Consider the following 461,373-nt stretch of genomic DNA (forward strand, 5'->3'; position numbering starts at 1 on the left):
CAAGGCGGAACTGTCGAGGTAGGTGGCTTCTTTCAAATCCACCACGATGGAGTCAGGTTTCTTGTGGAGCCGCTCATAGGACTCACGAAACTCCTGATGCCGCCCGAAATCGAATCGACCCTTGATCGAGATCGTCAGCTTATGCCCATCGGGGGATACTTCGGTAACGACTGACATGATCGGCTTCCTTGTCATGGACATACGTGTACAAGGTGTAGCATCTGGTAAAGGTCTGAGCAAGGTTTTGCCTCGTTCATCCGACAAAATCCTCGTTTCCCATCAGTAGGGATTCTGCCGCGGCAGGCGCTGGGACAATTCATCGAGCAATTTCTGTTCGCGCTTGTCTTCCAGTTGCCGCGCCTCATCGATATAACGCTGCACCAGTTTGCGCAGCCCTTCGACTCGGGCGAATGCTTCTTGCCAGCTCTGGCGGGCCTTCTCCAGGTTGTTCTGGTGCCAGACCAGGCTCTGGCGCTGCTGATCGATGGCCGTGCCCAGTTGCGCAAGAAATCCTTGGTAACCCAACAACCACTGCCCCGACACCCCGTGGGCGCCACGGGCGATCCACTGTTCTTGATATTCGAGTCGAAAGTTCTCGAGGTCTGCCAGCTTGCTCTCGGCAACGGCCACTTGCCCCTGGAAATACGCCAGGCGCTGGACGGCGGTCTTCTCGGCCTTTTCCGCCATGTCCACCACGGGTGCCAGGCGTGCCGCACGACTCGTGGCCATGGTCGGTTATCCGCCAGCGACCGGAGCGAAAATGGTCTGCAGGTGCGCCTCGCTGGCCCCCATGCCGATATTGTCGTTCAGGCTCTGGCGCAGATAAACGGCCATCGCCGGGTAAAGGCTGATGGCGGTGTCGGTTTCGCGGTCGCCACCAGGTACATAGGCGCCGACGCTGATCAAATCGCGGCTTTGCTGGTAGCGCGACCAATATTGCTTGAACTGCTGGGCACGCCTCATATGCTCGGCACTGATCACCGACGGCATGACCCGGCTGATGGACGCCTCGATGTCGATGGCCGGGTAATGCCCTTCTTCGGCCAGGCGCCTGGACAGCACGATGTGGCCGTCGAGTACGCCCCGGGCCGAGTCGGCGATGGGGTCTTGCTGGTCGTCACCTTCGGACAGCACGGTATAGAACGCGGTGATGGAACCGCCGCCCTTTTCCGCATTGCCGGCGCGCTCGACCAGTTTCGGCAGCTTGGCGAACACCGAAGGCGGATAACCCTTGGTGGCCGGCGGCTCGCCGATGGCCAGGGCGATTTCCCGCTGGGCCTGGGCGAAACGAGTGAGCGAATCCATCAGCAACAGGACGTTCTTGCCCTTGTCGCGGAAATACTCGGCGATACGGGTGCAATACATCGCCGCCCGCATACGCATCAGCGGTGCATCGTCCGCTGGCGAAGCCACCACGACCGAACGCTTGAGCCCTTCCTCGCCGAGGATGTGCTCGATGAATTCCTTGACCTCACGGCCCCGCTCGCCGATCAGCCCCACCACGATAATGTCGGCTTCGGTGAAGCGGGTCATCATGCCCAGCAGCACACTCTTACCTACGCCGGTACCGGCAAACAGGCCCAGGCGCTGGCCGCGACCGACCGTCAACAAACCGTTGATGCAACGAATGCCCACGTCCAGCGGCACGCTGATGGGGTCACGCTTGAGGGGGTTGATCGTCGGGCCGTCCATCGGCACCCAGTCTTCGGCTTTCATGCCGCCCTTGCCGTCCAAGGCCCGTCCGGCCCCGTCCAGAACGCGCCCGAGCATGCTCATGCCCATGGGCAGGCGACCGTTGTCGGCCAGGGGCACCACCCGCGCGCCGGGGGCGATGCCGGCGACACTGCCCACCGGCATCAAGAAGACCTTGCTGCCGGAAAAACCCATGACTTCGGCTTCGACCTGCACCGGGTGGTAGCTGTCGTCGTTGATCACCATGCAGCGGCTGCCCATGGCGGCACGCAGGCCCTCGGCTTCGAGGGTCAAGCCAACCATGCGCAGCAAGCGACCTTCCAGGATCGGCTGGCCGGCCAGCTCACTGGCCTCGGCGTAGCTGCCCAGGCGCTTGCCGAAGCTGGTTCGCTCAAGGCGCATCGCGGCTGTCCAGTACAGAAGTATCCAATTCAGGCACGTCCAATTCCTCCTCGACCGTCGCCACGTCACCCTGGAGTTCGTCCGGCAACTCCAGGCTCAGGTCGGCGGCGGCCGGGTGCAGGGCCTGTTCGTGTAGCTGGTCGAACAATTTGGCCATGATCTGGCTGATGCGTGTTTCAACCGTGGCGTCGATGCGGCTGTGTTCGGTTTCCACCCGACAACCGCCCGGCAGCAGTGTCGCATCCTCGACGATGCGCCAGGTTTCCTCATGGCGCTCGCGCAGGGCCTTGACCAGTTCGAAATCCTGGGGATTGATGTACAGCCGCACATTGCCCACGCCCAACGGCAACAGCTTGAGCGCTTCACGCATGACCTGTTCGATCTGGGTCGAATCGATGGCCAGCTCGCGCTGGATCACTTGTTTGGCGATGTGTTGCACCAAACCCACCAGGGATTTCTCGATCTGGGTGTCCTGCTCGGCAATGGGGTCGAACAGGTTGAGCATCAGCGATTCCAACGCGCGAAGCTTGGCCGTCAACGCCACATCGGCTTCCTGGCGGACCTTGAGCGTGGTGCTGTGGAAGCCCTCCTTTTCGCCCACGGCGAAGCCTTCGTTATAGGCTTCCTGGCGAATGCTCTCGACTTCCTCGAGGGTCAGCGGCTGGACTTCTTCCAGCGGCACCTCTTCCATCTCCGGCAGTTCCTCCACGGGCTCCGGCTCAGGCTCGGGCACGTGGGGGTCGAAGCTGGGCAGCGACCAGACGTCGAAATTACTGACGTCTCGGCCGCGGATCAGGTCGCTGGGTGCTTCATCACTCTTGGCAGACATAACGACCTTAGATCATCTCTTCGCCGCCCTTGCCACCGAGAACAATCTCCCCGGCTTCGGCCATGCGGCGGGCGATGGTGAGGATTTCCTTCTGTGCGGTTTCCACGTCGCTGACGCGCACCGGGCCCTTGGCCTCGAGGTCGTCGCGCAACAGTTCGGCCGCTCGTTTGGACATGTTCTTGAAGATCTTTTCCTTGACGCCTTCGTCCGAACCCTTGAGGGCCAGCACCAGCACGTCGGACGACACTTCGCGCAACAGCGCCTGGATGCCACGGTCGTCGACATCGGACAGGTTGTTGAACACGAACATGAGGTCTTCGATCTGACCGGACAGGTCTTCGTCGACTTCGCGGATCGAGTCCATCAACTGACCTTCGATCGAACTGTCGAGGAAGTTCATGATGTCCGCCGCGCGCTTGATGCCACCCAAGGTGGTGCGCGAGGCATTGGAGTTGCCCGAGAACTGCTTCTCGAGAATCTGGTTCAATTCTTTCAGGGCCGCCGGCTGCACGGTGTTGAGCGACGACACCCGCAGGATGATGTCCAGGCGCACCTTGTGATCGAAGTTGCCGAGCACTTCACCAGCCTGGTCGGGGTCGAGGTAAGCCACCACGATCGCCTGGATCTGTGGGTGCTCGTAACGGATCACGTCGGCAACCGCCCGCGGCTCCATCCACTTGAGGCTGTCCAGGCCGCTGGTGTTGCCACCCAACAGGATCCGGTCGATGAGGCCGTTGGCCTTGTCCTCGCCCAGTGCCTGGGTGAGCATCTTGCGCACGTAGTCGTCGGAACCGACGCCCAGGCTGGTCTGATCGCCGACGATGTCGACGAATTCGCTCATCACCTGCTCGACCTGCTCACGGTGCACGTTGCCCATTTGCGCCATGGCCACGCCCACGCGCTGGACCTCTTTGGGGCCCATGTGACGCAGCACTTGGGCGGCGTCGGTCGAACCCAGGGACAGCAGCAGGATCGCGGCTTTGTCGACCCGGGACAATTTGGCAACAGCGGCTCGATTATCACTCATCTGCGTTAATCCACTCTTTCACGACCTGGGCCACACGACCCGGGTCTTCTGCCACCAGACTCTTGATGGCGTTCAACTGAGCGTCGTAGCCTTCGCTCGGGCTTGGCAGCAGGATGCTCTGCGGCCCGCCGAGGCTGACGCGATCGTTGGCCAATTCGCCATCCAGGCCGCCCATGCCTCCCAGCTCGACATCGCCCAAGCCTGCCAACTGCTTGTTCTTGCCGCCACCAGTGATGTTGTTCAGCACCGGACGCAACACACCGAAGACCAGTATCAGGATGAACAACACACCCAATACTTGCTTGACCACATCCCAGAACCAGGGTTGCGAATAAAACGGAATGTCGGCGATTTCTTCACCGCGCTCCAGGGAGAACGGCACGTTGATCACACTGACGCTGTCGCCACGGCTGGCGTCGAAACCGACCGCGTCCTGCACCAGGCGAGTGAAGCGCGCCAATTCGTCGGCGGTCCACGGCGCACGGCTGGTTTCGCCGTTGGCCGGGTTGACCTTGACCTGGTCGTCCACCACCACGGCGACCGACAGGCGATTCAAACGGCCCTGCTGCTGCTTGGTGTGGCTGATGGAACGGTCGAGCTCGAAGTTCTTGGTCGATTGCTGGCGCTTGTCGGCCGGGTACGGCGCGAGCATCGGCTGGCCGGTGGCCGGATCCATGATTTGCTGGCCATTGGCATCGATCAGCGGCTGGCCTGGCTGCACCATGCCGGCGGCCGCCGTAGCACCACCGGTGGTTTGCGGCGCGCTGGCCGGCGACGGCGGCTGGTTGCTCAAGGCACCGGGCACGCCCTGCGGGCCATTGCTGGCGGTACGCTGCTCGTTCACCGACTGCTCGCTGCGCAACGCCGGTTGATCCGGGTTGAACTGCTCGGAAGTCGATTCGACGGCGCTGAAATCCACATCCGCGGAGACTTCGGCCTTGTAGCGACCATTGCCCAGGATAGGTTGCAGAATGTTATGTACCCGCTGGGTGAACATGCCTTCCATGCGACGGCTGTAGTCGTATTGCTTGCCGGCCATGGTCAGTTCGGAATTTTCCGCCTGGTCGGACAGCAGGTTGCCCTTCTGGTCGACCACAGTGATCTGCGACTTGCTCAGCTCGGGTACGCTGGTCGCCACCAGATTGATAATGGCAACGACCTGGCCTGGCTCAAGGGAGCGGCCGGAATACAATTCGACCAATACCGAAGCGCTCGGCTTGCGCTCATCGCGCACGAACACCGAACTTTTCGGAATCGCCAGGTGCACACGGGCGCCCTTGACGTTGTTCAGGCTGGAGATGGTCCGTGCCAGCTCACCTTCCAGGCCGCGACGATAACGGGTCGCTTCCATGAACTGGCTGGTGCCCAGGCCCTGGTCCTTGTCGAGGATCTCGAAACCGATGTTGCCATCGGTCGGCGTCACGCCAGCGGCGGCGAGCTTGAGGCGCGCACGCGCGACATCGTCGGCCTTGACCAGCAAGGCGCCAGAGTTGGGTTCGACGGTGTAAGGAATGTCGGCAGAAGCCAGGGTCTCCATGACTTGCTTGGCATCCATGCCCTCCAGGCTACCGTACAACGGACGGTAGTCTGGCTGCTGGGACCACAACACCACGGCGAAACCAATCGCCACGCTGGCAGCCAGGCCGACCAACAGGCCGACCTGACGCAGCATGGTCATCTCGGAGAGATTTTCCAGGAAGGACAGACCGAACAACGGCGGTTTGCCGTCTACCGGAGTGGCCTTGGCTGGAACGTTATCAACGGCTGCTTCTGCCATGACTCAATAATTTCCTTAAACCGGCATCTGCATGATGTCTTGGTAGGCCTGAACCAGTTTGTTGCGAACCTGGGTCAGCGCCTGAAACGAGACACTGGCTTTCTGCGAGGAGATCATTACGTCCGTCAGGTCGACGCCACTTTTGCCAATCTCGAAAGCACTGGCCAACTGGTTCGAAGCCTGCTGGGTATCGTTCACTTTATTGACGGCCTGACCGAGCATGTCGGAAAAGCTGCTGCCACCCACCTGGGGGACCGCGACCGATTTAGGCTGGGCCATGGCGTCCATTTGCATGGCCCGCATGTCCAGCATCAACCGATTAAATTCAATACCTTGGCTCATGGTCTACTCTCTCTGGCGGCCCGCGTTTTTTTGACACTTACTCAGCGGGTACGTAGGTATTAGCAACAAGGGTGCCAGCTCCATGGCCGCAAAAAACAAATGCATGTGGGAGCGGGCTTGCTCGCGAAGGCGGTGGTTCAGTCAATGCAACGGTGACTGATAAAGCGCTTTCGCGAGCAAGCCCGCTCCCACAAGGGATATTCGGTGCACATCATTCAACTGGCGAACAGATAAGCCTCGACATCCATGCCGGCGTCGCGCATTTGCGCCAGCTTGTAGCGCAGGGTGCGCGGGCTGATGCCCAGGCGTTCGGCCGCCTCCTTGCGACGACCGCGTTCGGCGCGCAGGGTATCGATGATCATCTGGAACTCACGGCGTCGCAGGTCGTCTTCCAAAGCACCAACCGAGTCGCCCTCGACATCCGGGGCTGCTGCCGGTGCCGGCGTCAAGGCTGGCAATGGCGCACAGGCCACCGGCCCGGCCAGGCAGAAATCCTCCGGCTGGATCAAACCGCCTTGCTGCAGGATCAGGGCCCGCTGAATGGCGTTATCCAGCTCTCGGACATTGCCCGGCCACGGGTAGGCAACCAGACAGGCCCGGGCTTCGGCTGAAAGCCGCGCCGCCGCGTGCTTCATTTTATTGACGTGCTTGTTCAGCAGGCGCTCGGCCAGCGGCAGGATATCGGCGGTGCGCTCGCGCAACGGACGCCAAGCCAGCGGAAATACCGACAGGCGGTAATAGAGGTCTTCACGGAAACGCCCCGCCGCCACTTCGCCGGCCAGGTCGCGGTTGGTGGTCGCCACCACGCGGATGTCCAGGCTGATGGGCTTGCGGGCACCGACCCGCTCCACTTCCCGCTCCTGCAATACCCGCAACAGCTTGGCTTGCAGGCCCAAGGGCATTTCGGAAATCTCATCGAGCAAGATCGTGCCACCGTCGGCCTGCTCGAACTTGCCGGCCTGGGCGGCAATGGCGCCAGTGAACGAGCCTTTTTCGTGGCCGAACAGCGTCGCCTCGAGCATGTTGTCAGGAATCGCCGCGCAATTGATGGCGATAAACGGTTCCCCGGCACGCCGGGATTGTTGATGGATGTAGCGGGCCAGTACTTCCTTGCCCGTACCGGATTCGCCGGAAATCAGCACCGTCGAATCGCTGCGAGCCACCCGCGCGGCCAATTCCAGCAGCTGCGCGCTGGCCGGTTCGATGGCCACCGGGCCTTCGCCCTCCACCGCCAGACTGCCCAAGGCATGACGTGCGACCAGGTCCAGCAGCGCCTTTGGCTCGAACGGCTTGACCAGGTAATCCGCCGCGCCCTGGCGCATGGCATCCACCGCTCGCTCGACGGCCCCGTGAGCCGTCATCAGCAAGACCGGCAGTTGCGGCTGACGGGCGCGCAACAGGCCAAGCAACTGATGACCATCCATGCCCGGCATGTTGACGTCACTGACCACCAGGCTGAACGCTTCCCGGCCGACCGCCAACAGCGCTTCTTCCGCCGAACCGACGGCGGCGTAATCGTGCCCGGCCAGCACCAGCGTATCGGCCAGCGCCTCGCGCAGGGCCCGATCATCCTCAACCAGCAACACCTTGATCGCCATTGTGTTCACTCCACCCCCGGCGCGTTGGAAAACAGCGGCAAGCACACCGTTGCGCAGGTGCCACGGCCCAGCCGCGAGCGCAGCTGCAATTCGCCCTGGTGAGCACGGGCCACGGCCTTGACCACGGTCAGGCCCAGGCCAGTACCGGTGGTCTTGGTGGTAAAGAATGGCTCGCCCAGGCGCGCCAGCACGGCCGGCTCGATACCGCTGCCGTTGTCGCTGACCGACAGGCGCAAGGTGTTGTCTCGTGTGTATAAGTGCACTTTCAGCCGGGCGTCGCCACCGCTGGCCTGAATCGCGTTTTCGATGAGGTTCAACACCGCGCCCACCAAGGTGTCGCGGTTGCACAATACTTCGCCGACGTGGCTGTCGCACTGCCAGCGGATCGGCAATTGCTGCACATGGGTCAATGCCGCGGCTTGCAGCGATTGCAGCAAGGCCTTGGGGCTGACGCGGTCAGTCAACGGCAGCTCGCCGCGGGCGAACACCAGCATGTCGCGCACTTGGTGTTCCAGCTCGTGCAGGCGCTCTTTCAAGCGCCCAGCAAAGCGTTGCTGGGTTTCCACTGGCAATTGCTGCTCGGTCAGATGACTGGCGTAAAGCAGCGCGGCGGAAAGCGGGGTACGAATCTGGTGGGCCAGCGAGGCCACCATCCGCCCCAGGGAAGACAGGCGCTCATGCCGCGCCAATTGGTCTTGCAGGTGACGGGTTTCAGTCAAGTCGTTGAGCAGTACCAACTGTCCAGGCTCGGCATCCAGCGAGCGCGTCGAGATGGACAGGCGCCGACCGTCCTTGAGGGACACTTCATGGCCATCGTCTTCCCGGGGCGCAAAGCAGCGGGCGATAACGTGCCGCCACAGCTCGCCTTCCAACGGCAGGCCGAGCAATTCGCAGGCCGCTGGGTTGGCTTCGCGCACGAAACCGTGGGCATCGATGACGATGACGCCACCCGGCAAGAGGTCGAGGAGGTTTTGCAGCCGATTGGCCAGGCGTTCCTTTTCCGCCAGCTCCTGCATGCGCTGGGCGCTGACCACGGCCAGCTCACCCTTGAGTTCGGTGACCCGGGCTTCGAGCAGGCTGTAGGAATCCGTCAGTTGGCTGGACATCTGGTTGAACAGCGAAAATGCCTGCTCAAGTCCAAGCCGGCTCGCCTGTTCGGCGGACGACAGGTGTCCCGGCTCGGGGACAGGCGACATCTGGGCGGCTTGGGTCATCGTGCTCTCTCGCTTGGCTGACCGTCAGTTAAACGGAACGTTGCGAGGGCTATAGCAATACCCGTGCCGAAAAAAAAACCGCCTGAAAATCAGGCGGTTGGAAAACAGGCGTCAATCATCCGCCTGTTCATCTCCTTCGCGACGGCTCATGCCGTACTTGCGCATCTTCTCCACCAGGGTGGTACGGCGGATGCGCAGGCGTTCCGCCGCGCGGGCCACGATGCCGTTGGCATCGTCCAAGGCCTGCTGGATCAGCCCTTGTTCAAGGCCTCCCAGGTAATCCTTGAGGTCCAAGCCTTCGGGCGGCAACAAGGCATTGGCGGTGAAGTCCGGCGTGTGGCCGTTGATCGCCACCCGCTCCTCCAAGTCGCTGCGCAGGCTGTCGACCATTTGCTCGTCTTCGTCGTCGACGTAGCGGAATTTCTTCGGCAGTTCGTTCACGCCGATCACCCCGTACGGGTGCATGATCGCCATGCGCTCCACCAGGTTGGCCAACTCACGAACGTTGCCCGGCCAGCCATGGCGGCACAGGGACATGATCGCCGCCGAGTTGAAGCGGATCGAACCGCGCTTTTCGTGCTCCATGCGCGAAATCAGCTCGTTCATCAGCAACGGGATGTCTTCGACACGCTCACGCAGTGGCGCCATCTCGATCGGGAAAACGTTGAGGCGGTAATAGAGATCTTCGCGGAAACTGCCGACCTCGATCATGCTCTCAAGGTTCTTGTGCGTGGCGGCGATGATGCGCACATCGACGCTCTGGGTCTTGTTGCTGCCCACACGCTCGAAGGTGCGTTCCTGCAGGACGCGCAACAGCTTGACCTGCATCGGCAGCGGCATGTCGCCGATTTCGTCGAGAAACAGCGTGCCGCCGTTGGCCAGTTCGAAACGCCCGGCGCGGCTGGTGATTGCGCCGGTGAAGGCGCCCTTCTCATGACCAAACAGTTCGCTCTCCAGCAACTCGGCCGGGATCGCGCCACAGTTGACCGGCACGAACGGCGCTTCGCGGCGCTTGGAGTGATAGTGCAGGTTACGCGCAACCACTTCCTTGCCGGTACCGGACTCGCCCAGGATCAGTACGCTGGCGTCGGTGTCGGCGACCTGCTGCATCATCTGGCGCACATGCTGGATCGCCCGGCTGGTGCCAACGAGGCTGCGGAACAGGTTGGGTTCGCGATGCCGACCGCGCTCGCGGGCCTGATCGTACATCTCACGATAAACCTGCGCGCGATGCAGCGAATCAAGCAGCTTGCTGTAGCTGGGCGGCATTTCGAGGGTGGAAAGCACCCGGCGACGCTGGTCCTCAGGCAAGTCAAGGGAAGAATTTTCGCCCATTAACAAAACCGGAAGGAACTCATCCCAGGTTGAGAGTGTCTTTAGCAAGCCCAAAAGCGTTGCGGGAGCATTTACGGTCCCGATAAGGACACAAATGACTTCACGACTGGACGACAATGAGCCGACAGCCTGCTGCCAGTCATGGCTTCCGCAGGGTAAATTTTCTTCGCCAAGAAAATTCAGGATCACCGCCAGGTCGCGGCGGCGGACGCTATCGTCATCGATCAGGAGAATTTTGGTTTCACGCCACATGCAATAGCAACTTCCCTAGTCAACCCAATGCCCAAAAATTAGGGGGCAAGCTAGACGCTTGCAGACTTGTTATGCCTGTAGACGCCTTAAATCTGTAAACAGTTACTAGTTAAGTCAAAAAACCGTGCACAGTCAAATTTATGGCGCAACGGATTCGGATTAACTGAGCATTAACCGAACAGATGGTAAACCTTTGCAGCGTTCTGTGCTTGATGGATCTGCTGCATCTCATCGACGATCGCCTGACGCTCTCCCGTCGCCGCCTCCAGCAATTGCCGATACACCCCCAGCAATTCCTCCAGATTGATTCGCAACGCCGCCTCGTCCACCTGAGGCTCACCCAAGACGTCTTCCATGCAGGAACGGCAGGCCAGGTCCAATTGACCGATGGCCTCCCAGTTACGCTCGGCCAAGGCATCGACCAAGGCGTCGCGGGTTTGTTCGATTCGCTGCAGGACAAGACTCATGAGAGCACTCCTTAGAATTGCGGACCAGCTGGCGCGATGCCGTCCCAGCCTTCCTTGACCGTGCGGAGCAGATCGGCGACTTCGTCGAGGATCTTCGGATCGGTCTTGGCGTTGGCTTCGGCCAGGCGTTTCATCATGTAGGTGTAGAGAGCGTCCAACTCGGCTACCGACTCGGCCTGGTTTTCCAGATCCAAGCCTTCACGCAGGCCGCCGACGATGCCGATGGCCTTGCTGATCAGTACGCCTTTGTTGGCGATGTCCTTGCGTTCCATCGCGCCCTTGGCCTGGGCGATACGGTCCAATCCACCTTCCATGAGCATCTGCACCAGACGATGGGGACTTGCTTCGGAGGTTTGCGCCTGGGCGCCAATCTTCTGGTATTGGCGAAGGGCTAACATCGGATTCATGTTCTACCTCATCAAAAACTTCGGTTCGTATAAACAGCGTATCGACGCTGCGTCAAAAAACTTTAGGTCGAAAAAGCCGAAAGCCCGGAACGTTGTCAAAACGTTGCCGGGCTTTTTGCATCAGTCGAAGATCAGCTGTTTTTCTGCTGTGCCGTCATCGCTTCGAACATGGAGGTGATGTTGCTGGCGGTGGCTTTCAGCCTGCCGACCAGGGTGTCCATGTCGTTGTACTTTTTGGTCAGTACGGCGGTGAGGGTTTCAACGCGACGATCCAGGGCCAACTGGTCCTCGCTCAGTTTCGCCTTGAGAATTTCAAGATTCTTGGAGCGCGCCGTCAGGATGTTATCGACGGTCTTCCCATTGGAGTCCTTCTTGCTGGTCTCCGTGTAGGGATTGAGTGCATTCTGCATGCGCTCGATCAGGCCGTTCTCGCCAGTGAACAGGGTCTGGATTTCGCCACCTAACTGTTTTTCGTTCACGGCTGTTGCGAACTTTGTACTGTCAAAATCCAGGGCGCCAGTCGTTTGGTTGGTCGTAATCCCCAACTGGGACAATACGGTCAGCTTATCGCCAGCACCGGTTTCGGACAAAGGCGCGCGAATGGCCGCCAAAAGCGAGCGAGGCAACGAGTCGCCGGTCAATGCTGCCGGAACCGAGTTACCCTCAGCGTCTGTCGATGGCCTGGTCAACGAAGTCACAGCCTTCGCGATGGCGTTATAGGCGTCGACAAATTTCTGGATCGAAGCTTTCAGGCCGTCGGTGTTAGCGGCAACAGTGACGGTTGTTGGGCCGGTATCCTCAACGAGCAACGTCATACTCAAGCCGGAGACCACGTTATCCAGCTTGTTGGTCGGGCTGGTCATTGCCAAGCCATCAACAGTAAAAATAGCGTCCTTGGCAAACCCCAGCGAACCCGAAGAAGTCGCGGTAGGTGATGAGGCCATGGCTACGGAGCCGTCAGCTGCGAGGCTGGCAATGCCGCTGAGGGAAATATCGTTGCCCGCACCGGTCTTAGTCGATCCCACCACAAGACGCGAACCGAAACTGTCGGTCACGATGTTGGCGGCCAGGCCACTGGAGGAGTATTTGCTATTGATAGCGTCCCGAACCGACTGCAGCGTTGAGTCAGCAGGGATATCAAGGGTGTAATCCGTGCCGCCCTGGCTGATAGTCAGCGTACCGGTCTCCACTGCGCTGGAAGCACCGCCTGCGAAAGCAGCCGTCGCAACTTTCGAAGAAGTTGCCAGTTGAGTGACGTTTACCGTGTAAATACCACTAACCGCCGAGTTGCCGGCCGTCACCGTCAATGCACTGGTGTTGGCCGAAGTCGCGGCGACCCCAGTAAATTGGGGCGTGGTCGTGCTGCCCAGACTTTTCAGCGCCGATTGAAAGGTATCCAGCAGCGACTTCAGGGTGCCGATCCCCGAAATATTGGCCGTATTGGTCTTGGTGGCGCGGTCAATCTGACCTTGCTTGGCTGCTTTGTCAGAATCCACCAATGCCTTGACGATAGCACCGGTATCAAGGCCAGAGCCTAAACCCAAGCCAGGTAGAATTGGACTTGCCATGTGGGACTCCCTTCAGTGTGTCGCCGGCCTTTTGACCTTTACAACCGCTCAAAATAACCAAACAACAAAATTCGTGCCAGCTATCAGGCTTGTGCGCTGAACAACAGGCTGCTTGCATCATTCAAACTGTTCGCCAGTTTAAGCACTTCTTCATTAGGGATCTGGCGAATCACTTCACCGGAACCACTGGCAATCACTTTGACAACTACTTTGCCTGAAGGCTCATCGATTGAGAACTCCAGGTTGCGCTTGACCGACTGAACGAAGGTTTCAATTTCCTGAACCGCCCTCTTCAGTTTCTCTTGCTCGGCCGCAGCGTCTTTTGGCTCATCCTTGACCGGTACCACGGTGGCAGCATCGGTTCGAGGCTTCTCCACTGGCTTGTCGGCAAATGTCGTCGCCGGCTTCGCAGCTGGATAAGACAAGTTCAGCTTCACGCTCATATCCATGTCCATCACCTCTTGAACGGAAAAAGCGAGAGAATACGCAAGCGCACTCCCCCGCTAAAACTCATCCGGCTATTACTGAAGCAGCTTCAGTACAGCGGATGGCAGTTGGTTGGCCTGGGCCAGAACCGAAGTGGAAGCCTGTTGCAGAGTCTGCTGCTTGGTCAGCTGGGCAGTTTCAGCAGCAAAGTCGGTGTCTTGTACACGACCCAGTGCAGCACTGGCGTTTTCATTGACGTTCTGCAGGTTGGAGATGGTGCTGGTCAGACGGTTTTGTGCGGCACCGAGGTCTGCACGGCTGGAGTTGATGGTTGCCAGAGCAGCATCGATTGCATCGATTGCCGCCGAGGTTTTGGCTTCTGAGTCAGTGCTATCGGAACCAACGATGCTGATGGTTGCCGAGTCAACACTCAAAGTTGCAGCGTCGAAGCCGCTGTCCAGGGTCAGAGTGATCTGGTTGGTAGCACCGGTGTTGGAGCCGACCTGGAAGGTCATGGTGCCAGCGGAACCGTCGATCAGGTTCTTGCCGTTCAGGTTGGTCGAATCAGCGATACGGGTCAGTTCGTCCGACATCTGAGCAAATTCTTTGTTCAGAGCGTCACGGTCAGCAGTACCGTTGGAGTCGTTTCGTGCCTGTACAGCCAGTTCACGCATACGCTGCAGAATGTTGGTGGATTCCTGCAGAGCGCCTTCAGCGGTCTGAGCGATGGAGATACCATCGTTGGCGTTCTTGATCGCAACAGTCTGACCGCGGATTTGCGAAGTCATACGGGTAGCGATCTGCAGGCCAGCGGCGTCGTCTTTGGCGCTGTTGATTTTCAGGCCGGACGACAGGCGGGTCATCGAAGTGGACAGAGCATCGGAAGCCTTGTTCAGGTTCTTCTGAACGTTCAACGATGTGACGTTAGTGTTTACTGTTAAAGCCATGACGAATTCCTCGTTGGTTGGGTACTGCGGCTTCCGGCCCTGGCAACCGCCGGGTGTGGCCTAGAGAACCTTCGTAATAGTTATCGTCGTAATCGGAACTTGCTTTAGCAGATTTTTCAAAAATTTTGCCATCAGGGTGCCACCCCTCGTAAATCAAGGACTTGGCTGCGATTCAAGGGTAGAAAAATGGCGTCAGGGAAACGCCGCTGGCGTCGTTGAAGGCAATACCCAGTGATGAACGTAGCCCAAGAGAGCTAGATAGCCTGACCAGCGGTCAACAGTTGGACCCATTCGTACTCAAGGTAATCGGCCAGGGAGATCCAGTTCTGCGCCTGCTGGTCATCGAACATCAAGGCAAGCAGCCCATTCCATGATGTGGTGACATCGCCTGGCATCCGTTCAACCAAGGGCTGAGTCGATTCAACCAGCGCGACCATCGCCAAACCCGCCTCAACGTCCCTGCCGAGACGAAACAGGCGCGCGCATTCACGGGCATCATTGATTGCCTCATCAAGCGTAGTCATTGCGCATACTCCGGATGGAAATCGGTGCCGACGATCATCGCCCCGTCCCGACTGCTGTTGAGGAACCGCACCTGGGGGTGCCCGGCAATAAAACGTTCCAGCTCACAGAGGTAGCTGCGGAAGTTGAGTTGGGTCTTGACTCGCCGGCCATACCCATCGAGCACCCAATGCCGGGACGCGCCCAGTTGCGGGCCCAAATCACCGTCGCCCCAACCTGCATGAGTCTTGTCATGGGGAAAGGCAAAATCGGCACCGAAGAGCGTGACCTGTACAGCGCCCATTTTCACCGCCAGGTCGACGGCCGGATGAATCACGCTGCCGCCTACATGGAGTTCGGCGCGGCGCAGCTGCGCCCGCATCTGACGGTAGACAGGGCTCGAGGAGTAGCCGGCATAACGCGCTCCCCGCCACGCTCCGATCACCAAGGGGTCGGCCATCGGCAGATAGACCAGGGCAATGCCGTCGGTGTCTTCAGGCGGAAGATGACGTGCCGAAATACGCTGGTCGATGCTGACCACGATATCCGGGGCAACGCCATGATCGATCAACGGTCGGTAAGCCGTATCGACACAAATCAACAATGGTCGCTCGGTTTGGTTGCTCAGGTGACGCAATTTCTCGAAGTGCCGCTCAAGACTGGGACCGGTGGCAATGACGAACGCCTCACGCCCGTCCAAGGAGCCGAACAGCTCGGAAACGTCACGATCTTCCTGCACAAGACTTAACGTCGATTGCAGGCGCTCGACAATCTCGGGGGACCGGGGGTCAAACGCCTGGTTGGTGAAGTCCAGATGAATTTCGCTGATCAACCGATCACGAATCTTGGCGTTGTAATCATCGGCCAGCACCAACTCGGCGGGGAGCGCAAAAAATGGCAATTGGATTTCCGCCAGATCGCCGGCATAGCGCAACACCACCCTCGGGTCGGCAAGCCAGGGCGATTGGTCCAGCACCTGCAGCACCAGGGCGAACACCGCGCCGTTGAGGATATGCACCGACAACCGCTCAAGCCCTGCCCGCTCCAGCAAACGATTCTGCAGATCGCCCAGCCCGGTGCCATAGACATGCACAATGGAGGCGTCCGGCGCCACGCTGGCGGCTTGCAGGTCGGCCTCGGCGAGGCGATCGTGGCGACTGGTCAGTTGGATACCGTTGACGCTCAGGGTCGACCCAAGCCCCTCCACCAGATCGGCTTGCAAGCCAGCAACATCCTCCATTGACAAGCGCTCGGCCACGGCCGGCCACCGCTGCTGGATAATCTGGAGATTGCGCTCAAAGAACTCGCTCATGGTGTCTCGCTTTCGCGTCAGGCAAAAAAATAGCGTTCAAGGTTACACCTTGGACGCTATTTTTTGTGCTCGGGTTTTATCGGCTCACGGGCGATAGATGATCGCCGAGCCCCATGACAGACCTACGCCGAAGCCACTCAACGCCACCCGTTTCCAGTCGGAATCGAGCACGTGCTTCTCCAACAGCAGCGGAATGCTCGACGACACCGTGTTTCCGGTCTCAACCATGTCCTTGATGAACTTCTCCGGCTCGCCTTCGAAACGCCGCGCCACGGCATCGACAATCGCCGCGCTGCCTTGGTGAATACAGAACGCATCGATATCGCTGGCCTGCAGGTCAGACTCGGCCAGCAGCTCATGCAAATGAGCCGGCACCTTGAGCAACGCGAAGTTGAACACCTGGCGACCGTTCATGAAGAACACACCATCGCTGACCTTCAGGTGCGGCGCACCGGAACCGTCAGTGCCAAACTTGGCCTTGCCCAGTTGCCACGGCGCATCCTCGCCCATCCACGTCGCCGTGGCGGCATCGCCGAACAGCATCGTGGTGTTGCGGTCTTCCGGATCGACGATCTTCGAGTATGGGTCGGCGGTCACCAACAGGCCATTCTTCAGGCCGGCGGCTTCCATGAAACCTTTGATGGCATAGATGCCGTAGACATAACCCGAGCAGCCCAGGGAAATATCGAACGCCGCCACGCTAGTGGGCAAACCGAGCTTGTCCTGGACGATGGCCGCGGTGTGGGGCAAGCCTTCTTCATCGCCGTTCTGGGTGACGACGATCAGTACATCGATGGATTCGCGCTTTAGATCGGGATTATTGGCAAACAGCGCATTGGCCGCTTCGACACACAGATCCGAGGTTTCCTGACTGTCATCCTTGCGTGGCAAGAAGGCGGAACCGATCTTGCCAAGGATGAACTCTTCATCCTTTTCAAACTTCGCACCTTGTGCGTAATTGTCCACGCCGGCTACAGGAACGTAGCTCGCAATGCTTTTTATGCCAATCATTACGGCTTCCCAATCAAAAACAGCCCAATACCACCGCTCGCAAGGAATCGAGGGGCGCCGACAAACGGGAAGTGTAAAGGGCTATCACTGGTCCTGATAAGGGCCAGGCGCCATCTTCCCGGTCAATACAATACAGTGAAGATGCGCGTTATGACTCGCAGGTCACGCTAAATTGCCGAATAAGCCCGATCAAAAAGCTATTCGACCAACGACCACGACAGCGCAGTGCCGCGCTTGATGGCCTGGCGGGCGCGATGGCCTATCAGGGAATCCAAATGTTTCGGCGCCAGTCCGAGGCCCGGGCGGATGGCCCGCACGTTCTGCGACGTAAACACTTCGCCGGCAGCCATGTCTTGCGTGACATACAGCGAACGGCGATAGACCAGCGACTTTTGCTCAGCCTCGGTCACGCCGTAGCGCACCTGCCCCATGGCCTGCCAGGCGCGCTCGGTTTCGACCACCAGCGCTGCCAGCTCTGCCGGTTCCAGGGAGAAACTGGCGTCCACGCCGCCGGCGGCACGGTCCAGAGTGAAGTGTTTTTCAATGACGGTCGCCCCCAGCGCCACCGCAGCCACGGACACCCCGACGCCCATGGAATGGTCCGACAACCCCACCTCGCAACCGAACAACTCCCGCAAATGGGGGATGGTGCGCACGTTGCTGTTGGCCGGTGTCGCCGGATAGGTGCTGGTGCACTTGAGCAATACCAGATCCTTGCAACCGGCCTCGCGGGCAGTACGCACGGTTTCGTCGAGTTCGGCAATGCTGGCCATGCCGGTGGAAATGATCAGCGGCTTGCCGGTAGCGGCGACCCGGCGAATCAGCGGCAAGTCGGTGTTTTCGAAACTGGCGATCTTGTAGGCCGGCACGTCCAGGCTTTCCAGGAAACCCACGGACGTCTCGTCGAACGGTGTGGAGAAGGCGAGCATGCCCAGCGCCTTGGCCCGGGCGAAAATCGGAGCGTGCCATTCCCACGGCGTATGGGCCTTTTGGTATAAATCATAGAGCGATGTTCCAGCCCAAAGGCTGTTGGGGTCCTTGATGAAGAACTCGCCTTCGCTCAGATCCAGCGTCATGGTATCGGCGGTGTAGGTCTGTAGCTTCAACGCATGAGCACCGGCCCGGGCGGCGGCTTCGACGATCTGCAAGGCCACCTCCAGGGATTGGTTATGGTTGCCGCTCATCTCGGCAATGATGAAAGGCGGCGCGTCAGCCCCGATGCTGCGCTGGCCGATCTTGAAACTACTCATGAACTTCATCCTTCAATACCCGGTTGAACACGCATGTGCCCCGACTGAAACCTGCCTGGCGGAACAGCGCCAGAGACGCTTGATTGCCGGACAGAACCTGAGCGGTAAAACTGCGCAGTTGCGGCCAGTGGGCGCTAGCAAACGCCTCACCATGGGCCAACAGTGCCCTGCCCCACCCCATGCCCAGGCGGTTCTCGAACAGATAAATCGATATCAGCGCTTCGCTGCCTTGCAAGTCATAACGCAGTGCGCCGACGGGACCATCGGACGCTTCGCCAATCAACAGCAAGCGCTGTGGATTGACCAGGCTGGCTTGCAGCCATTGGCAATGACGATCCCAGTCGATGACCGAATGATCCAGCGATACTCGGCGAACGGCCTCGGCATTACGCCCCTCGAAAAGCAGACGGGCGTCAGCTTGCGTGGCCGGACGAACCCGCAACAAGGCACCGGCCAGCGCGACGGCGACGCGTGAGACGCCCAAGCCATCGACCAGTCGCCGGGAGTGCTGTGCCAAGCTCTTGCGCAACCCCTGGTTATCCACGACGAATCCGATGGCCTGGCGCAACTGTTCAACCGTGACGTTCTCTCTAGGGCCAAGGTAAATATGGGCACCGAATGTCGCCATTACGTCACTGTTAGCCTGCTGATTGTTCGATACCGTGATACAGATCGTGGGCAATCCCACGGCTGCCCGCTCCCAACTGGTTCCGCCACCGGCACCAATGAACAGATCGGCCTCCAACATGAGCTGATGAAAATGACTGACGAAACTGTGCAATCGCCAGTGGGGCCGACTCGCCGCCATCCGTTCCATCCGAGCCCAAGCCGGGTTGTCCGCGCCCGCCACAAAATCCACTTCCAGCCCTGGGTAATCCGCCAGCGCCAGCATCGCCTGATGGGTCTGCATAGCCGCATCAAACCCGCCAAAGTTGACGATCACGCGCTTGACCTTGGGTTTTATGTCAATCGCCTCGCAACGGAATTCCTCGCGCAACAACGCGTAGCGCGGGCCCAGCAGCGTACGGCATTCCTCGGGAAGCAACCCTTCATACGCCGCTTGCGTGCCGGACAGGTTCTGATTGAGCAAGAGGTCTACGCTATAAGTCCGAGTCGCCAAGTCGTCCACCGCCATGATCCTTGGCGCAAAGCGCCGGGCAGCGGTCTGCCAATGATGATCCAGGCCATAATGGTCAACGATGATCCAGTCGAAACCGGGCCGGCCGGCCAAGGCTCGTTCCAACGCATCGATATCTGCTTGCCAGGGCAGCAACGACTCGATGGCCTGTTGCGGATCTTCCCCGGGATAAAAGTTGGGCAGGGCGAACGTCTCGAAGCCCTCGGCCTCCAGGGCATGCAGGCGATGCCCGGTGAGCAGCCGGCAGGCAAACGCGACGTGCGCACCCTGCTCGCGCAACACCCGCGCCAAAGTCAGACAACGGGCAATATGCCCGCTGCCTATGGTGGGCGAAGCGTCGGCGCGAATCAGCACTCTCATTGCAATTCACCGCCCGCTCTCAAAGCGGCGTAGAGATACTCGGCGCGCTTCCAATCTTCGGCTGTATCGATGTCTTGCACCAAATAACGAGGCAACACGACCGGCAGGCTTTTGGACGAAAACAATGCATCGCCACGCAACCAGGCGTCCCGCCGCCCCCAATAGAATTGGCCGGCATCCTGGAAAGCTTCGGCCAGGTCCTGGGAGCGGATATCGCGAAATTGCGGATACAGCGGCGTCAACGCGCCCTGATCGTCCAAGGTCAGTGCACGCTGTACGGGGAAGCCGAAAGTGCTCACGGAAAATGCGAACGATTTGTCGGGATGCCCGCGCAGCAAGTCAAAACCTTTACGCAGAAACCGAGCTTGCAGCAGGGGTGCCGTGGCATAGATGCAACAGGCGAATTCGAACGGTCGTTCACGCAGCTCATCCAGGGCATGAGCGATCACCGCCGCCGTCCCAGTGAAATCATCCGCCAACGCTGCCGGCCGCAAGAATGGCACTTGCGCACCGTGAGCCTTTGCCACTTCGGCAATTTCCTCATCATCGGTGCTGACGATCACTTCGTTGAACAACCCCGATTCCAGCGCCGTGCGAATCGAACGGGCAATCATCGGCACGCCATCGAACGGTTTCAGGTTTTTGCGAGGAATACGCTTGCTGCCGCCACGGGCGGGAATGATCGCGATTGCGCTCACGCGTCGTTACTCCTCGAGTAATCGTTGCAGTTGCCCAACCACATACTCTTGCTCCTCGTCGCTGAGGGAAGGAAACATCGGCAGACTGATGGCCTCGGCGTAATAACGCTCGGCCTGTGGATAATCACCCTGGGCAAATCCCAGATCGCAGTAATACGGCTGCAGGTGGACCGGTATGTAGTGCAGGTTCACGCCAATCCCTGCCGCACGCAAGCCTTCGAAGACCTGACGATGATCGAGGGATATCTCGTCGAGCCGCAAGCGTACTACATACAAATGCCAAGCCGATTCGGCCTCGGGTTGCAAACCGGGCAAGGTCAGTGGCAAACCATTCAGCAAGCGGTTATAGCGCGCCGCCAGTTCACGACGCCGGGCGATGAAACCTTCAAGCTTATTCAACTGGGAAAGCCCCAGGGCAGCTTGAAGATCCGTGATGCGGTAATTGAAACCCAACTCCACCTGCTGGTAGTACCAAGGCCCATGGCTAGGCTCGCTCATCTGTTCAGCGTCACGGGTCATCCCATGGCTGCGCAGACGTTGCAGGTGCTGCGCCAGCTCCGGGCGATTGGTCAGGACCATCCCGCCTTCGGCGCTGGTTATGATTTTCACCGGGTGGAAACTGAACACCGTCATATCCGCGAATTCGCCACACCCCACCGGCCTGCCGGCATAAGAGGCTCCCACCGCGTGAGAGGCGTCCTCGATGACCGTGAAACCGTAACGCTCGGACAAGCGGGCGATTTCACGCATGTCACAGCTTTGCCCGGAGAACGCTACCGCCACCAACACCTTGGGCAGGGTCCCGTTACGCTCGGCCTTTTCAAGCTTTGCGGCCATGGCAACGGCGTCCAGATTCCAGGTCAGCGGATCGATATCGACGAAATCCACCTGCGCGCCACAATATCGGCCGCAGTTGGCCGAGGCCAGGAAGGTGTTGGGTGTGGTCCACAAGCGATCCCCCGGCCCAAGCCCCGCCGCCAGGCAAGCAATGTGCAGCGCGGCGGTCGCGTTGCACACCGCCACGGCATGGCCGGCCTGGCAGCGGCGGGCCATGGCCTGTTCAAAGCGCTCGATCGCAGGCCCTTGCGTCAGCCAATCGGACTGCAACACGGCCATCACGGCATCGATGTCCGCCTGATCGAGGCTTTGCCGACCGTAAGGAATCATACCGACAGCCGGGCGTGCAAATCTGCGATCTGCTCCACCGACAGAAAGTGCGGATTGGTGTCGGAGCGATACTCGAAATCCTCCGCGACGGGCCTGCCGCGTTCACCCAGGTTATCCACAGCGAAATCCACGTCCACGCTGGTGAAGCGAATCGATGGCTGGATCGTGTAATGATCGGCGAACTCGATGGTCATGCGCGCATCGTCCAGCGGCACCATCAACTCATGAAGCTTTTCACCAGGCCGAATGCCGACGTTCTTATGAGGCAAATGACCCGCCATGCCCGACGCCAGGTCGACGATGCGAATCGACGGGATCTTCGGCACGAACACCTCGCCGCCATGCATGCGGGCGAAACTGTCGAGCACAAATTGCACGCCGTGATCGAGGGTGATCCAGAAGCGAGTCATGCGCTCATCGGTAATCGGTAATTCGGTGGCACCCTCAGCAATAAGCTTGCTGAAGAACGGCACCACCGAGCCCCGGGAGCCCGCAACGTTGCCATAGCGCACCACGGCGAAGCGGGTCTGCTGTTCGCCCGCGATATTGTTGGCGGCGACGAACAGTTTGTCCGACAGCAACTTGGTCGCGCCGTACAGATTGATCGGGCTGGCCGCTTTGTCAGTGGACAACGCAACGACCTTTTTCACGCCGTTGTCGATGGCCGCTGCGATGATGTTTTCGGCGCCATTGACGTTGGTACGAATACATTCGGTGGGATTGTATTCCGCCGCCGGCACCTGCTTGAGGGCCGCGGCATGCACCACGTAATCGATGCCACGCATGGCCTGGCGCAGGCGATCGGCATCGCGCACGTCTCCCAGGAAATAACGCATGCACGGGGCGTTGAAGGTCTGTTGCATCTCATACTGCTTGAGTTCGTCGCGGGAAAACACCACCACGCGCTTGGGCTGGTATTGCTCCAGCAACCGGCGGATGAAGTTGCGCCCGAACGAGCCGGTGCCGCCTGAGATGAAAATCGATTTACCGTTGAACATACCCTGATTCCTTTTGCCTGGCAGGCTTATGCGAGCAACCGCGCCCAATCGACAGCCGTGGCGGCGCCCAACGCAAAACCGGTGCCGGTCAAGGCCAGGTTCGGGTTCCGGGCCGCGTCATGGTCGAAGCGCGCCTGCCACTTGTTGCGCAAGGCGTCGGCCGCCTCCGGCGCATCGGGGAACGTACCGGCGTGCAGCATCTGGGCCTGGGGTGTCCAGACCGTGATATAACCCGCGTCGGCGGTTTTCAGGCAAAGGTCGACATCGGCAAAGGCCTCGGCGAATTGATCCTCGTCCAGGCCGCCAACGGCTTCGAACAAGTCTTTGCGGATCATCAGGCAAACGCCGGACACCGCCGAGTAGTTCTGCTCCACTTGGTGGCCGTTGAGGTAGCCCTTGGCGTCCTTGCGTTCGCCCACAAATACCGAGTTCACCTGGCCGTCGGGAGCGAGCACCAGGCCAGCCTGGGTCGTGATACCGCGTATGTCCATTTGTTTGCTGCCGACGATCCCCACTTCAGGCCGCTGTGCCTGATTGAGCAGACTGTCGAGCCAGTTGGCGTTGACCACCTGTACCTGGGACGATAGTAGGATCAGGTACTCCCCTTTGGCCTGGGCACTCGCCCAGTTATTCAGGGCCGAGACGCTGAGGCGTCGGTCGCTGCGCAGGATGCGGATCCGATCGCCCTTCCCTTCAAGACTGTCGAGCCACTGGGCCAACGCTTCGGACTGGCTATGATTGTCCGCGATCAGAATTTCATGGCGATGGTAGCGCGTGCGCTGCAGCACGCTGACCAGCGCCTGCTGTACTTGTTCAAAGTTGTCCCGACTTTCGAGAATGATCGATACCAGGGGCCGCTCGGCGTGCTGGTAATCGATCTGGTACGTCAGCGGCTGTGCCGAGGTGACTTGGGCGCGATATCCTCGGGCAGCCAGATGACGTGTCAGGACCTGACGCTCCTGAGGATTCTCTTCCTCTGCCGGAGCATTGCAGATCAACAACGGCTCGGCCAGGTGTGCCAGGCCGCCCAACCCTGCGTCTTCAATCAGGCGCAACAACAGATCCAGTTCCAGGGCCTGAGTGTATTCAGCGGTAAAGCCGCGAGCCTGGGCCAGTACATCACGGCGAATCAGCCAGTGACGCGCCATCAACGAGGGCACCGATTGCAGCAGATCGAGGTTGACACCCGGACGGAACACGTCGGTGAGGCTGCCGTCAGCCTTGCGCTGGATTTCATCCATGGCCACGGCGCGCACACCTTCGGCACCGATCAATTCTAGGCTGGCGCGTAGCAGGCCGTTTTGGGTGAACTGGTCACCGGCCTCGACCAGCACCATCCAGTCGGCGGTGGACTGTTCAATGACCTGGTTGATGCGCTCGACATAATTAGTCGTGCTGACTTTAACGAAGTGCACGGTGTCATGTACCGAGGTGGTCGCCGGCAGGTCACCCGTGGTGAACACCACGACATTGAATGCTTTGCAATGGCTATTGACCAGGCTGTCGAAGGTGGCCTGCAACTTGAACATGTCTGCTTCCAGATCCAGCAACAGGACGCCAAACCGCGGCCCGCCCTGATGCTCGGCCAGATGGGCAGCGATGGACTTGAGTTGCTGTTCATCAGGGTTACGCGCTTCAAGCCAGTTCAACAAGCGACCGGAGTGCATGTTTTCCAGTAACCGGCGGCCCTGCTGTCCCGGCACCGAGTCCAGGCGATCGGCCCAAGCCTGCAATTTCACGGCTTCCTCGGGCTCGTCGCTGTTCTTCAACGATTCGGCCAAGCGCTTGACCACGGTACGGTTGAACGCATACAGGCCCTGGGCCTCCCACAAACGACTGCGTATCGTGCGCTCGTTGTCATTGGGTTGCACGCGCATCAGTTCGTGTTGGCGCAGCAGAATACCTTCCAATTGCTGAAGTTGCAGGCGCCCGGCCGGCATGGCGTGCAACAGAAATTCAAACTGGGTCAGGAGATTGAATACTCGCAGGTTGTAAAAAGGCATCTCGACAAATTGTTGCGGGCCAAACGAACGCACTGGCTCACTACCGGCCTGCGGCCAGGCCGAGCGAATGATCTGTGTACCCTTGAGTGAACGCCCTTGCTGCAGGCAGTCAGCCATGGCCGCGAAACTGTCCAGAGCAATCTGCTTGGCACGTCCGTGCGCTTGCTCGCGCAACGGCGTTGGAAGGGATGCCAGGAACTCGGCGAATTGCTCGCGCTCGGCAACGCTTTTGGCGTCCTTGTAGCTAAGCACGGTCAACACATTGGTGTTGTGCTCGGAACCGCCGTAATTGGCCTCGCGAACGGCAAATGGAATCGGCAGGATCCGTGCCTTGGCGCAGGCCAGCAGATAAAAGGTGTGGCCGATCTCCTGCCATTCGAAACTGGTGCCCCGCGGCAACAGGCCATACCACTGTTGCAGCAGATCAGTTCGGGTCACGGCATAAAATGGCGGCAGGAACTGGTCCATGAAGCGAATGACCCGGTCTTCGGCCAGCTCGCTGTTGTAATCCTCATGCACCTTTCGATCGCGACGGAAGTAATTCACTTCGGTCGCACACGACAGATACATGATCCCGTAGCCATGGCACAGGCCATAGTCGGGGTTGGCTTCGAGAAACTCCACCGATTCGGTCAACGCATCGTGCAGCAAGAAATCATCATCGGCGGCAAACACCATGTACGGTGTCGTGACCTGGTTGACGCCATACACCAGTTTGTCCTGCAGTCCCTTGTAGGTGAACTGAGGCAAGTGTCGATAATCGACCGAGGGAAAATCCCGGGCGATCTGCTCATCGCGCTCAACCGACGAATCAAGCACCAGTACCGAACACGGATAGCTGCTGTAGTAATGCAATGTACGCCGCAGGAATGCGCTGCGGTTGTGGGAGATCACCACCACGGTGAACCGCTCGTTCAGCGGTGCCACGTTGTTTTGAATATTGTTTCGAACCTGCATATTTCCTGTCCCCACAACCTGCCAGACGCCAATGACTTGAAACGGATGGATTAACGAACCCGACGCAGATAACCGTCTGGAGCAACGGTGATCAGCAGCTTGTTCTGCAATTGCTGGTCAATTTCAAAATCAGCGTTTTCCTCAAGGTATTTCCACACGGCGGTTTTCGGGTTATCGCCAGGGCCCCATGGGCGATCCGGGAAAAAGTCCGCTGGCATGTCTTCGACCACGGTGTCCATCACCACGCAATAGCTGCCCACCGAAACCAGCGGCGCGTACAGGCGCAGCTCTTCGAGGACATGGTCATGGGTGTGGTTGGAGTCGAGAACCAAAATGACCTTTTTACCTTTCGCCGCCGCATGGACCTGCTCGGCAATGGCCGGATCGATGCTCGAACCCTCGATCATTGAGATGCGTTTACTCATCGGATGGCTCTCGATGGCTTCGCGGTTATGGGGACGAATATCCAGGTCGATGCCCAGCACTTCGCCGTGGCCCTGCAACTCCAGCAACGAAGCGTAATAAATGATCGAACCGCCATGGGCGATACCGCATTCGATGATCAGGTCAGGCTTGATCTGCCAGATCAATTCCTGCATGGCCATCATGTCCTGCGGCAGTTGGATGATCGGTCGCCCCATCCATGAAAAATGGTAGCTGTACTTGTGGCGGGCCGATTCGTTGAAAAACGCCTTGGCCAAGCCGACGAGTTTCTGATCTTGGCCCTGACCGGCGATTTCGGTCTGGCATTGGGCTTCGAAAGCTTTATGGATAGTGTTGTCGGTCATTTTTCGAATCTCGTGGTTATTGGAACGAAGCGCTGTCAACGGCGTGGTAGACGTAGCGCCCACCCGTCATCCGCTTGATCTCTTCGAGGTAATTGGAGTTCATTACGAACAGGTTGGCGCCTTCGGGCAGCGCATTCATAGCTTCTTTCGGCGAAGATACCCGGGCGCCCGACAACGGCAGATACCGCCCCTGCTTGGCCGGGTTGATATCCACCACGCAGTCCACTGCAACACCGGCTCGTTGCAGGAATAGCGAATAGATCACGCCCTTGGAGGAAGCCCCCCAGATCGCCGAGCCTTGTTGCGGCGCAGCCTGGACGATCTGCACGGCATGACCGAGGCTGGCGGTGAATCCATCGGGCATTTGCAAGGCTGGAACGGGCTGTTCCGGCTTCAGGCGCAACGTGGCCAGATCGGCAACGATGTACAGGTACTGACCGCCGAACAGATGCCCCGCCTCATGCACCGTGCCGAACATCCGCCGCAGGTCGTCAAGGCGGAAATAATTGACGTGTTCGTAGAACAGGTCGAACCAGGCTCGATGCTCCAGGATCCAGTCCAGGCACGGCACTTCGATGTAAATCTGTCCGCCCTGGTTGGCCGCTGAGATTTCGGCGAGGAAAGCCACCGGATCCTGAATATGCTCCAGCACATGACGCAGCACGACCGCGTCAGCCGAAAGCCCGAGGTCACGGGTAAACGGCGCCTTGATGACATCTGCGTTATTGCCCTCATAGGCCGGGTCGATACCCGTGATTGCGTAACCACGCTCCTTGAGCAGCTCCAGGAAATAGCCTTTGCCGCAACCGACCTCGATCAATTCCTGGCCGCTGAAATGCCGGGCGATGATGCCTTCCACGTCAGCAAGATGTTTCTGAAACTGACCGGAATGGGCCTGTTCATTCTGGTAGTCGCTGTCATAGCTGAGCTTGTCGGCATCGAACGCCTGGTTGAAAACCAACCCGCTCACTTCGTCCTGGACCAACACCATGTCGGCACTCGCCGAGGTTTTGGCTGACTGCTCATCGGCGAAGGTACGGTTCTGCAGAACCGGAAGGCCGGTGGCCCGGTACAGCTCAAGCGTCATGTTCGGCTCCCAACAAGGTTTGCAAACGTTCGGCCACGCCCCAGAACGCCATGGGTTCGTGAGTCGGATAGGGATAGTGGCCCAAGTTCAGGCGAATGGCCGCGCCACGCTCGCGCAGCCGTGCTTCTACCAGCGCGCGAACCGACACCGGTTCACCACTTGAGCAATTGACGACCCCATTGAATTCGCGCTGCGACAGCAGCCCCGCCAGATAAGCACTCGCTGTTTCGATTGCCAGGTAATCGCGCAATTGCTCGCCCCCCGACATATCGAATACTGGCGCCTGGGTATCGATGGCCCGGTCCAGCGCCGCGAGCAGGCTGGTGGGGTTCTGACCGGTGCCGTACAAATAGAACAAACGTGCCCACTGCAAGGTAAACGGGTGCTCGCGCTGCAGGTGTTCAAGAAACAGGCGCAAGGTATTTTTCGCCAAGCCGTAAGGGTTGGCCGGTTGCGGCGCAGTCTGCTCATCGAGCGGTCCGCTCTGCAGGCCGTACTCGAAACAGGTACCTGTGACCAGCACCTGTCCCACACCCGCCACGACAGCCTCTTTGATGAACTGATAATCGGCCATCAAGTTATGTTCGAAATGAAACAGAGCCTGGTAGTTCGGCAGCCCCGGCCACGCCAGATGCGCCAAGGCATCGACATCCTCCACCAATGCAACAACGTCCAGCGCTTCTGCGTAGACATCGGCCGCGACGAATTCAACCTGGTCGAACCAGGGCAACTCCCTGGCCGGCTCTTCCCGGCGCGCAACCGCCCGGACCTGACACCCGCGAGCGAGCAAGGCCGCGACCAGATGACGGCCTACAAACCCGGTGGCGCCAGTTACTAAAACTTTCATAGCAGCGTTAACTCAGGCACCGCGATGACGAATTGCCCACCCCATTGACGAACCTCAACCAGCTGCTGGCTGACTTCGCTCAGCAAATTCCAGGGCAGGACGAGCACGTAGTCGGGTTTCTCTATTGCGATACGCTCAGGCGACACAATAGGAATCCGACTGCCCGGTAAATACTTACCCTGCTTGTGCGGATTGGCATCCGCCACCCACGCCAGCAAGTCAGGCTTGACCCCGGCGTAGTTGAGCAAGGTGTTGCCCTTGGCGGCCGCGCCATAACCGACCACACGCTTGCCATCGGCCTTGGCCTGTAGCAAAAAGCGTAGCAAGCCATGCTTGATCGCTTCGGCGGCTGGCGCCAGGGTGGCGTAGTAGGCGGCGGTTTTCACGCCTGCCTCCCGTTCGGCCTGCAATTGTTGTTGCACTGAAGATTGGACCGGACGCCGGACTCCATCGATCCGCTGGACGAAGACTCGCAACGAGCCGCCGTGGGTCGACAGTTGGCTGACATCGAATACTTCAAGCCCATTGCGCTCGCACAGGGTCTGCACGGACGTCAGCGACAAGTAGGAAAAATGTTCGTGGTACAGCGTGTCGAACTGCTGCCCGGCCATCAATGTGAGCAGTTGCGGAAACTCGAACGTGGCGACGCCGGTTGGCTTGAGCAGAGTGGCAAAGCCGGCGAGGAAATCATTGATGTCCGGCACGTGGGCCAATACGTTGTTGGCCGCCATCAAATCCGCTGCCCAGCCTTCGCCGATCAGTTGCGTGGCCGTTTCGCGACCGAAGAATAACTCACGGATCTCCAGGCCTTTGGCACGGGCGGCCTCTGCGGTGCTGCGTGTCGGCTCGACGCCCAGGCACGGAATACCGCGCTTGGCCACGTACTGCAACAGGTAGCCATCGTTGGCGGCAATTTCCACCACGCGACTGCCGGCACTCAGGTCGAAGCGCTCGACCATCTCGGCAACGTAGCGCTCGGCGTGGGCCAGCCAGGTGCTGGAAAAAGAACTGAAATAGGCATACTCGGCGTCGAACAATGTGTCCGCGCGGGTGTAATCCTCAGTCTGCACCAACCAGCATTGCTGGCATACCGCGACCTTGAGCGGCACCCACTGCTCGGCCTGATCCAATTGGTCGGCCCGCACATAAGCGTTGGATGGCGGCGAAGTACCGAGATCGATCAAAGGCAAAGCCAGGGCAGTCCCACAACCTCGGCAGTTCATAGACGCACTCCAGCGAAACGCTCGTCAAGCAAGGGATGGTTGCTGTCCCGACTCGACAGATTATTGACAGGCAGCGGCCAGGCAATTGCCAGCCGCGGATCATTCACCGACAGGCCACCCTCGTGCTCGGGAGCGTAGTCGGCACTGTGCAAGTAAAGCAGCTCCGCGTCGTCGGTGAGGGTCTGGAACCCATGGGCGAACCCCGCCGGGATCAATAGGCTGCGGCCATCGCCGGCCTTCAGGTGCTCGGCATGCCAATGCAGGAAACTCTCGGAATCGGGGCGCAAATCCACCGCCACATCCCAGACTTCGCCACGCAAGCACGTGATCAGCTTGGCTTCCGGCTGCGCCGCGTTCTGATAATGCAACCCGCGCACGCTACCGCGCTCACGTGTGCAGGAGTGGTTGATCTGGCGGATATGGAACGGCTGGCCAAATGCGCTCAGGCTGCCTTCGCAGAACAGCCGGGCGAAATGCCCGCGCTGGTCTTCGAAGCGTTTGTGCTGGACGCTGAACAGATCGGCCAGCGGCAATGCCTTCAAGGAAAACTCGCTCACAACGCGCCTCGGTACAGGTTCAGTTGACCGAGGGTGACTTGACGCATGTCGTCACCGTTCTGCCACGCCAAATGCCAATCCAGGGTCTGGGCCAGGCATTGTTGCAACGACCAACGTGGCTGCCAGCCGAGCAGCTGCCGGGCGCGGCTGCTGTCCAGGCGCAACAGGCCGGCCTCATGCAAATTGCTCGGTTCGATGCGCAGGCCCGGCGCTTGCGGCCAGCGCTCGGCCAACAGCTGGACGACTTCACCTACGCTGCACATATCGGCTTCACCCGGACCAAAGTTCCAGGCGCCGGCGAACTCTGGTCCCTGCTGATACAGGCATTCAGCCAATAACAGGTAACCAGCCAACGGTTCCAGGGCGTGCTGCCACGGACGAACGGCCTGTGGATAACGCAGCGTCACCGGCTCGTCTGCCGACCACGCTTTAAGCACGTCGGGGATCAGGCGCTCGGGCGCGAAATCACCGCCGCCCAGTACGTTGCCGGCCCGCGCCGTGGCCAGGGCCAAACCATGCTCGGCATAGCGCTCAGCCGAGAAGAATGAGGCGGCATAAGACTGCGCCAGCAATTCGCAGCAGGCCTTGCTGCTGCTATAGGGATCGTGACCGCCCAAAGGCTCGTTTTCGCGGTAGGGCCATAACCATTCCTGATTGGCGTAGACCTTATCGGTGGTAACCAGTACACACGCCTTGACCCCACCCACTTGGCGAACCGCTTCCAGCAGGTTGAGCGTGCCCATGACGTTGCTGGAATACGTGCCCAACGGGTCGCGATAACCTTCGCGCACCAACGGCTGCGCCGCCAGATGCAGGACGATCTCCGGCTGCACGTCCGCCAGCAATTCCAGCAACGCGCCCAGGTCGCGCAAATCACCGCGCCGGTCATCGATGCCCTCGCCCACGCGGGCCAGCTCGAACAGGTTTGGCTGGGTGGCCGGGTCAAGGGAAAAGCCACTGACCTTGGCCCCCAGGCTTTGCAACCACAGCGTCAGCCAACTGCCCTTGAAGCCGGTATGGCCGGTGACCAGTACGCGCTTGCCACGCCAGAACTCCGGATTCAAGACCATTGTTTCCATGGGGCCTCGCCGCTTTGCCACAGGGCTTCGAGGTGGTTTTTATCCCGCAGGGTGTCCATTGGATGCCAGAAACCATCGTGCTGGAACGCCTGGAGCTGCTGCTCGCTCGCCAACGCAGCCAGCGGCTCAGCCTCCCAGGACGTTTGGTCATCGGTGATAAAAGGCAAGACTTTTGGCGAGAGCACAAAGAAGCCCCCATTTATCCAGCCACCGTCACCTCGAGGTTTTTCAGTGAAACCCAGAACGCTATCGCCGTCGCGCTCCAACGCACCGTAACGCCCGGGGGGCTGGACTGCCGTCACGGTGGCAAGCTTGCCGTGAGACAAATGAAAATCCACGAGCGCGCCAATATTGAGGTCCGACACGCCATCACCATAGGTGAAGCAGAACGCCTCTTCATTTTCCAGGTAACGTGCCGCCCGACGCAGACGCCCACCGGTCATGGTGTCCTCACCGGTGTCGATCAATGTCACGCGCCACGGCTCGCTGTAGTTCTGATGAACGTCCATGCGGTTGTTGCACATATCGAAGGTGACGTCAGAGGTGTGCAGGAAGTAGTTGGCGAAAAAATCCTTGATGGCATAGCCCTTGTAGCCCAGGCAAATGACGAAGTCGTGGATTCCGTGGGCGGAATACTGCTTCATGATGTGCCAAAGAATTGGCTTGCCGCCGATCTCGATCATCGGCTTGGGCTTGAGGTGGGATTCTTCGCTGATTCGCGTGCCGAGACCACCTGCCAAGATAACTGCCTTCATCGTCTCCCCTCTTGTTCATCACCGGGCTCGGCCAAGCGTTGTTTCGCTTTGCTGGCGCGGGGATTACACCTTCAATGCCGATCCGAGCGCTGCGACAGGCCGCGAGCGCTCGTTTTATGGCGATATGAGGGGGGCTTGCAGGAAACGCGCCAGCAAATCCTGGTATCGGAAGCTCTAGCGTTCATAACCTTGCCAAGCCACTCAGCGTTAAAAACTAGCCCTCTCTGAATGCTCGCTGGGCATGGTCGCTGATTGGTTTAAGCAAATAAGACATGACGTTTCTGGAGCCGGTCTGAATCATTGACTCAACCGGCATTCCCGGCACCAGGGCAAGCCCTTGCAGTTTTGCCAATTCACTTTGAGGAATCTTGATACCTGCCCGATAAAACCCTACCCCGGTGCGCTCATCCTGAATCAGATCCGCGGACAACCGCACCACGGTGCCGGTCAGTTCCGGCGTGGTGCTGCGGTTGAACGCACTCAAGCGCAAGGTCGCGGATTGCCCGACCGTTAGTTGGTCGATGTCCTGGGCACTGATTTTCGCCTCCACCAGCAGTTCATCGTCGGCGGGTACGATCTGCATGAGCCCCTCGGCCGGTGAGATCACACCACCGATTGTGTGCACGGCCAATTGCTGCACGCGCCCGGCAATCGGCGAGGTGATGTCGATGCGTTTGAGCTGATCACTGGCCGTGATCTCCCGCTCGATCAACTCGCCCTGACGGGCCAGCAAATCCCTCAGCTCTTGAGACACTTCACTGCGGAAAGTTTGGTCAACCTGGAGTCGTTGCAACTCGGTTTCGGCGATCTTGCCCCGGGCCTCGGCAATGGACGCCATCAACTGTCCCCGCTCTCCGCGCAAGCGGGCAATACCTCGAGCCAGGGCGTTAACCCGGTCGAGGGTCATCATGCCTTTGTCGAACAGCTTTTTGACAGCTTGGTATTCGCTATCAATCAGTTCGATTTCCTCAAGCTTGGTTTTTTGCTGGAGGTCGTGGCCGGCAATGGTTTCGTTGAGTTGCTGGACACGCTCGCGCAGTTGCTTCTTCTGGCCTTCCCGGGAAGCGCGGCGGTCGATGAACAGTTGCTGCTCGCTGGCCATGACGGTCTTGGCCTCTTCCACGCTCATACGACTCAGCAGCTCTTTTGGCACCGTCACTTCGCTGGCATTGTCCCGCTCGGCCTCCAGGCGAGCCAAACGGGCCCAGGCCTGGTTCAACGATTTACTGACGATGGCCTGACTGGCGGCAGGCAATGTGGCATCGAGCCGCAACAACACGTCCCCTGCCGCGACTGTCTGCCCTTCCTTCACCAGCAGTTCGGCGACGACGCCGCCGGTAGGATGCTGGACGGTCTTGACGCTGCCTTCCACGGCGACCACGCCCGTGGCGATGACCGCGCCGGACAGGCTGGTGCTCGACGCCCAGGTCAGCCCTCCGCCAAGCAGCACCACCAATGACACCGCCCCCCAACGCAGATGACGGGATAAAGAATCGGTCAGATTGGCTTCTTGATCGGTCTGCATCAGTTGGGTACTCCCAATTCCACGACATTGCTGGCGGGCCGGGGAGCTGGCGCAGGCGGCCTTTTAAGAACGACATCCTTGGGACCGAAAGCTGCCTGCATGCCGTTTTCGAGAATCAGCACTTGGTCGATCACCGACAAGATACTGGTGCGATGGGCAATTACCACCACGATGGCACCACGGGCCTTGAGCGCCAGGATGGCCTTGGCCAGCGCCTGTTCACCTTCGGCATCGAGGTTTGAATTTGGCTCGTCCAGCACCACCAGGAACGGATCACCGAATAAGGCCCTGGCCAGTGCCACCCGTTGTCGCTGACCGGCCGAGAGGTTGACCCCACCTTCTCCCACTTGGGTTTCATAGCCTTGGGGCAGTTGCAGAATCAACTCATGGACCCCAGCCAATTGTGCTGCGCTGACAATCGCACTGTCCGGTGCCGAAGGGTCTAGCCGGGCGATGTTCTGGGCGACGGTTCCGGTAAACAGCCCAACGCTTTGCGGCAGATAACCGATCAAATTGCCTCGAGCTTGTTCGGTCAGCAGATCCAGCGGCGCGCCATCGAGCCGGACATGCCCACGAGCCGGTGCCCAGGCGTTGACGAGGACCCGTGCCAATGACGACTTGCCCGATGCGCTCGGCCCCACCACCCCCACGGCAGTGCCCGCGGCGGCCATGAAATTGATATTTTGCAAGGTCAGGCGCTGCGCGCCGGGCGGCGCGGCGAAAACACTTTCGACCTGCAAGTTGCGATGGGCCGCGGGCAGCTCGGTCTTGCTCTGGGCATCCGGGAACAGCGAGAACACTTCCAGCAGCTTCTTCCAGGCGATTTGGGCACCCAACAGGCTGCGCCACGAGGCAATGACCTGCTCCGCCGGTGCCAGGGTCCGCGCCACAATAATCGAGGCCGCGATCATCGTGCCGCCGCTCAAGTCGCCCTGGATCACTAACCATGCCCCCAAGGCCAGGGCGGCCGACTGAACGACCTGGCGCAAGGTTTTGGAAATGCCACCGTAAAAACCGCCGATGTCGATCGAGCGTCGTTGCAGGGTGATGAAGGTACTGTGATTCTTCTGCCAGATAGTCGACGTATTGGCCAACATGCCCATGGCCATCAGCGCTTCGGCGTTCTGGTGTGCTTGCTGACCCAGGTGATTGCGCTTGTTCAACGCATCGGTCGACGCCTGCATCAGTTTACGGGTTTGCCGGTCAGTGATCAGGGTCAGACCGATGAGGATGATCATCAGGCCGACGGTTAAAAGACCAAAGAGCGGGTGAATATAAAAGCAGACCGCGAGGTAAACCGGCATCCACGGCAAATCGAAAAATGCCACAAGTCCCGGACCACCAATAAAACTGCGGATCTGGTCCAGCTCCTGGGCCGGTTTCAAAGCGTCTCCGGTAATCGGCGTTTTCAGTGAAGCGCGGGCAATCACGTTGAAGACTCTCGAAGACAGCGCCAGATCCAGCGAGGAAGCAATTCGCACCATGACTCGGGAGCGAATGATATCCAGCAGGCCCGAAAGCGCATAAACCCCCAGCGCCAGCAGGCCCAGGGCGACCAGGGTCGGGACGCTCTGGCTGGGGATGACTCGGTCGTAGACTTCTAGCATGAACACCGGGCCAATCAGCGCCAGGATATTGATTACCCCGGAAAACAGCGCGGCGCCTATCAGCCCCCGGCGCAATGCCGATTTCAATGGAGGCGCGACAACAGGCGCACTGACAGCCTTAGGGGTTTTCAACTGTTATCCATCCCTTGGTTTTTATGACATCCATGTCACCAGTCAATACTGACTTGATGACAGAGGCCGTATGGAAACTTGACGCTCTTCGAGCGCTTTGCGCTGGGCTGCAAGTTCCGCACCAGACAGCCCGCCTACGGCAGGACTCGCCTGCGCAAGATTGCGCCCAAGCTGCGGGCAAATAAAAACGCCTCTGGGTCAATAAGACCCAGAGGCGCTCCTATAGCCTTGCTCTTGATCAAGCTCCCCGGGCAAGGGGGAGCATGCGCAGGTGTTATGCGGGGATCGTAAAGACATCTCCATTGGACGTATGGAACTGCTCGATGGTGTTGAAGCCCGCGTACCAGTCCTGCAGCTTCACGCCCATGTCCGAAAGAGGTCGGCCTGAATGGTAGCTGGAGGTGTTGAAGATATAGGCATCATTGCCACTTCGTACGGTCGTTATCGTGTCCATCGACTCCATTCCGTTCAGCATCACCCGGTCAAATCCTCCTGTGCCGTCATCCTTGATCGTGACCTGGCCGTAAGTATCAATGACGTAAGTATCGTCATCCTGGCCTCCATTGACGAACCCCTGACCACCTTCGGCGACAGTCAAAGTGTCATCGCCTGCCCCGCCCAATAAGCGGAAACCATCCCCTTTGCCCAACAGAATATCGTTGCCGGCCCCACCGTCAGCAGTGCCACTGAACACCGCGATACCGTCGTTGCCAGCCTCGCCATAAGCCACTGTTCCGGTGTCCAGGCTGGCCGTGGTGATCGCATCATTGCCGAGGCCGCCATAGAGCTGGTCGGCCTGGGCAACGTTGGTCGAGCTACCGGGAAGCATCGGGCCCGTAGCCGTGTACAAGCCGCCATAGATGTAATCGGCGCCATCGCCCCCGTAGATGGTGTCGCTGCCCAGCCCGCCCTCCAGCCAATTAGCCTGGCTGTCTCCTGTCATGGAGTCATTGAACTGGCTACCCATGACCCGCTCGATGTTAGTCAGCACATCGCCCTGGGCGTCGCCTCCCTGGTGAATACCCGTCTGAAGGTTGATATCCACTGCGGCAGCACTGTTGATGTACCAGGCCTGGTCCACACCATCGCGACCATCGATCACATCGGCGCCCGCACCGCCAATAAAAATGTCGGCTTTAGCAGAGCCCAACAGGGTGTCATCGAAGCTGGAGCCCTGATAGATCTCGATCGCGGTAAACGTATCGCCCGCCGCATCACCGGCATTCACATTGGTTGTCAGGTCGATGGTCACCGCACTGGAGGACTGTTCATAGCTGGCCAGATCAGTTCCCAACGCGCCATCCACGCCCATCGCTTGCGAACCGCCAATGAAGGTGTCGTTAAAGCCCGACCCTCGTAGCGTTTCAATCTCCTGATAGGTATCCCCAGCCGCAATGCCTGTATGGACGCCTGTGGTCATGTTGAGAGTGACCGCTACCCGACTGTCACCATAGCTGGCCACATCAACGCCTGCACCGCCGATGAGTTGATCTGCACCAGCGGCGCCGAACAGTACATCGTTACCGCCACCACCGATGATGATGTTATCGCCGGTGTTGCCGTACCCTGTGAATGCCACCGTGCCAGTGTGGGTCATCTTCTCAATGAACGGGTCCATGGTGAAGATGGCCTGGCTAGTAAATACTTCGTCGAAGCCGCCATCGGCCAGCTCGACCGTCTTGTTCCCGCTGGTGTTGACAATGTAGACGTCGTCACCGAGCCCTCCTTCCAGCGTTACAGCCCCCCAGGCACTGGTGAACGTGTCATTGAACACCGTACCGATAACCTTTTCGATACCTTCCAGCGTGTCGCCCTCGGCATCACCGCCAATCCCAGGCAAGCCTTTATAGGCCCGAATATCGACATTGATCGCCTCGGCCGACGTCGAGTAATCCACCGTGTCTATTCCCAGACCACCATCGAAGCCAATCGCCAGACCGTCCGCTACAAAGGTGTCGTTGTAACTTGAGCCGCGGATCACTTCGATGCCGGTAAAGGAATCACCAACTGCAATACCCGAATAAACTCCGGTTTTGAGGTTGATGTACATGGCCTCGCTACTGTCGGTATAACCGGCCACGTCCAGCCCCGAGCCACCGAAGAACTGGTCGGCTCCGTCACCGCCGAACAGCACGTCGTTGCCGGCGCCCCCGATAATGATATTTTCGCTAGCGTTGCCATAGGCGGTGAAAGCGGCCGTGCCGGTGTAGGTCAACTTCTCGATGAACGGATCCATCCTGTAGCTGGCCTGGTTGGTGCGCACTTCGTCGTAGCCACCATCGGCCAACTCGATCGTCTTGTTGCCGCTGGTATTGACGGTATAGAGATCGTCCCCTGCCCCGCCTTCCATCGTCACGGCTCCCCAGGCACTGGTGAACGTGTCATTGAACGCCGTACCGATAACCTTTTCGATCCCTTCCAGCGTGTCGCCTTCGGCATCACCGCCAATCCCAGGCAAGCCTTTATAGGCCCGAATATCGACATTGATCGCCTCGGCCGACGTCGAGTAATCCACCGTGTCGATGCCCGCGCCGCCGTCGAAGCCAATCGCCCGACCGTCCGCCACGAAGGTGTCGTTGTAACTTGAGCCACGGATCACTTCGATGTCGGTAAAGGTGTCGCCAGTGGCGATGCCCGAGTGAACACCCGTCTTGAGGTTGATGTTCACCGCCACCTTGCTATCGGTATAACCGGCCACATCCAACCCCGCGCCGCCGAAGAGCTGATCGGCGCCGTCACCGCCGAACAGCACGTCGTTACCTGCGCCGCCGACGATGATGTTGTCGGTGACACTGCCGTAAGCAGTGAAAGCCGCTGTGCCGGTGTAGGTCAGTTTTTCGATGAACGGGTTCAGGGTGAAGGTGGCCTGATTAGTGCGTACCTCGTCGTAGCCGCCGTCAGCCAACTCGATCGTCTTGTTGCCGCTGGTATTGACGGTATAGAGATCGTCCCCTGCCCCGCCTTCCATCGTCACGGCTCCCCAGGCACTGGTGAACGTGTCATTGAACGCCGTACCGATGACCTTTTCGATGCCCTCCAGCGTGTCGCCCTCGGCATCACCGCCGGTACCTGACAGGCCTTTGTAATTGCGGATATCGACATTGATCGCTTCGGTCGAAGTGGAATAATCCACCGTGTCGATGCCCGCGCCGCCGTCGAAGCCAATCGCCCGACCGTCCGCCACGAAGGTGTCGTTGTAACTTGAGCCGCGGATCACTTCGATGTCGGTAAAGGTGTCGCCAGTGGCGATGCCCGAGTGAACACCCGTCTTGAGGTTGATGTTCACCGCCACCTTGCTATCGGTATAACCGGCCACATCCAACCCCGCGCCACCGAAGAGCTGATCGGCGCCGTCACCGCCGAACAGCACGTCGTTACCTGCGCCGCCGACGATGATGTTGTCGGTGACACTGCCGTAAGCAGTGAAAGCCGCTGTGCCGGTGTAGGTCAGTTTTTCGATGAACGGGTTCAGGGTGAAGGTGGCCTGATTAGTGCGTACCTCGTCGTAGCCGCCGTCAGCCAACTCGATCGTCTTGTTGCCGCTGGTATTGACGGTATAGAGATCGTCCCCTGCCCCGCCTTCCATCGTCACGGCTCCCCAGGCACTGGTGAACGTGTCATTGAACGCCGTACCGATGACCTTTTCGATGCCCTCTAGCGTGTCGCCCTCGGCATCACCGCCAATCCCAGGCAAGCCTTTATAGGCCCGAATATCGACATTGATCGCCTCGGCCGACGTCGAGTAATCCACCGTGTCGATGCCCGCGCCGCCGTCAAAACCGATCGCCCGGCCGTCCGCCACAAAGGTGTCGTTCAAATTCGAGCCGCGGATCACTTCGATGTCGGTAAAGGTGTCGCCAGTGGCGATGCCCGAGTGAACACCCGTCTTGAGGTTGATGTTCACCGCCACCTTGCTGTCGGTATAACCGGCCACGTCCAGCCCCGCGCCGCCAAAGAACTGGTCGGCGCCGTCACCACCGAACAGTACATCGTTGCCCACGCCGCCGATGATAATGTTGTCGCTGGCGTTGCCGTACGCGGTGAACGTCGCTGTGCCGGTGTAGGTCAGTTTTTCGATGAACGGGTTCAGGGTGAAGGTGGCCTGATTAGTGCGTACCTCGTCGTAGCCGCCGTCAGCCAACTCGATCGTCTTGTTGCCGCTGGTATTGACGGTATAGAGATCGTCCCCTGCCCCGCCTTCCATCGTCACGGCTCCCCAGGCACTGGTGAACGTGTCATTGAACGCCGTACCGATAACCTTTTCGATCCCTTCCAGCGTGTCGCCTTCGGCATCACCGCCAATCCCAGGCAAGCCTTTATAGGCCCGAATATCGACATTGATCGCCTCGGCCGACGTCGAGTAATCCACCGTGTCGATGCCCGCGCCGCCGTCGAAGCCAATCGCCCGACCGTCCGCCACGAAGGTATCGGCAGCACCTGTGCCACGAATCACTTCGATGTCGGTAAAGGTATCGCCAGTGGCGATGCCCGAGTGAACACCCGTCTTGAGGTTGATATTCACCGCCACCTTGCTGTCGGTATAACCGGCCACGTCCAGCCCCGCGCCGCCAAAGAACTGGTCGGCGCCGTCACCACCGAACAGCACATCGTTGCCCACGCCGCCGGTGATGATGTTGTCGCTGGCGTTGCCGTAACCGGTAAAGTCTGTGCTGCCGGTGTAGGTCATGTTTTCAATGAAGGGGTCCATGGTCATCAACTTCCAGCTGGTACGCAGCTCGTCGATGCCACCATTGTCTTGCTCAATTATTTTCACGCCACTTGTGGCGACGTTATAAACATCGTTACCGGCGCCGCCTTCAAAAGTAGGGCCACCAATCGCGCTCGTGAAAGTGTCATCAAATGCCGTACCGATAACTTTTTCGATAGCGACCAGCGTATCGCCTTCGGCATCACCACCGACACCAGCCCGGCCGACACCGTTGCGAATATCAATGTCGATGCCAGCCGTCGAAGCGGAATAATCCACCGTATCGGCCCCCGTCCCCCCATCCAGCCTGTCCGCCCCAGCGCTACCCAGGAGTACATCATTAGAGGCCAATCCATAGACCTCGTCGTCATCACTGCTCCCGGCCAGTGTATCCACGCCGCTCGTTCCATTTATCACTGCCATTTGCTTCTTCCTTGCTCTGTTGAGAAAACGGGTATTTTTTCAAGCAGCATTGGATAAAACCGCTCGCGATCAAAAAAACTCATCTGCCTTTATCGGCTTGTGGGCATGGAGATTGAGGCGAAAAAAAGGCGACTAAAGTCGCCATTGATCCAAGTTTTGTCAGAGCTAGTCCGGCAACCAACCCCACAACCAATGTTGCAGGTTCTTGCCGCTGAGCATGTAGTCGCGCAACACCGCTTCGCGCAGTTCATCGCCCATGCGGTAGCTGGCGTCAGGGTCGGCCAAGTGCATGCGGATTGCCGCGATCCATTCCTCGGTGCTGTTGCTGCGTACCTTGGTACACGGCAGGAAGCCGTCGTAGGCCTTGGTGTCGGTGCAGATCACCGGGTAGCCGCAGGCGCCGTACTCCAGCAAGCGCAGATTGCTCTTGCAGTCGTTGAAGATATGGAACTCCAGCGGTGCCAGTGCCAGGTCGAGGTTCAGGCTGGCCAGTTTGAACGGGTAAGTCTGCAATCCGACGGAGGCGTGGAACTCATGAATGTAGGGGCGCAATACTTCCGGGCACATCCCGAAGAACACCCACTCCACCTCATTGGCAAGTTCGCGGACGACGTCGGCAATGATTTCCAGATCGCCGCTGTGGCTGGTCCCGCCGCCCCAGCCGACCCGTGGCTTGGAGGATGTTCCGCGCCGGCTGCTCAACCGGGCCCATGGCTCGGGTCGCAACATGTTAGGCACCACGCGGATCTCGTTGTGCATGCAGGATAAGGCATCCGCCAGCGGTTGAGTTGTCACTACCACGCGATCACACAACGCGATACCCTCGCGCAGCATCTGCTCGGTGTTGACCGGTTTGTTGCGCGTGTGGGTATTTTTCTTGGGCGCGCTTACGATGTAGTCGTCGAGTTCAAAAATCCTAAAAGCGCCGGAATACTTCTTCATTCGTAGAATGTCGCCAGCAGCACCTTCGCTGTAGCGCCCCTGCAACACGATGGCATCTGGAGACAGTCGCTCGATTTCAACGGTCGAAGGCGACTCGTAGGCCACCCGAGCAATCACTCGACCGGCAGCTTCAAGCTCAGCCAGGGGGGCCGTGACGCGATAATGACCAACTGCTGTGGCATTGACTGGCAAACCAAGTACCAGTGGCAATGTACGGGTGCAAAACGGGTTCCAGTTATTGCGTAGCGAGGGTTCCAGACCGAAGCTGGAAGCCCCCAGGCTCAAGGAAGGACTGTAAGCCGGGTCACGAGCAATCTGCGGCAGCCATTTGCGATAGAAAACTTCACGCTCGCGTTCCTGCAACGCTTCTTCCGGCTGGGCTGACGATTGCCCGGTCGCTTGCATGACGCTGGCGTAAGGCGTCCAGACCACCAGATAGCCATCCTTACCTATGCGCAGGCACAAATCGACGTCACTGAGGCCCTGGGTGAACGTCGCCTCATCAAGACAATCGAGCTCTTCGAACACCTGCTTGCGCACCATCAGGCAGTCGCTGCTGACCGAACTCCAATTCTGGGTCGTGTGCAGACGCTGCATGTAGCCACGCGAGGTCGCGGACTCGCCATAAAACGGTGACCCCACCGGTCCGGCCAACCCGAGGATCTGCCCTGCGCCGACAATCGTACCCTGAGGGCTGAGTATCCTTGCGCCGACCACCGCGACTTCCGGGCGCACGGCATGGTTGATCAGTTCGTCCAACCAATCACTTTCGCAAATGACCATCTGTGGGCTAAGCAGCAACAAGTAGCCGCCCAGGGCCTGGCCCGCGGCGAAGTTACGCACCGCCGCCTCATTGTCGTCACCGGCGTAACGCAGCACGCGCAGCATGCTTGCGCCCAACTGCGCCATGTCCGCCAGCCAGCCGAGCATGGCAGGATCCCTGACGCCGCTATCCACTATCAGAATTTCATAATGCGTATAGGCCGTGCGCTCGATCAGGCTTTCGCAGCAGCGCTGCAAGGCTTTCAACGAATCCCCCGTGCGCAGGATGATCGACACCAAGGGACGAATGCCGTATCGGTAGTCGATGCGATTGATCAACGGCAGCACATCCTGGCGAATATCATGAGGTGCGCCGATGCGCGCCAGGTGTGCGCCGACCATAGGGGCGTTGCCCTCGATAACCCCCGGCCACGACAACCACTGGGCGAAGCTCAGCGTCGACTCCACCTGAATCTCGGCAATGTGCTCGATGGTCTGCGGGCCAGCCTCTTCTACCAACCGCCAGAGCAAATCGTGAGGTGCCAGCTCGCCATGGGCCGGGTCGAAACCGCCCACGGTCATGAAACGCTCACGCTCGAAGGCCAGGGCCCGGCCGACGTAGGGATAGGCGCGCATCAGGTCGAGGTTGAAATCAGGCTTGAATACCGGCTCGATGGACTCGCCGTTTACCAGTGCGCCCTCATCGCTGTAAGCGCAGAGAATTCCCGGTTTCCCGGCCACGCGTTCGGCCAGGATCAACAATGCCGAGTCACGCAGAGTGTCGCCAGCACGCAACAGATAAAACCAATGCGCGCCCTCCAACTGCGGGACAATTGCATTGAGTTGCCGCGCCCAATCGGGCTGATAGGGCAACTGCAACACCCGGTCATTGGCCTCGCAACGGGCGTCGGAAAGCACCACGACAGCCTGGGCCGGATAGAGCTGGCCGTCTATGCTGCGCAGCGTGGACGCCAATGCCACATCGTCACCGGCACCGTCGATGACAATGGGCACGATGTTCGGCCGCAACGGCCAACTGTCGATGCGCGCAGGCATGACACATCGTTCGACCTCACTGAAACGACGATTCGACAGCCATTCACGGTAGAACTCGGCATAGCTCTCGCTCTGGGCGCCTACCCGACCATTGACGACGGTATTGCGGTTGCCCAGCACGCGGGTTACGCAGAGCTCCTGCCAGGCATGAGGCTGGTCAGTGATTTTATTCAAATCGATGCAGCGCACCCAACCCGAGGCTGGAGCCGCTTCACCGCTGCGCGCAACAAGCATCTGCGCCAGCCATTCCCATTCTAATCTGGCAGCCTTGAGCATTTCCGGGGTCTTGCTTAAACGCTCCGGGTAGAGACGCTCGATACTCAACACGGTATTCAAGGCAATCAGGTTGCCGCGTCGCATCAAGCAGACAAACAAAGCAAAATCGAGCACCGCAACAAAACCGGCACCGTCCTGAATCAGGGCGGGCAACAACTCCAGCACATCGGCCCGGCGCATCAGGGCGGAACTGAAATTACCGATAAAGTTAGTAGGTGTTTTCTCAAAAATCGCCAGCATGTCGTCGCCCTTGAGCAAGGCGTCATTCGGCGAGAAGCGGCAGTTATCCACCCGAGGTGGCAAGATGAAGTTACCTGCGTCGCACAACAGCCGAAGCGCAAACACCACGCTCACGTCAGCATGATCCATCAACGCCTGGGCCTGCATTGCAATGCTCGGTGCGAATAGCCGGTCGTCATCGCACAGCACCTTGATGAACTCACCGCTGGCCTCTTCGACACAGCGCAACAGGTTGCCCTGAAGCCCCAGTCGCTGTGGGTTTCGCAAATAGCGGATCGGATGGGACGGTTCAGTGAACGATTCGAGGATCTGGCGAATCTCATCGCCAGGCGAATCATCGCAAACGATGATCTCGATGTGTTCGTAGGTCTGGGTCAGGGCACTGAGCAGTGCCTGGTCGAAAAACCGAGGGTTATAGGCAGGAATGACGATGCTGACGAGGGGAAGTGACTTCACGGTTAAAACTCTCGAGCGGCGGGCTCCGGCCTTTTCAGGTCGGAGCCCCGAAACCGCTTAAAAAAAGACGGTTGGCGGCTCGGTCGATACCGGCTCAGATCTTGTTGAACAGACCCAACTGGGCGATCTTGCTGAACGCCAGTTGCGAGGCTTGCAGCATGGTCTGTTGCAACGTCAGGCGGGTCATCACCTCGGCCGCATCGGAATCGCGGATCGACGATTGGGTCTGGTTGTTGGCCAGGATCAAGCTCTGGTTGGTATCGCTCTGGGTATCCAGAGCAGCACCACGACCACCCACCGAACTCAGGGCGCTGGACAATTGATCGGTGCCGCTCGCCAGGTTGCCGATACCGGACGCCAGCGAAGCCTGCAGCTTCTGCAGCGCAATAGGATCGTTGTTAGTCGGCGTGCTCAACGCGGTCTTCAACTGATTCACGGTGTCCAGGACGTTCTGGGTTTCGTGGGTGTTGACCGCGATGCTGAACTGATCGTCTGCGGCTGGCGTACCGTTCAGGGTAAAGCTAACGCCCGACGCTGTTGCGACGTTGCCAGCCAGGGTGCCACTGGATACGGGTTGGCTGTTAGCCGTCAGCGGTGCTGCGTAGAGATCGAAATCGGTGGCGCTGGTGAACTTCAACACGGCCGCCCCGGTAGGGAAACTGGCGTGGTACGCCACCGGATCGGTGATCTCGCTGCCGGTGATCTGCACTGCGGTCGGGTTGCCGGGGCTGCGCATCGGAACAAAGGTGTCCGGCTTGGCAGCCAGGGTGAAAGTATGGCCTGGCAACACGGTGCCCGGGACGTCACCCGCTTGCAGATTGATGTTCAGGGTCAGTTCCACACCACGGAACTGGACCGCCTGCCCACTCTTGCTGTTAGGGTCGAACGCGCCACCCTGGCTGGCTTCGGCGGTCACGTCATTGCCGAGCGCGTCGGTAATTTTCAGTTGCGTGCCGCTGGTGAACTCAACGGTGTACGGCTCTCCGCTGCGGAACTTGCTGTTGTAGCTGACACTGGACGACACCTGGCCGTCGGACAAGACCACGCGTCCGTCATCCACCGGCGGCGCGGTGCGGGTGACCTGGCTGCGGCTGGTATTGACGGCCTGCTGGAACACTTCCCAGCCAGTGCTGTTGGTGGCCATCGACATGGTGTCGCCGATCGGCAGGTCGAGCGTCACCTGGTCGCCGTTGTAGCTGTAGCTGCCATCGGTGTTGCGGGTAAACGGGATGGTGTCACCCTTGGAACCGGCAAAGATGTACTTGCCGTTTTCGTCCTTGCTGTTCATCAGGCTCAGCAATTGTTCTTCGATCTGCGCCAGCTCTGAAGCGTTGGCCTGGCGGTCGGCGTCGGTGTAACCGGCGTTGCCGGCACCGACAGCCAACTCCTTGGCGCGCTGCAGCACGTTGCCGATGCTGTTCATCACCGCCTCAGTGGTGCCCAGGGTTGCCTTGATGGTGTTGGTGTTGGTTTCGTACTGGGCCAGCATCGAAGCCTGTGTACCCAGTTGCAGCAGACGCGAAGCCCCCACCGGGTCGTCGGCGGCGGTGTTCACCCGCACCAGGCTGCTGGCCTCTTCGCTGGTCTTGACCACATTGGCGAAGTTTTTCTGGTAGTTCGCAGCCGTGCTTTCGTAGAACTGAGAAGTAGAAATGCGCATGGGCTACGGCTCCTTAAAGACTGTTGATCAATGTGCTGAAGATTTCCTGCGCAGCCTTGATGATCTGCGAAGACGCGGTGTAGTACTGCTGGAACTTGACCAGGTTGCCGGTTTCTTCATCCAGGTCCACGCCGGACAACGAATCGCGGGCGTTCTTGGCATTGTCCAGGATTGCACCGGTGGCGGCGCTGTCGAGCTTGCCCTGGGCAGCCTTGGCGCCGACGCCTTCAACCAGTTTGCCGTAGGCATCGTTCAGGGAAATGCCTTTGCTGGCGGCACCGGTGTCGACGGTCTTGGCGGTCTGCAAGCCCGCGAGCGCGTTACCGTTACGGTTGTCCAGGGTGCCAGGCTGGCTGAGGCTAATGTCGATGCCCGCCCCATTAGATGGCGCGCCGGCGATGGACATGTCGAACGCGACAGTACGCTGCACCGGCGGTACGGACGAATCCATGATCGGGTTGCCGCTGGCATCCTTGAGCGGAACACTCAGGCTCAGGGTGTTGCTCTGACCGGGTTTGATCGTGCCGCCACTGATAAATCCGCCCTTGGCATCGAGCAACTGATAAGCCTGGCTCGTGCCATCAGTCGAGGTCGCGCCGAACACCACCTTGACCGGCATGGAATTCTTGATGCCGTTCTGGATGATGCTGGTGGTGGCCTCGTCGTAGATGTCCAGCTTCGTCGTCATGGTCGGCTGGCCGCTGGCCGGAATGGTCAGCGTGCCACTGCCGCCCGGCGTGATGGCGGCGCCCAGCGGGGCAGCAATCGCCAGCCGCTTGGAGTCGGTCATCTCGGTCTTGATGCTGCCCGCCGCGTTGCGGGTCGGGGTGATCTTGAACGAATCGCCGGCGGCCGCAGTGCCATTGGCGAAGGTCAGCGAGAAGCCATCGACGACCGGCGCTGGCGTGGTCGTCGTGCTGAACGCGCCCAGGGAGGTGTTATCAGGCAGGCGCTGTACGGTGTAGTTGGTGCCGCTGGTGAAGGTGATCTTGTAGTCGTTGGTGGTCAGCTTGCCGGTGTCTTCGATGGACACATTGAAGTTGCCGGAGCCTGCGCTGTTGCCCAGCGAGGCGACGCTGCGCTGGCTCATCTGCGCGGCGCTGTTGATGCTGCTGAACAGGTTGGAACCAAACGCACCGTTCTTGTCGATGCCCGAGGCCTGGATGCTGTTCATCTGATCGGCGACGACCAGGGCCACGCGGCCCAGCTCGTTCATGGCCGGGTCGAGCACGGTGCTGCGGTAGCGCATCAGGCCACCGATCTCGCCACCGGTCATCACCTGGGTGAGGTCCATGACGCTGGAGCCGCTGTTGAGCTGGATGCCGATGCGCCCCGGATCGTTCTTGTCCGGCACCGCTTCGAGTTTATTGGTGATGTTGCCCATCACCAGCGGCTGGCCGGAACCGAGGTAGATGTCCAGGCTACTGCCGTTCTCGACGACTTGGGTGCCGGTGAAGGTCGACAGTTGGCGAATGGTTTCGCTGCGCGCGTCGAGCAAATCGTTCGGCGCGCCTCCAGAATTGGAGACTTCGGCGATTTTCTTGTTCAACTGGGCAACGGTGGTGGCCAGGCTGTTGATCTGGTCGACCATGTTCGACAGGTTGCCATTGATGTTTTCGTTCTGCGCGGTCAGCTGGCTGGCAACCGAATTGAAACGGTTGCTCAGGGCTTGAGCATCGCTGAGCAGCAACTGGCGGGACGCATCGTCGCCCGGCTTGGCGTTGACGTTCTGCACCGAGGCGAAGAATTTGGTCAGCGCGCCGTTGAGGCCGGTGCCGCTGTCCGACAGCAGCGAGTCAAGCGGCGTGATCTGCCCCTGGTAGGCCGCCGCATCGCTGTTGAGCGAGGTGGTGGTCTTCAGTTGCGCTTCAAGATACGAGTTATACACCCGGCGCACATCGGCCAGGGTCGTGCCGGAACCGATGAACACGTTGCCGTACTGGTTTGACGCCTTGGTGGTCTGCACGGTCTGCTGACGCGAATACCCGGCGGTATCGACGTTGGCGATGTTGTTACCCGTGGTCACCAGTGCGGTCTGGCTTGCGGACAGACCCGACATCCCGATATTGAGCAAACTCATGGTTCAGACCTTATAAAGTCGTGGTGGCACCAGCCGATGCGTAGTTTTGGTAACTCGTCATCTGCCGGGCTATGTTCGAAATCTTGCTGGCGTAGTTCGGGTCGGTGGCGTAACCGGCCTTCTGCAACTCGCGTACAAACTGTTCCGGTTTATCGGCCGACTTCAGCACTTCTTGATAGCGGCTGTTGCTTTGCAGCAGATTGACCAAGTCATGGAAACTGTCGCGGTACGAGGCGTAGGAACGGAACTCGGCCGTCTCCTTGACCATCTCGCCATTGCGGAATTCGCTAGTGATCGCCCGCGCCGAATCGCCCGTCCAATTCTTGCTGGCCTTGATGCCGAACAGGTTGTGGCTGCTGCTGCCATCGGGCTGGCGCATCACCGATTTGCCCCAACCGGTTTCCAAGGCGGCCTGGGCCACCAGGTAACGTGGGTCGACACCGATGCGGTCGGCGGCTTCCTTGGCCATTGGCAGCATGGCATTGACGAATTCATCGGCATCGCGGAAGGCCTTGCGCGCTGGCGCCAGCGGTGGCTGGGCCACGGCGCGACCATAGACCTGCATGTCGCCTTTGGGCTCGGACGCCTTGAGCGCGGCCAGCCAGTCGCCATTGGCCAGTTCGCCGGTGGCCGGCTTGACGGCGGCGATGGCGGCGATGGCGCGATCCGGCAGCAGGTTCTGCGCAGGGGCATCGGCATTGGCCGCAGCCGAAGGCACCAACCCGGCGAGCAGGCGGTCAGCCAGTTTCGGTGGCAGGGCCAGGCGCCGCTGGTTGAGCAGTTCCATGTCGTTACGGTGGACGCCCTCGGCCCCTTGCGGCGCGCTCACGGCCCGCGAGGCCCACAACGGACGCTGGCCACTGGTACGCGACAACGGCCCATCGGTAGGCAGGGTCCCGGCCGCCACTGGCGTCGGCACCGGTGCCTTGGTGACTGTGTCCTGCGCCTCTTGTTGCTTGGCAGCCGACAATGTCGCCGCCTCGCCGGACACCAAAGGCTTGTTCTTCGACATCTGGCGCAACAGCACATCGGCCAGGCCGATACCACCGCCTTCGCGGGACATGGAAACGGCCAACTGCTGGTCGTACATTTCCTGGTATTGCTTGGCTTCCGGCGTGTTCATCGGATTGTCCTTGCCCAGGGCCTCGGTGGCCGAACGCATGGACTTGAGCATTTCGCCGAGGAACAGCGACTCGAATTCCTGCGCCACTTTGCGCAGGTTGCCTTCGCTGTTCTTGTCGCCGACCTTGAGCTGGTTCAGGCGATTCAGGTCCGAGTAGGACCCCGAATCCCCGCTGATCAAGGCGCCTTTGCGCATATCCACCATGACCGCTTTCCTTAAATCACGATCAGGTCGGCTTGCAACGCGCCGGCCTGCTTCAAGGCTTCAAGAATGGCCATCAAGTCGCCCGGCGCCGCGCCGACCTGGTTCACCGCCCGGACGATTTCATCCAGGGTCGTGCCCGGGCCGAACTTGAACATCGGCTTGGCTTCCTGTTCGGCATTGACTCGCGAACGCGGGACCACGGCGGTCTGGCCGTTGGACAATGGCCCCGGCTGGCTGACGATCGGGTCTTCGGTGATGGTCACGGTCAGGCTGCCGTGAGTCACGGCGGCCGGGGAAACCTTGACGTTCTGGCCGATCACGATGGTGCCGGTACGGGAGTTGATGATGACTTTCGCCACCGCCTGGCCCGGATCGACTTCGAGGTTTTCCAGGATCGACAGGTAGTCGACGCGCTGGCTCGGATCCAGTGGCGCGGTGACGCGGATCGAACCGCCGTCGATGGCCTGGGCCACGCCTGGGCCAAGCATGTCGTTGATCTTGTCGACGATGCGCTTGGCCGTGGTGAAATCGGAACGGTTGAGGTTCAGTGTCAGGCTGTTGCCCTGGTTGAAACCGCTCGGCACCGCACGCTCCACCGACGCACCACCCGGGATGCGACCGGCCGACGGAACGTTGACGGTGATCTTCGAACCGTCGCGACCCTCGGCGTCAAAACCGCCCACCACCAGGTTGCCCTGGGCAATGGCGTAGACGTTACCGTCGATCCCCTTGAGCGGCGTCAGCAACAAGGTGCCGCCACGCAGGCTCTTGGAGTTACCGATCGACGAAACGGTGATATCCACTTGTTGGCCGGGCTTGGCGAATGCCGGCAGATCGGCACTGATCGATACCGCCGCGACGTTCTTCAACTGCACGTTGCCGGAGCCGGCCGGCACCTTGATGCCGAACTGCGACAGCATGTTGTTGAACGTCTGCAGGGTGAACGGGGTCTGGGTGGTCTGGTCACCGGTGCCGTTCAGGCCCACGACCAGGCCGTAGCCGATCAACTGGTTGGAACGCACGCCGGAAATGCTGGCGATGTCCTTCAGACGCTCGGCTTGAGCGGTGAAGGCCGCCGACATCATCAGGGCACCGATCAACAGCTGTTTAAGATTCAACTGGGCCACCTAGAAAGGGAACTTCGGGCTGAGGAAGAAACGGTCGAACCAACCTGGCTGACTCGCATCGGCAAAGGCACCAGTGCCCGAATAGGTGATGCGCGCATCGGCCACGCGGGTCGATGGGACAGTGTTGTCGGTGGAAATATCATCGGCGCGAACCATGCCGGCGATACGCACCAGCTCATCGCCCGTGTTGAGGGTCAGCCACTTCTCGCCGCGCACGGCGATGATGCCGTTGGGCAACACATCGGCGACGGTCACGGTGATCGAGCCGGTCAGGCTGTTGCTCTGGCCGGACTGGCTGTCGCCTTTGCTCGATCGATCGGAACCGTAGCCGGCATTGAGACTCAGGTCGCCGCCACCGATCGGGTTGTTGGTGGTCAGGCTGGAGCCGAACAGCGAGGTCAGGCCGACGCTGGTCTCGCTGGTCTTGTCGATCTGCGAGTTGGCGTTCTTGCTGGCCTGGGTCCGCTCGTTCAGGGTGATGGTGATGATGTCACCGACCCGGAAGGCCTTGCGGTCGCTGTACAGGTTCTGCTCGAAGCCGGCCTGGTAGATCGAACCATTGTTGGCGGCAGCCGGCAACGGCGTACGCGGCAACACCGGAGCGTAATACGGGTCATTGGGCCGTGGCGTTGGCGCAACACAGCCCGCGAGTGCGGTAATCCCACTCAGTGCCAGAACAGATACGAAGCGTTTCATGACCCTACCTCTTGGTGTTGCAGGCGACCCTGGGGCCGCCCTGTCTACGTAATGACGGACGACGCGGTTACAGATTCTGCGTAACGAACGAGAGCATCTGGTCGGCGGTGGAGATCACCTTGGAGTTCATCTCGTAGGCACGCTGGGTGGTGATCATGTTGACCATCTCCTCGACCGTGCTCACGTTGGAGGTTTCCAGGGTGTTCTGCAGCGTGGTACCGAAGCCGTTCAAGCCTGGGGTGCCGACTTGCGGCGCGCCACTGGCAGCGGTTTCCAGGAACAGGTTGTTGCCCACCGCTTGCAGGCCGGCCGGGTTGATGAAGTCGGCGGTCTGCAGGTTGCCGATAACCTGGGCGGCCGGGTTGCCTGCCACGGTGATGGACACGGTGCCGTCACGGCCCACGGTGAAAGTCTGGGCATCGTTCGGGATGACGATGGCCGGTTCCAGGGCGAAACCGCTGGCGTTGACGATCTGGCCGTTGGAGTCGAGGTGGAAGGTACCGTCACGGGTGTAGGACGTGGTGCCGTCCGGCTGCAGGATCTGGAAGAAACCGCGGCCGTCGATGGCCATGTCCAGCGGCTGCTCGGTGGTTTGCAGGCTGCCGGCGTTGAAGTTTTTCTGGGTGCCGACAATGCGCACACCGGTACCCACTTGCAGGCCCGACGGCAATTCGCTGTCCTGGGTCGATTGGGCGCCTGGCTGGCGTTTTACCTGGTAGAGCAAGTCCTGGAACTCGGCGCGATCACGTTTGAAACCCGTGGTCGAGACGTTCGCCAAGTTGTTGGAAATGGTGGAAAGGTTGGTGTCCTGGGCGGACAGACCTGTTTTGGCAACCCAAAGAGCCGGAAGCATTCGATTCTCCTCGTACGCCTGTTTTTCGGCGCGACGCTGTAATTAATAGTTAGATCTGCAAGACCCGAGCCATGGCTTCATCGCCTTCTTTGGCGGTGTTCATCATCTTGACGTGGAGCTCGAACTGCTTGGCCAGGGCCAGCACCGACGTCATTTCATCCACGGCATTGACGTTGCTCGCCTCCTGGAACCCGGACACCAATTGCACGTTGCCGTCGATGGGCGCCGGCTGGCCGTCCTTGGTCCGGATCGAGCCGTCCAGGCCCTTGGTCATGGTCCTGAGGTCTGGGTTGACCAGCTTGATGCGGTCCACTTCCGCCATCACCCGCGGGCCTTCGCCCATGGCGCGGATGCTGATGGTGCCGTCCTGGCCGATTTCGATTTTCTGCTCGGGTGGCACGGCGATCGGACCGCCATTGCCCATCACCGGCATGCCGTTGCCGGCCCGCAGCACGCCCAGGGCGTCGACATTGAGGCTGCCGGTGCGCACGTAGCTCTCACCGCCATCGGGGTTCTGCACGGCCATCCAGCCCGGCCCGCTGACCGCCACGTCCAGATCGCGACCGGTCTCGATCAGCGCACCCGGGGTGAAATCGGTGGCAGGACGCTCGGAGAGGGCAAACGCCCGCGCCGGAAAGCTGTCGCCGAACACCGGCATCGAGCGCGCCTGCTCCAGGTCTTTCTGAAAACCATTGGTGGAGATGTTCGCCAGGTTGTTGGCATGGGCCCGCTGCGCCAGTGCGTTCTGGCTGGCGCCGGTCATTGCCACATAAAGGTACTTGTCCACTGTCGTTCCTCTGCATGCCGGACGTTTGCCGCCCACTGCTGTGTTGCACAGCCTTAAGCAATTTGCAGACCAACTTTTTTCTGGCGCCCCTGGGTCCTGGAAACAAAGGACTTGAGGGTTCTGGAAGGGATTTGGGGAAGGTATCGAAGACGAAAAACCGGCGGTGTTGTGCCGGTTCGTGGCAATGCTTTTCCTTGGGTAATGGCCTCTGCCGTCATCGCGAGCAGGCTCGCTCCCACATTGGACCTCCAGTGCTCCAATGATTTGTGAGCAATCAGTAATCTTGTGGGAGCGAGCCTGCTCGCGATAAGGCCGCATGAGCACCGAGAGCAAGCAACTATGGCTCGGTTTTGCCGACTTCGTATTCGCGCAATTTATTAGCAATGGTCGTATGGGAAACCCCCAGCCGCTTGCCCAGTTGCCGGCTGCTGGGATGTTCGGAATACAAGCGCTCCAGCACCGCTTTCTCGAAACGCCCAACGATCTCGTCCAAGCCCCCCTCAAGGGAGAAATCGCCAAGGGGCTGGCGCACGCCGTAGTCCGGCAGGCGGATGTGCTCGGCTTTCACCTTCCCGCCATCGCACAAGGAAACCGCTTGGAACAGCACGTTTTCCAATTGCCGGACGTTGCCCGGCCAATGGTAATGACTGAGGCGGTCCATGGCCGCCGGCGCCAGCTTGGGCAGTGCACAGCCGATCTGGCGGCTGGCCTGGTCGAGGAAATGCTCCACCAGCGGTGCCAGGCCATCGAGGCATTCGCGCAGGGGTGGGATGTGTAGCGAAAGCACATTCAAGCGGTGGTACAAATCCTGACGAAATTCGCCTCGGGCGCAGAGTTCGGACAAGTCCACCTGGGTGGCGCAGATCACCCTGACGTCCAGATACACCTCTTCATCGCTGCCGACACGCCGGAAGCAACCGTCCTGCAGGAAGCGCAGCAGTTTCACTTGCAGGCGCGGGCTCATCTCCCCGACTCCGTCGAGGAACAGCGTTCCTCCAGCGGTCAGTTCCAGCAGGCCGAGCTTGCCTTCGGCCCTCGCCCCTTCGAATGCACCGGGGCCGTAGCCGAACAGCTCGGTCTCGGCCATCGACTCCGGCAGCCCGGCACAGTTGAGTGCCATCAAGGGCGATTGCCCACGCGGGCTCGCCAGGTGACAAGCCCGGGCCAGCAGTTCCTTGCCCGTGCCGGTTTCGCCTTCAATTAATAGCGGCGCGTCCAGCGGTGCCATGCGTCGGGCCTCACGGACCACCGCCGCCATCACCTTCGAGCTCTGGAAAATGCTGTCGAAGCCACGCAACTCTTGCTTGCGCACGTTATAGATCCGTTCACCCACGCGGTCGGCCCGATGCAACGTCAACACCGCACCGGCCATGGCTTCGCTGTCGTCGTGTTCCGATTGCAGTGGCGCGATGTCGGCCAGGAACACGTCGCCCTTGACCTTGACCCTCAAGCCGTTGATGCGCGACTGGTTGGCGCGCACCAGTTCCGGCAAGTCGAAATCCTCGGCGTAGCGTGACAAGGGAATCCCCGGCACCTCGTCGACCCGCACCCCGAGCAACTGCGCCGCCGCCCGGTTGGCCGCGACGATGGAACCCCCCATGTCGATGGACAGCACTGGAAACTCCAGGGCGCCGAGCAAGGCGTTGAGCTCCATGTGCCGACGCTCGCTGGGCATCAGTCCTACGCGCTTGACGCCAAACACCCCGGCAATCCCTTCGAATTTCGGACGCAACGCCTGGAACTGGATGTTGATCAGGTTCGGGCAGTGCAGGTAGATCGCGTTGCCATGCTCGCCACCGACCTCGCCCCGGGCGACGTTGATGCCGTACTCCACCAACAGGTTGAGGATGTCCCGGAGGATGCCGATGCGGTTCTGGCAATGAACTTTGATGCGCATGAAAGGACCCAGGTGCATATGAGATAGAAAAGCGCGCCATTCCAGCCCCTCTGTGGCGAGGGAGCTTGCTCCCGCTGGGCTGCGCAGCAGACCCAAAACAGGGGCCGCTTCGCGCCCCAGCGGGAGCAAGCTCCCTCGCCACAAAGGTTTTCGGCGTGGCAACGCAAATAATCGTCAAGATTATGTGACAGATGTAGGCCGTTTCCCACCTGAAAATCCCGGAAAGATCGTACCGCCCGCCAAATCGTAACGAAAACTTTACGATTCAACCCGTCGTTCGCCCAATCCATCCTCGCCAAGCCGATGCACACATCGCCGCTTCGGGTTATCTCTAATGCATCGCTCGACATAACAACAAACGCATCTTCCCCCTGAGGGAAATCAGCAGGAGAGCAGCATGAAGCAGACGCAATACGTGGCCCGCGAGCCCGATGCGCAAGGTTTTATCCACTACACCGCTGAAGAACACGCGGTGTGGAACACGCTGATCACCCGCCAGCTCAAAGTCATCGAAGGCCGTGCGTGCCAGGAATACCTGGACGGCATCGACAAGCTGGGCCTGCCCCACGACCGCATCCCGCAACTGGACGAAGTCAACAAAGTGCTGGGCGAGACCACGGGCTGGCAAGTCGCCCGCGTGCCGGCGCTGATCCCTTTCCAGACCTTCTTCGAATTGCTCGCCAGCAAGCAGTTTCCGGTGGCGACCTTCATTCGTACCCGTGAAGAGCTGGATTACCTGCAAGAGCCGGACATTTTCCACGAGATCTTTGGCCACTGCCCGTTGCTGACCAACCCTTGGTTTGCCGAATTTACCCACACCTACGGCAAACTCGGCCTACAGGCTTCCAAGGAAGAACGCGTCTACCTGGCGCGCCTGTATTGGATGACCATCGAGTTCGGCCTGGTGCAGACCCCGCAGGGCCGACGCATCTACGGCGGAGGCATCCTCTCGTCGCCCAAGGAAACCGTGTACTGCCTGTCCGACGAGCCCGAGCACCAGGCCTTCGATCCGTTGGAAGCCATGCGCACGCCGTATCGCATCGACATCCTGCAACCGGTGTATTTCGTGCTGCCCGAACTCAAGCGCCTGTTCGACCTGGCCCACGAAGACATCATGGGCATGGTCAAGCGCGGTCGGGAACTGGGCCTGCACGCCCCGAAATTTCCGCCCAAAGCGGCGTGAACCGCGTCTTTTAATCCCAATTGAGTCTGTTGCACGACGCGGCTTTGCTTTAGCGTGGGTGCATCGACGTTTTTCAAATATTCGATCCAGGAACACACCATGAACACTCTGAACCAAGCCCACTGCGAAGCCTGCCGCGCCGATGCCCCACAAGTCAGCGACGAAGAATTGCCGGTGTTGATCAAACAGATCCCGGACTGGAACATCGAAGTGCGCGACGGCGTCATGCAGCTGGAAAAAGTTTTCCTGTTCAAGAACTTCAAGCACGCCCTGGCGTTCACCAACGCCGTTGGCGAGATCTCCGAGGCCGAAGGCCACCACCCAGGCCTGCTCACCGAGTGGGGCAAAGTCACCGTGACCTGGTGGAGCCACTCCATCAAGGGCCTGCACCGCAACGACTTCATCATGGCCGCTCGCACCGATGACGTGGCCAAGACCGCCGAGGGCCGCAAGTAATGCATTTCGACGCCATCGGCCGGGTACCCGGCGACCCGATCCTCGGCCTGATGGAGGCCTACGGGGCGGATAGCAACCCGAGCAAGTTCGACCTGGGCGTGGGCGTCTATAAGGATGCCCAAGGCCTGACGCCGATTCTTCAATCGGTGAAGCAGGCCGAGCAGCGACTGGTGGATCGCCAGGTCACCAAGACCTACATCGGCGGTCATGGCGACGCCGCGTTCGGCCAGTTGATCAATGAGCTGGTGCTGGGCGCCGACTCGCCGATGATCAGCGCAAAACGCGCCGGCGCCACCCAGACACCCGGCGGCACCGGTGCCCTGCGCCTGAGCGCCGACTTCATCGCCCAGTGCCTGCCGGGCCGTGGCGTCTGGCTGAGCAACCCGACCTGGCCGATCCACGAAACCATTTTCGCCACGGCCGGGGTCAAGGTCAGCCATTACCCTTATGTGGGCGCCGATAACCGCTTGGATTTCGAGGCGATGCTGGCAACCCTGAACCAAGCGCCCAAAGGCGATGTGGTCTTGCTGCATGCCTGCTGCCACAACCCGACAGGGTTCGACCTGTCCCATGAGCAATGGCAGCAGCTGCTGGAAGTAGTGCGCAGCCGCGACCTGCTGCCGCTGATCGACTTCGCCTACCAAGGCTTTGGCGATGGCTTGGAACAGGACGCCTGGGCGGTCCGGCTATTTGCCGAAGCGTTGCCGGAAGTGCTGATTACCAGCTCCTGTTCGAAGAACTTCGGCCTGTACCGCGACCGTACGGGTGCATTGATCGTCTGCGCCCGGGATGGCGAAAAACTGATCGATATCCGCAGCCAATTGGCCAACATCGCCCGCAACCTGTGGTCGACGCCACCAGACCATGGCGCAGCCGTGGTGGCGACCATCCTCGGCAACCCGGAACTCAAGAGCCTGTGGGCCGATGAAGTCCAGGCCATGCGCCTGCGCATCGCGCAATTGCGCAGCGGTTTGCTGGAAGCCCTCGAACCCCATGGTCTGCGCGAGCGCTTCGCCCATATCGGCGTGCAACGCGGGATGTTTTCCTACACCGGCCTGACGCCGGAACAGGTCAAGCACCTGCGCGAACGCCACAGCGTCTACATGGTCGGCACCGGCCGGGCCAACGTGGCCGGTATCGATGCCACGCGCCTGGACTTGCTGGCCGAGGCGATTGCCGACGCGTGCAGATAACACCACCGTCGGCTGTTGATTGTGTGGCGAGGGAGCTTGCTCCCGCTCGGCTGCGCAGCAGTCGTAAACTGGCCTGGCGCGGTGTGCCTGAGGGATAGCGCTGTTCCACTTGGGGCGGCTTCGCCGCCCAGCGGGAGCAAGCTCCCTCGCCACGGTGGATCAAACCAGCCTCAAGTCATCCGCCGCCCTTGAGCCGTTATTGGCCCGTCCATTCTCGGACAAACTGCCCCACATCTTCCTGCGGTGCGGTACGCGCTTCTTTTTGCGGCGTGCCCAGGTAGAGGAAACCGATTACTTCCTCCCCGTCTTCCAGGCCAAGCCCCCGGGCCACATGTGGCGAGTACGCCAGTTCGCCGGTGCGCCACACGCCGCCAATCCCCTGGGCATACGCGGCCAGCAGGATGCCATGGGCCGCGCAGCCGGCCGCCAGCAGTTGCTCGGATTTCGGGATTTTGAAATGGTCCTGCAGACGGGCGATCACCACCACGACCAGGGGCGCGCGCAATGGGCCATTGAGGGCCTTTTCCACGACGGCTTCGGGCACCAGCGGGTCATTGAACTTTGCCGCTTCGGCCAGCAGTTCGCCCATGCGATGCCGCGCCTGCCCTTCCACCGTCAAGAAGCGCCATGGCCGCAACTGGCCGTGATCCGGTGCCCGCATGGCTGCGGCGAACATGAGCTCGCGCTGTTCCGGCGTGGGTGCCGGCTCCACCAGGCGCGGGACGGAAACACGGTTGAGCAAAGCGTCGAGAGCCTGCATCGGCCACCTCCTGAAAAAATGTCCAGCTATTCTAGTGGCTGTGCGGCGAGTCCGTTAGCGCAAATTCCGAGGCCAGGCAGCCAGGCGTCGCCGAGTGCCGGTTTACAGGACGCTGGCCGCAGGTAGAATGGCGCCCTTCCCTTTCAGCCTGAGCGGACTTCATGGCGTTGCCGACCCTGCGAATCATCGGTTTCATCATCGGCATCTTCCTGATCACCCTGGCGATCTTCATGGTCGTGCCCATGGTCACGCTGATGATCTTCGAGCGCACTGGCGACCTGCCGTCGTTCCTCTGGTCGAGCATGATCACGTTCCTCGCCGGCCTGGCGCTGGTACTTCCCGGGCGCCCGGAACACATCCACCTGCGGCCGCGGGACATGTACCTGCTGACCGTCAGCAGCTGGCTGGTGGTGTGTATCTTCGCTGCGCTGCCGTTCCTACTGACCCAGCACATCAGCTATACGGATTCGTTCTTCGAAAGCATGTCGGGCATCACCGCCACCGGCGCCACCGTCCTGAGCGGCCTGGACAATATGTCGCCGGGCATCCTGATGTGGCGCTCGCTGCTGCACTGGCTCGGCGGTATCGGCTTCATCGGCATGGCGGTGGCGATCCTGCCCCTGCTGCGCATCGGTGGCATGCGGCTGTTCCAGACCGAGTCATCGGACCGCTCGGAAAAAGTCATGCCCCGCTCCCACATGGTGGCGCGATTGATCGTGGCGGCCTACGTGGGCATCACCATTCTTGGCACCCTGGCGCTCTGGTGGGCCGGGATGAGCCTGTTCGATGCCATCAACCATTCGATGTCGGCGATTTCCACCGGCGGCTTCTCCACCTCGGACCTGTCCCTGGCCAAGTGGACCCAGCCGGCGGTGCACTGGGTCGCCATCGTCATCATGATCCTCGGCAGCCTGCCGTTTGCCCTGTACGTCTCGATGTTGCGGGGCAATCGCCGGGCGTTGATCAAGGACCAGCAGGTCCAGGGGCTCATTGGCGTGCTGCTGGTGACCTGGCTGGTGCTCGGCACCTGGTATTGGGCGACCACCGACCTGCATTGGCTGGACGCCCTGCGGCACGTGGCGCTGAACGTGACGTCCATCGTCACCACCACCGGCTTCGCCCTCGGCGACTACAGCCTGTGGGGCAATTTTTCGCTGATGCTGTTCTTCTACCTGGGGTTCGTCGGCGGTTGCTCGGGTTCGACGGCCGGCGGGATCAAGATCTTTCGCTTCCAAGTCGCCTACATCCTGCTGCGGGCCAACCTTAATCAATTGATCCATCCCCGTGCGGTGATCAAGCAAAAATACAACGGTCATCGCCTCGACGAGGAAATCGTCCGCTCGATCCTGACGTTCTCGTTCTTCTTCGCCATCACGATCTGCGTGATCGCCCTGCTGCTGTCGCTGTTGGGGGTGGAATGGATGACGGCGTTGACCGGTGCGGCCAGTACCGTGTCGGGCGTCGGCCCGGGGCTGGGGGAAACCATCGGGCCGGCCGGCAACTTCGCACCGCTGCCGGACGCCGCCAAGTGGATTCTGTCGGGGGGCATGTTGCTGGGCCGGCTGGAGATCATCACCGTGTTCGTGCTGTGTATCCCGGCGTTCTGGCGTCACTGACCGGTTCAGGCTGGCTCGCCAATCGCGCCCGGTATTCGCCGGGCGTGGTGTCGAACCAGCGGCGAAAGGCCCGGAAAAAATTGCTCGGGTCGGCAAATCCCAACAGGTAGGCGATTTCCAGCAGCGTCATGCCCGGCTGTGCCAGGTACTGCTCGGCCAGCTCGCGGCGGGTATCTTCCAGCAAGCTCTGGAAACTGGTGCCTTCTTCCTGCAAGCGCCGTTGCAAGGTGCGCTGGGACAGGTGCAACGTCTGCGCCACCACGTCTCGCTTGGGTTCCCCCTGGGGCAACAACCGACACAAGACTTGTCGTGCCTTGTGGGTCACGCGGCTTTCCGAGAAACGCGCGAGGTATTCCCCGGCAAACCGATCGTGAAGCTGCGCCATGGCTTCATTGGCCGTCGGCAGCGGCGCCTCCATGTCGGCCCGTTCGAAGATCAGCGCGTCATAGGGAGCGCCGAACACCAACGGCGCGTGAAAAGCTCGGTGATAAGGCGCCGGGTCCGAGGGTTCGGCACCCTGGAACAGCACCTTCACCGGATGCAGGGTGCGCCCGGTCAACCAGCTGCACAGGGCCAGCGCACAGGCCAGGGACGCTTCGGCGCTTTGGCGGGTCGGGGGCAGATGGTCGCCATGCACGGTCAGGATCAGCCCATAGCCGCCTTCCAACGGGCGGAAACTCAAGTCGGCGCTTTCGGCGATGATCCGCTGGTACCGCACCAGCCGTTGGAAACCCTCCACCAGGGTGCGACTGGACATCAAGGCGTAGCCCGCCACATGGAACGAGGCCGGGCGCACCACCTTGCCCATGTTCAAGCCAATGGCCGGGTTGCCCGACAACTCCACCGCCCGTTGCCAGAGCCGCGTCATCGAGTCCTGGGGGAACCGTGCATCCGGATCGTCCAGCGCATCGAAATCCAGCCCCAATTGATTGAACAGCGCCCGACAATCCAGGCCGTCCATTTCCAACGCCTTGACAATCCCCATCGCCCAGCTTGAAGAAGTCGTTCGTTCGCTCATGACGTTTTACTTGCATGACGAGCCGCAGGGTACGGCTGGATTTGCGAAGGATACTAAAGTGGCGCTGATTGTCACTGGCTGTTACGAATGGCCGCCCTAGACTTATCGTCAAAGACTTTTCGATATCGACCCAGAACAATAATCACAGGGAGCGCGTCGTGGGAAACGCCAGACAATTCAATACCTTCGCCGAGTTCTATCCGTATTACCTCAGCGAACACAGCAACAGCACCTGCCGACGATTGCATTTCATCGGCACCTCCCTGGTCATCCTGGTATTCGTCATGGCCCTCGTCGTGGGCGCCTGGTGGCTGTGGGTCGCCCTGCCGGTGGCCGGCTACGGCTTTGCCTGGATCGGGCACTTCTTCTTCGAAAAGAACCGTCCCGCCACCTTCCAGCATCCGCTCTACAGCCTGCTCGGTGATTTCGTCATGTACCGCGACATGCTGCTGGGCAAGGTCGCGTTCTGATAAGGAGTGTCGATGAGCAACCACGCACGCTTCACCCACATGCAAGAAGGCACTGCGCAAGATTGGGCGATCATCGCGGCCGACTTCAGCGCCTACGCGCGACAGTTGTCGGGCCGGATCCTGGCCCACTTAAGATTGCTGGACGGCGATTTCGGCGGGTTCCCGGTGGATCGCCTGACCCACTCCCTGCAAACCGCCACCCGTGCCTACCGTGACGGGCGCGATGAGGAATATGTGGTCTGCGCCCTGCTCCACGACATCGGCGACACCTTGGGTTCGTATAACCACCCGGACATCGCCGCGGCGATCCTCAAGCCCTTCGTCAGCGCCGAAAACCTGTGGATGGTGGAGAAGCACGGGATTTTCCAGGGTTATTACTTCTTCCATCACCTGGGCATGGACCGGCACCTGCGCGAGCAGTTTTTCGAACATCCGCAGTACCAGGCGACCATTGATTTCTGTGCGAAATACGACGCGGCGGCGTTCGATCCCGAGTACGACACATTGCCGTTGAGCTTCTTCGAGCCGATGCTGGAAAGGCTGTTTGCCGCGCCGAAGCAATCGATCTACAAGGCGGCGATGGCGGAGCAAGCCTGAATCCAACGGACGCAGGAAAACCGTGGCGAGGGAGCTTGCTCCCGCTGGGCGCGAAGCGCCCCTCTTTTCCAGGGCTGCTGCGCAGCCAGCGGGAGCAAGCTCCCTCGCCACAAAAACACTATGTGGGCTTGCGAAGCAGGCAGGCTGGCCTAGGCAGGCTCAGTCACTTTCAACTCAGTCTTGGCCAGCGCCTCCCGCGCCTGGGCGTCCGCCAACCGATACAACTCGATCGTCCCATCCCAGTGTTCGATCAGCGCCGTGCAGGATTCGACCCAGTCGCCACAGTTGAGGTATTCCACCTCGCCCACCTTGCGCATCTCGGCATGGTGGATGTGCCCACAGACCACGCCATGCAATTCGCGCTTCACGCACTCGTGGGCGATGGCTTCTTCGAAGTCGCTGATAAAGCTGACGGCCGTCTTCACCTTGTGCTTGAGATACGCCGACAGCGACCAGTAACCGTAGCCATAACGGGCCCGCCAGTGGTTGAGCCAGCGGTTCAGCGTGAGGGTGAATTCGTAGGCCGAGTCCCCGAGGAACGCCAGCCAACGGTGGTAACGGGTGATGACATCGAACTGGTCGCCATGGATCACCAGCAGGTGCCGGCCATCGGCGGTGACGTGCACCGCTTCGTCCACCAACTGGATATTGCCCAGGATCAGCTTCGAATAGCGCCGCAGGAATTCGTCATGGTTGCCAGTGACGTAGATCACTTCGGTACCGCGCTTGCTCATGGTCAGCAAGCGGCGAATGACGTTGGTGTGGGCCTGGGGCCAATACATGCCACCGCGCAGCTTCCAGCCGTCGATGATGTCCCCCACCAGGTAGATCTTGTCGGCGTGGTAGCCCTTGAGAAACTGCGACAGGTGCTCGGCCTGGCAGTCCCGGGTGCCCAGGTGCACATCGGAGATCCACAGGGTGCGTACACGCTGCTTGCGGCTGGGTTTGGCGAGCTCGGCGCTGGTCATTGGGCAACCCTCTGATCGTTTTCGCCACTGTGCACCCCAGCGGTTAATGGCCTATGACAAACACAAGTCCATTGCATGACAGCGCCGGGCGTTGCCCCTCGGTGTATGCTGGCGGCCTGACACGGGAGACCGCGATGCGACCGATCCTCACGCTACGCCACTACAGCCACGACTTGATCGCCCACAGCCACGACCACGCGCAGCTGGTGTTCGGGTTGTCCGGCGCGCTGGACTTCGAGGTCGAAGGTCGTGGCAGCCAAGTGGTGCAACAAAGTTTCGTGGTGGTACCTGCCGGCGCCCATCATGGCTGTGGCAGCCCCCACGGCAGCCGCTGCCTGGTACTGGATGTGCCAAGTGACGACTGGGTCGGACAATGCCTGGGGAATCACGCCGACGCCAGCCGCCGCTTGCTCGACGACAGCGTTCGCCTGCCCCTGGACGCGGGGCAAAGCCAGTTGGTCAGTTGGCTGGCGGGCAGCCCGGTGGACGACCCGGTGATCGCCCAGCAAGGCGCAGTACTGCTGCTGGCGAGTCTCAACGGCGTTCGCCGGGAAACCCTTGGTGGCCGGCGCCTGCCCTATGCCGCGCTCAACGCCCATATCGACCAGAACGCGGCCTACCCGCTGCAAGTGGCGGACCTGGCACGGGTCGCCGGCCTTTCCAGTGCCCGCCTGCACGCGCGTTTCATCGCCGAGTGCGGGCAAACCCCGATGGCGTACATCCGTAGCCGCCGCTTGCACCAGGCCGTGGCGTTGTTGCGGGAGTCGGACCTGCCCATCGGCGAGATCGCCCATCAGGTCGGCTACAGCTCCCAGAGTGCTTTCGCCGCGGCAGTGCTGCGCGAATTCGGCGCCACGCCGGGCAAGCTGCGGCATCAGCGCTAGGTTCGCGCTAAAAATCGCTAGGATCGCGACAGACACAGCCGCCTCAACCGCGCTTAAATACTGCAATCTGTGAGGGGAACAGCCCTGTGGGAGCGAGCCTGCTCGCGATTGCTATCTGTCAGTCAATATCTGCATTGCCTGGACCAGCGCTTTCGCGAGCAGGCTCGCTCCCACAGAAGACATTCACCAGTTGCCCCACTGTCTGTTGAAAGGATCGAAATGACGCCTCGTACTGCCCTCGGCGCCCTGCACATTGGCGCACTCATGTTTGGCCTGACCGGTGTCTTCGGCAAACTCGCCGCAGCCTCGCCAGCGGTCATCGTGTTCGGTCGCGCCGTCTTCGCCGTGCTGGCCCTGGCGATGTTTGCCCGGTTCGCCAGCCGCAGCCGCTGGCAGAAACTGCGGGCCCAGGATGGTCGGCGATTGCTGCTGGGCGGCCTGTTGCTGGCCGGGCACTGGGTGAGCTTCTTCATCGCGGTGAAAGTGGCCGGCGTGGCGATCGCGACGTTGGGGTTCGCCAGTTTTCCGGCCTTCACGGTATTGCTCGAGGGGCTGATCTTCCGCGAGCGGATTCGCGCCAATGAGATCTGGCTGGTGGTGTTGGTGAGCGTCGGCCTGGTGCTGGTCACGCCGAGCTTCGACCTGGCCAGCGGTGCCACCACCGGCTTGCTCTGGGCCGTGGCCTCGGGGCTGCTGTTTTCGCTGTTGTCATTGACCAACCGTGCTGGTTCCGCCCATGTGCCGCCGGTACAGGCCGCGCTGTGCCAGAACGTGGTGGTCGGGTTGTGCCTGCTGCCGGTGGCCGCACCGCAATTGAGCGACGTTCGTCCCATCGACTGGTTGTGGATCGGCTTGCTCGGCGTGTTTTGCACCGGCCTGGCCCACAGCCTGTTCGTCGCCAGCCTGGCCGTGATCAAGGCCCGCACGGCGGCGGTGGTCTTTGCCATGGAACCGGTCTACGGCATCGCCATGGCCTGGTGGCTGTTCGACGAGCGCCCGACGTTGCGCATGTTGCTGGGCGGCGTGGTGATCATCACGGCCATCGTGATCTCAAGCCAACTGGGCGGCTCGAAAAAACCGCGGGTGGAGACCCATGCCGCGTCTCACTGAACCCGATCGTTGTGGCCCAGGTCCCGCTCCGGGTCGATCCGGTCGCGAACCCGCTGCTTGAGGACCTTGGCCTCGGGGAAACCACCATCGGCCTTGCGCTCCCAGATCTGCGTACCGTCACAGCTGATGTGGAACACACCGCCGGTGCCCGGCACCAGGGACACTTTGCCCAGGTCGTCGCCAAAGGTGCTGAGCAGTTCCTGGGCCAGCCAGGCGGCGCGCAGCAACCATTGGCACTGGGTGCAATAGGTAATGACGACTTCCGGTTTGTGTTCGGTCATGGCGGGTGGACTCCTGGGTGCTAAGGCGTCGTTATAATACCCGCCTTTGATCGCCCGCCCCGAGATTGACGATGCGCCGCCTCCTGCCCCTCCTGCTTCTGCTGCTGTTGCCCCTTTTCGTCCAGGCTGTCGAAGCACCGCGGCCGAAAATCGGCCTGGTACTGTCCGGTGGCGCGGCGCGGGGACTGGCCCACATCGGTGTGCTCAAGGCCTTGGAAGAGCAAGGCATCAAGATCGATGCCATTGCCGGCACCAGCATGGGCGCGGTGATCGGCGGGCTGTACGCCTCGGGCTACAAGATCGACGAACTGGAAAAACTCGCCCTGGGCATCGACTGGCAACAGGCCTTGTCGGACGCGCCGCCGCGCAAGGACGTGCCGTTCCGGCGCAAACAGGATGACCGGGATTTTCTCGTGAAGCAAAAACTGAGCTTTCGTGACGACGGCAGCCTCGGCCTGCCCTTGGGGGTGATCCAGGGCCAGAACCTGGCCCTGCTGCTCGAAAGCCTGCTGGCCCATGCCAGCGATACGCGTGACTTCGACAAACTGCCGATCCCGTTTCGCGCCGTCGCCACTGACATCGCCACCGGCGAAAAGGTGGTGTTCCGCAAAGGCCACCTGCCCAAGGTCATTCGCGCCAGCATGTCGATCCCGGCGGTGTTCGCCCCGGTGGAACTGGACGGCCGGCTGCTGGTGGACGGTGGCATGGCCGATAACATCCCGTTGGATGTGGCCCGGGAAATGGGCGTGGACATGGCCATTGTGGTCGACATCGGCACGCCGCTGCGCACCCGCAAGCAACTGGTCACGGTGGTCGATGTGCTGAACCAATCGACCACCCTGATGACCCGGCGCAACTCTGAAGAGCAACTGGCGACCCTGAAAAAAGACGACGTATTGATCCAGCCGGCCCTGGCGAGCTTCGGCTCTACCGACTTCGGCCGTGCCCAGGAAATGATCGACGCCGGCTACCGCGCCACCCGCATATTCGACGCCCGCCTGGCCCCGCTACGCCCGCTCGAGGCACCCGATGCCGAACTCATGGCCGCGCGTACTCCCAGCGAGCGCACGCCGGTCATTACCGCCATTCGCGTGGAGAACGACTCGAAAGTCGGCGATGACGTGATTCGCTATTACATTCGCCAGCAGATTGGCGAGCCGCTGGACCTGGGTCGCCTGCAGACCGACATGGGTACGCTGTACGGCCTGGATTACTTCGAGCAGGTGCAATACCGCGTGGTTCACAAAGGCCAGGACCGTACGCTGGTGATCAGCGCCCGGGGCCGACGGACCGGCACCGATTATCTGCGGTTGGGGCTGAGCCTGTCGGACGACATGCGCGGCGACAGCGCTTTCAACCTGGGAGCCAGTTATCGGGTCAACGGCATCAATCGCCTGGGTGCCGAATGGCTGACCCGGGCGCAGATCGGCGACAAGCAGGAGTTGTACAGCGAGTTCTACCAGCCATTGGATGTCGGCTCGCGCTACTTCATCGCCCCCTACGGGCAATTCGAATCGCGCAACGTGGAGTCCATCCTGGACAACGACCCGGTGGCCCAGTATCGCGTCGAGCGTTATGGCTTCGGGCTGAACGTGGGCCGCCAGATCGGCAACAGTGGTGAAATTCGCTTCGGTGTCGGCCAAGCCTGGGGCAAGGCCGATGTGCGCATCGGCGACCACGACCAGCCCAGCGAGAATTTCAACGAGGGTTTCTACGAGCTCAAGTATTCGTTCGACTCCCTGGACAGTGTGTATTTCCCCCATGAAGGGGAAGACATCGGCTTGAGCTGGCGCCAATACGAACCGGGGCTGGGCTCCGACCAACGTTACCGTCAATGGGAGTTCAAACTGGACAAGGCCCTGAGCAGCGGCCCGGACACTTTCATCCTGGGCGGGCGCTACGGCCGCACCCTGGACGCCGCCGAGGTGGTGACGTCCAGCTTTGTGCTCGGTGGCGCGCGGCAATTGTCGGGCTTTCGCGAAGATGGAGTGTCCGGACAGAACATGAGCCTGATGCGTGCCGTGTATTACCGCCGCCTCACACCGCGGGCCTACCTGCCCTTGGACTTCCCGCTGTACATCGGTGGCTCGTTGGAGCGCGGCCGGGCCTGGAACAACGACAACGAGTTCGACAGCGGCTACATCAATGCCGCGAGCATTTTCCTCGGCTTCGATACGCCGCTGGGGCCACTGAATTTCAGCTATGGGTTTAACGACGATGATGAACAGGCGGTTTACCTGAACCTGGGGCAGACGTTTTGAGGGGATAGATGTTTGCCTGGGTGGGATTGCTCGCCTGACAGGCCGCTATCGCGAGCAGGCTCGCTCCCACACTGGATTCGGGATGTAGGCGAAATCTCTATCCACCAAAGATCCCTGTGGGAGCGAGCCTGCTCGCGATAGCGGTGGGTCTGTGCCAGTGATGTTGGCTGTGCTGCCGCCTTCGCGAGCAGGCTCGCTCCCACATTGGATTCTCTGTGTACCAAAGATCCCTGTGGGAGCGGGCTTGCTCGCGATAGCGGTGGGTCTGTGCCAGTGATGTTGGCTGTGCTGCCGCCTTCGCGAGCAGGCTCGCTCCCACATTGGATTCGGGATGTACGCGAAATCTCTATCCACCAAAGATCCCTGTGGGAGCGAGCCTGCTCGCGATAGCGGTGGGTCTGTGCCAGTGATGTTGGCTGTGCTGCCGCCTTCGCGAGCAGGCTCGCTCCCACATTGGATTCTCTGTGTACCAAAGATCCCTGTGGGAGCGGGCTTGCTCGCGAAGGGGCCCGTTGATTCGACATCCATCAACAGCTTCAGCGAATCCCAGCCAGCAGCACCCGGGCAGTCTCCTTCAGGGGTTCGTCGCCCTCTTCGAGCAACTCTTCAAGCAGGGTCACGGCGGTCTTCAGGTCGCCATCGTCGATGCAGTTCTGGGCCTGTTCCAGCTTGGCCGAATGCTCCGGGGGCTGGGGTTCGAGGGACAGGGTGTCCGGGGGAACAGGTTCAAGGGCCAGTGGCTCAAATTCCAGCGCCTGTTCTTCATCGGCAAAACCATCGAGGAAAGCATCGTCCAGCGACTCGGTTTCCAGGGGCGCTTCCCATTGCAGCTCCGGTTCGTCGAAACCTGAAAGCGACAAGCCCTCGGCCGGGTCGTTAGCAAGGGGGGCGACCGGTTTGTTTTCGGTGGAGGTGTCCTGGTCATCGGCAAGGTCCCAACTGGTTTCCATGGACAGCGCATCCAGGTCCAGCTCGAACTCATCACGCGGCGCCTGTTCAGGCTCAGGCTCAGGCTCAACTTCAGGAGCCGGTGCCTGGAGTTCTGTCGAAGCCACTATCGGTGCGGTGATCGCGGCAACCTTGGGATAACGCCCACGAATGTCCTCCAGCGTCCCGGCATCGACCCCCTGTCCCAGCAAATGATTTTCCTGGGCCTGGAAACCGATGACATCGCCCTGCCTGCCCAGGACCTCCAGCAGTTTCAGGCCCAGGTCGGTGCGTTCAGGCTCCGCCAGCAATGCCGCGCGCAACAGCCCCGCTGCCTCGGTGAAACGGCCGTAGGTCAGGTAGATCCCGACGCCCTCCAGCACATCACCCAGGGGCGCATCGCCGTTATTGAACGTTGTCGCCGCCTCGGGGGGCTCCGTGTCGGGGATTGAGTCGAAGTTTTCGTCGCCTGCCTCCAGCATCGGTGTGGGGCGCTCGGTCATCGGCTCCAACTCAGCCTGCTGCTGGCGACGCCGGATGAACAGTAACAACGCCAACAACCCCAACAGGGCTACCAACCCGGCCACCCATGTCCAATCGATGCCCTCTGGCTCTGCAACCGGTTCGGTAACGGGGGATACGTCCGGAGCCGGCTCCGACGCAGGCTGCGCCGGTTGCGGTTGCGCAGACGCAACGGGGGCTGGAGCCGTCTCGGCCAGCCGGGCCTGCAATTCGCTGATCTGCTGGCGCTGCCCGGCGAGTTCCGCATCCTGGGCCTGGAGCCGCGCTTGCAGTTCCTCGATGGTCTTTTGTTGTTGCTGATTTTGCAGCACGCTGGCGGCCAGCTGCTCATCGGACGCGGCAGAAGCCTGGCCAGCGGCGGTCGCAGCCGATGTCGGCAACACGGCCGAATCGGGCAACAACAGGCGTTGGCCGATGGAGAGCCGGTCGCTGCCGGGATTCAAGGCCTGGATCCCTTGCACCAGCTCATTGACCGACGCGTTACTGCCAGCGTCATGCAGGCGCTGGGCAATGATCCAGGGGTTGTCTCCCTGCACTACCGTATAGCGCTTGCCCTGTACCGCCGGGGGCTTGATGGCCGGGGTGGCCTGGCTCGGCGCAGGCTGCGCAGCCGTGGAAGGCTCGTCACGCTCCGGCACGATACCCGGTGAGCCCGGAGGGTCGAGCAGCACGGTGTATTCGCGCAGCAGGCGCCCATTGGGCTGATTGAGCTGCACCAGGAAATTAAGGAAAGGTTCCTCCACCGGTTTGATGGAGGTCACTCGAATGAAGCTGCGCTCCCCGCGCAAGACCGGCGTAAAGCGCAGGTTATTGAGAAAGAACACCCGCTCCACACCCGCACGACTGAAATCGTCCGGGCTCGCCAGGCTGGCCGACAGATCACCTTCACTGATCCCGGCCACGTCGACCAGGGCGATATCGGCACGCAACGGCTGGTTCAGGGCGGAATGGAGCGTGATCTCGCCAAGCCCCAGCGCTGACGCCAAGGCCGGAAACCCAAGGGCACCCACGACGATCGACACGTTGACCCAACTGCGCAACGTGGACTGCAAACTTTCAAGCATGGGCATCCCTTTCGATTACCAGAACCAACCTCGGCATAAACGCCCTCAATAGGAACGCTTACTACTGGTTATAGTTCGCTAACCGGCGAATCTCAAAAGTCTGACGCCAGGGATATGCCTCAGGATTTTTCCAGGTTGGCCAGGATCGTGCCATGGACCCGCATGCAGACGCGCATGTCCGCCTCGTCGACACCTTCGAACAGCTCCCGACGCAATTGCGTGGCGATGGTTTCGATTTGCTCGATCAGGGGCAGGGCCGGTGCGCAGAGCACGATTTTCTTGGCCCGCCGGTCTTCTGCCACGGCTTGGCGCTGCACCAGCCCCTGGGTTTCCAGGCTGTCGAGCAAGCGGGCCAGGGTCGGGCCTTCGACCGCGACGCTCTGGGCCAATTCGCGCTGGGTCGGCGCCTGTTCGAAACGGGCCAAGTGTAGCAGCACCAGCCAGCGCGCCTGGGACAGGCCCAGCCCGGCCAGGCGACGGTCCAGTTCGGCACGCCAGCCTCGGGACATCTGCGCCAACTGCATGCCAAAACGGTGTTGATCGGTTAACGGCATAAAAAACTCATCAGATCTGAAATAGAGAAAAACTAATTATTAGTCAGCTAAGCATGAGCTTTGGATTCAAGCAAGGCTGGCCTTGTACTGAATCGTTAAAGGAGCGCAACTCACTGATCAGACTTCAAATTCCGACTGCAACGCAGCCCTGACGCAGTACAGCACACCTTCGGGCACCCGTCCGACAAACAACGCGGCGACTTCGGACACTGGCGGCAACTCGCCTTCGCCATCCAGGAACGCGTCCTGTACTTCGCCCATCAGCTCCTCGGGCAGATCCAGTGCCTGCTCCAGGGATAACTGCTGTTTGCCAATGGCCTCGGCCAGCATCGTGTAGACGTTTTTTTCCGAGCATTGCAATTGCCCGGCGATCTGCACCGGTGTCATGCCGGCCCGAGCCAGGGTGATGAGTTCGTGGCGCACATCGGCCACCGCTTTCGGCGCTTCGGCTTCGCCGCCCAGCACCTGGAGGAAAGCCTCGCCATAACGCTCCAGCTTGCGCGCCCCCACACCGCTGACCCGGGCCATTTCCGCCAGGGAAGTGGGCTGGCTGCGGAGCATTTCCAGCAGCGTGGAGTCGGGGAAGATGACGTACGGCGGTACGCCGTGTTCCTCGGCCAGCTTGCGACGCAAGGCGCGCAAGGCTTCCCATTGATCGCGCTCTTCGCCACGGACCAATTGGCTGGCCTGGCTCTTGCTGCTCTTGACCGCCGTTGCCGGCTTGAGGTCGCGGCGCAGTTCCAGGGTGACCTCGCCCTTGAGCAGGGGCCGGCAGGTTTCGGACAAACGCAAGCCGCCGTAGCCTTCCAGGTCGATGTCCGCCAGGCCGCGGGCCACCAGTTGCCGGAACAATGAACGCCACTCGCCCTCGGTACGGGCCTTGCCCACGCCGAACACCGTCAGGTGCTGGTGGCCGAAGTTGCGGACCTTCTCGTTGTCCTTGCCCAGCAACACGTCCACCAGGTGCCCGACGCCATAACGCTGGCCGGTGCGGAAAATCGCCGACAAGGCCTGGCGGGCCGGTTCGGTGGCGTCCCAGGTTTCCACGCCATCGACACAGTTGTCGCAGTGCCCGCACGGCTGGGGCATGTCTTCGTCAAAATAGGCCAGCAACGTCTGGCGACGGCAGCGGGTTTCCTCGCACAGCGAGAGCATGGCGTCGAGCTTGTGCTGCTCCAGGCGCTTGTGCCGCTCATCGCCTTCGGAGTTCTGCAACATCTGCTTGAGCATCACCACGTCTTGCAGGCCGTAGGCCATCCAGGCATCGGCCGGCAAGCCGTCACGGCCGGCGCGCCCGGTTTCCTGGTAATACGCCTCGAGGGACTTGGGCAGGTCCAGGTGCGCGACAAAACGCACGTTGGGCTTGTCGATGCCCATGCCGAACGCCACGGTGGCCACCATGATCAGGCCTTCCTCGTTGAGGAAACGCTTCTGGTGGTAGGCCCGCAGGTCGTTGGGCAGGCCGGCGTGATACGGCAACGCCGGGAACCCTTGTTCACACAGGAACGCCGCCACTTCGTCGACCTTCTTGCGCGACAGGCAATAGACAATGCCTGCATCGCTGCGGCGCTCGGCGAGGAACGCCAGCAACTGCTTGCGCGGCTGCTCCTTGGGCACGATGCGATAGAAAATATTCGGACGGTCGAAACTCGACAGGAACCGCTCGGCATCCTGCAAATGCAGGCGCTCGACGATTTCCTCGCGGGTGCGCTTGTCGGCGGTGGCGGTCAGGGCGATGCGCGGCACGTCGGGGAACAGTTCCGCCAGTTGCCCCAACTGCAGGTATTCACGCCGGAAGTCATGACCCCACTGGGACACGCAGTGGGCTTCATCGATGGCGAACAGGGCGATTTCCAAGCTCTGCAGAAACGCCAGCATGCGTGGCTGCACCAGGCGTTCCGGGGCCAGGTACAACATCTTCACTTCGCCGCGCTTGATCCGCGTCGCCAGGTCTCGCTGTTGCTCGGCGCTGAGGGTGGAGTTCAGCGCCGCGGCGGCGACACCCAGTTCCTCAAGGGTCGCGACCTGGTCATCCATCAGCGCGATCAGCGGCGAAACCACCACCGCCAGGCCGTTGCGCAGCAGCGCCGGTACCTGGAAGCACAAGGATTTGCCGCCGCCGGTGGGCATGAGCACCAAGGCATCGCCACCGCTGGCCACGCGCTCAATAATGGCACCCTGGCGGCCACGGAAACTGTCGTAGCCGAAGATGTCCTTGAGGACGCGTTGAGCCTGTTCGAGCATAGAAACTCCAAAAATCACCAAAACATCCCTGCAAGGCTGGTTCAGAATCACAAACGCTGCACCGGCAAATCGTAAGTGCGCGTTTCGAACCGGCGGAACGCCGCAGGGCATCGCAAAACGCGGCAGTATACCCGAGGCCTTCGTTGCAAAGGGGGCTGCTGACAGGAGGTGCTAGCGGCAAGTGTTGGACAACACCCAAACCTGTGGCGAGGGAGCTTGCTCCCGCTGGGTGGCGTAGCCGCCCCCAAAAACAGGGCCGCTGCGCACCCCAGCGGGAGCAAGCTCCCTCGCCACAAACCGCCCTGACTTTGAGTCAAGCCCGGCCAACAACAAGGCAAATCCACCACGCGGCTGGCCTGGGCGCTCAAGAAGGCCTAGAATTCCCGCATTGTTTATTCCCCAAGGTAGCCCGTAATGTCCTTCGCTGAGCAACTGACCCGCCTGCAAGTCTTCCTCGACGCCGATGAGCTGCACGACGAAGCGCTGGACTACGTGGCCGCTCATGGCTACTTGACCGCCCTGTCCATCTGCGCAGAAACCGTGCCGGAGCGTGAGTGGATCGACGCCCTGTTCGCCGAAGAGCCGCACTACAGCGACGAAGCCCAGCGCGCCGAAATCGAAGCCACGCTGATTGGCCTCAAGGCCCACATCGCCCGCCAACTGGCTTCCGATGAAGAATTCGAGCTGCCGTGTGAACTGGACCTGGGCGATGACCCGGACGATTCGGAGCTGCGCGGCTGGTGCATCGGCTTCATGGAAGGCGTGTTCCTGCGCGAAGCTGCCTGGTTCGAAACCGCCGAGGAAGAAGTCAGCGAAATGCTGTTGCCGATCATGGTCGGTTCCGGCCTGTTCGACGAGCAACCGGAGTTTTCCGACATCGCCGCCGACGCGAACCTGATGGACGACATGATCGTCCAGATCCCCGAAGCCCTCACCGCCTTGTACCTGCTGTGCAACGCCCCGGACGAGAAACCGGCGATCCTCAAGCCTCGCCACCACTGAGTGACCGGGTGCCCTCGCCCGTCGGCAACCGTCCGCTGATCCTGCGTTACGCTCTACTGGCCATCGGCTGGTTGAGCGTGGTGCTGGGGGTCATCGGCATCTTTATTCCCGTCCTGCCCACCACCCCCTTCCTGCTGCTGGCCGCGGCCTGCTTCGCTCGCAGTTCACCGCGCTTCTACCAATGGCTGGTAGAGCATCCCCGCCTCGGTCCGTGGATCCGCGACTACCTCAGCGGCAACGGCATCCCGTTCAAGGGCAAGGTCTATGCCATCGGGCTGATGTGGGCCAGCGTCCTGTTGTCCTGCTACCTGGTGCCATTGCCATGGGCGCGGGGGTTCATGCTCACCAGCGCGGTGCTGGTGACGGTTTATATTCTCAGGCAGAAAACGCTGCGCAAACCCTGAATATCTAGCGTGGCGAGGGAGCTTGCTCCCGCTGGGTGGCGAAGCCGCCCCAAAACCAAAACACTGCGGTGCAACCGGTAAACCCTGCCGGCAAGTTTGCGACTGCTGCGCAGCCGAGCGGGAGCAAGCTCCCTCGCCACAAGGGTCTGTGTGCATTCAAGTAGCGGTGAGGCATCCCCATTTATCTTCACTAACATGAACAAAACCCGCCACATCCAAACCGGACATGGCGGGTTTTGTCGTTTCAGCTCACCTCACACCGTATCCACCTTCAACGAGTGATCATTCAACATCCCATTGATGATGGTCGCCGTGTCCGCACCGCCGATGATTCCCCCCGCGCCCGGCGTGACGCCGTAGTGACTGGCCAGGTTGACGCCGGCCAGGTCGATGGTCTGGTTCGGCGTGGCGCCGGCAAGGGAGCTGATGTCGATGCTAGTGGTGACCGATGCACCGCTGCCGCTGACGGAGAAATGCAGGTAGTCGTCCAGTGACGCCGCGCTGCCGTTCTCCCCTTGCAGCAGCTGGGACAGGTCGAGCTTGTCGACGCCGGGCGCGAAGTCGGTGATCACGTCGTGGCCGCTGTTGCCCGCCTGCCATTGGAAGGTATCGGCGCCACTGCCGCCGGTCAGGGTGTTGTTGCCCTGGCCGCCGATCAGTAGGTCATCGCCGCCTGCGCCATTGAGCACGTCATGGCCCAACCCGCCGTCGATGCGATTGCTGGCACCGTCGCCGGTGAGGGTGTCGTTGAAGTTCGAGCCCACCAGGTTTTCGATGCCTGCCAACGTATCGGTGCCGGCACCCAAGGTGTTCTGCGCCGCGAGCAGGCCCAGGTTCACCGTGACCGCCGAGGTGGCGTGGGCGTAGCTGGCGGTGTCGTGACCGCTGCCGCCATCGAGCAGGTCATTGCCCACGCCACTGTAAAGCACGTCATCGCCCGCCCCACCCTGCAAGGTGTTGTTGCCCGAACCGGCACTGAGGGTGTCGTTGCCGTCCCCCGCATTGAGGACATCGTCGCCATTGCCGGCCAACAGCACATCGTCGCCACTGGTGCCCGTCAGGGTGTGGCCCGCCTGATAGCTGATGCCGACCGAGGCGCTGTCACTGCCGCCGTGGTTGTCGCTGGCGGTGTAGCTTCCGTGGAAATCCGCGGTCTTGTCCTGCGCCCCGGCATAATCGACAGTCAGAGTCAGTTGGTAGTTTTCCGCAGCGTTGGCGTTGCCGCCGCCGGGATTGGCGATGTTGGTGACGTGGATCTGATAATTGCCATCCGCTGCCGCGGTGAAAGACGCGCCGTCATTGATCGCAATGAATGGCCCGCCGTTGAGCGAATACTCCATCGCAATGCGACCGGCCGAGAGGTTGTGGTCCAGGGTAAGGGTTTCGCCCTGCTTGAGGCTGATGTTGAGCCGGTCTTCGTCGTTGGCGTTGTTGTTGGAGACCATTCCCAGGGCACCGCTGACCACCAGCATCGCCGTCATGCTCGCGGTATTGGCAACGAAAGCACTGCGGTTGAGGTTGATCGACTGCACGTTGTTGCCAGTGAAGCTGGCCGTGCCGATGCTGCCGGTAAAGTCCGCGCCCTTGGCGAGCCAACCGGTATTGAAACTGGTGGGCGAAGCCGTGAGCGGATCGCCGTTGGCGTCGCTGTCGTTACCCAGCAGCAATTCACCCGGGATCACGATGTTGCCCGACAGCACGTTGGTGATGACGTTGTCATCGACAGCGATCGGCGGGCTGTTCGGAACGACTTTGATCACCAGGTTGGAGCTTGCCAGGTCACCGTCGTTATCGCTGACGGTGTAGCCGATATTCTCAGTGATCAAGGCATGGGTGACGGTCTGGGAGGTATAGCTGAACGCACCGGTATCGAGGTTGACCACCAGGGTGCCGTCGTGGTCGGTGGCGATACTCAGCGTATTGGTGGCGGTATTGAAGGAACCGTGGTTGAGCCCGCCGCTAGCGGTCAATGCACCGTGACCACCGTTGGCCGCCGGGTCGTAGTTGTACGTGGTGCCATCGACCACCAGGCTTTTGACAAACCCGCCATCGGCGCCGAACGAGCCGCCCTCGCCCAACAGGTTGCCGGTGACCGGTGCACCTTGCACGGTGTCGGCGAGCACCGAGTTGAGCTGGTTCAGGTCAGTGACCACCACCGCGTTGGTGTTGGTGTGGGTGCTGCCGTCGTAGGCCAGCGGGTCGAGGTGGGCATTGCTGACGCCGCTGCCCAGGCCGATGGCGTAGTTCTTGATGCCGTTGGCGTCGAGGAAGGCTTTCCAGGCGGCTTCGTCCGTCGAGCCGATTGCGCCCAAGGTCGGCTTGCCGTCGGAGAAGAAATAGCCAACGTTCTGTGCGCCGGTCAGTTGGCCGGAAGTTGCAAACGCCGTCTGGGCCATCGCCACGGCCGCATCGTAATTGGTGTCACCGTGCGCCGTCAGCGCGGCGATCAGCGTCTTGGCCGTTGCCACGTCTACCCACACGGCGCTCTGGTCGGTGGCGCTGCCGCTGAAGGTCACGAGCTGGACTTTTACATCGCCCATGTCGTCGTATTTGTCGAGCAAGGCGCTGACCGCCTGCTTGGCCAGGTCCATTCGCGAGAGCCCCGACACGCCAGAGGGGTCTTTCATGCTCCCGGAGACGTCGAGCACGATCAGCAGGTTGGAATCGATCTCGGTCGCCGTGACCGAACGCTCGGACGCGACAGCCTTGGGCACGTCATCGACAATACTGACCACCAGGCTGCCGGTGGTGCTGTTGCCCAGGGAGTCCGTGGCCTGGTAGGTGAAGCTTTCACTCAGGGCATTCGGACCGTCGTTGGCGTGGGGCGTGGTCGTGGCTGGCGCCGTCAGGGTGTAGGTGTAGGAACCGTCGGGGTGAAGCGACAGTTGACCGTAGGCACCGGTGGCGTTGCCCACCAGGGTGAAGGTGACGGCGCCGGTGGCTCCGCTGATCGAACCGACCAAGCTGCCGCTGGCGGTTTCACCGGTGGCGCTCGGCTCGCTGCCGGTGACGGTGCCGGGGGCCAGGTCCTGGCCGTCCTGGTTGAGGTCGAGGGCTTGTTCATAGACGATGATGTCGTGGTCGGTTTCCGCGACGAGGCAGCTGTTGTGTACATCAATGGTGACGGTCGTGGTGCTTTCATCGCCATCGGCGTCGCGCACGGTGTAGGTGAAGACATCGGTCGCGCCGGGGGCACCGACAGAGCCAGGGTTGCTGTGGTAGACCGCGTTGCCATTGGCGTCCAGGGTCAGGTAGCCATAGGTGCCGTTGATCTGGGTGTTGAGGCCGCCGATGGCAGGGTTCGAGGTGTCGTTGCCAGCGCGCACGCCGATGACTGCGCCGCCGTCGGCGCCGAGTACGTCGTTGTCCAGCACGTTGCCATTGACCGTCCCGCCCTCCACCACCGAGGCAGCGTCGCAGTGAGCCTTGGGCACGTCGTCGACAATGTCGATGACGATGGTGCTGGTGACGGTGTTACCCAACGAGTCCGTGGCCTGATAGGTGAAGCTTTCACTCAATACGTTCGGGCCATCGTTGGCATGAGGTGTTGTCGTGGCCGGCGTGGTCAGGGTGTAGGTGTAGGAACCGTCGGGCTGAAGCGACAGTTGACCGTAGGCACCGGTGGCGTTGCCCACCAGGGCGAAGGTGACGGCGCCAACAGCGCCGCTGACCGAACCGACAAGGCTGCCGCTGGCGGTCTCGCTGGTGGCGCTCGGAGCGCTGCCGGTGACGGTGCCGGGGGCCAGGTCCTGGCCGTCCTGGTTCAGGTCGAGGGCTTTTTCGTAGACGCTGATTTCCTGGTCCGGTGTGGCGACGAGGCAGCTTTCGTGGACATCGATGGTGATGGTGGTGGTGCTTTCATCGCCATCGGCATCGCGCACGGTGTAGGTGAAGACATCGGTCGCGCCCGGGGCGCTGACGGTGTTCGGGTTGCTGTGGTAGACGGCGTTGCCGTTGGCGTCCAGGGTCAGGTAGCCGTAGGTGCCGTTGATTTGGGTGTTGAGGCCGCCAACGGCCGAGGTCGAGGTGTCGTTGCCGGCGCGCACGCCGATCACGGCACCACTGGCAGCCGGCCCGTCGGCACCACCTTCGTCGTTATTCAGGACATTGCCACTGACCGTCCCGCCCTCATCCACCGAGGCGGAATCAGCATGAGCGGTCGGCAGGTCATCGACGATGTTCACATCGAGGTTGCCGTTGGCGGTGGTGCCGTTGTCATCGGTGGCCACAACCGCGAACTGTTCGCTAACGTTGTTGGCGCCGTTGGCATTTGGATGGGCTTCATTGTCCAGAAGGGTGTAGCTGTAACTCACTACACCGGTAGCCGCGTTGAAGCCGGTGATGGTCAGGGTGTTGCCCAGCGCAGTCGTGATCGACTGTGGGAAACCAGCCGCTACGCCGTTGGTGACGACGTTAATCCCGCCCACGCTCAGGGTCTGCACACCGTCCAACGCCGTCACGGTGAACGTACCGCTTTGGGTCAGGGCCGATGCATCCGGGCTGCTGCCGTCGCTGAGATTTTTCTCCTGCAACGACAGCTCGCCGCCTTCGGTGTCGAGGCCGGTGATGGTCACCGGGTCGTCGTTGTTGTGCACTTGCAAGACCAGGTTCGCGGTACTGGTGTCGCCATCCGCATCGGTCAGGGTGTAGGTGAAGGTTTCGCTGCCATTGCCGCCGCCGTGCAACCCCTTGAAGTCGGCGTCGGCGGTGTTGAGGGTGTAGGTGTAGGAACCGTCGGCGTTGAGCACCAGGGTGCCGTAGGTACCGGTGAACGTGCCGGGAGTGATTGGGCCGGACGCCACAGGGTCCGCGCCTTCGGTGTCGTTGGTCAGCACGCTGCCGGTCAGGGTCAGGTTGGTTTCCGAGGCGGTACCGTTGCTGTCGTCCACGGCTTTGGGCAGGTCATCGACGATGTTTACATCGAGGTTGCCGTTGGCGGTGGTGCCGTTGTCATCGGTGGCCACAACCGCGAACTGCTCGCTAACGTTGTTGGCACCGTTGGCGTTTGGATGGGCTTCATTGTCCAGAAGGGTGTAGCTGTAACTCACTACACCGGTAGCCGCGTTGAAGCCGGTGATGGTCAGGGTGTTGCCCAGCGCAGTCGTGATCGACTGTGGGAAACCGGCCGCTACGCCGCCCGTCACCACGTTGATCCCGCCCACGCTCAGGGTCTGCACACCGTCCAACGCCGTCACGGTGAACGTGCCGCTTTGGGTCAGGGCCGATGCATCCGGGCTGCTGCCATCGCTGAGGTTTTTCTCCTGCAATGACAGCTCGCCGCCTTCGGTGTCGAGGCCGGTGATGATCACCGGGTCGTCGTTGTTGTGCACTTGCAAGACCAGGTTCGCGGTACTGGTGTCGCCATCCGCATCGGTCAGGGTGTAGGTGAAGGTTTCGCTGCCATTGCCGCCGCCGTGCAACCCCTTGAAGTCGGCGTCGGCGGTGTTCAGGGTGTAGGTGTAGGAACCGTCGGCGTTGAGCACCAGGGTGCCGTAGGTACCGGTGAACGTGCCGGGAGTGATTGGGCCGGACGCCACAGGGTCCGCGCCCTGAGTGTCGTTGGTCAGCACGCTGCCGGTCAGGGTCAGGTTGGTTTCCGAGGCGGTACCGTTGCTGTCATCCACGGCTTTGGGCAGGTCATCGACGATGTTCACATCGAGGTTGCCGTTGGCGGTGGTGCCGTTGTCATCGGTGGCCACAACCGCGAACTGTTCGCTAACGTTGTTGGCGCCGTTGGCGTTTGGATGGGCTTCATTGTCCAGAAGGGTGTAGCTGTAACTCACTACACCGGTAGCCGCGTTGAAGCCGGTGATGGTCAGGGTGTTGCCCAGCGAGGTGGTAATCGACTGCGGGAAGCCCGCTACTACACCGCCCGTCACCACATTGATCCCGCCCACGCTCAGGGTCTGCACACCGTCCAACGCCGTCACGGTAAACGTACCGCTTTGGGTCAGGGCCGATGCATCCGGGCTGCTGCCGTCGCTGAGGTTTTTCTCCTGCAATGACAGCTCGCCGCCTTCGGTGTCGAGGCCGGTGATGGTCACCGGGTCGTCGTTGTTGTGCACTTGCAAGACCAGGTTCGCGGTACTGGTGTCGCCGTCGGCGTCGGTCAGGGTGTAGGTGAATGTCTCGGTGCCGCTGCCCCCGCCCTGCAACGCGACGAACTGCGGGTCGCTGGTGTTCAGGGTGTAGGTGTACGTGCCGTTGGGGTTGAGCACCAGGGTGCCGTAGGTGCCGGTGAACGTCCCGCCAATGATCGGTCCGCTGTCGGGGCCAGTGGGGATCCGGTCGGCACCCTGAAGGTCGTTGGGTAATACGTTGCCGGTGAGGCTGACCAGGGTTTCCGACGCCGTGTTGGCGTGGCTGTCGTCGATCGCCTGGGGCACGTCATCGGTGATGTTGACGTCCAGGGTGCCAGTGGCCGTGTCGCCGTCGGTGTCGACCGCCACCACTGGGAACTGCTCGGTAATGTTGTTGGCACCGCCGCCGGCAGGATGGGTTTCATTGTCCGTCAGTGTGTAGGTGTAGCTGACCACTCCCGTAGCCGGGTTATAACCGGTGATGGTCAACGTGTTGCCCAGCGCCGACGTGATGGTTTGGGGGAAGCCTGCGGGCACACCGCCGCTGATCACGTTGATGCCGCCGATGTTCAGGCTGTTCAGCCCGTCAGGCGCGGACACCGTGAACGTGCCATTTTGCACCAGCGCCCCCGGATTGCTGGCCGAACCGTCGGCCAGATTGGCCTCGTTGGTGGTCAGTTCGCCGCCCTCGACAGTCACACCGTCGAGGGTCACGGGGTTGTCCGGGGTCGCAGGGACGACCGGTGGCACGGTCGCATCGTCGCCCGTGTTATCCGGGTCACCGGCCAGGCGCAGGTCTGGAAACTCAGGAATCCCGTTGAACCCGGCCGTCGGGAAACCGATCAACGGATCGACCTCCCCGCCCACCTCTTCCAGCAACACAAAACTGTGCCCACCCCCTACGCCACCCGGGTTGCCCCCTTCGGGTCCGGCAGCCGTGGCTTCGCCGGTCTGCGTCGGGTCGGCACCGGCAGCGATGGCTTGCTGCAGCTTTTGCACATCGGTCAGTTGCGCGTCACTCGGTGCCACCGTGTCGGGCGTGTCGACATGAGGCGCAGGGTGGGCAAGCAACTGCGGGGTCAGGGTCAGGTTGCTTTCGCGGCCCAGGGTCAACGCCTGGCCGTTTTGCAATTGGACAGCCACGGCCCCTTCGGCACCGGTGACCAAGTGTTCGCCGGCATAAAGCCGATCGCCTTCGACCAGCGGCCGCCGCAGGCCACCAGCCGTTTCCGCGAAAACTTGCCCGACCACTTTGCTGACGATACCGATGAGCGCTGCCATGTGCATTTCCTCCGTTGCCGACCGTAATCGGCACCTGTTTGGGTGAAGAATCCGTCCTCAGATTGGCGATCTGCAAAGCTGGAAAATCTGCCAGCTTTCCTGAAGGCAGAACGTGCTGGCAATTCGCCTAAACGACAAAAAACCGTCACCTATAACCGCCTCATCCATCGCCCTTTCGGCACTTCTTCACATCGCTTAAAAATCTGAATGGAACTTTTATTGACGCCTAAAATCCGTCAGAACCCGCAGATTCAAAGGCTTTCGCTTTGAACAATGTGCCGGTTTTTTACTAGCACATAAGTTTTTTTCGGAATAAGCGTTATGAGAAATTCTTCTTAGGTTTTGCGCAGGATGTTCTTAGCTGTGTTGTTACAAGGTTGAAACGGTTTTGATCTTAAATACGTCAATAAATTGGCGACAACGAAGCACTACAGACCTCAGGAGATGCACCCCATGCGCGTTCTAACCCCCCTCTGCAGCGCGGTTTTGCTGGCCATGGCCTGCTCTTCTCAGGCGCAGGCCATGTCCTTGACCGAAGCGATCCAGAGCACCATCGCGACTCACCCGGAATTGGCACAACGGGTGGACAGCCGCCTGTCGGCCAATGAAGACGTCAAAGTCGCCCGGGGGGGCTTTTTCCCGTCGGTGGATCTCAATGCCGGTTATGGCCGTGGCTACAGCGACAACACCAACACCCGGGCGCAGGGCAACCACCACACCAATATCCTGACCTACACCCAATCGGAACTGCGCCTGCGGCAGATGATCTTCGACGGGTTCAACACCGCCAATGAAGTGCAGCGCACCCAGGGCGTGGTCAATTCCCGGGCCTATTACGCCCAGGGCACCGCCCAGGATCTGGCACTGCGCACCATCGAGGTCTACCTGGAAGTGCTCAAGCGTCGCGAACTGGTGACCTTGGCCAAGAACAACCTGCAGGCGCACCTGCGGGTCAACGACCAGATCGGCCTGCGCACCGAGCGAGGGGTGGGCAGTACGGCCGACTCCGACCAGTCCAACGCCCGTCGGGCCCTGGCGGAAAACAACTTCGACACCGCCCAGGTCGACCTGGCGGACGCCGAGGCGAACTTCTACAGCGTGGTCGGGCGCATGCCCGATGAACTGGAAGCGCCGCCCTCGACCAAAGGCGAGCTTCCCGCCGACCTGCGCGAAGCCCAGCAAAGCATGGTGGATAACAACCCGTACCTGAAATCGGCCCAGGCCGACATCCAGTCAGCCGAAAGCCAATATGAAGTGGCAAAGTCGCCGTTCTATCCGCGCTTTGATGCCGAGGCGGCAGTGGGCGCCAACAACAACATCGGTGGCGAAGAAGGCCACGACAACAACTGGCGGCTGGGCGTGGTGATGAACTACAACCTGTTCCGCGGTGGCAGCGACAAGGCGCGGCTGGCGTCCAACGCCCACCAGATCAACCAGGCCATGGACATCCGCAACAATGCCCTGCGCCAGCTCAACGAAGACACGCGCCTGGCCTGGAACGCCATGCTCAACGCCCGCAAGCAGACCCCGACCGCCCGCGAATACGCCGACACCACCGCCCGTGTGCGCGCCGCCTACCAGGATCAGTTCGGCCTCGGCCAGCGCACCCTGCTCGACCTGCTCGACAGCGAAAACGAGTTGTACAACGCCAACCGTCGCTACACCGAAGTGCGTTACACCGAGGAATACTCGATGTACCGGGTGCTGGCGAACATGGGCCTGTTGTTGCAAAAACAACGGATCGTGCTGCCGGCCGACGCGGTGGCGCAGACCGAAGTCAAGAACCAGGCACGGTTGCCGGAACTGAAGTAATCCAGTGGGAGCGATCAATGTGACCAGCATGGAACCCGCAACCCCCGGCGCCGATCCGCGCCTGAATTTCGATGATCCGTTGCTGGACGGCCTGTTGATCCTCTGCAAACTCCATGGCGCGACGGCCAGTCGCGCCAGCCTCAGCGCCGGGCTTCCTATGGCGCACCAACGCTTGAGCCTGGACCTGCTGCCCCGCGCAGCGGCCCGGGCGGGCTTGCAGGCGCGACTGTTGCGGCGTGAGCTGGCGGACATCTCAGCCCTGAACCTGCCGGTGATGCTGATCCTGGCGGGGGGCCGCTGCGCCGTATTGCGGCGCTGGGGCGAGGATGGCAAAGCGCTGATCCTCCCCAGCGAAGCCGATGGCGGTGAACAATGGGTCAGCCGCGAGGAACTGACCACCGATTACAGCGGCCAGGCGCTATTCGCCCGGCCGCGCCATGAACTCGAAGACTTGCGCGCCCCGCTGGTGCCGCGGGTCGAGGCGTGGTTCCGCGACACCCTGAAACTGTCGCGCTGGCTGTACAGCGACGCGATCCTGGCGAGTTTCCTGATCAACCTGCTGGGCCTCATGGTGCCGCTGTTCGTGATGCAGACCTACGACCGCGTGGTGCCGAACCAGGCCACGCCGACCTTATGGGTGCTGGCCGTGGGGCTGCTGATCGGCACCGGTTTCGAACTGGTGCTGCGGGTGGTGCGCGCCCATCTGCTGGACACCGCCGGCAAGAAAACCGACGTGATTCTCTCCGCGACTTTGTTCGAACGCATCACTGGCATGGCGATGAAGGCCAAACCGGTGACCATCGGCGGCTTCGCCCAGAGCATCCACGACTTCCAGGGCCTGCGCGAATTCCTCACGGCGGTGACGCTCACCAGCCTCATCGACCTGCCCTTCGCCCTGCTGATGCTGGTGGTGATCGGCCTGCTGGGCGGCTGGCTGGTGGTGATTCCCGTGATCGCATTTCCGATCACCATTGTCTTCGCCATGATCATCCAGGCACGCCTGCGCGACACCGTGCAAAAAAGCCTGGCCCTCGGCGCCCAGCGCCAGGCCCTGCTGATCGAAACCCTCGGCGGCCTGGAAACCCTCAAGGCTTGCAGCGCCGAAAGCGAGCGCCAGCACCAATGGGAAAGCACCCACGGCGCCCTCACCCGCCTGGACAGCCATGCGCGCAACCTCTCGGCACTGGCGACCAACGGCACCTTGTTCCTGCAACAACTGGCGGGCATGGCGACCATCGTCGCCGGGGTCTACAGCATCATTGCCGGCAATCTCAGCGTCGGCGCGCTGGTGGCGACCTACATGCTCGGCAGCCGCGTACTGGCCCCGCTCGGGCAGATCGCCGGGCTGATCACCCGCTATCAGCAAGCCCAGCTCACCATGCGCAGCACCGATGCCCTGATGGCCTTGCCCCAGGAGCGTGACGCCAAGCAGCGCCCCCTTGAGCGCACCCAATTGCAGGGCGCGCTGGACGTCAGCGGCGTGACGTTCCACTACAACGGCCAGAGCGCCCCGGCACTGGCCAATATCAGTTTCAGCCTCAAGCCCGGCGAACGGGTCGGGATCATCGGCCGCAGTGGCTCGGGCAAGAGCACCCTGGCGCGCCTGGTGATGGGTTTCTATGCACCGGAGGAAGGCCAGTTGCTGCTCGACGGCCTGGACTTGCGGCAACTGGACGTCGCCGACCTGCGCCAACAGATCGGCTATGTCGCCCATGACCTGCCGCTGCTGGCCGGCAGCCTGCGGGACAACCTCACCCTCGGTGCGCGCTACATCAGCGACGCGCGCATGCTGGAAGTGGCGGAACTGACTGGTGTCACCGAACTGGCGCGCCAGCATCCCCAAGGTTTCGACCGCCCGGTGGGCGAGCGCGGACAACTGCTGTCCGGCGGCCAGCGCCAGGCTGTGCTGCTGGCCCGGGCCTTGTTGCTCGACCCGCCGATCCTGCTGCTGGACGAACCCACCAGCGCCATGGACAACAGCAGCGAAGACGTCTTGCGGCAGAAGCTTCATACCCACGTGCAGGGCAAGACCGTGCTGCTGGTCACCCACCGCACCTCGATGCTGAGCCTGGTGGACCGCTTGGTGGTGCTGGATAACGGCCGGATCGTGGCGGACGGGCCGAAGGACGCGGTGATCGATGCGCTGCGCAAGGGACGGGTGGGCTCCGCGGCGGTTTAGAGGCCGACACATACCCCTGTGGCGAGGGAGCTTGCTCCCGCTGGGCTGCGAAGCAGCCCCAAGGGCCATTCCCCCGGTTGTATCAGGCGGACCGCGCCGGCAGGTTTTGCGACGGCTTCGCCGCCGAGCGGGAGCAAGCTCCCTCGCCACAAAAAGCAGCACCCAGCTCTTTTACTTAAAAGCAGCACCCAGCTCTTTTCATTTAACCAACGGGTACCGCCCCATGTCTGCTCAAACACCGGATTCAGCCGCCCGAAGCTACTTCGGCAGTTTCAGCAAAAGCGCCGAAAGCGAGTTCATGCCGGAAACCGCCGGCGCCACGCTGCAGGATTCTCCCCGGCGCTCGCGGGTTACCGTGTGGCTGGCCGCCGGGTTGATCGTCACCGGGTTGGTCTGGGCGAAGTTTGCGGTCTTGCAGGAAGTCACCACCGGCGAAGGCAAGGCGATTCCGTCGAGCAAGATCCAGGTGATCCAGAACCTGGAGGGCGGCATCGTCACCGAGATTTTCGTGCGCGAAGGCCAGATGGTAAACAAGGGCGACACCCTGCTGCGCCTCGACGATACGCGGTTCCTGTCGAACAAGGGCGAGAGCGAGGCTGACCGCTATGCCCTGACCGCCCAGGTCGAGCGCCTGTCGGCCGAAGCTGAAGGGCGGCCCTTCGCGCTCTCGGCAGAGGTCACCGCCAAGGCCCCGCAAGTGGCCGAGGACGAACGCTCGCTGTATGAACAACGCCAGCGACGCCTGGCCAGCGAACAACGGACCCTGACCGAACAGCTGCGGCAGAAGACCCAGGAACTGGCGGAGTTTCGTTCCAAGCAAGGCCAGTTCAGCTCCGCCCTGGCCTTGCTGCAAGAAGAAATGAACATGTCCGCGCCGCTGGTGCGCACCGGGGCGGTATCGCCGGTGGAGATCCTGCGGCTCAAGCGCAGCGCGGTGGAAATCCGTGGCTCGCTCAACGCCACCACCCTGGCGATTCCCCGGGCCGAATCGGCGATCAACGAGATCAAGAGCAAGATCGACGAATCGGAACAGACTTTCCGCTCCGAGGCGGCCAAGGACCTCAACGAGAAACGCACCGAACTGTCGAAGATCACCGCCTCAAGCATCGCCATCGACGACCGCGTGACCCGCACCACCGTGGTTTCGCCGGTGCATGGGGTGATCAAGCAATTGAAGGTCAATACCATCGGCGGCGTGGTGCAGCCGGGCAACGACATGGTAGAAATCGTGCCCCTGGAAGACAACCTGCTGATCGAAGCCAAGGTCCGCCCCCAGGACGTGGCGTTCCTGCACCCCGGCCAGAAAGCCATGGTCAAGTTCAGCGCCTACGACTACACGATCTATGGCGGGCTCAGCGCCAAGCTCGAACTGATCGGTGCCGACACCATCACCGACGACAAGGGCAACAGCTTCTATTTGATCCAGGTGCGGACCGATAAAAACCACTTGGGCGGCGATGCCAAGCCGTTGCTGATCATTCCGGGGATGGTGGCGACGGTGGACATCATCACTGGGGAGAAAAGTGTGTTGGATTACTTGCTCAAGCCGGTGTTGAAGGCGCGGACCGAGGCGATGCGCGAGCGGTGATTTCTGCTGAGATATGCGGTGATTGAGAGGCCGCCTTCGCGAGCAAGCCCGCTCCCACAATGGATCTGCGGCGAACACAAATTTTGCGGCCACAGGCGATCAAATGTGGGAGCGGGCTTGCTCGCGAAGGCGCCGGCAAAGACAACCATTATTTCCCAGCATGATTACGCCGAAACGTCTCCTCCCCCATCGCCACAATCTGCCCCTCGATCAACGCCTCGAACGGCTTCAGCAGCGGCTCGAAACGGGTCGGCGCTTCGAGTGTCTGCAACGCCTGGACAATCGCCTCCACCGTCGACAACGCCCCCGGCCCCGGTGCCTTGCGCAAACGGTAACGAGACACCCCACTGTTAGCCAACGTCACCCTCGGCAACGCCGCCAGCAGCGGATTGAGGTGCAGCAGTTTTCTCGCCTTGCGCCAGGTGCCATCGGGAACGACCAACAGCAGCGGCTCATCGGACGGCCCGTAGGTTTGCAGCGGCTGCGCGTCGTCAGCGGGAAACAACAACCGCGCCTGATAACCCGCCTGGTTGAGCAACCGGGGCAAATCCTCGAACACCTCGCCCACGATCAGCTCGGCATTGTGCAGCCCCAACGCCGCCAATCGGGCAGTGTTCAAGGCGTGGTTCACTTCGCTCGGATGTTGCAACAGCAAGACCCGGGTGCGGCTGTTGAGGTTGGGGATCAACGGGCACAGGCAATGGCTTTGCGGTCGTTGGCAGCGCGGGCATTGGATTCGGGACATGATCAGGCCTGGTTCAGTTGAGCTTTGAGCAAATCACGGAAGGTCTGGATCAGCGGCTCGCGGCTGCGGCCACGGCGCACGATCATCGAAAACGGCGCCTGATAACCGAAGGTCGCCGGCAACAGCACGCGCAAGTCGCCCTTGTCGACCCAAGCCTGGGCATAGTGCTCAGGCAAATAACCGACGTAGGCACCGGACAACACCAGGATCAACTGCGCTTCCATGCTCTCGACCGTCGCCGCACTGTGCTTGAAGCCATGGCGAGCCAGCTCGGCCTGGCTCCAGTAACCGCGTCCGACCATGCGCTGCTGGGTGATGACCTGTTCGGGGATGCGCCGCTCGTTGAACAGCGGGTGGCGATTGCTGCAATACAACCAGTGCTGCTCGCGGTACAACGGCATGTAGACCAACCCGCTCATGCGCGTGGAAAACGCACCGATGGCCAGGTCCAGGCGGTTGTCCTGCACACCGAGTTGCAGCTCGTAAGGGCTCAGGACCGACAGGTGCAAATGCACCGCCGGATGCTCCTGGCTGTAGGCACCGATGGCTTCGGCGAATGGCAAGGCCGTGTCGCTCACTGTCGAGTCGATCACCCCCAGGTTCAGCGTGCCGCGCAGTTCCCCCTTGAGCGCGGCGGCGTACTGTTCGAAGCCTTCGAGCTCGCCCAGCAGGCGCAGGGTTTCCTGATGGAACAACTCGCCCTTGCTGGTCAGGCTGAACCCGCCCCGGCCGCGATGACAGAGGACCAGGCCCAGGGCCGATTCCAGCTGGCTCATATAAGTGCTGATGGCCGAGGTGGAGAGGTTGAGCTCGTGCTGGGCATTGGCGAACCCCTGATGCCGGACCACGCTGACGAAAATGCGCAGCAGTTTCAGGTCGGGTAGAGCGTTGGCCATTGGGTGTCTCCGGATCACACATAAACAGAACTTGTCGCGCTTTTGTGGCGAGGGAGCTTGCTCCCGCTCGGCTGCGAAGCAGTCGTAAAACCTGCCCACGCGATCTACCTGAAACACCGAGGTGACTGGTTTTGGGGCTGCTTCGCAGCCCAGCGGGAGCAAGCTCCCTCGCCACCAGGGTAATCGTCTGCCCCAGGATTGCGCTGCTGCGGAGTCTATCGCCCCGCCCACCATTAGTTTAGAAAAATCTGAACTAAGTATTTGCCGCCAGCGATTCTTCACGACAGCGGCTTTTCGCAGAATCGGCCCCTGATAAATAAAACAACGATGAGGCCCTACCCGTGGACAAGATTCTTCACCAACCACTGGGCGGCAACGAAATGCCGCGCTTCGGCGGCATCGCCACCATGATGCGACTTCCCCATTTGCAAACCGCTGCCGGCCTGGACGCTGCTTTCGTCGGCGTGCCGCTGGACATCGGCACCTCCCTGCGCGCCGGCACCCGTTTCGGGCCGCGGGAGATTCGCGCCGAATCCGTGATGATCCGCCCCTACAACATGGCCACCGGCGCCGCACCGTTCGACTCGCTGTCAGTGGCGGACATCGGTGACGTGGCGATCAACACCTTCAACCTGCTGGACGCGGTGCGGATCATCGAAGAGTCGTACCACAAGATCCTCGAACACAACGTCATCCCCCTGACCCTGGGCGGCGACCACACCATCACCCTGCCGATACTGCGAGCCATCCACAAGAAACACGGCAAGGTCGGCCTGGTGCACATCGACGCCCATGCCGATGTGAACGACCACATGTTCGGCGAGAAAATCGCCCACGGCACCACTTTCCGCCGCGCCGTGGAAGAAGGCCTGCTCGATTGCGACCGCGTGGTGCAGATCGGCCTGCGGGCCCAGGGCTACACGGCCGATGATTTCAACTGGAGCCGCAACCAGGGCTTTCGCGTGGTCCAGGCCGAAGAGTGCTGGCACAAATCCCTGGCACCGTTGATGGCTGAGGTGCGTGAGAAGGTCGGCGGCGGCCCGGTGTACCTGAGTTTCGACATCGACGGTATCGACCCGGCCTGGGCGCCAGGCACCGGCACCCCGGAAATCGGTGGCCTGACCACCATCCAGGCGATCGAAATCATCCGTGGCTGCCAGGGCCTCGACCTGGTCGGTTGCGATCTGGTAGAAGTCTCGCCGCCGTACGACACCACCGGCAACACCTCGCTGCTGGGCGCCAATCTGCTGTACGAGATGCTCTGCGTACTGCCTGGCGTGGTTCATCGCTGAGGCGCCGTCATGAGCCATCGAGACCAAGTTCTCAAGGCCGCCGCTGAACTGGTGTCGGCCTTCGCCCGCAACGATCGCGAGGCTTACTTCGGTGCGTTCAGCACCGATGCGAGCTTCGTGTTCCACACCTTCGAACAGCCTCTACTGTCACGCGAGGCCTACCAGGCCTTGTGGGACCGCTGGCGGTCCGAGGATGGCTTCGAGGTGCTGAGCTGCACCTCGAACAACGCCTTCGTCAGCCTGCAAGGGGACGTGGCGATTTTCATCCATGACGTGGCCACCGAGCTGCGCATGCAAGGGGAGCTTCACATTAGCCAGGAGCGCGAAACCATTGTGTTTCGCCAAGAACAACAAGGCCTATGGCTGGCCTGTCATGAACATTTGTCCGCAATGCCGGAAGGGCTGCCACCCCCTTAGCCACAGGCGACATTCACAACGATGAATGCGCCTCGATGATCGGAGCAGATCATGAATAACAATAACGATAAAAGCCTTACGCAGATTGAAACCAACGGGGTCGAACGGATCCCGGACCACGAACGCACCGCAGGCACAGGCGACCTGTTTCGCCTGATCTTCGGCGGCGCCAATACCTTTGCCACCGCCGTGCTCGGCAGTTTTCCGGTGCTGTTCGGCCTGTCGTTCCAGGCCGGGGTCTGGGCGATTGTGCTGGGCGTGTTGGTGGGTTCGGTCATTCTCGCGCCGATGGGCCTGTTCGGTCCGCTCAACGGCACCAACAACGCGGTGTCATCCGGTGCGCACTTCGGCGTGCACGGGCGAATCGTCGGCTCGTTCCTCTCGTTGCTGACCGCCATCGCGTTTTTCTCACTGTCGGTGTGGAGTTCGGGCGATGCATTGATCGGCGGCGCCAAGCGGCTGATCGGCGTGCCGGAAACCGACTTGAGCCTGGGCCTGGCCTACGGCCTGTTCGCCCTGCTGGTGTTGACCGTGTGCATCTACGGCTTCCGCTTCATGCTGTGGGTCAACCGCATCGCCGTGTGGGCCGCCAGCTTGCTGTTCCTGCTCGGCATTTTCGCCTTCGCACCGACCTTTGACAGCCAGTTCGCCGGCACGGTCAGCCTTGGCCAGCCGGGCTTCTACGCCGCCTTCATCGGCGCGGCGCTGGTGGCCATGAGCAACCCGATTTCCTTCGGTGCGTTCCTCGGTGACTGGTCGCGCTACATCCCGCGCAACACGCCCAAGCGCCGCATCATGCTGGCGGTGATCGCGGCGCAACTGGCGACATTGATCCCGTTCCTGTTCGGCCTCGCCACCGCCACCATCGTGGCGATCAAGGCGCCGGACTACATCGCGGCCAATAACTACGTGGGCGGGCTGCTGGCGGTGTCGCCGGGGTGGTTCTTCCTGCCGGTGTGCCTGATCTCGGTGATCGGCGGCATGTCCACCGGCACCACGTCGCTATATGGCACCGGGCTGGACATGTCCAGCGTGTTTCCACGGCTGCTGTCGCGGGTCAAGGCGACGCTGCTGATCGGCGTGCTGTCGATTGCCTTCATCTTCATCGGGCGCTTCGCGGCGAACCTGGTGCAGAGCGTGTCGACCTTCGCGGTGCTGATCATCACCTGCACCACACCCTGGATGGTGATCATGATCATCGGCCTGCTGGTGCGCCGCGGCTTCTACTGCCCGGACGACCTGCAAGTGTTCACCCGCGGCGAAACCGGCGGGCGCTACTGGTTCAGCCACGGCTGGAACTGGCGCGGCCTGGGGGCGTGGATCCCCAGCGCGCTGGTGGGGTTGTGCTTCGTCAACCTGCCAGGGCAGTTCGTCGGGCCGCTGGGGGAACTGGCAGGCGGGATCGACATCAGCCTGCCGGTGACCCTGGGCCTGGCCTCGGTGGTGTACCTGGCGTTGTTGGGGCTGTTTCCAGAGCCGGCGGCGGTGTATGGGCCGCAAGATCCGCGGGGCACAGCGCCGCTTGCTAAATCAGAGCTCCGGCAGACCGCCTGACTGAAAAATACCCGTGGCGAGGGAGCTTGCTCCCGCTGGGCTGCGCAGCAGCCCCCCAAGTTTCTGAACCGATAAGCGACGACTGCTGCGCAGTCGAGCGGGAGCAAGCTCCCTCGCCACAAAGACTCGTTCGACAGGGACAGCAGCACTTCGTCCCGTACATAAAAAAGACAATCGGAGACACGCCATCATGGCTTTGGATTTAATCGTCGTTCTCATCTACGCCGCCGGCATGATCGCCCTCGGCTGGTACGGCATGCGCCGCGCCAAGACCCGTGACGACTACCTGGTCGCCGGGCGCAACCTCGGCCCGGGCTTCTACTTGGGCACCATGGCCGCCACCGTGCTGGGCGGTGCATCCACCATCGGCACCGTGCGCCTGGGCTACGTCTACGGCATTTCCGGATTCTGGTTGTGCGGCGCCATCGGCCTGGGCATCGTCGGCCTGAGCCTGTTCCTCGCCAAGCCGCTGCTCAAACTGAAGATCTACACCGTGACCCAAGTGCTGGAGCGCCGCTACAATCCGGCCGCGCGCCAAGCCAGTGCGCTGATCATGCTGGTGTATGCGCTGATGATCGGCGCCACCTCGACCATCGCCATCGGCACCGTGATGCAAGTGCTGTTCGGCCTGCCGTTCTGGATGTCGATCCTGGTGGGCGGTGGCGTGGTGGTGCTGTATTCCACCATCGGCGGCATGTGGTCGCTGACCCTCACCGACATTGTGCAATTCCTGATCATGACCATTGGCCTGGTGTTCCTGCTGATGCCAATGTCCATCGGCGATGCCGGCGGCTGGGACGCGATGGTGGCGGCCTTGCCGGCCAGCTACTTCGATTTCACCGCGATTGGCTGGGACACCATCCTCACCTACTTCCTGATCTACTTTTTCGGCATCTTCATCGGCCAGGACATCTGGCAGCGGGTGTTCACCGCCCGCAGCGAAGGCGTGGCCAAAGTGGCCGGCACCGCCGCCGGCCTGTACTGCGTGCTGTACGGCCTGGCTGGGGCGCTGATCGGAATGGCGGCAAAGGTGCTGCTGCCGGATCTGGAAAACGTCAACAACGCCTTCGCCAGCGTGGTGCAGACCAGCCTGCCCAATGGCATTCGTGGATTGGTGATCGCTGCGGCCCTGGCGGCCTTGATGTCCACCGCCGCGGCGGGCCTGCTCGCCGCGTCCACCACGGTGGTCCAGGATCTGCTGCCTCGCCTGCGTCATGGCCGTGAGAGTGGCAGCGGCGACGTCCACGAAAACCGCATCGCCACCCTGCTGATGGGGGCGGTGGTCCTGGTGATCGCCCTGGTGGTCAGCGACGTCATCAGCGCCCTCACCCTGGCCTACAACCTGTTGGTGGGCGGCATGCTGATTCCGCTGATCGGCGCCATCTACTGGAAACGCGCCACCACCGCTGGCGCGATCACCAGCATGTCGCTGGGCTTCTTGACCGCGCTGTTCTTCATGTTCAAGGATGGCCTGGATGCGAACACACCGATCTACTACAGCCTGAGCGTGGCGCTGGTGAGTTTCGTGCTGGTGAGCTTGCTGTCGCCCAGGTCGAATGTGGTGGCCAAGGCGGTTTGATCGAGCACTGAGCGGTGGTTTTCTTCGAGGGGTGTGGCGCCGATGGCCACGCCCTTTTTTGCCTCTGTGGCGAGGGAGCTTGCTCCCGCTGGACTGCGAAGCAGGCCCCAGCGTCCTGTCTGCCGCACTGCGGTGATGGATACATCTTGGGGCTGCTACGCAGCCCAGCGGGAGCAAGCTCCCTCGCCACAGGGGTTCGCGCCACCAATAAAAAAGATCGCAGTTCCGGGCCATCTCGATCGAGATGGTCCGGAACTGCGATCTCTGCAAATTCCTGGTGTATTTACCGGCGGCGCGGCTGGCGGCGGCGTTGCTCGTCATCGGTGCGGATCGGTACCGGTTGCATCGGCGGCTCGATCAGGCCAAGCGCGACACCCAAGTCGTGAAGCCAGTTCTGGATTTTCTCTTTCATCGTGGTGCCCCCTCAGGGTGGTGCGAGCGGCAGATTTCTGTGGCCCCTTCGCACTGATAATAGTCCGATGTGCTACGCAATGCTCGTCTCAGTTTGCAATGATCTGTTACTGAATTGATCCAAATCCACCTCCCGGAGTTCAAGCCGATTGCGCCGTGATCATTGGCGCTCGCGGCCACGCCTGTTGTTGCAATTCAATCCAGGCATTCAAGTTGGCCCCGACCATGCCTTTACGCCACATCAGCCAAGTGGTGGCGCTGGCAAACGGCTCGGCCAGCGGATGCACCGTCACCCGCTCGCGGCCCGGCAGGCTGGCCAGCATCGACTCGGACATCAACGCCACGCCGGATCCGGCGATCACACACGCCAGCATCCCCTGGTAAGACTCGATTTCCATCGCCCGGCCCATGGTCGCGTGATCATGGGCAAACCAGGCTTCCAAGCGCATCCGGTACGAGCAGCCACGGCGGAACGTGAACACCGCGCGGCCCTGCACATCCAGCGCACTGCGCACCGGCGGGTGATCGGCCTCGGTGATCAGCACCAACCGTTCGTCGCACAGCGGCACGCCATCCAGCCCCGCCAGCTCCAGCGGGCCGTCCACCAACGCCGCATCGAGCCGATTGGTGAGCAGGCCTTCAAACAGTTCACCACTGGGCCCCGACTGCACTTGCAGATTCACCGCTGGATACCTCCGGTGATACGCCGCCAGCAGGTCCGGCAAATGCGTCGCCGCCGTGCTGTACATCGTTCCCAGCAGGAAATCCCCGGCCGGCTGTCCGCCCTGCACCGCTGCGTGGGCTTCGTCGTGCAAGGCGAAGAGCTTGGTTGCATAGTCCAGCAGGACTTTTCCTGCCGGTGACAACTGCAAGCGCTGACGCTCTCTTAGGAAAAGGTCTACGCCCAACTGCTCTTCGAGCTGCTTAAGCCGGGTCGACAGGTTCGAGGGCACCCGGTGCAAGCGCTCCGCAGCCCGGGTGATCGAACCTTCCTCGGCCACGGCCTGGAAAATCCTTAACTGGCTGAACTCCACGACCTTCTCCAAAAAAGAACAAGTTACTCACTATTATTCATTTTTAATGAAAGTCAATCAGTCCTAGCCTGACGGTCATTCGCCCCGACACCCGGAGAACGACCATGTCACCATTAATTCGCCTGCTTGGCAGTTTCATCGCCCTGATGATGGCCATGGGTATCGGCCGCTTCGCCCTCACACCGCAGTTACCTCATTTGATCGGCGAAGGTCAGGTCGACTTGACCGCCGCCGGTCTGATTGCCGCCGCCAACTACCTGGGTTATTTCCTCGGCGCGCTGGACGCCATGTTCGCCCGGCGCCCGGAACAGGTGCGGCGGCGGTTGCTCGGCGGCCTATGGCTGTGCGTGCTCCTGACCCTGGCGTCGTTCTGGGCATGGGGCTTCTGGCCGCACCTGGCATTGCGCTTCGGCACCGGCGTGGCGAGCGCCTGGGTGATGGTGATGATCACCGCCCTGAGCCAACCCTTGGCTGCGGCGACGGGACGGCCGCGGCTCGGCGCCCTGGTGTTTGCCGGCCCTGGGTTGGGGATTTTCCTGACAGGTTTGTTGGCGTTGGGCTCGAACCTGCTGGACCAGACCTCCGCAACCCTGTGGCTGGCGTACGCCGGCGTAGCGCTGGCGATGTTGCTGGTGATTCTGCCGATCCTGCCGCAACCCGCCGCAACCGCGACCGTTGTCGCGCCAGTCACCTCCTCGCCGAATCGTGGCATCGCTCGATTGGGCGTGGTGTATGCCTTGTACGGCGTGGGCTACATCATTCCGGCCACGTTCCTGTCACAAATGGCCTCGGCGCAGTTCCACGGACAATGGCTGGCGGACCTGTTCTGGCCCTGCTTCGGCCTGGCCGCCGCCATCGGCGTGTTGCTGGTCAGCTTGCGGCGGCCGAACCCGAACAGCACCGGTCGCTGGCTGATCGGTACGCTCTGGCTGCAAGCCGCCGGGGTGTTTGCCTGCCTGCTGGGCAGTGGGCCGGGGCTGGCGCTGGGGGTGATCCTATGTGGTGCGCCATTCCTGGCCTGCATGCAGCTGGTGATGCTGCGCTCCCGGGAACTGGCCCCCCACGCCACCCAGCGCAACGCCGGCCTGCTGACCGCCTGCTTTGCCGTGGGTCAGCTCAGCGGGCCGTTGCTGGCAGCGCTGAGCAGTCATTTCAGCGGCGGCCTGCAACCGGCGCTGATCATTGCCGGCAGCGGCCTGCTGTTGGCTGGCGGCCTGTTGTTGCGGCCCGCCAGCCGGGGCGCGGTGGGCCCTTGCGCCCAGACCGCCCTGCGTTGATCAGGCCTGGCCGGCCGGACTGAACGCTTTGCTCGATTGCGCGGTCGGCTCTCGTAGGGCCAAGGCGAAATACAACACCCCGCCGAGGAAACAACCGGTGAACCAGGCGAAGTTGGCCATCGGTTGCAGCAGCGGCGTGAAGGTGATTGCCACACCCATCAAGGTCGCCGGGATCAGCGCCTTGACCGCTGTCCAGTTGATACCGCCGCTGTAGTAATAGCGTCCGCTCGGCCCGTCATTGAACAGCGCATCGACGTCAATCTGCTGTTTTTTGATCAGGTAGTAATCCACCAGCAGGATCCCGAACAGCGGGCCGATGAACGCCGCCAGCACGTCCAGGGTGTAGTGGATCACTTCGGGGTTGTTGAACAGGTTCCACGGCGTGATGAAAATCGACGCCACCGCCGCAATCATGCCACCGGCGCGCCAACTGATCTTGCTCGGCGCGACGTTGGCAAAGTCGAACGCCGGGGACACAAAGTTGGCGACAATGTTGATGCCAATGGTGGCGGTCACGAAGGCAAAGGCACCCAGCAGGACGGCCACGTCGTTGTCGATGCGCGCCACGGTGGCAATCGGGTCGTGGAGCATTTCACCGAACACCGGCAAGGTCCCGGAAACAATCACCACGGTGACCAGGGAAAACGCCAGGAAATTCACCGGCAGCCCCCAGAAATTGCCCCGGCGCACGTCAGACATGCTCCGGCAGTAACGGCTGAAATCACCGAAATTCAGGGTGGGCCCGGAAAAGTACGACACCACCAGGGCCGTCGCCACGATCACTTGTCCGAACGCTTGCCAGCCAGACAACGACTTTTCCGCCAGGGTGAAGCTGATGTTGCTCCAACCGGCCTTCCACACGATCCAACCGGCCAACAGGAACATTACGGCATACACCACCGGTCCGGCCCAGTCGATGAAACGCCGGATCGACTCCATGCCGGTCCAGAACACCAGCGCCTGGACGAACCATAAGCTGAGGAAACCGAACCAGCCCAGGTAGGACAAACCGGCAAAATGCGGCGTCGCGTAGACTTCCATCGAAGGAAAAAACCGCAGCACCACGATGATCAGCGCACTGGACGCCAGGTACGTCTGAATCCCGTACCAGGCTACGGCGATCAAGCCGCGAATGACCGCTGGAATATTCGCCCCGAACACGCCGAACGCCAGCCTGCAAATAACGGGATAAGGCACTGCCGCCTGTTGGCTCGGCCTGGCGACCAGGTTGGCGATCAACTGCACGATGCAGATCCCGCCGAGCAACGCGATCAGCACCTGCCAACTCGCCAGGCCCAAGGCGAACAGGCTGGCGGCGAACACATAGCCGCCGACGCTGTGCACATCACTCATCCAGAACGCGAAGATGTTGTACCAATTCCATTTCTGCGGCAGCGGGCCCAGGTCCTGGTTATAGAGGCGGGGGCTGTAGCCGTTGGGCAATTGCTCGGACATTGCGGGGCTCCTTTTGAGTACCGCCGTGCCCCCGTATCGACCTGCTCACCATACTGCGCACGGGAGCCGGCATGGTTTGTATACGCGTTGCTACGCAGAATGCGTGCCATAGGCGTGGAATGTTAGACAAACCGGGGTGTGGAGCGGGGGTTAAGGTCGAGCAGGAGCAGGCATGCGCCCACGAACAGGGCGTGAATGCATGCTAAAGGTGCAGGAGTTTGTATACAGAGATGAGCACCCGTGGCGAGGGAGCTTGCTCCCGCTGGGCTGCGAAGCAGCCCCAAAAATGATTTTTAACCACAGTACGTCAGGAAGAACGCCGGGGCCCGCTGCGCAGGCCAGCGGGAGCAAGCTCCCTCGCCACAAGGTCACGAGCCACTGGATCATTGATCACAAGGTTCACAAGCCCCGGATTCTGCGTTCGAATCAGCTCAATTCAATGCGATCCGCATGAATGACAATCTGCCCATTCTTGTACAGCGCGCCAATGGCCTTCTTGAAGTTGCCCTTGCTCACGCCGAACAGGCTGCTGATCAGCGCCGGGTCGCTCTTGTCGCTGACCGCCAGGGTGCCGTTGTTCTCACGCAACTTGGCGAGGATCTTGGCGTTGAGGCTGGTGGCGGCCTCCTGGCCAACGGGCTGCAGGCTCAGGCTGATCTTGCCGTCCGGACGGATTTCCTTGATGAAGCCCTTTTCCTGTTTGCCGGCGCGCATGAACTTGAAGATTTCGTTCTTGTGGATCAGGCCCCAGTGCTTGTTATTGATGATCGCCTTGAACCCCATGTCGGTGGCTTCGGCGACCAGCAAATCCACTTCCTGGCCCGGCGTGTAGTTGGCCGGGGTCTTGTCCAGATAACGATCCAGGCGCGCCGTGGCGGTGATGCGGCGGGTGTGCTTGTCGAGGTAGACGTGCACCACGCAGTATTCGCCGGCGGTCATCTGGCGCTTTTCTTCGGAATACGGCAGCAACAGGTCCTTGGGCAGGCCCCAGTCCAGGAACACGCCGATGCTGTTGATCTCAACCACTTTCAGGCTGGCGAATTCACCGACCTGGACCTTGGGTTTTTCCGTGGTAGCGATCAGTTTGTCGTCGCTGTCCAGATAAATGAAAACATTGAGCCAATCTTCATCTTCGCTGGGAATATCCTTGGGAATATATCGATTGGGCAGCAGGATTTCGCCGTCCGCACCACCGTCCAGATATAAACCGAAGTTAGTGTGTTTAACCACTTGCAAACTGTTGTAGCGCCCGACTAAAGCCATTTCCAATACCCTCATTGCGTGGGCGCATTCTACCCGGTTTTACGGTGCGATTCGTGGTCGCCGGCACGGTTTGCCGACAAGGCCCGGCACAACCCTTGATTTTCCTGGGTTTTCACCCGGGCACGGCCATTCGTCAGGCGAGCGGCGGTGCGTACCGCTTGCCATCGGCACACTATTTTTCGCACGGTTGTTATTTAAAACAGGGGCTTAGGGCAGTAATTGACGGATAACCGCGTATTATTCCCGTCACGCCGATGATAATTCAGAAGGATATTTGCCAAGCAATTGTCAAGTATTTCCTGTACGATGCCTGGCCCAATTAATTATCTACAGGTTAATGGCCGTCATGCGCGTAAAAGCATCCAACAGCAAAGCAAAGCCAGCTCCAGCCGTTGAAACCAGCGAGTCGATCAACGACCAGATCGCTGCGTTCCTCAAGTCCGGCGGCGAGATCCAGCAAATTGCCAAAGGCGTCAGCGGCCAGACATTCGGCCCGTCCAAGCAGATCAGCCTGGGCAAGAAGTAACCTGCGCGTCACCTGGTCCCAAAGCGCTTTGAGCTTCGAAGCGCTTGGACTGGAACCTTTCCCGCCCCTTCCATTTCCCAAAAATCGACGAACGGCCTTCGCTGCCGAGTATTCGCCGGTATGCTTGCACCTCTCTAGCCCAAGCGTTTCAGCTTAGTTCCTGCTCCTCGCTATTTCATGGAGTGAAGCATGCGCATCCCTATTGTCCTGCTGATGATCAGCCTACTGTCCTGTTCTCTCGCTCATGGGCAGGTGTTCCAGCGCGAACTCGGCGACTTCGACCTCAAACTCGGCACCACTCCCAGCCGCAGCATGGCCCAGGGCCTGGTCACGCCGTCGAGCACCGGTTCGTTCCATGGTGGCCTTGACCTGAGCCACGACAGCGGCTGGTACGTCGGCCAGTGGTCCCCCAGCGCCGGCCTGACATCGTCCGCCAACCTTGAGGTCGATTCCTACATAGGCTTTAAACAACCCTTCGACCAGACCCTGGGCTACGAAGTCGGCCTGATCCACTACAGCTACCCCACCGTCGATACCCTCGACAGCCAGGAGTTCTATGGCGGCCTGACCGTGCTGGGCAGCCGCTTCGGCGCGGCCCTGAGCAACGATCCGGACAAGCAGAACAGCACGTTATTTGCGGATCTGGGCGGCAATGTGCCGTTCGGCATTGGCATCAGCGCCAAATACACCACCCACCAACTCAATACGCCGGTCTCGGTCGAGAACGGTTCTGTAGGCAGTTTCAGCGACTGGTCATTGAAAATTTCCCGCCCCTGGATGGGCATCGACCTGGACCTGATCTACAGCGACTCAAGCCTCAGCGGCAGCAGCTGCTCGGCGTACTCCGGCCACAACAGCGAATGCGACAGCCTGCTGACCCTCAAGATGGCCCATCCTTTTTACTAAGCGTTACGCATTAATCAGCTGAACTGCTGCGCGCCTGCCATGCTCAAACAAAGCACTTACGCATTCGCAAGGACTCGCTCATGTCGCGCTGGTTAACACGCACCGCCATGTTCATCGCCATGCTCTTCATGCTCACCGCTTGCAGCCGCGTCGGGCTGGCGTACCGCAACCTCGACCTGATCATCCCCTGGACCCTCAACGACTACCTGGACATCAAAGGCGAGCAAAAAGACTGGTTCAACGAACGCCTCAAGGACCACCTGACCTGGCACTGCACCACCCAGTTGCCCGGTTACCTCGACTGGCTGGATCGCCTCAAGACCATGGTGCAGACCAACCAGGTCACCGACGAAGCGCTACAACAGCGCACCCGGGAAGCCAAGGCCGCCATCGCCGAAACCGCCCGGGCAATCACCCCCTCGGCCATCGAACTGCTGCAAGGCCTGAGCGACGACCAGGTTGCCGACATGGACGCCGCCTTCGTCAAGGACCAGCGTAAACGCCAGCAGCAATACCTCAAGCCGACGCTGCAGGAGCAGATCCAGCAACGCAGCGAACGCATGGTCAAACGCCTGGACGACTGGCTCGGCCCGCTCAACGACGCCCAGCGCCAACGGGTGATGGCCTGGTCCACCGCCCTCGGCGACCAGAACCAGCAATGGATCGCCAACCGCGCCCACTGGCAAAACCAGTTCAGCGAAGCCGTGGCCCAACGCCACAGCCCGGACTTCCCCAAACGCATCGAGCAGTTACTCGTCGACCGCGAAAGCCTCTGGACTCCAGCCTACCGCGAGGCCTTCAGCAAAACCGAAGCCCAGGCCCGCAGCCTGCTGGTGGACCTCATGGCCGAAAGCACCCCGCCCCAGCGCGAACAGCTGTTGAAGAAAATCGACGGGGTGAAGAAAGATTTCACTGATTTGAAGTGCCTGAAGGCAGCACAGCCCTGAGACCAGCAAAAATCCAATGTGGAGTGAAAAACAAATGTGGGAGCGGGCTTGCTCGCGAAGGCGGTGCATCAGTCAACATAATCATTAATGGCCCACCGCCTTCGCGAGCAAGCCCGCTCCCACAAAAATCTGCTCTCGGCGCTAGGCAATCTGCGCCTTCGAAGCCACTTCATCAAACGTAAACTCATCCAGCGCGTCTTCCTGCTCATCCAACACCTCGCGTGGATGATCATTGCCCGGAATGCTGCTGTCGATCAGGCTCAACAAACTTGAGCCACGCGGCGTCAGAATAAAATTCTCACCGTTGCCACCCTGATCCTCGGGCCGCGGCTCGATATAGCCACGCTCCAGAAGTAACTTTTCATACTCCCCGGCGACTGCTTTCAAATGATCGAGGTTCTCGATTTCCCCGCCTTCAGCCGCTTTCGCCGCCGCGTACTCCTCCGCATAAACCCGAGGAGCAAAACTGTGGCCAGCGCCGTTCTGCACTTCGTGCAACAACCGTTCGATCAAGTCCCAGTTATAAGTCGTCATCCTGGTCCATCCTCTAAAGAGTGAGATGCCTACCTAGGTTGTGACCGAGGCGCCACGCCACCGTTCAGCCGGGTTGGCGGACGGCCCATCCCGCCAGCCGACCAACGGCCTGTCGAATTTACCCCAGGCCAAACGACCAATGAGTGAAGCGCCGACTTGAGCAACTGCCTACAGGAGAAATCACCATGAACGTAGAGAATCATCCAGTCGTCTCGCGGGAAGAATGGCTCGCCGCCCGTCGCCAGCACCTGGCCCACGAAAAAGCCTTCACCCGCGAACGGGACAAACTCAGCGCCGAACGCCGCACCCTGCCCTGGGTCAAAATCGACAAACCCTACCGCTTCCAAGGCCCCCACGGCGAACTAAGCCTGGCCGACCTGTTCGGCGGCCGCAGCCAACTGATCATCTACCACTTCATGTTCGGCCCCGGCTGGGCAGAAGGCTGCCAGGGCTGCTCCTTCCTCTCCGACCACATCGACGGCGCCAACCAACACCTGGCCCACCACGACGTGGCCGTGGTCGCCGTCTCCCGCGCGCCCTTCGCCGAATTCCAACCGTTCAAACGCCGCATGGGCTGGGCCTTCGACTGGGTCTCGTCGGAAGGCTGCGACTTCAACTACGACTTCGGCGTCAGCTTCGAAGCCGAAGACACCGCCGCTGGAAAAACCACCTACAACTACGAAAAAACCGACACCACCGAAGGCGAACTCCCCGGCCTGAGCGTCTTCTATCGCAACGAAGCCGGCGACATCTTCCACACCTACTCCACCTACGCCCGTGGCCTCGACATCCTGGTCAGCACCTACAACTACCTCGACCTCACGCCCAAGGGCCGCAACGAAGACGAAATCATGGACTGGGTGCGGCACCACGATAAATACGAAGAGGCCAAGCCGCGTGGTTGCTGCCATAGCTGATACGTCAGCCCGTCCAGTCGAGCGCGATCCCCGTGGCGAGGGCGCTTGCTCCCGCTCGACTGCGCAGCAGTCGCTTGCTTTAAGCCGACAAATACCAGGCTAAACGTCCTACATGAAGCTCGGAAAGCGGTGTCTTGCGGCAGTGGAGCAGGCCAGCCTATAGTCCCTCGTCGCCCAAAAAGGCGATTCGGGTTTGGCGACTCGATTACAGAGAATGCGAAAGCTACCAGCTGATTGCAGGTACCGACGCACCCGCAAAGCCGCTATATTCCACGGCGGCTGTGCGCGGGAGATCTTCGGATCTGCCGGTTTTCTCTGTAACCGGTTCGCCAACCTGCGCACAGCCACCACCCAATCGTTTGGCGACGACTGAGTGATGGCTTTCAGCCAATCAAACAGAGATCTTCAAAATGAATCGATACATGCCCATCACTGGCATCGACTGCGTCCCCGCAACGTTGCTCATCGATACCGAAGCCCCGCTCGATGTTCTCTTCGAAACCGCCGACTACCGCATCCGCACCGTGACTCAACTGCTGGAAAACATCGCCTTCCGCTCGGATATCAGCTCCGATACGGTAGTGCTTTCGGACTTTTGTAAGATGCTGACGATATCGCTTCGCGATGGATGTGATGTGCTGGATGTGATTGGGAGGCGGCTGCGAGCACAAGCTGCTGAATAACGAAAACGGGCGACCTTTGGGTCGCCCGTTTTTCACATACACGGAGAGCAAAATGATTGAGATCTTTACAGAATTTGACCCCGCAGAATATCTCAGCACACCAGAGGCCATTGCGGAGTTCATGAGAGATGCCCGGGAAACCGACGATGCAAGCTACATCGCCAAAGCGATGGAAGTATTCGCACGCGCCAAAGAAATGACCGAACTGTCCAGGGGATGAATCACACGAAAGCGGGCTTTCCTACTTGCAAAAAACAATATACTGGCGAGCAACTCGCAGATCAGGATCTCTTGGGTACAAACAAGTTTTATATCTAAAACCCACACAGTTATGTGCTCTGCCCCTGAATTACCGTAGACCAAGGTCAGCCTTCTTCATTTTTTTCAGATATATCAGCTGGTTAGCAGTTAAGTAACTGCCATTCAAATCCCCTTTTTTCCCCGCATTTTTTCGTCCTGTCCCCGGTTCTCGTCCAGAAAGACGGCAAAAAGTGTGCACATCGGATGCAAAAGCAGCGACGCTAGGCCGGTGTCAGATCACATCTAAGCTTCTACAACTAACAAGAGACATTCAAACCGCAAGCAGAGATAAAATCGCCTATCGGTATATCAAGAAAGCTACTCTCCCCAGCGGAAAGAACATCTTGCAATTTGACAATGCCTTTTTCAAAGTCCAAAGAAACTTCAAAGCAATTAAACTCGAACTCCCTGAACAGAACGCTCTTTGAGCACATTCGCTCATCCAAGGCATTTTTCAAAATAGAGCGAACACTGTCGTCCAACTCTTGGGCGACAAATCGTTCTATTAGTGTGTAGCCATTGCTCATAACCACTCCTAACTAATACGGGAATGCAGTCTGAATCACACCATCCCGAACATTTATTTTGATTATCGATGTTGGAGCGCCTGAGACGTTTGTTCCAATCACCTTACCTGCATTGTACTCAACAACGTGTCCACCTGGGCCATTAGGAGTTACCTTCCCATATCTCAGTGCGTTATCAACATAACTAGAGATATCCTTAACAGATGTTCCTTGCGAGAACTTACTAACATTCGCAAATCCTGAGTCAGGTCCATGGCGATAGAATACATGCTCAATACCTGTCATCAAACCGCCTTTGTTATAAGTGCTCGCGCTCCACGATGCATCTATTTGTCTTGGGGCTGGTAATGCCTTGATCGTGTCATCTACAACAGCCCCAATTTCTTTTTTACCATTGTTCACTAGCTCATAGGCATTTTTCAACCTTGATTCGACCGCCTGTACACTATTCCTAACACTGCTACCAGACCCCACCGCCGCACCGCCCATCAACGCTAGTCGATCCAGTGTCGGCGCCCAATCCCCAATCACCTCCGTCAAATACTCGACGACCTTCAATGATCGACTAACGAGAATAGCCTTATAGACTTCACACGTATCGTTCTGACAGGGCATTGCCAAAATCGAATCCACAGAATCCATCACCCGATCACGCGTTTCCTGCGCACGCATCGACCCTGCGATTTCCTCTGCGTATGCAATATTGGCCAAGCTGTCTTCGTTATACTTCCCCTCCTCCCAGCGTTTTTTGGTGCAAGCATCATCGGTACCGCACCCGCTCATATCCTTCACGAACAGTTTTCTTTCACCATGCTCCAGATAGTTGAATTTGGTAGCCTGCTGCGCAACCCATGCCGCAACGGCTTGATCCTTGTCAGATCCACCCGCCGCCGCGGCAACCGTTAAACCAATCAACTGCAAAAAAAAAGGGACAGATTTATTTCCTACCAGATTTATTTCCTACAATTCCCCCTAGGCCGGCCCTGCCCTCGCTGCTCTATCCGTACACCAACAATCCGCTCTACCTCGTCCACAAAACGGCTCGTCCCCGTCAACTGGCCTCGCTGCAAAGCATCTCTAATCAATCCGATCTCAGCCGCTGGAACGGCTTGGCGTACGAACGCCTCATACCGACGACAACGCTCCGCAGTTGTATTACCCAGAGCAACAAAGCATGGATCAGCATCCAGCCAATGGCCGTCTGGCACATTACCTACCCGGGCTCGATAACTCGACCATGGGTAATCCGCAGCATCAGCCACCATACGAGCCCGTACAGGATTCAGCTCGATGTAACGGCAACAGGCAAGCAAGTAAGAATCCGACTGCACCACACTGGATTTGTAACGGCTTTCCCATAAAGTGCCTGAGCGCCCCTCCAACCGATTGCGGTAGCGCGTCGCACGTGCCGCCAGAGCCTTCATCAACTGCCCCAACCCAGCGACCGACTCCCCCGGAGCCAGCAACAGATGAACATGATTGGTCATCAGGCAATAGGCGTAGACCTTTACGCCAAATGCATCCTTAAGTTCACGCAGGTCCGTGAGGTAGCGTTGATAATCCTCGGCGACGGCAAACACCACCTGACGGTTATGACCGCGTTGTACGATATGGTGTGGATAATTCGGTAAAACAATACGTCCCATCCTGGGCATATGTGATTCCTCCTCCGTGGAAGCTTTCAGCGTAGCAAAAAATCAAAAAATAAATCTGTCCCCTTTTTCTCCAGCCCCCTTTTTCTCAAACAAGTTTTATATCTAAAACCCACACAGCTATGTCAGCGGTCTGCCCCTGAATTACCGTAGACCAAGGTCAGCCTTCTTCATTTTTTCAGATATATCAGCTGGTTAGCAGTTAAGTAAGTGCCATTCAAATCTGTCCCCTTTTTCCTTCCATTTTTCCTCGCCCCTTTTTCCTTAAGAAATTACGTCAAGACGACCACAGAAGAAGCGAATACAATCCCCTACATCAATATCCTTTGAAAGTACATCATCCAACTCAATAGCAATTGACCCTGCTACCACTAACCGTTGTTTGAGATCTACAACCTTAGCTAGAATTTCGTGCGAAAAGCCGTCATCTAAACGCCGCATAAACTGAGCACCTGAATACTCTTTCACAACACCTTTAATCGAGATGGCAAGCAGGGGCTCATGCAGACTGTCTCCCACCTGTATATTGCAAGGGTGAGAAAAAGCCACACACTCAACTTTATCACCACTGATTGTCAGCAGCGCTTCTTGCGCATCTTTGGAGATCCATTCGCACCATTTCACTATCATCTTGATAATCCTAAGCTAGGAGCTTTTCTTGCCAACTCACTTACCGTCTTAACATGAAAAGTAGTTATCTTACCAGTACTCCTATCAAGCCCCACAAACCCATACTTCGCACTCCCCTCACCGCCTATCAACCTTACATAACCATTCATCTCAGGCACAAAGGTACCATTTTTAATTACATGATTTGCATCATCCAAATAATTTTTCAGGTTATAAGAGGTTCGACCAAAGGCACTCATCAACTCTGAAGCATGTTTTTCAAAATGCCGTACGGCCTCATCGCCCTTGAAAAATTTCGTGGCTGGAGCGTGAGTTATAAGTTTAGGACCATCATCGGGAATAGCGTTTCCTCCCGTCGTTTTATTTGGCTCGATCTCTTTAATCGGATGGGTATAAGGCATCCCCGCCTCAGCATCCGGGCCCCCAAGCGGCGTACTGCCGTTCTTGCCCGTAGAAGCTCCCGTACGTATAGCCTTGGCCTCCGTAAACTTATCCAAAGCCGCCTGAACCCTAGGCGAAATCCCTCCTTCGCCAGCACCGGTACCACGCGCGCCGCCGGAGGTCGATATGACCAGCGCAGCCACGCTTGTTGCGTTTTCCCACGTGTCAGTAACCTTCGCCAAGTTCGTCAGGTCGTTCAACGCACGCTCAGTCAGGGTGTCCTTGTATTGCGTACAAGTCACCGTCGTGCAATTGAGGTCATTCAGTGCGGTCAGCCCGCCCTGGATCGAGGTCAGCAAGGATTTCGCAAATGCACCACTGACGGCCTTCTCCGACCAATCGGTGATTTGGTCACTGATCTCTTGGTACTTACCCCCATCCCACGTGTTCTTCTGACAAGTCTCGCTGCTACCACAGGCATTTATGTCCCCGACAAAGTCACTCATGTCATGGTGGTTGAGGTTGTTGTACTGGGTCGCATTGCCGGCCACATACGAGCCGGTCTGCAGACTATTCGCATCGTCTCCAGCCACGGCGGCAGCGGCCACTACGCCAAGCAGTTGCGAGGCCATCAGCATCAGGTGGTCGCGATACTCCGGACTCATCTGAGCCGACATCCGTCGCAACTGGTTAGCGAACGTCTCATTCACTCCCGCCGCCATCGCACCGACAACAAAGTCGCTGCCCGATGCTTCGGCGATCATGCCGCCTACCAAGGCGTGCAGGCCGATCTTCTCCGGACTGCCAGTCTTCAGGCCGAGGTTACCTACCTGGTCAAAGGAATAAGCCGCCAAGGTGTTGTAGACGGCCGACTGCAGGATGCCCGCTAACGTAACGTCCCGACCGAAAGCTTTGGCGATCGCAGCAGCAGATGCGTTGTTGATCAGTTGCTGACCCGCAAAATGGCTGACGGCTTCGATCGAACTTAAGTCAATCACCGTCTTGCCATTGACCTGCTTGGTCATGGTCATATCGCCTAGATAATTCTTAGCAACATGGGCTGTGACGGCCGCGATCGCCGCGTCGGTAAGGCCGTCTTTGCTGACCACCGCTTTCAACCCGGCCCCCAGGTCGCCCTCGTTGTTGATGGTCGCGACCGTGCCGGTGGTCGCCAGACTGGCGGCGCCTGCCAAGGTTGCACCGCTCAGGCCGGCACCAGCAGGGCCGAGCAGAACCGTCATCAAAATGGCGACTATCATCTGCGCGGCAGGCCCCATACCGGAGTTCGCGTATTTGAAGCTGGTATGGATCTCCTGTACTTGCCGCCAGTCAACACCACCCTGCGCATCAAGCTCCTTGAGCCACGCCAGTTTTGGATCCGCCTTGGCCATCGCATCGATGGATTCGCTAACCGTCTGCTTATTGACCTGCAGCACGTCCGCATGAATCTTGCCCACCGCGCTGATGACCAAGTCGCCTTGAGCGGTCAGTTCGCTTTGGCGTAGCGTCTCATCGGTTCGGCCCTTGCCCTTCATGCTGAACCAGGCGGCGCTGGATTTGCTTTTCTCGTGACTCTCCTGATGCAGGTCCTTGACGCCCTCGAAGGCAATCGAGCCGCCGCTTTGCAAAGTCAGGTCATTGCCACTGTTCAGCTTGGCTACCTGATAATGCTGATCCTCACCGGAAACCAGTGTCAGATCGCCCCCCGTGTAAATCTCACTCCCCACATGGGTCACCTTGGTCAACTCATCACGCCGACTCTGTTTTTTCCCCCAACTGCCCTTCTTCTTTTTCTCATACAACGAATAGTCGCTGTCCTGTGCGGCCAGAAGCGCCAGGTTTTCTCCAGCCACCAGATAAGCTTCGTCACCGGCGTTGATACGGCTGGAGATCAGCGCCATATCTTTTCCAGCATCCAACTTCACGTCACCACCAGCACTAATAGCGCTGCCGATCTGTTTGACGTGGTCCTCTTGGGCCGTGACCTTTTTCGACTTGTAGTAAGAGTGGGTTTCGTTGGCGCCGGAGGAGATCATCATGTTCTCATCGGCGGCCAAGGCGACATTGCGATCGGCACTGATCTGGCTCGCGATAGCGTTGAAGTCTCGACCTGCGTTCACAGTGACATCGCGACCCGCATCCACCTCCGAGCCCAGTTGGGTGATCGAACTTCTGCGGGTACCACCGGTGTTGGAGGTCTGTTGCTGCGCAGAGACGATATTCACATCCCGCCCTGCATCGATCTGCGTGTCGCGCCCGCTGACCATGACGCTGCCAACGTTGTTGACGTCTCGACCGACGCCCATGGTCAGGTCGTTGGCCGCCTCGATACGCGAGGCGTTATCCGCGTAGTCCTGCCGCTGGGTGTAACCTCTGTTGCTGACACTCGCGGTGGTCAACGTGCGTTCGTTGATTATGTCGCCAACAAGCGCATTCATACTGACGTCACGCCCGGCGATGATGCCGCCGGATTTATTGACGATGTCGTTGCCGGCCAACAGGTCGAGACGGTTGCCGGCTTCAATCAATCCGCTGTTGGTCAGGTTCTCGCCAGCGGATGCGGAGAGGTTTTTCGTAGCCCGAAGCGTGCCGGCATTTTCCAGATCCTTACCGGCAATCAACGTAACGTTCTGCCCGGCAATCAACGCACCATTAGGTGCCAGACGATTATTGGCCTGGGCCATATACAGCACCGGCACCAGCACCTTTTCGCCGTTCACTTCGTGCTCTTCAAGCCAGACGATGTCGTGGGTCAGGGCGGCGACTTGTTGGGCGGTGAGGGTGACGCCTACCGACAAGTTGAGGGCGTCCTTGCTGGCGATGGCGTTGTTCATCAGGTACGTGAACATCGCCTCGTCGGAGGTCTGGCCGTCGATGAAGCGTTGGCCGGTACGGGCGACGACGGCCTGTTGGATGAGTCGTTGTTCGAACAGGCCGTCACCCAACCGCTTGGCGCTGGTGTCCGCGTCGTAGCCGAGTTTCGTCAGCAGATAATCCGAGCTGGTGAATGACTTGAGGTTGGTAAGGACCGGGTTGGTTTCGATCAGGTATTTTTGCGGTTTGGAAGCCACGGTTGTGCTGGGTAGCCCCGTGACCCGCGCCACCGTTTGACCGGTGACAGGCACTGGCGCGCTTACCGAGGCGTCGGTTGGGCGACTGACGCCAATTGGCGGCGTGCCCGAAGTGTCCAGCGCAATGTCGGGGCCACGGGTGATGGTGCCATCGAGGCTATGCCCTGGCAGTTGCGGCGTGCCTGTGGATGAGTCCGTTGGGGCGGTGACCTGAATGGCGGACGCGCCGGCGGTGACGCCGCCGCTGTCACGATTCAACAACTGCACCTGTCGTTCGGCGGCGGAAACCTGGGTGACATCGGCGATCTCGATGTCGCGCACATTGGCGACCGGCGCGGCGGTGGATCGATTCGATTCACTCACGCTGGCGCCGCCGATTGTCCAGTTCTGCGACACGACCGGGGTCTGGGAGGCTGACGCGTCGCTGGCGCCCTGCCCACTCAGCCGGAACAGGCCGTTTTGCCCGGTGGGGAGGCTGAAGCCGGGGAGTGTCAGGGGGTTTATTTGTTGTTGGGCCAAGTCCGGTGGGAGTTGGCTGTTCAGGGTCACGACCGTGGTTTTGCCTGATCCTGCGGCGGCGGTTGTGGTGTTGCGGGACGACGTTGTGATGCCGGTGGAGAATGGGCGCTCCACGCCGTTGGTGATTTTGTTTGTTGCGGTAATGGAGACGTTGCCGCCGGCTTGGATGATTGATCCTTGTAGCCACGAATCGACGACTGGCCGCCCAGGCTCATGCGCTGCGGGCTGAACAGCACGTCTTCGCTGCGCTGGCCGGTCATCAGGCTGCTGAAGCTGAAGGACTCGCCCCACACCTGGAACGGTTGCAGGTAGCTGGCGGTGGCGGTGTATTTGCGGTAGCGGGCATCGGCCTGGCCGGGACCCGGATCGTTGTCGTCCTGGGCATCGAAGGCGCCGATCCCCTCTTGCATGCCCAAGTCGAGGTTGACGAAAGCATTGCCAACCCGCCGGCCATGGTTGATGCCGAATTGCGCTTCGCTGAGCCGATTACTGCTCACCGCCAGCTTGCTGTCTTCGATGAAGTTGTTGGTGCGCAGGTACGCCAGGCCCGTATTGAGGGAGGTCTTGCTCAAGGCGTCGCGGTAGATCACCCGCTCGACCCGCACCTGGTGATTCTGGCTGTCGCCGGTCTGCTTGAAGTTGAAACCGTTGGCCGGGATCTGCGAGCGGTATTCGCTCTGGCTGTAGGTGTAACTGACGTTCCACCAACCCCAGGGCAGGTTGTAATAAAGCATGGCGTTGTTGGAGGTATGCTGGTGGTCGGTCATCGCGTCATGACCACCGCGCAACATCAACTGATCGGCCAGGCCCAGCGGGCTGTCCCATTCGAAACTGCTGCCCCACTGCTGCTCGCCGGTGCTGCGCTGGCCATCGTTGCTGCGCGACAGGCCGGCGCGCCAAGGCTTTTTCGGTTCATTGGTGACCCGCACTTCACTGCCACCGACGTTCTGCCCTGGCGTCAATTCCATTTTTGCCTGGTTCGACGGCAGGCGATTGAGCTGATCGACCATCTGCTCGATCTCCCGCAGGTTGACCAACTCGCCGGTCGCGCCGGGAAAAGCCATCGCCAACTCACGGTCCGATAGCTGGCTGGTCTCGGCCCCCTTGAGGCCTTCGAGCCGCCCTTCCACCACCAATACGCTCAGGTGCCCGCCGGACAGATCCTGCTGCGGCAGATAGGCGCGGCTGGTGACCAAGCCCTTTTCGATGTAATGGTCAGTGATGACTTTGAGCAGTTCGTTAAGCTGCGGAACGCCCAGGCATTGGCCGATGTAGGGCTTGAGCAATTGCGCGCGCTCGCCGGCGGAAAGGCTGTCGGCGCCCTTGAGTTCGATGGTCTTGATGGGGAAGCAACGGGTATCGGCAGGTGCGCTCGGCTGGGTCGGCTTCGCCTCCTGGCCGGGCAAATCCTTGAGTTCTTCCAGACGACGGCGCTGCTCTTCGAGCAAGCGATTCTGGCGCTCACGGATCAGGTCCGTGTCGCCAGGCGTGGGGGCGGCGTGAGCCAGGGTGAATGGAGAAAGGCACAGCAAAGCCAGGCACAACCTCGCCCAAAAGGCGGGTGAGGACATGTTCGATCCCTCGAGCGGAAAGTGACATCAAAATAGTGGCGCGATATTAATGAGCCATCATTTTGACGTCAACTAAATGGGTTTGGCTTTGAGGCTATTCCTAGAACCATTCATCTGAAATCAGATGGCTGCGGTACGGGGCATTGGTAACGCCGATTGGCCTGGGCACACCCGTTACTCGATAAACGTCGCGAATTGAGGCTGCGGGAAGGAGGACCGAATTTGCTTTTGTGGCGAATTCAGGATGGGCTTCATAAAAAACCGGACTCAAGGTCCGGTTCTTTATTAAAGCGCTAGGCATCTGCCTCAGAAAGCAGGGATATCCTGCTTGGCAGAGATTTGACGACTACTTGCTTGCCTCCTCAACGGCTGCCGCATTCTGAGGACCGAAAGAGTATTTCAGGGCCCGTGCCTTCGAGGTCCGCGGATCAGGTAAGCCTACGGTCTCCGGGCCCGCAAAGCCGGTGACGCCTTTGGCGAACGTGGGATTGATCGCATCGAACAAAAAGCTGAAGCCTTGTTTCAGCGAGCTCTGGGCGATGCCGTGACAGCCCATGCAGCCGCCCATGGTCAGGCTTTGAGTACTGTGGGCGTAGTCCGGCACCTTGATGTTCGGTTGGTTGCGCGCATTGGTCAGGGTGTTGTTATTCGGGATGGGGAACACGTTGCTTCCACGAAACAGCTGGATGCCCGGCTGGCTGCTTTCGACCATGATGTTGGCCAGATAGTAATCCGGGTCGGTTGAGGTGCTCGACGGGATGGCTTGCACCCCTTTGAGCCGATAGTGCTTCCAGACCGAATTGTCGAATTCGCGGCTGCCGTCCATGAGCTGCCTGACCTGGTCGTTCACCGCCTGGACTTCTGAATGGACGGTCAGCGGTTGCACGACCTTGATCGGGCCGGCTTGTCCTTCGGGGATCCCGTTGCTGCCGGAGTAGACCGGCGGATCAAGTTTCGCGTTTGCGACCAGTCCCTCCGTTGGCAGGGAAACCGTATAGGTCTTGTTGCCGTCAGAGAAGGTGGCGGTCGGCGGCGTGGCTGAATCGAGGCCGGGGTAATCGATCTTGTTGTAGTTGGCGATGTAGTAGAGCCCGGTCGGCGATTTACCGTCGGGCAACGTCAGGGCATCTTCGTGCTCGAATGTGGCGAAGATGAAGGTCGGGTAGTTGGCCGTCTTATGGATGATATGCAAGGCGACCAGTGCGTAGTCTTCGTTCTGCGCCTCCGGGTCAGTGTCGGTACCCTTATAGGTCACCACCGTCGCCGTATGGTAGCGCCCGCGATCCGGCACCGGAATGTCGGCCAGCTTGCGCCATGCCGCCTTTACCTCCACCGCGCCGTCGGGCAGCACAATATGATCCGGATAACGGGTCAGGCCTTTCGCATAGTTGTAAACGACGGGGTTGGCCTTGGCCTCGAACAGGATCTGGCTGTCGCTTGAAGGGGCATAGTCTCCCCGCGCATCTGTTGTCTTCGCCGCATTGGGCGGCTTAACCGGGAAGAAAATAGCGTTTTGTCCTATTTGGGTCGCCTCATCCAGATTGTTGTAAAGGGTAAAATCAGTGCCTGGCGCCATCCGTATCGGCTTCTTGAGGAACTGGGTATAGGTGTAGTTCGGATCAGAACCAAGCGAACGCGTAGGACCGCCAACGGGATTGAACCCTACCGCCGGAAACAACTCGCTGCGGTGGGCGAAGGTTTGCCACAACAAAGGGGTTGGAGACTGCGAGGCCTTGCCCGAATCGGCAAAGCTGCTGGCGGGATTACCCATGCCACGGCTAGCCGGTAACGGCGTCATGGCGGTGTTGTTCAGCGCAAAAAAACTCCGCCAGGCAAAGGTCGCATAGTCGGTATGGCTAAGGCCCGTCGCCAGGTCAGCAGGCAACTGCGGGTTGTCCCCTGTCAGATCGTTTGTGGTAATGCCGTAGGAAACGCCCAATCCCGATGGGCCGGTCAAACTGTCAGAGAAAAGCCTTGAATAATAGGGACTCCAGTTGACCCCATCGCTTGAACCAAAAGTGGTAGGGCCACTGCTGAGAAAAATGCGGTTACCGGTGATGGTTGCACGGTTCAGGAAAAGCTCGCTCTTTGCTAGGCCCGACAGTCTTTGTTCATCTCCCCAGTTACCGCCCCGGTCGTAACTGCGCACGGCAAAATTATTAAGATCATAAGAGTAATAGACCAACAGCTCACCGTTATAGACCACGGGCACCAGACTCAGCACTCTGAGAGCATTTGCAGTGAACCCAGGATTTTCCTTACTCCACAGCAAGCCATCGTCCGAGGTCACATAGTTAATCGTGTGATCGTCCTCCTCGCTATACAGGACAAATAATTTTCCGTTGTACACCACAGGACTGTTAGTAGCGGCGTCGCTGGAGACCGCAATAGGGTTAACATTGGACCAGGTTATGCCGTCCTCGGAACTGATGCTATTTATGTGCTTCTCGTCGGTAAAGGTCAGCACCAGCTTTTGCTGAAACACGGTCGCTGAGACATTACCCACGATGCCAGACACCGGAATGGGCTGTGGTGGGGACCAATTACTGCCCTGCGCCGAAGTGGAAAAATAGATAGCGGAATCACTATCGTTGGCCCAAAACATATAAATCTTGCCCTTGAACGATTGCACCGCGGGTGTAGCCAACCCTACCGAGGGAAATGGCACCATGCCCGACGAAGAAGGTATGGCGTTTGCGGCATCAGGGCTGTCAAACACATCAACTACGATCCCTTCATCGGGTCGCGACGTGGCGATGATCACACTTTCTGCATAAGCCGATGACACCGCGAACAAACCACACAGGCACAACATCAGCCGACTGAGTATCGCTCTAAGGCTCATAGATTTCATTCCTTGAATTAATAGCTATCGCAGCCCGTGGGCACGTCCTGACAGGCGTAGTTGTTCCATTGCTCGAATGCGAGCGGCACCGGGTGATCCAGAACTCATTGACTGCATTGCGTCAGACATATTGTTAGCCTCCTGGCTAATGAAGCACTTACGTCCTGTGTGAAGGAGCGACCCAGCATTGCAGGCATAGGGCTACCAGTCACTTTCTCCATGGTAGACGACGGTTTCATATCGGCTAGGGAAACCCTGAAAAAGACTTCAATCCGTGTCTGGGCCCATGCAGCGACGGAACGCCTGCCAGCGGCAGGCTAATGAACTTTCCACTCTGCACGGGCCTCAACCCATTACCTGCCCAACAAGGAATATGAGGCCCTGCCATGAAAACCCTCATCAAACTTACCCTCGCCGCCACCCTCACCTGCGCCCTGCCCGCCTGGGCCGCTTGTACACCTGAGGAAGCGACCATCAAGCGTGAACAACTGGCGGATAAAATCGCCAAGCTCACCGAACAGGATCCGTCCAAGGCCAAGGAGATGAATGACGAGTTGAAGGCTATGGATCTGGAAACATCCAGCAAGGAGGTGCCGGATAAGTGCCAATTGATCGATAAGCGCCTGCAGGAGCTGGAAGAGGCGCAGAGGAAAGCGGAGTGATCGCCGAGCGAGCACGGCCAGCTTTTGTGGCGAGGGAGCTTGCTCCCGCTGGGGTGCGAAGCGCCCCAAACCTGAGCGTCAACATCAGGGCTGATAAACAGTGACCCTCTCGGGGCTGCTGCGCAGCCCAGCGGGAGCAAGCTCCCTCGCCACAAGAGCCTGTTGTACGTAAGGCTGAGTAACAGCCCATAAAAAAACCGGACCCAAGGTCCGGTTCTTTTTAGCAAGCGCTAACGCAGCTTCACTCAGCCGCTGGTGTCTCTGGCTTGCGCCGCTTAAGCGGGGCCATGCCGTCCTTGCTGACCAGCGACGGGGCGTCGGACTTAGGGCGATTGGCGGTCTTGCGTTTGGTCGGGCCCTTGGCGCCGGCTTTTTTCTTGTCGCCCTTGGCGTCGACCTTTTTCTTCTTCACGCCAACGGCCTTGCCCGACGCCTTGACCTTCTTCGGTCCGCCGTAAGTACCTTTGACTTCCTTGATGGTGCGGCGCTCGAAGCTCTGCTTGAGGTAGCGCTCGATGCTCGACATCAGGTTCCAGTCGCCGTGGCAGATCAGCGAGATCGCCAGGCCGTCGTTGCCGGCACGGCCGGTACGACCGATGCGGTGCACGTACTCATCGCCACTGCGGGGCATGTCGAAGTTGATGACCATGTCCAGGCCATCCACGTCCAGGCCGCGGGCAGCGACGTCGGTGGCGACGAGGATCTTCACGCCGCCCTGCTTGAGGCGGTCGATGGCCAGCTTGCGGTCCTTCTGGTCCTTCTCGCCGTGCAGCACGAACGCCTTGTATTCTTGGGCCACCAGGCGGCCGTAGATGCGGTCGGCCATGGCCCGGGTGTTGGTGAACACGATGGCTTTTTCGTAGGTCTCGTTGGCCAGCAACCAGTTGACGATCTGCTCTTTGTGCTGGTTGTGGTCGGCGGTGATGATCTGCTGCCGGGTGGTGGAGTTCAGTTGGCTGACCGCGTTGAGCTGCAAGTGCTCGGGGTTGTTCAGCACCTTGGCGATCATCTCGCGCAGGCCCGAACCGCCGGTAGTCGCGGAGAACAGCATGGTCTGCTGGCGGTTGACGCACTCGTCCACCAGGCGCTGCACGTCTTCGGAAAAACCCATGTCCAGCATGCGGTCGGCTTCGTCCAGCACCAGCACTTCGACTTCCTTGAGGTCGAGATTGCCGGCGTTCAACTGCTCGATCATCCGCCCCGGCGTGCCGATCAGGATGTCCGGCACCTTGCGCAGCATGGCGGCCTGGACCTTGAAGTCTTCGCCGCCGGTGATCAGGCCGGACTTGATGAAGGTGAACTGCGAGAAGCGCTCCACTTCCTTCAAGGTCTGCTGGGCCAGTTCACGGGTCGGCAGCAGGATCAGGGTCTTGATGCTGACGCGGATCTTGGCCGGGCCGATCAGGCGGTTGAGGATCGGCAGCACGAACGCGGCGGTCTTGCCGCTGCCGGTTTGCGCCGTTACCCGCAGGTCACGCCCCTGGAGCGCGAGCGGAATAGCCGCTGCCTGCACCGGCGTTGGCTCGACAAATTTAAGCTCGGCCACGGCTTTGAGCAGGCGTTCGTGCAGGGCGAATTGGGAAAACACGGGTGCTACCTCGAAGAAATGCAAAAAAACAGCTGCATAGGGTAACGGTTTCGAGCGCGAAGGCCGAGTTTCTTTATACAAACGGCGGTAAATCAGTGCTTTTTTATCAGCCGATATTGCATCAACGGTCACTTGAGCGGGCTTAAATGCTCTAATCGCCCCGTCGCGTCTCTATAGAAGAATCGTTTCGTCCATGGACATCAAACAACTCTGGGTCAACATTCAAGACCTCTGGGGTGCCCTTGACCAGCACCCGCTCCTGCATTCCAGCCTCGCCCTGATGTTGCTGCTGGTCATCGCCCTGGTGCTCGGACGCGTGGCGCGCTACCTGATCCTGCACGCCGCCAAGTTGCTTGGGCGCCAGCCGGCCTTGCATTGGGTCAACGACCTGCGCCAGAACAAGGTCTTTCATCGCCTGGCGCAAATGACGCCGTCACTGATCATTCAATCCGGCCTGCACCTGGTGCCGGAACTGAGCAAGACCAGCATGATTTTCCTGGGTAATGTGGCCCTGGCGTTCACCATCCTGTTCATGGTGCTAAGCCTCAGTGCCCTGCTCAGCGCCCTGCTGGACGTCTACGCACGCACCGAACACGCGCGGACTCGCTCGATCAAAGGCTACGTGCAACTGACGAAGATGGTGCTGTATGTGTTTGGCGCGATCATCATCGTCGCCACGCTGATCGACCGCTCGCCACTGTTGCTGCTGTCGGGCCTGGGTGCGATGTCGGCGGTGATCCTGTTGGTCTACAAGGACACGCTGCTGTCGTTCGTCGCCAGCGTGCAGTTGACCAGTAACGACATGCTGCGGGTCGGCGACTGGATCGAGATGCCCCAGGTCGGCGCCGACGGTGATGTGGTGGACATCACGTTGCACACGGTCAAGGTGCAGAACTTCGACAAGACCATCGTCTCGATCCCCACCTGGCGCCTGATGTCCGAGTCGTTCAAGAACTGGCGCGGCATGCAGCAGTCCGGTGGGCGACGGATCAAGCGAAGCCTGTTCATCGACGCGAGCGGCGTGCGTTTCCTGCATGACGAGGAGGAACAACGCCTGACCCAGGTCCGCCTGCTGACCGACTACATCAGCCGCAAGCAGGCCGAGCTCAAGGCCTGGAACGAGGCCCAGGGCAACGTCGCGGCGATGTCGGCCAACCGCCGGCGGATGACCAATCTCGGCACCTTCCGCGCCTATGCCCTGGCCTATTTGAAGAGCCACCCGGAGATCCAGCCGAACATGACCTGCATGGTCCGGCAGATGCAGACCACCGCCCAGGGCATCCCGCTGGAAATCTACTGCTTCACCCGCACCACCGCGTGGGCGGACTACGAGCGGATCCAGGGGGACATTTTCGATTACCTGCTGGCGGTGATGCCGGAGTTCGGATTGAACCTGTACCAGCAGCCGAGCGGCACGGACCTGCGCTCGGGGCTGCTGCCGGCAGTGCTGGGGGCGAGTCACCTGCCGGAGCCGCAGAAGCAGGTGGTTTGACCTCAAACGGCATGCCCCTCAAACACTGGAGATCCCTTGTGGGAGCGAGCCTGCTCGCGAAAGCGGAGTGCCTGACGACTGATATACCGACTGACACGACGCCTTCGCGAGCAGGCTCGCTCCCACAAGGGGGTTCAGGGTGAGGGCTGAGGTTTGCGTACCCCCAACCGACTGATCCACACCGCCATCAATATCACCGCCCCACCCAGCAGCAACCGCCCCAGCGCCTCATGCTGGTTCCAGATCAGCAGGTTCACCAACAGCCCCACCGGCACGTGCAGGTTGTTCATCACTGCCAGCGTCCCGCCGTTGACCAGGCACGCGCCCTTGTTCCACCAGTACAGCCCCAATGCGGTGGAAACCAGCCCGAGGAACACCAGCACACCCCATTGCAATGGGGCTTCGGGCCAGAAGTCTGGCTTGCCGAACAGCAGGAACGCCGGCAACGCCACCATCAGCGCACCGAGATAGAAATAGCCGAAACGCCGGTAATGCGGCAGGTCGCTCGGGTGACGGGCCACCAGGTGTTTGTAGAGCACCTGCCCGGCGGCATAGGTGAAGTTGGCCAGTTGCAGCAGCAAAAATCCCATGAAGAAATCCGGGTTGATCCGGTCATAACGAATCACCGCCGCACCGGCCACGGCCACCAGCGCCGCGATCAGCGCCCAGGGATTGAAGCGGCGGTTCAGCGCGTCTTCGATCAAGGTCACGTGCAGGGGCGTGAGAATGGTGAAAAGCAGCACTTCCGGCACGGTCAAGACCCGGAAGCTCAGGTACAAGCAGACGTAGGTCACGCCGAACTGCAAGGCCCCGATCAACAGCATGCCGCGCATGAATGACGGCTCCACCTGGCGCCAGCGGGTCAACGGAATGAACACCAGTCCCGCCAGCACCACGCGCACGAGCACCGCGAAATAACTGTCCACATGCCCGGCCAGATACTCGCCGATCAGGCTGAAGGAAAACGCCTGGATCAAAGTCACAAACAGTAGATAGCCCATACCGCCCCTCGTTTCGAATGGCGGCGAAGATAGCGGTTTTGAACGGCGGGAGCGAGCTTGCTTGCGATTGCGGAGTGTCAGTCAACATCAATATTCTGACCCATCGCCATCACGAGCAAGCTCGCTCCCACAGGTCCTCCACTAACTTGGAGTTTCATCCACGACCCAAGGATTGGCCTGGCGCTGGCGCCGATGGTTGGCAGCACGTTGAAGCACACGGGTCAACGCCTGAAAGTTCGCCGGCTTGGTCAGGATGTCGTCGGCACCCGCGGCCCTGAAACGTTCTATCTCGCTGGAAAAGGCGCTCGCGGTGAAGGCCACGATGTAGCAGGTATCGCCCCCCGGGAGTTCACGGATGCCATGGATGGCCTCCAGTCCGTCCATGACGGGCATGTTGATGTCCATGAAAATGATTTCCGGCGTCGAAACCCTGCACTGATCGACCGCTTCCCGCCCGTTGGATGCCAAGTCGGGTACATAGCCCAACTCTTGTAGCATCGCCATGGCAACTTTCTGGCTCACTGGGTGATTTTCCACCAGCAGGATATCCAGCGGGTAATCCTCGGCAAAAGAGGCGTCGAAACTCACCGCGGCGCGATCGTTTCCGAGGGGTATTTCCGAGACTGAAAAAAGTGTGAGGGGAAGCGAGAAGCAAAACGTCGATCCAACCCCAGGCTGGCTGGTAAAGGACAAGGTCCCCTGCTGTGCCTCGATCAGTGTTTTGCAGATGGAAAGCCCCAGCCCACTCCCGGTAAAACCTTGGCTGACCGGCTCTTTAAACTGGGCAAAGGGCTTGAACAGACTGTTCTGCCGCTCAAGGGGAATGCCAATGCCGGTATCGCGGATGGAAAAGTCGAGCCGGGCTTGAGGGCCGTGACCGATGCTGGAGACCGTGAGCGAGACCTCGCCGCTTTCGGTAAACTTGACGGCGTTGCCCAGCAAGTTGATCAATATTTGGCGAAGGCACTCGATATCGGTTTTGATCAAGGGCGGCACGTCCGCAGAAACCTTGGCCTCAAGGACGATTGGTTTACCCTGGATATTTTGTCGGATCATTTCAAGACTGGATGAAACCAGTGTTCTCACATCGAACACACAAGGCTTCAACTCAAGTTTGCCCGCTTCGATTTTTGCCAGATCGAGAATGTTATCAATAAGCGACAACAGTGTTCGTCCACTGCCATGAATCGTTTTTAACAGGCGGCGCTGCTCAGGATTCAGTTCGGACTTCGCCAGCAGCTCGGTCGCGCCGATGACGCCGTACATAGGGGTGCGAATCTCATGGCTCATGGTGGCCAGAAACCGGGTTTTAGAACGATCCGCCTCTTCGGCGGCATTTTTTGCCTGATTCAATACCTGTTCATTGACTCGCAGTTGCTGGACATGCGTACGCATGCGCAAAAGGATTAAAGCGAGAAAGACCAAAATGGCCAGGATGATATGGTAGAGGGAGTCATGACTGAGTTGTTGGTAGTACTCCGCCAAGGTAATTTCCGCCCCGACAACGTACACCGTACCGTCTTGTGATTTCAGTGGCACAAAGACCGCGCGAAAATCCCCCCAATGATCCGAGTAATCAATCCAGGTTGGCTCGGTGCGTTTGAAACTGTCGAGTAAGGCTTGGCTGGCATCGGGATACGGATCGAAAAAGCGCACGAAATTCCCCGCTTGGATTTCTTCCTTCGATGCGCTGGAGCTGACCAGATAAGCCTCTGCACCTCGCTGGATCACGCTATAGACAAAAGCAGTGCCCATGGACTCGTTGAAGTTGGAGAGCCGCTCGATGGTATCCCAGTCTTGCGCCTGGGATTTGGAACGTTTATCGACCAGATTGTCATGGTAACGGTCGCCGAGGATGGCCGAAGCGCCCAGCGCGGCATGCAGCAATTTATTGTTGATATTGTCTGTAAGGACGCTTTGCGTCTCGACATAGAGGTAGTAGATATAGCCACTCGCCCCTAAGAGATAGGCCAGGAATAAGGCCCATGTTTTCCGTTTGACGTTGAACATATCACAGTCTCCCTACTGTAATTGCGCGCATAAATTACCACAGCAGGCATCGAGAGATTTGCCCAATCCGGGTGACGCTACGGCCTGACCATTTCCAGTGCTCAGGACTTGAAAGACCTCCATCTTAAGGCCGTTTTTTCCATTTCCCCAAAAAAAAGCCCGATCTCGCTAAAGCGTTCAATCGGGCTGATGCACTCAGGAGCAATAAGTGCAAAGGGAGGTTCGATGCGCAAAACGGTTTGAAGGGAAGCGCCAGGTCACTAAACCACCTGGCGATTATCCGAGGATTAACGGATCAGGCGACCTGGGACAGTTTGGCGTTGGCCTGAGTCAACCCTTTCTCCTGGAAGTCGCCACCCAGGTTCATGCCCTCGGCATGGATGAAGGTCACGTCGTGGATCCCGATGAAGCCCATGACCTGGCGCAGGTAGGGTTCCTGATGGTCGGTGCTGCCACCGGCGTGAATGCCGCCCCGGGCGGTGAGCACGAAGGCGCGCTTGTCGGCCAGCAGGCCTTGGGGACCGGTGGGCGTGTATTTGAACGTCACGCCGGCACGCAGCACGTGGTCGAGCCAGGCTTTCAGGGTGCTGGGAATGGCAAAGTTGTACATCGGTGCCGCCATCACCAGTACATCGGCGGCCAGCAGCTCATCGGTCAGTTGGTTGGAGCGTTCCAGCGAGGCGTTCTCAATGTCGTTGCGCTGCTCGGCAGGCTTCATCCAGCCGCCCAGCAGATTGGCATCCAGGTGGGGCACCGGGTTGATGGCCAGGTCACGAACGCTGATTTCGTCGGCCGGGTGCGCAGCTTTCCACTGGCTGATGAAGGTTTGGGTCAGTTGACGGGAAACCGAGTCTTGCTGGCGGGCACTGCTTTCGATGATCAGAACGCGGGACATGGCTTGTAGGCTCCATCTGAGAATGTTGTCAGTCGATGGAGTGAAGGTTAAACGTGAGCATATCGATGAAAAAGCGCAAATAACTGCTGTAATGCATCGATATTTTCGTTTATAAGCGGAGCAAGCAATATCAAATGCCCCGCCGCCGGCCTATTTCGGCTGACAGGTCAGCTTGATGCGCAGCTTGATGATGTTGCGGTTGAACTTGGCCGTGGCGTTCTTGAACTTGCCGGCGGCGACTTCGATCTTGCGGGTGCGCGGTGCCTCGGGACCGTTGCGGAACACGACGGTGCAGGCCGCATCGGTACTGCCGTAGTTGTTGACCTGGATGGAACCGATGTCGGCATCGGTGTCATAGGCGGTGTAGTCGATGCTCAGGCCGTTGAGGTGTTTTTCCACATCGATCGGGTAGGCAAACGCGGTCAGTGGCAGCAAGGCCAGCACCACACAACAGATTTTCTTCATTCGGCAGTCTCCACCAAGGGACCGCCAGCTTAGGACAAGAGGAGCTCGATATGAAAGCGCCCCGCGTGACCCTGGATCAATGGCGCACCCTGCAGGCGGTGGTCGACCACGGCGGTTTCGCCCAGGCCGCCGATGTGCTGCATCGCTCCCAGTCGTCAGTGAGCTACACCGTGGCCCGCATGCAGGATCAACTCGGTGTGCCGTTGCTGCGCATCGATGGGCGCAAGGCCGTGCTGACCGAAGCCGGCGGCGTGCTGCTGCGCCGTTCGCGGCAATTGGTGAAACAGGCCAGCCAACTGGAAGACCTGGCCCACCACATGGAGCAGGGTTGGGAAGCGGAAGTGCGCCTGGTAGTCGACGCGGCCTATCCCAACGCCCGCCTCGTTCGCGCCTTGACCGCGTTCATGCCGCAAAGCCGCGGTTGCCGAGTGCGGCTGCGGGAAGAAGTGTTGTCGGGTGTCGAAGAAGTGCTGCTCGAAGGCGTGGCCGACCTGGCCATCAGCGGTTTCAGCATTCCCGGTTACCTGGGCGCGGAATTGAGCGATGTGGAATTCATCGCGGTGGCCCATCCCGAGCATGCCCTGCACCGTCTCAATCGGGAACTTAACTTCCAGGACCTGGAAAGCCAGTTGCAAGTGGTCATTCGCGACTCCGGCCGCCAGCAACCCCGGGACGTTGGCTGGCTCGGCGCCGAACAACGCTGGACCGTGGGCAGCCTGGCCACCGCCGCGAGTTTTGTCGGCAGTGGCCTGGGTTTCGCCTGGCTGCCCCGGCACATGATCGAGCGGGAACTCAAGGAAGGCGTGCTCAAGCGTCTACCCTTGGAACAGGGAGGCAGCCGCAACTCGACCTTCTATCTTTTTTCAAACAAGGAAAAACCCCTGGGGCCAGCCACGCAAATCCTGATCGAACTGCTGCGCACCTTCGACACCGCGCCGCTGGATGCGCCATTCGCCGCCCCTGAACAAGCCTGACAAGGACTTCGCCGATGGCCTATTTCGAGCACGAAGGTTGCAACCTGCACTACGAGGAATACGGCCACGGCGCGCCCGTGGTGCTGGTCCACGGGCTGGGTTCCAGCACCCAGGACTGGGAAAAGCAAATCCCGGTTCTGTCCGCCCACTACCGCCTGATCGTGATGGATGTGCGCGGCCACGGCCGTTCCGACAAACCCCGCGAGCGCTTCAGCATCGCCGGTTTCAGCGCCGACCTGAGCGCCCTGATCGAACACCTCGCCGTTGGGCCGGTGCATCTGGTGGGCTGGTCCATGGGCGGCATGATCTGTTTCCAATTGGCGGTGGATGAACCCGAACGGGTCAAGAGCCTGTGCATCGTCAACAGCGCGCCGGAAGTCAAAGTCCGCACGCCGGACGATTGCTGGCAATGGTTCAAGCGCTGGAGCCTGATGCGCCTGCTCAGCCTGGAGACCATCGGCAAGGCCCTCGGTGCGAAGCTGTTCCCCAAACCTGAACAAACCGAGTTACGCCTGGAAATGGCCCGACGCTGGGCAAAGAACGACAAACGTGCTTATCTCGCCAGCTTCGATGCGATCGTAGGCTGGGGCGTCCAGGAACGACTTTCACAGGTTACCTGTCCAACCCTCGTCATCTGCGCCGACCATGACTACACCCCGGTGGCGCTGAAAGAAGCCTATGTAAAGCATCTGCCCAACGCACGGCTGGTGGTCATCGCCGATTCACGGCACGCTACCCCGCTGGATCAACCCGAACGCTTCAACCAAACCCTGCTCGACTTTTTGACCGCAACCGATACCACCACTCAGGATCACTGACCCCATGCTGAAAAAAATCGTCCTCGCCGCCGGCACCGTACTGTTCGCCGCCAACCTGATGGCCGCGACACCTGCCAAGGCAACGCATGTATTGCTGGACACCACCAACGGCCAGATCGAAATCGAACTGGACCCGGTCAAGGCCCCCATCAGTACCAAGAATTTCCTTGAGTACGTGGACAGCGGCTTCTACACCAACACGATTTTCCACCGCGTGATCCCGGGCTTCATGGCCCAGGGCGGCGGCTTCACCCAGCAGATGCAGCAGAAAGAAACCAAGGCGCCGATCAAGAACGAAGCCAGCAACGGCCTGCACAACGTTCGCGGCACCTTGTCGATGGCCCGCACCTCCAACCCGGACTCAGCCACCAGCCAGTTCTTCATCAACGTGGCCGACAACGCCTTCCTCGACCCGGGCCGTGACGCTGGCTACGCGGTGTTCGCCAAGGTGGTCAAGGGCATGGACGTGGTGGACATCATCGTCAACTCCCAGACCACCACCAAGCAAGGCATGCAAAACGTGCCGATCGACCCTGTGATCATCAAGTCGGCCAAGCGCATCGACTGAACACACAGGGCAAGCCTGAGCGGTGCCGGCGACCCCGCGCCGCTCACAGCAATATAAGGAGAGCCCTGCCCGGGCTATGTACCCATGGTTTACCGCCGTTTTGAGAAACTGATCGACATCTTTCGCGACGCCCCTACCTCGGCCCCGCCGGACCGCGTCCTACCCTTCTATACTTATTACCTGAAACAGGTCTGGCCAAGCTTCGCCGCGTTGCTGGTGGTGGGCCTGATCGGTGCGCTGATCGAGGTAGCGCTGTTCAGCTACCTGAGCCGCATCATCGACCTGACCCAGGCAACGCCCAGCGCGGATTTCTTCAAGCTCCACGGCCTGGAACTGGCGTGGATGGCTGTTGTGGCCCTGGTTTTTCGGCCTATCTTCGTGGCCCTGCATGATTTGCTGGTGCACCAGACCTTGAGTCCCAGCATGACCAGCCTGATCCGCTGGCAGAACCACAGCTACGTGCTCAAGCAGAGCCTGAACTTCTTCCAGAACGATTTCGCCGGACGCATCGCCCAGCGCATCGTGCAGACCGGCAACTCCCTGCGCGACTCGGCGGTGCAGGCCGTGGACGCGCTGTGGCACGTGCTGATCTACGCCATCAGCTCACTGGTGCTGTTCGCCGAAGCCGACTGGCGCCTGATGATTCCGCTGCTGATGTGGATCGTCTCGTACATCGGCGCACTTTATTACTTCGTGCCACGGGTCAAGGAACGCTCCGTGGTGTCCTCCGATGCCCGCTCCAAGCTCATGGGACGGATCGTCGACGGCTACACCAACATCACCACCCTAAAGCTGTTCGCCCACACCAATTTCGAACAGCAATACGCCCGCGAAGCCATTGAGGAGCAGACTGAAAAAGCCCAACTGGCCGGCCGCGTGGTGACCAGCATGGACGTGGTCATCACCACCATGAACGGGCTGCTGATCGTCGGCACCACGGCCCTGGCCCTGTGGTTGTGGACCCAGTCGCTGATCAGCGTAGGCGCCATTGCCCTGGCCACGGGCCTGGTGATTCGCATCGTCAACATGTCCGGCTGGATCATGTGGGTAGTTACCGGCATCTTCGAAAATATCGGCATGGTCCAGGACGGGTTGCAGACCATCTCCCAGCCCGTCAGCGTCACCGACCGCGACGAGGCCAAGCCGCTGGCGGTGGCCCAGGGCGAGGTGCGTTTCGAGCATGTGGACTTCCACTATGGCAAGAAAAGCGGGGTCATCGGCGACCTGAACCTGGTGATCAAGCCCGGCGAGAAAATCGGCCTGATCGGCCCGTCCGGCGCGGGTAAATCCACCTTGGTCAACCTGCTGCTGCGCCTCTACGACGTACAGGGCGGGCGCATCCTCATCGATGGCCAGAATATCGCCGAAGTCGGCCAGGAAAGCCTGCGCGAGCGCATCGGCATGATCACCCAGGACACGTCGCTGCTGCATCGTTCGATTCGCGACAACCTGCTCTACGGCAAGCCCGACGCCACCGATGCGCAACTCTGGGAAGCCGTGCACAAGGCCCGGGCCGATGAGTTCATACCGTTGCTGTCGGACGCCGAAGGCCGCACCGGCTTCGATGCCCATGTGGGTGAGCGCGGTGTAAAACTGTCCGGTGGCCAGCGCCAGCGCATCGCTATCGCACGGGTGCTGCTCAAGGACGCGCCGATCCTGATCATGGACGAAGCGACGTCAGCGCTGGACTCGGAAGTCGAGGCCGCGATCCAGGAAAGCCTTGAAACCCTGATGCAAGGCAAGACCGTGATCGCCATCGCCCACCGCCTCTCCACCATCGCCCGGATGGACCGCTTGGTGGTGCTGGAAAATGGCCGCATCGCCGAGACCGGCAGTCATGCCGAGTTGCTGGCCCATGGCGGGTTGTATGCGCGGCTGTGGCAGCATCAGACGGGTGGATTCGTGGGGATCGACTGATCTCTACCAGACACCACTGACCCGTGGCGAGGGAGCTTGCTCCCGCTGGGGCGCGAAGCGCCCCCAAAATCTGAGTTCCAACACAATAAATACGTTGGACACCCAGCCTTATTGGGGCTGCTGCGCAGCCCAGCGGGAGCAAGCTCCCTCGCCACAGGGTCTGGTTTGAGTCCGCAATACTGAAAAATTCTGTCCAGGATCCATTTAGCCCACGCAGCCACCCCATACTCCCCGCCGACCACGGCCAAAACCGCCACAGTCCCTGACTCTGGCGGTTTTTTCATGCCGCTGGATTTGTCGATAAACCCTGCTGTACTCAGCCCAGGTTCTGGAGATGAACCTGTCGTAATGCTGCTGGATGCATAACCGATTATCACGACTGTTTTATCAAGGAAACTTATGTCTTTACTCAAACGTTCAACGACTGAGTTGTTGGGTACGTTCTGGCTGGTGCTGGGCGGCTGCGGCAGCGCGGTATTGGCCGCCTCCGGGATTGGCGTGCTGGGGGTGGCCCTGGCCTTCGGCTTGACGGTATTGACCATGGCGTTCGCCATCGGTCATATCTCGGGTTGCCATTTGAACCCGGCCGTTTCGTTGGGCTTGTACGTGGGGGGTCGGTTTCCAGCCAAGGAACTGCCTGCCTACATCATCGCCCAAGTTATCGGCGGGGTGCTGGCCGCCGCGTTGATCTACTTCATCGCCAGCGGCAAGGAAGGTTTTGACCTGGCGGCGTCCGGCCTGGCCTCGAACGGTTACGGCGAGCATTCGCCCGGTGGGTATTCGATGGCGGCCGGTTTCGTCACCGAACTGGCAATGACGGCGATGTTCATCCTGATCATCCTCGGCGCCACCGATAAACGCGCGCCGGCCGGGCTAGCACCGATTGCCATCGGCCTGGCCCTGACGCTCATTCACCTGATCTCGATCCCGGTCACCAACACATCCGTCAACCCGGCCCGCAGCACGGGTCCGGCGCTGCTTGTCGGCGGCTGGGCCATCGAGCAATTGTGGCTGTTCTGGGTGGCACCGCTGCTGGGCGCCATCATCGGTGGTGTCTCGTACCGCTGGCTGGGCCAGGAAAACCGCTGAGTCATTCCCGCAAAAATCAGCACTGCCGATAAGGCAGTGCTGTTTTCGCTTCTTCGGCATACGCCAGCACGCCCTCCTGCTCCCTCATGAGGAAATCCGCCACTGCCGCCTTCAAGCCCGGGTGGCGCAGGTAATGCCATGAGCGAGTAATCACCGGCTCGAACCCGCGAATCAACTTGTGCTCACCCTGGGCACCGGCGTCAAAGCGCTGCAAACCGTGGGCAATCGCGTAGTCCATGCCCTGATAGAAACAGGTCTCGAAGTGCAAGCGGTCGAACTCCGCCAGGCAGCCCCAGTACCGCCCGTAGAAACTGTCACCGCCCACCAGGCTGAACGCCATCGCCACCGGCCGTGAACCTTGCTTGGCCAGCACCACGCGGATGGCCTCGGGCATGCGCTCGGCCAGCAGGCTGAAGAATGTCCGGGTCAAGTAAGGCGCCTGCCGTCGTATCGCGTAGGTATTGGCATAACAGGCGTAGACAAAATCCCACTGCGCCTCGTCCAGTTGACAGCCTTCCAGCCACTCGAACTCGATCCCCTGCCCCGCCACCTGCTCGCGCTCCTTGCGCATCTGCTTGCGCTTGCGGGAGCTGAGGGCATCGAGAAAATCCTGGAAGTCCCGATAACCGCGGTTTTGCCAGTGATATTGGCAGCCAATCCGCTGCAGCCAGCCTTCTTGCCCGGCGAGCGCCGCGTCGGTGAAAGCATCGGTGAAGTTGATGTGGGCGCTGGAAAGCCCTTCGATTTCCAGATAACCCGGCAGGCTGCCCAGCAACTCCAGACCGTCCTCCACCCGTGCCGCCAATAATCGCGGCCCACTGACCGGGCTGAACGGCACCGCTGTCAGCAGCTTGGGGTAATAGTCGATGCCGGCGCGGGCGCAAGCGTCGGCCCAGCCGTGGTCGAACACGTATTCACCGTAGGAATGCCACTTGCGGTAACTGGGCAAGGCCGCCAGCAGACGACCGTCTTCAATGTGCAGCAAATGCTCGGCTTGCCAACCGGATTGCGGGCCCAGGCTGGCGCTGTCTTCCAATGTGCTCAGGAAGGCGTGACGCAGGAAAGGCTGGTTGACGGGCACCAACGCGTCCCACTCCAGAGGCGCGATGGCGGACAGGCTATCCAAGACGTGAAGCGGCATGCGGTTCTCCGAAGCCCAGGCGGCGATAGGGAGTATCGCCGATCTGGGTCGGATGGTACGAGGAACAAGGTGATTTTTATGGTGTTTTTGATTGAACGATCATAAGAATAGTGCCGTTTAGCTTCATTGCTGACCTAGGAATTCGTCAATAGTTCTTCTACCGTTGCCAGTCTGTGCATTTGATTCAGCGTGCCGGATTTCTTCCGCCAGCTCTTTTAACTTTCGTCTAGAATGCTCCGTAATAGCGACTTTTCTTTTTTCATATTTACGTGTAGCCACTTCGAAAGCTTCAATATACGAATCTACTTTAATGGTCAGTTTTTCAACCTCCTTAGCAGCAGGAACTGTTACGGACCAATCTTTCCCCTGCAACTCAAGACTCTCCAATCTGTCAACAGCCACTTGTCGATCTCGGAAATATTGAGCATACACTGTTTTGATATTATCGAGATCCTCAGGCTGGACAAGTGTAAATCTGGCTGCGCTTTTCCCCTGGGGTTTCACGCGAAGAACACCAGGAATTTTTCTAGAAAAAAAAGATGAAATATTTGCATTAAACAGCCCATGAAAAAACCCTATATGCCCCGTCGGATCCACATTATTAATCGGATCCCCCACGCAATACATGTATGCATTCAACCCCCCCTTCCCAAACGGGCTCAAGTTGTCCGGGCTGTGAAATCTCATCAACAACGGATTGAAGACGCGGTACCCCTTGCGCAGCAAGTACCAACCGGTTTGCGTTTCGCGCCGCTCGCCGTTGTAGCCCAAATGACTGTTCACCGCCCCATCCTCTGCATGATGACCATACGCCGAATAAGCAACAGCCTTGACCGCATCCTGGCTGATCTCGGACAACACACTGTTCTTGTCATCCCCCGCCAGTAACAGGGTCTTCGGGACGTCACCTGCTTGCTGCTCGGCGAGCACCAGGTCATTCGCCCGTACGAAGGTGCTGCTATTGGTCCCGTGGATCTCGTTCACCAATTCATCGTTTCGGTAGAACCGTTGCTCCCTGCCGCCCGACGCACTGCGCCCGATCAAGGTGTCCAGCGCGTCGTAGTGAAAGCTGACCAACGTTTCGCCAGCCGGCAACTGTTCCGTTTCATCTGAACCCGCCATTGTTGTTCTCCACATTCACCGTTAGCGGCCACCGTTCGTCATGGACGCTTAGTTGCGAAAAGCAGAGCGGGCAGTGCCGGGGATTTCCAGACGCCTGCCACCGCCGCTCTGCGGCTGTAGAAAGTAAGCACCCTCTTCGAAAACCGCGAAACTGTCAGGGTTAACAGGTGGGTGTCCATACAGTAGTCGGGACAAGAAAACGCAAAGGTGCGAATAAAACTCAAAAAAAACCCCGCCAGGGGCGGGGTCGAAAGGAGCATTAACGGATGAAAGTGCAGCGGTGTATCAAATCAAAACGTTTTAGAACACGTACTGGGCACGGACAACAAAACCGTCGCCATCGTCATCGCCATTGGCGTTGGTGACTTTGTCGGTCTTCGCCTTGACGTAGGCGCCGGTGATTTTCACCGCTTCGTTGGCGTACCAGTTCACGCCCAGGTTGTGCACCTTGGCTTCGGCATCGCCGACTTCACGGGTTGCCGAGGCAGTGGTGATGTTGTCGTCTTCGACGGTCATGCTGTCGAAGCGGTAGAACACTTCCCAGGCGCCGATGGATTTGTTCTGAGGCTTGATGGCGTCGAACTTGCCGACTTTATAGCCACGGGATTCACCGGTGATGGTGTAGGCACCCTGGACGTAGAAGCCGTGGCCTTTGAGGTCTTCGAAGGCGTCGCTGTCAGCCTTGGTCTTGCGGGAGATGTATTCACCCTGGATCGACGCTGGGCCCATGGCGAAAGCGGCTTCCAGGCCGAAGGCGGTGTCGGTGTCGTAGGAACCGGCCGGCGAGTTGTTGGCGCCGCCCAGGACCGGACGGTTACCGTTAGGACCGGCATCGTTGCCGCCCAGGGTTTCAACGCCACGCATGCCCAAGCGGGAGCGATAACGCGCGTCGAATGCGGTGTCCGAAACGTCGCGGGAGGCCACGTTCAAACCGAAGTGCAGCACGTTGCCGGCTTCGTGCATCGGGGCGAACACGAAGCGACCGTTGGCTTGCTTGATGCTGTTGCCGTCGGTGTCGTCGGTGTCTTTGCTGAATACACCGGCCGAGGCGTAGAACGAATCGGCGAAGGTGCTGGAAGCCTGGATGCCCAGACCGTTCTGATGGCCGTTGGCCCAGTCGATCAGGTCGTAGGCGGCGTTACGCTCAGGCGCGGTTACCCACTTGGAGCTGGTGGCTTTTTCCAGGCCGAAGTCGGGGTCGAAGCGACCGACTTTGATCGAAACGGGCTTGAAACCGTTATAGGCCAGGGACGCTTCGTCAAAGTAGCCGTTGTCGGAGTCGCCGCTGTTGTGGGCGAAATCGTAGTTGATGGTGTAGGCCCAATCCGTGTACAGCACACCCGACAGCTCCAGGAAGCCACGACGGATGTAAGCCGCATCGGCCTTGTCGCCATTGTCGGTGTAGATACCGTCGAACTGGCTGTAGTCAGCCTGCAAACGACCGCCGAGCTTGAAGCTGAACTCTTTGTCAGTGGTAGCGACCTCAAGGCCGCCCTTGGTTTTGACCACGATATCGGCGCCGTCGGTGGTGACGGTGCCGGCGAAAGCCTGGGCGGTTACTGCCATTGCCAGTGCGCTGGCGGCAACACCTGCGAAGTGCTTACGGATCATCGAAGAATTCCCCTGTTGGTAGTCTATGCGTTAGAAAACACGCGGAACTGGGCCCGCTGGTGTTGGGAGGGGATCTTGGCGGCCGGTTGTGTCAGGCGAGTTGCTATCACATAAAGATTTTATGACAGCGGAACTTTTTACTTCGAATGGGAATAACCAGTACCGCTATGGAGACCCTGTGGGAGCGAGCCTGCTCGCGATAGCGGTGGGTCAATTAACATCAATGCTGGCTGATCCGCCGCTATCGCGAGCAGGCTCGCTCCCACAAAGGGTCGGTGGGTGTATCGAGGGGTTCAGCGGCTGTTTTTACGGCGCTCGGCGGCGAGTTTCTCGGCGAGGTGATCCAGGTCGGGAATCGGTGGCTGCGGCAGTTTTTTGAGGGTCGCCTGCATCAGGCGCATCTGGCGGATGAACCGTCGGCAATTGGGGCAGAACATCAGGTGATGGCGCACCAGCAGGCGTTCACGAAAGCTCAGTTGTCCGTCGAGGTAATCGCTGGAGCGGGCCACTTGTTCCTTGCAGGTCAGCATTCGCCGGTTTCCTCGAAATGTTCAACAGTCGCGAAGACCTTCAATCGGGCGCGATGCAACAGCACGCGTACATTGGAGAGCGAGATATCCAAAAGATTACAGATTTCGTCCAACTCCAGGCCCTGTTGTTCCCGCAGGGTCAGCACGCTGCCTTGCAGTTCCGACAGGCTGGACAAGGTGTGTTCCAGGCAATCACGTAATTCACCCTCGGTGAGCAGCGCTTCGGGCGTGTCCTGGTGCCAGGCGAACGGCGCCAGCAGCCAGTGCCCGTCAGCGGCGAAACGCTCATCGCCAAGGGTGCCGTGGGGCGCCGGAAGGTCGTCGAGCAACACTTCCCGCCGGTTCTGTTTGTAACGTCCCTTGGCGGCGTTGGCCGTGATGGTCAGCAGCCAGGTCTTGAGGCTGGAACGTCCCTGGAAACCATTGAGATTGCGCACCACCGACAGCCACGCGTCCTGCACCACTTCGTCGGCATGGCGGCTGCCGACGATGGCATAGGCCACGGCGCGCATCGGGCCCTGGTAGGCGCTGACCAGTTCCTTGTAGGCCTGCTGCTCACCGGCCAGGAGGCGTTGGAGCAGGAGGGTGTCATCGGTGATCGTCATTCAACATCCCAATATCTGCAAGACTGCGATGCTTTTGTGGCGAGGGAGCTTGCTCCCGCTCGGTTGCGCAGCAACCGCAAAATCTTGGGGCCGTTTCGCCCGAAGCGTCGGACCGGCCCAGCGGGAGCAAGCTCCCTCGCCACAAAAGCTCCCCCCCCACAGCAAGCGCCCTTACCCAAAAAATCTGGGCCAGGCCAGATCAATGCTTACGCAAAATCACGCTACCAATCGAATAACCGGCGCCAAACGAACTGAGGACAGCGACCGAACCGCTGGGCAGGTCGTCCTGGTAGGTGTGGAATGCAATCACCGAACCGGCCGAACTGGTGTTGGCGTAGCGGTCGAGGATCACCGGGGCTTCTGCTTCGGTGGCTTCGCGCCCCAGCAGTTTGCGCACGATCAGATGGTTCATGCTCAGGTTGGCCTGGTGCAGCCAGAAACGTTTCACGTCGCCAACGCTCAACTGGTTCTCGTCCAGGTGGGCACCGATCAGTTCGGCCACCATCGGACAGACATCGCGGAACACCTTGCGGCCTTCCTGGACGAACAGTTTGTCGCGGCTGCCCATGCCCTCTTCCGCGGTGCGGTTGAGAAAGCCGAAGTTGTTGCGAATGTTGTTGGAGAACTTGGTCAGCAGCTTGGTACTGACCACGTCGAACTGGTACGGCGAGGTCGCCAGGTCGGCGCGTTCGATGATCACGGCAGTGGCCGCGTCGCCGAAGATGAAGTGGCTGTCGCGGTCACGGAAGTTCAGGTGGCCGGTGCACACTTCCGGGTTGACCATCAAGATCGCCCGGGCCTGGCCCAGTTGCACGCTGTTGGCCGCGGCCTGGATGCCGAAGGTTGCCGAGGAACAGGCCACGTTCATGTCGAAACCGAACCCTTCGATGCCCAGGGCTTCCTGGACTTCGATGGCGATGGCCGGGTACGCACGCTGCAGGTTGGAGCAAGCGACGATCACCCCGTCGATGTCGGCGGCCGTACGGCCGGCGCGCTCCAGGGCCTGTTTGGCGGCGCCGACGGCCATTTCGCAGAGCACCGACCACTCTTCGTTGGAGCGCTCGGGCAGGCGTGGGGTCATGCGTTGCGGATCGAGAATACCGTCCTTGTCCATGACAAAGCGGCTCTTGATGCCGGAAGCCTTTTCGATGAACGCGGCGTTGGATTCGGTCAAGGCCTCGACTTCACCACGCTCGATGGCAGCGGCGTTATCAGCGTTGAATTGGGCGACATAGGTATTGAAAGATTGCACCAGCTCTTCGTTGGAGATGCTGTTGGCCGGGGTGTACAGGCCGGTGCCGCTGATGACGACGTTATGCATGGGTCGTGTCTCTGATCTGTTCAGGCAGAAAGTATTGGCACCGACGTACCAACACGCAAAGGGACTTTTCCCATCCGGGGAAGCAGCCCTGGCATCGCTTTATTCCGATCCGCCCGTGGCATTGAAGCTCAAAACCACGGAACCGGCATTTATAGGCGCCAAGTTTGCCATAAACGCTGGGGTTTGGCCCATTCTCCCTTACTTACGACAAAAAACCTGTGGGAGCGGGCTTGCTCGCGAAAGCGGTTGTACATTCACTATAAATGCAAGCTGATCCACCGCCTTCGCGAGCAAGCCCGCTCCCACAGGGGGTATGTGTGGTGTCCAACTTATCTGATCAACCCTCCACCTGCCCCCATTGCTTGCCCAGGCGCTTATCGGAAATCGGCACCTTGGTGCCCAACTGCTGCGCGAACAATGACACCCGATATTCCTCCAGCCACCAGCGGTATAGTTCCAGTTGCGGGTCGCGCTTGCCTTCCTGGGCGTGTTTGCTGGCGCGGGCCTGGTATTGCGCCCAGAGGTTCGACAGTTCGCCGCTCCAGACCCGGTCCTTCTGCACTTGGCTGCCGAGTTTCTCGAAGCGTTGTTCGATGGCCTTGAGGTAGCGCGGCAGTTCCTTGAGCCACTGATGCGGGGTTTCCCGCACGAAGCCCGGGTACACCAGGTGACTGAGTTGCTGCTTGATGTCGTTCAGCGCCACGGCCTGGGCCAGGTCGATCTTGCCCTTGAAGCGCTTTTGCAGGCCGTGCCAGAGCTTGAGGATGTCCAGGGTCAGCTTCGCCAGGCGTTCGGCGTGCTCGGTCCAGCCGCCGCGCTTGCGCTCGGCCAGGCCGGCCAGGGCGGCGCCGTCACGGGGTAGGCTCGCTTCACCTTCAAGCACGCAGCTATCGAGGCTGGCGAGCAGGATGTCTTCCACCAAGCCATCGATGCGGCCCAAGTCGCGGTACAGCAAACCCAGCTCCGTCAGGCCCGGCAACTTGCTACGCAGGAACTTGGCCGATTCGGCCAGTTGCTGCATGAGCAAGCGCTGCAAGGCGCGGCGATGCTGGAATTCGGCTTCGGCCGGCGTCGGGAAACGTCCTTCCTTGACCACGCCGCCCTCTTCCACCAGCGCCGGGTAGACCGTCATCGACAGCCCGGCGATCTTCTGTTGGGTTTTCTCCGCCACTGGCGCGAAGACCTTCGCCTCCACCGGCGCCTGGCTTTTCGCCGTTTGCGGCACGGCCAAGGCCGCCTGGCTGGCTTCGGCAAAGCGTGCCGTCAGCTCGCCCAGGTCGCGGCCCTCGCCGAGGAACTTGCCCTGGCCGTCGACGATTTCCAGGTTCATGCGCAGGTGGCTTTCGACCTGCTGGGCCGCTTCGGCCCAGGCTTCGTCGCTGACCCGCGCCCCGGTCATGCGCAGCAGCTCACGGCCCAAGGCCTGCGGCAACGAACCCTCGGCGAAGGTGATGCGCTGCAACGCCGCCTTGACGAAATCCGGCACCGGCACGAAGTTCTTGCGCAGGGCCTTGGGCAGATTGCGCACCAGGGCGATGCACTTGGCCTCGATCATCCCCGGAACCAGCCATTCCAAGCGCTCCGGCGGCAGCATCGGCAGCAATGGCGCCGGAACCCGCAGCGTCACGCCGTCACGGGGATGGTTGGGTTCGAAGTGATAGCTCAGCGGCAAGGTCAGGTCACCGACGCGCAAGGTGTCGGGGTACTGCGTGGCGGTGACTTCGCTGGCCTCGCGGGCCAGCACGTCTTCCTCGCGCATAATCAGCAATTGCGGGTCTTTCTGGCTGTTGATCCGGTACCAACTGTCGAACGTTGCGGTCTGGTGAATCTCGGCCGGCAAACGGGCGTCGTAGAACGCAAACAGGGTTTCTTCGTCGGCCAGGATGTCGCGGCGACGGGCCTTGGCTTCCAGCTCGTCGAGCTGCTCCAGCAAGCGCGTATTGGCCCCCAGGCACTTGGCCTTGGACTGGATTTCCCCGCGCACCAGCGCTTCGCGGATGAACAGCTCACGGGACACCACCGGGTCCACCGGTCCGTAGTGCACCGGTCGGCGACCGACGACGATGAGCCCGAACAGCGTGATCTGCTCATAAGCCACCACTTGCCCGCGCTTCTTCTCCCAATGGGGTTCGAAGTGGTTTTTCTTGATCAGGTGCCCGGCCAGCGGCTCGATCCAGTCCGGCTCGATCTTCGCCACCATGCGCGCGTACAACTTGGTGGTTTCCACCAGCTCGGCGGTCATCAGCCACTGCGGACGCTTCTTGCCCAGGCCCGACGAGGGGTGGACCCAGAACCGCCGTTGGCGAGCGCCGAGGTAATCACCGTCCTCGGTTTTCTGGCCGATCTGGCTCAACAGCCCCGACAGCACCGCCTTGTGCAGTTTCGGGTAGTCGGCCGGGTCTTTGTTGAGGCTCAACTGCATGTCGCGGCAGATCAGGCTCAACTGGCGATGGGAATCACGCCACTCGCGCAGGCGCAGGTAGTTGAGGAAGTTCTTGCGGCACCAGTTGCGCAGCGGGCTGGCGGTCAGGGCCTGGCGCTGCTCTTCGAAACCGCGCCACAGGTTGACCAGCCCAGCGAAGTCCGAGTCGGCATCCTTCCATTGGGCATGGGCCTGGTCGGCCGCTTGCTGCCGTTCCGGCGGACGCTCGCGCGGGTCCTGGATCGACATGGCGCTGGCGACGATCAGCACTTCCTGGAGGCTGCCCAGCTTCGCCGCTTCCAGCAGCATGCGGCCCATGCGCGGGTCCACCGGCAGGCGCGCCAACTGCCGACCCAGTGGGGTCAGCTGACTGTTGCGGTCCACCGCCGAGAGTTCTTGGAGCAGGTTGAAACCGTCGCTGATGGCCTTGCCATCCGGCGGCTCGATGAACGGGAAATCGGTGATCTCACCGAGGCGCAGGTGCAGCATCTGCAGGATCACCGCCGCCAGGTTGGTGCGCAGGATTTCCGGGTCGGTGAACTCCGGCCGTCCAAGAAAATCTTCTTCGCTGTACAGGCGCACGCAAATCCCTGGCTCGACCCGCCCGCAGCGGCCCTTGCGCTGGTTGGCGCTGGCCTGGGAAATGGCCTCGATGGGCAGGCGCTGGACCTTGGCCCGATAGCTGTAGCGACTGATGCGTGCGGTACCGCTGTCGATCACGTAGCGGATGCCCGGCACAGTGAGCGAGGTTTCGGCGACGTTGGTCGCCAACACCACTCGACGGCCCGGGTGGGACTGGAAAATCCGCTGCTGTTCGGCCGGTGACAATCGCGCATACAACGGCAGAATCTCGGTGTGCTTGAGCTGGGCCTTGCGCAGCATTTCGGCCGCGTCGCGAATCTCCCGCTCGCCCGGCAGGAACACCAACACATCCCCAGGGCTGCGGCGCTCGCTGCGCTCGTAGGCGGCGATTTCGTCGAGGGTGGCGAGGATCGCCTGGTCGACGGTCAAGTCGTCCTCGACCCGGTTGCCCTCTTCGTCCTGCTCCAGGGTCAGCGGGCGATACCAGGTTTCCACCGGGAAGGTACGGCCCGAGACTTCGACGATCGGCGCGTCATCGAAGTGCTTGGAAAAGCGTTCCAGGTCGATGGTCGCCGACGTGATGATGACTTTCAGGTCCGGACGGCGCGGCAGCAAGGTCTTGAGGTAGCCGAGCAGGAAGTCGATGTTCAGGCTGCGTTCGTGGGCTTCGTCGACGATGATTGTGTCGTAGCGTTCGAGGTAGCGATCATTCTGGGTTTCGGCCAGCAGGATGCCGTCGGTCATCAGCTTGATCAGGGTGTTGGCGTCGCTCTGGTCTTCGAAGCGGACCTGATAACCCACCAGCGCGCCCAACGGCGTGGCCAGTTCCTCGGCCACGCGGCTTGCGACACTGCGGGCGGCGATGCGGCGCGGCTGGGTGTGGCCGATCAAGCCATGCTGGCCACGACCGATTTCCAGGCAGATCTTCGGCAATTGCGTGGTTTTGCCCGAGCCGGTCTCGCCCGCGATGATCAGCACCTGGTGCTTGAGCAGCGCTTGCTTGATTTCGTCGCGCTTGGCGGCAATCGGCAAATTGTCGTCATAGCGGATCACCGGCAGGCTCGCCTTGCGCGCCAGCACCTGATCGCACGACGCCTGCATCCGCGCCACCCACTGGGCCAGCTTGGCCTCGTCGGGCTTCTTGCGCAGCTCGAGCAACTGCCGCCGCAACCGGTGACGGTCGGCGAGCATGGCGTGGTCGAGGTTTTTCAGCAGTTTGTCGATAGCGGGGGCTTGGTCAGTCATCAGGTACGCAAGGGTCGTCGGTTTGAGCAAGGGGGCGATTGTCGCAGATTTGCGGCTATTGCGCCGAGCACCAGAAGCGGCCCCACCACCCTCCCACAGGAGGGTTTGTGCCAAGGCTGGGCTTTTGTGGCGAGGGAGCTTGCTCCCGCTGGGGTGCGAAGCAGCCCCCAGCAGTATTCGGCACCGCGATGTGACGGACAGAACGCAGGGGCTTGCTGCGCAGTCCAGCGGGAGCAAGCTCCCTCGCCACAAAAGCCACACAAACCACAAACCACAGAACACAGAACACAGAACAAAGAACACAAACTACAAACTACAAACTACAAGCCACAAGCCACAGGGGCTTCGTTTGCTCGCCTGGCGTTATTCGCTGTCCAGGTCCTTACGCCGATACGGGAACACATCGATCACCTTCCCAGCCCGGATCGCGTCCTGCAGGCCTTTCCAGTAGTCAGCGTTGTACAGCTCACCGTGTAACTGGTCGAACAGCTTGCGTTGCCCGGCGTCGGCGAACAGGAACGGCGGGAACTCTTCGGGGAAGACGTCCAGCGGTCCGATGGAATACCAAGGCTCGGAAGCCATTTCGTCTTCCGGTGTACGGGGCTGGGGGATGTGGCGAAAGTTGGCTTCTGTAAGGAAGCAGATTTCATCGTAGTCGTAGAACACCACGCGGCCGTGGCGGGTCACGCCGAAGTTCTTGAGCAGCATGTCGCCGGGGAAGATATTGGCTGCCGCCAGTTGCTTGATCGCCAGGCCATAGTCTTCCAGCGCCTCGCGCACCTGGTCCGGGTTGGCGTTTTCCAGATAGAGGTTCAGCGGCGTCATCCGGCGTTCGGTCCAGCAGTGGCGAATCAGTACCGTTTCGCCTTCCACCGACACCGTGGACGGCGCCACTTCCAACAGTTCCTCCAGGCAGGCCGGCTCGAATTTGCTCAGGGGAAAGCGGAAATCGGCGAACTCCTGGGTATCGGCCATGCGCCCGACCCGGTCGACGCTTTTCACCAGTCGGTATTTCTCGATCACCGTGGCCCGGTCGACGTTTTTCGACGGCGAGAAGCGGTCCTTGATGATCTTGAACACGGTGTTGAAGCCCGGCAGGGTGAACACGCTCATGACCATGCCACGCACACCCGGGGCCATGATGAACTGGTCGTCGGTGTTCGCCAGGTGGTTGATCAAGGCCCGGTAGAACTCGGACTTGCCGTGCTTGTAGAAACCAATGGAGGTGTACAACTCGGCGATGTGCTTGCCCGGCAGGATGCGCTTGAGAAAGCCGATGAATTCCGCCGGCACCGGCACATCCACCATGAAGTACGAACGGGTGAACGAGAAGATGATCGACACCTGCGCCTCGTCGGTGATCAGCGCATCGATCTGGATACCCCGGCCCTCGCGGTGCAACAGCGGAATCACCAGCGGCCATTGGTCGTCGCGGGTGTAGATCCGGCCCACCAGGTAGGCGCCCTTGTTGCGATAGAGCACCGAGGAAAACAACTCCACCGTCAGTTCCGGGTCCTTGCAGACCCAGTCCGGCAGGTTCTCGCGCAACTGCGCTTCGAGGCGCTGCAGGTCCCCCGGCAAATCGGCGTAGTCCTCGCTGAAACGGTAATCGGCGAAGACGCTCTCCAGCATCCGGTCCAACTGCCCCTGGGGCTTGTAGGTGCGCGTCTGCGCGGCGCGGGCCCGACGCAGGCTGGGCCGGGTGGTGTGGATGAACATGGTGCCGTCGCTGATCAGGTCGTGGCTGAACAGCCCGCAGAAGATCGAGTTGTACCAGGTTTCCGACAGCTCATCGTCGAAGCGCAGGTCGATCAGGCTGATGTAGGCGCTCTTGACCAGCGGCCAGCAGCTCACGTCCATCAGGGTTTCATCATCGAAGGCCTTGTGCAGCTTGGCGACGGTTTCGAAGACTTTTTCTTCATACAAGTTGATGCGCGCCGCCGAAGCCGTTTGCGCCTCCAGCCACAGCGCCTGCTCGAACCGGGCGCAAGCGCCGTCGGTGATCTGCCGGAAATGCTCACGATAATCGTCGAAGCCGTCGAGGATCGAACGGGCGATTTCGATGGCGGGCCATGGCTGCGGCATAGGGTAAACCTCGGCGGGTCATGCTTGTTATTGGCGACTGAGCTTAGAGGCCAATCACGCGGCAACGCAACCATTGCCATCGGTATGCAAGGCGGCGACACTTGCCCCCCCATCAAGGAAGGAGTGGCTCGTGAACCTCGTCGATATCCTGCGTTTACTGTCATTGGCCGCCATCTGGGGCGCCAGTTTCCTGTTCATGCGCATTATCGCCCCCGTCATCGGCACGATTCCCACGGCCTTCTTTCGTGTGTCCATTGCCTTCGTCGGGCTGCTGGTGATCCTGGCCCTGATGCGCGTCGACTGGAATTTTCGTGGCAAGCTCAAAGTCGTGATGCTGCTGGGCCTGATCAACTCGGGCATTCCGGCCACGTTCTATTCGCTGGCGGCCCAGGTGCTGCCGGCCGGTTACTCGGCAATCTTCAATGCCACCACGCCGCTGATGGGGGTGTTGATCGGCGGTTTGTTCTTCAGCGAAAAACTCACTTTGGCCAAGGTCGGCGGGGTCTTCCTCGGGCTGCTCGGCGTGGGCATCCTGACCCGCGCTGGCCCGGTGGCCTTCGACCTGCAACTGTTGATGGGCGCCCTCGCCTGCCTGCTGGCCACCACCTGCTACGGCTTTGCCGGTTTCCTCACCCGGCGCTGGCTCGATCATCAAGGTGGCCTGGACAGCCGCCTTTCGGCCCTGGGCAGCATGTTCGGCGCCACGGTGTTCTTGCTGCCGCTGTTTGGCTACAGCGTCGTCAGCCAGCCGCCGGCCAGTTGGGGCGGCTGGAGTGTCTGGTTGTCACTGCTGGGCCTGGGCCTGGTGTGCACCGCGCTGGCGTACATCCTTTATTTCCGTCTGCTCAGTTCCATCGGCCCGGTCAAGTCCATGACCGTGACCTTCCTGATCCCGCCGTTCGGTGTGTTGTGGGGGGCGTTGTTGCTGGATGAGCCGTTGGGGATGGCGCACTTGTATGGCGGGGTGTTGATTGCGGCGGCGTTGTGGTTGGTGCTCAAGCCTTCAGTCGCGAAACCGGCTGAGGTGTCTGCCCGATAACCCATCGGTGCCGCTGAAAATGCTATCGCGAGCAGGCTCGCTCCCACAGGGAATTGCGCTAACCCTGTGGGAGCGAGCCTGCTCGCGATAGCGGTAGTTCAGTCAGCGAGTAGCCAAAGCTCAGCGGCGCTTACGAAACACAAACACCAACCCCACGATGATCAGCACCATCCCCAGCAAGCTCAACAACGCCAGGCGGTTGCCGAACACCAGGTAGTCCATGATCGCCGTCACCGCCGGCACCAGGTAGAACAGGCTGGTGACGTTCACCAGGTTGCCCCGGGCAATCAAACGGTACAGCAGCAGCGTCGCCAGCACCGACACCACCAGCCCCATCCACAGCACCGGCACGAAGAACCCCGTGCTGTATTCGAAGTGAAACGGCTGGAACGGCACGAACACCGCGCACAGCACCAGCCCGGCCAGGTACTGCACCGGTAGCGTGCCAAGTGGGTTGTCGGTGATGCGCTTCTGCATGATGGAGCCGGCCGTCATGCTAACCAGTGCCAGCAACCCGCACAGCATCCCTGCCAGGGACATACCGGCCAGGCCGATGCCTTGGTACACCACCATGACCAACCCGACCAAGCCCAACACTAGGCCGAACATCCGCGACCAGGAACGTTGTCGCTCCATGAGCACCACGGTCAGGATCGGTTGCACGCCCATCAAGGTCGCCATGACTCCAGGCGTGACACTCATTTGCAGCGCCAGCAGATAAAAAATCTGATAGGCGCCCAGCAGCACCAGCCCGGTGAGCACCGCGTACAGCATCGGCTTGCCGGTCTTGGGCAACTTCAACTTGAGCAACGGAATCAACAGCACCAGGGCGAACAGCGCGATGGCAAAACGGATCAGCAAAAAAGCGAAGGGTGAAGCGTGGGCCAGGCCCAGCTTGGAAAAGATCGCCCCGCTGCTCCACAGCAAAACGAACAGGCTCGTGGAAGCCGCCGCCAACAAGGCGTTTTTGGAAAGGGAAAACATGGATACCACCTGTAGTCAGGCAAAAAGCCAACTCAGCCGAAGCTGAAGTCCAGTAGTTTTTTCAGGCGGGCACAGGGGATGGCAACCGTTGCCGATCAGCCCTGAATGCCAACACCCGGCGGTGATACGACGACGTACACCGATGAGCTACGGACAGGTGGGGGGTATTGACCGATCTGCGCAGGCTGCTGGTTCCCACACGGCACGACGCCAGCGTTGAACGCTGGAACCACGACCGAGATGACAGGGGATGCAGGCATGAGCCGATCTCTTGGAGAGTGGGTTCGAAAACCCGAAGAGCGCTGACTATAACCAGCGCCCGATGGACTACGCAATGTTTTAAACGAACAACCAATAGCCAAGCGCCGTCAGCACCGCCACCGCCAATACCGGTCGCATCACCCGGTAGGCCTTGGGATGCTTGCGTTTGAACTGCTTGACCCGACCGCTGATGCCGTCGCTGAACGACTTGCTCCAGGCGTAGGCCTGATTGATGCCACCGACGTGTTCATCGTCCAGGTTCTGCGGCGCGGTGGCTCGGCCGAGGAACGCGCTGATGGTGCGGTTGAGGCGGGTCATCAGCCGACTTTTCAAGGGCCGCTCGACATCACAGAACAGGATCAGGCGGGTCTGCGGGGTTTCGTTCTTGACCCAGTGCACATAGGTTTCATCGAACATGACGTCTTCGCCGTCGCGCCAGGCATAGATCTGACCGTCGACGAAGATCCGGCAATCTTCGGAATTGGGGGTTGAGAGCCCCAGGTGATAACGCAACGAACCGGCGAAGGGGTCTCGATGAGGGTTCAGATGGCTACCACCGGGCAGCAAGGCAAACATCGCGCCGCGAACGCTGGGGATCCGACTGACCAGTTCAACCGTCCTCGGGCACAGCAACTCAGCCGACGGCAGCGGTTTGTCGTACCACTTGAGGTAGAAGCGCTTCCAACCCTTCTTGAAGAACGAACCGAAACCCGCATCGTTGTTCTTCTCGGCGGCTCGAATGTAGCCATCGTCGAACAAGTGCATGGCTTCGTCGCGGATGACTTGCCAGTTGTCCTTGAGCACATCCAGTTCGGGAAATTGGCTGCGATCCAGGTAAGGCCTCGAGGGCACGCCGGAGAACAGGTACATCAAGGCGTTATAGGGGGCGAACAGCGCCGAGTGGTTGACGAACTGACGCAACACCGGCAACCGCGCCTTACCACGCAAATGCACATAGAGCGTACTGCCCAGGAACAGCAGCAACACCGAGGCCTTGGCGACAAACGAAACGGTCATTTTTTTAAACTCCTTGTCCAAAAACAACTGACGCAACGCCTACTGCCCGACGTAGCCGGGGGCCATGTTAAATACCCATGGCCCGGGTAAAAACCGTCTGACGCAAGATTCTCTGTTGAGTGAAACGCAATAAACACTTTTAACAGACGTCACCTGAACGTTGGCTGACGCATCGAACAATCATCCAACCTACCTGAGATCGCGAGTGCTCTTGTGGCGAGGGAGCTTGCTCCCGCTGGCGTGCGGAGCGCGCCCCTGGGATTTGGCGACCCGGGTTGAATCCGGGGCGCCTGCTGCGCAGTCGAGCGGGAGCAAGCTCCCTCGCCACACAAGCAGTGCTCGCCACCCATCCTGCCTGCGGTTACTGCTGAATCTCCTGCTCGGTAAACAGATCACTGAACAACATGCTCGACAAATACCGCTCGCCCGAATCCGGCAGGATCACCACGATGGTCTTGCCCTGCATTTCCGGTTTTTCCGCCAGGCGCACGGCCACGGCCATTGCCGCGCCGCAGGAGATCCCGCAGAGGATGCCCTCCTCCTGCATCAAGCGCAGGGCCATGGCCTTGGACTCGTCGTCAGTGACGCGCTCGACCAGGTCGACGATGGACAGGTCGAGGTTCTTCGGCACGAACCCGGCGCCGATCCCCTGGATCTTGTGGGGGCTGGGCTTGATTTCATCCCCCGCCATCGCCTGGGTGATCACTGGCGACACTTCGGGCTCGACCGCCACCGACAGGATCGGCTTGCCACAGGTGTTCTTGATATACCGCGAAACCCCGGTAATGGTTCCGCCGGTGCCCACGCCCGCGACCAGCACGTCCACGGCGCCGTCGGTGTCGTTCCAGATTTCCGGGCCGGTGGTTTTTTCGTGGATCGCCGGGTTCGCCGGGTTATCGAACTGCTGCGGCATGAAATATTTGGACGGATCGCTGGCCATGATCTCGGCGGCTTTCTCGATGGCGCCCTTCATGCCCTTCGCCGGTTCGGTGAGCACCAACTCCGCGCCCAGGGCCTTGAGGACCTTGCGCCGCTCGATGCTCATGGAGGCCGGCATGGTCAGCATCAGCTTGTAGCCACGGGCGGCGGCGACGAACGCCAGGCCGATCCCGGTGTTGCCCGAGGTCGGTTCGACAATGGTCATGCCCGGCTTGAGCTTGCCCGAGCTTTCAGCGTCCCAGATCATGTTTGCGCCGATCCGGCACTTGACCGAATACCCTGGGTTACGCCCCTCGATCTTGGCCAGGATGGTCACGCCGCGCGGCGCAATGCGGTTGATCTGTACCAGTGGCGTATTGCCGATGGAATGGGCGTTGTCAGCGAATATGCGGCTCATGGCTGGGTCCTTGATGGGGCGAAATTGAAGCCTTTAAAGGTATGCCTGTTGCCCATGGGCGTCCAGTTGCACCGAACGTTCCCGTTGTTGCGACAGTCAATGGCATTAGGAGGCGCTCCCCCAACAAACGCTGGAGACTGACAGACATGAAGCGTCGATACCGCTGGCCACTGTGGGTTTTCGCCACCCTCGTCGCGGTGCTGGTGGCCCTGCATTTCGCCCTGCCTTACCTGGTACGCGACTACCTGAACGATAAACTGGCCGACATGGGCGATTATCGCGGCCAGATCGCCGACGTGGACTTGGCCCTGTGGCGCGGTGCCTACCGGATCAACGGCCTGGAAATCGTCAAGGTCGACGGCAAGGTCCCGGTGCCGTTCGTCAACGCGCCACTGGTGGACCTGTCGGTGAGCTGGCACTCGCTGTGGTACGACCATGCGGTGGTGTCCGAGGTGGAGTTCACCCGCCCCGAAGTGAACTTCGTCGACGGCGGGGCCAACCGGCAGAACTCCCAGACCGGCCAGGGCACCAACTGGCGCCAGCAACTGGAAAAACTGCTGCCCATCACCTTCAACGAAGTGCGCATCCGGGAGGGCAAGGTCACCTTTCGCAATTTCAATTCCAAGCCGCCGGTCAACCTGCGGGCCACCGACGTCAACGCCAGCTTCTATAACCTGACCAACGTGGTCGACACCGAAGGCAAGCGCGACGCCCGCTTCGAAGGCAAGGCCCTGGTGGCCGAGCATGCGCCCCTGGAAATGCAGGCTACCTTCGACCCCTTGAGCGACTTCGAGGATTTCGATTTCCGCCTGCGGGCCAGGAACATCGAACTCAAGCGCCTCAACGATTTTGCCGCCGCCTATGGCAAGTTCGATTTCAATGCCGGCCACGGCGACCTGGTGATCGAGGCTGAAGCCGATAACGCCAAGCTCAGCGGCTATATCAAGCCATTGCTGCGGGATGTCGACGTATTCGACTGGCAGCAGGACGTGGAAAACCAGAACAAGAACATCTTCCGCTCGGTCTGGGAAGCGCTGGTCGGCACCGGCGAAACGGCCCTCAAGAACCAGCGCAAGAACCAGTTTGCCACCCGGGTGGAACTCAGCGGCAATGTTCACCAGCAGGACATCAGCGCCTTCGAAGCCTTCCTGCAGATCCTGCGCAACGGTTTCGTCCAGGCCTTCAATGCCCGTTATGAACAGCCACCGCCTTCGAAGGATTGAGATTTGCGGCTTTTAGTGGCGAGGGAGCTTGCTCCCGCTGGGCCGCGAAGCGGCCCTAAAAAGCCTGCGAGCGCTGCGCACTCGAGCGGGAGCAAGCTCCCTCGCCACAAGACTGAGTCAACATGTGACGCCCCATTCAGAGACTGAATACAGCGTCTGCGTTCACAGTCGGCGCGGCCTCGCGTTATAGTCGGGCACGATATTTATTTCGCGCGCCCCGCCTCGCCGGGCCGGCGACACGTTCGAGGAAATTGCAGATGAAGTTCGAAGGCACCAGCGCCTACGTGGCCACCGATGACCTGAAACTGGCCGTGAACGCCGCCATCACCTTGGAGCGGCCGTTGCTGGTCAAGGGCGAACCAGGCACCGGCAAAACCATGCTGGCCGAGCAATTGGCCGAGTCCTTCGGCGCGCGCCTGATCACCTGGCACATCAAGTCCACCACCAAGGCCCACCAGGGCTTGTACGAGTACGACGCGGTCAGCCGCCTGCGGGACTCACAGTTGGGCGTGGACAAAGTCCACGACGTGCGCAACTACCTGAAGAAGGGCAAGCTCTGGGAAGCGTTCGAGTCCGAGGAGCGGGTGATCCTGCTGATCGACGAAATCGACAAGGCCGACATCGAGTTCCCCAACGACCTGCTACAAGAGCTCGACAAGATGGAGTTCTACGTCTACGAGACCGACGAAACCATCAAGGCCAAGCAGCGCCCGATCATCATCATTACCTCCAACAACGAAAAGGAACTGCCGGACGCCTTCCTGCGCCGCTGCTTCTTCCACTACATCGCGTTCCCCGACCGCGTCACCCTGCAGAAAATCGTCGATGTGCATTACCCAAACATCAAGAAGGACCTGGTCAGCGAAGCGCTGGACGTGTTCTTCGACGTGCGCAAGGTGCCGGGCCTGAAGAAAAAACCTTCCACCTCCGAACTGGTGGACTGGCTCAAGCTGCTGATGGCCGACAACATCGGCGAAGCGGTGCTGCGCGAGCGTGATCCGACCAAGGCCATTCCGCCGCTGGCCGGCGCCCTGGTGAAAAACGAACAAGACGTGCAACTGCTCGAGCGCCTGGCGTTCATGAGCCGTCGCGGCACCCGCTGATCCTCTTCGTTTAACAAGAGCGAGGGCGATTGCCATGCTGCTTAACCTGTTCAATGAGATGCGCGCCGCCAAGGTGCCCGTGTCGGTGCGTGAACTGCTGGACCTGATCAACGCGCTGAAACAGCGGGTGATCTTCGCCGACATGGACGAGTTCTATTACCTGTCCCGGGCGATCCTGGTGAAGGACGAACGGCATTTCGACAAGTTCGACCGGGCCTTCGCCGCCTACTTCAACGGTTTGGAGAAGCTCGACGATCACCTCCAGGCGCTGATTCCCGAAGACTGGTTGCGCAAGGAATTCGAGCGTTCGCTGACCGACGAGGAACGGGCGCAGATCCAGTCCCTCGGTGGCCTGGACAAGCTGATCGAAGAATTCAAGAAACGCCTGGAAGAACAGAAGGAACGCCATGCCGGCGGCAACAAGTGGATCGGCACCGGCGGCACTAGCCCGTTCGGCTCCGGCGGTTTCAACCCCGAGGGCATCCGGGTCGGCGACGCCGGCAAGCGCCAGGGCAAAGCCGTAAAGGTCTGGGACCAGCGCGAATACAAGAACCTCGATGACCAGGTGGAATTGGGCACCCGCAACATCAAGATCGCCCTGCGCCGCCTGCGCAAGTTCGCCCGCCAGGGCGCGGCCGAAGAGCTGGACATCGACGGCACCATCGATCACACCGCCCGGGACGCCGGCCTCTTGAACATCCAGATGCGCCCGGAGCGACGCAACACCGTCAAGCTGTTGCTGCTGTTCGACATCGGTGGCTCGATGGATGCCCACGTGAAGATCTGTGAAGAACTGTTCTCGGCCTGCAAGACCGAGTTCAAGCACTTGGAGTATTTCTACTTCCACAACTTCGTCTACGAATCGGTGTGGAAGAACAACCTGCGCCGCACCTCGGAGCGCACCTCGACCCAGGATTTGCTGCACAAGTACGGTGCCGACTACAAAGTGATCTTCATCGGCGACGCCGCCATGGCGCCTTATGAAATCACCCAGGCCGGCGGCAGCGTCGAGCACTGGAACGAAGAAGCCGGTTATGTGTGGATGCAGCGCTTCATGGAGAAGTACAAGAAACTCATCTGGATCAACCCGTACCCCAAGGACACCTGGGGCTACACCGCCTCGACCAACATCGTGCGCGAGTTGGTGGAGGACCGGATGTATCCGCTGACGTTGCGGGGGTTGGAGGAAGGGATGCGGTTTCTTTCCAAGTAAAGTCTTCCGGTGCCTGTAAGGGCCTCTTCGCGAGCAAGCCCGCTCCCACAAGGGATCTCCTGTGCGACACAGATCCAGTGTGGGAGCGGGCTTGCTCGCGAAGCTTTTAGCGGTTTGACAGCCCCCGCAGGCACTCAACCTGCTGCCCATGCGCAACCTCCTGCACCACCGGCCGCAACCGCACCTGCGCCCCCGGCAGGCATTGCGCCAGCCGGGCCAGGGACAGCGGCGTCAACGCCCCCAGGCGTGGATAACCACCGATGGTTTGTCGGTCGTTGAGCAACACGATCGGCTGGCCGTCCGGTGGCACCTGCACGGCACCGAGGGGAATGCCCTCGGAAATCATCGCCGGCCCCTGATATTCCAACGCCGTGCCCAGCAAGCGCATGCCCATGCGGTCGGCGCGACTGTCCAGCGTCCACGCAGTGTTGAATGCATCGAACAGGCTGCGCCCACTGAACGCGCCATTCTGCGCACCGAGGATCAGGTCCAGCGGCTGCGCTTGCTGGAAATCCGGAATCCGCGTGTGGGGCATGGGCCGCGGCGTCGGCGTGCCTGAATAGCTCAAGTGTTCACCGCGACTCAGCGCCCGCCCCCGCCCATCCAGGCCACCGAGTTCCTCACGGACCACCGTCGCCCGGCTGCCCAGCACCGTAGGCGCATTGAACCCACCTGGGGCCGCCAAGTAGGCCCGGGCACCGAGCACGGGCTGGGTGAGCGCCAGGACCTGGCCTTTGCGCAAGCTGAAGAAACGCCACGATGCCACGCCCTGGCCGTCTATCCGCGCGCCCAGGTCAGCCCCGGCCAGCGCCAGCACGCAATCCTCGTCGGCCACCACGGTAAAGCCGCCGAGGGTAATCTCCACCACCGCCGCGTCCAGGTCATTGCCCAGCATCCAATTGGCCCAGGCCATCGACAACCAATCCGCCGCGCCGCCCTGGGTCACGCCCAGGTGTCTCACGCCGAAACGGCCGGCGTCCTGTAACAGGCACAGCGGGGTGCTGGCCTCGATCAACAACCGGCTCATGCCTGGGCCTCCAACGGTGTGTCGTCGCCACCCAGGGCGATGAATTCGGCGTGGTCCACGGCGGCAAAACGTACCGTGTCCCCCGGCTGCATCAGGCTGTAGCCGTCACGCTCACGATCGAACAGTTTGGCCGGGGTGCGCCCGATCAGGTTCCAACCGCCGGGCGAAACCACTGGATACGCCGCGGTCTGACGCTCGGCAATACCGACGCTGCCCGCTGCCACGCGCTTGCGTGGCGTGTCGAGGCGCGGGGCGGCCAGTTCTTCGTCCACCAGCCCCATGAAGGCGAAACCGGGGGCGAAGCCCAGGGCAAACACCTGGTACTCCCGTTCGCTGTGGCGGCGGATCACCTGGGCGACCGTCAAGCCGCTGCGACTCGCCAACAGCTCAAGCTCCGGCCCGACGCTTACGTCGTACCACACCGGCAGCACATGGCATTGGCCGGTCGAGCGGGCATCCGGTGAAAGGTTATGCAGCGCCTCGTCGATCAAATCGCGGGCCTGGACCGGGTTCAGGGCGAGCAAATCGTAGTGCACCATCAAGGTGGTGTAGGACGGCACCAGATCGATCAAACGCTCGGCAAACACCGCTCGCAGGCGCTCGCTGGCGGCGAGCATCCAGGGCATGTTGGCCTCGGTGATCTCATCGAACAGGCGCACCATCAGGCAGTCCACCGCCACCACTTCCACGCGTGGTTTCATGGCGCACTCTGCCCGTCCAGGGCTTCGCGGATGCGCTGCACGGCCGCCACGGAGCTGGCGTTGTCGCCGTGCACGCACAAGGTATTGGCCATGAGGTGCAAGGCACTGCCGTCGCTGGCGGTCAACGCATCGCCACGGGCAATGGTCAGGGCCTGCCCGATGATGACCTCGGGATCGTGATGCACCGCCCCTGGTGCCTGTCGCGAAACCAGGCGACCGGCACTGTCATAGGCCCTATCGGCAAAGGCCTCGAACCACAGGGTCAGGCCGTACTCGTCGCCCAGGGCCTGGGCGGCGCTGTTGTCCCGGGTCGCCATGAGCATCAGCGGCAGTTGCCGGTCATAGGCCGCGACGGCCTGGATCACGGCGCGCAATTGCGCCGGGTTGGCCATCATGTCGTTGTACATCGCCCCGTGGGGCTTGACGTAGCTGACTCGCCCGCCCTGGGCCCGGCAGATGCCGTCGAGGGCGCCGATCTGGTAGTGCAGCAAGTCCTGCAGCTCCTGGGCGCCATAGGCCATGGAACGCCGGCCGAAGCCCGCCAGGTCTTGATAGGCCGGGTGCGCGCCGATCCGCACGCCGTGGCTCAGGGCCAGGCTGACGGTCTTGCGCATGATGCTCGGGTCGCCGGCATGGAAGCCGCAAGCAATGTTGGCGCAATCGATGAAGGGCATCACCTCGGCGTCCAGACCCATGGTCCAGCTGCCGAAGCTTTCGCCGATATCGCAATTCAGTAGCAGGCGGTTCACGGTGAACGCTCCTGTAGGTTTTTTCTTCTTTGACTGTGGGGCCAAGCCATGGAGCCCAAGCCCCCACAGGGTATCAGTTACTCGGCTTCCAACTGCTTGCCTTGGGTTTCCGGCAGGCTCAGGGCCGCGAGGATCACCACGCCGTAGGACACCGCCGCGAACGCGCCGATACCTACGCTCAGCGGCACCTTCTGGCTCAAGATACCGATCAACAGCGGGAACAATGCCGCCACCGCCCGGCCAATGTTGTAGCAAAAGCCCTGGCCCGAACCGCGGATGCGCGTAGGAAACAGCTCGGTGAGGAACGAGCCCATGCCGCTGAACATCCCGGAAGCGAAAAAGCCCAGGGGAAAGCCCAACCACAGCATCACGTTATTGCTCACCGGCACCTGGGTGTACAGCAGGACGATGGTGAACGAGCCGACAGCGTACAGAACGAAGTTCTTCTTTCGTCCCAGGATGTCCGACAGGTACGCGCTGATGACATAGCCCACGTAGGAACCGACGATCACCATCGCCAGGTAGCCACCGGTGCTCAATACACTCAAGCCCCGTTCATTCTTGAGAAACGTCGGCAGCCAGGACGTGATGGCGTAGTAGCCGCCCAGGGCACCGGTGGTCAGCAGCGAGGCACGCAGGGTGGTGAAGAGGATGCCAGGGGCAAAAATCTCGTAGAACTTCGCGGGATTTTCCGGCGTCAACCGGGCCTTGGTCTGGTTATAGACTTCCGGGTCCTTGACCAGCCGGCGGACGAAAATCACGAACACCGCCGGCACGATGCCGAGGATGAACAGTGCGCGCCAGGCATCTTCCGGCGGCAACACCGAGAACAGTAGCGCATACAGAATCGCCGTCATGCCCCAGCCCAGCGCCCAACCCGATTGCACCATGCCCACCGCCTTGCCACGGTCCTTGGCACGGATCACCTCGCCCATCAACACCGCACCGGCGGTCCACTCGCCGCCAAAGCCGAAGCCCATCAAGGTGCGGGCGATCAACAGCTGCTCGTAGTTCTGGGCAAAGCCGCACAGGAAGGTGAAGAACGCGAACCACAGCACCGTCAGTTGCAAGGTGCGCACCCGACCGATCCGGTCCGAGAGAATACCCGCCACCCAGCCGCCAATGGCCGACGCGATCAAGGTGCTGGTGTGGATCAGGCCTGCCTGGCCGGTGGTGATGCCCCACATCGCGATCAGGGTCGGCACCACGAAACTGAGCATCTGGGTGTCCATGCCGTCCAGGGCGTAACCGATCTTGCAGCTCCAGAAGGTGCGACGTTCCTGCTGGTTGATGTTGCGATACCAATCGAACGGGCCAGAACGGGCCTGGGGTTGGGGGACGCCGAGCGTGTCGGGTGCACTCATGGTGGTTCTCCACGGTTTTATTGTTGTGAGTCTCGACGACGCTGACGTGGAGACCGTTGCCCCGATTCTTGAGCGCGCGGCCGATCCCGTCCAACGAATAAAACCTTGGCTGGGTCATAAGAAAAATTTGATTGGGCAGCACATCACCCGCAAAGGCAGACCGCTTTTGTGGCGAGGGAGCTTGCTCCCGCTCGAGTGCGTAGCGCTCGCAAAATCTTGGGGCCGCTCCGCAGCCCAGCGGGAGCAAGCTCCCTCGCCACAGGAAGCTCACTGAACCATCGAGTCAGAGCCCGCGCAGGTCACGCTCTTCGATCGGCCGGCCCTGGCGCAGGCGCTTGCCGCCCAGCACCACCCAGTCGATCAGGCGGAACAGGCATTCCAGGCCGAACGACAGCAACATCGCGCCGCTGATGCCCCAGATCATCGCTTCGGGGGTCAGCAGGATCTGGTAGCTGTAGCCGTTCCAGGTTTCCTTGCGGATGTCCGGATCGGCGGCCAGCGCCACTTGCAGCAGGCGGATGTACCACGGGCCTTGCATCGCCTGGAATTGCTTGTCCAAGGCCTGCTGGCGCACGAGCAAGGTGTTCAGGCTGTCGGCATCGCTGCGAAAGATCGGGTCTTCGCTGGCGCGGTAATGGGCCACCAGCGCCTGCATGTCACCCTTGAAAAATTGGTTGGCGGTGCCCTGGAAACCTTGCAGGCCGGTCTGCGCCTCGATCAGGTGAGCCTCGACCCGCTTGGCGTAATCATTGATGAACCCTGGCACCTGGACCCCAACCAACAGGCCCACCGCGAACAACACCAGCCGTAGATAACTGAGCAACATAGCGTGACGTCCTTATTCGGTCCGGCCCTGGCTGACGCATTCGCCGCGTCGCCAAAGGCTCCATTGGCCCGGTTCGTAGCGGGTCCAGGTTTCGTTTTCGGTCAAGGGTTCGGTGGCGATCACCGTGACCACGTCGTTGGGTGTGGTTTCCGCCTGGAAATCGACAATCACGTCCACATCCTTGAGCCGCGCCGGGCCGAACGGCGCGCGACGGGTGATCTGGGCCAGTTTGGTCGAGCAATAACAGAACAGCCAGTCGCCATCGCTGAGCAGGCAATTGAACACGCCTTTGCTGCGGTATTCGGTGCAGGCCTCGATCAACGACGGCAGCAACTGTTCCACGTCCACCGGTTCGGGGAAGGCCTGGCGCACGCGGTTGAGCAGATCGCAGAAAGCCGCTTCGCTGTCGGTGTCGCCCACCGGGCGGTAGAAGCTTGCGCCCGGCTGGAAATCGGCGAGCTGGCCGTTGTGGGCGAAACACCAGTTGCGGCCCCACAACTCACGCACGAACGGATGGGTGTTGGACAGGCAGACCTTGCCGACGTTGGCCTGGCGAATGTGCCCGATCACCACTTCGCTCTTGATTGGATAACGCTGCACCAGGTTCGCCACCTCCGATTCGCTGCTGGCGGCCGGGTCCTGGAACAGGCGCAGGCCACGGCCCTCATAGAAGGCGATGCCCCAGCCGTCCCGGTGCGGCCCGGTCTTGCCGCCGCGCTGCATCAGCCCGGTGAAGCTGAACACGATGTCGGTCGGCACATTGGCACTCATGCCCAGTAACTCACACATGCTCGAACTCTCGCTTCAAGGGGCAGGCCTGCTTACAGGCGCGGTTCGATACGCGAACGCTGGGGGTTGCTCGGCACGGGCGGGCGACCGTAACGGTCATCCCCGGCCACACCGAACGGTGGCTCGTCCTCCGGCTCATCGGCCGCGGCGGCGGCTTTGGCGGCGGCAGCCCGTTCCTTGCGCGCGTTGGCGGCCCGCTCGATGGGGAAGCGGATCAGCACGATCACCAGGTAGAGGCCGAAGGCGATCATGCCGTACATGAGCAGGTCGGACGCCGCCCGCCAGGCGTTGTTGCCGACCTTGAACAAGATGTCCAGGGCGACAATGGCCAGGGCCGGGGCAACCTTGTCCTTCACCGGATCGACGACGGTGGGGCTGAACAGCAACACCGCCATCAGCAAGCGCAGCGGTTCACGCAACCAGCGCCACATCCAGCGCGTCATGCGCATCCACACCAGCAGGCAGCCCAGGGCGGCGAAGGCGTAGAGGCCCCAGGCGATCAGATAGTCATTCTCGGTCATGGTGTCCATGGCAAGGCAGGCAAAGAGGCGCTTATAGTAACGGCTTTTCGCGCGTCAGGCTGCCCCGGCGTCTGGCGAATGGCCTGGGCGGTGGGTTCTGTCCAGACCGCGTGTCCCTTTTCGTACAACGTTCGAGAGCCTTTCATGTCCCTATCTGCCCACGTTTCCAACGCCCCGATCGCCCGCAGGGACGCCGGTGTTGACCCGTACGCCTGGCTGCAGGAACGCGACACCGACGCCGTGCTCGACTACCTCAAGGCGGAAAACAGCTACCAGGAGGCGCAACTCGCCGATCAGGCCGAACTGCGCGAAACCCTGTTCCAGGAAATCAAGGGCCGGATCCTCGAGACCGACCTGTCGCTGCCCTCGCCCTGGGGCCCGTACCTGTATTACACCCGCACCACCGCCGGTGACGAATACCCACGCCATTACCGTTGCCCGCGCCCGGCTGACGACAGCCTGACCGTGGACGAAAGCCACGAACAACTGCTGCTGGACCCGAACGCGTTGGCCGGCGGCGGTTTCTTTGCCCTGGGCGCCTTCAGCATCAGCCCCGACCACCAGCGCCTGGCCTACAGCCTGGACACCACGGGCGACGAGATCTACACCCTGTTCGTGAAGGAATTGTCCAACGACAAGGTCAGTGAACTGTCCTTCGACAATTGCGACGGCAGCATGACCTGGGCCAACGACAGCCTGACGCTGTTTTTTGGCGAACTGGACGACACCCACCGCCCCCACAAGCTCTGGCGCTATCGCCTGGACGGCACGGCCGCCGAGGAAGTGTTCCATGAGCCGGACGGACGTTTCTTCCTGCATTGCTATCGTTCGAGTTCGGAAAAGCAGTTGATCCTGTCCCTCGGGAGCAAGACCACCAGCGAAGTCTGGGTATTGGACGCCGCGCAACCGCAACAGCCCTTCACCTGCCTGGCACCACGGGTGGAAAACCACGAATACGACGTCGACCACGGCCTCCTCGATGGTCAATGGACCTGGTTGATCCGCAGTAACCGCGACGGGATCAACTTCGCCCTGTATCAGGCCGCCGACACCGGCGTGGCACCAACCGAGGCCGACTGGCAGAACCTGATCCCCCACAGCGACACGGTGATGATCGACGGCCTGAGCCTGAACGCCGGGGCCATGACCCTGAGCCTGCGCGAAGGCGGCCTGCCGATCATCGAGGTGCATCCCCAGGGTTTGCCGGCGTATCGGGTGCAACTGCCGGACGCGGCCTACAGCCTGCATGTGCAGAACAGCCTGGAATTCATCAGCGATCGCATTCGCCTGCGTTACGAGGCCTTGAACCGTCCGGCGCAGATCCGTCAGTTGGACCTGGCCAGCGGCGCCCAGGTGGTGCTCAAGCAAACCCCTGTGCTGGGGCCGTTCGATGCCGACGCCTATGTCAGCCAGCGGCTCTGGGCCACGGCGCCGGACGGCACCCAGGTGCCCATCAGCCTGGTGGTCAGGCGCGAAGACCTCGGCCGGCCGGTGCCGCTGTACCTGTACGGCTACGGTGCCTATGGCGAAAGCCTCGACCCGTGGTTTTCCCATTCGCGGCTGAGCCTGCTCGACCGCGGCGTGGCGTTTGCCATCGCCCACGTACGGGGCGGCGGCGAGCTGGGGGAAGCCTGGTATCGCGCCGGCAAGCAGGAACATAAGCACAACACGTTCGGCGACTTCATCGCCTGCGCCGAACATTTGATCGCCAACGGTTTCACCACCGCCGGGCAACTGGCGATCAGCGGCGGCAGTGCCGGTGGCCTGCTGATCGGCGCGGTGCTCAACCAACGCCCGGAGCTGTTCAAGGTGGCGATTGCCGAAGTGCCGTTCGTCGATGTGCTCAACACCATGCTCGACCCGGACTTGCCGCTGACGGTCACCGAATACGACGAATGGGGCAATCCAGAGGAGCCGGACGTTTATGATCGGATCCGGGCCTACGCCCCGTACGAAAACGTCAGCGCCCAGGCGTACCCGGCGCTGCTGGTGATCGCTGGCTACAACGACAGCCGCGTGCAGTACTGGGAAGCGGCCAAGTGGGTGGCGAAATTGCGCGCCACCAAGACCGACAACAACCCCCTGCTGCTCAAGACCGAGCTGGGCGCCGGCCACGGCGGAATGAGCGGGCGCTACCAGGGATTACGTGACGTAGCGCTCGAATATGCATTTGTCTTGAAGGTTTTGGGGCGGGTCTGAGGAACTCTGTGGGATGGCCGGGTCTTAGCTGCATGCGCAAGGCTCAGACATGACGCTGCCCCATTGTGGGAGCGGGCTTGCTCGCGAAAGCGGACTGACATTCAACTTGGATGTCGAATGACCGACCGTCTTCGCGAGCAAGCCCGCTCCCACAAGAGATCGCCTTGCACTCAAGACAATCCAAAGAACCGCAGAAAACGACAAGAAAAAGACCGTGCCGACATGTCAGAACCGACCTTACTGAACAAAGAAATCCGCGACTGGCTGATGGACTGCGGCCTGTTCGACCAGTTGCTACCGGTAGACTTCGCCGCGGCGTCGGGCTACTTCAGCATCAGCGCCATCACCGAGGGCGAAGCGATTTTCCGCGAAGGCGATGCCGGCAGCTTCATGTGCATCATCCACACCGGCCAGGTGGCCGTGCAGAAAACCGGCCCCGACGGCCAACCCGTGACCATCGCCACGCTGCGCAGCGGCCGGGCCTTCGGCGAAATGGCCGTGCTCGACGGTGAACGGCGCTCAGCCAGTTGCATCGCCGCCAGTGATTGCCAGTTGCTGAACCTGGGCAAGGACTCCCTGGAAAAAATGCTCAACGACGCCCCCAAGATCGCCGCCAAGATCATCCGCGCCCTCGCCGTCTCCCTGTCCAAGCGCCTGCGCATGGCCGATGGGCAGCTGTTGTCGCAGCAGGTCTGACAGCCGCCATAATCCTCTGTGGCAACCATACCCCCTGTGGGAGCGGGCTTGCTCGCGAAAGCGGTGTGCCAGTCAACATCAATGCTGACTGATCCGCCGCCTTCGCGAGCAAGCCCGCTCCCACAGGGTTTCATTGTCCAAAGGATCTCAGTCCTACCCCCCCGGCGACTTGGCCTTCACCGGCTTCGGCTCCATGCCCGGTATCGGCTGGTCCTTGGGCGGCTTGGGCATTTCGATCGGCGGCAGCAAGGGCGGCCCACCATTTCCCGGGCCGGCCTTGGGCACGCCGTTAGGCGTGACCGGCGGATAGGGCATGGGCGTGGCAGTGCCCGGCGATCCGGGGATGCTCGGCGGGTTGACCGGAATCGTCGGTTGTTGAGCCTGGGCGCAACTTATTGAGAGCGCCGCCAGGGCAATGGCCGTTAGAATGATGCACTTCATCAATGGCTCCGTGGCTATTGTCTGCTTTAAGGCTAGTCGTTACCGCGCCGGTCTGCCCTCCTACGAGATCTCCATGAAACGTTTCGTTCTGCTCGACACCACGCCCATTCCTGACAACGGCGGTGCCCTGTGCCTGTTCGAGTACGGCGAAGACTTCGTCATCAAGATCCAGGGCGGCGATGGCGGGCAGTTGATGAACACCCGCATGCACGGTTCCGAAGACGCCCTGGCCGAGATTCCTTGCCGCAAGGTCGCCGGCCGTCCTGGCTCGCGCGTGCTGATCGGCGGCCTCGGCATGGGCTTCACCCTTGCCTCGGCCCTCAAGCACCTGGGCAAGACCGCCGAAGTGGTGGTGGCCGAGCTGGTGCCCGGCGTGGTCGAGTGGAACCGTGGCCCCCTGGGTGAAAAGGCCGGGCGGCCGCTGGCGGACCCGCGCACGGTGATCCGCATGGAAGACGTGGCCAAGGTGCTGCAAGCCGAACCCCAGGGGTTCGACGCGATCATGCTCGATGTCGATAACGGCCCGGAAGGCCTGACCCAGAAAGCCAACAGTTGGCTGTATTCGGCCGGTGGCCTGGCCGCTTGCGCCAAGGCCCTGCGGCCCAAGGGCGTGCTGGCGGTATGGTCGGCCAGCGCTGACCGGCAGTTTTCCGACAAGCTGAAGAAGGCCGGTTTCAAGGCCGAAGAGGTGCAAGTGTTCGCCCATGGCAACAAAGGCACTCGCCACACCATCTGGATTGCCGAGAAGCTCAAGGGCTGAGCTAAACTCTGTCCAACCGTCATCAGTCTTTTCTACGAAGGTGAACCCATGAGTTCGTCAACGCCACCGTCCAACACCGCCAAGCTGGACCGCATCCTCGCCGATGCCCAGCGCGACCGGGAGATGGGCTACCGCGACAAAGCCCTGAAAATGTACCCCCATGTCTGTGGCCGCTGCGCCCGTGAGTTTTCCGGCAAGCGCCTGAGCGAACTGACCGTTCACCACCGCGACCACAACCATGACAACAATCCGCAGGACGGTTCCAACTGGGAACTGCTGTGCCTGTACTGCCACGACAACGAACACTCGCGCTACACCGACCAGCAATATTTCGGCGACGGCTCCCTGAGCACCCCGAAGATTGCCAAGGCGACCCACAACCCGTTCGCCGCGTTGGCTGGGTTGATGAAGAAAGACGAGTAATCAGCCAAGTGACGAGCCCTGCTTTTGTGGGAGCAAGGCTTGCCCGCGATGAAGCCGATGCGGTCTTTCAGAAACCGAGGCGCCTATTTCGCGAGCAAGCTTTGCTCCCACAGGTTTTTGTGAACGCCGAAACTCACTGTGGGAGCGAGCCTGCTCGCGAAGGCGGCCGACCATGCACCACACATCTCGAACCTGACCACCCTTCCCCATTCCCCGTATAATCGCGCCTTTTCCCCAAAGGCACCCCGCCCGTGGCCAACAAACGCTATAGCTGCATCGGTCTGTTCAACCCCAAGTCCCCGGAAAACGTCGGTTCGGTCATGCGTGCCGCCGGTTGCTACGGCGTGGCGTCGGTGTTCTACACCGGCAAGCGCTATGAGCGCGCCGCCGACTTCGTCACCGACACCAAGAAAGTCCACTACGACATCCCGCTGATCGGTATCGATGACCTGAAGAAAATCCTGCCCCTGGGCTGTGTGCCAGTTGCCGTCGAGCTGGTGGAAGGCGCTCGCCCACTGCCCGAATACACCCACCCGGACCGGGCGCTGTACATCTTCGGCCCGGAAGACGGCTCGCTGGACAAGGACATCCGTGATTGGTGCGAAGACGTGATCTATATCCCCACCAACGGCTGCATGAACCTGGCCGCCACCGTCAACGTCGTGTTGTACGACCGCATGGCCAAGGGCAACAACACCCGTTCGGGGCCGCAATTCCGCTGATCGGTGCGATATTCGATTGAACAAGGCAATCGCTCAGGCAGTCAGCTTTATACCAATCCCCACACTGGAGACAGATCATGAGCGATAACAATCCGTTCGAGCCGATTGAGCGCACCCCTTTCCAATCCCATCCGCCGCAAAACGTGCACGGCTGGGAGCGCATTGGCTCGTTGGCCGGCGGTGTGCTGATGATGGGCAAGGGCATACGCCGTGGCGGGGTGATCGGGCTGGCTCAACTGGCGATCGGCGGCATGGCGTTGGCGCGGGGCATCACCGGGCATTGCTCGGCCAAGAGCCTGCTGGAAAAGAATCGCCAGAACCTGGACAACGCCCGTGCCCGCATCGAGCAGGCCGGTGAAGAGCTGAGTCGCCTGAAGGCCAACGCCGAGGCGGCGACTGGCACGGCTACGGTGACGGGGAATGATTCGTTGAATTCGCCGAAGGTTGGGCTCTGAATTGCCCCGGAGCAAGCTCCCTTTCACAGAGGTTTAAAAATCGCACAGTCTCGTGGCGAGGGAGCTTGCTCCCGCTTGAGTGCGAAGCGCTCACCGCTTTTTTGGGGCCGCTGCGCGCCCCAGCGGGAGCAAGCTCCCTCGCCACACAAGCCTCCAGGCCATTGCGCAAAACTGTGGGGCTTGCTCGCGAAGACGGTATCACTGAAGTAACTGGGTATCCAGCACAGTGGAAGCCCCACCCAAAACACTTTCACTGAGCTGTACAAACGCCTCGGTGTCGACGGTTTCCAGGCGCATCGCCCCCTGCAACACATCATCCAGCGAACGCTTGTTACGGGTCTTCAGGCGAATCTCGCGGTCCAGTTCCTGCAACAGCAATACCGCCTTGGCCACGGCCGCCGGGCTGATCTGCTCGCCGCGCAAAGTGGTGACGCCCTTGCTGTCGTGGGCGAGTCGGTCGTTCAGGGTCTGGTAGCGCTCATCGCTCAAGCCGCCGGCGCGGCGCAGCAGTTCGACCGCGTAATATTCGGTCAGCCCCTCGCTGATCCAATCGCTACGGTCCTGATCATTGACCCGGGCCAGTGCCTGCACCAACTCCCGCAACAACGGGCTGCTGCCCCGTTCGCTGACCAGCGGCGGGCGGCTGTGCAGGTAAATCGAGTCATGGCCGGCCTGGGCGCCACGCCACAACGGATCGCCAGCGCCGACAATCAGCAACTTGGCCGGATGGCGCGGCACCAGCGCTTGCACCTGCGGCCAGACGAACGTCAGCAGCGTCAGCACGTCCATCCGGCGCATGCCCTGGCCCCGGGGCGAGGCCACGGTCACTTCGGTTTCACCCAGGCGGGTACGGCGGCTTCCCAGTTTGCCGGCGAGCATCCAGCCCGTGGGACGGTCGAACAGGCGCGAGGGGTTGTCGATGCGGAAGCGCTGCTTGCCGATGCGCGGCCAAGGGGTCTCGATGCTTTTCCAGCCGTCAGGCAATTCAACCTCAAGACGTGCCACCAGTTCGATGCCGTCCTGCTGATCGAGCTTGGCCGACGGCACCAGATCATCGCCGCGCAGCAACGCCCAGGTCGGGGTCATGCGGGTTTCGAAGGTGGCGTTCTTGCGGGCATGGCTGATGCGCACGCGGTAGCTCAGGCTCGCCTTGTCCGCGGCCGGACGCCAGACACCACGGGCTTCTTTGCCAGGGGTGAGCTGCCATTGGCCGTCGGCCTTGAAATCGCTGTAGCGACTGCCGTCGCCGAGGTCGAAATCCAGGCTGCGCACCGCCGAGCCCCGGGCCAGGGTCAGGCGCACTTCGGCCTGGTCGCTCTGGGGCAACAGGTGCACGTGATAATCCAGGTCGACTTTCTGCGCCGCCCACAGCGGCCCGCACACTGCCAGCAACCCGGCCGCCAGTATCCGTTTCAATCCTGCAGCCATGGGTTCTCCCAGGTGGCGCGCCGCCCGGCGGTTCAGCCGGCGCGAAAAATCAGATGATCTTCCCAGTCGTCTTCCGGCACGCTGCCTTCGGCCAGCATACGTCCAGACTGGGAAATGCGTTCATGGTGCACGGCATCGCGATCGCCGCAGACCAGGTGGTGCCACAACGGCAAGTCCTTGCCCTCGCTGACCAGCCGATAACCGCAGGTCGGCGGCAGCCATTTGAACTCATCGGCCTTGCCCGGCGTGAGCTGGATGCAATCGGGCACGAACTCACGACGGTTGGGGTAGTCGGTGCACTGGCAGGTTTTCAGGTCCAGCAGTTTGCAGGCGATGCGGGTGTAGTAGACGCTGTTGTCATCTTCGTCTTCGAGCTTTTGCAGGCAGCACAGGCCACAGCCGTCGCACAGCGATTCCCATTCCTGGGGATCGAGCTGATCGAGGGTTTTGCGTATCCAGAACGGTTCGACTTTGGCGGCCATGGTTCGAGCATCAACATCAGGTGGTGAAAAGGCCGACAGTCTAGTGCCGGGGCCTCTTGAGGCCAAGCATTGGCGACTGTCGGTATACAGGGGCTTGTCAGGCCGGGCGGCGGGACGTAGGTTGCTTGATTGTCTTTCCACACTCGTGCCAGGTAAGCCCATGAGCGCCAACTCCCGTATTGCCGATTACGCGATCCACCCCCAGTTCATCGAACGCTGGTCGCCCCGCGCCTTTACCGGCGAAAGCATTGCCGAAGAAACCTTGCTGAGCTTCTTCGAAGCCGCACGCTGGGCCCCTTCGGCCTACAACTCCCAGCCTTGGCGTTTCCTGTACGCACGGCGCGACACGCCGAACTGGGAGCGTTTCCTGGGCTTGCTCAACGAGTTCAACCGCGGCTGGGCCCAACACGCCTCGGCGCTGGTGATCATCGTCTCGAAAACCACCTTCGCGGTGCCCGGCGCCACCGAGGAAACCCCGGCGCAGAGCCACACCTTCGACACCGGCGCGGCCTGGGGCCACCTGGCGCTGCAAGCCAGCCTCAGCGGCTGGCACACCCATGGCATGGCCGGTTTCGACCAGGAACTGACCCGCAAGGAACTGAAGATCCCGCAAGGCTACGCCCTGCACGCCGCCGTGGCGATTGGCAAGCTGGGGGACAAATCGACCCTGGCCGAATACCTCCAGGCCCGCGAAGTCCCAAGCCCACGCCGGCCGCTGAGCGAACTGGTGGCAGAAGGTGATTTCACCCTGTAACCCCTTTTATGCTCACTGAAATAACCACTGTGGGAGCGAGCCTGCTCGCGATGGCGCCAGATCAGCCACTTCGATGGCGACTGACACACCGCTATCGCGAGCAAGCTCGCTCCCACAATGGGTTCTGTGGCGAACGCATTTTTTGTGGCCACTGAAAAATCACTGTGGGAGCGGGCTTGCTCGCGAAAGCGGAGTCTCAGTCAGCATAAATGTTGAATGTGCCGGCCCTTTCGCGAGCAAGCCCGCTCCCACAATTTGATCGAGGATGGCTTCAATAGCCTCGGGCGAAATTCACTTCACCACGCAGTGCTTCGCCCGCCTGGTAGGCCCGCAGGTTATCCAGGAACAACTGCGCCATCATCGGTGGCGAAGTCGGTGCCGAACTGTGGCCGGTCAGCAGCAGGCCCCAGGCGGTCCAGAACGGATGGCGCTGCGGCAGCGGCTCCTGGCGGCAGACGTCGATCACCGCGCCGGCCAGGTGCCCTTCCTTCAGGGCTTGCACCAGGTCCGCGTCCACAACCGCTACGCCGCGGCCAACGTTGATGAACAACCCGGTCGGCTTGAACTGCTTGAACAGCGCCGCGTCGTAGATGTCATGGGTCTCTGGCGTGTTGGGCAGCAGATTGATCACGTAATCCACCTCGCCCACCAGCCGCGGCAGATCCTTCAGTGCCCCGACCTCGATGAACGGCGCCATTTCCCTGGCTTCGCTGGCGATGCCGTACAACTGCACGCCGAACGGCACCAGGAACTGCGCCACACGCTGGCCGATGTCCCCCGTCCCGACGATCAGCACCTTGCGTCCAGCCAGGCCTTGGCCCTGGCGGTTGTCCCACTTGCGCTCGACCTGGCTGACCAACCGGGCCAGCACCTCGCGCTCATGGCCGAGCATGTAGGTCAGCACATACTCAGCCATCACCTGGCCAAAAATGCCCACGGCACGGGTCAGGCGGTAATCGCGGCTCAAGCCATCGGCCAGCAGCGGCGTGATGCCCGCCCAGGTCGATTGCAGCCAGCGGGGCTGGTGGCCTTGACGCAACAGGGTGGCCAGCAGATCAGGCTGGCCGAGCCAGACCGGGCAATCGGTGGCGAGTCGCGACAGTTCGGCGGAATCGCCGCTGGTCAGCACTTCAATATCGGGTGCAGCCTGACGCAGAAGCTGGGCATACACCGCGTGATCGTGTTCGGCAATCAGAACGCGCATGAATCAAACCTTTCAAAAACAGTGCAGACGATCGCCGACAGAGTGTCGCTCCATCCTTGCGATCATCGTCAATAAATCATTCCGTTTTTCAAGAAGCGCCCAGGACAGGCGCCTCCAATACCATCAGACCGGGTCGTTGCGGCGCAACAACTCTTCGGGCAAATGCTCGATGTACTCGTCTTCGGCCGGTGGCATCTGCAAGTGATAGCCCTGGGTGTCGAGGTTTTCCAGCACTTTGTTGATGTCTTCCCGGGACAGCTCACGCTCGGGGCTCAGCACCAGGTCAAAGGCGTGGATCGCCTTGCCGAAGGCGGCCATCAATGGCTCGGGCACGCGCTCCAAGGCATCGCTCTTGAGCACATACAGGTACATCTCGTTTTTCTTCGAGCTGCGGTAGATGGAGCAGATACGTTTCAAGGCTGTTCTCCGGCAGTGGCCAGGCTGTCGAGCAGCGCCTGGCCCATCAATTCGCGGCGCCAGCCACGCAGCGAATCGGGCAATTGGTAAGGACCCTCGGGAAAGCCGCTCTTGATCAGCGCCTCGAGGGTTTTCTTGCGCAGCATCAGCTCCGGGGCAATGCCCAGGCGCTCGGCTTCAGCCTGCCCCAGCGCCCGCAGGCGCTTGACCAGGGCAGCGGCCTCGATGGGCAACGGCTCGGCCACGGCCGGCGGCCATTGCTCGGGCGGGATGCTGGCGGCGCGCTGGATCAGGTCCAGCAGAAACTGGCCGTCCTGGCGCACGGTACGCGGGTGCATGTCTTCGATTTTCGCCAGCGCGCCGAGGTTATCCGGCTGGGTGCGGGCCAGGGGCCACAGCGAATGCTCGCGGATGATGCGGTTGCGCGGCAGGTCACGGGCCCGCGCCTCACGTTCGCGCCAGGCGCACAGCTCGCGCAGCACGGCCAATTGGGCACGGGAAAGTTTCCAGGCCAGCTTCGCCTCGCGGTAGACCTCGTACGGGTCGACTTCGCGACGCAGGTTGGCCACCAGTTCGGCCCCATCCTCCAAGACCCAGCGGTATTTTTCGTCGGAAAGCTTCGGGCGCAGTTCTACGAAAACCTCCGCCAGATGCACCGCATCCTCTGCCGCATAGCTGATTTGCGTCTCGGACAGGGGCCGTTGCAACCAATCGGAACGGGTCTCGCCCTTGGGCAGCTCGATGCCCAGCACTTCCTGCACCAGCCGCGAATAGCCCATGGAGAAACCCAGGTTCAGGTAGGCGGCAGCCAATTGGGTATCGAACAGCGGCGCGGGCAGGCTACCGGTCAGGCGCAGCAGCACTTCAAGGTCTTCGCTGCAAGCGTGCAGCACCTTGAGCACCGCCGGGTTTTCCAGCAGAGCGGCCAACGGCTGCCAGTTGTCGATGGTCAAGGGGTCGATCAGGTAGGCACGCTTGCCGTCGCCAATCTGCAATAAGCCAGCAATGGGATAAAAGGTGTCGACCCGCATGAATTCGGTGTCGAGGGCGACGAATGGCAACTGCTGCCACTCGGCGCAAAACTGACCGAGGCTATCGTTGTCGCGAATCCAGTGAATATCGATGGCCACACGGCTCTCCCTTGAAGAATGGCGCGCAGTATATATCGCCGCTGGCGATTGCGAGCATCCATAGAGCAGCTGTCTGAGAGAAATCGCCTGCGAAAAAGCAAGAATAGTCCTACATCAAGAATTAACCGGTCTTACGCAATACATAAACACGCGTCAGCGCAAAACCGGGTAGGAAATCCTGGTACCAAAGCACGCTGAAACCCGCCTGGCGAAACTCGGCTTCGACATTGGCCTTGTCGGCCAGGCTGCGTTGCGGCACCTGGCCCATCTTGAGGCGCCCTTCGATTTTCACCGAAACGATCACCGTGTCGCGACTGACCCGATGAAACTCGCGCAACAGTACCAGGCGATGCTCGCTGGCGCGGAGGTGGCGAAACAGTTGCAAACAGAAAATACAATCCACTGCGTTGGCCGACAGCCCAAGGGTGAATGCCGAACTCGGGAAGGTCTTGACCCGCTGGAGCAACGTGTCGCCATGGTGGGTGAGCGCGTGTTCGAGCGTGTCCGGCGACGGGTCCGCCGCCAGGATCACCCGGTTGGCATGCTCGGCCAGCACCGGCCAGAACCGTCCTGCCCCACAGGCCACGTCCAGCACCAACCCCGGCTCGCCCGCCACCTTGAGGGCATTGCGAACCATTTGTTCGTCGCGCCAGAACGCCAGGCGCAAGCGGCGAGGCGCCGGTCGGCAGCAAACCTGCGCATGCTCCTGGTCATGCTGCCTGGCGAACTCAAGCTCGATGGTGGATGGGGGTAACCCGGACATACAAACGGCTCTTGGAAAAGGCTGGCTGACAGGTTAACCAACCCCGCGTGAAAAAAAGGTCCAGGCGTTCACTCCCGTGCCAGCACACCGTCAATCACCGCGCCGCGACAATTGGCGAACAGGTCCAGGTCGCGGTTGTAGACCTGGCTGTTGACTTCCAGCAACCCGAGCATCGAATGAAACAGGTTGTCCTGGCTCAAGGGCTTTTCACGACTCAGTTGCAGGCAATGGGTGTCGACCGAAAAGGACTTCTGGTAGCTGTCGGAGAACCAGGCCAGCATCGCCACGTGTTTCTGTTGTTCCGGGGCGAGCATGTAGGGCGTGCCATGGAGAAACAGGTTGTACTCGCCCAGGGACTCGCCATGGTCGGACAGGTACAGCATGGCCGTGTCGACCTTGTCCTGGTTGGCCCGCAGCAGATCGATCAGGGTCGACAGCACATGATCGGTGTACACCAGCGTGTTGTCGTAGCCATTGACGATGCTCTCGCGGCTGCAATTGTTCAGCGCATTGCTTTCGCACACCGGGGTGAAATGCTCGTATTCCTTGGGGTAGCGCTTGAAGTATTCCGGCCCGTGGCTGCCCATCTGGTGCAGCACCAGTACCGTGTCCTTGTCGAGGGTGTCGATGAAATGCTGCAGCCCCTGGAGCAGGATCTCATCGCGGCACTCACTGTTGGCGCACAGCGCCGGGTCCTTGAGGTTGCTGACATCCTGCAGCGTGACCCGGTCGCAGGTACCCTTGCAGCCAGATTGATTGTCCCGCCAGATCACCTCCAGCCCGGCGCGCTTGAGCACATCCAGCAAGCCCTCCTCATTCTTGGCCTTGCTGGCGTCGTAGTTCTTGCGCCCCATGTTGGAAAACATGCAGGGCACCGACACGGCGGTCTCGGTGCCGCAGGAATGCACGTCGGTGAAGGCGATCAGGCCGGCCTCCTTGTCCAATGTCGGCGTGGTGTCGCGGTGATAACCGAGGATGCCGAAGTTCTCGGCCCGGGCGCTCTCGCCCACCACCAGGACGGTCAGGGATTTACGGCCATGGGTTTGCCAGGCCGGGTTGCGACTCGCGTCCTCGCCCAAGGTGATGAACGGCTGCTTGGCCGACGCGACCTGTTCGCGCAAATACCCAAGCGAGGCACCGATGTAATTGCTCGGTACGACCATCAAGCGCAACTCGTGGTGGTTGCGAAACAGTGACGACAAACCTTGGTAGTTGACCAGGGCAACCACGCCGATCACCGCGGCCGAGGCCACGCCGACCAGTAACTTACTTAATAACTCCTTTGGCCAACGACGGTAGTTGATCGGGGTCTTGAACAACAACCAGCACGGCAAGACACCCAATAAGCCGATATAGACAAACAACTTCAACGACAACAGATCACGGACTTCCGTGGCATTGGTTTCAGCGAAGTTGCGCAACATGCCGGCATCGATCAGGACGCCGTATTGGGCCATGAAATACGCCACGCCGGCGCTGATCAGGAACAACAGCATCAGCACCGGCTTGAGCAGCGGACGGAAGGCTACGAGGGTCAACACCAGGTTGAACGCACAGAAAATCATCAGGCCAAATGCCACGCACATCAGCAGGCCCCGAGCGTCCGCCGTCGTGATCGCCAGCAAGTGTTGCCAGAGCACGAGGTTGAAGCCCACTAACAAAAAGGCACTGGCGGCCAGCGTCACCCACTCGGGGCGCACGGCTTTAATAGTCAGCATGAGGGTTGACGGCTTCCTGAAGTTGCTCTTTGAAAAAGAAGTGCCGCAGAAAACATGTAAAAAAGATGTTTTCTACGGCAACACAAACTTTAGGCAGCCCACCATCAATTTTTCGTGAAAAAGTTGCTGTTAAATAATTATTTAAGCTGCTGCTAGGCCTGATTCAGATACCACCGCCAATCCTGTTCCCCGACTTCCCTCATGAACTGCCGGTATTCGGCGCGCTTGACCGCCAGATAAACCCCCAGGAACGCCTCGCCAAACGCTTCCCGGGCCCAAGTCGAAGCCTCGAGGGCACGCAGGGTAGTGAGCCAGTCAGTGGGCAGCAGTTCGGTCGCCTGGGCGTAGCCGTTGCCTTCCACAGGTTTCCCGGGATCGCACTGTTCACGCAAGCCGTGATGGATGCCCGCCAATATCGCCGCGGCCGCCAGGTAAGGGTTGGCATCGGCGCCGCAAATACGATGCTCGATGTGCCGCGAGAACGCCGGGCCGCCCGGTACCCTCAGGCTCACGGTGCGGTTGTCCACGCCCCAGGTGGCGGCCAGCGGTGCGTAGCTGTTGCTTTGGAAGCGCCGGTAGGAGTTGGCGTTCGGGCAAAACATCAACAACGAATCGAGCAAAGTATCGAGCATCCCGCCCACGGCATGGCGCAACAGTGGCGTACCGTCGCCGGCTTCACTGGCAAACAGGTTGTGGCCATCGCGGTCGGCCAGGCTGACATGCATGTGCAGGCCGGAGCCCGCCAAGTGCTCGAACGGCTTGGCCATGAAACACGCCTGCATGCCGTGCTTGTGGGCCACGCCCTTGACCAGTCGTTTGTAGCGCACCGCTTCATCCATGGCTTGCAAGGCATCGCTGCGGTGTTCAAGGGTGATTTCCACTTGTCCCGGAGCGTATTCGGAAATCGCGGTCCGGGCCGGAATGCCTTGCAGCTTGCACGCGGCGTACAGGTCGGCGAGGAACGGCTCGATCTGCTCCAGTTCACGCAAACCATAGACCTGGGTGGCGCGGGGCCGACCACCGTCAGCGTCCCGCGCCGGTTGCGGCCGGCCTTGGCTGTCGCGCTGTGCGTCCAGCAGATAAAACTCCAGCTCCGCCGCCATCACCGGATAAAAACCGTCGGCCTGCAGGGCTTCGATCACCTGGCTGAGCAGATAACGCGGATCGGCGATGGTCGCTGGCATGCCTTCCTGGGGATGCATACTGACCTGCACCGCCGCCGTGGGAATCAACCGCCACGGCATGCGTTGCAAGCTGCCGCTGAGGGGATAGGCGCGGCAATCAATGTCGCCGACGTCCCACACCAGCCCGGAATTTTCCACATCATCGCCATTGAGGGTCAGCCCGAGAATCGTACTGGGCAGCGGCCGGCCACTTTCATAGACCGCCAACAACTCGTCCCGATGCAACAACTTGCCCCGGGGCACGCCGTTGTTATCGAGAATGAACAACTCGAACATCTCGATATCGGGGTTTTGCGCAAGGAACGCCTGGGCGTGTTGCACGGGTGCGAAAGACATCTTGGCAAGGCTCATGAGAAAACTCGTATTTCCGTGTCGGACGGGCGACAACGCGCCGTCAGTCTGTGCTCGCCATGAGCGAGCACCGTGATGTTCAACAGGAAAAACGAGTGTCCGGAGGACGCGCATGGCGACAATGCCAGAGCGCCCAAAAAGCCAGCTCGGAGGGCAGCGCACCAAGGGAGGGAGCCATGGCAGGCGTGCATCTGCCGACCGGATCGACTGCGGCGGATGGAGGGTATTGCACTGCCAGGGGCCAAGCGTCCATGAGCGCATCACAGGAAACACATCGGGCAAGCGTCCCACGGCACCTTGGGCGGTTAAACATGGATTTGATGAAGCTTGGATCACCGCTAACTAAACTTAAGCAAACGAGTCGGTCGTTGATCGACACGTCGTGTTCCCTACACTATCTGTCCCGTTCCCGACCATGAAAGCGCCTGCCTGGCATTCTCTTGGCACCATCGTTCCGTTACGATCGTCAGCCTGGTTTGCGCAAGATCCGCGCAAGGAAGCGAGTGAGAGACAGAACGGATGCTGAACAGTAACGCCCTCAGAAAGCTCGACATGCAGGACCTCATGGTGTTTAGCGCCGTGTACGAGCAAAGCAGTGTCACCGGTGTGTCCGAGGCCCTGTGCGTCAGCCAGTCAACCGTCAGTTATTGCCTCAAGAAACTGCGAACCTGTTTCGAGGACGAACTGTTTATCAACACCCGCACCGGCATGCGCCCCACCTGCAAGGCCGAGGGCATGTACAACCATGTGCGCGCCATTTTGCAAAGCATCAACCTTTGCCATGCCGGTCCGCCGACCTTTGATCCGACCCGGCAAGCCGTCACCTTCAACATCTGCGCACCAGAATATTTCGAACACCTGATCCTGCCGCAGCTGCTGCAAGGCTTCGATTACGCCAATTTGCCGGTGGTGGTGAACGTGCACAAACTTGAAGCCGACATTCCCGCCGAGGAATTGCGCGACGGCAGCCTGGACTTGGTGATCTGCTTCGGCCCGAACGTTCACGGCGACCATGCCGATTTAAGATCCCGGCAGTTGCTGGAGGAAGATTGGGTCTGCGTCATGGACAAACGGGCGACGCCACTTGAGCCGCAACTGAGCCTTCAATCTTTCGTACAGCGCCGACACGTGTTTGCGAAGCCTTGGGCGTCAGCGAGCAACAGGGTGGACGGCTGGCTGTCGCGGCAGGCCCATCACCGGCAAGTCGCCGCGCGCGCCAACAGCTACAGTGCCGCGCTGAAGATGATCACCGGGACTGACTTCATCCTGACCCTGCCCCGGCGCATCCAGAAACTGCTGGCCAATGAGGCGATCTTCAATTACCACGAAGCGCCCAAGGGCTTGCCGGGGTTGACCTTGGACATGCAATGGAGCCAGGCCGCCGATCAGGACAGTGCCAACACCTGGCTACGCGAACAGATCATCAAGGCCTGCGCCCACGCAACGCCTGCGCGTCATTGACCGATCAAGGCCTTAGCATAGGGCTCGCGGTCGATGTCGAGGATCTCAACGCACAATTGCACGCTGACTTCGGCCGGCCATGGCCCCAGGTCCTGGATCACCGCCAGCAGGCTTTCGGCCAATTGCTTCTTGATTTCCGGCGAACGGCCACTGAGCAGGGCCAGCTTCACGTGCACGAAACCCCGCTCGCCCATCCCTGTACCCACCCGGAACGTCTCCAGTTTCACGGCCCGGCTCTTGATGTCGTGCTCGGCGGAAAATTGACCGGAGGCCACCAGCGCATTGTTCAGGCGCAGCAATGCGACTTCGGCCTTCAGCTCGGGCAGGTTGGCGGTGTACTCCATGTGCAGGTGAGGCATGTGTTCGACTCCGATTCGAAAAATATGACGAGGTGGTTTCAGCGGTCACAACCTTACCTCGACTTTATTCTTTGGGGCAGGATTTTGTTTCGCGGCAGGCCGGTGTCAAGGTTGTGCCAAGGGCCCGCGCTCGCCCATGAAGGCCTCCAACCGCGAGCGCAACCAGCGCTCGGCCGGGTCACTGTCGACATGACTCAACCAGACCATGGATAAATCCAGGGTCGGGGTCTTGAAGGGAAAGGGTTCGTTGAACAGTTGCCCCGAGGCCGCCATGGCGGCGGCGGTATAGTCCGGCAGGCTGGCGATCAGGTCAGTACCGGCCAGCAACGCCGGCAATGCGCTGTATTGCGGCACCGACAACACGACCTGGCGCTTGCGCCCGATCTCCGCCAGCCATTCGTCAGCGAACCCGGCGACGTTGGCGGTATGGGACACCAGCACATGAGGCCGCGAGCAGTATTCGTCCAGGGTCAGCGGCGTGTCCGACGCATCGGCGCGCAACACGCGGGGTTGGATATGGCGCAACAGCTTGCGCTTGGCGTTGGCCGGCAGGCCGCGCGTCTGGCTGATGCCCACGGTGATGTCGCCCGATGCCAGCAAATCGGGGATGCGCCAGTAATCGACATGCTGGACCACAAACACGATTTGCGGCGCCTCTTGCCGCAGGCTGCTCAACAGGGGCGGCAACAGGCCGAACTCGACGTCGTCCGACAGGCCGATGCGGAATGTCATGGCGCTGTTGGCGGGATCGAAATCGTGGGTCAGGCTCAACGCCACCGACAGCGAATCGAGCGCCGGCGAGAGGTGCTGGATGATTTCCTCGGCCCGGGCCGTCGGCTCCATGCGGTGGCCGACGCGAATGAACAGCGGATCGTTGAACATCTTGCGCAGACGATTGAGGGCCGAGCTGATGGTCGGTTGGCCCAGGAACAGTTTTTCCGCCACCCGTGTCACGTTGCGCTCAAGCATCAACGTTTCGAACACCACCATCAGGTTGATGTCGGCCTTGCGCAATTCGTTGCGGTTCATCCACTGCCCCTCGACTCCTTGATTGGGTGCAGTGTAGAAACGCAGGGATTGTGCGTCTATGCGCTAAAAGTCCAGTCGCCTGCTTTTGTGGCGAGGGAGCTTGCTCCCGCTCGGTTGCGCAGCAACCGCAAAATATTGGGGCCGCTTCGCAGCCCAGCGGGAGCAAGCTCCCTCGCCACAATGAGTAAGCCATTGTGAAGTGGAAAACTACTTAACAGTCAGCGACTTCAACCCCAACGCCATGACGCGCTCATCACTCCCCAACCCCAGCGCCTTGGGACTGATGGCATCGGGCAAATGGAACCGCACCCGCACTCGCCCATCCGCACCCATCGTTTCGCGAATGGCTGCCGTCAGAGGCAGTTCCAACGTGTTGTCCTGCAGTCGGTTGAACTGCGTCGCCAGCGCCGCAACGCCGTTGATCGACACCTCCACCCGTTGGCGCGTGTGCGAGGGCTGCACGAACGCCGCGGCTTCGATCGAGAGGGCACGCGCTTCTGGCGGTATGCGTAAAACAACCTCAGCCTCAGGCCCTTCCGACCAGGTGCCCCAATCCTCGACCCGTCCCCAGCCATTGGCCAACATCGCGTTGGTTCGGCTGAACACTTGCCGCTCACCGAGCTTGACCTGCATGTCCAGTGTTTCATCGGCGAACGGTGGGCATTGGGCGCATGTCTTCCAGCCCGGCGCCAGCACCACCAGGCCATCGATACGGGTCAACAGGTCGGTCTGGCGATTGACGGTTTTCGCCGCCTGGAGCGCGGCGCCAGGGTCGAGGATGTACAGCGAATCCGCGGCGTACTGGCCGCTGGCAAGCATCTGCTCGGCGTGTCGCTGGGCTCGCTCGATCGCCCGGTCACTCATGCGCCCCAAGTACACGCCATCGGTTTCCAGGCCGTGCGTCAGGGCGTATTGGCTGGTCAGCAGCCAGTTGTCCGGCTGGTTCTGCGGCAATAACGTGCGGACTTTCGAATAATGACCGGCCGCACTGGCCCAGAACGGATCATTCAGGGGCGTAGGCCAACTCGAGGCCGCCGGCGTCATCCGGCTCTGGCGCAGGCCGGCCCATCCCGCGCGGGTATCCAGGGCCTGCACCACCAAGGCCATGGCTAGCAGACACGCCGCCGTCCGGGGTTTGTTGCCGCGGATCACCAGGAAAATCACCGCAAATATGATGGCGTAGAACACCGGCCAGAACATCCGGCCGGCCGCGCGAAAGACGTTCGCCACAAGCTCAAGGGGTTTGGGTAGCCAGTAATGCACGTTCTGCATGCCGATGCCGAGATGGTTGGTCAGCGAAAACAACGTCAGCCCGATCAATGCCCACAGCAACAGGCGCCTGTGGCGCACGGCATTCACCAAACCGGTGTTGCCTTGCAGCAAAGCCACGCCGGCGCAGATCGCCAGCATGAGGACGCCCAATCCCAGGTAATTGAAACCTTCGTAGTCCCCGGGGCCCTGGGGCATATCGCGCAAGGTGTAGGACCAGCCGCTAGGGTTGACCAGCGACATCACATTCAGGCGATACAGCCCAAAACCACCGGCCACGGTCCCGCCACCCACGCTGAAATACCCCGCCTGCCAACAACAGAACGCCACCAGCACAAACAAGCCGCCCAGCTCGATCAAGGCATCACGCCGGGACAACCGCCCCTTCATGGCCTGGCTGGCAAGGTCGGCCAGCCAGATCAACGCCACCATCGCCAACAAATACGCATGCACCAGCGCCGTGGCGGCCAACAGCACGCCCCAGGCCAGCCGCCGCTTCTGCAAGTCGGGCCGCAGCGCCAGGTACAGGGCCGCCAGGATCAGAAAATGCCCGGACAGCGACAAGTGCCCGCCCATGCGCAGAAACATCGGCGGCGAAAACACAAATAACCCAGTACCCAACAGCCTGATCCACAGCGACGGCGTCAGCAGTCCGACGAGTTTCCAGGCGAACCAGGCCTGCAGGACGAAACAGGTCAGCAACCACAGGCCAAAATACTGGAACGTCTCGGGAAGCCAGGCGTTGAAGGGTTTGAACAAGAACGCCAGCAACGGATTGGAGTCGGAAAAAATGATGCCGTTGCCCAACTCCAGACCATAGGAAGGGTTCATGCCCAACGGAAAGGTCCAGGGTGAACTGCGGAAAAACGCCCAGCCCATGTAATGGGTCGCCGCATCGCCCTCCCCCAGCCAGGCGATGTTGGTCGGATCCAGCACCCGAGGACCGATCACCAACAGGAACGCCAGCGCGCCCAACAATATGGGCAACAAGGAAACCGGGAAACGCTGACTACGAAGGGTCATCGGTACGTCCAGAAATTATGCAGGATGAAGGTGTACACCGGGATGATCAGCGCCACGGCCGCGATGCCCGCCAGGTAACCCAGGCCGACGCGCTGGGCCACCCAGGCCACCAGCATCGCCAGCCCCAACCCGCCGATCGAGACCACCACGAAACGGCCGAGGGTGCGGCCATGCAAGCGGCTGGAAAAACTCCAGAGGGTGTTGATCAGGTACGACACCACGGTCGCCACGACAAAGGCGAAACCATTGGCCAATGGCGGGTTGGCCAGGACCAGGTGCACGAACGACACGGCCGTCACCACGTGGATGCCAGTGACGAGCAGGCCGGTCATGGCAAAACGCAAGGCACGTCGCAGCAAGGGCGAGTGCGTCCAGGTCACGGCTTCTGCGCCAGGCAGAACACCGTCAGGCCGGCGATGCGATTGGCCCCCATGAATGGACGCTCCAGGCTGCACAGCGTCCTCAACACGCCATTGACCAGCGGATGATGCCGCGCCAGCTGCGACTTGGCCGGCGCCCCGGCGGCGTTGCGCTGCCACAGGCGCAGGCCGGCGGCAATGGGAAACACCAGGCCGAAGTAGTACGCACCTTGCTGCACCTGCAACCCCGCCTGCGCCACGACGCTCTCCAACTGCTTGAGGGTATAGCGGCGCTTGTGCTCGAGAAAATCGTCATGCCCACTCCAGAGGAACTGGAACGCCGGCACGGTGATCAGGAAACGGCTGCCGGACGGCACCTTGTCGACATAGGCCTTGAGCAGGCCCACGTCATCGTCCACGTGCTCCAGCACATCCATCAGCAACACCAGGTCGGCGTCCAGCGTGTCGATGGCGCGTCGGTAGCGGACCGGTTTACCGGCGGTGCTGGCGTCGGAGTCGGCCGGGTAGCTGATGTCCACGCACCAGGCCTGGGCGGTTGCGGTATGGGTCAACAAGTGATGGGAAAAAAAGCCCGACCCAGCGCCCACGTCCAGCAGCGTACTGGCGGAGGTGCCCTTGAGCATATGGAGCATGGCCCGCGCTTTCGACCGGTAGTACCAGTGCTGCTCGATATCGGGACCGAGGATGTCGGTTTCCTTGAGGTCCATGGTCAGTCCTTGGCGTCATAGATGCGCCGCACCAGGAAAACCGGTCGACGCTTGGATTCGATATAGGTGCGGCCCAGGTATTCACCCAACACGCCGATGCCGATCAATTGCAACCCGCCCAGGAAGGTGACCGCGACCATCAGCGAGGCATAGCCCGGCAGGTCGACCCCGGAAATCAGGGTCCGCAACACGATGAAAATGGCGAACGCAAAGGACACCAGCGAGACGCAAAGCCCCAGGTACGTCCAGATACGCAGCGGTTCGGTGCTGAAGCTGGTGATGCCTTCGAGGGCAAAATTCCACAAGCGCCAGCCATTGAACTTGCTTTCTCCGGCGCTGCGCTCAGGCCTGACGTAGTCCACGTAGGTGGTCCGGAAACCCACCCAGGCAAACAACCCTTTCATGAAGCGCCGCGATTCCGGCAGGGTTAGCAAGGCATCGACCACGCAGCGATCCATCAAGCGAAAATCGCCGACATTTTCCGGCAGCTTGTGGTCGGCGATTTTGTTGTGCAGTCGGTAGAAGCCGTTGGCGGACACCTGTTTGGCCCAGGAATCGGAGTCGCGATTGATCCGATGACCCAACACCACTTCGGCGCCGTTGCGCCAATGGGCGATCATTTCCAGGATCACTTCGGGAGGATCCTGCAGATCGACATCGATCGGCACCACCGCCTGGCCACGGGCGGCTTGCAGGCCGGCACTCAAGGCCGCCTCCTTGCCGAAATTGCGACTCAGGTCGACGATCCGGATGCGCGGGTCGGCCTTCTGCCTGTCCAGCAGCAACACCAACGTATCGTCGCCACTGCCGTCGTTGACGAACACCAGCTCCAGGCTCACCAGTGATTCATCGGCAAAGACCTGGTCGATCCGGGCCATGAACAAATCGATGGACTGGGCTTCGTTGAAGACCGGGATGACAAGCGAAAGCGTTAGACGACCTTGTAGATCCACTCCTGGATATTCAGTCACTTGATGGCTCTTTTTCTTATAGTGTTTTCAGTCCCTTCGGGCTTCCGGCCCTAGGCGTCGAAACGTATTAAGCAGGACCAGACAGGGCAACGCAAGGATCCACCCCGAACTTCCAGCCGACCACATGTTCGCAACATGACTTTCCCCATGGAAATGGTCAAGTGCCCGATCCGGCAATATTCGATAACCAATGGAAACGATTTTCCCGTAGCCAAAACCACCCACTTGGCTAGGCTTGCAGCCACATGTCCAACGCATGTCTTGAGTGAATCAATCGCAGGGAGCGAACCGATGTACTTTGAAATCTATCGACAGACCCGAGGCACCCCGAGCACCGGAAAAGGCCAATGGCGCTGGCGCTTGAGGGCCGGCAACCACGAAACGATCGCCAGTGGCGAATCCTATGTGAACAAGAGTGACTGCCTTCATGTGATCGGGCTGATCAAGAATGCCCAGGGTGAGACGCCGGTAAAAGAGATCTGAACTGTGGCGAGGGAGCTTGCTCCCGCTGGGCTGCGAAGCGGCCCTATGATTTTGCGGTCGCTGCGCAACCGAGCGGGAGCAAGCTCCCTCGCCACAGGTTCAATCCTCTCAAGTGAACGGGCGTTGCAACCTGAGCCGTTTTTTTCTGTGACGAAAGTTTCCAGGCAGGTAGGGTATGCGGACAAAAAGCAGGAGGCCCGGAGCAATGACTCGACCCATCCACAACCGCGACTGGCTGGTGCGAGCACCCGAATCGAGGAAAATGGAACGCATCGAGGCTTATTTCAGTGGCCATGGCTACAGCACCCATCGCCATGACACCTACGCCATCGGCATCACGCTTTCGGGCGTGCAGAGCTTCAACTATCGCCACAGCAAACGCCACAGCCAGCCCGGCGGCACCATCGTGCTGCACCCGGACGAGGTACACGATGGCGAAGCCGGGACGCGCGAGGGCTTTCGCTACCGGATGTTCTACATAGAACCGTCGATGATCCAGCACGTACTGGGAGGCAAGCCATTGCCTTTCATCGAAGGTGGATTGTCCAACGACCTTCACCTCAACATCGCGACCCGCCGATTGTTGAACAGCCTGGATCACCCCCTCGACCCGCTGGAGGAAGAGGACGCCATCTACGACGTGGCCCAGGCGCTCGACCTTGCGGCGGGCAATCGGCGTGGACGGCGATTGATCGACTACCCGGCAGCAGAGCGTGCCCGCCTGTTCATTCACGATGCCCTCGACCAGGTGATCACCCTGGACGACCTGGTGCAGGCAAGCGGCAGGGATCGATGGAGCCTGTCCCGGGATTTCCGGGCGCTGTACGGCACCAGCCCCTATCGCTACATCACCCAGCGTCGCTTGCATGAAGCCCGGCGGCTGGCATTCCACGGCACGCCATTGAGCGAAGTGGCCCTGGCCTGTGGTTTTTTCGATCAAAGCCACATGACCCGGCTGCATACCCAGGCCTTTGGCATCTCACCGGCACGCTGGCTGAACATGCTGCGCTAAGGCATCGACTGCGCGCGGCAAAAAGCTGCACGATCATCCAATACGCACGTTGGCTCGAACAATAAAGTAGGACGCACCACCCACCCAGGAGCATGCCTCGATGACCCGCTATTGCCCCATCAACTTCGCTCAGAAATACACCCTGTTCCAGGAACAGTGGACGCCAAAAGTCGTGGCCGAAATGAACGACTACCAATTCAAGCTCGCCCGGCTCGAAGGTGATTTCGTCTGGCACACCCACGCCGACACCGATGAAACCTTCATCGTGCTGGAAGGCGAGCTGCGTATCGACTTTCGCGATGGCGCGGTGACCCTTGGCCCAGGCGAGATGTACGTGGTCAAAAAAGGCGTCGAGCACAAGCCCAGCGCCGCGCAGGAAGTGAAACTGCTGTTGATCGAGCCTCGCGGCGTCATCAATACCGGCGAAGAAACCAATGAGCGAACGGCGGTCAATGATGTGTGGATCTGACTGAGCCAGCCTCAATCGTATTCAGCCTCCTGGTGATCACCCAGTAACCGCCGCTGGCGAGGTGTCGCCGCGGCCAGCACCTCAGGGTTGAACTGCCAGTGCAGATAGGGTGAAAACTTCTGCGCGACCATCCGCCGGCCATAATGCACTTGGACCATGTAGCGGGTGCGGTCGGCGGTGCGGTTGTCGCTGCCGGCGTGCCACAGTTCGCTGCGCAATATCAAGACATCGCCCGCCCGGCACAACACGGGCTGCGCGGTACGCCCCTGCCAGTGCGTTTCGCCCGCCACCGGCGCCCGACCAGCCTTGTGGCTGCCAGGAATCACCTGGGTCGGGCTCAAGTCGGCGTCGATGTCATCCAGGTAAAACTGCGCGGTGAACACCTGCATTGGCAACTCGAAGGCCGGGTCGGCCAACAGCGTGGGCGGCAATTTCATCGCCAGGTAATCCAGGTGCAACGGCGCCCCTTTGAAACCCGGATGGCAGCGCCAGGCCGTCTGGCCGATAACATGACAGTCATCGCCCAGGGCCGCCTCGGCCAGTTCGATCACGCCGGCCACCTCCAGGAACGGCAGCCAGAACGGGTCGCGATTAAACACGCATTTGTAATGATCGATGACGCCGCTGTAGTCCCAATGCTGAGGCTTCAACTGGTCGATGGCATGGCGCAGGTTGGCAATCTGCGCGGCATCCAGTACGGCTGGCATCAGGACGAAACCGTCCTGATGCAACGCTCGCAGACTATCGCTGATGGCCACAGCGCGCCTGCCTCAGGTGCGGAAGCGGCCGACCAGCCCAGCCAGGTTTTGCGACAGAGAGGAAAGCTGTCGGCTGGCATGCATGCTCTGGGCGGAATTGGCAGCCGCTTCGTTGGACAAGTCGCGGATATCGGAGATGTTGCGGGCAATCTCTTCGGTGACGCTGCTCTGCTCCTCGCAAGCACTGGCGATCTGCGCGGCCATGTCGTTGATCCGCTGGATCGAACCGCCGGTACCGCTGAGCACCTGGTCGACACCCGCTGCACGTTCGACACTGTCCCGGGCCTTGCTGCTGCCCACATGCATGGCTTGCACGGCCTTGGCGACACCACTCTGCAAGCGCTCGATACGAACCTGAATGTCTTTGGTCGAGTCCTGGGTGCGAGCCGCAAGCGCCCTCACTTCATCGGCCACCACGGCAAAACCACGCCCCTGTTCACCGGCCCGCGCCGCTTCGATGGCAGCGTTCAGCGCCAACAGGTTGGTTTGTTCGGCGATGCCACGGATCACCTCGAGCACGGCGCCGATACTGGACGTTTCCTGGGCCAATGCCTCGATCGTGCCCGAAGCGGTCTCCACTTCCTGGGCCAACTGGCGGATCGACTCGATGGTACTGCTGACCACCTGAGCGCCGTCACGAGACTGGCTGCTCGCCTCCTGCGCGGCGCCCGAGGCGCTCGCCGCGTTATGCGCCACTTCATGCACCGCAGCGCTCATCTGGGTGGCGGCGGTACTGACCTGATCGAGCGCCGCGTGCTCGCTGCTGATCAACCGGTCATTCGTCGAGGCCATGTCGGCCATGGCCCGCGCTGCGGAGTCTACCTCTCCCGTCACCCGCCCGACTTCGGCGATCAATGGCTGCAACTTGTCGAGAAAGCGGTTGAAGGCACTGCCAAGTTGTCCCAGCTCATCGGCCGAACGTACCTCGAGACGCCCTTTCAGATCGCCACCGCCCTCGGCGATCTGCTCGATGCGGTGCAACAAGCGACGCATAGGGCTCAACACCACCAGCGGCAGAACCAGGAGCACCAGGATGCAACCGAGCAGGCCAATGAGCAGAATCACGCCCTGTTGCACGCCGACTGCCTCACCGTTTTCAATCGCAGCGTCGCCTTCGCTATGGGACGCCGCATCTTCCAGCTCACCCAGCTTGTCGATGGAATCACGCATGGTTTCAAACAGGCGCTCACTGTCACCGAAGCTCAGCGCACTGGCGCCCTGCGGATCGCCTACCGACAGTTCGAGGACCCGCCGCGAAACCTGCATCCATTTGCCGAAACTGTCATTGAACTGACTGACCAACGCCTGCGCCTCGGCACCGGGCTGCATCGCGGCGTATTTCTGCACACGGTCGTAAGCCTGCTTCGCATTTTCGCCATGGCTGGCGCTCAGCGCTTTCAGATGCTCGCTTGCATGACCATCCAGCAGACTGCGCTCGGCTACGAAAGCCTGGTAAAGATCACGATCGGCATTGAGTAACAGGCTGATGGCCGGCAGATAACGTTTGGTCAATTGCGTGCTGGATTCAGTCACTTGACTGATGCCGCGCATGCCCGTCCACCCCATCAGCGCCAGCAACACAGCCAGGAATGCAATCGGGAGAGTGATTTTCCAGCGAAAGCCCAAGTCGGCGAAGAACCGCAGCATGGTGTCACTCCTTACACGGGGGAATACCTGCCTATCGGCAGCCATGCCTTGAGCTATAGACCATTAGTCTGATTGTCACAAAGAAGTGACGAAACGACTTAACCAAAAGTGAGGCGCTTCGTAGGACCTTTCTGAAAACCACATTGATAGCCTTCATCTGGATACAAGCCCGTCGCAAGGGTTCTTCAGCCGCGTTAGGCTTCATAGATCGCCGTAGATAGCACCTCACCGTCAGGATTCAAGAGAATGTTCACTCTGGAAAACTGATATACAATAGATATCACCCTCAGGAAGAAGGTGTACAGGAGCAGGACGCTCCCTAACTTGAGACCACGCTACACATGGAGCACATCATGCCCAGCATCGCTGAAAAATCCGAAAGCTTCCTGCTGCGGTTACGTAAACAGGACACACCGACGGGGGTCAGTCTCTCGACCATCGAGTTACTTATGCGTCAGACCGGCCTGAGTAAAACCGAAATCGCTCACCTCGCACTGCGTCAGCTAGCTGACCGTTATTTACCAAAGTACGAGCTGGATGACGGCCCGTTGACCCAAGAACAAATCGCCGCGATTCGTGCCGCTAGCCCTGCTACGGATATTCCGGAGGAACGCGTAACCAGAAGGCTCTATTAATGACCGTTCCTTTTCGTCCACTGCCTGCACCAGGCGATTTTGTCTGGTGCCATTTTCCAGAGGTTGTCGGGAAACCCGGCCCAAAAGCTCGACCCGGTTTAATAGTCGCTGTTTTTGATGACGACCACGCCGTAAGGATCGCCTATGGAACGACTCAAAAAACCGAGAAGCTTTACCCAGGTGAGTTTGTGTTAGATCCCGCAGATCCTGGTTTTTCTTCAAGCGGGCTGACCCACCGGACAAAGTTCGATTTGAATCATGAAGTCCAGGTTTTATTCGATTCAGATTGGTTTGCACCGAACCAAAGCGTCTATGCCTGCGTCCCCTTGCCGAAGATGGGGAGGCTGGACATCAGTTACTACCCAGCCGTGCAAAAAGCCGCCAAAGCCAAACGTCAGAAATAGTCTTTATCGGCTCGCCGACGCCCAGCGTACCCAAGCGGGCCGGCGTTGGATTGCTGACGACCTGCCGCAAAACTGCGACCGAAACGCCGTGATTATTTAGATCCCAGAATGGGGTGGGGCGCAATAAAAAGGGCGGCGGGACGCAATTGCAGAAGGGGAATTTTCTGACATTTCCAGCCCACATAATTCAGGGAATCTTCTTACGCATCATCTGATTGATGATTTCTACAGAAGGGCTCTATATTCCAATTGTCGTTCGTAAGAGCGGCTTGGGTTTGGCGACCCAATGACAAATGGTAAGAAAAGCCCTCAATCAAACGGAGTTTGAAATGAATAGATACATGGCTCTTACCAACAATGCCGACGATCAACCCCTCTTCGTCGATACCTCTGCACCTTTGCACATCCTGCTCGACACGGCGGGCTATAGAATTCGCGCGGTCACCCAGTTTCTAGAGAACCTCGCCATGCGAGGAGATATTCCGAGTGAGTCAGTGGTCCTCCAGGACTTTGCACAACTATGCTGCATCTCCTTGAGGGATGGCTGCGACGTGCTCGATGTCATTGCCCGGCGATTGGATGCAGAGCCGGCCTAGCTCAAAGGGCCTCTCACGGGGCCCATTTCGTCGAAACGAGCATGGTTCGATGACACTGAAACCCTCCGGTTTACCCAGACTCGATTAATCACATAAGCTGATCAACGCACCTCGGAGGCTCCGATGGCTACTATAAAAAAGTCGAGAAAGCGCGCAGAAAAGTCACTCACGAAGAGCTGACATTTCTTGACGTTCGACAAGCTGCACGTGATGGTCAGAAAGTGTTCGATAGATTTGTAATCACTGGCAAGCTTCCTATTACAAAGTAGGCTTGGATGCCAGTCGTTAAAACTTCCGCACTTTTTGAAAAAACACGGAACTGGAAAAATATAAATCATCAAGGCGTAAACCAATGAAAATCGGAAGTTTCATTCTCAGCCTCTCGATTTACAGCGTACTTCAAACACTCTCAATCCATGCGCTGGCGGAAAGCAAGCTGTGGGTGACCACTGATCGCACCGCCAGACACACCTGTCCTTCTACCGAGTGTGGAGTAGCAGGCCGTCTAATGTTTAGGGAGGGGGTAGACGTTTTAGAAAGAAAAGGAGATTGGGCCCGTATCACCAAGGCGTACTCAGCATCTTGTGTTGGAGGTAAAAGCGAGTATGTGAAAGACGGGAACAAAGCCTGCACCAGTGCCAACGGCATTAGAGAAGGAAAATTCGCCGAATGGGTCCAAATCAAAGATTTTAGTAAGAATCGTCCTAATGACCCCGCAGAGAACGCAACCGGCGATGATTCCCTCATCAAAGGTTCGGACGACTACAGAATCTACAAGGCCAAATTTTCCCAGGCCGCTCGCCAACTCATAGACGAAGGAACCTGTACGGAAGGAGACTTCATAGAGATGGGAGGGTGGATGGCTTCGAGCAATAGGGGCCCGGGGATGTACTTCACGTATTGCGGCGGTATGTCCCTAAGCAACAAAGTCTACCTAGATGCCAATACGGGGAAAACCAGTCGTTAAAAAGAGCTGGGCCAACAACCACGCGTCTACAAGTCGTATCTCCCGCCCTTCTCCCAAGTCGATAGCTAACCTATCAACCGCATTCACAGAGCATTCTGAGACGGCATCATAGCGAGCCCTTTAGCTCCCCCCTAAACCAAACGCAAGAAACGAAAAAGCCCCTGAAATGTTCAACAATTTCAGGGGCTTAGTCATACACAATTATGGCGGAGAGATAGGGATTTGAACCCTAGGTACTGTCGCCAGTACAACGGATTTCGAATCCGTCCCGTTCGGCCACTCCGGCATCTCTCCAGTGGCGCGCATCATACCAGCACATTTGCCGGAAGCGAACCCCCGGGCGAAATTTTTTCCGTGCTATCAGATGCTTGCGTCGATTACAGCGGTACACCCAGGCGCTGGGCGACTTCTTCGTAGGCTTCGATGACGTCACCGAGGCCTTGGCGGAAGCGGTCCTTGTCCATCTTCTTCTTGGTGTCCTTGTCCCAGAGGCGGCAGCCGTCCGGGCTGAATTCGTCGCCCAGGACGATGGAGCCATCGCTGAACACGCCGAATTCAAGCTTGAAGTCCACCAGCAGCAGGCCAGCGTCGTCGAACAGCTTGGTCAGCACTTCGTTGACCTTGAGGGACAATTCCTTCATGCGCGCCAGTTGTTCGCTGGTGCCCCAACCGAAGGCCACGACGTGGGATTCGTTGATGAAGGGATCGCCCTTGGCGTCGTCCTTCAGGAACAGCTCGAAGGTGTAGGGGTTGAGCTTCATGCCCTCTTCCACGCCCAGGCGCTTGACCAGGCTGCCGGCGGCGTAGTTACGCACGACGCATTCGACCGGGATCATGTCCAGCTTCTTGACCAGGCATTCGTTGTCGCCCAGCAGCTTGTCGAACTGGGTCGGCACGCCGGCGGCTTCGAGTTTCTGCATGATGAAGGCGTTGAACTTGTTGTTCACCATGCCCTTGCGGTCGAGCTGTTCGATGCGCTTGCCGTCGAACGCCGAGGTGTCGTTGCGAAACAGCAGGATCAAGCGGTCAGCGTCGTCGGTCTTGTAAACCGACTTGGCTTTGCCGCGGTAGAGTTCTTCACGTTTTTCCATGATGGGCTCCGCTTGCTAAGTAGTGGGCTAGGCGATATGTCGCCAGTCGAGCCCTGAATCTTGATCGGCCAGTTGCAGCCAGTCCGGGTCGCACCCGAGGGTGTCGACAAAACATTGCCGGGCCAGCTGCGGCAGGTTGTTCTTGCTGCTCAGATGGGCCAGGACCAGGTGTTGCAGGCCTTGCCAGCCCAACTCGGCCACCAGGAACGCGGCCTGGTGGTTGTTCAAATGTCCGTGCTCCCCGCCGACCCGCTGCTTGAGAAAGTACGGGTAGTAACCACGGGCCAGCATGTCACGGCAGTGGTTGGACTCGATCATCAACGCATCGAGGTCCCGGTAACTGTCCATCACCCTGTCGCAATACGACCCCAGGTCGGTGAGCAAGCCGAAGCGCCGCTCGCCGTCACTGAACACATACTGCGTTGGCTCCCGGGCATCGTGGGCCACGCTGACCACGCTGATGTCCAGGCCACCGATACGCAGTTGCTCGCCACCGGCCACGAAACCGGCCGGCTCGATGGGCTTGCGCAAGCCTTCCAGCGTGCCACGGCTCAGGTACACCGGCACATTGTAGCGCCGAGACAGCAAACCCACGCCATGCACGTGGTCGGCATGTTCGTGGGTCACGAGTATCGCGCTCAGTTGCGCCGGGTGCACACCCAGGCGCAACAGGCGTTTCTCGGTTTCCCGCAGGGAGAAACCACAATCGACCAGCACGTACGTGCCGGCGCTGGCGATCAGCGTGCCGTTGCCCTGGCTACCGCTGCCGAGAACGGCAAAACGCATCGGATCAGCCCAGGTTGTCCTGAATCACGCTCAACACCTTGCGGGCCACATCGGCCGGCGCCACGGTATTGATGTTTTTCTCGACGGTGACCTGGACGTTGTCGCCGACCTTGCTCAGGCGAACCTGGTAACGCTCGGCGCGGGCTTCGACTTCTTCCTTGTCCGGCTTGCTGCCGAACAGGCCACTGAAGAAGCCAGGCTTCTCGTCTTTCCTCTCGGCCTTTTCAGCCAGGTTGATGTAGTACAGGCCCAGGCTGCGGTTGATGTCCTCAACGCGCCACTCGCCCTGCTCCAGCGCACGGCCAACGCTCGACCAGGCACGGTCCAGGTCGGAGCCGACGTTGAGCACCGGGTTGCCGCTGCCGTCTTCGTTCAGGCTGACGCGGCTCGGGGTGTCGTAGTCCCGGGTCGCCAGCATCGACACCGAACCGCCCTGCTCTGCGGTACGGCTCATGCTGGCAAGCATGTCGTCCACCAGCGCAGCGTCGAGACCGGTATTGACCGAACGGTTGGTGAAGGCCACGTCGGCGGTGCTGCCGGCAGGACGCTCGGCGCTGACCACGTAGATTTCACTGGTGTTGCGCTGCACGCCCGGCTCGATGCGCACCCGCACGCGGGTTTCGCTGTCGGCCGCGACACCGGCGGCGCTCAGACGCTTGGCCATGGCGGCGGACAGTTCATCGGAACGCTGCCAGGTGGTGGTGAACTCGCCGGTTTGCGGGCGCTGTTCGTCCAGGCGGAAACCGTTGTCCTGAAAGAACTGGATCGCCACGGGCCAGACTTCAGCCGGTGGGTGCTGGCCCATGACCCAGCTGGAATCGCCGCTTTTCTGCAGGGTGTAGTCGCTGGCATCGGCCACGGCCGACAGCGGCTGTGGACGAGGAACGATGTATTCGCCCTTGACGCTGTCGTCCGCGACGTTGCGCGGGATCGGCAGCAACGGATCCAGGCGCTTGGCGACGCTGACGTCTTGCGGCAGTTGCATCGGTGCAGTCTGTTGCGCTTGCAGGTAATCACTACCACGGTCGCGGAAGTAACCCTCCGGCCCCCAGATCCATCCGCAGCCGCTGGTGCTGGAGATAATCAAGGCAAGTGCGGAAAGTCCGGCCATTCGCTTCATGCGTTGTACTTCCTCAATTAAACCAGGACGCCGGACTGGCGCAGGGCCTGCCGCAGCGGTTCGTGACAGGGGGTGCTCAACCAGGTCAGTGGCAGGCGGATGCCATCGTGCATCAAGCCCATTTCGACCAAGGCCCACTTCACCGGAATCGGGTTGGCCTCGATGAACAGGTCCTTGTGCAACGGCATCAGTTTTTCGTTGATGGCCCGTGCGGTCTCGGCGTCGCCCTTGAGCGCGGCCTCGCACAGGTCGGCCATTTCGCGCGGCGCGACGTTGGCAGTGACGGAGATGTTGCCCTTGCCACCCAGCAGGATCAGTTCGACGGCGGTCGGATCATCACCGGACAGCACGATGAAGTCCTTGCCCACGCCATCGAGGATGGCCTTGGCGCGCTTCATGTCGCCGGTGGCTTCCTTGATGCCGATGATGTTCGGCACGGTGGACAGGCGGATCACGGTCTCGGCCTGCATGTCGCAGGAGGTGCGACCGGGAACGTTGTAGAGGATCTGCGGGATGTCGACGGCTTCGGCAATGTGCTTGAAGTGCTGGTACAAGCCTTCCTGGGTCGGCTTGTTGTAGTACGGGACGACCAGCAGGCAGGCGTCGGCACCGGCTTCCTTGGCGTTGCGGGTCAGCTCGACGGCTTCGCGGGTCGAGTTGGCGCCCGTGCCGGCGATGACCGGAATGCGCCCGGCAACCTGCTTGACCACGGCTTTGATCACGGCGATGTGTTCTTCTACATCAAGCGTTGCCGACTCGCCGGTGGTACCGACGGCGACAATGGCATGGGTGCCGTTTTCAAGGTGGAAGTCCACGAGTTTGCTGAGGCTGTCCCAGTCAAGACGCCCGTCTGCATCCATGGGTGTGACCAGAGCCACCATACTGCCCGCAATCATGAAACCGCTCCTGCCGGAAAAAGAGAGCGTAATGGTACTGGCGCCAAGATGCTTGTACAAGCGAACTACCATTCCCCTTGGCGTTGGTTTTCGCTACCCTTCAGGCTTTGATCGGTACCGACAAGCTCATACGCCGGTTTCCAGCCTCCGTTTTCGACGTCACAAGCCCCGATCCCGGGTTTGTCCTGGTGCATTCCTGTTGTCGCGGAATGCAGCACAACCCCGGGCACCAGGCTTGAGCCGTTCGTTTTCCGGGGCCGGGCGTCGTGTCGAGCGGCAAAGGTACCGACCGCTCATCGCTTTAGGAATGCTGCATGTCCACCCCCACAGTCCGCGAACAATTCCTTGTTATCAGTGCCCTCGGCGCCAACCCCATGGAGCTGACTAACGTCCTGTGCCGCGCCAGCCATGAAAATCGCTGCGCCGTCGTGACCTCACGCCTGACCCGTCATGGCGAATGCAGTGCACTCGTGCTCGAGATCTCCGGCAGCTGGGACGCCCTGGCGCGCCTGGAAGGCAGCCTGCCGGTGCTGGCCAAGAAGCATGCCTTTACCGTCAACGTGGTGCGCAGCGCCGCCCTGGAGAACCGTCCCCAGGCCCTGCCCTACGTGGCCTACGTGAGTTCGGCCTACCGTCCGGACATCATCAACGAGCTGTGCCAGTTCTTCATGGACCATCACGTCGAGCTGGAAAACCTGACCTGCGACACCTATCAGGCTCCGCAGACCGGCGGCACCATGCTCAACGCCACGTTCACCGTGACCCTGCCGGCCGGCACCCAGATCAGTTGGCTGCGCGATCAGTTCCTGGACTTCGCCGATGCGATGAACCTGGATGCCCTGATCGAGCCGTGGCGCCCACAAAACCCAATGTAAGGAAGCGTTCATGGCCGTTGCCGTCGACCAGCCGGTTACCGATTTCCAAGCGCCTGCCACCAGCGGGCAGACGATCAGCCTCGCCGCCCTCAAGGGCAAGCAGGTGGTGATCTATTTTTACCCCAAGGACAGCACCCCTGGCTGCACCACCGAAGGCCAGGGTTTTCGCGATCAATATGCACAATTCCAAGCCGCCAACACTGAAGTGTTCGGCGTCTCCCGGGACAGCCTCAAGTCCCACGAGAACTTCAAGTGCAAACAGGAGTTCCCGTTCGAGCTGATCAGCGACAAGGACGAGGCTATCTGCCAATTGTTCGACGTGATCAAGCTGAAAAAGCTCTATGGCAAGGAATACCTGGGCGTTGATCGCAGCACCTTCCTGATCGACAAGGAGGGTGTGCTGCGCCAGGAATGGCGTGGTGTGAAAGTGCCGGGACATGTGGATGCGGTGTTGGCGGCGGCCCAGGCCCTCGACAAGGGCTGATTTTACCTTGGGCCTGTTCAGGCCCTTCGCGAGCAAGCCCGCTCCCACAGGGGGTCTGTGTTGACCAAGTCACCGCAGATCCAATGTGGGAGCGGGCTTGCTCGCGAAGGGGCCATCAGCATCACCTGAATAATCAAGCTACAACAACGGCGCCACCACCGGCTCCTTGCTCGGCCACGCATCCAGCACCGCCTTGAACAGCGTCGCCAGGGGAATCGCAAAGAATACCCCCCAGAACCCCCACAGCCCGCCAAACAGCAGCACTGCGCAGATGATCGCCACCGGGTGCAGGTTCACCGCCTCGGAGAACAGCAGCGGGACCAGCACGTTGCCGTCCAAGGTCTGGATGATCCCGTAGACCGCCATCAGGTAGATGAACTGATCGCTCCAGCCCCATTGGAACAGCGCAATCAAGGCCACCGGCACGGTCACCACCACCGTGCCGACGTAAGGCACCACCACCGAAATGCCCACCAGCAGCGCCAACAGCGCAGCGTAATTGAGCCCCATGGTCACGAAGCCGATGTAAGTCACGCCACCGCAGATAAAAATCTCGATGACTTTTCCGCGAATGTAATTGGCGATCTGCCGGTTCATCTCCTGAGCCACGCGGGTAATCAGCGCCCGCTCGCGCGGCAGGTAGCCACGGACCCAACGCCCGATCATTTCCCGGTCCTTGAGGAAGAAAAACACCAGGATCGGCACCAGCACCAGGTAGATCATGATGTTGACCAGCAGCGGCAGGCTGGACAGCGAAAACGTCAGCGCCCATTGGCCGAACTTGCCAATTTCGCCGCGCACCACTTCGATGGTCTGCAGCACTTGCTCATCGGAGACCAGGTGCGGATAACGCTCGGGCAGCAGCAACAGCAAGGATTGCCATTTGGCGAGCATGCCTGGCAACTCATTGAACAAGGTCACCAACTGGTGCCAGAGCAACGGCACGATCACCACGAGAAACACCACCAGCACACCCATGAACAGGGCGAACACCAGCCCCACTGCCGCGGTGCCGGGCAGCCGCAGACGCTCCAGCGTCGTGACCAGCCCTTGCATCAGGTACGCCAGCACCATCCCCGCCAGCACCGGCGCCAGCATGCCGCCCAACGTGAGCACGGCGGTAAAGGCCAGGAACAACAGCACTGCCAGGACCACCGCCTCTTCATCGGAGAAGTAGCGCTGAATCCAGTCGCGTAACACTTTGAACATTAAAAATCCTTAAGGACGCTGTCGGTGTTTTCAGGCTTTTTTCAGCCAATAACGGTAGACGCCGTTTTCGTCTTCTTCACGCAGCAGCGTATGACCGGCCAATCGGGCGAAGGTGCGAAAGTCACGTTGCGAGCCCGCATCCGTGGCGATCACCTTGAGCACACTGCCGCTGGCCAGGCGATTGAGTTCCAGCTTGGCCTTGAGCAACGGCAACGGACAGTTCAGGCCGCTGGCGTCCAGTTCGGCATTGTGGGCTACAGCATCAGTCATGGGTTCGCTCCGCGGCAGGTCGTTGAGCGGCCTAGAATATCTGGTCCCGGGCCCGGTGTCCGGCTACAGTAGGGTCTTTGTCAACTAAGGCCTCGTGCATGACATTTCTGCGCCCCACCCTGCTGACGCTCGCTTGCCTGCTTGCCTCACCGGGCTTCGCCGACGACTTGCCGTCACTTGGCGATGCCAGTTCTGCCATCGTCTCACCAGAACAGGAACACCAGTTGGGCCGCGCCTGGCTGGCCCTGCTGCGCAGCCAGGTTTCACAGCTCAACGATCCACAGCTCAAGGACTACGTCGAAACCAGCGTCTACAAGCTGGTGGAGACCAGCCAGGTCAATGACCGGCGCCTGGAATTCATCCTGATCAACAGCCCGCAGCTCAACGCCTTCGCCGCACCGGGCGGGATCGTCGGGGTCAACGGCGGCCTGTTCCTCAACGCCCAGACCGAAGGCGAATACGCCTCGGTCATGGCCCACGAACTGGCCCACTTGTCACAGCGCCACTTCGCCCGTGGCGTCGAAGCCCAGCAACGCATGCAGGTGCCGATGATGGCCGCACTGCTGGCCGGCATCGTGATTGCCGCCGCCGGTGGCGGTGACGCCGGGATCGCCGCCATCGCCGGGACCCAGGCCGCCGCCATCCAGGAACAACGACGCTTCTCGCGCCAGAACGAACAGGAAGCCGACCGCATCGGCATCCAGAACCTGGAAAAGGCCGGCTATGACCCGCGGTCCATGCCCACCATGTTCGAGCGCCTGATGCGCCAGTATCGGTTCGACGCCAGGCCCCCGGAATTCCTGCTGACTCACCCGGTGACCGAATCGCGGATCGCCGACACCCGTAACCGCGCCGAACAGGCCAGGCCGGGCGGCATCGAGGACAGCGTGCGCTATCAATTGATTCGTGCACGGGTCCAACTGACCTATGAAGAAACCCCGGGCCTGGCCGCCAAGCGCTTCCGGGCACAGCTGGACGAAAACCCGAAGAACGACGTGGCACGCTATGGCCTGGCGATCGCGCAGATCAAGGGTGGCCAGTTGAACGAAGCTCGGGAGAACCTCAAGCCGTTGCTGGCCAAATCACCCAACGAGATCATCTACAACCTCGCCCTGGTGGACCTGGACATCACCAGCAACAAACTGGCCGACGCTCAGTCCCGCGTCGACCGGATGCTGAGCCAGTACCCGGGCAATTATCCGCTCAACCAGGTCCGCGTCGACCTGCTGCTCAAGCAGAACCGTCCCGCCGACGCCGAGAAGGCCCTGGAAACCTTGCTCAAGTCGCGCCCGGACGATCCGGACGTCTGGTACATGGTGGCCGAGACCCGTGGGCTGTCCGGCAACATCATTGGCCTGCATCAGGCCCGTGCCGAGTACTTCGCCCTGGTGGGCGATTACCGCCAGGCCATCCAGCAACTGGACTTCGCCAAACGGCGCGCCGGCACTAACTTCCCCCTTTCGTCACGCATCGATGCGCGCCAGCGGGAACTCATGGAGCAGGAGCGCATGGTCAAGGACATGATGGGCTGAGCATTGGCCAGGCAATAAAAAACCGCCTCTCTCGAGCTAATGCGGCTCACTTAAGTCGATCGAAAAAACCGTGGCGAGGGAGCTTGCTCCCGCTGGGCTGCGAAGCGGCCCTTTTTGTGAGCGCTTCGCGCTCAAGCGGGAGCAAGCTCCCTCGCCACAGGTCCATCGTCTCTCTTGAGTAACTGCATTAATTCTTTGGAGGCGGTTTTTTTCAGCGGCTAACCGGTCATTCGGCCAGCTTGAACGTGATGAAGCTCGCGCGCCCCTGGCGCAGGACCCGCATCGACACCGAACGATTCTTCGGCAATGCCTTGGCGATGTCGGTGAACTCCTTGGCCGAACCAATGGCCTGGTTGTTCAGGTGCGTGATGATGTCGCCCGGCTGGAGACCGATCAGCGCGGCAGGACCGTCCTGCACTTCCTTGATCACTACACCACCCTGCAGTTCCAGGGTGCGTTTCTGCTCTTCGGTCAGCTCGACCACGGCCACGCCCAGGCGGTTGCTGCTGCGCTCGACGCCGGATTTTGGCAGCGAATCCAGTTCCTTGCCTTCTTCAGGAATGGCGCCGACGGTCAGTTCGACGTTCTTGCGCTTGCCTTCGCGGATCACTTCCAGATTAGCCTTGGCGCCGGCCTTGAGAGCGCCCACCAGGTGCGGCAGGTCGGCGGACATGACGATCGGCTGGCCGTTCATGCTCAGGATCACGTCACCCACTTGCAGGCCGCCCTTGGCAGCCGGGCCACCTTCCTGGATCTGCGCCACCAGCGCACCGGCAGGTTTATCCAGCCCGAACGACTCGGCCAGATCCTTGTTCACTTCCTGGATCACCACGCCCAACCAGCCACGGCTGACCTTGCCTTCGCTTTTCAGCTGGTTGGACACGTCCATGGCCACGTCGATCGGAATGGCGAAGGACACGCCCATGAAGCCGCCCGAACGGGTATAGATCTGGGAGTTGATGCCGACCACTTCACCATCAAGGTTGAACAGCGGGCCACCGGAGTTACCCGGGTTGATCGGCACGTCGGTCTGGATGAACGGCACGTAGTTTTCGTTCGGCAGGCTGCGACCGATGGCGCTGACGATGCCCTGGGTCACGGTGTGGTCGAAGCCGAACGGCGAACCGATGGCCACCACCCATTGGCCGGCTTTCAGGTCCTGGGATTTGCCCAGCTTGAGCACCGGCAGGTCCTTGCCTTCGATTTTCAACAGCGCCACGTCGGAACGTGGGTCGGTGCCGATCAGCTTGGCCTTGAGTTCGCTACGGTCGGCCAGGCGCACCAGGATTTCGTCGGCGTCGGCGATCACATGGTTGTTGGTCAGGATGTAGCCATCAGGCGAAATGATGAACCCCGAGCCCAGGGATTGCGCTTCGCGCTGGCGGCCACCACCGGGCGAGCGCGGCTGTTGCGGCATGCCGCGCTCGAAGAACTCCCGCAGCATGGGCGGCAAGCCTTCCAGGTCCGGCATCTGCGGGTCCGATACACGGCGATCCGGCAGCTTCTGGGTGGTGCTGATGTTCACCACGGCGGGTGAAGCCTGCTCGACCAGTTGCGTGAAATCGGGCAATTCCACCGCCACGGCAGGAACGGCCTGGCCGAGCACAAGCACGGTGGCAAAAATGGAGAGATAGGTTTTCAAGCGTGGTATCGACATACGGCTCCCGTTACGACGAGCATGGTTAAGCGATATGGAGCAAGGAATACCAGGGAAAGATACGCCGGTATTTTTGTTCCGGGAACAGACAAGGCCAGAGCCGAGCGGCTCTGACCTATAGAAAAAAAGCTGAGTTTTTGCAAATGAAAATGCTGACAGGAAGTTTCGGCATTTCGATCCAGCCCTGGCGTCATCGGCCTCTCGCGCAATCGAATCACCCGTGCAGCCAGCAGGTTATTGGGTCGCCGTGACGTCAGAGCGCATGGACAGCGCGATCCGTTCCGCCGTACCGATAGGAATTTCACCGACCACCGTGACCATCATTTCGCCCTGGGGCGTCGTCAGTCTGCGAGACACGGCCGCCGTCGGACCGAGTTGAGTACGGGTATCGGTGGCGTTGGCACCGTTCAACGGCTCCAGGAACACCGAGAAGCGCGCCAGCCCGTCGTCATACATCAGGCTGCTGACTTGGACCTGGGAGTCAGGGTCCTTGCGCGCGGTACTGCTGGTCAGCTCGAAGCCGGGCGGCAGCCAGTCCGAGTGCCAGGCGGTTTTCGCCGCGACGGCCTTGCCAGGATCCTGCGTGACGGCCTTGCAATCGGCGCTGGCCTGCAAATCAGCGTCTGCGGGCGCGGCGAGATTCATGCGGGTGAACTGGAAGCGCTCGAGCAACTGGCCCTTGTCATTGAGTAACAAGGATTTGAGCGGCAGGCCGGTTTCTCTGTCCAGATGCAGCTCGAAGCCATAGCGATGCTGGTCCTTGGGCGTCAGCGCAACGATGACCGTTTGACGTCCGGCCACACGTGATTTGCCAATGACTGCAAGGTCATACCAATTCTTGAGTTTTTGCGGATCGAGCGCACGTGAAGTGCTGTCCGGCGTATTGCCCAGCCCCGGGATCAAGGAGCCGCTTACGCATTGAGTATGCCCATCAATGCGCACGACTTCCTGTGCCGAGCCGTCGAGCTGGAGTAACCGCTCGCGGACCTTGCCATCCTGGACGCGATGCCAGATGTTATGGGTAGAAAAACTACCGTTGCGCTCGTAAACGAAAGTGCCCTGGAAGCTCTGCTGTTGCTCGGCTTGACTCAGGCGGTTCAACCAGTCCTGAGCCTCATCGGCATGGGCTGGAATTGCACACCAGCCACCAAGCAGAAGCGTGAATAGAGGTATGGCGCGCAATGGCTTTCCTTATTAACGGTTTTCCAGGCTGGCGGCACGGGCGTAAGGCAGCGCGCTTTCGGTACCTTTCAGGGCAGCTTGCTGGGCATGCTGACGCAGGTAGTTGGGCAGGCGCTGATCATGCCAGCCAGGCTGGCCTTGCAGGACACCGTTGGCCATTGGGCCTGCGGTTTCCGAACCTTCGCTGTAACCGGCCAATACCGCTGGGCCCTTGACCTGTGGAGCGGCCAAGCCAGGCTGGTTGGACTGCTGCGCCATCTGCACGCCGGCAATCTCATCCTGGTTATACAGGCGTACACCCGCCAGTACAGCGACGGTGACCGACGCGGCTACCGCCAGGCGACCCAGGCTGCGCCATGGTCCGCGAGATGCTTTTGCCGGTACGGCTTCGTCAGCCAATGCAGCAGAAACGGCGGCAGCGATGTCCAGGCGAGGAAGCAACAAGTCCTTGTGCATCACAGCCCGGGCGATCTGGTAACGAGCCCAGGTCTCACGTGTTTCAACATCGTCGAAGGCATTCAATACCCGACGTAATTCAAGTTCGTCCGCTTCGTTGTCCATAACTGCGGACAGCGATTCCTGCAGGGCTTCACGACTCATGGCGTTCCTCTCTTGGCTGTCGCCGCTGTCTCTAGTTTTCCTGCAACAACGGTTGCAGGGCTTTATCAATGGCCTCCCGAGCGCGGAAAATCCGGGAGCGCACGGTGCCTACAGGACATTGCATGACGCTCGCAATGTCTTCGTAACTCAGACCGTCGAACTCACGTAAAGTTAAAGCCGTACGCAAATCTTCAGGCAGTTGCTGGATGGTTCGATGGACGGTGCCTTCGATCTCATCCCGCAGCAACGCACGTTCCGGTGATTCGAGATCCTTGAGGCCATGATCGCCATCGTAGAACTCGGCATCTTCAGAACTTACATCGCTATCCGGCGGCCGGCGGCCGCGTGAAACCAGATAGTTTTTCGCCGTGTTGATGGCGATGCGGTAAAGCCACGTGTAAAACGCGCTGTCCCCGCGAAAATTACCAAGTGCGCGGTAGGCCTTGATGAAGGCTTCCTGAGCGACATCCTGCGCTTCATGGGTGTCGTGCACGAAACGCACGATCAACCCGAGAATTTTGTGCTGGTATTTCAGCACTAGCAGATCGAAAGCTCGCTTGTCGCCGCGTTGGACGCGCTCGACCAGCTGCTGATCCTCTTCCTGGGTTAGCATGAACACTCCTCGATAAGCTCGAAGGAGGCTTGCATTACTAATTGACCGGGCTTGCAAACATAGACTCGGGCTTTTCGCAAAAGTTCTCCCCCTTCCAAGCAAGTTTCCGACGCGCTCTGATCTCGGCACGCACGAAAAACGCAGCAGGAGATTCCCCGGCTGCGCGAATAATCTGTCGCCGGGCCTATTGGCAGGGATTCCAATCGAAATCCTGCATCAACCCGACGCTGCTCCCTTTTGCAGACAACCGTCTATTGAACGTAGGCGCCTGGCAAAAGTTCCCGCTATTTCCAGCGTCGCAAATAGAATAATGGACGACCATGACGTGATAAACAGCGTTCTGTCTTCGAAACAGACGCCTTTGTCGACTCAGAGCCAACCGGCTGGTCCGACGAAGCGTGCCGCTTTTCTGTCACACTGGTTTCACATTGCCATGAATGCCCGGCTATTGTGCCGATCCCCCCCTCTATATACTAGTGGGCTGCGTGGCTGCCCGACCCGTTGAAGCGGTGTCTGGCGCCAACCCCGACCCGGGTCGCCTTGAGCGGAAACCATTCGAATGAGCCAACAGTTCCAACATGATGTTCTGGTAATCGGCAGCGGTGCCGCCGGATTGAGCCTGGCCCTGACCTTGCCTGCGCACTTGCGCATCGCCGTCCTGAGCAAGGGCGACCTGGCCAACGGTTCGACCTTCTGGGCCCAGGGCGGCGTCGCCGCCGTGCTGGACGATACCGACACCATTGAATCCCACGTCGACGACACCCTCAACGCTGGCGGCGGCCTTTGCGATCCGCAAGCGGTGCGCTTCACGGTCGAGCACAGCCGGGAAGCCATCCAGTGGCTGATCGACCAAGGCGTGCCGTTTACCCGTGACGAACAATCGGGCACCGAAGACGGCGGTTTCGAGTTTCACCTGACCCGCGAAGGCGGCCACAGCCATCGGCGCATCATTCACGCAGCCGACGCCACGGGCGCGGCGATCTTCAAGACCCTGCTCGCCCAGGCGCGACAACGGCCGAACATCGAATTGCTGGAACAGCGCGTCGCGGTCGACCTGATCACCGAAAAACGCCTGGGCCTGGACGGTGATCGCTGCCTCGGCGCCTACGTGCTCAATCGCGGCACCGGCGAAGTCGACACCTACGGCGCGCGCTTCGTCATCCTGGCGTCCGGGGGTGCGGCGAAAGTCTACCTTTATACCAGCAACCCCGACGGCGCCTGCGGCGACGGCATCGCCATGGCCTGGCGCTCGGGTTGCCGGGTGGCGAACCTGGAGTTCAACCAGTTTCACCCCACCTGCCTCTACCACCCACAGGCCAAGAGCTTCCTGGTGACCGAGGCCCTGCGTGGCGAAGGGGCTCATTTGAAACTCCCCAACGGCGAACGCTTCATGCAACGCTTCGACCCGCGCGCCGAACTGGCACCACGGGACATCGTCGCCCGGGCCATCGACCATGAAATGAAGCGCCTGGGTATCGATTGCGTCTACCTGGACATCAGCCACAAGCCCGAAGCGTTCATCAAGAGCCACTTCCCGACGGTGTACGAGCGCTGCCTGGAATTCTCCATCGACATCACCAAGCAACCGATCCCGGTGGTGCCAGCGGCACATTACACCTGCGGTGGCGTGATGGTCGATCAACGCGGCCGCACCGACGTGCCGGGCCTCTACGCCATTGGCGAAACCAGCTTCACCGGCCTGCACGGCGCCAACCGCATGGCCAGCAACTCGCTGCTGGAATGTTTCGTCTACGCCCGCTCGGCGGCAGCGGACATCCTCGAGCAGTTGCCGCAGATCGCCATTCCGGCCGCCCTGCCCTCGTGGGACGCCAGCCAGGTCACCGACTCTGACGAAGACGTGATCATCGCTCACAACTGGGACGAGCTGCGGCGCTTCATGTGGGACTACGTCGGCATCGTGCGCACCAACAAGCGCCTGCAACGGGCACAGCACCGGGTGCGCTTGCTGCTGGATGAGATCGACGAGTTCTACAGCAACTACAAAGTCAGCCGCGACCTGATCGAGTTGCGCAACCTGGCCCAGGTGGCCGAACTGATGATTCGCTCGGCCATGGAGCGCAAGGAAAGCCGGGGGCTGCATTACACCCTCGACTACCCGAACCTGCTGCCCGAGGCGCTGGACACTATCCTGGTGCCGCCCACCTACGCCGACTGAACCTGAGCTGCACCCGCAGGCGCCGATGGACATCCGGCGCCAGCGCGTCGCGGGGCACGCACAGCGAGCGAACCCGCCGCTCCCCCTGCAGGCGAAAGCGCAGCACGATGATCATTGGCAGCGCCAGGCTGTCGGGGCGCAATTGCACAGCCCGCCAGCCGTCGGCCCGGTTCCACAGCTGCCAGCCAGTGGCGTTACGACGCAACCCGCAAAAAGCCCGGCGCTGGGTCAGCAATAGATGTCGAGGGATCACCCAGGCGCCATGAGCCAGGCACACTACGACGCCAAGCGCTGCGCACCAGGACGGCACGGACAACAGGAACAACGAACCCAGGGCGAACGCCTGGGCAAGCAGATAGGCCGCCAGCAACTGCCCGGAGGCCTGCCAGCGGCATTCGAAGCGATTACTTGGGCTGGACACGGTCCAGGATCATCCGGACCATGCGCTGCAACTCAGGGTCTTCGGATTCGCTGCGTTCCATGAACCAGCCGAACATGTCCTGATCCTCGCATTCGAGCAAGCGGACGTAGCACGCACGGTCCACTTCATTGAGATGGGGATAAACCTCTTTCACGAACGGCACCAGCAACACGTCCAGCTCAAGCATGCCGCGGCGGCTGTGCCAGTAGAGGCGATTCAGTTCAACGTCTTCGACCATGGAGCGCTCCTCAAATAGAGCGCAAGTATACAGGCCCCACCGCAGCGGAACAGACAGCTTTGGTCGGGCGCCATCGATCCTTTGTGAACTACCCATTTCAAGGGCGTCCCCTTATGATGTCTACCAGACTTTTTACCCTGCGATGACCCATGGCTGATTTCGCTTTTTTCTGCACCCTGTCCCACGAAGGCGTCCTCGCTGTCCGCGGCGTGGATGCCAGCAAATTCCTGCAAGGCCAATTGACCTGCAACCTCGACTACCTGAGCGTCAGCCGGGCCAGCCTCGGTGCTCGCTGCACCCAGAAAGGCCGGATGCAATCGAGTTTCCGCATCCTGCTCGAAGGCGACGGCGTGTTGATGGCCATGGCCACCGAACTGCTCGAACCGCAACTGGCGGATCTGAAAAAATATGCCGTGTTCTCCAAATCCAAGCTCACCGACGAAAGCGCCGCCTGGGTTCGCTTCGGCCTGGAAAACGCCGACACGACCCTGGCCGGCCTGGGCCTGGAACTGCCGAGCGACACCGACAGCGTGGCGCGCCATGAAGCCTTGATCGCCATCCGTGTTTCCCCCGGCCGCGCCGAATTGTGGGCGCCCGCCGACCAGGCCCAAACATTGCGCACCCGCCTGGGCGCCGACCTGGCCGAGGCGGACCTGAACCCGTGGCTGCTGGGTCAGATTCGCGCCGGGATCGGCCAGGTCATGCCGGCCACCCGCGAATTGTTCATCCCACAGATGCTCAACCTTCAAGCCGTCGGCGGCGTCAGTTTCAAGAAAGGCTGCTACACCGGCCAGGAAATCGTTGCCCGCATGCAATACCTGGGCAAGCTCAAGCGCCGCCTGTATCGCCTGCAGCTGGACGCCAGCGAACTGCCGGAACCCGGCACGGCGCTGTTCTCCCCCACGCATGGCAGTTCCATCGGCGAAGTGGTGATTGCCGCCCGCGGAGAGGGAAACATTGAACTGCTGGCGGTTTTGCAGGCCGAAGCAGCAGAAGATGACAATGTGCACCTCGGTGCCTTGGAAGGCCCGAACCTTCAATTGTTGGACCTGCCTTACGAACTGGACCGCGACCGCGAAATCCAGCGCTGATCGCAGTATTTGCCGCAGTACTCTAGAGAACCTAAATGAGCGATTTGGCGGATAAGGTCCAACGGGATTTGGTACAGGCCATCGATAACGACGACCTGGTTCTGCCAACATTACCGGAAGTGGCCATGCAGATTCGCCGGGCCGCCGAAGACCCGGAAATCAGCGTCAGCAACCTGAGCAAAGTGATCGGCCGCGATACGGCCCTCTCGGCACGCCTGATAAAAGTGGTCAACAGCCCGCTGTTGCGCGCCACCCAGGAAGTCACTGACCTGCACACGGCCATCACTCGATTGGGCGTCAACTACAGCAGCAACCTGGCCATCGGCCTGGTCATGGAGCAGATTTTCCATGCCCGCTCCGAGGTGGTGGAACTGAAGATGCGCGAAGTCTGGCGCAAGAGCCTGGAGATCGCCGGCGTCAGCTATGCGCTGTGTCGCGGCTACACCCAACTCAAGCCCGACCAGGCCGCATTGGGCGGGCTGGTGCATCAAATCGGCGTGCTACCGATCCTCACGTATGCACAAGACAATAATGAATTGCTGTCGGACCCGGTCAGCCTCAACCACGTCATCGAGACGATTCACCCGGTGTTGGGGGACAAGTTGCTCAGTGTCTGGGAATTTCCGGAGCGGTTGGTGAAGCTGCCAGGCCTGTACCTGGATTTCAGCCGGGACTCCAAGCAAATCGATTATGTCGATCTGGTGCAGGTCGCTGCGCTGTACTGCTACAAGGACACCGACCACCCGCTGTCCAGGATCGACGTGTTCGGCGTCCCGGCCTTCAAGAAACTGGGCATCGACCCGGAAAACAAGGCCCGCTGCGCGGATATCGAAGAAGCGCGGTCTATGTTCTACTAGGAACATCTGAAACCATGAAGACCTCTCTGGCCATGCCTCTCTTTTGTGGTCAGGAACGCTTTTGTGGCGAGGGAGCTTGCTCCCGCTCGGTCGCGTAGCGGCCGCAAAAGCTCAGGGCTGCTTCGCAACCCTGCGGGAGCAAGCTCCCTCGCCACAGGGTTTTGCATCGCCAGGTTTATCCCGGGACAAAACTCACCCGCACCTTCAACCCACGCTCCTGCCCGTCGTGCAAGGTGATCTGCGCCAGATGCGCGGATATCGAAGAAGCGCGGTCGATGCTCTACTAGGAACATCTGAAACCATGAAGACCTCTCTGGCCATGCCTCTCTTTTGTGGTCAGGAGCGCTTTTGTGGCGAGGGAGCTTGCTCCCGCTCGGTCGCGTAGCGGCCGCAAAAGCTCAGGGCTGCTTCGCAACCCAGCGGGAGCAAGCTCCCTCGCCACAGGGTTTTGCATCGCCAGGTTTATCCCGGGACAAAACTCACCCGCACCTTCAACCCACGCTCCTGCCCGTCGTGCAAGGTGATCTGCGCCAGATGCGCGGATATCGAAGAAGCGCGGTCGATGTTCTACTAGGAACATCTGAAACCATGAAGACCTCTCTGGCCATGCCTCTCTTTTTTGGTCAGGAACGCTTTTGTGGCGAGGGAGCTTGCTCCCGCTCGGTCGCGTAGCGGCCGCAAAAGCTTAGGGCTGCTTCGCAACCCAGCGGGAGCAAGCTCCCTCGCCACAGGGTTTTGCATCGCCAGGTTTATCCCGGGACAAAACTCACCCGCACCTTCAACCCACGCTCCTGCCCGTCGTGCAAGGTGATCTGCGCCAGATGCGCGGATATCGAAGAAGCGCGGTCGATGCTCTACTAGGAACATCTGAAACCATGAAGACCTCTCTGGCCATGCCTCTCTTTTGTGGTCAGGAGCGCTTTTGTGGCGAGGGAGCTTGCTCCCGCTCGGTCGCGTAGCGGCCGCAAAAGCTTAGGGCTGCTTCGCAACCCAGCGGGAGCAAGCTCCCTCGCCACAGGGTTTTGCATCGCCAGGTTTATCCCGGGACAAAACTCACCCGCACCTTCAACCCACGCTCCTGCCCGTCGTGCAAGGTGATCTGCGCCAGATGCGCGCGGCAGATTTCGCCGACGATCGCCAACCCGAGGCCCGAGCCGGCCACTTGCTGGTTACGTCGATAGAACCGCTCGAATACCCGATCCCGCTCATGCAACGGAATGCCGGGGCCATCGTCCTCGACTTCCAGCACCGCCGGCGCTGACACCCGCAGGATTACGTTGCCGCCCGACGGCGTGTGGGCGAGGGCGTTGTCCACCAGATTGCTCAACAGCTCGTTCAACAAGGTCGGCTCGCCCCGCAGCCATACCGGTTCGTCGGCTTCCAGGGCCAGCGCCACGCCTCGGGCATGGGCCAGCGGGGCCATGGCCATGCCCAGCTCACGGGCCAACTGGCTCAGATCGAGCAACTGCGCACCGCCTTCGGCAATGGCCCGGGCGCCATTTTCCACCCGCGCCAGGGACAGCAACTGGTTGGCCAGGTGGGTCAATCGATCGGTCCCCTGGGCCGCGGTTTCCAGGGTTTCCCGCCAGGTCACCGGCTCGCTGGCGCGCAAGCCCAGCTCCAGGCGCGCCTTGAGCGCGGCCAAGGGCGTGCGCAGTTCGTGGGCGGCATCGGCGATGAACTGCGCCTGACGTTCGAACTGCCCGCGCAGGCGCTCGGTGAAATGGTTGAGGGCCCGCACCAGCGGCCATAACTCGTGCTGCACCTCCACCAGCGGCAACGGCCGCAGATCGTCCGGCTGACGCTCCTCCACTGCCGTGCGCAAACGCTCCAGCGGGCGCAGCGCCGCGCTGACGGCGAACCACACCAACAGCAGCGCGCCCACGGCCAGCATGCCCAGGCGCAACAGCGTGTCTGCCATCAGGCTGCGGGCCATGCTGACCCGCGCCTCTTCAGTCTCGGCCACGCGAATTTCCGCCATGCCGTTCATGTTCGGCTCGCTCACGGCCTTGAGCAGACTCACCACGCGCACGTTCTGCCCCTGGTATTGAGCGTTGTAAAAACGCGCCAGGGCTGGGTAGTCGTCCGTGCGGGGCGTTCCGGGCGGCGGGCCGGGAAGGTTTTCGTAGCCGGAAATCAACTTCTTGTCGATGTCGTTGACCTGGTAATAAATGCGTCCGGCACTGTCGTAGGCAAAAGTGTCCAGGGCCACGTAGGGCACATCCGCGCTGAGGCTGCCGTCGCGCTGGGACAGGCCAGCAGCGATGGTCCGGGCCGAGGCCAGCAGGGTCCGGTCATAGGCGGTGTCCGCCGCTTCGCGACCGTTCCAGTAGGCGCTCAAACCGCTGGCGAGCATCAGCACCACCAGCAGCAAGGCCAGGTTGCGAAGCAACCGCCAGCGCAGGCTGTCGGGTTTATGCATTGCGATTTTCCAGCAGATAGCCCAAGCCGCGGAACGTCACGATCGCCACCGCATGGCCGTCGAGTTTCTTGCGCAGGCGGTGGACGTAGATTTCGATGGCGTCGGGGCTGGCCTCTTCGTCCAGTCCGAACACCTGGGCCGCCAGTTGCTCCTTGCTCATCACACGCCCCGGACGGGCAATCAACGCTTCCAGCACGGCTTGCTCGCGGGAGGTCAGGGTCAGTAGTTCGTCGTCGAGGGTAAAACGGCGGGTGTCCAGGTCGTAGACCAGCCCGCCGCAGCGCTGCTGGCGTTCTCCGCCCAGTACGCTGCGGCGCAGCAGGGCCTTGACCCGGGCCTCCAGTTCGGTGAGCTCGAATGGCTTGGCCAGGTAATCGTCGGCCCCCAGGTTGAGGCCATGGACGCGGTCCTTGACGTCGCTGCGGGCAGTCAGCATCAGCACCGGCAACGTCTTGCCACGGGCCCGCAGACGCGCCAGCACCTCGAAACCGTCCATGCGCGGCAGCCCGACATCAAGGACCGCCACGGCGTATTCCTCACTGCTCAAGGCCAGGTCGGCCGCGACGCCATCATGCAACACATCCACGGTCAAACCGGTGCTCTTGAGCGCCTGGGCAACGCTTTCGGCGAGCTGCAGATGGTCTTCGACGAGCAGGACACGCATGGGTTATTCCTCGATTCAGGGATGGCCGACGCCATTCTTTGGCGCGGAGTTTACAGCCGCATCCGCCACTGTGAAGCCAAAAAACACGCTGAAAGGTTTTGAAAGGTTAGCGAAAGGTTGGGCCGTTAGAGTCCTCCCACGGACGGTTTCGGCTGTCCGCCGCGACGCACATCGCGAACGAAAAACGCCTCGAAGCGTTTTCGCCAAATAAGAACAATAAAGCGGAGTACCACCATGCTGTCCATGCAGCCCCAGGCCCCAGCGCCTGCTCGCCTTTCCCGTTTCAACAAGACCGCCTTGGCCAGTGCCGCCGCCCTCGCCGGCTTTTCGCCGATGAGCCAGGCTGCCTTCATCGAAGACAGTACGGCAACCTTCGAAACCCGCAACATGTATTTCAACCGCGACTTTCGCGACGGCACCAGCGCGCAGCAATCCAAGCGTGACGAATGGGCCCAGGGGTTCATGCTCAACCTGCAATCGGGCTACACCGAGGGCACCGTAGGCTTTGGGATCGATGCATTGGGGATGCTTGGGGTCAAGCTCGATTCCAGCCCGGACCGTACCGGCACCGGCCTGTTGCCCACCCACGATGACGGCCGCGCCGCTGATGAATATTCCAAGCTGGGCCTGACCGGCAAGGTGAAAATCTCCGCCACCGAGCTGAAAATCGGCAGCTTGATTCCAGAGCTGCCCATCCTCAAGCCCAACGACGGGCGCATCCTGCCGCAAACCTTCGAAGGCGGCATGTTGACCTCCAACGAAATCAAGAACCTGACCTTCACCGGCGGACGCTTGAACAACGCCAAGGATCGCAACGACACCAACTACGAGGACATCGCCCTCAACAACAAGAACGGCCGCTTCACCGGCAGCGTGGCCGGCGAGCATTTCAGTTTCGGCGGCCTTGACTACAAGTTCACCGACAAGATCACCGGCCGTTATCACTTCGCCCAACTCAGCGAAGTCTACAACCAGCACTTCTTCGGCCTGGTCTCCTCCCATGCCATCGGTCCCGGTACGTTCGGCACCGACCTGCGCCTGGCGATCAGCGACGACCAGGGCGCGGCCCGCGGCGGCAAGATCGACAACAAGTCCCTCAATGGCCTGGTGAGCTACGCTTTGAGCGGCCACAAGTTCAGCGCCGGTTACCAGCACATGTCCGGTGACAGTGCCTTCCCTTATGTTGATGGCAGCGACCCGTACCTGGTGAACTTCGTACAGATCAACGATTTTGCCGAAGCCGACGAGCGTTCCTGGCAGGCGCGCTACGACTATGACTTCGGCAAGCTGGGGATCCCGGGGCTGAGCTTCATGAGCCGCTACATAAGTGGCGACAACATTTCGCTGCGCAACGGTGACAGCGGCAAGGAATGGGAACGCAACAGCGAGATCAAGTACGTCGTGCAAAGCGGCACGTTCAAGGACGTTGCCGTACGCCTGCGCAACGCGACCTACCGTTCCAACTATTCGGCTCGCGATGCCGATGAAATGCGCTTGCTGGTCAGCTACAGCGTAGCGCTCTGGTAACCGAAGGTCGCCGGGGCCGCGCGGCTCCGGCACCCTCCAATTTGGCAACACACAACAACAACTCCTGTGGAGACAACAATGAACCTATCACTGCGTAAAGTAGCCCTGGCAGCCGGATGCCTGATGTTCGCCGGGCAATTGCTCGCCGCTGATCCATCCAAAGAACCGAAGCGCCCGGAATGTATCGCCCCGGCCTCCCCCGGTGGCGGTTTCGACCTGACGTGCAAGCTGGCGCAAAGCGCGCTGGTCAACCAGAAGCTGCTGACCAAACCGATGCGCGTCACCTACATGCCCGGCGGTGTCGGCGCGGTGGCCTACAACGCAGTGGTCGCCCAGCGCCCGGCCGACGCCGGTACGCTGGTGGCCTGGTCCAGCGGCTCACTGCTGAACCTGGCCCAAGGCAAGTTCGGTCGTTTCGATGAAAGTGCCGTGCGCTGGCTGGCCGCCGTGGGCACCAGCTATGGCGCCATTGCCGTGAAAAGCGATTCGCCCTACAAGACCCTCGACGATCTGGTACAGGCCCTGAAGAAAGATCCGGGCTCGGTGGTGATCGGCTCCGGCGGCACCGTCGGTAGCCAGGACTGGATGCAGACCGCCCTCATCGCCAAGGCCGCCGGCATCAACCCTCGCGACCTGCGTTACGTGGCCCTCGAAGGCGGCGGCGAAATCGCCACCGCACTGCTCGGTGGACACATCCAGGTCGGCAGTACGGACATTTCCGACTCCATGCCGCACATCCAGAGCGGCGACATGCGCCTGCTCGCCGTGTTTGCCGAGAAGCGCATCGACGAGCCGGAAATGAAGGACATTCCGACCGCTGTGGAACAAGGCTACAACATCGTCTGGCCGGTGGTTCGCGGCTTCTACCTCGGGCCGAAGGTCAGCGATGAAGACTACGCCTGGTGGAAAGACGCTTTCGACAAGCTGCTGGCTTCCGAAGAATTCGCCAAGCTGCGCGACCAGCGCGAGCTGTTCCCGTTTGCGATGACCGGTCCGGAACTGGACACCTACGTGAAGAAGCAAGTGGCTGATTACAAGGTGCTGGCCAAAGAGTTCGGCCTGATCCAGTAATCCTCCCTGTTCTCGCGGCGGCGCCGGCACAACCGGCGCCGCCCAGGAGTTAGTCATGCTCACCATCCAACGTATTTTTGCCGCGGTGCTGCTGCTGGCCTGTATCGGCCTGGCGCTGATGGCCTGGCCGTATCAGGCCGCCTTTTCCTACGAACCGGTCGGCCCGCGCGCCTTTCCATTATTGATCCTGGGACTGATGGGCCTGGCGCTGCTGTACATGCTGTTTCGCCCTACGCCCGTCGTACACAGCGAGGACGACCCGCAACTGGACCGTGAAACCCTGCAGAAGATCGGCATCTGCGTCGCGCTGCTGCTGGTCTTCGCCGGGACCTTCGAACCCCTGGGCTTCATCGTCGCCAGCATCTTGGTCGGTGTGCCGATGGCGCGCCTGTATGGCGGTCGCTGGGTACCGAGCGTGGTGATCATCAGCCTGATGGCCATCGGTCTTTATCTGTTGTTCGACAAGCTGATGGACGTGCCGCTGCCCCTGGGCCTGCTCGACGTCCTGGAGAATTGATATGGATACCCTGAATTATCTCGGCCAGGGTTTTGGCGTTGCACTGACCCCCTACAACCTCGTCACGGCATTGAGCGGTACCCTGATCGGCACCGTGGTCGGCCTGCTGCCGGGCCTGGGCCCGATCAACGGCGTGGCGCTGCTGATCCCGATCGCCTTCGCACTGGGGCTGCCGCCGGAGTCGGCGCTGATCCTGCTGGCGGCGGTGTACCTGGGGTGCGAATACGGCGGACGCATCAGCTCGATCCTGCTTAACATCCCCGGTGAAGCCTCCACCGTGATGACCACCCTCGACGGCTACCCGATGGCTCGCCAAGGTCTGGCCGGGGTGGCGTTGTCGCTGTCGGCGTGGAGCTCGTTCATCGGTGCGCTCATCGCTACCTGCGGCATGGTGTTGTTCGCACCGCTGCTGGCCAAATGGGCGATTGCGTTCGGGCCGGCGGAATACTTCGTCCTGATGGTGTTCGCCATTGTCTGCCTCGGCGGCATGGCCGGCGACCGACCGCTCAAGACTTTCATCGCGGCGCTGATCGGCCTGTTCCTGTCCAGTGTCGGGATCGACGCCAACAGCGGCGTCTATCGCTTCACCGGTGACAACATCCACCTGACCGACGGTATTCAGTTCGTCGTGCTGGTGCTGGGCTTGTTCTCCATCAGTGAAATCCTGTTGCTGCTGGAGAAAACCCATCGTGGCCAGGAAGCGGTGGAAGCCACCGGGCGGATGATGTTCAACCTCAAGGAAGCGGCCTCGGTGTTCTGGGTGAACATCCGCTGCGGCGTGCTGGGTTTCATCATGGGCGTATTGCCTGGCGCGGGCGCGACCCTGGCCAGTGCCGTGGCCTACATGACTGAAAAACGCATGGCTGGCGCCAGTGGCACGTTCGGCCAGGGCGACAAGCGTGGCCTCGCGGCGCCGGAAACCGCCATCGGCGGCGCGGCCTGCGGTGCGCTGGTGCCGATGCTGACCCTCGGCGTTCCCGGCTCGGGCACCACGGCGGTGATGATCGGCGCGCTGTCGCTGTACAACATCACCCCCGGTCCCCTGCTGTTCCAGCAACAGCCGGACATCGTCTGGGGCCTGATCGCCTCGTTGTTCGTCGCCAACATCATGCTGGTGATCCTCAACATCCCGATGATCCGCATCTTCACCCGTATCCTGGCAGTGCCGAACTGGGCGCTGGTACCGGTCATTGCGATCATCACCGGGATCGGCGTCTACGCGGTGCATGCCACCACATTCGACCTGTTCCTGATGATCGGCATCGGCATCTTCGGCTACATCCTGCGCAAGCTGGATTTCCCGCTGTCGCCGGTCCTGCTGGGCTTCATCCTCGGTGGGCTGATGGAGCAGAACCTGCGCCGTGCGCTGTCGATTTCCAACGGTGCGCTGGAGATCCTCTGGTCGAGCCCGATCACCTTCGGCTGCTGGATCCTGACGGCGATCATGTTGTTCCTGCCCCTGCTGCGCATCTGGCGTCGTCGCAGTGCCCAGCGTCGTGCCCTGGCCAATGTCTAAGGCAACAACCTTCAGACAATGGTGGGGAACACCGCTGGTCGGTCTGGCCGGCGGTTACCTGGCCAGCCTGATCGGCTGGCCCCTGCCCTGGATGGTCGGCTCGTTGTTGGCGATCATCCTGGTGCGCTGTCTCACGCCGTGGCAATTGATGGAAATCCCCGGCGGCCGCAAATGCGGCCAATGGGTGGTGGGCATCGGTATCGGCCTGCACTTTACGCCGGTGGTGATGGAGCAAGTCCTGAGCCACTTCGGCTTGATCTTCTTCGGCGCGCTGATCACCAGCGTGTCCAGCGTGGTGAGTGTCTGGCTGATGCGTCGCACCGGCGAGGACCGTGCCACCGCGTTCTTTTCGAGCATGCCGGGCGGTTCCGGCGAAATGGTTAACCTCGGCGCCCGCAACGGCGCGGACCTCAGCCGCGTTGCAGCGGGCCAGAGCCTGCGGGTGCTGGTGGTGGTGTTGTGTGTGCCGGCGGCCTTCAAGTACTTGTTGGGTGAAGGAACGCCGATGCGACACGCCACGACGGTGGACTGGCTGTGGCTGGCGATCCTGTTCCCGGCGGGCGCCCTGCTCGCCTGGGTCTGGGAGCGCTTGCGCCAACCCAATCCCTGGTTGTTCGGGCCGTTGCTGGTGAGCGCGGCGGTGAGTGTCGGTTGGGACCTGCACATTGGCCTGCCCGACGGCGCCAGCCAGCTTGGCCAGTGGCTGATCGGCAGCGGGTTGGGTTGTCATTTCAACCGGCAGTTCTTTCGTCGGGCACCGTCATTCATGGGGCGCACGTTGGTTGGCACGGTGTTGACGATGCTGATCGCCACACTGGCAGCCCTTGGCTTGAGCACCTTGACCCATCTGGATCTGCGCTCGTTGACGTTGGGCATGATGCCCGGCGGCATCGCGGAAATGAGCCTGACGGCGGAGACGCTGCAACTGTCGGTGCCATTGGTAACGGCGTTGCAGGTGATGCGGTTGTTGTTCGTGCTGTTCCTGGCAGAGCCGTTGTTCAGGTATTGGACGAGCAGGTCGGGGTCGGATTTGTAGACCGAGTTGTCTTCATCGCGAGCAGGCTCGCTCCCACAGGAGCCCTGCGGCGAGCACACATTTTGCGTCCCACCACAAAACCTATGTGGGAGCGAGCCTGCTCGCGATGGGGCCCGCTCGACTAGCTCATCAAACCGGCGGCAACCGCCACTCGATCGGCTGCTCGCCATGCTGCTGGAGAAACTTGTTGGCCCGGCTGAAATGCCCGCAGCCGATGAAGCCACGGTGGGCCGACAGCGGTGACGGGTGGACCGAGGTCAGCACCAAGTGCTTGGTCGCATCGATCAACTTCTGCTTGCCCTGGGCATGGGCGCCCCACAGCAGGAACACCAGGTTCGGCTGGTGTTCGCTGACCACTTCGATGACCCGGTCGGTAAAGTGTTGCCAACCTTTCTTGGCATGGGCGTTGGCATTGGCGCGCTCCACGGTGAGGGTCGTATTGAGCAGCAACACGCCCTGGTCGGCCCAGCTTTGCAGGTAACCGTGATTCGGGATGTCGATGTTCAAATCGCGCTTCAATTCCTTGTAGATGTTCACCAGCGACGGCGGCGTCGGCACGCCCGGTTGCACCGAGAAGCACAAGCCATGGGCCTGGCCTGGACCGTGGTACGGATCCTGGCCGAGAATCACCACCTTGACCTTGTCCAGCGGCGTGGAATTGAGGGCATTGAAGATCAACGGTGCCGGTGGATAAATTTCCTTGCCGGCGGCGTATTCACTGCGCAAAAACTCGCGCAACTCCGCCATGTAGGGCTGGTCGAACTCGGCACGCAAGGCCTGCTTCCAGCTCGGTTCGAGTTTGATACGGTCGTCAGCAGTCATGGTTGCATCCGGTAAAAACAGTGGGCGCACCCTAGGAAAGCCTACAGGGCTTGTCAATTGATCTGACGCAGAACCGGCACTTTCCCACGCAGCGGTCATACTGAACATTCAAATTTCCGATCGAGGTCCCGATGAATCTGCACTTCGAAGAACTCACCGGCATCGACGGTGCCCGTATCGGCATCGCCACGCTGGATGCCGAAAAATCCCTGAACGCCCTGTCCCTGCCCATGATCAACGCCTTGCGTGATCGCCTCGATGCCTGGGCCCGAGAGCCGCAGGTCGTGTGTGTGCTGTTGCGTGGCAACGGCGCCAAGGCCTTCTGCGCCGGCGGCGAAGTGCGCAGCCTGGTGGAGGCCTGCCGCGCGCATCCCGGCGAAGTACCGCCGCTGGCGGCGCAATTCTTCGCAGCGGAATACCGCTTGGACTTCAACCTGCACACCTACCCCAAACCCCTACTGTGCTGGGGCCACGGTTATGTACTGGGCGGCGGCATGGGATTGCTGCAAGGCGCCAGTACCCGCATCGTCACGCCCAGCAGCCGCCTGGCGATGCCCGAGATCAGCATTGGCCTCTACCCGGATGTCGGCGCCAGTTGGTTCTTGTCGCGCCTGCCCGGCAAGCTCGGGCTGTTTCTCGGCCTGACCGGCGCCCACATGAACGCCCGGGACGCCATCGACCTGGGCCTGGCTGACCGCTTTTTGCTGGACGAACAACAGGACGATCTGATCGAGGGCCTGCTGCAACTCAACTGGCAGGAGCAAACGGAGATGCAGCTCAACAGCTTGCTCAAGGCCTTGCAGCAGGAAGCCATCACCCAACTGCCCGAAGCCCAATGGCTGCCGCGGCGGTCGAAAATCGATGAGTGGTTGGATGTCAGCGATGTGCGCTGCGCCTGGAAAGCCCTCAGCCTGTTGGTGGATCATCCTGATCCACTGATCGCCCGGGCCGCCAAGACCATGAGCGAAGGCTCGCCGCTGACCGCACATCTGGTCTGGGAGCAAATTGCCCGGGCCCGGCATTTGTCCTTGGCCGGTGTGTTCCGGATGGAATACACCTTGAGCCTCAACTGCTGCTGTCATCCGGAGTTCAGCGAAGGCGTGCGGGCGCGTTTGATCGACAAGGACCACAAACCGCGGTGGCACTGGCCGGACATCAACCATGTGCCCGAAGCGGCGGTCGAGGCGCACTTTCACAAGGCATGGGAAGGCAGGCATCCGTTGGCGGATTTGTCTAACGAATAAAGCAGCGGATGACGCTCTGTGGAAGTGACATTGTGGAATGTGACATCTGTGGGAGCAAAGCTTGCTCGCGATAGCGGTATGTCAGTCATAGAGAGCTGACTGGGCCTATGTCATCGCGAGCAAGCTTTGCTCCCACAAAAGTTATCCCAACAAAAGTTATTCGACAGGTGTTTATTGCAGCCACAAAAAAGCGGCGCTTCATGCGCCGCTTTTTGCCAGTCCATTACCGATGATTGCCCCGTCCATCATGACCCCGTCCCCGATGATCATGCCCACGGTCACGTCCGCCACGGCCACGACGATCGTCGTTCCAGCCACCCCGATCGCGACCGTCCCAGCCGCCCCGGTGAGGATAAGGCCGGTACGCCGCTCGCGGTGGCGAGTAATGGCGTGGGCCATGTTGGTAGTAGCGCGGTGCCGAGTAATAGCGCGGCGCCGGTTGGTAGTATCGCGGAGCGTAATAGCCGCGCGGTGCCGAATAGTAACTCCCGCCACCGCTGTAATAGACCGGTGCCGGTGAGGTGTAGACCTCGGAACGGTAGTAGCTCGAGTCTCCGTCGTAGTAGGGCACGCATGCCGAAAGAGTCAGGCCAAGGAACGCAATGAGCAGCAGTCGTCGATACATGGCGGCCTCCTGGACCGCGAATGGGCCACATCAGCGACGCTGATGGGCGGCAGTCAACGTTGTGTGACTGACACCTACTCAGACAGCAGAATCGGAATCTGGTGCGTTTGTGCAATAAGTTGAAACATGTAGCGCTTTGCCCAGTTTCGGCCACCATTTTGAATGCCCCCACAAACGTGGCAAATCCGACTGTCTTTTCCCACAAGGCCACTAAACTGATTTCATTGGGTCTGCGCCAAGGGAATCGCCATGTCGCTCCGTTCGCCGTTATATTCCCAGCGCAAGCCGCTCCTGGCCGTGGTGGCGCTGCTCGGTTCTGGTTTCCTGATCATTACGTTGCTGGGCTATTACGCGGCCCATGCCTCGGTACGCGATCACATCCTCAAGACGGTGCTCGTGAATCTACTGATCGGCGTGCTCGTGACGTCGGCGGTCTTGGCCATCCTTTATCGGTTGATCAACAGCTATCAGCTGCGCATCGACGCCCAGGCCACCCTCGACAGCCTGACCGAATTGCCGAACCGCCGTGGCTTCGACCTGCTGGCCGTGCAAGCCCTGCACGAAGCCCAGCGCGAACCCAAACCCTTGACGGCGCTGCTGGTGGAGCTGGACGACTTCAAGCAGCTGGACAACACCCACGGTCATATCGCCACCGATCAACTGCTTACCGGCTTCGCCCGCAACCTGACGGAGAGCCTGCGGCATTCGGACATCGTGTGTCGTTGGAGCGCCGACGCCTTCGTCGTCCTGCTCAAGGACACCGATGGTCAGACCGGTCTGAAAATCGCAGAGAAAGTTCGTCAGCACATCGAAAAGCAGCGCTATTTCTGCAGTGGAAAGCAATTGCGGGTTACCGTCAGCCTCGGCCTCACCACCCTACAAGACGAAGATACCTTGCACAGCCTGCTGTCGCGGACCGATCATGCGCTGCAACGCGCCCGGAAAACCGGGTGCAACCGAACCTGCGTGGAAATGCCTCACTCCAGCTATGAATAAACCCGACCTTTGCCCGGCCTGCGGCGGCGCCAACGACTGCACCCTGGCCGACCCTCGAACCGCCGACAGGCCCTGCTGGTGCTACAGCGTGAGCATCGACCCGACCGTGCTCGAAGCATTGCCGGCCGAGCTGCGGGATCAGTCCTGCCTGTGCCCGCATTGCGCGCAGGTCGACATCCAGTTGCGCGCCAAGCCCCGGCCAATCGCGTAAGATGCCCGCCCTCCGCTGCCCTGCCTGAACTGCCCATGCGCGTCGACCGTTTCCTCAGCAATCTGCCGCGATTCAATCGCCAACAAGTGCGCCTGTTGCTGGTGGAACGCCGAGTGCGAATCGACGGCCAGACCGTCAGCGATCCCCATGCCCCGGTACGTGAGTTCAGTCGCGTCGAAGTCGATGACGACGTGCTGCAAGCCGGCCGACCCGCGCGCTACTTCATGCTGCACAAGCCGCCCGGCTGTGTCAGCGCCACGCGCGATCCGCAACACCCTACCGTGCTCGACTGGCTGGACGAACCGGACAAGGACGATCTGCATATCGCCGGGCGCCTGGATTTCAACACCACCGGGCTGATGCTGATCACCAATGATGGAACCTGGTCCCGACGCCTGACCCAACCGCAGACCAAACTGCCCAAGGTCTACTACGTCGAAACCGAGCAAACCATCACCGCCGAATACGCCGACACCTTTGCGCGAGGCATGTACTTCGCCTTCGAAGACCTCACCACCCAGCCAGCAGAACTGACACTGCTGGGGGAAAAGTCGGCGCGCTTGAGCATCGTGGAAGGACGTTACCACCAGGTCAAACGCATGTTCGGCCACTTCAACAACAAGGTGCTGCGCCTCCACCGCGAGCGCATGGGCCCGCTGGTGTTGGACGCTCATTTAGCGCCTGGCCAATACCGGGCCTTGCGCCCTGAAGAAGTCCAGCTCATCTGAGCCCGCTACCGCTGGGCAGAAGTGTCGAACAATTTTCCGATAGGGACTTGCGCAACGGTCGCCCCCCTGCTTGAATCAAACCGTCGGCCGAAATGTGACCGATGAGTCACCTCATACCTCTAAGAAACTTTTTGCCGGCGGGAACCCTCAGGTTCCGCCTTATCCGCCCGGCAAACTGCCCGCCATAACAATACCCGTCGACCGGCTTTCATGGATCGACATGGGCCTTATCTTCCAGGCGTATGCCTACCTGTCACATTGCCCGTGCAATCTCATTGCGCGCATACCCGCTTGCCAGGAGTCTTATGACATGAGGCCAGAAATCGCTGTGCTGGATATACAGGGTCAGTATCGGGTTTACACGGAGTTCTATCGCGCAGACGCCGCACAAAAGACCATCATCCTGGTCAACGGCTCAATGGCCACCACCGCGTCGTTTGCACAGACCGCCAAAAACCTCTACCCGCAATTCAACGTCGTGCTGTACGACCAGCCCTACGCGGGCAAGTCCAAGGCCCACAATCGGCACGAGAAAATGCTGACGAAGGAGATCGAAGGGCAGATCCTCCTGGAACTGATCGACCACTTCGCCGCCGAGCACGTGCTGTCGTTTTCCTGGGGCGGCGCCGCCACCCTGAGCGCCCTGGCCCAACGGCCACGGCGCATCGAAAAAGCGGTGATCAGCTCGTTCTCGCCGGTGCTCAATGCGCCGATGCGCGACTACCTGGAGCGTGGTGTGGACTACCTGGGCAGCCTGGACGGAGACCGTGTCGGCCACTTGGTCAACAGCACCATCGGTAAGCATCTGCCGCCGCTGTTCAAGCGCTTCAACTATCGCCATGTCAGCAGCCTGGCCGAGCACGAGTACGGGCAGATGCACTTCCACATCACCGACGTGCTCCACAGCGACCAACAGTGCTATGTCAACGCGGCCAAGAAAATCAACGTGCCGGTGCTGTTCCTGAACGGCGAATGGGATGAATACACCTCGGCCGACGACGCCAGGCTGTTCGCCAACCACGTCCAGCACAGCACCTTCAGCACGCTGCAAGCCACCGGGCACTTCCTGGACATGGAACACAAAGCCGCCTGCCGCGACAGCCGCAACGCCCTGATGGGTTTCCTCACACCGGAACCCCACGAAAGCCGACCGCGCTATAGCTACGTGCAGGGCTACCATGCACTGGCCATCTGAAACCGAGTCCTGGCGAGCAAGCCCATTTCCCCCTTCAGCACAGGGCTTGCCCGCCAACGACCGCTCTGGTTTGAGGCTCACGTAGACGACTGGTCGCACACGATGCGAAGAAAAACTTCAAATCCGTGCCCACATCTGGTACAAAGTCAGCCGCTCTGAGCGGGTGTCGTATAATGGCATTACTCCAGCTTCCCAAGCTGATAACGAGGGTTCGATTCCCTTCACCCGCTCCAATCGAATTCTGGTCCTGCGTTGTGTGTTTTTGACGGGGGATTAAAAAAACCGGCTCTTGGTGGCCGGTTTTTTTTGGTCTGGTGTTTGTCGTTGGCGATGTTCTGGAATAAATAAATGCGTTCCCATTTATCGCGGCACTCTCTTCCCACAGGCAGCGACAATGCAGGCCGCGAAATTTACCGCCCCCGCTGAAGAGGCGCGATGACGATGTTCCAGAACGTCTCGGCGGCGCCTTCTTGAGAGAGCCTCTGGTCTCGCTGGCTGCGAAAGGGCGCCATCCCCAGGCTGCGCCAGTACAGGGTTTGGTCGTCTGACTCGACATGAAGCGCTTCGTTAAAGGAGCCCCCGCCGAACGAGTCGCCTTGGCTGTAATAGATGCCGGTTCCCATCTGGCCTCCGACAAAAACGGAGGCCTTGGCTACGTCTCGGCCATCCTTGTAAATGGTCGCGGAGAAACGGTTTCCATCGATTCGGCGAAAAACGCCTTGATATCCATCGTTTCGTGCCTGCAGCTCAGCCAGCGAATTCTCAAAGTAGCGGGCAATATATTCGAAAGTCTCGAATTGGAACTGATCCTTATCAAGTTGGGTAAAGGACTTAGCCAACCGAAGGTTGCTGGAACGCGGCCCTGCAATGGCATCGGGGGCTGCGGCAACTGGCATAGCGTACTCGGGGCGTACGCTTATAGGCGGGGACACAGGCTTATCGGTTCGCCATTTTTCAGCCGCCTTGCGAACCTCCTTGGCCACCTGAAGGAATGCTTCGTCCCGATCAGGCCAGAGGGTTACCGGCTTCCCATCCGAGGGGGTGCCGAGCAGCTTGCCGAAAGGAGCATGATGCCAATCACAGGCGCGCAGGATTACTGGGATGACAATCGCCTGCTTCGCATCATGGCGCTCCATGGCGCGTGTCATCTCAACGTTGTAGCAGTAGTCGGATGCAATGAAATCGGGGCTCACCAACAGCAGAATGATTTCGTCAGTGTTGATGTGTTGATCGATGGCGGCATCGATCTCCTGGCCAGCATTGATTCGCCGATCATGCCAGGTCTCGATAACACCCTGACGCTTTAGCATGGACAGCTGTTTTTCGAGCTGGTCTCGCAGCGCCTCGTCAGCATGGCAGTAGGAGAAGAATACATTCGGCAAGATGATGACTCCATGCGGGTTGGGCGACTCGATCTTACGACCTAAATGCGATCCAATTCAAACGGCTCCAGACGCACCGCGTGAATCTGCACCAACATCATCCCGCGCCGATCCAAGCCGGGGTCGTGGATCTCAAGCTCCTGAGGCGAGCTATAAGTACCAGCGCAAGCAGACTGGCGCATACGCAGGGTACAAGACCATTCCGACAGCATGCAGCAGTTGCAGTCGTGCTATCGCGACCGCTTCAGGCGAAATGCTCAACGCTGACTCTATCAGCGTACGAGGGTCGGTCAGGGGGATCCACCCGCCAGGTTGACCGAATTTATGCCATCCCCTATTGCGGCCAGTATCCAGGCAGCCCCCTCCATCTCTTTGAAAGAGTCAGCCGTCAAGGTTGAAAATAACGTAGCCGAGCCTGCTCAACCTGCTGGCTGTAGCTCAGTGTGCTTCGGGGGGCAAGCCACGAGGGCTGCAAAGGCGCCGAGGTATGGCTTAATAGCGACAGCGTTTCGCCCATCAGTTCGCGTAAGGCGAACCACGAGTTCGACGAGCTTTGAACAGAGCCTAATGAACCTTGGGCTGATTTGACGGCAACATCTCAGTTTGCCTGAGCAGAAGCCCGCGCAGCTTTGATAGCCTCTGCTTTCTGCACGACATCACGTTGGGAGGCGTTAGCCTTGCCAATGATGCCCATCAAGATCTCTTTTCTAGTCTCGGCGGGGGTGTTGGTGAAAAACTCAGTCAAAGCGCTGGTTTTCGTAATCTTATCTGTACTCATTGATTTCAACCTCTGCTAACAGCTCAACGAGCTGAGCCTGATCATAGATCTGGGGAATCAGAGCGTCAATCGTATCCCCGGCCACATCAAGCTCAACCTGTTGAGCGTCGTCGCCATCAAAGTCCTTAATAAGCAAATCGATGTGGATCTGGCTAACGTAGATGCGCTTCAACTCAATGACATTGCACCGTGCAGCAACAAACTGTCTGGCGAACTCCAGCAGCGGAATGTTCCTGCCCTCTGTGACTTCCCGAGCCTGCACGAACTGCCAGGCGAGTTCTGGTCTCTGGTAGACATACATAATCTGGGCTTTCCTGCCACTTCCCAAGACGCGGTCGATATTCCGCTTCGCTACCCCAAGGTTGGCCATCGTCCCATCCAGAATGAACGAAAGCCGTCTCTTGAACGCGCGGTCCAACACCTTTTCCAGAATCTTCGTAACCGCACGCTGAAAAAGGTATGAATTGCTTCCGTCGTAGCCGGGAATCAGACTTCGAAAATCATCAGGATCGATACGAAGAACACGTTTGGAGTAAAGGCTAAGATTTCTCTCGTCCAAATCGTCAGCCATAGCCTTGGCTATTTCCGTCTTGCCAGCCCCAGGCGACCCCGCCATGAACACCGTGAATGGTACCTCCTCACTGAGGTACACAGCGGCGTCCGCAATATGCCGAGCCAAGGAGGCTCGATTCACTCTAGCGAATTCAAGGGCTGCTTGCTCGATAGCAGTTTCTTCTGGCGTCATTCCGGCATCGACCTGTTTTACGTGTCCCAGCTTAAAACGTTGATCGTTGCCCATATGGACGAAGGCAACGACGATCAGTCGTCTCGTTGATCGTCGCATAAAAGTATCGTTCGGCTCTCACGACTGTTTGTAGGCAAAATCCGAGTGTTGCGTAAGAGGTGCGCCAACTGCGTTTTTTAGGCAGATTGCCGCCTTGTTGGCTTTGTTTTCCCTGGCTACCCTCCCAAACGTCGCTGCAAATCAGCGATCGGGCTTGGAAACCCGTGAGTCACGAAACCGCACGCCTCATAAGTGCAGAGGTAGTTTTACGCCTGTAAACTTGTGTTTTGGCGGCTGTGCGTGGGACGCCTTTAGGCGTGCCGGTTTCCTTGACTCCCGGTTTCCAACCTGCGCACAGCTGCCACCCATTCGCTTGGAACGAAAGTGGCAGCTCCAGACGTCAAGGAGCTAGACAATGCACAGCAACTCGTTTTTCGATTATTCGTTCAACTCTCGGTCTCACTGCCTCGTCATCAACGGAGGTAGATCATGAACGAAGATACAACCCTCAAAACCATCGGCTACACCTTCAACTATTCCGCTGATCGAGCGTTGTTCCGTGTCAACGGCGGCGTCCCCATCCAAGAGGCATTGGAACGGGCGTCGGATCTTTTGCATCTCGCTCACCGGCTTGCCGAAGACGCGGCGTTTGAAAAGAGCACCGACCGCTACGCCTGGGCTGCGCATTTTTTGTTGGAAATGAGCAAGGCGGTGATTGATGACGTTGTGAAAGTCATTACGCCAAGACCAGCGGCTGAGTCCAAGAAAAAATCCGAGGCACAGTAGATCGACAGTAAGTCCTGAGAATGGGGACATAGGGAACCCCATCCGACAGACAGCGCTAAGCCCTGCTTCTTTCGCAGTGGGGCTTAGCAATACCGACCTCCCTAGAGGCTCAAGCATGGGAAGCGTTCGAAAAACCATCACCGTTGCCAATCAGCGTGCTCAGGAACGTAATGCCGAACTGAAGGATATCCGCTCGGCCCTTGAAGACGGTGAGTCCAGCGGCCCCCCTCGCCCATTCAATTCCGACGCCTTCAAACAGCGAATGTCATTAGGACGTGGATAAATCCCCATCGTAAAAACTATTCAGCCCCAGGCAAATGCCCCAACGGCAGCGCCCCCGGCGTCTTCACCGTATTAATCGCAAAGTTACTCCGGATATCGCTGATCCCGGGCAACTTCAACAACTGCCCCGTGACAAAACGGTCATAAGCCCGCAGGTCCGGCACCACGACTTGCAATAGAAAATCCGATTCGCCCGATACCAGGAACGCCGAGATCACTTCGGGCAATGCCGTCACTGCCTGGCGAAATGCTTCGGCTCGCTCGTCGTTGTGCCGTTCGACCTTGACGCCGACGAAGATCGTCAGCCCGAGGCCCACTTCGTCGCGGTCCAGGACGGCTTGGTAACCACGAATCACCCCCGCCTCTTCGAGCATCCGCACACGGCGCAGGCAGGGTGAGGGGGACAGGCCGATTTCTTCAGCCAGTTGCACGTTGCTCAGGCGCCCGTCGCGTTGCAGTGCGACGAGGATTTTGCGGTCGAAAGAGTCCAGTTTCATGAGTTGGCATTTTCCGATTGGATGACGCAGATGCTTGGCAGGTTATGCCAATTTCAGACGCTTTAGAAGCTGTCTTCGCAACCACCTGCCCTGCCCGTCAGCCATAGACTTGGCACTTGCGAATCGTTGATGAAAAGGGGTGTGGCATGGCAGGGCTCGGGTTGTTTTTAATGGCGTTGACGGTGGCGTATCTGTTGCCCGGACCGGACATGATCCTGCTGCTGCAAACCGGTGCCCGTCAGGGCAGGGGCGCGGCGTTAGCGACGGCGGTAGGGTTGGGGGTTGCTCGCGGGTGTCATGTGGCATTGGCGGCGTTAGGGCTTTCGGCCTTGTTCAAGACCGCGCCATGGACCTTCGATGTCGTGCGCCTGGCAGGTGCTGCCTACCTGTTATGGATTGGCTTTCAATGCCTACGGACCACGTTGCTGCCGAACTTTGAAGGCGCCAATGTCGAGGTTGGAAAACGGCATTATTACGAGGCCATTCGACGCGGGCTGCTGACGAACCTGCTCAATCCCAAGGCCTTGCTGTTTTGCTCGGTGTTGCTACCGCAATTCATCGATCCACAGGCCGGGCCGGTGCTGGGGCAGTTCGCGATCCTGGGCGTGGTGCTGGTCGGCGTCGGCCTGCTGTTCGACTGCGCCTACGCGTTGGTCGGCGTGGCACTCGGCCGCTGGCTTCAGCGCTCGCCTTCGGCCCAGCGCGTGCAGCAGTGGTTGTTTGGGAGTCTTTTGATTGGGTTTGCGGTGCGGCTGACGTTTGTGCAGCAGTCATAACGATTGCAGTTTCGCGAAGCGGCTCTTGGTATTCTGAGCGGTAATCCAGGGCCGCTTCGCACCCCAGCGGGAGCAAGCTCCCTCGCCACGAATACATTTTTCTCTCTGGATCATAGGCTGCGTGGCCAATTAACCATTGTCTACCTCGCAACGGGTAAAAGCGCACTAGCATGGGGTGCTAGGGGGCGAGCAAATCGTTCATCACCTTCCCAACAACCCCAATTGCAACGTCAACCCAATCAGACTAGACTCCTCCCAAAATGGGAGTAAATAGGTGCGGATTATCGCGAGAGGTACCTTGCGGGAATTTTGGGAAAGCAATCCGGCTTATGCCGATTCCCAGACGCCATTGGTTGAATGGTATCGATACATGGAGAAAGCGACCTATCGAACGCCTCAAGAGATTAAGGCTGAACTCAGAACAGCCAGTATTCTTAAAAGCGCGAGGGTTGTATTCAACATCGGCGGTAACAAATACCGAGTAATTTTGGCAATCGATTATCAGCGCCAACTTGGTTTTGTACGATTCGTCGGCACCCACGCCCAGTACGACCAAATCAACGCGGAGACCGTATGATGAACATCAAACCCATTCGCAACCAGGACGATCTGGATGCAGCCTTTGCTCGCATCGAACAGCTTTGGGGTGCGGAAGTTGATTCGGCTGAAGGTGATGAGCTGGAAATTCTTGCCTTGTTAATAGAAAAGTACGAGGACGAGCACTACCCAATGCCACCCTCCGATCCAATTGAGGCAATTAAATTCCGGATGGATCAGCAAGGCTTGACCGCGCGCGACTTGGAACCATTCCTTGGTTCGAGCGGGCGTGTGTCTGAAGTACTGAACCGCAAACGCAAACTGAGTCTGGCGATGATAAAACGCCTGCATAATGGATTGCGAATCCCTTACGAGAGTCTGCTGGCGGACGTTGCGTAATACATAGCGACTCCGCACCAATCTGCAGCAGCATCTCAAAATAGAAAAACCGGTCCAACGTGGCCGGTTTTTTCGCACTTTTTTCAGCTACAGCTCAAATTCCAGGGCTGCTTCTCAGCCCAACGGGAGCAAGCTCCCTCGCCACACACAAGCATTTTCGCCCGGTTTCACATCCCGAAATAAACCCGCCCTCCCCTCCGCCGCCCTTGCGCGCCGCCGCTTCTAGACTTTGTTGCAGCGACTGCGTGCGCCTACCGAGATCTCCTTCGGTGGTTATAGTGTTGATCATTCATTTTCAGTAGGTATAGTACCTACCACGCACACCACACGGAGGTGTTGTGAATAGCCGATTTTTGATAAGCCAGATCATTGCAGACGGTTGATATCTGGTTCGGGTTCGAGGCAGTCACCATCACTTCAAGCACCCGACCAAACCGGGGTTGGTCACGGTTCCTCATCCGAAGAAGGACCTGCTCAAGAAAACGGCCATCAGTATTTTGCAACAGGCGCTGCTTCAGCCGGCCCGTTGCGCGACGTTCCCGGAGGACGATGAATATGCTTTATCCGATTGCGATTTCCATGGGCGATGACAAGCACGCCTGGGGTGTTGAAGTGCCTGATATTCCGGGGTGTTTTTCCGCAGGCGATGACCTGGACGAGGCCATGGCGATGGCGCGGGAAGCCATCGAGGGGCACTTTGAAATTCTGGCTGAAGACGGCTCGCCGATTCCACCGGCCAACACCGTCACCTTGCACGCCGCCAATCCGCAATACGCCGGTTGCACCTGGGCACTGGTGGACATCGATGTGACCAAATACCTGGGTAAGGCGCAGAAACTCAACATCACGCTGCCCGGCTACCTGCTCAATCGTATCGATGAATATGTGTTGCACCATCCTGAAGAAAAGAGCCGCTCCGGCTTCCTGGCGTCGGCAGCGCTGAAGGTGTTGCAGCAAGGCCGGTGAACAACCATTGACGACACACAAATCTGTGGGAGCGAGCTTGCTCGCGATGGCGTCGGGTCAGCATATCCTGGGTGCCTGACACACAGCCATCGCGAGCAAGCTCGCTCCCACAGTTTTTTACATAGCCATGCCAGGGCTATTTATTCTCTGACTTGGACTCCTGCATCTGCACCGAAGACTTGGTGCCGTCGGTATTGTCCTTGGTCTCGTTATCCGAGTTGTCGAAGCAGCCGTGCAGGGCGAACAAGCAGCAGGCGAGGCAAAAAGTGCGGGCGAAATTCATGATGGACTCCGATGCTGGGGCTTTAAGGAGTGACCTGCGAGCGTGGCAATGGTTGCGACTGTCTTCGTGCCGGACGATGAACGTTGACGGATGTTTGCGATTGAAATGTAAGTAGAATTTTCGCCGACTCGTTGCTGTCACACCAGACAGGTGCATCCCATAAGGAAACACGGCAATGACGTTCGCAAAAATCGCGCAAAAACTATCCCTTTGGGCGGGGAGCCCCAAAACCTTTCTAGGCGCCATCGTGTTGTTGTCGATCTGGGCCGCCAGCGGACCTTTCTTCGGCTTCAACGACACCTGGCAACTCATCATCAACACCTCTACCACCATCATCACGTTCCTGATGGTGTTCCTGATCCAGAACACCCAGAACCGCGATACGGACATCTTGCATTTGAAAGTGGATGAATTGCTGCGGGCGTCCAAGGACGCACAGAACGCAATGCTCGGCCTCGAGTCGCTGGACCTCAAGCAACTTGAAGCGCTGCGCAAGCGCTATCAGGACATGGGCAAGGACGAAGCCAAGGGCCTTGATGGCGTGGAACAAAAGAACAAGATCGACCTGAACCAGTGCTGATGCCTATGCGCGAGTGGCGTCAACCACTCGCGCATTTGTCAGGCATCAAGGCAACGGGTTACCGCCCGTCACGCCAAATACTTCCCCGGTGATGTAGCTCGACTCCTGCGATGCCAGCAGGACATAGAGCGGCGCGCACTCGGCCGGTTGGCCCGGGCGCTTCATCGGTACCTGGGAACCAAAGGTGGGAATCTTTTCCCGAGGTTGACCGCCGCTCGGTTGCAGCACGGTCCAGATCGGCCCCGGTGCCACGGCATTGACCCGGATGCCCTTGCCAATGACCTGTCCAGCCAGCGCCTTGGTAAACGCTACGATGGCCGCTTTGGTGGTGGCGTAATCCAGCAAGGTCGCGGATGGGTCGTAGGATTGGATCGAGGCGGTATTGATAATGGTCGCTCCCGCCGGCATCAGCGGCACCGCAGCCTTGCAGATCCAGAACATCGCATAGATGTTGGTCTTCATGGTGTCGTCAAACTGCGCGGTGGTGATGTCGGCAATGTCTTTTTGCGCTTCCTGCTTACCGGCAACGTTTACCAGGATATCCAGCCCGTCGAGCTGTTGTTGCGCCATCTTGACCATTTGCACACAGAACGCTTCGTCCTTGAGGTCGCCAGGAATCGCAATCGCCTTGCGGCCCTCGGCTTCGATCAACTCGATGACTTGCCGGGCGTCGCGCTCTTCGCTGGGTAGGTAGTTGATCGCCACATCGGCACCTTCCCGGGCGTAGGCGATCGCCGCGGCGCGACCAATCCCCGAGTCACCACCAGTGACCAGCGCCTTGCGCCCCTCCAGGCGGCCGAAACCTTGGTAGCTTTTTTCGCCATGATCGGGTTGCGGCAGCATGTCCTGATCGATGCCAGGCGGCGATTGCGGTTGGTCGGGAAATTCCGGGCGCGGATATTGGGTCAGTGGGTTCTGCATCGCGTATTGGTTGGGTTCTCGGCGTGTGGACATCGAGGTTCTCCTTTTCGGCGGGCAAAATCTGCCGGGACGCTGACGCCCCGGTCCTGAATGTAAAACCAGATGCGGCAGGTCAACGGCTGGCCTGCAGCGCCCTGGCCATTTCGAGATGGGTCTGCAACTTGGGCAGGGTTTCGTCGGCGAAAGCCTTTATTTCCGGCACTTCGGTGGTCTGGGCTTCCTGCTGGATCTGCGCGATGGCCTCCTCGGTGGCCTTGACCTGGCTGGCGGCATACGCGGCTTCGAACGACTCGCCATCCTTGACCTGCGGCATCAAGGCCTTGGCCTTGTCGGCCACTTCCTCCCGGGGGGCGACGGGCAAGTCGAGTTTCTTGGCAATCTTCGCCAGATGTTGATTGGCGGTGGTGCGATCGTTGATCACCATGATGGTGTAGTCCTTGACCTCCCTGGATTCGGCTTTTCCGTGGGCCATGCGACTGGTCTCGATGTCGGCCATGCCTTTGGCGGAAGCATCGTTGATGAATTCGACAGGCGATTGGGCCCAGGCACTGTTGGCACCCAGGCCCATCAGCACGACGAGACTGGTGGTGCGAAATAAACTGGCCATACGGCTCATGATCGCGCCCTCCTCTGATAAAAGTTCTGGTGGGTTATCCACCTTGAATCAGAACCAACCCTGAATATTCAGCGAGACGTCCGACCCGGCTTTCGGCCAATTTCGGCTTTCGGCGGGTTTCGATCGACGGCCGTGATGGTGGTTCTCCCACTTTTGCGACCTGCTTCGGACACCTTCGTTCGATCATGGGCACTGTTTGTCGGATAAATACTGCTTGAACCAGGCATGGTTCAGCCCTCCGTATTCGTGAATGCCGGGCGCGCGGGCCCTGCCCTATATTCGAATGGGATGCGGGCTGAAGGTTTGAGAAAGCTGCGGGCGCCACGACGAACGGTGACGCGTTTTCAGATGCCGAACGCCCGGTGATTGTGGCGTTTGGCGGCATACATCGCCTCGTCGGCGTGGCGGAACAGTGCGATGTCTTCAGTGCCATGGTCGGGAAAGCAGGCCACGCCGATGCTCGGTTCGATGCTCAAGCAATGCCCGTCCAGACGCAGCGGCTGGGCCAGTGCATGATGGATTTTGTCCTGCACGCGATGGGCATCCTCCAAGGCCTGGATGCTGTGCAGCAGGACCACGAATTCATCTCCACCAATACGCGCCACGGTGTCGGTGTCGCGGATACAGCCCTTCAGGCGACTGGCCACCGCTTGCAGCAGCATGTCACCCACGCCGTGGCCATAGGTGTCGTTGACCTGCTTGAAACGATCCAGGTCGATATACAACAAGGCCATGCGCCCGGACGCAGCACGAGCGGCCGCCACTGCGCACTTGAACCGTTCACGGAGCAATTCGCGGTTGGGCACCTGGGTCAACTGATCGTACTGAGCCATGTGCTGCAACCGTGCGTGCAACTGCTTGCGCTCGATGGCGACGGTGATTTGTGCGCAAACGTATTGCAGCAGCTCCTTGTCCTGTTCGGTGTAGCGTTCGTTGTCCGGCGCACTCTTGACGATCAGCGCGCCAATCGTGCCGCTCTGGGCGTTCAGCGGCACGCCCAGCCAGCATGGCGCGTCCGGTTGCGCCACCAAGTCGTCGAACCCCGCTGGCAACGCACTGCCACCGGGCGTCAGGAGGATCGGCTGGCCACTGCGAATCACCTCGGCACACAAACGCCCGGTGACCGTGCCCGGCAATTCGGGTTGCCCTTCCCGGTCATCGACGTGATAGGGGAAATTCAACTGTGAGCATTGCTCGTCATACAGCGCCACCGAGAAATTCAGCGCCGGCAGCCACTCGCCAATAATCAGGTGGATGCGCTTGAACAGCGCCAGCAAGTCAGCCGCGGCATGGGCCGCTTCGGAAATCGCATACAACGCCGCTTGCCGGGACTCGGCCTGCTTGCGTTCAGTGATGTCCCGGGCCACGGCAATGCGCAGTTGGTCCACCGGCGACCAGCGCGCCGACCACAGGATGTGCACCACCCGTCCGTCCTTGCGCAGGTAGCGGTTCTCGAAATTGAGCTTGGGCTCGCCCCCCATGATTTCCCGCGCCGCCTCGAGGGTCCGCTGGCGGTCGGCGGGGTGCACCAGATCGATCATCGGCTGGCCGATCAGCTCCTGCGGGGTGTAGCCGAAAATACGCTCGCAGGCGGCACTGACAAACACGAAACGCCCTTGGCCGTCGACGGCACACACGGCGTCCAGCAGAAGGTCGATGTAGCTGGCCAGCGGCGCGGAACTTGAAGTGTCCATGGGGCTGGAGGTCATCCGGGTAATGCAGCGGCGAACGAAGCGGGTGATGGTCAGTTCGTGACCGACGTACCCAATACCGGTGAGGATAGCGCAGGCAATCAACCGTAGTGGACGAAACGCCCAGTAGATCAGCCACGCGACTCGACACAGCCCCATCACAGCTCTGTAAAAAACACCATGCCGGCATACGGTGCCTGCCGACAAGCCTTCAACCGCGACGCGAGGTCGCCCACATGGACCTCCAACTTGTGCCCGTCCGGGTCGAGAAAGTAGAACGAATCCCCCTCGCTGCGGTTGTCTCGCCAAGACGACACCTGGGCCGCGTTCAGCCGCGCCACCAGCAGCGGGAGATGGTCAGCGCCGATGCTGAACGCGTAATGGGTGTAGTCCGCCGCCGGCTTGGGCCCGCGTAACGGGTCGAGAGACAGGCACAACCACAACCCCGGCAGCGACAAATATGCCCCGCTGTTCCATTTGGCCTCAAGACGCAGCTGCAAGAGCTCGCCATAAAAAGCCACACTGCGATCCAGATCGGTGACCGCAAGGGTCAGATGATTGAGGCCTGAGAGCATCAGCAAGCTACCTTCAGAAAAGAGTGACAACCCAGCGGGCTTAGGGCAAATCCACGGTGCTCCGAAGCTCCGACACTATTGATGGATTCCCCGTCCAAGGTCCTAGGCAAAGTCCTACGCAGAAATCTCCAGTGACACTCAAGCACGCCGGAAACAGCCGATTCAAAGCCCTGCACAACAATCTGTAAAGTCTGGAAACACGCCGCAATCGAAACACCCCACGGACAGCACCACTCACCAAGGAATGTAAACGCACCATGAACCAGACGGCTCAATCACCTCATTACTTCACCAACTACCGCAAACTCATTTCCCTCGCAGACCAGGATTGGCAAAGCACCGAAGCCGGGAAAATCTCAGGGCTGAATGTCGAGGTCAATACACCCAACGTGCTGGTCGACCAATACGGCCGGGCTTTTCATCACTTCTGCACGACATCCTACCTGGGCCTGGACTATCACCCTGCGTTGCTGGACGGTGCCATGACCGCCCTGTGGGAGGCCGGGACCCTGCGGGTCGCCAATTCAAGGAATCGCTGCAAGCTGGCGATCCTGGACCAGTACGAAACCCAGTTGTCGGAGCTGTTTGGCGCCTGTTGTCTCAGCGCCCTGTCTTGCAGCGCGGCGAGCGCCGGGATCCTGCCGCTGCTGGCCAGCGGTGCATTCACGCAAAATCGTGCGCCCGTCATGGTGTTCGACAAACAGGCCCATTATTCGATGAACCACAGCAAGGCCGCCTGCGCCGACGAAACCCAGGTCATCACCTGCCCGCACAACGACATGGATTTCATCGAGGACGTGTGCAAGCGCCAGCGCGAGGTGGCGTATGTAGCCGACGGCGCCTACAGCATGGGCGGGATGGCGGACCTGGACAGCCTGATGTACCTCAAGCAGCGCTATGGCTTGTTTCTTTACCTGGACGATTCCCACGCCCTGTCTGCGGTCGGGGAATCCGGCGCCGGCCTGGTCCGTTCGCGTATCCCGGCGGTGGACGAGCGCACCCTGGTCGTCGCCTCGCTGGCCAAGTCATTCGGCGCCAGTGGCGGGCTGGTCATGTTTGGCAGTGAACGGCACAAGGCGCTGGTGCAGCGTTACGGTGGACCGAGCAATTGGTCCCAGAGCCTGAACGCAGCGGCCATCGGTGCCGGCATGGCTTCGATCCGCCTGCACCGCAGTCTGGAATTCAGCGCCTTGCAGGCGCGTTTGCAGGCTAATATCCGCCTCTTCGACAGCCTCGTGCGGACCGGACAGCGCGGCACTCCCATGGCGATCCGTATGGTGCCTTGCGGTGAAGCATCCCTGGCCAACAGCCTGGCGGTCGAATTGGCCGAACTGGGGTATTTCACCTCAGCGGTGTTTTTTCCCGTGGTGCCGCAAGGCAAGGCCGCCATTCGCATTACCCTGCGCGCCGACATGGAGCCTGACGTGATTCGCTCCTTTTGCGAAAAGATCACCGAACTGCTGCTGACCCACGGGCGTGACCTCCGCCCCTGAGACAGGACGCTTGATGAAGAACCGTACAACCCTGATCGTCACTTGCACCACCGTCTTCCTGGCACAACTGGGCATGAGCATCTATTTGCCGGCCCTGCCGGATATCGCCCGGGACATCGGTGCCGATGCATCCCGGGTGTCCTGGGGCCTGTCGGTGTACCTGATCGGCATGGCGCTGCCCATGTTGTTGTGGGGCAGCCTGAGCCAGCGCCTGGGGCGCAAGCCGGTCTTGCTGGCGGCTTTGGGGTTGTACGGCCTGGGCAACCTGGCCTTGCCGCTGGGCACGACAATCGAGGCGTTCCTGATACTCCGGTTGATCCAGGGCATCGGCGCCAGCGGTATCTCGGTGATGGCGCGGGTCCTGATTCGTGACAGCTTCAGCGGTGACCTGCTGGCCAAGGCCCTGTCCTGGATATCGATCGCCTTTGTGATTGCCCTCGGTATTGGCCAGTACCTGGGCTCGCTGATCCAGGCGGCGTTTGGCTGGGAGGCGATTTTCCAGGGTTTGGGCGCCGTCAGCCTGGCCATGGCAGCGGCGGTGTCCTGGGCCCGTTTCCCGGCGCTGATACAGGCCAGCAACGGGCAATCGGCGTGGGGCATCTACGGGCAGATATTCCGGCAACGGGCGTTCCTGCTGCCGGCCTTGGCCGGTGGGCTGGGTTACGGCGTGATCGTCGCGTTCAATACCGCCGCGCCGCTGATCCTGCAGGAGAGCTTCCACTGGTCGGCCATTGAATATGGCTTGCTGGGCTGGCCGATCAGTGCCGCGTACCTGCTCGGGGCACTGGCGGTGAACGCCTTTGTGCTGCGCACCGGTCAACGGCGAATGATGGGCTGGGGCATCGCGCTGGTGCTCGGCGGCAGCATGACCATGCTGGCGGGCAGCCTCACCCTGAGCGGCATCGCGTTGCTCTTCTGGCTGCCGTACTGCTTCGCGGTGTTCGGCCAGTCGTTGATCTACCCCATCAGCCTGTCCCTGGCCAATGAAGGCTCACCGGTGGCCGGCGCTTATGCCATGGCATTGAGCGGGTTCCTGCATCAACTGATGGCGTCGGTGATCGGCGCCATGGCCAGCCTGCTGTTGAGCCAGCAAGCCTGGCCGCTGGCGGCGTTGTGCGCACTGCTGGGGGCGGCGGCGATGCTCTGTGTGAAGTTCGTGCCACCCCGGGTCGCTTAGAACGCGCTGCGGAAAATCTCCTCGATCTGCCGCTGGTCCGCCGCCCGTGGGTTGGTCAGGCCACACGCGTCTTTCAAGGCGTTGGCGGCCAGCACCGGAACGTCGTTGAGGCGCACGCCCAAATCACGCAAGCCGGCCGGAATGTCCACGTCCTGGGCCAGGCTGCGGATCGCCGCAATAGCGTTCCGGGCCCCCTCTTCCGGGCTGAAACCCCGTGTATCGGCGCCCATGGCATGGGCCACATCGGTCAGGCGAGCGGCGCACACCGAGGCGTTGAAACTCTGTACATGGGGCAACAGCACGGCATTGCACACGCCGTGAGGCAAGTCGTAAAAACCACCCAGTTGATGCGCCATCGCGTGCACGAAACCCAACGACGCATTGTTGAACGCCATCCCCGCGAGAAATTGCGCATAGGCCATGTTTTCCCGCGCCGCCAGATCGGTGCCGTCGCGCACGGCCAGGCGCAGGTTGTTGCTGATCAGGGTAATGGCCTTCAGGGCGCAGGCATCGGTTATCGGCGTGGCGGCGGTGGAGACATAAGCCTCGATCGCATGGGTCAGCGCATCCATGCCAGTGGCGGCCGTCAGGCCCTTGGGCATCGCCACCATCAACGCTGGGTCATTCACCGACATCAGCGGGGTCACGTTGCGATCGACAATCGCCATTTTCACATGGCGGGTCTCGTCGGTGATGATGCAGAAACGGGTCATCTCGCTGGCGGTGCCCGCCGTGGTGTTGATGGCGATCAGCGGCAGTTGCGGCTTGCTCGAACGGTCCACCCCTTCATAGTCACGGATCTGTCCACCGTTGGTGGCGCACAGGGCGATGCCCTTGGCGCAGTCGTGGGGTGAACCGCCGCCCAGGGACACGACGAAATCGCACTGGCTTTCCTTGAGCAAGCCCAGCCCGAGCTCGACATTGGCAATGCTCGGGTTGGGCTTGGCACCGTCGAAAATCACCGAGTCGACGTCCTGCAGCGCCAACAACTCGGCCACCTTGGTGGCGACGCCGGCCTTGGCCAGCCCTGCGTCGGTGACGATCAGCGCCTTGCGAAAGCCGTAGTTGCGAATGGCGGTCATGGCCTCGTCGAGGCAACCCAGACCCATGATGTTCACGGCGGGGATGAAAAAAGTGCTGCTCATGGCACACGCTCCTGGAAGAGGCCGAATCGGCAGGGGCGTACAGGATTGACCGAGTAGTCACGACGTATCTTGATCTGGCTCAAGACTGGGTCGTGATAAAGTCGCGGCCTGCCTTTGCCACGTTTTGAGATGATCCTTGCGATGACCGATTTCCAGGAATACGACACCCGGCTCGAAGACTGGGAGGCCTTGCGCGCCGACACAGCCTTCAGCGGCCTGCTGCTGGGCAATGGCGCCAGCCGTGCGGTGTGGGACGACTTCGGCTATGACTCGCTGTTCGAAAACGCCCGCACCGTCGAGGAAAAACCCTTGAGCCCGTCGGAACTGAGCGTGTTCGACGCGATGCAGACGCGCAGCTTCGAACAGGTGCTCGGGGCGCTGAAAACCACCAGTCGGGTCAACAAGGCCCTGGCCGTCAGCTCCGCCGCCCCGCGTAACCGCTACTACGCAATCAAGGAGGCGCTGATCAACACCGTGCATGCGGTGCATATCCCGTGGCGGTTGGTGCAGCCATCGACCCTGGCGACGATCAATCAGGAACTGGGCCGCTACCGCACGGTGTTCACCACTAATTACGACTTGCTCAATTACTGGGCGATCCAGCATGGGGCCGAGACCCTCAGCGATCTGTTCTGTGGCGATGACCACAGTTTCGACCTGAGCCAGGCGGGCGCGGACAAACCACGCCTGCTGTATCTCCACGGCGGCCTGCACCTGGTGCGCAACCAGGACGGCACGGCGCGCAAACTCACGTCCACCGAAGGCACCTTGCTGGGCAGTTTCGCCATCAACAACACGATCAAGACCCTCGACGACGTGCCGCTGTTCGTCAATGAAGGTCCCAGCACCGACAAGCTCAAGACCATCCGCAGCAGCGATTACCTGTCGTTCTGCTACGACCAGTTGCTGCAGCATGGCGATAATCTGTGCCTGTTCGGCCATGCCCTCGGCGAGCAGGACCGGCACATTGTCCATGCCCTGCGCCTGGCCGCCCCGAAAACCGTGGCGGTTTCGATCTATCCGCGAAGCCAGGCGTTCATCCAGCATCAGAAGCGGCATTACGCCAAGGTGTTCGAGGGGCTGGACGTGCAATTGCGCTTCTTCGATGCCAAGAGCCATCCGTTGGGCGATCCGAAATTGTCGGTGCCGGTGGAGGTTTAAAGGCAGGGCAAACCCGAGTGGCGAGGGGGTTCACTGGTGGGAGCAAAGCTTGCTCGCGATGAACGATAACTCGGCTAGTCTGCACAATCGCAGCGCCCGCATCGCGGGCAAGCCTTGCTCCCACAGATCCCCTCACCATGGATTCTCTTATTACCGTCCTGTCAGAGCGCAGCCACGGTCTTGTCCTTGATGACTGTCGTCGATCCATTGGCCTTGACGCTGGCGATGCCTTTGTCCCGGGCTGCATCCGATGAATACGCCTCACTGCTGCCAATCACTTCGTGGTTGCCGGCCTTGAGGTTGAAGTACGGATGGCCGTCCTTGGTGGTCTTGAGCTCATAGCGTTCGGCCAATGGACTGTTTTTCTGCACCGAAGCGATGCCGCCGTCGGCGCCGCTGCGGGTGGTGTACAACTCGCTGGTCAGGATTGTCTCGGCGTTGGCCGCCTTGAGCACAAACCGAAACTGGCCACTGCTGCTTTTGCTGACTTCGTACCATCCGGACATGATTGTTCTCCAGGCAATGAGGGCATGCCCCGAGAGTAAAGACCCGCTGCGCTTGTCCCGCCAGTCCATTACTACAAAGTGATGGCCGTGCCCAGCAAGGTCAGGAATCCCGCCAGCCAGTTCGGGTGCGCAGGCCAGGCCGGTGCGGTCGCCAGGTTGCCCTGGACATGGCCTTGGGTCACGGGAATGTCCATATAGGTCCCGCCCGCCAGCCGTACTTCCGGGGCGCACGCCGGGTAGGCGCTGCATTCACGCCCTTCGAGGATGCCCGCCGCCGCCAGCAATTGCGCACCGTGGCACACCGCGGCAATCGGCTTGCCCGCCAGATCGAAATCACGCACCAGTTGCAGGACGGCTTCGTTCAGGCGCAGGTATTCCGGCGCCCGCCCACCCGGCACCAGCAGCGCGTCGTAGTCGGCGGCCTGGACGTTGGCGAAGTCATGGTTGAGGGCGAACAAGTGCCCCGGTTTTTCACTGTAGGTCTGATCGCCTTCGAAATCGTGGATCGCCGTGCGCACCGTTTGGCCCGCGGTTTTGTCCGGGCACACGGCGTGCACGGTGTGACCGATCATCTGCAAGGCCTGGAACGGCACCATGACTTCATAATCTTCGACGTAATCGCCGACCAGCATCAGGATTTTCTTGGCGGCCATGGGAAGGGCTCCTTTGGGAATGCGTGAGGGATTGACGCATTAAAGGTAGCCCGGTACGTCGGTAGGTGAGGGATAAGCGCTGATAACCTGACGGACTGCATATCGTGGGAGCGGGCTTGCTCGCGAAAGCGGTGTGTCAGTCAGCTATTCAGTCGGCTGGCACACCGCTTTCGCGAGCAAGCCCGCTCCCACAGGGGGTTGGTGCTAGCAGGGCGAGGTCAGGCGAGATAGCCATCCGCCCGCAGCAGCGTTTCGAGACAGTGCTCGGTGATGTGGTAGAAGGCCTTGAGTTCTTCGATTTTTGCCAGCAGCTCGGTGGGGTCCGCCGGTTCGGCGCGTTTAACGGCCAGGATCATCTTGTTCTTGTTGGTGTGGTCCAGGGAGATGAACTCGAACACCTTGGTCTCGTAGCCACACGCTTCGAGGAACAGCGCCCGCAAGCTGTCAGTGACCATTTCCGCCTGCTGGCCCAGGTGCAGGCCGTATTGCAGCATCGGCTTGAGCAACGCCGGGCTCTGGATCTGCAGGCGGATCTGCTTGTGGCAGCACGGCGAGCACATGATGATCGAGGCGCCCGAGCGAATGCCCATGTGGATCGCGTAGTCGGTGGCGATATCGCAGGCGTGCAAGGCGATCATCACATCCACCGCGCTCGGCGCCACGCTGCGCACGTCACCGTGCTGGAAGCTCAGGCCCGGGTGCTCCAGGCGCGCGGCGGCTTCGTTGCACAGCTTGACCATGTCTTCGCGCAGCTCGACCCCCGTCACCACGCCCTCGGCCTGCAAGGTGTTGCGCAGGTAATCATGGATGGCGAAGGTCAGGTAGCCCTTGCCCGAACCGAAATCCGAGACCCGCACCGGTTTGTCCAAGGCCAGGGGCGAAGACGTCAGCGCATGACTAAAGACCTCGATGAACTTGTTGATCTGCTTCCACTTGCGCGACATCGCCGGAATCAGCTCGTGCTTGTGGTTGGTCACGCCCAGGTCAGCCAAAAATGGCCGGCTCAGGTCGAGGAAGCGATTTTTCTCACGGTTGTGCTCGGCAGACGGCACTTCCCGCAGTTGCTGGGGCTTGCTCTTGAATAGCGAGCTCTTGCCCTTCTTGCTGTACTCCAGCTGCGCCTCGTCGGTGACCGCCAGCAAATGCGCGTTCTTGAACGACGCCGGCAACAGCGCGGCAATGGTGTCCACGCCTTCGGCCAGTGGGAAATTCTTGGTGATGTCGCGGGTCTTGTAGCGGTAGACAAAGGACAGGCATGGCTGGTCCTTGACCGTCAGCTGCTTGATGATCAGCCGCTGGAGGTCCGCTTCGTCCCCCACGTACTTGGCCAGTACCAGTTTGATGAAAGCGTTTTGTTCAAGGCTGGTGCGCAGCAGCTCGATGAATTGGGCGTGGTGATCCGGCGCGGGACGGGCTGGAGTTGCGGTGGCGGACATGAACAAGCGGCCTCGGGGCGGGCGGATCGGGAATGGCGGGTATTTTAGGGGGGATGGGCAGCGAGGGCACGGGGAATTTCCCCAGTGGTAGAAAATCCAGGCCCTTTTTACGAAGGCCCCGGCTTTTGCGGCTCACTGAGCTTTTTGTGGCTCACTGGGGCTTTTTTGTGGCGAGGGAGCTTTTGTGGCGAGGGAGCTTGCTCCCGTTGGACCGCGAAGCGGTCCCCATCGGCTCCAAGGTCGGGCAACGAGCTCGCAAATCGACGACTGCTTCGCAGCCGAGCGGGAGCAAGCTCCCTCGCCACAAAAGCGGCTCTGGCCATGGTGATCGACAATCAGCTTAAAACCACCAACCGATTTGGCAGTTCATTGCGCTCCTGGGTCAGCGGCACGTGTTCCTTGAGCAATTCTCCGCAGGCTTCGATGCACGTCACGAAACCCTGCAAGGTCTGCCCCTGGCGAACCTGCTGGGTAAACGCTGCGACAATGGCGTCCCAGCAGGTGTTGTCCAGGTGCTTGGAGATGCCTTCATCGACGAGGATTTCCACATACCGCTCGGCCTCGCAGACGAAGATCAGCACACCCGTGCTGCCCACGGTGTGGTGCAGGTTCTGTTCGAGGAATTGCCGGCGCGCCAGGTTGGAGGCCCGCCAGTGGCGCACGGAACGGGGAATCAGGTGCGTGGTGATCTTGGGGATGCGGAACACCAGGCACAACACGATGAAACTGACCCACTGCACCAGTAGCAGGCTGTGCACGGCCAGCCACCCGCTGAGGTAATGGACCACGCCGGGCACCACGAGGGCCAGCAAGCTGGCCCACAGCAGCGGGATATAGGCGTAGTCGTCGGCGCGGGCGGCCAGCACCGTGACCAGTTCGGCGTCGGTATGCCGCTCGACCCGGGCGATGGCCTCGGCAACCTTGCGTTGTTCGTGTTCAGTCAGTAATGCCATGGTTAAAAGTGCCTGCTCATTATTATTATCACCAGCCGCCCGACGAACCGCCGCCCCCAAAACTGCCACCACCGCCGCTGAAGCCGCCCCCACCGCCTCCGCCGCCAAAGCCTCCGCCACCGTAACCGCCCGAGCCGCTGGCGCCACCGCGTCCGGCCGGCAGGATACCGAGCATCTGGCAGACCAATACCGTCAAAATAAACAGTATCACCAGGAAGATGAACAGCCCCGGGTGACGCTCGACAAAATCGCCCTGCTGCCCATCCGTATTGTAAGCGGTCGCGGGCTCGTCCAGCGGGCTGCCGCCCAGCACCACCAGCATCGCCGCGACGCCATCGCTGATGCCTTTGTTGAAGTTACCGGTCTTGAAGGCCGGCGTGATCACCTGATGGATGATCACCGAACTCTGGGCGTCGGTCAGGCGATCCTCCAGGCCATAACCCACTTCGATGCGCAGTTTACGGTCATCCCGGGCGACGATCAGCAGCGCGCCGTTGTTTTTATCCTTTTGCCCGATGCCCCAGTGGCGCCCCAGTTGATAGCCGAAGTCCTCGATGCTGCTGCCCTGCAGGTCTGCCAGGGTCACGACGACCACCTGTTCGCCGGTCGCCTGTTCATGGGCCTTGAGCTGCGAGTCCAATTGCGTGCGCACCGAGGGTTCGAGCATCTGGGCGGCGTCCACCACCCGCCCGGTCAGTTCCGGAAACTTCAATTCGGCCTGGGCCGTGATGGCAAACGCCCAGAGCAACAGCACCAGGCCAAATTTCAACGCTCGCATTGCAACTCCTGTGTGGGAGCGAGCTGCTGTGGGAGCAAAGCTTGCTCGCGATGAAGGCACCTCGGTCTTTTTAATGACCGCGTTATCGTTCATCGCGAGCAAGCTTTGCTCCCACAGGCTCGCTCCCACAGTTTTTTCAGAACTTCACTTCAGGGGCTTTTTCAGCGTTGGGGCTGGTGGCCTCGAAGGTTTCGCGGATCGGCAGGTCGCTGTACATCACGCTGTGCCACAGGCGCCCCGGGAACGTGCGGATCTCGGTGTTGTACTTCTGCACCGCCAGGATGAAGTCGCGGCGGGCCACGGCGATGCGGTTCTCGGTGCCTTCGAGCTGCGATTGCAACGCCAGGAAATTCTGGTTGGCCTTGAGGTCCGGATAACGCTCGACCACCACCATCAGCCGGCTCAATGCGCCGCTCAGCTGGTCCTGGGCCTGCTGGAACTGCTTGAGTTTTTCCGGGTTGTCCAAGGTGCTGGCGTCCACCTGGATCGACGTGGCCTTGGCCCGCGCCTCGATCACTGCGGTCAGGGTGTCCTGCTCGTGCTGGGCGTAGCCCTTGACGGTTTCCACCAGGTTGGGAATCAGGTCGGCGCGGCGCTGGTACTGGTTCTGCACCTGGCCCCAGGCGGCCTTGGCCTGTTCGTCCAGGGTCGGGATGTTGTTGATGCCGCAACCGGCCAACAACGTGGTGAGCAGCATCAGCGCCAGCATCGGCAGGCTGCGAAGGTGATTCAGTCGAGGATTCATCGGATATGGCGCTCCCTGGCATGACATAGGAAAACCCGGCCACCTATCCCGCCGACGTCTGGGGCATAATCTGCCGTCGCGCTGGATTGAAACGGGCCGATGGGCTAAAAGATGCGCAGTGCGAAACTAAGTTCAGCCCAATGGGTTCGAAAGTCTGCTGCATTTAACTGAACAACAATAGCCGCTCCTCACATTTCGGCTGACCGGCGTGTCCTGATCCCGCCCTTTAGGCTTGCGAGAAAATTATTCATGAAGAAGCTGTGTTTGCTGGGCCTGTTTGTCAGTCTGGCCAGTCACTCCGTATTAGCCGACAACCTGCCCGCCCCCATGGAGAACAAGGATGCGTTCATCAGTAACCTGATGAAGCAGATGACCCTCGAAGAGAAGATCGGCCAATTGCGCCTGATCAGCATCGGCCCGGAAATGCCCCGGGAGATGATTCGCAAGGAAATCGCCGCCGGCAATATCGGCGGCACGTTCAACTCCATCACCCGCGATGAGAACCGTCCGATGCAGGACGCGGCCATGCGCAGCCGGCTGAAGATCCCGATGTTCTTCGCCTATGACGTGATCCACGGCCACCGCACGATTTTCCCGATCCCCCTGGCCCTGGCTTCAAGCTGGGACATGGACGCCATCTACCACTCCGGCCGAATCGCAGCCAAGGAGGCGGCGGCCGACAGCATCGACATCACCTTCGCGCCCATGGTCGATATTTCCCGCGACCCGCGCTGGGGCCGGACTTCAGAAGGCTTCGGCGAAGACACTTATCTTGTGTCGCGCATTGCCGGGGTGATGGTCAAGGCGTTCCAGGGCACCGGGGCCAACGCTGCCGACAGCATCATGGCCAGCGTCAAGCACTTCGCCCTGTATGGCGCCGTGGAAGGCGGTCGGGACTACAACACCGTGGACATGAGTCCGCTGAAAATGTACCAGGACTACCTGCCGCCCTACCGCGCCGCCATCGACGCCGGTGCCGGCGGTGTGATGGTCGCGCTGAACTCCATCAACGGCGTGCCGGCCACGGCCAACACTTGGCTGATGAACGACCTGTTGCGCAAGGAATGGGGCTTCAAGGGCCTCGCGGTCAGTGACCACGGCGCCATCTTCGAACTGATCAAGCACGGCGTCGCCAAGGACGGTCGCGAAGCGGCGAAGCTGGCGATCAAGGCCGGCATCGACATGAGCATGAACGACTCGCTCTACGGCAAGGAGTTGCCAGGGCTGCTGAAAGCTGGCGAGATCGAGCAGAGCGACATCGATAATGCGGTGCGCGAAGTGCTCGCGGCCAAGTACGACATGGGCCTGTTCAAGGACCCGTACCTGCGCATCGGCAAGGCCGAGGATGACCCCGCCGACGTCTACGCCGACAGCCGCATGCACCGCGCCGATGCCCGGGATGTGGCGCGCCGCAGCCTGGTCCTGCTGGAAAACCGCAACCAGACCCTGCCCCTGAAGAAAACCGCGAAGATCGCCCTGGTCGGTCCCTTGGCCAAGGCCCCCATCGACATGATGGGCAGTTGGGCTGCCGCCGGCCGCCCGGCGCTGTCGGTCACCCTGTTCGACGGCATGACCCGCGCTCTGGGCGGTGAGTCGAAGCTGATCTACGCCCGTGGCGCCAACATCACCGGCGACAAGAAGGTCCTGGACTACCTGAACTTCCTCAATTTCGACGCCCCGGAAGTGGTGGATGACCCGCGCCCGGCCCAAGTGCTGATCGACGAAGCGGTGAAGGCCGCGAAGTCCGCCGACGTGGTGGTGGCCGCCGTGGGTGAGTCCCGGGGCATGTCCCATGAATCGTCGAGCCGTACCGAGCTGAACATCCCCGCCAGCCAACGCGAGCTGATCAAGGCCCTGAAGGCCACCGGCAAGCCCCTGGTGCTGGTGCTGATGAACGGCCGTCCGCTGTCGTTGCTGGAAGAAAAGCAGCAGGCCGATGCGATCCTGGAAACCTGGTTCAGCGGCACCGAAGGCGGCAACGCCATCGCGGACGTGCTGTTCGGTGACTACAACCCGTCTGGCAAGCTGCCGATCACCTTCCCACGCTCGGTAGGGCAGATTCCGACCTACTACAACCACCTGAGCATTGGCCGGCCGTTCACGCCGGGCAAGCCGGGCAACTACACCTCGCAGTATTTCGACGACACCACCGGCCCGCTCTACCCGTTCGGCTACGGCCTGAGCTACACCGAATTCAGCCTGTCGGACATGGCGCTGTCGTCGACCACGCTGAACAAGACCGGCAAGCTCGATGCCAGCGTGACGCTGGAAAACACCGGCAAGCGTGACGGCGAGACCGTGGTGCAGCTGTACATCCAGGACGTGACCGGCTCGATCATCCGCCCGGTGAAGGAGCTGAAGAACTTCCGCAAGGTGATGCTCAAGGCCGGCGAGAAGAAAGTCATCCATTTCACCATCACCGAAGACGACCTGAAGTTCTTCAACGCCCAACTCAAGTACGCCGCGGAGCCGGGCAAGTTCAACGTGCAGATCGGCCTGGACTCCCAGGATGTGAAACAGCAGAGTTTTGAGTTGCTCTGACCCAACAACACTGCAATAACCTTGTGGGAGCGGGCTTGCTCGCGAAGGCGGTGTATCAGTCAGCAATTGAGTCGGCTGACACACCGCCTTCGCGAGCAAGCCCGCTCCCACATGGGGTTCCATGTGTTTTCAAGGATTGCGCTTAACCCCGCCGATCCAGCAGATTCACCACCAACCGATCCACCCACCCCCACAGCCGCTGCTTGAACCGCTTCCACAGCGGTCGGCGCTGCCAGGCGTCGAGGCTGACTTGCAGGCTCTGGGCGAAATCCCGCTCGAAACTGGCCGCCACGGCACTGCTGAGCTTGGAGTCCAAGGCTTCGAGGTTGGCTTCCAGGTTGAAACGCAGGTTCCAGTGATCGAAATTGCAGGAACCAATGCTGACCCAGTCATCCACCAGCACCATCTTCAAGTGCAGGAAACACGGCTGGTACTCGTAAATCTGCACGCCGGCCCTGAGCAGTCGCGGGTAGTAACGGTGCCCGGCGTAGCGCACGGACGGGTGATCGGTGCGTGGGCCGGTCAGTAGCAGGCGCACATCGATGCCGCGGGCGGCGGCCTTGCGCAAGGAGCGGCGCACATTCCAGGTCGGCAGGAAGTACGGCGTTGCCATCCAGATGCGTTTCTGGCCGCTGTTCAATGCCCGGGACAGCGATTGCAGGATGTCGCGATGCTGACGGGCGTCGGCATACGCCACCCGGCCCATGCCCTCGCCCACCGGCGGCACGCGAGGCAGGCGCGGCAAGCCGAAGTTGGAGGCCGGTTTCCAGGCACGCCGATGGCGGTTGGCGAGCCACTGGCGGTCGAACAGCAGTTGCCAGTCGAGCACCAGCGGGCCGACGATTTCCACCATCACTTCGTGCCACTCACTGCGGTCGTCGAGGGGGTTCCAGAATTCATCGGTCACCCCGGTGCCACCGACCACGGCCAGGCGTTGGTCCACCAACAACAGCTTGCGATGATCCCGATACAGATTGCGCACCCAGCGCCGCCAGCTCAGGCGATTGTAGAAACGCAACTCCACCCCGGCCTCGGTCAGACGCTTGCGCAGGGCCAGGGTAAACGCCAGGCTGCCGTAGTCATCGAACAGGCAGCGCACGCGAACGCCACGCTCGGCGGCCTGGACCAGTGCCTGGACCATTGCTTCGGCGCAGGCCCCCGCCTCCACCAGGTACAGTTCCAGCTCGACCTGTTCCCGGGCACGGGCGATTTCCACCAGCATGCGCGGAAAGAATTCCGGGCCGTCGACCAACAGCTCGAAGCGATTGCCTTCACGCCAGGGAAAGACCGGGCCGCTCATGTCAGCGCGCCGTGAAAATCAGCACCGCATTCACCGGCACCGACAAACTGATGGCCGATAACCCGGCCAGGTTGCGCAGCTTTTCCAGGCCCGGCGCCAAATCGAAATCCGCCGCGTTGAGCACCACCGGTTCGAGGGTCACCACTTGGAAGCGACGCTCATCCAGGCGCGTCGCGAGCAACTCAACGGGATATTCATGCTGCTTGCCGTGCAGGTTCACCGTCAGCGGCAGGCGCAGTTCCAGCTGTGCGCCGTTGGCCAGGTCCTGGATCGGCATCAGGTCGATCTTGGCGGTGACCGTGGCCTCGGCGAATTGCTTGATGTCGAACAGCTCGGCGCGCATGCGCTCATCCCGCAGGGGGATACCGCTGTTGATGGATTCGAGCTCCACTTCCAGGCGCGCCAAGCCGTCGGGCTGGACTTGGCCGTGCAGCACCAGGAAACGCTGGACCTCGGAAATGTTGCCGTTTTTGCTGCTGATAAACGACAGCCGCGACGACTCGCCGTCCAGGTACCAGTCGGCCTGGGCCGGCAGCGCTGCGCAGGCCAGCAGCACGCTGGCGACCACGCGTGGGAAAAACCGCTTGAACATACACACTCGGAGGGTAGATAAACCTGTGGCGAACCTTAACCGGGCCGAGGGCGCTTGCAAACTGTCTGTTTCAACAACTGCCCAGGAATGCAGAGAACCTGAGGTGAAGGGTTTCATCTGTGGGAGCAAGGCTCCCTGGGTGAAGAGGGTTTCTGTGGGAGCAAGGCTTGCCCTCAACAGTCAGCTCAGGGTTCCAACCGACACCCCTGCCGCTCCCCCATCCACCGCGCGCTGTTGCTACGCCCCAACCCGCTGACGGTGATGCGTTTCGCGTCTGCGGTCTCGAGAAAGTCGCTGGTGGGCACCGACTGCTTCACATAGCCACGGCAGTAGTCCGCCGATTGCTCCATCACATAGCGACACGAGCAGTATTCCTTGGCGGTGTAGGCGCTAATGATGTCGGGAAAGGCCCGCAACGCCACCCGCTCCAGCCACATCCAACTGAACAGGGCGATGAGCACCGCCGACAGCAGAGTCAGCAACACGTTGCGCCTCATGGCTGCACCGTCCCGGCGAACGCCGCCATGGCCCGCTTGAGCAGTTCGTTATGGCGATAGCGGCCGTCGCGGTCGTCGCCGTAGCGCACGATCACCAGTTTGGCGCTGGGAATGACGTACAGCGCCTGGCCCCAATGGCCCAGGGCGGCGAAGGTGTCCGGCGGCGCGTCGGGCCAGGGGTGGATCGTCGGATCGGCGGCGCGATTGAGCCACCAGTGCCCGCCCGGCACGGCTTCATCCTGGCCGGCCTGGAAGTGCACGAACGGTTCACGGCTGAACGCGACCCAAGCCTTGGGAATCAGCTGCCGTTCGCCCCAGCGGCCGTCCCGTTGCATCAACAAGCCGACACGCGCCAAATCCCGCGCCGTGAGGTAGGCGTAGGACGACCCCACGAACGTGCCGCTGGCGTCGGTTTCCCAGGTGGCATAGCGGATGCCCAAGGGTTCGAACAGAGCGGTCCAGGGGTAATCGGGATAACGTGCCGGGCCGACGATATTTTTCAGGGCCGCCGCCAACAGGTTGCTGTCACCACTGGAATAACGGAACGCCTGCCCAGGCTGACTGAAGCTTTCATGCTGCGCGGTAAACGCCGCCATGTCATGACGCCCGCGGGTGTAGAGCATCGCCACCACCGATGACTTCAGCGGCGCGTATTCGTAGCCTTCCTGCCAGTCGAGGCCGGACGCCCAATGGAAAAGATCGGCCAGGGTCAGGCCCGGGTGTCGGTTCAGCGGCGGATAGTACTTGGCGGCCGGATCGTCCAGGGCAAAGCGCTGTTCGCCATAGGCCACGCCGAATACCGTCGCCAGCAGGCTTTTGCTGATCGACCAGGTCAGGTGCGGGGTCTGGGCGGTGGTTGGTCCGGCGTAGCGTTCATAGACCAGCCGACCGTCCTGGATCACCAGCAGCGCATCGGTGCGGATGCCCTCGCGGCTCTCATCGTCCCGGGGTGGGAAGGCGTATTGCGCCAAGGCTTCGATGGCCGGCCCGCTCGGCGTCGGGCCGCTTGGCCATTGCTCGCCGGGCCAGTCTTCGGCGTGGGCGCTCAGGTTGAGCAATAACAGCGGAATCAGGAACCAGCCTTTGGACATACTTGGGGCTCGCAGGGTTGAACCTTCGGAGCCTATTCAGACTTGATGACAGTTTGGGGACTTGTGTCGACAGTGCTGACGCCATCGCGGGCAAGCCTTGCTCCCACAGGTCTAGCGAAAGCCTTGCTCCCAAAGGTCTTCAGCAGACTGTCATTTGGCATTGCACCTGTGGGAGCAAGGCTTGCCCGCGATGAGGCCCTTCAACCCGATGAAGATTCCAACGCCTTGGCCAACCGCTTGGCCCGAGCCCCTCCCGCAATGTCCATCACGCCTTTATCCCGCGTCCACAGCTCGCGCCACGTCGCAGGCCCGCCGGCCAGGGCAGCGTCGAGTTCACCGTCGAGCCCGTGGAACTGGGCGAACAACCCGCCCAGCAGCACATGCCCGGCAGCACTCGAAGGGTTATGCCGGCTCACTTCCGCACAGCCGGCGAGCAATGCCAGCAGGCGCAGTTGCAACGCCTGGGGCCAGGCGCACTCCTGCCCGACGCCATGCAACCAGGCCGTCATCGCGCTGAGCACATAAAGGTCTTCCAGGGTGCGGAACGGTTTGACGTAGGCGTCCCAGCCATCGCCCGCCAGCAATTCGCACAACGCGCCGTCGAGCAGCACGCGGCCATGGCTGATGTCGGGCATCAGGCTCATGGCGGGCAGTTTCTCCAAGGTCACGCCGGGCTCGCCTGCGTAGGCCACCGCCAGGTTCAGCCGTGGCGTTTCACCGGGCGCTTCGCAGCGGGCAGCAATCAACAGCCATTCGGCGGCGTCGCCAGCGGTGACGAAATCCTTGCGTCCGCTCAGGCGCAAATCGTCGAGACGGGTGTGCATGTCCGTCGGCCGCACGCTGCGCTGCTCAGTGGCACACAGAGCGCCGAGGCTCTGCGGCGCGCTGGGCCAAAGCACTCGCAGTGCCGCCTGGTAGCCCACCAGGAACGCCAGCCCCGGCGTGGCCATCGACCGAGCCCCAAGCACGGCCAGCTCGAACGGCGTCACCGGCCCCAGGCGTTGCAGCAACGCGGCATAACCTTCGGCCAGGTCCGGATGGGCGGGCAAGCGCTCGCCGTGTTCGATCAGGGTGTGCCAGGGCATTGGGCGGACTCCTTGAGGGCTGTCATATAAGCATCACCAAAGCTTCATGGCGATGACACCGGGGCTACATAGCCTGACTTTGCACAACATGGCTGCATAAAGAAAGTCGACAGGCTGCAACTGAACAGCCCGCACGGAGATTCGCTATGACTCAGATCGCCCGCATCAGCGACACCGGCAATGAACGCCGCCTGCAAGCCGAACGCCTGGTTGGCGCCCACGCCTTGCAAGAAGCCCAGGCCCTGCGTTTCAACGTCTTCAGTGGCGAGTTCAACGCCAAGCTCAAAGGCGCGGAAATGGGTCTGGACATGGATGACTATGATGTTCACTGCGCCCACATCGGCGTACGCGACCTGAACACCGGCCGCCTCGTGGCGACCACTCGCCTGCTCGACCACCAGGCCGCCAGCAGCCTGGGCCGGTTCTACAGCGAAGAAGAGTTCAGCCTCCACGGCCTGGTCCACCTCAAGGGCCCAATCCTGGAAATCGGCCGTACCTGCGTCGACCCGGCCTACCGCAACGGTGGCACCATCGCGGTGCTCTGGGGCGAGCTGGCCGAAGTCCTGAACGAAGGCGGCTACAGCTACCTGATGGGCTGCGCGAGCATTCCGATGCAGGATGGCGGCATACAGGCCCAGGCGATCATGCAGCGCCTGCGCGAACGCTACCTGTGCACCGAACACCTGCAAGCCGTGCCGAAAAAACCACTGCCGACCCTGGACGTGCCGTCCAACGTCATTGCCGAGATGCCACCGCTGCTCAAGGCCTACATGCGCCTGGGCGCGAAGATCTGCGGCGAGCCGTGCTGGGACGAGGATTTCCAGGTGGCCGATGTGTTCATCCTGCTCAAGCGCGACGAGCTCTGCCCGCGCTACGCCCGTCACTTCAAGGCAGCGGTGTGATGAGTCGGTTGCGGGTGTACGCGCGTATCGCGCGAGTCTTGCTGGTGGTGACGCTGGGGCTGAGCATGGCCAGCGTGTTCGGTTTGTTCGAACGCCTGGGGATCGCCAACTCCATGGTGCGTCGCCAGCGCTGGTCGCGGTTCTTCATGGCCCGGCTGAGCCATGCCCTGCCCTTTACCGTCACCGTCCATGGTCAACTGCCGCAACGACCGATGCTCTGGGTCAGCAACCATGTGTCCTGGACCGACATCCCGCTGCTGGGCATGCTCACGCCGCTGTCGTTCCTGTCCAAGGCCGAAGTGCGCACCTGGCCGGTCGCCGGCTGGCTGGCTGCCAAGGCCGGCAGCTTGTTTATCCGTCGCGGCTCGGGTGACAGCCAACTGATCCGCAAACAGATGAGTCGCCACTTGGAACAGGCCCATCCGTTGTTGATGTTCCCGGAAGGCACCACCACCGACGGCCGTTCCCTGCGTACCTTCCACGGTCGCTTGTTGTCGGCGGCGATCGATGCCGATGTCGCCTTGCAACCGGTGGCGATTCGTTATCTGCGCAACGGCGAGCCGGACTCCCTGGCACCGTTCATTGGCGATGATGATTTGCTGTCGCACCTGATGCGCCTGTTCGCCAATGATCGGGGCGAGGTGCACATCCACCTGCTGGAACCGATTGCCTGCCATGGCCAGGAACGCGCGGCCCTGGCCTTCCAGGCGCAGCAGGCGGTGCACAAGGCGTTGTTCGGCGCGATTCCCGAGAAACAGCAAGTGCCGGTGCGACCCGCGGCGATTGCGGCCTGATTCGGATTCCCGTGGAAAATCCCTTGTGGGAGCGGGCTTGCTCGCGAAGACGGCAGTACATTCAACACAGATGTTGACTGATCCACCGCCTTCGCGAGCAAGCCCGCTCCCACAATTTAGTTATTTGGTGTGACCTGGCTCAACGCAAAATCCTGAAGCTGCGGATAGAACAACCGAAAGTCTTCGCTCAACGGCTCATAGAGCCTGATCAATTCCGGCATCGCCCTGGCCAGTTCCTCGGGACGGGACAGGCGGCGGGAAATGCCGCGCAGCACCTGCCCAAGCACCTCGAATTCCTGATAAGACCCCAGCCAGTCATCCGCCGCCATATGCGGGGCGATGTGCGCCAGGCGTCCTGGCAACTGCGGTTCGGTGCCGAGCACCTGGTACACCCGGGACGTGAAATCCAGCAGCGGCTCTTCGCCATATAACGGCCAGTCCCGGGCCAGGCAATGATCGAAAAACACGTCGAGCACGATCCCGGCATAGCGCCGTCGCACCGTGGAAAAGCGCGACAGGGCGATGTCCACCAAGGGATGACGGTCGGTGTACATGTCGATGCGCCGATGCAGGGCAATCGCCGCCTCGATCCGCGGGTCGTAGAGCCCTTGCAGCGGTCCCTTGACGAAGTCGCCATAGAGGCTGCCGAGCAGTTGTTCCCGGCCGGGGCCGCCGAGGTGCAGGTGCGCGAGATAGTTCATGGCCCGCAGCTTAGCACTCCCGCGCCCATATCGTTATAACCCGATATAGCGATTTGTTGGGCATTCAGATCAAATCCATATTGGTATATCGCGAAGTAACGATTTAAGGTTCGCTCCATCGCGATATAGCGTTTTACTCACCCGAGCCTGCCACCATGACCCTCGACCTCGACGAAATAATAAAAGCCCTGGCGCACCCAGTACGGCGAGACATCCTCAACTGGCTCAAAGACCCCAAGGTCCAGTTCCCCGACCAGTTGCACAACCATGAGTTCGGCATTTGCGCCGGGCAGATCGACCAGCGTTGCGGCCTGTCGCAATCCACGGTGTCTGCGCATTTGGCGGTGCTGCAACGGGCGGGGCTGATCACCAGCCAGAAGGTCGGTCAATGGCACTTCTTCAAACGCAACGAGGACGTGATCCAGCAGTTCCTCAAGCAAATGAGCCAAGAGCTCTGACCTGACAAGGACCCATCATGCCCCTTTCACTCCTGATCCTGGCCCTGAGCGCCTTCGCCATCGGCACCACCGAATTCGTCATCATGGGCCTGCTGCCCGACGTGGCGGCCGACCTGGGCGTGTCGATTCCCGGCGCCGGCTGGCTGGTGACCGGCTACGCCCTGGGCGTGGCCATCGGTGCGCCGTTCATGGCCCTGGCCACCGCCCGGCTGCCGCGCAAGGCCGCCCTGGTGGCGTTGATGGGGATTTTCATCGTCGGCAACCTGCTCTGCGCCATCGCCAGCGACTACAACGTGCTGATGTTCGCCCGGGTCGTCACGGCCCTGTGCCACGGTGCGTTCTTCGGTATTGGCTCGGTAGTGGCCGCCGGCCTGGTGGCGCCCAACAAGCGCGCCTCGGCCGTGGCCCTGATGTTCACCGGCCTGACCCTGGCCAATGTGCTCGGCGTGCCGCTGGGCACCGCACTGGGCCAGGAAGCCGGCTGGCGCTCGACCTTCTGGGCAGTGACGGTTATCGGCGTGGTGGCACTGATCGGCCTGATCCGCTTCCTGCCGGCCAAGCGCGACGAAGAAAAACTCGACATGCGCTCGGAGTTGGTGGCGCTCAAAGGCGCCGGTCTGTGGCTGTCCCTGAGCATGACCGCGCTGTTCTCCGCCTCGGTGTTCACCCTCTTCACGTATGTCGCCCCGCTGTTGGGTGAAGTGACCGGCGTATCGCCCCGTGGCGTGACCTGGACCCTGGTGCTGATCGGCCTGGGCCTGACCCTGGGCAACATCATCGGCGGCAAGCTGGCGGACAAGAGCCTGGCAAACACCTTAATGGGCGTCTTCATCACCATGGCCGTGGTGTCCACTGTGCTGAGCTGGACCAGCGTGGCGCTGATCCCCACTGAAATCACCCTGTTCCTCTGGGCCACCGCCTGCTTCGCCGCCGTGCCGGCCCTGCAAGTCAACGTGGTGACCTTCGGCAAGGACGCGCCCAACCTGGTGTCCACCCTGAACATCGGCGCCTTCAACGTCGGCAATGCCCTGGGCGCCTGGGTCGGCGGCAGCGTCATCGACCAAGGCCTGGGCCTGACTGCCGTGCCCCTGGCCGCCGGCGCGCTGGCCGTGCTGGCGCTGCTGGTCACCCTGATCACTTTCCGCCAGGGCGGCAATACCGACCTGGCCCCGGCAACTCGTTGACTGTTTACCCTTCCACTTTCGAGGTTGTATTTTCATGGCGACTATTTTCGACCCCATCAAACTCGGCGACATCGAGCTGAAGAACCGCATCATCATGGCCCCGCTCACTCGCTGCCGCGCCGACGCAGGCCGCGTGCCCAATGCGTTGATGGCCGAGTACTACGTGCAACGCGCCTCCGCTGGCCTGATCCTCAGCGAAGCGACCTCCGTCACGCCGATGGGCGTGGGCTACCCGGACACCCCGGGCATCTGGTCCAACGACCAGGTACGCGGCTGGTCCAACGTCACCAAGGCGATCCACGGCGCCGGCGGCAAGATCTTCCTGCAACTGTGGCACGTCGGCCGGATCTCCCATCCGTCGTACCTGAACGGCGAAACCCCGGTGGCCCCCAGCGCGATTCAGCCCAAGGGCCACGTCAGCCTGGTCCGTCCACTGGCCGACTACCCAACGCCGCGCGGACTGGAAACCGCTGAAATCGCCGACATCGTCGACGCCTACCGCGTCGGTGCCGAGAATGCCAAGGCCGCCGGTTTCGACGGCGTGGAGATCCACGGCGCCAACGGCTATCTGCTCGACCAGTTCCTGCAAAGCAGCACCAACCAGCGCACCGACAACTATGGCGGCTCCCTGGAAAACCGTGCCCGCCTGCTGCTGGAAGTGACCGACGCCGCCATCGAAGTCTGGGGCGCCGGCCGGGTTGGCGTGCACCTGGCGCCACGCGCCGACTCCCATGACATGGGTGACGAGAACCGCCTGGAAACCTTCAGCTACGTGGCTCGCGAACTGGGCAAGCGTGGCATCGCCTTCATCTGCTCCCGTGAGAAGGAGGGCGAAGACAGCATCGGCCCACAACTCAAGCAGGCTTTCGGCGGCCCGTACATCGCCAACGAACGCTTTACTAAAGAGAGCGCCAATGCCTGGCTGGCAGAAGGCAAGGCTGACGCCGTGGCCTTCGGTGTGCCATTCATTGCCAACCCGGACCTGCCGGCACGCCTGCAAGCCGACGCGCCGCTGAACGAAGCGCATCCGGAGACCTTCTATGGCAAGGGGCCGGTGGGTTATATCGATTATCCAGTGATGTAAATCGTAAAAAACAAAAGCCCTGCCTCGAAAGAGCCAGGGCTTTTTTATGCGCGCTAAATATCCCGTCAAACATCCAAACTTCTAAAGTCCCTTCAACCCTTCTTATTATCGCCAGCCACAAGACAAAGCGTCTTGCAATCACTCTCTTTGAAAAGGATTTCAAATGAACACCACCCCTGAAAACAGCCCACAGGCTGACAAAAGTATTTATGAAGTCTTCGCCGCTCAATTCAACTGGGCACCGTTGGCCGTGTTGTCCCAGTACCTCAGATCGCTCGATACGCAAGAGTACAAGCCGATGCTCACGGCGCTGATGGAGAAAGCGAGCCAGAATGACAAGATCAATAAGCAGATCCAGGCCTGGGAACAGGAACGCGTCGACCCGAACCGCACTCGTCTCGTCGTTAAGTTGATCAATCATACCGACCTGGACTTTGAAGTCAGTGAACACAATCTGCATTCGAATGCGGACAGGCAGAACTTTTCAGCGATTCTTCCTTGGGATATCCAAGCGTTGAAATTCGATCTTGCTTATAGCCGACGCCTGGGCAGTCGCAGTAAGGACATGTTCAAACACTTCATTGTGTTCGGCGATGAAGAATTTGGCTTTCGGTTTGACTTCGGTTTGCGCGTCAATACGTCCTTCGGTGTCATTTCACCAACGCTGGCACCCGTCCGGATCCACCAAGTAACCTCCATTGGAATGAGCCCGATCCAATGCACGACTCGAATCACTCGCACAGCCAATGAAGAACCTTATGGTTTTACCGTGGAACTCACGGTGAGCTGAAAAATGCAGCCTTGCCGGTAATGCTGTTCACTTAAGGCTTATCTGTGGCGAGGGAGCTTGCTCCCGCTTGAGTGCGAAGCGCTCACAAAATGGGGCCGCTACGCAGCCCAGCGGGAGCAAGCTCCCTCGCCACTGGTTCATCATTTGTCTTAAGGGAACAGAATTACCGTCTCGCCAAGGCAATCTGGCGGAGTATCTACTGACCTGTTCGGACAGCCTTGCCGAGCGAATTATTCCTACACGTTTACCAGCGCGAAACAAATTTCCTACAAAATTCGCCGCCAATTGCCTACCAACCGCGCCAACGTCGGTTTATAAAAGCACCCTTACGCGCTGTATTGACACAAACCGACGCAATTACGCATTTTGTTTCATTTGCGCAGGCTAGGGCTCAGGTGCAGCATATCCAGCCCGATCTCCACCCAACGCTCGGCCTCACCCGCCAGGGCGAAGCTGTCGGGGGCCAGCAGCCACTGGTACAGAATGCCATCGATGTAGGCATGAATGGCGACTGCAGCCCTTTCCGGGTCCAGATCATCCGGCAACTGGCCACGCTTCATCGCATTGCGCAATGACAGGGCGATGCGCACATTGCAGTCGAGGCTGACCTCGCGTCGCTGCTGGCGCAAATCGCACATTTCATCGGTGAATTCACACTTATGGAACAGGATCTCATTAATGCGTCGGGTTTTCGGGTCCAGGGCCACTTGCTGGAACAACCGGACCAGCAGCTTGCGAATACAGCCCAGCGGGTCAAGCTCCTCTTCACTCTCACTGGCACGGGCCAACTCGTCGAGTGGCTCGTGCAGGGTATCGAGCATCGCCTGGAGCAAATCCGCCTTGTTGCTGAAATGCCAATAGATGGCCCCGCGAGTCACACCGGCCAGTGTCGCGATGTCAGCCAGGGTTGTACGCGCCACGCCACGCTCGAAAAAGGCCTTTTCGGCGGCTTCGAGGATCTGGCTGCGAGTCTCCTGGGCTTCCTCTTTGGTACGACGGACCATGGCAGTAAACACCTCAATCAGGATGCGGTCAGCAATGCGTAAGAATCAGCTGAACAAAATATGAGGCGACGTCCCTTGGAGCGCGTCGCCGATCTACGCTGGCCTTTGTCAGGCTTTTGTAAATACGGATATTACGCAATTTGGCTGTTTACAAACAACCGTGTACGTAAGTATATTTCTTAGCATCCTACTAATTGAATTACTGCTGCTTTTTTACCTTTCCACCTTTCGAGTGCGCCCGTTGCGCGCCTGGACCCGAGGATTTCCATGCAATTCAAGCCAGCTGTTACTGCTCTGGTTACCGCCATCGCCCTGGCATCGCTGCTCAGCGGATGCAAAAAGGAAGAGGCTGCACCTGTTGCTCCCCCTCCTCAGGTCGGCGTCGTAACCCTCAAGACCCAGCCCTTCACCTTGACCTCGGAACTGCCGGGCCGCACCAGCGCGTTCCGCGTCGCGGAAGTACGGCCACAGGTCAACGGGATCATTCTCAAGCGCTTGTTCAAGGAAGGCGCCGACGTCAAGGCCGGCCAGCAGCTGTATCAGATCGATCCGGCTGTCTATGAAGCGACTCTCAAGAGCGCCGAGGCCAACCTGCGTTCCACCAAGTCGATTGCCGACCGCTACAAGCAACTGGTGGACGAACAGGCGGTGAGCCGCCAGGAATACGACACCGCCGTGGCCAATCGCCTGGAGTCGGAAGCCAACCTGCAGACTGCCCAGATCAACGTGCGCTACACCAAGGTCTATGCGCCGATTTCCGGTCGCATCGGTCGTTCCTCGGTGACCGAGGGTGCGCTGGTCAGTAACGGCCAGACCGATGCCCTGGCGACCATCCAGCAACTGGACCCGATCTATGTCGACGTGACGCAGAGTTCGGTCGAGCTGCTGCAACTGCGCCGCGAGCTGGAAAGCGGTCGTCTGCAAAAGGCCGGCGAGAACGCCGCCATGGTCAAGCTGACCCTGGAAGACGGCAGCCAGTATCCGCACGAAGGCAAGTTGGAGTTCTCCGAAGTCTCGGTTGACCAGACCACCGGTTCGGTGACCTTGCGCGCCGTGTTCCCCAACCCTGACCACACCCTGCTGCCGGGCATGTTCGTCCACGCCCAATTGCAGGCCGGTGTGAACAGCGCCGCGATCCTGGCACCGCAACAAGGCGTGACCCGCGACCTCAAGGGCATGCCGACCGCCATGGTCGTGGGCGCCGACAACAAAGTCGAACTGCGCCAGCTCAAGGCCAGCCGCACCGTCGGCAGCCAGTGGCTGATCGAAGACGGGCTCAAGGCCGGCGATCGCCTGATCACCGAAGGGTTGCAGTACGTACGGCCGGGGGTGGAAGTCAAAGCCACCGAAGCCACCAACGTCAACACCCAGAACCCGGCCCCCGCTCAGGCAGCTGATAAAGCAGCCGAAGGCAAAGGGGAGTAAACCATGTCGAAATTTTTTATCGACCGTCCGATTTTCGCCTGGGTGATCGCCCTGGTGATCATGCTGGTCGGGGCTTTATCGATCCTCAAGTTGCCGATCAACCAATACCCGAGCATCGCGCCACCGGCCATTGCGATCCAGGTGACCTACCCGGGCGCGTCCGCGCAAACCGTGCAGGACACCGTGGTGCAGGTGATCGAGCAGCAGCTCAACGGTATCGACAACCTGCGTTATGTATCGTCGGAAAGTAACTCCGACGGCAGCATGACCATCACCGCGACCTTCGAACAGGGCACCAGCTCCGATACAGCCCAGGTCCAGGTCCAGAACAAGTTGAACCTGGCCACCCCGCTGTTGCCGCAAGAAGTGCAGCAGCAGGGTATCCGCGTGACCAAGGCGGTGAAGAACTTCCTCATGGTCATCGGCGTGGTGTCGCGTGACGGCAGCATGACCAAGGACGACTTGGCCAACTACATCGTGTCCAACCTGCAAGACCCGATCTCGCGTACTGCCGGTGTCGGTGACTTCCAGGTCTTCGGTGCCCAGTACGCCATGCGGATCTGGCTCGACCCGGCCAAGTTGAACAACTTCAACCTGACCCCGGTCGACGTGAAAAACGCCATTGCCGCGCAAAACGTCCAGGTCTCGTCCGGCCAACTTGGCGGCTTGCCTGCCCTGCCCGGCCAGCAACTGAACGCCACCATCATCGGCAAGACCCGTCTGCAGACCGCCGAGCAGTTCAAGGCGATCCTGCTCAAGGTCAACCCGGACGGCTCGCAAGTGCGCGTCGGCGACGTCGCCGATGTCGGCCTGGGCGGTGAGAACTACAGTGTCAGCGCCCAGTTCAACGGCGCCCCGGCGTCGGGCCTGGCCGTCAAACTGGCCAACGGTGCCAACGCCCTCGACACGGCCAAGGCCCTGCGCAAGACCATCGACGATCTCAAGCCGTTCTTCCCGCAAGGCGTGGAAGTGGTGTTCCCGTACGACACCACGCCGGTGGTGAGCGAGTCGATCAAGGGTGTGGTTGAAACCCTGGTCGAAGCGGTCGCGCTGGTGTTCCTGGTGATGTTCCTGTTCCTGCAGAACTTCCGCGCCACCATCATCACCACGATGACGGTGCCGGTGGTGTTGCTGGGTACGTTCGGCATCCTCGCGGCGGCCGGCTTCAGCATCAACACCCTGACCATGTTCGGCATGGTGCTGGCCATCGGCTTGCTGGTGGACGATGCCATCGTCGTGGTGGAAAACGTCGAACGGGTGATGAGCGAAGAAGGCCTGTCACCCAAGGAAGCCACCAAGAAATCCATGGGCCAGATCCAGGGTGCGTTGGTGGGTATCGCGCTGGTGCTGTCGGCGGTGCTGTTGCCGATGGCGTTCTTCAGCGGTTCCACCGGTGTGATCTACAAACAGTTCTCCATCACCATTGTTTCGGCCATGGCCTTGTCGGTCCTGGTGGCGTTGATCTTCACCCCGGCCCTGTGCGCCACCATGCTCAAACCGATCCCCAAGGGTGAGCACGGCACACCGAAACGCGGCTTCTTCGGCTGGTTCAACCGCAATTTCGACCGTGGCGTTCGCAGCTACGAGCGTGGCGTGGGCAATATGCTCAGGCACAAGGCCCCGTACATGCTGGCCTACGTGCTCATCGTGGTTGGCATGATCTGGCTGTTCACTCGCATCCCGACGGCGTTCCTGCCCGAAGAAGACCAGGGCGTGCTGTTCGCCCAGGTGCAGACCCCGGCCGGTTCCAGTGCCGAGCGCACCCAGGTGGTGGTGGACAAGATGCGTGAGTTCCTGCTGCGTCCGAGCAAGGACGGCGGCGAAGGCGATGCGGTGGCGTCGGTGTTCACGGTGACCGGCTTCAACTTCGCCGGTCGCGGCCAGAGCTCCGGCATGGCCTTCATCATGCTCAAGCCATGGGAGGAGCGTAACGCCGACAACAGCGTGTTCAAGCTCGCGGCCCGCGCCCAGCAGCACTTCTTCACGTTCCGTGACGCGATGGTGTTCGCCTTCGCCCCGCCGGCAGTGCTGGAACTGGGTAACGCCACCGGTTTCGACGTGTTCCTGCAGGACCGTGCCGGTATCGGCCACGACAAGCTGATGGAGGCTCGCAACCAGTTCCTGGGGATGGCTTCCCAGAGCAAGATCCTCTCCCAGGTGCGTCCGAACGGCCTGAACGACGAGCCGCAATACCAGCTGGAAATCGACGACGAGAAGGCCAGCGCGCTGGGCATCACCCTGTCGGACATCAACAACACCCTGTCGATTGCCTTGGGCAGTAGCTACGTGAACGACTTCATCGACCGTGGTCGGGTGAAGAAAGTGTATGTGCAGGGTCAGCCCGGTGCCCGCATGAGCCCCGAGGACTTGCAGAAGTGGTACGTGCGCAACAGCGCCGGGACCATGGTGCCGTTCACGGCGTTCGCCAAGGGCGAGTGGGTCTATGGTTCGCCAAAACTGGCCCGCTATAACGGTGTGGAAGCGATGGAGATCCTCGGCGCCCCGGCCCCTGGTTACTCCACCGGTGAAGCCATGGCCGAAGTCGAAGCCATCGCCAAGAAGCTGCCGGCCGGTGTGGGTATTTCCTGGACGGGCTTGTCCTATGAGGAACGTCTGTCGGGCTCCCAGGCGCCGGCGTTGTATGCCTTGTCGCTGCTGATGGTGTTCCTGTGCCTGGCGGCGCTGTATGAAAGTTGGTCGATTCCGATCGCCGTCATGCTCGTAGTGCCCCTGGGGATCATCGGGGCGCTGATGGCGACCAGCCTGCGCGGCCTGTCCAACGACGTGTACTTCCAGGTGGGCTTGCTGACCACCATCGGCCTGGCGGCGAAAAACGCCATTCTGATCGTGGAGTTCGCCAAGGAACTCCACGAACAGGGCCGAACCCTGGTGGAAGCCGCCATCGAAGCCTGTAGGATGCGTCTGCGGCCGATCATCATGACGTCCCTGGCGTTCGTCCTCGGTGTGGTTCCGCTGGCGATTTCCACGGGTGCCGGTTCGGGCAGCCAACACGCCATCGGTACCGGTGTGATCGGCGGTATGCTCACCGCGACCATCCTGGCGATCTTCTGGGTGCCCTTGTTCTTCGTGACCGTGTCGTCGATGGGTCGTCGCAAAAATATCGACCAGGACAACACTCCTGAAACTTCCAAAGAGGCTGGCCAATGAGCAAGTCGCTACTCTCCCTGACCATCGCCGCCGTCGTGCTCAGCGGTTGCTCGCTGATCCCCGACTACCAGCGGCCCGACGCACCGGTTGCGGCGCAATACCCGCAAGGGCCGGCCTACGAGGCCGCCAAGGCGCCCGGCCAGGCCGCCGCCGAGCAAGGCTGGAAGCAGTTTTTCCATGACCCGGCGTTGCAACAGCTGATCCAGGTCGCCCTGGAAAACAACCGCGACCTGCGCGTCGCGGCGCTGAACATCGATGCCTATGCCGCGCAATACCGCATCCAGCGCGCGGACCTGTTCCCGGCGGTCTCGGCCACCGGCTCCGGCAGCCGCCAGCGGGTACCGGCGCGGGCATCGCAGACCGGTGAAGCGGCGATCACCAGTTCCTACTCGGCAACGCTGGGCATCAGCGCCTATGAGCTGGACCTGTTCGGTCGGGTTCGCAGCCTGAGCGAGCAAGCGCTGCAAAGCTACTTCGCCACTGAAGAAGCCCGGCGCAGCACCCAGATCAGCCTGGTGGCCAACGTCGCCAATGCCTACCTGACCTGGCAAGCCGACAAGGAACTGCTCAAGCTGACCCAGGAAACCCTCGGTGCCTACGAGCAAAGCTTCAAGCTGACCTCGCGCAGCGCCGAAGTCGGCGTGGCCTCGGCCCTGGACTTGAGCCAGGCGCGCACCGCCGTGGAAAACGCCCGCGTGCAACTGGCCCGCTACACTCGCCAGGTCGCCCAGGATGAGAACAGCCTGACCCTGCTGCTGGGCACCGGCCTGCCGGCGAACCTGAACTCGCAACCGTTGAGCGATGACCTGCTCAGCGAAGTGCCGGCCGGGCTGCCGTCGGACCTGCTGCAACGTCGTCCGGACATTCTCCAGGCCGAACGCAACCTGCTGGCCGCCAACGCCAACATCGGCGCCGCGCGGGCCGCGTTCTTCCCGAGCATCAGCCTGACGGCCAACGCCGGCACCCTGAGCCCGGACCTGTCCGGCCTGTTCAAGGGCGGTTCGGGCACCTGGAGCTTCGCGCCGCAGATCAACCTGCCGATCTTCAATGCCGGCAGCCTGCGAGCAAGCCTGGACTACGCGAAGATCCAGAAAGACATCAACGTCGCGCAGTACGAGAAGTCGATTCAGACCGCGTTCCAGGAAGTCTCCGACGGCCTGGCCGCGCGCCAGACCTACAACGAGCAGTTGCAGGCCCAGACCGATTTCGTCGCCGCCAACCAGGACTACTACCGCCTGGCCGAGCGTCGCTACCGCATCGGCGTCGACAGCAACCTGACCTTCCTCGATGCCCAGCGCCAGTTGTTCAGCGCGCAGCAATCGCTGATCACCGACCGTCTTGCGCAACTGACCAGCGAGGTCAATCTGTACAAGGCATTGGGCGGTGGTTGGAATGCCGAGACGGGCAAGAACGAGCCGGTGGCGGAGAAAGCGCCGGAGACGAAGTTGTTCTGATCCAATGCTTAAAAACACGAAGCCCACCGAAAGGTGGGCTTTTTGTTTGTGCACCTTTTAACGCTGGCTTATGTGGGAGCAAGGCTTGCCCGCGATGGCGGCCTTACGGCTGGCCAAGATTTTGTTGATCGGGTACATATCCATTGCTGCGGTAACGGCCACTTATGGTTTCGCCCTGACGGCGAGTCACTTTCGAAAAGCGCGAAAGTAACCAAAGCGCTCCTGCCCCACCACTCGGTGCCTCGCTAGGGCTCGGCATGCCCGCACTCCGGCATTGCTCCGTGGGCCGCCGCGAAGGGCCATCCATGGCCCAGCGCGGCTACCTCGGCATCCATGCCGAGGTGCCCATTGCGCAATGCCTGCGTGCGGCCATCGTGGTTAACGGGGCGCCCGAGATCAACGTCCACCGCGAGGCGGCCTAGTAGCCGACCTGGTTCTTGATGGGGACCGCGTTCCTCCTGTGGGAGCGGGCTTGCTCGCGAAGAGGCCGGCAAATTCCACATCACCACCGACTGTGACACCCACACTTGGATTGAAGTAGAGCCGTCAGAACTAGGTCGGTTGTCAGGCCGCCTTCGCGAGCAGGCTCGCTCCCACAGTTGGGTCGAAGTACAGCTGCCAGAACCCGGTCGACTGTTAGGCCGCCTTCGCGAGCAAGCCCGCTCCCACAGTTGGGTCGAAGTACAGCTGCCAGAACCCGGTCGACTGTTAGGCCGCCTTCGCGAGCAAGCCCGCTCCCACAGTTGGGTCGAAGTACAGCTGCCAGAACCCGGTCGACTGTTAGGCCGCCTTCGCGAGCAAGCCCGCTCCCACAGTTGGGTCGAAGTACAGCTGCCAGAACCCGGTCGACTGTTAGGCCGCCTTCGCGAGCAAGCCCGCTCCCACAGTTGGGTCGAAGTACAGCTGCCAGAACCCGGTCGACTGTTAGGCCGCCTTCGCGAGCAAGCCCGCTCCCACAGATTTAGATAAGAGTACGACCGGGAGAGCCAGGTCGGCTGTCAGGCCGCCTCGCGAGCAAGCTTTGCTCCCACAGATCTGACGGGTGTACGACCGGGAGAGTCAGGTCGGCTGTTAGGCCGCCTCGCGGTGGACTTTGATCTCGGGCGCCCCGTTAACCACGATGGCCGAACGCAGGCATTGTGGAGTGGGTAACCCGGCATGGATGCCGGGTTAGCCGCGCTGGGCCATGGATGGCCCTTCGCGGCGGCCCACGGAGCAATGCCGGAGTGAGGGCATGCCGAGCCTAAGCGAGGCACCGAGTGGTGGGGCAGGAGCGTTTTGGTTACTTTTGACTGGGCCGGCTTCCGGGCTCTTCAAAAGTGACCCGCCGTAAGGGCGGAACCATTAGCGGCCGTTACCGCAGGAATGGATATGTACTCCGCCAAGACTGTCAGGCCGCCAGGGAGTGTCAGGCCGCCATCGCGAGCAGGCTCGCACACAGTGGAATGCGTCCATCCAATCGGCCGTTTTGCCGTTCGATAATCGCCCAAAACCCGCAAACGGCAATTGAACCGATCCCAGGCAGCCCTTCACCATCCCTCACACAAAACCAATAACAACAGGTTCGACGCCATGCCTCTGCGCCCCGCTCCGTCCGGCTGATCCTCGATCGTTTTAACCCTCCAGCTCCACCGCAATGTTCGTAACCCACGGTTGCGGCAACAACTCGCTTCGTCCATAAAAAAACAAGAGACAACGCCCATGAAGCCCACACAGCACCTGTTCCCCAGCCTCATCGCCGCCGCCCTGGCCAGCGCCGCCCTGCCCGTTCTGGCTGCGGAATCGGGATTCGTCGAAGATGCCAAGGCCACCCTGAACCTGCGCAACTTCTACCTCAACCGCAACTTCACCAACCCGAACAATGCCCAAGGCAAGGCTGAAGAGTGGACCCAGAGTTTCATCCTCGACGCCAAGTCCGGTTTCACCCAAGGCACGGTCGGTTTCGGCGTGGACGTGCTGGGCATGTACTCGGTCAAGCTCGACGGCGGTCGTGGCACGGCAGGTACACAACTGCTGCCGGTACACGATGACGGTCGCCCCGCCGATGACTTCGGTCGCCTCGGCGTGGCCCTCAAGGCCAAGGTCTCGAAGACTGAACTGAAGGTCGGCGAATGGATGCCGGTGCTGCCGATCCTGCGTTCCGACGACGGTCGTTCCCTGCCGCAAACCTTCCGCGGCGGCCAGGTCACCTCCACCGAAATCAGCGGCCTGAGCCTCTATGGCGGCCAGTTCCGTGGCAACAGCCCGCGCAACGACGCGAGCATGGAAGACATGTCGATGAACGGCCGCGGCGCGTTCACCTCCGACCGTTTCAACTTCGGTGGCGGTGAATACGCCTTCAACGAAAAACGCACCCAGGTCGGCGTCTGGTACGCGGAACTGTCCGACATCTACCAACAGCAATATTTCAACCTGACCCACAGCCAACCCATGGGCGACTGGACCCTGGGCGCCAACCTTGGCTACTTCACCGGCAAGGAAAACGGCAGCGCGTTGGCCGGCGACCTGGACAACAAAACCGCGCTCGCCATGCTCTCGGCCAAATATGGCGGCAACACCTTCTACGTCGGCCTGCAGAAAGTCGGCGGCGATGATGCCTGGATGCGCGTCAACGGCACCAGCGGCGGCACCCTGGCGAACGACAGCTACAACTCCAGCTACGACAACGCCAAGGAAAAATCCTGGCAAGTGCGCCACGACTTCAACTTCGCCGCCGTCGGCGTGCCGGGCTTGACCCTGATGAACCGCTACATCAGCGGCGACAACGTGCACACCGCCACCGTCGATGACGGCAAGGAATGGGGCCGCGAAAGTGAACTGGCCTACACCGTACAGAGCGGTGTGCTGAAAAGCCTGAATGTGAAATGGCGTAACTCGACAATGCGCCGGGATTACAGCACCAATGAATTCGATGAGAACCGGTTGATCGTCAGCTATCCGATTAGCTTGCTGTAAAAGCCAAGCATGGAGGGAAGCTGTACCACCGCTTTCGCGAGCAGGCTCGCTCCCACAAGGGATCAGTGCCGAGTACAAAATCTGTGCTCACTGAGGATCCCGTGTGGGAGCAAAGCTTGCTCGCGATAGCGGTGGGTCAGTGGCATTTCTGGTGAGTGTGGCATTGCATCGCGAGCAAGCTTTGCTCCCACAGCATTGCCCCCCCACAGGGATTAGCGATGGACCTCAAGCCCGCGATTCGACACCCAGTTCGTCCCAGACGGATTCGGCCAGGTGGAAGGTGGCATTGGCCGCCGGAATGCCGCAGTAAATGGCGCTCTGCATGATCACTTCCTTGATCTCGCTGCGGCTCACGCCGTTGTTGGCGGCAGCGCGCAGGTGCAGCTTGAGCTCTTCATTGCGGTTCATGCCGATCAGCATGGCGATAGTAATCAGGCTGCGGGTATGGCGCGGCAGGCCCGGGCGGGTCCAGATGTCTCCCCAGGCGTGGCGGGTGATCATCTCCTGGAATTCGCTGTTGAACTCGGTCAGGGCATTGAGGCTGCGATCGACGTGGGCATCGCCCAGCACCGCGCGGCGTACTTGCATGCCTTCGTCGTAACGTTGTTTCTCGTCCACAGGAAACTCCTCAGGCGCGGCCAGAATCAAGCAGGAAATCCAGGACCCGCGCACTGAACGCAGCACCGGCCTGGACGTTGGACAGGTGCGCCGCATGGAACTCGGCGTACTCGGCGCCATTGGCGCGCTCTTGGATAAAGTGCGCCCCCGACGGTGGCGTCACCGCATCTTCGGTGCCGGCGATCACCAGCAGCGGCACGCGAATCGACGATAACTGCTCGCGAAAATCGGCATCACGTACCGCCGCGCAGTTGGCGGCATAACCCTGGGGCGAGGTCGCGGCCAGCATGTCAGTGATTTTTTTCGCCGTCGCAGGCTGGGCCTCGGCAAAGTCGGGGGTAAACCAGCGGGCAATCGACGCATCGCGCAACGCCACCATCGCATCCTTGCCGTCACGCAGCACGGTTTCGATGCGCGGGTTCCACATCGACGGGTCGCCGATCTTGGCCGCGGTGTTGCACACCACCAGTTTGTGCAGGCGTTCACTGGCATTGATGCCCAGCCATTGACCGATCAAGCCCCCCATGGACAAGCCGCAGAAATGCACCTTGTCGATGTTCAACTGATCAAGCATCGCCAGCACATCGTGGCCCAGCTGTTCAATGCTGTAGGGGCCTTCGGTCACCAGCGACTGGCCATGACCACGGGTGTCGAAACGCAGCACGCGAAAATGTTCGCTGAAGGCCGGGATCTGCTCGTCCCACATGTGCAGGTCGGTGCCCAGGGAGTTGGAGAGCACCAGCACCGGGGCGTCTTGCGGCCCGTCCAATCGGTAGTTCAGATCGCCCTCGGCGAGTTTGACGAATCCCACAACAATCTCCTTTCAGGCATTCAAGGCAAAGTGTTCGGCCACGGCTCGGGCGACCCAGGTCTGGGCCTGGCCGAGGTAGTGGGCCGGGTCGAGCAGATGGTCGAGCTCGGTCGCGGATAACTGCGCGTTGACCTGGGGTTCGTCTCCCAGCACAGCGCGCAGATGCCGCTGTTCGGCCACGGCGCGCTTGCAACATTGCTCCAGCAGATGATGGGCGGTGTCACGACCAACCCGCTGGGCCAGGACAATGCTCACCGCTTCGGCCAGCACCAACCCCTGGGTCAGTTCCAGGTTGCGGGCCATGCGCGCCGCGTCCACTTCCAGCCCTTCGGCCAGCAGTCGCGCCTGTTGCAAGGCGCCGGAGACCAGGCAGCAGATCTCCGGCAGGGTTTCCCATTCGGCGTGCCACAGGCCCAGGCTGCGCTCGTGTTCCTGAGGCATGGCGCTGAACAGCGTCGACAACAGGCCAGGCACTCGTGTCGCCGCGCCGATCAGCACCGCAGCGCCCACCGGGTTGCGCTTGTGCGGCATCGTCGACGAACCGCCCTTGCCCGGTGCAGAAGGTTCGAACGCTTCGCCGGCCTCGGTCTGCATCAATAGGCTGATATCGCGCCCCAATTTGCCCAGGCTGCCGGCGATCAACCCTAGCACCGCGCCGAACTCCACCAGGCGATCGCGCTGGGTGTGCCACGGTTGCTCAGGCAGGTTCAGTTGCAACTCGGCGGCCAGGGCTTCGGCGACCGGCAGCGCCTGTTCACCCAAGGCGGCGAGCGTTCCGGAGGCGCCGCCGAATTGCAGCACCAGCAAACGCGGCTTGAGTTCCCGCAAGCGTTGGCGACTGCGGGTGATCGCCCCCAGCCAACCGGCGATCTTCATGCCCAGGGTTACCGGGGTTGCGTGTTGCAACCAAGTACGCCCGGCCAGCGGTGTGGCGGCGTAGCGCTCGGCTTGTCGAGCCAGGGTGACGGCCAGTTGCGCCAGCTCTGCCTCGATCAAGTCCAACGCTCGGCGCAGTTGCAGCACCAATCCGCTGTCCATCACGTCCTGGCTGGTGGCGCCCAGGTGTACATAACGTTCAGCCTCGGCGCTCTGGGTGGCGATGAGTTTGCCGAGCGCCTTGACCAGCGGAATCGCCGAGTTGCCGGCACTGGCAATCGCTTCGCTCAACGCCGAAAAATCGTACAACTGGGCACGGCAGGCGCTCTCGATCGGCGCCACCGCGTCCTGGGGGATCAACCCCACTCGCGCTTGGGCCCGGGCCAATGCGGCCTCGACGTCCAGCATGGCCTGCACCCGCCCTGCATCGCAGAACACCTCGCGCATGTCGCGGGCGGTGAAGTAGGCATCGAACAGCTGATTGCCCGGTCGTTCGCTCATAAACAGTCCTTGGGAAAATGGATGCCCTTGTGGTCAGAGATTGCTCCTGCTGGCTTGCACCCGTAGGAGCTGTGTAGGAGCTGTCGAGTGCAACGAGGCTGCGATCTTTCCCAATACACTTGAATCCCAAGCGAAAGATCAAAAGATCGCAGGCTTCGCCAGCTCCTACAGGGCCCAGCGGTGCAATCACTGGCCACAATGAATCAAACAAGCCTTAAAGATCATGGTGCAAATATGCCGGCTGCTTGGGCAGGCGCAGGCTGAACAGGAATGCCACTGCCATCATCACCGTGACATACCAATAAAAGGCGTTTTCCATGCCTTGGGCCTTCAGGCTCAAGGCGACGTATTCGGCCGATCCGCCAAAAATCGCATTGGCCACCGCGTAAGCCAACCCTACTCCCAGTGCCCGCACTTCAGGTGGAAACATTTCGGCTTTCACCAGGCCGCTGATGGAGGTATAGAAACTGACGATCGCCAGCGCCAACGTAATCAGGACAAACGCCAGGAACGGGCTGCTGATGCTTTTGAGCGTCAGCAGGATCGGCACCGTGCACAACGCTCCCAGGCCACCAAACCAGAGCATGGAGTTACGCCGGCCGATCTTGTCCGCCAGCATGCCGAACAGCGGTTGCATGCACATGTAGAGGAACAGCGCGCCGGTCATGATGTAGCTGGCGGTCTTGGCATGCAGGCCTGCGGTGTTCACCAGGTATTTCTGCATGTAGGTGGTGAAGGTGTAGAAAATCAGCGAACCACCGGCGGTGTAGCCGAGCACGGTGATGAACGCCGCCTTGTGGTCGCGAAACAGCGCGGCGATGCTGCCGGCGTCTTTGTTCTCGCGCATTTCCTTGCTGCTGGTTTCCTTCAACGAGCGACGCAGAAGCAGGGAAATCAACGCCGCCGCGGCGCCTACCACGAACGGAATCCGCCAGCCGTAGGCACGCAGTTCGTCCTCGTTTAGAAACTGTTGCAGGACCACCACCAGCGACACCGCCAGCAACTGCCCGCCAATCAGCGTCACGTACTGGAACGAGGCGAAGAAGCCGCGCTGGCCCTTGAGGGCCACTTCACTCATGTAGGTGGCGGTGGTGCCGTATTCCCCGCCCACCGACAGGCCTTGCAGCAAGCGCGCGAGCAACAGCAGCACTGGCGCCCAGACGCCGATGTCCTTGTAGGTGGGCAGGCAGGCGATGAGCAACGAGCCGAAGCACATCATCAGCACCGAGATCATCATCGAATTCTTGCGCCCGTGACGATCCGCCACTCGACCGAAAATCCAGCCGCCGATGGGGCGCATCAGGAACCCGGCGGCGAACACACCGGCCGTGTTGACCAGTTGCACCGTCGGGTTGTCCGAGGGGAAGAACGCCGGCGCGAAATATATCGCACAGAACGCATAGACGTAGAAGTCGAACCATTCGACCAGGTTGCCGGATGAAGCACCGACGATGGCGAAGATGCGCTTGCTGCGTTCTTCACCGGTGTAATGGCTGATTGGGATGGTCATGGGTTATTCACTCGTTGGGGCTGACGAAGTCTAGACACACTTCGTAACACTCCCGTTCCACAGTATTGCATTGCCTGAACTGGCGCCATCGCGGGCAAGCCTTGCTCCCACAGGGATTGCATCATCTCTGTGGCGAGGGAGCTTGCTCCCGCTGGCTTGCGCAGCAAGCCCAAACTGACGACCCGGTGTATCAGGCCGGTCGTGGTAGCCGGGTTTGCGACTGCTTCGCAGCCGAGCGGGAGCAAGCTCCCTCGCCACAAAATCGCCCATCACTCAGTAATCGAAGAACACCGTCTCGGCATCCGTGCCCTGCAGGATCACATTCCACTGATACACGCCTGACGCATCGGGCTTGGCGACGAGGGTGCCGCGGCGCTCCTCGGGGACGCAGGCCAGCAGCGGGTCAGCTTCGTTGGCCTGTTCGCCGTCAAAGTAGATGCGTGTCAGCAAATGCTTGACCAGCCCACGTGCGAACACCAGCACGACCAGATGCGGCGCCTGGGTCGTACCGCCCAGCCCTGGCACCGTGCCCGGCTTGATGGTGGTGAAGCGGAAGCGCCCTTCGGCGTCCACCGGCACTCGACCGAAGCCTTCGAAGTGCGGGTCCAGGGGCTTGTCCTGGTCGTCTTCCGGGTGGGCGTATTTGCCGGCGGCGTTGGCCTGCCAGACTTCCAGCATCGCGTCGTTGACGAACTGGCCATTACCGTCGACCACCTGCCCGGTGATTGCCACACGTTGGCCAAGGGTTTGGGCAACGGTCAGGTCTTCGCGGTTCAGCCAGGTCAGGCCGATGTGGTAGTAAGGGCCAACGGTATGGGACGTGGTGGCGGTGAGCGTCATCTTATTTCTCCATCGGCGTGGCATCGCGGCCGCGCAAGACGATGTCCCAGCGGTAACCGAGGGCGTAGTGAGGGACGGTTTTTTCCAGGTCGAAACGGGCGATCAGGCGCTCCTTGGCGCGGGTGTCCGGCACGCAGTTGTAGATCGGGTCGTATTCCAGCAAGGGATCGCCCGGGAAATACATCTGCGTCACCAGGCGCGTCAGGATGCTCGGCCCGAACAGTGAGAAATGGATATGCGCCGGGCGCCAGGCGTTGTGATGGTTGCCCCACGGATAGGCGCCGGGCTTGATGGTCTGGAACTGATACCAGCCGTCGGCATCGGTCACGGTGCGACCGGTGCCGGTGAAGTTCGGGTCCAGCGGCGCGTCATGGTCGTCACGGTCATGGTTATAGCGGCCGGCGGCGTTGGCCTGCCAGATTTCCACCAGGATGCCGGGCACCGGCTCGCCGTGCTCATCCAGCATCCGCCCGTGAATGATGATCCGCTCACCCAGTGGCTCGCCGGCATGCTGGGCGGTCAGGTCGTGGTCCTTTTCCTGCAGGCGGTCGGCGCCTACCGTTGGGCCGGTAATTTCCGACAGCGAATGGGGCAGGAACACCAACGGCTTGGACGGCGAGCGCAGGTTGGTGGACTGGTACGGCGGGTGCAGATACTCCGGCTGGGTGCCCGCTTGGGGGCGACGATAACCAGGCTTGTCAGTCATGAAGCATTCCTCGGTTTTCTTATTAGTAGAGCGACGCGTCAGACGCGTTCGATGGCCAATGCCAGACCCTGGCCGACGCCGACGCACATGGTCGCCAGGCCTTTCTTGCCGCCGGTTTTTTCCAAATGGTGCAGCGCCGTCATCACCAAGCGTGCCCCGCTCATGCCCAGTGGATGGCCGAGGGCGATAGCGCCGCCGTTCGGGTTGACCTGCGGCGCATCGTCCGCCAGCCCCAAGTCCCGCAGCACCGCCAGGCCCTGGCTGGCAAAGGCTTCATTGAGTTCGATCACATCGAAATCCGCGACCGCCAGGCCCAGGCGTTCAGTGAGCTTGCGCACCGCCGGCACCGGGCCAATGCCCATCACCCGTGGCGCGACGCCGGCGCTGGCCATGCCCAACACTTTGCCCCGAGGCGTCAGGCCGTGTTTTTTCACCGCTTCGGCCGACGCCAGGATCAAGGCGGCCGCGCCGTCGTTGACACCCGAAGCGTTGCCGGCGGTGACGGTCTTGTCAGGGCCATTGACCGGTTTGAGTTTGCCCAAGGTTTCCAGCGTGGTGTCGGCGCGCGGGTGCTCGTCCTGTTCGACCACGGTTTCGCCTTTTTTATGAGTGATGCGCACCGGCACGATTTCTTCGGCGAAAAACCCTGCCGCCTGGGCCGCCGCCGTTCGCTGTTGGCTGCGCAAGGCGAAAGCGTCCTGGTCGACGCGGGACACGGCGTATTCATCGGCCACGTTATCGGCGGTCTGCGGCATCGCGTCCACGCCGTACTGGGCTTTCATCAATGGGTTGATGAAACGCCAGCCGATGGTGGTGTCTTCCAGCTTCATGTTGCGGGAAAACGCGGCGTCGGCCTTGCCCATCACGAACGGCGCCCGAGACATCGACTCCACGCCGCCAGCGATGGCCAGTTCCATCTCACCGCTGGCAATGGCGCGGAACGCGGTGCCGATGGCGTCCATGCCCGAGGCGCAAAGGCGATTGAGGGTCACGCCGGGAATACTCTGCGGCAGGCCCGCCAACAGCAGCGCCATGCGCGCCACGTTGCGGTTGTCTTCACCGGCCTGGTTGGCACAGCCGAGGAACACCTCATCCACCGCACTCCAGTCCACCGATGGATTGCGTTCCATCAGCGCCTTGATCGGCACAGCGGCCAGGTCATCGGCGCGCACGGCAGACAAACCGCCGCCAAACCGACCGATCGGGGTTCGAATCGCATCACAGATATACACGTCGCGCATCAAGCTTCTCCCGGTGCCTGGCCGTGGGCCGCCGCGGTGCGAGCTTCCAGGTCGCGCAGTGCGCGCAGCTCCACCTCGGTCGGCTCGGCGGTGGTTTGCACCTGATCGGCGAAACGGATCGCCCACCCGGTGGCCGCAATGACTTGCTCGCGGGTCACGCCGGGGTGCAGCGCGGTGACCACGAATTCATGGCTGCCGGCTTCCGGTTCCATGATGCACAAGTCGGTGATGATGCCCACGGGCCCCGCCCCGGGCAGGCCAAGACGCTTGCGCGAATCACCGCCTTCGCCATGGCCCACCGAGGTGATGAAATCCAGCTTGTCGACAAACGAACGCGCCGACTGCTTGAGGATGATCAACACGCTTTTGGCGGAACCGGCGATTTCCGGCGCGCCACCGGCACCCGGCAAGCGGACTTTCGGCTGATGGTAGTCGCCCACCACCGTGGTGTTGATGTTGCCAAACCGGTCGACTTGGGCCGCGCCAAGGAAACCGACATCGATACGCCCGCCCTGCAACCAGTAGCGAAAAATCTCACCGGTCGGTACGACCGTGTCCGCGGTTTCCGCCAGCTCACCGTCGCCGATGGACAGCGGCAGTACGCTGGGCTTGGCACCGATCGGACCCGATTCGTAGATCAGCACGACGTCCGGCGACGAGGTCAGCCGCGCCAGGTTGGCCGCTTTCGACGGCAGGCCGATGCCGACGAAGCACACGGCATTGTTCTTCAAGCGACGCGCCGCGGCGACGGTCATCATTTCGTTGGTGGAGTAGTTCATGGTTTCACCTGCGAAGCTGCTGCCAGCCGGGCCTGGAATTCACTGAAATCTCGAGTGCCGTGAATGTATTCGTTGATCCATGCGGTAAAGGTCTCACGGTCCCGGGCGATCGGGTCCCACGCCTGGTAGAAACGGTTGTCACGCTCGGTGTAGCCGTGGGCGTAGGACGGATGGGCACCGCCGGGGACATGGCACACGGCGCTCAACGCCCAGGTCGGCAGCACGCAGGCGTTCATCGGCGCGTTCAGGTCGTCGACGATTTCTTCCACGGTGACGATGCAACGCTTGGCGGCCAGGGCAGCTTCTTTCTGCACACCGAGGATGCCCCATAGCAACACGTTGCCCTTGCGGTCGGCTTTCTGGGCATGGATCACCGTGACGTCCGGGCGCACCGAAGGCACGGCGGCCAAGACTTCACCGGTGAAGGGACAGGTCACGCTCTTGATCAGCGGGTTGACCTTCGGCAGGTCAGAACCGGCGTAGGCCCGCAGCACCGCGAACGGCAGGCCGGAAGCGCCGGCGACGTAGGCATTGGCCAGGTCGGCGTGGCTGTGTTCCTCAATCTCCAGTGGGTGTGGCCATTGTTTCTCCACGGCATCGCGCAAGCGGTGCAACGACCCGACGCCAGGGTTGCCGCCCCAGGAGAAAATCAACTTGCGAGCACAACCGGCGCCGATCAACTGGTCATAGATCAGGTCAGGCGTCATGCGCACCAGGGTCAGATCTCTCTTGCCCTGACGAATGATTTCATGACCCGCCGCCGTAGGAATCAGGTGAGTGAAGCCTTCGAGCGCGACGGTATCGCCGTCATTGACGAATTGCTTCACCGCATCGTGCAGCGAAAGGATTTCAGCCATGGGGCAGGCTCCCGTTATCCAGTAGACCGACATGAAGAAAAAGGCGCGAGGTTAAGCGCCGGAGTGACTGAAGATTAAGCTTCGGGATGACGGCAAAACAATCCGATAATCGACTGAGTGTTCGTTTATCGAACAGATTGTTGTTTGGCTATCGATTTATCCAAGCACACAGCCCCCTGTGGGAGCGGGCTTGCTCGCGAATGCGGTGTCTCAGGCTGCATTACTTTGTCTGACCCACTGCATTCGCGAGCAAGCCCGCTCCCACAGGTGTTCCACTGGGGTTAGGTCGTGGGCTCAGGTCGCATCCGCATGACTGACCATGCCCTTGATCACCACCGCCGTGGTCGCCAGGGCCGCAGGAATAACCAGCGCCGTCAGGACCTGTTCGAAGTTCCAGCCCAGCCCCAGCAGTGTGGCGCCCATCCAGGCGCCGAGGATCGCGCCGAAACGACCGATACCCAGCATCCACGAGACCCCGGTGGCCCGGCCCTGGGTCGGGTAGAAACGCGCCGCCAGGGAAGGCATCGCCGATTGCGCGCCGTTGACGCACATGCCGGCCACCAGCACCAGGGTGGCGAGCACGGTGATGTTGCCCAGGCTCTGCCCCACCGCGTAGGCAAACACCCCGGCCATCAGATAGAAAAGGCCGATGACCTTATGCGGATTGAACCGGTCCATCGCCCAACCGACAAACACAGCGCTCAACACGCCGCCGAATTGAAACAACGCGCCGATAAACGCGGCCTGCTCCATGCTCGCGCCGCTGTCGCGCATCAAGGTCGGCAGCCAACTGGTCAACAGGTAGACAATCACCAGGCCCATGAAATAGGTCAGCCACAGCAGCAAGGTGCCGGCGCTGTAGGTACCGGAGAAAATCACCGCCAACACATTGCGGGCCTTGACGGTTTTCTGTTCCGGTACGCTGAAGCTCGCCGCTTGGGCAACCGTGTGCGGCTCGATCGGCGCCAGGGTCTTGCGCACTTTGTCGGTGCCGCGGTTGCGCACCACCAGGTAACGCGCCGACTCCGGCAGCCAGAACAGCAACACGACCGCCAGGATCAACGGCAGCACCCCGCCGATCAGCAGCAGGCTGTGCCAACCGAAGGCCGGGATCAACTTGGCGGAGACGAATCCGCCGCCCGCCATGCCCAGGTTGAAGCCACAGAACATGCTGGTCACCAACAGCGATTTCTTGCGTTCCGGGGTGTACTCCGAGAGCAAAGTGGTGGCGTTCGGCATCCCGGCGCCCAAGCCCAGGCCGGTCAAGAAGCGCAATACCAGCAATTGATCGACGTTGGTGCTGTAGGCCGAGGCCAGGCTGAACGCGCCGAACAGCACGACCGCGCCCACCAGTACGACTTTTCGCCCGAAGCGGTCAGCCAACGGCCCTGAACCCAGTGCGCCGAACACCATGCCAATCAGCGCGGCACTCATTACCGGGCCGAGGCTGGCGCGATCGATGCCCCAATCCTGGGACAGCGCCGGGGCGATGAAGCCCATCGCGGCCGTATCGAGGCCGTCGAGGAACACAATCAGGAAACACAGAATCACCACCCGCCACTGATAACGCGATATGGGCTGGGTATTGATGAAGGACTGCACATCGAGGCAATTGCCTACGGAGATCTGGGGCTGGTTCATTTTATTTTTATTCCAAGCGAAAAACGCAGGCGGACGAACGGAGACCCGGCGACACACGCCGGATGACGCTGCGCGACATTAATGAGGCTAGGCAAACACCGTCAATTCATCGCCGCCGACTGTGTGCGTTTATCGAACAGCTTAAGTGAACAGCTGCGCGCTCAGGTCGCGACTGGCCCCCAGCAGGCCAGGCAGGAAGCGTTGCTCCAACTCATTGCGGCTGACCCGTCCGGCATGGGTACTGACGTTGAGCGCGGCCACTACTTGACCGGAAGCGTCGTACACCGGTACGGCAATCGAACGCAGACCCTGTTCCAGTTCCTGGTCGACGATGCACCAGCCCTGCTGCCGCACCTGTTGCAGGCACTCGAGCAAAGCCTCAGGTGTGTGCAAGGTGCGGCTGGTCTTGGCCTGCAGGTCGGCGTGGTCGAGGTAGTCGCGCAACGACGCATCATCCAGGGCCGCCAGGAGAATCCTGCCCATGGAGGTGCAATAGGCTGGCAGGCGCCCGCCCACCGACAGGTCCACCGAAATCAGGCGCTGGGTGGTCGCGGAGCGGGCGATATAAAGAATGTCGTCGCCTTCGAGCGTGGCCATGTTGCAGGCTTCGTGCAGTTGCTCGCTCATGCGGTCCAGGTACGGCTGGGCAGAAACGGCCAGGGGTGTGGAAGACAGATAGGCGTGACCGAGGGTCAACACTTTGGGTAGCAGCGAATAGGTGCGCCCGTCCGTGGTGGCGTAGCCCAGCTTGATCAAGGTATGCAGGCAACGCCTGACAGCGGCGCGGGGAATTTCCGTGCGATGGCTGATCTGGGCGATGGTCAGGTGCCGCTTGCGCTCCTGGAAGGCCTGGACCACGGCCAAGCCACGGGCCAGGGACGTCATGAAGTCGGGATCACCGGTCAGGGCCTGGATCCGCTTGGCCGGCGAGGCGACGATCGGTGGCGCGACAGAAGTGAAGGCATTGCGCAATTGGTCGTTCATGTCTGATCCTTCCCCGGGAATGACGGCTATTCAAGCGGCTGCCCGATGGGCAAGCAAGGGCCGCCGGCCGAGAGCGTTCGATTATCGAACCGCCGACCGATAATCGCAATCGGGTCCGCTATCGAATGACTCCCGCTGCGAACACGTTTGAGTTAAGTTGCAGGAAACAATGACTCGAGTTTGGCGTGAAAGCGTGGGGTAAATTGAACTTGTCGGCGTGAACGGCATCTGGATAGCGGTACTCGCCGACCTTTTTCACGCGGTGATACAAGTTGCACATACAAACATGAGTTCACACAACAACAGCACCTTTTAATTTTCCCGATAGTGTTATTCGGCTGGGCCGCTATAATGCAAAACAGTGACGGTACGGCCAATCAACCGTTCTCGTACGCTGGCGCCGTGGTCATTAGCCTGGTGCCCGGAGCGCCTTTATGGTCGCTTCCCCTGTTTGGCAACAACGCGAAGCCCTGATGCTACGTCAGCTGTCAGCTCTGGTGCCGTGGCCGTCTGCATGTCCACATGCAGTGCGTATCACCAGATTCAACTTCAATTAATTTAGGTAAAACTGTGACGAAAGACGAACTGCGCGCGGAACTTGAGCGCCAGGAACAACGTTACAAGGAAGTTTACGGCGGGGAAGTCACCACCTACGCCGCGCAACCTGAACCGGAACGCAAACCCTGGCGTAAGCGCGCCACCGTTCAGGACCAGGCCTTCACCCAAGAACTCCAGAAAATGGAAAAGGAACTCAAAGCCGAAGAGCAGTGACGCTCAGCGCCCGAGGTTCCTGTGAAGAGGTTTCCGGCCGCCACCCAGGCTGGAATCCGTAGCGCACGCCCGCCATGAGCGGGCCGCCATCCGCTCCTGCCCGACGGTCCGGAAGGGTCATGGCCGACCTTCTTTTCAGAAATTTCATACAATCGCTCACGGCATCATTCAGCTTGCCGTGATCCTGGCCAAGTGTGCTTTGCGCCCCTGATTCAAAGGGTTACGCAACCCGCGGCAAACCTGGCGCCTGAGACGGTCCTACAATTATTTTCGTTGAAGAATGTTACCGATGAGCAGGCAGTGCATCGATTACCGAGGTTTTCTGGCATAATCGCGCCCCCTTATGACCGGGTCAGAAAACCTTCATGATCGATTTATTCAGCGGACTGGATGCTTGGGTGCTTGTGAGCCTCTTGCTCGCCCTGGCTTTTGTCCTCGCCTTCGAGTTCATCAACGGCTTTCATGACACCGCTAACGCGGTTGCCACTGTTATCTACACCAAAGCCATGCCGCCTCACCTGGCGGTGTTCTTTTCCGGTGTGTTCAATTTTCTCGGCGTGTTGCTGGGCGGCGTGGGGGTGGCGTACGCCATCGTTCACCTGTTGCCCGTGGAGCTGCTGATCAATGTGAACACCGGACACGGGCTGGCCATGGTGTTTTCGCTGCTCGCAGCGGCCATCACTTGGAACCTGGGCACTTGGTACTTCGGTATCCCGGCATCCAGTTCCCACACATTGATCGGTTCGATCCTCGGCGTGGGCCTGGCCAACGCGCTGATCAACGATATCCCGTTGGCCGACGGGGTGAACTGGCAGAAGGCGATCGATATCGGCGCTTCCCTGGTGTTCTCGCCCATGGCCGGTTTCCTGATCGCCGCCCTGGTGCTGATCGGCCTGAAATGGTGGCGTCCGCTGTCGAAGATGCACAAGACGCCGGAACAGCGCCGCCAGATCGACGACAAGAAACACCCGCCGTTCTGGAACCGCCTGGTACTGGTGATCTCGGCCATGGCCGTCAGCTTTGTCCACGGCTCCAACGATGGCCAGAAAGGTATCGGCCTGATCATGCTGGTGCTGATCGGTATCGTACCGGCGCAGTTCGTACTGGATCTGGGCAGCACCACCTACCAGATCGAGCGGACCCGTGACGCAACGCTGCACCTGAGCCAGTTCTACCAACGCAACCACGAGTCCCTGGGTGAATACCTGGCGCTGGGCAAAAGCGTGAACGGCGATCTGCCCGAGAAATTCCGCTGCAACCCGCAGCAGACCGAACCGACCATCAATGCCCTGCTCGACACGCTCAAAGGCGTGGCGGACTACCATTCGCTGCCGTCGGAACGACGCATCGAGGTTCGTCGCTACCTGCTCTGCCTGGACGACACGGCGAAGAAGGTAGGCAAGTTGCCAGGCTTGGCGGCTCGCGAGAAAGACGACTTGAACAAGCTGCGCAAGGACCTGACCGCCACCACCGAGTACGCCCCGTTCTGGGTGATCCTGGCAGTCGCACTGGCACTGGGCCTGGGCACCATGGTCGGCTGGAAGCGCGTGGTGCTGACCATCGGCGAGAAGATCGGCAAACAAGGCATGACCTATGCGCAAGGTATGTCGGCGCAGATCACCACCGCGTGCATGATCGGCGCGGCGAATATCTTCAGCCTGCCGGTTTCTACTACCCACGTGCTGTCCTCCGGCGTGGCGGGCACCATGGTCGCTAACAAGAGCGGCCTGCAAGGCGGCACCGTACGCACCATCCTGCTGGCCTGGGTACTGACCCTGCCGGCGACGGTGGCGCTGTCGGCGGCGCTGTTCTGGCTGGCGTCCAAGGCCATCGGCAGCTGATTCCAGCGGCTCAAAAAAGAAGGTGCGACCCTTGCGGATCGCACCTTTTTTTATGCCCAGACACTGGGCAACTTGTGGGAGCGGGCTTGCTCGCGAAAGCGGTATGTCGGGCACTGAATAGATGACTGACCCGACGCTTTCGCGAGCAAGCCCGCTCCCACCGTAGTTTTGCGTGATCAGGAAATTTGCCAAAAAAAAGGGCGACCGAAGTCGCCCAAAATGCCTTGCGTGCTCGTTGTAGCCAGAAAGACCTACGGTTTTTTCCGCTTGTGTGCGTCTTTCCAGATGAATAATCCAAAACCTGCGAAAAACACGAACATGAGGCCGACCGTCAACACCCCGGCAAACACCACATTATCGAAAAACATGACTGGCCTCCTGGTCTTGCCCCTGTTGCGATGGGTTCAAGGTAACCAATCAGGCCTGGATGAAAATTGACCGGGGTCAATAACGCCCTCGACGGGGCGCAAAGGTGGGGAAATAACTGATCTGCATCAATGGATCGAGGGGGTTCAGCGCTTTTTCGGTTTGTTCTTCGGCTTTTTCTTGGGCTTGCCCAACGGCATGGCCTGTTCGAAAGCCTGGCGGACTTCATTGAGGCGTTTTTCGTTGAGGTCGTGAACGCGCTTGGCGCGCTCGGCACTGAGGTCGATCAGCTTGTCGTCTTGGCTCATGGCGTGTGGGCATCGTGCAGTGAATTGCGGATGCGCCCATGATGCGGGCTGTTGGCGGCGTTGACCAGCCTGTGAATGCAGCCAGACACCCGGGATCAGATCTGGATATCGACCCACAGGCCTTGGCGCGACTCTTCGTCGATCAGCGGCACCACCGGCACGGTATTGTCGGCGTTGAGTTCGGTACCCGGTACGGCCAGGTGCTCTTCAGGGTCTTCATCGGCCTCGCGGCGGCGGCGCTCGCGCTCCTGCTGGCGCTGCTGTTCCTCGCGCAACAGCAGCGCGGTCTCTTCCGGGTCGCGGTTTTGCAGGTCGATGGTGCTTTCGTTGGAGCTTTTTTGCACCGGGACCACGGGCGGTATGTCCGGTCGCTGGCGAACCGGATCCTGTTGAGCGGTGATGGGTACAACGCTCAAAGGGAGTATGGGTGGCAACATAAGGTTCTCCTGTCTTCAGGTTGTCGGCGGCTAAAGTGGCAGCTTGAACCGCCGGTCCGAAACTTGTGACCCAGTTGGCAATTGCGGCGATGACCAAGGCCGAGCTTGTTTGATCGCCGGGCAAGCATAAGTTCCGTAGCATCGCGACGAATCAGCGTACGTAAATCCTTTGGTATGAAGGATCCTTCCGTTAAGATAACCGGCTTTTTCAAGGCGGGAGTCAGGCAGCATGGCGCAGCAGTATCAACCGGGGCAACGCTGGATCAGTGACAGCGAAGCCGAGCTGGGTTTAGGCACCGTTCTGGCACAGGACGGCCGCTTGTTGACCGTGCTCTATCCGGCCACTGGCGACACTCGCCAGTACGCGCTACGGAATGCGCCACTTACCCGTGTACGATTTTCGCCGGGCGATGTGATCACTCACTTCGAAGGCTGGAAAATGACCGTGCGCGAAGTCGATGACGTCGACGGGCTGCTGGTCTACCACGGTCTCAACGAGCAGAACGAAGTGGTCACCCTGCCCGAGACCCAACTGTCGAACTTTATCCAGTTCCGCCTGGCCAGCGACCGTCTGTTCGCCGGCCAGATCGACCCGCTGGCCTGGTTCTCCCTGCGCTATCACACCCTGGAACACACCAGCCGCCAGCTACAGTCTTCCCTGTGGGGCCTGGGCGGCGTACGTGCCCAGCCGATCGCCCACCAACTGCATATTGCCCGTGAAGTGGCCGACCGCATTGCGCCGCGGGTATTGCTGGCCGACGAAGTGGGCCTGGGCAAGACCATCGAAGCCGGCCTGGTCATCCATCGCCAGTTGCTGTCCGGCCGTGCCAACCGCGTCCTGATCCTGGTGCCGGAAAACCTCCAGCACCAGTGGCTGGTGGAAATGCGTCGGCGCTTCAACCTCCAGGTCGCGCTGTTCGACGAAGAGCGCTTCATCGAAAGCGATGCCAGCAACCCGTTCGAAGACACCCAATTGGCCCTGGTGGCGCTGGAGTGGCTGGTGGACGACGAAAAGGCCCAGGACGCGCTGTTCGCCGCCGGCTGGGACCTGCTGGTGGTCGACGAAGCCCATCACCTGGTGTGGCACGAAGACCAGGTTAGCCCGCAATACGCCCTGGTCGAGCAGCTTGCCGAAACCATCCCGGGCGTGCTGCTGCTGACCGCGACCCCGGAACAACTGGGTCAGGACAGCCATTTCGCCCGCCTGCGCCTGCTGGACCCGAACCGTTTCCATGACCTCAAGGCCTTCCGCGCCGAGAGCGAAAACTATCGTCCGGTGGCCGAAGCCGTGCAGGAGTTGCTGGACAAAGGCCGCCTCTCGCCCGAAGCCCACAAGACCATCCAGGGTTTCCTGGGGAACGAAGGCGAAGCATTGCTGACCGCCGTCAATGATGGCGATGTCCAAGCCAGTGCCCGCCTGGTGCGTGAACTGCTGGATCGCCACGGTACCGGTCGCGTGCTGTTTCGCAACACCCGCGCCGCCGTGCAGGGCTTCCCCGAGCGCAAGCTGCACGCCTACCCGCTGCCGTGCCCGCCCGAGTACCTCGAACTGCCCTTGGGCGATCACCCCGAGCTGTACCCGGAAGTCAGCTTCCAGGCCCAGCCGGACGCCAGCGAAGAAGAACGCTGGTGGCGTTTCGACCCGCGGGTCGAATGGCTGATCGACACCCTGAAGATGCTCAAGCGCACCAAAGTGCTGGTGATCTGTGCCCACGCCGAAACCGCCATGGACCTGGAGGACGCCCTGCGCGTGCGCTCCGGCATCCCGGCCACGGTGTTCCACGAAGGCATGAATATCCTGGAGCGCGACCGCGCGGCGGCCTATTTCGCCGACGAAGAGTTTGGTGCCCAGGTACTGATCTGTTCGGAAATCGGCAGTGAGGGACGCAACTTCCAGTTTGCCCATCATTTGGTGCTGTTCGACCTGCCGGCGCACCCGGACCTGCTGGAACAACGTATCGGTCGTCTGGACCGGATCGGCCAGAAGCACACCATCGAGCTGCATGCGCCGTACCTGGAAACCAGCCCCCAGGCGCGGCTGTTCCAGTGGTATCACGAAGCCCTGAATGCCTTCCTCAACACCTGCCCGACCGGCAACGCCTTGCAGCACCAGTTCGGCCCGCGCCTGCTGCCCTTGCTGGAGGAAGCCGATGATGGCCAATGGCAGGCTCTGATCGACGAGGCCCGTACCGAACGCGAGCGCCTGGAGGCCGAGCTGCACACCGGTCGCGACCGTTTGCTGGAGCTCAACTCCGGCGGCGCCGGTGAAGGCGATGCGCTGGTGGAGGCCATTCTCGAGCAGGATGACCAGTTTGCCTTGCCGATCTACATGGAAACCCTGTTCGACGCCTTTGGTATCGACAGCGAAGACCATTCGGAAAACGCACTGATCCTCAAGCCGAGCGAAAAAATGCTCGACGCCAGCTTCCCGCTGGGCGACGACGAGGGCGTGACCATCACCTATGACCGCAACCAGGCGCTGTCGCGCGAAGACATGCAGTTCATCACCTGGGAGCACCCGATGGTGCAAGGTGGTATGGACCTGGTGCTGTCCGGCTCCATGGGCAACACCGCCGTGGCGCTGATCAAGAACAAGGCGCTCAAGCCCGGCACCGTGTTGCTGGAGCTGCTCTACGTCAGTGAGGTGGTTGCGCCGCGCTCGCTGCAACTGGGCCGCTACCTGCCGCCGGCCGCCCTGCGCTGCCTGTTGGACGCCAACGGCAACGACCTGGCCGCCCGGGTCTCGTTCGAAACCCTGAACGACCAGCTCGAAAGCGTACCGCGCGCCAGCGCCAACAAGTTCATCCAGGCCCAGCGAGACCAGCTCACGCCTCGTATCAATGCCGGCGAAGAGAAGATCGCCCCGCGTCACGCCGAGCGCGTGGCCGAGGCCCAGCGCCGCCTGGCGGCCGATACCGACGAGGAACTGGCACGCCTGACCGCCCTGCAAGCGGTCAACCCGACCGTGCGCGACAGCGAGCTGGTGGCCCTGCGCCAACAGCGGGAGCAAGGCTTGGCGATGCTTGAGAAGGCGGCGTTGCGTTTGGAGGCGATTCGGGTGTTGGTGGCGGGCTGAGTTTGGCTGGGATCCCGGTATAAGTTCCGCTGTGGTGCTTTTATCGGGTGTATATCCGTTTTTTCGGTAACGGCCGCTGGCGGTTCCGCTTTTACAGCGGCTCACTTTTGAAAAGCCCGGAAGCCGGCCCAGTCAAAAGTAAGCAAAACGCTCCTGCCCCACCACTCGGCACCTCGCCTAGGCTCGGCATGCCTGAACGAAGGCATTGCTCCGTGGGCCGCCGCGAGGCGGCCTCATAGCCGACCTGGCTCAGGGTGATCGCGTTTCCCCTGTGGGAGCGAGCCTGCTCGCGAAGGCGGTGGGTCAGTTTGCGGTGATGTTGGATGTGCCGGCCTCTTCGCGAGCAGGCTCGCTCCCACAGGGGATCTTGGGTGTTCATGAGTTTTATGTTCACTGCGGCCCATTGTGGGAGCGGGCTTGCTCGCGAAAGCGGTGTGTCAGTTGACGGTGATGTTGGTGGGCCGGCCTCTTCGCGAGCAAGCTCGCTCCCACAGGTGATCTTGGGTGTTCATGAGTTTTGTGTTCACTGCGGCCCATTGTGGGAGCGGGCTTGCTCGCGAAAGCGGTGGCTCAGCCAAATAAATGCAGGCATGTGCCCCGCTCTTGCTTTTGCTCTTGCTCTTGCTTTTGCTTTTGCTTTTGCTTTTGATCTGGACGCCCCGTTAACCACGATGGCCGAACGCAGGCATTGCGCAGTGGGCATCCCGGCATGGATGCCGGGATAGCCGCGCTGGGCCATGGATGGCCCTTCGCGGCGGCCCACGGAGCAACGCCGGAGTGAGGGCATGCCGAGCCCTAGCGAGGCACCGAGTGGTGGGGCAAGCCTTTTTTGCTTACTTTTTTTGGCGTTTGAAAAAAAGTGAGCGGCCGTAAGGGCGGAACCGCCAGTGGCCGTTACCTAAGAAACAGATATACACCCAAAACCCAAAACCCAAAAACCAGCCCCCAGCCTCAAGGACTGTAATACCCCACCGCCACCAGAAAATGCCCAACCTTCTTCAGATAAGCATGCTTGTCCTCAACCTTCCCGGTCACCGGATTCTTCCAGCGATACTCATACTCCCCCACATCCTGCTTGCCGATCATGGCCAGGATCGGCTCCCCCACTGGTTTGCCATCCGGGTCCTTGACCTTGGCAAAGTCGGTGTTGATCAAACGCAGATTGGTGCCATGCCCCACATAGCGCCGGGTATCGAGGTCGACGACAAAGACATACAAATCATCCTGCAGATACCCGCCCTTTAGAGCGTTGACTGCCGTCAGCGTGGCTTTCTCGTTTTTCAGCAGGTCACTCGAGGCCTTGTCCAGCAGTGCCCGAGCCTGTTCGGCTGAAGCACGCGGCAAGTAATAACCGACAGCCAGGATTCGCTCACCAACACGCTGGAAATACACATGCTTGCGCTCGACCTTGCCGTCCGCCCAGTTCTGCCAACGGTACTCGGCTTGCTGAATGCCGCTGGCCTCGGCAGTTTTCAAGGCGTCCTTGAAGGCTTTGCGCAAATCCGGCCCCAGCACTTCGGACACGTCCCGTCCGATCAACGCCGAGGAAGGTCCGCCGCTGGCAAGCATCACACCCTGGGTATCGACCACGAACACATAACGATCCTTGTCGACAAATTCCCCTTGGCGGCTGAAGGCGGCAAAGGCTTTGTCGCCATTGTCATGGTAATAGGCCAAGGCCTTCTCCAGCAGCGCCCGGGCCGCGTGGCCATCGTCCGCAGTGGCCGCCTGGGCCATCCCCAGCATGAGCATTGCGCCCAGCCAGGCCATCCTGTGAAAAAAACCCATGGGTGCGCCCCTCGTTCTTGTTGGTGTTTCAAGAGCGTAGACGGCGTGGGGAAGTAGGAGCTGACGAGTGCAACGAGGCTGCGATCTTTTCCCAGACAATTGAGTCTTGAGCGAAAGATCAAAAGATCGCAGCCTTCGGCAGCTCCTACAGGGATAGGCGCTGGCCGAACATCAGGCTTATTGAGCCCGAGCGCTGAGTTGCTGCTGCAAATGCTGGATCTGCGCTTGCAAGGTATTGATGTTACGGGTGACCTGCCCGCGGAAGGCGTCGAACTCGGCGGTGTTGCCGTTATCCTGCTGGCTCTTGAGCACGATCACGTCCTGCTCCAGGCGCTCGATGGCAGAGTTGGAGGTGGCTCTTTTCAGGGCGGTGATGTCGGCACCGATGCTCTTGAGCTGGGCATCCAGGGCACCACCCTCGCCTTGATTCTTCAAGGCGGTCACCTCAGCGGCCAGCGCCTTGACCTGGGCTTGGAGCTCCTTGTTGGAAGCTTGCAGTTGAGTGTTGGTGTTCTGCTGGTCAGAAGCCTGGGCAATGAGCTGGGCAAGTTCCTTGTCCAGGTCGGCGGACGGACCGAACGTGGCTTGTTGCTGCCTGTACTGCTCCTGCAGCTTGCCGTCGAATTGCCGGGCCTGCTCCTGCAGCTTGTTGTCCAACTGTTTGATCTGCAATTTCAAGGCTTCACTGTCACTCATGACATTGGACTGCCCGGCGACCACCTTGCCGGAGATGTCCTGCAAGCGCCCCGCCGCATCTTCACTGATCCGGGCGAAGCTTTCCTGGGTCGCCACCAATTGCTGCTCCATCAGGGAAATCTGCTGGAAGCTCCACCAGGCCAGGAAACCGAACGCACACAGCAGCGCGCCGACCAATGCCCACAGCGGCCCGGTGCTGGGCCCCTTGGCCTTGACCTTCGCCGCGGCGGCCGGCGCCGGGCGCGCTTGCACGTGGGGCGGCTGGCGGTTGGGCAGGAAATCATCGTCATCGGGAATGTCGGCCCGCATCCGCAGGCTCGGTACATCATCGAAGTCGTCGTTGGCATCGTTACGCATGGGCATGGTTCGACCTTTGGGAAACCGGTAATGGCTTGATGCGGCGAGTATAACCCCGTCGCCCGCCGCACCGATTGACCCCGAACCGGGCACTCGGTTCATGGCGGGCCGATCAGCGGGCGTTTTGGACCGTCCACCAGGCGCAAAATTCATCCAGGGCGGTCCAGAGGCTGACCTGCGGATCGTAATCGAGAGAATGCCGGGCCCGGCTGATGTCCAGGGTGAAATTCTTGTTCATGACCTGCATGCCCAGGCGCGACAGCGTCGGTTCGGGGCGGCCTGGCCAGAGCTTGCAGACCCCTTCATTCAGGGCCGCGACGCTGTAAGCCAAGCCGTAGGAACGATAACGTCGGACCTGTGGGACTTCCATCTGGCGCATCACATAATTGACCACATCCCACAATGGGACCGGTGCACCGTTGCTGATGTTGTAGGCCTTGCCCAAGGCGGAATCGCTGGCCAGCAGGCTGCTGAGCAACGCTTCGTTGAGGTTCTGCACGCTGGTGAAATCCACCTTGTTCAAGCCGTTGCCGACAATGGCCAGGCGCCCCTTGCGCTGCATTTTCAACAGGCGCGGGAAAATACTCATATCACCGGCACCCGTCACGAAACGCGGGCGCAGGGCCAGCACTTCGAGGCCGAACTCCTGGGCACCGAAGACTTTCTGCTCGGCCAGGTACTTGGTGGCGGCATAAGGATGCTTGAAGCGCTTGGGCACCTGTTCTTCGGTCAACCCGAGGTGGTCACGGCCATCAAAGTAAATGGACGGCGAGGACAGATGAACCAGGCGACGCACCTTCTGCTTGAGGCAGGCCTCGACGACATTTTCCGTGACCTGAACGTTGCCCTGGTGGAAATCCTGGTAGCGACCCCACAGCCCAACGGAACCGGCGCAATGCACCACGGCCTCGACATCCAGGCACAGGTCGCGGGCCAGCAGCGGGTCGCTCAAGTCCCCTTGGACGAATTGCGCACCGCGCCGCACCAGGTGCTCCACACTCTCGGCCCGGCGACCGGTGACCCGCACATCCAGGCCCTGCTCCAGGGCGAAACGCGCAAAGCGCCCGCCAATGAAGCCGCTCGCGCCGGTGACCAAAATCTTCATGCATGCTCCTAAAAATCAGATTCGAGCTACAAGCCTCAAGCTTCAAGCCAAGGGCTTTTAACCGACTGCTTGCAGCGTGCTGCTTGCCGCTGCGATCAGTCGCTCGGTCAATAAGCCGAGCAACTGTCCACCATTGCGCCAATGATGCCAGTACAGCGGCACATCGATCGGTTTATCTGCCAACAATTCCACCAGCACGCCTCGTTCCAGCTGTTCGCGCACTTGCAGCTCCGGCACCAGCCCCCAGCCCAGTCCCGCTTCAGCGAGACGGATGAAACCTTCGGACGAGGGACACAGATGATGCTCGAAACCGCCCTCCACGCCCACGGACGCGAGGTAGCGGTGTTGCAGGAAATCATCCGGACCAAACACCAAGGCTGGCGTACGGGCCAGTTGATCGGCTCGCACGCCGCCGGGGAAATGCCGGGCGATGAAGGCCGGGCTGGCCAACGCCCGGTAACGCATCGCCCCCAGCAAGACACTGCGGGCGCCCGCCACCGGGCGTTCGCTGGCGCAGACACAGGCCGCCACTTCACCGGCGCGCATGCGCTTGAGGCCAACGGTCTGGTCCTCCACCACCAAGTCGAGCAACAGGTGTTGGCCGGCGCAGAAATCGCCCACGGCAGCGGCCCACCAGGTCGCCAAACTGTCGGCGTTCAAGGCGATGCGCAGACGCTCCGGCAGGCCCTCTTCATCCAGCGCCGGCACCAGGCTTTGCAGGTCACGCTCGAGCAGCCGCACCTGTTGCACGTGGTTGAGCAGCCGGCGGCCGATTTCCGTCGGCACCGGCGGCGTGGCCCGCACCAGGACGGGCTGGCCGGCACGCGCCTCCAGCAACTTGATTCGTTGGGAAATGGCCGACTGCGACAAACCCAGCACCTGGGCTGCGCGCTCGAAACCGGCCTGCTCGACCACGGCGGCCAGGGCAGAGAGCAATTTGTAGTCGAACATCAGTAATCCTAATGGGCAATCAGCAATATTGGTTTTTCTTATACAGCCCTTCCCGGGAAAATGACCAGCGACAGCAACTGACCGGGGGATAAAAAAATGTGGCAAAGCTATGTGAACGGGCTCGTGGTGGCCCTCGGGCTGATCATGGCCATCGGCGCCCAGAATGCGTTCGTACTGGCCCAGAGCCTACGCCGCGAGCATCACTTGCCGGTAGCGGCGCTGTGCATCACCTGCGATGCCCTGTTGGTCGCCGCCGGGGTTTTCGGCCTGGCGACCTTGCTGGCCCAGAGTCCGTTGCTGCTGTCGACTGCCCGCTGGGGCGGGGCGGCGTTCCTGCTCTGGTACGCCAGCCTGGCCTTGCGCCGGGCCTGCTCGAAGCAGAGCCTGCAGCAAAGTGAGAACCACGCCGTACGCTCGCTGCGGGCGGTGTTGCTCAGCGCGCTGGCGGTGACGCTGCTCAACCCCCACGTCTACCTCGACACGGTGCTGCTGATCGGTTCCCTTGGCGCCCAGCAGAGCGTTCCCGGTGCCTACGTGATAGGGGCGGCCAGTGCCTCGCTGCTATGGTTCCTCACCCTGGCCATCGGCGCGGCATGGCTGGCACCGTGGTTGGCCCGCCCAAGCACTTGGCGGATCCTGGACCTCTTGGTAGCGGTGATGATGTTTACCGTGGCGATGCAATTGATCGTCACCGGCTGATTATTCCAAACCGCTCTGGAACCTCTATTCCACACAGTTGTTGCGTGGTTATGCCGCACCCCCGGTGCTATGATCCGACTCCTGCGCCGCAAAGAGTACAAACTCCCCGGCGCTAGTCTGGCCGCCCGTGATCGGCCTTGCGCTCACCGCAACCTGACCTGATTAGGAGAATCACCATGGCTTTCGAATTGCCGCCGCTGCCCTATCCACACGATGCACTGCAGCCGCACATCTCCAAAGAGACTCTGGAATACCACCACGACAAGCACCACAACACCTATGTCGTGAACCTGAACAACCTGGTGCCTGGCACCGAGTTCGAAGGCAAGACCCTGGAAGAAATCGTCAAGACTTCCTCGGGCGGTATCTTCAACAACGCCGCTCAGGTCTGGAACCATACTTTCTACTGGAACTGCCTGGCGCCAAACGCCGGCTGTCAACCAACCGGCGCGCTGGCTGAAGCCATCAATGCAGCCTTCGGTTCGTTCGACAAGTTCAAGGAAGAGTTCAGCAAGACGTCCATCGGCACCTTCGGTTCCGGTTGGGGCTGGCTGGTGAAAAAGGCTGACGGTTCCCTGGCCCTGGCCAGCACCATCGGCGCCGGCAACCCACTGACCAACGGCGACACCCCGCTGTTGACTTGCGACGTGTGGGAACACGCCTACTACATCGACTACCGCAACGTTCGTCCGAAATACGTCGAAGCGTTCTGGAACCTGGTCAACTGGAAATTCGTCGCCGAGCAGTTCGAAGGTAAAGCCTTCACTGCCTAAGCTCGATGCCAGCCCAAAGAAACCCGGCGCCATGCCGGGTTTTTTTTTGCACGGCGAAAAATGATCGCAGACGAGAGACCTCGCGTCTGGAAAGCAAGAAAAAATCCCGGTGGGCCTCAAGTTGCGGTGCCTTTCAACCGACACAATGGTCGTAGAGCAATCACTCTGGAAAAAACGTATACCGGTCAGGTTTCAAGCGAAAACCCTTGTGTTTGATTGTCCCTTTGACTGACATCACAGGATTGCCAATACTCATGGCAACTTGACGCTACCCGCACGGAACAAGGAACCACTCTTTGAAGCTGGAACTCAAGAACAGCTTGTCTGTGAAGTTGCTCCGGGTCGTGCTCCTCTCGGCATTGATCGTTGGCGTGGTCTTGAGCTGCGCCCAGATCGTGTTCGATGCCTACAAAACCAACCAGGCCGTCGCCACTGACGCCCAACGTATCCTCGACATGTTCCGCGACCCTTCGACCCAGGCCGTCTACAGCCTGGACCGGGAAATGGGCATGCAGGTGATCGAGGGCCTGTTCCAGGACGAAGCCGTACGCATGGCGTCCATCGGCCACCCCCGCGAAACCATGCTCGCCGAAAAAGCCCGGCCCTTGACGCACTCCGACAGCCGCTGGCTGACCGACCTGATCCTGGGCAAAGAGCGCACCTTCACCACGCAACTGGTGGGACGCGGGCCCTACAGCGAATATTACGGCGACCTGAGCATCACCCTCGACACCGCCACCTACGGCGAGGGCTTCATCGTCAGTTCGGTGATCATCTTTATCTCCGGGATGCTACGGGCCCTGGCCATGGGCTTGGTGCTGTACCTGGTCTATCACTGGCTGCTGACCAAGCCGTTGTCGCGGATCATCGAGCACCTGACCGAAATCAACCCCGATCGCCCCAGCGCGCACAAGATCCCGCAGTTGCGCGGCCACGAGCAAAACGAACTAGGCCTGTGGATCAACACGGCCAACCAACTGCTCGAATCCATCGAACGCAACACGCACCTGCGCCACGAAGCGGAAAACAGCCTGCTGCGCATGGCCCAGTACGACTTTCTCACCGGCCTGCCCAACCGCCAGCAACTGCAACAGCAACTGGACAAGATCCTGGTGGACGCCGGGCGCCTGCAACGTCGGGTGGCGGTGCTGTGTGTGGGGTTGGATGACTTCAAGGGCATCAACGAGCAGTTCAGCTATCAGACCGGCGACCAGTTGCTGCTGGCCCTGGCGGATCGGCTGCGGGCCCACAGCGGCCGGCTCGGCGCGCTGGCGCGTTTGGGGGGTGACCAGTTCGCCCTGGTCCAAGCCGACATCGAGCAGCCCTACGAGGCCGCCGAGCTGGCCCAGAGCATCCTCGATGACCTGGAAGCGCCGTTCGCCATCGATGATCAGCAGATCCGCCTGCGGGCCACTATCGGCATCACCCTCTTCCCCGAAGACGGTGACAGCACCGAGAAACTGTTGCAGAAAGCCGAGCAGACCATGACCCTGGCCAAGAGCCGCTCGCGCAATCGCTACCAGTTCTACATCGCCAGCGTCGACAGCGAGATGCGCCGCCGTCGCGAACTGGAGAAAGACCTGCGCGAGGCCCTTGCCCGCGAGCAGTTCAGCCTGGTGTACCAACCGCAGATCAGCTACCGCGACCTACGAATAGTCGGCACCGAAGCCTTGATTCGCTGGCACCATCCCGAGCACGGCCTGGTGCCGCCGGACTTGTTCATTCCCCTGGCCGAACAGAACGGCACCATCATCGCCATCGGCGAATGGGTGCTGGACCAGGCGTGCAGGCAATTGCGCGAATGGCACGACCAGGGTTTCCTCGACCTGCGCATGGCGGTCAACCTGTCGACGGTGCAACTGCACCACGCCGAGCTGCCGCGAGTGGTGAACAATCTCCTACAGATGTACCGGCTGCCGCCGCGCAGCCTGGAACTGGAAGTCACCGAGACCGGCCTGATGGAAGACATCACCACCGCGGCCCAGCACTTGCTGAGCCTGCGCCGCTCCGGGGCACTGATTGCCATCGATGACTTCGGCACCGGCTATTCGTCGCTGAGCTACCTCAAGAGCCTGCCGCTGGACAAGATCAAGATCGACAAGAGCTTCGTCCAGGACCTGCTCGACGACGAGGACGATGCGACCATCGTCCGGGCCATCATCCAGTTGGGCAAGAGCCTGGGAATGCAGGTCATTGCCGAGGGCGTCGAGACGGTGGAGCAGGAAGCCTACATCATCGCCGAGGGCTGCCACGAAGGTCAGGGGTACTACTACAGCAAACCGCTGCCGGCGCGGGAGTTGGGCATTTACCTGAAGCAGGCCGAGCGCAGCAAGGTTTCCATAATCTGACTCTCCCCAGCGCCAAGCCTTCGTAGGAGCTGGCGAAGCCTGCGATCGTTGGTTTGTTCGCTTGGAATTCAAGCGCCAGGGGAAAGATCGCAGCCTCGCTTCGCTCGGCAGCTCCTACAGACGCCTCCTACAGGGGGTGATTCTCATCATTAAACAAGAAATATTTACAACCATAACCCTTTACACATAATGCAAATCTTTCGCATTATGTCGCAGTTTTTGCGCACCCTCGCGCCTGTCCCATCCATCACCGAAGCAGGATGTTCGCCATGATTCGTATGCCCCTGGCTACCGCCAGTCTGCTGGCCATCGCTATTTCCCTCGCCGGTTGCGGCGAAGGCAAAGACAAGGCCGCCGCGCCGCAAGCGCCAACGCCGGCCGCCAGCACTGCGGCACCGGTCGCCCCTGCTGCCGCTGGCAAAATCGACGAAGCCGCCGGCAAGGCTGTTGTCGCGCACTACGCCGACATCGTCTACGCCGTCTACAGCGATGCCGAATCCACGGCGAAAACCCTGCAAACCGCCGTCGACGCGTTCCTGGCCAAGCCGAACGCCGAGACCCTGAAAGCCGCCAAGGCTGCCTGGGTCGCCGCACGCGTACCGTACCTGCAAAGCGAAGTGTTCCGCTTCGGCAACACCATCATTGACGACTGGGAAGGCCAATTGAACGCCTGGCCCCTGGACGAAGGCCTGATCGACTACGTCGACAAGTCCTACGAACACGCCTTGGGCAACCCGGGCGCCACCGCCAACATCATCGCCAACACCGAAGTCCAGGTTGGCGAAGACAAGGTCGACGTCAAAGACATCACCCCGGAAAAACTCGCCAGCCTGAACGAGCTGGGCGGTTCCGAGGCCAACGTCGCCACCGGCTACCACGCCATCGAATTCCTGCTGTGGGGCCAAGACCTCAACGGTACCGGTCCGGGCGCTGGCAATCGCCCAGCTTCGGATTACCTGGAAGGCGCCGGCGCCACCGGCGGCCACAACGACCGTCGTCGTGCCTACCTCAAGTCCGTGACCCAACTGCTGGTCAACGACCTGCAGGAAATGGTCGGTAACTGGAAGCCGAACGTGGCCGACAACTACCGCGCCACCCTGGAAGCCGAGCCGGCCGAAAGCGGCCTGCGCAAGATGCTGTTCGGCATGGGCAGCCTGTCCTTGGGTGAACTGGCGGGCGAGCGCATGAAGGTGTCCCTGGAAGCCAACTCGCCTGAAGACGAGCAGGATTGCTTCAGCGACAACACCCACTACTCGCACTTCTACGATGCCAAGGGTGTGCGTAACGTGTACCTGGGCGAATACACCCGCGTCGACGGCAGCAAGCTGACCGGCGCCAGCCTGTCGTCGCTGGTCGCCAAGGCCGACCCGGCCGCGGACACCGCGCTCAAGGCCGACCTGGCCGACACCGAGGCCAAGATCCAGGTCATGGTCGATCACGCCAACAAGGGTGAGCACTACGACCAACTGATCGCCGCCGGCAACACCGCTGGCAACCAGATCGTCCGCGACGCCATCGCCGCCTTGGTCAAGCAGACCGGTTCGATCGAACAGGCCGCGGGCAAACTGGGCATCAGCGACCTGAACCCGGACAGCGCTGATCACGAGTTCTGATCAACGCCGGCTGGCTGAAACGGATTAACGCAGCCAGCCAAACCACTAAACCTGTGGGAGCGGGCTTGCTCGCGATAGCGGTGGATCAGCCAACATCGATGTTGGCTGATCCACCGCTATCGCGAGCAGGCTCGCTCCCACAGTGGTTTCTGGCGTTTCGAAAATGCGAGGTCTGCCATCAGTTCCCTTGTGGGAGCAGGCTCGCTCGCGAAGACGGTGGGTCAAGCAACAACTGTCTTGACTGCGCCGACGCTTTCGCGAGCAAGCCCGCTCCCACAGTGGTTTCCGGTGTTTCGAAGATGTGCGATCAGTCATCACTTCCCTTGTGGGAGCGGGCTTGCTCGCGAAGACGGTGGGTCAATCAACAACTGTCTTGACTGCGCCGGCGTTTTCGCGAGCAAGCCCGCTCCCACAGGAATTTCGTTGTTCTTGTGGTTCATCACTGCAACCCGGCGAGCCTGGCTTCAATGAACCGCCGTTCCGGCAGTTGCTGCGTCAGTTCAAGCGCACGTCGGTAGGCGGCCCGCGCCTCCTCCACCTGCCCTAACTGCCGACAGAACTCCGCCCGTGCCGAATGGGCCAGGTGATAGTCCGTCAAATCGCCCCTGGCGAGTATTCCGTCAACCAGGCGCAGCCCTTCCTGGGGCCCGTCGCGCTTGGCCAGGGCGGCGGCTCGGTTGAGTTCGATCACCGGCGACGGCACGGCCCGCAGCAGCACATCATAGAGCCCGACGATCTGCGGCCAATCGGTCTCCTCGGCCGTCGGCGCTTCGGCATGCACCGCCGCTATCGCCGCTTGCAAGCAGTACGGCCCGAACCGCCGGGTCTTCAACGCGGCTTTCACCAACGCGCAGCCCTCGGCGATCAGCTCGGCATCCCACAAGGATCGGGACTGTTCATCCAGCAGGATCAGCTCACCGGTCGACGACGTTCGCGCCGGTCGCCGGGATTCGTGCAGCAGCATCAACGCCAGCAGCCCCATGACCTCGGCCTCGGGCAGCAACTCCATCAGCAGACGCCCGAGGCGGATGGCTTCGCACGTCAGGTCTTCGCGGGTCAGCTCGGCGCCCATCGACGCCGAGTACCCTTCGTTGAACACCAGGTAGATCACCCGCAGCACGCTGTCCAGACGCTCCGGCAGCTCCGCCCGGGACGGCACCTGGTAGGGGATCCTGGCATCGCGGATTTTCGCCTTGGCCCGCACGATGCGCTGGGCAATGGCCGCCGGGGCGGCGAGGAATGCCCGGGCGATCTGCTCGGTGGTCAGGTCGCAGACTTCCCGCAGCGTCAGGGGCACCTGGGCATCCGCCGCCAGGGCCGGGTGGCAGCAGGTAAAAATCAGCCGCAGGCGATCGTCTTCCACGTCTTCGTCACTCCACTGGCCCTGTTCCAGTTCCTCGAGTTGGGCGATCAACATCGGTTGGGACGCGGCGAAACGCGCCCGTCGGCGCAAACTGTCGATGGCCTTGAAACGCCCGGCAGACACCAGCCAGGCCCGTGGATTGTCCGGCACGCCGTCGCGCTGCCAGCGCTCGACCGCAATGAAAAAAGCCTCGTGCAAGGCCTCTTCCGCAAGGTCGAAGTCCCCCAACAGGCGAATCAGCGTCGCCAGGATCCGTCGCGAGTCTTGCCGATACACCTGCTCGACCCGCGCCTTGACCGTTTCGGCCGACATCAGTCGGGCATGCCTCGGGTAACCAGCGCTTCAAGCCGGTCCAGGCTCTCGCCCCACCCTTCATGGAAGCCCATGGCTTCGTGCACCTGGCGATCCTCCTCGCTCCAGTGCAGCGCACGGGCGGTGTAACGGGTTTGGGATAACGCATGAGAGGCAGTTGTGAGGTTCATGAATGAAATCCTGTTTGTGCTTGTTGTTCAGGGGTTCAGTTGGCGTACCGGTCGTACTTCGACGCAGCCGACCCGGGCCGCCGGAATATTGCCGGCGACCTGGATGGCTTCGTTGAGGTCCTTGGCGTCGATCAAATAGAAGCCCGCCAGTTGCTCCTTGGTTTCGGCGAACGGGCCGTCGGTGATCGACAGCTTGCCGCCGCGCATGCGCACCGTCGTGGCGGTCTGTACCGACTCCAGGGCCTCGGCGGCCACCATGCGCCCGCTGCCCTGGATCGACTCGGCATAGGCCATGCACTCGGCGTCCTCCGGGCTGTCGGGCGAATTGTGCAGCGTGTGTTCGTTGCTATACACCAGGCATAGGTACTTCATGGAAGGCTCCGTGATCGGACTGATCAACTATGGACGGCAGAATGACCCTCGGCAAAAAAACCGACGATCAGGGTTGCAGGTCGAACAGCGCCGTCCCGGCCATCGGGTCGAACGGGGCGGACCAATGTTCATGGACGATCCGCCATTGTCCGGCAACACACTGATAGCAGGCCGTCACGCGCATCCAGCAGGCTTGCTCCTCACCCTTTTCGTTGGTGCCGCCGCAATAGGCGAGCCAGTGGGCGAAGGCGATGTTATCGGCCGGGGTAATCTTGACCTGATGAAAGTCGAACTTGTGCGGGCCGGGGCACATTTCCATGCAGGCTTGCCAATGGGCCCGGTAAGCGGTCTTGCCCTTGAATTGCAAGGCCTGGATGGCATCGAACGAGACAATGTCCTCGTCATAGAGCGCCATGACCTTTTCAACGTCCTTGGTCATCACGGCCTGGCGATAGGTGTCGATCAGGGCCTGGATCTGGGTTTCAGTGGTTTGGGTATTCATGGTGATTCTCCGCAGTTTTTTTGTTGAAGACACCCTTGGTCGTTTGGAGAAACAGCGAATCGACAATCCAACAAAAATAATCCAAAGAAAAAAATTCGCTAGAATCCACGTCTCATTTAGCCGGCAAACAATGGATGTTTTTGTGACCGTTCAGCTCGTCCCCTACGAAGACCTGACCCCGCGTCAACGCGAACAGGTCACCGCCATCGAAATCCACCCCGGACAGATCAAGTTCGCCGGCGATATCCACGGCGCCCTGCATACGCTGCTGTCCAAACCCGGCCCCGGGGTCAAAGGCTTTGCGCTATTGGCGCAGGAGGTGCCGGTGGCCTTCCTGCTGCTCAAGCGCCCACCGGTACTGCCCGCCTGGGCCAACGAACACAGCGCCACCCTGCATGCCCTGCAAGTCGACCACCGGGCCCAGGGCCAAGGTTATGGCAAGGCCTGCCTGCAGGCGCTGCCCGCCGTGGCGCGCGCCGCCTGGCCGGAGATCCGCGGGCTGGAGCTCTCGGTGGACGCCGACAACGACTCGGCCATCGGCCTGTACACCCGGATGGGCTGGGTCGACAGTGGCGAAGCCTACAAGGGCCGCATCGGTTATGAGCGGCGGATGGGGTTGATGTTTTGAAGACCTTGGCCCATAGACTCAGGATGAATGGATGATGGTGACGTCGATTGAACAGTTGGAAGCCCTGTATGGCTTGCCTCACGAACGGGCAGTGCGTAAACAGATCCCGTTTTTGAACGAGGATTATCAGGCGATGGTCCGGGCCTCGCCGCTGGTGGTCATCGGTTCCGCAGGCCCCGACGGCCTCGATAGCTCGCCCCGGGGCGACGTGCCAGGTTTTGTGCAGATCCTCGACGAGCGGACCCTGGCCCTGCCGGATCGTCCCGGCAACAACCGCATCGACACGCTGCGCAACGTTTTGCACGATCCACGGGTATCGCTGCTGTTCCTCATTCCAGGCATTGGCGAGACCTTGCGGGTCAACGGCACCGCCCGGATCAGCGCCGAACCGGCACTGCTGGAACGCTTTGCGGTCAACGGCAAGCCGGCTCGCACCGTGCTGCTGGTGACGGTCGAAGCGGCGTTTTTCCATTGTGCCAAAGCCATCGTGCGTTCAGATCTGTGGAACCCGGCCCGCCATCTCGAGCGCTCAGCCCTGCCCAGCGCCGGGGCGATCCACAAGCGTTTGAATGATGGGCAGTTCGATGCCGAGACTTACGACCGTGAAGCGCCTGCGCGGGTGCAGGCCAGTTTGTACTGAAGCCGCGACGATCAGCTCGGCTTGAGCGGGATCCAGATCTCCAGGGTGCCTTGGCCGGTCCTGGGGTTGAAATCCTCGCTGTAGCGCTCGAACTCCGGCAGCTCGGCCGCTTCGTGGCCGGAATGCGGCAACCACTCATTCCAGATGTATTGGAACGTGTCCGGCAGCTGTTTCAACGGCCCCTTGTGTTCGAAGACCGCGTAATGCCCTGGCTGGATTTCGATCCAACGGTATTGCTCCGGCAGATCGTCGAGCCGACTGATCTCCACGCCGGCGATGTATTCGAACCCACCCTTCCCGTCCGGGTTGCAACACACGCCGTAGGTCACTTCATCTTTCTGCCCTGGCACTTTGCCGAGCCAGGGCAGGAACTTTTCCCAGAGCAAAGGGATGTCTTGGGCGGTGTCCTCGGTAAACCGGGCACCAAAGCCGGCGATCAGCTGAAAACGTCCCTGCTCAAAGCGTGGTTCGGTTGTGCAATCGCGTTTGTGCTTTTCCATGCGGCAACACTCCAGCAAACGTGAAGTCGGGTTTGGCAGTATAGAAGCCAAACCGTGATTGGCAGGACCGTTTCGCTTGTCAGAAGCCAGGAACAGTGCCGGTGCCGGTTTTTCCTACAAACTCGTTGTAGCCAGAAACGATCACATATACTGCGAAATAGCAGAAGATCGCGGCGGATGCCCAATAGGAATAACGCAACAGTTTATCCCCCAACAGTTTGCCGCCCTGGGTCGCGGCCAGGCACAAGGCCGCGCACCACAGCAGCCCGGCACAGAGAAAACCGCTGAGGAACAGCGCCGAGCTGAGCAAGGTTCCGCCGCCCGAACGAGCAATCAGCGTGCCGCCCACCGCCGCGAACCAGAGGATGGCACTGGGCGATGACATGGCCAGGAAAATCCCGCGAAAAAACTCCTGGCGCGAAGAGTTGCCCTGCACCTCGCCCGCCTCGGCCAGTACGGTGCTGTGATAGATCGCCGAATGGATCATCTTCGCCGCGAAATACAGCAACAGCACAGAACCACCGAGCCACAGCACCCAGCGCACCGTTTCGTATTGCAGCAGCACGGTCATGCCGGCCAGGGCCAGGACGGCGTAGACCAGGTCGCCCACGCAAGTGCCCAGGCCCAAGGCGAAACCCTGGAAATAGCCACGCTGCATCGCCAGGGTGATCATCGCGATATTGGCCACGCCAATGTCCAGGCACAGGGAAAGGCTCAGCAGGAAGCCGCTGGAAAATTCCATCATTCATTCCATCAGGATTGGGAGAGACAGGTTAAACATGTCGCGGCGACCATCGATAGCGCCGCAGCCTGGGCGACAGTGTCGTCGAAAATAGTTCGACGCGGCTACTGGACAATCCGACATCCGCCCGATTATCTTGCGCCGCAGGCCACCGCAGTGGCCAACGTCGCTCGGACGGTTCCGGGCGCTCACGTATCTCGAGGCAACAATGGCCGAACAAGGTTCGCCGCGCCGCTTTGCGCGCATCGATCGACTCCCCCCGTACGTATTCAATATCACTGCCGAGCTGAAGATGGCTGCGCGTCGGCGCGGCGAAGACATCATCGACCTGAGCATGGGTAACCCCGACGGCGCCACGCCCCCGCACATCGTGGAGAAACTGGTCACCGTCGCCCAGCGTGAAGACACCCACGGCTACTCCACGTCCAAAGGCATCCCACGCCTGCGCCGCGCCATTTCGCGCTGGTACAAGGACCGCTATGAAGTGGACATCGACCCGGAAAGCGAAGCCATCGTCACCATCGGTTCCAAGGAAGGCCTGGCACACCTGATGCTGGCCACCCTGGACCAGGGCGACACGGTGCTGGTGCCCAACCCCAGCTATCCGATCCACATCTACGGCGCGGTGATCGCCGGCGCCCAGGTGCGTTCGGTGCCGCTGGTGCCAGGGGTGGATTTCTTCGACGAACTGGAGCGGGCCATTCGCGGCTCGATTCCCAAGCCAAAGATGATGATCCTGGGCTTCCCCTCCAACCCCACCGCCCAATGCGTGGAGCTGGACTTCTTCGAACGGGTCATCGCCCTCGCCAAGCAGTACGACGTGTTGGTGATCCACGACCTGGCCTACGCCGACATCGTCTATGACGGCTGGAAAGCCCCGTCGATCATGCAGGTGCCTGGCGCCAAAGACATCGCGGTGGAGTTCTTCACTCTGTCCAAGAGCTACAACATGGCCGGCTGGCGCATCGGCTTCATGGTCGGCAACCCGGAACTGGTCAGCGCCCTGGCGCGGATCAAGAGCTACCACGACTACGGCACCTTCACCCCGCTGCAAGTGGCCGCCATCGCCGCTCTCGAAGGCGACCAGCAATGCGTGCGCGACATCGCCGAACAGTACCGCCAACGCCGCAATGTGCTGGTCAAGGGCCTGCATGAGCTGGGCTGGATGGTGGAAAACCCCAAGGCTTCGATGTACGTCTGGGCGAAAATTCCCGATGCCTATGCGCACCTGGGCTCGCTGGAATTTGCCAAGAAGCTGTTGGCCGAAGCCAAGGTCTGCGTCTCGCCGGGGGTGGGGTTCGGGGAATATGGAGATGATCATGTGCGCTTTGCGCTGATCGAGAACCAGGACCGGATTCGCCAGGCTGTGCGGGGGATCCGTGGGATGTTTCGGGCGGATGGGCTGGTAAGCAAACCTAACGCCTGACACCAAACTAATGTGGGAGCGGGCTTGCTCGCGAAGGCGGTGTGTCAGTCATCATCTACTCGACTGAGACAACGCCTTCGCGAGCAAGCCCGCTCCCACAGTTTGTGCCGCAGCGCCTGTTAGATCACCAGCGACAACAGCAGGATAAAGATCAGCCCCACCACGGACAGGATGGTTTCCATCGCGGTCCAGGTCTTGAAGGTTTCGGCCACGGTCATGTTGAAGTACTGCTTGACCAGCCAGAAACCTGCGTCGTTCACGTGGGACAGGATCAACGAACCGGCACCGGTCGCCAGCACCAGCAGCTCACGGTTCACGCCCGGCATCATCCCCACCACCGGCACCACGATCCCGGCCCCCGTAATGGTCGCCACAGTGGCCGAACCGGTCGCAATACGAATCACCGCCGCCACCAGCCACGCCAATAGGATCGGCGAAATCTGCGCACTGACCGCCATGTGGCCGATCACATCGCCCACGCCGCTGGTCACCAGCATCTGCTTGAAGCCGCCACCGGCACCGATGATCAGGATGATCGCGGCAGTCGGGGCCAGGCTTGCGTCCAGCCATTTGAGCATCTGGCTGGAGCCGATGCCCTGCTTGTAGCCGAAGGTGTACAGCGACAGCAGCAACGCCAGCAGCAAGGCCGAGATCGGGTGGCCGATCATGTCCATCCAGACGCGGAAGAGGTTGCCGTCCGGCAGCGCTACGTCAGCAAAGGTCTTGAGCAACATCAGGAACACCGGCGACAGTACGGTGATCAGGGTGATGCTGAAGCTTGGCAGCTCGGCGGCGTTTGTCTCGCGGGCCAGTTGATCCACCAATTCCTGGTTCGGATGGCCGGGGATGTGCTTGGCAATGAACGTACCGAAGATCGGGCCGGCAATGATGGCGGTCGGCAGTGCGACGATCAGGCCATAGAGAATGGTCTTGCCGATGTCTGCGCCAAAGATGCCGATCGCCAGCAGCGGACCCGGGTGCGGTGGCACCAGGCCGTGGACCGCGGAAAGGCCGGCCAGCAACGGGATACCGATCTTGATGATCGACACGCCGGTGCGGCGCGCCACGATGAACACCAGCGGGATCAGCAACACGAAGCCGATCTCGAAGAACAGCGGGATGCCCACCAGGAACGCGGCGAACATCATCGCCCACTGCACCTTGTCCTTGCCGAAGGCACGGATCAAGGTCTGGGCAATCTGATCGGCCCCGCCCGACTCGGCCATCATCTTGCCGAGCATCGTACCCAGCGCCAGGATGATGCCGACAAAGCCGAGCACGCCACCGAAGCCGTCCTGGAACGCCTTGATGATGGTGCCGGTCGGCATGCCCGACGTCAGGCCGAGGAACGCGGCGGCGATGGTCAGTGCAATGAACGGGTGGAATTTGAACTTGGTGATGAGGACGATGAGTCCGATCACCGTGACCACTGCATCAAGCAGTAGGAACGTCTCGTGGGACATGCCGAACATGGGAGGTGTCTCCTGATTTGTTGTTGTTATTGAAGCAGTTATTTATAAGCCGTCGGGACAGCGCTATCTTTCTGACGCAAATTTTTTGAAACTCAGCCGGCAAGCTTCAAACCGTGGGCCAACCACCAGACGTAAGCCTGGCGCGCCAGTTCGTCGATGCTGTGGCTGGACGCGTCCAGAGCCAGGGTCAGGGGCTCGCCGACAGGGGATTCAAGGGTGGCAAACTGGCTGTCGATCAGAGTCGACGGCATGAAATGACCGGGACGGTGGGAAACGCGATCGGCGGCCACTTCGGGGGTCAATTCAAGGAATACGAAGCCCAGGCCGGGCAAGGCACTGCGCAGACGCTCGCGATAACTGTGCTTGAGGGCCGAGCAGGTCAGCACCGGGCGCTCGCCCGTGGCGTCGACACGGCGCAACTCATCGCACAGGCTGTCGAGCCAGCCGGCACGGTCGTCGTCGTTCAGGGGAATACCGGCGCTCATCTTCTGGATGTTGGCCGCGGGGTGGAAGGTGTCGCCTTCGATGGCGGTGGCGCCGCTCAATTGGCACAGGGCCTGGCTGACGCATGTCTTGCCGCAACCGGCAACGCCCATGATGACCAGGGCGGTGATGGGATTGTTCATGTAACACCTCAGCGCGCAGACAGCGCTACCTTTGCCAGTTATGACACCGCAGCAAAAGCAGAAGTTGCCGACGCCTTCTTGTCATTTTTGTGGTTGCAGCATGTTCGTTCACGACGCGAGCGGACGGGAGATCAGGCAACCCCCGTTCACGCATTTGCAGCGGCGTCGAGACAGCGCTACCTTAGTGCCTTGATTTTTGTTTGGCAAGCCGCCCTGATGACCGCCCCTAAAAACGATAAGAATACTCGCACCACCGGTCGCCCCACGCTCAACGAAGTCGCACGCCTGGCCGGTGTCAGCCCCATCACCGCCTCCCGTGCCCTGCGCGGCGTCAGCACCGTTGCCTCGGAACTGGTGGAAAAAGTCCGCCAGGCCGCCGTGGAGCTCAACTACGTCGTCAATCCCGCCGCCCGTGCCCTGGCTTCGGCCCAGAGCCATTCGGTGGTGGTGTTGGTGCCGTCGTTGTCCAACCTGTTGTTCATCGACACCTTGGAAGCCATCCATCGGGTCCTGCGGCCCAAGGGTTTCGAAGTGGTGATCGGCAACTATCACTATTCCCGGGACGAGGAAGAAGACCTGTTGCGCAACTACATGGCCTATCAGCCACGGGGTCTGCTGCTGACCGGTTTCGACCGCACCGAAAGCGCCCGGCGGATGATCGAGGCCAGCAACATTCCCTGCGTGTACATGATGGAACTGGACCCCGGCGCCGGGCTCAACTGCGTTGGTTTTTCCCAGCTCAAGGCGGGGGAAACGGCGGCCGAGCACTTGATTTCCAAAGGCCGCAAGCGCCTGGCCTACATCGGTGCGCAGCTGGACCAACGTACCCTGCTGCGCGGCGAAGGCTTTCGTCGCGCCCTGCAGAAGGCCGGCTTGTATGACCCGGATCTGGAACTGCTGACCCCGCGCCCCTCCTCGGTGGGCCTGGGTGGCGAATTATTCCTGCAATTGCTCGACAGCCACCCGGACGTCGATGCGATTTTCTTCGGCAACGACGACCTGGCCCACGGCGCCTTGTTCGAGGCCCTGCGCTGCGGCATCAAGATCCCCGAGCAGGTCTCGGTCTTGGGCTTCAACGACCTGCCCGCCTCAGCCCACATGGTGCCGCGCCTGAGCAGTATCAGCACCCCACGGGAAGCCATCGGCCGTCGCGCCGCCGAACAGATGCTGACGCTGATGGCCGGCAACCGCATCGCCCAGCCGGTGGTGGACATGGGCTTTGAGCTCAAGGTTCGCGAAAGCACCTGAGCGGCCCCGGCACGAGGCGGTCGATCCATGCCGACGAACGGCAAGGATTGGCCGCCCCGCTCGCAGCACGCCCGTCTAAAAGCCCTTGGAATAAGGTTCTCGCGGCACGGCATGGGAATTGCTCCTGCCCCTCGCTCAGCCATTACCTACAAGGTGTTCATCATGTTGGTCAGTGCAAAACAGCAAGCGATGGTCTTGCCCCTCAAGCGCCCGGGCGAGGATCTCATCGCCGAAGCCGCCAGCGGCCTGCAAAGCGCCGCATTGCAGGCGTTGCGCGATAACGTCCAGGCCCAGGCCAGCCAGGGCAGTGCCCAGGTCCAGGACGCCTTCACTCGACAAGCCACGCAGCAGGTCAGCGCCGCCACCGCCATCAGCGACAAGGTGGACGAGGCATTCGCCAAGACCCGCGTGCACTTGCAGACCGTTGCTTTGTCAGCGGCCGAAGAAACCACGATGCTTGGCGGCTCCGCGACGGCAGAATTCAAGGACTACATGAGCAAGACGCCCGAAGAGCGCCTGCGCGACAGCATCCTTGAAGAGATGGGCATTACCCAGGAAGAGTTGGAGGCGATGCCGCCCGAGAAGCAGATGGCCGTCAGTCAGGAGGTTGCCCAGCGCATGCAGGACAAATCGGCGATGGCGCAAGTGGAAAAGGCCGAGGAAAGCCGCACGGGCGACAAGGCCTCGGCCACGGACATGTTTCTCGCCTCGCTTTGAGCTTCGACACATAACGAAGGGGTTGAGCTGGGGCGACCGTCCCAACTCAAACCGAGGCCAACCCGGACGATAGCGGCTCAATGACCGAACAGATTCACCTTCTTGGCCTTCTTGTCGGCACGCTTTTCATCAGCACTCTTCGCCGGTTTTTTCTTTGCCGCTTTTTTTGAATCCATGCCTTTGGCCATGATACGTACTCCACTCATACGGGATGTGCAGTCAGGTATACGCCTATCGCCGCACCCGCGTTCTTTTATAATCGCCTCCCCCTTCTGCGCCACGACCCTGCCATGTCCGAAATCCATTACACGCAACTCGACGAGCCGCTGTGGCCACTGATGAACAAGTTTTACCGCGCCCACCAATCTTCGATGAAAGCGGTGCGTGACGCACAATTGTGGGTGGCAAGGCGCGATGAGATTGTCGCCGCCCTGTGCCTGCGGCCCGTGTCGGGCGGGCATTGGTTGACCGGGTTGTTCGTCGCCCCGACGTACCGCGTACAGGGCATTGGCGCGCGGTTGATCGCCGAGGCGGTGAAAGACCTGGATGAGCCGGTGTGGTTGTTCTGTCACCCGGACTTGCGTGGTTTTTATGAGCGACGTGGTTTCAGCTTCGATCCTGAACTGCCCTATGCCATGGCCGAGCGCCTGAGCCGGTATGCGCGCAGCAAGCCGATGATTGCGATGGGGTTAAAGCTAAATACACAGTCCTGAAGTGCAATACAGATCAATGTGGGAGCGGGCTTGCCCGCGAAGACGGCGGCACATTCAACATCAATGCAAGCTGACCTACCGCTTTCGCGAGCAAGCCCGCTCCCACAGGGTTCGGGGGCGGGTTATTAGTCGTCGGCCATGGGATCCAGGTCCGGAAACATCACCTCGGTAAAGCCGAACTTGCTGAAATCCGTAATGCGCGACGGGTACAAGCGCCCGATCAGGTGATCGCATTCATGCTGTACCACCCGCGCATGGAAGCCCGACGCGTAGCGCACGATCGGCTCGCCCTTGGGGTCGAAGCCTTCGTAGCGGATGTCCTGGTAGCGATCCACCGCACCGCGCAGGCCCGGTACCGACAGGCAACCCTCAAAACCCTCTTCCATCTGCGGGCCCAACGGAGTGATCAATGGGTTGATCAGGATCGTCTGGGGCACCGCCTCGGCGTCGGGGTAACGCTCGCTGTGTTCGAAGCCGAAGATCACCAGTTGCAAGTCGACGCCGATCTGCGGCGCCGCCAGACCGACGCCGCCGACGCTTTCCATGGTCTGGAACATGTCGTCGATCAATTGCCACAACTCAGGGCTGTCGAACAGGTCGGCGGGCACCGGGGGGGCGATGCGCAGCAGGCGTTCGTCGCCCATTTTCAGGATTTCACGGATCATGGTCGGGCTTCGTCAGGGTGGGTGTGAGGGATGGAATGGTCGCGCCCCAGGCCGGACACGTGCTGCTTTTCATGCTCGCCCGGGTTCTTTTCACCTGGATTCTTGCCCTCGGCGGACATGTGCTCGATCACCGCATTCATCTCCGCACCGAGCAACAGCACCGCCGCAGAAATATAGAAATACAGCAACAACACGATGATCGCGCCAATGCTGCCATACATGGCGTTGTAGTTGGCAAAGGTCTTGACGTAAAACGCGAAGCCCAGGGAGGCGATGATCCACACCACCACCGCCAGCACCGACCCGGGGGTGATGAAGCGAAACTCCTGCTTGACGTCGGGCATCACGTAATAGATCAGTGCCACGGCGACCATCAGCAAGAACACGATCACCGGCCAGCGCACAATCGTCCAGAGCGTGACGATGAACTCCTCCAGGCCGACCTGGGCCGCAATCCAGCCCATCACCTGCGGCCCGAGCACCATCAGCGCCGCGGCGGCCAGCAGCATGCCGGCGATGCCGACCGTGTAGAAGATCGACAGCGGAAAGCGCTTCCAGGCCGGACGGCCCTCGACCACGTCGTAGGCGGCGTTCATCGCGCTCATCATCAGCCGCACGCCCGCCGAAGCGGTCCACAAGGCAATGACGATACCCACCGACAACAAGCCGCCCTTGGATTGCTGGAGCTGGTCGATCACCGGGTTGACCTGCTCCAGGGCCTGGGGCGGCAGCACCAGTTCCGATTGCAGGCGCAGCCAGGAGAAGAAGTCCGGCAGGTGCAGGAAGCCGATCAATGCGATCAGAAAGAGAATGAACGGGAACAGCGAAAACAGCATTTGGTAGGCCAAAGCCGAGGCGTAGGTCGACATCTCGTCGTCGAGAAATTCGGTCACGGTGCGCATCATCACACGATGCAAGGGTAAGCCTTTCAAGGCCGGGAACATCATGTGCGTCTCCTTTCGCCGCAAAAAGGGGTGGTCGCTTGGCGACTCAGGGGCGTTGCCACGACAAAGTAGCCTGTTTGGCGACGTTGGATCAATTTCGTCTTTTCAGGCCCGACGCTGAGTTGACCGATGATTGCCAAGCCAAGTTTCATCGTTCGTACAGGCGGGGCTTTATGTTTACCCGGCAACCACCGAGAATGCCCCACGTATTCAGGCGGCGGCCTGAAGCTCCAACCCCGTAGGAACGTTATGAAACTCGATAAAAAGCAGGCCATCGCCCGCAGAAACCTTGAACTGGGCGGCGCCGTACTGGGCGTCAACAACTGCCACTTCAGCGAATTGAACCGCAACCGTAACATCTTCTGGTTCGATATCCCGGTGGCGCGCCTGGCCATCGGTCAGTACGAATGGATCCACCTGCTGCTGCACACGCCGGCCACCGATGAGCTGCTGCACTTGAAAGTGCCGACCGTGTTCCTGCGCGAAAAAATGGAAGGCCTGGAAGTGCGCAACCAGGGTAAACGCAAGGCAGCCCTGAGCCTGGAGCTGAGCGCCGACAAGGATTCCTACCTGCAGGACATGCGGCCGGGTGGCACCAACCTGGATTTTGCGCAGTTCAGGTTGTAATGCTCCACATAGGTTGATTGCAGGGGAGCTGTTGTGGCGAGGGAGCTTGCTCCCGCTATGTGGGAGCAAGGCTTGCCCGCGATGGACGCGATGCGGTCTTACAGAATCGAGGCGCCTGTTTCGCGAGCAAGCTTTGCTCCCACAGCCCAGCGGGAGCAAGCTCCCTCGCCACAAAAAGCGGCCCCGCCTCGGGACATTCGCCGCACATGAAAAGCCCCGCATCAGCGGGGCTTTGTCATTGGCAACGGCCTTACTTCTTCAGCCCCAGCTTTTTAAGCTCTTCATCACGCAACTCGCGCCGCAGGATCTTGCCCACGTTGGTGGTAGGCAAGGCATCGCGGAATTCCACGGCCTTGGGCACCTTGTAGCCGGTGACGTTGGCGCGCATGTGCTCCATCACCTGTTCCTTGGTCAACGTGACACCCGGCCGTGCGACGATGAAGATCTTGATCGCCTCGCCAGACTTCTCGTCCGGGATGCCGATGGCCGCGCATTGCAGCACGCCCGGCAGGGTTGCCAGCACATCTTCCAGCTCGTTGGGGTACACGTTGAAACCGGAGATCAGGATCATGTCTTTCTTGCGATCGACGATGCGCATGTAGCCATCCGGCTGGATCAGCGCGATGTCACCGGTCTTGAGCCAGCCTTCGCTGTCGAGGATCTCATCGGTGGCTTCCTGGCGCTGCCAGTAGCCTTTCATGACCTGCGGGCCTTTCACGCACAACTCGCCGATTTCGCCCAACGGCTGTTCGACGCCCGCGTCATTGATCACCTTGCACAGCGTCGACGGCACGGGGATGCCGATGGTACCGACCTGGATGTGCTGGATCGGGTTGACCGTGGCCACCGGGCTGGTTTCGGTCATGCCATAACCTTCGCAGATCGGGCAACCAGTGACCGCTTTCCAGCGCTCGGCTGCCGCGAGTTGCAGGGCCATGCCACCGGACAGGGTGACTTTCAGGGCCGAGAAGTCCAGCTTGCGGAAGGCTTCGTTGTTGCACAGGGCCACGAACAGCGTATTGAGGCCGACGAAACCGCTGAACTTCCACTTCGACAGTTCCTTGACCATCGCCGAGAGGTCACGCGGGTTGCTGATCAGGATGTTGTGGTTGCCGATCAGCATCATCGCCATGCAATGAAAGGTGAACGCATAAATGTGGTAAAGCGGCAGTGGCGTGATCAGTACCTCACAACCTTCATTGAGGTTGGAGCCCATCAGCGCCTTGCACTGCAGCATGTTGGCCACCAGGTTGCGGTGGCTGAGCATCGCGCCCTTGGCCACGCCGGTGGTACCACCGGTGTATTGCAGCACGGCCACATCGTCGCTGGAGGGGTTGGCTTCGTTCACGGGCTGGCCGTGGCCTTTGCTCAACACGTCGTTGAACTTCACGGCCTTGGGCAAGTGATAGGCCGGGACCATTTTCTTGACGTACTTGATCACGCTGTTGATCAACAGGCGCTTGAGTGGCGGTAGCAGGTCGGCGACTTCGGTGACGATGACGTGCTTGACGCCCGTCTTCGGCACCACGGTCTCGGCCAGGTGCGCCATGTTCGCCAGGCACACCAGCGCCTTGGCGCCGGAGTCATTGAACTGGTGCTCCATTTCCCGCGCGGTGTACAACGGGTTGGTGTTGACCACGATCAGCCCGGCGCGGATCGCACCGAACACGGCCACCGGGTACTGGAGAACGTTGGGCAACTGCACGGCGATTCGATCGCCCGGCTGTAAATCGGTATGCTGTTGCAGGTACGCGGCAAACGCCCCGGACAACTCGTAGAGCTCACCGTAGGTGATCGTCTTGCCGAGGTTGCTGAATGCCGGCTTGTTGGCAAAGCGTTGGCAGGACTGCTTCAACACCGCCTGAATATTCGGATACTCGTCTGGATTGATGTCGGCAGCAATCCCAGCTGGGTACTTATCCTTCCAAAAGTCTTCGATCATGGAAGCCCACTCCTCAGCAACGCGAATTCTCACCGCATTTGATGCGATTATTATTGGTGTGTTTATTGGTGAATCTGGCTTGAATCAAGGCCGAGAAGTCACAAAAGCGCGCCGAGAGTAGCAGCTTTGCCGAGGGTCGCCTAGAGCCAAAAACAACCCCCACAGTCATAAACATGACTCATGAATAGTCAATGGTCATTTTTAGAGTAAAAATTCGAACCTCTGCACAATTACTACAAAATACACAAAACCTGTGGGAGCGAGCCTGCTCGCGAAGGCGGCATATCAGTAACAAAGATGTTGGCTGATATACCGCTTTCGCGAGCAGGCTCGCTCCCACAAAAACACCATGAGGCAGGCGCCTCAGGCGATATCCCGCAACTCCCGCCGCAGGATCTTGCCCACCGGCGTCATCGGCAATGAGTCCCGCAAGACGATGTGCTTGGGAATCTTGTAGCCGGTGAAGTTCTCCTTGCAGTAGGCCTTGAGTTCTTCAAGGCTGACCCCGGTTTCCCGCGCCACCACGAACAACTTCACCGCCTCTCCCGAACGCTCGTCCGGCACGCCGATCACCGCGCAGTTGGCGACCTTGGGGTGGGCCATCACCACGTCTTCGATTTCGTTGGGGTACACGTTGAAACCCGAGACGATGATCATGTCCTTCTTGCGGTCAACGATGCGCACGAAGCCGTCCGGGTCGATCACCGCGATGTCGCCGGACTTGAACCAGCCCTCGCTGTCCAGCACTTCGGCCGTGGCCTCGGGTTTGTTCCAGTAGCCTTTCATGATCTGCGGCCCCTTGATGCACAGCTCGCCACGCTCGCCCAGGGGTTGCTCGACGCCCTCGTCATCGATCACTTTCATCAGCGTGCCCGGCACCGGCATCCCCACCGTGCCCAGGCGGGATTTACCGCCATAAGGATTGGCGCTGGCCACCGGCGAGGTTTCGGTCAGGCCATACCCCTCGGTAATGCCGCAACCGGTGATCTGCTGCCAGCGCTCGGCGGTGGCCTTGATCAACGCGGTGCCGCCGGAGTTGGTGACCTTGAGGTGGGAAAAATCCAGGGTCTTGAAGTCCGGATGGTCCATCAGCGCCACGAACAGCGTGTTGAGCCCCAGCAACAATGAAAAACGCCAGTTCTTCAATTCCTTGATGAAGCCACCGATGTCCCGCGGATTGGTGATCAGCACGTTGTGGTTACCGGTCACCATCATGCACATGCAGTTCGCCGTGAACGCATAGATATGGTACAGCGGCAGCGGCGCGATCATGACCTCCTGGCCTTCGCGCAGCAGCGGCTGTCCGTCATCGCCGAGCTGTCCCAGGCACGCCCGGGCCTGTTGCATGTTGGCCACCAGGTTGCCGTGGGTCAGCATCGCCCCCTTTGCCAACCCGGTGGTGCCGCCGGTGTATTGCAGCACGGCAATGTCATCGAGGTTGACCTTCAACGGCTTGATGCCCTGGCCGCGTCCCAGGCGCAAGGCGCTCTTGAAGGAAATGGCCTGGGGCAGCGAATAGTCCGGGACCATTTTCTTGACCTTGCTCACCACCGTGTTGACCAGCCAGCCCTTGGCGGTGGGCATCAGGTCGCCCATCTTCGCTTCGATCAGGTATTGCAGGTCCGTGTCGGGCAACACCTCCTGGACTTTCTGCCCGAACATGTTCAGGTACACCAGCGCCCGGGCACCGGAGTCCTTGAACTGATGACGCATTTCCCGCGGGGTGTACAGCGGGTTGGTGTTGACCACGATCAGCCCGGCGCGCAACGCACCGAACACGGCGATCGGGTACTGCAGGATGTTAGGCATCTGCACCGCGATACGATCGCCCGGCGCCAGGTCGGTATGGGCTTGCAGGTAACCGGCGAAGGCTGCGCTGTGGCGTTCGAGCTCGGCGTACGTGAGGGTCACCCCCATGTTGCTGAACGCCGGGCGGTCGGCGAATTTCTTGCAGGAACGCTCGAACACCTCGACCACCGACTTGTAGGCCCCGAGGTCGACATCCAGGGGCACGCCGGCCGGGCGCTTGTCATTCCAGAAATCAGGCTGCATTGTTTTTGTCCTCTTTACCTGAGCATATCCGGGCCGCGTCTGTATCGCTTGCAGAGGCGGAGCTCCTGGGACGCTAGCAGCTATGGCGAATCAGGCAAATATGGCAACCTGCGTCATAGATTGTGTGAATCTTCCTCCCATGGATCAGCCTGATCAGGCGAGACGCAGCGGATGCGCTATACAATGCAGCGACGCAGCGTCTGACTTTGTGCAAAGGAACCGCCATGATCCACCAAACGTTCTGGCTGACCGCGACCGACCACAGCCGCCTGTTCGTCAACCAGTGGCTGCCTGAAACCGCCCCGTTGGCGGTGGTCATGCTGGCCCATGGCATGGCCGAACACAGCGGCCGCTACGCCCGCCTGGCCCAGGCGCTGTGCGACGAAGGTTACGGAGTCTACGCGCTGGACCTGCGCGGCCATGGCAAGACCGGCGAAGAAGCGATCCTCGGTCACTTTGCCGACGAGGACGGCTGGGCCAAGGTCGTGGGCGACCTGGCCAGCCTCAACCATCACATCGGCCAGCAACATCCGGATACGCCTATTCTGCTACTGGGCCACAGCATGGGCAGCTACCTGGCCCAGGGTTACCTGCTGCATCACAGCGCCAGCCTGCACGGGGCGATTCTCAGCGGCTCGAACTTTCAACCGGTGGTGCTCTATCGCAGCGCTCGCCTGATCGCCCGCTTCGAACGCCGGCGCCAGGGTGCGGCGGGGCGCAGCGCCCTGATCGAGTGGCTGTCGTTCGGCAGTTTCAACAAGAAATTCAAACCGACGCGTACCCCCTTCGACTGGCTCAGCCGTGACCCGATCGAAGTTGATAAATACATCCACGACCCCTTGTGCGGTTTCCGTTGCACCAATCAGCTTTGGATTGACCTGCTCGGCGGCTTGCAGCAAATCAGCAAAGCGTCCAATCTCGCCCAGATCGATCCGGGCCTGCCCCTGCTGGTGATCGGCGGTGAATGTGATCCGGTGAGCGAAGGCAAGCGTCTGAAGGATCTGGCCGACGCCCTGCGCGACGCCGGCAGCCAACACCTGCAATTGACGATTTACCCGCAGGCCCGGCACGAATTGTTCAATGAAACCAACCGCGATGAAGTGACCGCCGACGTGCTGGCCTGGATCGCCCAGGCCTTGGACCACAAGCGGCCGCCACGCAGCGAGTAGGTTTGCGACGCTTTTCTTTACCCCACAGGATCTGAAACAGATGACCCAGGTTACCAACACCCCTTACGAAGCCCTCGAAATCGGCCAGACCGCCAGCTACAGCAAGACCGTCGAGGAACGCGACATCCAGCTGTTCGCGGCGATGTCGGGCGATCACAACCCGGTGCACCTGGACGCCGAATTCGCCGCGGCGAGCATGTTCAAGGAGCGCATCGCCCATGGCATGTTCAGCGGTGCGCTGATCAGCGCGGCGGTGGCGTGTGAGTTGCCTGGGCCGGGCACCATCTACATCGGCCAGCAGATGAGTTTCCAGAAACCAGTGAAAATTGGCGACACCCTGACCGTGCGCCTGGAAATCCTGGAAAAACTGCCGAAGTTCCGCGTGCGTATCGCCACCCGCGTATTCAACCAGCGCGACGAGCTGGTAGTGGACGGCGAAGCCGAGATCCTCGCCCCGCGCAAGCAGCAGACCGTGACGTTGCCGACGTTGCCGGCGATTACTGTCGGTTGATGCACCCTGTGGATTGAATGAACTGTGGCGAGGGAGCTTGCTCCCGCTCGGCGGCGAAGCCGTCGTAAAAAAAGCGCCCGCGTTTGATCAGATCTAACGTGGGCGCCTTTTTTGGGGACGCTTCGCGCCCCAGCGGGAGCAAGCTCCCTCGCCACAGGGAACGCAGCGCGGCGGTTATTGCGGGTCTTCCCGCACCTGCACGCTCGCAGTCATCCCGGCGCTCAGGTTCACGCCCTCAGGCACCTTGTCCAGCTTGATCCGCACCGGGATCCGCTGGGCCAGGCGCACCCAGTTGAAGGTCGGCTCGACCTCCGCCAGCAACTGCGCATCGGGGTTGGTGTTGCGGTCGGTAATGCCACGACTGATGCTTTCGACATGCCCCTCCAGCGCATGGCCGGCACTCATCAGCCAGACCTTGACCGGATCGCCCACACGAATCCTGGGCAACTTGGTCTCTTCGAAATAGGCCTGAACATAAAACGTCGAGTCGTCGATCAGCGCCATGACCGGCTGCCCGGCATTCACGTAGTTGCCTTCGGCCAGGCGCAGGTTGGTGATGTGGCCGCTGCGGGGGGCCAGGACCTGGCTGCGGGCCAGGTTGAGTTCGGCCACCTTGGCCTCGGCCTGGGCTTCGCGCAATTCGCCTCGGGCGATGCCGGCGTTGATCTGGGCGTTTTCCCGCAGTTCGGCACTGATGGCCTGGGGGCCCAAGGCGGCGCGGCGACTGGCTTCGTGTTCACGCAGACTCAACTGCTGCTGGCGTGTCTGGACCACGGCCCGGGCCTTTTCCAGCGCCGCCTCGAAACGCTCGCGATCAATGCTCAACAGCAGGTCGCCAGCCTTGACCTGCTGGTTATCCACCGCCTTGAGCTCGCGCACCCACCCCGACACATCGGGGGCAATCACCACCACGTCGGCGCGGATCCGCGCATCGCGGGTCCAGGGCGTGAGCATGTAGTACTGCCACAGGTGAAAGCCGGCGAAGATCGCCACGGCCACCATGCACAGCGTGACGGCAACACGTACGGATGTACGCATGTTCAACTCCTATAGCGGCCCGAGGACCACGGTAATAACAGTCAGGACACAGACATACAGGGCGCAGTCGAACAAGGCTTCATGCCAGATCCAGCGCCCGGCCGGCACCAGGCTGAGCAACAGGCGCAACGCACCCGTCACCAGCAAGGCCAGCACCACATAAATCAGGAACGGGCTGAGCAACACCCCGCCGATCGACCACTCACGCAAGCCCATGGCTGTGCTCCCGTCGTTCAGGTTCGTGCTGGCGGCACCAGGCGCGCCAGCTGTTTTGCAATTGCACCACCGCGCCTTGGGCCAGCTTCAGTGCGTCACCGGGCGGCTGGGCAGCCAGCACGTTCAGGAACTCGGCGCTCGCCGGGGCCAGCGCATCGGCCTGGTCACCGGCCGGGCCGCGTTCGAGTACCTGCTCCAGCGCTTCGAAATAACGGCGCTGCGCCCGGGTATCGGGCACTTGGGCGACGGCCAGGCTCAGGCGCAAATGCAACAACTCATCGCCAATGTCCAAGCCAAGCAAACCATCATCCCAACGGCTGCGCGCCTGCACCGGCAATTCAGGGTAATGCCGCGCCAGCTGCAACAGCCGGTCGGCCATGCGCCCACCGAACCAGCTCTCGGCGCCACGCAGGCTGCGATGGGTCAGGCGCACCAGATCGTGGAGAGTCGCCGCCAGCAGGCGGCGGCTGTGCCAGGCCGGGTTGCGCAAAATCAGCAGATTGAAAGCCAGCACCGCCGCGCCCACGCCGATCATCATCGCCTGGGCGTTGTTGAAGAACGCCGCGACGTCGTATTTCATCGCATTGAGCGGCGAAATCAGCACCACGAAATGCAGGCAGAACGACGTCGCCGTGGCGAAGATCTGCGGCTTGGCCATGCCCAATGCGCCGAAAAACAACGGCACGCCCATGGCCATGCACAGCATTGCGAAACTGCTCCATTGCGGCAGTATGAGCTCGCCGATCACGAACGCCGTGGGCACGGCCAACAGGATACCCCGTAGAAAACTCATGCCGATCTGCGCGCCGTTTTCACGACTGGCGAACAGGCTGCACACCACGCACGTCAGCAGCATCGCACCCGATGCGGCGGGCCAGGCGGTCGCCAGCCAGAAACAGGCAACGACCAGGAACGCCAGGGCGCTGCGAGCGCCGAAGACCATGGCCAGGGACAAGTCGCGATGGGGCGCCAGGGTGCGAGGTGGATCCGCCGCTTCCCTACCCTCCTGCACCGCCGTCAAGGCGGCGCAGGCGGCCAGGGCAGTATCGAGCAACAAGGCGAAGCGAGCCAGGCAGTAACTTTGCGCCGCGCTGAACTGCGGATCGTGGGACGCATCCCACACCCGGGGACGCAAGGCTTGGAGGGTCGCACTGTCGGCGTCGAGGGCTTGCTGTACCTCGTTCATCCATGGCTGGAGCGCCACGGTTTCCTCGGGGTCGAGCTGCTTCCACTGCCGCCGCACCGAGCGTGAAAGGCGCAACAGCATCAGCAACTTCTGGCTCAAGCCGCTGATGGCCCGGGCGCGCTGCCGGCCACGGCTGCCTTCGAACCAGGCATGTTCACGCTGGGCATCCACCGCGACAATCCTGCCCAGGATTTCCAGCAACCCTTTGCGGGCCTGGGCATCGCCGGCCAGGGTCGCACGGGCGGCCTGCATACCGCTTTGCCACGCCGCCAGCGCCTGACCGGCCAATTGCCGCTCGACCCGCAACGGCCAGAGCAAGGCGCTGGCCGCCGTGGCGCAGACGATGCCCAGGCTGATCTCGGTGCAGCGCGCCACCGCCTGATCGAATACGCCCAGCGGATGGGAAAGGGCCGGCAAGGCAATGATCGCCACCGTGTAACCGGCCAACACGAATGAGTACGACCAGGCACTGCGCAGCAGCGTCGAGCAGGCCGTGCACAGGCCCAACCAGAGTGCCAACGCCAGCAGGAATAACCACGGTGCCTGGGCGAACAGGCCCATGAACACCACCGACATGACGGTGCCCACCAATGTGCCGAGCAATCGCGCCAAGCCCTTCTGCACCACCATCCCGGACAAGGGCTGGGCGACGATGAACGCGGTCATCAGCGCCCACGACGGCTGCTCCAGCCCCAAGCGCAAGGCCAGCCACAACGCCAACCCACCGCCAAGCACGGTCTTGATGGCGAACTGCAAGGCGAGGCGGTCGGGGGCGAACAAGGCCTGGAAGGTAATGGGCACGCGGAAAACTCTTTGGGGGACGCCAGTAACAATAGATGCAATGCGAGGGGATGGGCGATGGAATTATTAGCTAGCTACCTATTAGAGTCCAGAGCTGTTTGTGGATGGATTCAACAACACACTTTTTCTGTTTGATGCTGAATGAGTTGAAATGCCATCGACCAGACTCCCCTCGCCACAACAGCGTTCACCTTCAACCTGAGTCGTCACACACAAAAAAACGCCAGCATGCTGGCGTTTTTGTGTGTGTGACGGGTTGTTTAGCTCGCGCGCGCCTGGTTACGCAGCGCCTTGACCTGGTCATGGTTGCGTTGCACACCGTGATACTGACGCTCCACAAGGTCACGGATGCCCACCAAGTTGTGTTTGTTGATCTTCTCGATGGCTTCCTTGTACGCCTTCAGCGCGTGGTCTTCGCCGCGCTCGGCTTCGTTCAACACAGCTTCTTCATCCTTGCCGGTGAACATGGATTTTACATCTACCCAACGGCGGTGCAGGTCACCGGCCACGCTGGTGGAAGTTTCCGGATCGCCGCCCAAGGAACGAACCGCTGCTTGCAGCTCAGCCGCGGCGGTTGCGCAATCGGCGGCACGTTGAACGAACAGCGACTTGAGTTGCGGATGCTTGATGTCTTCAGCACAGGTCTTGAAGCCTTCCTGGCCATCCTTGCTGGTCTCGATCAGGTCGTTCAAGACGGAGATGGATTCTTTGGTGATGTCAGTCATTTTTCAGTTCCTTTGCTGGTGAATAAAAAACCTGCAAGGGATATTGCATCAGCCATGCCAGCCCTCAATCAAAGTTAATTTTCTTTAAAATCAAAAAGTTAACTAACACGCAAAAATCTGTATCCGCGCGATTTGCATGATCTGTCATTTGGCCTGCATGCAGAATGCCTGTATTTTCGAGGCAGGTTTGAATCAAGACAATTGCCATGAATCCGGAAAAGCTCGAATTGCTCGTCACGCGCCAAATGCCCTTCGGAAAATACAAGGGCCGAATCCTCGCCGACCTGCCGGGTCAATACCTGAACTGGTTCGCTCGCGAGGGTTTCCCCAAGGGAGAGCTGGGCGGTTTGCTGGCCTTGATGCAGGAAATCGACCACAACGGCTTGGCCGACCTGCTGGACCCACTGCGCGCCAAACATGGCCTGCCCAAACCTCGCCATTGACTGACTGAGACCGCCATGCCCGAAAACACGCTGCGCGCCCACGATGAAATTTTCTGGCGGACCTTCGTCGACCGCTACGACATCGACCCCGCCGGGCCGCTCAATCTGGAAAACGGCTACTTCGGGCGTATGTCCCGCACCGTGGTGGAGGAGTACCAGCGCAACATCGAATTCATTAACCGTGGCAATTCGGTGTACGTGCGCCAGCATTTCGACCTGGAACACGGCGAAGCCATTCGGCGGCAGGTGGCCCGGCTGATCCACGCGTCCCCCCAGAGCGTGGCCTTGGCTGGCAGCGCCGTGGATGCCCTGCAAACGTTGATTCGCAACTACAACGGCCTCAAGCCGGGCGATCAGGTGCTGATCTGCGATGTGGAGTACGCCTCGGTCAAAAGCGCCATGCGCTGGCTGGCCCGCCAGCGTGGCGTGGAAGTGATCGAAATTGTCCACCAGCACCCCGCCAGCTTCGAAAGCCTGGTGGGCACTTATCGCGAAGCGTTCATTCGCTATCCGCGCCTCAAGCTGATGGCGCTGACCTACGTCAACCACCTCACCGGCTTGGTGATGCCGGTCCAGGCCATTGCCGAGAGCGCCCGGGAGTTTGCCGTCGATATCATCCTCGACGGTGCCCATGCCCTGGGCCAGATCGATTTCGACCTGAAGAAGCTCGGGATCGAATTCGCCGGATTCAACCTGCAGAAGTGGATCGGCGGCCCGCTCTCCCAAGGCTTCCTGTACATCGCCCCACAGCGGTTGGCCGACATCGATCCGGACATGGACGAAGACAGCTATCCCACCACCGACGTCCGCTCCCGCACGCCCCACAGCACGCCGAACATCCCCGCCTTGCTCACCCTGCCCCTGGTCTTCGAAGAACATCGGGCCCTGGGGGGTGCCTTGGCCAAGGGCGCGCGCCTCTGTTACCTGCGTGACTTGTGGGTGGACGCCGTGCGCGATGTACCGGGCATCGAAGTCATGACCCCGGATGACCGGCGCCTCTATTGCGGCATCACGGCGATGCGCTTTACCGCCCACACCGATCAACAGGCGATGGCTGATCGATTGCTCGATGAGCATGGGATCTTCACGGTGGTGCGCCAGACCAGCACCGGGCCGTGCATCCGCATTACTCCGGGGTTGATTACCTTGGCGAGTGATATCGAGCGGTTGACCCAGGCACTGATCCATCTGAGCCGCACCTAGATCCCTTGCCACAGGAAATCTTTGCCGGCATGAAAACCCGGGCAAAAAAAAAACGGTGCGCCGACCAAGCGCACCGTAAACCGTAGAACACCCAACGAGGTTCGGTAAAAAATCAGTCCAGCAGGGCCAAGGCCTCGGCGGTGCATTCCTGAATGCGGGCCCAGTCGCCGTTCTTGATCCACTCCGGATCGAGCATCCAGCTACCGCCCACGCACATCACGTTTTTCAACGCCATGTAGCTCTTGATGTTGGCCGGGCTCACGCCGCCGGTCGGGCAGAATTTCACTTCGCCGAACGGACCGCCCAAGGCCTTGATGGCCGCGACGCCGCCGCTGACTTCGGCCGGGAACAGTTTGAAGCGACGATAGCCCAGGCCGTAGCCTTCCATGATGCCCGAGGCGTTGCTGATGCCGGGGAGCAAGGGGATCGGGCTGTAGACGCTGGCTTCGAGCAGATCACGGGTAATGCCCGGGGTGACGATGAACTGCGAACCGGCAGCCTCGGCGGCGGCCAGCATGTGGCGGTCGAGCACCGTGCCGGCGCCGGTCACCAGTTCCGGACGCTGCTCGCGCAGCACCTGGATGGCCTTGAGGCCGTATTGGGAACGCAGCGTCACTTCCAGCGCCGTCAGGCCGCCGGCGGCCAGGGCATCGGCCAGCGGCAGGATGTCCTGTTCACGGGCGATGGTGATCACCGGCAGGATCCGCGCCTTGGCGCAGAGGCTGTCGATCAGGGCAACTTTGTCCGCCATGGAAACGGTCGGGGATGGGTTTGTCATAGCGGCTGATCCTTGGTTCATGGGCACCAGTAAATCTCTAACGTAGGTTGCAGAAACGCGCGGATCGGCATTTCGGCGACGTCGTCACCCGCCACCGCAGCGTTCAATGTGGTCAACTTCGATTGGCCGGAAATCGACAGCACTTTGTGTTGCGCCGAAGCCAGCAAGGCGCGGCTCATGGTCAGGCGCTGGTGCGGCACGGTCGGCGCCAGCATCGGCCAGCAGCGGCGTGCGCCATTGATGTCCAGGGCCTGGGCCAGGTTCGGACTGTCGGGGAACAGCGAGGCGGTATGCCCGTCATCGCCCATGCCCAGTACCAACACGTCGATAGGCGGCAGCTCGGCCAGCAAACGGTCCGCCTGTTCGGCCGCCGCTTCCAGGTTGGCGCTGGCGCTGTAGAGGCTCAGGAACTGGGCCTTGGCCGCCGCGCCTTGCAACAGGTAACGCTTGAGCAGGCCGGCGTTGCTGTCGGCGTGCTCAACCGGTACCCAGCGCTCGTCGGCCAGGCTGACCACCACTTTGGACCAGTCCAGCGCCTGCTTGGCCAGGTGTTGGAAAAACGCCACCGGGCTGCGGCCACCGGAGACCACCAGGGTCGCCGCACCGCGCGCGTCGATTGCGTTGCGCAACTGCTCGGCCACCTTCAGCGCCAGGCCTTCGGCCAGCAGCACCGGATTCTTGAATGCATGGGCGCTGACGCCCTGCGGCAGTTTCACATCAGATATCGCCATACCACGACCTCCCATCCCGCGTGATCAGTGCAATGGAGCTCATCGGCCCCCACGACCCGGCCGCATACGGCTTGGGCGCATCGCCGGACTTCTTCCACCCGGCGATCAACTGGTCACACCACGTCCACGCGGCTTCAATTTCATCTTTACGGACAAACAGGTTCTGATTGCCGTTCATGACTTCCAGCAACAACCGCTCGTAGGCATCGGGGATACGTGCGCTGCGATAGGTGTCGGAGAAGTTGAGTTGCAGCGGACCACTGCGCAATTGCATGCCCTTGTCCAGGCCCTGCTCCTTGGTCATCACCCGCAAGGAAATCCCTTCGTCCGGTTGCAGGCGGATGATCAGCTTGTTGCTGATCTGCAAGCGCTGCTCGGGGGCGAAGATGTAGTGGGACGGTTCCTTGAAATGAATGACGATCTGCGACAGCTTCTGCGGCATGCGCTTGCCGGTACGCAGGTAAAACGGCACCCCAGCCCAACGCCAGTTGCGGATGTCGGCGCGCAGGGCGACGAACGTCTCGGTGTCGCTCTGGGTGTTGGAATTGGGTTCTTCGAGGTAGCCAGGCACCGCCTTGCCTTCGCTGTGGCCGGCGATGTACTGGCCGCGCACCACCTGGGTGGTCAGGCCTTCCGGGCTGATCGGGGCCAAGGCCTTGAGCACCTTGACCTTCTCGTCACGGATGCTGTCGGCGGACAAGTCGGCCGGAGGATCCATGGCGATCAGGCACAACAGCTGGAGCAGGTGGTTCTGGATCATGTCCCGCAGTTGGCCGGCCTTGTCGAAATAACCCCAGCGGCCCTCGATACCGACCTTCTCGGCCACGGTGATTTCCACGTGGGAGATGTAGTTCTGGTTCCACTGGGTCTCGAACAGGCTATTGGCGAACCGCAACGCGATCAGGTTCTGGACCGTTTCTTTGCCCAGGTAATGGTCGATGCGATAGGTACGGTTTTCCGGAAAGAACTGCGCCACGGCGTCGTTGACCTTGCGCGACGACTCCAGGTCCGAGCCGATCGGTTTTTCCAGGACGACGCGGGTATTTTCGCTCAAGCCGACCTTCGCCAGGTTCTCGCAGATCGCCCCATACACCGCCGCCGGGGTGGCGAAATAGGCAATGACCTGCTGGGCCGAACCGGCCGCTTCGGCCAGGGCAACGTAATCGTCGGCCTTGAGGAAATCCACGTGCAGATAGGTCAAACGTGCCAGGAAGCGCTCGAGCACGGCCTCGTCCACGTCTTTTTCCCCCACGTAGCGACGCAGCTCGGCGGCAATGAATGCCAGGTGCTGCTGCTCGCCGCCGGGTTCACGGGCCAGCGCTATGATCCGCGTGTCCTCGTGCAACAGTTGAGCGCCATCGAGTTGATACAGGGCAGGAAAGAGCTTGCGCAGGGCCAGATCGCCCAACGCGCCGAACAAGGCAAAGGTGCACGGTTCAACCGTAATCGAAGGCATGATGTTTGTTCTTTTATCAAGTTAAACTACAAATACCTTTTTTCAAGGTATCACTCAAGGAAAAATGTAGTAATAACCACAACATTTTTCGAAAATACCGATTCCGAGTGGTGGTCCGCCGGAGCCATCAGTAGGATAGGCCACCGCAAAGGGTCGTATCAAAGACCCGTCTTCCTAGGAATCTTGTATGGACCGCGTGCGAAATCTACTGGAACAGATCCAGAGTCGCCTTGAAGACCTGAACAAGGCCGAACGCAAGGTGGCCGAGATCATCCTGCTCAACCCGCAGCAGGCCACCCGCTTCAGCATCGCCGCCCTCGCCCAGGCGGCTTCGGTCAGCGAACCGACCGTCAACCGCTTCTGCCGCTCGTTCGGCGTCAGCGGCTACCCGGAACTCAAGCTGCAATTGGCCCAGAGCCTGGCCAGCGGCGCCGCTTATGTAAGCCGCGCAGTGGAAGCCGACGACAACCCTGAAGCCTATACCCGCAAGATCTTTGGCAGCGCCATTGCCTCATTGGACAGCGCCTGCCAGGCCCTTGATCCCAATTTGATCAGCCGCGCCGTGGACCTGTTGATCCAGGCCCGGCAGATCCACTTCTTCGGCCTCGGCGCCTCCGCCCCGGTGGCCCTGGATGCCCAGCACAAGTTCTTTCGCTTCAACCTGGCGGTGACCGCCCACGCCGACGTGCTGATGCAGCGCATGATCGCGTCGGTGGCCCATACCGGCGAACTGTTCGTGATCATTTCCTACACCGGCCGCACCCGCGAGCTGGTGGAAGTGGCACGCATCGCCCGGGAAAACGGCGCCTCGGTGCTGGGCCTGACCGCCGAAGGTTCGCCGCTGGCGAAGGCCAGCACCCTGAGCCTGAACATCCCCCTGCCCGAAGACACTGACATCTATATGCCGATGACCTCGCGGATCATCCAGCTCACCGTGCTGGACGTGCTCGCCACCGGCATGACCCTGCGCCGGGGCGTGGACTTCCAGCCGCACCTGCGCAAGATCAAGGAAAGCCTGAATGCCAGCCGGTATCCGGTGGGGGATGAGTTCAACTGATTCGGTCCAGAATCTCTAGCGTCTGGTAGTCCGTCTTCGCGAGCAGGCTCGCTCCCACAGGGGTTTTGTGAACACCAAAGATCCAATGTGGGAGCGAGCCTGCTCGCGAAGGGGCCAGCCGCCACACCAGAGATCCTGGCCTAAGCCCCCACCCACGCCTGCAAACTCAAGTGCGCCCGCTCCCCCGGCGCCAGGCACAGGCTGTCGGTGCCGCCACTGGCCGCTTCGACACAGACAAACTCACTGACCTCATCCCAACTCACGCCCAGCAACGGCCGGGTGCCGGGATGCCAGACCACGGTGTCGGCGCTGTCACCGGTGTCGATGCACAATTCGCGCTGCCAGGCGTGATCCTTGAGCTGCAATTCGCCTTCATGCTGGAACACCCGCTGGCAGCCGCCCTCGACCCGTAACTCGCCTTCCTGCTGGCAAGCTTCGCGGCTCAACTGGTCATAACCCTGGGCGCCTTCGAGCCCAGACAGCGCTACCTCGCCGACATCACCGATACGCCAGTAAGCGTGCAAAGCCTGGCTCAACTGGCACGGCAGGCTGTCCTGATGCTCGGTGCTCAAGCGCAGCTCCATGCGTTCACCCAGGTCGGCATGCAGGTCCACTTGCCAGTCGCACAACTGCAGTTGCCAGTGCAAATGCACGCCCTCTTCATCACTGCGGCTGTCCAGCAGTTTCCAATCGATCAACCGTGCCCAACCGTGGGACGGCCAGGCGTTTTCGCTGGGATGACGGCCATACCACGGCCAGCACACCGGCACCCCGCCGCGTATCGCTCCGACTTGCGGCCACTTGGCCGCGCACCACAACCAGGGCTTCTGGCCGCGCGGCTGGAAGTGCAGCAACTGCGCGCCCTGGCGACTGAACACCGCCTGGCACAACGGGTGATCGATCACCAGCACATCGCGCTGCCGATAGCGCTCCCACGCGAATACCGGGCGCTCGCGCAAGGATCTGAAAAAGCGTTGTAGCGGATGCTCATGCATGGGCCGCGGTCCTGGAAATCATTGAATAACTCATCTGTTTGCAACGCTTGCTTTTGTGGCGAGGGAGCTTGCTCCCGCTCGGCTGCGAAGCAGTCGCAAACGAGGTAAATACGGTCTGGCGGACACACCGCAGTGAATGGCTTTGGGGTCGCTTCGCAACCCAGCGGGAGCAAGCTCCCTCGCCACAGGTTCAGTGTCAGCCACTGCGCAAAAAAAAGCGGACAGCCTTGGCCGTCCGCAAATATGCGCACATAGAGAGGAGCTTATCGCAACAGCGTTAGAACACCGACTGAATTTTCAGGCCGGCCACCAGCGCGTTGTCGACTTCATCCACACCACCTGGGTGAGTGATGTATTGCAGGTTCGGACGCACGGTCAGCCAGTTGGTGACGTGGAAACCGTAGTTGATCTCGTAGTTGTACTCAGTGCTGCGCAGTGGCGCGAACAGCGGATCGTCGTAGTCGGTGACGCCATTGGCGGCGTTGACCAGTTCGGAGTTTTTCTTCACGTCTTCGTTGACATGGATACGCGAGAAGCCGATGCCGACATCGTCTTTTGGACGAGCATCGAACGGCCCCTTGTACACGAACATCAACGACTGGTAGTTGTCGACGACGTTGGTTTCCTTGTCGTGGAAAGTGGCGTTGGCGGCGATGTTCAGGCCGCGCGAAGCATCACCGTTGTGGCTGGTGAGCTGTTGCTGCACGACGAGCCAGTAGCCGTCCTTGCTGCTGTGGCTGCGATAGGCGTTGCCGGTGGTCGCGGCGTCGTTGCCATCCTCGTCTTCACGGACGTCATCGGCCTTGGCTGTACTTTTGTAGTAACCAACACGGTATTCACCCGGCAGGTTATTGATCTTCGGCGACCAGACCAACTCGACCGGAATCAGGGTACCCTTGGTACCGCTGCCGCTGAGTTTGTAGCGGTTGTTGTTTTCCAGCTGCGAAGGGTTCTGGTTGTAGGCGCCGATTTGCGCATAGAGCTCAGGCGTGAGGTTGTATTTGACGCGAATCGCCGCCTGCATGATCGGCCAGTTGTACCAGATGCCGGTCGCCCAGTTACCCGCTTGTGAACCGCAGAACGCCAGGTTCTGGAATTCGCACGGGAAGGTGTTGAAGTCTTCGCCTTCACCGAAATAACCGGCTTTGACATCCAGTTTGCTGTCGAAGTATTTCTGCTTGATCCACAACTGGGTCAGGCGCGTGGTTTGCCCACGGCCCCAGACTTCCTGGGAAGAACTGAGGGTACCGGCGCGTGGATCACCGATGCGGTCGTTGGAGATGTTGCGACCGTCACGTCGGGTGAACTGGATCTTGGCTTCCGTATCGCCCCAGCCTGCCAGTTTTTCCAGGTCGAGCGCGACGCCCAGGCCAAACTGCTGGGACCAGCGCGCGGTCTTGTCATCGTTGTAGCCGCCGTGGAGGTTGGCACCCATCTCACCGACGAAATCCGCCTTGATATCGATACCTTGCTCGATCAGCTTGGTCCGTTCACCGCCCCAGTCGCCCGTCATCCACTGCGAATCGGCGCTGAACGCGTCGGCTGCGTGTGCGCTACCGGCCAGCATCATCGCCGCAACGGCTGACAACTGGCAGATACGCTGGGCGTTTTTTTGCTTTTTCATCCCTACATCCTCGTCTTTATTTATTGTTATTAACTGTTTTTATCTAACGCGGTTTACAACGATTGCGATGGATGTCCCCATCCACCGCATACTCCTTTCCAGTGGGAGAGAGCTTTTGTGGGATCTGAGCTTGCTCCCACAAGCGCCCTCCCACACTCGTTCTTCACCGACCTTTGAACTGCGCTACGTTGGCGCTTCGGGCATCGGTTTGCGGCTGGCCGGCCACACCCAGGCGTTCGCCGGACTGGGCGTCGAACAGCAGCACTTTCGACGGATCAAATTGCAGCGTCAGGGTTTCCCCGGGCTGCGGTGCCACGTCCGGCGCCAGGCGGCAGCAGACCTTGGTGTCGTTGAGGTTGACGAATACCAGGGTGTCCGGTCCGGTAGGCTCGGTGACCTGGACTTCCGCGCGAATGGTCGGCAAACCATTGGGCTCGCTACCGGCCAACGCGATCTGTTCCGGACGCATGCCAAGAATCACTTCGCGGTCTTCCAGGCCGGCGTCCTGCATGCCCAACGGCAGCTCGCAACGGGCCTGGCCGCTGTCGAGCAGTGCCAGCAGGCGACCGTCCTTGCGTTGCAGGCGCAGCGGGATGAAGTTCATCGGCGGCGAACCGATGAAGCTCGCCACGAACAGGTTGGCCGGGTTGGTGTAGATGTCTTTCGGCGTGCCGAACTGCTGGATGATCCCGTCCTTCATCACCGCCACTTTATCGCCCAGGGTCATGGCTTCGATCTGGTCGTGGGTCACGTAGACCGTGGTGGTCTTCAGGCGCTGGTGCATCAGCTTCATTTCGGTGCGCATCTCGACCCGCAGCTTGGCGTCGAGGTTGGACAGCGGTTCGTCGAACAGGTAGATCTTCGGCCGCCGCGCCAGGGCCCGGCCCATGGCCACGCGCTGTTGCTGGCCGCCGGAAAGCTGGCCAGGCTTGCGATTGAGCAAGTGCTCGATCTGCAGCAGCTTGGCCACGCGGTTGACTTCTTCGTCGATGTCCGACTGTTTCATCTTGCGAATTTTCAGGCCGAACTCGATGTTCTCGCGCACGCTCATGGTCGGGTACAGCGCGTAGGACTGGAACACCATGGCGATGTCGCGATCCTTCGGGCTCATGCCGCTGACATCCTGGTCACCGATCATGATCGCGCCGCCGGTGATGGTCTCCAGGCCGGCGATGCAGTTCATCAGCGTTGACTTGCCGCAGCCCGAAGGGCCGACGAGGATCAGGAACTCACCGTCCTTGATCGACAACTCGATGTTCTTCAGGGTGTCCGGCAGGCCGGCACCATAGGTCTTGTTTACATTGCGAAGTTCAAGCGTTGCCATGATTACCCCTTGACTGCGCCGGCCGTCAGGCCGCGCACGAAATACTTGCCTGCCACCACATAGACCAGCAGGGTCGGCAGCCCGGCGATCATCGCCGCCGCCATGTCCACGTTGTATTCCTTGGCCCCGGTACTGGTGTTGACCAGGTTGTTCAGCGCCACGGTGATGGGTTGCGAATCACCGCTGGAGAACACCACGCCGAACAGGAAGTCGTTCCAGATCTGCGTGAACTGCCAGATCAGGCAAACCATGATGATCGGGGTCGACATCGGCAGGATGATCCGCCGGAAAATGGTGAAGAAACCCGCACCGTCCAGTCGCGCCGCCTTTACCAGCGCATCGGGAATGCTGACGTAGTAGTTGCGGAAGAACAGCGTGGTGAATGCCAGGCCGTAGACCACGTGCACGAACACCAAACCGGTGGTGGTGCTGGCCAGGCCCATCTTGCCAAGGGTGAACGAGGCCGGCAGCAGGACGGTCTGGAACGGCAGGAAGCAGCCGAACAGCAACAGGCCGAAGAACAGCTGCGAACCGCGGAAGCGCCACATCGACAACACGTAGCCATTCAAGGCACCGATGGCGGTGGAGATCAGCACCGCCGGGACGGTGATCTTGATCGAGTTCCAGAAGTAGCCGTCGACCGTGGCCCAGGCCTTGACCCAACCGATGCCGCTGACCACGGTCGGCCAGCTCAGCAGGTTGCCGGTGCTGATGTCTTCCGGCGTCTTGAAGCTGGTCAACAGCATGACCACTAACGGCACCAGGTAAAGCAGCACGGCGAGGATCAGCACCGCGTAGATCGCGATGCGACTCAGGCTGATGGAAGGTTTGGCAGCGAGACTAGTCATGACGCTTGGTCCTCAGCTCGGAGTACAGGTAAGGCACGATGATCGCGAGGATCGCACCGAGCATCAGGATTGCACTGGCCGAGCCCATGCCCATCTGGCCGCGACTGAAGGTGAACGAATACATGAACATGGCAGGCAGGTCGGAGGAATAACCCGGGCCACCGGCTGTCATCGCCGCCACCAGGTCGAAGCTCTTGATCGCGATGTGTGCCAGGATCATCACGGCGCTGAAGAACACCGGGCGCAGGCTCGGCAGCACCACTTTCCAATAGATGCGCGGCATGCTCGCGCCATCGATCTGTGCGGCACGGATGATCGACTGGTCGACACCCCGCAGGCCGGCCAGGAACATCGCCATGATGAAACCCGAGGCTTGCCACACCGCCGCGATCACCAGGCAGTACACCACGCGGTCCGGGTCGATCAGCCAATCCAGGCGGAAGCCTTCCCACCCCCAGTCACGCAACAATTTGTCCAGGCCCATGCCCGGGTTGAGCAGCCATTTCCAGGCCGTACCGGTGACGATCATCGACAGCGCCATCGGGTACAGGTAAATGGTGCGGATGAAACCTTCGCGACGAATGCGCTGGTCCAGGAACACGGCCAGCAGCACGCCGATCACCAGGGTGATGCCAATGAACAGGCCGCCGAACAGCGCCAGGTTCTTGCTCGCCACCCACCAGCGGTCGTTGTCCATCAGCCGCGCATACTGCGCCAAGCCTGCCCATTTGTAGTTCGGCAGGAACGTCGAAGTGGTGAACGACAGGACGAACGTCCACAAGATATAGCCATAGAAGCCCACCAGAACGATGAACATGCTCGGCGCCAGCACCAGTTTCGGGAGCCAGCGCTGCAATGCATCGAACGGCGAGGCCTTGCTGAACACAGCAACAGAACTCATGGGAAGATCCAGTACAAGGGAAAAAGACTACAGAACATTCCCTGTGCGGGAGCGAGCTTGTGTGGGAGCTGAGCTTGCTCGCGATGAAGGCACCTCGGTCTTTCGAATGACCGCGTTATCGTTCATCGCGAGCAAGCTTTGCTCCCACAGGCCCGCTCCCACAAAGGGACCGCGGCGCTAATTACTTGGCTGACTGAACCGCTGCGCCCAATTTCTTGGCAGCATCGGCCGGGTCGGCTTTCGGGTCGTTGATGTAGTTGGTCACCACATCGAAGAACGCACCCTGTACCGCCAGCGTGGTCGCCATGTTGTGCGCCATGCTCGGCTGCAGGCCGCCAGACTTGGCGTCCGTCAGGAAGTCCTTGGCCGCGGTCTGGGCGCAGGAATCGAAACCGTACTTGGCCATGTCGCCGAGCATGTCGTTACGCACCGGGATCGAGCCCTTGTTGATGCTGAAGACTTTCTGGAAGTTCTCACCCAGCACGACCTTGGCGATATCCTGCTGGCCCGCCGCAGTGCCTGCGTCCTTCTGCTTGAACACCGCCAGGGAGTCGATGTTGTAGGTGAAGGCCTTGTCGGTGCCCGGGAAGGCCACGCACTCATAGTCCTTGCCGGCGACTTTCTTCGCGGCGGTCCACTCGCTCTTGGCCCAGTCACCCATGATCTGCATGCCGGCCTTGCCGTTGATGACCTTGGCCGCTTCGAGGTTCCAGTCCTGGCCCTTGCCGTCGGCGTCCATGTAGGTCGCGACTTTCTTCAGCTCGGTCAGCGCCTTGACCATTTCCGGACCGGTCAGGGCCTTGTTGTCCAGGTCGACGAGGGCCTTCTTGTAGCCATCGGCCCCCATGACCGAGAGCACCACGGCTTCGAACACGGTGCTGTCCTGCCAAGGCTGACCACCGTGGGCGAGCGCAATGAAACCCGCGGCCTTGAGCTTGTCGCCAGCCGCATAGAATTCTTCAAGGGTGGTCGGGTTCTTGGTGATGCCGGCTTTCTTGAAGACTTCCGGGTTGATCCACAGCCAGTTGACGCGGTGAATGTTCACCGGCACGGCGACGTAGTCACCTTCGTACTTCACGGTATCGGAGACTTTCTTGTCGAGCAGGCTGTCCCACTTCTCGGCCTTGGCGACGTCCTCGAGGATGTCGGTGTCGAGCAGCCCGGTGGACGCCCACTCCTGGATGTCCGGACCCTTGATCTGGGCGACACCCGGTGGGTTGCCGGCCACGGCACGGCTCTTGAGTACGGTCATGGCAGTGGAACCACCACCGCCGGCGACAGCGCCGTCCTTCCAGGTAAAGCCGTCTTTTTCTACCTGGGCCTTGAGCACATCGACCGCGGCTTTTTCGCCACCCGACGTCCACCAGTGGACGACTTCCACGGAACCTTTGGATTCGGCGGCAAGGGCAGTGACGGGAAATGCTGCGACGGGAAGCAGGGAAGCAAGAGAAATGACAGTAGCGAGGCGAGAAATCGCATTCATCTAGAATTACCTTTCTTGTTGTTATGCATGCAAGTCTGGAGCTTGCGCTGCATGGATTCTAATCAGAGGGAATCCCTTCGCAGGTAACGAAGGGACGTGCAAATGTCACGACATGGTTACACAGGCGCAGGGCTGGATAACCGCGCCAGGGCTGACGCCATGCTCGGTGCCAGGGGCAGGCGGGGAATCAGGACTGCCTGCCAGGCGTGATACAGGTCCGGCTTGCCCGGCCAGATATCGGCGCTGGGGCGGTTTTGCGGATCGAGTTCGTGATGCCAACTGCCGTTGCAGCGATCGATGAAATACTTGTCACAGAACTCCCAGAAACGCCGATACCAGGCTTCGTATTTCGCCTCGTCGGTGCGCTTGAGCAAGGCGCTGGCCGCGGCCGCCGCTTCGGCGTGGACCCAATGCAGGCGGTGGCGAACCACGGCGCGGTTGTCCCAGTCCAGGGTGTAGACAATGCCCGGCGCGCCATCGACGTCCCAGCCGTGGCGGCAGTTCTGGTCGAAGAGTTTTTGCGCGTCCTGGGCCAACCAACCCGGGGTCAGCATGCCAATCTGCACCCGCGCCGCTTCAAGGTGCAGCAACAACCGCGCCCATTCGAAACCGTGGCCGGGCGTGGTGCCGTAGGGGCGAAAACCATCGGCGGGATTGTCCTGGTTGTAGTCGCGCAGTGGCTGCCAATGGCGGTCGAAATGCTCCACCACCAAGTAGTCGTTGGCGGCGGCATGGTCATGGATCACCCGCTCGACGATGCGCAGGGCGCGGGCCAGCCAACGCGGATCGTCGGTGGCATCGGCAAGGGCGAGAAAGGCTTCGGTGGCGTGCATGTTGCTGTTGGCACCGCGATAGGCCTCTTCCTCGCGCCAGTCGCGGTTGAAGGATTCGCGCATGGCGCCCTCCTCCTCACACCAGAAATGCGCGTCGATGATCCGCACCGCTTCGTCCAGTAATGCAGGGGCGCCGGGACGCTGGGCCACCACCGCGGAACTGGCCGCCAGGGCGACGAAGGCATGCAGGTAGGCGGCTTTGCCGGTGCTGTCCGCATCGGGTTGCGACGTGGCGAACCAGCCACCGTGCTCGGCATCGCGCAAGGGGCCATTGAGGGCCTGGATACCGTGGTCCACCAGCTCGGCGAAACCCGGCAAGCCCTGGATATGGGCCATGGCGAAGCTGTGGGTCATGCGCGCGGTGTTCATGGTTTCGGCCCGGGCATCGGCCGGAAGGCGCCCAAGCTCATCCAGGTTGCCAAAGCCGTCCGGCAGCTTCGAGGCCTTGGCGAACGCCAGCAGCCGCACGCCTTCATCGGCGAGCCAACGCTGGTGGGCAGGGGCATTCAGCCAACTGCTGAAGGCCGGTTGGAAGGTGTCCATCGGAGTACCTTTTTTTGTTGTTTTGACGCAGGGAGTCTAAACAAGGGAGGGTGGGTGGCAGGTAACGAAAGGGGCGAGTTATGTCACCGAGCTGTGACATTCCTTGAGAGATGTGTTGAGGCCACTGGCGCCTTCGCGAGCAAGCCCGCTCCCACATTGGGTCTATGGTGTTCACAATTTGTGTGTCCACCATCGAACCCTGTGGGAGCGGGCTTGCTCGCGAAGAACGATAACGCGGTGTTGCTAATCCACACTACGAGGCAACTGCAACGTCACCCGCAACCCCCCTTCACGAAGGTTCTGCAGGCTCACCTCGCCGCCATGGCTGTGGGCGATGTTGCGGGCGATGCCCAGGCCCAGGCCATAACCCTGCTGTTGCCCGGCGAGACGGAAATGCGGCTCGAAGACTTGCTCCAGGCGCTGTTCCGGCACCCCGGGGCCTTCGTCGTCGACGTGGAGGATGAACGCGGTTTCATCGTCATCGATGTGCAGGTGGGCGTTCTGCCCGTATTTCAAGGCATTGTCGATCAGGTTGCCGATGCAGCGCTTGAGGGCCAGCGGCTTGCCGGGATACGGCGCCAGCGCCCGGCCATCCTGGGTCACCCGGCCGTTGCCGTTGGGCGCCAGGTAAGGCTCGACCAGGCAATCGAGCACATGGTTGAGGTCCACCGGCTCGATGTTCTCGTGGATGTCGGTGTCCTTGACACACTGCAGCGCGCCTTTGACCAGCAGCTCCAGCTCATCCAGGTCACGGCCGAACTTGGCTTGCAGGTTTTCGTCCTCCAGCAGCTCGACCCGCAGCCGCAAACGGGTGATCGGTGTGCGCAAGTCGTGGGAGATCGCGCTGAACAACTGGCTGCGCTCCGTCAGGTAGCGGCTGATGCGTTCGCGCATGGCATTGAACGCCCGCCCCACTTCCACCACTTCGCTGCCGCCGCCCTCGGCCACCGGCTCCACTTCGGCGCCCAGGGACATGTCCCGCGCGGCTCGCGCCAATCGCTTGAGGGGCCGGCTCTGCCAGTGCACCAGCAAGCCGATGAACAGCAACAACAGGCTGCTGGTGAGCACGATGAAACCAACCTGTTGCTTGGGCAGGTCTTGCTCTTCGAGGCTGGTGTACGGTTCGGGCAGCAGCGAGGCGATGTACAACCATTCCCCCGGCGCCATCTGGATCTGCGTGACCAGCACGGGCGGATTTACCGGCTCCAGCGTCAGGGCATAGTGGGCCCACGAACGAGGCAGTTCATCGAGCTTGAGCCCGGCATTGAAAATCCGCAGGTCGTCGGGGCTGACGAACGTCACCGAGATGTCGGCGTTATGGCCCAAGGAGCGGCGCAGCACTTCATCCACGGCCGTGAGCACCGCCTGCTTGCGCGGCGTCACCGGCAGCACGTCCATGCCCAGGGGTTTGTCGTTGAGGGTGACGACGAACCGCGTGCCGCCCATGCTGCGCAACTGGTCCAGCACCAACGGCCGGTACGCCACCGGCAGCGAGCGCAAATAACTGACGCTGGCGGTCATCGAATGGGCCAGGCTGCGAGCGCTGGTAACCAGGCCTTCGAGTTGGGTGGCGCGCAATTGCGAAACCCAGATCAGGCTGGACAGGGTCTGGGCGAACAGCACCACCAGCAAAGTCAGCAGTAGCATCCGGCCCAGCAACGAGCGTGGCACCGGTACCCGCCGGACGATTTTCTTGATCCCGTCAATGACCATTGCTGGCAACCACACTGGCCGCCAACTGGTAACCGCTGCCCCGCACCGTGCGAATCAGCCGCGGCGGCTTGTCGGTGTCCCGCAGGCGCTGGCGCAGGCGGCTGACCGCCATGTCGACGATCCGGTCCAGGGGCATCAGCTCACGGCCACGGGTCGCGTTGCCGATGGTGTCGCGGTCGAGGATTTCCTGGGGATGGTCGAGAAACAATTTGAGCAAGGCGAAGTCGGCACCGGAGAGAATCACTTCTTCACCGTCGGTGTGGAACAGCCGATGGCTGACCATGTCCAGTCGCCATTCATCGAAGGCCAGCACTTCGCCGCCGGCGCGTTCCTGGCCGAATTGCGCCCGGCGCAGCAGCGCCTTGATGCGCGCCTGCAATTCGCGCGGGCTGAAGGGTTTGCCCAGGTAATCATCGGCGCCCAGCTCAAGGCCGATGACCCGGTCGGCCTCGTCGGAACTGGCGGTGAGCATGATGATCGGCACATGCGCCTGGCGTGGATGTTGGCGAACCCAGCGGCAAAGGCTGAAGCCGTCTTCATCGGGCAGCATGACATCGAGGATCACCAGATCGCTCGGTGCATCGTTCAACGCCTGGCGAAACCCGGCGCCGTCGGGCGTGGTCCGCACGTGGAAGCCCGCACGGCTGAGGTAGGTGTCCAGCAGCTCGCGAATCTCCTGGTCGTCGTCGACCAACAAAATCGATTTGTTTACTGAACTCACGGGCCTCGTCCTTGTTGTTTGGATGGGGGCGATTATGCCTGATGGACGGGTTCTACAAACACACTGCGCCCCCCTGTGGGAGCGGGCTTGCTCGCGAAGGCGGTGTGTCATTCAACTTTTTTGTTGTCTGACACACCGCCTTCGCGAGCAAGCCCGCTCCCACAAGAGGCCACATTTCACTTCAAACAGGGGCGGATTGCTCCAACGCCACGCCCGCGCCCATCAGGCCGGAGTATGGCGCGGTCACCAGCCAGACCGGAATGCCCTTGAAATAATCGCTCATGCAACCCTTGTCGGCGAAACACTTGGCGAAACCGCTTTCGAGGAAGAAATCGGCAAAGCGCGGGACCACGCCACCGACGATGTAGACGCCGCCGCGTCCGCCCAGCGTCAACACATTGTTGCCCGCCACGCGCCCCAGCCAGCGACAGAACTGCTCCAGCACTTCCAAAGCGATTGGGTCGCCGGCCAGGCCGGCCGCGGTGATGGATTCGGGGGTATCGAGCACTGGCGCATGGCCGTCCACGGCGCAAATGGCCCGGTACACCCGAGGCAAACCGCTGCCGCTCAAAGCGGTTTCGGCGCTGACGTGGCCGATCTCGTTGTAGATGTGCTGCCACAACTGGGTTTCCCGCGGGCTGCTCATGGGCAGGTCGACATGGCCGCCCTCCCCCGGCAACGCGGCGAACCGGCCCTCACCCAGATCCAACAGCGTACCGACGCCCAGCCCGGTGCCTGGCCCGATCACCACCGCCGGACGCATCGGCTCCGGGGTGCCTTCGCACACGACTCGGTATTCATCGGGACGCAAGCGGGTCATGCCCAGGGCCATGGCCGAGAAGTCGTTGACCAGCAACAGCTTCTCCACCTGCAACCTTTCGCAGAACGCCAGGTTGCTCAGGCGCCAGTGATTGTTGGTAAAACGAAACTCATCGCCGCTCACGGGACCGGCCACCGACAGGCACACCGAACCGATGGCGCCCGGCTTCAGGCCCATGCCACTCAAGTAGACCTCGATGGCATCTTCCGGGCAGGCGTAATCCGCCGTGGCCAGCACCTGGATGTTTTCCAGGGTGTGATTTTTCCACAGCGCGAAGCGTGCGTTGGTCCCACCGATGTCACCGACCAAAGCCAGTTTCAATTAAGCGTCTCCAGGGCAGAAGTGAAGGCGCTGGCGCCCTGCTCCGCCGAGCTGAAGGCCATGCGCATGAAACCGAACAGCTCGCGACCAGTGCCGATGTTGTTGCCCAACAGGCCCTTGGCCGGCGTGCGCGCGGCAAATTCCTCGGCGTCCACCTTCAGTTCCAAGGTGCCTTTGACGCCATCGACACGGATGATATCGCCCTCCTGCACCCGGGCCAACGCACCACCGACATAAGCTTCGGGGCTGACATGGATGGCCGCCGGGATTTTCCCGGATGCGCCGGACATGCGCCCGTCGGTGACCAGCGCCACTTTGAAGCCGCGATCCTGCAGCACACCGAGGAATGGCGTCATCTTGTGCAGCTCCGGCATGCCGTTGGAGCGCGGGCCCTGGAAGCGCATCACCGCGACAAAATCTTTTTCCAGCAGACCGGCCTTGAACGCGTCCGCCAGGTCCTGTTGGTCCTGGAAGACCATGGCCGGGGCCTCGACCACCTGGTTTTCCAAGGCCACGGCCGAGACCTTCATCACGCCACGGCCGAGGTTGCCTTCCATCACCCGCAACCCGCCTTCTGGCGAGAAGGCGCGGGCCACCGGGCGCAGGATGTTTTCGTCGAGGCTTTCGATCGGACCGTCGCGCCATACCAGCTCGCCGTCCTCGAGGAACGGCTCCTGGGTGTAGCGGCTCAGGCCGTGACCGAGCACGGTGTTGACGTTTTCGTGGAGCAAACCGGCTTCCAGCAATTCACGGATCAGGAACGACATGCCGCCCGCCGCCTGGAAGTGGTTAATGTCGGCCTTGCCGTTCGGGTAGACGTGGCTCAGGGTCGGCACCACCTCGGAGAGGTCGGCCATGTCCTGCCAGGTCAGCTGGATACCCGCCGCCATGGCAATGGCCGGCATGTGCAGGGTGTGGTTGGTGGAGCCGCCGGTGGCATGCAGCGCGACGATGGAGTTGACCAGCGAGCGCTCGTCAACGATTTCGCCGATGGGCATGAAGTTGCCGCTCTGCTTGGTCAGGCGCGTCACCTGGAACGCCGCTTCACGGGTCAGTGCATCGCGCAGCGGCGTGTTCGGGTTGACGAACGAGGCGCCCGGCAAGTGCAGGCCCATCACTTCCATCAACAACTGGTTGGTGTTGGCGGTGCCATAGAAGGTGCAGGTGCCGGGGCTGTGGTAGGACTTCATCTCCGATTCCAGCAGCTCTTCGCGGGTGGCCTTGCCTTCGGCGTAACGCTGGCGCACGTCGGCTTTTTCCTTGTTGGAAATGCCCGAGACCATCGGCCCGCCGGGCACGAAAATCGTCGGCAAGTGACCGAAGCGCAGCGCGCCCATCATCAGGCCGGGAACGATCTTGTCACAGATGCCGAGCATCAGTGCGCCGTCGAACATGTTGTGGGACAACGCCACCGCCGTGGACAGCGCGATCACTTCGCGGCTCGGCAGGCTCAGTTCCATCCCCGCCTCGCCCTGGGTCACGCCGTCGCACATCGCCGGCGTGCCACCGGCGAACTGGCCGACCGAGCCGATTTCGCGCAGGGCTTTCTTGATCTGTTCCGGGAAGGTTTCGTAAGGCTGGTGGGCCGAGAGCATGTCGTTATAGGACGACACGATGGCGATGTTGGCGGCGTTCATCATCCGCAGATGGTGCTTGTCTTCGGTGCCGCAACCGGCCACGCCATGAGCGAAGTTGGCGCATTGCAGCTTGCCGCGCATCGGACCGTCGCTGGCCGCACCACGGATCAATGCAAGGTAAGCCTCACGCGTGGCGCGGCTGCGGGCGATAAGCCGTTCGGTGACCTCAAGAACGCGGGGATGCATGTGTAGAACTCCAGGCTAACGGATGTGGCGACCTGATTGTCTATGCTGGTCAAAAGCCCGCTGCACGCTGTGTGGAAGGCGAGGCGACAGACGGTTTTTGACCATTCGGACCAGTTGATTCAGGTCACTCGTTGTAGATAAAACAAAATATTGCCACTAAAAAGGCTTGTTTTCTATTTTTATGCGAATAATCTTGTAATTCCAACAACAAATCGACGGCGGCGCAGTTAATGACTCTTCGAATCGCAATCAATGGTTTTGGCCGCATCGGCCGCAACGTCCTCCGTGCACTGTATACCCAAGGCTACCGTCGCGACCTGCAGATCGTCGCCATCAACGACCTGGGTGACAGTGCAATCAATGCCCATCTGCTCAAGTTCGACACCGTGCATGGCACCTTCGATGCCGACGTCCAGCACGATCATGAAAGCCTGACGGTCAATGGCGACCGCATCTCGGTCAGCGCCATCCGCAACCCGGCCGAACTGCCCTGGGCCGCCGAGAAAATCGACGTCGTGTTCGAATGCACCGGTCTGTTTACCGACCGTGCCAAGGCAGCCGCGCACATCAGCGCCGGCGCCCGCAAGGTGATCATCTCGGCTCCGGCCAAGGGCGCCGATGCCACCGTCGTGTATGGCGTGAACCATGACATCCTGCGCCAGTCCCACCAGATCATCTCCAACGCGTCGTGCACCACCAACTGCCTGGCCCCGGTGGCCCAGGTGCTGCACCGCGAGCTGGGCATCGAAAGCGGCCTGATGACCACTATCCATGCCTACACCAACGACCAGAACCTGACCGACGTCTACCACAGCGACCCGTACCGCGCCCGTTCGGCCACCCAGAACATGATCCCGAGCAAGACCGGCGCCGCCGAAGCGGTGGGCCTGGTGCTGCCGGAACTGGCCGGCAAGCTGACCGGCATGGCCGTGCGCGTACCGGTGATCAACGTCTCCCTGGTCGACCTCACCGTGCAGCTCAAGCGCGAAGCCTCGGCCGAAGAAGTCAACGAACTGCTACGCCATGCCAGCCAGCATTCGAAGATCCTCGGCTACAACACCCTGCCGCTGGTCTCCAGCGATTTCAACCACAACCCGCTGTCGTCGATCTTCGACGCCAACCACACCAAGGCCAGCGGCAAGCTGCTCAAGGTGCTGGCCTGGTATGACAACGAATGGGGCTTCTCCAACCGCATGCTGGATAACTGCCTGGCGTTGTGTAACGCCGAGTAACTGAAACGGCAGTTGAGCTTTTTTTGTGGGAGCGGGCTTGCTCGCGAAAGCGGAGTGTCAGTCAATAAAAAAGGTGGCTGATCCACCGCTTTCGCGAGCAAGCCCGCTCCCACAGGGTTACAGGGGACCGGTGAAATGAAGGCTTGACCCACCATGTAGATGATAAGCATTATCATCTTCTCGAACCGGATCGGGCCCTACCGTGAGTCAATCGCGCTTTCATCATGTCTTCCTCGCCCAGCGCACGCCGCTGCTACGCACCCTCGAGCGCATGGTCAGCAACCCCAGTACCGCCGAAGACCTGCTTCAGGAAACCTACCTGCGCGTCACCCGAGCGTTGGCCGAACGTACGGTCGAACACCTCGAACCCTTTGTTTTCCAGACCGCCCGCAACCTGGCGCTGGACCATCTGCGTGCCCGGCGCATCCAATCCCGAACGCTGTTGGACGACGTACCGCTGGAAGTCGTCCACAACGTCGTCGCCCCCCAGAGCAGTGCCGAGGACGCCGCCCATGCCCAGCAACTGCTCGAGCGCCTGGACGTCAGCTTGCAAGCCCTGAGCCCGCGCCAACAGCAGATATTCATCCTCAGCCGCCTGCATGGCCACAGTTACCAGGAAATCGCCGAACGGCTCGGTGTATCCCTGAGCACCGTGCAAAAGGAACTGAAGCTGATCATGGCGATCTGTGTGGGTGTGGCTGAGCGCAACCCATGAACTTCACGCTGCGTACAGGCTTGCCTCCTAATGCCTGCGGCTTGTAGCTTGTGCGGGCCGCTAATAAGAGAACTCACCGTGACGGACTACTCCCCTTCTCCTGAGCCGACGCCGGAAACCGCCCATGCCATGGAGCAGGCGCTGGACTGGCTGATCCTGCTGGACAGCCCCAGCGCGGAACAGACGCGGCAGTTCCAGGCCTGGCTGGCGGCCGATCCACGTCACGGCGAGGCGTTTGCCCGGGCCCAGGCGATCTGGAACGGCCCGCAGGTGCTGGAAAGTGCCCGCCGGCTGGAAACCGCGCCCAAGGTCACCGCCCTGTCGCGCCTGCGTGACCACTGGAAACCCCTGGCCACCGCCGCTGTTCTGCTTCTCGGCCTGTTCAACTTCAGCGACCTGCCCCTGCATTTCCAGGCCGATCACCTGACCGTGGTCGGTGAGCGCCAGCGCCTGCAATTGGAGGACGGTTCCAAGGTCCTGCTCAACACCGATTCGGCCTTCTCCAGCACGTTCAACGAACAACGGCACGTGGCGCGCCTGTACAAAGGCGAGGCCTTCTTCGAAGTCCCGGGCAACAGCACCCTGCCGCTGGAAATCGATGCCGGCCCGGTTACCGCCAGCGTCAGCGACACCACCTTCGCCGTGCGTTACCTCGACGGTGTGGCCCAGGTCCAGGTGCAGCGCGGCGATGTGGACCTGCGGGCCACCCGCAACGACACCCATGTACGCTTGTCCGCCGGGGAAAGCATCCGCATCGGCCCCAACGGCTTCGACCGCCCGGCCCGGCTCGATGCCAGCACCGAGCTGGCCTGGGTCCAGGGTCGGCTGGTGTTCGAAAACCGGCCGCTGAGCCAGGTACTGGCCGAGCTGCGCCGCTACTACCCCGGCTGGATCATCAACAGCAACGAACAATTGGCCAACGTCGCGGTGACCGGCAATTACCGCCTCGATCAGCCGCTGGACGTGGTCCGTTCCCTGGCCCACATCACCTCGGCGCGCCTACAGGAATTCCCGGCGCTGGTAATCCTGAACTAAATGAGAATTATTTTTACTCGATAGGCTTCGCTGGTTCGTCTCGTTATAGCCAATGCAATTGATTCGCATCTATCCATGCGAATTTGCACCTATAACAGATGCGACACGGAGCGCTATCGATGTCCTCTCGCCTTACTTGCCGGTTTCTTGCCCCTTCTTGCACGCTGTCACTGCTCACCGCCGCCATCCTGATGGCCGGCACCGCGCCGCTCGCCCTGGCCGCCACCACCGTGCAGCCCCCTGCACGCAACATGGGCGACTACACCTTTGCCATCGCCCGGCAACCCCTGGTCTCGGCCCTGAATGCATTCACCGCGGTCACCGGCTGGCAGGTCGGCCTGCCGGCGGAACTGGCCGAAGGCGTCGCGTCGCCAGGGGTGAACGGCTCGCTACCGCCGGAAAAAGCCCTGGAACGCCTGCTGGCGGGGACCCAACTGAGCTATCGCAAGCTGGGCGACAACAGCATCGTCCTGGAAAAACGCAGCCGCGGCAGCGCGCTGGAACTGCAACAGGTGACCATCAGCGCCACCCGCCAGGAACAGGACATCACCAGCGTACCGAGCACGGTCACCGTCCACGACCGCCTGGCACTGGACCGCAACAACGTCAATACCCTCAAGGACCTGGTGCGCTATGAACCGGGCGTATCGGTGGGTGGCGCGGGCCAGCGCGGCGGCATCAGCGGCTACAACATCCGCGGCATCGACGGCAATCGGATCCTGACCCAGGTCGACGGCGTTGAAATACCCGGCGGGTTCTTCAACGGCCCCTACGCCAAGACCCAACGCAACTACGTCGACCCGGAAATCATCAAGCGCGTGGAAATCCTCCGCGGCCCGGCCTCGGTGCTGTACGGCAGCAATGCCATTGGCGGTGCCGTCAGCTACTTCACCCTCGATCCGGACGACATCATCAAGCCGGGCGAGGACGTCGGCGCGCGCCTGAAGACCGGCTACAGCTCCGCCGACGAGAGCTGGCTCAAGTCCGCCACCGTCGCCGGCCGTAGTGGCCCAGTCGATGGCTTGCTGCACTATAGCCAGCGTGACGGCCACGAAACCGAATCCTACGGCAGCCACAACGGCACCGGCCTGGATCGCACCGCCGCCAACCCTGAAGACGTGCGCACCTACAACGTGCTGGCCAAGCTCGGCTGGAACTATAACGATGATGCACGCCTTGGCCTGGTCTACGAGAAATACAAGGACGACCGCGACAGCGACCTGAAAAGCGCCTATGGCGGCCCCTACTCCAACGGCCGCCCCACGATCCCCACCTCCATGCTGCCCGGCGGCATGTACCAGTGGCGCACTGGCAACGACACCATCACCCGCGAGCGTTTCGGCCTGGAACACAGCTTCGCCCTCGACAGCCTGCTGGCCGATCACGTCAAGTGGAGCCTGAATCACCAGGTCGCCAAGACCGACCAGAGCACCGCCGAGTTCTATTTCCCCATCACCCGCCAGGTCCTGCGCACCCGGGAGACCCTCTACGAAGAGAAGCAGTGGGTCTTCGATGCGCAACTGGACAAGGCCTTCAGCGTCGCCGACACCGACCACGCCTTGACCTACGGCACCACCCTCAAGCAACAGAAAGTCACCGGCTCGCGCAGTGGCAATGGCGTGTGCCTGGCGGTCGGCGTCGGTTGCCCGGCGGTGGGCGCCATCAGCACCCGGGACGTGCTGGCAAAAGCCAGTGACTTCCCCGACCCGACCATCAACACCTACAGCCTGTTCGCCCAGGACCAGATCAGCTGGGACAAATGGACCTTCACCCCCGGCCTGCGCTACGACTACACCCGGCTCAAACCGCACCTGACCGAGGAATTCCTCAGTACCGTGGACCCTACCGGCGGCGGTACAGTCAGCGGCAAGGACAAGACCTGGCATCGCGTCTCGCCCAAATTCGGCGTGACCTACGCCCTGAGCGATGAGTACACCTGGTACGGCCAGTACGCCGAGGGTTTCCGCACCCCCACCGCCAAGGCCCTGTATGGCCGCTTCGAGAACACCAACCCTGGCTATAGCGTGGAGCCCAACCCCGATCTGGAACCAGAAAAAAGCAAAAGCTTTGAGACTGGCTTGAAGGGCCGTTTCGACTCCGGCTCGTTCGACGTGGCGGTGTTCTACAACAAGTACCGCGACTTCATCAACGAGGACGCCATCATCCCCGGTGCCGACCAGTTGACCTTCCAGAGCAACAACATCAAGCACGCCACCATCAAGGGCGTCGAAGCCAAGGGGCGCCTGGACCTGGACGTGCTGGGCGCGCCAAAAGGCCTCTACACCCAGGGTTCGGTGGCCTACCTCTACGGTCGCAACAACGACACGGGCGAACCGCTCAACAGCATCAACCCGCTCACCGGCGTGTTCGGCCTGGGCTACGACCAGGAGCAGTTCGGCACCTTGCTCAGCTGGACCCTGGTCAAGAAAAAGGACCGCGTCGACGACAGCAACTTCAACTCCCCCGATGGCGTGAGCAGCCAATTCAAGACCCCAGGCTTCGGCATCCTCGACCTGACGGGTTACTACAAGGTGACCGGCGACGTGACCGTCAGCGGCGGCCTCTACAACCTCACCGACAAGAAATACTGGCTGTGGGATGACGTGCGCGGCTACGACAGCGTCGGCGAAGCGGCCGTGCTGAGCCCCGCCAACCTCGATCGCCTGACGGCGCCCGGGCGTAACTTCGCGGTGAACCTGGTCTGGGATATCTGACCAATTTTTGTCGGCAAGCCAAATGCCTGTGGCGAGGGAGCTTGCTCCCGCTGGACTGCGCAGCAGTCCCAAGAACTTGCGGTCGCTGCGCAACCGAGCGGGAGCAAGCTCCCTCGCCACACCTGTTTCATTCGAAGGAATTTTTTCATGACCACACAACGCCCCGCTTCACGCTCCCAACGCCTGAACCAGATCACCCACGAGCCCCACGGCAAGCTCGATGCGCTGGTCAAGGCCCATGCGCCGTTCGACACCCCGGCCAGCTTCGCCCGTTTCGTCGTCGCCCAGTACCTGTTCCAGTCGGAACTGGTGGCGCTGTACAACGACGCCGAACTGGCCGCCTTGATCCCCGACCTGCCAGCCCGCTGCCGTGCCGACGCAGCCAAGGCGGATCTCGCCGACCTGGACACCGAAGTCCCTGGGCCGGTGGCCGGTGCGGTGAAAAACCCGACCCAGGCCGAAGCCTTGGGCTGGCTGTTCGTCTCCGAAGGTTCGAAGCTCGGCGCCGCCTTCCTGATCAAGCGTGCCGTAGGCCTGGGGCTGAGCGAAACCTTCGGCGCCCGGCATCTGGCCGAACCTGACGGCGGGCGTGCCGAAGGCTGGAAAACCTTCACCCGCACCCTCGATGGCCTGACCTTCACCGAACAACAGGAAGCCGAGGCGGACAAAGGCGCGCTGGATGCCTTTAACCGATTTACGGTACTGCTGGAACAGGCTTACGCGACCGAGTTGGCCTGATTCGCACAAGGAATCTAGGGGTGGATGCATATCTTGCAGTCCACCCAGAAACCACTGTGGGAGCGGGCTTGCTCGCGAAGGCGGTGGGTCAGTTAACGGTTATGTTGGCTGATATACCGCCTTCGCGAGCAAGCCCGCTCCCACAGGAAATGTGTATGACTGAAAAACGCTGATGAACCATCCGTCGAAACTCACCCAACTGCTCTTCGCCCTGCTCGCCTACACCAGTCTGGCCATCGGCCTGGTCGCCATCGTCGTGCCTGGCCTGCCGACCACCGAGTTCATCCTCTTGGCCGCCTGGGCCGCGACCCGCAGTTCGCCGCGCCTGAGCGCCTGGCTGGAGAACCATCGGCTGTTCGGGCCGATGCTGCACAACTGGCGCAACGGCAAGGTCATCCCGCGCCGGGCCAAGGTCGGTGCCAGCGCCAGCATGCTGCTGTGTGCCGGGCTGATGTTGGTGATGCTCGACCACGGCTGGCCGGTCTACCTGGCGCTCGCCGGCATGGGCCTTGGCAACCTGTGGATCTGGTCGCGACCGGAACAAGCGCGAGGTATTCGTGGCGAGGGAGCTTGCTCCCGCTGGGCCTCAAAGCGGCCCCCAACGGATTTTTGATCTATGCTCGCCCTCTGGTTCAGGAGGGGCTTTCGATGGCAGATCTACTCACATCCATGCAAGCCGCGCTCGGTTTGCCCACGACCCCAATCACCTTCAGCGGCGAAGGCGCCCTGCCCTCGGCGTTCGCCGTCACGGAGCTGGCCAGCGCCAGCATCGCCGCAGCCGGCCAAGCCACCGCCGAGCTCATCCACCAGCAGACCGGCCGCCTGCCCCCCGTCGAAGTCGACCGACGCCTGGCATCGTTCTGGTTCGCCACCTCCCTACGCCCCATCGGCTGGCGCGTGCCACCGATGTGGGATCCGGTGGCCGGCGACTATGCCTGCGCCGACGGCTGGATTCGCCTGCACACCAACGCGCCGCATCATCGCCTGGCGGCGGAAAAAGTCCTCGGCACCTGCACCGACCGCGCCGACATGGCGGCCAGGGTCACCCGCTGGAACAAGGCCGAGCTGGAGCAAGCCGTGGTCGACGCCGGCGGTTGCGCTGCCCAGATGCGTTCGTGGCAGGCCTGGCAAACTCACCCTCAAGGCATGGCAGTGAATGCCGAACCGCTGGTGCATCTGAGTGAAGCGACTGGAGGACAGCAGAAACCCTGGCCTGGCTCCGTGACCCAGCCACTGGCGGGCCTCAGGGTCCTGGACCTGACCCGCGTACTGGCCGGCCCCGTCGCCAGCCGCTTCCTCGCCGGCCTCGGGGCCGACGTGCTGCGCATCGACCCGCCAACCTGGAACGAACCCGGCGTGGTCCCGGAAGTCACCCTGGGCAAACGCTGCGCCCGCCTCGACCTGCATCAAGCCGATGATCGCGCGGCGTTCGAGGCATTGCTCAAGGACACCGACCTCCTCCTCCACGGCTACCGTGCCGACGCTCTGGAACGCCTGGGCTACGGCGCCGAACAGCGCAGTAAACTGGCTCCGGGCCTGATCGACGTCAGCCTCAACGCCTACGGCTGGAGCGGCCCCTGGCAGAACCGGCGCGGCTTCGACAGCCTGGTGCAGATGAGCAGTGGCATTGCCGAAGCCGGCCTGGCTTGGAAACACACCGACAAACCGACACCGCTGCCCGTGCAAGCACTGGACCACGGCACCGGCTATCTGCTGGCGGCCAGCGCCTTGGTGCTGTTGGCCCGGCGCCTGCACACGGGCCATGGCGGCTCGGCACGTCTGTCACTGGCACGCACGGCTAAGCTGTTGATCGAGCGTGGCGCAGGGGACTCGAGCCCATTGCGAGCCGAGGCCGAGGATGATCAGGGCCTGGTGATCGAACAGACGCCATGGGGGCCAGCCCACCGGCTGCAGGTGCCCTTGAAAATCACCGGGACGCCGCTGCAATGGACCTTGCCGGCAGCTGAACTGGGGGCGCATCGGGCCCGGTGGTGACATGCACTAGCAGTTTCAACGGCCCCCTGTGGCGAGGGAGCTTGCTCCCGCTGGGGCGCGTAGCGGCCCTATTTTTTTGGGGGCTGCTGCGCAGCCCAGCGGGAGCAAGCTCCCTCGCCACAAGGGTTCGCCTCGGCATTACGGTGAACCTCACAACGCCAAAAACCCACTGTACAACCCATACGCCGCTACACCCGCGCCAAACAGCACACAGGCAAAAACACCTTTTTCCACAGCGGTGAACAAGGGCTGTCCCTGTTCCCACTTGGCCTGGGCAAACAGGATCACTCCGGGTGCATACAACAACGCCGACAGCAGCAGGTATTTCAACCCGCCGGCGTACAGCAGCCACACCGCGTAGCACAGGGCCACGCCACCTATGCACAGGTCTTTCATGCGCTGGGCCGAGGCTCGTTCGTAGGTTTCCCCACGGACGCACAGCAGCACCGCATAAGCGGCCGACCACAGGTACGGCATCAGGATCATCGATGAGGCCAGATAAATCAGGCTGGTGTAGGTGCCGGCGGAAAACAACGTGATAAGCAAAAACAGTTGGATCATGCCATTGGTCAACCACAGCGCATTGACCGGCGCATGGTTGGCATTTTCCTTGGTGAGGAATGCCGGCATGGTCTTGTCCCGGGCGGTGGCGTAGAGGATCTCGGCGCACAGCAGCGCCCAGGACAGCAGCGCCCCCAGTAATGACACCGCCAAGCCCAGGCTGATCAGCAATGCGCCCCAAGGCCCGACAATGTGCTCCAGCACGCCGGCCAGTGACGGGTTCTGCAACTGCGCCAATTCCGGCTGGCTCATGACCCCCAGGGACAACACATTCACCAGCACCAGCAACGCCAGGACACCGAGGAAACCGATCACCGTCGCCCGCCCAACGTCCGCACGTTTCTGTGCCCGCGCCGAGTACACGCTGGCACCTTCGATACCGATGAACACGAACACCGTGACCAGCATCATGTGCCGCACCTGGTCCATCACGCTGCCCAGGTCCGGGCTCATCGCGCCCCAGATATCGCGGGTGAACACCTCGGCCTTGAAGGCCACGGCGGCCAGGACGATGAACATCAACAGCGGCACGACCTTGGCCACGGTGGTCACCAGGTTGATGAACGCCGCCTCCTTGATGCCCCGCAACACCAGGAAATGCACGGCCCACAACAGCAACGATGCACAGCCGATGGCCACCGGCGTGTTGCCCTGGCCAAACGCCGGGAAGAAATACCCCAAGGTGCTGAACAGCAGCACGAAGTAACCGACATTGCCCATCCAGGCGCTGATCCAGTAACCCCAGGCGGACGAGAAGCCCATGTAGTCACCGAACCCGGCCTTGGCGTAGGCATACACGCCCGAGTCCAATGCCGGTTTGCGATTGGCCAGGGTCTGGAACACGAAGGCCAGGGTGAGCATGCCGACAGCGGTGATGGCCCAGCCGATCAGTACCGCACCGACATCGGCCCTAGCCGCGACGTTTTGCGGCAGGGAAAAGATCCCACCACCGATCATCGACCCCACCACCAGTGCGACCAACGCGCCCAGTGGCAACTTTTCAATCGGTGGCGACATTTCCCCTCGCTATTTAATAATTAAATAAAAGCCGATAGCGTTTTTGAATAACGCGCGCATTGCAAAGTCCGTTGTCTTATTTATCAGCCACTATTCAATGGCGCTAAATAAAAATACCAGGACAGCCACCTACAAAATAGTTGCGGCTCAGTGGAAATCAACTAGCGTGAATATCCTACCGAAACGCAATCACCCAGCCCCCCTGCAAAAAGCCTCTGGAATAGGCTTTTTGTGCATCTAAACACGCCAACGGACGCTTTAAGTTCTTCATTACAATGGAATGTTGTCATGCACTGATCCAGATCAGCTATTTAACTTTCAAATCGACTTAGTCTGTTGACTCTCTTCTCCTGCATTGGAGTCTCGCATATGTCTGATACCCCCGGAAAACTTCGATTGGGTGCGTTGGTCGCATTGGTCGTCGGCTCAATGATCGGCGGGGGAATCTTTTCCCTGCCACAAAACATGGCGGCCAGTGCCGATGTCGGCGCGGTGCTGATCGGCTGGGCCATCACCGCCGTCGGCATGTTGACCCTGGCCTTCGTGTTCCAGACCCTGGCCAACCGCAAGCCTGATCTGGACGGCGGCGTGTATGCCTATGCCAAGGCCGGGTTCGGCGACTACATGGGTTTTTCGTCGGCCTGGGGCTACTGGATCAGCGCGTGGCTGGGTAACGTCGGTTACTTCGTGCTGCTGTTCAGCACCTTGGGCTACTTCTTTCCGATCTTTGGTGAAGGCAATACCGTCGCGGCGGTGATCGGCGCCTCCGTGCTGCTGTGGGCGGTGCATTTCCTGGTGCTGCGCGGGATCAAGGAAGCCGCGTTCATCAACCTGGTCACCACCGTCGCCAAGATCGTGCCGCTGGTGCTGTTCGTGCTGATCGCCCTGTTCGCTTTCAAGCTCGAGATCTTCACCCGGGACATCTGGGGCACGATGAACCCGGACCTGGGCAGCGTGATGAACCAGGTGCGCAAGATGATGCTGGTCACCGTGTGGGTGTTCATCGGCATCGAGGGCGCGAGCATTTTTTCCGCCCGGGCCGAGAAACGCAGCGACGTCGGCAAGGCCACCGTCATCGGTTTCATCACCGTGCTGCTGTTCCTGGTGCTGGTGAACGTGCTGTCCCTGGGCATCATGACCCAGCCTGAACTGGCGAAGTTGCAGAACCCGTCCATGGCCGCCGTGCTGGAACATGTCGTCGGGCATTGGGGGGCGGTGCTGATCAGCGTCGGCCTGATCATCTCGCTGCTCGGCGCCCTGCTGTCCTGGGTACTGCTGTGCGCCGAGATCATGTTTGCCGCTGCCAAAGACCACACCATGCCCGAGTTCCTGCGCCGGGAGAACGCCAACCACGTACCGGCCAACGCCCTGTGGCTGACCAATGCGATGGTCCAGCTGTTTCTGGTCATCACCCTGTTCTCGGCCAGCACCTACCTGTCACTGATCTACCTCGCCACCTCGATGATCCTCGTGCCGTACCTCTGGTCGGCGGCCTATGCGCTGCTGCTGGCGGTGCGCGGCGAGACCTATGAAGGCTTCGCGGCCGAGCGGCGCAAGGACCTGGTCATCGGGGCCATCGCCCTGATCTATGCGGTGTGGCTGCTGTATGCCGGCGGCATCAAGTACCTGCTGCTCTCCGCCCTGCTCTACGCCCCTGGCGCGATCCTGTTTGCCAAGGCCAAGCGCGAGTTGGGCAAACCGATTTTCACCTCTGTCGAGAAGCTGATTTTCGCCGCGGTGGTCGCAGGCGCCCTCGTGGCCGCCTACGGGCTCTACGACGGCTTCCTGACCTTGTAGTTGGCTGATTGTTTTAACGGGAGGATGTGTAATGACCACGGAAAAAGTGAAGTACGGCGTTCATTCCGAAGCCGGCAAACTGCGTAAAGTCATGGTCTGTTCCCCAGGCCTGGCCCACCAGCGGCTGACCCCGAACAACTGCGACGAGCTGCTGTTCGACGATGTGATCTGGGTCAACCAGGCCAAGCGCGACCATTTCGATTTCGTCACCAAGCTGCGCGAGCGTGACATCGACGTGCTGGAAATGCACAACCTGCTGACCGACATCGTCGCCATCCCCGAAGCCCTGGACTGGATCCTCCAGCGCAAGATCACCGCCAACTCGGTGGGCCTGGGCCTGGTGAATGAAGTCGGTTCGTGGCTGCGCAGCCTGGAACCGCGCCATATCGCCGAGTTCCTCATCGGCGGCGTCTCGGCCGATGACCTGCCGGACAGCTTCGGTGGCAAGACTATCCAGATGTTCCGCGACTTTCTCGGACATTCCAGCTTTATCCTGCCGCCGTTGCCCAATACCCAGTTCACCCGCGACACCACGTGCTGGATCTACGGCGGCGTGACCTTGAACCCGATGTACTGGCCGGCGCGCCGACAGGAAACCCTGCTGGCCAGCGCCATCTATAAATTCCATCCGGAGTTCACCCACGCGGACTTCCAGGTCTGGTACGGCGATCCGGACCAGGACCACGGCAACGCCACCCTTGAAGGCGGCGACGTCATGCCCATCGGCAACGGCGTGGTGTTGATCGGCATGGGCGAACGCTCGTCCCACCAGGCCATCGGCCAGTTGGCGCTGAACCTGTTCAAGCACAAGGCGGTGGAACGGGTGATTGTCGCTGGCTTGCCGAAATCCCGGGCCGCCATGCACCTGGACACTGTGTTCAGTTTCTGCGACCGCGACCTGGTCACGGTATTCCCCGAAGTGGTGAGCCAGATCGTCGCCTTCTCCCTGCGCCCTGACGAGAGCAAGCCCGGCGGCATCGACGTGCGCCGCGAGGACGGCAGCTTCCTCGACACCGTGGCCGCCGCGCTCAAGCTACCCGCGTTGCGAGTCGTGGAAACCGGCGGCAACAGCTTCGCCGCCGAACGCGAGCAATGGGACGACGGCAACAACGTCGTGGCGGTGGAACCGGGCGTGGTGATCGGCTACGACCGCAATACCTACACCAATACCCTGCTGCGCAAGGCCGGCGTGGAAGTCATCACCATCAGCGCCAGCGAACTGGGCCGGGGCCGGGGCGGTGGCCATTGCATGACCTGCCCGATCATCCGCGACCCGATCGATTACTGACTTCGAGCCGGGGCCGTTCCTTATCCAAAATCGGTCTCGGGGATAACCTACACCAGAGGAGATCCACACCATGGCGTTCAACATGCGCAACCGCAGCCTGCTGAGCCTGATGCACCACACCAACCGCGAGCTGCACTTTCTGCTGGACCTGTCCCGCGACCTCAAGCGTGCCAAGTACACCGGCACCGAACAGCCGCACCTCAAGGGCAAGAACATCGCGCTGATCTTCGAGAAAACCTCGACCCGCACCCGCTGCGCCTTCGAAGTCGCCGCCCACGACCAGGGCGCCCACGTCACCTACATCGACCCGGTGTCGTCGCAGATCGGCCACAAGGAAAGCATGAAAGACACCGCCCGGGTCCTGGGGCGGATGTTCGACGCCATCGAATACCGTGGCTTCGAGCAGGAGATCGTCGAGGAGTTGGCCACGTTCGCCGGGGTGCCGGTGTTCAACGGCCTGACCGCCGAATTCCACCCGACCCAAATGATCGCCGACACCCTGACCATGCGCGAACACAGCGACAAGCCGCTGCATGACATCAGCTACGCCTACCTGGGCGATGCCCGCTATAACATGGGCAATTCGTTGCTGATGATCGGCGCGAAGCTGGGCATGGACGTGCGCATCGGCGCGCCAAAAGCCTTGTGGCCGCACCAGGATTTCATCGACCAGTGCCAGGCCTTCGCCGCCGAAAGTGGCGCCCGCCTGACCATCACCGAAGACCCGAGGGAAGCCGTCAAGGGCGTGGACTTCATCCACACCGACATCTGGGTGTCCATGGGCGAGCCGGTGGAGGCCTGGGATGAGCGCATCGAGCAATTGCTGCCCTACCAGGTCAACGCGCAGATGATGAAGGCCTCGGGCAACCCACGGGTGAAATTCATGCACTGCCTGCCGGCGTTCCATAACAGTGAAACCAAGGTCGGCAAGGACATCGCCGCACGCTACCCGAACCTGGCCAACGGCGTGGAAGTGACCGAGGAGGTGTTCGAATCCCCGGCCAACATCGCCTTCGAGCAGGCGGAAAATCGCATGCACACCATCAAGGCGATCCTGGTGGCGGCGTTGGCGGATATCTAAAAATCCCGTCCGCCCCTTGTTGGAATGCGATCCAGTGTGGGAGCGGGCTTGCTCGCGAAAGCGGTGTATCAGTCTAAATAAATGTTGCCTGTAACACCGCTTTCGCGAGCAAGCCCGCTCCCACAGGGAACTGCATTGTTCGATCCATTTTTTAAAGGACAGCACCATGCGCATCGTCGTTGCCCTGGGCGGTAACGCCCTCCTGCGTCGGGGTGAACCCATGACCGCAGCCAATCAACGCAGCAACATCCGCACCGCGACCGAACAGATCGCCAAGATCCACCCCGGCAACCAACTGGTCATCGCCCACGGCAACGGCCCGCAAGTCGGCCTGCTGTCGCTGCAGGCGGCGGCCTACACCTCGGTCACGCCGTACCCGCTGGACGTGCTCGGCGCCGAAACCGAGGGCATGATCGGCTACATCATCGAACAGGAACTGGGCAATCTGCTGGACTTCGAAGTCCCCTTCGCCACGCTCCTGACCCAGGTCGAAGTGGACGCCAACGACCCGGCCTTCCAAACCCCCACCAAGCCCATCGGCCCGGTCTACAGCCGGGAAGAAGCACAGGCACTGGCCGCTGAAAAAGGCTGGGCCATCGCCCCCGACGGCGACAAGTTCCGTCGCGTGGTCGCCAGCCCCAGGCCCAAGCGCATCTTTGAAATCCGCCCGATCAAATGGCTGCTGGAAAAAGGCAGTATCGTGATCTGCGCCGGCGGTGGCGGCATCCCGACGATGTACGACGCCGACGGCAAGCTGCAAGGCGTGGAAGCGGTGATCGACAAGGACCTGTGCTCGGCGCTGCTGGCCGAACAGCTGGAAAGCGATCTGCTGGTGATCGCCACCGACGTCAACGCTGCGTTCATCGACTTTGGCAAGCCGACCCAGAAAGCCATCGCCCAGGCCCATCCCGACGAACTGGAACGGCTCGGCTTCGCCGCCGGTTCCATGGGGCCGAAAGTGCAGGCCGCCTGTGAATTCGCGCGCAACACCGGCAAGGTCGCGGTGATCGGGTCGCTGTCGGACATCGATGCTATCGTCCAGGGCACCGCCGGCACGCGCATCAGCACGGCGACGCCGGGCATTGTTTATCGCTAACGGGAAAACTTATGCGGCAGGCACGGTGTCTGCCGTTCTCCATGCCTTCGAAGGAGAGTCGTTTATGGCCACGTTCAAACCCGGTCACCTGCACATGGAACGCCATGCGCTGAACAAGGATGATTTCAGCTACAACCTGTGCATCGACTACAAGCTCGATCGGAATGACAAGGGCGAGACGGGCATGTCGTTCCAACTGCACGGCACGGTGGAAGAAAAAACCCTGGACGAAACCTTTTTCCTGGCCAAGGACCAGGCCTTCGACTTCGCCCGCCATGCCACGCGCATCGCCCAGAAATACGGCCTGCCCAAGGCTGCCAGCATCGGTTCGATGCACAAGTACTACGACGAAATGTTCGAAGACGTGCGCCACCAACTGGACGTCAAGCCGGGCGACCCGATGAAGCCGGAGCACCTGGAATAACTGGCTGGGAAACGCTGCCATTCCTGACATGAAATGAACCTGTGGCGAGGGAGCTTGCTCCCGCTCGGTTGCGCAGCGACCGCAAGAGCTTGGGGCCGCTGCGCGGCCCAGCGGGAGCAAGCTCCCTCGCCACAATGAAGCAGGGCTTCAGCCTGAAGCCTGGGCCCAACAGGGAATATCAGTGTTCTGAATATCGGGTTACACACAAAGCCTGCCTGGCTGGCAACTCGCTATAGCTGACCTATGCTGAATACAGTACCCCCGGGTATTCGTTCAGAGGTCACCGCCATGAACATCAAAACAAGAAGACGCCTCGCCATTTTCGTCACTTGCGCCGCTACGCTTGCGCTGTATGGCACGGCGGCCTACCGGGTCGAGCAGGCCAGGCAACTGCCCCGTGAATACGCCAGCTGCAACTTCGAACGCTGCATCCCCCACAGCGCAACCCTGAACGCCCTGCGCTGAGGCGTGGTCAGTCTTCCTGTTGATCGGTCTTGAGCCGGTCCCGGAACGCCTTGGGCGAGATACCGACGCGCCGGCGGAACAGCCGGGTGAAGTTGGTCGGGTCGGAAAACCCAAGCAGTTCGGAAATCTCGTAGATGGTCATGCCGGTGTAGGTCAGCAGGCGCTTGGCTTCCAGCAACTGGCGCTCATGCATGATCTGCAACGCCGGTTGCCCCGCCAGTTCACGACAGGTGCCGTTGAGGTGCGACACGGAAATGCCCAGGCGATGGGCCAGGTCTTCGACCTTGACGTGCTCGCGATAGGTTTCTTCCACCAACTGAATGAAACCGTTGAGGTACTCCCGGGCCCGTTGCGGGCGCTGGGCCTGGGTGTGGCGCTGCATCACCTGGCGACTGACCCAGACCATGATCACGCTGACCAGGGCATGCATGAGCATTTCCCGGGCCGGTTGATGGCCCATGTACTCATTCTGCAAGGCGCTGAACAGGCTGTTGAGGTACTCGGCATTCTCGAGGGCCGGGTAGCTTTCGGCCTGGGCCAGCACGTTGACCGAATGCCCCAGCTGCGCTTGCAGGTGCGTGACCAGCGGCGCCGCCAACGTCACCACGTAACCTTCCACATCCTCGGAAAAACGAAAGCCATGGACCGACAGCGGCGGCAGGATCTGCACGGCCGGCTCGGTGAGTTGCGTGCGCCGGCCTTCGATTTCCAGTTCCGCCTGGCCCTTGAAGACAAACAGCAACTGGCACAGATCGGCGTGCCGATGGGGTTTGATTTCCCATTGATGCTCGCGGCTGCGCTTGGAGATGGTCTCGCAGTGCAGCAGATCCGGCGTCGGCCATTCCTGGCTCTCACCGTAGAGCTTGAACACCGGGATCGAAGGCAGGTCAGGTTTTTTCATAACGTGGATCCGGGCGTGGGGTTGCGGGCGATAATCGCACCAATTGGCGAAAAGAACAGGTATCGGCTCAGTTTTCCCCTTCAACTGACAGGTCCGCAAGCGAAAAATGCAGGCACTCGGTCCATAACAATCAACACCGACCCTGGTCGCGTGCTTCGTGCGAGTCATAAGAACAATGAAAACCCTCAAGACCCAAGTCGCTATCATCGGCGCCGGCCCCTCTGGCCTGCTGCTCGGCCAGTTGTTGCACAACGCCGGGATCGACACTGTCATCCTCGAACGCCAGGCCCCGGACTATGTCTTGGGCCGCATCCGCGCCGGTGTGCTGGAGCAAGGCATGGTCGAGCTGCTGCGCCAGGCCGGCGTTGGCCAGCGCATGGACGCCGAAGGCCTGCCCCATGACGGCTTTGAACTGGTGCTCAACGATCGGCGAGTGCACATCGACCTCAAGGGCCTGACCGGCGGTAAAAACGTCATGGTCTACGGCCAGACCGAAGTCACCCGTGACTTGATGGCCGCCCGCGAAGCCGCCGGCGCCCGCACCCTGTACCTGGCCAGCGACGCCCAGCCCCACGACATGCAAACCGAGCATCCCTTCGTGACCTTCGAACACGAAGGGCAAACCTGGCGCCTGGACTGCGACTACATTGCCGGTTGCGACGGTTTCCACGGCGTGGCCCGCCAGTCCATTCCAGCGGAAAAGCTCAAGGTCTTCGAGCGCGTCTACCCGTTTGGCTGGCTCGGCGTACTGGCCGACACCCCGCCGGTGCACGAGGAGCTGGTCTACGCGCGGCACGACCGCGGGTTTGCCCTGTGCAGCATGCGCTCCAAGACCCGCACCCGTTATTACCTGCAAGTCCCCGCCGAGGAACACGTCGCCGACTGGCCTGACGAGCGCTTCTGGAGTGAACTGAAAAACCGCCTGCCCGCCGACCTGGCCGACGCCTTGGTGACCGGCCCCTCCATCGAAAAAAGCATCGCGCCCCTGCGCAGCTTCGTGGTCGAACCGATGCAGTATGGGCGGATGTTCCTGGTGGGCGACGCGGCCCACATCGTCCCACCGACGGGGGCCAAGGGCTTGAACCTGGCGGCCAGCGATGTCAGCACGCTGTTCAACATCTTGCTCAAGGTCTATCGCGACGGCCGTGTGGACTTGCTGGAACAATATTCGGCCATCTGCCTGCGACGCGTGTGGAAAGCCGAGCGGTTCTCCTGGTGGATGACGTCGATGCTGCACCGCTTCGACGACGACGCCTTCAACCAGCGCATCAGCGAAGCCGAACTGGAGTATTTCCTCGACTCCGAGGCCGGTCGAAAAACCATTGCGGAAAATTACGTCGGGCTTCCTTACGAGGCTATCGAATAGCCGCCTATCGACTTAAACTGCGGGCTTCGTCCCATTCGCCTCTTTGGCGCGACGCCCGCAGGTTCTGTCGTGACTCAGCTCAATACGCTCCAAGCCCCAAAACCGGCCATTCGCAGCGTACTGGTTGCCCTGATGCTGGCGATTTTCCTCGGTGCGCTGGACCAGACCATCGTCGCCGTCTCGATGCCGGCCATCTCCGCACAATTCGCCGACGTCAGCCTGCTGGCCTGGGTGATTTCCGGCTACATGGTCGCCATGACCGTGGCGGTGCCGATCTACGGCAAGCTCGGCGACCTTTATGGCCGCCGACCACTGATGTTGTTCGGCATGGGCCTGTTCACCCTGGCCTCGCTGTTCTGTGGCCTGGCGCAAAACATGGAACAACTGGTACTGGCGCGGATTTTCCAGGGCATCGGCGCCGGCGGGATGATTTCGGTGAGCCAGGCGATCATCGGCGACATCATCCCGCCCCGGGAGCGGGGTCGCTACCAGGGGTATTTCAGCAGCATGTACGCGGTGGCCAGCGTGGCCGGGCCGGTGCTCGGTGGCTACATGACCGAATACCTGTCGTGGCGCTGGGTGTTCTGGATCAACCTGCCACTGGGCCTCGTGGCCTGGTGGGTGGCCCGGCGCACCCTGGTCGGGCTGCCAGTACCGCAACGCACGCCGATCATCGATTACCTGGGCACCGTGTTGCTGATCATCGGCCTGACAGCATTGTTGCTGGGGATTACCCAGGTCGGCCAAGGCCATGCCTGGCACAGCCCTGAAGTGCTGGGGTTGCTGGGTTGCGCGGGGGTAGCGCTGGGGATGTTCGCCTGGCACGAGCGCCGGGCCCGGGAACCGTTGCTGCCGATGCACCTGTTCGCCAACCGCAGCGCGGTGCTGTGCTGGTGCACGGTGTTCTTCACCAGTTTCCAGGCGATTTCCCTGACGGTGCTGGTGCCGTTGCGCTTCCAGAGCGTGACCGGCGCCGGTGCCGACAGCGCCGCGTTGCACTTGTTGCCGCTGGCGATGGGGCTGCCCATTGGCGCGTATTACGCCGGCCGCCGAACCTCGGTCACGGGGCGCTACAAACCGATGATCCTCAGCGGCGCCCTGCTCTTTCCATTCGCGATCCTCGGCATGGCCTTCACGGCGCCTGATGCGTTCTGGCTCAGCAGCCTGTTCATGCTGCTCAGCGGCATCGCCTCCGGCATGCAGTTCCCCACGTCGCTGGTGGGCTCGCAAAACGCCGTGCAGCAACAGGACATTGGCGTCGCCACCAGCACCACCAACCTGTTCCGCTCCCTCGGCGGCGCGGTGGGCGTGGCCTTGATGTCGGCGTTGCTGCTGGCCTTGTTGCAGGATTCAAGCTTCGCCCAGCTCACCGGATCATCGCTGCTCGGCGAAGGGCATTCCGGCAACGTCTTGCTCGACGGCCTCAACGCTGCCCCGGGCGAGGCGCAGCATGCCTTGCGCCAGGCGTTGCAGGCGACGTTCCGGCATTTGCTGCTGATCAGCGCGGCGGTGTCGCTGCTGGGGTTGGCCGCAGCGGTGGCGATGCCTGATCGCCTGTTGCGGGGGCGGGATGACAAGGCTGGATAACCTGCAACACACCACCTCTGTGGCGAGGGAGCTTGCTCCCGCTGGGCCGCGAAACGGCCCCAAAAATGGTGCGGTCGCTGCGCAACCGAGCGGGAGCAAGCTCCCTCGCCACAAAAGCATCGGCGCCACAAAATCTCATTAGGCCGTCGCCACGACACCTTCGGGCACCACAACTGCACTCATCCCATCCTTCATCCGCTTGGCATCGCGCACGAAGCAGCGTGACGCCAGGAACAGGAACACCATGGTCAGGAGCAACGCCACCGGGATCAGGTACATCGCGTCATGCAGGCCGATGGCCTTGAAGGCTTCGGTCATCTGCGGGGCGCCTGCGGTCGCCATGGCCGTGCGGGCGAAGTAGTCGGACAAGCCGCCCACCACCACCGGCCCCAGGCCGCCGCCGAGCAAATACAGCCCGGCAAAGTACAACGCCATCGCCGTGGCGCGCAGGCGCGGCTCCACCACGTCCTGGATCGCGGTGTAGACGCAGGTGTAAAAGTTATAGGCAAACAGCCAACCGACGCTGAACACCGCCACGAACACGCCGATTTCTATGCGCCCGGCATGCAGGGCCCACGCCGTGGTGACCGTCGAAATCGCCAGGCTGAACGCGGCAAACAGCAGGCGGCCGTTGGGCACGCGCTGGTGGATCTTGTCGGCGACCCAGCCGCCCAGGGTGAGCCCGAACAAGCCCGTCACGCCCACCATGATCCCGGTCGCCACGGCCGCCTCGTGCAGCGGCATCAGGAAATAACGCTGCAGCATCGGCACCAGGAATGAGTTGCAGGCATAGGTCGCGAAGTTGAAGCACAGCCCCGCCAGCACCAACCAAAGAAAGGTCGGAATCGCCAGCACCCGGCGGACCGGCTTGTCGATCTTTTCCTGGGACACCTGCACGGTTTCCGCCGCGCCGCGCTTGGGCTCCTTGATGAAAAACATGAACACCGCCAGCACCAGCCCCGGCACCGCCGCGATGAAGAACGGCGCGCGCCAGCTGTCGAAGGCCTTGACCATCGCGCCGATGGTGAAAAACGCCAGCAGCAGCCCCAGCGGCAGCCCGAGCATGAAAATGCCCATGGCCCGCGCCCGCCGATGGGCCGGGAACAGATCGCCAATCAAAGAGTTGGCCGCCGGCGCGTAGCTGGCCTCGCCGATGCCGACGCCCATGCGCACCACCAAAAACGCCCAGAAACTGCCGACCAGGCCGTTCACCGCCGTCAGCCCGCTCCAAGCCGCAAGCCCCCAGCCCATCAATTTGCTGCGCGAACCGTTATCGGCCATGCGCCCCAGGGGCAAGCCGGCAATGGCATAAACAATGGTGAACGCGGTGCCGATGATGCCGATCTGGAAGTCACTGAGGCTCCATTCCATGCGGATCGGCTCGATGATGATCGCCGGGATGGTGCGGTCGAAGAAATTGAACAGGTTGGCCAGGAACAACAGGAACAGAATGCGCCAGGCATTCGCCGCTTGGGTCGAGTTCTGCATGGGTCCGTCTCTTTTATTGTTATGGGCCAACGATCCGTGGCCTGGTTATGCAATCTAGACAGCGGCACGGGGCCTGTCTCCAATTATTCGCAAGGCTGATACCCGACCATGGAAAGCGGCGTATTTCTTGATGCCGGTCAATACCCTGCGCCAATTGCCATCATTTTGCCTTTTATTGGTTAAAGATCGAGGTTCGGTGGCCGATTCAACATGATCAGGAAAAGATTATCCCGAGCGCTGCTCAGGCTGTAGCCCTGACCGCTTGGACCGACATTCGCGTTTATCCCGGCGCGAATTCCCATCCGCGAGGGTTCGATGATCGCATTCGTCGAGCCACCAGTTCAGGCACATGGCGCACAATGACCTCAAAAAAAACAGCCACTGCGGTATCCGATCTGACCTTGAGCCCGGCCGCCAACGGCCCTGAAGTCTCGAAGCCGTCGCCCCCTCCGCGCCCTCTGTCGACCCAGCAGTACCTGTATTTCACCGAAACCAATACCGACCGTATCCTCGACAACCTCGATGGCCTGCGTGACACCGTGTTCCCGCGCCCACCGCACCTGGTAGACGACGAATTCGACCGTGCCCAGCAAGAGTTTCCGTCGGTGTGCCTGATCGGCCTGGGTCGCTGCGGCTCCAACATCGCCCTGGACGTGGCCGAGCTGGTGTACAACGCCCGCAAGTTCTACCTCAACGAATTCAACGCCGAAGACAAAGGCTACAGCGACAAGGGCTACAGCCCGGCGCAGTGGATCCGCAACAACCTGCGCCTGGGCACCAGCAAGGCCAGCAAGCCGGTATTCCTGGTGGAACCGCTGGTCATGCTCGGCGACCTGGACAAGGACATCGCCGGGCGCATCCGTTTCTCGCGCAAGGGCGAGAAAAGCGGCTTTTTGCGCGACTACAGCAAAATGAAAATCATGGACCTGTCGGAAGTCCACGCCGGTGGCGCCGGTAACGCGCCGATCCTCGGCCAGTACCTGGCCAAGATCATCCTGAACAAGGACACCCAGCGTTTCTCCAGCCCCGACTGGAAAATGATCCACTCGTACCTGATCGACAGCTGCGGCATCAAGGCCAACCAGTCGCGCCTGTATTTCTCGATCTTCAGCGCCGGCGGCGGTACCGGTTCGGGCATGGCCTCCGAGTTCGGCCTGGCCCAGCAGTACTCGTACATGAACAAGACGTTCGACACCAAGCCGATGGACGAACACGACAGCAAGAGCGGTCATTCCTTCGTCTTCGAGCCGATTTTCACCAGCGGCATCTGCGTGCTGCCGAACATTTCCGACCATCGCAGTGAAATGTCCGAGGCGCTGCACATCAACGCCGGACGCCTGCTGTGCAAATACCTCTCGGAAGAATGGGATTTCTCCTACAACTTCGCCAATGAAGACAGCAGCGAAGCCAGCGTCATGGGCCGTATCCGTCCATGGAACGCGATGATGCTGATTTCCAACGACATCATGCGTTACGCCGAGGAAAGCGATGACGGCAACATCCAGAACATTGATGTCAATGCGATGGAAAAACACGCCAACCAGTACATTTCCCAGCAGATCTTCAACATCCTGACGGCCCAGGCCGTCACCACCGACTACGACCAGAACTACTTCCGTCGCGCCGGCATCGACATTGGCGAAACCATTCGCCTGGACGCCAACGACCTGTTCATGAGCCTGGCCGGCCCCGTGGCGATTGCCTACGCCGAATCCGTCGTCCCGGAAACCCCGGCGCCGAGCGGCGACAAGTTCAAGGTATTCGAGAAAGAGCCGCCGCGCCTGAACATCGACGACCTGTTCTTCCGCTCCATCGACCTGCCGCACTTCAACAAGGTCACCCAGGCCATCGAAGGCATCAGCCTGTTACCCATCGAATCCAAGCGCTACCGTGCCTCGTTGGAGCAGTACAAGAACTCCGGCTACGACGCCGCCGCGCTGCACGACCTGCACTTCTTCAAGAACTGCTCGTCGGTGGTGTCCATTGTCTCCTTGCCCAAGGACTACAAGCTGTCCTACATGGACCTGAACCGGCTCAAGACCCACCTCAACAGCCTGTTCCCCAATACCACCCTCAAGCGCTACGCGCTGGTGATCGGCGCCTCGGCCAACCTGTCGCTGACCACCCTGATCGCCAAGAGCCCGTGCCTGTCGGATGATTTCCTGACCCTGATCGTGGCGTTCATCAAGCGCTGCTTCGCCCGCACCCCGTACCGCTTCGACGAGACCCTGGACAATTCGATCCTGGACTTCATCATCAATGAAGACTTCGACGAAGCCCGCATCGACGAACTGCTCAATGAGTTCGAGAACCCGGCGAAGATCCTCGACACCAACTGGTACGCGATCAAGCCGATGTATGAGAAAAAGTACCGTGAGCTGATCAACGATAAAGACAAGTTCGTCTCGATCAACGACATCCGCCTGTCCCGCGACTGCGTGAAGAAATCCATCAAGTACCTGCGCGAGATCTATCGTCACCGGATTGGCAAGACCAAGGTTATTTCCCTTAATAACCATACGGGCAGGTCTTATTGAGGCTGGCGCAGCACCGCGTTGCCCCTTTCGCGAGCAAGCCCGCTCCCACAGTGGACCGCATTCTTTCTGAAGAAACGCGGTCCACTGTGGGAGCGGGCTTGCTCGCGAAGGCGGCCTTGGATACACCACCGAGACAACATCCAGAAACAATTAAGCAGCCCAAAGGCTGCTCAATGAACTGTTCCCGTTACGTATACGTCACCCTGCCCTGTGGCGTTTCGCCACGGCAGGACGCCATCACGCTACTCACCTACACACTTTCAATCAGGCCAACGAGCGAACCAACTTGGTGCGTCGATCAATTCGATGCCCTTTCCTGGATCATAATCCAGGGCGAAACCACCACCGCCCAGAGCTGCGGATCGCGCTCCAAAAAATCCAGCGCCCGCGTTTCAGACAGCTTGGCGAGCTGGTCGGCGGCCAGCCAGGCGGCGACTTTGGTACCTTCGTCCTGGGCCACGGCCTCGGCGGCGGCGATCAGATCCAGTGCCGGATCGACCCACAATAGGGCACCCTTGGCAAAGAACGGCTCCAGCTCTTTCCAGGTGATGGATGCGGTTTCACCAAGCAGCTTGGCATAGAGGGTGCTAGGTTCTTGATTCATGGGAGCTGTCCGGAAAAGAAATCGGCGCGAATGATAACGTCGGTGGTCTGGCAGAAAAACCCGGTAGCAATTGCAGCACCGATTGAAAAGCGCAGGAAAGCCAAGGATTGCCGAAACGACCGGACAACCCCCGCCGCTATTCTGTCTTTTTCTTTCAATTAAGCGACACCTCCAGGTTTTGCCCCCAAGCGCCAGCTTCCCTTGCCAACAATCGGCGCTCTACACTGTACCGGTACAGTTGCCGGGGGCATTTTCCGCGAGGGTATCCAAGATATCTGACCCGGTTCTGCTGCTACGGCGCCAGGACTATAAAAACTACAACAGCATGAGTGGAGCACTATGACTAAGGCTACTAAGCAGATTTCCAAACTGTTTGCCGCTATGGTTCTGGCCGGGGTTGCCAGCCATTCGTTTGCCGCCGACACCATCAAGATCGGCATCGCCGGCCCGAAAACCGGCCCTGTAGCCCAATACGGCGACATGCAGTTCAGTGGCGCGAAAATGGCCATCGAACAGATCAACGCCAAGGGCGGCGTCGACGGCAAGCAACTGGTCGCCGTTGAATACGATGACGCCTGTGATCCAAAACAAGCGGTCGCGGTCGCGAACAAAGTCGTCAACGACGGCATCAAGTTCGTGGTCGGCCACCTGTGCTCCAGCTCCACCCAGCCCGCTTCCGACATCTACGAAGACGAAGGCGTGATCATGATCACTCCGGCGGCCACCAGCCCGGACATCACCGCTCGCGGCTACAAGATGATCTTCCGTACCATCGGCCTGGACAGCGCCCAAGGCCCTGCGGCCGGCAACTACATCGCCGACCACGTCAAGCCGAAAGTCGTTGCGGTCCTGCACGACAAGCAGCAGTACGGTGAAGGCATCGCCAGCGCCGTGAAGAAAACCCTCGAAGGCAAAGGCGTGAAAGTGGCCGTCTTCGAAGGCGTGAACGCCGGCGACAAAGACTTCTCCTCGATGATCGCCAAGCTCAAGCAAGCCAACGTCGACTTCGTCTACTACGGCGGCTACCACCCGGAGCTGGGCCTGATCCTGCGTCAATCCCAGGAAAAAGGCCTGAAGGCCAAGTTCATGGGTCCGGAAGGCGTGGGTAACGATTCCATCTCGCAGATCGCCAAGGAATCTTCCGAAGGCCTGCTGGTGACCCTGCCGAAATCCTTCGACCAGGATCCGGCCAACGTCGCCCTGGCTGACGCGTTCAAGGCCAAGAAAGAAGACCCGAGCGGTCCGTTCGTATTCCCGTCCTACTCCGCAGTGACCGTGATCGCCGACGCGATCAAGGCTGCCAAGAGCGAAGACGCAGGCAAAGTGGCTGAAGCCATCCACGCCGGCACCTTCAAGACACCTACCGGTGACTTGAGCTTCGACAAGAACGGCGACCTGAAGGACTTCAAGTTCGTGGTCTACGAGTGGCATTTCGGCAAACCTAAAACCGAAGCTTCGCCTCAGTAAGGCCTGGCCTGACTGACTGCCAATAAAGCCCACGGCGTGCCGTGGGCTTTGTTTTAAATGTATTGGGCCGCGCTGGCGTGATCCGCCAGTCTCCCCACCTGAAAATCTCAAAACCGTCATCAGCGGTTCGCTGGCAAAACTCGAGTCCGAAGTGGATGCAGATCCATGGGACCCGGGCGGGAAAATGACTCCACCAGTGAAATGCGTATCAGGTTTTTAGGAGCGCTGTAATGCCTGACATCTATCACTTCTTCCAGCAGCTGGTTAACGGCCTGACCGTTGGCAGCACGTATGCCCTGATCGCCATCGGCTATACGATGGTCTACGGCATCATTGGAATGATCAACTTCGCCCACGGCGAGGTCTACATGATCGGCTCCTACGTGGCGTTCATCGCCATCGCCGGGCTGGCCATGATGGGACTCGACAGTGTCCCGCTGTTGATGACCGCGGCTTTCATCGCGAGCATCGTGGTCACCAGTTCCTATGGCTACAGCATCGAACGGATCGCCTACCGCCCCCTGCGCGGCAGCAACCGTCTGATCCCGTTGATTTCCGCCATCGGTATGTCGATCTTCCTGCAGAACACGGTACTGCTTTCGCAAGACTCCAAGGACAAATCCATTCCCAACCTGATCCCGGGCAACTTCGCCATCGGGCCAGGCGGGGCACATGAAGTGCTGATTTCCTACATGCAAATCGTGGTGTTCGTGGTGACGCTGGTCGCCATGCTCGGCCTCACGTTGTTCATCTCTCGTTCCCGCCTCGGCCGCGCCTGCCGCGCCTGCGCCGAGGACATCAAGATGGCCAACCTGCTGGGCATCAACACCAACAACATCATCGCCCTGACCTTCGTCATCGGTGCGGCCCTGGCCGCCATCGCCGCGGTGCTGTTGAGCATGCAATACGGCGTGATCAACCCCAACGCCGGCTTCCTCGTGGGCCTGAAAGCCTTCACCGCCGCGGTACTGGGCGGCATCGGCAGCATCCCCGGCGCCATGCTCGGCGGGCTGGTGCTGGGCGTGGCCGAAGCCTTTGGCGCCGACATCTTCGGCGACCAGTACAAGGACGTCGTGGCATTCGGCTTGTTGGTTCTGGTTCTGTTATTCCGGCCGACCGGCATCCTGGGCCGCCCGGAGGTTGAGAAAGTATGACTAGGCATCTCAAATCGGCGCTCTTCAGCGCCCTGCTGGTCTGGGCCGTGGCCTACCCGGTACTGGGTCTTAAACTGACCATCGTCGGCATCAACCTGGAAGTGCACGGCACCAGCCCGGCCATCCTGGCGACTATCGCCGTGTGCTCGCTGCTGATGTTCGTACGCGTGTTGTTCAGCACGCAGATCAGCGCGGCCTGGAAGTCTTCGCCCGGCCTGCCGGTGATCCCGGCCAAGGCCAGCAACTTCCTGACCCTGCCGAGCACCCAGCGCTGGATCGTGCTGGGCCTGATCGTCGTGGCCCTGGTGTGGCCGTTCTTCGGCTCACGCGGCGCGGTGGACATCGCCACGTTGATCCTGATCTACGTGATGCTGGGCCTGGGCCTGAACATCGTCGTCGGCCTGGCCGGCCTGCTGGACCTGGGTTACGTCGGTTTCTACGCCGTCGGTGCCTACAGCTACGCGCTGCTGTCCCATTACTTCGGCCTGAGCTTCTGGATCTGCCTGCCGATCGCCGGGATGATGGCCGCCACCTTCGGTTTCCTGCTGGGTTTCCCGGTCCTGCGCTTGCGCGGCGACTACCTGGCGATCGTGACCCTGGGTTTTGGCGAGATCATCCGTTTGTTCCTGCGTAACCTGACCGACATCACCGGTGGCCCGAACGGCATCAGCAACATCGAGAAACCGACGTTCTTCGGCCTGACCTTCGAACGTAAAGCCGCCGAAGGCCTGCAGACCTTCCACGAGTACTTCGGCCTGGAATACAGCTCGATCAACAAGGTGATCTTCCTCTACCTGGTTGCCCTGTTGCTGGCCCTGGCCGCGCTGTTCGTCATCAACCGCCTGCTGCGCATGCCGATCGGCCGCGCCTGGGAGGCATTGCGTGAAGACGAAATCGCCTGCCGTGCGCTGGGTCTCAACCCAACCGTGATCAAACTGTCGGCCTTCACCCTCGGCGCTGCGTTCGCCGGTTTTGCCGGTAGCTTCTTCGCCGCTCGCCAGGGCCTGGTGACGCCGGAATCCTTCACCTTCATCGAGTCGGCGATCATCCTCGCCATCGTGGTGCTGGGCGGGATGGGCTCGCAGTTGGGCGTGATCCTGGCGGCGATCGTGATGATCCTGCTGCCCGAAATGATGCGTGAATTCAGCGAATACCGCATGTTGATGTTCGGCGCCTTGATGGTGCTGATGATGATCTGGCGTCCTCAAGGTCTGCTGCCTATGCAACGCCCCCACATGGAGCTGCGCAAATGAGTCGCGAGATCCTGAAAGTCGAAAACCTGAGCATGCGCTTCGGCGGTTTGCTGGCGGTCAACGGCGTAGCCCTGACCGTGCAAGAGAAGCAAGTGGTTGCCCTCATCGGGCCGAACGGCGCGGGCAAGACCACCGTGTTCAACTGCCTGACCGGCTTCTACCAGCCAACTGGCGGCACCATCCTGCTGGACGGCGAGCCCATCCAGGGCCTGCCCGGTCACCACATCGCCCGCAAGGGCGTGGTGCGCACCTTCCAGAACGTGCGGCTGTTCAAGGACATGACAGCGGTCGAGAACCTGTTGATCGCCCAGCACCGTCACTTGAACACCAACTTCTTTGCCGGCCTGTTCAAGACCCCGGCGTTCCGCAAGAGCGAACGCGAGGCCATGGAATACGCCGAGTACTGGCTGGACAAGGTCAACCTCACCGAGTTTGCCAACCGTACCGCCGGGACCCTGGCCTACGGTCAGCAACGGCGCCTGGAAATCGCCCGCTGCATGATGACCCGCCCGCGGATCCTCATGCTCGACGAACCGGCCGCCGGCCTGAACCCGAAGGAAACCGAAGACCTGAAGGCGTTGATCGGCGTGCTGCGTGAGGAGCACAACGTCACCGTGCTGTTGATCGAGCACGACATGAAGCTGGTCATGAGCATTTCCGACCACATCGTCGTGATCAACCAGGGCACGCCCCTGGCCGACGGCACGCCGGAACAGATCCGCGACAATCCTGAAGTGATCAAAGCCTACCTGGGGGAAGCGTAAATGCTGCAGTTCGAAAACGTTTCCACCTTCTACGGCAAGATCCAGGCCCTGCACAGCGTCAACGTCGAGGTCCGCCAGGGCGAAATCGTCACGCTGATCGGTGCCAACGGCGCCGGCAAATCCACCCTGCTGATGACGCTCTGCGGTTCGCCCCAGGCCCACAGCGGCAGCATCCGCTACATGGGTGAGGAACTGGTGGGTCAGGACTCGGCGCAGATCATGCGCAAGAGCATCGCCGTGGTGCCTGAGGGCCGTCGGGTATTTGCCCGTCTGACCGTGGAAGAAAACCTCGCCATGGGCGGTTTTTTCACTGACAAGGGCGACTATCAGGAACAGATGGACAAGGTCTTGCACCTTTTCCCACGCCTGAAAGAACGCTTTACCCAGCGCGGCGGCACCATGTCCGGCGGCGAACAGCAAATGCTCGCCATCGGCCGTGCGCTGATGAGCAAGCCCAAGCTGCTGCTGCTCGACGAGCCGTCCCTGGGCCTGGCACCGATCATCATCCAGCAGATCTTCGACATCATCGAACAGCTGCGCAAGGATGGCGTGACGGTGTTCCTGGTGGAGCAGAACGCCAACCAGGCGCTGAAAATCGCCGACCGGGCGTACGTGCTGGAGAACGGTCGCGTGGTGATGCAAGGCACCGGCGAAGCCTTGCTGACCGACCCGAAAGTGCGCGAGGCGTACTTGGGCGGTTAAGTCTGGCGCAAAAAAAAAAACGGCCTTCGGGCCGTTTTTTTTGCCCTTCGTAAAATGATTGCCTTTGTGGCGAGGGAGCTTGCTCCCGCTCGGTTGCGCAGCGACCGCAACACCTTGGGGCCGCTGCGCGGCCCAGCGGGAGCAAGCTCCCTCGCCACGGGTTTGGGGAAAACCGAAAAAAATCTGCAAACGCTGTAACGCTTTCCCCTCTCCCTCCTCTAGTTCAGTAGACCGGCACTAACGCCGGTTCATTTCCCTGAAGACTGGAGAATCACCATGACTGCTTCGACCCGCACCCTGTCCGCCACCGCCCTGGTCCTGGCCCTGGGCTCTGCCCTGAGCATGACAGCCGTCTCGACCGTCCACGCAGCCGACGACACCATGGAGAAATGCTTCGGCGTTGCCCTAAAAGGCAAGAACGATTGCGCCGCCGGCGCCGGCACCACCTGCGCAGGTACGGCAAAAATGGACTACCAGGGCAACGCCTGGAAATCGGTGCCAAAAGGCACTTGCACCACCATGGAAAGCAAAACTTCCCCGACCGGTTTCGGCCAGCTCGAAGCGTTCAAAGCCAAATCCTGATCGCATCTGCCTGAGGCCCGTCACCATGTTGAAGACCCCTTCCCCCGCCCTTGATAGCCGGTTGCCGCCCAAGGCGGGGCTGGGGCTCAAGAGCGAGCATTTTCGTGAAGTGCTCCAGACCCGACCGGATCTGGGCTTTTTCGAAGTGCACGCGGAAAACTACATGGTGGCGGGCGGGCCGCTTCATCACTTCCTGGGGCGGATACGCGAGCAGTACCCGCTGTCATTGCACGGTGTCGGCCTGTCGATCGGTGGGGAGGGGCCGCTGGATGTTGCGCATCTGCAGCGCCTGGCCGCATTGATCGAACGCTATCAGCCCCAGTCTTTTTCCGAACACCTGGCCTGGTCCAGCCACGGCCCGGTGTTCCTCAATGACCTGCTTCCCCTGGCCTACGACGAAGCAACCCTCGACCGCGTCTGCCAGCACATCGATCAGGTCCAGAGCAGCCTCAAACGCGCGCTGTTGCTGGAAAACCCGGCCACCTACCTGGCCTTCGAAGCCTCGACCCTCGACGAGCCACACTTCATCAGCGAAGTGATCCGCCGTACTGGCTGCGGCCTGCTGCTGGATGTGAACAACGTCTACGTTTCGTGCATCAACCACTGCCGCGATCCCTTGGCCTACCTCGGTGCCCTGCCCTTGCACGCGACCGGCGAAATTCACCTGGCCGGCTTTGCCGAAGACACCGACAGCCTCGGCGAGCGCCTGCTGATAGACGATCACGGCGCCCCCGTCGACCACGCCGTCTGGCAACTGTATCTCAAGGTGCTGGAGCGGATCGGGCCGGTCGCCACCTTGATCGAGCGCGACAACCACGTGCCTGCGTGGGAGGTGCTGCTGGCCGAAGCGCGCCAGGCCGATCGGCTGTTGAGCGCCGCAGGAGCGCGGTCATGAGCAACCAGCACGCCTTCACCGCCGCCCTGCTCGACCCGCGCAAAGCGTGTCCGCCCGGCTTGGTCAGCGCCAACGGCGCGGCCCCGGAAAGCCGTTTCGCGGTGTACCGCAATAACGTGCTCGGTTCATTGATCAACGCCCTGGCCGACAACTATCCGGTGGTGGTGCATCTGGTGGGTGAGGAATTCTTTCGGGCCATGGCCGGGGTCTACGTCCAATCGACAGCGCCGCGAAGCCCGGTGATGAGCGACTACGGGGACGATTTTGCCGAATTCATCAAACACTTCGAACCCGCCGCCAGCGTGCCGTACCTGACGGACGTCGCTCGCCTGGAGCGACTGCATCTACAAGCCTGGCATGCCGCCGACGCCGAGCCCATGGCGCAAGAACAAATTGTAAAGGCGCTGTCGTCCCCCACGCTGGCGGGACACCTGAAGATTGGGCTTCACCCGTCACTGCGCCTGCTGCAATCGCCCTTCGCCGTGGTGACGATCTGGGCCGCCCATCAGCACCAGACGCCGGTGCCGTTCGAAGCTTTCCCCGCGCAAAACGCCTTGGTGCTGCGCAACGGCCTGGACGTGAAGGTGTTTGCGATCAGTCACGCTGCCCATGGCTTTATCACGGCCCTGCAACAGGGGGTGTCCCTGATTGCAGCCATTGAAGCCTCAAACGACCTCGACCTGGAACACACCCTGGCGGGCCTCATCCGTCATCAGGCCATCACTCACCTCCTCGCCGAACAGGTATCTCCATGAACACCCTGATTGCCGGTTTCATTCAATGGCTGGAGAAAATTCCCCACAGCCTGATCGCCTTCGTCGCACGTTTCTCGATTGCCGCGGTGTTCTGGAAATCCGGCCAGACCAAAATCGAAGGCCTGGCCATCGACCTGCTCGATGGCACCTTCCAGATCGGCCTGCCGCATCTGGCGGACTCGACCATTCCCCTGTTCAAAAGCGAATACGCCCTGCCGCTGCTGTCGCCGGAACTGGCCGCGTACCTGGCGGCCTCAGCCGAGCATGTGTTCCCGGTGCTGATCCTGCTTGGCCTGGCGACACGCTTTTCGGCGCTGGCCTTGTTGGGCATGACCGTGACCATCCAGCTGTTCGTCTACCCGGACGCCTACCCGACCCATGGCACCTGGGCGGCGGTCTTGCTCTACCTGATGGCCCGTGGGCCGGGGCTGCTGTCGATCGACCACCTGATTGCCAAGCGCTACGCCCACGCCTGAACACAGATCCCATGTGGGAGCGGGCTTGCTCGCGAAGGCGGTGGGTCAGTTTGCACATATGCTGGATGTACAACCGTCTTCGCGAGCAAGCCCGCTCCCACAAAAAATCTCCAATGGCTGGACTATCGCTGCAGTCGATCCAACGCCTCGCCGCTGCGCTTGAACCAATCGATCAAATAATCAGCCAGCACCTGGGTGCGCTTGGGCAGGCCGCCCTGGTACGGGTGCACCAGGTACATCGGCATGCGCCGGGTCTGGTAATCGCGCAGCAGCCAATGCAGGCGCCCGTCAGCCAACTCTTCATGCAGCAGGTACGACGGCAGCCGGGCGATTCCGGCGCCGGCCAGGGCGGCTTTTTTCAGCAGGCTGTAGTGATTGCTGGCAAACGGCCCTGAGACTCGGACCCGCAGCAGTTCGTGCTGCTGGTGGTAAAGCCATTCTTCCCGACCGCTGTAGTGGCTGTTGAGCAAGCAGCGGTGCTCAGCCAGGGCCTGGGGCGTCTCAGGTGCGCCGTAACGCTCAAGGTAGGCCGGGCTGGCGCAGGTCATTTCGTGCCACGCCAGCACTGGCCGGGCGACCAGCCGTTCATCGATGGCAGCGTCGGAACGGATCGCCAGGTCGAAGCCATCGCGGCTCAAGTCACGGTAGCCGTTGTTGAGCTCCAGTTCGATCTGCACGTCGGGATAGGTGCGAGCGAACTCCGTCAACAAACCCTCGAAGAACGTTTCGCCCAACGAAACCGGCACCGTCATACGCACCGGCCCGGAGATGTCATCCTTCAACCGCGCCAATGCCTGACGCGCCCTTTCTACTTGCACCAACAATGCCTGGGCCTGGGGCAACAACGCCGCCCCTGCCGCCGTGAGGCTCAAGCGTCGAGTGGTGCGTTGCAGCAACACCACTGAAAAGCGCTTCTCCAACAAGCTGATGCGCTTGGACAACTGACCCTTGCTGCACCCCAACTGCTGGGCCGCCAAGGTAAAACTGCCGGCCTCCATCAACACGGCAAATGCCGCCAGGTCATCCATTTCGCTCATTGGATTGTTTCCAAATGAAAACCAAAGGTTGCCTATTAGCATGATTATCAATGGAAAGAACCCCTCTAGACTGAAAACTCATTCAGCCCATTGAGGAACAGCTCATGAAAATCCTGTTGATCGGCGCCAACGGCACCATCGGTTCGGCCATCGATAACGAACTGTCGCCCCGCCACGACATCGTTCGGATCGGCCGTCACAGCGGTGAATTGCAAGTGGATATCAGCGACAGCGCCTCGATTCGCGCCCTGTTCGAGAAGACCGGCCGTTTCGATGCCTTGGTCTGCGCCGCCGGCAACGTCACCTTTGCGCCCCTGGCCGAGATGACCGAAGACAGCTTTGCCCTGGGCTTGAAAGACAAACTGATGGGCCAGGTCAACCTGCTGCTGATCGGCCGCGAATTCGCCAACGACGGCGCATCCTTCACCTTCACCACTGGCGTGCTCAGCCACGATCCGATCAAGAGCGGCGCGTCGGCGGCCCTGGTCAATGGCGCCCTGGACAGTTTCGTGCGCGCCGCGGCAATCGAGTTGCCACGGGGCCTGCGGGTCAACTCGGTGAGCCCGAACGTGCTACTGGAAGCCATGGACAAATACGCGCCTTATTTCCGCGGCTCCAAGCCCGTACCCGCAGTGGACGTGGCATTGGCCTACGCCAAGAGCGTCGAAGGCCTGCAAACCGGTCAGACGTTTCACGTGGGTTGACCGATCACCTACCCGTGTAGGGGCTGCCGAAGGCTGCGATCTTTTGATCTTTTGATCTTTTGATCTTTGGTCTTTCATTCAAGACTCAATTGTCAGGGGAAAGATCGCAGCCTCGTTGCACTCGACAGCTCCTACACCGCTCCTATGGGTTGTGATGTGGGATCAGTCTGAGTAACGTGGCGACACTTGTCTGGAGACCCAATGATGCGTGCCGCCCGCTCCCTGCTGTTTGTCGCCCTCCTGCCGCTGTTCACCGGCTGCCAATTGCTCGACGCCCCTCGTCAGAGCGCCTCCCACGCCGGCCAGGTGCGCCTGCAGGGCGAACTCACGGCGGCCGATGGCAAACTGGTCATCCAGCCGTGCCAGGAACAACGCCGCTACATCGTCAACGACGCCGGCGGCACCAGCGTCCTGCAACAAGCTGCATCCTTGGCCGACGATCACGGCAAATTGTTTGCCGACGTACGCGGTCGCATCGTTTCCAGCGCGGCGGCCGGTACCGACAGCCAGTTGGACGTCGAGCAGCTCTATCGCCTGGAACCGTCGGGGACCACATGCGACAACGCTGACTTCAAACGCATGATTCTGCGTGCAGTGGGCCACAGTCCGGAATGGACCCTCACGGCCAGCGGCAAGGGCCTGGTACTGGATCGCGTAGGTCAGCCGCCACTGGCAGTGCCTTATGTCGAAGAGCAATTGGGCGATGGCCGCTTCAACCTCGGCACCGAAGCCAACGGCGAGAAAGTCGAACTCTGGGTGACACCGGCACGCTGTATCGACAGCGCCACTGGCAGCGTGCAACACATGAGCGCCGAGTTGCGAGTCAACAACCAGGTCCAGCGCGGCTGCGCCTACTTCGGTGGCGCGCGCGACGACTGATTCACCGCTTTTGGCTTATAATCGCCGGTTCACGCCCTGGTGCAGTTGTGCATCCCGCGAACCGGACCCCGCCATGTTACGAATCACCGAACTCAAGCTGCCAATCGACCATCCCGAAGAAGACCTGCGTCCCGCCATCGTGCAACGCCTGGGCATCGCCAGCGATGACCTGCTCGACTTCACCTTGTTCAAGCGCAGCTACGACGCGCGCAAGAAATCCTCGGAACTGTGCTTCATCTACACCATCGACCTGACGGTGCGCGATGAAGCCAGCGTGCTGCGCAAGTTCGCCGATGACCGTAACGTCAACGAAGCGCCGGATGTCAGTTACAAAGTGGTGGGCCAGGCGCCGACCGACCTGAGCGAACGGCCGATCGTAGTCGGCTTCGGCCCGTGCGGGATCTTCGCCGCCCTGTTGCTGGCACAGATGGGTTTCAAGCCGATCATCCTCGAGCGTGGCCCGGAAGTGCGCCAGCGCACCAAGGACACTTGGGGCCTGTGGCGCAAAAGCGTGCTCAATCCCGAATCCAACGTGCAGTTCGGTGAAGGTGGCGCAGGGACGTTTTCCGACGGCAAGCTCTACAGCCAGATCAAGGATCCGAAATTCCTCGGTCGCAAGGTCCTGCACGAATTCGTCAAGGCCGGTGCGCCGGAAGAAATCCTCTACGTCAGCAAACCACACATCGGCACCTTCCGCCTGACAGGCGTGGTGGAAACCATGCGTGAGCAGATTCGCGCCCTGGGCGGTGAAGTGCGCTTCGGGCAGCGGGTCACCGACGTTTTGATCGAAGACGGTCAACTGGTTGGCGTCGAGCTGGCCAGCGGTGAGCAGATCCATTCGAAACACGTAATCCTGGCCTTGGGCCACAGCGCCCGGGACACGTTCCGCATGCTCCACGGTCGGGGCGTGTACATGGAAGCCAAGCCGTTCTCGGTGGGTTTCCGTATCGAACACCCGCAATCGCTGATCGACAGTGCGCGCCTGGGCAAATACGCCGGCCATCCGAAACTCGGCGCCGCCGATTACAAGCTGGTGCACCACGCCAAGAATGGTCGTTCGGTGTACAGCTTCTGCATGTGCCCGGGCGGCACCGTGGTGGCGGCGACGTCCGAGCCGAACCGCGTCGTGACCAACGGCATGAGCCAGTACTCGCGCAATGAGCGCAACGCCAATTCCGGCATCGTCGTCGGCATCACCCCGGAAGTGGATTATCCAGGTGGCCCACTGGCCGGGATTGAATTGCAGGAACGCCTGGAATCCCATGCGTTCGTGCTCGGCGGCAGCAACTACGAGGCTCCGGCGCAACTGGTGGGCGACTTCATCGCCGGCAAGCCGTCTACGGCCCTGGGCAGCGTCGAACCTTCCTACAAGCCAGGGGTGTCCCTCGGTGACTTGGCCTTGGCCCTGCCGGATTTCGCCATCGAAGCTATCCGCGAGGCCCTGCCGGCGTTCGAGAAACAGATCCGCGGCTACTCGCTGCATGACGCCGTGCTGACCGGCATCGAAACCCGCACCTCATCGCCCCTGCGCATCACCCGCAACGAGTCGCTGCAGAGCCTGAACGTCAAGGGCCTGTTCCCGGCGGGTGAAGGCGCCGGCTACGCGGGCGGGATCCTGTCGGCGGGGGTGGACGGGATTCGGATTGCCGAGGCGGTGGCGCGGGATATCCTGGGACTCGAGGGCTGACAGAGGTCTGCTTATGGAAGTGATGCTGTTCACTTAAAGTCCTGAGTAACAGCATTACCCTGTGGGAGCGGGCTTGCTCGCGAATGCGATACACCCTTCACCGATAAGTTGACTGACCCACCGCCTTCGCGAGCAAGCCCGCTCCCACAAGACGTCAGTGTCTCGGGATCAGATATTCGCCCGCAACACACTCTCCGGCAGTGCCTCGCCCCGCTCCACACTCGCCGCCACGATGTCCATCAGCCCATTCAACTCATAGCCCTGGGCCTTGAGCCACGCCGGGTCGTAATAGGTCGTGGCGTAGCGCTCGCCACCGTCACACAAGATCGCCACGATCGATCCCGACTCCCCGGCATCTGCCATCTGCCGGGCCGCCATGAGTGCGCCGATCAGGTTGGTGCCGCTGGACCCACCGACCCGTCGTCCCAAGCGCTCGGCCAGGTAGTGCATGGCCGCCAGTGACAAGGCATCCGGAACCTTGACCATCGCATCGATGACTTTCGGCAGGAACGACGCCTCGACCCGCGGCCGGCCGATGCCCTCGATGCGTGAACCGCAGTCCAGGCGCAGGCTCGCGTCGCCACTGCGGTAGTAGTCGAAGAACACGGAACGCTCGGCGTCGGCGCATAACACGCGGGTGCCGTGCTGGCGGTAACGGACATAACGTCCCAGGGTCGCCGTGGTGCCGCCGGTGCCAGGGCTGGAAATCAGCCAAGCGGGCTCCGGATGCCGCTCGAAGCGCATCTGCTGGAAGATCGATTCGGCAATGTTGTTATTGGCCCGCCAGTCCGTGGCGCGCTCGGCGTAGGTGAACTGGTCGATGAAGTGCCCATCATGCTCGCGGGCCAAGCGTTCGGATTCGGCGTAGATCTGCGTAGGGTCGTCCACCAGGTGGCTCTGGCCGCCATAGAACGCAATCTGTGCGATTTTTTCCTTGGAGGTGGTCGCCGGCATCACCGCAATGAACGGCAGGCCCAGCAACCTGGCGAAGTAAGCCTCGGAAATCGCCGTCGAGCCGCTGGAGGCCTCGATCACTGGCGCACCGGGCTTGAGCCAGCCGTTACACAACGCATAGAGAAACAGCGAGCGCGCCAGCCGATGCTTGAGGCTGCCGGTGGGATGGCTGGACTCGTCCTTGAAATACAGTTCGATGCCCGGCAGGCCAGGCAGCGGCAGCGGAATCAGGTGGGTATCGGCGCTGCGCTGGAAGTCAGCCTCAATGATGCGGATCGCTTCGCGGGCCCACTGGCGATGGTCGTTCATGGTGTTTTCTCACTGATCGGTTCGACGCGGGGAAATCACGCGGTCGTGCAGGCAAGGGCTGGCGTTCGGAAAAACCAGACGCCAGCTTAGGAAAAAACCGACATCGCGCACAGGTACAGCTAAGGTCCAATATGGCCCGTAACTGCCGACTGCGTGGCGCAGGCCTTGTAACTACATATAACAAAAAAGAATATAACTTTTGTTTTAACAACTAACAGTACGGGTTAGGGTGTGCCATCTTTTTGATTCAATGAATGGAGAGCGATCGTGGCTCTACGCAATTCTCTGACACGTTTTTTTCAACTGGAGGCTGCCAGCGGCCTGCTGCTGATCGCTGCCGCCGTGCTGGCCCTGGTCATCAACAATTCGCCGCTGTCCTGGCTGTACAACGGCCTGCTCGACACACCGGTGGTCGCCCAAGTCGGCGCGCTGAAGATCGCCAAACCCTTGCTGCTGTGGATCAACGACGGCCTGATGGCGATGTTCTTCCTGCTCATCGGTCTCGAGGTCAAGCGTGAGGTCCTCGATGGGCAGTTGTCGAAACCTTCGCAAATCGTCCTGCCAGGGGCGGCGGCGATTGGCGGTATGGTGGTGCCCGCCCTGATCTATTGGTTTCTCAACCGCGACAATCCTCCCGCTCTCGCTGGCTGGGCGATTCCCACCGCCACCGACATCGCGTTCGCCCTCGGTGTACTGGCCTTGCTCGGCAAGCGGGTGCCGGTGTCGCTCAAGCTGTTCCTGATGACCCTGGCGATCATCGACGACCTGGGCGCCATTATCATCATCGCCATCTTCTACTCCGGCGCCCTTTCCACCTTGTCGCTCATGCTGGCGGCCGCCTGCATCGCCGCGCTGGTGGCGATGAACCGGATGGGGGTGGTCAAGCTCGGGCCCTACATGGTCGTGGGCCTGATCCTCTGGATCTGCGTGCTCAAGAGCGGTGTCCATGCCACGCTTGCCGGGGTGACCCTGGCGTTCTGCATCCCGCTGCGCACGAAAAACGCCGAGACCTCGCCGCTGCTGACCCTGGAACATGCCCTGCATCCCTGGGTGGCCTACGGCATCCTGCCGCTGTTCGCTTTCGCCAATGCTGGCCTGTCCCTGAACGGCGTCACCGTCGAGAGCTTCACCCATCACGTACCGATGGGGATTGCCATCGGCCTGTTGCTGGGCAAGACCGTCGGCGTCTTCGGCCTGACCTGGCTGGCGGTTAAAATCGGCATCGCCAGCCTGCCCGCCGGGGCCAATTGGGGGCAGATCCTGGGGGTGGCGATCCTTTGCGGGATCGGCTTTACCATGAGCCTGTTCGTTGGCTCCCTCGCGTTCGAGCCGGGTGTGAGTGACTACGCCGGCATGGATCGGATGGGGATTCTTACGGGTTCGATATTGGCGGCGTTGTTGGGGTATGCGGTGACGGCGGCGGCCAGTCGTAAGCCTGCATTGCCAAGCTGATCTAGCTTTTTTAAAGCCATTCTGGACGGTGTGAATATCCGTTGCTGCGGTAACGGCCACTGGCGGTTCCGCTCTTACAGCGGGTCACTTTTGGAAGAGCGCCAAAAGTAACCAAAAACGCTTTGCCCCACCACTCGGCACCTCGCCTAGGCTCGGTGTGCCCTCAGCTCCGTGGGCCCGCCGCGAAGGGCCATCCATGGCCCAGCGCGGCTATCCCGGCATCCATGCCGGGTTGCCCACTGCGCAATGCCTGCGTTCGGCCAGCGTGGTTTAACGGGGCGCCCAGATCAAGATCAAGATCCAAAGCAAGAGCAAGAGCAAGAGCAAGAGCAAAGCGGGGCACATGCCGGCATCTATGCGGCTGAGCCACCGCTATCGCGAGCAGGCTCGCTCCCACATTGGATCTACAGCAGACACAAAACCCATACACACCGCAAAACCTGTGGGAGCGGGCTTGCTCGCGAAGAGGCCAGCCCGTCCAACATCTTCATCGACTGTGACATCGTCTTCGCGAGCAGGCTCGCTCCCACAATAGGCCTGCAGCCAGACACGAGACTCATGGGCACCTGGATCACCTGTGGGAGCGAGCCTGCTCGCGATTACACCGGCACCTCCAACATCACTGCAAACTGACACACCGCCTTCGCGAGCAAGCCCGCTCCCACAGGAGGAACGCGGTCCCCAGCATGAGCCAGGTCGGCTATAAGGCCGCCTCGCTCGGCTTTTGATTTTGATCTGGGGCGCCCCGTTAACCACGCTGCCTTCGTGGCGTCTGAAAAAAGTGACCCGCCGTAAGAGCTGAACCCTAAGCCGCCGTTACCGCAGCAACGGATATACACCCCGCAACCCGAAACAAAATCCATAAAAAAACGGCGCTTTCCCTCCCAGGAACAAGCGCCGTTTTTCTGACCTGATTCCAGCTTAGTGCGATACGCGACTCGTGCCATCCACAGTGGAAATACGAACCCGCTCACCCACACGGAACACCTCGTTCTCCTGAACCTGCTGCACATAGGCACGCATACTGCCGTCATCTTCACGCACAGTGATTTCCACACCCTGGGTACGGGTCAGGCCTTCTTCAGTGGCGGAACCGATCAGGCCACCGGCCACGGCGCCGATCACAGCAGCGACGATGCTGCCACGGCCACCACCGATGGCGCTGCCGCCCACACCACCGACCACGGCACCCGCCGCACCGCCGATCGGGGTCTTGGTGCCTTCGATCTTGACCGGACGCAGGGATTCGATGGTCCCCATGCGAATCGTCTGCACGCGACGCGCTTCGTCACGGGAGTAGGAGTCACCGGTCAGGCTCGACTGACAGCCAGTGAGCAACATCGCCATCGTGGAAAAGGAAGCAACCAGCAAAACAGACTTACGCATAGCATCAACTCCAAAAGACAGGGATTCATTAAACTCCCCAGCTTGACGCCTGTCACGGCCTTGCCGGGATAAAATTGTTTTCATTCAGGTGGGATACAGGCGCACCGGAAAAATTCACCAAACAGTAGCGCCAATTTACGAAACCTGCGTCATCAACCCAGGGATTTTTTCATGGACTATTTCATTATCGTCGTCACCACCGTGGCCGGCCTGTACTTCCACGGGTGGCTGTACGTGCGGATCAAACGCTGGATGGACCGCGACCTGGCACTGTCGTTGGCGGGGCAGGATGAGCAGAAAAAGACCTACATGCTGCAACAATTGACCCGCGCCCGAGAGCAAGGCATCAAGCGCAGGGACCTGCCGCAATGGTTGCAAACCGCTGCGGCAGATTATCCGCCTAAGGCGCCAGGCGCTCGCGAGTCCAGTTCGCCCCTTGCAGGCGGTAGTTGAGGCGATCATGCAGGCGGCTTGGGCGGCCCTGCCAGAACTCGATGCGCTCGGGCAGCAAGCGGTAACCGCCCCAATGCTCCGGGCAATGGGGTTGGCTGTCACTGAAACGTTGCTCGGTGGCCTTGAGCAAATCGTCCAACTCCGCGCGCCCTGAAATCACCCGGCTCTGGGGTGAAGCCCAGGCGCCGAGACGGCTGCCCAGCGGGCGAACCTGGTAATAGGCGTCCGACTCTTGCGCCGTGACCTTGACCACTTTGCCTTCGATGCGCACCTGGCGTTCCAGGGCCGGCCAGAAAAACGTCATGGCCGCGAATGGATTCGCGGCCAGTTGTTGGCCCTTGGCGCTGTCGTAGTTGGTGAAGAACGTAAAGCCCAGGGCATCCAGGCCCTTGAGCAGCAGGATCCGGCAATGCGGGCGCCCCTCTGCATCCACCGTCGCCAGGGTCATGGCGTTGGCCTCCACCGGGGCCTGTTCGGTTTTCACCGCGTCGGCGAACCATTGGTGGAACAATGCAAACGGCTCGGCCGGGGCTTGTGCCTCGGTCAAGCCGTCGCGGGTGTAGTCGCGGCGCATATCAGCCAGCGGTTGGGTCATGGCGCATTCCTTATGGTTAGCCCATCACTGCTTCGGAGTCTCGGCGGCCGCGACTTTCTTGGTATCGGTGGCGGCTTTGGCCGGTTGGGGTTTCTTCGCCGGGGTGGCGGGCTTGGCCGGGGCTTTTTTTGCAGGCGCCTTGGTCGCGGCTTTTTTGGCCGGCGCTTTCTTGGTCGAGGCTTTCTTGGTCGAAGCCACCGCTTTTTTAGCCGCAGGCGCAGGGGCCGGGGCAGCAGGCTTCACATCCTGGGCGGCAACCATGGTCACCGGGGCCGGCGCCGGCATGTTGTATTTGCTCAGCAGCGCAACCATGGTGTTGGCGGGCGTGACCAGCAGTTCCACACGACGGTTCAAGGCACGACCCTCGACGCTATCGTTGGCCGCACGTGGCGCCACTGCGCCCATGCCGCGCAGCATCAGGCGATCGCGTTGCAGGCCGCTGAGGCGGAAAATCGCCGCCACGGACTGGGCACGCTCCTGGCTGAGTTTGAGGTTGGCCGGGGCGGCGCCCGAGGTATCGGCATGGCCGAGAATCAGCACGGCGGTCTTCGGATCGGCCTCGAGGATCTTCGCCACGCGGGTGAACGGGCCGAGCGTCACAGGCAACAGCATGGCCGGGCGGTCCGGGTTGAACGAGCCGTCCACGGGCGCGGTGACCACCAGCACGTTGTCGCGGCGCTCGAGTTCGAGCTTGCTGTCCTTGATGGCGGTGCGCAGCTTCGGCTCGTAGTCGTCGAGCCAGGCCTGGGTAACTTTCGGATCGGGCATCGGCACCGCCTTGGCGGTTTCCTGATCCTTGCCGCCGAACGGCCACCACCACTTGCCATTGCTTTCGGCTTCGGCCTTGGCAACCGCTGTTGGCGCCTTGGCCTCAGGCTTGGCTTCAGCTTTTGCTTCGGCTTTTTTGGCGGCGTCTGCGGCGGTTTCCTCGGAAGAGAACGGCCACCACCAATGGCTGGCACCCTCGGCCTTGGCTTGCGGTGCGACGGCGGCTGGCTTCAGGGGCGCCACTGGCGCCGCTTCCTTGGCCGCTACCTTGTCGGAAGAACCGAACGGCCACCAGCCACTGCTGCCCTCGGCATCATTTTGTGGGGTTTGTGCGCAACCGGTGATAGCGAAGCACAGCGCCAGAGCGAGGGTTTTATTCGATGACATTGGATATCCACAAAATGATCTAGATGAAAAAACAAGGCCATGTTTTGGCCGCATAAACAGACGCTTGGAAACTGAAAAGGACACGAGGTTCCTGTGTCCATGGCCTTCAATGGCGTTTTATAGACAAGTGGCAAGCACCCGCGCAAGGTTCTGCGCGCGCGGGTCCATCAACACGTAAGGCCCAAGCGTGTTGGTCACGAAGCCGAACGCGACATCATGTTCGGGATCGGCAAACCCGATCGAGCCTCCTGCCCCCGGATGACCGAACGCCCGTGGGCCGAGGCCGTAGGTCGCATTCGGCACATCCGGCTGGTCAAGCATGCAGCCCAGGCCGAAACGGGTCTGGGTCAACAACGTCTTATCCTCGCCGAGGCTGTGCTGGCGAGTCAGTTCGTCGAGCATTTCACCTTCCAGCAGGCTGCCATCGAGCAGTCCCGCGTAGAACCCAGCCAGGCTACGGGCATTGCCGTGGCCGTTGGCCGCCGGTTGCTGCATGCGCCGCCATTCCGGTTTGTTGGTGCTGGTCATGATCGACGGCGGATTGATAAAAGCCCGGGTGGTCATGGCCGTGGGCTCGCGCATCGTCACCTGCAACAGGCGCTGGGCCGCCGCATCGCCGACGTTGCCTTTGCCACGGGCGATGTGGGCCACGCGATAAAATTCCTCGTCGGCCAGGCCCACGTGAAAATCCAGGCCCAACGGCTTGGCGACGCGGGCCACGATGGACTCCCCCGGGCCTCGCCCGTCGGCCCGGCGCAACAACTCGCCCGCCAGCCAGCCGTAAGTGATCGCGGCATAACCGTGACCCTCGCCCGGCGTCCACCAAGGCGTTTCGGCCGCCAGGGCGTCGACCATGGTTTGCCAGTCATACAGCGCTTCGGGCGGCAACAGCTCACGCAACGCCGGAAGTCCGGCCTGATGGCAGAGCAGTTGGCGCAGGGTAATGCCAGCTTTGCCCGCCGCCGCAAACTCAGGCCAATAGCGGGCCACCGGGGCGTCCAGTTGCAACTTGCCTTCGGCCACCAGTTGCAAGGCGGTGACGGCGGTGAACGTCTTGGTGCAGGAGAACAGGTTAGCGATGGTGTCGCTGTGCCAGGCTTCATGGCCATCCTTGTCGGCGGTACCGGCCCACAGGTCGATGACCGTGCGCCCCCCCACCTGGATGCACAACGCCGCGCCGCGCTCCTGGGGGTCATCGAACAATGCCGCGAACGCTTCACGCACCGCTTCGAACTGAAGCTCGTAATGACCTTGAATTTGCACCCGTAACTCCCTTGAAACAAACACTTTTAAGGTGGCTGGCATTGTTTCAGCCATTCAGGCTTTTGGGAACCGCCGCAAGACGGCTGACCGGACTGGTTCTGGCCTTTGTGGCGAGGGAGCTTGCTCCCGCTGGGGTGCGCAGCAGCCCTGTTCAGACCGCACGCCATAGGCCTGGCACACCGCTGTGCCAGGTTTGGGGCTGCTGCGCAGCCCAGCGGGAGCAAGCTCCCTCGCCACAAAAGCGTCCATTTGCCACAAAAGCGCCCTTGCCACAGCAACACGTATCAGGAAATCTCCCGCCGAAACGGTGGCAATGCATTGAGGATCGCCTTGCCATAGCGCTGGGTCACCAGCCTGCGGTCGAGCAAGGTGATGGTGCCGCGGTCTTCTTCGGTGCGCAGCAAGCGGCCACATGCCTGGACCAGCTTCAGCGAAGCGTCCGGCACGGAGATTTCCATGAACGGATTGCCTCCGCGGGCTTCAATCCACTCGGCCAGCGCCGCCTCTACCGGATCGTCGGGAACCGAGAAGGGGATCTTGGCGATCACCACGTGCTCGCAATAGGCACCGGGCAAGTCCACGCCTTCAGCGAAGCTCGCCAGGCCGAACAACACGCTGGAATCACCGCCGTCGACCCGTGCCTTGTGCTTGTTCAGGGTTTCCTGCTTCGACAGGTTGCCCTGGATGAACACCTGCTTGCGCCAATCACGGTCCAAGCCATCGAACACGTCCTGCATCTGCTTGCGCGAGGAAAACAGCACCAGCGTGCCCCGTGAGCCTTCCACCAGTTCCGGCAGGTCGCGGATGATCGCCGCCGTATGGCCGGCGGCGTCCCGGGGGTCGGCCTTGAGGTCCGGCACCCGCAGCACACCGGCGTCGGCGTGATGGAAGGGGCTTGGCACCACGGCGGTCACGGCCTTCTTCGGCAGGCCGGCGCGCATGCGGAAGCGGTCGAACGTGCCGAGGGCGGTCAGGGTGGCGGAGGTCACCAGCGCGCCGTAGGCCACGTTCCACAGGTTGCGCCGCAGCATTTCCGCCGCCAGGATCGGGCTGGCATTGACCTCGATGTCGAACAGCGAACCGCTTTCGGCCAGGGTCAGCCATCGCGCCATCGGCGGGTTGTCTTCCGGGTCTTCGGCGGTGAAGGCCGTCCACAGTTCCCAGTTGCCTTGGGAGCGGGACAGCAGGCTGCCGAACAGCGGATACCACTCCTCGGCCTGGTTGCTGGCGATACCAATGTTGACCTCGCCATCCATGCCCTCCTTGAGCAGGTCGGTCAGCCGCGTGAACAGATCCGTCAGGCGCGCGAAACCTTTCTTGAGCTCGATGCCCATGTCGCGCATGTGTTCAGGAATCACCCCGCCGACAAACCGGTGGCGTGGCCGCTCACGCCCCTCGACGTCTTCGCCGGGCTTGAAATCGGCCACTTGCTCGCACGCGGTGAACATGAACTGCTGGTTCGTCTTGATTTCCCGCGCCAGCTCCGGCACTTGCTCGATGAACTTGCCCAGGTCGCCCGGCAACGGATGCTGGGCCAAGAGCTTGGTGAGGTTCTTGGCGGTGGTTTCCAGCCAATCGGCGGTGGAGCGCAGCCGGGTGTAATGGGCGAAATGGCCGATGGCCTTGTCCGGCAGGTGATGGCCTTCGTCGAACACGTAGATCGTGTCGCGCGGGTCCGGCAGCACCGCACCGCCGCCCAGGGCCAGGTCGGCCAGGACCATGTCGTGGTTGGTGACAATGACGTCGACCTTGCCCATGCCTTCCCGGGCCTTGTAGAAGGCGCACTGGCCGAAGTTAGGGCAATGGCGGTTGGTGCACTGGCTATGGTCGGTCGTCAGGCGAGACCAGTCGGCGTCTTCCAGGGCCGTGGACCAGCTGTCGCGGTCGCCGTCCCATTTATTGCCGGCCAGCTTTTCGATCATGCTGGTAAACAGCTTCTGGCTGGCTTCATCGACCTCGATCTTGAAGCCTTCTTCTTCGAACAACTGGGCCGTGGCGGTCTGGGCGTGGCCTTCCTGAAGCAACATGTCGAGCTTGGACAGGCACATGTAGCGCCCGCGGCCCTTGGCCAGGGCGAACGTGAAGTTCAGCCCGCTGTTGCGCATCAGGTCGGGCAGGTCCTTGTAGACAATCTGCTCCTGCAGGGCGACGGTGGCCGTGGCGATCACCAGGCGTTTGCCAGCGGCCTTGGCAGTCGGAATCGCTGCCAGGCTGTAGGCCACGGTCTTGCCGGTACCGGTGCCGGCCTCCACCGCCACGATGGCAGGCTCGCCGCTGCGCCGGCCTTCGTCGTCGGTGTCGATGTCACCCAGGACTTTTGCCACTTCGGCAATCATCAGGCGCTGGCCATATCGCGGCTTGAGGCTCTTGGCTTCGAGAAAACGCGAATAGGCGCCCTGGATCGTGGTTTTGAGTTCGGTGCTGATCATGAATGGTCGGGCGCTAAAAACGCTGGATAAATTTTCAGTGGTTCGGATCGGCGGCTATCATACCCCGCTAATGAATCCTGCGCAGAACGGAGTAACCCAATGACACCCTTTGCCCTCGTCTACACCCTGCATTTACTGGCGGCCCTGATCTGGGTCGGCGGCATGTTCTTCGCCTGGATGATCCTGCGACCCGCCGCAATGACGGCGCTAGAGGGCCCTGCCCGGCTCAAGTTATGGGTAGAAGTGTTTCAGCGTTTTTTCGTCTGGGTCTGGGTGGCCGTGGTGCTTTTACCGATCAGCGGCGTCGGCCTGATCCATCTGCGCTTCGCCGGCTTCGAAACCGCGCCGCGTTATGTGCAGATCATGATGGGGCTGTACATAGTGATGACAGCACTGTTTATCCGCATCCAGGGCTTGCAACTGCCCGTTTTGCGTAACGCCGTAACGGCGCAGGACTGGCCGGCGGGTGCGGCGGTGCTCGGGAAAATCCGGCGGTTGGTGGGGATCAATTTGTTGATCGGGTTGCTGGTGGTGGCGCTTGGCGCGGCGCGGCCGATGTTCTGAAAAAAATCGTCGATATCACACTGAACTTGTGGGAGCGGGCTTGCTCGCGAAGGCGTTGGGTCAATCAACATTGATTAACCTGACACGCCCTCTTCGCGAGCAAGCCCGCTCCCACATGAGGTTCGCCATACGTTTAGAACCGCTGCACCGTCACCGCCCCCGCCGCTCCGGCAGGCCCGGGCTGGCCGTCGGCGCCAGGGCGACCGCTCTTGCCGCCATCCGCGGTATAAACCACGCAGCCCTTGGCCTTGCCGCCCGCCCCAGGCTTGCCGCCGTGTCCCGCCGGGCCACCGGCACCGCCATCCACCGTGACCTTGATCTGCTCGGCAGGATAGGCCCGGGGCAGTTCGAGGCGCACCTGCGCGCCGGCGGCGCCCGGCTGGCCATCGCTGCCATTGCTGCCATCGGCACCGCGACCGGCCGAGCCCCAGGTGCAACCCGGCGCCTGGCCATTGGCACCGTCGAGCCCCACGTAACCCGGTGCTCCGGTGCCGCCACGGGCATCCACCGACAACAACGGCCCATTCAACACCTTGAAACGCAGGTTGAGATCGCGCCCCGGCCGCGCGGCCTTGGTGTAGGTACCCGGTGCGCCCCGTGAAGTGATCTGGCTGCCCTCGGCCAATTCAGCCCGGGCCACTTTCATTTCCAATGCCTGCTGCGCCGGCACGATGGCGATCCGCGCTTCACGCCCCAGGTGCAATTGGTCGATGGACAGTTCAGCGACATTGGACGGCACCAGCAGCGTGCCGTAATCGGCCACCTCCAGACGTTCCAGGGTCAGTGTGCTGGTGGTGTTGGGCAGGCGCATCAACGAATGGCTTTCGACCTGGAGCACCTGGGCCGAAGCCCACGGGCATACAAGGGCGGCAAGCAGACACAATTTACGCATGGGAAGCCTCTGGCGCGGTCGGGAGGGTTTGCAGATGGAAGATGCCGAACAGCAGCACTCTGAGGCGGTCACGGCCAGGGGCGGCGCGGCCACGGAAACTGGCCCGGAACAACAGCAGTTCCAGCACGTGCAGCACCAGCAAAAAAGCACCGGCGAAATTGACCAGCAGATGCAGCGGATGGACGAACGGCACGACCAGGTTGACCAGCACCACCAGCCAGAACAGCAGGGTCAGCAAGCGCCCCAGCCCCCAAAACACCTTCATACGCCCCCCTGATGGAGAATTATTCTTTGCGCGCACAGTAACGGCTTGCGCGCCGGATAAGCCAGAGGGCCAGGCAAATTTAATCCAACCCGAGCCCCGGCCGACCGGATCGCCCTCCCGACGATCCGGCAGCTCTGGCTCGCTGCTCAGCGCTGGAGATGCAATTCGACCCGGCGATTCTGCGCGCGCCCTTCGTCGGTCTCATTGTCGGCCACCGGCTCGCTTTCGCCCTTGCCTTCGCTGGTGAGTTTGTCGGGGGCGAGTCCCTGGGTCAGCAAATACTCCACGACGCTACTGGCGCGACGTTCGGACAGCCCTTGGTTATAGGCATCGCTGCCGACGCTGTCGGTGTGGCCCACTACCCGAATGCTGGCGACATTGACATGGCTGAGCTTGCCCATCAGCCCATCGAGCTGGCTTCGAGCCTCTGCGGTGAGATCGGATTTGTCGAAATCGAACAGCACCTTGCCCGCGTCATTGAGGGTAATGACTTCGCTGGTCGGCGCTTGCGGTTCGACCGGTGGCGCGCTGGCGGGGTATTGCGGCACCGGGCAGCCATGATGCTCGACCGGTGTATTGGCTGGGGTATCGGGACAACGGTCGCGGCGGTCGAACACGCCATCATCGTCTTCATCGCCATCCTGGGCGTAGCAGATCAAGCCACCGCCCAGCAGCCCCAAGGCGGCGCCACCAGCGGCCCAACCGCTGCTTTCAATGGCCCCCAACCCGCCGCCGACGAGGCCGCCGATCAGGCTACAGATTGGCCAGGTGCGTTGATTGAGGGGTGCGCTGCCGTCGCTGTGAGTGGCGCAACCGGACAACAGACTGCTCGCCAGCAGCACCGGTAAGGCGGCCCTGATTAGAACGTTCATGTGAAGGCTCCTGTGTCACCGGCCCATACCGGTCACACAGGAGTAAAGACCCGCATCCGCAACTCTACAAGCCGCGGATGCCAAGGGTTTCAACGGTTTATCTTGATCTCCGTGCGGCGGTTCATCGCACGGCCGTCGGAGGTCTTGTTATCGGCCACCGGCTGGCTCTCACCGGCGCCGGACACCGAGACAAAACTGGACTGCGGCACGCCGTTTTCGACCAGGTATTTCACCACCGAATCGGCTCGCCGCTGCGACAGTTTCTGGTTGTACGCATCGCTGCCAACGCTGTCGGTGTGGCCGGTGACACTCAGTTGCGCGGTGGACGTTTCCTGCTTCAGGCGGGTGGCGACCGTGCTCAGTACATCCTTGTCGGCTGGGGTCAGCGTGGCTTTGTTGAATTCAAAGTGCACATCGCGGATCACGATGGTTTCTTCCTTGACCACGACCGCTTCTTCGACCACCGGCGCCGGTGCGGGCGGCGGGCAACCGTCGGCATCGACCTGCACGCCCTTCGGTGTGCCCGGGCATTTGTCACGGCTGTCCGGCACGCCATCGCCGTCTTCGTCGCCGTCGCCCTTGACCCAGCAATAAGCTGCCGCCATGCCGCCAACATACAACGCGCCGCCGCCAGCCCAGGAAGTGCTTTCTATGGCGCCCAATCCGGCGCCGATCGCTCCGCCGACGGCCGCACAGGTCGGCCAGTCGGTTTTCTGCAAACCTGCGCAACCAGTCAACACACTGGTTAGCAGAACCAGGGGTAACGCTGTCCGAACTATGCTCATCGGGTTTCTCCTTGAGGGATCGGCTTGGCGCCGATTCAGGGGAGTAAAGACCCGACTTCGAATCTACGCCAGCCTGAGCAATCGCGGGTTTTCGCCCCGGGTTTACGACGTTTGCGCACATTCCGGGACAAACCGCTCTAGGCCATGATGTCCGGGCAGGCTATCGTGGTGGTTCTGACTGAGGAACTTCGATGACCGTTGCCATTTCTTCGCGTACGCCCCAGCAAGCCCTGGCGGCCGTGCTTGACCGTTATGCCCCGCAAACCCTGCTGCTGATCGGCGCCAGCGCCTTCCCCGCACTCGAAGCCTTCCAGCAGGCCCACCCCGACACCGAAGTGGTCCACGCCGGCCCCGGCGCGCTGCCGGCGGACGTGGCGGCGCGCCGTTTTGACCTGGCCCTGGCACTCGATTGCCTGGAGCATTTGCCCAAGCGCGAGGGCCTGAACCTGCTGGGCGGCATCCGCAATCTCAACGCCAGCCGCATCGCCGTGCTGGCCGACCTCACTGCCTGCGGCTGGCAAGAGACGGACTTTTTCTCCCTGGCCCTGCAAGCCAGTGAGCGATTCCAGCGTGACGATCAGGTGCTGACCCTGTTCACCTACGATCTGCTTGAATACAAACAAGTCCCCGACTGGCTCAACTCACGTTTCTGGGCCAACCCGGAAAACTTCGGAAAATATTGGTGGTAACCGTGAACACAAGCTCCCAATCACCCATTTGCCCCTGCGGCAGTGGCAATTCACTGGACGCCTGCTGCGGCCACTATCACGACGGTCACCCGGCGCCCTGCGCCGAAGCCTTGATGCGTTCGCGCTATAGCGCCTATGTGCTGGGCCTGGTGGATTATCTGGTCGCCACCACCCTGCCCGCCCAGCAGCAAAGCCTCGATCGCCAGTCGATCAGCGAGTGGAGCGCCAACAGCACCTGGTTGGGGCTGGAGGTGGAAAGCAGCGAAGTGTTCGGCGGTAAACCGGAACACGCCTTCGTCACGTTCACGGCGCGCTGGCACGATGGCCAGGGCGAGCATAGCCACCGGGAACAGTCCTCGTTTGTGCAAAACGACGGGAGCTGGTACTTCATCGACCCGACCGTGCCGGTGAAGACGGGACGCAACGACGATTGTCCGTGCGGCAGCGGGTACAAATTCAAGAAATGCTGCGCCGGTTACTTCAACCGCTGATTTTTCGGAAACGTCCGACGCCCGTCCATCGGCCCATAGGGCTAGACTGGGGATAAACCAGAGGCACGGACATGACCCACCCATCCTTCTTGCTGCGCGTCACCTGCCTGTTGCTGTTCTTCGGGTTCGGCGGCTGTGCCTCCTGGCGAGGCGATGAAGCCCCTGAGCCCCAGGTCCACCTGGTCAAGGTCGAGGTGATCCGGGCCCGGCTGGTGGAACAGCGGTTCATGCTGCACTTTCGCGTCGACAACCCCGGCGACAGCGACCTGACCGTTCGTGGCCTGACCTACCGTGTCCACCTGGGCGAGCTGTTGCTGACCGAAGGTGAGCATGAACATTGGTTCACCGTGCGCCCCAGGCACAGCGCCTACTTCAAGGTGCCGGTGCGCACCAACCTGTGGCCCCAGGTGCGGGAAGTGGTGAAACTGCTGGAGAAACCCCGGGAACAGATCCCCTATCGTCTGGAAGGTGAGCTGGAAACCGGATTATTCATTGCCCACTACGTGCACCTTGAGCGCAATGGCGTGATAATCGCCGCCGATTTAATTGCGGAGTAACCCCGATGACCCAGCAACCCCACGTTCACGGCTCTGATTGCAACCACGATCACGACCATCACCACGATCATGACCACGGCCACGTCCACGGCCCGAACTGCGGCCACGCCCACCAGGAGCCAGTACGCAACGCCCTGAAGGATGTCGGTCGCAACGACCCTTGCCCGTGTGGCAATGGCAAGAAATTCAAGAAATGCCACGGGGCTTGAGGGGCTGGGCGGAGATAATCTTCGCCTGTTAAATCGCTATCGCGAGCAGGCTCGCTCCCACACTGGATTTACGGTGAGGCGATATCCAATGATCGCCGCAGAATCAATGTGGGAGCGGGCTTGCTCGCGAATGCGGTGGGTCAGTTGGCAGTGATTAACCTGACACGCCCTCTTCGCGAGCAAGCCCGCTCCCACAGGGGAATTGCGGGTGAAGCGATATCCAATGATTGCCGCAAAATCAATGTGGGAGCGAGCCTGCTCGCGATGAGGCCAGCACATTCACTGCATATGTATCAGCCTGCCTGTAGAATCCGCTCCACACCCACCACCGTCGCATACTCACCGTGCAAGTTGCCCAGGGACATGGCATGCACCTCGGCCGCCGAACGAGGATTGCCGAAGTAATCGGTCTTGTCGAAGGTATAGCAGGCGTCCTCGGCCACCCAAGTGTCGAACCCCAGGTTGCCGGCCGTGCGCGCCGTGGACTCCACCGAGTTGTGCGTCGCCACGCCGACGATCACCAGTTGCCCGATGCCGGCTTCGCGCAGGTCTTGCTCCAGGCCCGTGCCACTGAACGCATCCGGCACCTGTTTTTGCACCAACCGTTCCCCGGTCATCGGCGCGAACCGCGGCTGGACCTCCACCCCCGACTGCCCCGGCCAGAACACCGAGTCCGGCGAGCGGGACAAGTGATGAACGTGAATCACCGGCCGCGCCGTGTGTCGCCAGAAGGCCAGCAGCTCCAGCATGCGCAGCTCGGCCTCGGGGTTGTTGCGAGGGCCGAGCCTGGGGTGAAGGATGCCTTTTTGTTGATCGATGAGGATCAGCGCCGCGTCGTGCTGTAGCTCCATGCCGGTTTTCTCTTGCTCGTTCATTTAATGTTCCACACTTGAGCATCCCCTTTTCCAACAGGCAAGCCTTCGAGCAAACGCGCTGACTTGTGGCGAGGGAGCTTGCTCCCGCTCGGTTGCGCAGCAATCGTAAAAACCTGCCAGCCGTATTTTCCTGGCACACCGTGTCGAATGGTTTTGGGGCCGCTGCGCAGCCCAGCGGGAGCAAGCTCCCTCGCGACAGGTTCACAGTCGTCCTTGAGTGAACAGCAGGGCTTTCATCGCTAAATCAACAAATAACCCTCGCCCCCGCTTGCGCGGCCCCCGCCTGCTCACTAACGTAGCGCCTTTATTGGTGCCACCCCCTCCCGCAGGAGCTTTGCCATGGCCTCGCCAGCCTCTATTTCCCTTATCCCCCGGCTCGGCGTTGCCGCCGCAGTGGCCAGTGTGCTCGGTTTGAGCGGATGCCAGACCTGGAATGCCCAGGACACTGTCCCGCCCACATCCGGCGTGCAGCCGCTCAAGGGGCTGGCGCAGAACGTCTCGGTCCGCCGCAATGCCACAGGCATGCCGCTGATCGAAAGCAACAGCTTCCATGACGCCCTGTTCACCCTCGGCTACGTCCACGCCAGCGACCGCATTGCCCAGATGGTCACCCTGCGCCTGCTGGCCCAGGGGCGGTTGGCAGAGATGTCCGGCGCCGAACGGCTGGACGTCGACCGCTACATGCGCGCCGTTAACCTGAAGAAAAACGCCGACGAGCTGTACAAGGCGTCTTCGCCACGGCTCAAGCGCTTCTTTGAAGTCTATGCCCGCGGCGTCAACGCCTACCTGTTCCGCTACCGCGACAAGCTGCCGGCGGACCTGGCCGCCACTGGCTACAAGCCCGAATACTGGAAGCCGGAAGATTCAGCGTTGATGTTCTGCCTGCTGAATTTCAGCCAGTCAGCCAACCTGCCGGAAGAAGTCGCCAGCCTGGTGCTGGCCCAGACCGTCAACAACGACAAGCTCGCCTGGCTGAGCCCATCCTATCCGGACGAGCAACTGCCCGTGGCCGAGGCTGATAAGCTCCAAGGCCTGCGCCTCAACGGCCAGATCCCAGGCCTGAACGAAATCAGCAAGGCCACCGGCCAGTTGGCCGGGCTGAATCTGTTGGGCGCTGCGTCTGCAAGCAACTGGGCCATCGCGCCGCAACGCAGCCGCAGCGGCAAGAGCTTGTTGACCAGCGACAGCCATGGGCCGCTGGGCATGCCGGGGCTGTGGAGTCCCGTACAGATCCGCGCGCCCAAGTACCAGGCGGCCGGGGTTTCCGTGGCGGGCATCCCAATGATCCTGGCCGGATTCAACGGCAAGGTGGCCTGGAGCATGACCAGCGTGCTGGGAGACAACCAGGACCTGTTCCTGGAAAAAATCCGACGCCAGGGCAACAGCCTGTCCTACGAGGTCAACGGCAAATGGCAGCCAGTGATCGTGCGCAACGAAACCTACTTCATCAAAGGCCAGCGACCGATTCGTGAAGCCGTGTTCGAAACCCGCCACGGCCCGTTGCTCAACAGTGCCCAAGGGCCGGCCATGGCCAACGGCTTTGGCCTGGCCTTGCAGACCCCTAGCTTCGGCGACGACAAGACCCTGGATGCCTTCTTCGACCTGTCCCGGGCACAGAACGTCGAGAAAGCCTCAGATGCCAGCCGGGAAATCCGCGCCATGGCGGTGAACCTGGTCTTTGCCGACGCCAGCCATATCGGCTGGCAAGTCACCGGTCGCTACCCGAACCGCCGCGAAGGCGAAGGCCTGTTGCCATCGCCAGGTTGGGACGGTCGCTACGATTGGGACGGTTACGCCGACCCGATGTTGCACCCCTACGATCAAGACCCGGCCCAGGGCTGGCTCGGCACCGCCAACCAACGGGTCATTCCCCATGGCTACGGCATGCAGTTGTCCAATTCCTGGGGCGCACCGGAGCGTGGCGAACGCATGACCGAGCTGGCCAGCGCGGGCAAGCACGACACCCGCAGCCTGACCGCCATGCAATACGACCAGAGCACGACGTTCGCGGCCAAGCTCAAGCGCGTCTTCGAAGCCCCGGGCATGGCCCTGCCGCTCAAACAGGCGATCGACGCCCTGCCGGTGGCTGACCGGGCCAAGGCCCGCGAGGCCTATACCCGCTTGATGGCATTCGATGGCCGGCTCAGCCCGACCTCCGCCGACGCGGCGATCTATGGGCTGTTCCTGCAGGAAAGCATGAAGCAGATTTTCCTCGACGAGCTGGGCCCGGACAGCAGCGCGGCGTGGCAGGCGCTGGTCGCCAACGGCCAATTGTCCTACTCGGCCCAGGCCGATCATCTGCTGGGGCGCGAAGACAGCCCATTCTGGGACGATGTGCGCACACCGCAGAAAGAAGACAAAGCCGTCATCCTCGCCCGCAGCCTGGCCGCCACCATCAGTGCCGGTGACAGCCAGTTGGGCGGTGACCACAAGGCTTGGCAGTGGGGCCAGTTGCATCGTTATACGTGGAAAAACAGCAACGGCCAGATCGTACGTGGCCCGATGCCGGCCGGCGGAGACAGCACCACGCTCAACACGGCGGCGTTTGCCTGGGGGCAGGATTTCGCCACCACCCTGGCGCCTTCCATGCGCTTTATCGTCGACTTCGGCCAGCCTGAACCGTTGATGATCCAGGACGGCACCGGCCAGTCCGGCAACCCGGTCAGCCCACACTATGCCAATGGCATCGATCCATGGATCAAGGGGCAGTACCAGAATTTGCCGCTGCAATCGCAGAACTTCGATCGAGCCTACGGCAAGACGCGGTTGACCCTGGTGCCTGGCAAGTAACTGCAACCCCGGGCCTGGAGACAGGATTTGTGGCGAGGGAGCTTGCTCCCGCTGGGCTGCGAAGCAGCCCCCTGCATGTCTACAAGCAGACCGCATCAACCGGTTTACGACTGCTGCGCAGCCGAGCGGGAGCAAGCTCCCTCGCCACGGGTTCAGTGGATCCACCCCGAAAACCCGATAGAACTTCTCCCCTCGCCCTCGCCTCTACCTGACAAGCCCATCGCTCCGGTGACTGCATGGATCTTGTCATTGCCCGCCCCGAAGGCTTGTACTGCCCGCCCGGGGATTTCTACATCGACCCGTGGCGCGCGGTGGAACGCTCGGTCATCACCCACGCCCACGGCGACCATGCCCGCAGCGGCAACCAACACTACCTGGCGGCGGCACCCGGCGAAGGCATCCTGCGTTCCCGCCTGGGCCAGGACATCAACCTGCAAACCCTGCCCTACGGCGAACGCCTGCAACACCACGGCGTGACCTTGAGTTTTCACCCCGCCGGCCACGTCCTGGGCTCGGCCCAGGTGCGGCTGGAGTACCAGGGCGAGGTCTGGGTGGCGTCGGGGGACTACAAAGTCGAGCCTGACGGCACCTGCGCGCCGTTCGAACCGGTGAAGTGCCATACCTTCATCACCGAATCGACCTTCGGCCTGCCGATCTATCGTTGGCAACCCCAGGCGCAGGTCTTCGAGGAGATCAACCAGTGGTGGCGCGCAAACATTGCCGCCGGCCGGGCCAGCGTGTTGTTCTGCTATTCCTTCGGCAAGGCCCAGCGGATTCTTCACGGCATCGATGAAAGCCTCGGACCGATCCTCGCCCACGGCGCGGTGGAACCGCTGAACCGGGTCTATCGCGAGGCAGGCGTTCACCTGCCACCGACGCTCTACGCTGGCGATTTTAAAAAGAACGATCCAATCATGGGCCAGGCGCTGGTCATCGCCCCGCCCTCTGCCGGCGGCAGCAGCTGGATGCGCCGCTTCGGCGACTACAGCGATGCCTTCGCCAGTGGCTGGATGCGCCTGCGCGGTACGCGTCGGCGACGCGGCGTGGACCGGGGTTTCGTGCTGTCCGATCACGCCGACTGGCCTGGCCTGCTCTGGGCCATTGAACAGACCGGCGCCGAGCGGGTGATGGTCACCCACGGGTCGGTCGCCGTGTTGGTGCGCCACCTCTGCGAGCAAGGCCTCGACGCCCAGGGGTTCACCACGGAGTACGGTGACGATGAAGAAGACCTCGCCACGGCGGCCGACAGCGGCGAGGCGGCGTCATGAAAGCCTTCGCCGAGCTGTACGCCGAACTGGACGCCACCACGTCCAGCAACGCCAAGCTTGCCGCCATGCAAGATTACTTCAGCAAGGCACCGCCGGAAGATGCCGCCTGGGCCGTGTATTTCCTCTCCGGTGGGCGTCCGCGGCAGTTGGTGCCGGTAAAAATCCTCCGGGATTTGGCGGTCCAGGTCTGCGGGTTGTCGCTCTGGCTGTTCGAGGAAAGTTATCAGGCCGTGGGCGACCTGGCCGAAACCATTTCGTTAGTCTTGCCTGAATCGCCCCACAGCTCCGATGAAGGCCTGGCGCTGTGGGTCGAGGAGAAACTGCTGCCGTTGCGCGGTGAATCGCCTGAAGTCCTGGCTGAACGGCTTCCGGCGCTATGGGCGCAGCTCGACCGACCGAGCCTGATGCTCTGCATCAAACTCATCACCGGCAGTTTCCGCGTCGGCGTGTCCAAGCTCTTGGTGACCCGGGCCCTGGCGAGCATGGCCGGGCTGGATAGCAAACGGGTGGCCCAGCGACTGGTGGGCTACACCGATCTGTCCCATCGCCCCACGGCGGCCAGCTACCTCAAGCTGATCGCCGCCGAATCCGACGATGAGCATGCCCAGCGCGGCGGCCAGCCTTATCCGTTTTTCCTGGCCCATGGGTTGTCCGCGCCCGTGGCGCAATTCGACGCGTTGCTGGGGCCCGCCAGTGACTGGCAGGTGGAGTGGAAATGGGATGGAATCCGCGCCCAGGTGATCAAGCGCGAAGACCATTTGTGGGTCTGGTCCCGAGGCGAGGACTTGGTCACTGAACGTTTTCCGGAATTGCACTCATTGGCCCAGGCGCTGCCTGACGGCACGGTGATCGATGGTGAAATCGTGGTCTGGAAAGCCCCGCAGTCAGTCACCGAGGACGCCTTCGACCCCGACGCACCGCTGCAACCGGCGGTGCAGCCCTTCGCCCTGTTGCAGCAGCGCATCGGGCGCAAGACCCTGGGCAAGAAAATTCTCGACGACGCCCCCGTGGTGGTGATGGCCTACGACCTGCTGGAATGGCAAGGCGAGGACTGGCGCAGCCGCCCCCAAGCCGAGCGGCGCGAACAACTGGAGGCGCTGATCGCCCGTATCCACAGCCCGGTGTTGTTGCCCTCACCCATCGTCACCGGCCAGGACTGGCTCGACCTCGCCCGGCAGCGCGAAGCCTCTCGCAGCCTCGGTGTCGAAGGCATGATGCTCAAGGCCCGCAACGCGCTGTACGGCGTTGGCCGGACCAAGGACATGGGCGTGTGGTGGAAATGGAAAATCGACCCGTTCAGCGTCGACGCGGTGCTGATCTACGCCCAGCGCGGCCACGGTCGGCGCGCCAGCCTGTACAGCGACTACACCTTCGCCGTGTGGGACAACCCGCCGGGCAGTCGCGAACGCACCCTCGTGCCGTTCGCCAAGGCCTATTCAGGCCTGACCGATGCCGAGATGCGCCAGGTCGACAGCATCGTGCGCAAGACCACCGTGGAAAAGTTCGGCCCGGTGAGCAGCGTCACGCCCACCCTGGTGTTCGAACTGGGCTTCGAGGGGATCGCCCTGTCCAAGCGCCACAAGAGCGGGATCGCCGTGCGCTTTCCGCGGATGCTGCGCTGGCGCCAGGACAAGAGCGTCGACGAAGCCGACACATTGGCAACGCTTCAGGACCTGCTGAAATAACACCGCTCCCTCTGTGGCGAGGGAGCTTGCTCCCGCTGGGCCGGGCTGGCGCTCCAGCGCGAAGCGGCCCTCTGGTTCTGTATGTCACACCGCGTGGGGAGGCTGCGCCTCCAGCGGGAGCAAGCTCCCTCGCCACAAAGACCGCAATCGAGACGACGCACGCTCCATCCCGGTGCGTTTTTTGATGTACGCTCAGCCTCGCGCACCATCGCGTTCCGTCTTCCGCCACCCGTGCTTTTAAAACACCTGTTCGGCACTATGGTGCGGAAATTGCTACCTTTATGCCGTCATACCGTTCAGACCTTCACCGGTAACAATCTTACGCGCCACAAGCGCTCAAATTGGTTTTAGGGACTCAATAATGAAAAAAGCACTGCTGACCCTTTCTGCACTGGCGTTGTGCATGGCCGCTGGCGTTGCCACGGCCAAGGAATACAAGGAACTGCGTTTTGGTGTCGACCCTTCCTACGCTCCGTTCGAGTCCAAGGCCGCCGACGGCAGCCTGGTGGGTTTCGACATCGACCTGGGCAATGCGATCTGCGAAGAACTGAAGGTCAAATGCAAATGGGTTGAAAGCGATTTCGACGGCATGATCCCGGGCCTGAAGGCCAATAAATTCGACGGCGTGATCTCCTCCATGACCGTGACCCCGGCCCGTGAAAAAGCCATCGACTTCTCCAGCGAGCTGTTCTCCGGCCCAACGGCCTATGTCTTTAAGAAGGGCTCGGGCCTGAGCGAAGACGTTGCCTCGCTCAAAGGCAAGACCGTCGGCTACGAGCAAGGCACCATCCAGGAAGCCTACGCCAAGGCCGTGCTGGACAAGGCTGGCGTCAAGACCCAGGCCTATCAGAACCAGGACCAGGTCTACGCCGACCTGACCTCGGGCCGCCTCGACGCCGCGATCCAGGACATGCTCCAGGCTGAGCTGGGTTTCCTGAAGTCGCCAAAAGGCGAAGGCTACGAAGTCAGCAAGCCAGTGGACAGCGAACTGCTGCCATCCAAGACCGCCATCGGTATCAAGAAAGGTAACAAAGAGCTGAAGGCCCTTTTGGATAAAGGTATCAAAGCGTTACACGACGACGGCAAATACGCCGAGATCCAGAAAAAACACTTTGGCGATCTGAATCTGTACAGCGGCAAATAATGCGCGGCGCCCACCCGATCTCGGGTGGGCGTCTTTTTTCAGCCAAAGGCAACGTCCATGTTCGAACAATTCCTACAAAGTCTGGGGCTTTCGGCCTTCAGCCTGCAGGGCTTTGGCCCGCTGCTGATGCAAGGCACCTGGATGACCATCAAGCTGTCGGCCCTGTCCTTGTTGCTGAGCGTCCTGCTCGGCCTGCTGGGCGCCAGCGCCAAGCTGTCCCGCGTCAAACTGCTGCGAATCCCCGCCCAGCTCTACACCACGCTGATCCGCGGCGTGCCGGACCTGGTGCTGATGCTGCTGATTTTCTACAGCCTGCAAACCTGGCTGACCTCGTTTACCGACTTCATGGAATGGGAATACATCGAGATCAACCCATTCGGCGCCGGGGTGATTACCCTCGGCTTCATCTACGGCGCGTACTTCACCGAAACCTTTCGCGGCGCGATCCTCGCGGTCCCCCGCGGCCAGGTCGAAGCCGCCACGGCCTATGGCCTCAAGCGTGGCCAGCGCTTTCGCTACGTTGTCTTTCCACAAATGATGCGCTTTGCCTTGCCGGGTATCGGCAACAACTGGATGGTGATGCTCAAGGCCACCGCGCTGGTGTCGATCATCGGCCTGGCCGACCTGGTCAAGGCGGCCCAGGACGCGGGCAAGAGCACCTACCAGCTGTTTTACTTCCTGGTGCTGGCGGCATTGATCTACCTGCTGATCACCAGCGCGTCCAACTTCATCCTGCGCTGGCTTGAACGCCGCTACGCCGCCGGCGCCCGGGAGGCGGTGCGATGATCGAACTCCTGCAAGAATACTGGCGGCCGTTTCTCTACAGCGACGGCGTCAACATCACCGGCCTGGCGATGACCCTGTGGCTGCTCAGCGCCTCGCTGCTGATCGGCTTCGTGGTGTCGATCCCGCTGTCCATCGCCCGGGTTTCCCCCAAGTTCTACGTCCGCTGGCCCGTGCAGTTCTACACCTACCTGTTCCGGGGCACGCCGCTCTATATCCAACTGCTGATCTGCTACACCGGCATCTACAGCATCGAGGCGGTGCGCGCCCAGCCCATGCTCGACAGCTTCTTTCGCGATGCGATGAACTGCACGATCCTGGCCTTCGCCTTGAACACCTGCGCCTACACCACGGAAATTTTCGCCGGGGCGATTCGCAGCATGAACCATGGCGAAGTGGAAGCGGCCAAGGCCTACGGCCTGACCGGTTGGAAACTGTATGCCTACGTGATCATGCCGTCGGCCCTGCGCCGCTCGCTGCCGTACTACAGCAACGAAGTCATCTTGATGCTGCACTCGACGACCGTGGCATTCACCGCTACCGTTCCAGACGTGCTGAAAGTCGCCCGGGATGCCAACTCGGCGACGTTCCTGACGTTCCAGTCGTTCGGGATCGCCGCGTTGATCTACCTGACTGTCACCTTTGCGCTGGTAGGCCTCTTCCGCCTCGCCGAACGCCGATGGCTGGCCTTCCTCGGGCCGACCCACTAAGGCTTTTGTTCCAGGACACACACGCACATGCGCCATCAGATCCATGACCTGCTGGCCCCGGTACCGGGGACAGCGCGCAAGATCCACAGCTTCCACTTCGGCCCGGAAAATGCCGTCGGCAAAATCTACATCCAGGCGTCCCTGCACGCCGATGAACTGCCGGGCATGCTGGTCGCCTGGCACCTCAAGCAACGCCTGGCCGAGCTCGAGGCGTCGGGCCACCTGCGGCACGAGATCGTGCTGGTGCCCGTCGCCAACCCCATCGGCCTTGAACAAGTGCTGATGGACGTGCCCCTGGGCCGCTACGAAACCGAGAGCGGGCAGAACTTCAACCGCCGCTTCGTCGACCTGAGCGAGGAGATCGGCAACGAGATCCAGGACCTGCTCACCGACGATCCGCAGCACAACCTGATGCTGATCCGCACCAGCCTGCGCGATGCCCTCGCCCGGCAAACCCCTGGCACGCAATTGCAGTCCCTGCGCCTGGCCCTGCAGCGATTGGCTTGCGACGCCGACATGGTGCTGGACCTGCATTGCGACTTCGAAGCCGTGGCCCACCTCTACACCACGCCCGAAGCCTGGCCCCAGGTCGAGCCGCTGGCCCGCTACATCGGTGCCGAAGCCAGCCTGCTGGCAACCGATTCGGGTGGCCAGTCGTTCGATGAGTGCTTCACCCTGCTCTGGTGGCAGCTCAAGGAACGCTTCGGCGACCGCTTCGAGATTCCCCTGGGCAGCTTTTCGGTCACCGTGGAGTTGCGCGGCCAGGGCGACGTCAACCACGGCTTGGCGAGCCTCGACTGCCAGGCCTTGATCGAGTACTTGATCCGCTTCGGCGCCATCGACGGCGAACCGATGCCCATGCCCGAGTTGCCCTACCCGGCCACGCCGCTGGCCGCGGTCGAGCCGGTGACGACGCCCGTGGGCGGGTTGCTGGTCTACAGCGCCTTGCCCGGCGAATACCTGGAGGCGGGGCAACTGATCGCGGAAATCATCGACCCGGTCAACGATACCGTCACCCCCGTTCATTGCCGTAACGCCGGGCTGCTGTACGCCCGTTCGCTGCGCCGCATGGCCACGGCCGGCATGGTGATAGCCCATGTCGCCGGCACCGAGGCCTACCGCAGCGGCTACCTACTTTCGCCTTGAGGATGCATGCTCCATGTACAAACTGACCATCGAAGGCCTGCATAAAAGCTATGGCGAACATGAAGTCCTCAAGGGCGTTTCGCTCAAGGCCAAGACCGGCGACGTCATCAGTCTCATCGGTGCCAGCGGCTCGGGCAAGAGTACCTTCCTGCGCTGCATCAACTTCCTGGAACAACCCAACGATGGCGCCATGACCCTGGACGGTCAGTCAATCCAGATGATCAAGGACCGCCACGGCATGCACGTGGCCGACGCCGACGAACTGCAACGTATCCGCACGCGCCTGGCCATGGTGTTCCAGCACTTCAATCTGTGGAGCCACATGACCGTGCTGGAAAACATCACCATGGCGCCGCGCCGGGTGCTGGGGGTGAGCAAGCAGGAAGCCGACGACCGTGCCCGACGTTACCTCGACAAGGTCGGCCTGCCGGCGCGGGTCGCCGAGCAGTACCCGGCGTTCCTCTCCGGCGGCCAGCAACAGCGGGTGGCCATTGCCCGTGCGCTGGCAATGGAGCCGGAGGTGATGCTGTTCGACGAACCCACCTCGGCACTGGACCCGGAGTTGGTGGGCGAAGTGCTGAAAGTGATCCAGGGCCTGGCTGAAGAAGGCCGGACCATGATCATGGTGACCCACGAAATGAGCTTCGCCCGCAAGGTCTCGAACCAAGTGCTGTTCCTGCACCAGGGCCTGGTGGAAGAGGAAGGCGCACCGGAAGACGTGCTGGGCAATCCCACCAGCGAACGGCTCAAGCAGTTTCTCAGTGGCAATCTGAAATAGACCTCGGCCTCCCCTTAAAAGGAGGCGCCAATGCCTGTCAGTTAGGAACAAACGGCATAAAACCTGTGGGAGCAAAGCTTGCTGCTTAACTGACTGGCATTCGCCGCCAGGCGCTGCTTTTGTGGCGAGGGAGCTTGCTCCCGCTGGGCTGCGAAGCGGCCCCCTGCATCTGGAAGACGTACTGCAGGAGGGAGGCTGCGCCTCCAGCGGGAGCAAGCTCCCTCGCCACAGAAGCGCGCTCGCCACGATGTCCTGCATAAAACCTTTCATCTCCCGAGCAAGCTTTGCTCCCACAGGTTTGCTGCTTAACTGACTGGCATTCGCCGCCAGGCGCTGCCTTTGTGGCGAGGGAGCTTGCTCCCGCTGGGCTGCGAAGCGGCCCCCTGCATCTGGAAGACGCACTGCAGGAGGGAGGCTGCGCCTCCAGCGGGAGCAAGCTCCCTCGCCACAGAAGCACGCTCGCCACGATGTCCTGCATAAAACCTTTCATCTCCCGAGCAAGCTTTGCTCCCACAGGTTTGCTGCTTAACTGACTGGCATTCGGCGCCAGGCGCTGCCTTTGTGGCGAGGGAGCTTGCTCCCGCTGGGCTGCGAAGCGGCCCCCTGCATCTGGAAGACGCACTGCAGGAGGCAGGCTGCGCCTCCAGCGGGAGCAAGCTCCCTCGCCACAGAAGCACGCTCGCCACGATGTCCTGCATAAAACCTTTCATCTCCCGAGCAAGCTTTGCTCCCACAGGTTTGCTGCTTAACTGACTGGCATTCGCCGCCAGGCGCTGCTTTTGTGGCGAGGGAGCTTGCTCCCGCTGGGCTGCGAAGCGGCCCCCTGCATCTGGAAGACGCACTGCAGGAGGGAGGCTGCGCCTCCAGCGGGAGCAAGCTCCCTCGCCACAGAAGCGCGCTCGCCACGATGTCCTGCATAAAACCTTTCATCTCCCGAGCAAGCTTTGCTCCCACAGGTTTGCTGCTTAACTGACTGGCATTCGCCGCCAGGCGCTGCCTTTGTGGCGAGGGAGCTTGCTCCCGCTGGGCTGCGAAGCGGCCCCCTGCATCTGGAAGACGCACTGCAGGAGGGAGGCTGCGCCTCCAGCGGGAGCAAGCTCCCTCGCCACAGAAGCGCGCTCGCCAGGATGTCCTGCATAAAACCTTTCATCTCCCGAGCAAGCTTTGCTCCCACAGGTTTGCTGCTTAACTGACTGGCATTCGCCGCCAGGCGCTGCTTTTGTGGCGAGGGAGCTTGCTCCCGCTGGGCTGCGAAGCGGCCCCCTGCATCTGGAAGACGTACTGCAGGAGGGAGGCTGCGCCTCCAGCGGGAGCAAGCTCCCTCGCCACAGAAGCGCGCTCGCCAGGATGTCCTGCATAAAACCTTTCATCTCCCGAGCAAGCTTTGCTCCCACAGGTTTGCTGCTTAACTGACTGGCATTCGCCGCCAGGCGCTGCCTTTGTGGCGAGGGAGCTTGCTCCCGCTGGGCTGCGAAGCGGCCCCCTGCATCTGGAAGACGTACTGCAGGAGGCAGGCTGCGCCTCCAGCGGGAGCAAGCTCCCTCGCCACAGAAGCACGCTTGCCCCGATGTCCTGGATAAAACCTTTCGCATCTCGCCGTGGTCACTGGAAGAGGACCTTCAGGGCGCACGCGGCAGGCATGGCGACATCCAATAATTTCGCGAAACAGTGGTTCGATGCCCGCGGATGGAAGCCATTCGCCTTTCAAAAGCAAGTATGGGCCGCGGTCAAGCGTGGGGAGTCCGGGCTGTTGCATGCCAGCACCGGTGCCGGCAAGACCTACGCCGTGTGGTTTGCCGCCCTCAACCGCTTCGCCCGCTCGACACCGCCGCCGGACAAACCGCGCAAACGCAAGCCGCCAACCGAACCGCTGACAGTCCTGTGGATCACACCGATGCGCGCTTTGGCGGCCGACACCGGCAAAGCCCTCGAAGCGCCCCTGGCAGACCTGCAACTGCCGTGGAGTGTCGGCCTGCGCACCGGCGACACCAGCCCCAGTGAACGCGCCCGCCAGGGCCGGCGCCTGCCCACCGCGCTGATCACCACGCCCGAAAGCCTGACCCTGATGCTCGCCCGAGCCGACGCGCACGCTGCCGTCTCGACCCTGCGCATGGTGGTCGTGGATGAATGGCACGAGTTGCTCGGCAACAAACGGGGCGTGCAACTGCAACTGGCCCTGGCCCGCTTGCGGCACTGGCACCCCGAACTCATCGTTTGGGGCGTGTCCGCAACCCTGGGCAACCAGGCCCACGCCGAGCAGGTGTTGATCCCGCAAGGCAACGGCGCCAGCGTTCAGGGCGCCAACGGCAAGGCGCTGCAGGTCGACACGCTGCTGCCTCCGGCCCTCGAACGTTTCCCATGGGCTGGGCACATCGGCCTGAAGATGCTGCCCAAGGTCGTCGCCGAAATCGACGCCAGTCGCAGTTGCCTGGTCTTCACCAATACCCGGGCGCAATCGGAAATCTGGTATCAGGCCATCCTCGAAGCAAGGCCCGACTGGGCCGGGCTGATCGCCCTGCACCATAGCTCGCTGTCCCGCGGCACCCGGGATTGGGTGGAGCGTGCGTTGAAGGACGGCCAGCTCAAAGCGGTGGTCTGCACGTCGAGCCTGGACCTGGGGGTGGATTTCCTGCCGGTGGAACGGGTGCTGCAGATCGGCTCGGCCAAGGGTGTGGCGCGGTTGATGCAGCGGGCCGGGCGCTCCGGCCACGCACCGGGGCGGACCTCACGGGTGACGCTGGTGCCGACCCACAGCCTGGAATTGATCGAAGCCGCTGCCGCCCAGGACGCGGTGGCCCAACGGCGCATCGAACCTCGCCTGTCACCCCACAAACCGCTGGATGTCCTGGTGCAGCATTTGGTGAGCATGGCCCTGGGCGGCGGCTTCGTTCCCGACGAACTGTTCGCGGAGGTGCGGGGGGCCTGGGCCTATCGCGACCTCAACCCGGCCGAATGGGCCTGGGCCCTGGCCTTTGTACGCCATGGCGGTTTGTCACTGACCGCCTACCCCGATTACCGACGGGTCGAGCCGGACGAACACGGGATCTGGCGAGTCCCCGATGCGCGCCTGGCCCGGCGCCACCGCATGAGCATTGGCACCATCGTCAGCGATGCCAGCCTGCAATTGAAATTCTGGAGCAAGGGCGGCGGCGGCAAGACCCTGGGCAGCGTCGAGGAAGGTTTCATCGCTCGCCTGCGCCCCGGTGACGGTTTCCTGTTCGCCGGGCGGCTGCTGGAATTGGTCCGGGTCGAAGACATGACCGCCTACGTGCGACGCAGCCAGGCTAAAAAGGCCGCCGTGCCGCGCTGGAACGGCGGACGCATGCCACTCTCCAGTGAACTGGCGGCCGCCGTCGTGGCCCGTTTGAGCGAAGCCGCCGCCGGCCGCTTCGAGGGGCCGGAGATGCAAGCCGTGCAGCCCTTGCTGACGACCCAGCAACGCTGGTCCGGTTTGCCCACGCAGCACACCCTGCTGGCCGAATCCCTCAAGTCCCGGGAAGGCTGGCACTTGTTTCTCTACCCGTTTGCCGGGCGCCAGGTTCATCTGGGCCTGGCCAGCCTGCTGGCCTGGCGCGTCAGTCGGCAACAGCCGGTGACGTTTTCCATTGCGGTCAACGACTACGGCCTGGAACTGCTCAGCGCCACGGCGGTGGATTGGTCGCACGTCCTGACCCCGGGCCTGCTGAGCGTCGATCACCTGCTGGCCGACGTGCTCGCCAGCTTGAACGCTGGGGAACTGGCCCTCAGGCGCTTTCGCGAAATCGCCCGGATCGCCGGGCTGGTCTTCGCCGGCTACCCCGGTGCGCCAAAAAGCACCCGGCAAGTCCAGGCCTCCAGTGGCTTGTTCTTCCAAGTGTTCAAGCAATACGACGCCGACAATCTCTTGCTGGCCCAGGCCGGGGAGGAAGTCTTGCGTGAGGAATTGGATATCAATCGTTTGGAGCAGACTTTGCAACGCCTCAATACCTTGAAGCTGGACCTGCACAGGATCAAGCGCCCCACCCCGCTCGGCTTCCCGCTGCTGGTGGAGCGGTTCCGGGAAAGCATGAGTTCGGAAAAACTCGCCGACCGCATCCGGCGGATGGTCAACGAGTTGGAAAAGACCGCCGATCGCGGTGACGCCTGATGCCCGCGCCTTATCCCGTCAACCTCGCGGGGGAAGAACTCTGGCTGCTCCCGGAAAAAGCCCTGTACTGGCCCGCCCAGGAAACCTTGATGGTGGCTGACGTTCATTTTGGCAAGGCCGCCGCCTATCGCAGCCTCGGGCAACCGGTGCCCCACGGCACCACCGCCAGCAACATCGCGGTGCTGGATGGGTTACTGGCCAGCCTGGCGTGTCGACAGCTGATTTTTCTCGGGGATTTTCTCCACGGCCCGGGTTCTCACGCGCCCGGCACCCTGAAGGCCCTTTCCGATTGGCGTGCGCGATATTCGCACCTGGCCATGACGCTGATTCGCGGCAACCATGACAAGCGCGCCGGCGACCCACCGCCGGAGCTGAATATTCGCGTCGTACCGGAGCCGCTGCTGCTGGGCCCGTTCGCCGTGCAACACGAGCCCACCCCGCACGCCAGCCGCCATGTGCTGGCCGGTCACGTACACCCGGTCTATCACCTGAGTGGCAAGGGCCGACAACGGCTGCGCCTGGCCTGTTTCCGCCTGGGTAGCGAGATCAGCCTGCTACCGGCCTTCGGTGCGTTCACGGGCGGCTATCGAGTCGATCAGGACAGCGATTGCAGGATTTTTGTCATTGGCGATAACGAAATATGGCCTGTGAGCTGAAAGCTTCAAGCTTCAAGCTTCAAGCTTCAAGCTTCAAGCCAAGCTACATGTGCCAACTTGCAGCTTGCAGCTTGTAACTTGCAGCTGATTTCATGCCACTGGCGCAGGAGGCGGCTCGTCCGGCAGGGTGGGTTCGCCAGGTTCGGTAGGCTGTTCGTTAGGCGTATCGGGATCAGGCTGGCCGGGGATGCCGCCCGCCGCTTCGGCAGGATGGGCCAGCAATGACCAAGCCATGACACCGATCTGATTGGGCTCAAGCCTTGCCAGTTCGGCACTGATTCGCGGATCGATCTTCATAGAGCAACTCCTGAGCGAGGGCCCGCTGCGCTGACGCAAAAAAACGGGCAGTACACCCCATAGAGTGCCTGCCCGCCCAGGAATTCCAACAGCTCGTCAGATTCAGGTACGCGGCAGGGTCACGCCGCGCTGGCCCTGGTACTTGCCGCCACGGTCCTTGTAGGACACTTCGCATTCTTCGTCGGACTCAAGGAACAGCATCTGCGCCACGCCTTCGTTGGCGTAGATTTTTGCCGGCAGGGTCGTGGTGTTGGAGAACTCCAGGGTCACGTGGCCTTCCCACTCGGGTTCCAGCGGCGTGACGTTGACGATGATGCCGCAACGGGCGTAGGTGCTCTTGCCCAGGCAAATGGTCAGCACATTGCGCGGAATGCGGAAGTACTCGACGGTGCGGGCCAGAGCGAAGGAGTTCGGCGGGATGATGCACACGTCGCTCTTGACGTCGACGAAGCTCTTCTCGTCGAAGTTCTTCGGGTCGACCGTGGCCGAGTTGATGTTGGTGAACACCTTGAATTCGTCGGCGCAGCGCACATCGTAGCCGTAGCTGGAGACGCCGAAGGAGATCAGCCGGTCGGCGCCTTCGCCACGCATCTGGCGCTCGACGAAGGGCTCGATCATGCCGTGCTCTTGCGCCATGCGGCGAATCCACTTGTCCGATTTGATGCTCATGGCGGTTTCCTGAAATAGCGAGGTGGAAAAAATACGTCCGGCATCTTACCGGGGCGCGGGGCAGGGTTCAAAGCGCGTCACGCAAATCTCGCCGATCCACCTTGATTTCCGGGTCCTGCCGGCCATCGCCCGCGCCGTCAGTCACCAAATAAGAGAAACCTTCGCAAAGACCATTGGCACATTCTGGAAAAAGGGTTAAGGTGGCGCCACTGTGTTGCTTGTGTCACTGAGAATCTCTACACGATATGTTGAATTTCGATCCAACCATCTACAAGAATTTTTCCTGCTCTTTGCACTCAGTCTCGGCCAGGGTTCTTCCTGAGTCGCAGTTATCTTTGTTCAAGGAGTTACACCATGTCTAATCGCCAAACCGGTACCGTTAAGTGGTTCAACGATGAAAAAGGCTTCGGCTTCATCACCCCACAATCCGGTGACGACCTGTTCGTTCACTTCAAAGCTATCCAATCCGACGGCTTCAAAAGCCTGAAAGAAGGCCAACAGGTTTCTTTCATCGCTACCCGCGGTCAGAAAGGCATGCAAGCTGAAGAAGTTCAAGTTATCTAACTTGTCCTTGCTTTAGTAAAAGGCCCCGCCCTCAAAAGCGGGGCTTTTTTGTGTCTGTGTGTTTTGCAGGCACAAAAAAACTGTGGGAGCGGGCTTGCTCGCGAAAGCGGTGAATCAGCAACATTCTCGTTGACTGACACACCGCTTTCGCGAGCAAGCCCGCTCCCACATGAACTTGTTGGCTAGCCTGGGGTTACCAGGTCACGCCAAACCCCGCCGTGTAGCGCGTCTTGCTCAGGTCGCTGTCCTCGGTGCCCTCGATAACATCCTTCTCGGCCTTGAGATTGAGCGATGCCCAGTCGGTGACCTTGTAGCGCAGCCCCATCTCGGCGTCATAGGCGTACTCCGCCACGCCGGACAGCGGCTTGCCCACTTCGCCGTTGGTGAAGAACTCGACGCGCTTGCCGATCAGGTAGCGGTTGTAATCCCACTTCATCGCCACGGAATAGAAGTTGTCCTTGCCGCCGTCGCGGTACTCGTAATCGGTGCGGTTGAGCAGCGAACCCAGGGAGAACGCCCCCAGTTCGTCATCCCAGAACTGGTAGCCCGGACCGGTACCCACTACGCGCTGGCGAGCCAGGTCTTCGACTTTGTCGCGTTTGTAATTCAGGCGACCTTGCCAGAACCATTTGTCGGTAATGAACCGGTCGAGGGAATACTCCAGGCGCCAGTTATCGGCGGACACGACGTCATCCTGGAATTCACGGTTGTATTCGCCTTCAGCAGTGTGCCGCCATCTGCCGTGGCGTGCCGAAGTCTTGAAATCGATGTCGTAATCATCGGTATCGGCTTCCGCACGCTGGTAATCCAGCGCGGCATCGACATTGCCTTTCCACACCAGGTCCTCGACCACCGGCTTGGGCTTGAGGATCTGCTGGATACTGGCCAGCTCGACGGTTTTGGGCCCATCACCGTTGGCCAGGGTGACCTTGCCATCCTCGGCCGCTTGCAGCGCCTTGGCTTTCTCGCCGGTGTAGGCATCCTGCTTGACCAGGAGTTGCTGATCACTCTCCAGGGTCTTGACCTGTTTCCAGTCAATGGGAATCGCGCCGGCATAATCGGTCTGGATCAGCAACTTGCCGCCATCGAAAACGGTAATCTTGCCACTGAGTTTGTCCCCATTCTTCAACCAGACAGTGTCGGCAAGCAGGGGCATGGAGGCGCTGGCAACAGCCAGGCATAGCAGGGTTCTAGACAACATAAGCGATAAAGGGCTCAAGTTTGCGGTGAAAAGGCGGCATTATCCCCCAGGATGACACCTCAGCAAGGACTGACCTGTGTAGGACTGATGAGTTCATTTCTCAACCAGTCCTGTAGGAATTAATCTACAGACGGACACCCACCTCAGGAACCCCTACGTGACTGACACCCCAGCGGGCACCGAGAACGCCGCCCAGATCCGCCGCACCACCCTTTACCTGACCCTGGCACAGGTCCCGACGGGCAAGGTCGTCACCTATGGCCAACTCGCCGAAATGGCCGGCCTTGGCCGCGCGGCGCGCTGGGTGGGAAGAACCCTCAGCCAATTGCCGAACGACACCACGCTGCCTTGGCATCGGGTATTGGCGGCCGGTGGTCGGATCAGCCTGCCGGTGGGCAGCGCCTCGGGGGATGAACAGCGCGCACGCCTGCGCATGGAAGGAATCAGTATCCTGAACAATCGTGTTGATATTCAGCGCCATGGCTGGCGCCCGGTAGAGCACAGCGGTTAGAGTGCGCGCTTTGTTTTCGCAATTTTTGAGGCAGACTCCAGCCCATGCCCCGTAAAACCTGGCGCGCCGCCCTCGCCGCCTATGCCAGTCCCTCGACGCTCGTGCTGTTGCTGCTTGGCTTCGCCGCCGGCTTGCCATACATGCTGGTGTTTTCCACGCTTTCAGTCTGGTTGCGCGAAGCCGGCGTGGCCCGCGAAACCATTGGCTACGCGAGCCTGATCGGCCTGGCGTATGCCTTTAAATGGGTCTGGTCGCCGCTGCTCGACCAATGGCGCCTGCCGTTGCTCGGCAAACTGGGGCGCCGTCGTTCATGGCTGGTGCTCTCCCAGGCGCTGGTCATTCTCGGCCTGATCGGCATGGGCTTCTGCGACCCACAGAAACACCTGTCCTGGTTGATCGCCATCGCCGTGATCGTGGCCTTCGCCTCTGCGACGCAGGACATCGCCGTCGACGCCTACCGCCTGGAGATCGCCGACGACACCCGCCAGGCCGCCCTCGCCGCCAGCTACATGTCCGGCTACCGCATCGCCGCGCTGCTGGCCACCGCCGGCGCCCTGTTCTTCGCCGAAGGCTTTGGCTCCACCGGTTTCAGCTACAAACACTCGGCCTGGGCCGGCACCTACCTGTTGTTCGGCGTGCTAATGGTCCCGGCGCTCCTCACGTCCCTGTTCATGCGCGAGCCACCGGTACCGCTGCGCACCCAGTTGCAGGCCGGGCGCTACACGTTTGTCCATCAGTTGGCGTCGGTATTCGTACTGATCGTGCTGCTGGTCTCCGTCCCGGCGATGTTCACCCAACTCTTCAACACCGACTTCGCCAGCGTGCTGTTCGAGGGCGTCAGCCTGCTCGACCTGCTGCTCGAAGACCGCGCCTTCCTGCGGGCCATCCTCTATACCCTCTTGACCGCCCTGTGCCTGTCGGCCATGGGCCGGCGCGGACTGGCGCCAGTGCTGACGCCGATCAACGATTTCATCCTGCGTTATCGCTGGCAGGCCCTGCTGCTGCTCGGATTGATCGCAACCTACCGGATGTCCGACACGGTCATGGGCGTCATGGCCAATGTGTTCTACATCGACCAGGGGTTCACCAAGGATCAGATCGCCAGCGTCAGCAAGATTTTCGGGCTGATCATGACTCTCGTCGGCGCCGGCATGGGCGGCCTGTTGATCGTGCGTTTTGGCATCCTGCCCATCCTGTTCATCGGCGGTGTCGCCTCGGCCGCCACCAACATCCTCTTCCTGATGCTCACCGACATGGGCGCCAACCTGCAGATGTTGATTGTCACCATTTCCCTGGACAACTTCAGCTCCGGCCTGGCCACTTCGGCGTTCGTCGCCTACCTGTCGAGCCTGACCAACCTGAAATTCTCCGCCACCCAATACGCCTTGCTCAGCTCGATCATGCTGTTGCTGCCGCGTTTGATCGGTGGCTATTCAGGGGTGATGGTGGAGAAGTTCGGCTACCACAATTTCTTCCTCATCACCGCCCTGCTGGGCGTGCCGACCCTGTTGCTGATCGCCTTGCACTGGTTCCAGGAGAACCGTCGCCAGGACTCGGCACCCGCCGAGGAACCGGCGCCCACCCGCCCCGCGGAAGAGTCGTAGGAAATTTCAGAAAACACCGGGAAAACCGGTGTCCGCACCTGGCGACCGGCCACGCGCCTGTACGCCAGGGCATCTCGCCCGTACAATGCTCCGTCACTTCTCGTCATCAGCAACCGACAACGGCCAACCATGCGCACCAGTCAATTTTTGCTCGCCACACAAAAAGAAACGCCTTCCGATGCCGTCGTGATCAGCCATCAATTGATGCTGCGTGCCGGCATGATCCGCAAACTCGCCTCGGGCCTGTACACCTGGCTGCCGATGGGCCTGCGGGTCATGCGCAAGGTGGAAGCCATCGTTCGCGAAGAGATGGACGCCGCCGGCTCCCTGGAAGTGTTGATGCCGAGCACCCAGCCGGCCGAGCTGTGGCAGGAATCGGGGCGTTGGGAAGAATACGGCCCTGAGCTGCTGCGCATCAAAGACCGCCACGGTCGCGACTTCTGTGCAGGCCCGACCCACGAAGAAGTGATCACCGACCTGATGCGCAACGAGTTGAGCAGCTACAAGCAGCTGCCGATCAACCTGTATCAGATCCAGACCAAGTTCCGTGACGAGATCCGTCCACGCTTCGGCCTGATGCGCGGTCGCGAATTCATCATGAAGGATTCCTATTCCTTCCATGCCGACCTGGCCTCGCTGCAGGTCACCTATGACCGCATGCACCAGGCGTACTGCAACATCTTCACCCGCCTGGGCCTGAAATTCCGCCCGGTTGAAGCCGACAACGGTTCCATCGGCGGTGCCGGTTCCCACGAATTCCACGTGCTGGCCGAGTCCGGCGAAGACGACATCGTCTTCAGCAACGGCTCCGACTACGCCGCCAACATCGAGAAAGCCGAAGCCGTGCCACGGGAAACCTCCCGCGCCGCGCCAACTGAAGCGTTGCGCCTGGTGGACACGCCGAACGCCAAGACCATTGCCCAGTTGGTGGAAGGCTACGACCTGCCGATCGAGCGCACCATCAAGACCCTGATCGTACGGGCGGAAGAAGCCGGCAAGTTGATTGCCCTGATCGTCCGTGGCGACCACGAGCTGAATGAAATCAAGGCCGCCAACCAGCCAGGCGTTGCCAGCCCGCTGGTCATGGCCACCGACGCCGATCTGCGCGACGCCATCGGCGCCGGCGCCGGCTCCCTCGGCCCGTTGAACCTGCCACTGCCGATCATCATCGACCGTTCGGTGGAGTTGATGAGCGACTTCGCCATCGGCGCGAACATTGATGACAAGCACTACTTCGGCGTGAACTGGGAACGCGACCTCCCGGTTCCAACCGTCGCGGACCTGCGCAACGTCGTGGCCGGCGATCCAAGCCCGGACGGCAAGGGCACCCTGGAAATCAAGCGCGGCATCGAAGTCGGCCACATCTTCCAGCTGGGCGACAAGTACAGCAAGGCGATGAAATGCGAAGTGCTGGGCGAGAACGGCAAGCCGGTCACCCTGCAAATGGGCTGCTACGGCATCGGCGTTTCCCGCGTGGTGGCCGCCGCCATCGAGCAGAACAACGACGAGAAAGGCATCATCTGGAGCGACACGTTGGCGCCATTCCAGGTGGCCCTGGTGCCACTGCGCTATGAAACCGACCTGGTGCGCGAAGCCACCGACAAGCTCTACGCCGAACTGACGGCCGCCGGCTTCGAAGTGCTGCTGGACGACCGCGACAAGAAAACCAGCCCCGGCATCAAGTTCGCGGACATGGAACTGATTGGCATCCCCCATCGGATTGTCGTCAGTGACCGTGGCCTGGCCGAAGGCAACCTGGAATACAAGAGCCGCACCGAGGCCGAGCCGCAAGCGCTGCCGGTCGACGACGTGTTGTCGTTCCTCCAGGCCCGTATCCGCCGCTGACACCAGATAGAGACGTCATGTTCAAGCGAAACACCTTAGGCCTCGGTGGCGCCGCCCTGTGCGGCGCCCTGCTGGTCAGCGGCTGTGCCAACCAAATGTCGCAACGCAGCGAGCACGAAGAGCGGGTCGAGCGCAAATTGCTCGACCACAGCCTGCAGATCGACGTGGGCGAACCCAAGGTGCTCGACCTGCCGCAGCGTCGGGTGCGCATCAATGAGCAGAAGACCTTCGAAGTCACTGAGTTCGAGGTCACCCGCCATTATGATCGCTACACGCCGTACCAACCCTGGCGGGAAATCTACGAGATCCCCCTGGGCGCGGTGGCCGTCGTGGCCGGTGTCGGTGCGAACGTGGTCAATGTGTTCGCCCTCGGCAACTTGCCGGACACGGCGACCCGTGACTGGATCAGCTACGGTTTCGCCGGACTCAACCCGTTCATGAACGTCCCTTCCCATGGCCGCGCCCAGCAGAACCTGGCGGGTATCGACGAAGTCCAGCGCGACAAGCGCACGGAACACTCGAGCCTGCCCTGGAGCGAACGCCCGGTGGAGGTCAAGGCCGCCCGGCAGACCTTCGAACTGAGCACCGACCGTAACGGCGTGCTGCGCTTGAACCTGCTGGAAAGCCCGTTCGCCGAACAGGACCTGAGCCAGTTCGGCAAATTGCAGATCAGCGTGACGGATGCCCAGGACGAGGTGCACACCGACTCATCCCTGAGCATCAGCAGCACCTTGCGTAGCAAGCTGGTGGAAGCCCACGCGCTGATCTACGACGACCTGGAAGACGACGAGGTGAGCCAGTGGGTCCATCGGGTCAGGCGCCTGTCGGAGCTGGGACTTGAAGAGGAAGCCAGTGAACTGGAACAGAGCCTGATCGAACTGACGCGCAACGATCCGGAGCTGCAGACCGAGTTCATGAAAGCCTTGACCAAGGATGGCGGACGATTGGTGGCGGATCCGGGCGCTCACTGAGCCCAGTCTGGATGGGGCAATCTCTCTTGTGGCGAGGGAGCTTGCTCCCGCTGGGCTGCGCAGCAGCCCTGAAACCTGCCACCTCGGTATGTCAGATACGTTGAGTAGCAGTTTTGGGTCCGCTACGCGGCCCAGCGGGAGCAAGCTCCCTCGCCACAAGAGCAAAAGGCATGGCCTTCATCAGCCAAGCGACAGCCTCACCGCTCAAACAACTCCAACTGCTCAAACCCACCCCGCAAGTCTTCCAGCCGCACCCCGATCCCCAATAACCGCACCGGCTTGCCGCCCCGGTTGAACGCCTGGGTCAACAACAACTGGTAACTGCCCAAGTCACGCCCTGCCCCGGCCTGCTCCAGCGTGGTCTGGGTGAAGTCGTGGAACTTCACTTTGACGAACGGCTTGCCCGGTCGATAACTGCTGTCGATCCGGGCCATGCGCCCCCTGAGGGTTTCCATCAGCTCCGGCAGTTTGTCGAGGCAGCTCACCAGGTCGGGCAAGTCGACATCGTAGGTATTCTCCACGCTGATGGACTGCCGCCGGCTGTCGTTGTGCACCAGACGCTCATCGATCCCACGGGCCAGGCTCCAGAGCCGCTCACCGAAACTGCCGAATTCGCGCACCAGTGCCAACTTGTCCCATTCACGCAACTGCAGGCAATCGTTGATGCCGAGCCGGTTCAGCTTATCGGCAGTGACCTTGCCAACGCCGTGGAGCTTGCTGACCGGCAGGGCCGAGACAAAATCCTCGACCTGATCCGGGGTGATGACAAACAACCCGTTGGGCTTTTTCCAGTCACTGGCGATCTTGGCCAGGAACTTGTTCGGCGCGACGCCGGCGGACACAGTGATGTGCAATTGATTGGATACACGCCGGCGAATGTCTTGGGCGATGCGGGTGGCGCTGCCGCCGAAATGGTCGCTGGCGGAGACGTCCAGGTAGGCCTCGTCCAGGGACAGCGGCTCGATCAGGTCAGTGTAATCGCTGAAAATCGTATGAATTTCCTTCGACGCTTCCCGATAGGCCTCCATCCGCGGCTTGACGATGGTGAGGTCCGGACAGAGCTTCAAGGCGTGGCCGGAAGACATGGCCGAGCGCACGCCGTAGGCCCGCGCTTCGTAGTTGCAGGTGGCAATCACACCCCGCCGATCCGCCGAGCCACCCACAGCCAAGGGCTTGCCGGCCAGCCGCGGATCATCGCGCATCTCGATAGCGGCATAAAAACAGTCACAGTCGACATGGATGATTTTACGTTGCGTCATAGCGGAACAGGGTGTGCGACGAATCGGGCCACCAGTATCGCACCGGCACCTGTATATAGCACCAGTAGTTTGAAAGATCCTTCGTTGAGGCCCGAAAACGCTTACACAAATTTACTTCTTCAATCGCAATGAACCGCCCAATAGAGCGCCAACCCTTGCCAGGCCTGCGTCACAGCGTTGTCACAATGCCTTTTACAAGGCTAAGCGCTTGAAGCGGAACAGTTTTTTTGAACACCAGGCTTGACAGCTGCTCGATCCTCTGTAGAATGCCGCCACACAGACGCGGGATGGAGCAGTCTGGTAGCTCGTCGGGCTCATAACCCGAAGGTCGTCGGTTCAAATCCGGCTCCCGCAACCAAACATCAAAAAAGGCTACTCGAAAGAGTGGCCTTTTTTGTGCCTGATCGTTTTTTGACCACTCGATCAGAGAGACGCCGCCTACGACACCCCACGCGCCCCAGGTTGTAGGACAATTTTCTTTAGATTCCGAGCATTTAGCCAGGCAAGGGACGGATCAGTGGTTTATTTCGCCCCTTCGCCTTTTAACGGTTGACACCCGGGCGTTCGCCTGTAGAATGCCGCCACACAGACGCGGGATGGAGCAGTCTGGTAGCTCGTCGGGCTCATAACCCGAAGGTCGTCGGTTCAAATCCGGCTCCCGCAACCAAATATCAAGAAAGGCCACTCGAAAGAGTGGCCTTTTTTGTGCCTGATGAAAAAAGGCTTCATTACAAATATTTTGTAATTATTTTCTACCGCAGGGATTGGTAACTTCGCTGGTTACCCCCATCCTGTCGCGCATAGCTCAAGAGGTGATTGATGCGCGCCCACTCGTCAGACCCGCAAGACTCCGTTACTGCGACACAACCGATCAAGGCCGAGCGACTGCGCTGGCTGGATCGGATCAGTCAGTACCGCCAGCCCATCGGTCTCGCCGTCACGCTGCTGCTATTTGCGATTGCATTGATTGCCTGCCGCCACTTGCTGAGCGAGCTCGATCTCTACGCTCTGCACGACTCGATTCTGGAAGTGCCCCGGCCCGCCCTGCTCGGCGCGATCGCCGCCACGGTCGTCGGCTTCATCCTTCTCCTGGGCTACGAATGGTCCGCCAGCCGCTATGCCGGTGTGACGCTGCCACCGCAAACCATGATCCTCGGCGGGTTCACGGCGTTCGCCATTGGCAACGCCATTGGCCTGTCGCTGCTGTCGGGCGGCTCGGTTCGCTACCGCCTATATGCGCGTCATGGCCTCGGGGCATCGGATGTCGCTCACATGACGCTGTTCGCCAGCCTGTCCTTGGGCTGTGCGTTGCCGCCGTTGGCCGCCTTGGCAACACTCAGCAACCTGCCCGCCGCGTCTGCCGCGCTGCATTTACCTGCCGCGTTGCTTGGGGCGATTTCCGTGGCCGTGCTGCTGCTCACCAGCGCCTTGGCCATCGGTATTTACCGTCGGCGCCTGCCAGAGCAGCCCCATCGGGACAGCCTTCTGGTAAAGGCCGGGCGTCGCACCCTGCGCCTGCCAGGCCGGCGCCTGACCTTCCTGCAACTGGTAATTACCGCGCTGGATGTGGCCGCGGCCGCCACGGTGTTGTATCTGTTGCTGCCCGAGGCACCGCCGTTCGGCGCCTTCCTGCTGGTGTACTTGCTGGCGTTGGCCGCCGGGGTGCTCAGCCATGTGCCGGGCGGAGTCGGGGTATTCGAGGCGATCCTGCTGGCCGCGTTTGCCGACAAACTCGGCGCCGCCCCCTTAGCCGCGGCGCTGTTGCTGTACCGCTTGATCTACGTGCTGCTGCCAATGCTGGTGGCCTGCGTGTTGCTGCTGATCAATGAGGCACAACGGCTGTTCCAGACGCGCCAGACCCTGCGGGCAGCCTCGGGGCTTGCCGCGCCGATCCTGGCGGTACTGGTGTTTCTCTCCGGTGTGGTGCTGCTGTTTTCCGGCGTGACACCGGAAATCGACACCCGCCTGGAGCACATCGGTTTCCTGATTCCCCATCGGCTGGTGGACGCTTCGCACTTCGGTGCCAGCCTGGTGGGCGTGTTGTGCCTGCTGCTCGCCCAGGGCCTGCGCCGTCGCCTGTCGGCCGCCTGGATGCTGACCACGGTTTTGCTGCTGGTGGGCGCCCTGCTCTCGCTGCTCAAGGGCTTCGACTGGGAAGAAGCCACGCTGCTGACGCTGACGGCGGCCTTGCTGGCAGTATTCCGGCGCTCCTTTTATCGTCCAAGCCGCCTGACCGAATTGCCCTTCTCCCCCCTGTTCCTGATCGCCAGCCTCTGCGTCCTCGGCGCGTCGATCTGGTTGTTGCTTTTTGCCTACCAGGACGTGCCCTACAGCCATCAACTTTGGTGGCAGTTTACCCTCGATGCCGACGCCCCTCGCGGCTTGCGCTCCCTCTTGGGAGCGGCCGTGCTGTTGGTGGTGGTGTCGCTCACCTGGCTGCTGCGCACGGCACGGCCGGTGATCCATTTGCCGACGGCAGGAGAACTGGAACGGGCCAAAACGGTCCTTATGGCATCGTCGCAACCCGACGGCGGCCTGGCCCTGACCGGTGACAAGGCGCTGCTGTTCCACCCCAACGACGAGGCATTCCTGATGTATGCCCGCCGTGGTCGCAGCCTGGTGGCGTTGTATGACCCGATCGGCCCTACCCAGCAGCGGGCCGAAATGATCTGGCAGTTCCGCGACCTGTGCGATATCCACCATGCTCGTCCCGTGTTCTATCAGGTGCGCGCCGAAAACCTGCCCTACTACATGGACATCGGCCTGACGGCCATCAAGCTGGGCGAGGAAGCACGGGTCGACCTCAAGCGTTTCGATCTCGAAGCCAAGGGCAAAGAGATGAAGGATTTGCGCTACACCTGGAACCGCGGCACCCGTGATGGCCTGTCGCTGGAGATCCACGAGCCAGGCCAGGCGCCGATGGACGAACTCAAGGTCATTTCCGACGCCTGGCTGACCGGCAAGAACGTGCGGGAAAAAGGTTTCTCCCTGGGGCGTTTCAGCGACGACTACCTCAAGCATTTCCGCATCGCAGTGATTCGTTTCGAGGGCCGGCCGGTGGCGTTCGCCAACCTGCTGGAAACCCACAGCCACGACCTGGCCAGCCTCGACCTGATGCGTGCCCACCCCGAGGCGCCGAAACTGACCATGGAATTCATGATGGTCGGCCTCATCCAGCATTATAAAAACCATGACTACGCCCGCTTCAGCCTCGGCATGGTCCCGCTGTCGGGCTTGCAACCGCGGCGCGGCGCACCCTTGACCCAGCGCCTGGGTTCAATGGTGTTCCGCCGTGGCGAGCAGCTCTATAACTTCCAGGGGCTGCGCCGCTTCAAAGACAAATTCCAGCCTGACTGGGAACCTCGTTACATGGCCGTGCCCGCCGGACTCGATCCGTTGGTAGCGCTGGCCGATACTGCCGCCCTGATTGCGGGCGGCCTGACTGGACTGGTGAAACGCTGATGATGCAACGCTCCTGGCGATACGTAGTGGCCGCCCTGCTGGTGCTGGCGGTGATTCTCGGTGGCGGTTACTGGCACTGGAACCGCCCGGCCCCACAACCCACCCTGGAACAACTGGCGCCCGCCGATGGCGCAGCACTGACCCGGGTCACCCCCGGCGCCAAGGCGCTCGCTCGGGTACTGGTGGCGGTCAATGAAGACCAGAAGCTCAGCGACACCCAATTAACGACCCTCAGCCGCAGCGGCTCGGCGCAGATCGTCCAGGTGATCCTGCCCAAGGACTGCATGCTGCAAGGCCGTGCCCTGCAAGCCGGCCTGAGAGAACTGCAAGACCCGGCCACATTGGTCAGCGGCATCGGCCCTGGCGCCGTGCTGGCCTGGCGTTGGCTGGCCGAGCAGAAGGACGACAAGGCCAAGGCCGTGTCGGTGGACCTGGCCCTGGAAAAACCCGGCTGCACCCACCTGTTGCCTAAAAGCGCAGCCCATGGTCATTGGCTGGTGGCCTGGAACGACAACCCCGACGACACCAGCGCCGGTTTCGTCAGGGATCAAAAAAACGCCGAAACCAGCATCAGCGACTACGACATCAACCTGCCGCAAGTGCTGAACAACGAGCTGCGCAAGATCCTGGTGGGCACCGACAAGGCCAAGGGCGGCCTGAGCATTCCCGTGGTGGAAGTGCCTGCCAGCCAGGCGCGGGATACCGTGACCCTGTTCCTCTCCGGAGACGGCGGCTGGCGTGACCTGGACCGCGATGTAGCCGATGAAATGGCCAAGATCGGCTACCCAGTGGTCGGCATCGACACCCTGCGCTACTACTGGCAGCACAAGAGCCCTGAGCAGAGCGCGGCGGACCTGACCGAGCTGATGCAGCACTACCGGCAGATCTGGGGCACCAAGCGCTTTATCCTGACCGGCTACTCCTTCGGCGCCGACGTGTTGCCGGCGATCTACAACCGCCTGCCGGCCACCGAACAACAGCGGGTCGACGCGATCATCCTGCTGGCCTTCGCCCGCACCGGCAGCTTCGAGATTGAAGTCGAAGGCTGGCTCGGCAACGCCGGCACTGAAGCCGCCACCGGCCCGGAAATGGCCAAGCTGCCAGCCGACAAAGTGGTGTGCATCTACGGCGGCGAAGAAGCCGACGAAAGCGGCTGCACCGACAAGACCGCCGTAGGGGAAGCCATCAAGCTGCCTGGCGGCCACCACTTCGACGAAAACTACCCGGCCCTGGCCAAGCGCTTGATCGATGAGATCAACAAGCGCCAGAACAAGACAGCCGAACAGTAAACAGATACCAGCCTGACAAAAGCCCCGGCAGCCTTACGGTTGCCGGGGCCTTTTTGTACCCGCCCGGCTTACACACAACCCTCTGTGGGAGCGGGCTTGCTCGCGAAGGCGGCGTGTCAGTCGACATCATCGCCAACTGGCACGCCGCCTTCGCGAGCAAGCCCGCTCCCACAAGGTTCGCCTGGCGCCGACATTGTGTAGCTCATAAAAAAGCCCCCGCTACCGCAAGGCAACGAGGGCTTTTTAAAGACGACGTTCTGCCGCGTCGTACACTTCCTTATCCCGCCGAGCGCCAACGACCACGATCAACACCTGAATCGCTTTCCCGTCGACCCTGTACACGATACGGGTATCACCTGTTCGAATTCTTCGACATCCCGCCAGGCTGGCTCTGAGCGGCTTACCGGTTTTGTCCGGTTCACCATTCATAATCCGCGCTTCGATGACATCGAGAACCCGGTTCGCGGCCGCCGCACCCAACTGATCCAAATCGTCTTGAACCTCCGGATGGTAAATAACACCCCAAGCCATTCACCGCTCCTTCAGTCGTTTTTGGCGTACCGTGCCCGCATATCCCCATGGCTAATAGCCTTGGCCTGGTCGAAACCGATCAGGCGCTCGCGAGCCGTCGCTTCGACGCGAAGGTTTTCCAGCTCATCGAGCATTTCCTGATAGGCATCGACGTTGATAATCACTGCTGCCGGCTCATTGTCCTTGAAGATGACCAGCTTTTCGGTTGCACGGCTCGATACTTCCTTGAGCTTCGCGCTGAACCCCCTGACCATTGCCGTAACGGATACTGCTTGATCAGCCCGTTCCAGTAACGCTGCCATGTCTTACCTCCTGCCGCATGAATACTGCATATCTTTATACATACCTTGATGCGCAAAGTGTTGCGCGACAACGTGTATAAATCAAGTTGGAAAAAATCACCCGACCAATTGCTGTATTGAAAAGACACCCCATAAAAAAGCCCTCGCCGCCGCAGGGCAACGAGGGCTTTTTTGTTTTCCTGGTGCTACTACATCTCGACCTGCGTCCCCAGTTCGATCACCCGGTTCAACGGTAGATTGAAGAAGCGCAGGTTGCCGTTGGCGTTTTTCAACATGAAGGCGAATAACGACTCACGCCAGCGGGCCATGCCTTCGAGCTTGGAGGCAATGACGGTTTCGCGGCTGAGGAAGTAGGTGGTGCGCATCGGGCTGAAATCCAAATCATCCAGATGGCAGAGCTTGAGCGCCTCGGGCACGTCCGGCTCGTCAGTGAAACCGAAGTGCAGGATCACCCGGAAAAACCCTTCGCCGTAGGCGTCGACCTCAAAGCGCCGTTGCGGCGGTACCCGGGGAATGTCCTCGTACACCACCGTCAGCAGCACCACCTGCTCATGCAGCACCTGGTTGTGCAATAGATTGTGCAACAGGGCGTGAGGCACGGCATCCGAACGCGCGGTCAGGAACACGGCTGTCCCCTGTACGCGGTGCGGGGGTTGCACGCGGATGCTGCTGATGAAGATCGGCAGTGGCAACGCCCCTTCGTCCAGGCGATCCACCAGCAGTTGCTTGCCGCGCTTCCAGGTGGTCATCAGCACGAACAAGGCAATACCGGCGATGACCGGAAACGCACCGCCCTGGATGATCTTCGGCACGTTGGCGGCGAAGTACAGACCGTCCACCAGCAGGAAACCGAACAACAACGGGACTGCCAGCAGCGGTGGCCATTTCCACAACAGCAGGATCACCGCGGACACCAGGATCGTGGTCATCAACATGGTACCGGTCACCGCCACGCCGTAAGCCGAAGCCAGCGCGCCGGACGATTCGAAGCCCAGCACCAGCAGCACCACGCCGACCATCAGCGACCAGTTCACCGCACCGATGTAGATCTGGCCCTGCTCGGCGCTGGAGGTGTGCTGGATGTACATGCGTGGGATGTAACCGAGTTGGATCGCCTGGCGCGTCAGGGAGAACGCGCCGGAAATCACCGCTTGCGAAGCGATGACCGTGGCCAGGGTCGACAGGCCGACCAACGGCAGCAACGCCCAGCTCGGCGCCAGCAGATAAAACGGGTTGCGTGCCGCTTCCGGGTCACCGAGCAGCAACGCACCTTGACCGAAATAGTTGAGCATCAGGCCTGGCAACACCAGGATGAACCAGGCACGGGCAATCGGTTTACGACCGAAGTGGCCCATGTCGGCGTACAGCGCTTCGGCGCCGGTCAGTGCCAACACCACGGCCCCGAGAATCGCCACGCCCATGCCCGGATGGACCACAAAGAAGCGCACGGCCCAGGCCGGGTTCACCGCCTGCAACACTTCCGGATGCTGCACGATGCCGTACACCCCCAGGGCGCCGAGCACCAGGAACCAGGTCACCATGATCGGGCCGAACAGAATGCCGATCCTTGCAGTGCCGTGGCGCTGGATCAAAAACAACGCCACCAGCACCACCAGCGACAGGGGCACCACCCAGTGGTCGATGCCTTCGAATGCGAGGCCCAGGCCCTCGATCGCCGAAAGCACCGAGATCGCCGGGGTGATCATGCTGTCACCGTAGAACAGCGCCGCGCCGATCAAGCCGCAGATCACCAGGAATGTACGCAGCCGCGCCCTCCCCGCCGCAGCTCGCCGCGCCAGGGCGGTGAGCGCCATGATTCCGCCCTCGCCCTGGTTGTCGGCGCGCAGGACGAACATCATGTACTTGATCGACACGACCCAGATCAGCGACCAGAAGATCAGCGACAGGATCCCCAGCACCCCATCGTGATTGACTGGTACGCCATAGGCCCCGGAAAACACTTCCTTGAGGGTGTACAACGGGCTCGTGCCGATGTCGCCATAAACCACTCCGACCGCCGCGACCAGCATGCTCAGCGGCTTCGCTGCCGAATGCTCGGCACCTGCCACCTGACTACTTGCATGACCCATCCAACACTCCCGATTCCCTGACCTGTCTTCTTGAACGAAACACGATGCTTTGTTGAGGCAGCATGCGCAGTTTTACGCATTGTTACAGATGTTTTGTTGACTGTAGCAATCGCCAGAGTGCAAAGGCGCGAAGCATAGCGCAGCACTCGTCGTATTTCCCGGTATAAAGCTGGTCAAGCGCCTCGACCCTGGATAGAATTGCGCACTTTTTGATCAGAGGCGCGCCAGGCGCCCTGTCTCGACAAGAGACGATCCCCCTACACCGAGGTTAGACATGTCCACCACTCCCGCGCCCGCCAATCCGAAGGTTGGCTTCGTATCCCTGGGTTGCCCAAAAGCTCTGGTCGACTCCGAGCGCATCCTGACCCAGTTGCGCATGGAAGGTTATGACGTCGTGTCCACGTACCAGGACGCCGACGTGGTGGTGGTCAACACCTGCGGCTTCATCGATTCGGCCAAGGCCGAGTCCCTGGAAGTGATCGGCGAAGCCATCAAGGAAAACGGCAAGGTCATCGTCACCGGCTGCATGGGCGTGGAAGAAGGCAACATCCGCAACGTGCACCCAAGCGTACTGTCCGTGACCGGCCCGCAGCAGTACGAACAGGTGGTCAACGCCGTACACGAGGTGGTGCCGCCACGCCAGGACCACAACCCGCTGATCGACCTGGTGCCGCCACAAGGCATCAAGCTGACCCCGCGCCACTACGCTTACCTGAAGATTTCCGAAGGCTGCAACCACAGCTGCAGCTTCTGCATCATCCCGTCGATGCGCGGCAAGTTGGTAAGCCGTCCAGTGGGCGATGTCCTCGACGAGGCCCAGCGCCTGGTCAAGGCCGGCGTCAAGGAGCTGCTGGTGATCTCCCAGGACACCAGCGCCTACGGCGTCGACGTGAAATACCGCACCGGCTTCTGGAACGGCGCACCGGTGAAAACCCGCATGACCGAGCTGTGCGAGGCCCTCAGCACCCTCGGCGTCTGGGTCCGCCTGCATTACGTCTATCCGTATCCCCATGTCGACGAGCTGATCCCGCTGATGGCGGCCGGCAAGATCCTGCCGTACCTGGATATCCCGTTCCAGCACGCCAGCCCGAAAGTCCTCAAGGCCATGAAGCGCCCGGCGTTCGAAGACAAGACCCTGGCCCGCATCAAGAACTGGCGTGAAATCTGCCCGGACCTGATCATCCGTTCAACCTTCATCGTCGGCTTCCCCGGTGAAACCGAAGAAGATTTCCAGTACCTGCTGGATTGGCTGACCGAAGCCCAGCTCGACCGCGTCGGCTGCTTCCAGTACTCCCCTGTCGAAGGCGCACCGGCCAACGACTTGGACCTGGACGTGGTGCCGGACGACGTCAAGCAGGACCGTTGGGAGCGTTTCATGGCGCACCAGCAGGCCATCAGCTCGGCGCGCCTGCAAATGCGCGTCGGCCGTGAAATCGAAGTGCTGGTGGATGAAGTGGACGAGCAAGGCGCCGTGGGCCGCTGCTTCTTCGACGCGCCGGAAATCGACGGCAACGTCTTCATCGACAACGGCAGCAACCTCAAGCCAGGCGACAAGGTCTGGTGCAAGGTGACCGACGCCGATGAGTACGATTTGTGGGCTGAGCAGATCGGTTGATCCGCGCAAAGCGGGACCGCTGTTGTGGCGAGGGAGCTTGCTCCCGCTGGGCTACGAAGTAGCCCCTCTTTGCGATTGCTACGCAATCGAGCGGGAGCAAGCTCCCTCGCCACGGGGTGTTCGCAAGCCATTCACCTGCCGGCACCGAAAAAATTCCGAAGCCCCGCTCTTGTAACGAGATGCGGGGCTTTTTTACGGCTATCGTATGGAGAAACCCAGCACATCCAGCACAAGGAACTGATGGACATGCGCCAGCATTCGGTCATCCACACACCGAAACCGAGCGATTACCAGGAACTGGCCCAGGTTTGGGAAGCGTCGGTGCGGGCCACCCATGACTTTCTACCGGACAGCTACATCGAATTACTGAAAAACCTGGTACTCACTCGTTACCTGGATGCGGTGATGCTCATTTGCACCCGTGACGCACGCCAACGGATCACCGGTTTCGCCGGTGTCGCGGCGGGCAAGATCGAGATGCTCTTTATCGACCCGCAACACCGTGGCCAGGGCCTGGGCAAGCTGTTGCTGCGCTACGCCATGGAACACCTGAACGCCGATCAACTGGACGTCAACGAACAGAACCCGCAAGCCTTGGGCTTTTACCTCAAGCAAGGCTTCGAAGTGGTCGGGCGCTCGGCAAAAGATGGCATGAACCAGCCCTACCCGCTGCTGCACATGCGCTACAAGCAGCCTGACCTGAAGGCGGGACGCGGCTAAAAGTTGCATGAGGCAAATGGACCCGCGATTAACCGGCGCCAGGCAGGTACAATGCCCACCCTCTTTTTGTTACGGCCCCCGTCATGACTGACCCGATTCGTCTCTCCAAACGCCTCATCGAACTCGTCGGCTGTTCCCGTCGGGAGGCTGAGCTGTTCATCGAGGGCGGCTGGGTCACCGTGGACGGCGAAGTGATCGATGAGCCGCAGTTCAAGGTGACGACCCAGAAAGTCGAACTCGACCCCGAGGCCAAGGCCACTGCGCCGGAGCCGGTGACGCTCCTGCTGAACGTCCCGGCAGGCATGGATGCAGACACCGCAATGGCTTCCCTCGGACCGCAGACCCTGAGCGAAGAACATCGCTTCGGCAAGCGCCCGCTCAAGGGGCATTTCCTGCGCCTGACCGCCAGCGCGGACCTGCAGGCCAACGCCAGCGGGCTGCTGGTGTTCACCCAGGACTGGAAGATCTTGCGCAAACTCACCGCCGACGCCGCCAAGATCGAGCAGGAATACGTGGTGGAAGTCGAAGGCGAAATGGTCGCCCATGGCCTCAATCGCCTGAACCATGGCTTGACCTACAAGGGCAAGGAACTGCCGGCGGTCAAGGCCAGTTGGCAGAACGAGAACCGCCTGCGCTTTGCCATGAAGAACCCGCAGCCCGGCGTGATCGCGCTGTTTTGCCAGGCGGTCGGCCTCAAGGTCGTCGCCATTCGCCGCATCCGCATCGGCGGCGTCTCCATCGGCAAAGTGCCGCTGGGCCAGTGGCGCTACTTGTCTACCAAAGAAAAATTCTAATTTCCCGGCGCCGCACCGAACGCAGGCGCCCACTGCCGATTGATCAGGACCGCACACATGATTCACAACGACGTACTGCGCAGCGTGCGCTACATGCTCGACATCAGCGACAAGAAAGTCATCGAGATCATCAAGCTGGGCGGCCTCGACGTCTCCCTGGCGGACTTGGCGGGCTACCTCAAGAAAGACGAGGAAGAAGGCTTCGTGTTCTGCCCCGACGAGGTCATGGCGCATTTTCTCGATGGTCTGGTGATCTTCAAGCGCGGCAAGGACGAAAGCCGTCCGCCGCAGCCCATCGAAGTGCCGGTGACCAACAACATCATCCTCAAGAAACTACGGGTGGCCTTCGAACTGAAGGAAGACGACATGCACGCCATCCTCAAGGCCGCCGAGTTCCCGGTGTCCAAGCCGGAACTGAGCGCGCTGTTCCGCAAGTTCGGCCACACCAACTACCGACCGTGCGGTGACCAGCTGCTGCGCAACTTCCTCAAGGGCCTGACGCTGCGCGTTCGCGGCTGACTTCCCAGGCCTCCTGGGCCTTTGTGGCGAGGGAGCTTGCTCCCGCTGGACGCGCAGCGTCCCCTCGCAGTGTGTCAGACAAAACCAGGGGGGCCGCTTCGCGGCCCAGCGGGAGCAAGCTCCCTCGCCACAAAAGCGTCCTCGCCACAGAGAACAGTGCCAACCTGGTCCCTCGCGTTATGATGCCTTTTCAACCTCGCCCCGATCCCAACCCATGACCTACAGCGTCTCCCCCATCGGCTTCCTACGCTCCTGCTTCAAGGAGAAGTTCGCCATTCCCCGCCAACCGCAACTGGCGCCGGCCGCACGCGGTGTGCTGGAACTGGTGGCGCCGTTCGACCAGGGCGAGGCGGTGCAGGGCCTGGAGCAGGTCAGCCATGTCTGGCTGCTGTTTCTGTTCCACCAGGCCTTGGAAGACAAGCCACGCCTGAAAGTGCGGCCGCCACGCCTGGGTGGCAACAAGTCCATGGGTGTGTTCGCCACTCGCGCCACCCATCGCCCCAACGGCATCGGCCAGTCGGTGGTGAAGCTGGAACGGGTGGAAGCCGGACGCCTGTGGCTCTCGGGCATCGATTTGCTGGACGGCACCCCGGTGCTGGACATCAAGCCCTACGTGCCCTACGCCGACATCATCGGCTCGGCCACCAACAGCATCGCCAGCGCCGCGCCTGAGTTGATTCCGGTGCAATGGGCTGACACTGCGCTGCTTCAAGCCCATGAGCATGCCACGCGCCTGGAAGAACCCTTGGTGGAGTTGATTGAGCAATGTTTGGCCCAAGACCCACGCCCGGCGTACCAGATTCCTACGGCCGAACGGGAATATGGTGCGCAGTTCTGGGATCTGGATGTGCGTTGGCATTACCCGGAGCCGGGGTTGATCCGGGTGCTGGAAGTGATTCCGGCGAAACCGTAAACACCAGAAACGAAAAAGCCCGCGCGGCCTTCATCAGGCGGCGCGGGCTTTTTTGTGGGGGCGTACCTGTTGGACCGAGTCGCCATCTTCGCGAGCAAGCCCGCTCCCACAGTGGATCTGTGGTGAACACAAAATTCGCGCTCACCGCGATCTAATGTGGGAGCGGGCTTGCTCGCGAAAGCGGTCCGACATTCAACCACTATGTTGGCTGACACCCCATTTCACACTTATTGCAACAGTTTACTTCTCTACAAACGCCCGCTCGATCAGGTAGTCACCCGGCTCGCGCATACGCGGCGAAACGGTCAGGCCGAAGCTGTTAAGCACTTCGCTGGTCTCGTCGAGCATGCTCGGGCTGCCGCACAACATGGCGCGGTCATCCTGCGGGTTGATCGGTGGCAGGCCGATGTCGCGGAACAGCTTGCCGCTGCGCATCAGGTCGGTCAGGCGGCCTTCGTTCTCGAACGGCTCGCGCGTCACGGTCGGGTAGTAGATCAGCTTGTCACGCAGGGCTTCGCCGAAGAACTCGTTCTGCGGCAAGTGCTCGGTGATGAACTCGCGATAGGCGACTTCATTGACGTAGCGCACGCCGTGGCACAGGATCACTTTTTCGAAACGCTCATAGGTTTCCGGATCCTGGATGACGCTCATGAACGGCGCCAAGCCAGTACCGGTGCTGAGCAGGTACAGATGCTTGCCAGGCTTGAGATCGTCCAGCACCAGGGTGCCGGTGGGTTTCTTGCTGATGATGATCTCGTCGCCTTCCTTCAGGTGCTGCAGCTGGGAAGTCAGCGGACCATCGGGCACCTTGATGCTGAAGAATTCGAGATGCTCTTCCCAGTTCGGGCTGGCAATCGAGTAAGCGCGCATAAGCGGGCGGCCATTGGGCTGTTGCAGGCCGATCATCACGAACTGACCGTTCTCGAAGCGCAGGCCCGGATCGCGGGTGCACTTGAAGCTGAACAGAGTGTCGTTCCAGTGATGAACACTGAGGACACGCTCGTGGTTCATGTTGCTCATGTACGGGGACTCCTGGGAATGATGCCTGCGCCGATAATCTGCGCAATTGCATCGCATTCTAATGGCGGCGACAATATCTGTTAAATGGATTATTAAGATAAGGGTTATCGGTTATATAGATATGCGATTTACTCTACGTCAACTTCAAGTCTTCGTCGCCGTCGCACAGCAGGAAAGCGTGTCTCGCGCTGCGGGCCAGCTCAATCTGTCGCAGTCGGCGGCCAGCACCTCCATCACCGAACTGGAGCGGCAATCGAGCTGCCAACTCTTCGACCGTGCCGGCAAACGCCTGAGCCTCAATGCCCTGGGCAAACAACTGCTGCCCCAGGCCGTGGCGCTGCTGGACCAGGCCAAGGAGATCGAAGACCTGCTCAACGGCAAATCCGGTTTCGGCTCACTGGCGGTCGGCGCAACACTGACCATTGGCAATTACCTGGCGACCTTGTTGATCGGCGGTTTCATGCAACGCCATCCGGAAAGCCAGGTGAAGCTGCATGTGCAGAACACTGCCAATATCGTGCACCAGGTTGCCCACTATGAAATTGATCTGGGTCTAATCGAAGGCGACTGCAGCCACCCGGACATCGAAGTGCAAAGCTGGGTCGAGGACGAACTGGTAGTGTTCTGTGCCCCTCAACACCCGTTGGCCAAGCGCGGCCAGGCAACCATGGAGGAATTGACCCATGAAGCCTGGATTCTGCGGGAGCAGGGTTCGGGCACGCGACTGACCTTCGACCAGGCCATGCGCCACCACCGTAGCGCGTTGAATATCCGCCTGGAGCTGGAACACACCGAAGCGATCAAGCGCGCCGTGGAATCCGGCCTGGGCATTGGCTGCATCTCCCGCCTGGCCCTGCGCGACGCCTTCCGCCGCGGCAGCCTTGTCGCAGTGGAAACCCCGGACATGGACCTGGCGCGGCAGTTTTATTTCATTTGGCACAAACAGAAGTACCAGACCTCGGCCATGCGCGAATTCCTCGAACTGTGCCGGGCCTTCACCGCCGGGGCCCAACGCAGCGACGAAATCGTGCTGCCGGCCATTGCCTGACCCGTTACAGCAGGATCAGGCCCCACACCAATGCGATCATCGTCAGGGCGACGAACTGGGCGGCGCTGCCCATGTCCTTGGCGTTTTTCGACAACGGGTGCAACTCCAGGGAGATGCGGTCGATGGCCGCCTCCACCGCCGAGTTGAGCAACTCCACGATCAGTGCCAGCAGGCACACGGCAATCAGCAGCGCCTGTTCGACACGACTGACGTTCAGGAAGAACGACAACGGAATCAGGACGACGTTGAGCAGCACCAACTGCCGGAAAGCCGCTTCGCCGACAAAAGCCGCGCGCAGCCCGTCCAAGGAATAGCCGGAGGCGTTGAGGATGCGTTTCAGGCCGGTCTGGCCTTTAAAAGGTGACATAGAGTGGGCAACTGATCGAAAAGGAGTGGAGAAACTAATTCAAACCCGGTCAAAAAAGCGTGAAGCAGCGCATCAAGCCTGCGGCGAAATTGACTCAAGTTGTTGCAGCAACAGCGCCGCCTGGGTCCGGGTGCGTACGTTCAGTTTACGGAAGATCGCCGTGACGTGGGCCTTGATGGTGGCCTCCGACACGTTCAGTTCATAGGCAATCTGCTTGTTCAGCAAGCCTTCGCAGACCATGGTCAACACCCGGAACTGCTGCGGTGTAAGGCTGGCCAGGCCCGCGCTGGCGGCCTTGGCTTCTTCGGACACACTCACCGCTTCGAACGCCTGGGGAGGCCAGCAGACGTCGCCGTCCAGGACCGCCTTCACAGCCTTTTGAATCATTTCAAGGGAACTGGACTTGGGTATGAAGCCACTGGCGCCGAACTCCCGGGCCTTGACCATCACCGAGGCTTCTTCCTGGGCCGAGACCATGACCACGGGGATCTGCGGATATTGGCCGCGCAACAGCACCAGCCCTGAAAAACCATAGGCACCGGGCATGTTCAGGTCCAGCAGCACCAGGTCCCAGTCGGCCTTGTCCGTCAGCCGGGCCTCCAGTTCCGCGATGCTGGCCACCTCCGTCAACCGGACAGCCGGGCCAAGGCCCAGGGTCACTGCCTGATGCAACGCGCTGCGAAAAAGCGGGTGGTCATCGGCAATCAGGATTTCGTATGTGGCCATTTTTCAAATGATCCTGTTTTTAATGGCAGGCCCGATGCATTCGCGCCTCGCCAAGACAACTCGAGACACCGCCCGGCGACGGCATCCACAGGGGCACGTTCAACGCCAAACATAGCGTTTCAAACAGTGGGCGGCGCCCTGGTCGGCGCCAAGCATGCCCAGCGAAGCCAGGGTGGTCAAGCAGCACGGCCGCCCTTTGTCCAGTATGGGCCACTATTGGGCCAATACTGCCTGCGGCGTACGGATGAAGGGTTGCAACTCGGCATGGGCCGGGGTCGACAGGTTCACCTCCCGCTGGCCCTTGGCGCCCAGGTAATGCTGACTGAACACATCGAAATAGGCATCCAGGGCCGACGCGGCGTCGCTGTCCCCCGCCAACTCCAGGCACAACGCCGCCACCTCAGCGGTGCACAAGTGCTCGCTGCGGGTCGAACGGCGCAAGCGGTAGCGCGACAGTCTGTCGGGGAGCAGGCTCAGGATCGGCAGCCGGTCGAAATACGGGCTTTTACGGAAAATCTTCCGCGCCTCCGTCCAGGTCGCGTCCAGCAGAATGAACAGCGGACGCTTGGCGTGATCGAGATCCACCGTATGGGTGACTCGCGATGGCTCGACATATTCGCCGGGGAACACCAGGTAAGGTTGCCACTGCGGATCGTTCAGCAACGCCAACAATTGCTCATCGACCTCGGTGCGCGACCAGATGAATGCATGGTTGTCACGTACCACATCGGCTATCAGCCAACCGGTATTGCTTGGCTTGAACACTTCCTTGTTGGTCATGATCAAACAAACACCGGAACGGGTCTCGACACTCGGACGCCAGGCGCACAGGCAATGGCTCTCGATCACACGGCAGGCGCTGCAACGGGGCGCGCGCCAGCCTCGGGCCTGAATCGGCTTGATGCCTTCATCGATGCGCTGGTCGCGCAGGCGGGCTACGGCGTTAGGGGCGTGATTCATCGTGGGCAACGCCGACGGACAGGAAAACTCGACACGAACAACACTCGGCAGGGCAATAAAGGCCGGCAGTCTACCAGAGCGCACGAACCTGTACCGTCCACACGGGCTCCCCTATAATCCCCGGCCACTGAACGCACAGTCATGTGATCGGTCGAACCACCAGTCACTGAACCAGGAGAGTTTCATGCTGCGCCTTATCGTCCCTACCGTTGCCGTTCTGCTGGCGACGTCCTTCAGCGCTCAGGCTGCCTCGCTGAAAGAACTCGAACTGAACAAGATGCTGCAGAACGTTGCCAAGGAAAGTAGCGTCGGCACGCCACGGGCGATCAACGAAGACATTCTCGACCAAGGTTATACCGTCGAAGGCACCGAGCTGATCAACCACCTCAGCGTGCAAAGCAGCCATGCCCAGAAAATGCGCGCAGACCCCAAGGCCGTGTATTTCCAACTGGGTTCCACGGTGTGCACCAATCCGGGCTTTCGCAAGTTGATGGCCAAGGGCGCGACGATGCGCTATGAATTTACCGAGGTTAAGACCAACCGTCCGGTCGCGACCGAACGCTTCCAGGAATCGGATTGCCCGAAACCCGCCAAGACGAAGAAGTAATCAACCCGAGCTTGCGCGCCGCTGCTCATCGTCGGCGCGCAGTTCCGCCACCAGCGCCTGCAGATAGCGCGAGCGCCATGCTCGCCCGCCCAGCCGGCGACAGCATTCTTCCTCAAGACTCACCCGATTGGCCTGTGCCGATTCCAACAGCATCAAGTACAACTGCCTGTCGAGTTCCAGAGTCACCCTGGCCATCTCTCCCGCCTCCCTGCCCGATCCGCTTCAATCCATCACGTGGCACCCAGCCCTGGGCGTCAATTACGTTGGCACGCTTGTTATCAGTAAATCAGAGCGACACGCAGTCGGCCGGCAATCTGACGAGCGGCGCGATATTGCCGTCCGTTTATCCAGCGGTTGCCAACGGTCACTTTTGAGCGCCATGATCAGGACAGCAAAGATTGGCTAGATCCAGAAGTATTCTTAGCCGTTGCACCGGGCAGAAAGAGCCTGTCCGGCCAACACTTTGGCGTGCTTGTTTTTATCAAAGGGAAAAGCAGAACCCGTTGGATGGCTTGGTCGCCCTGCCTCAGACCGCGTCAAGCCAGGTCAGCCGCCAGCCGGTGCCTGGGCTGGCAATGACACACGGAGTGTCGTGGCCCGAACGAATCTCTCGTTCGGGCCGGGGTCCTGTTAAGAAGGAGAAGCTGAATGCCTTATAAACCGAATGACCTGCTCAATCGTCATTTTGAGAATCACGGCCACGACCTCACCCGCAAGGTCGAAGAACAACTCAACCTGGTATCACCCGACAGCCCCAACCTCCCCATTTACCGCGACATGATCCTGACTGTGCTGCGCATGGCCGAGGAGGATCACAACCGCTGGAATGCCAAGATTACGCTGCAAGCCCTAAGGGAATTGGAACAGGCCTTCCGTACGCTCGAACAATTCAAGGGCCGGCGCAAGGTTACAGTCTTCGGCTCGGCCCGAACGCCCATCGAACATCCTCTGTACGGCCTGGCCCGAGAGTTGGGCGCTGCGCTGGCCCGCTCGGACATGATGGTCATCACCGGTGCCGGCGGTGGCATCATGGCTGCGGCCCATGAAGGCGCAGGGCGTGACCATAGCCTGGGATTCAATATCACCCTGCCTTTCGAACAGCACGCAAACCCGACTGTTGAAGGCACGTCGAATCTGTTGCCATTCCACTTCTTCTTTACCCGTAAACTGTTTTTCGTCAAGGAGGCCGACGCACTGGTGCTCTGTCCCGGCGGTTTCGGCACGCTTGATGAGGCGCTGGAAGTCCTGACGCTGATCCAGACCGGTAAAAGCCCATTGGTACCGGTGGTCCTGCTGGATGTTCCCGGAGGCAAGTTCTGGCAAGGCGCCCTGGATTTTATCCGCGAGCAGTTGGAGGAGAATCGCTACATCCTGCCCACAGACATGAAGCTCATGCGCCTGGTATACAACGCCGAGGAGGCCGTGGAAGAGATCAACCAGTTCTACCGCAACTTCCATTCCAGTCGCTGGCTCAAGCACCAGTTCGTGATCCGCATGAATCACAAGCTAAGCGAACAGGCGGTGCAGCAGATGCAGGTGGATTTTGCCGACCTGTGCCTGAACGACTGTTTTCATCAACATGACTACGGCGGTGAAGAGCACGACGAGGCCCGATTCAGTCATCTGACGCGGCTGACGTTCGCCTTCAACGCCCGCAACCACGGTCGCTTGAGGGAGCTGGTGGATTACATCAACCTGCCGGAAAACTGGGCCCAGCCCACCCAGAAGACCCACCCCCTCACATGGGAGCCGATCAAGGTAACCTGAGCCATAAAAAAACGGCCCGCTATCGAAATAGCGGGCCGTTTTTATTCAATCATCCATACCGCGACCGCTGAACAAGCGGTTGATCATTTCCATGGAATACCCTCGGTACGCCAGGAAACGCCCCTGCTTGGCTCGCTCCCGTGCATCGATGGGCAAATGCCCTGAAAACTTGCGACGCCAGGTGTCCGTCAGTTGCTCCTGCCAATCGATACCGCTTTCGCGCAGGGCAAGTTCGATGTCCGGGCGTTGCAAGCCGCGTTGGCCCAGTTCCTCACGAATGCGCAAAGGACCATAGCCGGAGCGAGCACGATAAGCGACGAAGCTTTCCAGGTAACGGGACTCCGACAACAAGCCCTCTTCAGTCAAGCGGTCGAGGGCTGTGTCGATCAACTCATCGGTTGCGCCGCGCTGACGCAGTTTACGCGTCAGCTCGACCCTACCGTGCTCGCGTCTGGCGAGCAGGTCCATCGCGGTTCGCCGCACCGCGACGAGGGTATCGAGTACGACGGTCATCGGATCAATCAGATGTCGGCATCAGCCAGGTCGTCAACGGGCTCACGATTAGCCACGGACTTGACGTCTGCCACCGGGCTCAACAGCTTGTCACGCAGCTGCTTCTCGAGGGCCGCGGCAACTTCCGGGTTATCCGCCAGGAACTTGGCCGAGTTGGCCTTGCCCTGACCGATCTTGGTGCCGTTGTAGGCGTACCAGGCGCCCGACTTCTCGACGAAACCGTGCAACACACCCAGGTCGATCATCTCGCCATTGAGGTAGATGCCCTTGCCGTAAAGAATCTGGAACTCGGCCTGGCGGAACGGCGAAGCCACCTTGTTCTTCACGACCTTGACGCGGGTTTCGCTGCCGACCACTTCGTCACCTTCTTTCACCGCGCCGGTACGGCGGATGTCGAGGCGAACCGAGGCGTAGAACTTCAGTGCGTTACCACCGGTGGTGGTTTCCGGGCTGCCGAACATCACGCCGATCTTCATACGGATCTGGTTGATGAAGATCACCAGGCAGTTGGCGTTCTTGATGTTACCGGTGATTTTACGCAGGGCCTGGGACATCAGGCGAGCCTGGAGGCCCACGTGCATGTCGCCCATTTCACCTTCGATTTCAGCCTTTGGCACCAGTGCAGCCACGGAGTCGACGATGATCACGTCAACCGCATTGGAACGCACCAGCATGTCGGTGATTTCCAGGGCTTGCTCGCCGGTGTCCGGCTGGGAAACCAGCAGGTCGTCGACGTTGACACCCAGTTTGCCGGCGTACTCCGGGTCCAGGGCGTGTTCGGCATCGACGAAGGCGCAGGTCGCGCCGGCTTTTTGGGCCTGGGCGATCACGGACAAGGTCAGTGTGGTTTTACCGGACGACTCAGGACCGTAGATTTCAACGATCCGGCCTTTTGGCAGACCGCCAATGCCTAGCGCAATGTCCAGGCCCAGGGAGCCGGTGGAGATGGAAGGAATAGCCTGACGGTCCTGATCGCCCATACGCATTACGGCACCCTTGCCGAATTGACGTTCGATCTGACCCAAGGCCGCAGCCAAGGCTTTCTTCTTGTTGTCGTCCATTAAAGTCCTCACGTAATCAATAAGGCCTGGCGGCCAACACCTGTATAAGTAGCCAGTATTATTCCACAGCGATCCGGGATCGCCTACCCCTGATTTGAGATTTCTACGGCGGCATGTTGTAACAGCCCGTCTAGCGCGGCCTTCACCGTTTGTCGGCGGACCTCGTCGCGACTGCCTGGGAAGAATTTCTGCTCGCTGTACACCGTCTCGCCGATCCTCCAGGCGATCCACACGGTACCCACCGGTTTGCTCGGCGAGCCCCCGTCCGGCCCGGCCACGCCGCTGACCGCCACGGCAAACCGCGCCAGGCTTTTGCGCTGGGCACCTAGCGCCATGGCCTCGACCACCTCACGGCTGACCGCCCCCACCTTTTCGAACAACTCGGCGGGCACATCCAGCTGCTGGCTTTTCTGACGATTGGAATAGGTGACATAACCGGCCTCGAACCAGGCCGAACTCCCGGGGATCCGCGTGATGGCCTCGGCAATCCCCCCGCCCGTACAGGACTCGGCTGTGGTCACATGGGCATTGAGCCGCTGCAGGCGCCTGCCCAGTTCCGCGGCCAGTTCGGTAATGTCGTCCATGGTGCTCTCCTGATTCCACGCAATTGGGGCCTACCGTACACGAGCGATCGAAGCTTGCAAGGCTCGCCAGACTACTGACCCAGGGCCCTGATGTAGGCCTGGCAAGCCTGCAACGCGATCAATCCGCGATCACCGGCGTCGGTGATGGCGATAATTCGTTGAGCATGCGCCGGGTCAAGTCGGGCGCGTGGGGCGCCATGATCCACGCCGCTGGCGCGGGCGGCGGCAGGCACTGCACAGCCGGCGGCAACATCGTCGGCGTCGAGGAGGACTGACAGCCGGACATCGGCAGTAGCAAGACGATCGCGCAGGCGATCCTGGTCACGTTGGGCATCGCTCAAGGCTCGGTAATGGGTTTGTTCGCTGGCAGCGAGTTGTAGCTCCAGGACCCGGCGCTTGTCTTGCTCGGCCTTTTGCTGCATCGCAGCCGCCTGGGTGATTTGATTCAGCGTTTCGGCCTGAGCCTGCGCGAGCCGGGCCAACTGGTGACCGTAACGCCAATCCTGGACCCGCCACGCAAGCAGCGCCGAACCGCCGGCCAGCAGCGCGAGCAACACGACAACGCCCAGGGCACGGGATGAAAAGGGCATCAGGTCGAAGGTTGGCACAACACCTCCTTCGCCCGCGCCCACAATTGCAGGCGGTCCTCCAGGCCGTTCAAGCCGCCGTTGATACGGCGGGTGATGGTGTTGAACTGATCGCGGTCGGCCAATTCGTTCAAGCCGTTCTGCTCCCAGAACCAGGCGGCGGATTCGGCGGCCCATTGCGGCCGTTCAAGAAGCTCAGGCAAGGCCAGCAGGCGTTCATCGCCGAACAGGCCGAGGCTGCAACGCAGATAGTTGTCGTGGCCGGTAATCTGGATCAGCCCTCGGCCGCGATACTTTTGACCGTCACCGTCAGCCTGGGGCGAGTTGCCCAGGCGAACGGCCAGGGTTCCGGTATCGTATTTTTCAAGGTACTGCTCGCTGCCTAGCTCACGCACATAAAGCAATTGTCCCGACTCATGACCGACCTGGGCCAGGAACGCGGCCATTCGTTTGACGCTGATGATCCGATAGCGGTCCATGGCAGCGTTCAGGACCGGTGCAAAAACGCTGGCATTGGCGCCGGCGCTCGGGAGGATTTGCAGCAGTTGGGCTCGCGTGACGAGCATGGCATTCTCCTTGATTGACCCGATGCTGGATCGGCTTCAGAAAAACTGCGTGAGGATCGGTGTGATCTTCATGGAGGAATTCCAGTTGTTGAAAGTTGCAGTCGAGGAATACCTGTGGGAGCGAGCCTGCTCGCGATAGCGGTGGGTCAGTCGATATCAAAGTGACTGAGCTGACGCTATCGCGAGCAGGCTCGCTCCCACAGGTTTGCTCGGCGTTGCACATACCCATGCGCCCATCCGAGTCCTTCTGTGGGAGCGGGCTTGCTCGCGAAAGCGGCGCGTCAGGCAACATTGATGCTGGATGTTCTGGCGTCTTTGCGAGCAAGCTCGCTCCCACAGCGTGGGTAGGGTCAGGCCTTGGCGTCCAGGCAGGTTGCGTCGATGCTGCAGCGGTAGCTTTTTTCCCGGCTGCCGCTGGCCGTGACCTTGTCGATCGACCAGCGACCGCGCATGAAATCCGGCCAGGACGGGTCCAGCAGTACGATGCCCTCGGCGCACAGCCCCGGGTTACCAGGGCATTCGATCGTCACCTTGAGGGCTTCGCGCAACATACGGCGCACCTCGCCTTCACCGGCGGCGCGGGCTTCTTCTGCACTCTGGAAGCGCTGGCGCAAGGTCTTGAACGGCGCGATGCCGCTCTCCTCGACCCGCAGCTTGCCCGCCGCCGCATCCCACCAACTGGTCTTGCAGCCGTCGTACTTCGCCCGCGCGGTTTCATCCAGCTTGGCCGAAATGAAAGCGTGGTCGCCCGGGCGATTGTTGGTCGTCACCGACAACTTCATCTCGGGCAGGACCTTGCCCGACAACGACTTCGCCTGGCCGCGCCGGGCCAGCACATACAGCTCGTTGACTGGTTTGGCGACGGCGTCATAACGATGGGCCAGCCGCGTGAGGAATCCCATGTCGGTTTCGTTGGACTGGTCAATGTGCTCGATTTTTATCAGCGACAGGTCCGGCGCCACACGGGGCGAAAACCCGTGCCTGGAAGTCAGCTGGCGAAACAGCGCCCCCAGGGTCGTCGGACCATGGCTGACGGATCGGCGCTGCTTGAACCCAGTCTGGTCCGCCGCGCTGAACGGCGCCGCCATGGCCACTAGCACCAGTTGCAGCGGAAACAGGAACGGCGTGCGCCGAGTGATGACGAACTCGCCTTTGTCCACCAGGCCCGATTCCAGGTAACCGACCCGCAGGCCGATTTTCCCACCCAGGCTGGGCAACCCTTCCAGACCGTCCAGGCTGATGGTGAGCGTCAGCTGATCGGACTCGATGCCCGCCGCGTCGACATGCTCCCACTTGAGCAGGCGTTCGTTGAGCAGCGCGGCGTTCGCGCCATAAATCTCCACCGCAGGCGTAAAACCCAATGCCATGTCGCCTCCTTAATCCCAGGCCGAAACCGGTGGGGTTGCCACGGGCTTGAGGTCCACTTCCGGCAAGACCACCCACACACCCGCCGGCAATACCGGGCCCCATTCAGCCAATCCGGGATTGAGACGCCAGAGCGCCTCCTCGACGAGGTCGTCGCAACGTTCCAGCTCCCGATAGAGCAAGAGATTCACCGAATCACCGGCGATACTTCGAACCCTACGCATTGGCGAACTCCTTCAAATCAACCACCCAGCCCACCACCATCGCCGTGCCGTCATCAATGATTGCGGTCTGGGTTTCCGTGACATTGTTGATCTGCCACAGGCCCCAGTTGCGGCCGATGCCATCGACCAACGGCAGTGGGACGCGCTGCGCCTGCAACGCGCGCAACTCATCGAGGCGATCCATGGCGGTGGCGTACATCGATTTGCCGGTAATCGTCAGCCCTTGCAGGCCTTGGCCGATCTGGCTGGACTTGGGCTTGCTGGTGAGGATGTCGATGTTTTTCCAGCCGCCATCCGAGGTGTGTACCAACTGGTGGTACGCAAAATTTCTCGACAGACCAAAGATGAAACTGCCGAGGGCCATTTGTTGACGCATCACGTACCTCCGTCGGTCAGGGCCGCATCACTGCGCATGGCCAGTGAGTTGGGCATGGATGTCAGGCCAAATTGGCCGCTGATCTGTTGCACCACCAAGTTCGCCAACTGGCTCGCACTGGCCTGGTCCTGGCCGTTGATGTAGATGTTGGCGGTCATGGTGTTTTGCTGGGTGGTTGCCTGGGTGCTAGCCAGGTCTTTGCTGACCTGCTCTGGCGCGGCGAGCCTGTCGACCGGGGCGACGAGTTTTTCCCCCAGAGACGCGCCGGCATCGCTCCCCAGCCAGCCGCCCAGCAGTCCGCCAAGCACGCCACCAATGGCAGTGCCGAGCACCGGCACGACACTCCCCAACGCAGCACCGGCCGCAGCCCCCGCAGCAGCGCCGGCCCAGCCGCCACCTGCGGCGCCCAGGCCTGCGCCCATCATTCGTTTGTCGCCGGTCAGCACTCCCTCGGCCACATCAGCGACGGCACCAACGACTTTTAATGGGCCTGGCGCCCTGCGAGTCATCGAGCGTAACGAGGCGGTTGGCGCGAGTGAAAAACGCCCTGCGCCTCCCAGTGAGCCTCGTGTACTGACGCGTATTTTCGACCCTTTCGGGGATTCGGGACGCTGGTTGGCATTGCTTGTATCCAGCTTGCCCACCCGAGGATTTCTGAAATCTTCGGAGATCGCTTCACCCAATCGACCGGGAAGGTGCGGAGCGGCCCTCCCCAACACCCGCTTGGCCACCTGACTGGAGATCTCATCTCCTACCGCCTTGAGCAACGCGCCCACCAGCGGTTTGATCGCCGCGCCGATCAACACGATGGCCGCGGCGGCTTTGGGTGAGGACTCTGCCAATTCACTCATGCCATCGGCGAGCGAACCCAGCCCCTGAAATGAGCTACCCGCCGAAGGCATCAGCGCGTTTCCCGTGGCCAACGACAAACGCTCGTTACGGGCGTTGAGGATATTCAGTTGGCCTTGATGGGTTTTCGACAGCGCCAATGCATCCTGCCGCACCGAACCGTCGTTGCCCAATTGTGAAGTGGCGTATTGGCCTGGGTCTTTCACCTGCAAGAAAGCTGCGTTCACATCGGACAGCTTCTGCGCCATGCGCAGCACGGCTTCATCGCCATTGCTGAATAACGTCGTGGCAAGGGCCGAGCGCCTTTCGGCCGGTTGCGCGTTCAAGGCCGCCAGCACTGTCATCACCGTGCCAGGCGCTGTCTCCTTGTCACGCAAGCCGCTCGCCACCGCCGTGGGTTCCAGGCCCAACTGTTTCCAGGCCTTTTGCTCGGTGGCGGAGACTTGGCCACCCTTGCCCAGGGCCGTCGCGAAGCTATCCAGCGCCACGCCGGCTTCAGCTTGTTTGGTACCGGTATTGAGCAATGCCGCCGTCACCGCTGCGGCTTGCGCAGGGGCCAGGCCTACCGTCGTCGCAGCCGCACCGTCACGCTGCAAGACCGCGCCGATTTCAGCCGGTTTCGCACCATCGGGTAGCTTGCCCAACTGGTTGGTTGCATCCGCCAAGTCAAAGGCTTGAGCGCCGCTGAGCTTCATGGAGATGCGCCAGTCGGCGAGCATCTCGGCAACCTCCATGGCCGGCCTCTTGGTCGCCGTCGCGATGACGGCAGCATCCGAGGCGAAACGCGACAGCTCCGACGGTCGGTCCGAGGCCTTGGGCAAATCGTTGCCGATGCCTTTGCTGGCCGCCAGGCTTTGCATTCTCACCACTTCAACCGCCGTGGTGCCCCCGGCCGCCACCAACTGAGCGGTGGCGACATGCCGGGTTGACTCAGTCGTCTGTTCGATCTGGCGCGGGGTAAATCCGGTGACCTGCTTCAGATCGGCCATGGCCGAATCCATCGCTATCGCAGGTTTGAGCAGCGCCGGTGGTTCGATACCGCCACTGGACTTGCCCTTTTGCTCATTGGCCGACTCGCCCTTGGCGCCGCCGCCCATTGTTTGGGAGAACAATCGTTGCGCCGAAAGCTTCACGGTCAGCGATTCGATCGCCGTGGTCAGCAGTCCGAGCTTGAGACCGAGTGTCTCCAATGCCAGATCGAGGCTCGCCAGTTGATCCCTGGCGAACGCGCCTTGTGCCGACACGCCACTGGTGAGGCTGGCATTACCGAACGCCAACCCAGGCTCATTGAAGGTTGCGTATTTGAGCGAATATCTATCGTCCGCCATCCCGCTCTACTCCTGTTTCACGCCAAGGCGAGTGATCGCGATGTCGTAGCGGCGCAAGGCCTTGCCGGCGTCCCACTCCAGGATTTCCGCCTCACTTACCGAGTAAATGAGCGGCACCACATCGAGGATCACTTCGATGTCGCGCTCCGAAAGAAGTCCGCCGGTTTGTTTAAAAAATCGTCGATGCGTACCTGAAGTTGTGTCCAGTCGGGCACAGTCAGGTGATCGAGGTCGGGGATCATCAGGCCAGTGCAATGGGCGGTGATGAACTCGGCGCGTTCCTTGGCCGTCTTCAGTTTTTTCATGGCCTTGGTGGCACGCAGCACCGGCATTTCCAGGGTCAACGAGGTCAGGCTGCGGCCCGCGATGTCGAGCGGTTGCAGCAGCTGCACCTGATCGGGATCGACCGCTGCGCTGTCCACCGATTCCAGGAAGTGCGACGCCGGGCGGGTGGACATTTCGTGCACGTACTGGGCAATGCTCACGTAGTCCGGGCGCTTGAGCTGGTCGAGTTCCTTGACCGACAGGCCGGTGGCCAGTTTGGCCAGTTCGAAGAACTGATCGTCTTCGTCATCGCCAGCGCGGGCCAGGGCCTCTTTTTGCGCGGCGTAGTACAGAGGCTTGAGTGGGAGCTGCTCGATCTGCGAGCCATCGTCACCGGTGATCGGCGACAGCAGCTCATGGTTAGGAGGCATCCAGGACATGAAATCAGTTCCTTGGTGAAGCAGCGTGGACGAGCCACCTGTGGGAGCGGGCTTGCTCGCGAAAGCGGTGTGTCAGTCAACATTGCTGTTGAAGCTGATGGCCTCTTCGCGAGCAAGCCCGCTCCCACAGGGACTGTGTCTAGCCAGCTGGTTTGTTTAAGGCAGCAACACCGCACGGCGCGCATCGCCAAGAATGTCGACGCCGTTGAGCACGAACTTCTGGGTGCGCACGTCGATGTCGATCACCGGCACGCCATTTTCCAGACGGTTGTAAGTGCGGCAGGACAGCTCAAGATTGGTCTTGGGCTTCTCATTCATTTTCAGCGGGGTTTCCTCGAGGGATTTCAACTTGCCGCCCACCGTGTGATAGGTGAACCAGGTGTTGCCGTCCTGGTCCTGGCCGGCTTCACGCACGTTGAGCAGAATGTCCTCGCCCACCGTCACGCCCAACGCCAGCATGACTTCCGGACCGAGGCCTTGCAGGGTCAGCTTGGCCGTCAGCACCTTGCCGCCCTTGGCCATTTCCTCGCCAATGAAACGGCCGCCACGCATCTCTTCCATGTCGAATTCGATTTTCGGCGGGGTGAAATCTTCCACGGTCGCCGACAACGGCAGGCCTTGCAGGGTGGCCGCGATGGCCTGTCTTACGCGGTTGGTAAACATTAGAGAACGTCCTCCAGGAACTGCTCGATGATTTCATCGCGGGCATTGAGTTGATAAATCATGTGTTCGTTCGGTGCGTAGCGGCCGTAGTCGATGACCACGTACCAGGTGCCGTTCTTGTACTTCTCGACGCTGTTCAATTCCGGGTGCAGGTACACGCTGCCACCAGGGATGGTTTCGTCGGCCACCAGGGTTTGCAGCCAGTCGTTGATGCGCTTGACCTCCTGGTCCATGAACGATTTGGTCAGGTTCTTGGCCATGGCTTTCTGGCCGGCCTTCACCAGCTTGCGGCTGATGGCATCTTCCAGGCCGACGTAGCTGATGAACTTGCCGGTGATGGAGCGGTTGCCCAGCAGCGAGAAGCCGCCGAGGATGGTCCGGGCGTAGTAGCTGACACCGTAGCGGTTGAGCAGATCGCCTTCGGTGGAGGTGTCGAGGATGTTGTATTCGACGGTGCGCGAAACGTCCTCGGCGAAGGTCTCCTGGTTGCCCGGGCTCTCCCACTGCTTGACCTTGGCAAGCGCGGCGACGGCCAGGCTCGACGGGGCCAGGAAGACGTTTTTCTTCGCGGCCTTGGAGTACACCGCCGGCATGTTATGCACCACCAGGCAACGGTCGAAACCAAGGTCGGCGCCGCCCAGCTCCTGGCTGTAGGTCACTTGGTCGGCGACCGCGGCGTCCTTGCCATCGAGCACCACACGAGCCTTGATGCGCTTGCCAAACGAAGCGAATTCGCTGGCCACGGCCTTGGTGCCGGTGAAGCCCGGCGCGCCGATAATCGTCAGGTCTTCCGCGACGCCACTCAACGCGGCCAGGCCCAACTTGCGCCCGGTCTGCGCCTCGATGCCGCCGATCACGTTGTTCTGCGTGTCGGCCAGGGTCGCGCCCTCTTCGACGATGACCACATAGACCGGCACCTTGACCACTTTGAGGATCTGGTAGACCGCCTGGAACAACGTACCCGCCTCGGCACCGGTCGGGTCCAACTGGGCCTGGGTGGTGAAGCTGTTGATACGGAACGGGGTGTTTTTCGGAATCAGCGGGTTGGCATTCGGCGCGGTGCCGACCAGACCGATGACGTTGTCACCCAGGCCACCCATGGCCTCGGGAGATTCGGTGGCATTGACGGTAATGCCGTTGTGCTCGAAGTTCAAAACCTCAGCCATGGTTATTCAGCCTTTTTGGTGGTGGCCTTTTTGGCCGGGTTGGATGCAGAAGCCGGTTCGACGGCTTCGGTTTTTTTCAATGCCAGGCGACCGGCGCTGCGCAAAGCGTTGGCCTCGACGTCGAGCAGATCGAGTTCCTGGCCGACGGTCGACCAGTGCCCGCCTCCGGTGGGGAATGGGAGGAGCACGGTGTAGGTTTGGCGTAGTGCCATTTGGGTTTCTCCGGATATGAAAAAAGCCCCTGGGGAAGGGGCTGTTGGGTGTTGTTGAAATTTGACGGTCAAAAAAATGCCCCGTGGTGCGGGGCGACTTATTGGGTTTGACTGACGAACCAGGGCAGCACGACGGGGCGGTATTGGCTGTCGGGGAAACTTGGTGACTGCGGCCAGTCCCGGAGGGCCTGCCGGTAGATAAGCAATTCGGAAAACTGAGCGTCCGTCAGGGTAGTCTCCTGTTTCAAGTCCTGTTCATCTCGATGACGTATCACGAGCCACTCGCTGGCGTGAATCTGCGCGTCGCGCCAGGCTCGCTCGCTGGCGGCCAGGGAATCGCCCTCCCTCACCGGCTCGACAAATGCCTCCCCGTCGTACCGCCAGCCGTGCCTGACTTCTCCGCCGCATGGCTTCCACATCAAATCCGGGTGGAAACGTCCTGCGGGATCGACCTCCGTCACCTCATGCACAACGCTGTCTTGTATCAATGCCCACATGTTGATCACCATCTGATAACTACTTGACCGGGCGACCCATTGCCGCCGTTGCCGTTTTCATTGCCGCCGCCCCCGCCGCTGCCGGCAAGCGTACTGGACGAACCGCCTTGCTCAACTGAACCTGCTCCTGCCCCATAACCTCGGCCGCCCGCGCCATGTCCGCCGCCGTATATGGATCCAGAAGAAGCCAGGCCATTGTCGTGGCGAGTTGCATGTCCACCTGAGCCCAAAGTGGTATTGATATCTCCTCCTGAGCCAAGGCCCGCTCTGCCGCCGTACCACTTCGACGCACCAGCGCCGCCCGTTGCACTCATGAAACTGCCGAAAGATGATGCATTGCCAGGCGCTCCGTCGCCATCACTTCCGGCCCAGCCAGCCCCACCAGCGCCGACAGTAACCGTGACAGAGGAAACGCCGGTCAGGTCTACCAACCCTTCGGAAATCCCGCCGCCACCTCCGCCGCCTCCGCCGTGGGAGAAGCGCCCGCCACCGCCACCACCGCCGAATACCGTCACCCAGACCTTCCTGACGCCAGCTGGCACTGCCCAGGTAAACACCCCGGCGGCCTTATAAGTCTGAGTTGCCTTGAAAGGACCGTGTCGACTGGTTGTAATTTCCTCCCAGTCTTTCCACTGCCCATCCTCACGACGCGCGCGGACCGCCATGCCAACCTCATCCCCCGACATTCCCCCGATCAGCGTTTGTGTCAGACGCTCGCCGGCATTGGACAGGCCGGAAACCCTGAGGCCGTAACGTCGAGTAGGGCTCCAGCCGGGCGGGATGTTGAGCTGGCCTGACGTGGCTGTCAGGTAATCACCCGGTATCGTGTAGTCATTCAAATCCAGCGCGGTACCAACGATTGCGCGGCCCACTCCAAACGCCCCTGGAGCAAGCATTGCGCCCGGGGTCAGATCGAGCGGGTTAGCTTGTTTAGGAGTGTTGTTGCTGCTCCAGATCTGCGCCCAAGGAGTCCAGACACCATTAGCAGTACGCGTACGTATACAAGTAATCGGTAGGATGGCATTCACCAACGAATCCCAAACCTGCGTAGCCATGTTGCTACTGCCCCGCTCCATGTGGAACACAGTGCCCTGGGGAATCTGCCCCGTGCCCTGCTGTGGGGGATATTCCGGCTTCGTTCCCGTGGTCGAAGCGCTGACTAGAAACACACCGTTTTCCACAAGGCTATCGATACTCCCGGTGTAACTGTAGGCAGAGCCCCCCAGGCCATAACGAGCCATGACGGCCCGAACCCCTCCATTGAATGCAGCAGACAACGCATCCGGCACCGATCCGTTCTCCGCGTACCAAGTGATGCCCGCGCCGGTCGACAAGGTGATGCTGTCCATTGTCTTCAACACCAACTGATTAGCAGCAATACCCGCCACATAATCCGTACCTTGCAAGACGATGGTTGCAGCACCGGTCGAAACGTTTAGCAGGTTTATAGTGCCGCCATTGAACCCCGTGCTTGCCTTGGGCAAGGTGATGTTCACTGGGTTGGCCGAATTGATGATGAACGACTTGCCGAACGCATCCGCGGTCAGAACGGTACTCGCGTCCAACCCACCAACGCTTGAATGGTTGCCGAGCGCACGCTGCACAAACGCAGTCGTCGCGAGTTGCTGATTGTTGTTGCTGACCGGAGCAGTCGGGGCCGTCGGGACGCCCAGCAGCACGGGTGAATTGAGCGGCGCAAACCCTTGCGTGATGTTCTGGAACGTCAACGCCGTAGCGCCCAGTACAATCACTCCATCGGTAATCAACTGCCAGATCGTATTGCCAAGCGTCGTCCCCTCCTCCACCGAGACAATCAACCCCGAAGTCACCTCGACACTCGCATCGGCATCCTTCGCCCGAACCCAAGCGCCGTTCGCGGCAACGTAGATACCGTTGTCTTTCGCCAAAGTCTGTGACTTGACCAAGACCCGATTCCCGGCGATCACCGCCACACCATCGATCGCCTGCGCGCCGCTCAAGACAATGTTGGCCGTCGTTGCCACCCGCACCGACTGCTTCCTGTCGAGCTTGGCGAGTTCATCAGCGACGTAACCTGCAACCCAAGCCCGCGTCGCCTTGACCACCGTATCGTCAATCAGCAACGTCACCAGCTCGGCATTGCTGGTCTCGAAAATCGATCGGATATAAAACTCTTTCCCCGAACCGGACGTCGCCAACACCGGTTTGAACGACTCCGGATATTTGACGATCGCGTAAAGAATCCCGGTATCGGTCCAGATCCCGGCCTCACGCACATACCAGCCGCCGACGTCGGACGGGATGGTGACTTCGGCCAGCAGCCAGCTCGGATTGTTTTCATCCTGGAACAGCGCATTGAGCGGCCCGCGCCAGACTTCGCGCTTGAGCGCCGTCGCCGTTGCGGCCGGGTTGTATTCGGCGCCGCCACCGTCACCGACGGAAATCTGCGACAGTTTGATCGGTGTGCCCGCCGCCTTGCAGGCGGTTTCGTAGGCGATCCCCGCATCGGTGAGCAGGGTGTAGTAGTCGGCCATTTAGGACCCCTGTGGATAAATAGTGGAGGTTTCGACGGTGTAGAGCCCGGCGGCCATGAAGGCCTGGCCCGAGGCTTCGAGGCCTTCGATGACGATCGGATAAACCGTGGTCAGCTCGCCGCACAGCGTCGCGGCGCCGATGACGTGACGGCCGAATGCGCTCAAGCCGACAGACACCTTCAAGGTGTCACGCTCGCTCTTGGCATCGGCCAGGCGGCGGTCGAGACGGGCGTCGATGGCTTCGCTGTAGGGCTGCTCGGTAAACGCCCTGACGGAAAAACTGTAGGGCGGGCCCGGTGGCGTTTGCTCATACCAGGCGCGCACTTCAGGCATCAGCTGCAACCCCTTGGCCGCATTTTCCAGCGCCTTTCGCGTCCCGGCCTGCCGAGCGGTGGGCCAGGCGAGTTCAACGGTCAAGCGCTTCTCAGCTTCGGGCGCCTCGGAACTCCATTCACTGACACCGCGGTCGGCTCCTAGATAAGGCAAGAACGCCAAAGGCGTGGCCGCCGGATTCATCAGTTCGGGAAACGGCGGATCGACGCGTTCCAGCAGCCGGGCATACCCGAGATCCAGCGCCCGCTCCAGCGGCGAGCTGTTGACCGGCAGCAGGCTCGGTCGAGAAGTGTCGTCACTCATAACGTATCCACCTCGACCTCGACGCCCGTGCAGTACGGCGCCTGGAAAGCCGTCGTCACAATCGGCGCAAGCGGTTCGAGAATCTGCAGTTGAACCGCGCCAGCGCTGTGCAGGGTGTAGTCGATCCAGCTGGGGTCCACCCGACCTTCCAGGCGATGACACGCCTCGGCATAGTCCAGCAGTTGCTGCTGTGCGGCAGCCTGGGTCAGGCCCGAGTCAGGCCCGGGATTGATCTTCGCCACGACGCGGATTTTGTAAGGTTTGATTTGCGCGGCCTGCACGATGACCAAGTCCGTCTCGGGCCGTACATCCGGTCGGGCGAAGTGCTCGCGGACGCCGTCGAGCAACGCTTCGGACGGCGTTCCATTGCCGTCGCGGGACAGCACCGTGACCGTGACTTCGCCGGGCGCGGTACGGCGTCCGTTACCGTCCTTGATCTGGGCTGCGTAGCTGTCCGGGTCGAAGGTGTAGGTGACCGTCACCACACCCGCCGAGGCGTTCTCGACTTTTACGACGGGACGCTGCCCCAGGGTAAAAATCTCCCGCCGATACTGCATGCGCGAGCCAGCCGCCGGGGCGTGGGGTGCCAGGTAGTAGCGCAACCGTGCATCGTCATCGCTCTCGTAGACCGGGGGGACGGGCGGGAACGCCGCCGGGTCGCCCGGGTCGAGCAATTGGCGTTCGAGCCCCATGTCCGCGAGGCGAGCGTCGAGGTTGGTGCCGGTGGCCCACCACGCCAACATCTGCTTGATGCGGGCGTTGTATTTGCGTTCGTGGGTTTGCAGCCGGACACAGAACGCCTCGAGGGCCAGGGTCAGCAGTTCGCTTTCGTTCTCGAGGCTGTCCACCAACTTGGCGGCGCTGGTGGGCGAGCGTGCAGCGACGTACTCGACCACGAAGGTCTTGAACTCGGCGAGCAAATCCTCGAACGCTTCGACGGTGACGATGGCCGGTTCGGCCAGTTGGTTCTGGCCGGGTATCAACATGCTCATGTCATCACCTCGAATGTCTGCTTGCGGTTTTTCCAGGTGCCGGCGAAACGCAGCAGCAATCCGGCACCGTGCCGGCTGGCGACGATGACCTGGGGCTCGAAATCATCGATGCCGTTGTGGGAGTTGTAGAACGCTTGGGCCGCATGGCTCTGGGCGAGGATCAACAGGTCGTCGCCGAGGTTCTGCCCCAGCAACTGGGTGAGTGCGCAGCCATACAACGGGCGCTTCTGGCGGGTGCCCAACGGCGTGGTCAAGGCACGGGTGGCGCGCTGCACGAACTGCAGCCAGTCGTCGACCGTGGCGCCGGTATTTCGATCGATTCCAATCATGAGGAAATCTCTTATGCGGTACTGATGACGCGTCCCTGGTGATCCACCACCGGGCCGCTCAGGTGCACACCGGAGGCGTCGAGTCGAATGCCGACGGCGCCCAGTTTTAATTCGATGATTTGCGGCGTCATCACCAGGCTCGATGGGCCAATGCTCAACTGGAGCGATTCGCGGGAACCGCTGAACATCGCCGGGCCGTTCCTCCAATGCAGGACATGGCTGGCGTGGTCGTAGCCGTTTTCCGTGCCGTCTTGATAGAGGCGACGCGTCAGCGAGGCCTGGGTCGAGACGGGCGGGAACTGACCGCCATTGAGGCCAAACAACGCCACCGCCTGCCCCCCGCTCTCGCCGCCGCCATGGTTGAGTAACAGGCATTGCTCGCCCACGGAAGGAATCCGCGACTCGCTCTGGGCGCCGGCGCTCGGGTTGAAAAAGCGGATCGCCGGCGTGAGCAGTCCGCCATGGCTGACTTTGCAGGTGTTGCTGGCCGCATCGACTTCCTGGCAAACGCCAATACGGCAGAAACTCTCCGCACGTCGATGCAAGTCTTCAAGCTCGGTTTCCATCTGCGCCAGACGCTCGATGATCGGCCCCAGATGCATCCGTAACAGCGCATCAAACATGGCTCAGCCCTCGAGTGCGGTGTATTGGTCCGGGTCGTCGATGTTCGACACTTCCCAGGTGCGGGCAAACTTCGGGATGCCCAGCGGGTCATCCAACAGCGTCGGGCCGAGGTACAAGGTTTGGCTGAAGGAAAGGGTCCAGGCGGTGTACGACCTTGTCGGGTTGATGAACGTGGATGGCAGGCCATCGATCTCCGTGGGCAAGTTGCATTGATCGCCCGACAGCCCCCAGCGGTTATCCATGACCAAGTGCTTCAGCTCAGCGGCCAAATCGCAGGCCTCCCATCCCGGGACGGCCATGACCACTTGCAGGGAAACCGTCAGGACATGGGCGATACGCCCGTCGTTGGCGCGGTGGCCGGGTGCATCACGCTCGATGGCAATCAGTACCCAGGGTTGATCGTCGGTGCCATCGAACTCCTGAGGGCTGCCGACTTTCAAGGTGGGATAAGTGGCGCGCAGCGTCTGGGCAATGGCCGAGAACAACTGCGACGGTTTTTCGATAAGGGCAGGCATTGATCGCCTCCTTGTGTAGGGATCAGCACTGTCGATTCACGGCTGGTCGGGAGGAACGTCTCGCGGAGGGACTTCGCACACGCCGATCCGCTTGGCGACCCAGCGCTCGTAAAGACCGATGGCCACATCGGCACCGGCCATGGCGGTCAGGCAACCCAGGGCGCAAGCGCTCCAGATCGACATCCCGAGGGCGTACAACAGCATGGTTGCCGATACGCCGCAGACCACGCAGGCACCGGAGCGCAGAACCACGCGGCGCAGCAACGGCCAGCCACGGGCGCCCTCCTTGTCGGCGCGCCACATCTCGCCGGACACCCCGCCCACCAGGGCGAGCACGATGACCAGCCAGATCGGCATGTCCAGCAACGCTTGTTGCTCGTTTGTCATGTCTCGTTTCCTGGAGTGATTAAGATTGGGCGGGTAAGTTGTTTGAAGTTGAATGAGATGTGGGTCGGTGCAACCCACTAAGTCGCGACTAATAGCGTTCAAGCTTTTTCAGGTATTGGAGGGCTGACATTACTTTGGCGCAGCGCAGGTCGCGCCTTTGTAGGTCATGGTGTAGGTGTAGTGCCTGTCCCACGACAGCGGTAGCGCACTGGGTGCGGCCCATTCCGCGTAGTTACCCGACATCGAACCCGCGACAGCCAACTTACCCATGGCAATGGTCGCGAGGTTGTTGGCGCTCCCTGCACCCGGCATTGGCACACTCCCATTCCATTGGAGATCGTCGCCGTTCTGGAACCATGCGCCCTTCCAGCCGGCCTGCGAACTCGAGTACCAGGTATTGTCTGCTTTGAAACAGATCGTTTGGTTGGCATAAAAACCACCGCCCGGAACGTGGTAGTAAGCGAATTGCCAGGAACCGACAGGTGAGGTTTCAGCACTTGCATTAAGGGACTGGAAGGCCAGGACAGCTACGACCAGCACACTGAAAAAGTTTTTCATCAGTTACATCCTTTTAGATAGGTAAGTTTTTTAAATCACTTTTTTTTCTGGGCATCTCCTTGGCTTCACGAATGAGCGCATGGAAATGCCCTGCCTGTTTGAAGCACCTCGCGGCACAGGCATTCCAAAAAGCCCGGTTGCCCAGGCTTTTCAGTAATGCGCTTGATCTTTCGGCGCGACTGGCGCGGTACGGATCCATTCAAATTGTTCCTCCGGCCGCGGTCCCTGCCCGCCGGATAACTGCTTTTGGTGCTTTACGCTGCACACCCGGGTCAGTTGCCAACCCTCTGAACCGTTAAGGCCGGTTCATCGCTGCCTGTTGGTGGAACTAAAGAGCTTTGTTGCCAGCCGCTTTGTCGAGCGGCTTGGACACAGAATATGCATGGATGCATATACAGTCAATGCGTAAATGCATTTATTTATGTGCGACGAATGCGTAAATGCATGAAGCCCTTGTAAATGCGGGGATCGCGGGTTTCAGGAGGCGAAAAAAAACCCGCTCGGCGGCGGGTTTTTATCTGACAGCGGAGGGGTTAACGGGCGTACATGCCCCACCAGAAGACGTGACCGAGGATGACGATCTGCTCGTCCTGCATTTCCTGGAACGTGTAGTCCTCATCCGGGTGTTCATCGCGATTGAAGCTACGCAGGCGGATGCCGGTGGGCAGGCGGTAAAGCTGCTTCACCCGCAGTTGGCCGTTGTGATTGATGGCGTAGAGGTCACCGTCGACGATGTCGCCGATCCCGCATTTGCCCGCATTCACCCCGACCGTGGCGCCGTCGCGCAGCACCGGCAACATGCTGTTGCCGCGCACCGTCACGCATTTGGCCTGGTCGAACTGCACACCGTTGTGGCGCAGGCTGCGCTTGCCGAACCGCAGGCTGGAGCGCTCGCTCTCCTCGATGACGAATCTTCCTGATCCAGCAGCCAATTCAACCTCACGCAGAAAAGGGACCGACACCTCGTCTTCTTCGACGGGTGTTTCGTCGTCCCACAGGCTTATGTCCTTGAGTTCGGAATGCGGCTCGTCGCGGCGGGCATTGCCGACGGGCACAACGTCGGCGCGCCCGCGCAACTGGTCGGTGCTCACGGCAAAATATTCGGCGATCTTCGAGATGTGTTTATCCGAAGGGTCGACGATCTTGCCGCTGAGGATCCGCGAGAGGGTGGACTGAGGCACGCCGGTACGCCGGTGAAGCTCCGTGGGGGAGATCCCGTGCTGATCGAGCAATGCTCTTAATACGGTCGAAACGTTGCGTTTTTGCATAACGCGCATAGTGCTTGTTCTTTTCGCAGAAGACAAATGCTGTTTTGCATAAATAGGCAATTCCACCCAGTTGCATTCATTGTGGCGAGGGAGCTCGCTCCCGCTTGAGTGCGAAGCGCTCACAAAAAAGGGTCTGCTGCGCAGCCCAGCGGGAGCAAGCTCCCTCGCCACGGAATCGCCCTACACGCCGTTGGGAAAAGGCTCCAAAGCCGTCCTTCAAATATGCGACGCAAGGCTACGTTTTCTTGCGCCTCTGCCTACAACTACGCCAGAATCCGCCGGCTTGTGCGCCTTGGGGGCCACCGGTACTTTTGATCCTGTCACTGCCCATCAGTGATCGGGTTTAGTAGCCCGGTATTTCCAAGATGTACATCGCTCCATCCAGTCAGGTATTCCCATTCCTGCATTCGATGGTAGCTGTGCGCAGGGCGCCCTCGGGTGCGCCGGTTTCTTGGATCCCCGGTCTACTAACCTGCGTACAGCTGCCACCCATTTCGTTTAGTAGCGAATCGGTGATGGCTCCCACTTCGAGGATCCAAGCATCATGAGCAAGAACACTCCAAATCCCCCAGACGATCACGTCTCCCGCAGCCAATCGGCCAACGCCAAGAAACTCGACGACGCGGCCACCCGCGCCCTGGACTATTACCTCAAGCCGAAAACCGACAAGGAAACCGCTGACACGCCCGATACCCTTTTCATCATCGCCCCCAACGTCGACGCCGAATGCCTGCTCGCCAACCTCAGCGAAACCCTGGCCTCGGCCAATGCCATGGTCAGCGACCTGGCATTCGACCTGAAAGGCTCGCGGCGGAACATCTTGCTGGGGGTTCAACAGATGATTGAGCTGAGCCAGTTGCTCGCGAATCGGGCGTTGGATGTGGTTGAGGTGAGGTAGCACTCATGATGCAAGCCAAGACCTAAGAAAAACCCGAGTCACCACTGTGGGAGCGAGCTTGCTCGCGATGGCGGTAGTCCAGTTACAACCAAGTTGTATTGGCAGCCGTCATCGCGAGCAGGCTCGCTCCCACAATTGGATCGGAGTACAGCCGGAGGAACAGGCCGGCTTGCGGGCTCTTCAAAAGTGCTCCGCCGTCAGGGCGGAACCCTAAATAGCCGTTACCGTGGCAACGGATATACACCCAATCCCAAACTGGGTCCCCCCCGACCACCCATGTTAACCTTGCGCCCATCGCGGAAAAGCCGGGCCAATGCCCCTCCTTTTGCCCCACACCTTTCAACGAGCTTCCCTGACACCCATGAATACCGCCGTGAACGACCTGTCCTCCCACACGCCGATGATGCAGCAATACTGGCGCCTGAAGAACCAGCACCCCGACCAGCTGATGTTCTACCGCATGGGCGACTTCTACGAGATCTTCTACGAGGACGCGAAGAAAGCCGCCAAGCTATTGGACATCACCCTGACGGCACGTGGGCAATCGGCGGGCATGGCGATACCGATGTGTGGGATTCCTTACCACGCGGCGGAAGGTTACCTGGCGAAGCTGGTCAAGCTCGGCGAGTCCGTGGTGATCTGCGAGCAAGTCGGCGACCCGGCCACCAGCAGAGGGCCTGTCGAACGCCAAGTCGTGCGGATCATCACACCGGGTACAGTCAGTGACGAAGCCTTGCTCGATGAACGCCGGGACAACCTGATCGCCGCGGTGCTGGGCGACGAACGCCTGTTCGGCCTGGCGGTCCTGGACATCACCAGTGGCAATTTCTCGGTGCTGGAAATCAAGGGCTGGGAAAACCTGCTGGCGGAGCTTGAGCGGGTCAATCCGGTAGAGCTGTTGATTCCCGATGACTGGCCCAAAGACCTGCCAGCGGAAAAACGCCGTGGCGTACGTCGGCGGGCGCCGTGGGATTTCGAGCGCGACTCGGCGCTGAAAAGTCTCTGCCAGCAGTTCTCCACCCAGGATCTCAAGGGCTTCGGTTGCGAGAACCTGACCCTGGCCATCGGCGCGGCCGGTTGCCTGCTGGCCTACGCCAAGGAAACCCAGCGCACCGCCCTGCCCCACTTGCGCAGCCTGCGTCACGAGCGCCTGGATGACACCGTGGTGCTGGACGGCGCGAGCCGACGCAACCTGGAGCTGGACACCAACCTGGCCGGTGGGCGCGACAACACCTTGCAATCGGTGGTTGATCGCTGCCAGACCGCCATGGGCAGCCGCCTGCTGACCCGCTGGTTGAACCGTCCGCTGCGGGACCTGACGGTGCTGACAGCGCGCCAGTCATCCATTACTTGCCTGCTGGACCGCTATCGCTTCGAGCAGCTGCAACCGCAGCTCAAGGAAATCGGCGACATCGAGCGGATCCTCGCCCGTATCGGCCTGCGCAACGCCCGTCCCCGTGACTTGGCGCGCTTGCGCGATGCCCTCGGCGCGTTGCCTGAACTGCAGGTGGCGATGACCGACCTCGAAGCACCGCACCTGCAACAACTGGCACAAACCACCAGCACCTACCCGGAGCTGGCCGCGCTGCTGGAAAAAGCCATTATCGACAACCCGCCGGCGGTGATCCGTGACGGTGGCGTGCTGAAAACCGGCTACGACGCCGAACTCGACGAGTTGCAAGCGCTGAGCGAAAACGCCGGCCAGTTCCTGATCGACCTCGAAGCCCGGGAAAAAGCCCGCACCGGACTGGCCAATCTCAAGGTCGGCTACAACCGAATTCACGGTTACTTCATCGAACTGCCAAGCAAACAGGCCGAGCAAGCCCCGGCCGACTACGTCCGCCGCCAGACCCTCAAGGGCGCCGAGCGTTTCATCACCCCGGAACTCAAGGCGTTTGAAGATAAGGCGCTGTCGGCCAAGAGTCGCGCCCTGGCCCGGGAAAAGATGCTCTACGAAGCGCTGCTCGAGGATCTGATCAGCCAATTGCCGCCCTTGCAGGACACCGCCGGCGCCCTGGCGGAACTGGATGTGCTGAGCAACCTCGCCGAACGCGCGCTCAACCTGGACCTCAACTGCCCACGTTTCGTCAGCGAGCCGTGCATGCGCATCAGCCAGGGTCGTCATCCAGTGGTCGAGCAAGTCCTGACCACGCCGTTCGTGGCCAACGACCTGAGCCTGGACGACAACACCCGCATGCTGGTGATCACCGGTCCGAACATGGGTGGTAAATCCACCTACATGCGCCAGACGGCGTTGATCGTGCTGCTGGCCCACATTGGCAGCTTCGTCCCGGCGGCCAGTTGCGAATTGTCCTTGGTGGACCGCATCTTTACCCGGATCGGTTCCAGTGATGACCTGGCCGGTGGGCGCTCGACATTCATGGTGGAAATGAGCGAAACCGCGAATATCCTGCACAACGCCACCGAACGCAGCCTGGTGCTGATGGACGAAGTCGGCCGCGGCACCAGCACCTTCGACGGCTTGTCCCTGGCCTGGGCCGCGGCCGAACGCCTCGCGCACCTGCGGGCCTACACACTGTTCGCCACCCACTATTTCGAACTCACCGTGTTGCCGGAAAGCCAGCCGCTGGTGGCCAACGTCCACCTCAACGCCACCGAGCACAACGAGCGCATCGTCTTCCTGCACCACGTGCTGCCCGGCCCGGCCAGCCAGAGCTATGGCTTGGCGGTGGCGCAACTGGCCGGCGTGCCGAGCGAAGTGATCAGCCGTGCCCGCGAGCACCTGAGCCGCCTGGAAACCACCAGCCTGCCCCACGAAGCACCACGCCCGACCAAAGGCAAACCGGCCGCGCCACAGCAAAGCGACCTGTTCGCCAGCCTGCCGCATCCGGTGCTCGATGAACTGGCCAAGCTCGATGTGGACGACCTGACTCCGCGTCGGGCGCTCGAATTGCTCTATACATTGAAGACACGGATCTAACGCACAGGCTTTCAAGCTGTTAGAATCTCGCGCGGTTTGGGATGCTGCGGACTATTAGCCTGGTTCGCAGACTACCGCTCCCAAACCTCGCGACCCCGCCGTGAAGGGGCTTCGCGACAGCCGCCTGAGGAGAGAATTAGAAATGACCTTCGTCGTCACCGACAACTGCATCAAGTGCAAGTACACCGACTGCGTAGAAGTGTGTCCGGTGGACTGCTTTTACGAAGGGCCGAATTTCCTGGTCATTCACCCGGACGAGTGCATCGACTGCGCCCTGTGTGAACCGGAATGCCCGGCAAATGCCATTTTCTCGGAAGACGAAGTGCCGACCGGCATGGAGAATTTCATCGAGCTGAACGCTGAACTGGCGGACATCTGGCCGAACATCACCGAGAAGAAAGACGCCCTGCCGGACGCTGAAGAGTGGGATGGCAAACCAGGCAAGATCGCAGACCTCGAGCGCTGATCTTTCCGGCGTCACCAAAAGGCCCCTTGCGGGCCTTTTTTGCTTTTTCTGTCTCGCCCTGAAGAAAAATCGCGGCCCGAAAAAAGCCCCGGCGTTTTAGGCCAGGGCTTTCTTGCCCGGAACGGGGCTGATTACGACAGGTTGACTACTTCACACCAGTTGGAATGTACCGGACCCAGTGCCGGAGAACTCCCCACTAATGTTCGAGCCATATTGCGACGGATGAAGCATCACGGCCAACAGACGCGTCCCTTCAAAGAAGTACAGGGAGAGCGAACCTTGATTAATCGTTAATTGCAGCGACAACGGGACGTTGACGAGGTTCTCGGCATCAGGCACCGAGCCCAGCAGATAGAGATTGGAAATATCGACATTGGTACCCGTACCTGTCGCATAGCCGACAAACCGTACCTGGGTTCCTTGCTGAGGAGCGTCTGGTCCGATAATCGCGGGGGACGCAGTAATCTGGATGGTTTCGGAGTGAGGATAACAACTGCTACCGCAACCTTCGAAGCAGAAATAGCCGCAAATGTTCTGCGCGCATCCACAGCCACACAACGATTGTGGGTGCACCTTCTGATTGAGGACCTCTTGCAGCGCCGGCTTCTCACTCACAAGCGCTTGCATGCGCTTGATTTGTTCGTCAAAAGCAACTTGTGATTGCTTTTTGAGCGCATCGACTTGCTCAGGTTTTATGTCTTGAAGAGACAGTGTCATATCTAAATCCTTTTAGTTTTGCGGAAAGACCTGGAGACATCGTGTCTCACTGGGTTAGCTAACACGCCTTCCAGGAGTAGTTGCTGGATCACCCCACGAACCTTTCGACTCGCGGCCCGGTGTGCTCTAGAAAACCAAGAACGCTTACCCGGCAATCTTTGAATCAAAAAAAGGGGCGGTTTGACCCGCCCACATTTTTTCCCTAATCCCTTTAATCCTATTCATCGTCCTGATGAATCGCGTCCTGCGATGTCCTTCCGTTCCCATCGTCCTTGACGGGTGTGTCTGTCCGTCGACACAGGGCTGATATTAGTGTCTTCCCAGGCGAGTGCAACGCGGGTGATACAGGTGGCTTGCTCTGTCACACTATGTTCATCAACAAATTTTCCTTATAAATCAGTTAAATATAAAAAGATCACGGGATTTATAGCTGTCTGTCCTGGCGATGAGAAACCGATCGCTTACGCAACACTAGGCAAATGCTTACAAGCTGAAGCTATAAATGGAGCTGGGTTGGGGAAACGATGCTTCAGATATGCAGAAGCATTCGAACCAGTCGTGATGTTCTATAGTTTTACGAGCGGGGGGTCAGGGGTGGTGTGTATATCCGTTGCTGCGGTAACGGCCACTTAGGGTTCCGCCCTTACGGCGGGTCACTTTTGGAAGAGCCGGGAGCCGGACCAGCCAAAAGTAACCAAAAGCGCTTTGCCCCACCACTCGGCACCTCGCCTAGGCTCGGTGTGCCCTCACTCCGGCATTGCTCCGTGGGCCGCCGCGAAGGGCCATCCATGGCCCAGCGCGGCTATCCCGGCATCCATGCCGGGATGCCCACTCCACAATGCCTGCGTTCGGCCAGCGTGGTTTAACGGGGCGTCCAGATCAAGATCAAGATCCAAAGCAAGAGCAAGAGCAAGAGCAAGAGCAAGAGCAAGAGCAAGAGCAAGAGCAAGAGCAAGAGCAAGAGCAAGAGCAAGAGCAAAGCGGGGCACATGCCGGCATCTATGCGGCTGAGCCACCGCTATCGCGAGCAGGCTCGCTCCCACATTGGATCTACAGCGGACACAAAATTCATGTGCACCGCAAAACCTGTGGGAGCGGGCTTGCTCGCGAAGAGGCCAGCCCGTCCAACATCTTCATCGACTGTGACATCGTCTTCGCGAGCAGGCTCGCTCCCACAATAGGCCTGCAGCCAGACACGAGACTCATGGGCACCTGGATCACCTGTGGGAGCGAGCCTGCTCGCGATGACACCGGCACCTCCACATCACTGCAAACTGACACACCGCCTTCGCGAGCAAGCCCGCTCCCACAGGGGAAATGCGGTCTCACCAAGAACCAGGTTGGCGACAAGGCCACATCGTTTTTGAAACGGATATACCCCCAAACCCAAGCCCAAAAAAACGGCACTTCCCATTTCTGGGAAGCACCGCTTTTTCAAACTGCACAGCATCACCGCCAGCCAGGGCGCGTTTCTGCTGCACTTACCTCGGTGTTATTGAAACAACGACTCACTCGACAAGCCGTTCTTCTCCAGGATCTCCCGCAAACGCTTGAGACCTTCAACCTGGATCTGCCTGACCCGCTCACGCGTCAATCCAATTTCCAGCCCGACATCTTCAAGCGTGCTGCTTTCATGCCCCCGCAAGCCAAAGCGGCGAATCACCACTTCCCGTTGCTTGTCGGTCAACTCCGAGAGCCATTGGTCGATGCTCTGGGACAGGTCATCATCCTGAAGCAGTTCACACGGGTCAGTGGGCCGATCATCCGTGAGGGTATCCAGCAGGGTTTTATCCGAGTCCGGCCCCAGGGAAACGTCTACCGAGGAAACCCGCTCGTTAAGCCCAAGCATGCGCTTGACCTCACCCACCGGTTTTTCCAGCAGGTTGGCGATTTCCTCAGGTGAAGGTTCATGATCGAGTTTCTGGGTCAACTCACGGGCGGCCCGCAGGTAGACGTTCAGTTCCTTGACCACATGAATCGGCAACCGGATCGTCCGGGTCTGGTTCATGATCGCCCGTTCGATGGTCTGGCGGATCCACCAGGTGGCGTAGGTCGAGAAACGGAAGCCGCGCTCAGGGTCGAATTTCTCGACGGCGCGAATCAGGCCCAGGTTGCCCTCTTCTATCAGGTCCAGCAGCGAAAGCCCTCGATTGACGTAGCGTCGGGCGATTTTCACCACCAGGCGCAGGTTGCTTTCAATCATGCGTTTTCGACCGGCCGGGTCACCACTTTGCGACAGCCGCGCAAAATGAACTTCTTCCTCGGGGGAGAGCAGTGGCGAGAAACCGATTTCGTTGAGGTACAGCTGAGTGGCGTCCAGCGCCCGGGTGTAATCGATGTACTTATGTTGTTTAAGTGAAGCGGAGTGTTTGGATTTGGCACGAACGGAAGGTGGAGTCGCCCCTTCATCATTCGACATCGAATCCATAGCGATGCCGGTCTCCATAAGGAGAACCTCATCGTCGATGTCAAACTCCGGCACTTCTTTACTGAGAGCCATTGTTATAGTCCTTTGGTGAGTTCGACCTCAAGCTCGAGCGACGCCTTTATCCTTGGCAACGCTGGAGCCTGTTCCCTCTACGTGACGGAACAGGCTGACAATCAAATCAACGACGTGGCAGGAATTGCAGCGGATCGACTGGTTTACCTTGCCGGCGAATCTCAAAATGCAGTTTCACCCGGTCTGTTCCCGTTGATCCCATTTCGGCAATTGTCTGTCCGACCTTGACCTGCTGCCCCTCCCGAACCAACAGCCTGCGGTTGTGACCGTAGGCACTGACGTAGGTATCGCTGTGTTTGATGATGACGAGTTCGCCGTAGCCCCTCAAACCACTCCCGGCGTACACAACCGTGCCATCAGACGCAGCTAAAACAGGCTGTCCCAAATCCCCGGCGATATCAATTCCTTTATTCAAACTACCGTTTGAAGAGAATTTTCCAATGAGAACGCCATTAGAAGGCCATCCCCAGCCTGTCGGGGCGGGGCCTGCGGGAGGCATCGGAGCAGGGGTCGGTTTGCTCGCGACGGACGGTACGACAGCCGTTCCAGCCCCCGCTGGCCGGCGGATGACCGTGGTTTTGCTCGACGACGAAGGCGTCGAACCCGACTGCGTCACCACCGCGGTAGGCGTTGAACCGCTACGGCCATCGAAACGAATCGTCTGACCGGGGTGAATCGTATAAGGCGCAGGAATGTTGTTCCGTGCCGCGAGGGCCTTGTAGTCCCAGCCGTAGCGAAAAGCGATGGAAAACAGCGTATCGCCGCGACGGACTACATATTGGCCGGTCGTTACCGTAGGACGTTGAGGTGTTGCGCTGTTGCGATCGACAACCCGGACATTGCTCGACGGCGTACTGGAACAACCGACCAGCAAAGTGCTCAAGACAAGGCCAGTCACCAGGCGCTGAAAGCTCGTGATACCCATACGCTGCGCAATGACTGTGAGACTCACCCGCCGCTCCCTTTGTGGTGGCTGAAAAATTGGAGGCTGCCTGTCCAGGCAGCGTTCATACAAATATAGCTGGCGACGACTGCGCCTCTATTAATGAAGCGCAACTCACCACCGCACACGTTTGCTCGACGCCATTGGGCTCTGTTCAGCGAATCGATCCCGCTGTAAGACACAGGCGTGGCCACGGAATTCAGCGTCTGTATATAAATGCTCAGGCCAACGGCCCATTGAGTAACGGCACAAACCGAACCGCCCCCAGGACGTGTCGCGAAAAACCGTGTTCCTCGCGCACGATCAGCATCAGTTGCTGAACCTCGCCGGCACCCACCGGGATGACCAGCCGTCCACCGGGGGCGAGCTGATCCAACAGGGCTTGAGGCACGTCGGTGGCGACGGCGGTAACGATGATGCCGTTGTAGGGCGCCAAGGCCGGCCAACCTTCCCAGCCATCGCCCCAACGAAACACCACGTTGCGCAGGTTCAGCTCCACCAGGCGTTCCTTGGCGCGATCCTGCAGGACCTTGATCCGCTCCACGGAAAACACCCGCTCGACCAGTTGCGACAACACCGCCGTCTGGTAACCCGAACCGGTGCCGATCTCCATCACCTTGTCCAGCGGTCCCGCCTCCAGCAGCAACTCGCTCATGCGGGCCACCATGTACGGCTGGGAAATGGTCTGGTTGTGGCCAATCGGCAACGCCGTGTCTTCATAGGCGCGATGGGCCAGGGCTTCATCGACGAACAGATGGCGCGGCGTGCGGCGGATCACCTCCAACACTTGGGCGTTGGACAGGCCTTCTTCGTAGAGACGCTGGATCAGTCGTTCACGGGTGCGCTGGGAGGTCATGCCGATTCCACGGCGCAGCATATCGTCTTGCTCACGAGCCATCAGCGCAGCCCCTCCAGCCAGCCATCGAGACTTCGGAAGGCATCGTTGAAGGTACGGTCGAGTTGCAACGGCGTGATCGAGACATAACCTTGCATCACCGCATGGAAATCAGTACCCGGCCCGCCATCCTCGGCATCACCGGCGGCGGCGATCCAGTAACCGGCCTTGCCGCGCGGGTCGACGACGTGCATCGGTTTGGCGGCGCGGGCACGATGGCCCAGGCGCGTGAGTTGGATGCCACGGATGTGATCGAGCGGCAGGTTGGGGATGTTCACGTTCAGTACCGTGCGTGGCGGCAAGTCCAACTCGCCATGGGCTTCGACCAGTTTACGGGCGAAGTAGGCCGCGGTCGGCAAGTTATCGACCTGCCGGGAAACGAACGAAAAGGCGAACGACGGCTTTTCTAGGAAGCGACCTTCCAGGGCAGCGGCAACCGTGCCGGAATACAACACGTCATCCCCCAGGTTGGCCCCCAGGTTGATGCCCGAGGCCACCATGTCCGGCTCACGCTCCAGCAAGCCATTGAGGCCCAGGTGCACGCAATCGGTTGGGGTGCCGTTGAGGCTGATGAAGCCGTTGTCCAGATAGCAGGGATGCAAAGGACGGTCGAGCGTCAGCGAGCTGCTGGCGCCGCTTTTGTCCTGGTCCGGGGCGATGACCACGCACTCGGCAAAATCCGCCAGCGCAGCATAAAGCGCGGCAAGACCGGGTGCTGTCACCCCGTCGTCGTTAGAAATCAGAATACGCATGGGCTGTCCGTCTGCCCCACCGGCACCAGATCGACGAGTTCGCGCACCAAGACAGTGGCGAAACATCCGGCCGGCAGGACGAATTCCAGTTGCAGAATGTCAGGCGAGGGATAATGCCACGACAGCCCGCCAATGGGCAGTCGCAGGATGCGACGTTCGTGACTCATTCCCGCGTTTATCAACCAGTCGCGCAAATCCGCTTCGCCTTCTGCGATAGCCTGCTCCAACTCGAAGACCACGCCAGCGGCGGGCGAAGGTCCTTCGCCCCACTGCGGCCCGGTCGGGTGCAGGTCAAGAATCGCCAGGCGCGGATCGCTGCACTCAGCCTCCCCGGCGGGGAAAAAACTGCGGCTGTCGGTGAAGGCGAGTAGATCGCCTACCTGGGCACGCTGCCAGGTCCCGTCGGCGACCCGCGCCGCCAGCACCCGGTTGAACAGGAAACTGCGGGCGGTGGACAACAGCCGCGAGCGCACATTGCGCTGTTCCGGCAACGCCTTGCGCGCGGCCCAGGCACGGGCATCGACGACATTGCCGCCATCATGGCCGAAGCGCTGGGCGCCAAAATAATTGGGGATTCCCTGGCGGGCAATCTGTTGCAGCCGCGCGTCGATCGCCGCCACGTCGCCCTTGAATTGAGTCAGGCGCAAGGTAAAGCCATTGGCCGAGTGCGCACCGCGTTGCAGCTTGCGCCGATGGCGTGCGGTCTTGAGGATTCTCAGCGTGTCGTTCTCTGCCGCCGACAAGTCGGGATCGGCCTTGCCTGGCAATTGCACACTGAACCATTGGCGGGTCAGGGCCTGACGGTCCTTGAGCCCGGCATAGCTGACGGTGCGCAACGGCACGCCGGCGGCCTTGGCGATTCGACGGGCGGCCTCTTCGGTATTCAAGCCGCGTTTTTCAACCCAGATCCACAAGTGTTCGCCATCGCCGGTCAACGGGATGTCGAGCACTTCATCGACCTGGAAATCTTCAGCGCTGGCCTTGAGTACCGCGCTGCCCAACGACTCGCCGTAAGCCCGCGGCCCCAACAATTCCAGTTCGGTCATGGGCGCAGCAACAAGGCAACGGAGTGGACGGCAATGCCTTCTTCGCGACCGACGAAACCCAGCTTCTCGGTGGTGGTGGCTTTCACGTTCACTTGGTCCAGCTCAACTTGAAGATCCTCGGCGATCAACTGGCGCATCGCCTCGATGTGCGGGGCCATTTTTGGGGACTGAGCCACGATGGTGTTATCGACATTGCCGACTTTCCAGCCCTTGGCGTGGATCAGCGCGACCACATGGCGCAACAGCACACGGCTGTCGGCACCCTTGAATTGCGGGTCGGTGTCGGGAAAGTGCTTGCCGATGTCACCCAGGGCTGCGGCACCGAGCAGTGCATCGCTCAAGGCGTGCAGCAGGACATCACCGTCAGAATGCGCGAGCAGCCCGAAGCCGTGTGCGATCCGCACGCCGCCCAGAGTAATGAAGTCGCCTTCAGCGAAACGGTGAACATCGTAGCCGTGGCCAATACGCATAAAAAAACGCCCCGATTTTTGTCAGGGCGTGATTCTACCTGCATTAGGCGTTTAGAGCGCGCGCATGATGCTGCAAGTGGTCGTCAATGAAGCTGGCGATGAAGAAGTAGCTGTGGTCGTAGCCTGGTTGCAGGCGCAGCTCCAACGCATGATCGGCGGATTTGGCCGCCTGTTGCAACGCTTCGGGCTTGAGTTGGTTGGCCAGGAAATCATCGCGATCACCCTGGTCCACCAGCAATGGCAGCTTCTCCTGCGCCTCGGCAATCAATGCACAGGCATCCCATTCCCGCCATTTCGAGCGGTCCTCTCCCAGATAACGGGAGAAAGCCTTCTGGCCCCATGGGCAATCCATCGGGTTGTTGATCGGCGAAAAGGCCGACACCGAACGGTAACGCCCCGGGTTGCGCAAGGCGCAGACCAGCGCGCCGTGGCCGCCCATGGAGTGACCGCTGATGCCGCGTTTGTCCGAAGCCGGGAAATGCGCTTCGACCAGCGCCGGCAATTCCTGCACCACGTAGTCATGCATCCGATAGTGCCGCGCCCACGGATCCTGCGTGGCGTTCAGATAAAAACCAGCCCCCAGGCCGAAGTCCCAGGCATTGTCCGGGTCGCCGGGCACGTCGGCGCCGCGGGGACTGGTGTCCGGCGCGACAATGATCAGGCCCAGCTCGGCGGCCATGCGCTGGGCGCCGGCCTTTTGCATGAAGTTCTCGTCGGTGCAGGTCAGCCCGGACAGCCAATACAGCACCGGCAACTTGCCGCCCTGCTCCGCTTGCGGCGGCAGGTACACGGCAAACACCATGTCACAACCGAGCACGTCGGAACGGTGCCGGTAACGCTTGTGCCAGCCGCCGAAGCTTTTCTGGCAAGAGATATTTTCGAGGTTCATTCTTCACCTCAGCTGCAAGCGGCAAGCTTTAAGCTGCAAGAGAGGAGCATGCCCACTTGCAGCTTGTAGCTTGTAGCTTGCCGCTGCTCCTTAAAAATGAATGACGGTACGGATGCTCTTGCCTTCATGCATCAGGTCGAATGCCTTGTTGATATCTTCCAGGCCCATGGTGTGGGTGATGAAGGTATCCAGCGGGATCTCGCCCTTCTCGGCCATTTCCACGTAGCTTGGCAACTCGCTGCGACCACGCACGCCGCCAAAGGCCGAACCGCGCCAGACGCGCCCGGTTACCAACTGGAATGGACGGGTGGCGATTTCCTGGCCGGCCCCGGCCACGCCGATGATCACCGACTCGCCCCAACCTTTGTGGCAGCATTCCAGGGCGGCACGCATCAACTGGACATTGCCGATGCACTCGAAGGAAAAGTCCACGCCGCCGTCCGTCATGTCGACGATGACTTCCTGGATCGGACGGTCGAAGTCTTTCGGGTTGACGCAATCGGTGGCCCCCAGTTGCTTGGCGATTTCGAACTTGGCCGGGTTGATGTCAATGGCGATGATGCGCGCGGCCTTGGCCTTCACGGCGCCGATTACGGCCGACAGGCCGATGCCGCCCAGGCCGAAGATCGCCACGGTGTCACCCGGCTTGACTTTGGCAGTGTTGAGCACCGCGCCGATGCCGGTGGTGACGCCACAACCCAGCAGGCAGACTTTTTCCAGCGGCGCTTCTTTTGGAATCTTGGCGACGGAGATTTCTGGCAGCACGGTGTATTCAGAAAAGGTCGAGGTGCCCATGTAGTGGAAAATCGTCTGGCCCTTGTAGGAAAAGCGCGAGGTGCCGTCCGGCATCAGGCCTTTGCCCTGTGTGGCGCGAATCGCCTGGCAGAGGTTGGTCTTGCCCGACTTGCAGAATTTGCACTGGCCGCACTCCGGCGTGTACAGCGGGATCACATGGTCACCCACCGCCACCGAGGTCACGCCTTCGCCGATGGCTTCGACAATGGCGCCGCCTTCATGGCCCAGGATCGACGGGAAGATCCCTTCCGGGTCAGCGCCCGACAAGGTGTAGGCGTCGGTGTGGCAAACACCGGAAGCCACCACGCGCAACAGCACTTCGCCCGCCTTGGGCATGGCCACGTCGACTTCAACGATTTCCAGGGGTTTCTTGGCCTCGAAGGCAACGGCAGCGCGCGACTTGATCATCCGGATTCTCCAGCAAATAAAAACAAGACCGGGAGTGTAATCCTCCGCCGGACAATGAATAATCCAGCCAAAAGCAAAACATTATTGCTGTATAGGGATAATCCTGCATGTCTGATAACCGCTGGGAAGGCATCGACGAGTTTGTCGCCGTGGCCGAATGCAGCCAATTCACTGCCGCCGCCGAACGCCTCGGGGTGTCGTCTTCCCATATCAGTCGACAAATCGTACGGCTTGAAGAGCGTCTACAGACGCGCTTGCTCTACCGCAGTACCCGCCGCGTGACACTGACCGAAGCCGGACAAACCTTTTTGCAGCATTGCCAGCGCCTGCAAGACGGACGCGAGGAAGCACTGCGAGCCGTCGGCGACCTGACCAGTGAGCCCAAGGGCATGCTGCGCATGACCTGTGCCGTGGCCTATGGCGAGCGGTTTATCGTGCCGCTGGTGACACGGTTCATGGGGCTTTATCCGCAGTTGCGGGTCGACATCGAGTTGAGTAATCGCCCTCTGGATCTGGTGCATGAGGGCCTGGACCTGGCGATTCGCCTTGGCCGCTTGCAGGACTCGCGCCTGGTCGCCACGCGCCTGGCACCAAGGCGCATGTATTTGTGCGCCTCCCCCTCTTACCTGGAACGCTACGGCCGCCCC

At 61.0% G+C, this 461,373-nt stretch carries 421 protein-coding genes, 4 tRNA genes and 6 pseudogenes (2 of these 431 only partly in view); 175 read left to right on the top strand and 256 right to left on the bottom strand.

Going from position 1 to position 461,373, the window contains the following annotated elements; all coding sequences use genetic code 11:
* The 43 genes from M1D99_RS21940 to M1D99_RS22150 form a co-directional block, all read right to left on the bottom strand.
* Nucleotides 1–177 carry the 5' portion of an STAS domain-containing protein gene (locus M1D99_RS21940; protein WP_186704670.1) on the bottom strand. It extends 129 nt beyond the left edge of the window, so the window shows 177 of its 306 coding nt (coding positions 1–177); it begins with the start codon at nt 175–177; its stop codon lies beyond the left edge, outside the window.
* Between the two features lie 102 nt (nt 178–279).
* Nucleotides 280–729 (bottom strand): flagellar export protein FliJ, encoded by a 450-nt coding sequence (fliJ, locus tag M1D99_RS21945; RefSeq protein WP_186704669.1) that lies wholly within the window; start codon nt 727–729, stop codon nt 280–282.
* A gap of 6 nt (nt 730–735) precedes the next feature.
* On the bottom strand, nt 736–2,094 hold the full coding sequence (gene fliI / locus M1D99_RS21950) for a flagellar protein export ATPase FliI (RefSeq protein ID WP_186704668.1): 1,359 nt from the start codon (nt 2,092–2,094) through the stop codon (nt 736–738).
* Nucleotides 2,084–2,923, bottom strand: a complete 840-nt coding sequence (gene fliH / locus M1D99_RS21955) for a flagellar assembly protein FliH (protein WP_434571666.1) — start codon at nt 2,921–2,923, stop codon at nt 2,084–2,086. Before fliH ends, fliI begins: the two co-directional genes overlap by 11 nt.
* 7 nt (nt 2,924–2,930) lie before the next feature.
* Entirely contained in the window at nt 2,931–3,950 is a 1,020-nt protein-coding gene (gene fliG, locus M1D99_RS21960) for a flagellar motor switch protein FliG (protein WP_003184041.1), read from the bottom strand.
* Entirely contained in the window at nt 3,943–5,727 is a 1,785-nt protein-coding gene (gene fliF / locus M1D99_RS21965) for a flagellar basal-body MS-ring/collar protein FliF (protein WP_186704666.1), read from the bottom strand. Before fliF ends, fliG begins: the two co-directional genes overlap by 8 nt.
* A gap of 15 nt (nt 5,728–5,742) precedes the next feature.
* The gene (gene fliE, locus M1D99_RS21970) at nt 5,743–6,069 is read right to left on the bottom strand and encodes a flagellar hook-basal body complex protein FliE (RefSeq protein ID WP_003199082.1); all 327 of its coding nucleotides are present in this window, start codon (nt 6,067–6,069) and stop codon (nt 5,743–5,745) included.
* A gap of 215 nt (nt 6,070–6,284) precedes the next feature.
* Entirely contained in the window at nt 6,285–7,667 is a 1,383-nt protein-coding gene (gene fleR / locus M1D99_RS21975; RefSeq protein ID WP_207966021.1) for a sigma-54-dependent response regulator transcription factor FleR, read from the bottom strand.
* 5 nt (nt 7,668–7,672) lie between these two features.
* Nucleotides 7,673–8,881 carry a sensor histidine kinase gene (locus M1D99_RS21980; RefSeq protein WP_458130771.1) on the bottom strand — a complete coding sequence of 403 codons (1,209 nt, stop codon included), beginning with the start codon at nt 8,879–8,881 and terminating at the stop codon, nt 7,673–7,675.
* Nucleotides 8,882–8,992: 111 nt separating this feature from the next.
* Entirely contained in the window at nt 8,993–10,468 is a 1,476-nt protein-coding gene (locus tag M1D99_RS21985; protein WP_003199076.1) for a sigma-54 dependent transcriptional regulator, read from the bottom strand.
* Between the two features lie 170 nt (nt 10,469–10,638).
* Entirely contained in the window at nt 10,639–10,935 is a 297-nt protein-coding gene (locus M1D99_RS21990; protein WP_063322407.1) for a hypothetical protein, read from the bottom strand.
* An 11-nt stretch (nt 10,936–10,946) separates the two neighbouring features.
* The gene (gene fliS, locus M1D99_RS21995; protein ID WP_030141090.1) at nt 10,947–11,342 is read right to left on the bottom strand and encodes a flagellar export chaperone FliS; all 396 of its coding nucleotides are present in this window, start codon (nt 11,340–11,342) and stop codon (nt 10,947–10,949) included.
* A 131-nt stretch (nt 11,343–11,473) separates the two neighbouring features.
* On the bottom strand, nt 11,474–12,910 hold the full coding sequence (fliD, locus tag M1D99_RS22000; protein WP_409556443.1) for a flagellar filament capping protein FliD: 1,437 nt from the start codon (nt 12,908–12,910) through the stop codon (nt 11,474–11,476).
* 83 nt (nt 12,911–12,993) lie between these two features.
* Complete coding sequence (locus tag M1D99_RS22005) at nt 12,994–13,359, bottom strand: flagellar protein FlaG (protein WP_079305254.1); 366 nt, start codon at nt 13,357–13,359, stop codon at nt 12,994–12,996.
* Between the two features lie 72 nt (nt 13,360–13,431).
* Nucleotides 13,432–14,283, bottom strand: coding sequence for a flagellin domain-containing protein (locus M1D99_RS22010; protein ID WP_409556442.1), 852 nt, complete (start codon nt 14,281–14,283; stop codon nt 13,432–13,434).
* Between the two features lie 254 nt (nt 14,284–14,537).
* Nucleotides 14,538–14,807, bottom strand: a complete 270-nt coding sequence (locus tag M1D99_RS22015) for a hypothetical protein (protein WP_434571673.1) — start codon at nt 14,805–14,807, stop codon at nt 14,538–14,540.
* Nucleotides 14,804–16,096, bottom strand: coding sequence for a motility associated factor glycosyltransferase family protein (locus M1D99_RS22020; RefSeq protein WP_458130772.1), 1,293 nt, complete (start codon nt 16,094–16,096; stop codon nt 14,804–14,806). The genes M1D99_RS22015 and M1D99_RS22020 overlap by 4 nt, the downstream gene beginning before the upstream one ends.
* 84 nt (nt 16,097–16,180) lie before the next feature.
* Entirely contained in the window at nt 16,181–17,107 is a 927-nt protein-coding gene (locus M1D99_RS22025; protein ID WP_186704659.1) for a ketoacyl-ACP synthase III, read from the bottom strand.
* A gap of 197 nt (nt 17,108–17,304) precedes the next feature.
* On the bottom strand, nt 17,305–18,357 hold the full coding sequence (gene pseI / locus M1D99_RS22030; RefSeq protein ID WP_186728612.1) for a pseudaminic acid synthase: 1,053 nt from the start codon (nt 18,355–18,357) through the stop codon (nt 17,305–17,307).
* Entirely contained in the window at nt 18,350–19,855 is a 1,506-nt protein-coding gene (gene pseG, locus M1D99_RS22035; RefSeq protein ID WP_458130773.1) for a UDP-2,4-diacetamido-2,4,6-trideoxy-beta-L-altropyranose hydrolase, read from the bottom strand. The genes pseI and pseG overlap by 8 nt, the downstream gene beginning before the upstream one ends.
* Nucleotides 19,852–20,553 carry a pseudaminic acid cytidylyltransferase gene (gene pseF, locus M1D99_RS22040; RefSeq protein WP_186728610.1) on the bottom strand — a complete coding sequence of 234 codons (702 nt, stop codon included), beginning with the start codon at nt 20,551–20,553 and terminating at the stop codon, nt 19,852–19,854. The genes pseG and pseF overlap by 4 nt, the downstream gene beginning before the upstream one ends.
* 6 nt (nt 20,554–20,559) lie before the next feature.
* Nucleotides 20,560–21,720 (bottom strand): UDP-4-amino-4,6-dideoxy-N-acetyl-beta-L-altrosamine transaminase, encoded by a 1,161-nt coding sequence (pseC, locus tag M1D99_RS22045; protein WP_434571680.1) that lies wholly within the window; start codon nt 21,718–21,720, stop codon nt 20,560–20,562.
* Complete coding sequence (gene pseB / locus M1D99_RS22050) at nt 21,717–22,718, bottom strand: UDP-N-acetylglucosamine 4,6-dehydratase (inverting) (RefSeq protein ID WP_186704654.1); 1,002 nt, start codon at nt 22,716–22,718, stop codon at nt 21,717–21,719. The genes pseC and pseB overlap by 4 nt, the downstream gene beginning before the upstream one ends.
* 26 nt (nt 22,719–22,744) lie before the next feature.
* Complete coding sequence (locus tag M1D99_RS22055) at nt 22,745–25,678, bottom strand: TIGR00180 family glycosyltransferase (RefSeq protein ID WP_434571682.1); 2,934 nt, start codon at nt 25,676–25,678, stop codon at nt 22,745–22,747.
* A gap of 50 nt (nt 25,679–25,728) precedes the next feature.
* Nucleotides 25,729–26,466, bottom strand: a complete 738-nt coding sequence (locus tag M1D99_RS22060; RefSeq protein WP_186704652.1) for a cephalosporin hydroxylase family protein — start codon at nt 26,464–26,466, stop codon at nt 25,729–25,731.
* Nucleotides 26,467–26,482: 16 nt separating this feature from the next.
* A complete protein-coding gene (locus M1D99_RS22065; RefSeq protein ID WP_434571684.1) occupies nt 26,483–27,553 on the bottom strand; it encodes a class I SAM-dependent methyltransferase in 1,071 nt (356 codons plus the stop codon).
* A complete protein-coding gene (locus tag M1D99_RS22070) occupies nt 27,543–28,400 on the bottom strand; it encodes an NAD-dependent epimerase/dehydratase family protein (protein ID WP_186704650.1) in 858 nt (285 codons plus the stop codon). The genes M1D99_RS22065 and M1D99_RS22070 overlap by 11 nt, the downstream gene beginning before the upstream one ends.
* Complete coding sequence (locus M1D99_RS22075; protein ID WP_434571686.1) at nt 28,397–29,623, bottom strand: methyltransferase domain-containing protein; 1,227 nt, start codon at nt 29,621–29,623, stop codon at nt 28,397–28,399. The genes M1D99_RS22070 and M1D99_RS22075 overlap by 4 nt, the downstream gene beginning before the upstream one ends.
* Nucleotides 29,620–30,180 (bottom strand): dTDP-4-dehydrorhamnose 3,5-epimerase, encoded by a 561-nt coding sequence (rfbC, locus tag M1D99_RS22080; RefSeq protein ID WP_434571688.1) that lies wholly within the window; start codon nt 30,178–30,180, stop codon nt 29,620–29,622. The genes M1D99_RS22075 and rfbC overlap by 4 nt, the downstream gene beginning before the upstream one ends.
* Nucleotides 30,177–31,250, bottom strand: a complete 1,074-nt coding sequence (rfbG, locus tag M1D99_RS22085) for a CDP-glucose 4,6-dehydratase (RefSeq protein ID WP_434576584.1) — start codon at nt 31,248–31,250, stop codon at nt 30,177–30,179. Before rfbG ends, rfbC begins: the two co-directional genes overlap by 4 nt.
* Entirely contained in the window at nt 31,241–32,014 is a 774-nt protein-coding gene (rfbF, locus tag M1D99_RS22090; RefSeq protein ID WP_079305235.1) for a glucose-1-phosphate cytidylyltransferase, read from the bottom strand. The genes rfbG and rfbF overlap by 10 nt, the downstream gene beginning before the upstream one ends.
* Before the next feature lie 214 nt (nt 32,015–32,228).
* Nucleotides 32,229–33,539: an HlyD family type I secretion periplasmic adaptor subunit gene (locus tag M1D99_RS22095; protein ID WP_434571691.1), complete on the bottom strand. Its 1,311-nt coding sequence runs from the start codon at nt 33,537–33,539 to the stop codon at nt 32,229–32,231.
* Nucleotides 33,539–35,278: a type I secretion system permease/ATPase gene (locus M1D99_RS22100; RefSeq protein ID WP_434571693.1), complete on the bottom strand. Its 1,740-nt coding sequence runs from the start codon at nt 35,276–35,278 to the stop codon at nt 33,539–33,541. Before M1D99_RS22100 ends, M1D99_RS22095 begins: the two co-directional genes overlap by 1 nt.
* A gap of 274 nt (nt 35,279–35,552) precedes the next feature.
* Nucleotides 35,553–40,409: a beta strand repeat-containing protein gene (locus M1D99_RS22105; protein WP_434571695.1), complete on the bottom strand. Its 4,857-nt coding sequence runs from the start codon at nt 40,407–40,409 to the stop codon at nt 35,553–35,555.
* A gap of 165 nt (nt 40,410–40,574) precedes the next feature.
* Complete coding sequence (locus M1D99_RS22110) at nt 40,575–44,141, bottom strand: glycosyltransferase (protein WP_458130774.1); 3,567 nt, start codon at nt 44,139–44,141, stop codon at nt 40,575–40,577.
* A gap of 94 nt (nt 44,142–44,235) precedes the next feature.
* The gene (locus M1D99_RS22115; protein ID WP_458130775.1) at nt 44,236–45,801 is read right to left on the bottom strand and encodes a flagellar hook-associated protein 3; all 1,566 of its coding nucleotides are present in this window, start codon (nt 45,799–45,801) and stop codon (nt 44,236–44,238) included.
* Nucleotides 45,802–45,814: 13 nt separating this feature from the next.
* A complete protein-coding gene (gene flgK / locus M1D99_RS22120; RefSeq protein ID WP_458130776.1) occupies nt 45,815–47,881 on the bottom strand; it encodes a flagellar hook-associated protein FlgK in 2,067 nt (688 codons plus the stop codon).
* Between the two features lie 10 nt (nt 47,882–47,891).
* On the bottom strand, nt 47,892–49,208 hold the full coding sequence (gene flgJ / locus M1D99_RS22125; RefSeq protein WP_458130777.1) for a flagellar assembly peptidoglycan hydrolase FlgJ: 1,317 nt from the start codon (nt 49,206–49,208) through the stop codon (nt 47,892–47,894).
* An 11-nt stretch (nt 49,209–49,219) separates the two neighbouring features.
* A complete protein-coding gene (locus tag M1D99_RS22130; protein ID WP_207966038.1) occupies nt 49,220–50,293 on the bottom strand; it encodes a flagellar basal body P-ring protein FlgI in 1,074 nt (357 codons plus the stop codon).
* A 42-nt stretch (nt 50,294–50,335) separates the two neighbouring features.
* On the bottom strand, nt 50,336–51,031 hold the full coding sequence (gene flgH, locus M1D99_RS22135) for a flagellar basal body L-ring protein FlgH (protein ID WP_186704643.1): 696 nt from the start codon (nt 51,029–51,031) through the stop codon (nt 50,336–50,338).
* A 67-nt stretch (nt 51,032–51,098) separates the two neighbouring features.
* A complete protein-coding gene (flgG, locus tag M1D99_RS22140; protein ID WP_053120245.1) occupies nt 51,099–51,884 on the bottom strand; it encodes a flagellar basal-body rod protein FlgG in 786 nt (261 codons plus the stop codon).
* Between the two features lie 49 nt (nt 51,885–51,933).
* Complete coding sequence (locus tag M1D99_RS22145; RefSeq protein WP_186704642.1) at nt 51,934–52,671, bottom strand: flagellar basal body rod protein FlgF; 738 nt, start codon at nt 52,669–52,671, stop codon at nt 51,934–51,936.
* Nucleotides 52,672–53,008: 337 nt separating this feature from the next.
* Nucleotides 53,009–54,568: a sigma-54-dependent transcriptional regulator gene (locus M1D99_RS22150; protein ID WP_434571704.1), complete on the bottom strand. Its 1,560-nt coding sequence runs from the start codon at nt 54,566–54,568 to the stop codon at nt 53,009–53,011.
* Nucleotides 54,569–54,965: 397 nt separating this feature from the next.
* Here M1D99_RS22150 and phhA point away from each other — a divergent pair, with 397 nt between their 5' ends.
* From phhA to M1D99_RS22165, 3 genes are all read left to right on the top strand, one after another.
* Nucleotides 54,966–55,751: a phenylalanine 4-monooxygenase gene (gene phhA, locus M1D99_RS22155; RefSeq protein WP_186704640.1), complete on the top strand. Its 786-nt coding sequence runs from the start codon at nt 54,966–54,968 to the stop codon at nt 55,749–55,751.
* Nucleotides 55,752–55,850: 99 nt separating this feature from the next.
* Nucleotides 55,851–56,207: a 4a-hydroxytetrahydrobiopterin dehydratase gene (locus M1D99_RS22160; protein WP_003184087.1), complete on the top strand. Its 357-nt coding sequence runs from the start codon at nt 55,851–55,853 to the stop codon at nt 56,205–56,207.
* A complete protein-coding gene (locus M1D99_RS22165) occupies nt 56,207–57,400 on the top strand; it encodes an amino acid aminotransferase (protein ID WP_186704639.1) in 1,194 nt (397 codons plus the stop codon). The genes M1D99_RS22160 and M1D99_RS22165 overlap by 1 nt, the downstream gene beginning before the upstream one ends.
* A 196-nt stretch (nt 57,401–57,596) precedes the next feature.
* On the opposite strand, the gene M1D99_RS22170 is transcribed toward M1D99_RS22165, so the two are convergent.
* Nucleotides 57,597–58,160: an NAD(P)H nitroreductase gene (locus tag M1D99_RS22170; RefSeq protein ID WP_186728593.1), complete on the bottom strand. Its 564-nt coding sequence runs from the start codon at nt 58,158–58,160 to the stop codon at nt 57,597–57,599.
* 161 nt (nt 58,161–58,321) lie between these two features.
* On the opposite strand from M1D99_RS22170, the gene M1D99_RS22175 reads away from it, so the two are divergent.
* Nucleotides 58,322–59,776, top strand: coding sequence for a TrkH family potassium uptake protein (locus tag M1D99_RS22175; RefSeq protein ID WP_186704637.1), 1,455 nt, complete (start codon nt 58,322–58,324; stop codon nt 59,774–59,776).
* Here M1D99_RS22175 and M1D99_RS22180 read toward each other — a convergent pair.
* Nucleotides 59,733–60,794 carry an AraC family transcriptional regulator gene (locus M1D99_RS22180; RefSeq protein ID WP_411386798.1) on the bottom strand — a complete coding sequence of 354 codons (1,062 nt, stop codon included), beginning with the start codon at nt 60,792–60,794 and terminating at the stop codon, nt 59,733–59,735. The genes M1D99_RS22175 and M1D99_RS22180 overlap by 44 nt on opposite strands.
* A 158-nt stretch (nt 60,795–60,952) precedes the next feature.
* On the opposite strand from M1D99_RS22180, the gene M1D99_RS22185 reads away from it, so the two are divergent.
* Together M1D99_RS22185 and M1D99_RS22190 are read left to right on the top strand one after the other, a co-directional pair.
* On the top strand, nt 60,953–61,264 hold the full coding sequence (locus M1D99_RS22185) for an Mpo1-like protein (RefSeq protein ID WP_458130778.1): 312 nt from the start codon (nt 60,953–60,955) through the stop codon (nt 61,262–61,264).
* 12 nt (nt 61,265–61,276) lie between these two features.
* The gene (locus M1D99_RS22190; RefSeq protein ID WP_186704634.1) at nt 61,277–61,861 is read left to right on the top strand and encodes an HD domain-containing protein; all 585 of its coding nucleotides are present in this window, start codon (nt 61,277–61,279) and stop codon (nt 61,859–61,861) included.
* Between the two features lie 149 nt (nt 61,862–62,010).
* Here the strand turns inward: M1D99_RS22190 and M1D99_RS22195 are convergent, their stop codons facing one another.
* Complete coding sequence (locus M1D99_RS22195; protein WP_186704633.1) at nt 62,011–62,829, bottom strand: UDP-2,3-diacylglucosamine diphosphatase; 819 nt, start codon at nt 62,827–62,829, stop codon at nt 62,011–62,013.
* A gap of 134 nt (nt 62,830–62,963) precedes the next feature.
* Between M1D99_RS22195 and M1D99_RS22200 the strand changes: the two genes are divergently transcribed.
* A complete protein-coding gene (locus M1D99_RS22200) occupies nt 62,964–63,713 on the top strand; it encodes an AraC family transcriptional regulator (RefSeq protein ID WP_458132159.1) in 750 nt (249 codons plus the stop codon).
* Nucleotides 63,714–63,932: 219 nt separating this feature from the next.
* The gene (locus M1D99_RS22205; RefSeq protein ID WP_458130779.1) at nt 63,933–64,823 is read left to right on the top strand and encodes a DMT family transporter; all 891 of its coding nucleotides are present in this window, start codon (nt 63,933–63,935) and stop codon (nt 64,821–64,823) included.
* Here M1D99_RS22205 and M1D99_RS22210 read toward each other — a convergent pair.
* On the bottom strand, nt 64,817–65,104 hold the full coding sequence (locus tag M1D99_RS22210) for an Rdx family protein (protein WP_003199006.1): 288 nt from the start codon (nt 65,102–65,104) through the stop codon (nt 64,817–64,819). The genes M1D99_RS22205 and M1D99_RS22210 overlap by 7 nt on opposite strands.
* Nucleotides 65,105–65,175: 71 nt before the next feature.
* Here M1D99_RS22210 and M1D99_RS22215 point away from each other — a divergent pair, with 71 nt between their 5' ends.
* Nucleotides 65,176–67,365 (top strand): patatin-like phospholipase family protein, encoded by a 2,190-nt coding sequence (locus tag M1D99_RS22215; protein ID WP_458130780.1) that lies wholly within the window; start codon nt 65,176–65,178, stop codon nt 67,363–67,365.
* A gap of 536 nt (nt 67,366–67,901) precedes the next feature.
* Here the strand turns inward: M1D99_RS22215 and M1D99_RS22220 are convergent.
* The 3 genes from M1D99_RS22220 to recQ form a co-directional block, all read right to left on the bottom strand.
* Nucleotides 67,902–69,878 carry a FimV/HubP family polar landmark protein gene (locus M1D99_RS22220; RefSeq protein WP_458130781.1) on the bottom strand — a complete coding sequence of 659 codons (1,977 nt, stop codon included), beginning with the start codon at nt 69,876–69,878 and terminating at the stop codon, nt 67,902–67,904.
* Between the two features lie 119 nt (nt 69,879–69,997).
* Nucleotides 69,998–70,432, bottom strand: coding sequence for a MarR family transcriptional regulator (locus M1D99_RS22225; protein ID WP_003199001.1), 435 nt, complete (start codon nt 70,430–70,432; stop codon nt 69,998–70,000).
* Between the two features lie 117 nt (nt 70,433–70,549).
* Nucleotides 70,550–72,676 (bottom strand): DNA helicase RecQ, encoded by a 2,127-nt coding sequence (recQ, locus tag M1D99_RS22230; protein WP_186704629.1) that lies wholly within the window; start codon nt 72,674–72,676, stop codon nt 70,550–70,552.
* Between the two features lie 414 nt (nt 72,677–73,090).
* Here recQ and M1D99_RS22235 point away from each other — a divergent pair, with 414 nt between their 5' ends.
* Together M1D99_RS22235 and M1D99_RS22240 are read left to right on the top strand one after the other, a co-directional pair.
* Nucleotides 73,091–73,678: a UPF0149 family protein gene (locus tag M1D99_RS22235; protein ID WP_186704628.1), complete on the top strand. Its 588-nt coding sequence runs from the start codon at nt 73,091–73,093 to the stop codon at nt 73,676–73,678.
* Nucleotides 73,679–73,686: 8 nt separating this feature from the next.
* Complete coding sequence (locus tag M1D99_RS22240; protein ID WP_458130782.1) at nt 73,687–74,082, top strand: YbaN family protein; 396 nt, start codon at nt 73,687–73,689, stop codon at nt 74,080–74,082.
* Between the two features lie 254 nt (nt 74,083–74,336).
* Here M1D99_RS22240 and M1D99_RS22245 read toward each other — a convergent pair whose 3' ends face one another.
* On the bottom strand, nt 74,337–81,443 hold the full coding sequence (locus M1D99_RS22245; protein ID WP_458130783.1) for a retention module-containing protein: 7,107 nt from the start codon (nt 81,441–81,443) through the stop codon (nt 74,337–74,339).
* Nucleotides 81,444–81,896: 453 nt separating this feature from the next.
* Here M1D99_RS22245 and M1D99_RS22250 point away from each other — a divergent pair, with 453 nt between their 5' ends.
* The 3 genes from M1D99_RS22250 (at nt 81,897) to M1D99_RS22260 (ending at nt 87,022) form a co-directional block, all read left to right on the top strand.
* The gene (locus M1D99_RS22250) at nt 81,897–83,255 is read left to right on the top strand and encodes a TolC family outer membrane protein (protein ID WP_186704625.1); all 1,359 of its coding nucleotides are present in this window, start codon (nt 81,897–81,899) and stop codon (nt 83,253–83,255) included.
* 19 nt (nt 83,256–83,274) lie between these two features.
* On the top strand, nt 83,275–85,434 hold the full coding sequence (locus M1D99_RS22255) for a type I secretion system permease/ATPase (protein WP_434571720.1): 2,160 nt from the start codon (nt 83,275–83,277) through the stop codon (nt 85,432–85,434).
* A 223-nt stretch (nt 85,435–85,657) separates the two neighbouring features.
* The gene (locus M1D99_RS22260; RefSeq protein ID WP_186704623.1) at nt 85,658–87,022 is read left to right on the top strand and encodes an HlyD family type I secretion periplasmic adaptor subunit; all 1,365 of its coding nucleotides are present in this window, start codon (nt 85,658–85,660) and stop codon (nt 87,020–87,022) included.
* Nucleotides 87,023–87,170: 148 nt separating this feature from the next.
* Here the strand turns inward: M1D99_RS22260 and M1D99_RS22265 are convergent, their stop codons facing one another.
* Both M1D99_RS22265 and M1D99_RS22270 read right to left on the bottom strand, forming a co-directional pair.
* Complete coding sequence (locus M1D99_RS22265; protein ID WP_458130784.1) at nt 87,171–87,767, bottom strand: tRNA-uridine aminocarboxypropyltransferase; 597 nt, start codon at nt 87,765–87,767, stop codon at nt 87,171–87,173.
* Nucleotides 87,768–87,769: 2 nt separating this feature from the next.
* Nucleotides 87,770–88,663: a LysR family transcriptional regulator gene (locus M1D99_RS22270; RefSeq protein ID WP_186704621.1), complete on the bottom strand. Its 894-nt coding sequence runs from the start codon at nt 88,661–88,663 to the stop codon at nt 87,770–87,772.
* A 341-nt stretch (nt 88,664–89,004) separates the two neighbouring features.
* On the opposite strand from M1D99_RS22270, the gene speB reads away from it, so the two are divergent.
* The 4 genes from speB (at nt 89,005) to M1D99_RS22290 (ending at nt 93,505) form a co-directional block, all read left to right on the top strand.
* Entirely contained in the window at nt 89,005–89,955 is a 951-nt protein-coding gene (gene speB / locus M1D99_RS22275) for an agmatinase (RefSeq protein WP_434571724.1), read from the top strand.
* 9 nt (nt 89,956–89,964) lie between these two features.
* A complete protein-coding gene (locus M1D99_RS22280) occupies nt 89,965–90,372 on the top strand; it encodes a YybH family protein (protein WP_434571726.1) in 408 nt (135 codons plus the stop codon).
* Between the two features lie 48 nt (nt 90,373–90,420).
* Entirely contained in the window at nt 90,421–91,926 is a 1,506-nt protein-coding gene (locus tag M1D99_RS22285) for a purine-cytosine permease family protein (protein WP_434576588.1), read from the top strand.
* Between the two features lie 190 nt (nt 91,927–92,116).
* Nucleotides 92,117–93,505: a sodium:solute symporter family protein gene (locus M1D99_RS22290; RefSeq protein WP_434571728.1), complete on the top strand. Its 1,389-nt coding sequence runs from the start codon at nt 92,117–92,119 to the stop codon at nt 93,503–93,505.
* A 283-nt stretch (nt 93,506–93,788) separates the two neighbouring features.
* On the opposite strand, the gene M1D99_RS22295 is transcribed toward M1D99_RS22290, so the two are convergent.
* Together M1D99_RS22295 and ptrR are read right to left on the bottom strand one after the other, a co-directional pair.
* The gene (locus M1D99_RS22295; RefSeq protein WP_003198971.1) at nt 93,789–93,917 is read right to left on the bottom strand and encodes a PA1414 family protein; all 129 of its coding nucleotides are present in this window, start codon (nt 93,915–93,917) and stop codon (nt 93,789–93,791) included.
* 139 nt (nt 93,918–94,056) lie between these two features.
* Nucleotides 94,057–94,950 carry a putrescine utilization regulator PtrR gene (ptrR, locus tag M1D99_RS22300; protein ID WP_186704617.1) on the bottom strand — a complete coding sequence of 298 codons (894 nt, stop codon included), beginning with the start codon at nt 94,948–94,950 and terminating at the stop codon, nt 94,057–94,059.
* Nucleotides 94,951–95,054: 104 nt separating this feature from the next.
* On the opposite strand from ptrR, the gene M1D99_RS22305 reads away from it, so the two are divergent.
* Complete coding sequence (locus M1D99_RS22305) at nt 95,055–96,227, top strand: MFS transporter (RefSeq protein ID WP_434571730.1); 1,173 nt, start codon at nt 95,055–95,057, stop codon at nt 96,225–96,227.
* Here M1D99_RS22305 and M1D99_RS22310 read toward each other — a convergent pair whose 3' ends face one another.
* Nucleotides 96,228–97,682, bottom strand: coding sequence for an NCS1 family nucleobase:cation symporter-1 (locus tag M1D99_RS22310; RefSeq protein ID WP_434571732.1), 1,455 nt, complete (start codon nt 97,680–97,682; stop codon nt 96,228–96,230). It abuts the gene before it with no gap.
* A 426-nt stretch (nt 97,683–98,108) separates the two neighbouring features.
* On the bottom strand, nt 98,109–98,945 hold the full coding sequence (locus tag M1D99_RS22315; RefSeq protein ID WP_186704614.1) for a CvfB family protein: 837 nt from the start codon (nt 98,943–98,945) through the stop codon (nt 98,109–98,111).
* Nucleotides 98,946–99,282: 337 nt separating this feature from the next.
* Here M1D99_RS22315 and M1D99_RS22320 point away from each other — a divergent pair, with 337 nt between their 5' ends.
* The 3 genes from M1D99_RS22320 to M1D99_RS22330 all read left to right on the top strand — a co-directional run bounded on the left by M1D99_RS22320 (nt 99,283) and on the right by M1D99_RS22330 (nt 101,324).
* The gene (locus M1D99_RS22320) at nt 99,283–99,471 is read left to right on the top strand and encodes a hypothetical protein (RefSeq protein ID WP_018607615.1); all 189 of its coding nucleotides are present in this window, start codon (nt 99,283–99,285) and stop codon (nt 99,469–99,471) included.
* 189 nt (nt 99,472–99,660) lie between these two features.
* A complete protein-coding gene (locus M1D99_RS22325; RefSeq protein ID WP_434571734.1) occupies nt 99,661–100,377 on the top strand; it encodes a TorF family putative porin in 717 nt (238 codons plus the stop codon).
* Nucleotides 100,378–100,457: 80 nt separating this feature from the next.
* Complete coding sequence (locus M1D99_RS22330) at nt 100,458–101,324, top strand: DUF6279 family lipoprotein (RefSeq protein WP_458130785.1); 867 nt, start codon at nt 100,458–100,460, stop codon at nt 101,322–101,324.
* 141 nt (nt 101,325–101,465) lie between these two features.
* On the opposite strand, the gene M1D99_RS22335 is transcribed toward M1D99_RS22330, so the two are convergent.
* Nucleotides 101,466–101,858, bottom strand: coding sequence for a transcriptional regulator (locus M1D99_RS22335; RefSeq protein ID WP_458130786.1), 393 nt, complete (start codon nt 101,856–101,858; stop codon nt 101,466–101,468).
* Nucleotides 101,859–102,043: 185 nt separating this feature from the next.
* Here M1D99_RS22335 and M1D99_RS22340 point away from each other — a divergent pair, with 185 nt between their 5' ends.
* The 3 genes from M1D99_RS22340 to M1D99_RS22350 all read left to right on the top strand — a co-directional run bounded on the left by M1D99_RS22340 (nt 102,044) and on the right by M1D99_RS22350 (nt 103,678).
* On the top strand, nt 102,044–102,775 hold the full coding sequence (locus M1D99_RS22340; protein ID WP_458130787.1) for a DUF899 domain-containing protein: 732 nt from the start codon (nt 102,044–102,046) through the stop codon (nt 102,773–102,775).
* 410 nt (nt 102,776–103,185) lie between these two features.
* Nucleotides 103,186–103,458, top strand: coding sequence for a hypothetical protein (locus M1D99_RS22345; RefSeq protein ID WP_458130788.1), 273 nt, complete (start codon nt 103,186–103,188; stop codon nt 103,456–103,458).
* Between the two features lie 52 nt (nt 103,459–103,510).
* Entirely contained in the window at nt 103,511–103,678 is a 168-nt protein-coding gene (locus M1D99_RS22350) for a hypothetical protein (protein ID WP_458130789.1), read from the top strand.
* Nucleotides 103,679–104,015: 337 nt separating this feature from the next.
* Here the strand turns inward: M1D99_RS22350 and M1D99_RS22355 are convergent, their stop codons facing one another.
* From M1D99_RS22355 to M1D99_RS22385, 7 genes and pseudogenes are all read right to left on the bottom strand, one after another.
* Entirely contained in the window at nt 104,016–104,285 is a 270-nt protein-coding gene (locus M1D99_RS22355; RefSeq protein WP_458130790.1) for a hypothetical protein, read from the bottom strand.
* Nucleotides 104,286–104,297: 12 nt separating this feature from the next.
* Nucleotides 104,298–105,206: a hypothetical protein gene (locus M1D99_RS22360; protein ID WP_458130791.1), complete on the bottom strand. Its 909-nt coding sequence runs from the start codon at nt 105,204–105,206 to the stop codon at nt 104,298–104,300.
* A gap of 32 nt (nt 105,207–105,238) precedes the next feature.
* Nucleotides 105,239–105,940 carry a transposase gene (locus M1D99_RS22365; protein ID WP_458130792.1) on the bottom strand — a complete coding sequence of 234 codons (702 nt, stop codon included), beginning with the start codon at nt 105,938–105,940 and terminating at the stop codon, nt 105,239–105,241.
* A 261-nt stretch (nt 105,941–106,201) separates the two neighbouring features.
* Nucleotides 106,202–106,567: a hypothetical protein gene (locus tag M1D99_RS22370; protein WP_458130793.1), complete on the bottom strand. Its 366-nt coding sequence runs from the start codon at nt 106,565–106,567 to the stop codon at nt 106,202–106,204.
* Nucleotides 106,564–110,562 (bottom strand): annotated as a pseudogene (locus M1D99_RS22375) (hemagglutinin repeat-containing protein); the annotation flags it as partial. The gene M1D99_RS22370 and the pseudogene M1D99_RS22375, both read right to left, overlap by 4 nt.
* A 143-nt stretch (nt 110,563–110,705) precedes the next feature.
* Nucleotides 110,706–112,109: pseudogene (locus M1D99_RS22380) on the bottom strand (ShlB/FhaC/HecB family hemolysin secretion/activation protein); the annotation flags it as partial.
* A gap of 346 nt (nt 112,110–112,455) precedes the next feature.
* Nucleotides 112,456–114,954, bottom strand: a complete 2,499-nt coding sequence (locus tag M1D99_RS22385; protein WP_250962003.1) for an exo-alpha-sialidase — start codon at nt 114,952–114,954, stop codon at nt 112,456–112,458.
* A gap of 386 nt (nt 114,955–115,340) precedes the next feature.
* On the opposite strand from M1D99_RS22385, the gene M1D99_RS22390 reads away from it, so the two are divergent.
* The gene (locus M1D99_RS22390; RefSeq protein WP_186704603.1) at nt 115,341–115,616 is read left to right on the top strand and encodes a hypothetical protein; all 276 of its coding nucleotides are present in this window, start codon (nt 115,341–115,343) and stop codon (nt 115,614–115,616) included.
* A gap of 241 nt (nt 115,617–115,857) precedes the next feature.
* On the opposite strand, the gene M1D99_RS22395 is transcribed toward M1D99_RS22390, so the two are convergent.
* Nucleotides 115,858–117,204 carry a DEAD/DEAH box helicase gene (locus tag M1D99_RS22395; protein WP_434571749.1) on the bottom strand — a complete coding sequence of 449 codons (1,347 nt, stop codon included), beginning with the start codon at nt 117,202–117,204 and terminating at the stop codon, nt 115,858–115,860.
* 193 nt (nt 117,205–117,397) lie between these two features.
* On the opposite strand from M1D99_RS22395, the gene M1D99_RS22400 reads away from it, so the two are divergent.
* On the top strand, nt 117,398–118,696 hold the full coding sequence (locus tag M1D99_RS22400; protein WP_186704601.1) for a mechanosensitive ion channel family protein: 1,299 nt from the start codon (nt 117,398–117,400) through the stop codon (nt 118,694–118,696).
* A gap of 134 nt (nt 118,697–118,830) precedes the next feature.
* Here M1D99_RS22400 and M1D99_RS22405 read toward each other — a convergent pair whose 3' ends face one another.
* The 4 genes from M1D99_RS22405 to M1D99_RS22420 all read right to left on the bottom strand — a co-directional run bounded on the left by M1D99_RS22405 (nt 118,831) and on the right by M1D99_RS22420 (nt 123,067).
* Nucleotides 118,831–119,697 (bottom strand): carboxylate/amino acid/amine transporter, encoded by an 867-nt coding sequence (locus tag M1D99_RS22405; protein ID WP_458130794.1) that lies wholly within the window; start codon nt 119,695–119,697, stop codon nt 118,831–118,833.
* 141 nt (nt 119,698–119,838) lie between these two features.
* The gene (locus M1D99_RS22410) at nt 119,839–121,707 is read right to left on the bottom strand and encodes an ATP-binding protein (protein WP_458130795.1); all 1,869 of its coding nucleotides are present in this window, start codon (nt 121,705–121,707) and stop codon (nt 119,839–119,841) included.
* A gap of 295 nt (nt 121,708–122,002) precedes the next feature.
* Entirely contained in the window at nt 122,003–122,602 is a 600-nt protein-coding gene (locus tag M1D99_RS22415; protein WP_434571755.1) for an FMN-dependent NADH-azoreductase, read from the bottom strand.
* Nucleotides 122,603–122,752: 150 nt separating this feature from the next.
* Nucleotides 122,753–123,067, bottom strand: coding sequence for a 3-phosphoglycerate kinase (locus M1D99_RS22420; protein ID WP_122566132.1), 315 nt, complete (start codon nt 123,065–123,067; stop codon nt 122,753–122,755).
* 50 nt (nt 123,068–123,117) lie between these two features.
* Between M1D99_RS22420 and M1D99_RS22425 the strand changes: the two genes are divergently transcribed.
* The 5 genes from M1D99_RS22425 to aqpZ all read left to right on the top strand — a co-directional run bounded on the left by M1D99_RS22425 (nt 123,118) and on the right by aqpZ (nt 128,433).
* Nucleotides 123,118–124,041 (top strand): LysR family transcriptional regulator, encoded by a 924-nt coding sequence (locus tag M1D99_RS22425; protein WP_053120154.1) that lies wholly within the window; start codon nt 123,118–123,120, stop codon nt 124,039–124,041.
* Between the two features lie 14 nt (nt 124,042–124,055).
* Nucleotides 124,056–124,859, top strand: a complete 804-nt coding sequence (locus tag M1D99_RS22430) for an alpha/beta fold hydrolase (RefSeq protein ID WP_434571757.1) — start codon at nt 124,056–124,058, stop codon at nt 124,857–124,859.
* 4 nt (nt 124,860–124,863) lie between these two features.
* A complete protein-coding gene (locus M1D99_RS22435) occupies nt 124,864–125,427 on the top strand; it encodes a peptidylprolyl isomerase (RefSeq protein WP_458130796.1) in 564 nt (187 codons plus the stop codon).
* An 84-nt stretch (nt 125,428–125,511) separates the two neighbouring features.
* Entirely contained in the window at nt 125,512–127,344 is a 1,833-nt protein-coding gene (locus tag M1D99_RS22440; protein WP_458130797.1) for an ABC transporter ATP-binding protein, read from the top strand.
* Between the two features lie 399 nt (nt 127,345–127,743).
* On the top strand, nt 127,744–128,433 hold the full coding sequence (gene aqpZ, locus M1D99_RS22445) for an aquaporin Z (protein WP_434571762.1): 690 nt from the start codon (nt 127,744–127,746) through the stop codon (nt 128,431–128,433).
* Nucleotides 128,434–128,449: 16 nt separating this feature from the next.
* Here aqpZ and M1D99_RS22450 read toward each other — a convergent pair whose 3' ends face one another.
* The 8 genes from M1D99_RS22450 to aceK all read right to left on the bottom strand — a co-directional run bounded on the left by M1D99_RS22450 (nt 128,450) and on the right by aceK (nt 141,097).
* Nucleotides 128,450–129,574 carry a GNAT family N-acetyltransferase gene (locus M1D99_RS22450; protein WP_458130798.1) on the bottom strand — a complete coding sequence of 375 codons (1,125 nt, stop codon included), beginning with the start codon at nt 129,572–129,574 and terminating at the stop codon, nt 128,450–128,452.
* 123 nt (nt 129,575–129,697) lie between these two features.
* Nucleotides 129,698–130,696 (bottom strand): RHS repeat-associated core domain-containing protein, encoded by a 999-nt coding sequence (locus M1D99_RS22455; RefSeq protein ID WP_458130799.1) that lies wholly within the window; start codon nt 130,694–130,696, stop codon nt 129,698–129,700.
* A gap of 300 nt (nt 130,697–130,996) precedes the next feature.
* The gene (locus tag M1D99_RS22460) at nt 130,997–132,307 is read right to left on the bottom strand and encodes an OprO/OprP family phosphate-selective porin (RefSeq protein WP_053120140.1); all 1,311 of its coding nucleotides are present in this window, start codon (nt 132,305–132,307) and stop codon (nt 130,997–130,999) included.
* Nucleotides 132,308–132,600: 293 nt separating this feature from the next.
* Nucleotides 132,601–132,837, bottom strand: coding sequence for an anti-sigma factor family protein (locus M1D99_RS22465; protein ID WP_186704593.1), 237 nt, complete (start codon nt 132,835–132,837; stop codon nt 132,601–132,603).
* A complete protein-coding gene (locus M1D99_RS22470; protein ID WP_434571768.1) occupies nt 132,831–133,442 on the bottom strand; it encodes an RNA polymerase sigma factor in 612 nt (203 codons plus the stop codon). The genes M1D99_RS22465 and M1D99_RS22470 overlap by 7 nt, the downstream gene beginning before the upstream one ends.
* A 199-nt stretch (nt 133,443–133,641) precedes the next feature.
* Nucleotides 133,642–134,763, bottom strand: coding sequence for a beta-ketoacyl-ACP synthase III (locus M1D99_RS22475; protein ID WP_434571770.1), 1,122 nt, complete (start codon nt 134,761–134,763; stop codon nt 133,642–133,644).
* A 337-nt stretch (nt 134,764–135,100) separates the two neighbouring features.
* A complete protein-coding gene (gene hrpA, locus M1D99_RS22480) occupies nt 135,101–139,012 on the bottom strand; it encodes an ATP-dependent RNA helicase HrpA (protein ID WP_434571772.1) in 3,912 nt (1,303 codons plus the stop codon).
* Nucleotides 139,013–139,375: 363 nt separating this feature from the next.
* Nucleotides 139,376–141,097 (bottom strand): bifunctional isocitrate dehydrogenase kinase/phosphatase, encoded by a 1,722-nt coding sequence (gene aceK, locus M1D99_RS22485; protein WP_458130800.1) that lies wholly within the window; start codon nt 141,095–141,097, stop codon nt 139,376–139,378.
* Between the two features lie 130 nt (nt 141,098–141,227).
* On the opposite strand from aceK, the gene M1D99_RS22490 reads away from it, so the two are divergent.
* Nucleotides 141,228–142,136, top strand: coding sequence for a DMT family transporter (locus tag M1D99_RS22490; protein WP_458130801.1), 909 nt, complete (start codon nt 141,228–141,230; stop codon nt 142,134–142,136).
* A 120-nt stretch (nt 142,137–142,256) separates the two neighbouring features.
* Here the strand turns inward: M1D99_RS22490 and M1D99_RS22495 are convergent, their stop codons facing one another.
* The 3 genes from M1D99_RS22495 to cysK all read right to left on the bottom strand — a co-directional run bounded on the left by M1D99_RS22495 (nt 142,257) and on the right by cysK (nt 145,734).
* The gene (locus M1D99_RS22495) at nt 142,257–143,120 is read right to left on the bottom strand and encodes a DMT family transporter (RefSeq protein WP_458130802.1); all 864 of its coding nucleotides are present in this window, start codon (nt 143,118–143,120) and stop codon (nt 142,257–142,259) included.
* A 339-nt stretch (nt 143,121–143,459) separates the two neighbouring features.
* On the bottom strand, nt 143,460–144,398 hold the full coding sequence (locus M1D99_RS22500) for an aspartyl/asparaginyl beta-hydroxylase domain-containing protein (RefSeq protein WP_458130803.1): 939 nt from the start codon (nt 144,396–144,398) through the stop codon (nt 143,460–143,462).
* 361 nt (nt 144,399–144,759) lie between these two features.
* Nucleotides 144,760–145,734 (bottom strand): cysteine synthase A, encoded by a 975-nt coding sequence (gene cysK / locus M1D99_RS22505; protein ID WP_458130804.1) that lies wholly within the window; start codon nt 145,732–145,734, stop codon nt 144,760–144,762.
* Nucleotides 145,735–145,880: 146 nt separating this feature from the next.
* On the opposite strand from cysK, the gene M1D99_RS22510 reads away from it, so the two are divergent.
* The 3 genes from M1D99_RS22510 to M1D99_RS22520 all read left to right on the top strand — a co-directional run bounded on the left by M1D99_RS22510 (nt 145,881) and on the right by M1D99_RS22520 (nt 149,273).
* Nucleotides 145,881–146,957, top strand: a complete 1,077-nt coding sequence (locus M1D99_RS22510; protein WP_434571786.1) for a DUF748 domain-containing protein — start codon at nt 145,881–145,883, stop codon at nt 146,955–146,957.
* Between the two features lie 257 nt (nt 146,958–147,214).
* Nucleotides 147,215–148,060, top strand: coding sequence for an AAA family ATPase (locus tag M1D99_RS22515; RefSeq protein WP_186704583.1), 846 nt, complete (start codon nt 147,215–147,217; stop codon nt 148,058–148,060).
* Between the two features lie 34 nt (nt 148,061–148,094).
* Entirely contained in the window at nt 148,095–149,273 is a 1,179-nt protein-coding gene (locus M1D99_RS22520; protein ID WP_003198888.1) for a vWA domain-containing protein, read from the top strand.
* Between the two features lie 106 nt (nt 149,274–149,379).
* On the opposite strand, the gene M1D99_RS22525 is transcribed toward M1D99_RS22520, so the two are convergent.
* The 7 genes from M1D99_RS22525 to M1D99_RS22555 form a co-directional block, all read right to left on the bottom strand.
* The gene (locus M1D99_RS22525) at nt 149,380–150,300 is read right to left on the bottom strand and encodes a 5-oxoprolinase subunit C family protein (protein WP_434571788.1); all 921 of its coding nucleotides are present in this window, start codon (nt 150,298–150,300) and stop codon (nt 149,380–149,382) included.
* Nucleotides 150,297–151,001 carry a 5-oxoprolinase subunit PxpB gene (gene pxpB, locus M1D99_RS22530; protein WP_434571790.1) on the bottom strand — a complete coding sequence of 235 codons (705 nt, stop codon included), beginning with the start codon at nt 150,999–151,001 and terminating at the stop codon, nt 150,297–150,299. The genes M1D99_RS22525 and pxpB overlap by 4 nt, the downstream gene beginning before the upstream one ends.
* Complete coding sequence (locus M1D99_RS22535; RefSeq protein WP_434571792.1) at nt 150,998–151,750, bottom strand: 5-oxoprolinase subunit PxpA; 753 nt, start codon at nt 151,748–151,750, stop codon at nt 150,998–151,000. The genes pxpB and M1D99_RS22535 overlap by 4 nt, the downstream gene beginning before the upstream one ends.
* Before the next feature lie 77 nt (nt 151,751–151,827).
* Nucleotides 151,828–153,114: an MFS transporter gene (locus M1D99_RS22540; protein ID WP_060738732.1), complete on the bottom strand. Its 1,287-nt coding sequence runs from the start codon at nt 153,112–153,114 to the stop codon at nt 151,828–151,830.
* 283 nt (nt 153,115–153,397) lie between these two features.
* On the bottom strand, nt 153,398–153,940 hold the full coding sequence (locus M1D99_RS22545) for a DUF2937 family protein (protein WP_039593345.1): 543 nt from the start codon (nt 153,938–153,940) through the stop codon (nt 153,398–153,400).
* 12 nt (nt 153,941–153,952) lie between these two features.
* Nucleotides 153,953–154,729: a class II glutamine amidotransferase gene (locus tag M1D99_RS22550; protein WP_186704579.1), complete on the bottom strand. Its 777-nt coding sequence runs from the start codon at nt 154,727–154,729 to the stop codon at nt 153,953–153,955.
* Nucleotides 154,730–154,761: 32 nt separating this feature from the next.
* Nucleotides 154,762–155,259, bottom strand: a complete 498-nt coding sequence (locus M1D99_RS22555; protein ID WP_250962775.1) for an MFS transporter — start codon at nt 155,257–155,259, stop codon at nt 154,762–154,764.
* Between the two features lie 135 nt (nt 155,260–155,394).
* Here M1D99_RS22555 and M1D99_RS22560 point away from each other — a divergent pair, with 135 nt between their 5' ends.
* Nucleotides 155,395–157,449, top strand: coding sequence for a S9 family peptidase (locus M1D99_RS22560; protein WP_434571797.1), 2,055 nt, complete (start codon nt 155,395–155,397; stop codon nt 157,447–157,449).
* 222 nt (nt 157,450–157,671) lie between these two features.
* Nucleotides 157,672–158,145, top strand: a complete 474-nt coding sequence (locus M1D99_RS22565) for a cyclic nucleotide-binding domain-containing protein (RefSeq protein ID WP_458130805.1) — start codon at nt 157,672–157,674, stop codon at nt 158,143–158,145.
* A 153-nt stretch (nt 158,146–158,298) separates the two neighbouring features.
* Here M1D99_RS22565 and M1D99_RS22570 read toward each other — a convergent pair whose 3' ends face one another.
* On the bottom strand, nt 158,299–158,586 hold the full coding sequence (locus M1D99_RS22570) for a hypothetical protein (RefSeq protein ID WP_207965389.1): 288 nt from the start codon (nt 158,584–158,586) through the stop codon (nt 158,299–158,301).
* A 73-nt stretch (nt 158,587–158,659) separates the two neighbouring features.
* Here M1D99_RS22570 and M1D99_RS22575 point away from each other — a divergent pair, with 73 nt between their 5' ends.
* The 4 genes from M1D99_RS22575 to M1D99_RS22590 all read left to right on the top strand — a co-directional run bounded on the left by M1D99_RS22575 (nt 158,660) and on the right by M1D99_RS22590 (nt 160,946).
* Nucleotides 158,660–159,346 carry a spermidine synthase gene (locus tag M1D99_RS22575; RefSeq protein WP_018607541.1) on the top strand — a complete coding sequence of 229 codons (687 nt, stop codon included), beginning with the start codon at nt 158,660–158,662 and terminating at the stop codon, nt 159,344–159,346.
* A 48-nt stretch (nt 159,347–159,394) separates the two neighbouring features.
* On the top strand, nt 159,395–159,769 hold the full coding sequence (locus tag M1D99_RS22580; protein ID WP_003184246.1) for a YajD family HNH nuclease: 375 nt from the start codon (nt 159,395–159,397) through the stop codon (nt 159,767–159,769).
* A gap of 251 nt (nt 159,770–160,020) precedes the next feature.
* Nucleotides 160,021–160,491, top strand: a complete 471-nt coding sequence (locus tag M1D99_RS22585) for an RNA methyltransferase (protein ID WP_030141187.1) — start codon at nt 160,021–160,023, stop codon at nt 160,489–160,491.
* 77 nt (nt 160,492–160,568) lie between these two features.
* Nucleotides 160,569–160,946 (top strand): YgaP family membrane protein, encoded by a 378-nt coding sequence (locus M1D99_RS22590; protein ID WP_434571800.1) that lies wholly within the window; start codon nt 160,569–160,571, stop codon nt 160,944–160,946.
* Nucleotides 160,947–161,144: 198 nt separating this feature from the next.
* On the opposite strand, the gene M1D99_RS22595 is transcribed toward M1D99_RS22590, so the two are convergent.
* On the bottom strand, nt 161,145–162,374 hold the full coding sequence (locus M1D99_RS22595) for a hypothetical protein (RefSeq protein ID WP_458130806.1): 1,230 nt from the start codon (nt 162,372–162,374) through the stop codon (nt 161,145–161,147).
* A gap of 32 nt (nt 162,375–162,406) precedes the next feature.
* Complete coding sequence (locus M1D99_RS22600; protein WP_413794475.1) at nt 162,407–162,856, bottom strand: YcgN family cysteine cluster protein; 450 nt, start codon at nt 162,854–162,856, stop codon at nt 162,407–162,409.
* A 160-nt stretch (nt 162,857–163,016) separates the two neighbouring features.
* On the opposite strand from M1D99_RS22600, the gene M1D99_RS22605 reads away from it, so the two are divergent.
* Complete coding sequence (locus M1D99_RS22605; RefSeq protein WP_186704571.1) at nt 163,017–163,610, top strand: nitroreductase family protein; 594 nt, start codon at nt 163,017–163,019, stop codon at nt 163,608–163,610.
* Between the two features lie 271 nt (nt 163,611–163,881).
* On the opposite strand, the gene M1D99_RS22610 is transcribed toward M1D99_RS22605, so the two are convergent.
* The 6 genes from M1D99_RS22610 to M1D99_RS22635 all read right to left on the bottom strand — a co-directional run bounded on the left by M1D99_RS22610 (nt 163,882) and on the right by M1D99_RS22635 (nt 170,362).
* The gene (locus tag M1D99_RS22610; protein WP_434571805.1) at nt 163,882–164,814 is read right to left on the bottom strand and encodes a D-2-hydroxyacid dehydrogenase; all 933 of its coding nucleotides are present in this window, start codon (nt 164,812–164,814) and stop codon (nt 163,882–163,884) included.
* Between the two features lie 123 nt (nt 164,815–164,937).
* Nucleotides 164,938–165,231, bottom strand: coding sequence for a YcgL domain-containing protein (locus tag M1D99_RS22615; protein WP_186704569.1), 294 nt, complete (start codon nt 165,229–165,231; stop codon nt 164,938–164,940).
* Entirely contained in the window at nt 165,228–166,361 is a 1,134-nt protein-coding gene (rnd, locus tag M1D99_RS22620) for a ribonuclease D (RefSeq protein WP_186704568.1), read from the bottom strand. Before rnd ends, M1D99_RS22615 begins: the two co-directional genes overlap by 4 nt.
* A gap of 121 nt (nt 166,362–166,482) precedes the next feature.
* Entirely contained in the window at nt 166,483–167,124 is a 642-nt protein-coding gene (locus M1D99_RS22625; protein ID WP_434571807.1) for a class I SAM-dependent methyltransferase, read from the bottom strand.
* Between the two features lie 68 nt (nt 167,125–167,192).
* Entirely contained in the window at nt 167,193–168,842 is a 1,650-nt protein-coding gene (locus M1D99_RS22630; RefSeq protein WP_186704566.1) for a phosphoethanolamine transferase, read from the bottom strand.
* A 152-nt stretch (nt 168,843–168,994) separates the two neighbouring features.
* Nucleotides 168,995–170,362: a glutamine synthetase family protein gene (locus M1D99_RS22635; RefSeq protein ID WP_434576592.1), complete on the bottom strand. Its 1,368-nt coding sequence runs from the start codon at nt 170,360–170,362 to the stop codon at nt 168,995–168,997.
* 534 nt (nt 170,363–170,896) lie between these two features.
* On the opposite strand from M1D99_RS22635, the gene M1D99_RS22640 reads away from it, so the two are divergent.
* Entirely contained in the window at nt 170,897–171,838 is a 942-nt protein-coding gene (locus tag M1D99_RS22640) for a LysR substrate-binding domain-containing protein (RefSeq protein WP_458130807.1), read from the top strand.
* Here the strand turns inward: M1D99_RS22640 and M1D99_RS22645 are convergent.
* The 6 genes from M1D99_RS22645 to M1D99_RS22670 form a co-directional block, all read right to left on the bottom strand.
* On the bottom strand, nt 171,832–172,197 hold the full coding sequence (locus tag M1D99_RS22645; RefSeq protein ID WP_207965379.1) for a 5-carboxymethyl-2-hydroxymuconate Delta-isomerase: 366 nt from the start codon (nt 172,195–172,197) through the stop codon (nt 171,832–171,834). The two genes, M1D99_RS22640 and M1D99_RS22645, sit on opposite strands and share 7 nt — an antisense overlap.
* Nucleotides 172,198–172,302: 105 nt before the next feature.
* A complete protein-coding gene (locus tag M1D99_RS22650; protein ID WP_186704563.1) occupies nt 172,303–173,226 on the bottom strand; it encodes a LysR family transcriptional regulator in 924 nt (307 codons plus the stop codon).
* A gap of 207 nt (nt 173,227–173,433) precedes the next feature.
* A complete protein-coding gene (locus M1D99_RS22655; RefSeq protein ID WP_458130808.1) occupies nt 173,434–175,518 on the bottom strand; it encodes a DUF6311 domain-containing protein in 2,085 nt (694 codons plus the stop codon).
* A complete protein-coding gene (locus M1D99_RS22660; protein WP_458132160.1) occupies nt 175,515–175,850 on the bottom strand; it encodes a GtrA family protein in 336 nt (111 codons plus the stop codon). The genes M1D99_RS22655 and M1D99_RS22660 overlap by 4 nt, the downstream gene beginning before the upstream one ends.
* 44 nt (nt 175,851–175,894) lie before the next feature.
* Nucleotides 175,895–176,605, bottom strand: a complete 711-nt coding sequence (locus M1D99_RS22665) for a class I SAM-dependent methyltransferase (protein ID WP_458130809.1) — start codon at nt 176,603–176,605, stop codon at nt 175,895–175,897.
* 2 nt (nt 176,606–176,607) lie between these two features.
* Nucleotides 176,608–177,576, bottom strand: coding sequence for a glycosyltransferase (locus tag M1D99_RS22670; RefSeq protein WP_186704560.1), 969 nt, complete (start codon nt 177,574–177,576; stop codon nt 176,608–176,610).
* 291 nt (nt 177,577–177,867) lie between these two features.
* Between M1D99_RS22670 and M1D99_RS22675 the strand changes: the two genes are divergently transcribed.
* The 3 genes from M1D99_RS22675 (at nt 177,868) to M1D99_RS22685 (ending at nt 179,540) form a co-directional block, all read left to right on the top strand.
* Entirely contained in the window at nt 177,868–178,059 is a 192-nt protein-coding gene (locus M1D99_RS22675; RefSeq protein WP_434571813.1) for a YegP family protein, read from the top strand.
* 205 nt (nt 178,060–178,264) lie between these two features.
* The gene (locus tag M1D99_RS22680) at nt 178,265–179,071 is read left to right on the top strand and encodes an AraC family transcriptional regulator (RefSeq protein ID WP_434571815.1); all 807 of its coding nucleotides are present in this window, start codon (nt 178,265–178,267) and stop codon (nt 179,069–179,071) included.
* Between the two features lie 100 nt (nt 179,072–179,171).
* The gene (locus M1D99_RS22685) at nt 179,172–179,540 is read left to right on the top strand and encodes a cupin domain-containing protein (RefSeq protein WP_186704558.1); all 369 of its coding nucleotides are present in this window, start codon (nt 179,172–179,174) and stop codon (nt 179,538–179,540) included.
* A gap of 11 nt (nt 179,541–179,551) precedes the next feature.
* On the opposite strand, the gene M1D99_RS22690 is transcribed toward M1D99_RS22685, so the two are convergent.
* The 3 genes and pseudogenes from M1D99_RS22690 to M1D99_RS22700 all read right to left on the bottom strand — a co-directional run.
* Nucleotides 179,552–180,298 (bottom strand): phytanoyl-CoA dioxygenase family protein, encoded by a 747-nt coding sequence (locus M1D99_RS22690; protein ID WP_458130810.1) that lies wholly within the window; start codon nt 180,296–180,298, stop codon nt 179,552–179,554.
* 12 nt (nt 180,299–180,310) lie between these two features.
* On the bottom strand, nt 180,311–181,099 hold the full coding sequence (locus M1D99_RS22695) for a methyl-accepting chemotaxis protein (RefSeq protein WP_434576595.1): 789 nt from the start codon (nt 181,097–181,099) through the stop codon (nt 180,311–180,313).
* 69 nt (nt 181,100–181,168) lie between these two features.
* Nucleotides 181,169–181,990, bottom strand: a pseudogene (locus tag M1D99_RS22700) (MCP four helix bundle domain-containing protein); the annotation flags it as partial.
* Nucleotides 181,991–182,298: 308 nt separating this feature from the next.
* Here M1D99_RS22700 and M1D99_RS22705 point away from each other — a divergent pair.
* From M1D99_RS22705 to M1D99_RS22720, 4 genes are all read left to right on the top strand, one after another.
* Nucleotides 182,299–182,580, top strand: coding sequence for a hypothetical protein (locus tag M1D99_RS22705; protein WP_186636004.1), 282 nt, complete (start codon nt 182,299–182,301; stop codon nt 182,578–182,580).
* Nucleotides 182,580–182,984 (top strand): hypothetical protein, encoded by a 405-nt coding sequence (locus M1D99_RS22710; protein ID WP_186643715.1) that lies wholly within the window; start codon nt 182,580–182,582, stop codon nt 182,982–182,984. Before M1D99_RS22705 ends, M1D99_RS22710 begins: the two co-directional genes overlap by 1 nt.
* Nucleotides 182,985–183,313: 329 nt before the next feature.
* A complete protein-coding gene (locus tag M1D99_RS22715; RefSeq protein ID WP_458130811.1) occupies nt 183,314–183,580 on the top strand; it encodes a short-chain dehydrogenase in 267 nt (88 codons plus the stop codon).
* Between the two features lie 352 nt (nt 183,581–183,932).
* The gene (locus M1D99_RS22720) at nt 183,933–184,547 is read left to right on the top strand and encodes a hypothetical protein (protein WP_186635995.1); all 615 of its coding nucleotides are present in this window, start codon (nt 183,933–183,935) and stop codon (nt 184,545–184,547) included.
* A gap of 204 nt (nt 184,548–184,751) precedes the next feature.
* On the opposite strand, the gene M1D99_RS22725 is transcribed toward M1D99_RS22720, so the two are convergent.
* The 5 genes from M1D99_RS22725 to dapA all read right to left on the bottom strand — a co-directional run bounded on the left by M1D99_RS22725 (nt 184,752) and on the right by dapA (nt 188,440).
* Nucleotides 184,752–184,841, bottom strand: a tRNA-Ser gene (locus M1D99_RS22725).
* Between the two features lie 83 nt (nt 184,842–184,924).
* Nucleotides 184,925–185,638, bottom strand: a complete 714-nt coding sequence (gene purC, locus M1D99_RS22730; RefSeq protein ID WP_186635992.1) for a phosphoribosylaminoimidazolesuccinocarboxamide synthase — start codon at nt 185,636–185,638, stop codon at nt 184,925–184,927.
* Nucleotides 185,639–185,665: 27 nt separating this feature from the next.
* Nucleotides 185,666–186,424, bottom strand: coding sequence for an MBL fold metallo-hydrolase (locus M1D99_RS22735; RefSeq protein WP_250962750.1), 759 nt, complete (start codon nt 186,422–186,424; stop codon nt 185,666–185,668).
* 4 nt (nt 186,425–186,428) lie between these two features.
* Nucleotides 186,429–187,544, bottom strand: a complete 1,116-nt coding sequence (gene bamC / locus M1D99_RS22740) for an outer membrane protein assembly factor BamC (RefSeq protein WP_186704553.1) — start codon at nt 187,542–187,544, stop codon at nt 186,429–186,431.
* Nucleotides 187,545–187,561: 17 nt separating this feature from the next.
* A complete protein-coding gene (gene dapA / locus M1D99_RS22745; protein WP_186704552.1) occupies nt 187,562–188,440 on the bottom strand; it encodes a 4-hydroxy-tetrahydrodipicolinate synthase in 879 nt (292 codons plus the stop codon).
* 314 nt (nt 188,441–188,754) lie between these two features.
* Between dapA and M1D99_RS22750 the strand changes: the two genes are divergently transcribed.
* Nucleotides 188,755–189,315: a glycine cleavage system transcriptional repressor gene (locus tag M1D99_RS22750; protein ID WP_003184325.1), complete on the top strand. Its 561-nt coding sequence runs from the start codon at nt 188,755–188,757 to the stop codon at nt 189,313–189,315.
* Nucleotides 189,316–189,325: 10 nt separating this feature from the next.
* Entirely contained in the window at nt 189,326–189,799 is a 474-nt protein-coding gene (locus tag M1D99_RS22755) for a peroxiredoxin (protein WP_186704551.1), read from the top strand.
* 138 nt (nt 189,800–189,937) lie between these two features.
* On the opposite strand, the gene M1D99_RS22760 is transcribed toward M1D99_RS22755, so the two are convergent.
* Both M1D99_RS22760 and M1D99_RS22765 read right to left on the bottom strand, forming a co-directional pair.
* Nucleotides 189,938–191,008, bottom strand: coding sequence for an AI-2E family transporter (locus tag M1D99_RS22760; protein ID WP_186704550.1), 1,071 nt, complete (start codon nt 191,006–191,008; stop codon nt 189,938–189,940).
* 30 nt (nt 191,009–191,038) lie between these two features.
* Nucleotides 191,039–191,278 (bottom strand): sulfurtransferase TusA family protein, encoded by a 240-nt coding sequence (locus tag M1D99_RS22765; RefSeq protein WP_458130812.1) that lies wholly within the window; start codon nt 191,276–191,278, stop codon nt 191,039–191,041.
* Nucleotides 191,279–191,376: 98 nt separating this feature from the next.
* On the opposite strand from M1D99_RS22765, the gene M1D99_RS22770 reads away from it, so the two are divergent.
* Nucleotides 191,377–192,810 (top strand): M48 family metalloprotease, encoded by a 1,434-nt coding sequence (locus tag M1D99_RS22770; RefSeq protein ID WP_186704549.1) that lies wholly within the window; start codon nt 191,377–191,379, stop codon nt 192,808–192,810.
* 226 nt (nt 192,811–193,036) lie between these two features.
* Here M1D99_RS22770 and M1D99_RS22775 read toward each other — a convergent pair whose 3' ends face one another.
* The 4 genes from M1D99_RS22775 to rpoE form a co-directional block, all read right to left on the bottom strand.
* Nucleotides 193,037–194,467, bottom strand: a complete 1,431-nt coding sequence (locus M1D99_RS22775; RefSeq protein WP_186704548.1) for a DegQ family serine endoprotease — start codon at nt 194,465–194,467, stop codon at nt 193,037–193,039.
* Nucleotides 194,468–194,701: 234 nt separating this feature from the next.
* Nucleotides 194,702–195,649 carry a MucB/RseB C-terminal domain-containing protein gene (locus tag M1D99_RS22780; protein ID WP_186730562.1) on the bottom strand — a complete coding sequence of 316 codons (948 nt, stop codon included), beginning with the start codon at nt 195,647–195,649 and terminating at the stop codon, nt 194,702–194,704.
* Nucleotides 195,650–195,661: 12 nt separating this feature from the next.
* Nucleotides 195,662–196,249, bottom strand: a complete 588-nt coding sequence (locus tag M1D99_RS22785; protein ID WP_053120046.1) for a sigma-E factor negative regulatory protein — start codon at nt 196,247–196,249, stop codon at nt 195,662–195,664.
* A gap of 31 nt (nt 196,250–196,280) precedes the next feature.
* A complete protein-coding gene (rpoE, locus tag M1D99_RS22790; RefSeq protein ID WP_003172477.1) occupies nt 196,281–196,862 on the bottom strand; it encodes an RNA polymerase sigma factor RpoE in 582 nt (193 codons plus the stop codon).
* A gap of 559 nt (nt 196,863–197,421) precedes the next feature.
* Between rpoE and nadB the strand changes: the two genes are divergently transcribed.
* Nucleotides 197,422–199,038, top strand: coding sequence for an L-aspartate oxidase (gene nadB / locus M1D99_RS22795; protein ID WP_186704546.1), 1,617 nt, complete (start codon nt 197,422–197,424; stop codon nt 199,036–199,038).
* Here the strand turns inward: nadB and M1D99_RS22800 are convergent.
* Both M1D99_RS22800 and M1D99_RS22805 read right to left on the bottom strand, forming a co-directional pair.
* Nucleotides 199,007–199,459 carry a protein YgfX gene (locus M1D99_RS22800; protein WP_434571827.1) on the bottom strand — a complete coding sequence of 151 codons (453 nt, stop codon included), beginning with the start codon at nt 199,457–199,459 and terminating at the stop codon, nt 199,007–199,009. The two genes, nadB and M1D99_RS22800, sit on opposite strands and share 32 nt — an antisense overlap.
* Entirely contained in the window at nt 199,443–199,697 is a 255-nt protein-coding gene (locus M1D99_RS22805; RefSeq protein WP_003184348.1) for an FAD assembly factor SdhE, read from the bottom strand. The genes M1D99_RS22800 and M1D99_RS22805 overlap by 17 nt, the downstream gene beginning before the upstream one ends.
* Nucleotides 199,698–199,846: 149 nt before the next feature.
* Between M1D99_RS22805 and ygfZ the strand changes: the two genes are divergently transcribed.
* Nucleotides 199,847–200,788 (top strand): CAF17-like 4Fe-4S cluster assembly/insertion protein YgfZ, encoded by a 942-nt coding sequence (gene ygfZ, locus M1D99_RS22810; RefSeq protein WP_434571829.1) that lies wholly within the window; start codon nt 199,847–199,849, stop codon nt 200,786–200,788.
* Nucleotides 200,789–200,823: 35 nt separating this feature from the next.
* Nucleotides 200,824–201,645: an HDOD domain-containing protein gene (locus M1D99_RS22815; protein WP_186704543.1), complete on the top strand. Its 822-nt coding sequence runs from the start codon at nt 200,824–200,826 to the stop codon at nt 201,643–201,645.
* A 1,036-nt stretch (nt 201,646–202,681) separates the two neighbouring features.
* Here the strand turns inward: M1D99_RS22815 and M1D99_RS22820 are convergent.
* Together M1D99_RS22820 and M1D99_RS22825 are read right to left on the bottom strand one after the other, a co-directional pair.
* Nucleotides 202,682–204,067, bottom strand: coding sequence for a sensor histidine kinase (locus M1D99_RS22820; protein ID WP_186704542.1), 1,386 nt, complete (start codon nt 204,065–204,067; stop codon nt 202,682–202,684).
* On the bottom strand, nt 204,060–204,731 hold the full coding sequence (locus M1D99_RS22825; RefSeq protein ID WP_003198779.1) for a response regulator: 672 nt from the start codon (nt 204,729–204,731) through the stop codon (nt 204,060–204,062). Before M1D99_RS22825 ends, M1D99_RS22820 begins: the two co-directional genes overlap by 8 nt.
* Nucleotides 204,732–204,965: 234 nt before the next feature.
* On the opposite strand from M1D99_RS22825, the gene M1D99_RS22830 reads away from it, so the two are divergent.
* From M1D99_RS22830 to M1D99_RS22850, 5 genes are all read left to right on the top strand, one after another.
* Nucleotides 204,966–206,258 (top strand): OprD family porin, encoded by a 1,293-nt coding sequence (locus M1D99_RS22830; protein ID WP_434571832.1) that lies wholly within the window; start codon nt 204,966–204,968, stop codon nt 206,256–206,258.
* A 78-nt stretch (nt 206,259–206,336) separates the two neighbouring features.
* On the top strand, nt 206,337–207,329 hold the full coding sequence (locus M1D99_RS22835; protein ID WP_186704541.1) for a Bug family tripartite tricarboxylate transporter substrate binding protein: 993 nt from the start codon (nt 206,337–206,339) through the stop codon (nt 207,327–207,329).
* Between the two features lie 55 nt (nt 207,330–207,384).
* Complete coding sequence (locus tag M1D99_RS22840; protein ID WP_186704540.1) at nt 207,385–207,846, top strand: tripartite tricarboxylate transporter TctB family protein; 462 nt, start codon at nt 207,385–207,387, stop codon at nt 207,844–207,846.
* A 1-nt stretch (nt 207,847) separates the two neighbouring features.
* Nucleotides 207,848–209,362, top strand: a complete 1,515-nt coding sequence (locus M1D99_RS22845; RefSeq protein WP_053120026.1) for a tripartite tricarboxylate transporter permease — start codon at nt 207,848–207,850, stop codon at nt 209,360–209,362.
* Complete coding sequence (locus M1D99_RS22850) at nt 209,355–210,398, top strand: AbrB family transcriptional regulator (RefSeq protein ID WP_458130813.1); 1,044 nt, start codon at nt 209,355–209,357, stop codon at nt 210,396–210,398. The genes M1D99_RS22845 and M1D99_RS22850 overlap by 8 nt, the downstream gene beginning before the upstream one ends.
* 129 nt (nt 210,399–210,527) lie before the next feature.
* Here M1D99_RS22850 and ung read toward each other — a convergent pair whose 3' ends face one another.
* The gene (ung, locus tag M1D99_RS22855; protein ID WP_186704538.1) at nt 210,528–211,220 is read right to left on the bottom strand and encodes a uracil-DNA glycosylase; all 693 of its coding nucleotides are present in this window, start codon (nt 211,218–211,220) and stop codon (nt 210,528–210,530) included.
* 131 nt (nt 211,221–211,351) lie between these two features.
* Between ung and M1D99_RS22860 the strand changes: the two genes are divergently transcribed.
* Entirely contained in the window at nt 211,352–212,464 is a 1,113-nt protein-coding gene (locus tag M1D99_RS22860) for an enoyl-CoA hydratase/isomerase family protein (RefSeq protein WP_434571838.1), read from the top strand.
* Nucleotides 212,465–212,687: 223 nt separating this feature from the next.
* On the opposite strand, the gene M1D99_RS22865 is transcribed toward M1D99_RS22860, so the two are convergent.
* Nucleotides 212,688–213,089: a hypothetical protein gene (locus M1D99_RS22865; protein ID WP_207965312.1), complete on the bottom strand. Its 402-nt coding sequence runs from the start codon at nt 213,087–213,089 to the stop codon at nt 212,688–212,690.
* Between the two features lie 396 nt (nt 213,090–213,485).
* Here M1D99_RS22865 and M1D99_RS22870 point away from each other — a divergent pair.
* The 5 genes and pseudogenes from M1D99_RS22870 to M1D99_RS22890 all read left to right on the top strand — a co-directional run.
* Nucleotides 213,486–214,085: pseudogene (locus tag M1D99_RS22870) on the top strand (GGDEF domain-containing protein); the annotation flags it as partial.
* Nucleotides 214,078–214,296 carry a cysteine-rich CWC family protein gene (locus tag M1D99_RS22875; RefSeq protein WP_434571839.1) on the top strand — a complete coding sequence of 73 codons (219 nt, stop codon included), beginning with the start codon at nt 214,078–214,080 and terminating at the stop codon, nt 214,294–214,296. The pseudogene M1D99_RS22870 and the gene M1D99_RS22875, both read left to right, overlap by 8 nt.
* Nucleotides 214,297–214,331: 35 nt before the next feature.
* Nucleotides 214,332–215,024 (top strand): pseudouridine synthase, encoded by a 693-nt coding sequence (locus M1D99_RS22880; protein ID WP_186704527.1) that lies wholly within the window; start codon nt 214,332–214,334, stop codon nt 215,022–215,024.
* Nucleotides 215,025–215,334: 310 nt separating this feature from the next.
* Nucleotides 215,335–216,219 (top strand): alpha/beta fold hydrolase, encoded by an 885-nt coding sequence (locus tag M1D99_RS22885; RefSeq protein ID WP_434571843.1) that lies wholly within the window; start codon nt 215,335–215,337, stop codon nt 216,217–216,219.
* Nucleotides 216,220–216,378: 159 nt separating this feature from the next.
* Nucleotides 216,379–216,452: transfer RNA gene (locus tag M1D99_RS22890), tRNA-Gly, on the top strand.
* Between the two features lie 177 nt (nt 216,453–216,629).
* Here M1D99_RS22890 and M1D99_RS22895 read toward each other — a convergent pair.
* From M1D99_RS22895 to M1D99_RS22905, 3 genes are all read right to left on the bottom strand, one after another.
* Nucleotides 216,630–217,601 (bottom strand): toll/interleukin-1 receptor domain-containing protein, encoded by a 972-nt coding sequence (locus M1D99_RS22895; protein WP_434571845.1) that lies wholly within the window; start codon nt 217,599–217,601, stop codon nt 216,630–216,632.
* Nucleotides 217,602–218,199: 598 nt separating this feature from the next.
* The gene (locus M1D99_RS22900; RefSeq protein WP_434571847.1) at nt 218,200–218,379 is read right to left on the bottom strand and encodes a hypothetical protein; all 180 of its coding nucleotides are present in this window, start codon (nt 218,377–218,379) and stop codon (nt 218,200–218,202) included.
* On the bottom strand, nt 218,366–219,124 hold the full coding sequence (locus tag M1D99_RS22905) for a zeta toxin family protein (protein WP_458132161.1): 759 nt from the start codon (nt 219,122–219,124) through the stop codon (nt 218,366–218,368). Before M1D99_RS22905 ends, M1D99_RS22900 begins: the two co-directional genes overlap by 14 nt.
* Before the next feature lie 528 nt (nt 219,125–219,652).
* Here M1D99_RS22905 and M1D99_RS22910 point away from each other — a divergent pair.
* Both M1D99_RS22910 and M1D99_RS22915 read left to right on the top strand, forming a co-directional pair.
* Nucleotides 219,653–219,949 (top strand): DUF3077 domain-containing protein, encoded by a 297-nt coding sequence (locus tag M1D99_RS22910; RefSeq protein WP_458130814.1) that lies wholly within the window; start codon nt 219,653–219,655, stop codon nt 219,947–219,949.
* Between the two features lie 115 nt (nt 219,950–220,064).
* Nucleotides 220,065–220,232 (top strand): type II toxin-antitoxin system ParD family antitoxin, encoded by a 168-nt coding sequence (locus tag M1D99_RS22915; protein WP_186704524.1) that lies wholly within the window; start codon nt 220,065–220,067, stop codon nt 220,230–220,232.
* 16 nt (nt 220,233–220,248) lie between these two features.
* On the opposite strand, the gene M1D99_RS22920 is transcribed toward M1D99_RS22915, so the two are convergent.
* The gene (locus M1D99_RS22920) at nt 220,249–220,728 is read right to left on the bottom strand and encodes an Lrp/AsnC family transcriptional regulator (RefSeq protein ID WP_458130815.1); all 480 of its coding nucleotides are present in this window, start codon (nt 220,726–220,728) and stop codon (nt 220,249–220,251) included.
* Nucleotides 220,729–220,874: 146 nt separating this feature from the next.
* Between M1D99_RS22920 and M1D99_RS22925 the strand changes: the two genes are divergently transcribed.
* The 5 genes and pseudogenes from M1D99_RS22925 (at nt 220,875) to M1D99_RS22945 (ending at nt 223,406) form a co-directional block, all read left to right on the top strand.
* A complete protein-coding gene (locus M1D99_RS22925; protein ID WP_458130816.1) occupies nt 220,875–221,504 on the top strand; it encodes a LysE family translocator in 630 nt (209 codons plus the stop codon).
* A gap of 274 nt (nt 221,505–221,778) precedes the next feature.
* Nucleotides 221,779–222,081: a type II toxin-antitoxin system HigB family toxin gene (locus M1D99_RS22930; protein ID WP_458130817.1), complete on the top strand. Its 303-nt coding sequence runs from the start codon at nt 221,779–221,781 to the stop codon at nt 222,079–222,081.
* A complete protein-coding gene (locus M1D99_RS22935; RefSeq protein ID WP_186730558.1) occupies nt 222,081–222,440 on the top strand; it encodes a helix-turn-helix domain-containing protein in 360 nt (119 codons plus the stop codon). Before M1D99_RS22930 ends, M1D99_RS22935 begins: the two co-directional genes overlap by 1 nt.
* 386 nt (nt 222,441–222,826) lie before the next feature.
* Nucleotides 222,827–222,955 (top strand): annotated as a pseudogene (locus tag M1D99_RS22940) (type II toxin-antitoxin system HicA family toxin); the annotation flags it as partial.
* Between the two features lie 40 nt (nt 222,956–222,995).
* The gene (locus M1D99_RS22945; RefSeq protein WP_053119286.1) at nt 222,996–223,406 is read left to right on the top strand and encodes a type II toxin-antitoxin system HicB family antitoxin; all 411 of its coding nucleotides are present in this window, start codon (nt 222,996–222,998) and stop codon (nt 223,404–223,406) included.
* Nucleotides 223,407–223,542: 136 nt separating this feature from the next.
* On the opposite strand, the gene M1D99_RS22950 is transcribed toward M1D99_RS22945, so the two are convergent.
* Nucleotides 223,543–223,689: a hypothetical protein gene (locus M1D99_RS22950; protein ID WP_186704520.1), complete on the bottom strand. Its 147-nt coding sequence runs from the start codon at nt 223,687–223,689 to the stop codon at nt 223,543–223,545.
* A 175-nt stretch (nt 223,690–223,864) separates the two neighbouring features.
* On the opposite strand from M1D99_RS22950, the gene M1D99_RS22955 reads away from it, so the two are divergent.
* Complete coding sequence (locus M1D99_RS22955; RefSeq protein ID WP_186704519.1) at nt 223,865–224,269, top strand: low affinity iron permease family protein; 405 nt, start codon at nt 223,865–223,867, stop codon at nt 224,267–224,269.
* 45 nt (nt 224,270–224,314) lie between these two features.
* Here M1D99_RS22955 and M1D99_RS22960 read toward each other — a convergent pair whose 3' ends face one another.
* The 4 genes from M1D99_RS22960 to fos all read right to left on the bottom strand — a co-directional run bounded on the left by M1D99_RS22960 (nt 224,315) and on the right by fos (nt 228,072).
* On the bottom strand, nt 224,315–225,223 hold the full coding sequence (locus M1D99_RS22960) for an SDR family oxidoreductase (RefSeq protein ID WP_207965300.1): 909 nt from the start codon (nt 225,221–225,223) through the stop codon (nt 224,315–224,317).
* Between the two features lie 79 nt (nt 225,224–225,302).
* Nucleotides 225,303–225,806 carry a DUF4142 domain-containing protein gene (locus M1D99_RS22965; protein ID WP_186704517.1) on the bottom strand — a complete coding sequence of 168 codons (504 nt, stop codon included), beginning with the start codon at nt 225,804–225,806 and terminating at the stop codon, nt 225,303–225,305.
* A gap of 344 nt (nt 225,807–226,150) precedes the next feature.
* Nucleotides 226,151–227,500: a sensor domain-containing protein gene (locus M1D99_RS22970; RefSeq protein WP_434576600.1), complete on the bottom strand. Its 1,350-nt coding sequence runs from the start codon at nt 227,498–227,500 to the stop codon at nt 226,151–226,153.
* 155 nt (nt 227,501–227,655) lie between these two features.
* A complete protein-coding gene (fos, locus tag M1D99_RS22975) occupies nt 227,656–228,072 on the bottom strand; it encodes a fosfomycin resistance glutathione transferase (RefSeq protein ID WP_458130818.1) in 417 nt (138 codons plus the stop codon).
* 257 nt (nt 228,073–228,329) lie between these two features.
* Here fos and M1D99_RS22980 point away from each other — a divergent pair, with 257 nt between their 5' ends.
* Together M1D99_RS22980 and M1D99_RS22985 are read left to right on the top strand one after the other, a co-directional pair.
* On the top strand, nt 228,330–229,565 hold the full coding sequence (locus M1D99_RS22980) for an aminotransferase class I/II-fold pyridoxal phosphate-dependent enzyme (RefSeq protein ID WP_434571858.1): 1,236 nt from the start codon (nt 228,330–228,332) through the stop codon (nt 229,563–229,565).
* 13 nt (nt 229,566–229,578) lie between these two features.
* Entirely contained in the window at nt 229,579–230,742 is a 1,164-nt protein-coding gene (locus M1D99_RS22985) for an MFS transporter (RefSeq protein ID WP_458130819.1), read from the top strand.
* On the opposite strand, the gene yiaY is transcribed toward M1D99_RS22985, so the two are convergent.
* Entirely contained in the window at nt 230,739–231,887 is a 1,149-nt protein-coding gene (yiaY, locus tag M1D99_RS22990; RefSeq protein WP_186704513.1) for an L-threonine dehydrogenase, read from the bottom strand. The genes M1D99_RS22985 and yiaY overlap by 4 nt on opposite strands.
* 141 nt (nt 231,888–232,028) lie before the next feature.
* On the opposite strand from yiaY, the gene M1D99_RS22995 reads away from it, so the two are divergent.
* Nucleotides 232,029–233,048, top strand: a complete 1,020-nt coding sequence (locus tag M1D99_RS22995) for a DUF4917 family protein (RefSeq protein WP_434571862.1) — start codon at nt 232,029–232,031, stop codon at nt 233,046–233,048.
* Between the two features lie 161 nt (nt 233,049–233,209).
* Here the strand turns inward: M1D99_RS22995 and M1D99_RS23000 are convergent, their stop codons facing one another.
* From M1D99_RS23000 to M1D99_RS23025, 6 genes are all read right to left on the bottom strand, one after another.
* On the bottom strand, nt 233,210–233,554 hold the full coding sequence (locus tag M1D99_RS23000) for a YegP family protein (RefSeq protein WP_434571864.1): 345 nt from the start codon (nt 233,552–233,554) through the stop codon (nt 233,210–233,212).
* A 71-nt stretch (nt 233,555–233,625) separates the two neighbouring features.
* A complete protein-coding gene (locus M1D99_RS23005; protein ID WP_186704510.1) occupies nt 233,626–234,207 on the bottom strand; it encodes a DJ-1/PfpI family protein in 582 nt (193 codons plus the stop codon).
* Nucleotides 234,208–234,425: 218 nt separating this feature from the next.
* Nucleotides 234,426–235,643 (bottom strand): class I SAM-dependent methyltransferase, encoded by a 1,218-nt coding sequence (locus tag M1D99_RS23010; RefSeq protein WP_411386722.1) that lies wholly within the window; start codon nt 235,641–235,643, stop codon nt 234,426–234,428.
* Between the two features lie 335 nt (nt 235,644–235,978).
* On the bottom strand, nt 235,979–236,596 hold the full coding sequence (locus tag M1D99_RS23015) for a TPM domain-containing protein (protein ID WP_186704508.1): 618 nt from the start codon (nt 236,594–236,596) through the stop codon (nt 235,979–235,981).
* A gap of 28 nt (nt 236,597–236,624) precedes the next feature.
* Nucleotides 236,625–237,374: a TPM domain-containing protein gene (locus M1D99_RS23020; RefSeq protein ID WP_458130820.1), complete on the bottom strand. Its 750-nt coding sequence runs from the start codon at nt 237,372–237,374 to the stop codon at nt 236,625–236,627.
* 136 nt (nt 237,375–237,510) lie between these two features.
* On the bottom strand, nt 237,511–238,119 hold the full coding sequence (locus tag M1D99_RS23025; protein ID WP_186704506.1) for a LemA family protein: 609 nt from the start codon (nt 238,117–238,119) through the stop codon (nt 237,511–237,513).
* A gap of 249 nt (nt 238,120–238,368) precedes the next feature.
* Between M1D99_RS23025 and bglX the strand changes: the two genes are divergently transcribed.
* Entirely contained in the window at nt 238,369–240,660 is a 2,292-nt protein-coding gene (gene bglX / locus M1D99_RS23030; protein ID WP_186730536.1) for a beta-glucosidase BglX, read from the top strand.
* Between the two features lie 142 nt (nt 240,661–240,802).
* Here bglX and M1D99_RS23035 read toward each other — a convergent pair whose 3' ends face one another.
* From M1D99_RS23035 to M1D99_RS23055, 5 genes are all read right to left on the bottom strand, one after another.
* Nucleotides 240,803–241,960 (bottom strand): phospholipase D-like domain-containing protein, encoded by a 1,158-nt coding sequence (locus tag M1D99_RS23035; RefSeq protein ID WP_186704504.1) that lies wholly within the window; start codon nt 241,958–241,960, stop codon nt 240,803–240,805.
* Between the two features lies 1 nt (nt 241,961).
* Complete coding sequence (locus tag M1D99_RS23040; RefSeq protein ID WP_186704503.1) at nt 241,962–242,552, bottom strand: YceI family protein; 591 nt, start codon at nt 242,550–242,552, stop codon at nt 241,962–241,964.
* A gap of 185 nt (nt 242,553–242,737) precedes the next feature.
* Nucleotides 242,738–243,049: an amidase gene (locus tag M1D99_RS23045; RefSeq protein WP_186730534.1), complete on the bottom strand. Its 312-nt coding sequence runs from the start codon at nt 243,047–243,049 to the stop codon at nt 242,738–242,740.
* Entirely contained in the window at nt 243,046–244,140 is a 1,095-nt protein-coding gene (locus M1D99_RS23050; RefSeq protein WP_434571874.1) for a serine hydrolase domain-containing protein, read from the bottom strand. Before M1D99_RS23050 ends, M1D99_RS23045 begins: the two co-directional genes overlap by 4 nt.
* Before the next feature lie 200 nt (nt 244,141–244,340).
* Nucleotides 244,341–245,225 carry an acyl-CoA dehydrogenase gene (locus M1D99_RS23055; protein WP_458130821.1) on the bottom strand — a complete coding sequence of 295 codons (885 nt, stop codon included), beginning with the start codon at nt 245,223–245,225 and terminating at the stop codon, nt 244,341–244,343.
* Nucleotides 245,226–245,371: 146 nt separating this feature from the next.
* On the opposite strand from M1D99_RS23055, the gene olsB reads away from it, so the two are divergent.
* Both olsB and M1D99_RS23065 read left to right on the top strand, forming a co-directional pair.
* Nucleotides 245,372–246,127, top strand: a complete 756-nt coding sequence (olsB, locus tag M1D99_RS23060; RefSeq protein ID WP_411386717.1) for an L-ornithine N(alpha)-acyltransferase — start codon at nt 245,372–245,374, stop codon at nt 246,125–246,127.
* On the top strand, nt 246,127–246,921 hold the full coding sequence (locus tag M1D99_RS23065) for a lysophospholipid acyltransferase family protein (RefSeq protein WP_434571880.1): 795 nt from the start codon (nt 246,127–246,129) through the stop codon (nt 246,919–246,921). Before olsB ends, M1D99_RS23065 begins: the two co-directional genes overlap by 1 nt.
* Before the next feature lie 116 nt (nt 246,922–247,037).
* On the opposite strand, the gene M1D99_RS23070 is transcribed toward M1D99_RS23065, so the two are convergent.
* Nucleotides 247,038–247,622 carry an acyl carrier protein phosphodiesterase gene (locus M1D99_RS23070; RefSeq protein WP_458130822.1) on the bottom strand — a complete coding sequence of 195 codons (585 nt, stop codon included), beginning with the start codon at nt 247,620–247,622 and terminating at the stop codon, nt 247,038–247,040.
* 155 nt (nt 247,623–247,777) lie between these two features.
* On the opposite strand from M1D99_RS23070, the gene M1D99_RS23075 reads away from it, so the two are divergent.
* The 4 genes from M1D99_RS23075 to M1D99_RS23090 all read left to right on the top strand — a co-directional run bounded on the left by M1D99_RS23075 (nt 247,778) and on the right by M1D99_RS23090 (nt 251,138).
* Nucleotides 247,778–248,080 (top strand): ArsR/SmtB family transcription factor, encoded by a 303-nt coding sequence (locus M1D99_RS23075; protein WP_053182660.1) that lies wholly within the window; start codon nt 247,778–247,780, stop codon nt 248,078–248,080.
* A 17-nt stretch (nt 248,081–248,097) separates the two neighbouring features.
* Nucleotides 248,098–249,264, top strand: coding sequence for an MFS transporter (locus tag M1D99_RS23080; RefSeq protein ID WP_186704497.1), 1,167 nt, complete (start codon nt 248,098–248,100; stop codon nt 249,262–249,264).
* A gap of 34 nt (nt 249,265–249,298) precedes the next feature.
* Nucleotides 249,299–250,348, top strand: a complete 1,050-nt coding sequence (locus M1D99_RS23085) for an alkene reductase (RefSeq protein WP_458130823.1) — start codon at nt 249,299–249,301, stop codon at nt 250,346–250,348.
* Between the two features lie 163 nt (nt 250,349–250,511).
* Complete coding sequence (locus M1D99_RS23090) at nt 250,512–251,138, top strand: hypothetical protein (RefSeq protein WP_458130824.1); 627 nt, start codon at nt 250,512–250,514, stop codon at nt 251,136–251,138.
* A gap of 371 nt (nt 251,139–251,509) precedes the next feature.
* Here the strand turns inward: M1D99_RS23090 and M1D99_RS23095 are convergent, their stop codons facing one another.
* Nucleotides 251,510–252,142 (bottom strand): TetR family transcriptional regulator, encoded by a 633-nt coding sequence (locus M1D99_RS23095; protein ID WP_186704494.1) that lies wholly within the window; start codon nt 252,140–252,142, stop codon nt 251,510–251,512.
* 267 nt (nt 252,143–252,409) lie between these two features.
* On the opposite strand from M1D99_RS23095, the gene M1D99_RS23100 reads away from it, so the two are divergent.
* The 4 genes from M1D99_RS23100 to M1D99_RS23115 all read left to right on the top strand — a co-directional run bounded on the left by M1D99_RS23100 (nt 252,410) and on the right by M1D99_RS23115 (nt 261,144).
* The gene (locus M1D99_RS23100) at nt 252,410–253,567 is read left to right on the top strand and encodes an efflux RND transporter periplasmic adaptor subunit (RefSeq protein WP_434571885.1); all 1,158 of its coding nucleotides are present in this window, start codon (nt 252,410–252,412) and stop codon (nt 253,565–253,567) included.
* Between the two features lie 3 nt (nt 253,568–253,570).
* Complete coding sequence (gene emhB, locus M1D99_RS23105) at nt 253,571–256,735, top strand: efflux RND transporter permease subunit EmhB (RefSeq protein ID WP_434571886.1); 3,165 nt, start codon at nt 253,571–253,573, stop codon at nt 256,733–256,735.
* Nucleotides 256,732–258,189, top strand: coding sequence for an AdeC/AdeK/OprM family multidrug efflux complex outer membrane factor (gene adeC, locus M1D99_RS23110; RefSeq protein ID WP_186704491.1), 1,458 nt, complete (start codon nt 256,732–256,734; stop codon nt 258,187–258,189). Before emhB ends, adeC begins: the two co-directional genes overlap by 4 nt.
* Nucleotides 258,190–259,890: 1,701 nt before the next feature.
* On the top strand, nt 259,891–261,144 hold the full coding sequence (locus tag M1D99_RS23115; RefSeq protein ID WP_458130825.1) for an OprD family porin: 1,254 nt from the start codon (nt 259,891–259,893) through the stop codon (nt 261,142–261,144).
* Between the two features lie 225 nt (nt 261,145–261,369).
* On the opposite strand, the gene pcaC is transcribed toward M1D99_RS23115, so the two are convergent.
* From pcaC to pcaR, 11 genes are all read right to left on the bottom strand, one after another.
* A complete protein-coding gene (gene pcaC, locus M1D99_RS23120; protein WP_014336968.1) occupies nt 261,370–261,762 on the bottom strand; it encodes a 4-carboxymuconolactone decarboxylase in 393 nt (130 codons plus the stop codon).
* Nucleotides 261,763–261,772: 10 nt separating this feature from the next.
* Nucleotides 261,773–262,573 (bottom strand): 3-oxoadipate enol-lactonase, encoded by an 801-nt coding sequence (pcaD, locus tag M1D99_RS23125; protein ID WP_434571893.1) that lies wholly within the window; start codon nt 262,571–262,573, stop codon nt 261,773–261,775.
* A gap of 12 nt (nt 262,574–262,585) precedes the next feature.
* Entirely contained in the window at nt 262,586–263,950 is a 1,365-nt protein-coding gene (locus M1D99_RS23130) for a 3-carboxy-cis,cis-muconate cycloisomerase (RefSeq protein ID WP_434571895.1), read from the bottom strand.
* Nucleotides 263,951–264,164: 214 nt separating this feature from the next.
* Nucleotides 264,165–265,460, bottom strand: coding sequence for an MFS family transporter (locus tag M1D99_RS23135; RefSeq protein WP_434571897.1), 1,296 nt, complete (start codon nt 265,458–265,460; stop codon nt 264,165–264,167).
* 273 nt (nt 265,461–265,733) lie between these two features.
* On the bottom strand, nt 265,734–266,300 hold the full coding sequence (gene pcaG / locus M1D99_RS23140) for a protocatechuate 3,4-dioxygenase subunit alpha (RefSeq protein ID WP_186704485.1): 567 nt from the start codon (nt 266,298–266,300) through the stop codon (nt 265,734–265,736).
* A gap of 1 nt (nt 266,301) precedes the next feature.
* Nucleotides 266,302–267,006 carry a protocatechuate 3,4-dioxygenase subunit beta gene (pcaH, locus tag M1D99_RS23145; protein ID WP_458130826.1) on the bottom strand — a complete coding sequence of 235 codons (705 nt, stop codon included), beginning with the start codon at nt 267,004–267,006 and terminating at the stop codon, nt 266,302–266,304.
* Between the two features lie 38 nt (nt 267,007–267,044).
* Nucleotides 267,045–268,250: a 3-oxoadipyl-CoA thiolase gene (pcaF, locus tag M1D99_RS23150; protein WP_458130827.1), complete on the bottom strand. Its 1,206-nt coding sequence runs from the start codon at nt 268,248–268,250 to the stop codon at nt 267,045–267,047.
* The gene (locus M1D99_RS23155) at nt 268,247–269,026 is read right to left on the bottom strand and encodes a CoA-transferase subunit beta (protein WP_181290317.1); all 780 of its coding nucleotides are present in this window, start codon (nt 269,024–269,026) and stop codon (nt 268,247–268,249) included. The genes pcaF and M1D99_RS23155 overlap by 4 nt, the downstream gene beginning before the upstream one ends.
* Entirely contained in the window at nt 269,023–269,883 is an 861-nt protein-coding gene (locus M1D99_RS23160) for a CoA transferase subunit A (protein ID WP_434571900.1), read from the bottom strand. The genes M1D99_RS23155 and M1D99_RS23160 overlap by 4 nt, the downstream gene beginning before the upstream one ends.
* Nucleotides 269,884–270,177: 294 nt before the next feature.
* Nucleotides 270,178–271,524, bottom strand: coding sequence for an aromatic acid/H+ symport family MFS transporter (locus M1D99_RS23165; protein WP_458130828.1), 1,347 nt, complete (start codon nt 271,522–271,524; stop codon nt 270,178–270,180).
* 141 nt (nt 271,525–271,665) lie between these two features.
* Entirely contained in the window at nt 271,666–272,508 is an 843-nt protein-coding gene (gene pcaR, locus M1D99_RS23170) for a pca regulon transcriptional regulator PcaR (protein ID WP_003184507.1), read from the bottom strand.
* 570 nt (nt 272,509–273,078) lie between these two features.
* Here pcaR and M1D99_RS23175 point away from each other — a divergent pair.
* Both M1D99_RS23175 and M1D99_RS23180 read left to right on the top strand, forming a co-directional pair.
* The gene (locus tag M1D99_RS23175) at nt 273,079–273,279 is read left to right on the top strand and encodes a hypothetical protein (RefSeq protein WP_003184509.1); all 201 of its coding nucleotides are present in this window, start codon (nt 273,079–273,081) and stop codon (nt 273,277–273,279) included.
* 365 nt (nt 273,280–273,644) lie between these two features.
* Nucleotides 273,645–275,120 carry an inorganic phosphate transporter gene (locus tag M1D99_RS23180; protein ID WP_186704480.1) on the top strand — a complete coding sequence of 492 codons (1,476 nt, stop codon included), beginning with the start codon at nt 273,645–273,647 and terminating at the stop codon, nt 275,118–275,120.
* 251 nt (nt 275,121–275,371) lie between these two features.
* Here the strand turns inward: M1D99_RS23180 and ccoM are convergent, their stop codons facing one another.
* The 3 genes from ccoM to M1D99_RS23195 all read right to left on the bottom strand — a co-directional run bounded on the left by ccoM (nt 275,372) and on the right by M1D99_RS23195 (nt 276,231).
* A complete protein-coding gene (gene ccoM, locus M1D99_RS23185) occupies nt 275,372–275,488 on the bottom strand; it encodes a cytochrome c oxidase subunit CcoM (protein ID WP_025212288.1) in 117 nt (38 codons plus the stop codon).
* 144 nt (nt 275,489–275,632) lie between these two features.
* Nucleotides 275,633–275,794: a hypothetical protein gene (locus M1D99_RS23190; protein WP_003184513.1), complete on the bottom strand. Its 162-nt coding sequence runs from the start codon at nt 275,792–275,794 to the stop codon at nt 275,633–275,635.
* 95 nt (nt 275,795–275,889) lie between these two features.
* Nucleotides 275,890–276,231, bottom strand: coding sequence for an aspartate-semialdehyde dehydrogenase (locus tag M1D99_RS23195; RefSeq protein WP_458130829.1), 342 nt, complete (start codon nt 276,229–276,231; stop codon nt 275,890–275,892).
* 229 nt (nt 276,232–276,460) lie between these two features.
* Between M1D99_RS23195 and rapA the strand changes: the two genes are divergently transcribed.
* Nucleotides 276,461–279,307, top strand: a complete 2,847-nt coding sequence (gene rapA / locus M1D99_RS23200) for an RNA polymerase-associated protein RapA (protein WP_434571907.1) — start codon at nt 276,461–276,463, stop codon at nt 279,305–279,307.
* Nucleotides 279,308–280,258: 951 nt separating this feature from the next.
* On the opposite strand, the gene M1D99_RS23205 is transcribed toward rapA, so the two are convergent.
* The 4 genes from M1D99_RS23205 to M1D99_RS23220 all read right to left on the bottom strand — a co-directional run bounded on the left by M1D99_RS23205 (nt 280,259) and on the right by M1D99_RS23220 (nt 284,204).
* The gene (locus M1D99_RS23205) at nt 280,259–281,095 is read right to left on the bottom strand and encodes a cache domain-containing protein (RefSeq protein ID WP_458130830.1); all 837 of its coding nucleotides are present in this window, start codon (nt 281,093–281,095) and stop codon (nt 280,259–280,261) included.
* Nucleotides 281,096–281,272: 177 nt separating this feature from the next.
* Entirely contained in the window at nt 281,273–282,154 is an 882-nt protein-coding gene (locus tag M1D99_RS23210; protein ID WP_458130831.1) for an ATPase, read from the bottom strand.
* Between the two features lie 106 nt (nt 282,155–282,260).
* Nucleotides 282,261–283,253 (bottom strand): NAD-dependent epimerase/dehydratase family protein, encoded by a 993-nt coding sequence (locus tag M1D99_RS23215; protein ID WP_458130832.1) that lies wholly within the window; start codon nt 283,251–283,253, stop codon nt 282,261–282,263.
* Between the two features lie 57 nt (nt 283,254–283,310).
* On the bottom strand, nt 283,311–284,204 hold the full coding sequence (locus tag M1D99_RS23220) for a LysR family transcriptional regulator ArgP (protein WP_458130833.1): 894 nt from the start codon (nt 284,202–284,204) through the stop codon (nt 283,311–283,313).
* Between the two features lie 96 nt (nt 284,205–284,300).
* Between M1D99_RS23220 and M1D99_RS23225 the strand changes: the two genes are divergently transcribed.
* The 4 genes from M1D99_RS23225 to M1D99_RS23240 all read left to right on the top strand — a co-directional run bounded on the left by M1D99_RS23225 (nt 284,301) and on the right by M1D99_RS23240 (nt 289,637).
* Nucleotides 284,301–284,903, top strand: a complete 603-nt coding sequence (locus M1D99_RS23225) for a LysE/ArgO family amino acid transporter (protein WP_458130834.1) — start codon at nt 284,301–284,303, stop codon at nt 284,901–284,903.
* 176 nt (nt 284,904–285,079) lie between these two features.
* Nucleotides 285,080–285,676, top strand: a complete 597-nt coding sequence (locus M1D99_RS23230; protein WP_458130835.1) for a superoxide dismutase — start codon at nt 285,080–285,082, stop codon at nt 285,674–285,676.
* Nucleotides 285,677–285,972: 296 nt separating this feature from the next.
* Nucleotides 285,973–288,024, top strand: coding sequence for a putative bifunctional diguanylate cyclase/phosphodiesterase (locus M1D99_RS23235; protein WP_434571915.1), 2,052 nt, complete (start codon nt 285,973–285,975; stop codon nt 288,022–288,024).
* Nucleotides 288,025–288,293: 269 nt separating this feature from the next.
* Nucleotides 288,294–289,637, top strand: coding sequence for an imelysin family protein (locus M1D99_RS23240; protein ID WP_434571917.1), 1,344 nt, complete (start codon nt 288,294–288,296; stop codon nt 289,635–289,637).
* A 439-nt stretch (nt 289,638–290,076) separates the two neighbouring features.
* Here M1D99_RS23240 and M1D99_RS23245 read toward each other — a convergent pair whose 3' ends face one another.
* From M1D99_RS23245 to M1D99_RS23260, 4 genes and pseudogenes are all read right to left on the bottom strand, one after another.
* Entirely contained in the window at nt 290,077–291,312 is a 1,236-nt protein-coding gene (locus tag M1D99_RS23245; RefSeq protein WP_458130836.1) for an RNA polymerase sigma factor, read from the bottom strand.
* Nucleotides 291,312–291,449 (bottom strand): annotated as a pseudogene (locus tag M1D99_RS23250) (SRPBCC domain-containing protein); the annotation flags it as partial. The gene M1D99_RS23245 and the pseudogene M1D99_RS23250, both read right to left, overlap by 1 nt.
* Nucleotides 291,450–291,509: 60 nt before the next feature.
* A complete protein-coding gene (locus M1D99_RS23255; protein WP_186709173.1) occupies nt 291,510–291,854 on the bottom strand; it encodes a YciI family protein in 345 nt (114 codons plus the stop codon).
* Between the two features lie 67 nt (nt 291,855–291,921).
* Nucleotides 291,922–292,356 carry a YybH family protein gene (locus M1D99_RS23260; protein ID WP_458130837.1) on the bottom strand — a complete coding sequence of 145 codons (435 nt, stop codon included), beginning with the start codon at nt 292,354–292,356 and terminating at the stop codon, nt 291,922–291,924.
* 142 nt (nt 292,357–292,498) lie between these two features.
* Between M1D99_RS23260 and M1D99_RS23265 the strand changes: the two genes are divergently transcribed.
* Both M1D99_RS23265 and M1D99_RS23270 read left to right on the top strand, forming a co-directional pair.
* A complete protein-coding gene (locus M1D99_RS23265) occupies nt 292,499–292,984 on the top strand; it encodes a GNAT family N-acetyltransferase (protein ID WP_186709182.1) in 486 nt (161 codons plus the stop codon).
* Nucleotides 292,985–293,018: 34 nt separating this feature from the next.
* The gene (locus M1D99_RS23270; RefSeq protein WP_250965680.1) at nt 293,019–293,624 is read left to right on the top strand and encodes a pyridoxamine 5'-phosphate oxidase family protein; all 606 of its coding nucleotides are present in this window, start codon (nt 293,019–293,021) and stop codon (nt 293,622–293,624) included.
* Between the two features lie 11 nt (nt 293,625–293,635).
* Here the strand turns inward: M1D99_RS23270 and M1D99_RS23275 are convergent, their stop codons facing one another.
* Together M1D99_RS23275 and M1D99_RS23280 are read right to left on the bottom strand one after the other, a co-directional pair.
* A complete protein-coding gene (locus tag M1D99_RS23275; protein ID WP_186730499.1) occupies nt 293,636–294,124 on the bottom strand; it encodes a GyrI-like domain-containing protein in 489 nt (162 codons plus the stop codon).
* A gap of 79 nt (nt 294,125–294,203) precedes the next feature.
* Nucleotides 294,204–294,866: a LysE family translocator gene (locus tag M1D99_RS23280; protein ID WP_186709184.1), complete on the bottom strand. Its 663-nt coding sequence runs from the start codon at nt 294,864–294,866 to the stop codon at nt 294,204–294,206.
* Between the two features lie 208 nt (nt 294,867–295,074).
* Here M1D99_RS23280 and alaC point away from each other — a divergent pair, with 208 nt between their 5' ends.
* Complete coding sequence (gene alaC, locus M1D99_RS23285) at nt 295,075–296,292, top strand: alanine transaminase (RefSeq protein ID WP_434571924.1); 1,218 nt, start codon at nt 295,075–295,077, stop codon at nt 296,290–296,292.
* Nucleotides 296,293–296,411: 119 nt separating this feature from the next.
* On the opposite strand, the gene M1D99_RS23290 is transcribed toward alaC, so the two are convergent.
* Together M1D99_RS23290 and M1D99_RS23295 are read right to left on the bottom strand one after the other, a co-directional pair.
* Nucleotides 296,412–297,764 carry a GntP family permease gene (locus M1D99_RS23290; RefSeq protein WP_053182604.1) on the bottom strand — a complete coding sequence of 451 codons (1,353 nt, stop codon included), beginning with the start codon at nt 297,762–297,764 and terminating at the stop codon, nt 296,412–296,414.
* A gap of 92 nt (nt 297,765–297,856) precedes the next feature.
* Nucleotides 297,857–298,390 (bottom strand): gluconokinase, encoded by a 534-nt coding sequence (locus M1D99_RS23295; protein WP_186613539.1) that lies wholly within the window; start codon nt 298,388–298,390, stop codon nt 297,857–297,859.
* A gap of 216 nt (nt 298,391–298,606) precedes the next feature.
* Between M1D99_RS23295 and gntR the strand changes: the two genes are divergently transcribed.
* The 3 genes from gntR (at nt 298,607) to M1D99_RS23310 (ending at nt 301,068) form a co-directional block, all read left to right on the top strand.
* Nucleotides 298,607–299,638, top strand: a complete 1,032-nt coding sequence (gene gntR, locus M1D99_RS23300; RefSeq protein WP_186730497.1) for an HTH-type transcriptional regulator GntR — start codon at nt 298,607–298,609, stop codon at nt 299,636–299,638.
* A gap of 162 nt (nt 299,639–299,800) precedes the next feature.
* Nucleotides 299,801–300,355, top strand: coding sequence for a hypothetical protein (locus M1D99_RS23305; RefSeq protein ID WP_458130838.1), 555 nt, complete (start codon nt 299,801–299,803; stop codon nt 300,353–300,355).
* 290 nt (nt 300,356–300,645) lie between these two features.
* Entirely contained in the window at nt 300,646–301,068 is a 423-nt protein-coding gene (locus M1D99_RS23310; protein ID WP_186709196.1) for a GNAT family N-acetyltransferase, read from the top strand.
* Between the two features lie 125 nt (nt 301,069–301,193).
* Here the strand turns inward: M1D99_RS23310 and def are convergent, their stop codons facing one another.
* Complete coding sequence (gene def / locus M1D99_RS23315) at nt 301,194–301,733, bottom strand: peptide deformylase (protein ID WP_186709197.1); 540 nt, start codon at nt 301,731–301,733, stop codon at nt 301,194–301,196.
* Nucleotides 301,730–302,680: a YihY/virulence factor BrkB family protein gene (locus tag M1D99_RS23320; protein ID WP_053119137.1), complete on the bottom strand. Its 951-nt coding sequence runs from the start codon at nt 302,678–302,680 to the stop codon at nt 301,730–301,732. The genes def and M1D99_RS23320 overlap by 4 nt, the downstream gene beginning before the upstream one ends.
* A gap of 246 nt (nt 302,681–302,926) precedes the next feature.
* On the opposite strand from M1D99_RS23320, the gene M1D99_RS23325 reads away from it, so the two are divergent.
* Nucleotides 302,927–303,304: a hypothetical protein gene (locus tag M1D99_RS23325; RefSeq protein WP_186709198.1), complete on the top strand. Its 378-nt coding sequence runs from the start codon at nt 302,927–302,929 to the stop codon at nt 303,302–303,304.
* Between the two features lie 250 nt (nt 303,305–303,554).
* Here M1D99_RS23325 and fadD1 read toward each other — a convergent pair whose 3' ends face one another.
* Nucleotides 303,555–305,246 carry a long-chain-fatty-acid--CoA ligase FadD1 gene (gene fadD1, locus M1D99_RS23330; protein ID WP_186709199.1) on the bottom strand — a complete coding sequence of 564 codons (1,692 nt, stop codon included), beginning with the start codon at nt 305,244–305,246 and terminating at the stop codon, nt 303,555–303,557.
* 363 nt (nt 305,247–305,609) lie between these two features.
* A complete protein-coding gene (gene fadD2, locus M1D99_RS23335) occupies nt 305,610–307,298 on the bottom strand; it encodes a long-chain-fatty-acid--CoA ligase FadD2 (RefSeq protein ID WP_458130839.1) in 1,689 nt (562 codons plus the stop codon).
* Nucleotides 307,299–307,522: 224 nt separating this feature from the next.
* On the opposite strand from fadD2, the gene M1D99_RS23340 reads away from it, so the two are divergent.
* Together M1D99_RS23340 and M1D99_RS23345 are read left to right on the top strand one after the other, a co-directional pair.
* Nucleotides 307,523–308,467, top strand: coding sequence for an alpha/beta hydrolase (locus tag M1D99_RS23340; RefSeq protein ID WP_434571934.1), 945 nt, complete (start codon nt 307,523–307,525; stop codon nt 308,465–308,467).
* A gap of 40 nt (nt 308,468–308,507) precedes the next feature.
* On the top strand, nt 308,508–308,978 hold the full coding sequence (locus tag M1D99_RS23345) for a MaoC family dehydratase (protein ID WP_014336929.1): 471 nt from the start codon (nt 308,508–308,510) through the stop codon (nt 308,976–308,978).
* A gap of 174 nt (nt 308,979–309,152) precedes the next feature.
* Here the strand turns inward: M1D99_RS23345 and M1D99_RS23350 are convergent, their stop codons facing one another.
* The 4 genes from M1D99_RS23350 to M1D99_RS23365 all read right to left on the bottom strand — a co-directional run bounded on the left by M1D99_RS23350 (nt 309,153) and on the right by M1D99_RS23365 (nt 312,944).
* The gene (locus tag M1D99_RS23350) at nt 309,153–310,016 is read right to left on the bottom strand and encodes an efflux RND transporter periplasmic adaptor subunit (RefSeq protein WP_186730491.1); all 864 of its coding nucleotides are present in this window, start codon (nt 310,014–310,016) and stop codon (nt 309,153–309,155) included.
* A 9-nt stretch (nt 310,017–310,025) separates the two neighbouring features.
* Complete coding sequence (locus M1D99_RS23355) at nt 310,026–310,232, bottom strand: DUF1656 domain-containing protein (protein WP_003198565.1); 207 nt, start codon at nt 310,230–310,232, stop codon at nt 310,026–310,028.
* Complete coding sequence (locus tag M1D99_RS23360; RefSeq protein ID WP_458130840.1) at nt 310,219–312,219, bottom strand: FUSC family protein; 2,001 nt, start codon at nt 312,217–312,219, stop codon at nt 310,219–310,221. The genes M1D99_RS23355 and M1D99_RS23360 overlap by 14 nt, the downstream gene beginning before the upstream one ends.
* A gap of 260 nt (nt 312,220–312,479) precedes the next feature.
* Nucleotides 312,480–312,944 carry a ferritin-like domain-containing protein gene (locus M1D99_RS23365; protein ID WP_458130841.1) on the bottom strand — a complete coding sequence of 155 codons (465 nt, stop codon included), beginning with the start codon at nt 312,942–312,944 and terminating at the stop codon, nt 312,480–312,482.
* A gap of 206 nt (nt 312,945–313,150) precedes the next feature.
* Between M1D99_RS23365 and M1D99_RS23370 the strand changes: the two genes are divergently transcribed.
* Nucleotides 313,151–313,387 (top strand): DUF3820 family protein, encoded by a 237-nt coding sequence (locus tag M1D99_RS23370; protein ID WP_186709211.1) that lies wholly within the window; start codon nt 313,151–313,153, stop codon nt 313,385–313,387.
* Nucleotides 313,388–313,402: 15 nt separating this feature from the next.
* The gene (locus tag M1D99_RS23375; protein WP_458130842.1) at nt 313,403–314,590 is read left to right on the top strand and encodes an aminotransferase class V-fold PLP-dependent enzyme; all 1,188 of its coding nucleotides are present in this window, start codon (nt 313,403–313,405) and stop codon (nt 314,588–314,590) included.
* A gap of 112 nt (nt 314,591–314,702) precedes the next feature.
* On the opposite strand, the gene M1D99_RS23380 is transcribed toward M1D99_RS23375, so the two are convergent.
* From M1D99_RS23380 to zwf, 3 genes are read right to left on the bottom strand one after another with little or no spacing between them, the layout of a single operon-like run.
* Nucleotides 314,703–315,368: a bifunctional 4-hydroxy-2-oxoglutarate aldolase/2-dehydro-3-deoxy-phosphogluconate aldolase gene (locus M1D99_RS23380; protein ID WP_053119112.1), complete on the bottom strand. Its 666-nt coding sequence runs from the start codon at nt 315,366–315,368 to the stop codon at nt 314,703–314,705.
* Between the two features lie 17 nt (nt 315,369–315,385).
* Nucleotides 315,386–316,099 carry a 6-phosphogluconolactonase gene (pgl, locus tag M1D99_RS23385; RefSeq protein WP_186709215.1) on the bottom strand — a complete coding sequence of 238 codons (714 nt, stop codon included), beginning with the start codon at nt 316,097–316,099 and terminating at the stop codon, nt 315,386–315,388.
* Nucleotides 316,086–317,555: a glucose-6-phosphate dehydrogenase gene (zwf, locus tag M1D99_RS23390; RefSeq protein WP_186709220.1), complete on the bottom strand. Its 1,470-nt coding sequence runs from the start codon at nt 317,553–317,555 to the stop codon at nt 316,086–316,088. Before zwf ends, pgl begins: the two co-directional genes overlap by 14 nt.
* A 196-nt stretch (nt 317,556–317,751) precedes the next feature.
* Between zwf and M1D99_RS23395 the strand changes: the two genes are divergently transcribed.
* Complete coding sequence (locus M1D99_RS23395) at nt 317,752–318,612, top strand: MurR/RpiR family transcriptional regulator (protein ID WP_170842276.1); 861 nt, start codon at nt 317,752–317,754, stop codon at nt 318,610–318,612.
* A 140-nt stretch (nt 318,613–318,752) separates the two neighbouring features.
* Here M1D99_RS23395 and M1D99_RS23400 read toward each other — a convergent pair whose 3' ends face one another.
* The 11 genes from M1D99_RS23400 to edd all read right to left on the bottom strand — a co-directional run bounded on the left by M1D99_RS23400 (nt 318,753) and on the right by edd (nt 332,561).
* Nucleotides 318,753–319,607 carry a D-hexose-6-phosphate mutarotase gene (locus M1D99_RS23400; RefSeq protein ID WP_458130843.1) on the bottom strand — a complete coding sequence of 285 codons (855 nt, stop codon included), beginning with the start codon at nt 319,605–319,607 and terminating at the stop codon, nt 318,753–318,755.
* Between the two features lie 277 nt (nt 319,608–319,884).
* Complete coding sequence (locus tag M1D99_RS23405; RefSeq protein ID WP_186709222.1) at nt 319,885–321,231, bottom strand: carbohydrate porin; 1,347 nt, start codon at nt 321,229–321,231, stop codon at nt 319,885–319,887.
* A gap of 163 nt (nt 321,232–321,394) precedes the next feature.
* Nucleotides 321,395–322,555, bottom strand: coding sequence for an ABC transporter ATP-binding protein (locus tag M1D99_RS23410; protein WP_411386691.1), 1,161 nt, complete (start codon nt 322,553–322,555; stop codon nt 321,395–321,397).
* Between the two features lie 2 nt (nt 322,556–322,557).
* Entirely contained in the window at nt 322,558–323,403 is an 846-nt protein-coding gene (locus M1D99_RS23415) for a carbohydrate ABC transporter permease (protein ID WP_003198539.1), read from the bottom strand.
* Nucleotides 323,396–324,304, bottom strand: coding sequence for a carbohydrate ABC transporter permease (locus M1D99_RS23420; protein ID WP_003198535.1), 909 nt, complete (start codon nt 324,302–324,304; stop codon nt 323,396–323,398). The genes M1D99_RS23415 and M1D99_RS23420 overlap by 8 nt, the downstream gene beginning before the upstream one ends.
* 181 nt (nt 324,305–324,485) lie before the next feature.
* Complete coding sequence (locus M1D99_RS23425) at nt 324,486–325,787, bottom strand: ABC transporter substrate-binding protein (protein WP_186709225.1); 1,302 nt, start codon at nt 325,785–325,787, stop codon at nt 324,486–324,488.
* Nucleotides 325,788–325,903: 116 nt separating this feature from the next.
* Nucleotides 325,904–327,163, bottom strand: a complete 1,260-nt coding sequence (locus tag M1D99_RS23430) for a D-mannose isomerase (protein ID WP_458130844.1) — start codon at nt 327,161–327,163, stop codon at nt 325,904–325,906.
* Nucleotides 327,164–327,406: 243 nt separating this feature from the next.
* Nucleotides 327,407–328,876: an ATP-binding protein gene (locus tag M1D99_RS23435; RefSeq protein ID WP_434571946.1), complete on the bottom strand. Its 1,470-nt coding sequence runs from the start codon at nt 328,874–328,876 to the stop codon at nt 327,407–327,409.
* The gene (locus tag M1D99_RS23440; protein ID WP_186709230.1) at nt 328,866–329,597 is read right to left on the bottom strand and encodes a response regulator; all 732 of its coding nucleotides are present in this window, start codon (nt 329,595–329,597) and stop codon (nt 328,866–328,868) included. The genes M1D99_RS23435 and M1D99_RS23440 overlap by 11 nt, the downstream gene beginning before the upstream one ends.
* A gap of 181 nt (nt 329,598–329,778) precedes the next feature.
* Nucleotides 329,779–330,738 (bottom strand): glucokinase, encoded by a 960-nt coding sequence (locus M1D99_RS23445; RefSeq protein WP_458130845.1) that lies wholly within the window; start codon nt 330,736–330,738, stop codon nt 329,779–329,781.
* On the bottom strand, nt 330,735–332,561 hold the full coding sequence (gene edd / locus M1D99_RS23450; protein WP_186709232.1) for a phosphogluconate dehydratase: 1,827 nt from the start codon (nt 332,559–332,561) through the stop codon (nt 330,735–330,737). Before edd ends, M1D99_RS23445 begins: the two co-directional genes overlap by 4 nt.
* 230 nt (nt 332,562–332,791) lie before the next feature.
* Between edd and gap the strand changes: the two genes are divergently transcribed.
* The 7 genes from gap to M1D99_RS23485 all read left to right on the top strand — a co-directional run bounded on the left by gap (nt 332,792) and on the right by M1D99_RS23485 (nt 340,990).
* The gene (gap, locus tag M1D99_RS23455; protein ID WP_003184623.1) at nt 332,792–333,793 is read left to right on the top strand and encodes a type I glyceraldehyde-3-phosphate dehydrogenase; all 1,002 of its coding nucleotides are present in this window, start codon (nt 332,792–332,794) and stop codon (nt 333,791–333,793) included.
* Between the two features lie 202 nt (nt 333,794–333,995).
* A complete protein-coding gene (locus tag M1D99_RS23460) occupies nt 333,996–334,508 on the top strand; it encodes a sigma-70 family RNA polymerase sigma factor (protein WP_186730485.1) in 513 nt (170 codons plus the stop codon).
* A gap of 129 nt (nt 334,509–334,637) precedes the next feature.
* Nucleotides 334,638–335,543, top strand: a complete 906-nt coding sequence (locus M1D99_RS23465; RefSeq protein ID WP_186709245.1) for a FecR family protein — start codon at nt 334,638–334,640, stop codon at nt 335,541–335,543.
* A gap of 119 nt (nt 335,544–335,662) precedes the next feature.
* A complete protein-coding gene (locus M1D99_RS23470; RefSeq protein WP_458130846.1) occupies nt 335,663–338,257 on the top strand; it encodes a TonB-dependent receptor in 2,595 nt (864 codons plus the stop codon).
* A gap of 147 nt (nt 338,258–338,404) precedes the next feature.
* Nucleotides 338,405–338,995 carry a biliverdin-producing heme oxygenase gene (locus M1D99_RS23475; RefSeq protein WP_186730483.1) on the top strand — a complete coding sequence of 197 codons (591 nt, stop codon included), beginning with the start codon at nt 338,405–338,407 and terminating at the stop codon, nt 338,993–338,995.
* Between the two features lie 172 nt (nt 338,996–339,167).
* Nucleotides 339,168–339,608, top strand: coding sequence for a YbaN family protein (locus M1D99_RS23480; RefSeq protein WP_434571955.1), 441 nt, complete (start codon nt 339,168–339,170; stop codon nt 339,606–339,608).
* Between the two features lie 35 nt (nt 339,609–339,643).
* Nucleotides 339,644–340,990 (top strand): CoA transferase, encoded by a 1,347-nt coding sequence (locus tag M1D99_RS23485; RefSeq protein WP_458130847.1) that lies wholly within the window; start codon nt 339,644–339,646, stop codon nt 340,988–340,990.
* Nucleotides 340,991–341,140: 150 nt separating this feature from the next.
* On the opposite strand, the gene arcD (M1D99_RS23490) is transcribed toward M1D99_RS23485, so the two are convergent.
* Nucleotides 341,141–342,568, bottom strand: a complete 1,428-nt coding sequence (gene arcD, locus M1D99_RS23490) for an arginine-ornithine antiporter (RefSeq protein ID WP_434571959.1) — start codon at nt 342,566–342,568, stop codon at nt 341,141–341,143.
* Nucleotides 342,569–342,937: 369 nt separating this feature from the next.
* On the opposite strand from arcD (M1D99_RS23490), the gene arcD (M1D99_RS23495) reads away from it, so the two are divergent.
* The 6 genes from arcD (M1D99_RS23495) to M1D99_RS23520 all read left to right on the top strand — a co-directional run bounded on the left by arcD (M1D99_RS23495) (nt 342,938) and on the right by M1D99_RS23520 (nt 348,719).
* The gene (gene arcD, locus M1D99_RS23495) at nt 342,938–344,365 is read left to right on the top strand and encodes an arginine-ornithine antiporter (RefSeq protein WP_217884302.1); all 1,428 of its coding nucleotides are present in this window, start codon (nt 342,938–342,940) and stop codon (nt 344,363–344,365) included.
* Between the two features lie 31 nt (nt 344,366–344,396).
* A complete protein-coding gene (gene arcA, locus M1D99_RS23500; RefSeq protein WP_458130848.1) occupies nt 344,397–345,653 on the top strand; it encodes an arginine deiminase in 1,257 nt (418 codons plus the stop codon).
* A gap of 70 nt (nt 345,654–345,723) precedes the next feature.
* Nucleotides 345,724–346,734, top strand: coding sequence for an ornithine carbamoyltransferase (locus M1D99_RS23505; RefSeq protein ID WP_186708478.1), 1,011 nt, complete (start codon nt 345,724–345,726; stop codon nt 346,732–346,734).
* Between the two features lie 166 nt (nt 346,735–346,900).
* Nucleotides 346,901–347,830: a carbamate kinase gene (gene arcC, locus M1D99_RS23510; protein ID WP_434571963.1), complete on the top strand. Its 930-nt coding sequence runs from the start codon at nt 346,901–346,903 to the stop codon at nt 347,828–347,830.
* A gap of 64 nt (nt 347,831–347,894) precedes the next feature.
* On the top strand, nt 347,895–348,254 hold the full coding sequence (locus M1D99_RS23515; protein ID WP_186708475.1) for a DUF5064 family protein: 360 nt from the start codon (nt 347,895–347,897) through the stop codon (nt 348,252–348,254).
* A 288-nt stretch (nt 348,255–348,542) separates the two neighbouring features.
* On the top strand, nt 348,543–348,719 hold the full coding sequence (locus M1D99_RS23520) for a hypothetical protein (protein WP_162843733.1): 177 nt from the start codon (nt 348,543–348,545) through the stop codon (nt 348,717–348,719).
* 7 nt (nt 348,720–348,726) lie between these two features.
* Here the strand turns inward: M1D99_RS23520 and M1D99_RS23525 are convergent, their stop codons facing one another.
* Entirely contained in the window at nt 348,727–349,620 is an 894-nt protein-coding gene (locus M1D99_RS23525) for a helix-turn-helix domain-containing protein (protein WP_186708473.1), read from the bottom strand.
* A 175-nt stretch (nt 349,621–349,795) separates the two neighbouring features.
* Between M1D99_RS23525 and pobA the strand changes: the two genes are divergently transcribed.
* Together pobA and M1D99_RS23535 are read left to right on the top strand one after the other, a co-directional pair.
* On the top strand, nt 349,796–350,986 hold the full coding sequence (gene pobA, locus M1D99_RS23530; protein WP_458130849.1) for a 4-hydroxybenzoate 3-monooxygenase: 1,191 nt from the start codon (nt 349,796–349,798) through the stop codon (nt 350,984–350,986).
* 69 nt (nt 350,987–351,055) lie between these two features.
* Nucleotides 351,056–352,573, top strand: coding sequence for an MDR family MFS transporter (locus M1D99_RS23535; protein ID WP_458130850.1), 1,518 nt, complete (start codon nt 351,056–351,058; stop codon nt 352,571–352,573).
* 138 nt (nt 352,574–352,711) lie between these two features.
* Here the strand turns inward: M1D99_RS23535 and M1D99_RS23540 are convergent, their stop codons facing one another.
* Nucleotides 352,712–354,061 (bottom strand): spinster family MFS transporter, encoded by a 1,350-nt coding sequence (locus M1D99_RS23540; protein ID WP_053119054.1) that lies wholly within the window; start codon nt 354,059–354,061, stop codon nt 352,712–352,714.
* A 359-nt stretch (nt 354,062–354,420) separates the two neighbouring features.
* Here M1D99_RS23540 and M1D99_RS23545 point away from each other — a divergent pair, with 359 nt between their 5' ends.
* Nucleotides 354,421–356,598 (top strand): hypothetical protein, encoded by a 2,178-nt coding sequence (locus tag M1D99_RS23545; protein ID WP_186708465.1) that lies wholly within the window; start codon nt 354,421–354,423, stop codon nt 356,596–356,598.
* A 298-nt stretch (nt 356,599–356,896) separates the two neighbouring features.
* On the opposite strand, the gene M1D99_RS23550 is transcribed toward M1D99_RS23545, so the two are convergent.
* Together M1D99_RS23550 and M1D99_RS23555 are read right to left on the bottom strand one after the other, a co-directional pair.
* On the bottom strand, nt 356,897–357,202 hold the full coding sequence (locus M1D99_RS23550) for a DUF2288 domain-containing protein (protein WP_053119051.1): 306 nt from the start codon (nt 357,200–357,202) through the stop codon (nt 356,897–356,899).
* Complete coding sequence (locus tag M1D99_RS23555; protein WP_186708488.1) at nt 357,199–357,360, bottom strand: hypothetical protein; 162 nt, start codon at nt 357,358–357,360, stop codon at nt 357,199–357,201. The genes M1D99_RS23550 and M1D99_RS23555 overlap by 4 nt, the downstream gene beginning before the upstream one ends.
* A gap of 181 nt (nt 357,361–357,541) precedes the next feature.
* Here M1D99_RS23555 and M1D99_RS23560 point away from each other — a divergent pair, with 181 nt between their 5' ends.
* The 9 genes from M1D99_RS23560 (at nt 357,542) to M1D99_RS23600 (ending at nt 365,250) form a co-directional block, all read left to right on the top strand.
* Nucleotides 357,542–358,669, top strand: a complete 1,128-nt coding sequence (locus tag M1D99_RS23560) for a branched-chain amino acid ABC transporter substrate-binding protein (protein WP_186708463.1) — start codon at nt 357,542–357,544, stop codon at nt 358,667–358,669.
* A 230-nt stretch (nt 358,670–358,899) separates the two neighbouring features.
* Nucleotides 358,900–359,823 (top strand): high-affinity branched-chain amino acid ABC transporter permease LivH, encoded by a 924-nt coding sequence (gene livH / locus M1D99_RS23565; RefSeq protein WP_014336891.1) that lies wholly within the window; start codon nt 358,900–358,902, stop codon nt 359,821–359,823.
* Nucleotides 359,820–361,076, top strand: coding sequence for a high-affinity branched-chain amino acid ABC transporter permease LivM (locus tag M1D99_RS23570; RefSeq protein WP_458130851.1), 1,257 nt, complete (start codon nt 359,820–359,822; stop codon nt 361,074–361,076). The genes livH and M1D99_RS23570 overlap by 4 nt, the downstream gene beginning before the upstream one ends.
* Nucleotides 361,073–361,840: a high-affinity branched-chain amino acid ABC transporter ATP-binding protein LivG gene (livG, locus tag M1D99_RS23575; protein WP_053119044.1), complete on the top strand. Its 768-nt coding sequence runs from the start codon at nt 361,073–361,075 to the stop codon at nt 361,838–361,840. Before M1D99_RS23570 ends, livG begins: the two co-directional genes overlap by 4 nt.
* Nucleotides 361,841–362,542: an ABC transporter ATP-binding protein gene (locus M1D99_RS23580; RefSeq protein ID WP_053119042.1), complete on the top strand. Its 702-nt coding sequence runs from the start codon at nt 361,841–361,843 to the stop codon at nt 362,540–362,542.
* Nucleotides 362,543–362,818: 276 nt separating this feature from the next.
* The gene (locus M1D99_RS23585; RefSeq protein WP_058544229.1) at nt 362,819–363,124 is read left to right on the top strand and encodes a BufA1 family periplasmic bufferin-type metallophore; all 306 of its coding nucleotides are present in this window, start codon (nt 362,819–362,821) and stop codon (nt 363,122–363,124) included.
* A 25-nt stretch (nt 363,125–363,149) separates the two neighbouring features.
* Nucleotides 363,150–364,019 (top strand): MNIO family bufferin maturase, encoded by an 870-nt coding sequence (gene bufB, locus M1D99_RS23590; protein WP_186730432.1) that lies wholly within the window; start codon nt 363,150–363,152, stop codon nt 364,017–364,019.
* On the top strand, nt 364,016–364,774 hold the full coding sequence (locus tag M1D99_RS23595) for an HvfC/BufC N-terminal domain-containing protein (RefSeq protein WP_186708457.1): 759 nt from the start codon (nt 364,016–364,018) through the stop codon (nt 364,772–364,774). The genes bufB and M1D99_RS23595 overlap by 4 nt, the downstream gene beginning before the upstream one ends.
* Nucleotides 364,771–365,250, top strand: a complete 480-nt coding sequence (locus M1D99_RS23600) for a DoxX family protein (protein ID WP_434571974.1) — start codon at nt 364,771–364,773, stop codon at nt 365,248–365,250. Before M1D99_RS23595 ends, M1D99_RS23600 begins: the two co-directional genes overlap by 4 nt.
* A gap of 122 nt (nt 365,251–365,372) precedes the next feature.
* On the opposite strand, the gene M1D99_RS23605 is transcribed toward M1D99_RS23600, so the two are convergent.
* Nucleotides 365,373–366,287, bottom strand: coding sequence for a LysR family transcriptional regulator (locus tag M1D99_RS23605; protein ID WP_186708454.1), 915 nt, complete (start codon nt 366,285–366,287; stop codon nt 365,373–365,375).
* Nucleotides 366,288–366,391: 104 nt separating this feature from the next.
* Between M1D99_RS23605 and M1D99_RS23610 the strand changes: the two genes are divergently transcribed.
* The 3 genes from M1D99_RS23610 to M1D99_RS23620 all read left to right on the top strand — a co-directional run bounded on the left by M1D99_RS23610 (nt 366,392) and on the right by M1D99_RS23620 (nt 369,557).
* Nucleotides 366,392–366,991 carry a short chain dehydrogenase gene (locus tag M1D99_RS23610; RefSeq protein WP_458130852.1) on the top strand — a complete coding sequence of 200 codons (600 nt, stop codon included), beginning with the start codon at nt 366,392–366,394 and terminating at the stop codon, nt 366,989–366,991.
* A 204-nt stretch (nt 366,992–367,195) separates the two neighbouring features.
* Complete coding sequence (locus tag M1D99_RS23615; RefSeq protein WP_458132162.1) at nt 367,196–367,870, top strand: hypothetical protein; 675 nt, start codon at nt 367,196–367,198, stop codon at nt 367,868–367,870.
* A gap of 73 nt (nt 367,871–367,943) precedes the next feature.
* Nucleotides 367,944–369,557, top strand: a complete 1,614-nt coding sequence (locus M1D99_RS23620; RefSeq protein WP_458130853.1) for an NAD(P)/FAD-dependent oxidoreductase — start codon at nt 367,944–367,946, stop codon at nt 369,555–369,557.
* 168 nt (nt 369,558–369,725) lie between these two features.
* Here M1D99_RS23620 and M1D99_RS23625 read toward each other — a convergent pair whose 3' ends face one another.
* Complete coding sequence (locus M1D99_RS23625) at nt 369,726–370,820, bottom strand: PLP-dependent cysteine synthase family protein (protein ID WP_186730435.1); 1,095 nt, start codon at nt 370,818–370,820, stop codon at nt 369,726–369,728.
* Between the two features lie 267 nt (nt 370,821–371,087).
* On the opposite strand from M1D99_RS23625, the gene nhaA reads away from it, so the two are divergent.
* Nucleotides 371,088–372,272: a Na+/H+ antiporter NhaA gene (gene nhaA, locus M1D99_RS23630; protein ID WP_434571980.1), complete on the top strand. Its 1,185-nt coding sequence runs from the start codon at nt 371,088–371,090 to the stop codon at nt 372,270–372,272.
* 921 nt (nt 372,273–373,193) lie between these two features.
* Here nhaA and M1D99_RS23635 read toward each other — a convergent pair.
* Entirely contained in the window at nt 373,194–373,658 is a 465-nt protein-coding gene (locus M1D99_RS23635; RefSeq protein ID WP_003184697.1) for an outer membrane lipoprotein, read from the bottom strand.
* A gap of 171 nt (nt 373,659–373,829) precedes the next feature.
* Between M1D99_RS23635 and M1D99_RS23640 the strand changes: the two genes are divergently transcribed.
* Nucleotides 373,830–374,111, top strand: coding sequence for a hypothetical protein (locus M1D99_RS23640; RefSeq protein ID WP_434571982.1), 282 nt, complete (start codon nt 373,830–373,832; stop codon nt 374,109–374,111).
* On the opposite strand, the gene pdxH is transcribed toward M1D99_RS23640, so the two are convergent.
* From pdxH to dinG, 4 genes are all read right to left on the bottom strand, one after another.
* Nucleotides 374,059–374,706, bottom strand: a complete 648-nt coding sequence (gene pdxH, locus M1D99_RS23645; protein WP_003198446.1) for a pyridoxamine 5'-phosphate oxidase — start codon at nt 374,704–374,706, stop codon at nt 374,059–374,061. The genes M1D99_RS23640 and pdxH overlap by 53 nt on opposite strands.
* A gap of 24 nt (nt 374,707–374,730) precedes the next feature.
* On the bottom strand, nt 374,731–375,861 hold the full coding sequence (locus M1D99_RS23650; protein ID WP_434571985.1) for an OmpA family protein: 1,131 nt from the start codon (nt 375,859–375,861) through the stop codon (nt 374,731–374,733).
* A gap of 117 nt (nt 375,862–375,978) precedes the next feature.
* Nucleotides 375,979–377,124 carry a serine hydrolase domain-containing protein gene (locus M1D99_RS23655; RefSeq protein WP_434571987.1) on the bottom strand — a complete coding sequence of 382 codons (1,146 nt, stop codon included), beginning with the start codon at nt 377,122–377,124 and terminating at the stop codon, nt 375,979–375,981.
* A gap of 284 nt (nt 377,125–377,408) precedes the next feature.
* Nucleotides 377,409–379,553: an ATP-dependent DNA helicase DinG gene (gene dinG, locus M1D99_RS23660; RefSeq protein ID WP_434571989.1), complete on the bottom strand. Its 2,145-nt coding sequence runs from the start codon at nt 379,551–379,553 to the stop codon at nt 377,409–377,411.
* 99 nt (nt 379,554–379,652) lie between these two features.
* Between dinG and M1D99_RS23665 the strand changes: the two genes are divergently transcribed.
* Nucleotides 379,653–380,117, top strand: coding sequence for a CopD family protein (locus tag M1D99_RS23665; RefSeq protein WP_186708432.1), 465 nt, complete (start codon nt 379,653–379,655; stop codon nt 380,115–380,117).
* Between the two features lie 133 nt (nt 380,118–380,250).
* On the opposite strand, the gene M1D99_RS23670 is transcribed toward M1D99_RS23665, so the two are convergent.
* From M1D99_RS23670 to M1D99_RS23685, 4 genes are all read right to left on the bottom strand, one after another.
* Nucleotides 380,251–381,009: a collagen-like protein gene (locus M1D99_RS23670; protein ID WP_186708431.1), complete on the bottom strand. Its 759-nt coding sequence runs from the start codon at nt 381,007–381,009 to the stop codon at nt 380,251–380,253.
* A complete protein-coding gene (locus tag M1D99_RS23675; protein ID WP_186708429.1) occupies nt 381,002–381,274 on the bottom strand; it encodes a DUF1145 domain-containing protein in 273 nt (90 codons plus the stop codon). The genes M1D99_RS23670 and M1D99_RS23675 overlap by 8 nt, the downstream gene beginning before the upstream one ends.
* Before the next feature lie 146 nt (nt 381,275–381,420).
* Nucleotides 381,421–382,146 (bottom strand): OmpA family protein, encoded by a 726-nt coding sequence (locus M1D99_RS23680; RefSeq protein WP_186708427.1) that lies wholly within the window; start codon nt 382,144–382,146, stop codon nt 381,421–381,423.
* 89 nt (nt 382,147–382,235) lie between these two features.
* Nucleotides 382,236–382,931, bottom strand: coding sequence for an OmpA family protein (locus tag M1D99_RS23685; RefSeq protein WP_458130854.1), 696 nt, complete (start codon nt 382,929–382,931; stop codon nt 382,236–382,238).
* 191 nt (nt 382,932–383,122) lie between these two features.
* Here M1D99_RS23685 and M1D99_RS23690 point away from each other — a divergent pair, with 191 nt between their 5' ends.
* From M1D99_RS23690 to M1D99_RS23705, 4 genes are all read left to right on the top strand, one after another.
* The gene (locus tag M1D99_RS23690) at nt 383,123–383,620 is read left to right on the top strand and encodes a DUF6231 family protein (RefSeq protein WP_434571993.1); all 498 of its coding nucleotides are present in this window, start codon (nt 383,123–383,125) and stop codon (nt 383,618–383,620) included.
* A gap of 2 nt (nt 383,621–383,622) precedes the next feature.
* Nucleotides 383,623–384,111 (top strand): YchJ family protein, encoded by a 489-nt coding sequence (locus M1D99_RS23695; protein WP_458130855.1) that lies wholly within the window; start codon nt 383,623–383,625, stop codon nt 384,109–384,111.
* A gap of 71 nt (nt 384,112–384,182) precedes the next feature.
* Nucleotides 384,183–384,668: an LEA/WHy family protein gene (locus M1D99_RS23700; protein ID WP_207965980.1), complete on the top strand. Its 486-nt coding sequence runs from the start codon at nt 384,183–384,185 to the stop codon at nt 384,666–384,668.
* A gap of 5 nt (nt 384,669–384,673) precedes the next feature.
* The gene (locus tag M1D99_RS23705) at nt 384,674–384,877 is read left to right on the top strand and encodes an SEC-C metal-binding domain-containing protein (RefSeq protein ID WP_434571997.1); all 204 of its coding nucleotides are present in this window, start codon (nt 384,674–384,676) and stop codon (nt 384,875–384,877) included.
* Between the two features lie 293 nt (nt 384,878–385,170).
* Here M1D99_RS23705 and M1D99_RS23710 read toward each other — a convergent pair whose 3' ends face one another.
* Nucleotides 385,171–385,728 (bottom strand): cysteine hydrolase family protein, encoded by a 558-nt coding sequence (locus M1D99_RS23710; RefSeq protein WP_186730449.1) that lies wholly within the window; start codon nt 385,726–385,728, stop codon nt 385,171–385,173.
* A gap of 363 nt (nt 385,729–386,091) precedes the next feature.
* On the opposite strand from M1D99_RS23710, the gene M1D99_RS23715 reads away from it, so the two are divergent.
* From M1D99_RS23715 to pdeM, 10 genes are all read left to right on the top strand, one after another.
* Nucleotides 386,092–388,542, top strand: coding sequence for a penicillin acylase family protein (locus tag M1D99_RS23715; RefSeq protein WP_458130856.1), 2,451 nt, complete (start codon nt 386,092–386,094; stop codon nt 388,540–388,542).
* 236 nt (nt 388,543–388,778) lie between these two features.
* Nucleotides 388,779–389,810: a ligase-associated DNA damage response exonuclease gene (locus tag M1D99_RS23720; protein WP_434572001.1), complete on the top strand. Its 1,032-nt coding sequence runs from the start codon at nt 388,779–388,781 to the stop codon at nt 389,808–389,810.
* Nucleotides 389,807–391,495: an ATP-dependent DNA ligase gene (locus M1D99_RS23725; RefSeq protein ID WP_458130857.1), complete on the top strand. Its 1,689-nt coding sequence runs from the start codon at nt 389,807–389,809 to the stop codon at nt 391,493–391,495. The genes M1D99_RS23720 and M1D99_RS23725 overlap by 4 nt, the downstream gene beginning before the upstream one ends.
* Nucleotides 391,496–391,856: 361 nt before the next feature.
* The gene (locus M1D99_RS23730) at nt 391,857–392,639 is read left to right on the top strand and encodes a transporter substrate-binding domain-containing protein (protein WP_186730446.1); all 783 of its coding nucleotides are present in this window, start codon (nt 391,857–391,859) and stop codon (nt 392,637–392,639) included.
* A gap of 57 nt (nt 392,640–392,696) precedes the next feature.
* Entirely contained in the window at nt 392,697–393,425 is a 729-nt protein-coding gene (locus tag M1D99_RS23735; RefSeq protein WP_053118993.1) for an ABC transporter permease, read from the top strand.
* Nucleotides 393,422–394,132, top strand: a complete 711-nt coding sequence (locus M1D99_RS23740; RefSeq protein WP_053118991.1) for an ABC transporter permease — start codon at nt 393,422–393,424, stop codon at nt 394,130–394,132. Before M1D99_RS23735 ends, M1D99_RS23740 begins: the two co-directional genes overlap by 4 nt.
* 27 nt (nt 394,133–394,159) lie before the next feature.
* Nucleotides 394,160–395,278, top strand: a complete 1,119-nt coding sequence (locus tag M1D99_RS23745; RefSeq protein ID WP_434572008.1) for a succinylglutamate desuccinylase/aspartoacylase family protein — start codon at nt 394,160–394,162, stop codon at nt 395,276–395,278.
* Between the two features lie 13 nt (nt 395,279–395,291).
* On the top strand, nt 395,292–396,056 hold the full coding sequence (locus tag M1D99_RS23750) for an ABC transporter ATP-binding protein (protein WP_186708405.1): 765 nt from the start codon (nt 395,292–395,294) through the stop codon (nt 396,054–396,056).
* Between the two features lie 1,639 nt (nt 396,057–397,695).
* The gene (locus M1D99_RS23755; RefSeq protein ID WP_458130858.1) at nt 397,696–400,182 is read left to right on the top strand and encodes a ligase-associated DNA damage response DEXH box helicase; all 2,487 of its coding nucleotides are present in this window, start codon (nt 397,696–397,698) and stop codon (nt 400,180–400,182) included.
* Nucleotides 400,182–400,838 (top strand): ligase-associated DNA damage response endonuclease PdeM, encoded by a 657-nt coding sequence (gene pdeM / locus M1D99_RS23760; RefSeq protein ID WP_186708401.1) that lies wholly within the window; start codon nt 400,182–400,184, stop codon nt 400,836–400,838. The genes M1D99_RS23755 and pdeM overlap by 1 nt, the downstream gene beginning before the upstream one ends.
* Before the next feature lie 90 nt (nt 400,839–400,928).
* Here the strand turns inward: pdeM and M1D99_RS23765 are convergent, their stop codons facing one another.
* Complete coding sequence (locus tag M1D99_RS23765; RefSeq protein ID WP_041022879.1) at nt 400,929–401,135, bottom strand: hypothetical protein; 207 nt, start codon at nt 401,133–401,135, stop codon at nt 400,929–400,931.
* 102 nt (nt 401,136–401,237) lie between these two features.
* Entirely contained in the window at nt 401,238–401,804 is a 567-nt protein-coding gene (gene dcd, locus M1D99_RS23770) for a dCTP deaminase (protein WP_003184751.1), read from the bottom strand.
* Nucleotides 401,805–402,158: 354 nt separating this feature from the next.
* Between dcd and M1D99_RS23775 the strand changes: the two genes are divergently transcribed.
* Nucleotides 402,159–402,368 (top strand): cold-shock protein, encoded by a 210-nt coding sequence (locus M1D99_RS23775; protein WP_002554837.1) that lies wholly within the window; start codon nt 402,159–402,161, stop codon nt 402,366–402,368.
* A 193-nt stretch (nt 402,369–402,561) separates the two neighbouring features.
* Here the strand turns inward: M1D99_RS23775 and M1D99_RS23780 are convergent, their stop codons facing one another.
* Nucleotides 402,562–403,569: a DUF481 domain-containing protein gene (locus M1D99_RS23780; protein WP_186731077.1), complete on the bottom strand. Its 1,008-nt coding sequence runs from the start codon at nt 403,567–403,569 to the stop codon at nt 402,562–402,564.
* A 157-nt stretch (nt 403,570–403,726) separates the two neighbouring features.
* On the opposite strand from M1D99_RS23780, the gene M1D99_RS23785 reads away from it, so the two are divergent.
* The 4 genes from M1D99_RS23785 to M1D99_RS23800 all read left to right on the top strand — a co-directional run bounded on the left by M1D99_RS23785 (nt 403,727) and on the right by M1D99_RS23800 (nt 408,500).
* Nucleotides 403,727–404,080 carry an MGMT family protein gene (locus M1D99_RS23785; RefSeq protein ID WP_434572014.1) on the top strand — a complete coding sequence of 118 codons (354 nt, stop codon included), beginning with the start codon at nt 403,727–403,729 and terminating at the stop codon, nt 404,078–404,080.
* A 44-nt stretch (nt 404,081–404,124) separates the two neighbouring features.
* Entirely contained in the window at nt 404,125–405,684 is a 1,560-nt protein-coding gene (locus tag M1D99_RS23790; protein ID WP_186708395.1) for an AmpG family muropeptide MFS transporter, read from the top strand.
* Nucleotides 405,685–405,813: 129 nt separating this feature from the next.
* A complete protein-coding gene (locus M1D99_RS23795; RefSeq protein ID WP_186731079.1) occupies nt 405,814–407,529 on the top strand; it encodes a proline--tRNA ligase in 1,716 nt (571 codons plus the stop codon).
* 17 nt (nt 407,530–407,546) lie between these two features.
* The gene (locus tag M1D99_RS23800) at nt 407,547–408,500 is read left to right on the top strand and encodes a hypothetical protein (protein ID WP_434572017.1); all 954 of its coding nucleotides are present in this window, start codon (nt 407,547–407,549) and stop codon (nt 408,498–408,500) included.
* 197 nt (nt 408,501–408,697) lie between these two features.
* Here the strand turns inward: M1D99_RS23800 and dinB are convergent, their stop codons facing one another.
* Entirely contained in the window at nt 408,698–409,759 is a 1,062-nt protein-coding gene (gene dinB, locus M1D99_RS23805) for a DNA polymerase IV (protein WP_186731081.1), read from the bottom strand.
* Between the two features lie 281 nt (nt 409,760–410,040).
* Between dinB and M1D99_RS23810 the strand changes: the two genes are divergently transcribed.
* The 4 genes from M1D99_RS23810 (at nt 410,041) to M1D99_RS23825 (ending at nt 414,510) form a co-directional block, all read left to right on the top strand.
* Nucleotides 410,041–410,117: transfer RNA gene (locus M1D99_RS23810), tRNA-Met, on the top strand.
* A gap of 232 nt (nt 410,118–410,349) precedes the next feature.
* Nucleotides 410,350–410,426: transfer RNA gene (locus M1D99_RS23815), tRNA-Met, on the top strand.
* Between the two features lie 152 nt (nt 410,427–410,578).
* Nucleotides 410,579–413,221 carry a bifunctional lysylphosphatidylglycerol flippase/synthetase MprF gene (gene mprF, locus M1D99_RS23820; protein WP_186705566.1) on the top strand — a complete coding sequence of 881 codons (2,643 nt, stop codon included), beginning with the start codon at nt 410,579–410,581 and terminating at the stop codon, nt 413,219–413,221.
* Nucleotides 413,221–414,510: a virulence factor family protein gene (locus tag M1D99_RS23825; protein WP_458130859.1), complete on the top strand. Its 1,290-nt coding sequence runs from the start codon at nt 413,221–413,223 to the stop codon at nt 414,508–414,510. Before mprF ends, M1D99_RS23825 begins: the two co-directional genes overlap by 1 nt.
* Nucleotides 414,511–414,753: 243 nt before the next feature.
* Here M1D99_RS23825 and M1D99_RS23830 read toward each other — a convergent pair whose 3' ends face one another.
* From M1D99_RS23830 to M1D99_RS23840, 3 genes are all read right to left on the bottom strand, one after another.
* Nucleotides 414,754–415,041: a type II toxin-antitoxin system RelE family toxin gene (locus M1D99_RS23830; RefSeq protein ID WP_434572023.1), complete on the bottom strand. Its 288-nt coding sequence runs from the start codon at nt 415,039–415,041 to the stop codon at nt 414,754–414,756.
* Nucleotides 415,042–415,052: 11 nt separating this feature from the next.
* The gene (locus M1D99_RS23835) at nt 415,053–415,343 is read right to left on the bottom strand and encodes a type II toxin-antitoxin system Phd/YefM family antitoxin (protein ID WP_434572024.1); all 291 of its coding nucleotides are present in this window, start codon (nt 415,341–415,343) and stop codon (nt 415,053–415,055) included.
* Between the two features lie 188 nt (nt 415,344–415,531).
* Nucleotides 415,532–417,373: a potassium transporter Kup gene (locus M1D99_RS23840; RefSeq protein ID WP_434576609.1), complete on the bottom strand. Its 1,842-nt coding sequence runs from the start codon at nt 417,371–417,373 to the stop codon at nt 415,532–415,534.
* Between the two features lie 334 nt (nt 417,374–417,707).
* Between M1D99_RS23840 and rimO the strand changes: the two genes are divergently transcribed.
* From rimO to tsaA, 5 genes are all read left to right on the top strand, one after another.
* A complete protein-coding gene (gene rimO / locus M1D99_RS23845) occupies nt 417,708–419,048 on the top strand; it encodes a 30S ribosomal protein S12 methylthiotransferase RimO (RefSeq protein ID WP_186705561.1) in 1,341 nt (446 codons plus the stop codon).
* 246 nt (nt 419,049–419,294) lie between these two features.
* Nucleotides 419,295–419,768, top strand: coding sequence for a GNAT family N-acetyltransferase (locus M1D99_RS23850; protein WP_458130860.1), 474 nt, complete (start codon nt 419,295–419,297; stop codon nt 419,766–419,768).
* Between the two features lie 83 nt (nt 419,769–419,851).
* Nucleotides 419,852–420,562, top strand: a complete 711-nt coding sequence (locus tag M1D99_RS23855; protein WP_458130861.1) for an rRNA pseudouridine synthase — start codon at nt 419,852–419,854, stop codon at nt 420,560–420,562.
* A gap of 57 nt (nt 420,563–420,619) precedes the next feature.
* Nucleotides 420,620–421,081, top strand: coding sequence for a YehS family protein (locus M1D99_RS23860; protein ID WP_053182473.1), 462 nt, complete (start codon nt 420,620–420,622; stop codon nt 421,079–421,081).
* Between the two features lie 214 nt (nt 421,082–421,295).
* Nucleotides 421,296–421,994, top strand: a complete 699-nt coding sequence (gene tsaA / locus M1D99_RS23865; protein ID WP_186705558.1) for a tRNA (N6-threonylcarbamoyladenosine(37)-N6)-methyltransferase TrmO — start codon at nt 421,296–421,298, stop codon at nt 421,992–421,994.
* Between the two features lie 240 nt (nt 421,995–422,234).
* Here tsaA and fpr read toward each other — a convergent pair whose 3' ends face one another.
* Entirely contained in the window at nt 422,235–423,014 is a 780-nt protein-coding gene (fpr, locus tag M1D99_RS23870) for a ferredoxin-NADP reductase (protein WP_003184787.1), read from the bottom strand.
* A gap of 121 nt (nt 423,015–423,135) precedes the next feature.
* Here fpr and M1D99_RS23875 point away from each other — a divergent pair, with 121 nt between their 5' ends.
* Complete coding sequence (locus tag M1D99_RS23875) at nt 423,136–424,062, top strand: LysR family transcriptional regulator (protein WP_024617637.1); 927 nt, start codon at nt 423,136–423,138, stop codon at nt 424,060–424,062.
* A gap of 4 nt (nt 424,063–424,066) precedes the next feature.
* On the opposite strand, the gene M1D99_RS23880 is transcribed toward M1D99_RS23875, so the two are convergent.
* The 3 genes from M1D99_RS23880 to M1D99_RS23890 form a co-directional block, all read right to left on the bottom strand.
* Nucleotides 424,067–424,429 carry a diacylglycerol kinase gene (locus tag M1D99_RS23880; protein WP_053118952.1) on the bottom strand — a complete coding sequence of 121 codons (363 nt, stop codon included), beginning with the start codon at nt 424,427–424,429 and terminating at the stop codon, nt 424,067–424,069.
* Nucleotides 424,430–424,501: 72 nt separating this feature from the next.
* Complete coding sequence (gene erdR / locus M1D99_RS23885) at nt 424,502–425,155, bottom strand: response regulator transcription factor ErdR (protein ID WP_186705557.1); 654 nt, start codon at nt 425,153–425,155, stop codon at nt 424,502–424,504.
* Between the two features lie 213 nt (nt 425,156–425,368).
* Nucleotides 425,369–426,115: a tRNA-uridine aminocarboxypropyltransferase gene (locus M1D99_RS23890; RefSeq protein WP_458130862.1), complete on the bottom strand. Its 747-nt coding sequence runs from the start codon at nt 426,113–426,115 to the stop codon at nt 425,369–425,371.
* A gap of 184 nt (nt 426,116–426,299) precedes the next feature.
* On the opposite strand from M1D99_RS23890, the gene M1D99_RS23895 reads away from it, so the two are divergent.
* Nucleotides 426,300–426,722 (top strand): quorum-sensing-regulated virulence factor family protein, encoded by a 423-nt coding sequence (locus M1D99_RS23895; protein ID WP_003198359.1) that lies wholly within the window; start codon nt 426,300–426,302, stop codon nt 426,720–426,722.
* Here M1D99_RS23895 and M1D99_RS23900 read toward each other — a convergent pair whose 3' ends face one another.
* Nucleotides 426,723–426,917, bottom strand: coding sequence for a hypothetical protein (locus M1D99_RS23900; protein ID WP_186705555.1), 195 nt, complete (start codon nt 426,915–426,917; stop codon nt 426,723–426,725).
* A gap of 453 nt (nt 426,918–427,370) precedes the next feature.
* Here M1D99_RS23900 and M1D99_RS23905 point away from each other — a divergent pair, with 453 nt between their 5' ends.
* Nucleotides 427,371–428,489, top strand: coding sequence for an LOG family protein (locus M1D99_RS23905; protein WP_458130863.1), 1,119 nt, complete (start codon nt 427,371–427,373; stop codon nt 428,487–428,489).
* A 45-nt stretch (nt 428,490–428,534) separates the two neighbouring features.
* On the opposite strand, the gene recX is transcribed toward M1D99_RS23905, so the two are convergent.
* The 24 genes from recX to M1D99_RS24025 all read right to left on the bottom strand — a co-directional run bounded on the left by recX (nt 428,535) and on the right by M1D99_RS24025 (nt 447,006).
* Nucleotides 428,535–429,002, bottom strand: coding sequence for a recombination regulator RecX (gene recX, locus M1D99_RS23910; protein WP_411386647.1), 468 nt, complete (start codon nt 429,000–429,002; stop codon nt 428,535–428,537).
* 8 nt (nt 429,003–429,010) lie between these two features.
* The gene (gene recA / locus M1D99_RS23915; protein ID WP_014336835.1) at nt 429,011–430,063 is read right to left on the bottom strand and encodes a recombinase RecA; all 1,053 of its coding nucleotides are present in this window, start codon (nt 430,061–430,063) and stop codon (nt 429,011–429,013) included.
* 83 nt (nt 430,064–430,146) lie between these two features.
* The gene (locus M1D99_RS23920; protein WP_458130864.1) at nt 430,147–430,647 is read right to left on the bottom strand and encodes a CinA family protein; all 501 of its coding nucleotides are present in this window, start codon (nt 430,645–430,647) and stop codon (nt 430,147–430,149) included.
* Between the two features lie 71 nt (nt 430,648–430,718).
* Nucleotides 430,719–431,255: a lysis system i-spanin subunit Rz gene (locus M1D99_RS23925; RefSeq protein WP_458130865.1), complete on the bottom strand. Its 537-nt coding sequence runs from the start codon at nt 431,253–431,255 to the stop codon at nt 430,719–430,721.
* A complete protein-coding gene (locus tag M1D99_RS23930; protein WP_458130866.1) occupies nt 431,237–431,800 on the bottom strand; it encodes a glycoside hydrolase family 19 protein in 564 nt (187 codons plus the stop codon). Before M1D99_RS23930 ends, M1D99_RS23925 begins: the two co-directional genes overlap by 19 nt.
* A 350-nt stretch (nt 431,801–432,150) precedes the next feature.
* Complete coding sequence (locus M1D99_RS23935; RefSeq protein WP_458130867.1) at nt 432,151–433,167, bottom strand: phage late control D family protein; 1,017 nt, start codon at nt 433,165–433,167, stop codon at nt 432,151–432,153.
* Between the two features lie 9 nt (nt 433,168–433,176).
* Nucleotides 433,177–433,389, bottom strand: coding sequence for a tail protein X (locus M1D99_RS23940; RefSeq protein ID WP_186728883.1), 213 nt, complete (start codon nt 433,387–433,389; stop codon nt 433,177–433,179).
* A complete protein-coding gene (locus M1D99_RS23945; protein WP_186705531.1) occupies nt 433,382–433,765 on the bottom strand; it encodes a phage tail protein in 384 nt (127 codons plus the stop codon). The genes M1D99_RS23940 and M1D99_RS23945 overlap by 8 nt, the downstream gene beginning before the upstream one ends.
* The gene (locus M1D99_RS23950; RefSeq protein WP_458130868.1) at nt 433,765–435,942 is read right to left on the bottom strand and encodes a phage tail tape measure protein; all 2,178 of its coding nucleotides are present in this window, start codon (nt 435,940–435,942) and stop codon (nt 433,765–433,767) included. The genes M1D99_RS23945 and M1D99_RS23950 overlap by 1 nt, the downstream gene beginning before the upstream one ends.
* Nucleotides 435,943–436,070: 128 nt before the next feature.
* On the bottom strand, nt 436,071–436,646 hold the full coding sequence (locus M1D99_RS23955; protein WP_434572045.1) for a phage tail assembly protein: 576 nt from the start codon (nt 436,644–436,646) through the stop codon (nt 436,071–436,073).
* A 156-nt stretch (nt 436,647–436,802) separates the two neighbouring features.
* Nucleotides 436,803–437,309: a phage major tail tube protein gene (locus M1D99_RS23960; protein ID WP_186705528.1), complete on the bottom strand. Its 507-nt coding sequence runs from the start codon at nt 437,307–437,309 to the stop codon at nt 436,803–436,805.
* Nucleotides 437,309–438,475 carry a phage tail sheath protein gene (locus M1D99_RS23965; protein WP_434572049.1) on the bottom strand — a complete coding sequence of 389 codons (1,167 nt, stop codon included), beginning with the start codon at nt 438,473–438,475 and terminating at the stop codon, nt 437,309–437,311. Before M1D99_RS23965 ends, M1D99_RS23960 begins: the two co-directional genes overlap by 1 nt.
* A 2-nt stretch (nt 438,476–438,477) precedes the next feature.
* Nucleotides 438,478–438,687 (bottom strand): hypothetical protein, encoded by a 210-nt coding sequence (locus M1D99_RS23970; protein WP_434572051.1) that lies wholly within the window; start codon nt 438,685–438,687, stop codon nt 438,478–438,480.
* Between the two features lie 98 nt (nt 438,688–438,785).
* Nucleotides 438,786–439,196, bottom strand: a complete 411-nt coding sequence (locus tag M1D99_RS23975) for a phage tail assembly chaperone (protein ID WP_250965894.1) — start codon at nt 439,194–439,196, stop codon at nt 438,786–438,788.
* Nucleotides 439,190–441,697 carry a phage tail protein gene (locus M1D99_RS23980; protein ID WP_434572054.1) on the bottom strand — a complete coding sequence of 836 codons (2,508 nt, stop codon included), beginning with the start codon at nt 441,695–441,697 and terminating at the stop codon, nt 439,190–439,192. Before M1D99_RS23980 ends, M1D99_RS23975 begins: the two co-directional genes overlap by 7 nt.
* Complete coding sequence (locus tag M1D99_RS23985) at nt 441,698–442,333, bottom strand: phage tail protein I (protein ID WP_458130869.1); 636 nt, start codon at nt 442,331–442,333, stop codon at nt 441,698–441,700. It abuts the gene before it with no gap.
* On the bottom strand, nt 442,330–443,325 hold the full coding sequence (locus tag M1D99_RS23990) for a baseplate J/gp47 family protein (protein ID WP_458130870.1): 996 nt from the start codon (nt 443,323–443,325) through the stop codon (nt 442,330–442,332). Before M1D99_RS23990 ends, M1D99_RS23985 begins: the two co-directional genes overlap by 4 nt.
* Nucleotides 443,322–443,654, bottom strand: coding sequence for a phage baseplate protein (locus M1D99_RS23995; RefSeq protein WP_458130871.1), 333 nt, complete (start codon nt 443,652–443,654; stop codon nt 443,322–443,324). The genes M1D99_RS23990 and M1D99_RS23995 overlap by 4 nt, the downstream gene beginning before the upstream one ends.
* 11 nt (nt 443,655–443,665) lie before the next feature.
* Nucleotides 443,666–444,277, bottom strand: coding sequence for a phage baseplate assembly protein V (locus tag M1D99_RS24000; protein ID WP_458130872.1), 612 nt, complete (start codon nt 444,275–444,277; stop codon nt 443,666–443,668).
* Nucleotides 444,278–444,280: 3 nt separating this feature from the next.
* On the bottom strand, nt 444,281–444,793 hold the full coding sequence (locus M1D99_RS24005) for a hypothetical protein (RefSeq protein ID WP_458130873.1): 513 nt from the start codon (nt 444,791–444,793) through the stop codon (nt 444,281–444,283).
* 36 nt (nt 444,794–444,829) lie between these two features.
* Complete coding sequence (locus M1D99_RS24010) at nt 444,830–445,180, bottom strand: phage holin family protein (RefSeq protein ID WP_123342521.1); 351 nt, start codon at nt 445,178–445,180, stop codon at nt 444,830–444,832.
* Between the two features lie 129 nt (nt 445,181–445,309).
* On the bottom strand, nt 445,310–445,738 hold the full coding sequence (locus tag M1D99_RS24015) for a hypothetical protein (RefSeq protein ID WP_411386618.1): 429 nt from the start codon (nt 445,736–445,738) through the stop codon (nt 445,310–445,312).
* Between the two features lie 13 nt (nt 445,739–445,751).
* Entirely contained in the window at nt 445,752–445,937 is a 186-nt protein-coding gene (locus tag M1D99_RS24020) for a hypothetical protein (protein ID WP_458130874.1), read from the bottom strand.
* 334 nt (nt 445,938–446,271) lie between these two features.
* A complete protein-coding gene (locus tag M1D99_RS24025; RefSeq protein WP_028237204.1) occupies nt 446,272–447,006 on the bottom strand; it encodes a LexA family transcriptional regulator in 735 nt (244 codons plus the stop codon).
* A 544-nt stretch (nt 447,007–447,550) separates the two neighbouring features.
* Between M1D99_RS24025 and M1D99_RS24030 the strand changes: the two genes are divergently transcribed.
* The 3 genes from M1D99_RS24030 (at nt 447,551) to fdxA (ending at nt 451,311) form a co-directional block, all read left to right on the top strand.
* Nucleotides 447,551–447,904: a DUF6124 family protein gene (locus M1D99_RS24030; protein ID WP_186705517.1), complete on the top strand. Its 354-nt coding sequence runs from the start codon at nt 447,551–447,553 to the stop codon at nt 447,902–447,904.
* Nucleotides 447,905–448,277: 373 nt separating this feature from the next.
* A complete protein-coding gene (gene mutS / locus M1D99_RS24035; RefSeq protein WP_458132163.1) occupies nt 448,278–450,845 on the top strand; it encodes a DNA mismatch repair protein MutS in 2,568 nt (855 codons plus the stop codon).
* Nucleotides 450,846–450,987: 142 nt separating this feature from the next.
* The gene (fdxA, locus tag M1D99_RS24040) at nt 450,988–451,311 is read left to right on the top strand and encodes a ferredoxin FdxA (protein WP_181289193.1); all 324 of its coding nucleotides are present in this window, start codon (nt 450,988–450,990) and stop codon (nt 451,309–451,311) included.
* A 150-nt stretch (nt 451,312–451,461) separates the two neighbouring features.
* On the opposite strand, the gene M1D99_RS24045 is transcribed toward fdxA, so the two are convergent.
* From M1D99_RS24045 to M1D99_RS24085, 9 genes are all read right to left on the bottom strand, one after another.
* Nucleotides 451,462–452,028, bottom strand: coding sequence for a hypothetical protein (locus tag M1D99_RS24045; RefSeq protein ID WP_186705516.1), 567 nt, complete (start codon nt 452,026–452,028; stop codon nt 451,462–451,464).
* Between the two features lie 1,492 nt (nt 452,029–453,520).
* Nucleotides 453,521–454,528 carry an RNA polymerase sigma factor RpoS gene (gene rpoS / locus M1D99_RS24050; RefSeq protein WP_003198289.1) on the bottom strand — a complete coding sequence of 336 codons (1,008 nt, stop codon included), beginning with the start codon at nt 454,526–454,528 and terminating at the stop codon, nt 453,521–453,523.
* Between the two features lie 106 nt (nt 454,529–454,634).
* Nucleotides 454,635–455,480, bottom strand: a complete 846-nt coding sequence (locus M1D99_RS24055) for a peptidoglycan DD-metalloendopeptidase family protein (protein WP_186705515.1) — start codon at nt 455,478–455,480, stop codon at nt 454,635–454,637.
* A gap of 211 nt (nt 455,481–455,691) precedes the next feature.
* Complete coding sequence (locus tag M1D99_RS24060) at nt 455,692–456,327, bottom strand: protein-L-isoaspartate(D-aspartate) O-methyltransferase (RefSeq protein ID WP_170862085.1); 636 nt, start codon at nt 456,325–456,327, stop codon at nt 455,692–455,694.
* A 41-nt stretch (nt 456,328–456,368) separates the two neighbouring features.
* Entirely contained in the window at nt 456,369–457,118 is a 750-nt protein-coding gene (surE, locus tag M1D99_RS24065; protein WP_186705514.1) for a 5'/3'-nucleotidase SurE, read from the bottom strand.
* Nucleotides 457,106–458,164 (bottom strand): tRNA pseudouridine(13) synthase TruD, encoded by a 1,059-nt coding sequence (gene truD / locus M1D99_RS24070; protein WP_434572067.1) that lies wholly within the window; start codon nt 458,162–458,164, stop codon nt 457,106–457,108. Before truD ends, surE begins: the two co-directional genes overlap by 13 nt.
* Complete coding sequence (ispF, locus tag M1D99_RS24075; protein WP_186705512.1) at nt 458,161–458,634, bottom strand: 2-C-methyl-D-erythritol 2,4-cyclodiphosphate synthase; 474 nt, start codon at nt 458,632–458,634, stop codon at nt 458,161–458,163. Before ispF ends, truD begins: the two co-directional genes overlap by 4 nt.
* Nucleotides 458,635–458,677: 43 nt before the next feature.
* Nucleotides 458,678–459,523: an S-formylglutathione hydrolase gene (fghA, locus tag M1D99_RS24080; RefSeq protein ID WP_434572069.1), complete on the bottom strand. Its 846-nt coding sequence runs from the start codon at nt 459,521–459,523 to the stop codon at nt 458,678–458,680.
* Nucleotides 459,524–459,613: 90 nt separating this feature from the next.
* Nucleotides 459,614–460,726, bottom strand: a complete 1,113-nt coding sequence (locus tag M1D99_RS24085) for an S-(hydroxymethyl)glutathione dehydrogenase/class III alcohol dehydrogenase (protein WP_434572071.1) — start codon at nt 460,724–460,726, stop codon at nt 459,614–459,616.
* A gap of 107 nt (nt 460,727–460,833) precedes the next feature.
* Between M1D99_RS24085 and M1D99_RS24090 the strand changes: the two genes are divergently transcribed.
* On the top strand, nt 460,834–461,373 hold the 5' portion of the coding sequence (locus tag M1D99_RS24090) for a LysR substrate-binding domain-containing protein (RefSeq protein ID WP_186705509.1). Its footprint extends 357 nt past the window's final position; 540 of the gene's 897 nt are visible here — the first part of the coding sequence; the start codon lies at nt 460,834–460,836; its stop codon lies beyond the right edge, outside the window.

This window comes from Pseudomonas sp. R3-41 (genome assembly GCF_054161485.1).

Coding starts and splice junctions, on each gene's coding strand:
- fliJ (WP_186704669.1), bottom strand. CDS start 729: ATGGCCACGAGTCGTGCGGCACGCCTGGCACCCGTGGTGGACATGGCG.
- fliI (WP_186704668.1), bottom strand. CDS start 2,094: ATGCGCCTTGAGCGAACCAGCTTCGGCAAGCGCCTGGGCAGCTACGCC.
- fliH (WP_434571666.1), bottom strand. CDS start 2,923: ATGTCTGCCAAGAGTGATGAAGCACCCAGCGACCTGATCCGCGGCCGA.
- fliG (WP_003184041.1), bottom strand. CDS start 3,950: ATGAGTGATAATCGAGCCGCTGTTGCCAAATTGTCCCGGGTCGACAAA.
- fliF (WP_186704666.1), bottom strand. CDS start 5,727: ATGGCAGAAGCAGCCGTTGATAACGTTCCAGCCAAGGCCACTCCGGTA.
- fliE (WP_003199082.1), bottom strand. CDS start 6,069: ATGAGCCAAGGTATTGAATTTAATCGGTTGATGCTGGACATGCGGGCC.
- fleR (WP_207966021.1), bottom strand. CDS start 7,667: ATGGCGATCAAGGTGTTGCTGGTTGAGGATGATCGGGCCCTGCGCGAG.
- M1D99_RS21980 (WP_458130771.1), bottom strand. CDS start 8,881: ATGACCCAAGCCGCCCAGATGTCGCCTGTCCCCGAGCCGGGACACCTG.
- M1D99_RS21985 (WP_003199076.1), bottom strand. CDS start 10,468: ATGTGGCGTGAAACCAAAATTCTCCTGATCGATGACGATAGCGTCCGC.
- M1D99_RS21990 (WP_063322407.1), bottom strand. CDS start 10,935: ATGAGTCTTGTCCTGCAGCGAATCGAACAAACCCGCGACGCCTTGGTC.
- fliS (WP_030141090.1), bottom strand. CDS start 11,342: ATGAATCCGATGTTAGCCCTTCGCCAATACCAGAAGATTGGCGCCCAG.
- fliD (WP_409556443.1), bottom strand. CDS start 12,910: ATGGCAAGTCCAATTCTACCTGGCTTGGGTTTAGGCTCTGGCCTTGAT.
- M1D99_RS22005 (WP_079305254.1), bottom strand. CDS start 13,359: ATGGATATGAGCGTGAAGCTGAACTTGTCTTATCCAGCTGCGAAGCCG.
- M1D99_RS22010 (WP_409556442.1), bottom strand. CDS start 14,283: ATGGCTTTAACAGTAAACACTAACGTCACATCGTTGAACGTTCAGAAG.
- M1D99_RS22015 (WP_434571673.1), bottom strand. CDS start 14,807: ATGACTACGCTTGATGAGGCAATCAATGATGCCCGTGAATGCGCGCGC.
- M1D99_RS22020 (WP_458130772.1), bottom strand. CDS start 16,096: ATGAGCGAGTTCTTTGAGCGCAATCTCCAGATTATCCAGCAGCGGTGG.
- M1D99_RS22025 (WP_186704659.1), bottom strand. CDS start 17,107: ATGATTGGCATAAAAAGCATTGCGAGCTACGTTCCTGTAGCCGGCGTG.
- pseI (WP_186728612.1), bottom strand. CDS start 18,357: ATGAGTAGTTTCAAGATCGGCCAGCGCAGCATCGGGGCTGACGCGCCG.
- pseG (WP_458130773.1), bottom strand. CDS start 19,855: ATGAGAGTGCTGATTCGCGCCGACGCTTCGCCCACCATAGGCAGCGGG.
- pseC (WP_434571680.1), bottom strand. CDS start 21,720: ATGATTCCTTACGGTCGGCAAAGCCTCGATCAGGCGGACATCGATGCC.
- pseB (WP_186704654.1), bottom strand. CDS start 22,718: ATGTTCAACGGTAAATCGATTTTCATCTCAGGCGGCACCGGCTCGTTC.
- M1D99_RS22055 (WP_434571682.1), bottom strand. CDS start 25,678: ATGCAGGTTCGAAACAATATTCAAAACAACGTGGCACCGCTGAACGAG.
- M1D99_RS22060 (WP_186704652.1), bottom strand. CDS start 26,466: ATGACCGACAACACTATCCATAAAGCTTTCGAAGCCCAATGCCAGACC.
- M1D99_RS22065 (WP_434571684.1), bottom strand. CDS start 27,553: ATGACGCTTGAGCTGTACCGGGCCACCGGCCTTCCGGTTCTGCAGAAC.
- M1D99_RS22070 (WP_186704650.1), bottom strand. CDS start 28,400: ATGAAAGTTTTAGTAACTGGCGCCACCGGGTTTGTAGGCCGTCATCTG.
- M1D99_RS22075 (WP_434571686.1), bottom strand. CDS start 29,623: ATGAACTGCCGAGGTTGTGGGACTGCCCTGGCTTTGCCTTTGATCGAT.
- rfbG (WP_434576584.1), bottom strand. CDS start 31,250: ATGGTCTTGAATCCGGAGTTCTGGCGTGGCAAGCGCGTACTGGTCACC.
- rfbF (WP_079305235.1), bottom strand. CDS start 32,014: ATGAAGGCAGTTATCTTGGCAGGTGGTCTCGGCACGCGAATCAGCGAA.
- M1D99_RS22095 (WP_434571691.1), bottom strand. CDS start 33,539: ATGCAGACCGATCAAGAAGCCAATCTGACCGATTCTTTATCCCGTCAT.
- M1D99_RS22105 (WP_434571695.1), bottom strand. CDS start 40,409: ATGGCAGTGATAAATGGAACGAGCGGCGTGGATACACTGGCCGGGAGC.
- M1D99_RS22115 (WP_458130775.1), bottom strand. CDS start 45,801: ATGCGCATTTCTACTTCTCAGTTCTACGAAAGCACGGCTGCGAACTAC.
- flgK (WP_458130776.1), bottom strand. CDS start 47,881: ATGAGTTTGCTCAATATCGGGATGTCGGGTCTGTCCGCAAGCCAGACC.
- flgJ (WP_458130777.1), bottom strand. CDS start 49,208: ATGGTGGATATGCGCAAAGGCGCCTTGATCAGCGGGGATTCGGGGTCC.
- M1D99_RS22130 (WP_207966038.1), bottom strand. CDS start 50,293: ATGATGTCGGCGGCCTTCACCGCTCAAGCCGAGCGTCTGAAGGACATC.
- flgH (WP_186704643.1), bottom strand. CDS start 51,031: ATGAAACGCTTCGTATCTGTTCTGGCACTGAGTGGGATTACCGCACTC.
- flgG (WP_053120245.1), bottom strand. CDS start 51,884: ATGCTTCCGGCTCTTTGGGTTGCCAAAACAGGTCTGTCCGCCCAGGAC.
- M1D99_RS22150 (WP_434571704.1), bottom strand. CDS start 54,568: ATGCGCATCAAAGTTCATTGCCAGAACCGCATCGGCATCCTCCGGGAC.
- phhA (WP_186704640.1), top strand. CDS start 54,966: ATGAAGCAGACGCAATACGTGGCCCGCGAGCCCGATGCGCAAGGTTTT.
- M1D99_RS22160 (WP_003184087.1), top strand. CDS start 55,851: ATGAACACTCTGAACCAAGCCCACTGCGAAGCCTGCCGCGCCGATGCC.
- M1D99_RS22165 (WP_186704639.1), top strand. CDS start 56,207: ATGCATTTCGACGCCATCGGCCGGGTACCCGGCGACCCGATCCTCGGC.
- M1D99_RS22170 (WP_186728593.1), bottom strand. CDS start 58,160: ATGCAGGCTCTCGACGCTTTGCTCAACCGTGTTTCCGTCCCGCGCCTG.
- M1D99_RS22175 (WP_186704637.1), top strand. CDS start 58,322: ATGGCGTTGCCGACCCTGCGAATCATCGGTTTCATCATCGGCATCTTC.
- M1D99_RS22180 (WP_411386798.1), bottom strand. CDS start 60,794: ATGAGCGAACGAACGACTTCTTCAAGCTGGGCGATGGGGATTGTCAAG.
- M1D99_RS22190 (WP_186704634.1), top strand. CDS start 61,277: ATGAGCAACCACGCACGCTTCACCCACATGCAAGAAGGCACTGCGCAA.
- M1D99_RS22195 (WP_186704633.1), bottom strand. CDS start 62,829: ATGACCAGCGCCGAGCTCGCCAAACCCAGCCGCAAGCAGCGTGTACGC.
- M1D99_RS22200 (WP_458132159.1), top strand. CDS start 62,964: ATGCGACCGATCCTCACGCTACGCCACTACAGCCACGACTTGATCGCC.
- M1D99_RS22205 (WP_458130779.1), top strand. CDS start 63,933: ATGACGCCTCGTACTGCCCTCGGCGCCCTGCACATTGGCGCACTCATG.
- M1D99_RS22210 (WP_003199006.1), bottom strand. CDS start 65,104: ATGACCGAACACAAACCGGAAGTCGTCATTACCTATTGCACCCAGTGC.
- M1D99_RS22215 (WP_458130780.1), top strand. CDS start 65,176: ATGCGCCGCCTCCTGCCCCTCCTGCTTCTGCTGCTGTTGCCCCTTTTC.
- M1D99_RS22220 (WP_458130781.1), bottom strand. CDS start 69,878: ATGCTTGAAAGTTTGCAGTCCACGTTGCGCAGTTGGGTCAACGTGTCG.
- M1D99_RS22225 (WP_003199001.1), bottom strand. CDS start 70,432: ATGCCGTTAACCGATCAACACCGTTTTGGCATGCAGTTGGCGCAGATG.
- recQ (WP_186704629.1), bottom strand. CDS start 72,676: ATGCTCGAACAGGCTCAACGCGTCCTCAAGGACATCTTCGGCTACGAC.
- M1D99_RS22235 (WP_186704628.1), top strand. CDS start 73,091: ATGTCCTTCGCTGAGCAACTGACCCGCCTGCAAGTCTTCCTCGACGCC.
- M1D99_RS22245 (WP_458130783.1), bottom strand. CDS start 81,443: ATGGCAGCGCTCATCGGTATCGTCAGCAAAGTGGTCGGGCAAGTTTTC.
- M1D99_RS22250 (WP_186704625.1), top strand. CDS start 81,897: ATGCGCGTTCTAACCCCCCTCTGCAGCGCGGTTTTGCTGGCCATGGCC.
- M1D99_RS22260 (WP_186704623.1), top strand. CDS start 85,658: ATGTCTGCTCAAACACCGGATTCAGCCGCCCGAAGCTACTTCGGCAGT.
- M1D99_RS22265 (WP_458130784.1), bottom strand. CDS start 87,767: ATGTCCCGAATCCAATGCCCGCGCTGCCAACGACCGCAAAGCCATTGC.
- M1D99_RS22270 (WP_186704621.1), bottom strand. CDS start 88,663: ATGGCCAACGCTCTACCCGACCTGAAACTGCTGCGCATTTTCGTCAGC.
- M1D99_RS22280 (WP_434571726.1), top strand. CDS start 89,965: ATGAGCCATCGAGACCAAGTTCTCAAGGCCGCCGCTGAACTGGTGTCG.
- M1D99_RS22290 (WP_434571728.1), top strand. CDS start 92,117: ATGGCTTTGGATTTAATCGTCGTTCTCATCTACGCCGCCGGCATGATC.
- M1D99_RS22295 (WP_003198971.1), bottom strand. CDS start 93,917: ATGAAAGAGAAAATCCAGAACTGGCTTCACGACTTGGGTGTCGCGCTT.
- M1D99_RS22305 (WP_434571730.1), top strand. CDS start 95,055: ATGTCACCATTAATTCGCCTGCTTGGCAGTTTCATCGCCCTGATGATG.
- M1D99_RS22310 (WP_434571732.1), bottom strand. CDS start 97,682: ATGTCCGAGCAATTGCCCAACGGCTACAGCCCCCGCCTCTATAACCAG.
- M1D99_RS22315 (WP_186704614.1), bottom strand. CDS start 98,945: ATGGCTTTAGTCGGGCGCTACAACAGTTTGCAAGTGGTTAAACACACT.
- M1D99_RS22320 (WP_018607615.1), top strand. CDS start 99,283: ATGGCCGTCATGCGCGTAAAAGCATCCAACAGCAAAGCAAAGCCAGCT.
- M1D99_RS22325 (WP_434571734.1), top strand. CDS start 99,661: ATGCGCATCCCTATTGTCCTGCTGATGATCAGCCTACTGTCCTGTTCT.
- M1D99_RS22330 (WP_458130785.1), top strand. CDS start 100,458: ATGTCGCGCTGGTTAACACGCACCGCCATGTTCATCGCCATGCTCTTC.
- M1D99_RS22335 (WP_458130786.1), bottom strand. CDS start 101,858: ATGACGACTTATAACTGGGACTTGATCGAACGGTTGTTGCACGAAGTG.
- M1D99_RS22340 (WP_458130787.1), top strand. CDS start 102,044: ATGAACGTAGAGAATCATCCAGTCGTCTCGCGGGAAGAATGGCTCGCC.
- M1D99_RS22345 (WP_458130788.1), top strand. CDS start 103,186: ATGAATCGATACATGCCCATCACTGGCATCGACTGCGTCCCCGCAACG.
- M1D99_RS22350 (WP_458130789.1), top strand. CDS start 103,511: ATGATTGAGATCTTTACAGAATTTGACCCCGCAGAATATCTCAGCACA.
- M1D99_RS22355 (WP_458130790.1), bottom strand. CDS start 104,285: ATGAGCAATGGCTACACACTAATAGAACGATTTGTCGCCCAAGAGTTG.
- M1D99_RS22365 (WP_458130792.1), bottom strand. CDS start 105,940: ATGCCCAGGATGGGACGTATTGTTTTACCGAATTATCCACACCATATC.
- M1D99_RS22370 (WP_458130793.1), bottom strand. CDS start 106,567: ATGATAGTGAAATGGTGCGAATGGATCTCCAAAGATGCGCAAGAAGCG.
- M1D99_RS22385 (WP_250962003.1), bottom strand. CDS start 114,954: ATGAGCCTTAGAGCGATACTCAGTCGGCTGATGTTGTGCCTGTGTGGT.
- M1D99_RS22390 (WP_186704603.1), top strand. CDS start 115,341: ATGAAAACCCTCATCAAACTTACCCTCGCCGCCACCCTCACCTGCGCC.
- M1D99_RS22400 (WP_186704601.1), top strand. CDS start 117,398: ATGGACATCAAACAACTCTGGGTCAACATTCAAGACCTCTGGGGTGCC.
- M1D99_RS22405 (WP_458130794.1), bottom strand. CDS start 119,697: ATGGGCTATCTACTGTTTGTGACTTTGATCCAGGCGTTTTCCTTCAGC.
- M1D99_RS22410 (WP_458130795.1), bottom strand. CDS start 121,707: ATGTTCAACGTCAAACGGAAAACATGGGCCTTATTCCTGGCCTATCTC.
- M1D99_RS22415 (WP_434571755.1), bottom strand. CDS start 122,602: ATGTCCCGCGTTCTGATCATCGAAAGCAGTGCCCGCCAGCAAGACTCG.
- M1D99_RS22420 (WP_122566132.1), bottom strand. CDS start 123,067: ATGAAGAAAATCTGTTGTGTGGTGCTGGCCTTGCTGCCACTGACCGCG.
- M1D99_RS22425 (WP_053120154.1), top strand. CDS start 123,118: ATGAAAGCGCCCCGCGTGACCCTGGATCAATGGCGCACCCTGCAGGCG.
- M1D99_RS22430 (WP_434571757.1), top strand. CDS start 124,056: ATGGCCTATTTCGAGCACGAAGGTTGCAACCTGCACTACGAGGAATAC.
- M1D99_RS22435 (WP_458130796.1), top strand. CDS start 124,864: ATGCTGAAAAAAATCGTCCTCGCCGCCGGCACCGTACTGTTCGCCGCC.
- M1D99_RS22440 (WP_458130797.1), top strand. CDS start 125,512: ATGGTTTACCGCCGTTTTGAGAAACTGATCGACATCTTTCGCGACGCC.
- aqpZ (WP_434571762.1), top strand. CDS start 127,744: ATGTCTTTACTCAAACGTTCAACGACTGAGTTGTTGGGTACGTTCTGG.
- M1D99_RS22450 (WP_458130798.1), bottom strand. CDS start 129,574: ATGCCGCTTCACGTCTTGGATAGCCTGTCCGCCATCGCGCCTCTGGAG.
- M1D99_RS22455 (WP_458130799.1), bottom strand. CDS start 130,696: ATGGCGGGTTCAGATGAAACGGAACAGTTGCCGGCTGGCGAAACGTTG.
- M1D99_RS22460 (WP_053120140.1), bottom strand. CDS start 132,307: ATGATCCGTAAGCACTTCGCAGGTGTTGCCGCCAGCGCACTGGCAATG.
- M1D99_RS22465 (WP_186704593.1), bottom strand. CDS start 132,837: ATGCTGACCTGCAAGGAACAAGTGGCCCGCTCCAGCGATTACCTCGAC.
- M1D99_RS22470 (WP_434571768.1), bottom strand. CDS start 133,442: ATGACGATCACCGATGACACCCTCCTGCTCCAACGCCTCCTGGCCGGT.
- M1D99_RS22475 (WP_434571770.1), bottom strand. CDS start 134,763: ATGCATAACGTCGTCATCAGCGGCACCGGCCTGTACACCCCGGCCAAC.
- hrpA (WP_434571772.1), bottom strand. CDS start 139,012: ATGACTGACCAAGCCCCCGCTATCGACAAACTGCTGAAAAACCTCGAC.
- aceK (WP_458130800.1), bottom strand. CDS start 141,097: ATGCCGCAGCCATGGCCCGCCATCGAAATCGCCCGTTCGATCCTCGAC.
- M1D99_RS22495 (WP_458130802.1), bottom strand. CDS start 143,120: ATGTTTTCCCTTTCCAAAAACGCCTTGTTGGCGGCGGCTTCCACGAGC.
- M1D99_RS22500 (WP_458130803.1), bottom strand. CDS start 144,398: ATGACCGTTTCGTTTGTCGCCAAGGCCTCGGTGTTGCTGCTGTTCCTG.
- cysK (WP_458130804.1), bottom strand. CDS start 145,734: ATGAGCCGCATATTCGCTGACAACGCCCATTCCATCGGCAATACGCCA.
- M1D99_RS22510 (WP_434571786.1), top strand. CDS start 145,881: ATGAAGCGTCGATACCGCTGGCCACTGTGGGTTTTCGCCACCCTCGTC.
- M1D99_RS22515 (WP_186704583.1), top strand. CDS start 147,215: ATGAAGTTCGAAGGCACCAGCGCCTACGTGGCCACCGATGACCTGAAA.
- M1D99_RS22520 (WP_003198888.1), top strand. CDS start 148,095: ATGCTGCTTAACCTGTTCAATGAGATGCGCGCCGCCAAGGTGCCCGTG.
- M1D99_RS22525 (WP_434571788.1), bottom strand. CDS start 150,300: ATGAGCCGGTTGTTGATCGAGGCCAGCACCCCGCTGTGCCTGTTACAG.
- pxpB (WP_434571790.1), bottom strand. CDS start 151,001: ATGAAACCACGCGTGGAAGTGGTGGCGGTGGACTGCCTGATGGTGCGC.
- M1D99_RS22540 (WP_060738732.1), bottom strand. CDS start 153,114: ATGAGTGCACCCGACACGCTCGGCGTCCCCCAACCCCAGGCCCGTTCT.
- M1D99_RS22545 (WP_039593345.1), bottom strand. CDS start 153,940: ATGTTGCTCAGTTATCTACGGCTGGTGTTGTTCGCGGTGGGCCTGTTG.
- M1D99_RS22550 (WP_186704579.1), bottom strand. CDS start 154,729: ATGTGTGAGTTACTGGGCATGAGTGCCAATGTGCCGACCGACATCGTG.
- M1D99_RS22555 (WP_250962775.1), bottom strand. CDS start 155,259: ATGGACACCATGACCGAGAATGACTATCTGATCGCCTGGGGCCTCTAC.
- M1D99_RS22560 (WP_434571797.1), top strand. CDS start 155,395: ATGTCCCTATCTGCCCACGTTTCCAACGCCCCGATCGCCCGCAGGGAC.
- M1D99_RS22565 (WP_458130805.1), top strand. CDS start 157,672: ATGTCAGAACCGACCTTACTGAACAAAGAAATCCGCGACTGGCTGATG.
- M1D99_RS22570 (WP_207965389.1), bottom strand. CDS start 158,586: ATGAAGTGCATCATTCTAACGGCCATTGCCCTGGCGGCGCTCTCAATA.
- M1D99_RS22575 (WP_018607541.1), top strand. CDS start 158,660: ATGAAACGTTTCGTTCTGCTCGACACCACGCCCATTCCTGACAACGGC.
- M1D99_RS22580 (WP_003184246.1), top strand. CDS start 159,395: ATGAGTTCGTCAACGCCACCGTCCAACACCGCCAAGCTGGACCGCATC.
- M1D99_RS22590 (WP_434571800.1), top strand. CDS start 160,569: ATGAGCGATAACAATCCGTTCGAGCCGATTGAGCGCACCCCTTTCCAA.
- M1D99_RS22595 (WP_458130806.1), bottom strand. CDS start 162,374: ATGGCTGCAGGATTGAAACGGATACTGGCGGCCGGGTTGCTGGCAGTG.
- M1D99_RS22600 (WP_413794475.1), bottom strand. CDS start 162,856: ATGGCCGCCAAAGTCGAACCGTTCTGGATACGCAAAACCCTCGATCAG.
- M1D99_RS22605 (WP_186704571.1), top strand. CDS start 163,017: ATGAGCGCCAACTCCCGTATTGCCGATTACGCGATCCACCCCCAGTTC.
- M1D99_RS22610 (WP_434571805.1), bottom strand. CDS start 164,814: ATGCGCGTTCTGATTGCCGAACACGATCACGCGGTGTATGCCCAGCTT.
- M1D99_RS22625 (WP_434571807.1), bottom strand. CDS start 167,124: ATGTCCGGGTTACCCCCATCCACCATCGAGCTTGAGTTCGCCAGGCAG.
- M1D99_RS22630 (WP_186704566.1), bottom strand. CDS start 168,842: ATGCTGACTATTAAAGCCGTGCGCCCCGAGTGGGTGACGCTGGCCGCC.
- M1D99_RS22635 (WP_434576592.1), bottom strand. CDS start 170,362: ATGTCTTTCGCACCCGTGCAACACGCCCAGGCGTTCCTTGCGCAAAAC.
- M1D99_RS22640 (WP_458130807.1), top strand. CDS start 170,897: ATGCTGAACAGTAACGCCCTCAGAAAGCTCGACATGCAGGACCTCATG.
- M1D99_RS22645 (WP_207965379.1), bottom strand. CDS start 172,197: ATGCCTCACCTGCACATGGAGTACACCGCCAACCTGCCCGAGCTGAAG.
- M1D99_RS22650 (WP_186704563.1), bottom strand. CDS start 173,226: ATGAACCGCAACGAATTGCGCAAGGCCGACATCAACCTGATGGTGGTG.
- M1D99_RS22655 (WP_458130808.1), bottom strand. CDS start 175,518: ATGACCCTTCGTAGTCAGCGTTTCCCGGTTTCCTTGTTGCCCATATTG.
- M1D99_RS22660 (WP_458132160.1), bottom strand. CDS start 175,850: ATGACCGGCCTGCTCGTCACTGGCATCCACGTGGTGACGGCCGTGTCG.
- M1D99_RS22665 (WP_458130809.1), bottom strand. CDS start 176,605: ATGGACCTCAAGGAAACCGACATCCTCGGTCCCGATATCGAGCAGCAC.
- M1D99_RS22675 (WP_434571813.1), top strand. CDS start 177,868: ATGTACTTTGAAATCTATCGACAGACCCGAGGCACCCCGAGCACCGGA.
- M1D99_RS22680 (WP_434571815.1), top strand. CDS start 178,265: ATGACTCGACCCATCCACAACCGCGACTGGCTGGTGCGAGCACCCGAA.
- M1D99_RS22685 (WP_186704558.1), top strand. CDS start 179,172: ATGACCCGCTATTGCCCCATCAACTTCGCTCAGAAATACACCCTGTTC.
- M1D99_RS22695 (WP_434576595.1), bottom strand. CDS start 181,099: ATGGCCGACATGGCCTCGACGAATGACCGGTTGATCAGCAGCGAGCAC.
- M1D99_RS22705 (WP_186636004.1), top strand. CDS start 182,299: ATGCCCAGCATCGCTGAAAAATCCGAAAGCTTCCTGCTGCGGTTACGT.
- M1D99_RS22710 (WP_186643715.1), top strand. CDS start 182,580: ATGACCGTTCCTTTTCGTCCACTGCCTGCACCAGGCGATTTTGTCTGG.
- M1D99_RS22715 (WP_458130811.1), top strand. CDS start 183,314: ATGAATAGATACATGGCTCTTACCAACAATGCCGACGATCAACCCCTC.
- M1D99_RS22720 (WP_186635995.1), top strand. CDS start 183,933: ATGAAAATCGGAAGTTTCATTCTCAGCCTCTCGATTTACAGCGTACTT.
- purC (WP_186635992.1), bottom strand. CDS start 185,638: ATGGAAAAACGTGAAGAACTCTACCGCGGCAAAGCCAAGTCGGTTTAC.
- M1D99_RS22735 (WP_250962750.1), bottom strand. CDS start 186,424: ATGCGTTTTGCCGTTCTCGGCAGCGGTAGCCAGGGCAACGGCACGCTG.
- bamC (WP_186704553.1), bottom strand. CDS start 187,544: ATGAAGCGAATGGCCGGACTTTCCGCACTTGCCTTGATTATCTCCAGC.
- dapA (WP_186704552.1), bottom strand. CDS start 188,440: ATGATTGCGGGCAGTATGGTGGCTCTGGTCACACCCATGGATGCAGAC.
- M1D99_RS22750 (WP_003184325.1), top strand. CDS start 188,755: ATGTCCACCCCCACAGTCCGCGAACAATTCCTTGTTATCAGTGCCCTC.
- M1D99_RS22755 (WP_186704551.1), top strand. CDS start 189,326: ATGGCCGTTGCCGTCGACCAGCCGGTTACCGATTTCCAAGCGCCTGCC.
- M1D99_RS22760 (WP_186704550.1), bottom strand. CDS start 191,008: ATGTTCAAAGTGTTACGCGACTGGATTCAGCGCTACTTCTCCGATGAA.
- M1D99_RS22765 (WP_458130812.1), bottom strand. CDS start 191,278: ATGACTGATGCTGTAGCCCACAATGCCGAACTGGACGCCAGCGGCCTG.
- M1D99_RS22770 (WP_186704549.1), top strand. CDS start 191,377: ATGACATTTCTGCGCCCCACCCTGCTGACGCTCGCTTGCCTGCTTGCC.
- M1D99_RS22775 (WP_186704548.1), bottom strand. CDS start 194,467: ATGTCGATACCACGCTTGAAAACCTATCTCTCCATTTTTGCCACCGTG.
- M1D99_RS22785 (WP_053120046.1), bottom strand. CDS start 196,249: ATGAGTCGTGAAGCCCTGCAGGAATCGCTGTCCGCAGTTATGGACAAC.
- rpoE (WP_003172477.1), bottom strand. CDS start 196,862: ATGCTAACCCAGGAAGAGGATCAGCAGCTGGTCGAGCGCGTCCAACGC.
- nadB (WP_186704546.1), top strand. CDS start 197,422: ATGAGCCAACAGTTCCAACATGATGTTCTGGTAATCGGCAGCGGTGCC.
- M1D99_RS22805 (WP_003184348.1), bottom strand. CDS start 199,697: ATGGTCGAAGACGTTGAACTGAATCGCCTCTACTGGCACAGCCGCCGC.
- ygfZ (WP_434571829.1), top strand. CDS start 199,847: ATGGCTGATTTCGCTTTTTTCTGCACCCTGTCCCACGAAGGCGTCCTC.
- M1D99_RS22815 (WP_186704543.1), top strand. CDS start 200,824: ATGAGCGATTTGGCGGATAAGGTCCAACGGGATTTGGTACAGGCCATC.
- M1D99_RS22820 (WP_186704542.1), bottom strand. CDS start 204,067: ATGCATAAACCCGACAGCCTGCGCTGGCGGTTGCTTCGCAACCTGGCC.
- M1D99_RS22825 (WP_003198779.1), bottom strand. CDS start 204,731: ATGCGTGTCCTGCTCGTCGAAGACCATCTGCAGCTCGCCGAAAGCGTT.
- M1D99_RS22830 (WP_434571832.1), top strand. CDS start 204,966: ATGCTGTCCATGCAGCCCCAGGCCCCAGCGCCTGCTCGCCTTTCCCGT.
- M1D99_RS22835 (WP_186704541.1), top strand. CDS start 206,337: ATGAACCTATCACTGCGTAAAGTAGCCCTGGCAGCCGGATGCCTGATG.
- M1D99_RS22840 (WP_186704540.1), top strand. CDS start 207,385: ATGCTCACCATCCAACGTATTTTTGCCGCGGTGCTGCTGCTGGCCTGT.
- M1D99_RS22845 (WP_053120026.1), top strand. CDS start 207,848: ATGGATACCCTGAATTATCTCGGCCAGGGTTTTGGCGTTGCACTGACC.
- M1D99_RS22850 (WP_458130813.1), top strand. CDS start 209,355: ATGTCTAAGGCAACAACCTTCAGACAATGGTGGGGAACACCGCTGGTC.
- ung (WP_186704538.1), bottom strand. CDS start 211,220: ATGACTGCTGACGACCGTATCAAACTCGAACCGAGCTGGAAGCAGGCC.
- M1D99_RS22860 (WP_434571838.1), top strand. CDS start 211,352: ATGAATCTGCACTTCGAAGAACTCACCGGCATCGACGGTGCCCGTATC.
- M1D99_RS22865 (WP_207965312.1), bottom strand. CDS start 213,089: ATGTATCGACGACTGCTGCTCATTGCGTTCCTTGGCCTGACTCTTTCG.
- M1D99_RS22875 (WP_434571839.1), top strand. CDS start 214,078: ATGAATAAACCCGACCTTTGCCCGGCCTGCGGCGGCGCCAACGACTGC.
- M1D99_RS22880 (WP_186704527.1), top strand. CDS start 214,332: ATGCGCGTCGACCGTTTCCTCAGCAATCTGCCGCGATTCAATCGCCAA.
- M1D99_RS22885 (WP_434571843.1), top strand. CDS start 215,335: ATGAGGCCAGAAATCGCTGTGCTGGATATACAGGGTCAGTATCGGGTT.
- M1D99_RS22900 (WP_434571847.1), bottom strand. CDS start 218,379: ATGAGTACAGATAAGATTACGAAAACCAGCGCTTTGACTGAGTTTTTC.
- M1D99_RS22905 (WP_458132161.1), bottom strand. CDS start 219,124: ATGACGCCAGAAGAAACTGCTATCGAGCAAGCAGCCCTTGAATTCGCT.
- M1D99_RS22910 (WP_458130814.1), top strand. CDS start 219,653: ATGAACGAAGATACAACCCTCAAAACCATCGGCTACACCTTCAACTAT.
- M1D99_RS22915 (WP_186704524.1), top strand. CDS start 220,065: ATGGGAAGCGTTCGAAAAACCATCACCGTTGCCAATCAGCGTGCTCAG.
- M1D99_RS22920 (WP_458130815.1), bottom strand. CDS start 220,728: ATGAAACTGGACTCTTTCGACCGCAAAATCCTCGTCGCACTGCAACGC.
- M1D99_RS22925 (WP_458130816.1), top strand. CDS start 220,875: ATGGCAGGGCTCGGGTTGTTTTTAATGGCGTTGACGGTGGCGTATCTG.
- M1D99_RS22935 (WP_186730558.1), top strand. CDS start 222,081: ATGAACATCAAACCCATTCGCAACCAGGACGATCTGGATGCAGCCTTT.
- M1D99_RS22945 (WP_053119286.1), top strand. CDS start 222,996: ATGCTTTATCCGATTGCGATTTCCATGGGCGATGACAAGCACGCCTGG.
- M1D99_RS22950 (WP_186704520.1), bottom strand. CDS start 223,689: ATGAATTTCGCCCGCACTTTTTGCCTCGCCTGCTGCTTGTTCGCCCTG.
- M1D99_RS22955 (WP_186704519.1), top strand. CDS start 223,865: ATGACGTTCGCAAAAATCGCGCAAAAACTATCCCTTTGGGCGGGGAGC.
- M1D99_RS22960 (WP_207965300.1), bottom strand. CDS start 225,223: ATGTCCACACGCCGAGAACCCAACCAATACGCGATGCAGAACCCACTG.
- M1D99_RS22965 (WP_186704517.1), bottom strand. CDS start 225,806: ATGAGCCGTATGGCCAGTTTATTTCGCACCACCAGTCTCGTCGTGCTG.
- M1D99_RS22970 (WP_434576600.1), bottom strand. CDS start 227,500: ATGGACACTTCAAGTTCCGCGCCGCTGGCCAGCTACATCGACCTTCTG.
- fos (WP_458130818.1), bottom strand. CDS start 228,072: ATGCTCTCAGGCCTCAATCATCTGACCCTTGCGGTCACCGATCTGGAT.
- M1D99_RS22980 (WP_434571858.1), top strand. CDS start 228,330: ATGAACCAGACGGCTCAATCACCTCATTACTTCACCAACTACCGCAAA.
- M1D99_RS22985 (WP_458130819.1), top strand. CDS start 229,579: ATGAAGAACCGTACAACCCTGATCGTCACTTGCACCACCGTCTTCCTG.
- yiaY (WP_186704513.1), bottom strand. CDS start 231,887: ATGAGCAGCACTTTTTTCATCCCCGCCGTGAACATCATGGGTCTGGGT.
- M1D99_RS22995 (WP_434571862.1), top strand. CDS start 232,029: ATGACCGATTTCCAGGAATACGACACCCGGCTCGAAGACTGGGAGGCC.
- M1D99_RS23000 (WP_434571864.1), bottom strand. CDS start 233,554: ATGTCCGGATGGTACGAAGTCAGCAAAAGCAGCAGTGGCCAGTTTCGG.
- M1D99_RS23005 (WP_186704510.1), bottom strand. CDS start 234,207: ATGGCCGCCAAGAAAATCCTGATGCTGGTCGGCGATTACGTCGAAGAT.
- M1D99_RS23010 (WP_411386722.1), bottom strand. CDS start 235,643: ATGTCCGCCACCGCAACTCCAGCCCGTCCCGCGCCGGATCACCACGCC.
- M1D99_RS23015 (WP_186704508.1), bottom strand. CDS start 236,596: ATGGCATTACTGACTGAACACGAACAACGCAAGGTTGCCGAGGCCATC.
- M1D99_RS23020 (WP_458130820.1), bottom strand. CDS start 237,374: ATGCGAGCGTTGAAATTTGGCCTGGTGCTGTTGCTCTGGGCGTTTGCC.
- M1D99_RS23025 (WP_186704506.1), bottom strand. CDS start 238,119: ATGAATCCTCGACTGAATCACCTTCGCAGCCTGCCGATGCTGGCGCTG.
- bglX (WP_186730536.1), top strand. CDS start 238,369: ATGAAGAAGCTGTGTTTGCTGGGCCTGTTTGTCAGTCTGGCCAGTCAC.
- M1D99_RS23035 (WP_186704504.1), bottom strand. CDS start 241,960: ATGAGCGGCCCGGTCTTTCCCTGGCGTGAAGGCAATCGCTTCGAGCTG.
- M1D99_RS23040 (WP_186704503.1), bottom strand. CDS start 242,552: ATGTTCAAGCGGTTTTTCCCACGCGTGGTCGCCAGCGTGCTGCTGGCC.
- M1D99_RS23045 (WP_186730534.1), bottom strand. CDS start 243,049: ATGAGGCGCAACGTGTTGCTGACTCTGCTGTCGGCGGTGCTCATCGCC.
- M1D99_RS23050 (WP_434571874.1), bottom strand. CDS start 244,140: ATGTCCAAAGGCTGGTTCCTGATTCCGCTGTTATTGCTCAACCTGAGC.
- M1D99_RS23055 (WP_458130821.1), bottom strand. CDS start 245,225: ATGCCCTGGCACACCCTGATCGAACACGGCGAGCGCTTGCCCGCCCAT.
- olsB (WP_411386717.1), top strand. CDS start 245,372: ATGACTCAGATCGCCCGCATCAGCGACACCGGCAATGAACGCCGCCTG.
- M1D99_RS23065 (WP_434571880.1), top strand. CDS start 246,127: ATGAGTCGGTTGCGGGTGTACGCGCGTATCGCGCGAGTCTTGCTGGTG.
- M1D99_RS23070 (WP_458130822.1), bottom strand. CDS start 247,622: ATGAACTATCTCGCGCACCTGCACCTCGGCGGCCCCGGCCGGGAACAA.
- M1D99_RS23075 (WP_053182660.1), top strand. CDS start 247,778: ATGACCCTCGACCTCGACGAAATAATAAAAGCCCTGGCGCACCCAGTA.
- M1D99_RS23080 (WP_186704497.1), top strand. CDS start 248,098: ATGCCCCTTTCACTCCTGATCCTGGCCCTGAGCGCCTTCGCCATCGGC.
- M1D99_RS23085 (WP_458130823.1), top strand. CDS start 249,299: ATGGCGACTATTTTCGACCCCATCAAACTCGGCGACATCGAGCTGAAG.
- M1D99_RS23090 (WP_458130824.1), top strand. CDS start 250,512: ATGAACACCACCCCTGAAAACAGCCCACAGGCTGACAAAAGTATTTAT.
- M1D99_RS23095 (WP_186704494.1), bottom strand. CDS start 252,142: ATGGTCCGTCGTACCAAAGAGGAAGCCCAGGAGACTCGCAGCCAGATC.
- M1D99_RS23100 (WP_434571885.1), top strand. CDS start 252,410: ATGCAATTCAAGCCAGCTGTTACTGCTCTGGTTACCGCCATCGCCCTG.
- emhB (WP_434571886.1), top strand. CDS start 253,571: ATGTCGAAATTTTTTATCGACCGTCCGATTTTCGCCTGGGTGATCGCC.
- adeC (WP_186704491.1), top strand. CDS start 256,732: ATGAGCAAGTCGCTACTCTCCCTGACCATCGCCGCCGTCGTGCTCAGC.
- M1D99_RS23115 (WP_458130825.1), top strand. CDS start 259,891: ATGAAGCCCACACAGCACCTGTTCCCCAGCCTCATCGCCGCCGCCCTG.
- M1D99_RS23130 (WP_434571895.1), bottom strand. CDS start 263,950: ATGAGCGAACGACCGGGCAATCAGCTGTTCGATGCCTACTTCACCGCC.
- M1D99_RS23135 (WP_434571897.1), bottom strand. CDS start 265,460: ATGACCATCCCAATCAGCCATTACACCGGTGAAGAACGCAGCAAGCGC.
- pcaG (WP_186704485.1), bottom strand. CDS start 266,300: ATGACGCTCACCGCCACCACGTCCCATACCGTTGGCCCTTACTACCAC.
- pcaH (WP_458130826.1), bottom strand. CDS start 267,006: ATGACTGACAAGCCTGGTTATCGTCGCCCCCAAGCGGGCACCCAGCCG.
- M1D99_RS23155 (WP_181290317.1), bottom strand. CDS start 269,026: ATGAACTACTCCACCAACGAAATGATGACCGTCGCCGCGGCGCGTCGC.
- M1D99_RS23160 (WP_434571900.1), bottom strand. CDS start 269,883: ATGGCTGAAATCCTTTCGCTGCACGATGCGGTGAAGCAATTCGTCAAT.
- M1D99_RS23165 (WP_458130828.1), bottom strand. CDS start 271,524: ATGAACCAGCCCCAGATCTCCGTAGGCAATTGCCTCGATGTGCAGTCC.
- pcaR (WP_003184507.1), bottom strand. CDS start 272,508: ATGAACGACCAATTGCGCAATGCCTTCACTTCTGTCGCGCCACCGATC.
- M1D99_RS23180 (WP_186704480.1), top strand. CDS start 273,645: ATGATCGATTTATTCAGCGGACTGGATGCTTGGGTGCTTGTGAGCCTC.
- ccoM (WP_025212288.1), bottom strand. CDS start 275,488: ATGTTTTTCGATAATGTGGTGTTTGCCGGGGTGTTGACGGTCGGCCTC.
- M1D99_RS23190 (WP_003184513.1), bottom strand. CDS start 275,794: ATGAGCCAAGACGACAAGCTGATCGACCTCAGTGCCGAGCGCGCCAAG.
- M1D99_RS23195 (WP_458130829.1), bottom strand. CDS start 276,231: ATGTTGCCACCCATACTCCCTTTGAGCGTTGTACCCATCACCGCTCAA.
- rapA (WP_434571907.1), top strand. CDS start 276,461: ATGGCGCAGCAGTATCAACCGGGGCAACGCTGGATCAGTGACAGCGAA.
- M1D99_RS23205 (WP_458130830.1), bottom strand. CDS start 281,095: ATGGGTTTTTTTCACAGGATGGCCTGGCTGGGCGCAATGCTCATGCTG.
- M1D99_RS23210 (WP_458130831.1), bottom strand. CDS start 282,154: ATGCCCATGCGTAACGATGCCAACGACGACTTCGATGATGTACCGAGC.
- M1D99_RS23215 (WP_458130832.1), bottom strand. CDS start 283,253: ATGAAGATTTTGGTCACCGGCGCGAGCGGCTTCATTGGCGGGCGCTTT.
- M1D99_RS23220 (WP_458130833.1), bottom strand. CDS start 284,204: ATGTTCGACTACAAATTGCTCTCTGCCCTGGCCGCCGTGGTCGAGCAG.
- M1D99_RS23225 (WP_458130834.1), top strand. CDS start 284,301: ATGTGGCAAAGCTATGTGAACGGGCTCGTGGTGGCCCTCGGGCTGATC.
- M1D99_RS23230 (WP_458130835.1), top strand. CDS start 285,080: ATGGCTTTCGAATTGCCGCCGCTGCCCTATCCACACGATGCACTGCAG.
- M1D99_RS23240 (WP_434571917.1), top strand. CDS start 288,294: ATGATTCGTATGCCCCTGGCTACCGCCAGTCTGCTGGCCATCGCTATT.
- M1D99_RS23245 (WP_458130836.1), bottom strand. CDS start 291,312: ATGTCGGCCGAAACGGTCAAGGCGCGGGTCGAGCAGGTGTATCGGCAA.
- M1D99_RS23255 (WP_186709173.1), bottom strand. CDS start 291,854: ATGAAGTACCTATGCCTGGTGTATAGCAACGAACACACGCTGCACAAT.
- M1D99_RS23260 (WP_458130837.1), bottom strand. CDS start 292,356: ATGAATACCCAAACCACTGAAACCCAGATCCAGGCCCTGATCGACACC.
- M1D99_RS23270 (WP_250965680.1), top strand. CDS start 293,019: ATGGTGACGTCGATTGAACAGTTGGAAGCCCTGTATGGCTTGCCTCAC.
- M1D99_RS23275 (WP_186730499.1), bottom strand. CDS start 294,124: ATGGAAAAGCACAAACGCGATTGCACAACCGAACCACGCTTTGAGCAG.
- M1D99_RS23280 (WP_186709184.1), bottom strand. CDS start 294,866: ATGGAATTTTCCAGCGGCTTCCTGCTGAGCCTTTCCCTGTGCCTGGAC.
- alaC (WP_434571924.1), top strand. CDS start 295,075: ATGGCCGAACAAGGTTCGCCGCGCCGCTTTGCGCGCATCGATCGACTC.
- M1D99_RS23290 (WP_053182604.1), bottom strand. CDS start 297,764: ATGTTCGGCATGTCCCACGAGACGTTCCTACTGCTTGATGCAGTGGTC.
- M1D99_RS23295 (WP_186613539.1), bottom strand. CDS start 298,390: ATGAACAATCCCATCACCGCCCTGGTCATCATGGGCGTTGCCGGTTGC.
- gntR (WP_186730497.1), top strand. CDS start 298,607: ATGACCGCCCCTAAAAACGATAAGAATACTCGCACCACCGGTCGCCCC.
- M1D99_RS23305 (WP_458130838.1), top strand. CDS start 299,801: ATGTTGGTCAGTGCAAAACAGCAAGCGATGGTCTTGCCCCTCAAGCGC.
- M1D99_RS23310 (WP_186709196.1), top strand. CDS start 300,646: ATGTCCGAAATCCATTACACGCAACTCGACGAGCCGCTGTGGCCACTG.
- def (WP_186709197.1), bottom strand. CDS start 301,733: ATGATCCGTGAAATCCTGAAAATGGGCGACGAACGCCTGCTGCGCATC.
- M1D99_RS23320 (WP_053119137.1), bottom strand. CDS start 302,680: ATGATGTTCCCGGCCTTGAAAGGCTTACCCTTGCATCGTGTGATGATG.
- M1D99_RS23325 (WP_186709198.1), top strand. CDS start 302,927: ATGAAACTCGATAAAAAGCAGGCCATCGCCCGCAGAAACCTTGAACTG.
- fadD1 (WP_186709199.1), bottom strand. CDS start 305,246: ATGATCGAAGACTTTTGGAAGGATAAGTACCCAGCTGGGATTGCTGCC.
- fadD2 (WP_458130839.1), bottom strand. CDS start 307,298: ATGCAGCCTGATTTCTGGAATGACAAGCGCCCGGCCGGCGTGCCCCTG.
- M1D99_RS23340 (WP_434571934.1), top strand. CDS start 307,523: ATGATCCACCAAACGTTCTGGCTGACCGCGACCGACCACAGCCGCCTG.
- M1D99_RS23345 (WP_014336929.1), top strand. CDS start 308,508: ATGACCCAGGTTACCAACACCCCTTACGAAGCCCTCGAAATCGGCCAG.
- M1D99_RS23350 (WP_186730491.1), bottom strand. CDS start 310,016: ATGCGTACATCCGTACGTGTTGCCGTCACGCTGTGCATGGTGGCCGTG.
- M1D99_RS23355 (WP_003198565.1), bottom strand. CDS start 310,232: ATGGGCTTGCGTGAGTGGTCGATCGGCGGGGTGTTGCTCAGCCCGTTC.
- M1D99_RS23365 (WP_458130841.1), bottom strand. CDS start 312,944: ATGACTGACATCACCAAAGAATCCATCTCCGTCTTGAACGACCTGATC.
- M1D99_RS23370 (WP_186709211.1), top strand. CDS start 313,151: ATGAATCCGGAAAAGCTCGAATTGCTCGTCACGCGCCAAATGCCCTTC.
- M1D99_RS23375 (WP_458130842.1), top strand. CDS start 313,403: ATGCCCGAAAACACGCTGCGCGCCCACGATGAAATTTTCTGGCGGACC.
- M1D99_RS23380 (WP_053119112.1), bottom strand. CDS start 315,368: ATGACAAACCCATCCCCGACCGTTTCCATGGCGGACAAAGTTGCCCTG.
- pgl (WP_186709215.1), bottom strand. CDS start 316,099: ATGGCGATATCTGATGTGAAACTGCCGCAGGGCGTCAGCGCCCATGCA.
- zwf (WP_186709220.1), bottom strand. CDS start 317,555: ATGCCTTCGATTACGGTTGAACCGTGCACCTTTGCCTTGTTCGGCGCG.
- M1D99_RS23400 (WP_458130843.1), bottom strand. CDS start 319,607: ATGCATGAGCATCCGCTACAACGCTTTTTCAGATCCTTGCGCGAGCGC.
- M1D99_RS23405 (WP_186709222.1), bottom strand. CDS start 321,231: ATGAAAAAGCAAAAAAACGCCCAGCGTATCTGCCAGTTGTCAGCCGTT.
- M1D99_RS23410 (WP_411386691.1), bottom strand. CDS start 322,555: ATGGCAACGCTTGAACTTCGCAATGTAAACAAGACCTATGGTGCCGGC.
- M1D99_RS23415 (WP_003198539.1), bottom strand. CDS start 323,403: ATGACTAGTCTCGCTGCCAAACCTTCCATCAGCCTGAGTCGCATCGCG.
- M1D99_RS23420 (WP_003198535.1), bottom strand. CDS start 324,304: ATGAGTTCTGTTGCTGTGTTCAGCAAGGCCTCGCCGTTCGATGCATTG.
- M1D99_RS23425 (WP_186709225.1), bottom strand. CDS start 325,787: ATGAATGCGATTTCTCGCCTCGCTACTGTCATTTCTCTTGCTTCCCTG.
- M1D99_RS23430 (WP_458130844.1), bottom strand. CDS start 327,163: ATGGACACCTTCCAACCGGCCTTCAGCAGTTGGCTGAATGCCCCTGCC.
- M1D99_RS23435 (WP_434571946.1), bottom strand. CDS start 328,876: ATGGTCATTGACGGGATCAAGAAAATCGTCCGGCGGGTACCGGTGCCA.
- edd (WP_186709232.1), bottom strand. CDS start 332,561: ATGCATCCCCGCGTTCTTGAGGTCACCGAACGGCTTATCGCCCGCAGC.
- gap (WP_003184623.1), top strand. CDS start 332,792: ATGACTCTTCGAATCGCAATCAATGGTTTTGGCCGCATCGGCCGCAAC.
- M1D99_RS23465 (WP_186709245.1), top strand. CDS start 334,638: ATGGAGCAGGCGCTGGACTGGCTGATCCTGCTGGACAGCCCCAGCGCG.
- M1D99_RS23470 (WP_458130846.1), top strand. CDS start 335,663: ATGTCCTCTCGCCTTACTTGCCGGTTTCTTGCCCCTTCTTGCACGCTG.
- M1D99_RS23475 (WP_186730483.1), top strand. CDS start 338,405: ATGACCACACAACGCCCCGCTTCACGCTCCCAACGCCTGAACCAGATC.
- M1D99_RS23480 (WP_434571955.1), top strand. CDS start 339,168: ATGAACCATCCGTCGAAACTCACCCAACTGCTCTTCGCCCTGCTCGCC.
- M1D99_RS23485 (WP_458130847.1), top strand. CDS start 339,644: ATGGCAGATCTACTCACATCCATGCAAGCCGCGCTCGGTTTGCCCACG.
- arcD (WP_434571959.1), bottom strand. CDS start 342,568: ATGTCGCCACCGATTGAAAAGTTGCCACTGGGCGCGTTGGTCGCACTG.
- arcD (WP_217884302.1), top strand. CDS start 342,938: ATGTCTGATACCCCCGGAAAACTTCGATTGGGTGCGTTGGTCGCATTG.
- arcA (WP_458130848.1), top strand. CDS start 344,397: ATGACCACGGAAAAAGTGAAGTACGGCGTTCATTCCGAAGCCGGCAAA.
- M1D99_RS23505 (WP_186708478.1), top strand. CDS start 345,724: ATGGCGTTCAACATGCGCAACCGCAGCCTGCTGAGCCTGATGCACCAC.
- arcC (WP_434571963.1), top strand. CDS start 346,901: ATGCGCATCGTCGTTGCCCTGGGCGGTAACGCCCTCCTGCGTCGGGGT.
- M1D99_RS23515 (WP_186708475.1), top strand. CDS start 347,895: ATGGCCACGTTCAAACCCGGTCACCTGCACATGGAACGCCATGCGCTG.
- M1D99_RS23520 (WP_162843733.1), top strand. CDS start 348,543: ATGAACATCAAAACAAGAAGACGCCTCGCCATTTTCGTCACTTGCGCC.
- M1D99_RS23525 (WP_186708473.1), bottom strand. CDS start 349,620: ATGAAAAAACCTGACCTGCCTTCGATCCCGGTGTTCAAGCTCTACGGT.
- pobA (WP_458130849.1), top strand. CDS start 349,796: ATGAAAACCCTCAAGACCCAAGTCGCTATCATCGGCGCCGGCCCCTCT.
- M1D99_RS23540 (WP_053119054.1), bottom strand. CDS start 354,061: ATGCAGAACTCGACCCAAGCGGCGAATGCCTGGCGCATTCTGTTCCTG.
- M1D99_RS23545 (WP_186708465.1), top strand. CDS start 354,421: ATGACCTCAAAAAAAACAGCCACTGCGGTATCCGATCTGACCTTGAGC.
- M1D99_RS23550 (WP_053119051.1), bottom strand. CDS start 357,202: ATGAATCAAGAACCTAGCACCCTCTATGCCAAGCTGCTTGGTGAAACC.
- M1D99_RS23560 (WP_186708463.1), top strand. CDS start 357,542: ATGACTAAGGCTACTAAGCAGATTTCCAAACTGTTTGCCGCTATGGTT.
- livH (WP_014336891.1), top strand. CDS start 358,900: ATGCCTGACATCTATCACTTCTTCCAGCAGCTGGTTAACGGCCTGACC.
- M1D99_RS23570 (WP_458130851.1), top strand. CDS start 359,820: ATGACTAGGCATCTCAAATCGGCGCTCTTCAGCGCCCTGCTGGTCTGG.
- livG (WP_053119044.1), top strand. CDS start 361,073: ATGAGTCGCGAGATCCTGAAAGTCGAAAACCTGAGCATGCGCTTCGGC.
- M1D99_RS23580 (WP_053119042.1), top strand. CDS start 361,841: ATGCTGCAGTTCGAAAACGTTTCCACCTTCTACGGCAAGATCCAGGCC.
- M1D99_RS23585 (WP_058544229.1), top strand. CDS start 362,819: ATGACTGCTTCGACCCGCACCCTGTCCGCCACCGCCCTGGTCCTGGCC.
- bufB (WP_186730432.1), top strand. CDS start 363,150: ATGTTGAAGACCCCTTCCCCCGCCCTTGATAGCCGGTTGCCGCCCAAG.
- M1D99_RS23595 (WP_186708457.1), top strand. CDS start 364,016: ATGAGCAACCAGCACGCCTTCACCGCCGCCCTGCTCGACCCGCGCAAA.
- M1D99_RS23600 (WP_434571974.1), top strand. CDS start 364,771: ATGAACACCCTGATTGCCGGTTTCATTCAATGGCTGGAGAAAATTCCC.
- M1D99_RS23605 (WP_186708454.1), bottom strand. CDS start 366,287: ATGAGCGAAATGGATGACCTGGCGGCATTTGCCGTGTTGATGGAGGCC.
- M1D99_RS23610 (WP_458130852.1), top strand. CDS start 366,392: ATGAAAATCCTGTTGATCGGCGCCAACGGCACCATCGGTTCGGCCATC.
- M1D99_RS23615 (WP_458132162.1), top strand. CDS start 367,196: ATGCGTGCCGCCCGCTCCCTGCTGTTTGTCGCCCTCCTGCCGCTGTTC.
- M1D99_RS23620 (WP_458130853.1), top strand. CDS start 367,944: ATGTTACGAATCACCGAACTCAAGCTGCCAATCGACCATCCCGAAGAA.
- M1D99_RS23625 (WP_186730435.1), bottom strand. CDS start 370,820: ATGAACGACCATCGCCAGTGGGCCCGCGAAGCGATCCGCATCATTGAG.
- M1D99_RS23635 (WP_003184697.1), bottom strand. CDS start 373,658: ATGCGTAAGTCTGTTTTGCTGGTTGCTTCCTTTTCCACGATGGCGATG.
- M1D99_RS23640 (WP_434571982.1), top strand. CDS start 373,830: ATGGACTATTTCATTATCGTCGTCACCACCGTGGCCGGCCTGTACTTC.
- pdxH (WP_003198446.1), bottom strand. CDS start 374,706: ATGACCCAACCGCTGGCTGATATGCGCCGCGACTACACCCGCGACGGC.
- M1D99_RS23650 (WP_434571985.1), bottom strand. CDS start 375,861: ATGTCATCGAATAAAACCCTCGCTCTGGCGCTGTGCTTCGCTATCACC.
- dinG (WP_434571989.1), bottom strand. CDS start 379,553: ATGATCAGCACCGAACTCAAAACCACGATCCAGGGCGCCTATTCGCGT.
- M1D99_RS23665 (WP_186708432.1), top strand. CDS start 379,653: ATGACACCCTTTGCCCTCGTCTACACCCTGCATTTACTGGCGGCCCTG.
- M1D99_RS23670 (WP_186708431.1), bottom strand. CDS start 381,009: ATGCGTAAATTGTGTCTGCTTGCCGCCCTTGTATGCCCGTGGGCTTCG.
- M1D99_RS23675 (WP_186708429.1), bottom strand. CDS start 381,274: ATGAAGGTGTTTTGGGGGCTGGGGCGCTTGCTGACCCTGCTGTTCTGG.
- M1D99_RS23680 (WP_186708427.1), bottom strand. CDS start 382,146: ATGAACGTTCTAATCAGGGCCGCCTTACCGGTGCTGCTGGCGAGCAGT.
- M1D99_RS23685 (WP_458130854.1), bottom strand. CDS start 382,931: ATGAGCATAGTTCGGACAGCGTTACCCCTGGTTCTGCTAACCAGTGTG.
- M1D99_RS23690 (WP_434571993.1), top strand. CDS start 383,123: ATGACCGTTGCCATTTCTTCGCGTACGCCCCAGCAAGCCCTGGCGGCC.
- M1D99_RS23700 (WP_207965980.1), top strand. CDS start 384,183: ATGACCCACCCATCCTTCTTGCTGCGCGTCACCTGCCTGTTGCTGTTC.
- M1D99_RS23705 (WP_434571997.1), top strand. CDS start 384,674: ATGACCCAGCAACCCCACGTTCACGGCTCTGATTGCAACCACGATCAC.
- M1D99_RS23710 (WP_186730449.1), bottom strand. CDS start 385,728: ATGGAGCTACAGCACGACGCGGCGCTGATCCTCATCGATCAACAAAAA.
- M1D99_RS23715 (WP_458130856.1), top strand. CDS start 386,092: ATGGCCTCGCCAGCCTCTATTTCCCTTATCCCCCGGCTCGGCGTTGCC.
- M1D99_RS23720 (WP_434572001.1), top strand. CDS start 388,779: ATGGATCTTGTCATTGCCCGCCCCGAAGGCTTGTACTGCCCGCCCGGG.
- M1D99_RS23725 (WP_458130857.1), top strand. CDS start 389,807: ATGAAAGCCTTCGCCGAGCTGTACGCCGAACTGGACGCCACCACGTCC.
- M1D99_RS23730 (WP_186730446.1), top strand. CDS start 391,857: ATGAAAAAAGCACTGCTGACCCTTTCTGCACTGGCGTTGTGCATGGCC.
- M1D99_RS23735 (WP_053118993.1), top strand. CDS start 392,697: ATGTTCGAACAATTCCTACAAAGTCTGGGGCTTTCGGCCTTCAGCCTG.
- M1D99_RS23740 (WP_053118991.1), top strand. CDS start 393,422: ATGATCGAACTCCTGCAAGAATACTGGCGGCCGTTTCTCTACAGCGAC.
- M1D99_RS23745 (WP_434572008.1), top strand. CDS start 394,160: ATGCGCCATCAGATCCATGACCTGCTGGCCCCGGTACCGGGGACAGCG.
- M1D99_RS23750 (WP_186708405.1), top strand. CDS start 395,292: ATGTACAAACTGACCATCGAAGGCCTGCATAAAAGCTATGGCGAACAT.
- M1D99_RS23755 (WP_458130858.1), top strand. CDS start 397,696: ATGGCGACATCCAATAATTTCGCGAAACAGTGGTTCGATGCCCGCGGA.
- pdeM (WP_186708401.1), top strand. CDS start 400,182: ATGCCCGCGCCTTATCCCGTCAACCTCGCGGGGGAAGAACTCTGGCTG.
- M1D99_RS23765 (WP_041022879.1), bottom strand. CDS start 401,135: ATGAAGATCGATCCGCGAATCAGTGCCGAACTGGCAAGGCTTGAGCCC.
- dcd (WP_003184751.1), bottom strand. CDS start 401,804: ATGAGCATCAAATCGGACAAGTGGATTCGCCGCATGGCGCAAGAGCAC.
- M1D99_RS23775 (WP_002554837.1), top strand. CDS start 402,159: ATGTCTAATCGCCAAACCGGTACCGTTAAGTGGTTCAACGATGAAAAA.
- M1D99_RS23780 (WP_186731077.1), bottom strand. CDS start 403,569: ATGTTGTCTAGAACCCTGCTATGCCTGGCTGTTGCCAGCGCCTCCATG.
- M1D99_RS23790 (WP_186708395.1), top strand. CDS start 404,125: ATGCCCCGTAAAACCTGGCGCGCCGCCCTCGCCGCCTATGCCAGTCCC.
- M1D99_RS23795 (WP_186731079.1), top strand. CDS start 405,814: ATGCGCACCAGTCAATTTTTGCTCGCCACACAAAAAGAAACGCCTTCC.
- M1D99_RS23800 (WP_434572017.1), top strand. CDS start 407,547: ATGTTCAAGCGAAACACCTTAGGCCTCGGTGGCGCCGCCCTGTGCGGC.
- dinB (WP_186731081.1), bottom strand. CDS start 409,759: ATGACGCAACGTAAAATCATCCATGTCGACTGTGACTGTTTTTATGCC.
- mprF (WP_186705566.1), top strand. CDS start 410,579: ATGCGCGCCCACTCGTCAGACCCGCAAGACTCCGTTACTGCGACACAA.
- M1D99_RS23825 (WP_458130859.1), top strand. CDS start 413,221: ATGATGCAACGCTCCTGGCGATACGTAGTGGCCGCCCTGCTGGTGCTG.
- M1D99_RS23830 (WP_434572023.1), bottom strand. CDS start 415,041: ATGGCTTGGGGTGTTATTTACCATCCGGAGGTTCAAGACGATTTGGAT.
- M1D99_RS23835 (WP_434572024.1), bottom strand. CDS start 415,343: ATGGCAGCGTTACTGGAACGGGCTGATCAAGCAGTATCCGTTACGGCA.
- M1D99_RS23840 (WP_434576609.1), bottom strand. CDS start 417,373: ATGCTGGTCGCGGCGGTCGGAGTGGTTTATGGCGACATCGGCACGAGC.
- rimO (WP_186705561.1), top strand. CDS start 417,708: ATGTCCACCACTCCCGCGCCCGCCAATCCGAAGGTTGGCTTCGTATCC.
- M1D99_RS23850 (WP_458130860.1), top strand. CDS start 419,295: ATGCGCCAGCATTCGGTCATCCACACACCGAAACCGAGCGATTACCAG.
- M1D99_RS23855 (WP_458130861.1), top strand. CDS start 419,852: ATGACTGACCCGATTCGTCTCTCCAAACGCCTCATCGAACTCGTCGGC.
- M1D99_RS23860 (WP_053182473.1), top strand. CDS start 420,620: ATGATTCACAACGACGTACTGCGCAGCGTGCGCTACATGCTCGACATC.
- tsaA (WP_186705558.1), top strand. CDS start 421,296: ATGACCTACAGCGTCTCCCCCATCGGCTTCCTACGCTCCTGCTTCAAG.
- fpr (WP_003184787.1), bottom strand. CDS start 423,014: ATGAGCAACATGAACCACGAGCGTGTCCTCAGTGTTCATCACTGGAAC.
- M1D99_RS23875 (WP_024617637.1), top strand. CDS start 423,136: ATGCGATTTACTCTACGTCAACTTCAAGTCTTCGTCGCCGTCGCACAG.
- M1D99_RS23880 (WP_053118952.1), bottom strand. CDS start 424,429: ATGTCACCTTTTAAAGGCCAGACCGGCCTGAAACGCATCCTCAACGCC.
- erdR (WP_186705557.1), bottom strand. CDS start 425,155: ATGGCCACATACGAAATCCTGATTGCCGATGACCACCCGCTTTTTCGC.
- M1D99_RS23890 (WP_458130862.1), bottom strand. CDS start 426,115: ATGAATCACGCCCCTAACGCCGTAGCCCGCCTGCGCGACCAGCGCATC.
- M1D99_RS23895 (WP_003198359.1), top strand. CDS start 426,300: ATGCTGCGCCTTATCGTCCCTACCGTTGCCGTTCTGCTGGCGACGTCC.
- M1D99_RS23900 (WP_186705555.1), bottom strand. CDS start 426,917: ATGGCCAGGGTGACTCTGGAACTCGACAGGCAGTTGTACTTGATGCTG.
- M1D99_RS23905 (WP_458130863.1), top strand. CDS start 427,371: ATGCCTTATAAACCGAATGACCTGCTCAATCGTCATTTTGAGAATCAC.
- recX (WP_411386647.1), bottom strand. CDS start 429,002: ATGACCGTCGTACTCGATACCCTCGTCGCGGTGCGGCGAACCGCGATG.
- recA (WP_014336835.1), bottom strand. CDS start 430,063: ATGGACGACAACAAGAAGAAAGCCTTGGCTGCGGCCTTGGGTCAGATC.
- M1D99_RS23920 (WP_458130864.1), bottom strand. CDS start 430,647: ATGGACGACATTACCGAACTGGCCGCGGAACTGGGCAGGCGCCTGCAG.
- M1D99_RS23930 (WP_458130866.1), bottom strand. CDS start 431,800: ATGCTCGTCACGCGAGCCCAACTGCTGCAAATCCTCCCGAGCGCCGGC.
- M1D99_RS23935 (WP_458130867.1), bottom strand. CDS start 433,167: ATGGCATTGGGTTTTACGCCTGCGGTGGAGATTTATGGCGCGAACGCC.
- M1D99_RS23940 (WP_186728883.1), bottom strand. CDS start 433,389: ATGCGTAGGGTTCGAAGTATCGCCGGTGATTCGGTGAATCTCTTGCTC.
- M1D99_RS23945 (WP_186705531.1), bottom strand. CDS start 433,765: ATGCGTCAACAAATGGCCCTCGGCAGTTTCATCTTTGGTCTGTCGAGA.
- M1D99_RS23950 (WP_458130868.1), bottom strand. CDS start 435,942: ATGGCGGACGATAGATATTCGCTCAAATACGCAACCTTCAATGAGCCT.
- M1D99_RS23955 (WP_434572045.1), bottom strand. CDS start 436,646: ATGTCCTGGATGCCTCCTAACCATGAGCTGCTGTCGCCGATCACCGGT.
- M1D99_RS23960 (WP_186705528.1), bottom strand. CDS start 437,309: ATGTTTACCAACCGCGTAAGACAGGCCATCGCGGCCACCCTGCAAGGC.
- M1D99_RS23965 (WP_434572049.1), bottom strand. CDS start 438,475: ATGGCTGAGGTTTTGAACTTCGAGCACAACGGCATTACCGTCAATGCC.
- M1D99_RS23970 (WP_434572051.1), bottom strand. CDS start 438,687: ATGGCACTACGCCAAACCTACACCGTGCTCCTCCCATTCCCCACCGGA.
- M1D99_RS23975 (WP_250965894.1), bottom strand. CDS start 439,196: ATGGTGATCAACATGTGGGCATTGATACAAGACAGCGTTGTGCATGAG.
- M1D99_RS23980 (WP_434572054.1), bottom strand. CDS start 441,697: ATGGCCGACTACTACACCCTGCTCACCGATGCGGGGATCGCCTACGAA.
- M1D99_RS23985 (WP_458130869.1), bottom strand. CDS start 442,333: ATGAGTGACGACACTTCTCGACCGAGCCTGCTGCCGGTCAACAGCTCG.
- M1D99_RS23990 (WP_458130870.1), bottom strand. CDS start 443,325: ATGAGCATGTTGATACCCGGCCAGAACCAACTGGCCGAACCGGCCATC.
- M1D99_RS23995 (WP_458130871.1), bottom strand. CDS start 443,654: ATGATTGGAATCGATCGAAATACCGGCGCCACGGTCGACGACTGGCTG.
- M1D99_RS24000 (WP_458130872.1), bottom strand. CDS start 444,277: ATGTTTGATGCGCTGTTACGGATGCATCTGGGGCCGATCATCGAGCGT.
- M1D99_RS24005 (WP_458130873.1), bottom strand. CDS start 444,793: ATGCCTGCCCTTATCGAAAAACCGTCGCAGTTGTTCTCGGCCATTGCC.
- M1D99_RS24010 (WP_123342521.1), bottom strand. CDS start 445,180: ATGACAAACGAGCAACAAGCGTTGCTGGACATGCCGATCTGGCTGGTC.
- M1D99_RS24015 (WP_411386618.1), bottom strand. CDS start 445,738: ATGAAAAACTTTTTCAGTGTGCTGGTCGTAGCTGTCCTGGCCTTCCAG.
- M1D99_RS24020 (WP_458130874.1), bottom strand. CDS start 445,937: ATGGATCCGTACCGCGCCAGTCGCGCCGAAAGATCAAGCGCATTACTG.
- M1D99_RS24025 (WP_028237204.1), bottom strand. CDS start 447,006: ATGCAAAAACGCAACGTTTCGACCGTATTAAGAGCATTGCTCGATCAG.
- M1D99_RS24030 (WP_186705517.1), top strand. CDS start 447,551: ATGAGCAAGAACACTCCAAATCCCCCAGACGATCACGTCTCCCGCAGC.
- fdxA (WP_181289193.1), top strand. CDS start 450,988: ATGACCTTCGTCGTCACCGACAACTGCATCAAGTGCAAGTACACCGAC.
- M1D99_RS24045 (WP_186705516.1), bottom strand. CDS start 452,028: ATGACACTGTCTCTTCAAGACATAAAACCTGAGCAAGTCGATGCGCTC.
- rpoS (WP_003198289.1), bottom strand. CDS start 454,528: ATGGCTCTCAGTAAAGAAGTGCCGGAGTTTGACATCGACGATGAGGTT.
- M1D99_RS24060 (WP_170862085.1), bottom strand. CDS start 456,327: ATGACCTCCCAGCGCACCCGTGAACGACTGATCCAGCGTCTCTACGAA.
- surE (WP_186705514.1), bottom strand. CDS start 457,118: ATGCGTATTCTGATTTCTAACGACGACGGGGTGACAGCACCCGGTCTT.
- truD (WP_434572067.1), bottom strand. CDS start 458,164: ATGACCGAACTGGAATTGTTGGGGCCGCGGGCTTACGGCGAGTCGTTG.
- ispF (WP_186705512.1), bottom strand. CDS start 458,634: ATGCGTATTGGCCACGGCTACGATGTTCACCGTTTCGCTGAAGGCGAC.
- fghA (WP_434572069.1), bottom strand. CDS start 459,523: ATGAACCTCGAAAATATCTCTTGCCAGAAAAGCTTCGGCGGCTGGCAC.
- M1D99_RS24085 (WP_434572071.1), bottom strand. CDS start 460,726: ATGATCAAGTCGCGCGCTGCCGTTGCCTTCGAGGCCAAGAAACCCCTG.